Consider the following 456339-nt stretch of genomic DNA (forward strand, 5'->3'; position numbering starts at 1 on the left):
AATGGCTCCAATCCATCTCCCGTTCGCCGTGCAGGGTGGTGCGTTGCTCCCTGGGCAGTGCCAGCACGCGTGGGTTGCACGCGGGGAACAGGCGGTCGGCATGCAGCACCTTGAAGCTGCATTCGGCCTGGGAGCAAATGTCGTCGCGCACGGCCAGGTCGATGGTCTGGCTGGCCATGTCCGGGACTTCGTCGGTACTGAAAATCCACAGGTCCACTTCCGGGTGCTGGCGGCGGAAATCCTCCAGGCGCGGCAGCAGCCAGTGGCGGGCGAAGGTCGGCGTGGTGTTGAGCACCAGCTGGTTGGGCTTGCGGTACTGCCCCAGGCGACGAACGCCCACGGCCAATTGCTGCAATAGCGCCTGGGTGGTGCTGAGGAAGTCGTGCCCGGCATCGGTCAGGCTGACGCTGCGCCCACTGCGGAAAAACAGCGGTTGCTCCAGGTACGCTTCAAGGCTGCGAATTTGCTGGCTGATGGCCGATTGAGTGAGGTGCAGCTCCTCGGCGGCCTTGTGGAAACTGCCCAGCCGGGCGGCGGCTTCGAAGCCGCGAAGGGTGCCGAGCGGCGGCCAATGGTTAAGCATGCTGATAAGTTCCTCTAATCAGTTTTCCACAAAATCCATCGTTTGTGAGCCCGTTTTTACAGCCGTAGCATGCATGCCAAGACCTCACAGGCAGTTTTCATTGAACACAATGACTTAACTCAAAGGTATTTGTCATGCAGCAGAATGAAATTCAAAACGGTGGCGGGTGGATGCCGGCGGAGTGGGCCAGGCATGCCGCGACGTGGATGGTCTGGCCGCATAACCAGGCGCTGTGGGAGTCCGGCTGGGGCGTTACATTGGCGCTGGTGCAGGAGGACTTTGCTCGTGTCGCCAATGCGATTGCGCGGTTCGAACCGGTGAAAATGATCGTCGATCCTTCGGCTGTGGCCGGCGCCAGGGCGTTGTGCGGGCCAAACATCGCACTGATCGAACTGGCGGTGAATGACAGTTGGTGTCGCGATTCCGGCCCGAGTTTTGTGTGCCATCCGCAACACGGGCTCGCCGGTGTGAGCTGGCGTTTCAACGCGTGGGGCGGCAAGTCGGCCCATGACCTGGATGAAAGCCTGGCGCGCTGTGTGCTCAATCATCTGGGCGTGGAGTGCCTGGGCACACCGTTGAGCAACGAAGGCGGCGCCATTCATGTGGACGGCGAGGGCACGTTGATCACCACCGAGTCGGTGTTGCTCAACCCCAATCGTAATCCGGGGGTGACCAAGGCCGAGATCGAGGAGATTTTCACCCGCCTGCTGGGCGTGAAAAAAACCATCTGGCTGCCGGGTGATCCCGATCATGTGACTGGCGACATGACCGACGGCCATGTCGATGGCGTGTGCGCATTTGCCCGTCCGGGCGTGTTGCTGGTGGATGCCACCCATGACACCCATTCGGTGTACGCCGAGGTGGTGCGGGAAAACCGTCGGGCTCTGGAGTTGGCCACCGACGCCCGAGGCCGTCGCTTCGAGATGATCGAACTGTATGAAGCCACCGATGCGGTGGACACCGAGGCTGAAGTGTTTTGCGCCTCCTACACCAACTTCTACATCGCCAACCACGCGATCATCATGCCCGCCTATGGCATCGACGCCGACCCGATCGCCGCCGATGTCCTGGCCCGTGCGTTCCCGGGGCGCGTGGTGGTGCCGGTGCGCATCAATCACCTGGCTCATGGCGGCGGCGGGGTGCATTGCATCACCCAACAGCAACCCGCCTGGCCGCTGAAGGGGTAATGCCATGTCAGTACTGACGATTGCCGTCACGCAAATGCCCTGCACCTGGGACCTGTCCGCGAACCTCGATCTGGCCGAGCAATTGGTGCGTGACGCGGCCAGGCAGGGCGCGCAGGTGATCCTGCTGCAAGAGCTGTTTGCCACGCCGTACTTTTGCATCGAGCAGCATCACAAACACCTGGCGCTGGCGCAGGAATACCGACACAGCGCGGTGCTCAAACGCTTCGCCGCCCTGGCCCGGGAACTGGGCGTGGTGCTGCCCCTCAGTTGGTTCGAAAAGGCCGGCAACGCCTGTTTCAACTCACTGAGCGTGGCCGATGCGGACGGGCAACTGCTGGGGGTGTATCGCAAGACTCATATCCCCAACGCCATCGGCTATCAGGAGAAGGAATACTTCAGCCCCGGCGATACCGGCTTTCGGGTCTGGGACACGGCGTTCGGGCGCATCGGCCTGGGCATCTGCTGGGATCAGTGGTTCCCCGAAACCGCGCGCTGCCTGGCGCTGATGGGGGCTGAAGTGTTGTTGTTTCCCACGGCGATCGGCTCTGAACCCGGCTGCGCGACCCTGGACTCCCGGGACCATTGGCAGATGACCATGCGCGGACATGCCGCCGCCAACTTGGTGCCGGTGGTCGCTGCCAACCGTGTCGGCCGCGAAGTGGCGACCACCGACCCGGCCTTGCAGATGGACTTCTACGGCTCGTCCTTTATCTGCAATCACAAGGGCAAGTTGCTTGCCGAAGCGGACCGCGACAGCACCGGCGTGCTGGTGCACAGCCTCGACCTGGCGGCGATGCGCGAGGACCGTCTGACCTGGGGCATCTACCGTGACCGTCGCCCGGAAATGTATGGCGGGTTGTTGAGTCTGGATGGTCATCACACCCACCGAGGCCTTTGACATGAAGATTATCTGTACGCTGTTGCTTGGATCCCTGGTGCTGGCGTCGTCCCTGCACGCCGAAGAAAAAACCCTGAAGCTCTACAACTGGGCCGATTACTTTGCCGAGGACACGCTGTCGCGGTTCACCGCCGAAACCGGGATCCAGGTGATCTACGATGTGATGGACGGCAGCGAAACCCTGGAGGCCAAGCTGATGGCCGGTGGCAGCGGTTATGACCTGATTTTCCCTGGCGACACCGTGGGCGAACGGCTGATGCGCGCGGGCAGCCTGCAACCGCTGGATCAGTCCAGGCTCACCGCCCTGAGCGACATCGAGCCCGGTTTGCAGAAGCTGCGCACGCACTACACCTACTCGAACAACGCCACGGTTCCTTACACCTGGGGCACCATCGGCCTGACCTACAACACCGAGCAGATCAAACAGCGCATGCCGGACGCGCCGGTCAACAGCCTCGACCTGTTGTTCAAGCCGGAGCTTGCCGCCAAGTTCGCCGACTGCGGGATTTCCCTGATCGACTCACCGGATGAAGTGCTGGCGGTGGCCCTCAATTACCTGGGGCGTGACCCGCGCAGCGCCAAGCCGGCAGACCTGGCCGCCGCCAGCGAGCTGTTGCTCAAGCTGCGACCCTACATCCGCAAGTTCCAGTCGCAGCCGGTGACCGACCTGGTGAACGGTAACCTGTGCCTGTCCCTCGGCTACAGCGGCGACATGACCCAGGCGCAACGGGCGGCGGACGCAGCCGGAAAAAAGGTCACGTTCGACTATCACATCCCCCGCGAGGGCACCACGGTGTGGATGGACACGATGGCAATCCCCGTCGATGCCCGGCATCCGGAGTACGCCTACGCGTTCATCAATTTCGTGATGCGCCCGCAGAACATGGCCGCCATCAGCAACTTCACCGGCTACCCCACCGCGAACGCCAAGGCGCGTCCAGAGGTGGATCCGGCGATGCGCAACAACCCGCAGATCTACCCGGATGAGGCCACGTTTGAGCGGCTGATCCCGGGAAAAGACATCCCCCAGGCGGACATGCGTGCACGCATGCGCGTCTGGACCAAATTCAAGACCGCTACCGTCCAATGATCCCACTTCCAGAGGTACCCATGGCAACACGTCGCGAATTCATCAAACAGGTATCGGTGGTCGCCACCCTGGGCGCCGCCGTGTCCGTCGGGCTGGGCTCGCGCTGGGCACAGGCCGCCACCCAGGGCCACTGGTTCATGCCCGACGAAGGCGAAAAACATCAGCAGGCGTTCATTGCCTTTGGCGCGCAGGAGGCCATTCACGAGGACTTTACGCCCGACGTGCAAGCAGCCCTGGGCCGGATCGCCCGCGCCATCGCTCGTCACGAGCCGGTGACCGTGTTCTGTCGGGAAGAGGAGCGAGCGCTGGCTGAAGAAAAATGCGGCACCCGCAACACCACGTTTGTGGTCACCGAACTGGATGACATCTGGATGCGTGACACCGGCGCCAATTTTGTCATCGATGGCCAGGGCGGGCTGGGTGCCGTGGATTTCAATTTCAACGGGTGGGGCAACAAACAGCAGCACGCCGAGGATGCGCAGGTGGCTGCCCTGGTCACCGAAGTCGCCGAGGCCCGGCCGATTCGCAGCGAACTGGTGGGCGAGGGCGGGGCTATCGAGGTGGACGGCCACGGCACCGGGATCATGACCGAGAGCAGCTGGATCAATGGCAACCGCAACCCCGGCTGGAGCAAGGCCGAGGTGGAAGCAGAGCTGAAGGCACGCCTGGGCCTGCGCAAGATCATCTGGCTGCCGGGCATCAAAGGCCAGGACATCACCGATGCCCACGTCGATTTTTATGCGCGTTTCGTCAAGCCGGGCGTGGTGATTGCCAACCTCGACACCGACCCCGAGTCCTATGATCACAAGGTCACGCTGGCGCACCTGGACATTCTCAAGCAGGCCACCGACGCAGACGGTCGGCCGCTGCAGGTGCACACCGTGTCGCCGCCGCTTAATCCACGCAAGAGCCGTTTCAACCGGAACAATCCGGATTTTGCGCCGGGGTATATCAACTACTTTGTCATCAATGGGGCAGTGATTGCGCCCGAGTTCGGCGACAAGGTGGCCGACGCCAAAGCCTTTGAACTCCTGTCCAGGCTCTACCCGGAGCGCGAGGTGGTGCAGCTCGATATCGATGCGATTGCGGCGGGTGGCGGCGGGATTCATTGTGTGACCAGTCACCAGCCGGCGGTTTAGGCGGGGGCGCGCAATGCCCGCTTCAGTTGACCGTATGCCTCGGCCAACTGTGCCTGGGTAAAGCCCAGGTTCCTGCCGCTGGGGTTAGGCAAAACCCACACGCGGGAATGTCCGAGAGCATGCGGCTGCAACCCCCACGCAATGTCCCGCTGACCGCTCAACGCGCTGTACGCCGCCTTCCCCAGAAACGCGACAAACCGCGGCGCGTAGCGGGTGATCTTGCTTTCAAAATGCGCTGCCGCTGCCTTGAATTCATCCGCCGACAACTGATCCGCCCGGGCCGTAGGCCGCTCCACCACCGTGGTCAGCCCGCACTGATAATGCAGGATCGTGCGGTCGTTTTCCGGCTGCACTTCATGGGGCGTAAACCCGGCCAGGTGCAGGGTGCGCCAGAACCGGTTGCTCCTGCCCATGAAGTGATGCCCGGTGGCGGCGGCCTTGAGCCCCGGGTTTATCCCGCAAAAAATCACGGCGAGATTTTCGGCCAGAATATCGTCCAGTCCTTCCTTCATCCGCAGATGACCTGCACGGCACTGCGCGCGAGTGCGATCAGCTCGGCGTGAGGTTTGCCCGCCCGAGCGCGAATCGACAGGCTGTGCACCAAAGAGGCGGCGAGGACGGCGACGGCTGCCGGGTCTGCACCGCCTTTCAATTCACCGGCCTCGATGGCCGTGCGCAAGCGGGTTTCGAGATGGGCGTCGAGGGCGTCAAGGCGCTGCAACAGCACGGCGCGAATCTCGGCGTCCTCGACCGCTTCGGTGGTGGCGGTGCCGATGATAAAGCAGCCCCGTGGCTCGCCGTCCCCCGAAAAGTAGATCGACAACTGGCCTTCATACAGGCGCATCAATGCGTCGGCCAGGGTCAGGCTCGGATCGTCCAGCGCCTCGTCGATGGCGGCTGACGCGAGGCCCCAATACTGCTCAAGCGCCTTGAGGTAGATCGCGTGTTTGTCGCCGAACGCCGCGTACAGGCTCGGCCGGTTCATCCCGGCAGCAGTGGCGATGCCGTCCAGTGAGGCGCCGGAATACCCCGTACTCCAGAACACCCCGAGGGCTTTTTGCAGCGCCGTTTCGGGGTCGTAGGCGCGCGGGCGGCCACGGCCTTTTGCCTCTGTGATCTTTTTTTGTGCCATGACGTACAAAAATCCTTGAGTAGAGGTGGGTGGGTCGATATTCTTACATCATCGCACAAAATTAAAGCCTCAGAAATCCCGGGCTCAGTAAAGGTGATTCGATCATGAGCAAAGCGTTGGAAAACACGACCCGCACACCCTGGCGTTCACTGTTGATGGTGGGCTTTCCGGTACTCGTGGCCGCGGCGGGGTATGTGTATTACCTGAAGGATGCGCCCTACGTATCCACCGATAACGCCTATGCCCGAGTGGCGAAGGCGTCGGTCAATGCGCGGGTGTCCGGGCAGGTGGTCGAGATCGCCGTGGAAGACAACCAGGCGGTGCACAAAGGGCAGGTGCTGTTGCGGATCAACCCCGAGCCGTTCCAGGTGGCGGTTGACCGTGCTCAGGCCCAATTGAGCATGGCGCGCTTGCGCATTGAAGGCCTCAAGGCCAGCTACCGGCAACAGCAGGCGGAACTGCAAGCGGCCAGGGAGTCGGCGGGTTTCGACCAGAAGGAATTCGCCCGTAAAAAGGCCCTGGTGGCTACCGAGTTCGTGTCTCAGGCAGTGTTTGAACGAGCGGACACCGACTTGAAAGTCGCCCGGCAACGCGTCGCGTCCATCGAGCAGCAGCTCGCCAATACGGTGGTGGCCTTGAACGGCAATCCAGACATTGAAATCGACCGCCATCCCGCGATTCGCGAGGCCCAGGCGCAGCTTGATGAAGCGCAACTCTACCTCTCGTACGCGACGGTGTATGCGCCCGACGATGGCGTCGTCGCCAAGGTGGATGACGTGCAGGTCGGTGACTACCTGAACAGCGGCGCGCCGGCCTTCGCCTTACTGTCGCCCCGTCGTACCTGGGTTGAAGCCAACTTCCGCGAGACCCAGATGACCCATATGCGGGCCGGCCAGCAGGCAACCGTCAGGCTCGACACGTACCCGGACCATCCCTTCAAGGCCCACATCACCAGCCTGAGCCCCGGCGCCGGTGCCGACTTCGCCTTGCTGCCGCCGGAGAACGCCACCGGCAACTGGGTCAAGGTGGTCCAGCGGGTGCCGGTGCGTCTGGAACTGGATGACGCCAGCGCCGACTTGCCGCTGTTCTCCGGCACCAGCGCCACCGTAACCGTTGATACAAGGACCGGCCCATGAACAGCGCACGCACCCTCAGGTTCACGGCGTTGCTGGTGACCTGGCTGCAGGCGGTCAACGTGTCGCTGCCGAACTCGGCCCTCAGGTTTATCCAGGGCAGTTTGTCGATGACGGACGATGAGGCGGGGTGGATCTTCACCTCGTACCTGGCCGCCAGCGCGATCACCTTGCCGGTGGCCCAGTGGCTCGCCGCGCGCTTCGGTGTGAAGGCGGTTTACCAGGCGGCGATAGCGATCTTCGCCGTCGGATTGCTGCTCGCGACCGGGGCAACCACTTCGCTGCAATTCGTCGGCGCCCGGATAATCCAAGGGGCTGCCAGCGGGGTATTGGCGCCGCTGTCGATGGCCATCGCCCTGGAGACATTGGCGGCGCAAAAGCGGCCAACATTCGGCCCGCTGTGGACGGCTATCGGGTTGCTGGGCATCGTCAGCGGCCCGGCGATTGGCGGCTGGATCAGCGAGCATTTCGGCTGGCGCTGGATGTTTTACGCCAGCCTGCCGCTGTTGGCCTACGCCGTATTGGTCGTGGCGTTGTTGCAACCCGAGAAGAAAGCCAGCAGCGCGCCGGCCTTTGATTTTGCAGGTTTCGCCAGCTTTACCCTCGGCGTGATCGGCCTGCAAATGCTCCTCGACCGGGGCCAGCGCCTGGAGTGGTTCGACTCGCCCGAAATCTGGCTGGAAGCGGCCGCCAGTGCGTTGGGGTTCTACCTGTTCACCGTGCACCGTTTAACTTCCGGTACGCACTTCATCAGCAAGGGGTTATTGCGTGATCGCAACTTCGTGCTGTCGACCATCATCTTCTTCGCGGTCGGTTTCGTGCTGCTGCCGACCATGGCGATGACCTCGCCGATGCTGGACGAACTGCTCGGCTTCCCGCCGGACACCACAGGCTTCCTCACCATCCCCCGTGGCGTGGGTCTGCTGGGTGCGTTCTGGCTGATGAACCGCGTGCCCGGGCACCTGGATGGCCGCCCGTTCGTGGTCGCCGGTATCGCCGTGGTGATCTACGCCAACCACTCGATGCTCGGTTATTCGCCGTTGATGGATGGCTGGCCGGTGGCGCTGGCCGGCGCGATCCAGGGGGCGGGCCTGGGCCTGCTGATGCCGGCACTTTCCCGGGTGGCGTTCAGCACCCTCGCACCCACATTGCGCCCCGAAGGCAGCGGGCTGTTCAACCTGTCCCGGGTCTACGGCAGCACCCTCGGCGTGGCTGTGGTGCAGTGGTTCTTCTTCAACAATACCCAGGCGATGCACGTGGCGCTGGCCAGCCACCTGACCGTGCAGGCGGTCCCGGCATCGACGTCCCTGGCCGGGTTCGGTGCGCTCAACGAAGCCATCACCGGCCAGGCCGCCTTCATCGCGGTGCTCGGCCAATTCAAGATTCTGCTGTGGGCGATGCTGGTGGTGAGCCCGCTGGTTCTGCTGCTGCGTAAACCTGTCACGACCCACTAGTTTTCCGGAGTGTGCCAAATGAAACCCCATGGGCTTGTTATCACGGCCGTTATGACCCTGTCCGCCTGTTCTGTCGGCCCGGACTATAAGGCGCCGTCCGTTACCGCTTCGCAGCACTATGACGTGCAGGCGGAACAGCGCGTTTCGTTCAACCAGAAGGTGAGCGTCGACTGGTGGTCGACCTTTCATTCCCACACGCTGGACCGCGTCATGCGCCGGGCGATTGCCGGCAACCTTGAGCTGACGGCGGCGGACGCAACGTTGCGCCAGGCGGCCGCGTCGGTGGCGGCGGCGGAAGGTGCGCTGTTCCCGCAGGTGGATTTCGCTGCGCAAGCGGGCCGCCAGCGTGTGCATAACGCCGCCCGGCCCGCGGTGACGAACTTCTACGGCGTCGGCCCGCAGGTCAGCTTCGACCTCGACGTATTTGGCGGTAACCAGCGCCGGGTCGAGCAACAGCAGGCGTTTGCCGATCTCCAGCAACACCGCTTCGAAGCGGCCTACCTGACGCTGACGGGCGACGTCGCCAGCCAGGCGTTGTTGATGGCCTCGGCCACTGCGCAGATGGAAGCGGTGCAGACCTTGCTCGCCACCGACGCAAAAAACCTCGAACTGGTGCGTGCCGCGCAACACAGCGGCGCGGCGACGCAGCTCGATATTTCCCTGGCCGAAACGCGGCTGGCGCAGGACCGCACGCTGTTGCCGCCACTGGCCCAGCAGCGCGATGCGGCGCGGCATGCGCTGTCGATCCTGGCCGGCAAGGGGCCGGCGGATTGGCGTGCGCCGGACTTCAACCTGGCTGAATTTGCCTCGGCCACCATGCTGCCCATCAGCCTGCCGTCCGAGCTGGCCCACGACCGCCCGGACGTGCAGCAAGCCGAAGCCGAACTGCACGCCGCCAGTGCGGCGGTCGGCGTGGCCACCGCCAATCTCTACCCCCATGTGGAACTGTCCGCCTCCCTGGCCCAGGCCGCGTCGGGCAACGGAGGTGCAGCACTCTGGGGCTTCGCCGCCGGGTTGGCGGGCCCGATCTTCGACGGCGGCACCCTCAAGGCCGAGCGCCAGGTGGCGGTGGAGGGCTACAACGCCGCGCTCGCCCACTATCAGCAGACCGTCATCCAGTCCTTCGGCCAGGTCGCAGACACCTTGCAGGCGATCAACCACGACGCCGAGGAATACCAGGCGCAGACCGCTGCGCTACAGGCCGCCGACAACAGTTTGCGCCTGAACCAGCACGCCTATGGAGCAGGGGAGAACGGCTTGCTGCAAGTGCTGGAGGCACAACGCGCCTATGAGCAGGCCCTGCTCGGGCAGATCCGGGCGAGCACCGCCCGACACCTCGACACCGTGCGCCTGTTCGTGGCGCTCGGCGGTCGCTCGGTCAACGATTTCAAACGCTAGTGGAGTAAAAAAATGAGCTATTACGATGCCCTTCGCGATACCCGTTTTCCTTTGCAGCATGGCGCGGGCGCGATGCCGGCGGTGGGGTTTGGCACGCTGTTCAGGGACCTGACGGCTACCACCCAGGCCGTCACGGAAGCGTTGGAGGCGGGCTTTCGGCATTTCGATTGCGCCGAGCGGTATGGCAACGAGGCGCAGGTGGGGGCGGCGCTTCACGACGCGATGACGGCCGGTAAAGTCCGGCGTGAGGAACTGTTCATCACCACCAAGCTGTGGAACAACAACCATCGGCCCGAGCGGGTGGTGCCGGCGTTCGAGGCCAGTTGCCGCAGGCTTCGGGTGGATGTGATCGACTGCTACATGATCCATACGCCGTTTGCGTTTCTGCCGGGTGACGAGCTGCATCCACGGGACGCGTTTGGGCATGTGCTGTATGACTCGGGTGTGACGCTGATCGAGACGTGGCGGGTGCTTGAGCGGTTGGTGGATGAGGGGCGCTGCAAGTCCATCGGGTTATCGGACATCACCCTGGATACGTTGCGGGAGCTGGTGGCGGTGGCGCGGATAAAACCGGCGGTGGTGCAGGTTGAGTCACATCCTTATCTGCCGGAGTGGGAGTTGCTGGAGTTCTGCAAACAGCACGGGATTGTGGTGCTGGCGTTTGCGCCGCTGGGGCATGGGATGAGGCCGCGGGTGCTGGATGAGCCGGTGATTACCACGATTGCGCGGCGGGTGCAGAAGACGCCGGCTCAGGTTGCGCTGGCGTGGTCGGTGCAGCGTGGGGTGGCGTTTTTGACGTCCTCGGTGACGCCGGCACGGATTCAGGAGGATGCGGATATTTCCACATTGCCTCAGGCGGCGATGCGTGAGATCGAGAAGGACATCACGACCCGGGTGCGTTTTAATCCGGTGATGGATACCGGGGTGTTGGGGTTTATTTCGCGGGAGAAGTTTTGAGTTCAATCGGGGGGGGAGGGGGGGCATATCCGTTATTTAGGTAACGGCCGCTTATGGTTTCGCTCTTACAGCGAGTCACTTTGGAAAAGCCCCAAAGTAACCAAAGGGCTCTGCCCCGCCTGTCGGCACCTCGCCCAGGCTCGGTGTTCCCTCACTCCGGCATTGCTCCGCGGGCCGCCGCGACGGGGCGTCCCTGCCCCGTCGCGGCTAAACCGGCGTCCTGCCGGTTTACCCGCTCCTCAATCCCTGCGTTCGGCCTCGGGCTTATTGGGGCAGTCAGAGCCAGATCAAGATCAAAAGCAAGAGCACAGCGGCCTACAGGCCGGCTTGAGTGGTAGAAGCCAAATCAAAAGCGAAAGCCAAATCTGAAACTGCTGCGGCTCTGCTTTTCTGTGGGAGCTGGCTTGCCTGCGATGCAGACAACTCGGTCTCTCAGGTACACCGAGGCGATGCTATCGCAGGCAAGCCAGCTCCTACAGTTGGACCGTGCCCGCTTTAGATTTTGATTTTGCTTTTGCCTTTGCTTCACACCACTCAAGCCGGCCTGTAGGCCGCTGTGCTGTTGATCTGCTTTTGATCTTGATCTTAGGCGCCCCGTTAAACCACGCTGGCCGAACGCAGGCTTTGGAGCGTGGGTAACCCGGCAGGACGCCGGGTTAGCCGCGCTGGGCCAAGGATGGCCCATCGCGGCGGCCCACGGTCCAAAGCCGGAGTGAGGGCACACCGAGCATTAGCGAGGTGCCGAGTGGTGGGGCAAGAGCCTTTTGGTTACTTTTGGGCTCTTTTCAAAAGTGACCCGCTGTAAGAGCGGAACCAATACCAGCCATAACCGAAGAAACGGATATGCCCCCAATCACCCACCCTTACCCAACAACGCCCGAGCAAACTCATCAGACGCAATAAAGTCCATGGCCTTGCGCAACTCGCAAGCCGCCTCAGCACCAAACACCTCATCAAACCTCACCGCCATTTGCCGAGACACCACCCGCGCTTCCTCGTACTTGTGCTGCCCCGCGTCGGTCAACAGCACCCGCCGGCTGCGACGATCCAGCTCGTCCACCTGCAACACCACCAACCCGTCCCGCACCAGCGGCTTGAGCGTATGCCCCAGGGCCGAAAGGTCCATCACCAACGAATGCGCCAGGTCGCGCATTTTGGGCGCGTCACCCTGGGCGATGTGGTTCATCAGCGAATACTGGGTAGCCTTCAGGCCAAACGGCACAAACGCTTCGTCATAGATCTGCGCCATGCGACGGGACGCGCGACGCACGGCTCCGTTGGAACAGGTGCTGGGGCTATTCAGGGTGGGCGGTGCGCATTTCACAGGCGGGTCACTCGCTACAGGCCAAGGGTTAACCGAACGTTAATCCGGCAAGATGAATATTGACACATGTAGCAACAAATTAGTTGCGTATGCCTCTAAACGCTATATCGTGGCATATGCCTCTATTTTGACCGGATGTCAGTGCAGTTGGCCCGGATCACAGACGGGCGGGGCAGGAGGGAAGCGCTGTTTGGTACCTCCTTCAGTCATCAACTTCCTGTCTGGATCAGACCTATGCTCAACCTTGTGCGCATCGCATTGCGGCGCCCCTATACCTTCCTGGTATTGGCTATTTTCATTCTGATTGTGGGCCCGCTCGCGGCCTGGCGTACCCCGACCGACATCTTCCCCGAAATTCGCATCCCCGTGATTGCCGTGATCTGGCAGTACACCGGCTTGCCTCCGGACCAGATGGCCGGCCGTATCACGTCACCCTTCGAGCGGGTGCTGACCACCACGGTCAACGACATCCGTCATATCGAAGCGCAGTCGTTGAACGGCTTCGGCATCGTCAAGGTGTACTTCCAGCCGGGGGTCAATATCAGTACGGCCAACGCGCAGGTGACCTCGGTGTCCCAGGCCATCCTGCGCCAACTGCCGCCCGGCACCACACCGCCGCTGGTGCTCAATTACAGCGCCTCGACGGTGCCGATCGTGCAACTGGCCTTGTCCGGCAAAGGGCTCACCGAGCAGCGGCTGGGCGATCTGGGCCTCAACACCGTGCGCCTGATGCTGACCACGGTGCCCGGTGCAGCGCTGCCGTACCCGTTCGGCGGCAAGACGCGCCAGGTGCAGATCGACCTCGATTCGGCGCGGATGCAGGCGCGGGGCCTCTCGGCGCAGGACGTGGCCAACGCCCTGGCCACCCAGAACCTGATTACCCCGGTGGGCACGCAAAAGATCGGCAGCTATGAGTTCAACCTGCAACTGAACAACTCGCCGACGGATTTCCACGACCTGGAAAACCTGCCGATCAAGACCGCCGACGGCACCACCGTATTAATTCGTGACGTGGCCACGGTGCGGGACGGCAACCCGCCGCAGACCAACATCGTGCACGTCAACGGCAACCGTTCCGTGTTGCTGCCGGTGCTCAAGACCGGTTCGGCCTCGACCCTCGGGGTGATCGCCGGCATCAAGGACAAACTGGCCGACAACAAGGGCGCCTTGCCGCCCAACCTGAATATCGACCTGATCGGCGACCAGTCGCTGTTCGTGCGTTCGGCCATCAGCGGTGTGGCCCGTGAAGGGGTGATTGCAGCGGCACTGACCAGCCTGATGATCCTGTTGTTCCTCGGCAGTTGGCGCTCGACGGTGATCATCGCCACGTCGATTCCGCTGGCGATTCTGTCGTCGATTGCCACGCTGTCGGCGCTCGGTGAAACCCTCAACATCATGACCCTCGGCGGCCTGGCACTGGCCGTGGGGATCCTGGTGGACGACGCCACGGTGACCATCGAAAACATCAACTGGCACCTGGAGCAGGGCAAGCCGGTGGAGACGGCGATCCTCGACGGTGCGTCGCAGATTGTCACGCCGGCGTTCGTCTCCTTGCTGTGTATCTGCATCGTGTTTGTGCCGATGTTTTTCCTGGAAGGCGTGGCGCGTTTCCTGTTTGTGCCGATGGCGGAAGCGGTGATCTTCGCGATGATCGCCTCGTTCATCCTGTCGCGCACCCTGGTGCCGACCCTCGCCAATTACCTGCTCAAACCGCATGAACACCATGCGGACGGCACGCCGGTGGTGGCGCCATCGAGCAACCCGCTGGTGAAGTTCCAGCGCGGGTTCGAGCGCCAGTTCGAGGCGTTTCGCGGGGTTTACCACGGTGCGCTGGAAAGTGCCTTGCTTCACCGCCGTATCGTGGTGATTGCGATGCTGGCGTTTGTCGCCGTGTCGTTTGCGCTGGTGCCGTTCCTGGGCCGTAACTTCTTCCCCGAGGTGGATTCCGGGCAGATCCTGCTGCATGTGCGGGCGCCGATCGGCACGCGGGTGGAGAGCAATGCGCGGCTGGTCTCGCAGATCGAGGACACCCTCCACAAGGTAATCGAGCCGCAGGAACTGGCGGCCATCGTCGACAACATCGGCCTGGCCATCAGCGGGATCAACGTCGCCTACAACAACACCGGCACCGTTGGCTCCCAGGACAGCGACATCCAGATCAGCCTGAAAGAGGGCCATCGCCCCACCGCCGACTACATGCGCGAACTGCGTGAACGACTGCCTCGTGAATTCCCGAATGCGGTGTTCTCGTTCCCGGCCTCCGACATCGTCGGGCAGATCCTCAACTTCGGTTCTTCCGCGCCGGTGGATGTGCAAATCGCCGGGAATAACCTGCCGGCCAACTTCACCTATGCCAGCACCCTGCTGCGGGACATTCGCCGGGTGCCGGGCGTGGTGGATGCGCGTATCCAGCAGTCACGGCAACTGCCCACGTTCAAGATTGATGTGGACCGCACGCAAGCGCAGTTGGTGGGCCTGAACGAACGCGATGTGACCAACAGCCTGGTGGTCAACCTGGCGGGTTCCAGCCAGGTGGCGCCGACTTTCTGGCTCAACCCGGCCAACGGCGTGTCGTACCCGATTGTGATGCAAACCCCGCAGTACGGCCTCGACACCCTGGCGGCCCTGCATAACCTGCCGTTGAGCGGCAGCGGCAGCGGCAGCGCCGGTGCAGCGTCAGACCAGACCCTGGGTGGCCTGGCCTCCATCGAGCGTACTCACAGCAACTCGGTGGTGACCCAGTCGGATATCCAGCCGGTGGTGGAAGTATTGACCGCGATCCAGGGCCGCGATCTCGGCGCGGTGGCGGCGGACATCCAGAAGATCATCGCCGCCCACGCCAGCGAGGTGCCCACCGGTTCCAAGGTGCTGTTGCAGGGCCAGGTGCAAACCATGAACGCGGCCTTCAGCGGCCTGCTGTTTGGCCTGCTCGGTGCGGTGGTGCTGATCTACCTGCTGATTGTGGTCAACTTCCAGTCCTGGGCCGACCCGTTCGTGATCATCACCGCCTTGCCGGCGGCGCTCGCGGGCATTGTGTGGATGCTGTTCGTCACCCACACGCCGCTGTCGGTGCCGGCCTTGACCGGGGCGATCATGTGCATGGGCGTGGCCACCGCCAACGCCATCCTGGTGGTGAGCTTCTGCCGCGAACGCCTCGCGGTGCACGGTGATGCGGTGCAGGCGGCCCTTGAAGCCGGCTTCACCCGTTTGCGCCCGGTATTGATGACCGCCATTTCAATGATCATCGGCATGGCGCCGATGGCCCTGAGCCTGGGGGAGGGCGGCGAACAGAACGCCCCGCTGGGCCGTGCGGTCATCGGCGGGCTGGCCTTCGCCACCATTGCCACGTTGTTCCTGGTTCCGCTGATTTTCAGTCTTGTGCACGGGCGGCGTCAGCACGCCACGCTTGCGACCACCGCCACTCAAGGGGTTTGACATGTCCATTTCCGTTTCCAATCCGGGTTCACCCCGCCGTAAATCCCGTGGTCTGCTCTGGCTGGTGCTGGGGCTGGTGGTGCTGGTCGCCGTGGTGGTATTCGGCATCGGCGTACGCGCCAGCGAATCCCGCGACCTGAAAACCTGGACCGACACCCAGGCCTTGCCCAGCGTGATCCTGATCACCCCGAGCGTGCAGCCCCAGGGCCCGGTGCTGAACCTGCCGGGACGCCTCGAGGCGTACTCCCGGGCGTCGATCTTTGCCCGGGTCAATGGCTACCTCAAGACCTGGAACGTCGACATCGGCGACCACGTGAAGGCCGGGCAACTGCTGGCCGAAATCGACACGCCGGAGCTCGATCAGCAACTGCTGCAAGCCAAGGCCGTACTGGCTTCGGCACAGGCCGACGAGTCGCTGGCACAAACCACCGCCAAGCGCTGGCAGGCGATGCTTGCGTCGGACTCGGTGTCGCGCCAGGACGTGGATGAGCGCACCGGCGACCTGACCGCCAAGCAGGCCAAAGTGGTCGCGGCCAAGGCCAATGTCGACCAGTTGATTGCCACCAAGGGCTTTCAGCGCCTGACCGCGCCGTTCGCCGGCGTGGTCACCGCGCGCTCCACCGATGTTGGGGCGTTGATCAGTGCCGGTGGCGCCACCGGCAAAGAGCTGTTCGCGGTCTCTGACGTCAGCCGCCTGCGGGTGTATGTGCAGGTGCCGCAATCGTCAGCGCCGCAGATCCAGGTGGGCACCGTGGCGCGTCTGAGCGTGCCGGAATATCGCGGCGAAACCTTCACGGCCAAGGTGATCGCCACCGCCGATGCCGTGAATGCCGCGTCCGGCAGCACCCTGGTGCAACTGCTGGTGGACAACCCCGGCAGCCGCCTGTTGCCGGGCGCCTACACCAGCGTGCAGTTCACCTTGCCGGTGCAGACCGACGTGCTGCGCCTGCCCGCCAGCGCCCTGGTGTTCGATGACAAGGGCATGCGCGTGGCGACCCTTGATGGGAACAATCATGTGCACTTCAAGACCGTGACCATTGCCCGGGACTTCGGCGACAGCGTGGAAATCGGCAGTGGCCTGGCTGCCACCGACCGGGTGATCGACACCCCGCCCGACGGCCTGGCCGACGACGATTCGGTGCAACTGGCCGCCAACACCCCAGAGGCCAAACCCCATGGCTAAGCGCACTTGCCTGGTATTGGCCGCCACCCTGGGCCTGGGCGCCTGCCACCTTGCGCCGCCGCTGGATGTGCCGGATGTGCCCGTTGCCGCGCAGTTTCACACCCAGGGCCCGTGGACCGTCGGCACGCCGAACGACCAAGCGAGCCGCGACGGTTGGTGGCACATTTACAAGGACCCGCAACTGGATGGGATGGAGCAGCAGTTGCTGCAAAACAACCCGGACTTGAGTGCGGCACTCGCTCACTATTCCCAGGCCCAGGCGTTCGTGGCCCAGGCGCAATCCGGGCTGTTTCCGAAAGTCATCGGGTCCAGTAATGCCCAGCGTATTCGCCAGTCCGACACGCGTCCGTTGCGTTCGGCCAGCCCGCCGAATGTCTACGATTCCGGGACCGTGGGCGTGGAGGTGGACTATGAAGTCGACCTGTGGGGCCGGGTGCGCGACACCGTGGCCGCCGGCACCAGCGATGCCCAGGCCGCCAAGGCCGACCTGGCTTCGGTGCGCTTGAGCTTGCAGGCGCAGTTGGCCGACAGCTACATCCGCCTGCGTGGCATCGACCGGCAAGACCAGTTGCTGCAGGAAACCAGCGATGCCTATGCCAAGGCTTTGAGCCTGACCGAAGGCTTGCACGGCGGCGGTATAGTCTCCGGGCTGGACGTGGCACGGGCGCGTACCCAACTGTCGACGGTCAAGTCGCAGCTGAGCCAGAATTTGGTGCAGCGTGCAGTGCTTGAACACTCGATAGCGGCGATGCTGGGTGAGTCCGCATCGACCTACGCGATTGCCCCCAGCGTCGCGGATATCGCCTTGCCCGGCGTGCCTACCGGTGTACCGTCTACGCTGTTGCAGCGCCGGCCGGACATTGCCGCCGCTGAACGCCGGATCGCCTCGGCCAACGCACGCATAGGCGTGGCCAAAGCCGCCTGGTTCCCGGCGGTTACCCTGAGTGCCCAGGGCGGTTTCCAGAGCGACGAGTTCGCGCATTTGCTGAGCGCGCCCAACCTGTTCTGGGCGATTGGCCCGTCGCTGGTGGGGACAATCTTTGACGGCGGCGCGCGTCAGGCCGGGGTCGACAGCGCCAAGGCGGCCACCGATGAAGCCGCGGCCAAGTACCGTGGTGTAGTGTTGACCGCGTTCGAGCAGGTGGAGAACAACCTGTCGATCATTTCGGGGCTCGACACCGCCCTGGTAGACCAACGCGACGCGGCGGCTGCCGCGCAGTACGCCGAGGACTTGTCCCTGGCGCGGTATCGCCAGGGCGGCGCGGCGTACCTGGACGTGGTGACGGCGCAAGTGGCGTCGTTGCAGGCACAGCGAACGGTGCTGGATCTACAGACTCAACAGTTAAGTGCCAACGTAGGGCTGATCAAAGCATTGGGTGGCGGCTGGAACCTGGCCCAGTTGGCCGACACCTCGCAATTGAACCCCAAGGAGTAATAAGCATGACTGATTACGTACCGCCAAAAGTCTGGACCTGGAAGACCCAAAACGGCGGCACCTTCGCCAGTATCAACCGGCCCATCGCGGGTGCGACCCACGACAAGGAATTGCCGGTAGGTCGTCATCCGTTGCAGCTGTATTCCCTGGCAACGCCCAATGGCCAAAAGGTCACGATCCTGCTGGAAGAACTGTTGGCCCTGGGGCACACGGGGGCGGAATACGATGCGTGGTTGATCAAGATCGGCGACGGTGACCAGTTCGGCAGCGGCTTTGTCGGGGTCAATCCGAACTCGAAGATTCCCGCATTGCTGGACCGCAGCGGGCCCAAGCCGATTCGGGTGTTCGAATCCGGGGCGATCCTGCAGTACCTGGCCGAGAAGTTCGGCGCGTTCTTGCCCACCGAGCCTGCGGCCCGTGCCGAGTGCCTGTCGTGGTTGTTCTGGCAGATGGGCAGCGCGCCGTACCTGGGCGGTGGTTTCGGGCATTTCTACGCCTACGCACCGACCAAGATCGAATACGCCATCGACCGTTTCGCCATGGAAACCAAGCGTCAACTGGACGTACTGGACAAGCAGTTGGCCGAGCGCGAATACATCGCTGGCGACGAGTACACCATTGCCGACATGGCGATCTGGCCGTGGTACGGCGGCCTGGTGAAAGGCCGCTTGTATGAGGGTGGAGAGTTTCTCTCGGTGCAGGATTACACGCACGTGCTGCGTTGGGCCGATGCCATCGAAGCGCGGCCTGCGGTGCAGCGTGGGCGCCGGGTCAACCGCGTTTCGGGCGAGCCGTCAGAGCAACTGCGCGAGCGTCATGACGCGTCGGACCTCGACTGACCCCAGCGCTCCCTGTGGTGAGGGAGCTTGCTCTCTCACCACAGGTGTCAGCGGCGCCGTCACGGCGCTCCCACTTGGCGATCACCAGCGGTGCCAGGGCATTGCCCAGCACATTCAACGCGGTGGTCGGCATTTCCATCAGTCGATACACCCCGGCGATAAAGGCGATGCCTTCCAGCGGCAAGCCCGCACTCGCCAGGGTCGCCGACAAGATCACGAACATGAACCCCGGCACCCCGGCCGCGCCCTTGGACGTCAGCACCATGGTCACCACCAGCAGTGCCTGGTCGCCAAGGCTCAGGTCGATGCCATACAACTGCGCCACAAACAAGGTGCCGATCCCCAGGAACAGCGACGCGCCGTCCAGGTTGAACGAATACCCCACCGGCACCACAAAGCTCACCAGCGAAGGCGGCACGCCGTAGGTTTCGAGCTTCTTCATCAGTTGCGGCATCACCGCCGCGGAGCTGGCGGTGGAGAACGCCAGGATCAGCTCATCCTTGATATGCCGCATCAACGCAAACAGGTTGATCCCGCACAGCCGCGCCACCAGATTGAGCACCACCAGCACGAAGAACGCGATGGACACGTAGCTGACCAGGATCAACTTGGCCAACGGCAACAGCGAGCTGAAACCGAAGTTGGCCACGGTGACCGCGATCATCCCGAACACGCCGATGGGCGAGTAGGCCATGATCATCGACGTCACCTTGAACATCGCCTCCGACACCCCGCGCAGCACGGCAATCACCGGGTCCTTGCGCTCGGCCGGCAAACGCGAAACCCCCAGGCCAAACATCACCGCAAAGAACAGCACCGAGAGCAAGCTGCCTTGGGCCATGGCGTTGACCACGTTGTCCGGGATGATCCCGACGATGATCTGCCCCAGGCTGTGGCCACCGCCGGCGCTGCTGGTGGGCAAGGTCATTGCACTGGCTTGCAGGCTGGACAACTCGGTGCCGGCGCCGGGCTTGAGCAGGTTGCCCATCACCAGCCCGACGATGATCGCCAGGGTGGTGATGCAGAAGAAATAGCTCAGGGACTTGACCCCGATGCGCCCCAGGGACTTGCCGTCACCGTGCCCGGCAATGCCCACCACCATGCAGGAAAACACGATGGGCACGACGATCATCTTCATCAGCTTGATAAAGATATCGCCCGCCGGTTGCAGCAGGTTTTCAATCAGCCATGGCCGGGATTCGGGGAACCGGTGCAGCAGGGCGCCGATGGCGATGCCGGCGAGCAAACCGATCAGGATCTGCCAGACCAGCGCGATGCGGGGCGTATGCATGGGAATGCCTCATTTATATCAATGATTATGAGTGTTGTTCTAGGCAGTCAAGAGCGGCCATCCGTGGCCGCCGGGTGGGGCGGGAATCCGTCAGCGCAATCGATGGCACGCTTCATTCAGGCGACGGCAACCTTCTTCAATCACGTCAAGGGAGCTGGCAAACGACAGGCGGATATACGGCGACATGCCGTACGCCGCACCACTCACCGTCGCCAGGCCGTGTTCACGCAGCAGGTGCTCGGCCAGTTGGGTGTCGCTGGTGATCCGTTCGCCGTGCCCGGTGGTTTTACCCATCAACCCGGCGACGTTGGCGAACACGTAGAACGCGCCGTCGGGTGGGGTGAAGGTCACGCCGGGAATGTCGTTCAACAAGCTCAGCATGCGTTCGCGACGTTGCTGGTACACCTCGCGCATCCCGGCGATGGGCGCCTGGTCGCCGGCGAATGCGGCCACCGCAGCGGCCTGGCTGAGGGAGCTGGGGCACGTGGTGGTTTGCGAGAGCAACTTGGCAATGGCTGCGATCAGCCAGGCCGGGCCGGCCCCGAAACCCAGGCGCCAACCGGTCATGGCGTAGCCCTTGGAGGCGCCGTTGACGATCAGCGTGCGCGCCTTCAAGTCCGGTGCGAGTCGGGTCAGCGATACATGCCGTGCCTCGTCGTAGACGAAGTGCTCGTAGATCTCGTCGGCCATGATCAACACGTGGGGATGACGGCGCAGCACGTCGGCCAGCGCGAGCAGTTCGGCCTCGTTGTACACCGCGCCGCTGGGGTTGTTCGGGCTGTTGAGGATCACCCATTTGCTGCGCGGGGTGATCGCCTGTTCGAGGGCATGCGGCGACAGCTTGAAACCCAGTGATTCGTCGCCGGGGATGATCACCGGCGTCGCGTCATTCAGCCGCGCGATGTCCGGGTACGACACCCAATACGGCGTGTGCACAATGACCTCATCGCCGCGATTCAGGGTCGCCGCCAGGGCGTGATAAATGATGTGTTTGCCACCGCAGCCGGCGACCACTTCGTCGAGGCCGTAGTCCAGCTGGTTGTCGCGTTTCAGCTTGAGGCAGATGGCCTGGCGCAGGGCGAGGGTGCCGGTGGTGGCGGTGTAGTGAGTGTCGCCGCTGTGCATTGCGGCGCTGGCGGCTTCGAGGATATGCGCCGGGGTATCGAAGTCCGGCTCGCCCACGGTGAAGTTGACGATGTCCCGGCCCTGGGCGCGCAGTTCGGTGACCAGCGCGTTGGCCGCGATGCTCGGGGAGGGCGCGATGCCCAGCACCCGGTCCGACAGAAATGCAGTGCTCATGATGATCCCCTTCAATCCGCCAGGCCGGCCTGTTTCAACACCTTGTCCATCCAGCTCTGGCGCACCGCACCGGTGGCGATTTCGGCTTTCACTTCTTCTTCATGGGCGGCGTGTTGGGCGGCCTTGCGCAGCACCTCGGCGGCGTCGGCCTGGGAGAAGGCGACCAGGCCGTCTTCGTCGCCCACCAGCAAATCCCCCGGGTTGATCAACATGCCGCCGATGGACACCGGCACATTCACCTCGCCCGGGCCGGTCTTGTAAGGGCCGCAATGCACCACGCTGCGGGCGTAGCAGGGGGTGTCCTCGAAGCTCGCGACATCCCGAATCGCCCCGTCAATCACAAACCCCACGCAGCCGCGTTGCTGGGCGTAGAGCTTGACCAGTTCGCCGATCACCGCGTTGTTGGTGTCGCCCTGGGCGTCCACCACCAGCACATGGCCCGGCTGCAGCATGCTCATGGCCTTGTAGATCAGCAGGTTGTCGCCGGGGCGGGTTTTCACCGTGAGCGCGGTGCCCACCAGCTTGCCGGTGCGGTTGTAGCGGTTCAGCCCCCGGGCGCCGATGTGCCGGCCGAGGTTGTCGCTGATGTGCGGGGTGACCACCTGGGCAAACGCTTCAAGCACCTCGGCAGAAGCCAGGGGCGGGTTGGGCAGGATGCGGGAACCGGGCAAGGACATGGCGTATCTCCGATTGATCTTGTTGGACTGTGGCTAGATCTTAGGAGCGATGAACATACAGTTTTAGCGATATTTTATTATCTGATAGGATCGCTTTTTCTCATGGGAGGTGGCCGATGATCACGTTCAAGCAAATCGACGCGTTGTACTGGATTGCCGAGTTGGGCAGTTTCGAGGCCGCGGCGAACAAGCTGAATATGTCGCAGTCGGCGATTTCCAAGCGCATCCAGGAGCTGGAAGAAACCTTCGATGTGCAGGTCTTCGACCGCAGCAAGCGCAATGCGCGGTTGACCGAAAAAGGCGCCGAGCTGCTCGACTACGGCAAGGACCTGCTGGAGCGCCGCGACTACCTGCTGGAGCGGGTCAGCGCCCGGGAAGTGCTGGTGCGCAGGTTTCGCCTGGGGGTCACCGAGCTGACCGCACTGACCTGGTTGCCCGCCCTGGTCGAAGCGCTGCGCGAGGCTTATCCCAAGGTGCAGATCGAGCCGTCGGTGGAGTTGAGCAGCGAGCTGTTTCGCAAACTGGAGAGTGATCAACTGGACCTGGTGATCGTGCCCGATGCCTACAGTGATTCGCGGTTCCTGAGTACGCCGCTGGGCAGTGTGGAGAACGCCTGGATGTGCGTGCCCGGGCTGATCCCTGACAACGACCCGGTCAGCCTCGGGGTGCTGGCGGACTACACCGTGCTGACCCAGGGCTCGCAGTCGGGCACCGGCTTGACCTACGAGCGTTGGCTGGCGGCTCACGAGGTGCAGCTGCCCCGGACCCTGACCAGCCATAACCTGCTGGTTCAGGTGGGCCTGACCCTGTCAGGCGTCGGCGTGAGCTACCTGCCCACCGCGTGCCTTTCGCACCTTGTGGAGGCGGGGGCATTGCGGGTGTTGGTCACCGAGCCGGCCTTGCCGAGCATCCGTTATGTGGCCCTGCACCGCTCGGACCGCCAGCTCGGTTTGAACCGCAACGTTGCGCAACTGGCCCGCCGATGCTGCGATTTTTCCCGGCTGTTGCTTCAGCGGTTTGTGTGAGCCGCCGCGCACTGGCTGGCCAGCTCTGCCAGGGAGGCAGTCAGGCCGAGGTGGCCATGCTTGAGGAAGGCCAGTTGATAGTTGACCGGCTCGGGCGGGGTATCCAGGAGCATTTCCTGGAGTTCGCCACGCCGGATCTCATCGCCAAACAGCCCTCGGGGTAAGCAACTGACCCCGACCCCGGCGCGGATCAACGCCACCAGCGCGAACAGGCTGTTGCTGCCATACACCCGGTTGAACTCGATCCCCGCCCGGGCAAACAACTGCTCGCAACGCTGGGTGATCCCCGAGTGCGCGCCCTGGACAATAACGGGCCACTGCGCGAGCTCCTTGAGGGACAGCGAGCGCGCATGCAACGCCAGGCCCGCCGGTGCCAACCAGGTGAATTCGACGGATTGCAAATCGATCGCCGCCATTGCCGGCGTCACGTAGTCCTGCGGGATCACCACCAGGTCCAGCTCGCCATCCAGCAACTTCCTTTGCAGCGACGCCGAAAGGTCAACATCCGGGTGCAAGGCCACCTCCGGGTGAACTGCTTTCACCCGCGCCGCAAAGTCCGAAAACCAGGTCACCGTCACCAGTTCCGTGAGCCCCATGCGCACCGTGCGCAGGGCGTGCCGCGATGCTCCGCGCAGTCCGTCAAGCCTGGCCAGGCTGTCGATCAAACCTTCACAGGCCTCCAGCAATTCGGCGCCTTTGGCACTCAAGTGCGCCTTGGGCCCCGCGGCTTCGAACAGCGGCAGGCACGCCTGTTTTTCCAGCGCCTGCAACCGCTTGGTGACCGCCGACTGGGTGAGGAACAACTGCGTGGCCGCACGCTGCAACGTGCCGAGTTTCAAGGTCCAGTAGAACGCTTCAATCTGCTTGAGGTTAATCATGCTCAAGGCCCTCCCGCTGATAGGGGTGGTGCAGGTCGCAATGGGTCCGTATCAACTCGATGACATGCCGCTGGAACGGGCTGTAGCTGTCGGCCCGGGCGAGCGCCACATAGGGTGTCGACGGCAGCGGCGGCTCGACACACAGCCGCACCAGTTGCCCGCTCGCCAGGTAGGGCGCCGCGGTGGAGTCGGGCAGGTAGGTGACGCCGAGCCCCGAGACGGTCAGGCCGACCAGCGCGGCCAGGCTGCTGCAGGGAATATGCGCCTGGGGGCTGGCGTGCCGGGTGGCGAGCCAGCGGTCTACCAGCAACCCCGAGCCTGAGAGTTTGCCCTGGGTGAGCAGGGTGTAGCGGGTCAGGTCTTCCAGGGCCAGCGGGCGCTGGTGGTCGAGCAAACCCGGGGCACAGAACCAGCTGTTGTGCACCTCATCCAGCGCAACCTTGACCAGGCCGTTCGAGCTGAAGGCATCCGGCACCACGATCACGTCCACCTGGCCCGCCATCAGCAACCCGTGCAGGCGCACGCTGAGCTCCACTTCCGGCTCGATGCGGACCTTGGGATAGTGGGTCGAAATTGCCTTGATCAGGCGCGGCAGCCAGGTCAGGGCGCTCAGTTCGGTGATGCCGATACGCAGTTTGCGGCTCAACACCTCGGGGCTGATCAGGCAACTGCTGACGATGTCGCGTTGCAGCAGCACCTGCCGGGCGTGGGTCACGACTTCGGCGGCCATCAGGGTCGGTTTGGCGTTGCGCCCGCTGCGGTCGAACAGCGGGAAACCCAGCCAGTGCTCCAGTTCCTGGATCTGCCGGGTGATCGCCGACTGCACCAGCCCCAGGCGCGTGGCAGCACCCTCGAAGGTGCCGTGATCGACCACGGCAATCAATGCTTCCAGCTGTTTGAAGGTGGCCACAGGTGTTGTCTCATCTGCTTTTGGAATATTTTTAGTTCACGGAATATCCCTATGTCTACTTAAATTTCCTCGGCACTATTTGGCTCACGGCCTACTGGCGTGAATGACCCTTCACGAAGTTACCGACCATAAATCCAATAAAATCGGTGAAGAAATGAACGCGGATTCGAAGCCTGCCAGCGGCTTTCGCTGGGTTGTGGCGGCCCTGTTTTTCCTGGCCTATATGGTTGCCGGCGCCGACCGCGCGAACATCGGTGTGGTGGTGCCTTTCATCAAGCAGGAATACCACCTCAGCAACACCGACATCGGTGCCCTGGCCAGCCTGTTTTACCTGACCTACGCCATCGTGCAGATTCCCGCCGGCTACCTGTTCGGCAAGTACGGCATCCGCAAGCTGCTCACCGGCTCCCTGGTGCTGACCTCACTGGCCACGCTCTTGATCGGCTTCACCAGCAGCGTGCTGCAACTGAAGCTGGCGCGGGCCTTGTTGGGCGCGGCGGAAGGGCCGATCAATATCGGGATCGTGTCGATCATCAACCGCTGGTTTCCGCCGAGCGAGAAGGGCCTGGCCACCGGTATTTTCATGTCCTCGATCAAGTTCGCGCCGGCCTTTGTACCGCCGTTGTGTGCCTGGATCGTGCACCTGTATGGCTGGCGCGAGGTGTTCTACTTCTTTGCCGTGCCGGGGTTCTTTGTCGCGCTGCTGTGGTGGTGGCTGGTCAAGGATGACCCGGCGGACAGCCCGTATGTATCGCCCAGTGAAGTGCGGCATATCCAGGGCACCGAGGTGCACGGGCAGGTGGTGGCCAGGCCCATGGTGCGCATGCCTGCATGGGTCGACAGGCTGATTCGCAGCCGCGACGTCAAACCCCTGGCCGACAACAAAAGCATCCTGGCGTCGTGGAATGTGTGGGCCTGCGCGTTCGGCTATTTCATGATGGTGGGCATTACCTATTCGATCATGACCTGGATCCCGACCTACCTGATCACCGTCAAACAGTTTTCGGTGATCACCATGGGCGCGGTGGCGTCGGCCCCGTGGGTGGGCGCGGTGATCGGCAACCTGCTGGGTGGCTGGCTGTCGGACCGGGTCTTCGACAAGCGCCGCAAGCCGGCCATGCTGATCAGTTCGCTGGCCACGGTGGTGATGATGTTTGTGCTGCTGCATTCACCGAGCGATCCGGCGTTGCTGGCGGCAGTATTCCTGCTGGCGGGCGTGTTGCTGAATATCGGTTTCTCGACCTTCCTCGTGTACCCCATGGGCCTGGCGACCAAGGACCGGGTGCCGTTTGCCGCCTCCATCGTCAATACCGGCGGCTCGCTGGGCGGGGCCTTCGCGCCGTTCGTGGTCGGCCTGCTGCTGGACAACTTCAGTTGGGACTACGTGTTCGGCTTCCTGGGTGTGTGTTCGCTGATCACCTTCGCCACCGTGCTGACCATGATCGAACCACGGCCCGCTGCGCGTGCGCATGACCACCGCGAGCCCTTGGCATCGCCCCTGGCTCACGCCAAACCCTGAACCACTCACTTTTTTTGAAGGATCCCGGATGAACGATTCGTCGCGCGTCATGCAGGTTTGTCGGCTCGATTTATGGATCAGCCCCGTGTTTGACGAGCTCGTTTGCAGCGAGGCCAACCTGGCGCTGCAGGTGCTGGCCCATCAGGGCGAGGACCCGCGCACCCTGGCAGCCCTGAGCCGGGCCCATGCCTACCATGTGTCGGCGGCCAAGGACGAGTTGCCCCGGGCGTGGTTCGTCAACGAGGCGTTGATCGCGCAGTGCCCTGATCTGCTCTGCGTGTCTTCCGGTGGCGCGGGCTTTGATACGGTGGACGTCGATGCCTGCACCCGTGCAGGCATCGCGGTGGTGAACCAGGCGGGCGCCAATGCGTTTTCGGTGGCGGAGCATACCTTCGGTCTGCTGCTGGCAGTGGTCAAGCGCATCGTCGAGTCCGACAACAAGCTGCGCCGCGAACGCGGTTTCAGCCGTGAAGACCTGATGGGCGAAGAGATCCATGGCAACACCTTCGGGCTGATCGGCCTCGGTGAAATCGGCCGGCGCACGGCGCGCATCGCCCAGGGTTTTGGCCTGGAGGTGCTGGCGTACGATCCGTACCTGAGCGCTGAACAAATCCGCGAGCGGGGCGCACAGCCGGTGACCCTGGAGGCGTTGCTGGGGCGCAGTGACTACGTGTCGTTGCACTGCCCGTTGAACGCCACGACTCACCACCTGATGGGGGCCGAACAGTTCGCGGCGATGAAGCCGGGCGCAGTGTTTGTCTCCACCGCCCGGGGCGGCATTCATGACGAAGCGGCGTTGTTCCAGGCCTTGAATAACGGCCACCTCGGTGGCGCCGGCCTCGACGTGTGGGCCTGCGAGCCGCCGGCGCAGGACGCGCCCCTGATGACGCTGCCCAATGTGGTCGCCACCTTCCACACGGCGGGCGTCACCCACGGCGGGCGGCGCAATGTGGCGAGGTCATCGGCGCAACAGATCGCCGCGATGCTGCGGGGCGAGCGCCCGGCGCACCTGCTGAACCCCGAGGTGTGGGAACGGTTCTGTGAACGGCTCAGCCAGGCCAGGGGCTGAGCGTCATATGTTTAAAGTATTCAAGTCGCATTATCTGGATATTTTTCAGGGGGCAACCGTGCTGATAGGCTTCTGAAAAACACGAGAACTGCCGACATGAAGTGCAGCAGCACCTTCGCCACTGTGCTGATCTTCTTCGCCTGGATGACGGTGGGGACCCGTTGCACCAAAGTCGACCTCCAGGCCGGGGCCAACGCCAGGCACGACACTGATGCTCGCCAGGTCCTGCGCCTGGGCCATGACGCCCAGGCCTACCCGTTCCTGCTCTATGCCAACGCCGATCTCTACAACCCGCCCAAATCCGTCGAGCGCGCCGTGGTGATCATCCGCGACGAACACACCAGACTGGCGGGCGCCGCCGAGTTCTCCGGCGAACGCACCCTGTTGCTGGCCCCCGACTTCCTCACCCCGGAGGATGCAGGCGCCAGCGACGACATGCCCCTGTGGCCCCGGGACCAGTGGGCGCAAGGCATCGAATCGCAATACGGCCACAAGGGCATCCCCGCCTATCAGGTGCTCGACGATGTGGTGCGCTACCTCAGCGACCGTCAGCGATTCCCGGTGCTCAAGGAAATCGTGATCGCCAGTCAGTCGAGTTCCCTGGAGTGAACATGGATTTGTGTGTCCGGTGCTGGTAAACAGTGAGGGATAATCCTTAAGCCGATACCCGGTGTAATCAATCATGAAGCGCCATTTCGAAGACTTGCAGTTGGGCAGCATCGAGCTGTTCTGCCTGGCCGCCGAGGCCAGCAGCTTTACCGCGGCCGCCCAGATAGCGGGCGTGACCCCGGCAGCGGTGAGTCGCAGCATTTCGCGGCTGGAAGAGCGCCTGGGCTCCCGGCTGTTTGTGCGCACCACCCGCAGCATTCGCCTGACCGATGGCGGCCGGACGTTTTTCGAGCAATGCCGCCAGGCCCTCACGCAACTGGTGGAAGCCCAGCAGGAAATGATGGGCGCGCAGTCGGTGCCCTCCGGGTTGTTGCGCATCAGCATCCCGACCACTTACGGCCATCACCGCATCCTGCCGCTGCTGCCGAAATTTCGCGCGCTGTACCCGCAGGTCACCGTGGATATTCACATCAGCAACCGCAACATCGATTTTGTCGCCGAAGGCTATGACCTGGCGATCCGCGTGCGCGCCCAGCCGGACTCGACGCTGATCGCGCGCTTGCTCGAAGACGCCAAGCTGGTGGTGGTTGCATCGCCGGCGTATCTGCAGCGCGCCGGCACGCCCCAGACCCTGGAGGATTTGCCGGCCCATGAGTGCATCCAGTACGAATTGCCGAGCAATGGGCGGCGCATTTCCTGGCTGTTCCAGGCCGATGGCAAGGAGCGGGAGTTTGCCGGCGAGGCCGGTTACAGCTGCTCCGACGATGTGCTGGGGGGCGTGACCCTGGCCAAGCATGGCGCCGGGCTGTTCCAGACCTACAAATTCATCGTCGAGCAAGAGCTGGCCAACGGCAGCCTGGTGGAGGTGTTGCAGCCTTACGGCGGACGTTCGCGGCCGTTTACCTTGCTGTATCCCCACGGCCGCTACGTGCCCCATCGGGTGCGGGCGTTTGTCGATTTTCTGCTGGAGCACCGTGCCGAGTGGGCGGCGCTGTAGCGGCGGACACATCCCAGGTCAGCATCAACTGGCCGATTGCGGCGTCGATGGCGCTGGCCTCCACGCCATCCCGGGCGAGGATCGACACGCCCTGCAGAAAACTGTCGTAGACAGTGGCCATCGCGCGGGCGTTGGTCTCGGCGGGTAACTGGCCGGCACTGATGCCGCGCTCCACGCAATGCACGATGCCCGCCCGGGTGCGCTCCCGCGAATGGGTCAGCGCATGGGTCACTTGCGCGCTCTCGGGGGAGGGTGCGCTCATCACGCCCAAAGCCACCATGCAGCCCTTGGGGTGGCTGTCTTCACACTGCATGCGCGCCGATTGGCGCAGCGCGGTCTCGATGGCCTGGCGCGGCGGCAGGCTGTCATCCCACAAGCATTCGGTGACCTGGGCGAACGTCGCCAGATAACGCTGCACGCACTCCTGGAACAGCGCGTCCTTGGAGCCGAACGCGGCGTAGAAACTCGGCGCGGAGATGCCGCCACCCAATCCGGCTTTCAACTGGCTCAGGGACGTCGCGTCGTAACCGTGCTGCCAGAACAGGTGCATGGCCTGTTCCACGGCCTGGTCGCGGTCGAAGGTGCGGGGGCGGCCCATCTGCGCCATGGGGAAATCCTCTCGGGTGATGAGATAAATACTAGTCGATACATAAGTCGTTGACAACGCTGCGTGGGGCGCCCAACATTTGTATCGATCGGTATTTAAGTCCTCTTCTTCAAGGAGTTTCCCTGTGACCCCCTCAACCACCTTATCGGCAGACGCCGTCCCCGACCGCTTGCCCATCGGCGCCTTGCTCGCCCTGGCCATGACCGGCTTTATCTGCATCGTCACCGAAACCCTGCCGGCGGGCCTGTTGCCGCTGATCAGCGACGGCCTGTCGATTTCAGCGTCCATGGCCGGGCAGATGGTCACCGCGTATGCGCTGGGCTCGGTGCTGGCGGTGATCCCGCTGACTATCGCTACTCGCGGCTGGCGTCGGCGCAATGTGCTGCTGCTGACCATCGTCGGTTTTCTGCTGTTCAATTCCATCACCGCGCTGTCCTCCCACTACGGGCTGACGCTGCTGGCGCGGTTCCTCGCCGGGATGGCGGCGGGGCTGGCCTGGAGTTTGTTGGCCGGGTATGCGCGGCGCATGGTGGCGCCGCATCAACAGGGCAAGGCCTTGGCGCTGGCGATGGTGGGAACTCCGATTGCGTTGTCACTCGGGGTGCCGCTGGGCACCTGGCTGGGCGGGCTGGTGGGCTGGCGCACGACGTTCGGCATCATGTCGGCGCTGACGTTGGTATTGATTGTGTGGGTATTGGTGAAGGTGCCGGACTACCCCGGCCAGTCGGCCCATCAGCGCATGCCCCTGCGCAAGGTACTGACCACGCCGGGCGTGCGGCCGGTGCTGGCGGTGGTGATTGCCTGGATGCTCGCCCACAACATTCTCTACACCTACATCGCCCCGTTTGTGGCCCCGGCGGGGTTGGTGGACCGGGTGGACCTGGTGCTGTTGGTGTTTGGTGTGGCGGCACTGGTCGGGATTTGGATGACCGCCAGGTTGGTGGATGCAGCGCTGCGCAACACGGTGCTGGTGAGCCTGGCGGCCTTTGCGGCGACGTGCCTGGCGTTCGGTTTTCTGGCGCAGGTGCAGGGCGTGATTTACCTCGGCGTGGCGGTGTGGGGCTTGAGTTTCGGCGGCGCTGCGACGTTGCTGCAAACCGCATTGGCGGACGCGGCAGGCGATGGAGCAGACGTGGCACTGTCGCTGAACGTGGTGGCCTGGAACAGTGCGATTGCGGGAAGTGGTGTGGTCGGCGGAGTGTTGCTCGATACCTGGGGCGTGGCTTCTTTCCCATGGGCAATGTTGGCGCTGCTGGCGGTGGGCTTCGCGATTGTGTGGTGTGCGCGATTCCATGGCTTCAAGCCGGGGCACAGGGCACACGGCAAGCCTGCAGTGGGCGGGCACTGATATTTCCAGAGTCTGTGGAAAAACCGCTGCTAACATCAGACAAATCTTAAAATAACCCGCCACTCGGCCGATATCCCTGGGCATAGGCTTTATCACCCAGGGAGTATCGGCATGCGCATCACGAGAATGTCTGCAATCCATGTTGGCCTGTTGTTCAGCCTGTCCGGTGCCTGCATGGCCGCGAGTCCGGCGGGGCAGGGTGTCATCTCGTTTCACGGCAGCATCGTCGAGGCGTCTTGCACACCGCTCGCCGTGGCCAACGGGATGAAACTCAACAATTGCCCGACGTCCGCACGCGGCAGCGCCATCAGCGTGCGCAGCGTGGCACCGGTGGGCTCGGTCACGGCCCTCGATCACAGCGCCGTGAACGTGAAGCTGGTCGCCGACAGCGGCCGGGGAGACCGCTATTACCAGCAGCAATACGCGTTGGTGGATGGCCAAGGGAAGCCTGTGACCTCGGGGCAGTATCTGATTACGCTGACCTCGCCTTGAGGAAAGAAAGCCAGCTTATTCAGGTGCCTTGACGAGCATGTACTGGCTGAAATTATTGATGTGATCATCCAGATTATCCTCAAGCATCATCCGGTACTGATCACAGAAATACTTCAGCATCGCCTCACGCGCCTGGGCCATTTCTTCGCCGGATTTAAAGCTGCGTGCGCTGACCCAGGCATTGAAGCGTGTGGTGCCGAACATCATCGAGGCGCTGACTTTGCCCAGGTCGGCGAACGCCCTGAACTGCTCGTTGGACAGCTCGATGTGCGCGTCCGCGCGATCATAGAAGCCGTTGTCGGTGGTGTCTGGCATTGCGGTTACCTTCCTGTTCGTGAGTGCGGCGAAGGTACCGCCGCGCTCCATGGGAAGGCAACCACGTTGGCCGCTTCAGGCCTTATTTATTGCGCGTCACCCGCCACACCGTGTTGGCCAGGTCATCCGCAATGATCAGCGCACCCTTCGGATCAACCGTGACACCCACCGGCCGGCCGCGAGTCTTGCCGTCGGTTCCACGAAAGCCCGTGGCGAAGTCCAGCGGTTCACCCGCAGGCCGCCCGTTGCTGAACGGCACGAAGATCACCTTGTAGCCCACCGGATTGTCCCGGTTCCAGCTGCCGTGCTCGCCGACGAAGACGCCGTCGGCATATTTCTCGCCCATGGCCGGGATGGAAAAATCGACGCCCAGCGCGGCGACGTGGGAACCCAGGCTGTAATCCGGCTTGATCGCGGCGGCGACCTTGGCCGGGTTCTGCGGTTGGGCGCGGGTGTCGACGTTCTGGCCCCAGTAGCTGTACGGCCAGCCGTAAAACTCGCCCTCGCGCACCGAAGTCAGATAATCCGGCACCAGGTCCGGGCCCAGTTCATCCCGCTCGTTGACCACCGCCCACAACTGCCCGGAGCCCGGTTGAATGGTCAATGCCGTCGGGTTGCGCAAGCCGGTTGCATAAGGCTTGTGGGCGCCGGTGGCGGCGTCGATCTGCCAGACCATCGCCCGGTCAATCTCGACCTCCATGCCGCGTTCGGTGATGTTGCTGTTGGAGCCGATGCCGACATACAGCGAGCGGCCGTCGGGGCTGATCGCCAGGGATTTGGTCCAGTGGTGATTGATGGCGGCGGGCAGGTCGGTGACGGTGGTGGGCGGGCCGCTGGCTTTGGTTTGGCCGTCTTCGTAGTCGAAGCGCACCAGCGCATCCTGATTGGCCACGTACAGCTTGCCGTCGGCAAAGGCCAGGCCGTAGGGCGCGTTGAGGTTTTCGGCGAACACGGTTTTCAACTCGTAGGTGCCGTCACCGTCGGCATCGCGCAGCAGGGTCAGGCGGTTGCCGCCCTTGACCTTGGTGTTGCCCTCGGCCTTGATCACGCTGGCGATCACATCCTTGGGCTTGAGTTTCGCGGCACTGCCGCCGCGGCCTTCGGCCACGAGGATGTCGCCGTTGGGCAGCACCAGGGTCTGGCGCGGGATTCGCAGGTCGGTGGCGATGGCCGTGACGCTGAAACCCTCAGGCACGGTGGGTTTCTGCTCGCCCCAGGCCACCGGTTCAGCAATCTTCATGCTGGGCAACAGGCCGCGTTGAGGTTCCGGCAGCTTTGGGTCGGGGCCGCGGGCTTGAGTGCTGTCGGCTTCGCCACCGCAGGCACTCAACAACAGCGCCATGCTTAACAGGGTCAGCGTGCTGGAATGCTTCATTGGTCACCTCCCGAACGCAGGTTGGTCAGCCCGACCCACGTGGTCACGCAGGCCAGCAGGGTCACGATCGCGGACAGCCCCAGGCCCGACGGCATCACCGCCCAGGCATCCTTCGCATGTTCAAAGGCATTGACCAACCCCAGCCCCCAGGTGATCAGCAATAGCAGGAAGTACAGGGTAGGGCGCCCGGCCTTGCGGTCGGCCCGCAACAGGTTGACCAGCGCAAACAGCCACGCCAGTCCGCAGAACACCAGGCCACCGGCGATCAGCCAGGCGGCGAAGTTGCTCCATTGGATCTGGTAGGTCTGGTAGTAGGCAATGTCACTCAGCAGGGCGCCGAAAAACAGCGGGACAGTACCGGCAAGCAAGGTCGCGTGAAGCGGGCCTGGCGTGCTGCGGCGGGTGAGGGCGGGGGTGACGGTCACGGGCGGCTCCTTATCGTTGAGCGGCCCTGATGCGGTTCATCAGGGCCGCGCTGACTGCGCTTAAGGAGGGAGCCTGTGGCTTGCGCGTTAGTTCACCGTCTATTCGTTTCTAAATATGTTGCGTCAGTTGATGCGCGGATGCTGCTGCACCAGGTTTTCGCGCTTGGCTTCCAGCTCGGCGATTTGCGCGTCGATGTCTTCGATCTTCTGCTCGATATTGTCTTCATGCTCCTGCAGCAGCTCTTTGGCTTCCTCGATATCCGAAGCCGCCGGTGCCGCGCCGCGCAGGGGTTTGTTGGCGGTTTCCTTCATGGTCAGGGCGGTGAAAAGCCCCAGCACGGCGAACACCATCAGGTAGTAGGCGGGCATGTACAGGTTGTTGGTGGTCTCCACCAGCCAGGCCATGGCGGTCGGCGTCAGGCCGGCCACCAGGATCGAGATGTTAAAGGCGCTGGCCAACGCGCTGTAGCGGATGTGCGTGGGGAACATCGCCGGCAGGGTGGACGCCATCACGCCGATAAAGAAGTTGAGCACCACCGCAATGATCAGCAGCCCCGAGAAAATCAGCCCGAGCTTGCCGCTGTTGATCAGCATGAACGCCGGAATGGCGAGGAAGAACAGCGCAATGCTGCCGAAAAGAATGAAGGGTTTGCGCCCGATCTTGTCGCTGACAAAGCCAATCATCGGCTGCACGAACAACATGCCGACCATGATCGCGATGATGATCAGCACGCCATGGTTTTCGCTGTAGTGCAGGTTGTGCGACAGGTAGCTCGGCATGTAGGTGAGCAGCATGTAGTACGTGACGTTGGTCACCACTACCACGCCGACACAGGTCATCAGGCCGCGCCAGTGTTTGGTGGCGACTTCCTTGAACGACACTTTCGGGCCGCCCGCCAAGCCTTCGCGATCACCCTGCTCAAGTTGTTCCACATGCTGTTGGAAGGCCGGTGTTTCTTCCAGTGCATGCCGCAAGTAGAGGCCGATCATGCCCAGCGGCAGCGCGAGGAAGAACGGCAGGCGCCAGCCCCAGGACTGGAACGCCTCTTCGCCGATCACTGCAGAAATCAGCACCACCACGCCCGCGCCGAGGACGAAGCCGGCGATGGAACCGAAGTCCAGCCAACTGCCGAGGAAACCGCGCTTGCGGTCCGGGGCGTATTCGGCGACGAAGATCGAGGCGCCGGTGTATTCGCCGCCCACCGAGAAGCCCTGGGCCATCTTGGCCAGCAGCAACAGGATCGGCGCCCAGATGCCGATCGAGTCATACGAGGGGATCAGCCCGATGGCGAAGGTGCTCAGGGACATGATCACGATGGTCGCTGCGAGGACCTTTTGCCGGCCGTATTTGTCCCCCAGCCGGCCGAAGAACAGGCCGCCCAACGGACGGATCAGGAAGGGCACCGAGAAGGTCGCCAGGGCGGCGATCATCTGTACGCTGGGGGACGCCTCGGGGAAGAACACCTTGCCCAGCACATAGGCGACAAAGCCGTACACCCCGAAGTCGAACCATTCCATGGCGTTGCCCAGCGCAGCGGCGGTGATCGCCTTGCGCATCTTGGCGTCGTCAACGATGGTGATGTCATCCAATCCAATCGGATTGACGGTTTTCTTGCGTGATTTCATGGGAATTACTCAGCCGCGGGTCCATTTCGATGCCACTGTTTTGGTGGCATGCGCTTAATGGGTCAGATACATGCGGACACTGAATAATTCACCACTGGCCGGTTTTTTTTGTTATCGGCCCGGCAAGGATCAACTGATCCGGTCGCCACCCAGGGAATCACGCTGCATCGATTGCAGGTTTTTCTCGATGGTCTCGCACAGGGCTTCCATCTGGATCTGGTGCTCGCTGTCCCGGAACGGGCTTTGCAAATCGGTGCCGATGCGTTCGATGGCCAGCAACATAAAGCCCACCACCGTGGAGGCCAGCGGGGTGAACCAGCCCAGGGATTCCACCAGGCCCACCGGCACGATCAGGCAGAACAGCGAAATAAACAGCCGCGGGAAATACACGTAAGGGTAGGGCAGCGGCGTATTCGCGATACGCTCCATGCCGCCCTGGCTGTTGGACAAGTCCACCAGGGTCGACTCCAGCCGCGCCAGGCGAATGCTGTCCAGGCGCCCGGCCTTGTATTCCTGGGCCAGCAGGGCCGCGGAACCGTTGAGGATGTCGTTGGCAAAGTTATTGGTGGTGGTGCTGCGGGTGAACTCTGCGGCCGGCAGAAACGCCCGAATCTCATCCGGGCACGGCTGGCCTCGCAGGTGCGCCGCGAGGCAGTTCACATAGGCCACGTGACGGCGCAGCAAGGTCGCTTTTATCGGGTTGATCTCGTGGCCCGGGTCATCCAGCAACGTCAGGACCTGCCGGGCGAAGCTGCGGGAATTGTTGACCATCGCACCCCACAGCGTGCGCGCTTCCCACCAGCGGTTGTAGGCGCTGCTGTTGCGGAAACTGATCAGCACCACCAGCGCCGAGCCGAGCAGCGTGAGGGGCATCAGCGGCAGGTTGATCTTGCTGTTGAGGAACAGCATGAAATCCACGGTGACGGCGATATCCCAGAGCAGCAGCCAGAACAGCGCCCAGCCCACATAGCCCATGGTCTTGATGATCAGGCGGTATTTTTTGATGATGGCAGCTTTCAAACGGAAACCTCGTGGCGAGCGGTAAGCATCAGTGCCCTAGCTCGGACGGTATTTTCCGGGTAAAGGTTCGCGTCTTCAGGTCTGGAGTGTCAGGACGAAGCGCTTTTCGGCAGGAGCCTGGTCGTCCGGTGCAGGCTGTTCAGCCACGAATCCGCAGCGCTGCAGCACTTTTTGTGAGCCCACGTTTTCCGGGAATACATACGCCACCAGTTGCGTCAGCGCCCAACGTGCCTGTGCCTGCTGGATAAGATGCTTGAGTGCCTGAGTGGCCAGCCCTTGCCCGCATGCTTGCTCACCCACGCGATAACCGACTTCGGCAGAACCCTTCGGTGAGTCGATGCTTTTCAGATTGGCGCGGCCGACGATTTCGCCGCTGGCGTCCTCGATCACAAACGGGTGCCAGGCGCCCAGGGCGAAGTCGGCCAGGTAGGCCTGGATGTGCTCGGCCACACCCTGCACGGAATAGAACGAAGGCTCGCGTGCATCAATATGCGACTCGAACCACTCACGGTTGCGGGATTCGAAGGCCAGCAAGGCTTCAGTGTCCGTACTGCTCAGCTCGCGAACCTTAAATGACGTCATCGATCACCTCTTCCTGGCAATTTGTGCGGTGAGCAAGCATACCCCATCAGTTATCCTGAGCAGACGAGCCCATTCGTGGCAAAAAGGAACGGCAGTTGAACGAACACACATTGTCCATGCGCCTGGAGCGGGTGGCAGCCCATGTACCCGCCGGTGCGCGCCTGGCGGATATCGGCTCCGACCACGGCTACCTGCCGGTGGCGTTGATGCGTCGCGGCGCCATCGCGGCGGCGGTGGCGGGCGAGGTGGCGTTGACGCCGTTTCGTGCGGCCGAGCGTACGGTGCGCGAGAACGAACTGGAGCCCTATATCAGCGTGCGCCTGGCCAGTGGCCTGGCGGCGATCGAGCCGGGCGACGGGATCACCGCGATCAGTATCTGCGGCATGGGCGGCGAGACCATCCGCGACATCCTCGACAGTGACAAGGGGCGCCTCAACGGCCAGGAGCGCCTGGTCCTGCAACCCAACGGCGGCGAGCAACCCTTGCGGCAATGGTTGATGGAAAACGGTTACTCCATCGTCTGCGAGGAACTGCTGCGGGAGAACCGCTTCTTCTACGAGATCATCGTGGCCGAGCGCGCCGAGCCTGTGAGCTACACCGCCGAACAACTGTACTTCGGCCCGCTGCAAATGCAGGCCCGCAGCCCGGAGTTCCTGCTCAAGTGGCAGCGCATCCTGCGCCACAAACACCAGACCCTGAACGACTTTGCCCAGGCGCGGCAGGCGGTACCCGAGGACAAGGTGCAAGAGGTCGCGCAACAAGCCCGGTGGATTACCGAACTGCTGGCGTGAGGGTCAGCCCGCGAGGGTGTTCAGCTCGGCCAGCACTTCATCCGAAAGCTCCAGTTCGCCCACCGCGAGGTTTTCACGCAAATGGGTGACCGAGGATGTTCCGGGAATCAGCAGGACGTTGGGCGAGCGATGCAGCAACCACGCCAGCGCCAATTGCATCGGTGTGACGCCAAGCCGCTGCGCAACGTTCGACAACACCGCTGACTGCACCGGCGAGAATCCGCCCAGCGGGAAGTACGGCACATAGGCAATGCCTTCCAGGGCCAACTCGTCGATCAGCGCGTTATCGTGTTGATGGGCGATGTTGTAGAGGTTCTGGACACACACGAAACGCACGAGTTTTCGCGCTTCGGCCACCTGGGTGGGTGTGACGTTGCTGATGCCGATATGGCGTATCAGCCCCTGTTGTTGCAGCTCGGCGATGGCGCTCAGGGGTTCTTCGATCGAGCCTTCGGCAGTGCCCATCACGCCGTGCATGGCCCGCACATTGACCACGTCCAGCACGTCCAGGCCCAGGTTGCGCAGGTTGTCATGCACAGCCTGCGTCAGCTCGGCCTTCGACGACGCGTTGAACCAGCCGCCATCGGCGCCACGACGGGCGCCCACCTTGGTGACGATCGTGAGGTCGTCTTTATACGGGTGCAACGCCTCGCGGATAATCTGATTGGTGATGTGCGGTCCGTAGAAGTCGCTGGTGTCGATATGGTTCACGCCGCAGGCGACGGCCTCGCGCAACACAGCGAGCGCTGCATCACGGTCTTTTGGCGGGCCAAATACCCCAGGGCCAGCCAATTGCATGGCGCCGTAACCGACGCGGTTGACGGTGCGATCACCGAGAGTGAAGGTGCTGCGGTTTTCTGGGCGGGTCATGGCGGTGGCTCTTGCTTGACGGGAGGAAGCCTATAATATGAAGGATCCTTCAGGTTTAGAATTCGCATTCCATGAGCACTCCCAAAGCCTCCCTAAAGCCAAGAAAATCAGCGGTCCAGGCGCGCTCGGCGGCGACGGTCGAGGCGCTGCACACAGCGACCCTTCAGGTTCTGACGGCTCAGGGACTGGTCCGCTGCACCACGACCCGCGTGGCCGAGCGTGCGGGCATGTCGGTGGGCAGTCTCTATCAATACTATCCGAACCGCGATGCACTCCTGGCGGCAGTCATGGAAAAGCATCTGGTGCACGTGGCCCAGACCGTTGAGCAGGCCTGCGATCAACATCAGGGCACCACGGTGGCGGAAATGGCGTCGGGGTTTGTCACGGCTTTTCTGGCGGTGAAACTCATGGACCCGACGGCGTCCAAAGCCCTCTATGCCATTGCGGCCGAGCGGGGCGGTGCGGAGCTTGTGGCGCGGATCAACAAGCGGATGGTGGGCGCCGTGGCGGCGATGTTGGGGACGGCATCGGATGCCCGTTTTGACGACCCGTTTTTAACCGCGGCCATCTCGATCAGTGCCGTGGTGGGCCCGGTGCGGACGCTGCTTGAAGGCAATGCAACGCCGGCCTATGAAGCCGGCCTGGAACAGCAGGTGACCCGGCTGCTGCGGGCTTATCTTCAAACGTTTCAGTCGCCGCCAATTGACCGCGAAAGGGCGCCAAAGTAGCATGAGGCCATTATTTTGATATCACTCTCGATTCAAGGATTGAACATGCTGTCCAGAGCCCTCACGGCAGGCCTGCTACTGGCCTTGGCCGGGTGTACCAACGTCAAGGTTGAGCCTGTCGCGCCTCAATACAACATCTCCCGGTTGTGCATCGAAGAGAACCCCAAAGTCGTGGTGGGGGACTTTGTCGATGGCCTGCAAACGCTGCTGCGCAAGCACCACATTGAAAGCCGGCTGTATGCCGCGCCGGTTCCGGGCAATTGTGAATACCGTCTGACCTACACCGCCATTCGTTCCTGGGACTTTTCTGCCTACCTGTCCGATGCCAGCGTCCGGCTCTACAAAGGCGACCAGTCCATTGGTTTTGCGCAGTACACCATGGCGGGCGGCGGGGGCTTCGATTTGTCGAAATACAACACGATCGAGGAAAAAATGGCACCGGTGATCAACCAGCTATTGGGGCAGGCCAAGTGAGCACATTCATAAAAAGTATCCCGGTCCTGTTGCTCCTGTTGCTACTGCCAGGGTGTGGTCATACCAGCACCAGCGAACCTTATTTCGAACCGCCGCCGCCACCTCCAGGCAAGGCGCTGGTTTACCTGATGCGAACCCAGGTTATCCAGGGCAGCTTCTATGACAGCGTGTTCAGTATCGATGACAGCGCAATCGTGGGGCTGAGCAGCGAGACCTATTCCTGGGTGCTGGTCAGCCCTGGCGTGCACAAGGTTTCGGCCGGACAGCAGCCGCATCCCCGAAACGTATTCCTGACGCTCTCAGTTGAGCCGGGCAAGGAATACTTCGTTGAGTACACCCAGGAGAACATGTTCGAGAAGATTCGCAAGCGGGAGCCGAACGAAGGGAAAACCATGGTGCGCGGGTATTCGTATATACCGGTGAAGTGACGGCGCGGTTGCAACGACTGCGCAGGTTAACCCCGGTGCCCCGGCACTAATGTAAGGAGTGATGGTCAATAACCCCCGCACGACTGTGAGCGGTCGTGTGGCTCGGAATAGAGCCTCGCGGTACGTTTTTTCCTCCCTCCCATTTGAAGATTTAACCATGCACCTTCGCAAAATTGCAGTTGGGCTGTCGGCCCTTGTTTTGCTCTCCACCGGGGCGCAAGCCCGGGGCCTGCTGGACCTCATCACGCCGCATCAGCAACACACCTCCCGCTCGGGCTCCATCAGTCAGGGCGCAGCCCTGGACCTCTATTCAAACCAACAGAAAAAGCCGTCGTTCGACAGTTGCGCCGACCTGTTCCCGGCCGCGCAACCGATCAACACCGCCACCGTGCCGGCCACCATGAAACCCCTGGCGCTGTGTTCCGATAATTTTGCGGTGCTCTACTCGCAAACCAGCAAGACCCCGCTGGTGGTGGTCGAGCGCCTGAATGCCGGCCAGTTGCAGGACGCCAAAGGCGAGGAGCGCACCAACCAGTTTTACCCGGACCCGCGCATTCCCAAGGGCGCGCGCGCCGAGTTGAGTGACTACCGTGGCCAACACCCGGCGGTGGACCGTGGCCATCAATCGCCGGCCGCCGATGCGCCGAGCACCAACGCCATGGCCCAATCCTTCGCGCTGTCGAACATGGTGCCGCAAGACCCCACCAACAACCGCAAGATCTGGAGCAAGGTCGAGGCGGACGTGCGCAAGTTCGCCAAGCGCGCCGACGGCAATGTGTTTGTGTTCACCGGCCCGCTGTTTGACCCGGGCTACAGCACCATCGGCGACAACAAGGTCTGGGTGCCGACCCGCCTGTTCAAGCTGGTATACGACGTATCGTCCCAGCGTGCCTGGGCCTACGTGCTGCCCAACGCTGAAACCCGTATCGAGAAACCGATGGACTACGCGACGTTTGTGAAGACCACCGGGCTCAAGCTGTTGGGTAACCTGCCGGTGACGGGGTCTGTCGGGCGCACTTGACGGCCTGAAACCGGGTGCGTCACTTGCCCTTTTTCAACGTCTTCAACCGCAGCGTTGCTCGCTGCACAGCGGCCATCTTCTCTGGCCGCTTCATCCTTTTCCATTTGCGAATATCGTCCTTGGTGCGTCCACAACTCACGCACAGCTCACCACTGAGCTGGCAGGTGGAGACGCACGGATTCTCGATATCTTTAGCCAAGGCTTTACCCCTTTACGGCATACAGTTTGAGCAGGCGCAGGCGCCAATCGCCGCCATGCTGCAGGTGGCATTCTTCCTCGGAGTCGAAGCGCACGTAGCGGTCCGAAGAAGGGCGATCCACCCCGGCATCCTCCAGCGCCGTGGCCGTCAGCTCGCGCATGCGCCGGTCCAGCCCGCTTGAAAGGGCCAGCTCCCGGTTCGCCCGTGTATCGAACACCCAGATGACGACCAGGCTTTGGGCAAAGGCCAGGTAGTCGACTTCGTGGGTCAGCCAGTCGAAGCCGGTGATTTCGGCCTTGGCGATTTCACAGGCCTCGGTCAGGGCCGCGACCAGGCGACGTTCAATCCGGGCGCTGTCGCGTGTGTTTGAAGGCATGGTGATTCCTGGATGGGTGATGGCTGGGATGATACCCGAGAGATCAACGGTGGGAGCTGTCGAGCTTCAGCGAGGCTGCGAAGGCGGACTGACAGGCGACATCTTTATCGGCAGGCAGGGCCTCTTCGCAGCCTCGCTGGGGCTCGACAGCTCCCACATTGGATTGGGTTTGTTTATGGGAACGCGGCTTCCTGAGCCCGTCAGCCAGGCGAACACATTGTTCAATGCTGCGAAGATCAACTGTGGGAGCTGTCGAGCTTCAGCGAGGCTGCGAAGGCGGACTGGCAGGCGACATCTTTATCGACTGACAGGGCCTCTTCGCAGCCTCGCTGAGGCTCGACAGCTCCCACACTGGATTGGGTTTGTTTGTGGGAGCGCGGCGTTCTGAGCCTAGTCAGCCAGGCGAGCACATTGTTCAAGGATGTGGGAGATCAACTGTGGGAGCTGTCGAGCTTTAGCGAGGCTGCGAAGGCGGACTGGCAGGCGACATCTTTATCGACTGACAGGGCCTCTTCGCAGCCTCGCTGGGGCTCGACAGCTCCCACACTGGATTGGGTTTGTTTGTGGGAACCCGGTTTCCTGAGCCCGTCAGCCAGGCGAGCACATTGTTCAAGGCTATGGGAGATCAACTGTGGGAGCTGTCGAGCTTTAGCGAGGCTGCGATGGCGGACTGGCAGGCGACATCTTTATCGACTGACAGGGCCTCTTCGCAGCCTCGCTGGGGCTCGACAGCTCCCACACTGGATTGGGTTTGTTTGTGGGAACCCGGTTTCCTGAGCCCGTCAGCCAGGCGAGCACATTGTTCAATGCTGCGAAGATCAACTGTGGGAGCTGTCGAGCTTCAGCGAGGCTGCGAAGGCGGACTGGCAGGCGACATCTTTATCGGCAGACAGGGCCTCTTCGCAGCCTCGCTGGGGCTCGACAGCTCCCACATTGGATTGGGTTTGTCTCCCACACTGGATTGGGTTTGCCTGTCAGATTTTCTTTGGCCGATCCAGCTTGCGCGTCATGGTATAGACCGCCACCCCGGCGGCCAGGATGCCCGAGGCCGCGCCGACGGCCAGCGCCCAACGCGGGCCAAGATGGTCGGCCACCCACCCCACAATCGGTGCGCCAATCGGCGTGCCGCCAAGGGCCACGCCTACCCGCAGGGCGATCACCCGGCCGCGCATGGCGGGTTCGGTGGTGAGTTGCATCAGGCTGTTGGTGGTGTTGCTGAAGGTCAGGGCGCCCACGCCGATGATCACCAGTGCCCCGGCGAACAGCCAGTAGTTCGGAGCGATCGCCGCCAGCGTGCAACCCACCCCGAACACCAGCGCGCCGTACAGCAGCGACTTGAAGTGTGGCCGCTCGCGGCCGGCGGCGAGCAGCGCCCCGGCGATGGTGCCGATGGCCAGGGTCGACGTCAGCAGGCCATAGCCACGGGCATCGGCATGGAACACGGTGACGGCCATGGTCGAGATGAAAATCGGGAAGTTCATGCCGAAGGTGCCGATCAAAAACAGCATGATCAGGATCGCCATCAGGTCCGGTCGGGCCCACACATAGCGCAAGCCTTCGGTCAGGCTGCCCTTGGTGCGCAGTGCCCGCAGGCGGGTGTGCAGGCCGGAAACCCGCAGCAGAAACAGCGAGGCCAGCACCGCGAAAAAGCTCGCGCCATTGAGCAGGAACGCCCAGCCGGTGCCCACCGACGCGATGGTCACCCCGGCCACGGCCGGGCCAATCATGCGGGCCATGTTGAACGAGGTGGAATTGAGCGCGATGGCGTTGGACAGGTCCGCTTCGCCCACCAGGTCCGCCACGAAAATCTGCCGCACGGGGGCGTCGAATGCAGAGGCGCAGCCCGACAAAAACGCGAACGCATACACGTGCCACAGCTGCACGATGCCGGTCAGGGTAAACACCCCCAGCATCAGCGCCAGCACGCCCATCACGCCCTGGGTGACGATCAGCAGCTTGCGCTTGTCGTAGTGGTCGGCGGCGAAGCCGGTCCAGGGCAGCAACAGCAATTGCGGCCCGAACTGCAACGCCATGACGATGCCGACGGCCGAGGCGTTATGCGGCGTGAGCTGGGTCAGCACCAGCCAGTCCTGGGCCGTGCGTTGCATCCAGGTGCCGATATTCGACACCAGGGCACCGGCGGCCCAGATACGGTAATTGACGCTGCGCAGCGAGCGGAAAATGCCCATCGAACTCACACCGGCCTTGAGGGATTACCACCGTTGAAGCGCCCGAAATGCTGCGCCAGGAACACACTCAGCACCAAGGCCCCGAGCCCGAGGGCGAGCACATCAGGCGTGTTGTCGAGCGCGAAATCCCCGACCCGGCAGACCAGCACATAGCCGATCACCAGGTTGAGAAACCCCCAGAGCACATTCAGCGTCGAGGAAGACCGCCCTTGGCCGCGCGGCTTGGCAAATGGCGTCTGGAATGACTGGCCCATCAAGCCACTGACGCAATGCGGCACCGCGTTGGCGAGCAACACACCGCCGAAGAAGTAAGACACCAGTTCATGCCACTGCATCGTCACGCACCCCTTGTTTCAAGCAAGCCGATGATGTGTTGCGCCGTACCGGTTTCGCCCAGCTTCGGAAAGATCTGGTTCAGGCTGTAGTGGTGGGCTTCGGCGTTCGCATCGGTCATGGCGTCGATGGCCAGGGTTACGTTGAAACCCGCTTCATAGGCCTGGCGGGCGGTGGACTCGACGCCGGTGCCGGTGGCCACCCCGGTGATCACCACTTGGGTCACGCCGAGCGCCTTCAACCGCGCCTCAAGATCGGTGCTGGCGAAGGCGCCCCAGGTGCGTTTGGTCACCACAAGGTCGCCGGGTTGCTGACCGAGTTCAGGCAGCAGGTCGGTCCATCCCGGTGGAAACACATCGCTGCGCCGTGGCCGCTCGGTGCGCCCGGGTGCAAAGCCTGTGACGTTGACCAGCACCACCGGCAAGCCACGTTCACGGAACGCATCGAGCAGTGCACGGGAGCGTTCGACCACACCGCCGATGGGGTGGATGAACGGGTACTCGGCGATGCCTTTTTGCAAGTCCACGATGATCAGCGCGGTGTTGGGATCCAGCGAGGTGACGGCCATGGAATGTCCTCAAACGGGAAGGGGTGGCTCAAAAATCGGCGAGGCGCTCCAGCAGCTTTACGGCCGCCGCGAGTTCGGCTTGTTCGTCGGCAGACAGTTGCTCCTGCAGCGCCCGCAACAGCCAATCGTCCTTGGCGGCCCGGCTGGCGATCAGGTGTTTGCGAAAGCCGGGTGTCAGCTCGATCAGGGTTTGGCGCCCATCGCTGGGGTCGGGTTTGCCCGTGACGGCTTTCATCGTTTCAAGCCCGGCCACGGTGATGCGCATGGACTGCGGGCGCACGCTCTCGGCCCGGGCCAGGGCCGAGACGGTGCTGGGGCCGTCACGGTCCAGGCGCAGCAGCACCGACTTCTGGGCGGAGGTGAAATCATTCGGATGGGTTTGTTCCCGCAGCCGGCGGATCAGCTTGCCCAGGGAGATGCGCAGTTCGGCGGCCAGGGCGGCGGCGGAATGGGTTTCTGGGGTGTTGGAGGATCTGTTCATGCCCGGACACTAGCATGCGTGCAGAAAAACTGTACAGTTTAGCTGTATGAAATTTTTGTCAGAAAACCCTGCATCAACCGTCCTTGACTGACCCTAATTTTGCCTTGCGGTACTCATCGGGTGTCTCGCCCGTGAGCTTGCGGAACATGCTGATAAAGGCCGAGGAGCTGCTGTAGCCCAGGTCAAGTGCGAGGGTCTCGACGGTAACGCCACTTCGCAACAGGCTCAGCGAGTGCATCACCTTGAGCCGTTGTTTCCAGTGGTTCAGCGACATCCCCAGGTCACGCTGGCAGCGCCGCAGCAGCGTGCGCTCGGTGGCGTTGACCAGGCGCGCCCAGTCGGCCAGGGAGCGGGCGTCTGCCGGGTTCTGTTCCAGGGCTTCAAGGATGGGCGACAGCACCGGGTCATTGGAGCCGGGCAGGTAGGAGCCGACGCGGGAGGTTTGCTTCAGCTTGTCCAGCAGCACGTAGAGCAGGCGGCTGTCTTCCTCGGTTTGCACCGGCGCGGGCGGTGAGGCCCGCAGGTCGTCGAGCAAGGCGCGGATCAACGGGGTGATCGTCAACGCGCAGGCCGTGTCCGGCAAGTGTTCACACAACGGCTGCGCGATATACAGCGAAGAGTGATAAGCCTCCTGGCGATTGAGCGCCAGGTGCTCGGCCTCGGGCGGCAGCCACAGGCCAAACTGCGGCGGCACGATGAAGTGCTCGTCGGCGAGCTTGATCTCCATCACACCACTGAACGAATACACAAACTCGCCCCAGGGATGGCGGTGCCACGGGTAGGTCGTCAAGGCCTGCATCTGCGCGGCACGAAAGTACAGGGGGGCCGGCAGTTCATCGGTGAACGGCGCAACGACCCGGTGGGCAAATGGCTTGTTCATCAGGATCACACCGCTGCGGCCAGTCGAATGGCTATTGTGCGCTATCGCTTGTCGTTTTGGCGCTATATCCAGCCGTTCCGCAGATCGCAGACTCCGCCCATACAAACGTGAGTGGGAGCGTGTCGTGGAGAAGCGTCAGCCGATTGATGGGCCCGCTGCGGTCACCATGACGGTGATGTGCGCCATCTGGGGCCTTCAGCAGGTGGCGATCAAGGTCGCCGCGCCGGATATTGCGCCGATCTTCCAGATCGCCCTGCGCTCCGGCATTGCCGCTGTGCTGGTGGGCCTGATCCTGATCCTGCGCCGGAACAAAATGACCCTGAACCTCGACACCTGGCGCGGCGGGCTGTTGGTGGGCGCGCTGTTTGCCCTGGAATACGTGGCCGTCGGCGAGGGGCTGCGTTACACGTCGGCCGCACACATGGTGATTTTCCTGTACACGGCGCCGATCTTTGCGGCCATCGGTTTGCACGTTCGATTCCCCAGTGAACGGCTGACAGGGGTGCAGTGGGGCGGCATATTGCTGGCGTTTGTCGGCGTGATCGTCGCGTTTTTCGCGCCGGGTGAAAGCCATGCCTCGATGGCCGATCAGCGCCTGGGCGATGCGCTGGGGTTGTTGGGCGCGGCGGCTTGGGGCGCCACCACGGTCACCATTCGTTGCTCGCGGCTGGCCGAAGCCCCGGCGCCACTGACGTTGTTCTATCAGCTGGCCGGGGCGTTTGTAATCCTGGCTGCATTGGCGTGGGCCACCGGGCAAACCGGGGTGCATTTCTCGGCTATTACGGTGGCCAGCCTGGCGTTCCAGACCGTGGTGTTCTCGTTCCTGAGCCTGCTGGTGTGGTTCTGGATGCTGGGCCGTTACCTGGGATCGCGGTTGGGTGTGCTGTCGTTCATGACGCCTTTGTTTGGCGTGGTGTTCGGTGTGTGGTTGCTCGACGAGACCTTGCAGTCATCGTTCATTGTGGGCTCGGTGTTGGTGCTGGTGGGGATTGTGGTGGTGAGTGGGCATGATCTTTTGCGGCGGCGCAGCGGGGTGATGGCATAATAATGCTACTGATGATCATCACAAGCACAAGGAAAGGCGTCTCTTGCAAGCTGCATCCACACATCACCGCCTGCGACTCTTCGCACTGGCCTGCGCACTCATAGCGGGCTGCTCCAGTTCGCACACGCACACGCCCACACCGCTCGAGCTCGAGCCGTGTCTGGCACAGGGGCCGGTTAACAGCCAGGGCTACGATAACTGTCTGGCCGACCGCGCGGCGCTGCTCAGGGAGTTGCTCAAGTCGCTTAACGAGCCGGGCAGCCTTCGTTACTTAGAAGTTCAGCCAGCCGGCACCCCTACGTTCCAACTCTCCGACTATCCGGATACGCCCACTCCCATGACCTACAGGGGAGCTGATTCACTTACCGCGACTGAAAGGCGCGAGCAGCCATTCAAGATCAAAGTCACCTGGAAATACCTTTCCAAGCGGTTCGGCCCGGAGCCCAGGGACCGTGTTCCCATGGAAGACATGGAGAGCCTGCTGCTGGCGGCGGCGAAGGAAAATGGCCTGGCGAAGTGGGCCTGCACGGTGACCGGTGGAAAGCAGCGGCAGTGGATCTTCTACACCCGGGATGACGCGGTGTTTATCGCACGAATCAAGTCGGTGCTGGCACCGACCGGGCCGTACCCGATCGAGTTCAGCGCACGCAGGGAGTCAGGCCTGGGCACCGACGTGGACACTGCGCAAGACAGTCGTCTGACGCCGAAAAAGTGCATGGAATGATGGCGGGAGGGTTGTGGTGGTCAGTGGGCATGATGATCTTTCAAGGCTGCGCATGGCCAGGCTCGTCAAGGACTGATACGTTCACGGGGCCGGACATTCCTGCCCCTACTTTCTCCTGCACAGGCGCTCTACCGTGATACCAAACACTGAAGAAGAACGCCGCCAACTCAAGGCGGCCTGCACGGTCGAACTCAGCGGCTTCGCAGAACCCACACCGGCCCAGTGGTTCCAGGAAATGGCGGAGTGGGCCCAGGCCAACAACGTGTCCCATGATCATTATGGGGGCGGTGCGTTGATTGAAAGCTTTGAAGCCAAGGTGGCCGAACTGCTGGGCAAGCCTGCTGCGGTGTTCATGCCCAGCGGGGTGATGGCGCAATTGATTGCGGTCAACATCTGGAGTGAGCGAGGCAGGCTGCCGCGCTTCGGGATCCATGCGTCCTCTCATTTGCAGCTCCACGAAGAGCAGGCATTCCAGGCCTTGCTGCACTTGCACGGGGTGATGGTGGGGCACCGGTTGCGACCGATCCTGGCCGATGACCTGTCAGCGGTGGCCGAGCCACTGAGCTGCCTGGTAGTTGAGCTGCCGGCCCGTGAGATCGGCGGGCAGTTGCCTGAATGGGATGAGTTGGAAGCCTTGAAAGCCACCGCTGCCGCCTCGGGTACACCGCTGCACATGGACGGTGCCCGCCTATGGGAAACCCGGGCCTACTACCAGCGCTCCTACGCGGAAATTGCTGAAGGCTTCTCTTCGGTGTACGTCTCGGCCTACAAAGGCCTCGGTGGCATCGCCGGCTCGCTGCTGGCAGGCGATACCGACTTTATCCAACAGGCCCGCTTGTGGCGCCAACGGCTGGGGGGCACCTTGATCAAGCAGAGCCCCATGGTGGTCTCGGCGGCCATGCGCTTCGATCACCGCCTGGGGATGCTCGAGGCCTGCTATCAGCGAACCCTGAGGCTGGCGAGCTGCCTGCAGGCGATTCCCGGTATTCGTCTTCTGCCGCGCACGCCGCAGGTGAACATGCTCCACGTGTATTTCGACGCAGACCGGGCGGCACTGCTCAACGCTCGCGATGAGATTGCCCGAGAGCACGGCTATTGGCTGTTCACCCACCTGGAACCCACCGAGGTGCCGGGGTGGTGCAAGACCGAGTGTTATGTGGGTGACCGCTTATTGGGCGTGGAGGATGAGCGGGTTCTGCAACTGTTCACAGACTTGATGCGGCAGGCGACTCAAGACCGCTGACACCACGCCGGCGCGGGGCTGTCCGTCGCCGGCGGGCGGTTGCGCTAAGGGCGCTTAAGCATGTTGATACCGGTACTCCTGAGTCACCCCTGCATACCCATAGGCACTGGCCCGGCAGTCGATGATGTGCACATTGGAGTGCGGGTGCAGGTTGCCGATCAATTCGGCCAGCAGTGTGTAGGCCTCGCGATGGAAGCGCGCTTTTTGCGCTTTGGTGTTGGTCTCGTCGGTGACGGTCACTTCCAGGCGGAAGGCGTTGCGCCCATGTTCGACCAGCGAACGGTCATGAATGAACCACTGTTCATGGGGCACAAAATCGAGAATCAGCAATGTCTGCTCCGGACGCTTCTCCAGCACTTCACAGGTCAGCGCGGTGAGCTGCGGGACGAGTTGGCGAACCAGCTCGGGATTGCGTTCTCCGGAGATTTTCAGGGTGATGCCTGGCATGGGGAATTCCTCGTAAGGGTAGGGTGAGGTGCCAGCGTAAGAAAATTATGCTGATCTGAAAAACGGGAAGATATAATGATATCTATCGGAAAAAACGCAGGATAGATATGCGCCCCTTTGACCTTGAGCAACTGCGCTCCTTCGTTACCATCCTGGAGTCCGGCAGTCTTTCGGCGGCCGCGCCCAGGCTGAATCGTTCACAGTCGGCCCTCAGTGAGCAGCTTCGAAAGCTGGAAACCTTTACCGGTGTGACGCTGCTGGAGCGCGGCAAAAAAGGCGTGAGCCCGACACCTGCCGGCGAGCGGTTGCTGGCACATGCGCGTGGGTTGCTCGCACAGAGTGATTGTGTGCTTGAGGACATGCGCGGGGTGACCTTGAGCGGGGAACTGCGCCTGGCCATCACCGACTATTTTTTGCCGAGCGCCATCGCCGGCATGTTGAAGGGGTTGCGCACCCGCTATCCGCAGCTTCGTTTGCATGTCTCGGTGCGCAAAAGCCTGCAAATCGAAAAGGGCGCCAACAGCGGCGAATTTGATATTGGCCTGTCGATGCGGATCCTCGACGGGCGCAGCCTTCCCGAAGGCATTCCTGTGCGACGGGAGGCCCTGCGGTGGGTGGCACTCAGTGGGTTCGAAGCGCAGCACGAGCACTTGGCGCCGCTGCCGTTGGTGGTGCTTCCTCAGGATTGCAGTTTGCAGCGGTTCACCATCGACCTGCTGGAGGCGCGTGGCGTGCCGTATGTGATTGCGCATTCAGCGTCGGGTGTCGGCGGCTTGCAATCGGCGCTGCTGGCGGGGCTGGGGGTGGCGTGCCTGAACAGCTCGGCCGTGCCTGCCGGGGCCGAAGCCTGCCGGTCGATTCAAACGCTTCCGGCGCTGCCCGATGTCGAGTTCAGTCTGTTACCGCCACGCCCTGGTGAAGCGCCGCTGGTCAGCGCGGTTCGAGAGATGTTGGTCACGCACTTTTCCTAGCGGCTCAAGACCCGCCGGCTGGCTCCCGGCGGCTGCCCGGTGACGCGCTTGAACGCCCGGCTGAACGCCGCTTGGGAGTTATAGCCGAGGCGCTGCGCCACGGTTTCGATTGGCAACCGCTCCAGCGTCAGCCACTGGCTGGCCAGGCGCATTCGCAGTTCGGTGGCGTAGCGCAGCGGTGGCAGGCCGAGGGTGCTTTGAAAGTGCTGGGCGAACACCGAGCGGGAGGTGTGACATTGCGCCGCCAGTTCCTCCACCGTCCAATCGCGCCCCGGCTGTTGATGCAACGCCAACAGGGCCTTGGCCAGGCGCGGGTCGCGTAACGCGGCCACCAGCCCGGACGCATTCCCGCACGCACATTCAACCCAGCCTCGAACCACCATGGCCGCCACCACGTCTGCCAGGCGCGCAAGGATGCCGGCGAAGCCGATGCGGGCGCTGCTGACTTCACGCTCCATGGCCGCCAGGATCGGCATCAGCCCCGGATAACGCTGGCCCTTGGCGTCGATCAACATGAGGTCCGGCATCAGGCGGCCAAGGCCCTGCAAACTCCCCAGCTCAAACTCCATGCAGCCGCTGAAGAGCAGGGTGCTTCGATCCTCGCCCCCATCGAGCCGGGTATCCACCGCACACACCGCATCTCCGAGGGACGCTGCGTCGAAGCTGTCGATGGCTTGCACCGGCACCTCCGGGCTGGACAGCAACTGGTGGGCGCCTCCATGGGAGATGAACACCGCAGTGCCCGGCGTCAGCTCGTACGGGGTGCCGTCCTCGGTACGCAGGGTGACGCAGCCGGCGGCGATAAGGTGGAAGTAGGCGTGCCCGGGTTTGGCCGGGAAACCCAGGCCAAACGCCGGCCCGGCCTGGATACGCCGGTACTCGACACCCCGCAGGCGCATGCCGCGCAGCAGCTCGTTGATGAGGTCAGAGGACACGTCGAACGGTTCTGGAGGCATCATTTCCGGGGTTTCGGTAAAAGATTCAAGATTTTGCATCATAGATCATCCTGCTCTTCGTACCTAGACTTCCGGTCGCGATAACTTTTAGAGGATGTCTGGTGATGAGCAATAGTGTGTGTGAGGCAGTATCCGGTGTGGAGGCCGCCCCTGCGGCACCCGCCTGGATGGCGGTTTTTTCGTTGGCGATGGGCGTGTTCGGATTGCTCACGGCGGAGTACCTGCCGGCCAGTTTGCTGACGCCGATGGCGGCCGAACTCGGCGTCTCGGAAGCGTTGGCCGGGCAGGCGGTGACGGTCACGGCGGTGGTGGCGTTGTTCGCCGGGTTGCTGGTGCCGGGCCTGACCCGCGGCGTCGATCGGCGTGTGGTGCTGCTGGCCTTCAGCGCGCTGATGATCTGTTCCAACCTGCTGGTGGCGGTCTCGTCGAGCCTGACGGTGCTGCTGCTGATGCGGGTGTTGTTGGGCGTCGCACTCGGTGGCTTCTGGAGCATGGCGGCGGCGGTGGCGATGCGGCTGGTCCCGGCGGCGCTGCTACCGCGTGCGTTGTCGATCATCTTCAGCGGTATCGCGGTGGGCACGGTCGTGGCCGTACCGCTGGGCAGCTTTTTGGGCGGTCTTTATGGATGGCGCAGCGCGTTCCTGGCCGCTGCTGCCGTGGGGGGCGTGACCCTGGTTTTCCAGCTGTTCACATTGCCGTCCCTTGCACCCCGCAGGACCGCACGCTTGAGGACAGTGCTCGACGTACTGCTGCGCCCGGGCATCGCCGTGGGCATGCTGGGGTGCGTGTTGGTGCACACCGGGCACTTCGCGTTGTTCACCTATATCCGGCCCTTCCTGGAAAGCACCACCGGTGTCGACGCCGAAGAGCTGGCGCTGATGTTGCTGGGCTTCGGTGTGGCGAACTTTGCCGGCACGCTGCTGGCCGGATGGCTACTGGTGCGTCTGCCCCGCGGCACGCTGGTGCTGATGCCGGCGCTGGTCGGCGTGGCGGCACTCGCCCTGGCACTGTTGCCGGCGACCGTGACGGGCCAGGTGGGGTTGTTGATGCTCTGGGGCCTGGCGTTTGGCGGTGTACCGGTGGCCTGGTCGAACTGGGTGGCGCGGGCGGTGCCCGATCAGGCCGAAAGCGCCGGCGGCATGGTGGTGGCCTCGGTGCAGTCGGCGATTGCCGCCGGGGCGGCGGCGGGCGGCGCGATGTTCAGCTTCAGTGGGATTGACGGGGTGTTTGTTGCGGCGGGGGTGTTGATGCTGCTGGCGGCGCTGTTGATTGCGTTGAAGGTGAAGGTTGATGCGCCTGGGCAAGGCGCAGAGGCGGGAGCAGCGTTTCATCTTTGAAAAAATACCTGGGGGAAAGGGGCGTATGGACAGGGTCGAGGTAGACCGATCCGTTCGCCCCTTTCCATCAATCAACCCTCGGGGCGGGCAGCACCATTGGTGGGGTCTCCTTCAGCAAGCATCTGACCAAGGCGTTCACGTTGTTCAGCACTGGGCAGCACACCCGTCGTTGTCGCCTCCAGTACCGTGATGCCTTCTGCGTTGACTATCCGCACTTCGGCCTTTGCATGCCCTTGCTCATCGATGCCTGCGATGAGCCAGTGGCAGGTGATCAGGTCGCCCGCGTACACGGGGCGCTTGAACTCGAAACTCATGCCTGTCGCCAGCCAACCCATTTGCCCACCCACTTCGGTGACGAGACTGGCTGTCAGCAGGCCATGGGCTATGGGCCTCTTGAACCCGCGCAACGCAGCGTACGGGGTGTCGCAATGCACCGGGTTGTAGTCGCGGGAAATCTGCGCAAACTGACGAATGTCATCTTCTGAAAAACAACGCATGACCGTGAACTGGTCTCCAACCTGCAGACCTTCGGCGGCACGTTCTCTTGGGCTTGTCATACAGGCTCCTTGAAAGGTGAGGGCGGGAAGCTAAAACGTATGCTCGGGGCCTGGAAACGCTCCTGTACTCACCTCGAGTGCAAAGTCCTTTGCCGCATTGTGCAGTACCGAACGCAGGTCAGCGTATTGCTTGACGAACCGCGGCAGTCGATCAGTGCGGAGTCCGGCCATGTCCTGCCAGACCAGCACTTGTGCATCGCACTGGTTGCCAGCGCCAATCCCGACGGTTGGAATCGAAACCGCCTCGGTGATCGCTCGACCCACATCACCGGGCACCATCTCAATCAAAATGGCGAATGCACCGGCGGCTTCAAAGGCCTTGGCAACGTCTATCAGGCGCTGTGCATCTTCGTCACGACCCTGCACACGATAGCCGCCCAGTTGATGCTCCTGCTGTGGCGTAAAACCGATGTGCGCCATGACAGGTATGCCTGAACGGGTGAGCATCTCGACCTGAGGCAGCACCTCGGTCCCGCCTTCCAGTTTCACCGCGTGTGCACCGGCCTCTTTCATGAAACGAGCAGCCGTATGAAAACACTGCTCCGCCGACGCCTGGTAAGAGCCGAAGGGCAGATCGGCAATGACCAGTGCCTGCCGGGTCGAACGGCTGACCGCGCGAACCAGAGGGATAAGTTCGTCAACGGTGACGGCCAACGTGGATTCGTTGCCGTACACATTGTTGGAGGCGGAGTCACCCACCAGCAGCACCGGTATTCCGGCCTCTTCAAAAATAATGGCGCTGTACATGTCATACGCAGTGAGCATCGCCCATTTCTGGCCCTCTCTCTTCATCTGTTTCAGATGGGGAATCCGGACTCGGGTCTGTCGGGCGAGCGGTGCGCTGCCGTACGGCGAAGGTTGGTTGTTCATGGTGTCTGTCTCGCTGATGGAAAGTTAGTCCAGCACTTGTTCGGTAAGCAACGTCACTGCGATAAGGAGCATGGCTGTCCCGGAGAACCGGCTGACCCAGTGCGCTGCGGCGGGGCGTGTGCGCAGTACGACGTGTGAGCCAAACCCAACCAACAGATAAACAACGCCACAACTGAGGGTGTGTACGAGCCCCAGCACGATCATCTGCATCGGCACGGGCCAGGGCACCGTGGCATCGGCAAATTGAGGCAGGAGCGCCAGGAACAGCAGGAAGACTTTCGGGTTCAGGCCACTGATGCAAAGCCCCTTGAGCATCCAGCGCGTCCATGAGCCGGACGCTTGAACGTCATCCGCCCGGGGCGCGGCGGGGCGAAGGAGCATATTGAGGCCCAACCAAAACAAGTAACCCGCACCGGCCACCGTCAGCACTGACAGGGCCACCGGGTGGCTGGCGACCAGCGTGCCAACACCTGCGGCAACCACCAGCGTGGCGATCAAATGACCGGACAGCAGGCCCGCCACGGCGGGTACGACGACTCGATGTTTCAGCCCCGCAGAAATCGCATAGGCCCAATCCGCACCGGGCGTAATGACGAACAGAATCGACATCGCCCAGAAGGCTGCAAAGGTACTTAAACTCATGCCGTCCCCCGCGCCCATTCGTGACTCACCGCTTTATTCATCATCCTGCCTGTCCTTTCAAAAGCCGTCCCTCGGGTTTTTTAATGCGGGGCACGGTGGTTAATGACGGGAGGAAGATTAGTGAAATATGGTTAGAATTAGCTCTCAAAGCATGCTGTTATTGTGTCTTGTAAGGGGAGAAAGTTCTGATTGGACAGAATAGACCGGAAGATTCTTGCTGAGCTGCAACGGGATGGGCGACTTTCCGTCACGGAATTGGCCGAGCGCGTAGGGTTGAGTCTCTCTCCTTGCCATCGGCGGGTGCGGGCACTGGAAGAGTCTGGTGTGTTGCTCGGCTATCGGGCGCAGCTTGATCCCGTTGCGTTGGGCCTGAACTTTTCCGCCATGGTGTTTGCCACGCTCCGAGACGGCAACCGGCAAGCAGTCGAGGCGTTCGAGACGGCACTCATGGATATCCCGCAGGTGGTCGATGCCCAGAGGCTGTTCGGGGAGCCGGACTACCTGCTGCACGTGATTGCCCAGGACTTGCCCGCCTTCCAAAGACTTTACGACGAGAGACTTTCCACACTGCCCAATGTGCAACGGTTGACCTCCACCCTGGTGATGAAGCGGGTCATTCAAGACCGGGCGCTACCGTTGTAACTGGCGCACTACGTGCTCTTTACTTCAGCGGCCGCGCAGCGGTTACGCACACAGTCGGTGACAGCACTATTCCATCATGAAGAGGGCTAAAGAGTTGGTGAAATCAATTCATTATTACTTACTCAATGGCTCAGCCTAAAATACCTCTTAATTATAGATAATATGAAGACTGCCGGGTGCAAGCCAGAAAAGTGCTAGATAGTTTCAGGTTTGCCCCGGAAAACAGGGTGTCAGATTATAATGAATAAAGAGTTTGTATTTACGATCAAGAGCATTTGTTTTGACGAGAATTATCATCCCTCGGAAAATACGCGCATCACCACCAACTTTGCTAATTTGGCGAGAGGGAAGAACCGTCAGGAGAACCTGCGCAACACGTTGAGAATGATCGACAACCGTTTCAATGCGTTGGCCCACTGGGATAATCCCAAGGGGGATCGTTATACCGTCGAGCTTGAAATCATCTCTGTTGAGATGGACATTGACGCTGAAGGCGGCAGTCATGCCATTCCGTTGATTGAAATATTGAAAACGAATATCGTTGATCGAAAAACCAATGAGCGATTTGAAGGCATTGTAGGGAATAACTTCTCCTCCTACGTCAGGGACTATGATTTCAGCGTGGTGTTGTTGGGGCATAACAAGGATCAGCCAACGTTCAGTACGCCAGATGATTTTGGAGACTTGCATGGCAAGCTGTTCAAGTGCTTCGTGAACTCAAGTGCTTACAGGGACAACTTTAAAAAGTCGCCGGTCATCTGCCTGAGCGTTTCCAATACCAAGACTTATCACCGGACTGAAAACCAGCACCCGGTGCTGGGTATTGAGTACGAGCAGGATGAGTACTCGTTGACGGATAAGTACTTCAAGAAAATGGGGTTGAAGGTCCGCTATTTCATGCCTTCAAACAGTGTTGCGCCCTTGGCTTTTTATTTTTCCGGTGACTTGCTCAGTGATTACACAACTCTTGAGCTTATCAGCACCATCAGCACGATGGACACTTTCCAGAAAATTTACCGGCCCGAGATTTACAATGCGAACTCCACCGCAGGAAAGTCCTATCAGCCGAGTTTGAAGCACCAGGATTATTCATTAACACTCATTGTTTATGATCGAGAGGAACGTAGCCGGCTGGCGATTGAGCAGGGCAAATTTGTTGAGGAGCACTTCATCAAACCCTACCAGGCCACGCTTGAGCGGTGGTCCGCCCACTGCGCCTTTTAAATCATTAATAATACAAGGTCATCTATCATGAAAAAGCTATTGCCCACTTCAACGGCTGGCAGCTTGCCAAAACCCTCCTGGCTTGCACAGCCCGAGACACTTTGGTCGCCCTGGAAGTTGCAAGGCGAGGAATTAGTCGAGGGCAAACAAGATGCCCTGCGTTTGGCGCTGCAAGAACAACAGCACGCCGGCATTGATATCGTCAGTGATGGTGAACAAACCCGCCAACACTTTGTGACTACGTTTATTGAACACCTCAGCGGCGTTGATTTCGAGAAGCGTGAGACCGTAAGAATTCGTGATCGCTACGACGCGAGCGTGCCGACGGTGGTGGGTGCGGTTACTCGGCAAAAGCCGGTGTTTGTTGAAGATGCCAGGTTTCTCCGTCAGCAAACCGATCAACCCATTAAATGGGCGCTGCCTGGCCCCATGACCATGATCGATACGCTGTATGACAACCATTATAAGAGTCGCGAAAAACTGGCCTGGGAATTCGCCAAAATTCTCAATGAAGAAGCCCGGGAACTGGAGGCTGCCGGCGTTGATATTATCCAGTTTGATGAGCCCGCCTTTAACGTTTTCTTTGATGAAGTGAATGAGTGGGGCGTTGCCACCCTGGAGAGGGCCATTGAAGGCCTTAAATGCGAAACGGCCGTGCATATTTGTTATGGCTATGGCATCAAGGCCAACACGGACTGGAAGAAGACGCTGGGCTCGGAGTGGCGTCAATATGAAGAGGCGTTTCCTAAGCTGCAGAAATCCAGCATCGATATCATTTCGCTGGAATGCCACAACTCCCATGTTCCAATGGACCTCATTGAGCTCATCCGGGGTAAAAAAGTCATGGTGGGGGCCATTGATGTGGCATCCGATACCATTGAAACCCCGGAAGAAGTCGCCAACACGCTACGCAAAGCCCTTCAGTTTGTGGACGCCGACAAGCTCTATCCTTGCACCAACTGTGGCATGGCTCCTTTGTCTCGTGGTGTCGCAAGAGGCAAGCTCAATGCGTTAAGCGCAGGCGCCGAAATCGTTCGAAGAGAACTCTTGAACCTGCGCTGAAATACAGGCGGAAGGGGCGCGGTAGTTTAAAAAAAACCGCGCTGCTTCAGACCCTTTTTGGAACCTGGGGGAAAACAGTCGCCCTGAGCGTGAATTCAAAGCGCCGCATAGACCAGGGACGATAGGCGGCCAGCGCGGGGATCAATCATCGTATGGCTGCCTGAGGTCGTGGTAACAAAACCAAAGCTCACGCGCTTTTCGGGATCGGCGAAGCTTATCGGGCCGCCAAGCCCGATATGCCCAAAGGTGTTCGGGCCCATTGCGTGGGAAGCCATCGGGTCGCGTTGCTGCTCCAGCATGCAGCCCAAGCCATAACGCATGGGGCGCATCCATACCCGATCCATACCATGGCTGTGCTCTCGCGTGAACTCACTGAGCAGCTCGCGACCGATATAGTGTCCCGCCAGTAACGCACTGTAGAAACCGGCCAGGCCGTGAGCCGTGCCATGCCCGCACACACCCGGTTGCCGATAGGCCCACCAGCGCGGGTCACTGGTTCGCCTGGGCACCATTCCGGGGTTGGTGAAGGCTAATGTCGCGATGTGCGATGGCTGGTTTTTCAGCACGGTGCGCAACGCTTGCGAGTAAGGATCACCGACTCGCCCCGTGGCGTTGTCGAAACGGGCGATGCGATGAAAGTGTTTTTCGTCCACGCCAAGGTGAACGTCCAGGTCATGGGGCTCCAGAATCTGTTCGTGGATAAACACACAGGGATCTCGTCCGTCCACCCGACGAATCAACTCACCGAGAATCCAGCCAAACGTGGTGGTGCCATACCCCAGGTCTGTTCCCGGTTCCCACCAAAGCGGCTCGGCCGCCAGCACCCGCACCATATGCTCCCAGTCATACATCATGGCGTTATGGTCGGGTGCCCGCAGCGCCGGCAGGCCTGCGGTGTGGTTCATCACCTGGCGCAAAGTGACCTTGGCTTTCCCGTGCTGGGCGAACTCCGGCCAGTAGCGGGCCACTGGCGCATCCAGCTCCAGCTTGCCCGCTTCAACCAGCATCAGAACGGCCACCGCGACATAGGGTTTTATAACGCAGAAGGTATTGGCCAGCGTATCGCGTGCCCAAGGCTTCGTGCCTGCCTGATCTGCCATGCCGGCCCACAGGTCGACAACCCTCTCGCCGTCTACCTGCACACAAAGCCCGGCCCCACGCTCCTGCGGATCATCAAACATCTCCTCGAAAGCCTGCCTGACGGCGTCGAACGGCGTCGCACACATCCCTTGCGCGTTCATGAACTCACCCCCGCGACCGAGTTTGAGAGTGCCCCAGGGAAAAACGGTTCGCACGTTTATAGGTACCGAAGTCATTGAACCTGACACCGGCCTGCGCCATGACTTTATGCGCATAAGGTGCCGTCATCTGACGAAGATAGAACGGGTCTCTCACCACGAAATGGTGAATGCTGTGAGTGCTGCCGAAGTTGAAACAGAACATCTGGAATGGCCACAACCACCAAGGGTTCATTACCTGTGTTTGTTGTAGCGCATTGCGCGGGGCAACATCACCGTAATAGTGCATGTTTGAACTTATAAAAAACAGGCAGAACTGCCGGATCATATTGGGCGCGATCAGGATAACTACCACGCTATTGATGACATTCATGAACTCCAGCGTCGCAGCCGAACTCTGAATGTCCTGGCCCATGAATGACCCCGCCCACACATACAGGTGGTAGCCGAGGAACACATACCAACACCCCCAGTACAAAAGCCCGAAAGGTGTATTGAGTCGGATAATCTTGCCTAACAATCTGACCTTTTGCCGCCATCCCGGCGCAAAAACCGCGTTTAGAAAACCAAATACAAAACCGTCGATCAGTTTCAATAAGCGGAGTATTCCCCAAGGGCTGCCACTGGTTGTGATCCACGCCTCCACATCCGTATCCGTTCCGGACTCCTTATGATGATGAAAGTGCAGATTGCGTCTTAACCAGGGACTCGGCATTCCCGGCCGGGCCAGCCAGCAGAAAAACATCATGGCATTATGCGCCAGCGGCTGCTTTCGGAAATAAAGCCGATGAATCAAGTCATGTTCGATTTCATGAATGAACGACGTGAGCAGCGCATTGATCAGGATACACGTCCAGGCGGGGATGAAACCCTTTAGGTAGAGCCCTCCCGTCACGACCATCCCGACCAGGGAAAATACCATGACACTCGCCCCCAGAGCATTCTGGTGTTGCAGGATCGGATAACGTTTGCGCAGGTAATTCCCATGTTCGGTAATGCTGCGGGTTACATGCTCAATCTTTTCCTGATCGGTAGTCAGGCGATCAATGTCTATCGCGTTTTCCATGACGTTCATCAATTCATCCTCTGCTTGCTTCGGGCTATAAAACAGCGGGCATACGAATTCACTGCGTGAATTCACGCGGGTCATTCGGTAAAAGTGAAATCGACTGTTTTTCTTGCACTTGTTAGGAATATTGCAGGTTTTAAAATGATAAGGTAAGTTCAAGTCTTTGCAACTGTGTATTTTGGGTGGGTTCAATGTTACAGGTGTAAGGAATTAATGGTTTAGTTACAGTTTGTACAAGTACAAAACGACTTTGTACAAGTATTGCCAAGGAGGCACCATGAGATTGCATCGCATCAAATATTTCCGGCTTTCTTTACAAGAACCTGAGGGCGCGGTAGAGGAAATAACAAGCCCTGATGTATTTGACGCAATGTTTTGCGATGAGCGTGCAGACAATGCCGCGAATCGCGCAGGCCTTGAGCGGCTGATTCGCTACCTGCAGCCCGGGGACACTGTCGTCGTGGACAGCATGGCCTCGCTCACCTCCAGTACCGAGCAGCTGTGCAGCATCATTCGCCGGCTGATTGAAAAGCAGGTAACGCTGGAGTTTTCCAACGAAAACCTGATTTTCCGGCATGACTGCCTTGAAGTGGTGGAACCCATCATTGCGGTCATGGAACTGGTCGCGCAGTTCGAGCGCACTGCGGCGAGGGAAAAACAGGCCGCTGGAATTGCTACCGCCAGGAATCGCGGGTCCTACGGTGGTCGCAAGAAAAAACTGTCTGACACTCAGGTTGTCAGTTTGATTGACCGCGCCTGCGCTGGAGAAAGCAGATCCAAATTGGCGCGCGATTTTGAGATCAGTCGCCAGACGCTTTATCGGTACTTGAGATCTACGTAGGGGCTTCTATTGACCGTTATCCAGAGACTCGCTTATCCGATGCCGGTAGAGGAGGTCATCAAGTAACTGCCCATTGATGTGATAAGCGTCGCAATGACGTTGCTCAAACAGGAAGCCGCACTTCTCAAGAAGGCGGCAAGAGGCAGCATTTCCCTCGGTCACGACGGCCGTGAGCGTGTTCAGCCCAAGCGTTTCGCGGGCATAGTTCATCAACTGTTGCAGGGATTCAAAACCATAGCCCTTTCCTTGATGCCCGGCGAGGAACAGGTAACCGACTTCTGCCGTCGCCTCTTCATCGGTTGCCAGCTTTAATCCCGTGACCCCAACGGCACAACCGCTGTGCCGGTCGAAGACGACGAGGCACAACCAATGGCTGGCGCCTGGCAGCCATTGCGGCAACCGGGATTCAAATTTCTCTCGGGTTTCGGTTTCGCAGGGGGCGTCGCACACGTACTGGATCACTGACGGGTCGGTGTGCAACGCGAGGAAAAGGTCCCAGTCGCCGGCTTCCAGTTGCCGCATGTAAAGCCGTTCGGTGTATAGCTCCATTATTTGACGCTCCTTGTTGATCTGCTGTTGGCCCTCAAGCCTCGGTAACGGGCGCCTTTCCCGTTTTCTGATCCACCCAACCTTGTGCCGCGCCGGCGCGCTGGAGAACGGCCTGTTACTGCCGGTCTCTGTTGCAATGAAGAGCGAGGTGACGATCTTCCTTGAGAATTATGACCGCGTCGTGCGCACCGTCAATGAAGCCTATAACGTACGTGGTAGTGACTTGGCCAACCTTGCGATGATGTGTCTGACCAATAACGGCACAGTCTCGAAGAATTGCCGTAAGCAGTATCAATACTCGGTTCAGTCTGAGGTATTTGATTACATTGAGCAGGTCACACAGGCTCTGTTGGGAAGGCGATTAATTACTGCGGTCAGCTGTCGGGTCATTCAAAAACCGCCGTTCATGATCCGGGTCCGGCAACAGGCAGGTATCGTACTTTCCGAACAGCCGATAGCGATTGCGCGCGATGCGATCGTAAGCCCAATCCCGAACGAAGCGCGGGATGGCCCGCAGCACCAGCAAGGGGCGCCAGCGCGCAGGCAGTTGCGCGATGATGTCGAACACCGCCTCCGAACGCTCCCAATAGTGTCGGTCGCGGATCACCAACAGGGTGTCGAACTGATCCAGCGGCAGCCCGGCCCAGGCCAATAGCGCCTGACCTTCGGGCGATTGCACCGCCGCCAACCGCACGTGGTGGTCGCGGTCATGGCGAATCAGGAACCTTGCCCAGCCGTTGCACAGCTTGCACACGCCGTCGAACAACACCACGGTTTCGCCGGGCTTGAGCAAGGGCGCGGGGGTGGGGCGGGTTTGGGAGGCGGGCATGAGGGTGGGTCCAGTCGGGCCGGGTCAGCCTGGATCATACCCGCGTTCGTTCGCACTGTTTACTCAGGGAGTGGAGATCCAATAAACCAAGAGACTCCAGTGTGGGAGCTGTCGAGCTTTAGCGAGGCTGCGATGGCGTCGGCACTGCCCACATTGCTGTTGCCTGAGCCACCGCTATCGCAGCCTCGCTAAAGCTCGACAGCTCCCACAGGGGATGTTTGTTGTCTTGGGTATTGTGTTTACTTAACGCGACAAGACTGCCGCTGCGCCTTTTTCCTCGGTGCCCACCTCATGCAGCGATATCCGCGACGTCTCCGGCAACGCCAACCCGCCCGCCAATGCCAGCAACGCCACCGCAATCAGGTAAAACGCCGGTGACAGGTTGCTGCCCGTGGTACTGATCAACCACGTTGCCATCAACGGCGCCGTACCGCCGAAGATCGTGTAAGCCATGTTGTAAGTAATCGCCGAAGCCGTATACCGCGTGCGGGTCGGAAAGGTCTCCGACAGCAACGCCGCCGTGACCACCCCACACAGCACCGCGCCCACCGCCAGCAACATCACCCCGACCACAGACGCCGCGAACGAGCCGGAGCTGGCCATCAGGAACGACGGATAGACCACCACGATCAACAACACACACGCCGTCATCACAGTGACCCGACGGCCCACCCGATCCGAATACAACCCCGCCAGCGGGCAAATCGCCGCTGCGAAAATCAGCGCAATCAGCGACACCAGCAACGCCATCGCCCGGCTCAAACCACCGGCCACTTGCAGGTACGTCGCGAAGTAGGTGGTGAACATATAAAACGACAGCGCCGTGAGCGACACAAAAGCGCCCAGGCAGCAGATCGCCGCACCATGGTTGCGCAGGGTTTCCTTGAGCGGGGAGTGCGCGACCGCGTGTTCCTGCTTCACCGCCTGGAAAGCCGGCGTCTCATCCAGCTTCCAGCGCAGGTAAAGCCCCACCAGGCCCAGCGGTGCGGCGATCAGGAACGGCAAACGCCAGCCCCAACTGCCCATCGCCTCGGCCGACAACGACGCTTCCAGCGCATAAGCCACCACGGCCGCTGCGGCGAAGGCAGAGAAGGTCGACACCGGCACAAAGCTGCCGTACCAGGCGCGTTTGTCACTCGGCGCGTGCTCCATCAGATACGCACAGGCGCCCGCGTATTCACCGCCGGCGGAGAAGCCCTGGGCGCAGCGGATCAGCGACAACAGAATCGGCGCCGCCACGCCGATGGCGGCGTAGGTGGGCAGCAGGCCGATCAGCGTGGTGGCGCCGGCCATCAGCAAGATCGTCATGGCCAGCGTGCGTTTGCGCCCGATCCGGTCGCCGAGCATGCCGAAGAAAATCCCGCCCAGAGGCCGGAACGCAAAGGCCACCGCGAATACCGCGAAGGTCTTGAGCAGCGCCGCGCTGGCGTCGCCGCTGGGGAAGAACTGTTGGGCAATGGTGGTCGCGAGGAAGCCATAGACAGCGAAGTCGAACCACTCGACGAAGTTACCGATGCCGGCGGCGATGATCACGCGTCGCAGGGTTTGGGGGCTGACCTGTTCGGTGGAGGGGCTCGTCATGGGGGAAGGCCTCGGCGGTGGTAGGGGGATGATTGATTATCGGGGGCAGGGGTTGGGCGGCGGGGCTCAAAAGAGTCGTCCGCGTAGTCAGTAGCGACTTGGCGGGTGTGGAGTACGCAGGAATTGGGCCAGGTAATGCGCGGGGGACTGTCGACGGGCGGCGCGGGTAACCCGCGGTTCAGCCTTGGTATTACTCAACCCGGCCCCATAACTAGGGCTGTATCCATCCAGGGGAAGAACACCATGACCAACCACACCGAAACCGCCATCCTCGCCGGCGGCTGCTTCTGGGGCATGCAAGACCTGTTGCGACGCTACCCCGGCGTGCTGCAAACGCGCGTCGGCTACACCGGCGGCGACGTGCCGAATGCCACCTACCGCAACCACGGCAACCACGCCGAAGCCATCGAGATCGTCTTCGACCCGGCGGTGATCACCTATCGGCAGATTCTTGAGTTCTTTTTCCAGATTCACGACCCGAGCACGCCCAACCGCCAGGGCAACGACCTGGGGCCGAGCTACCGGTCGGCGATTTATTACCTGAGCGAACAGCAGCGCGACGTGGCGCAAGACACCGCGGCGGATGTGGATGCTTCAACGCTGTGGCCAGGCCGGGTGGTGACCGAGATCGAACCGGCGGGGCCGTTCTGGGAGGCGGAGCCGGAGCATCAGGATTACCTGGAGCGGATTCCCAACGGCTACACCTGCCACTTTATTCGACCGAACTGGAAGCTGCCGAAACGCGGTTAAAACTGTGGGGGCGGGGGTACCTGATGAACACAGGTATCTACGCAACTCTTGCAAGCTGACACAAAACCCCTTTGTGGTGAGCGGACTGTGGTGAGTGGACTGTGGTGAGCTGGACTGTGGTGAGCGGGCTTGCCCCGCGCTGGGCTGCGAAGCGGCCCTAAAACCAACCACCGCATGGTGCCTGACACTCTGTGGTGGCCTTATTGGGGCCGCTTCGCAGCCCAGCGCGGGGCAAGCCCGCTCACCACAGGCCTGCTCACCACAGGCCGCTCACCACAGGTCCGCTCACCACAGGCCTGCTCACCACAGGTCCGCTCACCACAGGCCTGCTCACCACAGCCCGCTCACCACAGGGAGGGCACCATACCCCTCAACGCATCTGCAGAATGATCGGGCTGCTGCTCGCCGGGCCCGTGTGCTCACGCAACTTGCCCACCGCCTTCGCATCCACCGCTCCGCCCTGATTGCCCCAGGTGCCGCGCACAAACGTCAGCACTTCGGCAATCTCCTGGTCCGACAACTGCTCCCGGAATGCCGGCATGCGATAAGCATCCGCCACATTGGCCGCCACCACGCGCTGCGAGCCGTTGAGGGTGATGTTGATCGCCGAAGCATTCTCCTTGGCCAGCGCCGAGGTGGCACCCGCCAGCGGCGGCATCCAGTCCGGTTGCCCTTTGCCTTCCAACCCGTGGCACGAGGCGCAGCGGGTCACGTAGGTATGGGCGCCCGGGACATCCAGACGTGCCGCAGCCGACACAGCCTGATACTGCCAGGCCGCCCCATCACGCTGCTCGTCCCCCGGCAACGACCTGAGATAGCGCGCAATCGCGGCCAGGTCATCGTCGCTCATGAACTGCGTGGAGTTGTTGAACGCCTCGGTCATCGAGCCATAAACCACCGCATGTTTATTGCGACCGGTCTTCAGGAACTGCACCACTTCCGGCTCGGTCCAGCGCCCCAGGCCGGTGTTGTGATCGTCCCGCAGGCTTGGTGCGTACCAACCATCCAGCAAGGCACCGGCCAGGAACGGCTTGCCGCTTTCATCCAGCGCCTTCTCGTTAAAGGCCAGGCCCCGCGGCGTGTGGCAACTGCCGCAATGCCCCGGGCCCTGCACGATGTAGGCGCCACGGTTCCACAGCTCATCCTTGCCAGCCTTGGCGACGTACGGCTGGCTGTCGGTAAACACGCCATTCCACAGCGCGATGGGCCAACGCATATTCAGCGGCCACGGGATCGAACTCGGCTCATTGGCCTGCCGCACCGGCGCCACGCCCTTCATGAAGAACGCGTACAACGCCTTCACATCATCGTCGCTGAGCTTGGCATAAGACGGATACGGCATCGCCGGGTACAGCCGACGCCCACCCGGCGCGACACCGTGGCGCACCGCGCGGTCGAAGTCCGCGAGGCTGTAGCGGCCGATACCGGTTTCCGGGTCTGGCGTCACGTTGGTGGCATGGATCGCCCCCAGCGGCGTGGCCATCTCCAGGCCTCCGGCAAAGGGCGCGCCGTTGGGCACGCTATGGCAGGCCACACAGTCGCTGACCCGGGCGACGTACTCGCCTCGGGCGACCAGCGCCGGCTCCGTGGCGACGGGCCCGGCGGACAGCGATGAAGCAGGCTCTCGGGTGACATACCAGGCCAGCAGGCCTGCCGCGACCAGGCACGGCAGCGCCAGCCAGCCAACGGTTCTTGCGAATCGGCGGTTGTTCATAAGTGCTCAGGCCCCGGTCAGGTAAAGGAGTGGCGGCTTAACGGCATGCTGCGCACGCGCTGCCCCGTCAACGCCGCAACGGCGTTGGCCACGGCGGGTGCCACGGCCGGCAACGGCGGTTCGCCAATGCCGCCCATTTTTTCCCCGCTCTCGATCACGCGCACGTGCACCCGCGCCATCCGCGACGGCGGCAGCACCGGGTACAAATCGTAGTTACGCGCCCGAGGCAAGCCGTCCACATACACCGCCTCTTCCAACAGCACCTGGGACAAGCCCAGCGACACCGCTCCATTTACCTGCGCCTCGACAATCGCCGGGTTGACGATGCTGCCCGGGTCGATCGCCTGCCAGATGTCATGGACCTTCACCTGCCCGTTCTCGATCGACACCTCGGCAATCACCGCCGTCTGCGTGCCGAACGGCGACGCCATCGCCACCCCACGCGCACGCTTGCTGCCGTCTTCGGCGACAAACGGGCCGCGTTTCCAGCCACCCGACAACTCGCCCACCGCCTTCAGCAGCGTGGTCAGCCGCTGGTTATCCCGCAGCAGATGCAGGCGCAACTCGAACGGGTCTTTGCCGCCCTTGTCGGCCAGCTCATCCAAAAACGACTCGTAGAAAAAGTCGTTCAGCGAGTTACCCACCGACCGCCAGTAGCCCAGCATCACCGGGCCCTTCACATAAATCTGCGCGATGCGCTTGTTGGGAATCGCATACGACTTCCCGGACAAGCCCTCCAGCGCCGTCGGGTCGAGCTTCTCGCCCTGTTTACCGGCCAGGGCCTCGGTCGGACCCTCGGTGGCACTCACCGCCTCAATCGCCACTGGCCAGCCGTCACCGTCCAGCGCTCCACGGAAATTCACCGCCGCCACCGGGCGCAGCACATCCCGCAGGAATTCTTCTTCACGGCTCCAGATCATCTTCACCGGACGCCCGACCGCCTTGGCCAACTCAATGGCCTGCGGGTAAGGGCTGGCCGAGTCATACAGGAAATGCCGCCCGAAAAACCCGCCCAACAACGGCGAATGCAGGGTAATCCGCTCCGGCGCCAGGCCAGTGCGCTTGGCGATATCGGCCCGGAACATATCCTGCGCCTGATTCGGCAACCAGATCTCCAGCGAACCGTCAGCATTGAAACTCGCCAGTGCCGAAGGCGGCTCCAGCTGGGCATGGTGCAGATACTGGTTGTGGTACGTGGCCTCGACCTTGGTCTTGGCATTGGCCAGCGTGCCGGCCACATCACCCTCGTTTTCATCATCCCGGGCCGGGCCGGTTTCTGCAGCGAGGCGCTTGAAATGCTCGTCGCTGGAAAAGTCCTTCGGCATCCCGCGCACTTTCGAGTCGGCCGCAGGCTCCAGCCAGTCGACCTGAATCGACTCCACCGCACGCTTGGCATGCCACCAACGCTCAGCCACCACCGCCACCGCGCCCGGCAGGCGATGCACCGAATGCACCCCCGGCATGGCCTTGACCTGGTCCTCATTGCGCAGGCTGCCCACCGTCATGCCCAGGCGGGGCGCATGCTGCACCGCCGCGTGGAGCATGCCGTCCACCTTCATATCAATGCTGTACAGCGCCTTGCCGGTGGACTTGTCATACGCATCCAGACGCTTCACCGGCTTGCCGATCCAGCGGAACTGGCTCGGGTCGCGCAGCTTCACACTGGCCACGTCCGGCACCGGCAGGTCCATCGCCCGCCCGGCCAACTCGCCATACGTGAGGGAACGCCCGGAGGCCGCGTGCACCACCTTGCCCGGCTCGGTCGACAACTCGCCCACCGGCACCTTCAACGCCTGCGCCCCGGCCTCCAGCAACATCGCCCGGGCCAACGCACCCAGCCGGCGCATCGTCGGGTAACTCATGCGCACCGACATACTGCCGCCGGTGATACGCATGCCATTCTCCATCACCACAAAGGCTTCACCGGGCGGGGCACACTCCACCAGGAACGTGGCCGGGTCGGCGTCCAACTCCTCGCCGACAATCTGCGCCATCGCCGTGAACGTGCCCTGGCCGCCTTCGATGAAGGGGCTGAGCAAACGAATCGTGTTGTCTGGCCGAATCTCCAGGAACGCCGGCACCTGCGTACCGCGCTCACCGGTGGCGGCCGCAGTGGCCGCCTGCACCCGGCCAGAACCCAGCGGCAGACCAAAACCAATCACCAACGCACCCACGGCCGTACTGGCCAGGAAACGCCGGCGCGACAGGTTCACCGGATCAGTCAACGCCGCGACCAAGGGCAGGGCAGCGGGATCAATGCGAATGTTCATCAGGCCTCTCCCTTCGCAAGGTCATGCACCGCCGCATGAATGGCGTTATAGGTGCCACAGCGGCAGAGATTGACCATCGCCGCCTCAATCTGCGCGTCGCTCGGCTTGGGCGTGTGCTTGAGCAGCGCCGTGGCCGCCATCACCTGGCCGGACTGGCAGTAACCGCACTGAGCGACTTGATACTCGACCCACGTGGCAACGACCCGCTTGCCCACATCATCCGACTCGATGGCTTCGATGGTCGTGATCTCCCGGCCAACCACACCGGAGACCGGCGTGACGCAAGAGCGCACCACGTTGCCGTCCACCAGCACGGAGCACGCACCGCACTGCGCCAGGCCGCAGCCGTATTTGGTGCCGGTCATGCCCAGGTTGTCGCGGATGACCCAGAGCAGAGGCGTGTCGGGTTCTGCGTCGACTTGGTGGGTCTGCTGGTTAATTCGTAATTCCATGGCTCACCCGCTGATCATCGGTTGGTGTTGCATTTTTTTAGTATTTTTCAGGCGGCGAGGCTGGGCTCCGCCGCTGGGCATCGATGGCCCGTTTGGTTCGAACGCACGTAGCTTGAGTAGTGTAGAGGGATACTGGATTGACTCTAGACCGTAGGTCCGGGGGGCGCTATGCGAGGGGGTGAAAGGTCGGAGGATTAGGCAAGTATTCGACAGGAATGCGATAGGGGAGGGGGAGCGGTCGGTGGTTTTCGTTGGTGACCTTGCAGAAGCAGGATTTTTTACGAGACGAATGGGGTAGTGGATTTTGGACGACCGCTATGGTTGATCGGTTGGCCAGCTAGACAGAATGCTGACGCTTGGCTAGCGTTTTGATGGCACATCCGTGCAAAACACGCCTTGCCCCAGTTGTCGCGGGCTGCGCAGTACGCGGTCGTAGGAGGGAAGCCCAAACCAAGTCAAGGAGATTCACCGATGCAATTCATCAAAATAGCGGTGTTTATAGCGCTCCTAGGGGCGCTCGCTGGCTGCGGCGCTGTTTCCTATCACACAATTGACAGGCCAGACCTGGACGGTCTGACCAAATTCGAGCTTCAGTCATCGGCCTTACGACTGGATATTGCCAAGGCTGATCCGGCTGCGCCAGGTGGTGGTAAGCAAAAGGCACTAACTGCTATAGCAAGTGGAGACCTCGTGCTGACGTCCGTCCCCACAGCATCATCGAGTCACCGTTACGCAATCGAGGCAACAGACCATTGGTGGTGGAAGACCACCCACCTAGGAGTTACGAAGAGGCCTGATACCGATTTAATACAGCAATTGACGGTTGATACTGAAGACAATCGCGTGAAGCTCATAGAGAGCGCCGGGGCGATAGGGGTTGCTGCAGTAGGCATACTCTTTACTGATGGCAGCATCAAAGGCTCCATTCCTGACGCACAAGCTCTTGAATCCGAGCTTGCAGCGACAGACGGGCACGCAAGCGATGCCATCTCACTGAGTTTCGCGGGGGGCGATATCAAGGGGGATCTTGCTGTAGAAGCAGTGCCAAAAGACGCGGTAAAAACGAAGACATTTGTCGACAACTACTTCAGCAAGAGAAGTGACGTTCTAATCTACTCGGCATGCCGGAAAGGGACGGTAACACTCACGGTCGCTGGCGAACGAAAAACATGGTCTGTGGTTGTCGCCGACCCAAGCTATGTGCAGACGATCAAAATCCCGGAGAAAGGAAAGCTAAGCAGTCACGCTGGTTGCGGCATGGATTCATCCAGCGATCCATCCTCCGTTGCCTCGGGTGCAGAAGTGGTCAATAAGCTTGTGGCGCAAACGAAGGCGATTATCGACGCGAGGAAGTAAAAAGGCACAGAGTAGGCAGGGTAAGTTTGCCTGGTTATGGAGCGACTTAACGATGCTCTGTGGCTTTCAGTGTCAGGTTAGGTCAGTCGTAGGGCAGCTAACCCCGCCCTACGAGCTGGCTCTGGCGATGGTTCGCGCCGTGATGATATACGTGTCAGTCAGTGCCGATATCGCTGGTCCGGCCAGCCGCGTAGCGATTAAAGGAGCAAAAAAATAGTGTCCGGCTACGATAGGAAATAGTGGAGCGTGACCTGATCCGGTCTTTCTATACTGGCCATCCCAGGACGGTACGCAGAGCGCAACCTATGCCGATCAAACCCAATCAACACTCCCTCGTGACGTTAGTCCGCGCTCAACAAAGCGACCTGGACGATCTTGTCGCCATCCGAATCGACGCCATGCGCGAAAGTCTCGAGCGCGTCGGGCGATTTGATCCAGTACGGGCGCGCGAGCGGTTTGTTAGCGGTTTTGAGGCCCACAACACCCATTACATCGAGGTATCTGGAGAGAGGGTTGGCTTTGTAGTGGTCAAGCACCACCCCACTGAACTCGTGCTCGACCACTTCTACGTGAGGCCGAGCGCGCAAGGTTCGGGGATCGGCTCTGCTGTGCTCACTCAGATTTTCAAAGCCGCAGACGCAGCCGCACTCCCTATTAAAGTGGGAGCCCTCAAAGAAAGCGCCTCGAATCGGTTTTACATTCGCCACGGCTTCCAGTTCGTCGAAAGCAGTGAGTTCGACAATTATTATGTCCGTCAGCACCTTACAGCGAGCAACACACCTTGCCCGGCAGGTGAAATAATTTGAGGAAAAACAGGGTCAGACCCTGAGGGATCCGTCGGGCGATTTGATCCAGTACGGGGGCGCGAGCGGTTTGTTCGTGGTTTTGAAGCCCACAACACACATTACATTGCAGTCAAAAGGGGACGAACCTCTTTGAAAATAGATCCGTCCCCCTATCCGTTACGCCTGCGGGCCTACGCCACCTGAGCCTTGACTTCCGGCCGGGGCGACTTGCGATACGTCAGCAACACAATCCCCGTCACCACAATCACCCCGCCCACCACCTGCCCGGCGCTGAGCATTTGATCGAGCACGATCCAGCCCATCAACAACGTCGCCAGCGGCTCAATATTCATCACCGGCGCATTACGCGGCATATCCAGGCGCGGCACCGAAATGAACAGCACGATAAACCCCGTGCCATACAGCACCACCAACGTCGCCAGTGCCAGCCAACCGGTACCGGTGGCCGGCAGGTTCAGGCCATCTACAAGCGCACCGCTCAAGCCCGCAAGGTTCACGCTGCTGAACACAATGAAAATCGTCAGCAGGCTGCGCACCGAACCGCGTACCTGAGACAACTTGTGGTCGGTGATCCACAGCGCACAGGCGAACACGAACGCCGCGCAAAAGGCCAGAGAGACGCCGAGCAGCCATTCCGGGCCGAGGGTGGTGTTGGCGGAGAGGCGGCCGGGTACGTCCAGCACGAACACCAGGCCCACCAGAATCAGGCCCATCAGCAAGGCAGTACGCGCGGTGGGGCGTGGGCCGCCGAGTGTCCAGGTGAGCAGGGCCAGCAAGATGGGGAACACGTTGGCGACCAGCAAGGCCAGCGCTACCGGCACACGGGCGACGGCAGAGTAGAGGCAGAGGCTTTGGGTGGCGATGAGCAGGCCCAGGAGCACTTGCCAGCGCCAGGCGCCTGGGGGGAGGCGCAGGCTTTGGCGTTGGTATAGGACCAGTATCGCCAGCACTAAGAGGGTGCCGCCGGAGCGCATCAGGATGGCCAGCAGGACGCCGGCGCCGTCGTCGAAGGCTACGCGGGCGGCGATGTGGTTGCCGGCGAAGGCGCAGCCCATGCAGAGAAGGATCAGCACGGCGATGTGGCGGGGGAATTGGGTGGGGGCAGGGGGAGTCATGGTGGGGGCTCGGGGAGTTGGCGCCATCGTCGGGGATGGGGGATTATTATTGGGTTGTCGTACAACTTGGTAGTGGGATTTGTAGCGGGTTTGGTGGGAGGGGGCAAGGGGTTGTTTTAGAGTGGTGGTCGAAGAGTGCCTTTCTAAAGCAGATCTTGCCGAAATTCATAGGGGGGCTGTGCCGGGACGGATAGCTATGATTCAGCTGGTCATTAGGGGGAGGTCGTATGAGTTGCTTGGCGGAGGCTTTCCAGCGCGCTTTTGGCTGGGAGGGATTTATTGATTTGGAATAGGCCCCTTTTGTCAATGCAATATGGAGATAAGCGCAGTTACTTTTGATGGTCGATAGTTGCCCTTCGTAACAGGCAGCTATCGGCCGATTCTGTTGAAAAGTCGACCATGGTTTCCGCAGCAGAAAAGTATGTGTCCGAGATTGAAATCTTTATTTTCGGCAGAGGCTTCCGGACTCAGACTTCAAGTAGCAGTGTGCAAAAAAGGCGTTTTAACCAGTCAATGACTAGGCCGTTTGGGCGAACCGACTTTTTCAACAGAATCGGCCAAGAGCGGTCGTCGGAGGTGCCTACAAAACCAGGAGCAATTCAGTAGGGCGCGCGACGTTTGCTTTCGTGACACTACTTCTTTGATCTAGAGCTAAGCAGCCTCAAACGGTGTGGGCGGTTGGCTCATAGCCTATTGAGATCGACCTCAAGTCCAGCCCCCTTCAGTTCCTTCGCGAGCGAGTAGCGCCAAGCTCCGCCATTGTCTAGCTCGATATAAACGACTCCATAGTAGTCCGAAGGCAGTTCCACCCCTTTCTCATAGAGAACGCAGACGCGCCTGCGATTGATCTTGCCCATGAAGTACCCCAGTTCGAGGACCACGTTCTGTCTCGCACGATCTTGCAGCGTTTGGTCCGCTACATTCTTCTTACCGCCTACGTCGTCAGCCGTCATGAGCACCACGGCGAAATGGACATTGGCATATCGTTCCAACTTCTCAATAACGGTGTCGCTGGCGCTAGCCTGCTCATTGAGAATAATGACCTTCAGGCCCAGCTTTTCAAGCAACCGGGCCGACATCTCGCGGATAGCCTCGTTGTGCCCGTGAACCAAGAATACTGTGCTCGGACCTTGAAGGTGCTGGGCTGACGCTCCTGCTGAGAGGTCATCGCGAATGACGTTTTTTAGAACTTCGATCTCCATAATCGGAGACTTGGGTGTTACCTTGTCACCGATCTTTACGAACATCTTCACTACGCGGCCAGATAGCGGTGACGGCAGTTCGATTGAAGCCTTGTCGCACTCAAGCGTGACGTACGTATCTCCCTGCACTAGAAAGTCCCCAGCACTGACGGGAATTTCGATCACCACAAGGTCACCGATGCCTAAATCCGTACCAGGCAAACAATCGGCCTCCAAGTCAGGACACAACACAATCTGCGTCTTATCGCTCACAACTCGCCCTCCTAAATTTAAAATTAGCTTTGCATCTTCACAAGGACTGTACGCGTTCAGAGAGACTGGACACAATCCACTGCTGTGCGTAAGCACAAGCACGATTGGGAAGTTGTACTCTACTTGACCACCCGTTTTACCACTGATCAGGTACCTCTTAAGTCAGTCCCCAGCTTCAACGGTTGGTAGTTGCCCGGCCTGGCCCGGTTTTTTGCATTCGCTCTGACTGGCCATCTTCATCTGATTTAACCATGATGATCGAACCCATTACCGGCCGAAATCGGTCTAAAGCAGAAAGTGACGTTGAGGTACAGGACCCATATCTTAGCCTGAGACGGTTTAGCATTGCGGGTGATAGACACGCAACTGGCCACATAGTAGCATCGGGTAAGAAACTCATAATAATGTCTTAGAAAGGAGTCTAATGTGGCGTTAACTAACTCTTACGTGCAAGTGTACGGGCAATTACCTGATCTTTTCAGCCGTATACGCGAAGCTGGCGCGCCGGACAAGTTTACTACTCAACATTTGAAAGACTGGGGATACACTTCATCAAATTTCCGCGCGGTTATTCCTTTATTAAAATCTTTGGGTTTTCTAGCGCCCGATGGCTCTCCCACAACCAGATATCACGACTACCGTAATAACGCACAATCGGCAAGTGTAATGGCGGAAGCATTAAGAGATGCTTATGGTGATTTATTCAATATCAAAGCTAATCCAACGCAAAGTGATAGGACCCTAATAGAGGGGAAATTTAAAAGCTCGCACAATGTCTCACCTAATACCGCAAAAGTGATGGCGAACACTTTTTATTCTTTATTAGGCCTCGCCGACTTATCGAGTTCTACAAATCAGAGCAGTAGTCCACTGGAAAGCACTCGGGCACAGTCTGCGGATCCACAACCAACTCAACTAAATGAACAACAGCACAAGTCCGCAAGACCTTCTCTTCACTATAATATCCAGATCCACCTGCCCGCGACGAAAGACATCGAGGTTTTCAACGCAATTTTTAAATCCCTAAAGGAGCATCTACTTGACTGACCTCAAAAAAGATCTGCGGGATTTTATGTTTCGGGGGATTATGTTTGAATCTGAGGCTGGCCAATTTCAATCGGCTGGCATTCAGGTCGGAGCCGATCAAGGAGAGGCAGAAGAAAGGCTGTTATCCGAGGGTCTGTCTGTTTTCGGTATTTCCAGAAGAAATAATGCGTTAGAAATGGCTAGACTATATGCAATTTTGCACTGCTTTGAAAACGAAGTTCGCTCATTGATTAGTGAGACCCTAGAAGAAAAAGAAGGGCCTGACTGGGCAAATAAGCTGCCCTCTAAAGTCCGCCAACATGCTACATCTAGGCAAAATACTGCACTCACTGATTCTTGGCTAGAAGGAGAGAAGTCAGACATTCTAGGCTTCGTTGATTTTGGGCAGCTATCCTCAATAATTTTAGAGAAATGGATCTATTTTGAAGCCCTAATGCCTTCTCAGCATTGGTTAAAACAGCGTATGGAGGAGCTGGAAAAGTCAAGAAACTTTATAGCTCATAATCGCATGCTCTTACCGAGTGAGTTCCAACGAATTTACATGTATATAGCTGACTGGAATAAAGTTATTGGGCTATAAAACAGGGTCAGACCACTACTATTTAAATGTGGTCTGGTCCCGATTTTCCTTGTTGTTCACTCCATGTACGCAATTTCGTCCTTGTACGGTAGCACTGAATCATATAGTTGATGATACCCTTTACCCACAGCTCCATAAAATTGTAAAAGTTCAGGCGGGTTGTTTCCAACCTCTAATATATGATCGTTAGCAATTCCAGGATAAGGATCAATAAAGATAATCTCTTTCAAACCCAATTGGTAAGCTTTCTTAGCGCAAAGCTCGCATGGGCTGGCTGTGGTAAATAGCTTTCCTCCCTCAATTGCCGCACCACCATATTTCACTATTTGCAAAAAAGCGTTTTCTTCCGCATGAAGCGATCTGGTATGAACTTGATTGCCGCGGGTTCTTTCGCTGCTTTCTAAACTATTACGTATGTCTTTGAAGCAATAAGACAGATTTCGGCCACTTGGCGCCAGTGTGTCCGTTAGCTTGATAAGCTTTTTGCCTGCGCTTAATCTGAATTCAGTATTAGTTCGCTCATATTTGCTGTAGGCAACAGCGTCAAAGTCATTCATTAAACCATCAAGGGAACGTAGTGAACATGGTACTTGACCCTTGGCTACATCATTCCATCCCACGGCTTTGACAGAGAAGTCGGCATCAGTAACCACGGCGCCAACTTGCCTGGAAACGCACCCTGAGTTACTTTTTGCTGAGTAGGCAATTTGCATAACTCTTTCCATAGAGGTCGGCGAAACAAGGCCCGGATGGAGCATTAGAGCTACATACCAAGCTAGTTGAGCTTTGAGTATGTTGCTATTATCAAGCTCCCCTCTCGGATTGAATAGGTGTATATCGGATATTTCTATGCACTGTTTAACATTTTGGCTGATAAAGTCGGCGTGGGTGATTTTTTTTTCCCCGACTCGTGATTGTCAATTTCATGAAGTTTATCGGCAGTAAATTTGTGAACGCTATGTAGATAAGCTGCGCGGTCTTCATCCGGGGCATTAATAGACACAAGATAAAATGCTGAATACCTATCTTTAAAAAATCTGGCCTCATAGGGATTTCGAATAGCATCCACAACAATGAGAGCCTTATCCTTTATGCTTCGAATTCCCTTCACGACCCTGTTTATGGTTTCAGGCAAGTGGAAGACGCTGGTGGGCATAAAATCAACAGATTTGTAATCTTTGTCAATACAGCCAATTTTTCTTATTGAATTCCCAGCTGACTGATATATTGAAACATAAAGTGCGTTGTCAACTTTTTTTAAGTCGTTTTTAAAGTCATTGGTGAACTTTCTCATGAGTCGTAAAAATGAAATGAATTTGTCCTTTTCTTTGTCTAGGAGGACGAATTTTTCATCGTGGTTCAATAGTTTGTTCATGATGGACGCAAATTTTAATTTTATTTTGCTTTTTCCGTAAGATCCAATCTCTAAAACCTCAATCAGTTTGGCGTTATCAATCGGAACTTCGAGCGAACCTATAATGAATGACAGAAGGTCTTCAACTTCCATTGATAATAGATACGCAGATATAAGATCGCTTACCTTTATTGAGTAGAATTGTACAATGTTGCGCTCTGCATAATTTTTTAATATTTCGTATCGTCTACCATTCAGGCGCTCGAAAAAAGGTTTTCCTTTGTACTGAATAGCGTCTAGGCGAGGAAAATTTGGCTTGGCGCTCTCGAGAATATTTGCCGCTGTGGTACAACCTGAGCCGGTCCTGCCGGTCAGACCTATTACGACGAATTTACTGCGCTCTTTAAAAAGCGAAGAAACCATTTCTCTATTGTGGTTCAAAACATAATCTCCATATATAATGCTCACATCGTACCTGATAAAAAAGGGCCTGGTTTATTTGGTTTTTGAGTTTGGCTTGTCCAAATAAGTCAGCCCCCTCTCGATTTATTGGTTACGTTTCAAGTTTCTTTTCAATCCTGTCTTGGTAATGAAGTGCGTCTACATCTTGTGCGGAAAAGTCGATGTTTACTTTTGCAATGCGGAGATCGATGCTATTTATTTCCATGCTAGAGACAAGGCTGATAAAAGAGTTGTCGGTATCAGTGCGCTTTTCCTTAATTCCTAAATACGTGGATCTGTTTATACAGAATGCCAAGAAGTCTGCTATTTGCAGTAGCGGTTCGGACTCTGAAGATTGGTAGGTACCTATAACGTGAGTGGTCCTGCCTGAGAAAAAGCTTTGCCCGAATGGAGTGCCTGCTTTCCCTTTTCCTTCGTCCATGATCAATGTTAGCGGACCTTCAGGATATCGGGTTTTGATTTTTATAAGTAGAAGTGCAAGAGAGAGATCTGAGCGTTTTGAAAGATCAAGTTTATCCACTTTACCCAAGATACCAGAAATCTTATGGTCGGCAAGCGTCCTGTCATCGACGGTTTGGATGTGAGTAGCCCATTTGTAGTGTTTGTATATTGAGGCGAACGCTTCGAAAATAGCAAGGTTTTTCATTCCTTCAAGATGCTTCCACGGTCCATTCTTATTGTATATATCTACGAAGTGAAATTCTTTTGCTGGGATGTTGTGTCTTTGTTGGATGACGTCAAGACAACCTTTGATTTCTCTCCGCACATAATCAACCTCCTCATCTGGGAACGCAACAGCGACGTGAGTTTTACGTTTGCCCGTTACATACTTTGATTGCGGCGAGTTCTCGGGGCCGTATGTATCATCGATGACTATGTGCATTTATTTTTCCTGTGAATAGTGATGTGAGATATTGCGTCGTTTAATCGAAAGTAGGTGTGTCTACTTTTGTGAAGATATTCATAGTTGAGTTATACAAACTTTTCGTTGGTATTTCTTCGATTCGCGCCAAACTTCGATACGAAATTGTTGGTTTATAGGTTGTTCAGGTTTTGGGCGAGGTGCGCAGGGCGGCTGTATTTTATCGGTTTTCGGTATTATGAATTCTTTTTGGTAACTGCTCAGTGGTAGTGTTAGTTGTTGCCCTTGCGTAGGTATTTCGTCAAACGAAGTTTTGAGTTTTTGCGTTAGCTCTGGAGTGGTCTGCGCGTCATTATCGAAAATGAATTCAGCCTGAACCATTGCCTGCTCAGTCGTAATTTTGCCTTGCTGGACTTTCGTAAATAGCTTTTGTAAGCGATATAATGAGCCTTCGTACTTTTTGATTTTTGGTTTCGTTTTATTAGTAGGGAAAGGTGTGGTGGCTCTTTTAGCTAAAAAGTTTTCAATTGCGCTAATTTGACCTTGTATTGTTTGAACTCCGGAAACAAATGAGCCATATTGAGCTATACCTATGTAAATGACGCTGAGGGCGGCCGCTATTTTACCTGCTCCCTTTATTGAGCCCTCTTCGATATGAAGGGCAAGATAGTAATCCTGTATTTTTAATGATTTTTCGACATATGTTTCCCATTCATCGAAAAGTTGGGTCGAATATTTTTCGAATTCATGTCGCGGTAGGCTAGGTATACCTATATAAAAGTCTGTGATTCCGAGATTTATCATGTCTCATCCGTGAATATAATTCATTAAAAAGGGGGCGGATTTATTTGATTGAAAATAGATCCACCCCCTTTTTATACGTCCCTTTTTATAGAGCTCATGTCTTGCTACTCTGCGACATAGAGGCAGTATGCTACTACTCCTTGGCTGTCGGTGTCGATCCGCATGACATTATCGAGTTAGGCATACTAATACGATATTGAGCCCGCCATTCCTGTGGCTAGCGCTAGTGTTAAGAACGGACGTCTGCTTTTTGGCCGAAACCACCCCTTTAATTCCTATACCGGTCTACCATGGCTCTCCCAGCGTGGTTCCACGCGCTACCGACTTCATCTCAAGGTATCACCAATGAGCATCGATCAAATCAGCCTCCCAAAAGGCGTAGGCCCTCAAGCCATCAAGCTCCTCGACGCCATCACCGGTGCTGACACAAAAGAAGACCTCAACCGCGCAGGCGGCAAGGCCGAAGGTTTTGTATTGGGTCTGGAAAGCGCCAAGGCCATCAAAAGCCAAATCGCCGAGTCGTTGTACGTTGCATACGACGACGCGGCGAGTAATCGGTTGGGTGAGTTGAAGGGCTAATCCCGCAGGACCGCGTTGGGCTCTATGCCCGAGGTGTTTCGCGGTCCATCAGTCTGCCGATCAGCAATACGCTCGACTCGCTCAGCGGGTGAATGGCCTATTCCACGTCGCGATCTTTATAGATCAACGACCTTTGTGGTTTTGCCATTCACTCCAGCAATTCTCCGCAATCAAATCCTCATAGCCGCGCTGCCTTTCCATATCAAGCGCAACGCTGAAGGGAAGGCTGATACAAACCGCCCGGTCCCGAATATCACAGACCTCAGCCTCAGTAAGAGGTGAGCCCTTTCTGTCTTCAGCGGCGGTGAGAACGGCCACGAGGGCGGGTACAAATACCAGGCATAGCGGATCAGCTTCCATGAATCACCTTTTGGGTTTCGACTCGGCTCATTACAACGAACCAGGCGGGGTTCAGCAATGGCTGAATGCACCGTGCACCTCTCGCCGAGTCGCTGTATGTGGCATACGACGACGCGGCGAGTAATCGGTTGGGTGAGTTGAAGGGCTAGTCCCGCAGGACCGCGTTGGGCTTTATGCCCGAGGTGTTTCGCGGTCCATCAGTTTGCCGATCAGCAGGACGCTCAATTCGCTCAGTTGGTGTATGGCCAATGCCACGTCGCGGTCTTTGCCGGTCAGTTGGTCGGACAGGTCGAGCAGCAGGGCGCTGACGGAGGAGACGGTTTCGTAGCTGTTGGCGATCAGGGTTTCGTTGCTGGCGCCGGAGCTGACGCTGAAGAGAGCGCTTGAGTCTGAGGTGCTTTCAGTGGCGGGATTCAGATAGTGATCAAGGGCGCGTTCGGCCGCTTGGTAGAGCTTTAAATCCGGTTGTTTCGGAGGATTCGGCGTTACTTTGAACATGGTGCAATTCCTGAGTCGGGCCGACACCCTTTCGCTACTACACAAAAGGGTGGCAGCTGTACGCAGGTTAGTAGACCGGGGAATTACACAAAGCCGGCGCGCCCGAAAGCGCCCTACGCACAGCCACCATCAAGCACAGACAGGAACGTCTGATAGATGTAGCTCATGCACTATGTGTAATTGACCCTAGGGCTACTAAACCCGATCACTGAGTTTTCAGCGACCGAGCAACCTTAGAGATGACCACCCAGGTGCACAAGCCGGCGGATTCTGACGCAAGCGTAGGCAATGGAGCAAGGTGCTGCGGTCAACGCAATGGCTCCCTCACCCCGCAAACGGAACCACCAGCCGATACGCCCTCAGGCACTTGTCGTAGAATGTGACAGAACCTGCGCAGCTTTCAAAGGAATGCCCCCCTGGCAACCCGCGCAACGACCTGCCGTGCCCGTTATGGAAAACCTATGCGCTCTTATCGCCTGTTGTTCGTGTTACTGGCCCTGATCCTCAGCGGCTGCAGCATTCCGTATCAAACCCCCGAAGCCCGCCAGCAAATCGAGCGCGACCTGCAGATTGCCCCCGGCTCGGTGCGGGCCTTGAGCCAGACCAACTGGTGCTACCTGCCCTACGGCTCGGAGAATGGCGGCGATGGCCAGTGCCGTGCCACTCAGGGCCTGGGCGTTCTGGTGGACGATGGCTTGATTCTGAGTACCTATTCCGGTGGCAGCTATAAGCGTTTCATCACGCTGCGTACCCGCGATGTGCTGTGCGTCAAAACCTTCCGCAGTCGTGAAGCCGCCGCGGCGTTTTTCGCCTTCACGCGGGCGGGCGCTGCTCAGATCATTCCGCTGACGGCCGAAGGGCAGTTCAACACGCCGGTGAAGATCCAGTTTCTGGATTACCTGTTGGGTGAGAATCAGCCGGGCGATCTGACCACGGATAAGACCTATGTGCGCGAAACCGGCAAAAATGCCTACTCCGTCGGTATGGTCCCGGGTACGAAAATTCCGTATGTGTCTGCGGTGGCGGCGACGGAAGTGTTCAATCCCTGCCCGGAAAAGTAATCGCGCCAGTAACCCGGCGCACATGAATCACTCTCAAGGAGAACGACATGGCAGGTGGCGATATCGGGTGTGGTTCGTTTCAAGGCAGCGACAAGTCAGGGTCGGCCTTTGAGGCGGTGCTGGACGCGCTTCCGTTGCAGGCGCGTGACTGGGTCGAGGCGGCCAGGCAGCAACTCGATACGGCAGACGTTGTGCTGCTGGAGGTTGAGCATGCACAAGGCTTGCTTCCCTTTTTGCAGGACTACCAAACACGCTTGATCGCCGAGATCGGCCACGATGATTGGGAGCGGGCCGCGCGGGATGAGGCGGCATCCCTTGATGATGTGGCCGCCAAGTGGGGCGCGGGGCAGGGCTGGCGACTTTACTGCGTGCGGGATCTGGTCCGTGCGTGTGAGCACGCGGCGGTGGAGCAGCAGCCTGTGTATATCGCGTTCAGCTAGCGCATGTGTGCCGGCGTGCGGAGCAAAGAAAAATACACTTTTTGCTTCGCGGAGCGTCCAACCCTGAAACCGCCGTCATGGCTTTCATCTCCAGGTAGCTGCTCCCAGCTAAGGACCGATTATGCTGACGTTGTGCATTTTTCTTCTGGCCTGCGCCGCCGCCGCGAGCACCGGCATTATCTTCAAACCGGGCGAGTGGTACGCCACCCTCGTCAAACCCGGCTTCACCCCACCCAACTGGCTGTTCCCGGTCGCCTGGTCGATCATCTACCTGCTGCTGGCCTGGGCCGGCTACCGCCTGACGCTGATCCCCGGCAGCGAAATCGTGCTGGCGCTATGGGCCGCGCAGATTGCGCTGAATACCCTGTGGACGCCCGTGTTCTTCGGCGCCCACCGCATTCTCGCGGGCATGGTGATTCTCGCGCTGCTGTGGCTGGTGGTCGCCGCCATGGTGCTGCTGACCGTGCGGCTGGACCTGATCACCGGGCTGATTCTGTTCCCTTACCTCGTGTGGCTCAGCATTGCGGCTGCGTTGAATTTTTCCATCTTGCGCAATAATCGCTGAAGAGGAATTTCGAATTGGCGAACCACAAGCAGTGGCGGGCGGGCGAGGGTGAAGTGGCGCAAATGCAGCGCTTCAACAAAAAGCTCGCCTGGTTGCCGCGCTTTCGCATCCGCAATCGCGTCACGCCCCGGGTGATTCAGGCGCTGCTGCGGGCCAGCCAATTGGGCGGCGCGAATAAATTGCTCAAGCATGGGCTTCAGGCGCAAACACGCGTGGTCGGTGTGGGCGGTGCTTCAGTGCCGGTGCGGATTATTCGGCCGAATGGAAAAGCCAAGGGCGTGGTGCTGGATATCCACGGCGGCGGCTGGGTAATCGGCAATGCGCAGATGGATGATGACCTGAACGTAGCGATGGTGAAGGCGTGCGACGTGGCGGTGGTGTCGGTGGATTATCGGCTCGCCGTCAATACGCCGGTTGAAGGGCTGATGGAAGATTGCCTGGCGGCGGCGCGCTGGTTGCTCGGGGACTGCGAGGAGTTTGCCGGCCTGCCGGTGATCGTCGTTGGTGAATCCGCCGGTGGGCATCTGGCGGCGGCGACGTTGCTGGCGCTGAAGCAATGGCCAGCGTTGCTGGCGCGGGTGAGCGGGGCGGTGCTGTATTACGGCGTCTACGATTTGACCGGCACCCCCAGCGTGCGCGCGGCGGGGCCGGACACGTTGTTGCTGGATGGCCCGGGCATGGTTGAGGCGCTGCGCCTGCTGACGCCGGGCCTGAGCGATGAGCAGCGTCGGCAGCCGCCGTTGTCACCGTTGTATGGCGACCTTGCCGGGCTGCCGCCGGCGCTGATGTTTGTGGGGGAGCTGGACCCGTTGCTCGACGATACGCTGCAGATGGGTAATCGCTGGGCAGAGTCCGAGGTATTCCTTTTACCGGCGTCTGCCCACGGGTTTATTCATTTCCCGACGGCGATGTCCAGCCGCGTGCTTGCTTACAGCCGCGAGTGGATAACGGCCCGGCTCAACGCTTCATAGCCTCACACTGGTTACGCAAGTCATTGTTCCTGATGGTGTTGCAGCCTTCGCCTTTCGTTTGTGCATAGCAAAAAGCACGTTGATCGCTGTCGCTGATACTGCCGCAACTCTCGCCCTTGGTTTCGGCAAAGCAGGTGTGACGCAGGTCGCTGTTCCCGATTGAATTGCAGCTTTCGCCCTTGGTTTTGGCGTAGCAATAAATGCGTTGATCGCTGTCGCTGATACTGCCGCAACTCTCGCCCTTGGTTTCGGCATAGCAGGTTTTACGAAGGTCGCTGTCCCCGATCGTGCTACAGCTTTCGCCCTTGGTTTTGGCGTAGCAATAAGCGCGTTGGTCGCTGTTACTGATGGTGTTGCAGTCGGCATAAGCGTAACCACTAAGCATCAGTAGCATTGCAATGATAATTCTCATCACTCTCTCCATAGGTTGTCAGGAAGTCGCCTGACGCTGATTGATCCAAGATGATCGTGTGCTGTAATGAGCTATCAAATTGACATCATTTTTTGGGAAAGTTCAGTGATTGAATATCCAGTAAGCCCATCACGCACCAATGGCGCCCATTGGTGCTTCTGGGCGATCGTTGCAGCCAAGGACGTCTCGAAGGAAAATGTTCGGGTATCGGATTTCTACAACAAGGCCACAAGGAAAGATGAGCATAAGAAAATCATTCATCGCGTCGTTGGGGATTTTATCGCTGGTTCAACCATCACTGTCCTTTGCGGACAATGTAAACGGGAAGACCATCTATGTGCAGAGATGCGCCATGTGCCATGGAGCGGATATCAAAGGCACAGGGCCCTTGGCCAATAAAAGCAACCCGCATACGCCTGACCTGACAACGGCCACTTTCAAGAAGCGACTGAGTGATTATCCGGGCGTTATCGTGTCATCCATCATTCTTCGTCCAAATGGCGACCTGATTCCCAGAACGTTGCGCGAGAACGGTGTGAAGCTGTCGCCGTTCACCTGGAAGGTTCAGGACTTTCGTGATTTGAACGAGTACATGAGTGGAGTGATTTCAAAAAGCCGATGATGTTGAGAGGAAAGTCTCGCGGCAGGTGTTGGGGCTCTCCAAGGCTTTTCGCGAGGGCGGGCCTTCCCCTGTAGGAGCCGGCTTGCCGGCGAAAAATCCGAGAGCGCTGCGTTCATCCAGCGTACCAGCGTCATCGTTGACGACCATCGCCGGCAAGCCGGCTCCTACTTGCGCACCAGAAACTCGGCCAGGTCTTTGGCCGCGTCCTCTGCCAGCAAACCGACCTCCACGGTAATCCCCGCATCCTGCAGCATTTTTACGCCTGCTCCCGAGTTTCGCGGGTCGGGATCCAGCATCGCAACAAACACTTTCTCGACGCCGCTTTTGATCAAGGCCAGCGCACAGGACGGCGTGCGGCCGTGAAAGGAGCAGGGCTCCAGCGTCACAAATGCAGTGACCCCGGAGCAATCACCGGACACGTTGCCCAGCGCCATTGCCTCCGCGTGATGCAGCCCCGGCGGCTGTGTATGGCCTTGGCTGATCACCGCGTTATCCCTCACCAACACGCAACCCACTGGCGGGTTTGGCAGGCACTTGGGCAGCGCCAAGCGGCCCTGGGCGAGGGCGAGGCGCATGAAGTCGGCGTTGGAGGACGGGTTGGTCATGTCGTCGTGATCCTGCTAGTCGTGCCTTAGCACCCGCTCAACGCCACTTGCGGCCGTTCACCCGCAAAGAAGAACGGCCGCAACCGCACGCCCACGCTGTTGCCGACAAACGCCGCCACCAACCACACCCAGCCGTGCAGGCTGCCCGACGCGATACCGCTGAAGTACGCACCGATGTTGCAGCCATAGGCCAGGCGCGAGCCGTAACCCAGCAGCAGGCCACCGATCACCGCCGCGAACAGCGAGCGTGCCGGAATCTTCAGGCTGGGGGCGAAACGCCCGGCCAGGCCCGCAGCCAACAGCGCACCGAGGATGATGCCGATGTCCATCACACTCGTGACGTCTTCCCACACCGGCGCCGCCAGGGCTTTGGCATTGCCCGGCATCTGCCAGAACGCCCAACTGGCGACGTCCACGCCCAATCCGCTGGCGACCTTGGCGCCCCATAGGGCAAACGCCGAGGTGATGCCCCATGGCCGTCCGGCCAGTGCCAGGGTGGCGTAGTTGAGCAGGGCCAGACCAATCGCGCCCCACACCAATGGCCATGGCCCGCGCAGGAAGCGGCGCAGGCCCTGGTGTTCGCTGGTGACGCCGGTTTCGAGTTGCCCGTGACGGCCTTTTTCCAGGCGCACGGTGACGGCTGCGATGATCCCGAACACCGCCAGGCTCAGCAGCAAGGCCGGCACGACGCCGAAGCTTTTGACGATGGAAACGGCCGGGAACGACGGCAGCGAGAACCACCAGTCGACGTGGTGGGTGGCGATCAACGAACCGCAGATAAAGAACAACAGGGTCACCAGCATGCGCGCATTACCGCCGCCCACGGTGAACAGGGTGCCGGACGCACAGCCGCCGCCCAGTTGCATGCCGATACCGAAGATGAATGCCCCGAACACCACCGACACCCCGGCCGGCGCCACCAGCCCGACCACCGGTTGGCCGAACAACGTGCCGGCTCCCAGCGCGGGGAAGAACAGCACCACGGCAATCGCCAGCATCACCATCTGTGCACGCAAACCCGCGCCGCGCCGGTCGGTGATGAATACCCGCCAGGCCGAGGTAAAGCCGAACGCAGCGTGGTACAGCGTCAGGCCCAGCGCGGCGCCGACCACCAGCAACAGCACTTGGCGCGCGCCCACGCTGTTTTGCAGGAAGGCGGCGCCCAGCACCAGGATGGCAAACGCCAGCAGTGGCGCGACCGGTTTGCGCGCAGGGGTTGCAGAGAGAGAAAGGCTCATCGGGTATCTCGTTTCGAAGGCTGTGAGTTAAGTGCGAGGGGGCCGAGTATAAACCTCGCACTCTTGCACGGGTGCCTCGAATCCTCCGATGAGGGGCATTAGCCCAGACGTACGGAAAGCTCGACGTCGTCGCCGATCGGCACCGACAGGTAGCCGTGTGCCGGGGAGCGCACGCGGGCCAGGTAGTCGGGGCAGTAGTTGGTGTTGTCGGCGACGATCAACGCGCCGGGCTTGAGGCGGCTTTCCACCAGGCTGAGTACATCGCCATACAGCGCCTTGGCGCCGTCGAGCAGCAGCAGGTCGACGCTGTCGGGCAGGCCGCTCGCGAGTGTGACCAGGGCATCACCTTCGCGAATATCCACCAGGTCGCTCACGCCGCCTTGCACCAGGTGCTCCCGCGCCAGGACGATCTTCGACGGTTCGAACTCGCTGGTGATCAGCGTGCCGCCGCCGTTGTCCCGCAGGGCGGCTGCCAGGTGCAGGGTGGACAGGCCGAACGAGGTGCCGAACTCGATGATGGCTCGGGCTTTTGCGCTGCGTGCCAGCATGTAAAGCAGGGTGCCGGTGTCGCGGGAGACCGGCAGCCACAGGTCTTTCAGCTGGCCGTAGAATTCGAGGTATTCAGTCTTGCTGTGCATCAGGCGGTTGCGTTCTTCGTGGGGCATGGTGGTGAAAGCAGGGCTCGAGACGGCATCGGCCTGTGTGTACAGTCGTTCAATCAGGGCCGCCATCGGGGCTGAGGTAAGGGTATTCATGGGGATGTCCTGTTGCAGGTTGAGCGCCGGGAGGCGCCGGGCTAGTATGCGAATGATTCGTCGCATTTAAAGTATGCGAACAATTCGTCACATTCGCTATTCGCATTCGCCCAGCCGCAGGAACGCGCCATGACCGACCGCCAGACCTCGCAGATTTCCTCACGCAAAGAGCCCAAACAGGCGCGATCCACCGAGTTGGTGTCGGCCATTCTGGAAGCGGCTATTCAGGTTTTGGCCAAGGAAGGCGCCAGCCGTTTCACCACGGCACGGGTCGCGGAAAAGGCCGGCGTCAGTGTGGGCTCGGTGTACCAGTATTTCCCCAACAAGGCGGCCATCCTGTTCCGGTTGCAGACGGATGAGTGGCAGCAAACCTCGCAAATGCTCAGCCGGATCCTGGAGGACGTGAGTCAACCGCCTCTTGAGCGGCTGCGCACCCTGGTGCATGCGTTTATTCGTTCGGAATGTGATGAGGCGCAGATGCGGGTCGCCCTGAGCGATGCGGCACCGCTTTACCGTGACGCGCCGGAGGCCCATGAGGTTCGGGCGGAGGGACAAAACATCTTCCAGACGTTCATGTTTGAATTACTGCCGCAGGTGCCGGACGCCACTCGCCTACTGGCGTGCGATTTGATCGCTACCACCTTCAGTTCGGTGGCAAAGGAGTTCTCGGGAAGCCCGCGCACCGAGGTGCAAATCATTGCCTACGCGGACGCGATGGCGGATATGTTCAGTGCGTATGTGACGGTGCTTAACCAATCTGGCCGCTAGCGCATCCAGTCACGCAGTACTTCGAATTCGCTGTGGACCGGGTTGCGCAGGGTGTCGAGTATCCGTTGTGCTTCGTCCTGGGAAATGAATGAGTCAACCATCTTCTGCGCGCTTCTCGGGCCCGGTCTGTAACTTCGGGAGGCGCGCGGGCTGGCAAACAGCTTTTGAAGAAACGCGTAGTCCTTGGGTGACAGTGCCGCGCGGATCAATTCGACTTCACTTGCCAGTGTGGCGCCGGCATCCGCTTGAGGTGCGAGCCATGAAAGATCGGTGGCGACGCACACGTATTCACTGGTCAGGAATGAGGAAATATCCGCATGCGCGAGTGAGGTGGTTTGCCCGTAATGGAGAATCTGCGCCACTCCCGAACAGCCATTCTCAAGTCGAACCCAGCAGTAATGCTCGCCGCCTCCGCTGGTGGCAAACGGCAGGAATGTGCGACCTGATTGCTCAACCGGGTTGAGCCACTCATCGATCTCCCGTTGGGCCTGCTCGACATCTATCCAGAAGAAATCAACAAAGTAGCTGAGGAGACGCGGGTTCAGTTCGGCCGCGTTCAAGAGCGCCAACAAGCGCTCAGGGAGTTCGATGCCGATGCTGTCTGCCAACCGTTGAAACGCTTCAGCCATGTTACCTACCGTCCCTGGTTTGGAATGAACGTGGTGGCGCCCTGCGATTGAATCTCTTCGCAAGACCCGGGTAGCGAATGCTACCTGGGTTCTCTTCCTGTGGGTGGATAGAGCAGGTGCTGAATTACTTGCGGTTAAGCCACACTGTCTGCGCGTTGCAGAATTCCCGTACGCCGAAGTGCGACAACTCCCGCCCGAAGCCGCTCTTTTTCACGCCACCAAACGAGACCCGAGGATCGGACACGCTGTAGGCGTTGATGAAGATGCCGCCGGTTTCCAGTTGGTTGGCAATGCTGCGCGCCTTTTCCGGATCGGTGGTGAACACGCTGGCGGTGAGGCCGAACTCGCTGTCGTTGGCCAGGGCCACGGCATGGTCCGCATCGCGGGCGGTGATGATGGAGGCGACCGGCCCGAACAGTTCCTGTTTGAACGAGGTCATCTGGTCGGTGACGTTGGCCAGCACGGTGGGGGCGTAGTAGTTGCCCGCGCCTTCGACTTTATGGCCGCCCAGCAGCAGGGTGGCGCCTTCGGCCAGGGTGGCCTGGACCTGGCCGTCGAGTTCGTCCCGCAGGTCGAAGCGGGCCATCGGGCCGATGTAGGTGTCGGTGGCGGTTGGGTCACCCATCACCAGGTTGCGGCTGGCTTCGAGGAATTTGGCGGTGAAGGCTTCCACCACGCCTTCTTCGATGATCAGGCGCTTGGCGGCGGCGCACACCTGGCCGGAGTTCTGGAAGCGACCGATCAGGGCGGCTTGCACGGCTTCGTCGAGGTTGGCGTCGTTGAGCACGATGAACGGGTCGGAGCCGCCCAGTTCCAGTACACATTTCTTCAGCGCGGCACCGGCCTGGGAGCCGATGGCCATGCCGGCACGCACGCTGCCGGTGAGGGTGACGGCGGCGATGCGCGGGTCGGTGATGGCTTTGGACACGCCGTCCGGGGTGACGTTGATCACTTCGAACAGGCCATCGGCGAAGCCGGCGCGCTGGAAGGCTTGTTTCATCAGGTACGCGCTGCCCATCACGTTAGGCGCGTGTTTGAGCACGTAGGTGTTGCCGCTGAGCATGGTCGGCACGGCGCCGCGCAGCACTTGCCATACCGGGAAGTTCCACGGCATCACGGCGAGGATCGGGCCCAGCGGGCGATATTCGATCTGGGCGGTGCCGTTGTCCACCAGGGTGGCTTCCGGGGCGAGCATGGCCGGGCCGTGGGCGGCGTACCACTCGGCCAGTTGCGCACATTTTTCGATTTCGCCACGGGCCTGGGCAATGGGTTTGCCCATTTCCAGGGTGATCATCCGGGCCATTTCTTCGGCCTGGTCACGCAGGGTACTGGCCAGCGCCAGCAGCAATTCGGCGCGCTGGGCGACAGGCGTATTGCGGCCGTTGCGGAAGGCATTGATCGAGCGGGTGAGGGCGGCATCCAGCTGCGCCTCGGTTTCATACGGGTAGCTGGCGACCGTTTCACCGTTGGCGGGGTTGATCGACAAGGCGTGGGTCTGGGAAGAAATCTGGCTCATGGCACCGTCCTGCGCAGTGAATGGTATGGAGGCCAGCGTACGGGGCTGTATCTTTTTCGGAAACTGAATAATATTAAGCAATACATTCACGTTTGGAGAATGACTTGGATCTGGTCCAGCTGGAAATTTTCAAAGCCGTTGCCGAGCAAGGCAGCATCAGCGCCGCCGCGCAGTTGATCCATCGGGTGCCGTCGAACCTGACTACGCGGATCAAGCAGTTGGAGCAGGACCTGGGCGTGGATTTGTTTATTCGCGAGAAAAGCCGGCTGCGGTTATCGCCGGCCGGGTGGAATTTTCTTGGCTATGCCCGGCGCATTCTCGACCTGGTGCAGGAAGCACGTGCGACGGTGGCGGGGGAGGAGCCCCAGGGCGCGTTTGCCCTGGGCTCGCTGGAGAGTACGGCGGCGGTGCGCATACCGGCGTTGCTGGCGGCGTATAACCAGAAACACGCCAAGGTCGAGCTGGACCTGACCACCGGGCCGTCCGGGACGATGATCGAGGGCGTGTTGTCGGGGCGGCTGGCGGCGGCGTTTGTCGATGGGCCGGTGCTGCACGCGACGCTCGAAGGCGTGGCGGTGTTTGAGGAAGAGATGGTGGTGATTGCACCGCTGCACCATGCGCCGATCACCCGGGGGCAGGATGTGAGCGGGGAGAGCATCTACACGTTTCGCTCGAACTGTTCGTACCGGCACCACTTTGAGCGTTGGTTCTCACAGGATGGCGCGGTGCCGGGGAAGATCTTCGAGATGGAGTCTTATCACGGGATGCTGGCGTGCGTGAGCGCCGGTGCGGGGCTGGCGCTGATGCCGCGCAGCATGCTGGAAAGCATGCCGGGGTTTACGACGGTGAGCGTGTGGCCGCTGACCGATACGTTTCGGATATTGAAGACCTGGCTGATCTGGCGCCGGGGCACGGTGTCGCAGAGTTTGAACAGTTTTGTGCGATTGCTGGAAGAGCGTGGACTGAAGGCTTAACAGGTTTTTTGTATTGAGGCTGCCTGACCCACCGCTATCGCGGCCTCGCTAAAGCTCGACGGCTCCCACATTTGATCTTTGTCGGCCGCCAAATTGCAGCGTGTCTGCTTGCACCGAGTTGCACCGGCCACAAGAGAGCGGACTGAAGGCGGGAGTAGATCCCCTGTGGGAGCTGTCGAGCTTCAGCGAGGCTGCGATGGCGTCGGCACAGTCGACATTGAGGGTGCCTGACCCACCGCCATCGCGGCCTCGCTGAAGCTCGACGGCTTCCACATTGGGTATTGGTCAGCCGCCGAACTGGAAGGTGCCCAAAGCCAGCTTGGCCATCAGGGCGCCGGCGCCCAGTTGCACCAGCCACAACGCCAGGCCACCGAGGAACACGCCGAGGGCGACTTGCAGCACCAGGCTTTTCTGGCGCTTGACGGGGGTTGGGCGCGGGGTGAAGTGGTCCAGTTCGTCGCGGTCGGCACGCAGGTCCAGGTCGTCGTTTCTCATAGGGTACTCATGGGGAAGGGACAGTCTTGCTGTCAGTCTAGGGGTAGCGGACTGAAAGCAGCGAATTTTTAAGGCTCACCACGCACTTCTCAAGGCAGCCACCCATCCTGTGGTGAGGGGGCTTGTCCCCCGTTGGGGCGCGAAGCGGCCCTGATTCAGGCACTGCATTCATTCAGAAAGTTCACGGTGGCAGGTTTTAGGGCCGCTGCGCAGCCCAACGGGGGACAAGCCCCCTCACCACAGGTTCGGTGTTCACAAAAGAGTGTTTCATGTCTAGTCCTGAAATAGGTTTACACCTGTTTTAGCCTCAAAACGCCCGATGCACCGCATCGGGCGTTTTGTATTTCAGCGACAGATGAGGCCGCTCGTTGTTATAGATCAGCACCGACTCGTCTACCATCCGGATGGCCTCTGCAAAATCTTTGGGGCGATGCAGCAATAACTCGTTTTTCAAAATCCCATTCACACGCTCAGCCAATGCATTTTGGTAGCAGTCGTAGCCATCGGTCATTGAGCAGGTGATGCCGTACTTGGCATGCAACCGCTGATAAAGCTCGGAGCAGTATTGGACGCCTCTGTCCGAGTGATGCACCAGGCGTTGTTCCGTTGTCCGCTGCTTGAGGGCTTTTTTGAACGCCTGGATCACCGATTCGGCGTGCAAGCTTTCATGGATATGGTGCCCCACGATTTTTCGAGAGTACGCATCGGTGATCAAACTCAGATAAGCCACACCCGTTTGCGTTGGTAAGTAGGTGATGTCCGCAACCCATACTTGCTCTGGCGCCTTGGCGACTACCTGAATCGGCCCATCTTTGAGCCGGTTTGGATGACGGCGAAAGCGATGATGGCTGTCTGTCGTTTTGTGATAGGCCCGTCTGCGGGGAACCAGTTCGCGCCGATCTCGCAAGATATCGAATAAACGGTCTCGACCAACCTTTACGGTCACTTCTGGCTCAGTGCGCATTAGATTGTGAAGTTTTCGGGTGCCAATGCGCGGTTGCCGAAGTCGCTTTTCCCTCACGAATCCCATCACTTCCTGGGCATGACGGGCCCGGGCATCACACGCCCGGTTGCGCTTGTAATAAGCCTGGCGGGAAATCCCCATGAACTGGCAAGCCCGACTAATGCTCAGGTCTTGGATCTGCCCCTGGGAGAGGACTTGCCGGATCGCTTTTTTACGACAGAAACACCGAAGTCGTTCTTCAAAACATCAACGACGGCTTCGAAAAACTGAGCTTTCTGGTTGGCTTGGGCAAGCTTTTCTTCAAGCTCTTTGATTCGCTGTTCGGGTGTCAGCGGTTTATCGGGCTCATCCATGGAACGAGGTCTCTTGGAGCGAATGGACGCGCCTTGACTCCAGTCCTGCCGACCATGCCTGCGTAACCAATTCAGTACAGTCGTTTTACCCTGAATGCCATAGCGCTCTTGAGCCTCTTTATAACTCAACTCGCCTTTTTCGACCTGATCGACGACCGACAATTTAAAGGTTAGCGTGTAATCACGCTGACTGCGCCTTTCTCCCGTATTCATTACTCCCTCCTGAGAATGGGTCAGAAGGTGTAAACCTTATTCAGGACGGAACATCAGCAACAAAAAGGGGAAGCCACCGGCTTCCCCTTTTTGTGCATCACAACAGGCTTACAGCACCTGAACGATAGCCTTGGTCACGGCATCGATGTTCTTCTGGTTCAACGCCGCCACACAGATGCGGCCAGTGTCCAGCGCGTAGATACCAAACTCGCTGCGCAGGCGGGTCACTTGCTCAACGCTCAGGCCGGAGTAGGAGAACATCCCGCGCTGGCGACCGACGAAGCTGAAGTCGTGGCCCGGAGCAGCCTTGGCCAGGTCAGCCACCATCTGCTCGCGCATGCCGCGGATGCGCAGGCGCATTTCGGCCAGTTCCGCTTCCCACTGGGCGCGCAGCTCAGGGTTGTTCAGCACCGCTGCCACGATCGCCGCGCCGTGGGTCGGCGGGTTGGAGTAGTTGGTGCGGATCACACGCTTGACCTGGGACAGGATGCGCGCGCTTTCTTCCTTGGAGTCGGTGACGATGGACAGGGCGCCCACGCGCTCGCCGTACAGCGAGAACGACTTGGAGAACGAGCTGGACACAAAGAAAGTCAGGCCCGATTCAGCAAACAGGCGCACGGCCGCGGCGTCTTCGTCGATGCCGTCGCCAAAGCCCTGGTAGGCCATGTCGAGGAACGGCACGAGGTTTTTCGCCTTGACCACGTCCAGCACTTGTTGCCAGTCGGCCGGGCTCAGGTCGACGCCGGTCGGGTTGTGGCAGCAGGCGTGCAGCACGACGATGGACTGCGGCGGCAGGGCGTTGAGGTCTTCCAGCAGGCCGGCGCGGTTGACGTCGTGGGTGGCGGCGTCGTAGTAGCGATAGGTCTGTACCGGGAAGCCGGCTTTTTCAAACAGCGCCTGGTGGTTTTCCCAGCTCGGGTCGCTGATGGCGACGACGGCGTTGGGCAGCAGTTGCTTGAGGAAGTCTGCGCCGATTTTCAGAGCGCCGGTGCCGCCGACTGCCTGGGCCGTGATCACACGGCCGGAGCTGATCAGTGGCGACTCAGCGCCGAACAGCAGCTTTTGCACGGCCTGGTCGTAGGCGACGATACCGTCGATCGGCAAGTAGCCACGGGCGGCGTGTTGCGCCACTCGAATGGCTTCCGCTTCGGCAACGGCACGCAAGAGTGGAATCTTCCCCTCCTCGTCGCAGTAAACGCCCACGCCAAGGTTGACCTTGGTGGTTCGGGTATCGGCGTTGAATGCTTCGTTGAGGCCCAGGATTGGATCGCGTGGTGCCATTTCGACAGCGGAGAACAGGCTCATTTTTGCGGCAGCTCTATAGAGAGTGGAGGGACGTGTCGCGCTCCAGCCGAATGCACTAGAGCGGTGCACAAACGGGGAGCTAGTATAGAGGCCATCAGGGCTCACGGCGACAGCCGAAACGGCTTTTCGGCCAAGTTTTTCGGTTTATTTACCGACCGTTAGTCTTATTGCAACATTGGTGGCCGAAGGCATGTAGGACGATTGCCTTGAAACCCGTCACATTCGCCTCCACTTCTACAGCTATCATGGTTTTTTCCTGCAACCTGCGCCGAACAGCCGCGGGTCGCGGTCTTTTTCGTCCCCGCTGCTTTTTCCGGCCCCGGGGTGACTCAAGAGGTACGTTATGTCGGATTTCCAGCTAGTCACCCGCTTCGAGCCCGCCGGCGATCAACCGGAAGCCATCCGCCTGATGGTCGAGGGCATCGAGGCCGGCCTGGCGCACCAGACCTTGCTCGGGGTGACCGGCTCCGGCAAGACCTTCAGCATTGCCAACGTGATCGCCCAGGTGAACCGCCCGACCCTGGTGCTGGCGCCGAACAAGACCCTGGCCGCGCAGCTGTATGGCGAGTTCAAGGCGTTCTTTCCGAACAACGCGGTGGAGTACTTCGTTTCCTACTACGACTACTACCAGCCGGAAGCCTACGTGCCGTCGTCCGACACCTTTATCGAGAAAGACGCCTCGATCAACGACCACATCGAGCAGATGCGGCTGTCGGCGACCAAGGCGCTGCTGGAGCGCAAGGACGCGATCATCGTCACCACGGTGTCGTGTATCTACGGTCTGGGCAGCCCGGAAACCTATTTGAAGATGGTGCTGCACGTCGACCGTGGCGACAAACTCGACCAGCGCGAACTGCTGCGCCGCCTGACGAGCCTGCAATACACCCGCAACGACATGGATTTCGCCCGGGCGAGCTTCCGCGTGCGTGGGGATGTGATCGACATCTACCCGGCGGAATCCGACCTGGAAGCGATCCGCATCGAGCTGTTCGATGATGAAGTCGAGAGCCTGTCGGCCTTCGACCCGTTGACCGGCGAAGTGATCCGCAAACTGCCGCGCTTCACCTTCTACCCGAAAAGCCACTACGTGACCCCGCGTGAAACCCTGATGGGCGCCATCGAGGGCATCAAGGGCGAACTGGTGGAGCGCCTGGAATACCTGCGCTCCAACAACAAGCTGGTGGAAGCCCAGCGCCTGGAGCAGCGCACCCGCTTCGACCTGGAGATGATCCTCGAACTGGGCTACTGCAACGGTATCGAAAACTACTCGCGCTACCTCTCGGGCCGCGAGTCTGGCCAGGCGCCGCCCACCCTGTTTGATTACCTGCCGGATGACGCCTTGCTGGTGATCGACGAGTCCCACGTCAGCGTGCCGCAGGTGGGGGCGATGTACAAAGGTGACCGTTCGCGTAAAGAAACGCTGGTGGAATACGGCTTCCGCCTGCCGTCGGCGCTGGATAACCGGCCGATGCGTTTCGACGAGTTCGAAGGCATCAGCCCGCAGACGATTTTTGTCTCGGCGACGCCGGGCAACTACGAGGCCGAACATGCCGGGCGTGTGATTGAACAACTGGTGCGCCCGACCGGCCTGGTGGACCCGCAAATCGAAATCCGCCCGGCGCTGACTCAGGTGGACGACTTGCTGTCGGAAATCACCAAGCGTGTGGCCCTGGAAGAGCGGGTGCTGGTCACCACGCTGACCAAGCGCATGTCTGAAGACTTGACCGATTACCTGGCCGACCACGGCGTGCGTGTGCGCTACTTGCACTCGGACATCGACACCGTGGAACGCGTGGAAATCATCCGCGACCTGCGCCTGGGCACCTTTGATGTGCTGGTGGGCATCAACCTGCTGCGGGAAGGTTTGGATATGCCGGAAGTGTCCCTGGTGGCGATTCTGGATGCGGACAAGGAGGGCTTCTTGCGTTCCGAGCGCTCGTTGATCCAGACCATTGGCCGCGCGGCGCGTAACCTCAATGGCCGGGCGATTCTGTATGCGGACCGGATCACCGGTTCCATGGAGCGCGCGATTGGCGAGACCGAGCGTCGTCGCGACAAGCAGATTGCCTACAACCTTGCGAACGGCATCACACCGAAGGGCGTGTTCAAGGACGTGGCCGACATCATGGAAGGCGCCACCGTACCGGGCTCGCGCAGCAAGAAGCGCAAGGGCATGGCCAAGGCGGCCGAGGAGAACGCCAAGTACGAAGCCGAATTGCGTTCGCCGAGCGAGATCACCAAGCGTATTCGCCAGCTGGAAGAGAAGATGTATCAGTTGGCGCGGGACCTGGAGTTTGAAGCGGCGGCGCAGATGCGCGATGAGATTGGCAAGTTGCGCGAGCGTCTGTTGGCTGTCTGATGTGCAGCGATGCAGCTTCTGTGGTGAGGGGGACAAGCCCCCTCACCACAGGTTTGGTGTACACAGTTATTCAGTGGGATTCCCCAGCCTTGAGCCCCGGCGGCAACGCCTTGGTCAACAAGATCGCCACCATGCTGATCCCCAGCGCCAACCCCACAAAGTGAAACGCATCGTTGTACGCCATGATCTGCGCCTGCTGATGCGCTATCTCGCTCAACTTGCCCAACGCCGCCGTCTCACTCCCAAACTTCTCGGTCAACGTCGCCATCCGCTCCGCCACCTGCGGATTGGTCGGCACAATCGCCTCCCGCAGATAATCAAAGTAGGTCTTGGTACGCGCATCCAGCAGCGTCGCCAGCAGCGCAATCCCGATCGCCCCGCCGAGGTTTCGCAGGATATTGAACAGGCTCGACGCCGACCCTGCGTCCTTCGGCAGGATGTACGCCGTGGCAATCAACGAAATCGTCACCATGATCAATGGCTGCCCCAGTGCGCGGATGATCTGGATGCGGTTGAACTGGTCGCCGGCAAAGTCCGGGTTGAGCACCCCCGACGAAAAACTCGCCAGCCCGAACAGCCCGAACCCCAGGGTGCACAGCCACTTGGGCGACACGTATTTCATCAGCTTGGGCACCAGCGGAATCAAAAACAGCTGCGGAACCCCCATCCACATGATCACTTCGCCGATTTGCAGGGCGTTGTAGTTCTGGATCTGCGCCAGGTACAGCGGCAGCAGATAAATCGAGCCGTATAACCCCACGCCCATCCCCAGGCTCGAAATACTCGACAGCCCGAAGTTGCGATTGCCGAGGATGCGCAGGTTGATCAGCGGGTTGGGCTTGGACATCTGCACGATCACAAAAGTGATCAGGCTCAGCAGGGCGACGGTGCCCAGGCTGAGGATCAGGCTCGATTCCAGCCAGTCTTTGCGATGGCCTTCTTCCAGGAACACCTGCAAACACCCAAGACCCACGGCCATGGTGACGATGCCGAGGTAGTCGGTGCTTTTGAGCAGGTCCCAGTTGGACGCCTTTTTTTCCAGGCCGTACAGCAGCCCGGCGATCATGATCAGGCCCGGCGGGATGTTGATGTAGAAGATGTATTCCCAGCCCCAGTTTTCGGTGAGCCAGCCGCCAATGGTCGGCCCGATGGAGGGGGCGAAGGTGGCGGTCATGGCGAACATGGCCATGCCTTTGGGGCGGTGATGTTCGGGCAACTTGATCAGGGTGAGGGTGAATGCCAGCGGGATCAGCGCTCCGCCGGTAAAGCCCTGCAAGGCGCGGAACACAATCATGCTTTCCAGGCTCCAGGCCATGGAGCACATCAGCGAGGCGATCAGGAACCCACCGGACACCCACACCGCCAGCCGGCGTGCCGACAACAGCTGCACCAGCCAGGCGGTGAGCGGGATCATGATGATTTCGGCCACAAGGTAGGAGGTGGAAATCCACGAGCCTTCTTCCAGGGTGGCCGACAGCGCGCCCTGGATGTCCTTGAGGGACGAGTTGGTGATCTGGATGTCGAGTACCGCCATAAAGGCGCCGAGCATCACGCTCATCACCGCGATCCAGTCGCGCCGAGTCGGTTCGCCGACCGGCGGCAGCAGTTGATCACCGGCCATCGTGCGGGTCTTGGATGTTCACTTTGACCGTCACCGACATGCCCGGGCGGATTTTGCCCTGCAGCGGGTTGTCAGCGGCGAAGGTCAGCTTGACCGGAATCCGTTGTACGACCTTGGTGAAGTTGCCCGTGGCATTGTCCGGCGGCAGCAGGCTGAATTGCGCGCCGGAGGCCCCGAACAGGTTGGCGACGCGGCCTTCGATCGGGGTGTCGCCGTAGGCATCAAAGGTCAGCTCGGCGGTTTGCCCGGGTTGCATGTGGCCGATCTGGGTTTCCTTGAAGTTGGCCTGCACCCAGATGTCCTGGTCGGGGACGATCGACAGCAGGTAGGCGCCGGCCTGTACGTATTGGCCATTGCGCGCGGCGCGCTGGCCGATCAGGCCGCTGATGGGGGCGTGGATTTCGCTGCGGGTCAGGTTCAGTTCGGCCTGGGCCAGGTCGGTCCTGGCGTTGGCGATCATCGCGTCGAGGCGCTTGATCTCGGCGTTCAGTGCGTTGACCTGCTGGCGCTGGCCCTGCAGGTCGGCCTGGGCCATGGTCACCTGGGAACGGGCGATGTGGTTGTCGGCGTCGAGGGTGGTCACCCGTTCTTCCGAGACGTAGCCGGGCTTGCGCAAGGTTTGCGCGCGGTTCAGGTCGATCTGCGAGCGGCCGAGGGTGGCCTGGCTGGAGGACACCTTGGCTTCACTGGCGGCAATCAGGCTGGCTTGCTGGGTGAGTTTGCTCTGGGCCTGCACGCGCTCGGCTTCGCGCATGGCCAGGGCGGCGTTGGCGCGGTCGACGGCGAGGTGGAAGTCGTCGCCTTCGAGTCTGACCAGCAGTTGGCCTTTTTCCACGTGTTCGTTATCACCGACCATGACCTCGACGATGCGCGCGCCCAACTGGCTGGAGACCCGGGTGATTTCGCCCTGGACGTAGGCGTTGTCGGTGCTTTCATAAAAGCGGCCCTTGAAGAACCACTGGGCGAAAAAGCCCGCGGCGATCAGGACCACGATAAACAGGAAGATAAACAGGCGGCGTTTGAGCGGGGCAGGCATGGCGATCATGTCGGTAACAAAAGGTAATGGAATATAGCCAGCGAACGGTCTGGCAAATAGCCATGTCGAGTCTTGAGACCGGAGCTTGTCTCATATGCCCTTTGTTCGCCTCCGCACGCTGGAGCCCAAGGGCTTGGGGCTGTTACCATTCGCCCCTTGTTTCATTTTCAGTTTTATCGCCAATTCGAGACCCGCCATGACCACCGTCCGCACGCGCATCGCGCCATCGCCTACTGGGGATCCCCACGTAGGTACTGCTTACATCGCCTTGTTCAACTACTGCTTTGCCAAGCAGCATGGCGGTGAATTCATCCTGCGGATCGAAGACACCGATCAACTGCGTTCCACCCGTGAGTCGGAACAGCAGATTTTCGATGCCCTGCGCTGGTTGGGCATTACCTGGGCTGAAGGCCCGGACGTCGGCGGCCCCCACGGCCCGTATCGCCAGAGCGAGCGCAGCGACATCTACAAGCAGTACACCCAGCAGTTGGTCGACATGGGCCACGCCTTCCCGTGCTTCTGCACCGCCGAAGAGCTGGACCAGATGCGCGCCGAGCAACAGGCCCGTGGCGAAACTCCGCGTTATGACGGCCGCGCACTGCTGCTGTCGAAAGAAGAAGTGGCCCGGCGCCTGGCCGCCGGCGAGCCGCACGTTATCCGCATGAAGGTGCCGAGTGAAGGCGTGTGCGTGGTGCCGGACATGCTGCGCGGCGACGTCGAGATCCCGTGGGACCGCATGGACATGCAAGTGCTGATGAAGACCGACGGCCTGCCGACGTACTTCCTGGCCAACGTGGTCGACGATCACCTGATGGGCATCACCCACGTGCTGCGTGGCGAAGAGTGGCTGCCGTCTGCGCCGAAACTGATCCTGCTGTACGAGTACTTCGGCTGGGAACAACCGCAGCTGTGCTATATGCCGCTGCTGCGTAACCCGGACAAGAGCAAGCTGTCCAAGCGCAAGAACCCGACCTCGGTGACCTTCTACGAGCGCATGGGCTTCATGCCGGAAGCGATGCTCAACTACCTGGGCCGCATGGGCTGGTCGATGCCGGACGAGCGCGAGAAGTTCTCGCTGCAGGAAATGGTCGATAACTTCGACTTGTCCCGCGTGTCCCTCGGCGGGCCGATCTTCGACATCGAGAAACTCTCGTGGCTCAACGGCCAGTGGCTGCGTGACCTGCCGGTGGAAGAGTTCGCCAGCCGTGTGCAGCAGTGGGCGTTGAACCCCGAGTACATGATGAAGATCGCGCCGCTGGTGCAGGGCAGGGTAGAGACGTTCAGCCAGGTGGCACCGTTGGCGAGTTTCTTCTTTGCCGGTGGCGTGAACCCGGATCCCAAGCTGTTTGAGTCGAAGAAGCTCTCGGGTGACCAGGTTCGCCAGTTGATGCAGTTGATCCTGTGGAAGCTCGAAAGCCTGCGCCAGTGGGAGAAGGATGCAATCACCGCGACGATCCAGGCGGTGGTTGAATCCCTGGAATTGAAACTGCGCGACGCCATGCCACTGATGTTTGCCGCGATCACCGGGCATGCCAGTTCGGTCTCCGTACTCGACGCGATGGAAATCCTGGGCCCGGACCTGACGCGTTTCCGTCTGCGCCAAGCCCTTGATTTGCTTGGTGGTGTGTCGAAGAAAGAAAACAAGGAATGGGAAAAGCTGCTGGGCGCTATCGCTTAAGCACGCTGTTGTAACGGCCAAACCCCGGTTTTCCGGGGTTTGCTCGGTAAGTGATTGTTATCTCGGCAAAAAATTTTGAAAATTGTTGAAAATAAATTTGACACGTTTCGAATACGCCATTAAGATTCGCCCCGTCCTCACCGACGAGGGGCTATAGCTCAGCTGGGAGAGCGCTTGCATGGCATGCAAGAGGTCAACGGTTCGATCCCGTTTAGCTCCACCAATTTACAGGTTCAAGGTCTGGCCACACCGTCCTTGAATCGATCAGTTCTCAGCGCTGATCATGTTGTACAGAAGGTTTGTGTCCCCTTCGTCTAGTGGCCTAGGACACCGCCCTTTCACGGCGGTAACAGGGGTTCGAGTCCCCTAGGGGACGCCAGTTTCAACAAGCAGTTCGAAAGGTCTGCTGCGCCGCGAGGCGAAAAATCCGGGGCTATAGCTCAGCTGGGAGAGCGCTTGCATGGCATGCAAGAGGTCAACGGTTCGATCCCGTTTAGCTCCACCAATTTACAGGTTCAAGGTCTGGCCACACCGTCCTTGAATCGATCAGTTCTCAGCGCTGATCAGTTGTACAGAAGGTTTGTGTCCCCTTCGTCTAGTGGCCTAGGACACCGCCCTTTCACGGCGGTAACAGGGGTTCGAGTCCCCTAGGGGACGCCACGATTACCCGCTCTGCGGGATTTTTAAGGGTCATTCAATTATTGAATGGCCCTTTTGTTTGTCTGGCGTTTGGCCAATCCCTCCTTTCTCTATCCGCTCTGTTCTTCTGACCAATGGTCATGCCGGTGGCTTGCGAAATATTATTATGGTAATAATATTCGAGGCATGAGATTCGGAGGCAACGATGAACGATAAAAAAGCACAAACCCGCGAACGTATTCTGCAAGCTGCCGGCGCCGCCTTGATCCAGCGTGGCCCGGCCGAGCCGAGTGTTGGCGAAGTGATGGGCGCTGCGGGGCTCACCGTCGGTGGTTTCTACGCGCACTTTGAAAGCAAGGACGCGTTGATGCTGGAGGCCTTCACCGCGTTGCTGGCCCGGCGTCGCGCCGCTGTTGAAGACATGGACTCGACGCTGACCGGCGAGGAGCGCCGTGCCCTGGTGGCAGCGTTCTACCTGTCGCGCAAACACCGCGACTCCACTTCCCAGGCGTGCCCTATTCCGTCCACCGTGGGCGAGATGAGCCGCTTGCCAGACGAGTTCCGCCAGGCCCTGAACGAGCATTGCGAATTGATGGCTGCCCAGCTGGCTGCCAGCCCCGAAGACACCGACAAGGCCTTGGCCGACATGGCGCTGATGATCGGCGGCTTGTCCCTGGCCCGCGCCCTGGGCCCGGGCGAATTGTCGGATCGTGTGTTGCGCGCGGCCAAGTCCGCAGTGCGTTAAGAACGGCTTCTGGCCTGAGGAATGAGCGATGGGCACGTTGAACTGGATTCGTGGCGTCAATGGCACCTTGGGCCGGCTGGCGCCGCAAACCGTCGCCAGCAAGATGCGTCGGGTATTCATGACGCCCCGGGATCTGCCGCCCCGTGACTGGGAGCTGCCGCTGCTGGCGCAATCGGAGCGCATCACCTTGCGTTTCGGCTTGTCGGCGCTGAAATGGGGCCAGGGCCCGGCCGTGTTGTTGATGCACGGTTGGGAAGGGCGCCCAACGCAATTCGCCAGCCTGATCACTGCATTGGTGGAGGCGGGTTATTCGGTGATTGCCTTGGACGGTCCGGCCCATGGGCGCTCGCCGGGGCGGGAAGCCCATGTGCTGCTGTTTGCTCGCGCCATGCTGGAAGCGGCCGCCGAGCTGCCACCGTTGCACGCTGTCGTCGGTCACTCCATGGGCGGCGCCAGTGCGATGCTGGCGGTGCAGTTGGGGTTGCGCACCGAGGCGCTGGTCAGCATCGCCGCACCTTCACGGTTTCTCGACGTATTGCGCGGCTTTGCCGGCATGGTCGGTTTGCCGGCACGGGCGCGTTCGGCGTTTATCCAGCAGGTCGAACTGACGATGGGTATGCCGCTCAAGCACCTCGACGTCGCTCACTATCAAATGAATATCCCGGGCCTGATCGTGCACGCCGAAGACGACACCTTCGTCTCGGTCAAAGCCTGCCAGGTGATCCATGACGCCTGGTTCGACAGCCGCCTGCTGCGCCTGGAGCAGGGCGGCCACCAGAAGGTGCTGGCAGACCCGCGCGTGATCGAAGGCGTACTGGCACTGCTGGCCGGCCGCCACGTGCCGGAGCGCCAAACCGCCTGAACCATGGGTTACACTGCTCCCCGCCGACATTAATCGACCGGGAGCACCGCATGGGCTGGGATTTGGCAACGCCGTTTATCATCGATCTTCAGGTCGGTACCGAAGACATCGACGGGCTTGGGCACGCCAACAACGCCGTGTACGTGTCCTGGCTGGAACGCTGCGCCTGGCGCCACTCCCAGCGCCTGGGGCTGGACCTCACCGAGTATCGCCGGCTGGACCGCGCCATGGCGGTGGTGCGCCATGAGATCGATTACCTCGCGGCGGGCTACGAAGGCGACGAGCTGCAGCTGGCCACCTGGATCGTCGACTGGGACCAGCGCCTGAAAATGACCCGCCGCTTCCAGCTGGTGCGCCCGCGTGACGGTGCCACCTTGCTGCGAGCGCAAACCACCTTTGTCTGCATCGAGCTGTCCAGTGGCAAGCCCAAGCGCATGCCGTCGGAATTTCTTGAGGGTTACGGCCCTGCGCTGCAAGGCGAATTACCCTCCGGCGCCTGAAACCCGTAAACTGCGCCACGTTTTTCGTTGAGTGTTTTCCATGCAAATTGCTTTGGCGCCCATGGAGGGGTTGGTCGACAACATCCTGCGGGACGTGCTGACCCGGGTTGGCGGTATTGATTGGTGCGTGACCGAGTTCATCCGGGTCAACGACCGCCTGCTCACGCCTGCCTATTTCCACAAACTCGCCCCTGAGTTGCTGCACGGTGCCAAAACCGCTGCCGGCGTACCACTGCGCGTGCAGTTACTGGGTTCAGACCCGGTGTGCCTCGCCGAAAACGCCGCCTTGGCCTGCGAGCTGGGCTCCCAGGTGGTCGACCTCAACTTCGGCTGCCCGGCCAAGACCGTCAACAAGTCCCGTGGCGGCGCGGTGCTGCTCAAGGAGCCGGAGCTGCTCAACCAGATCGTCGAGCACGTACGGCGCGCCGTGCCTGCGCATATTCCCGTTACCGCGAAGATGCGCCTGGGCTTCGACAGCCCGGACGGTGCCCTGGTGTGCGCCACCGCCCTGGCTGAAGGCGGTGCGGCGCATATCGTGGTGCATGCGCGTACCAAGACCGACGGCTACAAGCCGCCGGCGCACTGGGAGTGGATCCCGCGTGTGCAGGAGGTGGTCAAGGTGCCGGTGTTCGCCAACGGCGATATCTGGAGCGTTGAAGACTGGCGACGTTGCCGCGAGATCAGCGGCGTCGAAGACATCATGCTCGGCCGCGGCCTGGTGGCCCGCCCGGACCTGGCCCGGCAGATTGCGGCTGCTCGTGCGGGCGAAGAAGTGGTGGAGATGACTTGGGCGCAGATGCAACCAATGCTGCATGAGTTCTGGCGGCAATCGGTGGAGCAACTGACCGAGCGCCAGGCGCCGGGTCGTTTGAAGCAGTGGCTGGCCATGCTGACCCGCAACTACCCCGAGGCGGTGGAGTTATTTACGGCGATGCGCCGGGAAACTGACCTGGAGCAAGTGGGGCGATTGCTGGGGATGCCCGGTCAGCGGCCTGAGGCGTTGGTGTTGCAAGATTAAGTTTATATATATAGAAGTTTCATTGTTTATTTCAGGGGCGCTTCGGGCGCCCCTTTTTTTTGCTTGAAATTACCCTCGCGCATAAATTCTTGAAGTAACTGGGTGGTTGTCGGTGTGGCGAAAGTATTCTTTGTGTGGAGTGGTTTCTTTATATGTGTAAGTTGTTTTGTTTTTCGGGTTTTAGTAATGCCGGATTTTTACACGTAGTAGGTTGATCCGGCCGGGCTGAAGTATTTGCGCGCGTGGCAATTAACACAGGTTCGCCGTTTTATTTGGGATCCGTGATTTCATTAAATTGCGTGCGGTACTGACTGTTGCTCTATGTATCGGGCGCGTTTTCGTACAGGGTGAGGCTGGACACGACTTTTCTATGGATGTCCATAGGAGAAAGTCTCTGCTCGCCTTATGGTTTCCTTATGTGAAGCCCGATTATCGGAACTCAACCGCCTCACGCCCCACGAAAGTAGGGAGTGCCAACACTCGTGCATGTTTTTACTTCCCATTGAAGACACGGGTTCCCTGCACCGCCCGCCGGTTCAGAGGAACGCCGAATAAGGATGAGTCCATGTCTAATCTGTCGATTAACACTACTGTGCCCATGAATACTGACTATCGTCCATTGGATCGAGAGCAGGTGGTTAATAAGTCTCGCGATAACCAGGCGCTCAATGGTTTATCCACCACCGTGATCCGTAATAATGACTTAGCGCCAAAAGACAGTAACGTTACGGTAAGCAAGGATGCTCTGGAAAAGTTGTTTGAGATGTTTGATTATGCCTTCAAGGCCATACGCAGCATGTTGGCGGCCCAGGGGGGGCAGCCCAAGCGGGAGCTTGACGCTGCCCCTTTACCTAAAGTGCCGCCAGAGACAGGCCCGCAGTCGAAGGTGATGCCGGAAGCCAGCCCTCAACCCAAGGTAATCCCCGGCCCGGCGCCGAAAGATGTACCGGACGCCAGTGTCCTGCCGAAGGTGATGCCAGAGGCGAGTCCACAGCCGAAAGTAGTCCCGGGCCCGGCGCCCAAAGATGTACCGGACGCCAAAGTCCTGCCGAAGGTGATGCCAGAGGCCGACCCTCAACCGAAAGTGGTTCCAGCCCCTGCGCCCAATGTCAGGCCGGATGCCGAGCAGCAGAATAAGCTGACGAATGATATTAACCTGACCGTTCAGGTGCTTAACTGCCACTGCCCTCACCCTGAGACGAAAGTGGCCCCCCATGCGACAGTCACGCGAGACGTCGATGGCAAAACCGTGGTGGTGCCGCACCTGCCGGTTACACCCACGGTTGACGCCAACACCCCGGTGGTGCCTCAGCCGCCGTTAAAACCCGCCATCGATAACAAAACGCCAGTCATTCCACAGCCTCCCGTTAAGTCCGAAGTCGATCCAGAAACGCCAATAGTGCCGCAGCCCGAAGTGACGCCAGACGTGCGTCCTTCGCCGGAGACGGATTTGACGGCTCCGGGGCCCGCCGAAGACCGTTCGAACGAGGTCTTCAATCGGCGTAGCCGGAGCCGGTTCGATAACAGTTGGCGGGTTGATACCGGTCGCCGGACGAAGGTGTAAACCCCTGACAGATTCACATAACTAACTGAAAGCGGTTGCTCCCTGTGCTTGGTTACGCCGGGGAGCACTGTGTAAATAGAGGCGAGTGTATGACTGGTATGACGATTAGCAGTGGAGTGGTTCTAAAGTCTGAGTACTTGCAACGTGAGTCGGGTGTGGCAGTGACGATGAATAACGTTTCGAGGGGGATAGGTTTTTCGACCAGCAACGCTTTATCCCATGACAATAACGCTCAGGGCAGTGTCCGTGATACGGAGCAGAGTTCACAGCTACTTAACAACTTGCATGAAATGTTCACCCGGTTTTTTACCCAGTTACAAAGCCTGCTGTCGGACAAGAGCGCCAACGTTGCGCGTGACACAACGCCCGTGCCCCAGCCGCGAGTAGTGCCGAAACCGGACACGCCAATGCCTGATCCCCAGGCAACTCATCTTCCGGATCTTTCCAGCAAGCGGGGTGGGGCCAAGGCCGATGATATCTGGGGCGGGTTCCGCCAGGGGCCTGATGGTAACTGTGTGACGGTATCGGCTATCAAGGCGGCGATGGCGAAGTTTGGCCAGAGCCCGACGGATATTTATAAAGAGGTTAAAAAAATAGCCGAGGGTTACCGGGTCACCATGCGCGACGGATTTGCTCTCACGTTAAGCCGTCAGGAGTTGGCCGAGGGCATTCGCGGGGCAAAGTTTGTTGGCCGCGATAAGCAAATGCTCAAGGACGCCCACTTTTTGTTTGCGGTAAGCGCCAAGCGGGCACAGATGGAAAACAATGACGGCACTGCGAAGCGAAGTTTTAGTGCGGCGGTTCGCAGCCTCAATGATGGGGAAGATGAGAGGGGGGCGGGAGAGGGGTTCCTGCGGCTAGGTTTAAAGTCGCATATGAAGAAAGTGTCGGTCAGTACACTGGCAAAAGGCACTCTCGGCATGGTCAACCGCACCGGGCACTCCGTGGCAGTGATCAACGGTATTGAAGAGTTGTATGGGAAAAAGGGTGGCGCGCCAAGACGCGGCGATGCCATTGCGTTGGTGTGATACCAGTCAATGCGCTTTAGAACATTCTTCTAAATAAGGTTCTGTTTTTTGTGCAACACGAGCGGTGAGGTCGAGTCAATCTCCCCCGGCAGGGTCACTGTGCCTGTTGGTTGGCTCGATGCTGTCTCGCCGTGATCGCACGTTAATTATAAATGTGGAGAAGCAGGAGATGGTTTATTCAGTTTTGAGCGGTTTAAAGGGCAATGAGTTCTCACACGTTCCATTGTTGGAAAAGAGCAGCCAAGGACCTCTATCCGCCAGCAACACTTCGGGGCTTAACGTTACTTCTAATAAAAGTGTGTATGGCCCACGGGCGTCCGGGAATGATGCCTGGACAGATATATTAACGTCCCTGAATACAGTCATGGGCTGGATACGGGAGATGCTCGGTGGCGATGCAACAACCACAGATAAAAAAACAATAACCCCGGACACACAGCCTTCCGTAAAAGTGGTACCCGACAAGGCGATTGCGATAGATATTCCCAAACCCGTCATGCCCGATCCTTCGGCGGATTATTCACTGAGGAAACACAGCGCAAAACCTAAAGACATCGTTAACGCTTTCACTGCGACTGAGCGACGTTTTGGCGAGCACTTTGATGTCAGCACCCACGCGGCAGTCATCAAGATGATGATGCTCAAATTTGGTCAAAGCCCTGCCGATGTATTTGAGGAAGTAAAGCCGTCCGCCGAGGGATACGACATCACCATGAGGGACGGTTACACGGTGAGTGTGACCCACGACGAATTGAAGCGTGCGACGCAGGCATCAAGGTTTGCTGGTAACGACCCGAGTGCGATACAGGACGCCAATTTCATATTTGCCGCGTTTGTGAAGCGTAAACAGATGGAAGCCTTGGACGCCGGTGCAAACTCTGGCTTTAACGATGCGCTGACGAAGACCCTGTCCGGTGAAACAGTGCATCGGGCTTTAAAGGGACTGGGCATGATTGGCTTCATGCAATACGTCTCTTCGGATTTCCTGCAGGGCAAGGACACTGTTGGTGTCATGGATACACATTATCGTGGTGCATCCTTGGTACTCGGGGGAGTCAAGCATAACTATCAGAAGCCGGAGGGGCTCGACAGAGCCATGGGCTACAGGCTTACCGGCGATGAAACCCTGACGAATGAGGCACTCATTAATCCGGGCACAGACACCGTTCAGCTTTCCGGTGTGCCGGTAGGGGTCAAGCCGGCGAATATCTGGGGTGGGTTTTACCAGGGCGTAGAAGGTAATTGCGTGACCGTATCGGCGATGAAAGCCGCCATGATGAAGCTGGGGCAAAATCCCGCGGGTATCTACAAGCAGATCGGCGCAACAGAGAATGGCTACGCAGTCGTCATGCGCGATGGTTTCAGGTTGCGCATCAGTCACGAAGAGTTAAAAAAGGCCGAGCAACATTCCAACCTCAACGGTACGGACACGGTGTTGCTCAAGGATGCCAACTTTTTATACGCGGTGAGTGCCAAGCGGGCACAGTTGGAAAATCACGAGGACCGTGCAGCACAGGGTTTTGAGGTGGCAATGGACACCCTCAACAATGGTGAAGCCCCGGGAGAGGCATTCCGCCGTCTGGGGCTCTACGCCTATACGCGGCCGAGTACTGCCCGGGAGTTGGCCAACGGGGCATTGGGCACCCTGGCCAACTACCAGCATTCAGTCGTGGCCGTAAACGGCGTCATAGACCTCTATGGGGCCAAGGAATCGCTGGCGTCGTCGACCTGGAATAACCCGAACAGCTTCGCCATAAAGCTGGTCTAGGCACTACAGCAAGAGCTGTCGAAACCCCTCGGCGGGCACTGGCCGACTGTGCAGATACCCCTGGTATAGATGGCAACCCAACCCCTGCAGAAACGCCAGTTGCTCAGGAGTTTCCACGCCCTCGGCAATCACCTCCAGGTTCAGGCTGCGAGCCATGGCCACGATGGCGCGGATGATTTCTGCGTCGTTGGGGTCATGGGTCGCATCGCGCACGAATGACTGGTCGATCTTCAGCGCGTCCACTGGCAGGCGCTTGAGGTACGTCAGTGATGAATAGCCGGTGCCAAAGTCATCCATCGCAAAACTCACACCGAGTTTCTTCAGGCGGCGCATTTTACTGATGGTGTCGTCCAGGTTCTGGATCACAATGCCTTCGGTGATTTCCAGTTTCAGCAGCGTAAAGGGCAATTGGTGCGTACGCAGGCTGCGTTCCACCCGTTCGACAAAGTCGTTCTGGCGAAACTGCCGTGGGCTGATGTTGACGCACAGGCTGAAGTTCAACGGGTCCACCAGGCCCTCGGCGATCAGCCGGGCGAACGTCCCGCAGGCCTCGTCGAGGATCCAGGTGCCTACTTCCAGAATCAGCCCGCTGTCTTCCAGCACCTTGATGAATTCCGTCGGCGATTGCGCGCCCAGTTGCGGGTGCTGCCAGCGCACCAGGGCTTCAGCGCCGACGATCCGGTTGCCCCGGGCATCCACCTGTGGCTGGTAGTGCACGCTGAATTCACCGCGAGACAAGGCCAGGCGCAGGTCGGTTTCCATGCGCAGCCGCTCGCTGGCGGTTTTCTGCATGCTGTTGTGGAACATCTGGGTGGTGTTGCGTCCGGAATCCTTGGCCCGGTACAGGGCGATGTCGGCGCGCTTGAGCAAATCCGCCGGGGTGGAACCGTGATCGGGAATCAGTGCCACGCCAATGCTCGGGGTGACCTGCAGGCGGTGGCCGTCGAGAAACATCGGTTCGGATAACAGTTCGCGCAGGGTATCGGCCAGCTCCTGGACCTGAGCGCTGACTTGCTGGCGCGTACCTTCCAGGCCGCTGAGCAGCACCACAAACTCATCGCCTCCCAGGCGGGCCACGGTGTCTTCCATGCGCACGCTGGCTTCGAGGCGCGCGGTGACGATCTTCAGCACCGTGTCGCCCACCGGGTGGCCGAGGGAATCGTTGATGTGCTTGAAGTGGTCCAGGTCGAGAAACAGCAGCGCGCCCCGCAGGTTGTGGCGCTTGAGCAGGGCGATCTGCTGGCTCAGGCGGTCCATCAGCAAGGCTCGGTTGGGCAGGTTGGTCAGCGGGTCGTGATAGGCCAGGTGGCGAATCTGCGCCTGGGCGTTTTTCAGCAGGCTGACGTCCCGGGCGGTCAGCAGCAGGCACGGGGTTTCATTGAGGGTGATGGGTTCCACCGACACTTCAACCGCCAGCACGTCGCCGCGCTTGTTGTGCCAGAGCATTTCCAAGTGATGAATGCGGCCCTTGATCTGCAGCTCGGCCAGCAGTGCGGCACGCTGGTTTTCATCGGCCCAGATACCGATCTGGTACAGCGTCAGGCCAATCGCCTCTTCGGCGCGGTAGCCGGTCAGGCGGCAGAAGCCGTCATTCACTTCCACGTAGCGCCCGGTATCGCGCTCGGTGATCGACACGGCGTCGGGGCTGGAGTGAAAGGCCTTGGCGAATTTCTCTTCGCTGGCCTTGAGCGCCGCTTCCGAGCGTTGCTGCTGGGTGATGTCCCGCAGGGTGGTGACAATGCAGGGCTGGTCGCCGACCTGGATCAGACGGCTGGAAATCACGCACGTCAGCGTCTGGCCGTTTTTGTGATGGACGATGATTGCCACGTTGCTCAGGGCCTGTTCGCGAATCACCTGCTCGATGCGTTGCAGGCGCTGGCTGGACTCGTCCCACAGGCCGATGTGTTCTGCGTTGTTGTTGATCACCTCGGCGGCGGTCCAGCCGAAGGTTTGGGTGAAGGCCGGGTTGATCTCGATGAACTGCCCGGTTTCCAGGCGCGTGACGCAAATCGGGTCGGGGCTGGCGAGGAACAGGCTGGCAAATTTTTCTTCCGAGGCGATCAGGCGTTGCTCGCGCTCAACCTGGTCGGTGATGTCCAGCAGGGTCCCGGCCATGCGCAGCGGCACGCCCAGGTCATCGCGATAAAGGCGGGCGCGGCTCTCCAGGTAGCGGGAGCTGCCATCTTCCAGTTGCACGCGATAGGTCAGTTGGTAGTTGCCCGCCGGGCCTTCCCGCAGGGTGCGGTAGGCGTTGCGCATGTTCTCGCGCTCTTCATCGGGCATGCCTTCAAAAAAGGCGTCGAAGGATTCGTGGAACGGTTGGGGTTCCAGGCCGTGTAATTGGGCGGCGCGGGCCGAGCCGTAGAGCATGCCGCTGGGAATGTGCCAGTCCCAGGTGCCCAGCTGTGCCGAGTCCAGGGCCAGGTCGAGGCGTTCCTGGCTGTCCTTGAGGGCTTGCTCGGCATTCTTGCGCTCAGTGGTGTCGAGGAAGGTGCTGATCAGATAGTCCTCGCCGTCCAGCTCGACTTTTTGGGCGCTGAGGGTACCGTCGTGGATTTGCCCGTTGCTGGCGCGAAACTGCACCTCCATGGTGATAGGGGTGCCTTTGCGCTGGGTGGCCTTGATCAGCAGTGCGCGTTGCTCGGGATGCACCCAGAGGCCCAGGTCGAGGGTGCTGCGGCCGATGGCATCGGCCAGCGGCCAGCCGAACAGGCTTTCGAAGTACTGGTTGGCTTCGCTGATCAGACCGTCGGCCTGACGGGTCAGCAGTACCATCAGCGGGCACAAGTGAAACAGCGTGGCGAAGCGCTTTTCCGAATGGCTGAGGGCGTGCTCACGCTCGCGTTGCTGGGTGATCTCGCGGATCACTCCGATCATCCGGCGGCGACCGGTCTTTTCCGGCTGCAGGCTACCGTTGATTTCCAGCCAGTGCAGGCTGCCATCCGGCCATTGGATGCGGTGATGCATGGCCTGGGCGAACGGTTCGCCCGCCAGCACCGCGTGAAACGCCCGCACCACTTTGGCCCGGTCTTCGGCGGGCAGCAGGTCGAGGTATTCCAGGTCCTTGGGCAGCGGCTGGCGGGGATCGAAGCCAAACAATGCCTGCGTACCCCGGGACCAGCTGATCCGGCCGGTATCGATGTCCCAGCTCCAGGCGCCCAGCCTGGCAGCGTTGAGCGCCGCCAGCAGTTGCGGCGCGCTGTCCCAGCTTTGCTCCGCCTCCTGTGGGTCGAGGGCGTAGATGCGGGGCAGGGGTGGCACGGTATCGACGGGGTTGCGCATTATCAAAGGGCCTTGGCTCATTGGGCGTTCGGCGCGGGTTCACGGTCTACGGGCCACGGCGATTCAAGCCTGATTCCCTGGCAGATCGACCTGTGCATCCAATAGGCTCATGAAAGCCCGCGCAGCGTTCGACAGCGTCCTTTCGGTGTGCACGATATAGCCTAGCTGGCGACTGAGCTGTATGCCCGGCAAAGCGATGCGTGCCACTTGATCATCGAGCATGGTGCGCGGCAACACGCTCCACGCCAGGCCAATGGAGACCATCATCTTGATGGTTTCCAGGTAGTTGGTGCTCATGGCGATGTTCGGCGTCAGGCCCTGGGCCTCGAACAGCCGCTGCACGATATGGTGGGTAAAGGTGTTGCCTCCGGGAAACACCGCCGGGTGCCGGGCGATGTCCGCCAGGCTGACGCTGCCATTGCTGATCAGGCTGTGTTCCGGGGCCACCACGAAGTCCAGCGGGTCGTCCCACACTGGCGTTGCACGCACCAGGGTGTGCGGCTCCGGGGCCAGGGTGATCACTGCCACTTCTGCGCGGCCATGGAGGATTTCTTCGTAGGCCACTTCCGAATCGAGAAACTGAATATCCAGGGCCACGCTCGGGTATTCCCGGGTAAACGTGCGCAGCACCGGCGGCAGGCGATGCAGGCCAATGTGATGGCTGGTGGCCAGAGTGAGGCGCCCGCTGACCTCGCCGGTGAGGTTGGTCAGGGCGCGACGGGTGTCGTCCAGCACGTTGAGAATCTGATAGGCCCGGGGCAATAACGCGCGCCCGGCCTCGGTGAGGCCGACTTCGCGCCCCAGCCGGTCGAACAGTCGCACCTTTAATTGCTGCTCTAAACCGGCGATGCGCTTGCTGATGGCCGGTTGGGTCAGGTGCAAGCGTTCACCGGCGCCGGAGAAGCTACCGGTCTCGGCGATGGCGATAAAGGCATTGAGGTTGGCCAGGTCCATTGTCGTATTCCAGTTGGTAATCCAAAGCATAAAAAATATGAATTTGAGTTATTTAATGTAGCGCCATACCATCAGCCTCACAAGCCAAAGGGTTATTGAATCGTTCAAGGCCCGGGGCATAGAAACACCTGATGAGGACCGAGTGATGGCCGGCAAAACGCTTTACGACAAGCTTTGGGATTCCCATGAAGTGAAACGGCGCGATGATGGGTCGTCGCTGATCTACATCGACCGTCACATCATCCATGAAGTGACCTCGCCCCAAGCGTTCGAAGGCCTGCGACTGGCCGGGCGCAAGCCTTGGCGCGTCGACTCGATCATCGCCACCCCGGACCACAACGTGCCGACCACGCCTGAGCGTAAAGGCGGGATCGACGCCATCGTCGACACCGTGTCGCGCCTCCAGGTGCAGACCCTCGATGATTACTGCGACGAATATGGCATCACCGAATTCAAGATGAATGACGTGCGTCAAGGGATCGTCCACGTGATCGGCCCGGAGCAGGGCGCCACGTTACCCGGCATGACCGTGGTCTGCGGCGACTCCCACACCTCCACCCACGGCGCGTTTGGTGCCCTGGCTCACGGTATTGGTACGTCCGAGGTGGAGCACGTCTTCGCCACGCAGTGCCTCGTCGCCAAGAAAATGAAGAACATGCTGGTGTCGGTCGAGGGTGAATTGCCTTTCGGCGTGACTGCCAAAGACATCGTGCTCGCCGTGATCGGCAAGATCGGCACCGCCGGCGGTAACGGCCATGCCATCGAATTCGCCGGCAGCGCGATTCGCGACCTGTCCATCGAAGGCCGCATGACCATCTGCAACATGTCCATCGAAGCCGGTGCCCGTGTGGGCATGGTGGCGGCGGACGAAAAGACCATTGCCTACGTCAAGGGCCGTCCTTTCGCACCCACCGGTGCCGATTGGGACGCGGCGGTTGAAGCCTGGAAAGACCTGGTTTCCGACGCCGATGCGGTATTTGACACGGTGGTTGAACTCGACGCGACCCAGATCAAGCCGCAAGTCAGCTGGGGCACCTCGCCGGAAATGGTGTTGGCCGTTGATCAACACGTGCCGGACCCGGCCAAGGAAACCGACCTGGTCAAACGTGGCTCCATCGAGCGCGCCTTGAAGTACATGGGCCTGAAAGCCAACCAGGCGATCACCGACATTCAGTTGGACCGTGTATTCATCGGCTCCTGCACCAACTCGCGGATCGAAGACTTGCGCGCTGCGGCGGTGATCGCCAAGGGCCGCAAGGTTGCTTCGACCATCAAGCAGGCGATCGTGGTGCCAGGTTCGGGTCTGGTCAAAGCCCAGGCCGAGGCTGAAGGCCTGGACAAGATCTTCCTCGAAGCCGGTTTTGAATGGCGCGAGCCGGGCTGCTCGATGTGCCTGGCGATGAACCCGGACCGTTTGGAGTCGGGCGAACATTGCGCGTCTACCTCCAACCGTAACTTCGAAGGGCGTCAGGGCGCCGGTGGCCGTACCCACCTCGTTAGCCCGGCCATGGCCGCCGCCGCTGCCGTCAACGGTCGTTTCATCGACGTTCGCGAATTGATCTGAGGAATACCCGATGAGAGCTTTTACCCAACACACCGGTTTAGTCGCGCCGTTGGACCGTGCCAACGTGGACACCGACCAGATCATTCCGAAGCAGTTCTTGAAGTCGATCAAGCGCACCGGTTTTGGCCCGAACCTGTTCGACGAGTGGCGCTACCTGGACGTGGGCTACGCCTACCAGGACAACTCCAAGCGCCCGTTGAACAAGGACTTTGTACTCAACGCCGAGCGCTACCAGGGCGCCAGTGTGTTACTGGCCCGGGAAAACTTCGGTTGCGGCTCCAGCCGTGAGCACGCGCCGTGGGCCCTGGAAGAATATGGCTTTCGCAGCATCATCGCGCCGAGTTACGCCGACATCTTCTTCAACAACAGCTTCAAGAACGGCTTGCTGCCGATCATCTTGAGCGATGCCGAAGTGGATGAGTTGTTCCAGCAAGTGGAAGCCGATGTGGGCTACCAATTGACCATCGACCTGGCGGCACAGACCGTGACCCGTCCGGACGGCAAGGTGTACCACTTTGAAGTGGACGCCTTCCGCAAGCACTGCCTGATCAATGGCCTGGACGACATCGGCCTGACCTTGCAGGACGGCGATGCGATTGCAGCGTTTGAAACAAAGCACCGGGCCAGCCAGCCGTGGTTGTTTCGCGACGCTTGATTTGAGGTAGGCCGTGCGGGCCCATCGTGGGCAAGCCCGCTCCCACTTTTTGATCGTGAACTCGGTCAACTGTGGGAGCTGGCTTGCCTGCGATAGCGCCCGTACAAACACCCCAAAACCCAAGGAAAATCACCATGACCAGCACCGTCCACACTCAAGTCGTGCAAAAGCAATTCGGCGAACAGGCCTCGGCCTACCTGAGCAGCGCAGTTCACGCTCAAGGCACCGAGTTCGCGCTGCTCCAGGCCGAACTGGCCGGGCAAGGCGCTGCGCGACTGCTGGACCTGGGGTGCGGCGCCGGTCATGTGAGCTTCAACGTGGCACCGCTGGTTAAAGAAGTGGTGGCCTACGACCTGTCCCAGCAAATGCTCGATGTGGTCGCCGCAGCTGCCGTGGACCGTGGGCTGGACAATATTCGCACCGTGCACGGCGCCGCCGAGCGCCTGCCGTTTGCCGACGGTGAATTCGACTTCGTGTTCAGCCGCTACTCGGCCCACCACTGGAGCGACCTTGGCCTGGCCCTGCGTGAAGTGCGCCGGGTGCTCAAGCCGGGCGGCGTGGCAGCGTTTATTGACGTCTTGTCACCGGGCGGCCCGCTGTTGGACACTTACCTGCAAACCGTCGAAGTGCTGCGCGACACCAGCCACGTGCGCGATTATTCCGCCGGCGAGTGGATGCACCAGCTCAGCGAAGCCGGTTTGCATGTGCGTAACAGCAGCCGCCAGCGCCTGCGCCTGGAATACACCTCGTGGGTTGAGCGCATGCGTACGCCAGAGGTCTTGCGTGCTGCGATCCTGGCGCTGCAAAAGGCGATGGGCCAGGAAGTGCGTGATTATTTCGAGATTCAAGCCGACGGCACCTTCAGCACCGACGTGCTGGTGGTGTGGGCCGAACGCTGATTAATTTTTCCCGACCTGCCCGCGGGCAGGTCGCTTGATGAAATGAGGAACGCATGAGCAAGCAGATTCTGATTCTCCCTGGCGACGGCATTGGTCCGGAAATCATGGCCGAAGCGGTCAAGGTCCTGGAAGTGGCCAACACCAAGTACAGCCTGGGCTTTGAATTGAGCCACGACGTGATCGGCGGCGCGGCCATCGACAAGCACGGCGTGCCTCTGGCCGACGAAACCCTGGACCGTGCCCGCGCGGCCGACGCCGTGCTGCTGGGCGCCGTCGGTGGCCCGAAATGGGACAAGATCGAACGTGACATCCGCCCTGAGCGCGGCTTGCTGAAAATCCGTGCGCAACTGGGCCTGTTCGGCAACCTGCGCCCGGCGATTCTCTACCCGCAACTGGCCGATGCTTCCAGCCTGAAGCCGGAAATCGTGGCCGGCCTGGACATCCTGATCGTTCGCGAACTGACCGGCGGTATCTACTTCGGCTCGCCACGGGGCGTGCGCGAGTTGGAGAATGGCGAACGCCAGGCCTACGACACCCTGCCGTACAGCGAGAGTGAAATCCGCCGTATTGCCCGTGTCGGTTTCGACATGGCCCGCGTGCGTGGCAAGAAGGTCTGCTCGGTGGACAAGGCCAACGTCTTGGCGTCCAGCCAGCTGTGGCGTGAAATTGTCGAAGAAGTCGCCAAGGACTACCCGGACGTTGAGCTGAGCCACATGTACGTCGACAACGCCGCCATGCAGTTGGTGCGTGCACCGAAGCAGTTCGACGTGATCGTCACCGACAACCTGTTCGGCGACATCCTGTCCGACCAGGCGTCGATGCTCACCGGTTCCATCGGCATGCTGCCGTCGGCGTCCCTGGATGCCAACAACAAGGGCATGTACGAGCCGTGCCACGGTTCGGCGCCGGACATCGCCGGGCAGGGCATTGCCAACCCGTTGGCGACCATTTTGTCGGTGTCGATGATGCTGCGTTACAGCTTCAACCTGACTGACGCCGCGGATGCCATCGAGAAGGCCGTGAGCCTGGTGCTGGACCAAGGCCTGCGCACCGGCGACATCTGGTCCCAGGGTTGCACCAAGGTCGGTACGCAAGAAATGGGCGACGCAGTAGTCGCCGCGCTGCGGAATCTGTAATCTCTCGGGCCCGCTTGCAGATGTTGCTGCAAGGCGGCCCACTTTTGAACAAGGTGTAGTTGCGATGAAACGTGTAGGTCTGATCGGTTGGCGCGGTATGGTCGGTTCCGTGCTCATGCAGCGGATGCTGGAAGAGCAGGATTTCGATCTTATTGAGCCGGTGTTTTTCACCACTTCCAATGTGGGTGGTCAAGGGCCGTCTGTGGGCAAGGATATTGCGCCGCTCAAGGATGCCTACAACATTGAAGAACTGAAGACCCTCGACGTCATTCTGACCTGCCAGGGCGGCGACTACACCAGCGAAGTCTTCCCTAAGCTGCGTGAAGCCGGCTGGCAGGGTTATTGGATCGACGCCGCTTCCAGCCTGCGCATGCAGGATGACGCGGTGATCGTGCTGGACCCGGTGAACCGCAAGGTGATCGACCAGCAACTGGACGCGGGCACCAAGAACTACATCGGTGGCAACTGCACCGTCAGCCTGATGCTGATGGGCCTGGGCGGCTTGTTCGAAGCCGGCCTGGTGGAGTGGATGAGCGCCATGACTTATCAGGCGGCCTCCGGTGCCGGCGCGCAGAACATGCGTGAACTGATCAAGCAAATGGGCGCGACCCACGCCGCTGTTGCCGATCAACTGGCTGACCCGGCCAGCGCGATCCTCGACATCGACCGCCGTGTGGCCGAAGCCATGCGCAGCGAGGCCTACCCGACCGAGAACTTCGGTGTGCCATTGGCCGGTAGCCTGATCCCTTGGATCGACAAGGAACTGCCTAACGGCCAGAGCCGTGAAGAGTGGAAGGCCCAGGCCGAGACCAACAAGATTCTTGGTCGCTTCAAGAGCCCGATCCCGGTGGACGGCATCTGCGTGCGCATCGGCGCCATGCGCTGCCACAGCCAGGCGCTGACCATCAAGCTGAACAAAGACGTGCCGATCGCCGATATCGAAGGGCTGATCAGCCAGCACAACCCTTGGGTCAAGCTGGTGCCGAACAACCGCGACATCAGCATCCAGGAACTGAGCCCGAACAAGGTGACCGGTACCCTGAATGTGCCGGTTGGCCGTCTGCGCAAGCTGAACATGGGTACTCAGTACCTGGGCGCGTTCACCGTCGGCGACCAACTGCTGTGGGGCGCGGCTGAGCCGTTGCGTCGCATGCTGCGGATTCTGCTGGAGCGGTAATCGCTGCCTGCAATAAGAAACCCGCGTTCTGGTGACAGGCGCGGGTTTTTTATTGCGCTCTCGGGCCTCATCGCGGGCAAGCCCGGCTCCCACAGTGAACGGTGTTTGCCTGAACTACTCGGTCGAATGTGGGAGCGGGCTTGCCCGCGATGGGGCCATCCGCCACACCACAAGGCCCATCTCAATTGCCTCCCCCCCAGCCACCCGGTAAAGTGCCGCTCCCCCCGCAATGCCCGAGGCAGCCCCCATGACCCAGACCTTTGATATTGCCGTGATCGGCGCCACCGGCACCGTTGGCGAAACCCTGGTGCAAATCCTTGAAGAGCAGGACTTCCCGGTGGGCAACCTGCACCTGCTGGCCAGCAGCGAATCGGCCGGGCATTCGGTGCCGTTTCGCGGCAAAAACGTGCGGGTGCGGGAAGTCGACGAATTTGATTTCAGCAAAGTCCAGCTGGTGTTCTTCGCTGCCGGCCCTGCGGTCACCCTGAGTTTCGCGCCGCGCGCCACCGCCGCCGGCTGTATGCTGATCGACTTGTCTGGCGCCTTGCCGGCCGATCAGGCGCCGCACGTGGTCCCGGAAGCCAATCCTCAGGTACTGGATGGCCTGAAAAAACCGTATCAAGTCAGCAGCCCCAGCCCGTCCGCCACCGCCCTGGCCGTGGTGCTCGCGCCGCTGCGTGGCTTGCTGGATATTCAGCGCGTCAATGTCACCGCCAACCTGGCCGTTTCCGCCCAGGGCCGTGAAGCCGTCAGTGAGCTCGCTCGCCAGACCGCCGAACTGTTGAACGTACGTCCGCTGGAGCCGAAGTTCTTCGACCGGCAGATGGCTTTCAACCTGCTGGCCCAGGTTGGCAAGCCTGACGCCCAAGGCCACACCGCGCTGGAAAAGCGCCTGGTGCACGAATTGCGCGCCGTGCTGGAAATGCCTTTGCTAAAGATTTCCGTCACTTGCGTTCAAGCCCCGGTGTTTTTTGGCGATAGCCTGACTGTGTCCCTGCAATTGGGTGCAGCGGTGGACCTCGCTGCCGTCAACCTCGCCTTGGACTCGGCAACGGGTGTCGAGTTGGTTGAAGAGGGTGATTACCCTACTGCTGTTGGCGATGCGGTCGGTCAGGACGTGGTCTATGTGGGCCGGGTGCGCGCCGGTGTCGATGACCCGGCGGAACTAAATTTGTGGCTGACGTCAGATAACGTACGCAAAGGGGCCGCACTGAACGCCGTACAGCTGGCGCAGTTGTTGATAAAAGGCCTTGTGTAAAAGATACTTGGCGGCAATTTGTAGATTGATTCTAGCCAAGCGCTATGCTTGGCCCCAAGCTGGAAAAATTGCGCGTCGGTGACCTATCGGCTCGCCATGCCTAATGGCAGCGGTTACCCACCTTCTCGCAGGCCGGGGAGTGTTCAAAAAGGATGAGGCTATGGTTCAAGTTCGCAAACTGGTGTTAGCAATAGCGGCCGCCTCGGCGCTGTCCTCCGGTATGGCGCAAGCACTGCAACTTGGGGAGATGACCCTCAAGTCGAAGCTGAACCAGCCGCTGTCGGTGGAAATCGAGTTGCTCGACGTCGGTGGCCTGACCGCCTCCGAGATCACCCCCAGCCTGGCGTCGTCCCAGGCCTTCGTGGATGCGGGCGTCGATCGCCAGGCGTTCCTGAACGACCTGACCTTCACCCCGGTGATCAACCCCAACGGCCGCAGCGTGGTGCGTGTCACGTCCAGCAAGCCGCTGCCTGATTCCTACGTACGGTTCCTGCTGCAAGTGCAATGGCCCAACGGCCGGCTGATGCGCGACTACAGCGTGTTGCTGGACCCGGCCAAGTTCGATCAGTCGACCCCGGCGGCCGGTGCACCAGCAGCGGCGCCCGCGCCACGCCTGAACTCGCCAGCCACCGCGCCGACAATCAGCAAAGCCAAGGAACACACCACGACTTCCCGCGATACATTGTGGGAAATCGCCGCGAAGAACCGCAATGGCGCCTCGGTGCAGCAAACCATGCTGGCCATTCAGGCGCTGAACCCTGACGCCTTTATCGATGGCAACATCAACCGCATGAAAACCGGCCAGGTCCTGCGCCTGCCGGACTCGGGCCAGAGCACCAGCCTGCCGCAGCCCCAGGCGATTGCTGAAGTAACTGCGCAAAACGCTGCGTGGCGCGAAGGTCGTCGCGGTGGCAATCAGCTCGCCGGCAAGGCGCAACTGGACGCCACCAAGCGTACCCAGGCGGGTAATGCACCGTCCCAGGCCAATACCAAGGACAATTTGAGCCTGGTCTCGGCCGAAGCGGCCAAGAAGGGCGTAAAAGGCGGCGCAGGTGACAGCCGTGCCCTGAACAACAAGCTGGCGGTGACCCAGGAAAGCCTGGATTCGACCCGGCGCGAAAATGAAGAACTGAAAAGCCGCATGGCTGACCTGCAGAGTCAGTTGGACAAGCTGCAGCGGCTGATCGAGCTCAAGAACAATCAGCTGGCCAAGTTGCAGGCCCCGGGTGGCGCTGCGGCGCAGCCTGCTGCTCCGGCTGCAATGCCGGCCGAGCTGGCTGCACAACCGGCCGCGCCGGCGGCTGCCGCAACCCCGGTGGCTGCGCCGGTCGAGACGCCGGTCAAGGCTGATGCGGCACCGGCTACCACCGAAGGCAAATTCAACGACCTGCTGACCAACCCGATCGTGCTCGGCGTGATCGGCGGCGCGGCAGGTTTGCTGGTGCTGTTGCTTCTGCTGCTGTGGGCCCGTCATCGCAACGCGCGCCTTGAAGAAGAAAAACACCTGCGCATGGCGCGGGCCCTGGCTGAAGAGCCGGAGTTCGCACCGAACATCGATCATGATTTGCCGTCCGACAGTTTCGAAGGCCTTGATGTACCGCCGCCGAACGTCAAGCTGGCGCCAGCTCCAGCGGCAGTCGTTGCACCGGTGGTGGCTCCTGTCGTTGCGCCGGTTGTCGCCCCGGTTGCTGCCGAGCGTCCAGCCGACGCCCTGGCACAAGCCCAGTCGCACATCGATCGTGGTCACCTGAACCAGGCCGCTGAAGTGCTGGAAGAGGCGATCAAGCAAGAGCCTGCCCGCAGCGACCTGCGTCTCAAACTGATGGAAGTGCACGGTTTGCAGGGCAACAAGGACGGGTTTGTCACTCAGGAGCGCCAACTGGTCGCCAACGGCGACAATCACGCCCAGGTTGAACAGCTGAAAAGCCGCTTTCCGGCCATGGCTGTGCTCGCGGCGGGTGTCAGTGCTGCCGTTGCTGCGGCGGCCCTCGACGCCCAGTACGTCAAGGACCTGCTCAAGGACGAGCCCGCGCCGCCTGCACCCGCGCCGGAACCTGCGCCGGAGCTGGACGCGTTTGACACCGATTTCGACCTGAGCCTGGACGACCTGGAGGCTGCTTCCCCGGCCGTGGTCAACCCCGAGTCGGACGACCTGAGCTTTGAGTCCGTGCTGCAACAGCAGGCCGAGGCCAAGGCCAGCGAAGAAGACCTCTCGGACTTCGACCTGGACCTGCAACTCGATCCGCCATCGTCGACCCAGTCCGACGACGACTTCCTCTCCGGCCTTGAAGACCCGCTGAAGGACCTGCCACCGGTGGAGCCGCCGACCCTGACGCCGACCGACCTGGACGACCTCGACCTGCCGGAAGACTTCGACCTGTCCCTGGCCGACGAGCCCGAAGCGCCTGCAGCGGCCAAGCCGGACGCGTTCGCCTCGGAGCTTGACGACGTCAACGCCGAGCTGGATCGCCTGTCGCAAAGCCTGGAACATCCGCCGATCGAGCCGTCCTTTACCGCCGAAGACGCGGCGCTGGGTGGCGACGAGCCGGAGTTCGACTTCCTCTCCGGCACCGACGAAGTGGCGACCAAGCTCGACCTGGCCCAGGCCTACATCGACATGGGTGACGCCGACGGCGCGCGGGATATCCTGGCCGAAGTGTTGAATGAAGGTGATGACGGTCAGAAAGGCGAAGCCAAGGAAATGCTCGGCCGGCTGGCTTGATACATCCGGCGAACACCACGGCAGCCTTCGGGCTGCCGTTTTGTTTTCCGGGCACCAAACTCATGGCGTCCCCGGCGCGCGGCCTTATAATGGCCGCCTTTGCGCAACTCATCAGGCTCTCAGTTCTTGGCAAATATAGATAACGCGGCCGCCGAAATGGCGGCCGCAGGCTTTTTCAGAATCGCCCTGGGCGTGGAATACAAAGGCTCGCGCTATCGTGGCTGGCAACGCCAGGCCTCCGGCGTGCCGACGGTGCAGGAAACCCTGGAGAAGGCCCTGTCGAAAGTCGCCGACTCGCCGGTCTCGCTGATGTGTGCCGGGCGTACCGACGCCGGTGTACACGCTTGCGGGCAAGTGGTGCACTTTGACACCCAGGCCGAGCGCACGATGAAGGCGTGGGTCATGGGCGCCAATATCAATTTGCCCCACGACGTCAGCGTCAGTTGGGCCAAGGTGATGCCGGCGCACTTTCATGCGCGCTTCAAGGCCATCGCCCGGCGTTATCGCTATGTGATCTACAACGATCAGATCCGCCCGGCGCACCTCAACGAAGAAATCACCTGGAACCACCGCCCGCTGGACGCCGAGCGTATGGCTGAGGCGGCCCAGCATCTGGTGGGCATCCACGATTTCAGCGCGTTTCGTGCCGGCCAGTGCCAGGCCAAGTCGCCGATCAAGGAAGTTCATCACCTGCGGGTGACCCGCCACGGCAAGATGATCGTCCTGGATATCCGCGCCGGTGCCTTCCTGCACCATATGGTGCGCAATATCGCCGGGGTACTGATGACCATCGGTACCGGCGAGCGTCCGGTGGAGTGGGCCAAAGAAGTGCTGGAAAGCCGTGTTCGCCGCACCGGTGGCGTCACGGCGCATCCGTTCGGCCTGTACCTGGTGGATGTGGAGTACCGCGACGAGTTCGAATTGCCGCAGCGGTTCATCGGGCCACACTTCCTCACAGGTTTCAGCGAACTTGGCGGCTGACGCCCTCAAAAGCATTTGTTACCATCCGGGACTTTCCCGGACACGCCCTGAGGTTTCATCGACATGTCTGCCGTTCGCAGCAAGATTTGCGGGATTACCCGCATAGAAGACGCGTTGGCGGCGGTCGAGGCGGGGGCCGATGCCATCGGTTTTGTGTTTTATGCCAAAAGCCCGCGGGCGGTGAATGTGTTGCAGGCGCGGGCAATCATTGCCGCGTTGCCGCCGTTCGTGACCACCGTGGGGTTGTTCGTCAACGCCAGCCGCTGCGAACTCAATGAAACCCTCGATGCCGTGCAACTCGACATGCTGCAGTTCCATGGCGATGAAAGCCCTGACGAGTGCGAAAGCTATCAGCGCCCGTATATCAAGGCGCTGCGGGTCAAGGCCGGCGACGATATTGCGGCGGTGTGCGCTGCTTACACTGGTGCCCGCGGGGTTCTTCTCGACACCTACGTCGAAGGCGTTCCCGGCGGCACCGGCGAAGCGTTCGACTGGTCGTTGATTCCCGAAGGCTTGAGCAAGCCGATCATCCTGGCGGGAGGCCTGAACCCGGGCAACGTGGCAGGCGCCATCCGGCAGGTTCGGCCGTACGCGGTGGACGTCAGCGGCGGGGTGGAGCAGGGCAAGGGCATCAAGGATCACGCAAAGATTCGCGCATTCATGCAAGCCGTGCGCGACAGCAGCGGGACGATGTGACGGCTGGCAGTCTGCCGCCGTCCATAACTACCACTGTGTAAAACAGCCCGGCGCCGCCTGTGGGAGGCCCGGAAATGAAGTGGCAACCCTGCACGGCAGGTTGTCTGGAAGGCTGAGGGCGCAGGCAGGAAATGGCAGGTCGAACGTCTGACCCCGTCCAGCTTGTGTCATCGCCACATATGAATTTAGCTCAAGGGCATACGCGGGGCTGTGTTCAAGCCACCGGTACTGGAGAAAGAAAGCATGAGCAACTGGTTAGTAGACAAACTGATCCCCTCGATCATGCGTTCCGAGGTGAAGAAAAGCTCGGTTCCTGAAGGTCTTTGGCACAAGTGCCCTTCCTGCGACGCGGTGTTGTACCGCCCGGAGCTGGAAAAGACCCTGGACGTTTGCCCCAAGTGCAACCACCACATGCGTATCGGCGCCCGCGCCCGCATTGATATCTTCCTCGATGCCGATGGTCGCTCCGAACTGGGCGCCGACCTGGAGCCGGTCGACCGTCTGAAATTCCGCGACGGCAAGAAGTACAAGGACCGCCTGACCGCTGCCCAGAAGCAGACCGGTGAGAAGGACGCGCTGATCTCCGTCAGCGGCAAGCTGCTGGGCATGCCGGTAGTGGTTTCTGCCTTCGAATTCTCCTTCATGGGCGGCTCCATGGGCGCCATCGTCGGTGAGCGTTTTGTACGTGCCGCCAACTACGCCCTGGAAAATCGTTGCCCGATGATCTGCTTCGCAGCCTCCGGCGGCGCGCGGATGCAGGAAGCACTGATTTCCCTGATGCAAATGGCCAAGACCTCTGCGGTACTGGCGCGTCTGCGTGAAGAAGGCATTCCGTTCATCTCCGTATTGACCGACCCGGTCTACGGCGGCGTGTCCGCCAGCCTGGCAATGCTGGGTGACGTGATCGTCGGTGAGCCAAAAGCCCTGATCGGTTTCGCCGGCCCGCGTGTTATCGAGCAAACCGTGCGCGAAAAACTGCCGGAAGGCTTCCAGCGCAGTGAGTTCCTGCTGGAGCATGGCGCGATCGACATGATCATCGCCCGTTCCGAACTGCGTCCGCGCCTGGGTAACCTGCTGGCACAAATGATGGGCCTGCCGACGCCTGTGTACGTCGCGCCTAAAGTAGAACCGATTGTCGTGCCACCGGTGCCTGCAAACATATGACCCAACGTACCCTGGGCGAATGGCTCGCCTACCTTGAGCAGTTGCATCCGTCAGCCATCGACATGGGCCTGGAGCGCTCGCAACAGGTAGCGACCCGCCTCGGGTTGGGCAGGCCGGCACCGCGTGTGATCACGGTGACCGGCACCAACGGCAAGGGCTCTACCTGCGCCTTTGTCGCCGCCTTGCTGCAAGCCCAGGGCTTGAAGGTCGGCGTGTACAACTCGCCGCACCTGCTGCGCTACAACGAGCGGGTGCAACTCAATGGCGTCGAAGCCACTGACGAGCAACTCTGCGAAGCCTTCGCCGCACTCGATGCCGGGCGTGGCGAAATTTCCCTGACGTATTTCGAGATGGGCACCCTTGCGGCGTTCTGGCTGTTCGAGCGTGCGCAACTCGATGTGGTGGTACTGGAAGTCGGCTTGGGCGGGCGTCTGGACACGGTCAATGTGGTGGATGCCGACCTGGCGCTGATCACCAGCATTGGTGTCGACCACGCCGACTACCTGGGTAACACCCGTGAATCCGTGGCCTATGAAAAGGCCGGGATCTTCCGCCAGGGCAAGCCTGCACTGTGCGGTGACCTCGACCCGCCGCATACCTTGCTGGACAAGGTGCGTGAGCTGGATTGCCCGTTCTTCCTGCGTGGGCGTGAGTTCAATTTCGAGGTCGGTGACCAGTATTGGCAGTGGCGCGGGCTTGATGCGCGTGGCCAGACCGTTGAATTGCGTGACCTGCCGCTGCTGAACCTGCCGATGGAAAACGCCGCGCTCGCGCTGCAAGCCTACCTGTTGCTGGATTTGCCCTGGCATGCCGAGCAGATTGCCGCTACGTTGCAGGCTACTCGGGTGGTAGGGCGTCTTGATCGACGAGCCTTCGACTGGAAGGGCAAGCGCCTGAATCTGCTGCTGGATGTGGGGCATAACCCTCACGCCGCTGAATACCTGGCCAAGCGCCTGGCGCGCACGCCACCTGCCGGTCGCCGACTGGCGGTGTTCGGCTTGCTGGCCGACAAGGACCTGGAGGGCGTGGTTGCGCCGTTGCTGGGCAACGTTCAGGCCTGGGCGGTTGCACCGCTGGATACACCGCGCAGTCGTCCTGCTGTCGAGTTGCAGGTGGCGTTACAGAACCTTGGTGCGTCGGTGACGTCCCATGCAAGCGTGACAGCCGCCCTGGAAGCCCAGTGCGCGATTGCGACGCCTGAGGATGAGATTCTGTTGTTCGGATCATTTTATTGTGTTGCCGAGGCACTCGAGTGGTTGGCCCGGCGCTCCACGGAGGAAGCTGCACATGGCATTACTGGATAGCGCATACAAGCAGCGAATGGTCGGAGCCCTGGTTCTGGTGGCGTTGGCGGTGATTTTTCTGCCGATGCTGTTTTCCCGTCAGGACGAGCAACGCCAGGTGACCGTTGAAGCCCCGGCTGCGCCCCAGGCGCCGGCGGTGCCTCAGGTTCAGGTTGAGCCGGTGGTGGTTCCCGAGCCGCAAGCGCTGCCGGAAGAAGAGCCGGTACCGACCGACGATGAAGTCGCTGCACAGCAGGCGCCGTCGATGCCGGTTCAGCCGAGCGTACCGGTGGTCAAGCCTGCGCCTGCTGCTCCGGCGGTTGTGGCCAAGCCAGCAGTGCCGGCGCCAGCACCAAAACCTGTGGCGCCGCAGCCGGCGGCACCGGGCAAGCCGGACGTGGGTCAGAGCCGTATTGACCCGAATGGCTTGCCGATCAGTTGGTCTATCCAACTGGCCAGCCTGGCTAACCGTGAAAGTGCTGATGCGTTGCAGAAGAAGCTGCGCACCCAGGGTTACAACGCCTATATCCGCAGCGCCGACGGCAAGAACCGGGTCTTTATCGGGCCGTTGATCGAGCGCGCCGAAGCCGATCGCCTGCGGGACTTGCTGGATCGCCAGCAGAACCTGAAGGGTTTTGTGGTTCGCTTCCAGCCAGAGCGCGGTTAAAACAGTAGGAGCCGGCTTGCCGGCGATGGCGTCCTTGAGGCCGCCATCGCCGGAAAGCCGGCTTCTTCATTTATCTGGCGCAACTCATTGATTTCAAATGCACTGCCAATCACAGCTTACCGATAGCCCGGCGCTCTGCTAAAATGCGCCGCCTTATCCGTCTGTAGGCTGAACTGTGCCATTTACCTGGGTTGACTGGGCGATCGTTGCAATCGTCGCCATCTCCGCTTTGATCAGTCTAAGCCGCGGCTTCGTTAAAGAAGCTCTGTCGTTGCTGACATGGATCATCGCAGGGGTTGTAGCCTGGATGTTCGGCGGTTCATTGTCGGTTTACCTGGCCGGATATATCGAGACACCTTCGGCTCGCGTCATCGCGGGCTGCGCCATCATGTTCATCGCCACGTTGTTGGTGGGGGCAATGGTCAATTATCTTATCGGCGAATTGATACGCGTCACCGGCCTCTCCGGGACCGATCGATTTCTCGGCATGGCCTTCGGCGCCGCACGTGGCGGCTTGCTGGTGGTTGTGGCGGTCGGGCTGTTGAGCCTGGGGCCGGTACAGCAGGATTCGTGGTGGCAGGAGTCTGTACTCGTGCCAAAATTTCTATTGGTTGCAGATTGGTCCAAAAACCTCATTTTGGGGTGGAGCAGTCAGTGGCTGGCCAGCGGGATCAGCGTACCCGCTGATCTTCCGTTCAAGGAACACCTCTTGCCGGCCAAAACGCCTCAGTAAGTTGTGTTCAGTCAAGATTCATTAAGTAGGGGTTGCGTCGCATGTGTGGCATCGTCGGTATCGTCGGTAAGTCGAACGTGAATCAGGCGCTGTATGACGCGCTAACCGTCCTCCAGCACCGCGGCCAGGATGCTGCCGGTATTGTGACCAGCCACGACGGCCGGTTATTCCTGCGCAAGGACAATGGTCTGGTGCGTGACGTGTTTCATCAGCGCCACATGCAGCGCCTGGTCGGGCACATGGGCATTGGCCACGTACGCTACCCGACAGCGGGCAGCTCGACGTCGGCAGAAGCCCAGCCGTTTTACGTCAACTCGCCGTATGGCATCACCCTGGCGCACAACGGCAACCTGACCAACGTTGAACAGCTGGCCAAGGAGATTTACGAATCTGACCTGCGCCACGTCAACACCAACTCGGACTCCGAAGTACTGCTGAACGTGTTCGCCCACGAGCTGGCCCAGCGCGGCAAGCTGCAGCCGACCGAAGAAGACGTGTTCGCCGCCGTGACTGACGTGCACAACCGTTGCGTCGGTGGTTACGCCGTCGTCGCAATGGTGACCGGCTACGGTATCGTTGGTTTCCGCGACCCTCACGGCATCCGCCCGATCGTGTTCGGCCAGCGTCACACCGACGAAGGCGTCGAGTACATGATCGCCTCCGAAAGCGTGTCCCTGGACGTGCTGGGCTTTACCCTGATCCGCGACCTGGCACCGGGCGAAGCGGTCTACATCACTGAAGACGGCAAGCTGCACACCCGTCAGTGCGCACTGAACCCGAAACTGACCCCGTGCATTTTCGAACACGTCTACCTGGCGCGTCCGGATTCGATCATCGACGGTGTTTCGGTGTACAAGGCGCGTCTGCGCATGGGCGAGAAGCTGGCCGACAAGATCCTGCGCGAGCGTCCTGACCACGACATCGACGTAGTGATCCCGATTCCGGACACCAGCCGCACCGCAGCGCTGGAGCTGGCGAACCACCTGGGCGTGAAATTCCGCGAAGGCTTCGTCAAGAACCGTTACATCGGCCGTACCTTCATCATGCCAGGCCAGGCGGCGCGCAAGAAGTCGGTACGCCAGAAGCTCAATGCGATCGAGCTGGAGTTCCGCGGCAAGAACGTAATGCTGGTGGATGACTCCATCGTGCGTGGCACCACTTGCAAGCAGATTATCCAGATGGCCCGCGAAGCCGGGGCGAAGAACGTTTACTTCTGCTCCGCCGCGCCTGCCGTGCGTTACCCGAACGTGTACGGCATCGACATGCCGAGCGCTCACGAGCTGATCGCCCACAACCGTTCGACCCAGGACGTTGCAGACTTGATCGGCGCCGACTGGCTGATCTACCAGGACCTGCCGGACCTGATCGAAGCGGTTGGCGGTGGCAAGATCAAGATCGAGGAGTTCGATTGCGCGGTGTTCGACGGCAAGTACGTCACTGGCGATGTCGACGAGGCCTACCTGAACAAGATCGAGCAGGCGCGTAACGATTCCTCGAAGATCAAGACCCAGGCGGTCAGCGCGATCATCGACCTGTACAACAACTGAGTAGACACCGGCCCTGAGGGGCCGGTTTTGCATCTTTGATAAAGCATTCGAGTTGAGGAGTAGAGCATGAGTCAGGAATGGGATGCCGGTCGCCTGGATAGCGACCTCGATGGCGTAGCTTTCGATACCCTGGCTGTGCGCGCCGGCCAGCACCGCACCCCGGAAGGTGAGCACGGTGATCCGATGTTCTTTACCTCCAGCTATGTGTTCCGCACTGCGGCCGACGCCGCTGCGCGTTTTGCCGGTGAAGTGCCGGGCAACGTTTATTCGCGCTACACCAACCCGACCGTGCGCGCATTCGAAGAGCGTATCGCCGCGCTGGAGGGCGCCGAGCAGGCGGTCGCCACTGCCACGGGCATGGCCGCGATTCTCGCGGTGGTCATGAGCCTGTGCAGCGCCGGCGATCACGTACTGGTGTCGCGCAGCGTGTTTGGCTCGACCATCAGCCTGTTCGAAAAATACTTCAAGCGTTTTGGCATTGAAGTCGACTACGTGCCGCTGGCAGACCTGTCCGGCTGGGACGCGGCCATCAAGGCCAACACCAGATTGCTGTTCGTCGAGTCGCCGTCCAACCCGTTGGCCGAGCTGGTGGACATTGCCGCATTGTCCGAAGTGGCGCATGCCAAGGGCGCGATGCTGATCGTCGACAACTGCTTCTGCACGCCGGCACTGCAGCAGCCGCTGAAGCTGGGCGCGGACATCGTTGTGCACTCGGCCACCAAGTTCATCGACGGCCAGGGCCGTTGCATGGGCGGTGTGGTTGCCGGGCGCAGCGAGCAGATGAAGGAAGTGGTGGGCTTCTTGCGCACCGCTGGCCCGACCCTGAGCCCGTTCAACGCCTGGATCTTCCTCAAAGGCCTGGAAACCCTGAGCCTGCGGATGAAGGCCCATTGTGCCAATGCCCAGGCTCTGGCCGAGTGGCTGGAGCAGCAGGACGGTATCGAAAAGGTTCACTACGCCGGCCTCAAGAGCCACCCGCAACACGAGTTGGCCCAGCGTCAGCAGCGTGGTTTTGGCGCCGTGGTGAGTTTCGAGGTCAAGGGTGGCAAAGAGGGCGCCTGGCGCTTTATCGATGCAACCCGCCTGATCTCCATTACCGCCAACCTGGGTGACAGCAAGACCACCATCACTCACCCAAGCACCACCTCCCACGGCCGCCTGGCGCCGCAGGAGCGTGAAGCGGCCGGTATTCGCGACAGCCTGATCCGCATTGCGGTGGGCCTGGAAGACGTTGCTGACTTGCAGGCCGATCTGGCCCGTGGGTTGGCTGCCCTGTGATCGAGTGGTCCATGGAGGCGGCAACCGCCAGTAACGGACGGGTCGCGCTGGTGACCGGCGCGGCGCGGGGCATCGGCCTGGGGATTGCCGCCTGGTTGATCAGCGAAGGCTGGCAGGTGGTGCTCACGGACCTCGACCGTGAGCGCGGTTCCAAGGTGTCCAAGGTGCTGGGCGACAACGCCTGGTTTATCACCATGGACGTGGCCGATGAGCGGCAGGTCGCCCAGGGCGTGGCCGAGGTGCTCGGCCAGTTCGGGCGTCTGGACGCATTGGTTTGCAATGCGGCAGTGGCCGATCCACGCAATATCACGCTGGAAAGCCTCGACCTGGCTTACTGGAATCGCGTGCTGGCGGTAAACCTCAGTGGGCCGATGTTGCTGGCCAAGCACTGTGCGCCGTATCTGCGGGCCCACGGTGGCGCCATCGTTAACCTGGCCTCGACCCGGGCCCGGCAGTCGGAGCCGGACACCGAGGCCTACGCGGCGAGCAAGGGCGGTTTGCTGGCCCTGACCCACGCGCTGGCCATGAGTCTCGGGCCGGAAGTGCGGGTCAATGCCGTGAGCCCGGGCTGGATCGATGCCCGTGACCCGGCTGCACGGCGTGCCGAGCCACTCACGGATGCGGATCACGCCCAGCACCCGGCGGGCAGGGTAGGCACTGTGGAAGACGTGGCGGCGATGGTGGCTTGGTTGCTGTCGCGCAATGCGGGGTTCGTGACCGGGCAGGAGTTCGTCGTTGACGGTGGCATGAGCAAGAAGATGATTTACAGCGAGTAGGGCGGGTGACGGTCCTGAAGCAATTTTGTCTTTTTCAGAAAAACTTCAAGCGGGCTATTGACTTAGGTCCGCTACCTGCGTAAATTTCGCGGCCTCACGAAGCAAAGGGTGATTAGCTCAGCTGGGAGAGCATCTGCCTTACAAGCAGAGGGTCGGCGGTTCGATCCCGTCATCACCCACCACTTCTTGAGAGTTTTGCCTTCGGGCAAGACGTAACGTTAAAGGTTGCACCGACGCGCAGCGGTAGTTCAGTCGGTTAGAATACCGGCCTGTCACGCCGGGGGTCGCGGGTTCGAGTCCCGTCCGCTGCGCCATATTTTCCAGGTCTGATGTTTCAGATTTGAGATTGAACAGCCAAGGCTGCTCAGTCAGATGTTTGAAGGCAGTTGAAGGTGACACTTCAGCAGTCTGAGCGATACGCAGCGGTAGTTCAGTCGGTTAGAATACCGGCCTGTCACGCCGGGGGTCGCGGGTTCGAGTCCCGTCCGCTGCGCCATATCTGTTCCAGGGCCCACTGAACGCCCTGAGACGCCAAAGCAAGCCGCTGGCTTGGTTGGATCGATAGCAAAGACCCTGGTCGAAAGACCGGGGTTTTTTGTGTCTGCGATTTGGCTCGGTACCTGATGGACAGGGGCCGGCAAGCCAGCCCCGTGATCCGGGATCAGAACCCCAGCTTGTCCCGCAGCCCGTAGTACCAGGCGCCCAGCGCCGCAAACGGCGTGCGCAACAGTTGCCCACCCGGGAACGGGTAGTGCGGCAGGCCGGCAAACGCATCAAAACGCTCTGCCTGGCCTCTCAGGGCTTCCGCCAGGACCTTGCCCGCCAAGTGGGTGTACGTCACGCCATGGCCGCTACAGCCCTGGGAGTAATAGATGTTATCCCCCAGGCGGCCAACCTGTGGCAGGCGCGACAGGGTCAGCAGGAAATTGCCGGTCCAGGCGTAATCAATCTTCACGTCCTTGAGCTGCGGAAACGCCTTGAGCATCTTCGGCCGGATGATCGCTTCGATGTTCGCCGGGTCACGCGCGCCATACACCACGCCACCGCCGAAGATCAGGCGCTTGTCGCTGGTCAGGCGGTAGTAATCCAGCAAATAGTTGCAGTCCTCGACGCAGTAGTCCTGCGGCAGCAGTGTCTTCGCCAGCTCATCGCCCAGTGGCGCGGTGGTAATCACCTGCGTACCACACGGCATCGACTTGGCTGCCAACTCGGGTACCAGGTTCCCGAGGTAGGCATTGCCCGCGACAATAATGAACTTGGCCCTGACCTTGCCGTGTGCCGTATGCACCACCGGATTAGCGCCGCGCTCAATGCGAGTCGCCGCCGACTGTTCATAAATCGTACCGCCGAGGGATTCCACCGCCGCCGCTTCGCCCAGCGCCAGGTTCAGCGGGTGAATGTGCCCGCCGCTCATGTCCAGCAGGCCGCCCACATAGTTGTCACAGGCGACCACTTCACGAATGCGCCGCTCGTCCAGCAACTCCAGCTGCGTGTGGCCGTAGCGCTCCCACAGGCGCTTCTGCGACTCCAGATGGCCCATGTGCTTGCCGTTCAGCGCGGCGAACACACCGCCGTCCTTCAGGTCGCACTGGATCTGATATTTGGCCACGCGTTCCCGAATGATTCTGCCGCCTTCAAACGCCATGTCGCCCAGCAATTGCGCCTGCTTGGGGCCGACACTGCGCTCGATCACATCAATGTCACGGCTATAGCTGTTGACGATCTGCCCGCCGTTACGGCCCGACGCGCCAAAACCCACCTTGGCGGCTTCCAGTACCGTCACGCGAAAACCGTTCTCCAACAGGAACAGCGCGCTGGAAAGCCCGGTATAACCGGCGCCGATCACACACACATCGGTTTCGACTTCACCTTGCAGCTCCGGGCGAGCAGGTACCGCATTCGCAGACGCGGCGTAATACGACTGGGGGTAGGGGGTGTTCGCCATCCTGGAACCTCTGTTTTATATTTTTTACGAGTGCGCCGATCCTACCTGAGTTGAAAATCCGCTGCCAGCCACCGGAAAAATACGGCTGTGCTGCCCACAAATAAAAAATTCGCATATTCATAGGCTTAGCTGCAAAAAAGGTGTTGACACCCCTCGGGAATTCCGTAGAATGCCGCCTCACAGCAGGCACGTAGCTCAGTTGGTTAGAGCACCACCTTGACATGGTGGGGGTCGTTGGTTCGAGTCCAATCGCGCCTACCAAACAAAATCCGCTCTGCTGGGCGGTCTAGAAGGGCTCACCGAAAGGTGGGCCCTTTTTTGTTGTCTGCGATTTGCAAATCTTTTGCAAAACTCCCACCTTTTCGGGTCGGCTTTCACCTTCATGTAAACCGCCGCTTCAGAGTTATGCGGAACTAAAATCGGCAATACCGTCTACCTTTCAAGTGGGTATTCCCTTTTGGATAAGACGATCATGTTGAAATCTCGCTCGTTTGTAGCCGCTGTTACCTGCCTTGCTTTGGCCGTTGGCTCAGTGGCGGCGCTGGCCGACCCAGGGAATGGGAAGGGTCAAGGCAATGGAAAAGGCAACTCTCAGGGCGGCCAGGGCCATGGCAACCAGGGTAATAAGGGGAAAGGTTCCAGCGCAGATGATTGGGCGCGCGGCCCCAGCATTGACCGGGGCGGCGTACTGGGTGTGGTCGGTGGCTACCGTGACTATTGGCGCCCAGGCCCTTCACTGCCACCCGGAATACAAAAGAACCTGGCCAGAGGAAAACCTCTTCCTCCTGGCATTGCCAAGAAGCTGGATGGTCGCTTGCTCGGCAGACTGCCCCATTACGACGGCTACGAATGGCAACAAGCGGGCACTGATCTAATACTGGTCGCAATCGCTTCCGGCATAATTTACGAAGTCCTCAACGGGGCCTTTGATTGATGTGCTTACGGAGCCATGACCTCGTCGCCCGGGTCGCGTCTGCACTCACTTAAGCTGATATTCCGAACACTATCGTTTGGGGAAACAACCACCTGACTCCACGTTCTGGTATGTCTCTACAAACAGCCAGGCAACCCTTTCAGGCTCGGTCGGTATTCAAGAGGGCGTACATTTCAAAGTCCCCGGGCCTGCCACGCACCATACGGAACGACCTCAGCGTTCCTTCGTATTGATATCCGCTTTTTTTCAGGACGTTGGCCGAGCGAGGGTTCGTAACGAGAACGGTGCCTTGTACCCGGACAAAGCCATATATCACAGGCAAAGAAAAGCCCGCGATGGGGAGCGCGGGCTTGAGGGTTTCACCAGGAGCAGGGAAACCATAGATGTTTATCTGTGAAAGGAATGTGAAAGGGTTTCAGCGCCCAGCGTTGTCACCAGCCAGAGCCAGGTTGCCCAGCACCTCATCAATCAGCCCAAGCTGCCAGTTGAAGTACGGATTGAACGTCAACCGCGCGTGCATCTTGCCCGGCTCACGATAACCCCAGTCCGAATACCAGACCTCTGACCCTTGTTCGCAGGCGCGGGTGGCGTCTTCCGTCTGGCCGTTCCAGCAAAACCGCAGGCTGCCCTGTTCGCCGTAGAGCGGGTTGTCGGGTGAGAACAACAACCCCATGTGTGAGAACTGGCTGATCCGCAGTTCTGGCACGTAGTCGGTGCGCGCTTTTACCCGCGGCGTATCCCAGGCGCTCTCCGGCAGTGTTCCGTACCAGGCCAAGCGGCTGTGTGGATGACTGAAGCGCTGTTGGAAGGTCTCCAGCACATAGTTCGTATCGAGCACTGAGTCGTGTGCTGCTACGGCAATGAACACCGGTTTGTCGTAGGGACGACGCTCCAGGTCCTGGCGGGCTACTCGGCTGCTGCGGTAGAACTGGGCGAAGCCATTGGTGGGGACGGTCATGTAGCGCACCAGGCTCTGCTGTGGCCGGCTGGCGTCTGGCGCCAGCAGCCACGGGCGGGCCCAACTGATAAGGGGGGTCAGCCAGTCGTAGGTCATACTGGACTGGAAAGCGGGGGAGAACAGCAGCAGCCCGGCGACGTCGTCGTGTTTGTAGGCGTAGTCGAGGACCAGGTTGGCACCGGTGGAGAAGCCGCCGAGGTAAATCTCGCCCACTTCTGCGCGAAGTATCGCGGCCTGTTCGTCCACCACCCGGCGCCAGTCTTCCATGCGTACTTGCAGCATGTCGGCCGGTTGTGTGCCGTGGCCGGGAAGCAGCACGGTCCTTACCAGGAAGCCGCGCGCAGCCAGTGCGCTGCCGATATCGTGAAACGACCACGGAGAGTCGCCCAGGCCGTGCACGAGAATGATCCCGCGTTTGGGTGTTCCAGCCGGGCGCCATTCCTGCGGCGCGTTCCAGTTGAGTTCGGCTTCCTTGTCGGTGCCCTGGAAGTCGCGATACTTCCGCAGCCACTGCCAGGTATCGAGGCGATACGACTCGAACGATTTCTGGCCCAAAGGCATGGCCGATTCGGCGATGGCGGTATTGGCAAATAGAAGGGTAATGATCGCGAAGGCGGCGCTTCGCAGCATCGTGCGCATGGAGAAGGAGCGGGTGTTGTTCAAGGCGGGTTCCCGGCGTCGCGTAACCGTAAAGTCATGCACGATAATCACCGGGCTGCCGCTGCTGGTAGTGCAAAACAGTCGCAAGACATTTCGCCTGTAGCGCTGGCCGGCGTAGGAAAAGGCGCCACCGCAGCGGGCATGCTCACTGCTGGGAAAGGATCGCCTGGACCAGCCCTGGAAAACGGCTGTCCATTACATCAGTGCGCAACGAGTTCATATGGGTCGTGCCAACACTGCGGGTGTGAACAAGCCCCGCATCCCTTAACACCCGGAAGTGATGGGAGACACTGGATTTCGGCCGTCCGCCGTCCAGCTCGCCGCAGGTGGCCTCGGTGACGCCAGCCAGGCAGCGAACGATTTCCAGTCGAACAGGGTCACTTAACGCGTAGAGCACGCGTTCGAGAATCAGGTCTTCGGCATTGGGGTGTTTGAAGGCTCGCATGAAGCGAATGATAACAGGGCTATCGCTTAACACCATAGTTCGATTAGCATCGAACAATCGAAAATTATCCCACCTTCGCTTCAGGAGATTTTTCATGGCTGCATTGTTCGAACCCTACAAGCTGAAAGACGTGACGTTGCGCAACCGGATCGCTATCCCGCCGATGTGCCAGTACCAGGCTGACGACGGCATGGTCAACGACTGGCACCACGTGCATCTCGCCAGTATGGCCCGTGGCGGCGCGGGTCTGCTGGTGGTCGAGGCGACCGCTGTAGCGCCTGAAGGGCGCATCACACCTGGCTGCGCGGGGATCTGGAGCGACGCGCATGCGCAAGCCTTCGTGCCCATGGTCAAAGCCATCAAGGCCGCAGGTTCGGTCCCTGGCATCCAGATTGGTCACGCCGGTCGTAAGGCCAGTTCCAATCGTCCGTGGGAAGGCGATGACCATATCCCGGCTTCCGATGCCCGGTCCTGGCAGACCATTGCACCATCGGCCATCCCTTTTGGCACACACCTGCCGAATGTCCCACGCGCGATGACCCTGGAAGATATCGCGCGGGTTCGTCAGGACTTCGTCGATGCTGCTCGTCGTGCCCGTGACGCCGGTTTTGAATGGATCGAACTGCATTTCGCCCACGGTTACCTGGGCCAGAGCTTTTTCTCCGAGCATTCCAACCAACGCACCGATGCCTACGGTGGCAGCTTCGATAACCGTAGCCGCTTCCTGTTGGAAACCCTTGCCGCAGTGCGCGAGGTATGGCCAGAAAACCTGCCACTGACCGCACGGTTTGGCGTGATCGAATATGACGGTCGTGACGAGCAGACCCTGACGGAGTCCATCGAGCTTGCCCGTCGTTTCAAGGCCGGTGGCCTGGACTTGCTGAGCGTCAGCGTCGGTTTCTCCACGCCCGATGCCAACATTCCGTGGGGCCCGGCATTTATGGGGCCGATCGCCGAGCGTGTGCGTCGCGAGGCCGGTTTGCCGGTGACTTCTGCCTGGGGCTTTGGTACTCCGCAACTGGCAGAAGGTGCGTTGCAGGCCGGGCAGCTCGACTTGGTATCGGTAGGGCGCGCCCATTTGGCCGATCCACATTGGGCGTACTTTGCGGCCAAGGAACTGGGGATCGATAAGTCATCCTGGACCTTGCCCGCGCCTTACGCTCACTGGCTGGAACGTTATCGCTAAGTAGCGCCAACAGACGGGCGGCACCGAATTCGGGTGCCGCTCCTTTCAGAAACGGCTCAGCCGATAGGGCCCCAGCGCCGGCAAGTCCTGGCTGAAAAACGCGGGTGACACCAGTTGGCCAATCAATTCGGCTGTCACCGCGGCCTGCGTCAGCCCCAGGTGCTGATGCCCAAACGCAAGCAACACCTTGCCATCGCACACCTTGTCGATAATCGGCAGCGAGTCCGGCAGGGAAGGGCGAAACCCCATCCACGGCGTCGCGTCCTCCGCACTCAAATTACGCCGAAACAACCCATGACTCAGCCGGTGCAACTGCCAGGCGCGCTGCATGTTCGGTGGTCGATCAAGGCCCGCGAATTCCACCGTGCCCGCCAATCGCAGCCCGTCGGTCATGGGCGTCATGATGAACTTGCGTTCCAGTGAGGTGACAGCAAACGGCAGTCGCTCATGCTCATGGGGCAGCATCAGGTGATAGCCGCGCTCGGTGTCCAGCGGGACCTTCTTGCCCGTGAGTGCCGCAGTCAATTTGGCCGAATGCGCGCCGCAGGCAATCAATACCTGGCGCGCCGCCACCGTGCCTTGGTCGGTCATCAACGAGACACCGTGTGCGTCCAGCTTGCCACCTACGACTTGTCGCCTGAGAAACTGCACCCCGCTGGCCTTGGCTGCGTCCATCAGTTCGCAAACCACCCGGTAGGGATCGAGAAAATGACCGGTACGCGGAAAGAACAACCCGCCCTGAATGCTTTCGCTGAGTTGCGGCGCCACATTCTGCACCGCACGGGCTTGCCAATAATCCACCGGCACTTGTTGCTGACGCATGCGGGCCTGCACGGCGTCGATGGCTTGCCGCGACGCGGGGCGTTCGAAGACCAGCAGCGAGCCGTCTTCGCGCATCAGTTCGGTGCGATCAATACTGCCCAGCAGCCGGTGCCATGCGCCCAGGCTGCTTTCATTAAGGGCGCGAATGCCGGCGACCGTGCGCTGGAATGCCGCCGGGCGCAGGTTCAACAGCAGGCGGGTAAACCATGGCAGCGCGCGCGGCATGTATTTCCAGTCCAGGCGCAGCGGGCCCATCGGGTCCATGAGCATGGCGGGCAAGCGCGTCAGGATCGACGCGTCCGCGATAGGGAATACCTGTTCGGTCGCCAGGTGCCCGGCGTTGCCGAACGAGGCGCCATGGCCGGGTTCCTGCTTGTCAATGATCACCACGTGCCGCCCCTGGCGGGCCAGTTGCAGCGCGCAGGCAACGCCAATGATTCCGGCGCCCACTACGGCGATATCAGGCATGACGTTATCGGACATGGCCTAGGCTTCTCTCTGACCGTCGAGCAAGCGCCGCAACAGCAATGGATTGCCGTGTTGCAGCGCCGTCGGCAGCAAGCCATCCGGGAAGTCCTGGTAGCACACGGGCCGCAGGAATCGCAGGATGGCGGCCGTGCCCACCGAGGTGGTGCGCGAGTCCGAGGTGGCCGGGAAAGGCCCGCCATGCACCATCGCATCACACACTTCCACGCCGGTCGGCCAGCCGTTGACGAGCAGGCGGCCGGCCTTGCGCTCCAGGGTTGGCAGCAATGCGCGGGCGGTTTCCAGATCGTCATCATCCAGGTGCAGGGTGGCGGTGAGTTGGCCTTCCAGGTGTTCGCTGACCTGGCGGACTTCATCGGCATTGGCGCATTGCACAATCAACGAGGCGGCGCCGAAGATCTCGGCCTGCAGGTTGTGATTGGCGAGGAAGTCCCGGGCCTGGGTCACGAACAGATGGGCTCGGCCCTGGTTGGGGCCCGCTGCCGGCAAACCTGTACCCGCGACCTGAGCGTGCTTGGCAAACTCGCTGACGCCGTCTTCGTAAGCCTTGAAGATCCCCGGTGTGAGCATGGTCTGGGCAGCGCTGCGTTGAAGCCAATGGGTGGCGCTGTCGATGAAGTGGTCCAGCGCTTGTCCGGCAACGGCAATCACCAGCCCGGGGTTGGTGCAGAACTGGCCGGCACCCTGGGTGAGGGACGCGATAAATCCCTGCGCCAATGCTTCGCCCCGCGTGCTCAGTGCCGCCGGAAACAGATAAACCGGATTGATCGAACTCATTTCCGCATACACCGGAATCGGCTCGGGACGCGCCTGGGCTGCCTGGCACAAGGCGATGCCGCCGCTGCGCGAACCGGTAAAACCCACGGCCTTGATACGCGGGTCGCAGACCAGCGCAATGCCCACTTCGCGGCCCGAGCCGTACAGCAGCGAAAACACCCCTTCAGGCAGGCCACAGTGCTGAACGGCCTTGGCCACCGCGCGGCCCACCAGTTCGCTGGTGCCAGGATGCGCGCCGTGAGCCTTCACGATCACCGGGCAACCGGCCGCCAGTGCCGACGCGGTATCACCGCCGGCCACCGAGAATGCCAGCGGAAAATTACTCGCGCCAAAGACTGCCACGGGCCCCAGCGGCACCTGGCGCTGACGCAGGTCCGAGCGGGGCAGCGGTTGGCGATCCGGCTGCGCAGAATCGACCCGCACATCCAGCCATTCACCGGCGCGCACCGTGCGGGCAAAGGTACGCAACTGCTGGCAGGTGCGTCCGCGCTCGCCCTGGATGCGTGGGCGCGGCAGGCCGGTCTCGGCCATCGCCCGTTCAATCAGTTCATCGCCCAAGGCTTCGATTTCGCTGGCGATGGTTTCAAGGAATTCGGCGCGAGCCGCCAACGACGTTTCGCGATAGTTATCGAAGGCGCTCCACGCCAACGCACAGGCGTGTTCGACATGTTCGGCGGTGCCGCCGGCGTAGGCGGGTTCCAACGCAAGGTTGGTGGCAGGATTGATCGCCCGGATGGCCTCGCGGCTGCCTGGAATGGAGTGCTGACCAATCAGCATGGTGCCCTTCAGAGTCATGGCGTAGTCCTGAAAGTAAAGATAGGCCTGGCAAAGAAAATCCACTGTGGGAGCTGTCGAGCCCGAGCGAGGCTGCGATGCAGGCGCTGCGGTCTGGCAGGCACTGCGCGGTGATCCCATCGCAGCCTCGCCCGGGCTCGACAGCTCCCACATTTGATTTTTGTTGCCGACAGTAGTGTTAAGCGACGTTCTGCTCGGCCGACCAGTTGGCGTACCACTGGCGGAACAGCGCGTACTGGTTCTCGGCATAACGACGCTGGGCATCGCTCAGGGCATCGGTTTCGTTGAAGTGCAGGGTGTATTCCTTGTCGCCGTTGAGCACCATCAGGTGCTTGTAGAACAGCACCAGGTCGCAGCCTTCGTCGAAGGACGACAGTACTGCCAGCGCCGATTCCAACTCCCGGGCCTGGCGGCGTGCGGTGGCGTCGCCCTTGGCGGCTTTCTTGCTCAGGGCCACCAGTTGCAGCACTTCCCGCGGCAACGCGTTGCCGATGCCGGTGATTGCGCCGGTGGCGTTGCAGTTGACGAAACCGTGGACCACCTGGGTATCCACGCCCACCATCAGGGTCACGTCATCGTCCCTGGAGGTGATGTGCTCTGCCGCGTAACGCAGGTCGGCAGCGCCGCCGAATTCCTTGAAACCGATCAGGTTCGGGTACTCGCGGCGCAGTTCGAAGAACAGGTCGGCGCGGGTGGCGAAGCCGTAGTAAGGGCTGTTGTAGATCACCGCCGGCAGGTTCGGCGCCGCCTTGAGGATGGCCGCAAAATGCTCCTTTTGCGCAGTCGCCGAGGCGCCACGGGACAGCACGCGCGGGATGACCATCAAACCGTGGGCCCCGACTTTCGCTGCGTGCGCCGCGTGGGCCACGGCTTCACGGCTGTTGACCGCGCCGGTGCCGACGATGGTCGGTACGCCGGCGGCCACCAGGCGCGCCACGCCTTCCTGGCGCTCGGCCTCGGTCAGCAACGGCCAGTCGCCCATGGAGCCGCAGTACACCACCGCGCTCATGCCGATATCGATCAGTTCGCGACCCTTGGCGACCAGTGCGTCGAAGTCCGGTTTGCGCTCGGCGGTGCACGGGGTCATCAGGGCGGGGATGCAGCCGGTGAAAATGTGGGTGTTCATGGTTTCAGCTCCAGTTTGATTGAAGGGGCGGGGGCGGTTCAGATGCCCCACGCGAAGGGATCCTGTTCGTCGATCAGCAAGGTGCTGTCGGCGGTCATGTAGGCGCGGCCGGTGATGGAAGGGCGCACACGGTCGCCTTCCCATTCATAGCTGCCTTCGAATTGGCTGCCGGTGATGCTCGCCTGCACCCAGGGTTCACCGGCGGCGAGTTTTCCGTCGGCCGCCAGGCACGCCAGCTTGGCGCTGGTGCCGGTGCCGCAGGGCGAGCGGTCGTAGGCTTTACCCGGGCACATGACGAAGTTGCGGCTGTCGGCCCGGGCGTCGTCGGCGAACAGTTCGATATGATCGATCAGTGCGCCGTCTTCGCCGTGGACGCGCTGTGCCTCCAGGGCCTTGAGCATGGCCCAGGTGTAATCGGTCAGGGCTTCGACATTGTCCATTTGCAGCACGTGCCCGTGCTCGGAGACGAGGAAGAACCAGTTGCCGCCCCAGGCGATGTCGCCGTAGACCCGGCCATACCCGGGCACATCCACCGGCACCTGTTGGCGATAGCGATAGGCGGGCACGTTGCGCAGGGTTACCGCGCCGTCTGCATGCAGCGTGGCGCTGACCGGGCCGACGGGCGTGTCGATCTTGTGCACTCCCGGGGCGATCCGGCCCAGGTGATGCAGCGAGGCAACCAGGCCGATGGTGCCGTGGCCGCACATGCCGAGGTAGCCGGCGTTGTTGAAGAAAATCACGCCGCAGGTGGCATCGGCCGAGACCGGCGCGCAATACAGCGCGCCCACCAGCACATCGTTGCCACGGGGTTCCAGCAGGCACGCCCTGCGCCATGGGTCATGCTGCGTGCGCAGCGCTTCAAGCTTGTCGAGCATGGTCTCGCCGGCAAGCTCGGGGAAACCGCTCATCACCAGGCGCGTGGGTTCGCCGCCGGTGTGGGAGTCAATGATGTGGACTCGTTTCATATCGCTATCCATTCAGGAGTGGGCTGACGTTCAGGAAGCAAGCTGCGCCCGGCCCATGTCGGGCTCAGGGGCTTCGCTTTCATCGTCTTCGGTTTCCAGGCGAACCAGATGGGCCGGCACGCCGGTGGCCGCGCCCCAGTAATAAATACCCAGCGCGCAGGCGGCGACGACCACGGTGTCGAACGGATGGCTGAGGATGCCCAGGCCGCCGAAGCTGCCGAGTTTCGACAGGATGATGGTCACGGCGTAGAAGCCGATCAGCCAGGCGGAAGAGCGCACCTGGCGGCCCAGGCTGAGGTGCAGGGTCGGCACAAAACGGCCGCACAACAGGTACACCACAAACATCAGGATTTGCAGGCCAAGCAGCCACGACACGGTGCTCCAGCCCGACCAGTAGACGATCAGCGCGGCGATGATGAACGACAGTGGGCCGAGCAGACCCATCCACTTGACCCGGAACGGGCGCGGCAGGTCAGGCGCATTGCGACGCAGGGCGGCAACGGACACCGGCGCCACGGCGTAGCTCAGCACCAGCGCGGCGGACACCACGTTGATCAGCGCTTCCCACGACGGGAAGGGCAGGGTCCAGAACACCGACAGCCCAAAGGTCAGCCACAGCGCCGGGCGCGGGATACCGGACTTTTCATCGATGCGGGTGAAGACCTTGAAGAAGGTCCCGGTTTGCGCCCAGCCGTAGATCACCCGTGGTGTGGCGTTCATGTAGATGTTGCCGCAACCGCTGGGGGAGATCACCGCGTCGGCGACCACCAGATAGGCCAGCCAACCCACACCCAGGGCGAGGGCGATATCGCGATAAGGCAGGGCCAGTTCCTTGGCAACGCCGGCCCAGCCGTTGGCGAGCATTTCGGTGGGGATGCCGCCGAGGAAAGCGGTCTGCAACAGCACGTAGATCGCAGTGGAGAGCAGCACCGACAGAATCAGCGCAATCGGAATCGTGCGTTGCGGGTTTTTCACTTCGCTGGCCACCGAGATGATCGGCGTCAGGCCCAGGTAAGCGAAAATCACCCCGCCGGCGGACACGGCCATTTCAATCCCCGAGAGGCCGAACGGCGCAAAGCCCTGGCTGTGGAAATTCTCCGGCTTGAAGAAGGTGAACAGCACGCCGATCACCAGCAGCGGCACGATGAACTTGAATACGCTGACCAGGTTATTGGCCATGGCGAAGGTCTTCACGCTGCGGTAGTTGAGGGCGAAAAACAGCGAGAGCAGCGCAAACTGCACGAACCAGCCGAGGACGGTGGGGTTGCTGGAACCCGCTTGCGTCAACTCGGGAAACCACGCTGCGGCGTATTGGCGCGAGGCGACCACTTCAATCGCCACCAGGCTCGAAAACGCGATCAGCGTGATGAAGCCCATCAGGTAGCCCAGCAGTGGGCCATGGGAGTAAACCGGGTAGCGCACCACGCCACCGGCGCGGGGCAATGCCGCCCCCAATTCGCAATACACAATGCCCAGCAGCAGTACGGCGAAGCCGCCCAGCAACCAGGAAAAAATCCCCGCCGGACCGGCAATGGCAGAGACGTGACTGGCCGCGAACAGCCAGCCCGAACCGAAGATCGCTCCCAGTCCGATAAAGGTGAGGTCGATCAATGAAAGCTGTTTCTTGAACTTGCCTTGGGCTGACATAGCGGCGCCTTCTTGTGGGTTATTGGATAGGCATGCAGTGCCATACAGTGAACCCATCAACGGCGCCGCGATTGATGTTTTGCGCAGGCTGTGATGACGAAATCAGCACAGTTTCGAGTGCTCGACATGACCCCCTCCATGCGGCAATCTGCTCGCCAGGCACCGCCCGCCGGGCGCCTGGCCTGTCCGCAAAATGCAGGAGAGAGCGTCATGATGCAGAGCGCGTTCGCCACCCTATGCCAAGGGAGCGAGTCCCACCGCCCGCACACCATTGAAGAATTATTGGCAGGGGTGGGGCTGTTGTTGCCGATGCTGGACGTGATTCCCAACGCCGCGATTTTTATCAAGGACGTGCAGGCGCGCTACGTATTGGCCAATCGCACCCTGGTGCAACGGTGCGGCTTGAAGCACTTGCAACCGTTGCTGGGAAAAACCAGCGCCGAGGTGTTCCCCGCGCAATTGGGCCCCGGTTATACCGAACAGGATCGGCGGGTGCTGGAGCAGGGGTTTGTGCTGGAAGACCAGCTGGAATTGCACCTCTACGGCACCCGCGAGCCGGGTTGGTGCCTGACGCACAAATGGCCGCTGTACAACCGCGACGGAGCAATCATCGGCCTGGCGGGGATCTCGGTCGACCTGCAGACCGCCAGTGAAACCCACCCGGGCTATCAACGGTTGGCGGCTGTGGATGAGCACATTCGGGCGCATTTCAACCGGCGTGTCACGTTGGGTGAACTGACGCGAATTGCCGGGATTTCAGTGGCGCAACTGGAGCGCTACTGCAAGCGCGTGTTCCACCTGACGCCGCGCCAGATGATCCAGAAAGTGCGCCTGGAGCATGCGCACCGGCTGCTGCATACCGAGATGCCGATCACTGAGGTGGCGTTGCAGTGCGGGTATACCGACCACAGTGCGTTTACCCGACAGTTCAAGGCGTTGACCGGGTTTACGCCGCGGCAGTATCGGCAGGCGACGAGCGTGCAGTGATGTCTAATTGATATTGCCTGGGTATAATCGCCCATGGTCAACGCCGGCCTGGCTGGTTTACAGGGAGTTTGTCTTTGAAAAAGGTCTTATTGGCACTGTTCTGCAGCCTGGCGACAGGTTGTGTCGGTTTTTACCAACAACCAGCCCCCACCGCGCCTCATGCAACGCTTGAAGCTATCCCGGGCACTAACACCCTGTTGAACGGTGGCGTGCAAATGTATTGGGCCTACTACGACCCGGGCTGTAATGACACGGCCGAGACCGGCGTGCTGGGCACTCGCAAAGGCGAGGTCAGCGAGCGGTTTTTACTGATCCCCGACCGGCGCATCTACGTCAACGTCATGAGCAGCGGTGGCGCCAACAAGAAAGGCGAAAACTATTTTCGCAGTTGCGCCAACGTCGCCAGTTTTATCCCTGTCGTTGGCGCGACTTATCAAATCATCCAGGCGGTTCCCGTGAGTGGCTGCGTGGTGGAGATCACCGACAAAAATACCGGGCGGGCGCCTGACTCGTTCAGAAGAGAAGCGGTCGTCGGTGGGTGTTCGCCTTGATTCAATAGGGCCGTGTGACCTTGTTCAAATACCCTGGCCAGCCTTCAGCGTTTCAAACATCGCCTCCGCCGCCAGCGCATGCACCTTGCGCGTCGGGTGCCATTCATCCCAGTAGTAATGCGCGTCCGGGTTTTCACACGCAGGCTTGATGTCTGGGTAGGTGTGTTGGCAGGGCGTATCCAGGTCTTTCAACCCCGCAGCCTCGGGCGCCGCACGCAGCTTGTCGCTGAAGGCCAGATGGTCGAAGTAGCGGATGCTGACCTGGTGGGTTTTAGCCAATGTACTCAGCACTACCGGCAATTTCTGTTCGAGCGCCTGTTGGTAGCTTTTTGCATTCTCGACTTGATTGCCTTGCACCACGGCCGGCACATGACTCAAATCCGTGGTGCCGACTACCATCACGTGCTTGGCGCCTGCGGCAAGCAGCGTCTCGGTGGCTTTTTGAATGTTCGCCACGCTGTTCTGGCTGAGCACGGCAACTGACTCCGGGTGCGAGAAGTCGGCCCATTCAAAAAAGTCGTTGGCCGAGATGAAAATGAAATACAGCGCGTTCGGGTCTGCCTTGTGTGCCTTGACGGATTTCAGGTAGTCGGCGATCTGGCCCGAAACGCCGGTGTCGCGTGCCGGTTGCATCCAGGCGTAATAGTTGCCGTTGCCACTCTTGGCGCCGCCCACTGCGTAGTCGGTCAAGGGCGTTTTCAAGGCGTGAGCCAGGTTCTCGACGGCCGTCGGGCCGTTGCTCCAGCGGCCTTTCCAATACAGCGAGCCGGGCAGTTCCTGCGCATCCTTGACCTTCTGCGTGGCCAGGGTTTTGGTGAAGCGTTCACCTGCACCGTTGTCGGAGTAGCTGTCACCGAATGCATACAGGTGATCGTAGCGCGGGGCGGCAAAGGCGGTGGAGGCGGTCAGTACCAATAGAGCGGCCAAGCAAGCGCGTAGAGTCATTGGAAATCTCCCGGGTGATCATCCCAGAGTACCGCCGGCGATGTAGTTGCCCTGGGGCGGTTGCGACCTGCGTATAGCTGAGGGCGCAACGTCTGTCCCGCCCGCGACAGTCATCCCTCAGTTGATGACGGTGATCGCGCCAATCGCAATCGCGGCCAGCAACATCACCATCACCGTGCCCACGGTCCATTTCAGCGAGACGCGCTGGTTGTCGCCGTAGTCGATGTCCAACAGGCCGCACAGCAGGTAAGTCGAGGCTACCAGCGGGCTGAGCAGGTGCACCGGCTGGCCGATCAGCGAGGCAATCGCCATCTCCTTTGCATCAATTCCATAGTGGGCGGCGGTCTGTGCCCAGATCGGCAGCACGCCGAAATAGAACGCATCGTTGGACAGCACATAGGTAAACGGCATGCTCAGCAGCGCGGTGATCACCGACAGGTAAGGCCCGGACTGTTGCGGCAGCAGCGCGATCAGGTTGTCGGAGATCGCCTTGACCATACCGGTGCCGCCCATGATCCCGACAAAAATCCCCGCGGCGAAGATCAGCAAGGTCACCGCCATGACGTTGTCGGCATGCCGTGCGATGACTTCCTTCTGCTGTTTGATGGACGGGAAGTTGACCAGGCAAGCCAGGCCGAAGGCGATCATGAACAGGATCGGCAACGGCATCAGGCTGATCATCATGCAGGTGATCAGGGCGATGGTCAGCACCACGTTGAACAGAAAGCGCGGGTCGCCCAGGCGGATGTGCGCATAACCCTTGAGCACTTCATCCTCGCTGATGCTCACTTTGCCCAGGCGGCGAAATTCCATGCGTCCCAGCCACCAGGCGGCGAACAACACCCATACGGCGCCGGCCACCATGATCGGCACCATGCTCACAAACAGTTCGGTGATGTCCACGTGCATGGCGCTGGCCGCCCGGGAAAACGGCCCGCCCCACGGCAGGATATTCATCACGCCAATCGACATCAGCAGCACGGTGGCCATGACTTGCAGGCGAATGCCGGTCAGCCGGTACAGCGGCAAAAACGCAGCGGTGGCGATGATGTATGTGGTGGCGCCGTCGCCGTCCAGGCCCACACACAGGCCGAGCACGGCGGTGCCGACCACGATCTTGCGCGGGTCACCCTTGACCAGGCGCAGGATCACTTTGATCAGCGGGTTGAACAGGCCCGCGTCGGTCATCAGGCAGAAATACAGGATGGCGAACGTCAGCATGATGCCCGTGGGGGCGAGCATCTTCAGGCCGTCGTACATCATGCCGCCCAGTTGCGGGGCGAAGCCGGCCAGGCAGCCGAAAACGATCGGGACCAGCAGCAGCGCCACCAGCGGTGACAGGCGCTTGCTCATGATCAGGTACATGAAGCAGACGATCATGGCGTAGCTCAGGAATATCAACATGGGTGTGCCTTTTTGTTGGTCTTATAGGGCGCCAGGCAAGTGACTGCCGGCTTTTTTCAGGGCGAACGAAGCCCCTGCGTGCTGCTCGCAGCGTTCAGTGGCGGTTTAATTCAGCGGTGGGAAAACATTGGTTGGCCGGCGTGCTCCAGGTCGGCGACCAGGATCGAACTGGTCGATGAATCGGTGATGAACAGTTGCCGGTTGCCCTCGCCGCCGAACGCCAGGTTGGTCAGCGTGCGGCCGTCGGTGCAGCTGCGGAGGCGATAGAGCGGTACGGCGTGGGGGTCGAATACCCAGACGCAGGCATTGCCGGCATCGCACACGTAGAGGTTGCCGAGCACGTCGAGGGCCATGCCGTCGGCGCCGCTCACGCCGCCCGCCAGTGCGGTGAAGATCCCGACTTTGCTGGTGCCGCCGTCGCGCTGGATCGGCAGGCGCCACACCGCGTTGCCCCGGGTCATGGCGACGAACAGCGCGTTTTGCGCCAGGTCCATGACCAGCCCGTTGGGGCTCGGGCCGTTGTCGATCAGGCGGGTGAGCCTCTGGTTCTCCAGGTCGTAGGCGAACACACGACCGGTGGGATCCTGTTGGCCGGTCTGCCCCTGGTCGGTGAAGTAGAGCTTGCCGCCGGCATCGAAAAACAGGTCGTTCACACCCTTGAAGCCTTCGCTGCGGTGGTGAGTCAGAAACGGCGTGATGACGCCGCTGGCAGGATCCAGGGTCAGGATGCCGTGTTTGTAGTCGGCAATGAAAATACGCCCGTCGCGATGGATCTTCAGGCCGTTGGGCCAGCCGTCGTATTGCACCACCAGCGTCCAGTGGCCGTGCGGGTCGATGCGGAAAATTCGGCCATAAGGGATGTCCGTGACATAGAGATTGCCCTGCAGATCGAAGGACGGCCCTTCGAGGAAGCTTTTCACCCGCTGGCCGGGTTTGTTGGCGCGCACCCAGTCGGAGTCTCCGTCCTTCCAGAAAACCTGCGGCAATGTGCTGAAAACGCGAGTGGGCAAATCACGAGGCGGGGCATACAGGCTCACAGGATTAACTCCTACGGGGCGGGCAAGGCACTTCCCAAAAGGGTTGGGCCGCGCTGCGTTGTTGTTTTTGTTCTGCTGGATAGAACGATGTACTTTCTAATAGAACAAATGTCGAGGTTATTTTTGAGACTGTCAACCCTGTCTTTTGCCTGGCCCGACCCAGGTGATGGATTCGATCAGCCGATGACTAGCCTCATTCAAGTAAAAGTCGCCGGCTGCTTTTCGGACGTTGACAGCGAAAATCAACGCGCTCATTATTTATTTCAGAACATCGTTCTATCAGATAGAACAATTATGGATTGACCTTCAAAGGCCCGGTGATGACCCCTAATAAAAACATCGACATTCTGATCAGTGAGGTAGGCCCGCGTGACGGCCTGCAAAGCGTCGCCGCGACGATGCCCACTGCCCTCAAACTGCAGTGGCTGACGGCCCTGGCCGACGCCGGCCTCCAGGAAATCGAGATTGGTTCCTTCGTGTCGCCCAAGCTGCTGCCGCAGATGGCTGATGCCGCGCAGTTGGTGGTGCATATGCGTCAGCGTCCGGCCGTATTCGTCACGGCGCTGGTGCCGAACCTCAAGGGCGCGCAGGCAGCCTTCGACGCCGGCGTGCAGAAAATCACGCTGCCGATCTCCGTCAGCGAACCGCATTCCCTGGCCAACATCCGCAAGACTCATCAACAGGTGTTTGAGGAGGTGCGCCAGGTCGTTGCCTTGCGTAACGAGCACTTCCCGCAGGTGCAAGTGGAGGCCGGTTTGTCGACGGTATTCGGTTGCACGATCCAGGGCGAAGTGCCTGAAGACGATGTGATTCGCATGGCGCTGCGCATGGCCGAGCTCGGTGTGGATGAGGTCGGGCTGGCGGACACCGTCGGCTACGCCAACCCGGCCCAGGTGCGCCGGGCGTTTATCCGCTTGCGCAGCGAAATCGGTGCCAGGGCCGGCAGTGCGCATTTCCACAACACCCGCGGCCAGGGGCTGGCGAATGTGCTGGCGGCGCTGGACGTTGGCGTCACCACGTTCGATGCCTCCCAGGGCGGGATTGGCGGCTGCCCTTATGCGCCGGGCGCGTCGGGCAATATCGTGACTGAAGACCTGGTTTACCTGCTCGAATCCATGGGCCTGCGTACCGGTGTCGATATCGACAAGCTGGTGGCGGCACGTGAGTGGCTGCAAAAAGGCCTGCCTGGCGAGCCGCTCTACGGGTTCATTCCGGATGCCGGCGTGGGCAAGAACTTTCACTACGCAGGGGCCGCACGATGAGCACGCAGAATCAAAAGATCCAGGCGCTGCCGTTGGCCGGCATTCGGGTGGTCGAGTTTGTGCACATGGTCATGGGCCCGACCTGCGGGCTGGTGCTGGCTGATCTCGGCGCGGAAGTGATCAAGGTCGAGCCGACGCCGGCTGGCGACAACACCCGGCGTTTGACCGGCTCGGGCGCCGGTTACTGGATGACCTACAACCGCAACAAGAAAAGCTTCGCCGTCGACATCAAGACCGAGGAGGGTATGGCGGCGGTGCGCAAGTTGATCGAAAGCGCTGACGTGGTCACCGAGAACTTTCGTCCCGGTGCCATGGAAAAACTCGGCCTGGGCTTCGAGCAGGTCAAGGCGATCAAGCCCGACATTATCTACAGCTCCATGAAAGGTTTTCTGCCGGGCCCCTACGAACACCGCACCGCGCTGGATGAAGTGGTGCAGATGATGTCCGGGCTGGCGTACATGACCGGTCCCGAAGGCCGCCCGCTGCGCGCCGGAGCCTCGGTGAACGACGTGATGGGCGGCATGTTCAGCGCTATCTCGATCCTGGCCGCGCTGTGGCAACGCAAGGCGACCGGGGAGGGCCAGTTTGTGCAGACCGGGCTGTTCGAGAACTCTGCGTTCCTGGTTGGCCAACACATGATGCAGATGGCGACCACCGGCCAGCCGGCGGCGCCGATGCCCAGCCGTCTTTCAGCGTGGGCGATCTACGACGTGTTCAACACCCGCGATGACGAGCAAGTCTTCATGGGGGTGGTGAGTGACAGCCAGTGGCTGAGCTTCTGCCAGGCGTTTGGTTTTGAACAGTTGGGCAGCGATCCCGAGCTGGCACGCAACACCCAGCGTGTGCACGCCCGCTCGAAAATCCTGCCGCTGGTGCGGGAACGGCTGGCCACGCTACCCAAGCAGCAAATCATGGACATGTGCGAGCAGGCTGGCTTGCCGTTCTCGCCGATCCAGCGGCCCCAGGATCTGTTTGACGATGTGCACTTGAATGCCTCCGGTGGCCTGGCGCATCTGACGCTGGATAACGGCGAGGAAGTGAAGGTGCCGATGCTGCCGTTTGAAATGAATGGCCGGCGTTTCGATACGCGCCTGAACGTGCCGCAACTGGGCAGCCACTCGCAGGCGTTACTTGAAGAGCTGGGTTATGCCGCCAGAGATGTCGACGCCTTGCGTGCACGTGGCGTGGTCCGCTAGGCCCTTTTGTCGCCATTCCAATAACAATAATGTCGAGGAAACCCGTCATGGCAATTGTCACGACACCTGCATCAGGCACCCCATCCATCACCGCCGTCGCGCTGGATGCAGAGCAGACCCGCGTCCTGCACAAGGCTGCCTGGCGCCTGATCCCGCTGCTCGCCCTGGCTTACTTTTTCAACTACCTGGACCGCACCAGCGTCGGCTACGCCGCCTTGCAAATGACCGAGCAGCTGGGTTTGACCGCCACGCAATTCGGCCTGGGCGCGGGGATCATGTTCGTCGGCTATTGCCTGTGTGAGGTGCCGAGCAACCTGGCGATGTACCGCTTTGGCGCCCGGCGGTGGATGGCGCGCATCATGATTACCTGGGGCATTGCGGCGGCGGCCACGGCCTGGGTGGTTGGCCCTTACAGTTTCTACGCCATGCGCCTGGTGCTGGGAGTGGCCGAGGCCGGGTTCTTTCCCGGGGTGATCTTTTTCCTGACCCTGTGGTTTCCGGCGCAGTACCGCACCCGGGTGCTGGCGTGGTTTACCGCCGCCACGCCGATTTCGTTCCTGGTGGGAGGGCCGTTGTCGGTGTGGCTCCTGCAAATGCATGGCATCTGGGGGCTGGCGGGGTGGCAATGGATGTTTCTGATCGAGGGCATCCCGGCGTGTATCCTCGGCCTGATCACCCTGAAGGTGCTGACCAACCAGCCTTCCGAGGCCAAATGGTTGTCGGCGCAGGAACGTGCCGTACTTACCGGCTTGCTGGCTGAAGAGCAGAGCCAGGGCCAGCACCGCCACGGCTTCAAGGCGGCCTTGAAAGACCCGCGGGTGTGGATCCTCAGCTCGATCACCTTCAGCTTTACCCTGGGCTCCTACGGCATCGGCATCTGGTTGCCGCAGATGCTCAAGGGCCATGGTGTCGAGATCAGCATGATCGGTTGGGTAGCGGCAATTCCCTACTTTTTTGCAACCATCGGCCTGCTGGTGTGGGCAAAACATGTGGACCGCACCGGCAAGGGGATTCTCAACCTGACCCTGGCCATGCTGTTGGCCGGCCTGGCGTTATTGGTCGCCTTGCAGATGGACACACTGGTGGCCGCCTTGGCCGGGATCACCCTGGCGCTGGTGGGGACGATCGCCGGCAAGACCATTTTCTACACCTTGCCCGGCAAGTTCCTGCGAGGCCAGGCCGCTGCCGGCGGCATCGCCCTGATCAACTCGATTGGGGCCTTTGGCGGCTTTGTCGGGCCGTACCTGATGGGGTTTCTCAAGGACTACACCGGCTCGTTCACGGCGGGCTTGATGGTGATGGGGTGCATCATGTTTGTCGCGGCGGCGATGGTGGTGTCGCTGCGGCTTTTCCTGCGGGAAGCATAATGCGGTGGCTGCACCCCGGCGCAAAAGGGTATGTTACGGCGACTGAACGTGTCTGGCGCGACCGGGACGGCAATGATGCTGCCGCTCGCGCCGGCGATGAATACCCAACGAGTGGCCATGAGTACCGAACCCAACAACAGTCTTGCTGATCAAGCCGGCAGTCCGGAAGGCGGCGTTGCTGCAGTAGACCGCGCGTTTTCCATTCTCGCGGCCTTCAATATCGATCAGGAGAGCTTGAGCCTGGCGGAGATCGCACGGCGCACCGGCTTGTATAAAAGCACCATCCTGCGCCTGATCGCCTCGCTGGAAAAAGCCGGCTTCGTGCGGCGCTTGAGTGACGGCCAATACGCGGTCGGGCCTGAACCGCTGCGCCTGTCCCAGCTGTATCAAGCGTCGTTCCGCTTGCGGGATGTGATCCTGCCGCTGCTGGAATCGATCACCGAAGAGAGCGGCGAGACGTCGTCTTTCTACGTCTATGAAAACGGCAGCCGGGTGGTGTTGTTCCGTGTCGAGCCCAAGCGCGCGGTGCGGGTTTCGGTGCTGGAAGGCGCGCGGTTCCCGCTGCATGCCGGGGCTTCCGGCAAGGTCCTGCGCGCGTTCTCGCGCCAGGGGGACGCCACACTGCCGCAGGAGCGTGAGCGGTGCTGGGCCTGCTCGTTTGGCGAGCGCGACCCGGAAACCACCGCCGTCTCCGTTCCCGTGTTTGCAATGGGTGGTGAGCTTAAAGGCGCGTTGACGCTGTCGGGGCCTTCCGACCGGTTGCTCAAAGAACACATCCCTCACGCTGCGTCGATCCTGCTGCGCAACGCAGCAATCGCCACCAGCGCGTTGGGCGGCAACAATACCGAACTGCGAGCAGCCCTGGAAAAACTCAACCCTTGAGGGGGTGGCGCTTCTGTCGGGTGATCTGGAATTCAACACAGGACGATCAAGATGGACGTGGCAATGGAACTGTCGTTTGAGGTCACCGAGCAAGAGCGCCAGGCCATCCTCCAGCCACTGAGGGCCTACAACATCAGCCAATGCGGCGAGAACCCGTTTGAAACCTTCGGGTTGTTGCTGCGTGATCCCGTCAGCCAGGACGTGGTGGGCGGTCTCTACGGGAAAATCTCTTATGGCTGGATGTTCGTTGAGCTGTTGAGCGTGCCTGAATCGATGCGCACTCAAGGCACCGGTTCAAAGCTGATGCAGGCGGCCGAGGACCTGGCGCGGGAGAAAAAGTGCACCGGGATCTGGCTGGATACCTTCAGCTTCCAGGCTCCCGGGTTCTATCGAAAACTGGGCTTCAGCGAGTTCGGGCATATCGCCGACTACCCGTCTGGGCACACGCGTCACTTTTTCCAGAAGCACCTGGCCTGAGGGCTAGCGGGTCACCGACCGCCAGGTCACCAGGCCGTCCAAACCCTGATCGGACTTCAAGTACCTGAGCACATTCTGCGCCTGGGCCTTTTCTTCAAACGGGCCGACAAAGGCGTGAGGCAGTTCATCGCGAACCCTGGGCACATCGAGCTCTTTCAATTGCGCCACCAGCAGGCCAAACCCTTCATCGGTATCGGCGGTGATACGCACGACCCAGCCGCTGCGGTCTTTCAGGGCGATGGGTTGCACATCGGCGCCACAGTGTTTGCATTGGGCTGCGGCGGCGTTGATGGGGGTTGTGCAGGCAGGGCAGGGCCGCAGGTCTTCGTGCACCAAAGCGTCAACACCGGTCTTGGGAATGCGTGGCAGCAGCAGGAGGACAATCAGCGGGACTACGGGCACGAATACGGCTATCGCAAACCATCTTGGGCCTGATCGGCCGCGCTGACTGGCCACGTAGGCGGTCACAATAGCGAGTGCCAGCAAAAGGGCAGGGTAGATGCTCATTCATTCGTCCTTGTATTTATTTTGCGAGCGCAATGCCGACGCTGGGCCGGTATGGCCCCGCGTCGGCACCCGCAGCGCTGACTACAGGGATACCCGCCAGGGGGTTACTGCGCCTTGGCGTTCTTGATGTCCGCGATTACTTGTTTGGCAATCGCCTGGACTTGCTTCTGGGTCATGGCCGACGCCACGCCTTCCCAGGCCGACGACTCGGTTTCATAGGTGCGCGCGCCCAACGGTGCGCCGGATTTCAAGTCGGAAAAATCGGCTTTCGAGAAGACCCAGGCGTTGCCCACCAGCGCACCGGCGGCGTAGCGGGTGCCCGCGGTCAGGTAGCGGAACTTGCTGACGTTGATGGTAATGCCCACGCCGTCGGCACTGCCGGTGTTGAGGGTTGGCGTTTCCTTGAGGCTATAACCGGCCTGCTGCGCTTCGGTTTGCAGGGCCGCGCCCCATTGTTGCTTGAGCAGTGGCCAGTCCTGGTTTTGCTCGACCGTGGTGTTGCCTTTAAAGCTCACCACCAGGTTTTGTTTGGCCGATTCCGGAATGGCCAGCGCGTCTGTACCGCCGCTCTTTACCTTGGCTGCGCAACCACCCAGCATCGAAAGGGCGACAGCGAAAGACAGGGCGTACAACGCCTTGGAGGTTTTCATTGAATTTCCGTATCCACAGATTAAGAGAGAGGGGGAGCCACCGCATCGGATGGGGGCGCTACGATGCTTGAACACCCCGCTCCCTAGCAAGCGGCTATGCCTCCCGCCCCGGAAAAAAAAGCTCAAAGCACGTTATGCCGTCTTCACTGCTCACGCTGTATCGGCCGTTATGCAACTGCATGATGGTCGCGACAATCGACAACCCCAATCCATTGGAATGGGCCGAGCGCTCCCGGGACTCATCCACGCGATAAAACCGCTCGAACAATCGGGGCAAGTGCTCGGCCGGGATGGTCGTACCGTGATTGGTCACGGTCAGGCTGATGCCTTCGGCGCTGGGCGTAGCCTGGATCAACAGTTCAGAGCCTGGCGCGCCGTATTTGATGGCGTTGGCACACAGGTTGGCCAGGGCGCGGCGCAGCAGCATCGGCTCGGCCCAGATCACACCGGCACCTTGGGGGAGTATGTTGATGTCGACATCGCCCGCCAGCCCTTCGAAGTAGTCGGCCATGCGTTCCACCTCGTCGGCCGCGTCCAGTTCCTGGCGTTGGCGCAGGGCGCTGGCAGGGTCGGTGCGGGCCAGGAACAGCATGTTGTCGAGCATGCGCGCCAGGCGTTCGAGTTCTTCGACGTTGGAGGCCAGCAGTTGCTGGTAGGCCTCGACGCTGCGGTGTTGCTGCAACGCCACCTGGGTTTCCCCGAGCAAATTGTTGATCGGCGTACGCAGTTCGTGGGCCATGTCGGTGGAGACCTGGCCCAATTGCACAAAGCCCTTCGCCAGGCGTTCGAGCATGGTGTTGAACGAATCAATCATCGGCAGCAGCTCTTTCGGCGCACCGTGGCTGTCGAGGCGTGCGGCGAGGTTGCCGACGCCAATGCCCTGGGCATGCACCGCCAGGCGCCGCAATGGCAGCAAGCCGCGATGCACCATCAGGTAGCCGACCACCGCCAGTACCAACGCCGCGATGCTGGCGAGGATATACACACTCAGCCGATAGCTGGCGAGCACGGCGGTGCGCTCGGTCATCAGCCGCCCGGTGGTGACTTGCAGGCTGCCCAGGTCGCCCGAGTCGATGGTGGCGGCCAGGGTGGAGAAGGGCACGCCATTCACGCCCGGCAAGTGCTGCACGTCGGCGAATTCCAGGGTGTGGTCCCTGGGCACCGGTGCAACGTCGGGCATATCGATGTTGCCGGGGTTCACTTCCAGCAACGGCTTCTGCCCGGGCGCGGCGATGCTCAGCACCGACTCGCGGTTGCCCAGCATGTTCTGGAACAGCTCCGGCTTGGTCTTGATCAGGTCCAGGGTGTTGCTGTCGTTCAGCAGGTTGCGCAGTTGGTCGACGCGGTAGATCAGCGCGGCGTCGTCCCGGTGGATCAGTTCGCGCTCAAGCTCGCGGTACAGCGCCACGCCGAGGGTGGCGAGCAGGGCAAACGCCAGCAAGGCGAAGATCAGCGCCAGGCGCAGGGTCAGGGAGTAATGCCGGGGCTTGCTCATGGTTGGGTATCGAAGCGGTAGCCGATGCCGCGCACGCTGTGGATCAGCTTGAGCTGGAACGGGTCGTCGATTTTCAGGCGCAGGCGGCGCACGGCCACGTCGACCACGTTGGTGTCGCTGTCAAAGTTCATGTCCCACACCCGCGAGGCGATCAGCGAGCGCGACAGCACCTGGTCCTGGTGGGTGGCAAACAGGTGCAACAGGGCGAACTCCTTGTTGGTCAGGGTGATGCGCACGCCGCCGCGGGTGACGCGGCGTTTGAGCACGTCGATCTGCAGGTCGGCGATCTGCAGTTGTTCTTCTTCACGGCTTGGCCCGCGCCGGGTCAGGGTGCGCAGGCGCGCCACCAGTTCGGCGAAGGAAAACGGCTTGATCAGGTAATCATCGGCGCCCAGCTCCAGGCCCTTGATGCGGTCGGCAATGTCGTCCCGGGCGGTGAGGAACAGCACCGGGGTGTCAGCTTCCTTGCGCAGGCGACGCAGCACTTCCCAGCCGTCCATCTTCGGCATCATCACGTCCAGCACGATCACGTCGAACGGGGTTTCGAGGGCCAGGTGCAAACCGTCCACGCCGTCGCGGGCGAGGCTCACGGAGTAGCCCAGCTCCTGCAGGCCGTTAAGCAGGTAGTTGCCCGCCTTGGGCTCGTCTTCGACTACGAGGATATTCATGGGGTTTGCCCTGGTGATGTGCAGGTCTTTGGTGGCGCAAGTGTAGCCCGATCAATTGTCATTGGGGCAGCCGATGCCTTGTACCTGGTAGTCCAGCACGTGTTCGCGGCCCTGGCTGTCCAGGTAGTCGAGGCGGGCCGGGACGATGCCGCACTGGCCGTAGGTGTCAGTGCTGGACAGCACCTTGGCCACGTCCATGTGCATGAAGAAGCCGGGGGTGTCGTGGATCACCGAGGTAGCTGCGGTGGTGCCGGCAAAGGCCGAACCGGTGGCGAGGAGGGCGGCAAAGCCGAGGATAAACAGTTTCATGGCGGTATCTCTCTTTAAGGGTTGGCTGCCGGTCTTCGGCAGTGAGTTCACAGTAACCAGGCGACACAAACAGCCAACCAACAGGATGATGACAAGGTTGTAATGAAGGGCTTAAGGCTGGCGGCCGGATGCTTCGAGGATCAGGTCGGTGATTTCCTTGGCGTGGGAAACCAGCGACAAGTGGCTCGACGGCACCTCGATGGTGGTGGCGTTCATGCGCTTGGCCAGGAAGCGCTCCAGGTCCGGGTTGATGGTCTGGTCGTTGCTGGACACCGCATACCAGGACGGCTTGGTGTGCCACGCGGCGTTGACGGTGCGGCCGCTGAACAGGGTCTTGGCGATCGGTTGTTGTACGGCGTACAGCTCCATGGCCTTGGCGCGGGGCACGTCGGCGGCGAAGTACTTGAGGAAGGCATCCTGGTTCAGGGTCAGGTAACCGTCATGCTCCACCACACCGGCGCGTACGGGTGTGGTCGGATACTTGGCAGACAGCGCGACGAAGTCTTCGTTGGTGTCCGGGGCGCGAGCGGCGACGTACACCAGGGAGCTGACCTTCGGATTGACCCCGGCGTCGCTGACCACGGTACCGGCGTAGGAATGACCCACCAGAACGGTAGGGCCGTCCTGTTGATCGAGTACGCGGTTGGTGGCGGCGACGTCATCTGCCACCGAGGTCAGCGGGTTTTGCACGGCGGTGACATGCAAACCGGCGGCCTGCAGGCGGGTGATCACTTCGGACCAGCTGGAACCGTCAGCCCAGGAACCGTGTACCAGGACCACGTTATTGGCTTTCACCGGTGCAATCGGGCCGGCCACGGCGGCGCCGGTGCCCAGCATCAACAGGCTGGCGGCGATCAGGCAGAGTTTGCTTGCAGGTTTCATGGGGCGGGCTCGCTTCATTGTCAGTGGGAAGTTGAGTCACCCGCTGTGGGTGACTGACGACTTCACTGTATGAAGTGAGGGTGCTGGCAACACTGACAGCTTAATGACAAGTTTGTAATGCAATGGGCAGCCTGGAGGCTGCCCGAATTCAATGTGGGGCAGTGATGCATTACACCGTGCGGGCTTCTCGTACGCGTTCGGCGCCACCTTCCGCCAGGCCGAGTTCATGCAGGCGATCAGCACCGCCTTCAGCGACCCGGTTTTGTTGCAGGCGATCTGCGCCGCCCTCGACGAGCAGGTGTGACGGTTGGCTCTTGACCACGGCGGCATGAGGGTTGGCTGACGCCACGGATGCCAGCCCGAGCCCTGCGACTACAGCCAGGCCGAATACCAGAGACGACGCTTTCGAGAAATTGAACATGGTGGTGCTCCTGCGAGTGAGTCAGCCGGATTGGCTGGTGGCTGTAGTTAATCGCCGGGGTGTATCCGCCATGTGTGCCCGTGCGTAGTGAAATGCCGGTTCGCGTATCCGGGGAGGGTTTCCATACAGTCCGATACAAAACCACGGGAAGGTTTACAGCGTTTGGGCTGATCCGTAGATTGCACCAGGCACGTGATTCGTCAGCACCCAAGACCGGGTGACGAAAGCAAGAGGAAGCCGAGCAGTGTCCACCCGCGATTCAGCTGTATTCGCCAACCGTTACCGCGCCTTCCTGTTCGACATGGACGGCACACTCCTGAACTCCATTGCCGCTGCCGAGCGCGTCTGGGCCACCTGGGCTGAACGCCATGGGCTGGATGTCGCGGCGTTCCTGAAGACCATCCATGGCGCCCGGGCCATCGATACCATCACCCGCCAGGCGTTGCCCGGTGTGGATGCAGAGGCTGAGGCGCAGTGGATTACCGAGGCTGAACTCGACGATGTGGAAGGGGTGGTGGCCATTGCCGGCGCGGTGGAGTTTCTCAACGCGCTGCCCGGCGACCAGTGGGCACTGGTCACCTCTGCGCCCAAGGCGCTGGCCTTGCGCCGTATGCAGGCCGCCGGCATCAACCCGCCGGCGGTGTTGGTAACGGCGGAGGATGTCGCCAGCGGCAAGCCGGATCCGGCGTGTTATGTGCTCGGTGCGCAACGGCTGGGCGTGCCGGTACAGGACTGCCTGGTGTTTGAAGATGCCAGCGTCGGGATTCGCGCCGGTGAGGCGGCGGGTGCCGATGTGATGGTGGTGACGTCGACGCACCTGACGCCCATGGTCACAGAGCACCCGTCGATTGCCGGGTACGAGCATCTGCAGGTTCGGCGGGATGAAGCCGGGCTGTTGCACCTGCAGCGCCTGCCGTGAAAAAAAGGCCGATCCGGTTAAGCGGATCGGCCTTCTTCGTAAACGGAGGGTTCAGCAGGGGGATTGTCATCAGCCAGCGCCTGGAGGCGGGTGCCCTTGATCCCCTGGCGAGACAACACCATTTCCTTGAGAATTTCGCTGGCGAGCCTGGCGATCGCTTCCGGCCCTCGATGGTGCGCCCGGACGATACCGGTTATCGCAAAGTGATCAGCTTCAGGGCCGCTGAGGATCGCGGAAAGCGTGCCGTCGGCATGCAGGGTGCAGACGATTTTGTAGCTCGGCAGGCGCGCTGCCAGTGCCGCTTCGATTTCGGTTTTACTCAGAGTGTCCATCCGCGCTACAACCTTTCACTGACCGTGCATGCCCTAGCATAGGTTGTGGTGCGCGGCTGTAAATACCGGCGATCTGATAGCGATTAAGCGGGGGGTCACGGGTGCCCTGCCTGGGATCAGGAGGACGCTTTCCGGCGCTCGCCGCGAGGAGCACGCCGGCACAGTTTTCGATGAATGGCGGCCTGGATCGGCTTGAGACAGAAGAAAAACAAATAGGCGCTCAGGAACAGCGTCAGATCCAGCCAGGAGTAGGCCGTGTCGGAGATGCCCTCCATTTTGTACCGCAGACCATATTCCAGCCCAAAAAAGACCACGGCTATCAGCACGGCGATCATCCAGGACTTGGATAAGTGGGGTTGTTTACCAGGTCGCCTCATCAACGTGCTCCTTGGCGCGCTGCAGACTGTGAAAGGTTTGTCACGAGATTCGGCTCTGTAACATTCAACAAGTTCCCTTTGTTTGCAGGTTGTTTCATGCGTGTAACGCAGCCAGCGGCTATTACTGAACAGGGTTCCTGCCATGTGTCAGACAGAAGGGAGTACGCCTTATGTTCATCCAGTGGTTTCTTGCAGCCGTCCATTTACTGGCATTCGCCATGGCGTTATCAGCCGTGCTTGCGCGGGGCAAGGCCCTGCGCGGTGTTTCTGATAGTGCCCCATCCACCGTACGCAGCGTGTTGATCGCGGACAACATCTGGGGGATCAGTGCTCTGGTGCTCCTGATAACCGGTAGCCTGCGGGCCTTTGGCAGTTACGAAAAAGGCAGTGAGTATTACCTGCACCAGCCGTTGTTTCACGTGAAGATGACGCTGTTTGCATTAATTTTGTTACTTGAGCTCGCGCCGATGATCCGTTTTATCAAATGGCGTATCGGCTTGGTTCGGGGCACGCGTCTGGATCTGCACCAGGCAGGTCTTTTTGCACGCATCAGCCACCTGCAGGCGCTGCTGGTTGTGCTGATGATGATTGCGGCGACGGGGATGGCGCGCGGCGTCGGCCTGGGGTGACGCTAGCCTGGCGCTGGGATAAGGGAATAGGGCGCGCTGGCCGCGGAAAGCCGCGAGCAGGCCAAAGAGGTTTTCGCCAGCCGTTACAGTGAACGAAAGGGCTGGCTACTGGAGGCGCTTCAAGGTGTCTGGTTTTTATCCGGAGCCGTCAGGCCCGCCTGGATACGTTGGTAGATCTCCTCGCGATGCACGGCAACGTCCTTTGGAGCATTGATGCCGATTCTTACTTGCTGGCCGCTAACGCCCAGAATGGTGATCGTGATGTCATCACCGATGTTTATGCTTTCACCGACTTTGCGGGTGAGTATCAGCATGGACTTCTCCTTGATTGCTTTGAAAGGCACATGTTCAGACAGGGCAGATGTCGGATGTGTGTAGCTTACTGCGAAGCGCTTCCCTGTGGCTGCCTCTTTTAGGACGCATAGAGGCAGCATTAATTCCCATGACGCCATCATACAGGTCTGCGATACATCATTCGCATTGTTTAAGCCAACGTTTATGACGGCCAGAATAGACAGTGAATGATAAAGTCGCCTCTTTGATCCTCTAAGGAGCAGGGTAGTGCGTAAAGTAGCGATGGCAATTGCGGTGTTGGCATTGGCCGGTTGCGGTGAAGGCAAAAACGTCGATGCTCCCAAGGCCAGGCCCGCCGTTGCCGAGGCGCCCGCCCAGGCCCAAACTGCGGTCGGTGCGATCGCCTCCCAGGAGTGGGATGTATGGGTGGGACCGCCGGATCACAAGCTCCAGGCGATGACTGACCTGACCGCGTGGTTGCTCGAGCACGGTTTCAGTTTCTATCTGGTGAAGGAAGACGGTAAGGACCAGGTACTGCTGGGGCCGTTCAGCACCAAGGCCGAGGCTGAAGCGAAGCAGGCGCAGTTGACTCAGAAGCTGGTCACCGCGAAGAAAAATGACACCGTGTCCGAGGTCATCGAACACAAGGTTGCACAGTAAGATACCGGCCAGCGGGAGGCAGTAGCGCTCCCGCTTTTTTATTCAGCCGCAGGCTTTCAAGTTCACCGGGCCGACAAACTCATTGCCGCGGCCCATCACGCACGCCACGGTTTGATTGCGCTGGCGCTCCCAGGGTTGTACCGGGTAAGTCTTGTTCCAGGCTTCGTAGAGTTGGCGATCCTGTTTTGACAGGCGCAAGCCATACTGCTTGCTCATATAGAAGTACGTGCGGGCGATCATCCCGCGAATGGACGGGCGGGGCATGACCTTCTTGGCCTTGAAGTCCACCTGGGTCAGGCACGAGCCATATTGCCCGCTCTGCACCGGCAGCCAGCCAAAACTGAAGTTATTACGGTCGCCATTGACCTCGCCGATGCTCGGCACCAGGTTGTGCAGGTCCGCCTCGGCGCGCTTGTATACCGCGTCCTTGCGGGTGCAGTTCTTGCGTCCGCCGTCCTGCCAGCACTGGCGCTGATGGCCGATCTGCCAGGCAGGAACAATGTGCTCCCACTCGATACGCGCTGCCCGGTTGGCGTTCTTGCGCGGGATATAGCCGCAGGCTTTCAGGTCCACCCGGTTACCGCTGTATTTGCAGCCGCAGTAAAACTCCGTGGATTGCGGCTCGTATAGCTTCCAGGCGATTTTCTTGGCTTCACTGAAGGTTCTGGGGGCTTGCGCGTGAGCGGTAACAGCAAAAAGCAGAAACAAAACACTGATAAAACGGACACTCATTGACTCAATCTTCCTTCGGCACAACCCAGAAAATCTGCACGCCACCGTCATCGCGATAGGCGAGGGTGACGTTATCGTTTTCTGCAATTTCCTCCAGTAGTCGTGCCCACTCGTCTTCCGGTTCCTCCGGCAGACGAAAAATCAACGCCGCCTTGTTTTTTTGAGCGTTAGTGGAATTGATGATTTTCTGCACGCGAACGGCCAGGCGTTGGTAGGCGTCGGGAGCTGTGGGTGCTGCGGAAGAGGGCTTTGCCACGGAGTATTCCTTATTAGGCTGTACGTGCATACAGTATTTAACTGTGGGCAATTTCGCAACTGCTTAAAATTAAAGAAGTTCTTCTGACAATAATTTTGCTGGTTTGGTGTAGGAGGGCTTTGTTTTTCAAGGACTTTTTGCGCGGGGGGAAAGCGGGGGAGGCTGGACCCGCTCGCGGTGCGCCACGAGCGGGATGGCCCGACCGTTACCGGTCAGGCCTGGGAGCGATCAATATTCCCAGAACATCCGTTGCAGCTCTTTGCTGTCCTGGGTCTTGGTCAGGGCGACCATTGCCAGGATGCGGGCTTTCTGCGGGTTCAGGTCGTGAGCAACCACCCAATCGTATTTGTCGTCTGGTTGTTCGGCGTTACGCAGAACGAAACCGCCGGCATTCACGTGGGAAGAACGAATGATCTGCACGCCTTGCTTGCGCAGTTCCTGCAGGGCTGGCACCACCTTGGAAGACACCGAACCATTGCCGGTACCGGCGTGGATGATGGCTTTGGCGCCGGCCTGGGCCAGGGCTTTGTAGGCGGTGTCGCTTACGTTGCCGTAGGAGTAGGCGATTTCGACGTCCGGCAGGCTTTTGATGGTCTTGATGTCGAATTCCGAGTTCATGGTGTGGCGCTTGGCTGGCAGGCGGAACCAGTAGGATTTGCCTTCAACCACCATGCCCAGCGGGCCCCACGGGCTCTTGAACGCTTCAGTCTTGATGTTGATCATCTTGCTGACATCGCGACCCGACTGGATCTCGTCATTCATGGTCACCAGTACGCCTTTGCCGCGAGCGTCTTTGCTGCCGGCTACGGCAACGGCGTTGTACAGGTTGAGCATGCCGTCAGCCGACATGGCGGTGCCTGGGCGCATCGAGCCGACCACGACGATTGGCTTGTCGGTCTTTTCCACCAGGTTGAGGAAGTAGGCGGTCTCTTCCAGGGTGTCGGTACCGTGGGTGATCACGATGCCATCGACGTCCTTGCTGTCTGCCAGCTCGGCGACGCGGCGACCCAGTTGCAGCAGGTTTTCGTTGGTGATGCTTTCGGAGGCAATTTGCAACACTTGCTCGCCGCGAACATTAGCGATCTGGCTAAGCTCAGGAACACCGGCGATCAATTGTTCGATGCCGACTTTGGCGGCCTGGTAGGTCGCACTGTTGGCCGCGCTGGCGCCAGCGCCGGCGATGGTGCCACCGGTGGCGAGGATCACCACGTTGGACAGTTTTTGTTTGGTTTCAGCTTCTTTTGCCTGAGCGGCAACAGGGAACAACAGCAGGAGGGCTAACGCGCCCGGGACGAAAGTTTTCAACGCAGATTTCATTATTCTTCTCTCTAGTTTTTGATGAGTGCTGATGCAGGTTCATCTAGAAACACCCGGGCGGTTCTGAACGCCACGAGGTGCTGAGTAAGAGCAGGATTTGTACCAGCGGTATTTTGTTATTCAATAGAATTTAACTTATTGATTTATATCTATTTATATTTGATTTTCAGGTGTGGGTTTCCGCTTTGTGTCCGGCTTTCCGAACAAAGCGGCGGGTTGGTGTTCGGTTGTCCGAAAAGGATGACGGAAAAGCGATGGAGTAATACGTGGCAGGCACACCGCGACCTGTCGTTTCAGAGAACGATCAAACGGTGTCGATGTTTAATGAGGGCAGCCAATGGGCGCGAGGGCAGGGCGTAGAGCGGATTCATCAAAAGGCTGTTTTCTCCCGTTGACAAATCTCGACAAGCTTCTCATAGTTTGACCTAACGCAAACGTTTGCGAGATGTTTCACGGGGTGCTCCTTGAGTGTCGTGAAAGCTCGTATCAGTCGCCCGGGTGGGATGGCTGCCGAAGCGTTCTTCGGTGCAAGCGTTGCTCACAATAATCATAAGATCGGAGTGAACCCATGAAGCTGCCATTCGCTGGACGTCTTCTTGCTGTCGCTGTGCTTGCTGCCGCATCCGCTGCCCTGCCTCTTTCCTCTGCATTTGCCGCCGAGACCGCCGCCAAACCCAAGGTCGGCCTGGTCATGAAATCCCTCGCCAACGAATTCTTCGTCACCATGCAAGACGGTGCCAAGGAATACCAGAAGGCTCACGCCGCCGACTTCGACATGATCACCAACGGGATCAAGAACGAAACCGATACCGCTGCTCAGATCGATATCGTCAACCAGATGATCCTGTCCAAAGTTGACGCCATCGTCATTGCTCCGGCTGATTCGAAAGCCTTGGTCACCGTGCTGAAGAAGGCCTCGGACAAAGGCATCAAGATCGTCAACATCGACAACCGCCTCGACGTCGATGTGCTGAAAAGCAAATCCCTGAATATCCCGTTCGTAGGCCCGGACAACCGCAAGGGCGCACGCCTGGTGGGCGAAGAACTGGCCAAGCACCTCACCAAGGGTGATCAGGTTGGCATCATCGAAGGTGTGTCTACCACCACCAACGCCCAGCAGCGTACCGCGGGCTTCAAAGACGCGATGGACGCCGCCGGCATGAAGATCGTCTCCACCCAGTCCGGCGAGTGGGAAATCGACAAGGGCAACGCGATTGCCGCTGCGATGCTCCAGGCAAACCCGAACATCAAGGCGCTGCTGGCCGGTAACGACAACATGGCACTGGGCGTAGTCTCCGCTGTGCGTGGCGCTGGCAAGGCGGGCAAGGTGCTCGTGGTCGGCTACGACAACATCGAAGCGATCAAGCCGATGCTTCAGGATGGCCGTGTCCTGGCCACCGCCGACCAGGCCGCTGCCCAGCAAGCCGTTTTCGGTATCCAGAACGCTCTGAAGCTGGTCAAGGGTGAAAAAGTCGATGCCGTGGATGGCATGATCGAAACCCCGGTCGAACTCATCCTCAAGAAGTAATTCCCGGCAGCACAAAACAGCGTCCGCTCACCCTGAGCGGACGCCTGGAGACGTTCCTATGTCATCTTCCGCACCGAACGCTGTCCTCTCGGTCAGCGGTATCGGCAAGACCTATGCCCAACCGGTTCTATCCGACATCACCCTGACGCTCAATCGTGGGGAAGTGTTGGCGCTTACCGGTGAGAATGGCGCGGGGAAAAGCACCCTGTCGAAGATCATCGGCGGGCTGGTCACACCGACCGACGGCCACATGCAGTTCAATGGCCAGGCCTACACGCCGGGCAGCCGGACCCAGGCAGAAGAGCAGGGCATCCGCATGGTCATGCAGGAGCTCAACCTGCTGCCGACCCTGACTGTCGCCGAAAACCTGTTCCTCGATAACCTGCCCAGCCACGGTGGCTGGATCAGTCGCAAGCAACTGCGCAAGGCCGCTATTGAAGCCATGGCCCAGGTTGGCCTGGACGCCATCGACCCGGACACGCTGGTCGGCAGCCTCGGCATCGGCCACCAACAGATGGTCGAGATTGCCCGCAACCTGATTGGCGATTGCCATGTATTGATCCTCGACGAACCCACGGCGATGTTGACTGCCCGTGAGGTCGAGATGCTCTTTGAACAAATCACCCGCCTGCAGGCCCGGGGCGTGGCGATCATCTATATTTCCCACCGGCTCGAAGAACTCGCCCGTGTCGCCCAGCGCATTGCGGTATTGCGGGACGGCAAGCTGGTGTGTGTCGAGCCGATGGCCAACTACAACAGTGAGCAACTGGTCACACTGATGGTGGGTCGTGAGCTGGGCGAGAAAATCGACCTGGGCCCGCGCACCATCGGCGCGCCGCTGTTGACCGTAAAAGGCCTGACCCGCTCGGACAAGGTCCGCGATGTCTCGTTTGAAGTGCGTGCCGGCGAAATCTACGGCATTTCCGGCCTGATCGGTGCCGGCCGTACAGAATTGCTGCGCCTGATCTTCGGCGCCGACCTGGCCGACAGCGGCACCGTGGCCCTGGGCACACCCGCGCAAGTCGTCAGCATTCGCTCGCCCGCCGACGCGGTCGGTCATGGCATCGCCCTGATCACCGAGGACCGTAAAGGTGAAGGCCTGCTGCTGACCCAATCCATCGGCGCCAATATTGCCTTGGGCAACATGCCGAAGGTGTCCAGCGCCGGCCTGGTGAACAGTCGTGACGAAACGGCCCTGGCCAAGCGCCAGGTCGACGCCATGCGCATACGCAGTTCCAGCCCGGCGCAGTTGGTGTCCGAGCTGTCGGGCGGTAACCAGCAGAAGGTGGTGATTGGCCGCTGGCTGGAACGCGACTGCGCGGTGATGCTGTTCGATGAGCCGACCCGGGGCATCGACGTCGGCGCCAAATTCGATATTTATGCCTTGCTCGGCGACCTGACCCGCCAGGGCAAGGCGCTGGTGGTGGTGTCCAGCGACCTGCGTGAGTTGATGCTGATCTGCGACCGTATCGGCGTGCTTTCCGCCGGGCGCCTGATCGAGACCTTCGAGCGCGACAGCTGGACCCAGGACGAATTGCTTGCCGCTGCTTTTGCCGGCTATCAGAAACGTGATGCGTTGCTCAACGATGCAGCGCCTAGGAATACCCCATGAAAACCACTTCCTCCCCCGCAAAACGTGGCGGCAACTTCTACGGCCTGGGTACTTACCTGGGCCTGGCCGGCGCGTTGCTGGCGATGATTGCGCTGTTCTCGTTCCTGAGTGACCACTTCCTCTCGTACGACACCTTCAGCACCCTGGCCAACCAGATTCCTGACCTGATGGTGTTGGCGGTCGGCATGACCTTTGTGCTGATCATCGGCGGCATCGACCTGTCGGTGGGCTCGGTGCTGGCCCTCGCTGCATCAGCTGTCAGCGTGGCGATTCTCGGTTGGGGCTGGAGTGTGCTGCCGGCCGCCGTGCTGGGCATGGGCTGCGCCGCGCTGGCCGGTACCATTACCGGTTCCATCACCGTGGCCTGGCGCATCCCGTCGTTCATCGTGTCCCTCGGCGTGCTGGAAATGGCCCGTGGTGTGGCCTACCAGATGACCGGCTCGCGCACCGCCTATATCGGTGATTCGTTTGCCTGGCTGTCCAACCCGGTGGCCTTCGGTATTTCCCCCTCGTTCATCATCGCGTTGCTGGTGATCATCGCCGCGCAGCTTGTGCTGACGCGTACCGTGTTCGGTCGCTACCTGATCGGCATCGGTACCAACGAAGAGGCCGTGCGTCTGGCGGGGATCAATCCAAAGCCCTACAAGATTTTGGTGTTCAGCCTGATGGGGCTGCTGGCCGGCGTGGCGGCCCTGTTCCAGATTTCGCGCCTGGAAGCGGCAGATCCCAACGCCGGTTCCGGCCTGGAGCTGCAAGTGATCGCTGCCGTGGTCATCGGCGGCACCAGCCTGATGGGCGGGCGTGGCTCGGTCATCAGCACGTTCTTCGGCGTACTGATTATCTCGGTATTGGCGGCAGGGCTGGCGCAGATTGGCGCCACCGAACCGACCAAACGTATCATCACCGGTGCCGTGATCGTGATCGCGGTCGTGCTGGATACGTACCGCAGCCAGCGCGCCAGTCGGCGAGCCTGAGCCATGGCAACGATCAAGGATGTGGCCGCGCTGGCGGGGATCTCCTACACCACGGTGTCCCATGTGGTGAACAAGACGCGCCCGGTCAGCGAGCCTGTACGAATCAAGGTCGAGGCGGCCATCAAGCAGCTCGACTATGTGCCCAGTGCGGTCGCACGGTCACTGAAGGCCAAGACCACCGCGACCATCGGCCTGTTGGTGCCCAACAGCCTCAACCCGTACTTTGCGGAGCTGGCCCGGGGCATCGAGGATTATTGCGAGCGTAACGGCTATTGCGTGATCCTCTGCAACTCCGATGACAATGCCGAAAAGCAGCGCAGCTACCTGCGGGTGCTGCTGGAAAAGCGCATCGACGGTTTGATCGTGACCTCGGTGGGCGGCGATGACAGCGGCCTGGCAACGGGCCTGAAAGCGGTGCGTACGCCCATGGTCATCGTCGACCGTGCACTGGACGGAATCGATGTCGACCTGGTGCGCATCGACCACGAACAGGGCGCTTACCTGGCGACCCGGCACTTGCTTGATCTGGGCCACCGCGACATTGCCTGCATTGGCGGCCCGAGCCACACCCGTGTGGCGCAGATGCGTATGGCGGGTTACTACCGAGCCCTGGCCGAAGCCGGGGTTGAGGTGTCGGCCGGGCGGGTACTGGAAAGTGATTTCACCAGCACCGGTGGCTATGCGGCTGCAGCGCAATTGCTGGCGGATAATCCCCCCAGCGCGATTTTTGCCGGCAACGACATGATCGGCTTCGGCGTATTACGCGCGGCTGCCGAGCGCAATATCCGCGTGCCCGGCGAGTTGTCGGTGATCGGCTTTGACGATATCCAGATGAGCCAGTACGTGTACCCGGCGCTGACCACGGTGGGCCAGTCGATCCTGCAACTGGGAGAGATGGCGGCCGAGCTTTTACTGCGACGAATTGCGACACCCCAATTGCCGATCGATCAACGCATCGTGACGCCGAGTATTGTTCTGCGCGAGTCGACGGCGCCGTTGGCCGGTGTATTTGCCCAATACCGCTGAACCGAATTGATGAGTACTGATGTATGCCAGCAAAAGTAGTGGTAATAGGCAGCCTGAACATGGACCTGGTCACCCGGGCCAGCCGGCTGCCCCGCGCCGGTGAAACCCTGATCGGCCAATCATTTTCCACCGTCCCGGGCGGCAAGGGCGCGAACCAGGCGGTCGCTTCGGCGCGTCTTGGGGCCGAGGTCGCGATGGTCGGCTGTGTAGGCACCGATGCCTATGGCGTGCAATTGCGCGACGCGTTGGTGGTGGAAGGTATCGATTGCCAGGCCGTCAGCACCGTCGACGGTTCCAGCGGCGTGGCGCTGATCGTGGTGGATGACAGCAGCCAGAATGCGATCGTGATCGTCGCCGGCGGCAATGGCGAATTGACCCCGGCCAAATTACAGACATTTGACAGTGTGCTGCAGGCTGCCGACGTCATCGTCTGTCAGCTTGAGACACCGATGGACACCGTCGGCCATGCCCTCAAGCGCGGCCGCGAACTGGGCAAGACGGTGATCCTCAACCCGGCACCCGCCAGCGGTCCGTTGCCTGAGGACTGGTATGCCGCCATCGACTACCTGATTCCCAACGAAAGCGAAGCCTCGGCCCTGAGTGGTGTGGTGGTCGATTCACTGGACAGCGCTAAGGTCGCCGCTACGCGCCTGATCAAGGCCGGTGCCGGTAAAGTGATCATTACCCTCGGCTCCGAGGGCGCGTTGTTCGCCGATGGCCAAGGCTTTGAGCACCTGGTGGCGCCCAAGGTCAAGGCGGTCGATACCACGGCTGCCGGTGACACCTTCGTCGGTGGTTTTGCGGCGGCGCTGGCCAACGGCAAAAGCGAGGCCGAGGCCATTCGTTTTGGCCAGGTGGCGGCGGCGTTGTCCGTGACCCGCGCCGGTGCGCAACCCTCCATTCCTACATTGCATGACGTTCAAGGTTTTGTGCCCTCATGAAAAAGACTCCCTTGCTCAATATCGCGCTGTCGCGGGTGATTGCATCCCTTGGCCATGGCGACATTCTGGTGATCGGCGATGCCGGCCTGCCGGTGCCGCCGGGCGTCGAGTTGATCGACCTGGCGCTGACCAAAGGCATCCCGGATTTCGTCAGCACCCTGCGCATCGTGCTCAGCGAAATGCAGGTGGAAAGCCACGTGCTCGCTGAAGAAATCCTGCTCAAGCAACCGCCGGCCCTGACTGACCTCAATGCCCTGACCGAACAGGCTGCCCTCGGTGAGCGCCGCCTGGTCAGCCATGAAGAGTTCAAGCAGCTCAGCCGCAAGGCGAGGGCGGTGGTGCGCACGGGCGAGTGCCAGCCTTACTGCAATATCGCGCTGGTTTCCGGCGTAACGTTCTAGAATTTCCCAACGACAAGGAGTGCGTCATGCAACGTGGTACCCAAACCCTGCGACACCTGTTCCGGAGTGTGCTGCTTTTGTCCGTGCTAACCGCTGCAAGCGCCCACGGGGCGGAAAAAATCGACCTGATCATCGATACCGACCCCGGTGCCGACGACGTAGTGGCCTTGCTGTTCGCCATGGCTTCGCCCGATGAGCTGAAGATCCGTGCGCTGACCACCGTTGCCGGCAACGTGCGCCTGGACAAGACCTCCCGCAATGCGCGGCTGGCCCGCGAGTGGGCAGGGCGCGAAGAAATCCCGGTGTACGCCGGTGCGCCTAAACCGATGCTGCGCACGCCGATCTATGCCGAAAACATCCACGGCAAGGAAGGTATTTCCGGCGTTACCGTGCATGAGCCGAAAAAAGGCCTGGCCGAAGGCAATGCCGTTGATTACCTGATCAAGACCCTCAGCACCGCCAAGCCCCACAGCATTACCATCGCCATGCTCGGCCCGCAGACCAACCTGGCGTTGGCATTGACCCAGGCACCGGAGATCACTCAAGGCATCAAGGAAGTGGTCGTGATGGGCGGCGCACACTTCAACGGCGGCAACATTACGCCGGTGGCCGAGTTCAACCTGTTCGCGGACCCTATCGCGGCCGAGATCGTGCTCAAAAGCGGCGTCAAGCTGACTTACCTGCCGTTGGACGTGACCCACAAGGTCCTGACCAGCGACGCACGCCTGAAGCAAATCGCAGCGTTGAACAACAACGCGAGCAAGGTGGTTGGCGACATTCTCAATGAATACGTCAAGGGCGACATGGAGCACTACGGTATTCCAGGCGGCCCGGTGCATGACGCTACCGTGATTGCCTACCTGCTCAAGCCTTCGCTGTTCAGCGGCCGCGAGGTCAATGTGGTGGTGGACAGCCGTGAAGGCCCGACCTTCGGCCAGACCATCGTCGATTGGTACGACGGCCTGAAACAACCGAAGAACGCGTTCTGGGTTGAAAACGGCGATGCCCAGGGCTTCTTCGATCTGCTGACCGAACGTCTTGGCCGCTTGAAGTAAGCGGTTTACCGGTCGGCGTTCGTCGGCCGGGTCTTATTCGCGCTCGGGGTCTGGTGCCCCCATGTGATCGGCCGGGTATTTCTCGAATACCTGGCCGATAAATGCCTGCGCAGCCTGTGTCCCCATCTCCTTGACCAACAGGTCGATACCGATGATTGCCAACTCCTCCGGGCTGCCCGGGCTGTAGGAGCTCTGCCCGTGGGGCCACTTGGCTTTGATGTCGGCGTGGATCGTCACGATGGTCATGGGTGTCTCGCGAGGCTGAAAGGCGGCTGGTGCGTTTATCTGGCGTGTGGAGTTAACCATTTTGCGCGGCGTTTGGCACTGCTACTTAGGCATGAGGGGAGGGCTGTGCGACACTGTCCGCCTGTTTAATTGCCAGGGCAAACTGCGTGCAGATCGATTTGAACAACCCCGAGAACCTGACACTGGACGCTGTGCGACAGCTGCTTGCCTCCGCCAGTGACAACGTTCACACCCAATTGCGCGTCACCAAGGCCGGCATTGCCTACATCTCTTCCGGCGTGGTGGGCGGCGTTGATATCGACGGCCTGTTATTCCGTCTGGAGACCTGGGCGGCGGGTTCCGGTTACGTCGGCAACGTCGCGGCCAGCGATGAGGTGTGGGTGATGCAGATTTTCAACGCACTCAAGCAGAACTGGCCAACGCCGCCGTTTGATTACATCGACATTTACTGAGTGCGTTCATATCTGGTGACGATTGATTCGCCAGTGTGAAGGGTCGACTCAGGCAGACTGGCCCACGGCCAATTGTGACAATTCTGAAACCAATCGGCCAAACCACGGTCGCACGATCTCTGTCCATTTTTTCTCAAAGGAGGCTTCATGCCTTGGAAGCTCGCATCATTCGGTACTTTGTTGGCTGCGCTCGCCTTGACGGGTTGCAGTACCCCGGGTACCTCTGAGCCAGCCAAAGACACTGCCGTGGCCGATGCTGGTCACAGCCGCTGTGAGGCGAAGGCTGCCGAGTTCGCAATCGGCCAGAAGGCTTCGCCGCAACTGCTGGAACAGGCCCGTAGCCGCGCCGGTGCGCAGAACGCACGCATTCTCAAGCCAGACGACATGGTCACCCTGGAATACCGCTCGGATCGCTTGAACCTCAACACCGATGACAATCTGGTGATCAACCGGGTTAATTGCGGCTGATTGCTTCAGCGCTTTTATCCAGGCCATAAAAAACCCCGTCACATGGACGGGGTTTTTTAGATCAGCGCAGAAATTACTCTGGGCGAACCTGTGCAGCTTGCATACCCTTTTGGCCTTTCTCAGCCACGAAGGAAACGGTTTGGCCTTCTTTCAGGCTTTTGAAACCGTCGCTTTCGATAGCTTTGAAGTGTACGAACAGGTCGTCACCGCCACCTTGAGGAGTGATGAAGCCGAAGCCTTTTTCATCGTTGAACCATTTAACGGTGCCGGTTTGGCGATTAGACATGGTGTATCTCCAAGAAACATATATTTTCAGTAGTGCTGTGCTGCTCAGGCCAACTGGGCACACCGAGCTATCATAGTCGAAATGTTCGGCTTGGGAGCCCCCCCAAGGCATTGTTTGCTAATCAAACGCGTTGTGTTTCATGCTTTGGCTGGCTGAAAGCCCCGATCTACGGGGCTTTCAGGTGAAATATCAGCTGTTAAAAAAAGCCGTAAAAGCTGCGTAATTTGTGAGAAATGGCAGTTTTCGGGGCGTTTTTTGGCCCTTTAGCCGGTCTGGCGGGGCGTAAAAATTACTTTTTCTTCACGACCTTGCAAGACGAAATAGCGGCGACGGCCTTGTTCTTAAGCGCAGGATCCGCGTTCTGGTTGGTCATCAGCTCTTTGATCTCGGCACTGCTCAACTCGGCATTGATCTTGTCTGCGCCACATTCGCAATGGTCTTTGGCGGTTTTGGCATCAACACTTTGCTGGGCGGCTGCGCTGCAATCCTTGATGAAGCTGTCCCGGGCACCGGCAGGCCAGTTCGAAGGGGCTGCGGCGTGCGCGCCAAGGGACATGAGGGTCAGGGATGCAGCGAGGGCGAAAGTCGAGGTAAAACGCATAATTAAATGCTCCTGGAGTCGTGGACGAACGGCGATTCTCGATGTGTTTGAGGCCCGCCGTACAGTTCAAGTTCACTTTTGCCCCTAAAATCCGGGAATTTGCGTTTCGTGAAGCTGAGCCGGCGCCATGACCGTTCATCTGTGCTAGCATCTTTCGCTTGGCTATTTTCCGGCGCGCCCTTTGCCGCCTTGCCAAGGTCTTTTTTGTTTAACTCCAGTCACTCTGGTTCGATTATCGGTTGGCCGAAAGGCTCCTGCCGCTGTAAGGCAGGCGTTCATCACTGAACGGCCTGGTATTGGATCTTGTACTGGCTCATCCCAACCCACGTGACCTTTGGTAGGGGTCACCACTAGGAGAGGAGGCGCCATGCCAACTATTACTCTTCCCGACGGCAGTCAACGTTCATTCGATCATTCGGTTTCCGTAGCCGAGGTCGCCGCATCCATTGGTGCCGGCCTGGCCAAGGCCACCGTGGCCGGTAAAGTCGACGGCAAGCTGGTGGACGCCAGCGATCTGATCACCGGCGATGCCAGTCTGCAAATCATTACGCCCAAGGATCAAGAGGGGCTGGAGATCATTCGCCACTCTTGCGCGCACCTGATTGGCCACGCGGTCAAGCAGCTGTACCCCACCGCGAAGATGGTTATCGGCCCGGTCATCGACGAAGGCTTCTATTACGACATCGCCTACGAGCGTCCTTTCACTCCGGACGACCTGGCGGCCATCGAGCAGCGCATGCACGCGCTGATCGAGAAAGATTACGACGTCATCAAGAAAGTCACTCCGCGTGCCGAAGTGATCGACGTGTTCACTGCCCGCGGCGAAGACTACAAGCTGCGTCTGGTGGAAGACATGCCGGACGAGCAGGCCATGGGCCTGTATTACCACGAAGAATACGTCGACATGTGCCGTGGCCCGCACGTGCCGAACACGCGCTTCCTGAAGTCGTTCAAGCTGACCAAGCTGTCGGGTGCCTACTGGCGCGGTGACGCTAAGAATGAACAACTGCAGCGGATCTACGGCACTGCCTGGGCTGACAAGAAGCAGCTGGCGGCCTACATCCAGCGTATCGAAGAAGCCGAAAAACGCGACCACCGCAAGATCGGCAAGCGCCTGAACCTGTTCCATCTCCAGGAAGAAGCGCCGGGCATGGTGTTCTGGCACCCGAACGGCTGGACCCTGTACCAGGTGCTCGAGCAGTACATGCGCAAGGTTCAGCGCGACAACGGCTACCTGGAAATCAAGACGCCGCAAGTCGTTGACCGCAGCCTGTGGGAGAAATCCGGGCACTGGGCCAACTACGCCGACAACATGTTCACCACCCAGTCGGAAAACCGCGACTACGCCATCAAGCCGATGAACTGCCCGTGCCACGTACAGGTGTTCAACCAGGGCCTGAAGAGCTACCGCGAGTTGCCGATGCGTCTGGCCGAGTTCGGTGCCTGCCACCGTAACGAGCCGTCGGGTGCACTGCACGGCATCATGCGTGTGCGTGGCTTCACTCAGGATGACGCCCACATCTTCTGCACCGAAGAGCAGATGCAGGCTGAATCCGCTGCGTTCATCAAGCTGACCATGGACGTGTACCGCGATTTCGGCTTCACCGAAGTCGAAATGAAGCTGTCCACTCGTCCGGAAAAACGCGTCGGTTCCGACGAGCTGTGGGATCGCGCCGAGTCGGCACTGGCTGCAGCGCTCGACAGTGCGGGGCTTGCGTACGACCTGCAGCCGGGCGAGGGCGCGTTCTACGGTCCGAAGATCGAGTTCTCGCTGAAAGATTGCCTTGGACGTGTCTGGCAGTGTGGTACCCTGCAGCTCGATTTTAACCTGCCGATCCGTTTGGGAGCCGAATACGTCTCCGAAGACAACAGCCGTAAACACCCGGTTATGCTGCACCGGGCGATCCTCGGCTCGTTCGAACGGTTCGTCGGGATCCTGATCGAGCACTACGAGGGTGCATTCCCTGCGTGGCTGGCTCCGACCCAGGCAGTGATCATGAATATCACTGATAAACAGGCAGATTTTGCCGCTGAAGTTGAAAAAACTCTCAATGAAAGCGGGTTTCGTGCCAAGTCCGACTTGAGAAATGAAAAGATCGGCTTTAAAATCCGCGAGCATACTTTGCTCAAGGTTCCCTATCTTTTGGTTATCGGAGATCGGGAAGTCGAGATGCAGACTGTCGCTGTGCGTACTCGTGAAGGTGCTGACCTGGGCTCGATGCCCGTCGCCCAGTTCGCTGAGTTCCTCGCGCAAGCGGTTTCCCGGCGTGGTCGCCCAGATTCGGAGTAATTATTATTAAGCGTGAAATGAGACAAGATAAACGAGCTGCACCGAAAGCCCCGATCAACGAGAATATCTCGGCACGCGAGGTTCGGTTAATTGGCGCTGACGGCGAGCAGATTGGCATCGTCTCGATTGATGAAGCGCTTCGTATTGCTGAAGAGTCCAAATTGGACCTGGTGGAAATCTCCGCCGATGCAATCCCGCCCGTTTGCCGGGTGATGGACTACGGCAAGTCGATCTTCGAAAAGAAGAAGCAGATTGCCGCGGCGAAGAAGAACCAGAAGCAGATTCAAGTAAAAGAAATCAAGTTTCGTCCAGGGACGGAGGAAGGGGATTACCAGGTAAAACTGCGCAACCTGGTACGTTTCCTGAGTGATGGGGACAGGGCCAAGGTATCCTTGCGATTCCGCGGCCGTGAGATGGCCCACCAGGAGCTGGGGATGGAACTCCTCAAGCGGGTTGAAGCTGACCTGCTCGAGTACGGTTCGGTCGAACAGCATCCTAAGATGGAAGGACGCCAGCTGATCATGGTCATCGCCCCGAAAAAGAAGAAGTAATCAATAGGGCACGGCAGGCCTTCTGATTATGTTTATCAACTGAATGCGGAGTATCCGAACATGCCAAAAATGAAAACTAAAAGTGGTGCTGCTAAGCGGTTTCTGAAAACTGCTAACGGTATCAAGCACAAGCACGCTTTCAAGAGCCACATCCTGACTAAAATGTCGACCAAGCGTAAGCGTCAACTGCGCGGTAGCAGCTTGCTGCATCCGTCTGACGTGGCAAAAGTCGAGCGCATGCTGCGCCTTCGTTAATTTTAGTCAAGAATAGAGGAAGTAACTCATGGCTCGTGTAAAGCGTGGCGTCATTGCCCGTAAACGTCACAAAAAAATTCTGAAACTTGCTAAAGGCTACTACGGCGCGCGTTCACGCGTATTCCGTGTTGCCAAGCAAGCGGTAATCAAGGCTGGCCAATACGCCTACCGTGACCGTCGTCAGAAAAAACGTCAGTTCCGCGCTCTGTGGATCGCCCGTATCAACGCTGGTGCACGTGTTAACGGTCTGTCCTACAGCCGTTTCATCGCTGGCCTGAAAAAAGCGTCCATCGAGATCGACCGTAAGGTTCTGGCTGATCTGGCAGTGAACGAAAAAGCGGCGTTTGCTGCGATTGTCGAGAAAGCTAAAGCCACCTTGGCTTAAGTACCCCCGACAGTCACCCTGGGCCGCTTTCGTGGCCCAAGGTGTTAAACGTCTTAAATAGGGGAAGAGCCTTCAAGCTCTTCCCCTATTTTGTATCTGGAGTCTGTACATGGAAAACCTGGATGCGCTGGTCTCTCAAGCACTAGAGGCTGTGCAAAGCGCAGAAGATATCAATGCCCTGGAGCAAATCCGGGTTCACTACCTTGGCAAAAAGGGTGAATTGACTCAGGTGATGAAGACCCTGGGGAATTTGCCGGCTGAAGAGCGTCCGCAAGTCGGCGCGCTGATCAACGTGGCCAAGGAGCGTGTTACAGAGGTTCTCAATGCGCGCAAGGCGTCGCTCGAGGAGGCCGATCTTGCGGCCAAGCTCGCTGCCGAGTCCATTGACGTGACCCTGCCTGGCCGTGGCCAGACCTCGGGCGGCCTGCATCCGATTACCCGGACTCTGGAACGTATCGAGCAGTTCTTCACCCACATCGGCTACGGCATTGCCGAAGGCCCTGAGGTCGAAGACGACTATCACAACTTCGAGGCGCTCAACATCCCAGGCCATCACCCGGCCCGGTCGATGCATGACACCTTCTATTTCAATGCGAACATGCTGCTGCGCACCCATACCTCGCCGGTACAGGTCCGCACCATGGAATCGCAGAAGCCGCCGATCCGCATCGTCTGCCCAGGCCGTGTGTACCGCAGCGACTCCGATATCACCCACTCGCCGATGTTCCACCAGGTCGAAGGCCTGCTGGTTGATCGCGACATCAACTTCGCCGACCTCAAAGGCACCATCGAAGAGTTCCTGCGGGTGTTCTTCGAGAAAGAGCTGGCGGTGCGTTTCCGTCCCTCGTTCTTCCCGTTCACCGAGCCTTCCGCTGAAGTCGACATGGAATGCGTGATGTGCAGCGGTAAAGGCTGCCGCGTCTGCAAACAGACTGGCTGGCTGGAAGTGATGGGTTGCGGCATGGTTCACCCCAACGTGCTGCGCATGTCCGGGATCGACCCGGAAGAATTCTCGGGCTTTGCCTTCGGCATGGGCGTTGAGCGTCTGGCCATGCTGCGTTACGGCGTGAACGACTTGCGTCTGTTCTTCGACAACGACTTGCGGTTCCTCGCGCAATTTCGCTAGTCGTAACGGATCTTTAGGAGAGCAGGATGAAATTCAGTGAACAATGGCTGCGTGGCTGGGTAAGCCCGCAGGTAAGTCGCGACGAGCTGGTTGCCCGTCTGTCGATGGCCGGCCTTGAGGTCGATAGCGTTACGCCGGCCGCCGGTGTTTTCAGTGGCGTGGTAGTGGGCGAGGTGCTGAGCACCGAGCAGCACCCGGACGCCGACAAATTGCGTGTATGCCAGGTCAGCAATGGCGCGGAAACGTTCCAGGTCGTGTGCGGAGCGCCCAACGTGCGCCCGGGCCTGAAAATCCCGTTCGCCATGATCGGTGCCGAGCTGCCGGGCGACTTCAAGATCAAGAAGGCCAAGCTGCGTGGCGTTGAATCCAACGGCATGCTGTGTTCCCAGGCAGAGCTGCAGGTCGGTGAAGGCAATGATGGCCTGATGGAGCTGCCGGCCGACGCGCCAGTGGGCCAGGACATCCGTGTCTACCTGGAGCTGGAAGACGCCAGCATCGAGGTCGACCTGACCCCGAACCGCGGCGACTGCCTGTCCCTGGCTGGCCTGGCGCGTGAAGTCGGCGCCCTGTACGCCGCAGCCGTGACCCGCCCGGTGGTTGCAGCGGTACCTGCCGTGCACGACGAAGTACGTTCCATCGAAGTGCTGGCACCCAACGCCTGCCCACGTTATCTGGGTCGTGTGATCCGTAATGTCGACCTGTCGAAGCCAACCCCGCTGTGGATGGTTGAGCGTCTGCGTCGCTCCGAAGTGCGCAGCATTGATGCTGCCGTCGACATCACCAACTACGTGATGCTGGAGCTGGGCCAACCGCTGCACGCATTCGATCTCGCCGAAATCAATGGCGGCATCCGCGTGCGCATGGCCGAGGAAGGCGAGAAGCTGGTGCTGCTCGACGGCCAGGAAGTCAGCCTGCGCGCCGACACCCTGGTGATTGCTGACCATTCCCGCGCCCTGGCGATTGCCGGCGTGATGGGTGGCGAGCACAGCGGCGTGTCCGCAACCACCCGCGACATTTTCCTCGAAAGCGCCTTCTTCGATCAGATCGCCATCGCTGGCAAGGCCCGTTCCTACGGCCTGCACACCGACGCCTCACACCGCTACGAGCGTGGCGTGGACTGGCAATTGGCCCGTGAAGCCATGGAGCGCGCCACTGGCCTGCTGCTGGAAATCACTGGCGGCGAAGCCGGCCCGATCATCGAAACCGTCAGCGAGCAGCACCTGCCGTCGGTTGCGCCAATCGTCCTGCGTGCCAAAGCCGTTGAGCAAATGCTTGGCCTGGTGATCGACCCGGTTGAAATCGAGCGCCTGCTGTCAGCACTCGGCCTCGGCATCTCTGCAGGTGAAGCAGGGCAGTGGCACGTAGAAGTGCCAAGCCATCGCTTCGATATCAGCCTGGAAGTCGACCTGATCGAAGAGCTGGCCCGCCTGTACGGCTACAACCGCCTGCCGGTTCGTTACCCGCAAGCGCGCCTGGCGCCGCAGCCGAAAGCCGAAGCCCGTGCACACCTGCCGGAACTGCGCCGCCTGCTGGTTGCCCGTGGTTATCAGGAAGCGGTGACCTACAGCTTCATCGATCCAAAGCAGTTCGAACTGTTCAACCCAGGTGTCGAGCCGCTGTTGTTGGCTAACCCGATCTCCAACGACATGGCCGCCATGCGCTCGTCGCTGTGGCCGGGCCTGGTGAAAGCGCTGTCCCATAACCTGAACCGTCAGCAAGACCGCGTGCGTATGTTCGAAAGCGGCCTGCGTTTTGTTGGTCAGCTGGATGGCCTGAAGCAAGAGCCGATGCTGGCTGGCGTTGTCTGCGGCAGCCGTTTGCCGGAAGGCTGGGCACAAGGTCGCGACACCGTCGACTTCTTCGACGTCAAGGCCGATGTGGAAGCGGTGCTGGGCTTTGCCGGTGCGCTGGATGCCTTCACTTTCACCCCGGGCAAACACCCTGCGTTGCACCCGGGCCAGACCGCGCGTATCGAACGTGAAGGTCGCCTGGTGGGCTTTGTTGGCGCGATTCACCCTGAACTGTCGAAAACTTTGGGACTGGACCGTCCAGTCTTCGTTTTTGAGCTAGTCTTGGCTGAAGTCGCTTCGGGCAAAATGCCTAAATTCAGCGAGTTGTCGCGTTTCCCTGAAGTACGACGTGATCTGGCGCTGATTGCCGATCAGGGTGTTGCGGCCAGTGCTGTTCTGGACGTAATCCGTGAAAATGCAGGGGAATGGCTGACAGACCTCAGGCTATTTGACGTTTATCAGGGTAAAGGCATTGATCCGCATAGAAAAAGCCTTGCAGTTGGCTTGACCTGGCAGCATCCATCGCGCACTCTTAATGACGATGAGGTGAATACGACGACGCAAAATATCCTCACCTCGCTCGAACAAAGGTTGAACGCCACGTTAAGGAAGTGACGTATGGGGGCTTTGACGAAAGCTGAGATGGCGGAACGTCTGTATGAAGAGCTGGGCCTGAACAAGCGCGAGGCCAAGGAATTGGTCGAGCTGTTCTTTGAAGAAATCAGGCACGCTCTTGAAGACAACGAACAGGTCAAATTGTCCGGTTTCGGCAATTTTGACCTGCGGGACAAACGCCAGCGGCCTGGCCGCAATCCAAAAACGGGAGAAGAAATCCCGATCACGGCTCGCCGTGTGGTCACCTTTCGTCCAGGGCAGAAGTTGAAGGCCCGAGTTGAGGCTTATGCTGGAACCAAGTCATAACGACGAACTGCCCGTCATCCCAGGCAAACGCTACTTCACCATTGGTGAAGTCAGCGAGCTCTGTGCGGTAAAGCCGCACGTGCTGCGCTATTGGGAGCAGGAGTTTCCTCAACTCAACCCCGTCAAACGCACCGGGAACCGTCGGTATTATCAGCGCCAGGATGTGCTGATGATCCGACAGATCCGTGCGTTGCTTTACGACCAGGGGTTCACCATCAGCGGCGCGCGTCAGCGTATGTCCGGTGATGAAGCCAAAGACGACACCACCCAATACAAGCAAATGATCCGCCAGATGATCTCCGAACTCGAAGATGTGCTGGTGGTTTTGAAGAAGTAATTCCGGCTTTTAAAATACTTCCACATTTCAAAAGCTTGCGGTATATTCCTGATCGCTTCGTTGCGAAGCGAACCCAGTAACACGCCTAGTCGGGGCGTAGCGCAGTCCGGTAGCGCACTAGCATGGGGTGCTAGGGGTCGAGTGTTCGAATCACTCCGTCCCGACCATATTTCTGATCAAGCCCAACCTGAAAGGTTGGGCTTTTTCATGCATGAAGATAAACCCAAGCATCCCTCACTCCCCAAAAAACACCAACGCCCGCACTTCAATACTCCTCCTGGATGGCGCATCCACCGGCGTAGTCGGGTCATCAAACGCGGTATGTGCGCTGCGCCTGGCAACATCGCCACGCGAGTCATGAATCTTCAGCAACAACACCTCATCCGGCCGCAGCTGCGGGTAGTAATACCAGCGATGCGCCGGGTTGGCCTTGACCGAAAAAGTCTCGCCAACCTTGTCCCGGTACACCAGGTCGCTGGGCAGCAAGTCGCTCTCGGCCATGCTTCGCGCATCGCACAAGGCGAGTGGGGTACTCAGGACCGGTGCACCAATCGGCCGCCAAACGTTAATAATCGCAAACCGTTTCAGCAGTCGCTGTTCCGCCTCATCCGCAGGCAGATGATCACGTACCCGGCGAATCGCCGAGCGCTCGGTCTGGTCGTTGTGCACGTAACGCACCGGCTCACGCAGCCCACGATCCTCGCGTCCGTGCTCGTCCACCCGGATGGTGTGGTCGAAGATCACCACCTTGACCGCACCTGTCTGTTGCTTGAGCAAGGCTTCGGTTTCCGGATGGTAATGCTCGCGAACCTGGTCCTCGTTTTCCAGGTTCAGCACGCCACTGGTGTGGTCGATCTTCTCGAAGCCCTGAAGATCAAGATGGGCCGGTTCGTCGAGCAGCCGGGCGTTGTGGATGCTAACTTGAGTCGGGTCCAGCACGCCGCTGCGCTTGGGGCTGCCGTCTGGCTGCGGGAAGGTGTAGTTCACCGGCCGCTCACCGGTATCCAGCAGGTAGTTGAGTTCACCGATAACCGATGGCGGGGCGAGATGAGTCTGATGCGTTCCCATGAACAATCCTCCAGGCGTGAGGCGGTTTTCAGAAGGGTTCCTTGAAGGGCCGCAGGTCCAGCTCCTGGGTCCAGGCGCTGCGCGGTTGGGTGTGCAGGTACCAATAGGCGTCGGCGATGTCGTCGAGTTTCAGTGCGCCGTCTTCCCCCAGTCGCGCCAGGTAATCCGGGGCCCGGCTTTGCACGCGCTCACCGTCGATGGCGCCGTCGATGACCACGTGGGCGACGTGCACGTTTTGCGGGCCGAACTTGCGAGCGCCGCTCCCAGGCCCGCCACAGCACCCACACCGGCAATCCAGACCACCGGCTCGGATCGAGACTCAGACATTAGCCACTTCCTCAATGAGATACGTGGCTAACAATTTACCCATCGGCGGGCGCGAGGAATAAGAACATCGACAGCTAAGGTTATGCGCTGACTCAATAGCGCATTTCCACCGCCACATACGCCCCAATCCCATCCCCCGGATACAACGACGCCGTATCCTGGCCCTTCGCGTCATACAGCGGTTGCACCGCCGTCACGTATTTCTGATTGGTCAGGTTCTTCACATCCAGCGACACCTTCCAGTCTTTGCTCGGCGTTTCATACCCCACATTCGCCCCGAAGATGGTGTAGGAGGGCGCATAGAAGCTGTTGGCATAGTCCACCGCCGTACGCGAGGCCGATTGCACGTTCACCCCGGTATAGAAGCCCGCCGGGTGCTGATACTGCAGCTCGCCCTGGTAGATATGCTTCGGAATCCCCGGCAACTGGTTGTCGCCGAAGGTCGGGTCGTGCCGGTAGTAGAAGTCGTTGTAGGTGTACACCTGGCGCAAGGTGACCTTTTCACCCGAGGTGTTTTCCCACAGGCGCGTATTCAAGCCGGCCTCGATGCCTTGGTGGATCGTCGGTGTCGCGTTGAAGGCACCGGTGATCGCCGCGGCAGTGGAGGTGGCCGGGATGATCTGCACGTTGAGCAATTCATTTTTCACCCACGAACGGTAGAGCGCCAGGCTGCCGTCGAAGATGCCTGATGAACCCTTGATCCCAATTTCAACGGTATTGGCTTTCTGCTCCACCAGCGGCCTCACGTACGGCGTGGTCGGCCCGGAGCCGGAGTATTCCCACGACGCCGGTGGATCGACCGAGCGGCTGACGTTGGCGAACACTTGCAGTTGCGGGGTGAACTCGTAACGCACGCCCAGTCGCGGGGCCAGGCTCCAGTTGTCGTAGGTCACGTCGCTCGGGTAAGTGGTGGTGTTGGCCACCAGGGCGTCCTTGACATCGGCGTGGCGGCGCACGTTGATCGCCGATACGCCGCTGGTCAGCCACAGGCCGTCCACCAGTTCCAGGTCGTTGCCCAGGGAGAACACATGATCGAACGAGGAGCTGTAGTCGACGAACTTGCGCGTCTGTTTGTTGGCGAAGGTGGAGTCGACCTGGCCCTTGAGGTGTTCGGTGGAGGTGAAGGCCAGGCTGGAGCGGCTTTCGTGGCCGAACAGGGTGTCGCGCCGGTCGTAGTTGATCACCGCGCTCAGGTCATGCCAGTCCCAGTAGCTGGGGTTGCTCGGGCTGTTCGGGCTGTTGTTGTGGGCGTACTGGTAGTAGACGAAACCCACCGACAGGGTGGCGTCGTCCTCAAAGGTGTAGGTGGTCTTGCTGCCCAGCCATACGCTGCCGGGGCGACGGCTGCCGGCGCCGCTGCTTTCGGCGGTGGCACTGGCGCGGTCGGAGTGGTGCTTGACCGCATCCAGGGTGGTGGCGCTCGGGTCGTTGTGGAACTCGTCGCGGTAACGCAGCATCACCCGGGTTTCGAGTTGCGGGCTGAAGCGGTAGCCAAAGTTGGCCACCACGCCCTGGCTCTTCGACAGGCTGTAGTCGCGGTAGCCGTCGCTGCGGTAGTTGTCGGCATTCAGGTAGTAATCGAACGCACCCTCGACGCCGCCGACGCTCAGGCTTTGCTTGTTGTAGCCGTAGCTCCCGGTTTCCGCCCGCACCCGCAGCCCGGGTGCGGTGTAGCCGGTCTGGTTGACGAAATTGATGGCGCCGCCAAGGCTCAGCGCGCCGTATTGGAAGGCGTTGGCACCCCGCAGGATTTCGGTGTAGTTCACCCCCGAACCGTTGAGGAATTCGTAAGGTGTGCCGCCTGGGCCGGTGATCGGCAAGCCGTCGAACAGGAACTTGATGCCCTCACGGAAATACCCCGGCGAGGTGTTGGCCCCAGATCCACGAATGGAAATCTTGGCCGCGTCGTTGCCGCCGGTGGACTGCACGAACACACCCGGCTGATAGGCGAGGGTGTCCTGCAAGGTGGCGGTTCGTCCCTTGGCCACCTGTTCGCTGTCGACCACGCTGGTGCCGCCTGGCACTTCGGACAACTGACTTTTGGCTGCCTCAACGGGCGTGATTTTTTGTGCCTCTACTGTCACCGTCTTTAGCCGTGTTCCGGTCGTCGGTGTGACCTCGTCATCTGCCTGCACACTGGCGGAAAAAACCAGGGCTGAGCCCAGCCCGACCATCGCCAGCCAAGTTGCTTGCCGCACGGCAAGTGTCAACTTTTGCAACTCTCCCCGAAAGATTGGATCCATTAAGCGTGTTCCTTGTGAATAGATAAATGAGCCCCAGCTTTCTATTCGAATAGTCATGCCTGTTTCGCTCTGAGCAGTTTCTATGCCAAGACTATTGGCCAAGGATTACGGGCGCTTAGTTCAGGTTAAGTGTTCTGCGAGATACTTTGTTTTGAATCGGTGTTTGATTCTCAACAGTCAACTTTGATGGCCGGGATTACTGCAACTGTCGCGAACGCAACAGTTGATAAGCAGTGTGTAAGGCTACCAACAATTCCGGGATGTATAACGGGTATAACCATATAAGTGTTTGGTAGTGTTCGCCCCGTTTTACAAGGGTTTTGCGCTGGTTTTGTGGTCAATATGGCGTTTCTTGAAGACTGGCATGCTCACTGCATTACATCCCGTAATTGCAAACTTTCAGTGTTCATCGAGTTCCTCTAAGGAAGCGTCATTGACAACCATCCTGAAACTTTCGGCGGTTATTTCACTGTCCCTGGCGATCAATGCCTGCTCACCGGCTGCGGCACCGAAACATGAAATTTCTGCGGCCGATGGCACGATCACCAACGGTGTAGTGACTTATTCGGCGACAGACTTTCATGAGACGTCACCGGGCCGCTACGGCGGAACTTTGCGAGTCTCAGCCGCCTCCGACGCCGGCAGTTTCGATGTTCACGCACTGTCTAACGGCAACATCCAGTGGATGGGCCGGATTCTCTTCGATTGCCTGGTGTACCAGGACGAGCAGGGCAACATCAGCCCATGGCTGGCCCGCTCCTGGGACATCTCCGACGACGGCAAGACCTACACCTTTCACCTGCGCGACGACGTGACCTTCAGCGACGGCGAGAAATTCAACGCCCAGGCGCTGCAAACCAACCTGGAACACATGCGCGATCCAGCGACCAAGTCCCCACTGGCAGCGGCCTATATCGCGCCGTACCTGGATGGCAAGGTCATCGACGACTACACCTTCGAAGCCCATTTGCGCGAACCCTATACGCCTTTCCTCGACGTACTGGCGCAGTCCTGGCTGAGCATGATCTCCCCCAGGCAGATTCGCGAAGCGCCGAAGACCATCGCCGAGCATCCCATCGGCAGCGGCCCGTTCCTGTTGCAGAGCTATACCCGTGACCAGGGTGCAGTGTTCACCAAGCGCCCCGGCTACAACTGGGCGCCGCCGGTGACCCGTCACACGGGTGAGGCATACCTGGACCGTATCGAGTTGAGCTACGTCCCTGAAGCCATGATCCGCTTCACGGCGCTTGAGTCCGGCCAGTCGGATTTCGCCCTCGATGCACCGGCCCAGAATGCTGCCGCCATCCGCGCCAACCCCGATCTGGTGATGCGCAGTCGGATTCGCAAGGGCAACCCGAGCCGTGGCATCGTGTTCAACGTTGAGCAGGCGCCATTCGACGATGTGCGAGTACGTCGCGCCGTGGCCAAAGCCGTCGACCGCGAAGGATTGGCGTGGATTTCCGGCTTCGGCGAATACATCGCCAAAGCCGATTTCCTGGCGGCGAATACCCGGTTTTATCAACCCAACAAAGAGGCCCTGGCCTACGACGTCAAGGCGGCCAATACCTTGCTCGACGACGCCGGCTGGACAGGGCGCGACGCCCAGGGCTATCGGACCAAGGCCGGGCAGCGCCTGAAGGCGACTTTGTTGGCCTATAGCAGCCCGGCCTTTCCCGGCAGCGTATCGGTGGCCATCCAGGCCGACCTGAAAAAAGTCGGCTTTGAGATGACCGTCGAGATGCTGCCGCTGACCCGGGTGATCGAGAGGCGCTATGCCGGGAAGTTCCAGGCGATGGCGGACGGTTACTGGCACACCAACACACCCGACGGCATGTTCGTGCTTTATCACAGCGAGTCCATCAGCACCGATAAAAGGATCGGCCAGAACGTTGGACGCTTCCGTGATGCCGAACTGGATCGCGTGCTCAGCGCCGCTCGCCAATCCCGCGATCCGGTTGAGTTGCAGGCGCTCTATGGCGAAGCACAAAAGCGCCTGACCGAAACCGTGCCGTCGGTGCCGTCGGTGGAAGCCCAGGTGCTCACCGCCTATGGCCGACAAGTCCAGGGCGTGATTTTCGACACCTCCCACAACGTACCGTTCTTCACCAGCATCTGGCTGGACCGGGGGCAACCATGAGCCTGTTCAAATCCATCGCCTGGCGCCTGCTGGCGGGCATTGGCGTGCTCTGGGGCGCGGCGACGCTGACCTTCCTCGCCGTCAACTTCAGTGGCGGTGACACCGCGCTGGCGATCCTCGGCGGCCCGGATGCGATGCCCACGCCGGAGCTGTTGGCGCGGGTGCGGGCCGAGTATGGCCTGGACCAACCCTTGATCGTGCAATACGGCAATTATCTGCTGCGCCTGGCCCACGGCGACCTGGGTGAATCCTACCGCCTGCGTATCCCGGTGCAGCAGGCGATTGCCGAACAGATCGGCGCAACCATTCAACTGTCCCTGAGCGCCGCGTTGCTGGCGGTGGTGTTGGCGCTGGTGTGCGCGATCCTCACTGCCAATCGTTCGCGCTGGGTTCGCTCGGTTGTTTCAGGCGGCGAGCTGGTGCTGTCGTCGGCGCCTTCGTTTGTGATCGGCATGCTGCTGTTGCTGGTGTTTTCGTTTCATTGGCACTGGTTGCCGCCGTCCGGCTCAGTGGGCTGGCGTTCGTTGATCCTGCCCTCCGTCGCGCTGGCCTTGCCGGTGGCGGCGGTGCTGACCCAGCTGCTGCGCCAGTCCCTGGAAGACACCCTCGAACAACCCTTTATCGCCATGGCCCGTGCGCGTGGCCTGTCCGAAACCGCCGTGCGCCTGCGCCATGCCTTGCGCCATGCGCTGGTGCCGTTGGTGACGCTGGCGGGGTTCGTGTTCGCCAGCCTGCTGGGCGGCGCGGTGGTGGTGGAATTGCTGTTTGCGCGCCAGGGCATCGGGCGCCTGATGCTCGACGCCACCAGCAACAAAGACGTGCCGATGGTGTTGGGCGTGACCCTGCTCGCGGCCACGGTGTACGTGCTGGTGAACCTGGCCGTCGATTTGATCAACCGCTGGATTGACCCCCGGGCTAATCAAGCGTGAGTGCCTTTGAAGAAGGAAAAACCATGAGTGCTTCGATCCCCGTTGAAGTGAGTTATGCCGACTTGCACCAGCGTTTCGCCGACGTATTTGCACGGATAGCCGATACCGCCGTCGCCCGCGAGCAGCAGCGCGAGCTGGCCCACGATGCGGTGGCGTGGCTGCGGGAGGCCGGCTTTGGTGCGCTGCGCGTGCCGCAGGCCCAGGGCGGCCTGGGTGCCAGCCTGCCGCAGTTGTTTCGCCTGTTGATTGAACTGGGCGAGGCCGATTCAAACCTGCCGCAGATCGTGCGCGCGCATTTCGGTTTTGTAGAAGGCCGGCTGTCCAGCCGCGACAGCGAGTCCCAGGCGTACTGGTTCGCCAAAGTCGTCGACGGCGAACTGTGGGGCGCCGCCATGGCGGAGCGCACCGACACCACCCGCAACTCGGTAACCCTCAGCGCGGTCGATTCCGGCTGGCAACTGGACGGCGAGAAGTACTACTGCACCGGCACGCTGTACGCCAACTGGATCGCCGCCGTCGCCCTGGATGGCGAGGATTTTGTCAGCCTCGCGGTGCGTACCGATGCGCCAGGCGTCACTGTCGAGGACGACTGGGACGGCTTTGGCCAGCGCCTCACCGGCAGCGGCACCACCCGCTTCAAGGCGGTCGACGTACCGGCCCGGCACATCGTGCGGCGCTTCAAGAAAGACGAGCTACGCGCCGAGTCCTACCTGAGCGCGTTCTACCAGCTGTTCCACCTGGCGACCCTGGCCGGCATCGCGAATGCGGTGCTGCGTGACGCCACCGAATTCGTCAAAGGCCGCACCCGCGCGTTTGGCGTGCCGGGGCAATCGAGCCCCAAGGACGATCCGCTGGTGCAGCGGGTGATCGGTCGCCTGTCGAGCCTGGCCTATGCCGCCCGCACCCAGGTGCTGGCCGTCGCCGAGGTGCTGCAGGAGGCGCACGAAGCAGAGCAGGGCGGCTACGCCAACGAACAGCATTACACCGAGGCCGAGATCCGTGCGTATCAGGCGCAACAGATCGTGCTGGAACAAGTACTGGAAGCCACCACGCTGCTGTTCGAGGTCGGCGGCGCATCCGCCACCAGCGAGTCGCGGCGCTTCGACCGCCACTGGCGCAACGCCCGCACGCTGGCCTCCCACAACCCGGCGATTTTTCGCGAACGGGCCCTGGGCAATTACTACCTCAACGACGTCACCCCCAACGCCGCGTGGCGCGGCCTGCAAGCCGCCGACGCCGAGCAGCAGGCCGCCCGCGACGAAGCGAGTGCGGTATGAGCCTTCAACCCTTCACTACAAAAGGATCACCCATGCGTTACCGCCAACTGGGCAACAGCGACCTTCAAGTCAGCGTGCTGGGCCTGGGCACCATGACCTGGGGCCACCAGAACACCGAGACCGATGCCCATCAGCAGATTGATTTGGCGCTGGCCGAAGGCATCAACTTCATCGACACCGCCGAGATGTACCCCACGCCGACCAAGGCCGAAACCTGGCGCACCACCGAGCGCTATATCGGCAGTTGGCTGGCGGCCAGCGGTCGACGCGACGAGGTGATCCTGGCAAGCAAAATCGCCGGCCCGGCCCGTGACCCCAGCAGCCAGCAGCACATCCGCGACGGCCTCAGCCATCACGACCGGCGCAACATCGTCGAAGCCCTGGACGGCAGCCTCAAACGCCTCAACACCGACTACCTCGACCTCTACCAACTGCACTGGCCTGACCGCACCACCAATATCTTCGGCCAGCGCGAATACCCGTATCAGGCAGACACCCAGACCGTCGCCATCGAAGAAACCCTGGCGGTGCTGGCCGATCAGGTCAAGGCCGGCAAGGTGCGTCACATCGGTGTGTCCAACGAAACCCCGTGGGGCGTCGCCGAGTTTCTCAAGCAAAGCGAACGCCTTGGCCTGCCGCGCATTGCCAGCGTGCAAAACCCCTACAGCCTGCTTAATCGCCTGTACGAAGGCGGGCTCTCGGAGTTCAGCCACCGTGAAGGCGTCGGCCTGCTGGCGTACTCGCCACTGGCCTTCGGTGCGCTCACCGGCAAGTACCTGGGCGGCGCACGTCCCGAGGGCTCGCGGTTGTCGGCGGTGTACCGCACCTTCAATCGCTATGACAGCGCCTCGGCCCAGGAGGCCATCACCGGCTACGTGGAGATTGCCCGGCAACACGGCCTGACACCGGCCCAGTTGGCGCTGGCGTTCATCATCGACAAACCCTTCGTCACCAGCGCGCTCACCGGGCAAACCAGCCTGGCGCAATTGCGCGACAACCTCGGCGCGCTGGACGTGAGCCTCAGCGACGAGATCAAGGCGCAGGTCCAGGCCATCCACCAGCGCATTCCCAACCCCGCGCCCTAGAACGAGGAGCCTGGCATGACGCAAAGCATTGAAACGTTGAGCCGCAGTCACCCGTTGCGTCTTGCCGGGTTTACCCAACTGCGGCCCGGGCTGTTGCTCGCCGGGGTATTTGTCGGGCTGTTGCTGCTGGCCGCTGTTTTTCCACAGTGGCTGGCCCCGTATGACCCGCTGGATGCCTCGGCGCGCCTGGCGTTCCAGGCACCGGGCAACGTGCATTGGCTGGGCACCGATGAGAATGGGCGTGACGTGCTCAGCCGGCTGATTTATGGCGTGCGCTCGTCGCTGTTCATGGGCCTGGCCGCCACTGCGCTGGGGCTGGCCTGGGGCACCTTGCTCGGGTTGATCGCCGGCCTTGGCCCGCGCTGGCTGGACGGCGCCTTGATGCGCGGGATTGATGTACTGCTGTCGTTTCCCGACCTGTTGCTGGCGCTGGTGATCATCACGTTTTTCGGCCAGGGCACGGCCAATCTGATCCTTGCCGTGGGCATCGCCGGCGTGCCGCGGTATGCGCGGCTGGTGCGGGCGCAAACCCTCACGGTGCGCAACGCCGGCTACGTCGAATCCGCCGTCACCCTCGGTCAATCGCAGCTGGCCGTGGTGCTGCGGCACATCCTGCCGAATGCGTTCAAACCGGTGCTGATCCTCGCCACCATCGGCATCGGCGGTGCGATCACCGCCGGTGCCGCCTTGAGTTTTCTCGGCTTTGGCGCACCGCCGCCCGCGCCGGAGTGGGGCGGGATGATGGCCATCGGGCGCAGCTTCCTGGCCAACGCGCCGTGGCTGGTGGCCTGGCCGGCCCTGATCATCACCCTGACCGTTGTCTCCATCAGTGCCATCGGCCGCGAACTGTTGCGCCGCAGCGAAGGAAAGCCTCTATGACGATGAATATCCATACCCTCGGCCCGCTGGTCGACATCCGCGACCTGACCGTACGTTTCGGTCAGGCCGAACCGGTATTGCACGGTGTCAGCCTGCAGTTGAACCGTGGCGAATGCCTGGCGTTGGTGGGCGAATCGGGCTCCGGCAAAAGCGTCACCGCCCGCACCCTGGCCGGCCTCACGGGCAAGGAGGCTCGCGTCCAGGCCGCCAAGCTGGCCTTCCAGGGCGTCGACCTGCGCCAGCTCAATGAACGGGCCTGGCAGCAACTGCGCGGCGCGAGCATCGGCTTTGTGATGCAGGACGCACTGGGCGCGCTTGACCCACTGCGCCGTGTGGGCGCCGAGATTGAAGAACCGTTGCACCTGCACACGTCATTGGGCCTGGAAGCGCGCCGCCTGCGGGTGCTGGAGCTGCTGCGGGATGTCGGCGTGCCGGAACCGGAACTGCGCGCCAGCCAATACCCGTGGCAACTCTCCGGTGGCTTGCGCCAGCGCGCGCTGATCGCCTCGGCCATTGCCTGCAACCCACGGCTGATCATTGCCGATGAGCCCACCACGGCCCTGGACGCCACGGTGCAGGCCCAGGTCATCGCGCTGCTGGAAAGCCTGCGCGGTGAAGACAACGCACTGCTGATGGTCAGCCATGACCTGTCGGTGGTCTCGCGCCTGGCCGACCGCGTGGCCGTGATGCGCCACGGGGTGATCGTGGAGGAGGGCAGCACCGAACAGGTCCTGCAAGACCCGCGTCATCCGTATACCCAATTGCTGTTGCGGGCGGCCAAGGCGGTGCACTTCCAACCCACCCGCCGGCTGCTCACAGCGGTTGAACCCGAGCCTGCGCCCCAGGGCGAAGTGCTGCTGGAAGCCCGCGAGCTATCCAAGACTTTTGTCGGCCCCGACGGTAAAACCCGCACGGTGCTGAACCAGGTGTCGCTGCAACTGCGTCGCGGCGAGACACTCGGCGTGGTGGGCGAATCGGGCTGCGGCAAGACCACCTTGACCCGCCTGATACTCGGCCTGGAAACCGCCGATGCCGGCGAGGTATGGATCAAGGGCCAGCGCTGGTCCGACCTCGACGCCCGGCAAAAAAGCGAAGCCCGGCGTGCGGTCCAGGTAGTGTTCCAGGACCCTCTCAGCTCCTTCGACCCGCGCTACACCGTGCAGCGTGTGTTGTTCGAAGCGCTGGTGGTGGCCGGCGTACCGCGTCACGCACGGCGCGACCGCGCGCTGGAACTGCTGGAACTGGTGCGCCTCGATGCCAGCGCCTTGTCCCGCCGCCCCATCGAACTTTCCGGTGGCCAGCGACAGCGCATCGCGATTGCCCGGGCGTTGGCTTCCGAGCCACAGGTCCTGATCTGCGATGAGCCGGTGTCGGCGCTGGACGTGTCGGTACAGGCACAGATCCTGGAGTTGCTTGACGACCTCAAGCGCCGCCTCGGCCTGGCTTGCCTGTTCATCTCCCATGACCTTGGCGTGATCAACCACGTCAGCGAGCGCGTGCTGGTGATGAAGGCCGGCGAAGTGGTGGAGTCCGGCTCGGTGCGCGCGGTGTTCGACCGCCCGGCCCATGCCTATACCCGCGCGCTGATCGACGCGATTCCGATCCTTGAAACCGACGACACGCCGATCCCGTTCTACCTGAACGTAGCGATCTGACGTATTGGAAACAGTATCTACAGAGGAGTGTTCCTGGTGCCCAAGCAGCTGCACGTGAATTTGTTTGAGATGAACTGCGTCAGTCACATCGTCCATGGTTTGTGGGTGCACCCGGACAACAACCGGCACCGCTTCAACGACCTGGACTACTGGACCGAGCTTGCGCAATTGCTGGAGTACGGCACCTTTGACGGTGTGTTCCTGGCCGACGTGATCGGCACCTACGACCGCTTTCGCGACGGCCCCGAAACCTCGCTGCGTGAAGGCATGCAGATCCCCAGCAACGACCCGCTGCTGGTGATTCCGGCGATGGCCGGGGTGACCAAGAATCTTGGTTTTGGCGCGACCTTTTCCACCACCTACGAACCGCCGTTCGCCTTTGCGCGGCGCATGAGCACCCTCGATCACCTGACCAAAGGCCGGGTGGGCTGGAACATCGTTACCTCGTACTTGCCGAACGCCGCGCGCAACTTCGGCCACGACACCGAGGTGGTCCACGATCACCGCTACGAGATCGCCGACGAATACCTCGACGTGCTCTACAAACTCTGGGAAGGCTCGTGGGACGACGACGCCGTGATCGTTGACCGCGAGCGCCGGATCTACACCGACCCGGATAAGGTGCGCTACATCAACCACGTCGGCGAACACTTCAAGGTTGCCGGGCCGCACCTGTGCCAGCCTTCGCGGCAGCGTACGCCGGTGCTGTTCCAGGCCACCGGGTCGCCTGCCGGCATCGAGTTTGCCGGGCGGCATGCTGAAGTGGTGTTCACCGGTGGAAGTGATGCGCCGGAGGTGCGTGCGAATATCCAGGCCATGCGGCAGAAGGCGGTGGAGCATGATCGCGATCCGGCGGGGTTGAAGTTTATCGTCATGGCCGGGGTGATCGTGGGGCGGACCGATGAGGAAGTCAGTGCCAAGCTCGACAGTTATCGCAAGCTGGTGAGTGTCGAGGCGTCGCTGGCTCATGGGCAGTCGGCGATAGACTTGACGGCGTATCCACGGGATACCTTGATCAGTGATCTGGTGAGTCGGCAGGTCAAGGGGTGGGAGAGTTTGAGTCGGTACAAAGCGGACTCCACTGTTGGGGCGGTATTGGCGCAGCTTGGTGGTTTTAATCGCGAGCGGTTTTTTGTGGCGGGTACACCGACGGTGGTGGCGGATGCGATTGAGAAATGGCTGGATGAGGATGGGATCGACGGGATTAACCTGAGGCAGTATTTGTCGTTTGAGACAGCGCGGGATTTCATTGAATTGGTGGTGCCGGAGTTGCGTCGTCGTGGGCGGTTTCGTGAGCGGTATAACGAGGGCGAGACGTTGCGGGAGCGGTTGTTCGGGGCTGGGCAGGCGCGGTTGCCTGGGGACCATTTTGGCGCGCGTTATCGGGATCCGGCGGCGTTGCTTCAGCCGGCGTTGCCGTTGCGGTTTTCGTCGTGAGTTGAGAGTACATATCCGTTATTTAGGCAACGGCTACTTAGGGTTTCGCTCTTACAGCGAGTCACTTTGCAAAAGCGGCAAAGTAACCAAAACGCTCTGCCCCGCCTGTCGGCACCTCGCCTAGGCTCGGTGTTCCCTCACTCCGGCGATGCTCCGCGGGCCGCCGCGATGGGCCATCCTTGGCCCAGCGCGGCTAAACCGGCGTCCTGCCGGTTTACCCGCTCCGCACCCCCTGCGTTCGGCCTCGGGCTTATTGGGGCAGTCAGAGCCAGATCAAGATCAAAAGCAAGAGCACAGCGGCCTACAGGCCGGCTTGAGTGGTAGAAGCCAGAGCAAAAGCCAAAGCGAAAGCCAAATCTGAAACTGATGCAGCTCTGCTTTTCTGTGGGAGCTGGCTTGCCTGCGATGCAGACACCTCGGTTTTTCAGGTGCACCGAGGCGATGCTATCGCAGGCAAGCCAGCTCCCACATTCGACCGTACCCTGCTTTAGATTTTGATGTTGCCTTTGCTTCACACCACTCAAGCCGGCCTGTAGGCCGCTGTGCTGTTGATCTGCTTTTGATCTTGATCTTAGGCGCCCCGTTAAACCACGCTGGCCGAACGCAGGTAGTACGGAGCGGGTAAACCGGCAGGACGCCGGTTTAGCCGCGACGGGGCAGGGACGCCCCGTCGCGGCGGCCCGCGGAGTAATGCCGGAGTGCGGGCACACCGAGCATTAGCGAGGTGCCGAGTGGTGGGGCAAGAGCCTTTTGGTTACTTTTGGGCTCCTTTCAAAAGTGACCCGCTGTAAGAGCGGAACCCATAGCGGCCGTTACCGCAGCAACGGATATGTACTCGGTCCACCTCATCCCCAAGCTGTTGCCTGACCAACACTTCCCACACACATTGTCGTTTTCCCCAATCTCCCGCCCGCCCAATGTCCCGTATTTACGGCCCCTGAAACCCGGCATGCCTTGTGCAATGACCCAATCCCCGGACTTCAGGCCTCACTCATCATGCAAGAACCCGCCCCTTACCCGCGACGATCCAGCCCGCTGCTCCTTCTGGGCACCGCCACACTCTGCGGCCTGCTCCTGGGCTGCGGCCAAAGCGGCTCGACCGTCACCCGCAGTGACCAACCGGTAAAAGGCGGCACCCTGGTCTACGCCACCGACCGCGAACCCACCTGCCTCGACCCCCACGTAGCGGGCGACATGCCCCAGGTGTTCGTCGCCCAGCAGTACCTGGACTCCCTGGTCTCGATGGACGCCGACGGCCGCATCGGCCCCTGGCTCGCCAAGACCTGGGAAGTGTCCCCGGACGGCCTGACCTACACCTTCCACCTGCGCAACGACGTGCACTTCACCGACGGCACCCCGTTCAACGCCGCAGCGGTCAAGGCCAACCTCGACCACATGGCCAACCCCAAGACCCAGTCGAGCACCGCAGGCGGCTACATCCGCCAATACCGCAGCACCGACGTGCTCGACGAGTACACCGCCGTGGTGCACCTGGCCACGCCTTACGCGGCGTTCCTTGAGGTGTTGGCCCAAGGCTTCCTGGGAATCGAGTCCCCGACCGCACTGCTGCGCTCCCGCGACGTGAACTGCGAGAGCCCCGTGGGCAGCGGCCCGTTCAAGGTCGTGCGCTGGGACCGCCAGAGCCAGGTCGAGCTGGTGCGCAACCCCGACTACAACTGGGCGCCGCCCACCGCCAAACACCAGGGCCCGGCCTGGCTCGACCGGATCGTCTGGAAGTTCATCCAGGAACCTTCGGTGCGCTTCGCCTCGTTGCAGGCCGGTGAGGTCGATGTGATCGAAGCGTTACCGCCCGAATCCCACGAGGCCGCCCGGCGCAATCCGGACCTGACCCTGGTGATCGCCCAGCGCCCCGGCAACCCCACCAACGGCACCCTGAACATCACCCGCGCGCCGTTCGATGACTTGCGGGTGCGCGAAGCCTTTGTGCGCAGCTCCGACATCGAGGGTGCGTTGAAGAGTGTGTACTTCAACGAATTCCCCCGCGCCGGTGGCCCGTTGAGCCCGGCCACGCGCTTCTACAACCCGGAGTTCCAGCACGCCCAGGATTACGACCCGGCCCGGGCCGCGCAATTGCTCGACCAGGCCGGCTGGACCCAACGCGACAGCGAGGGCTACCGCACCAAGGACGGCAAGCGCCTGCAAGTCCATGTGGTGATGGGCAACCGCACGCCACCGTCGGAATACACCCTGTGGGAGCAGGTACAGGCCACCACCCGGCAGGCCGGCTTCGAGCTGATCGTCGACCAGATGAGCGACGTGCAGGCCACCAAGCGCCAGGCCGACTGGGACTACGACATTCGCCTCGGCTACTGGAACACCAACACCGCCGACGTGCTGCGGATCATCTTTGGCAGCGAGTTCATTCGCCCCGCAGGTGTGGGGGGCTACCACCAGAACACTGCTGGCTTCAGTGACCCGGCTTTCGACACGCTGATCCAGCAGGCCCTCACCACCCAAGACAGCGAGCAGCGCCGGGCCCTGTATTACCAGGCGCAGAAAATCGCTTCCAGCCAGTACCTGCAATTGACCACCTACCCGCAAAGCACGCGGCTGGGTATCTACAAGACCACCCAGGGCGTGCGGCTGGAGCCGTCGCTGGCGGTGACCTATCTCTATGACGCATGGGTGAACAAATGAGCAGTCCATCACTTGCCAACCCACGGCGCGAGCGCCTGGCCCGGCTCGGCAAACGTGCGCTGTGGCGCCTTGCCGGCGGGGTGCTGGTGCTCTGGGCGGTGGCCACGCTGACCTTCTTTGCCTTGCGCCTGATGCCCGGTGATCCGGTGCAGGCGATCCTTGGCGGCCCGAGCGGCAACCCCACCCCGGAGACCATCGCCGAGGCCACCCGCGAGTACGGCCTCGACAAGCCACTGGCGGTGCAATACGCGCTGTACCTCGGGCGCCTGGTGCAGGGTGACCTGGGGGTTTCCTATTCCCAGCATCTGCCGGTGACCCGAGTGCTCGCCGAGCAATCCTGGCCGACCCTGGAGCTGACCCTGACGTCGCTCGCGTTGGCCTGGGTGCTGGTGCTGGCGCTGACGGTGTTGACCGCCGGGCGTCGACGCTGGGTGGCCAGCCTGGCCTCGTTGGCCGAAACCCTGGCCGCCGCGTTGCCGCATTTCTGGTTGGGGATTCTGCTGCTGGCGGTGTTTGCGTTCGGCCTGAAGCTGTTCCCGCCGGCGGGCAGTGACGGCTGGCGCACGCTGGTATTGCCGTCGTTCGCCCTGGCGATTCCGCTGGCGGGGTTTATCGCCCAGGTCACCCGTGAATCCCTGGATTTGACCCTCGACCAACCCTTCATCCTGACCGCCCGAACCCGTGGCCTGAGTGACTTCAACGTGCGCTTCAAACACGCACTGCGCCACGCGGTATTGCCGGGCATCTCGCTGTCGGGCTGGGCCATCGGCGCGCTGATCAGTGGCGCGGTGGTGATTGAAGTGATCTTTTCCCGCAAGGGCCTTGGCCGTCAGCTGTACCAGGCGGTGCAGGCACAGGACCTGCCGCTGACCATCGGCATCAGCCTGGTGGTCGCTGCCGGTTATGTGCTCGCCAACATTCTGGTCGACCTGCTGTACCTGTGGGTCGACCCTCGCCAACAGGAGATTCCAGCATGAGCGGCCTGACCCTCGAAGCACCGCTGCCCGCGCTGCGGATTCAGCGCTCCACCCGCACGCTACGGCCCGGCCCGCTGTTGGCGATTACCTTTCTGCTGCTGGTGATTGTCGCGGCGCTGGTGCCGCAGTTGTTCGCCTACAGCGACCCACTGGCCATCGTGCCCCGCGACGCGTTTCATTCGCCGAGCCTGGCCCACTGGTTCGGCACCGATCAGTCGGGGCGGGATATCTTTTCCCGGGTGATCTACGGCACGCGCCAGTCGCTGTTTATCGGGCTTGCTGCAACCGCTATCGCCATGAGCATCGCCATCGTGCTCGGCCTGCTGGGCGGGCTCGGCGGCGCGCGGGTGGACCGTGGCGTGGGTTGGTTGCTGGAAGTGCTGTTTGCGTTCCCGAGCCTGATTCTGGCGCTGCTGTTCGTGGCGATCTTCGGCAGCGGCATTGGCCCGCTGATTGTCGCCACCGGGCTGGGCAGCGCACCGGGTTACGCACGGATGGTTCGCGGCCAGGTGCTGGCGGTGCGCAACGCGGGCTACATCGAAGCCGCCCGGGCCCTCGGGCATCCGCCGCTGCGCATCATCCTGCGCCAGTTGCTGCCGAACGCCATGCGCCCGTTGATCGTGACCCTGACCATGGGCGTGGGCCAGGCGATTGTCTGGGCCTCGGCCCTGAGCTTTCTCGGCCTGGGCGCACGTCCGCCGGCGCCGGAGTGGGGGACCATGTTGTCCATGGGCCGCGACTTTATCGCCAACGCCTGGTGGCTGACGTTCTTCCCCGGCCTGTTCATCGTATTGACCACGCTGTCGACCACGGTCACTGGCCGTTACCTGCAACAACGCCTGGAGGGCCGTCTTTCATGAGCGACCAGAAACGCTTGATCGTTGAAGGGCTGTCCATCGAGTTTGCCGGGCAGTCGGTGGTACGCAATCTGTCTTTCACCCTGGAGCCGGGCAAAACCCTGGCGCTGGTGGGTGAGTCCGGCTCGGGCAAAAGCGTCACCGCCCGCAGCCTGATCGGCCTGGCGGGTGCGGGCGCCAAGGTCACGGCGCGCACCTTGAGTTACGACGGAGTGGATTTGCTCAGCCTGTCGGAGCGCGGCTGGCGCCGTTTGCGCGGCAACGGCATCGGCTTCGTATTGCAGGATGCATTGGTGTCCCTCGACCCGTTGCGGCCGGTGGGCAAGGAAATTCTCGAAGTGCTGGAGACCCATCGTTGGGGCGACCGTCGCAGCCGTGGCGAACGGGTCATCGAGCTGCTGGACCTGGTCGGTGTACCCGAGCCGCAACTGCGTGCCCGCCAGCGCTCCGATCAACTCTCTGGCGGCCTGCGCCAGCGTGCGCTGATTGCCAGCGCACTGGCGTTGAACCCCGGCCTGGTGATTGCCGATGAACCCACCACTGCGCTGGATGCCACGGTGCAGGCGCAGATTCTGCAGGTGTTGCAGCAGATCAAGGCCCGTGGCGATTCGCTGCTGATCATCAGCCATGACCTGGCGGTGGTCGCGCAACTGGCGGATGAGGTACTTGTTTTGCGCCACGGTGAAGTGGTGGAGCAGGGCCCGATGGATCAGGTGCTGCTCAACCCGCGCCACGCCTACACGCGCTCGCTGCTGGATGCGGTGCCCGCCGAGCATGCCCGGGGCACACGCCTGTCGCCGGAGCGCAGCAATGCTGTCGCTCAACCACGGCCGGGCGCGGACTCGCCGGTGTTGCTCAAGGCCTCGGGCCTGGGCAAACGGTATGTCGGCCCCGATCAACAGTCACGCCAGGTGGTGGACGGCGTCAGCTTCGAGCTGCGCGCCGGCCGCACCCTGGGCATCGTCGGTGAGTCCGGCTCCGGCAAAACCACGGTGGCGCGCATCGGCCTCGGGCTGCTGCAACCGGATGCCGGCGAGGTGCGTTTTCTCGATCAACCGTGGGCGGCGGCAGGGCCGGAGCGCGTTGAGGAGAAAACCCGACGTTTGCATCGCCGCGACATCAGCGTGATCTATCAGGACCCGCTGAGTTCATTCGACCCGCGCTGGACGGTCGGGCAGATCCTCAGTGATGCGCTGGACGTCGCAGGCATCGACGCCGAGCAACAGGCCGCCCGAGTGGCGCAGTTGCTCGACCAGGTCCGCCTGGCGCCGCAACTGGCCGAGCGTCGGCCGCTGCAACTGTCGGGCGGGCAGCGCCAGCGCGTGGCGATTGCCCGGGCAATTGCCAGCAACCCCAAAGTGATTATCTGTGACGAGCCGGTGTCGGCGCTGGATGTGTCGGTGCAGGCCCAAGTGTTGGACCTGCTAGCCGATCTGCAAGCCTCGCTGGGCCTGGCCTACCTGTTTATCTCCCACGACCTCGGCGTGATTCGCCACGTCAGCGATGAAGTGTTGGTGATGCGCCACGGCCAGGTGGTGGAAAGTGCGAGTGTCGAAACCTTGTTTGAGTCACCCCAACACGAATACACCCAACGCCTGCTGGGCGCAGTCCCGCGCCTGCCCGGCAGCGGCACGCAGTTGGTGGTGCCGGCGCTGGAACCGGAACACCCCGGCTGGCTGTTTGATGAATCGCGCCTGTGGAAAATCGCCATCTAGACCTGAATCAAGGAAGTGCCATGAGCAAGTTGTCTGCTGTACCCACGCCACCGGTTGTGACGGTGGCCGAACTGAACGCCCGCGCCGACCGCATCCTGCCGCAGATCGCCGCCGGCGCTGCGCAACGCGAGCGCGACCGCCAGCTGCCGTACGAGGCGGTGGCGCAGATCGCCCAGGCGGGGCTGTTTACCGTGCGGATTCCCAAGCGTTTTGGCGGCGCCGGTGGTTCGGTCAAGGATGTGATTGCCTTGCTGATTCGCATCGCCTCGGCCGACTCCAACGTGGCCCAGGCCCTGCGCCCCGGTTTCGGGTTTGTCGAAGGCTTGCTGGCCTCCCGCGCCGAGGGGGCGGAAGAGGAGCGTGAGCGCTGGTTCGAGCGCTATCGGCAAGGCGCCGTGATCGGCAATGCCGGCTGGGAAGTCGGCGGTGCCAACGGTTCGATCAGTGCGCGCATCGTGCGTGACGGCGAGCATTTCCGCGCGTCCGGCAGCAAGTACTACAGCACCGGTTCGTTGTATGCCGATTGGGTCAGCGCGGTGGCCCTGGACGAGAATGACCAGCCCGTATCGTTCATCCTGCCCCGGGACCGCCAGGGCCTGGAGCTGCTGGATGATTTCGACGCCATGGGCCAGCGCCTGACCGCCAGCGGCACCACCCATCTGCATGACGTGCAGGTGTTGGCCAGCGAAGTCCGCACCCGCACGGTCGAGGAGGGCAAGCGCACGATTGTCACGCCGTTCCTGCAGGTGTTCCTCGCGGCGGTGCAAGCTGGTATTGCGCGCAATGCGCTGAATGATGCGGTGACCTTCGCCAAGGACCATGCGCGGCCGATCAAGCACAGCAGCGCCACGCGCTCGGTGGATGACCCGTATGTGGAGCTGAGCGTGGGCGACGTTTCGGCCCGGGCGTTTACCGCCGAAGCGGTGGTGCTGCATGCGGCCGACTCCATCGACCGCGCCTGGGCTGCCGATCTGGACGCGGTGGCCGTCGACCAGGCAGCGGTGGATGTGGCGCAGGCGCAATATATCGCCGCCGAATCGGCACTCAAGGCCGCCGAGCTGGTGTTCGACGTGGGTGGCGCGTCCACCACCGGCCGCGCCCATAACCTGGACCGCCACTGGCGCAACGCGCGCACCGTGGCCAACCACAATCCCCGGCACTGGAAGGCCGCGGCCGTGGGCGCCTGGCAACTCAAGGGCACGCCGCCACCGACCTCGGGGCTGTTTTGAACAAAGCCCTCGACCTTTCACACCCCGTGGGCGAAGTGGGCACCGGGCACGCGCGCCGGGTGCCGATGATCATCGGCTGCGCGCTGTTCATGGAACTGATCGACGCCACGGCGGTGCTCACGGCGCTGCCGCAGATGGCCCAGGATTTCGGCGAGCCGAGCGTGCGCATGAACCTAGTGGTGTCGCTGTACCTGCTGGCGGTGGCGCTGTTTGTGCCGGTCAGTGGCTGGGCGGCCGACCGGTTCGGGCCGCGCCGGGTATTTATCAGCGCGATCGTGCTGTTTACCCTGGCGTCGGTGGCGTGTGCCGGCTCGGGCTCGCTGTTGCAACTGTCCCTGGCGCGGTTGGCCCAGGGCGCTTCGGGGGCGATGATGGTGCCGGTGGGGCAGGTGATACTGCTGCGCTGGTCGGCGCGGGAAAACCTCCTGCGCGCCATGTCTTACCTGACGGTGGCGGCGCTGGTGGGGCCGCTGCTGGGCCCTCCGTTGGGCGGGTTGCTGGTGACGGTGTTGTCGTGGCACTGGATCTTCCTGATCAACGTGCCGATCGGCGTGCTCGGGGTCATGCTGGTGCTGCGCTACATCCCGGACTATTCCGGGGCGCCTGGCCAGCCATTGGACGTTCCCGGCCTGTTGCTCAGCGGTGTGGCACTGGGCGGGCTGGTGTTCGGTTTCGAGGTGCTGGGCCACGGCCTGTTGCCTCGCCAGTGGGCGTTGCTGCTGATTGGCGGCGGTCTGTTGAGTGCCTGGCTGTATGTCCGGCATGCGCGGCGCACGGCCCACCCGTTGATCGATTTCTCATTGTTGAAAATACCGACCTTTGCGGTGAGCTTCTGGGGCGGCAACCTGATGCGTATCGGCAGTGCTTCACAGCCGTTTTTGCTGGTGCTGCTGTTCCAGCTGTGTTTCGGGCTTAACCCGTTGCAGGCCGGGCTGCTGAGCGTTGCCGGCGGCGTGGGGGCGTTCCTGATGAAGATGCTGGCGGTACGGATTGTCAGCCGCTTCGGTTTCCGGCGCACCTTGATCAGCAACGCCGTGCTCACCGGTGCAACCATCCTGGCGTGCAGCCTGTTCGAGGTATCGACGCCTTACTGGATTGTAATACTGGTGTTATTTGGCAGCGGGATCATTCGCTCGCTGCAATTCAGCACCCTGGGGGCGTTGACCTATGCCGACGTGCCACCGGAGCAATCCAGCCGTGCCAGTAGCCTGTCGGCGATGACCATTCAGTTGACGTTGAGTTTGTCGGTGGGCATCGCGGCGGGCCTGCTCGGCTTGATCATGGCCGTGCGCGGGCATGCCACGGTCGAGCAGAGTGATATCGCCTGGATCATAGCGGGTGCCGGATTGCTGTGTGCATTATCGGGGCTGGTTTATCGCAGGCTGTCGCCGCAGGCGGGCTCGGCGATTTATGCAAAACGCGCAGAGGGAATTTGATGATTCGTGCAGCACGTGTCGAGGACGCGGGTGACATCGCCCGGGTGCATATCCGCAGTTGGCAGGAGGCTTACCGTGAGCTGATGCCCGTGGATTACCTGGCTTCGCTGGAGGCTACTCAGCCTCGGCGCGAAGCTGCCTGGCGGCAGTTGATCGAGCAGGGACGCGAAGCGGTGTTTGTGGCAGAGGTCGATGGGCAGGTGGTCGGCTGGATTGCCGTGAGCCCGAGCCGCGATGAGGACGCTGACCCCGGCGAGACAGGTGAAGTGCAGGCGCTGTATGTGCTGGCCGAGCATTGGGGAACCGGGGTGGGGCGGGCGCTGTGGCTCAGAGGCCTGGAGCATCTCGCCAGACAGGGCCTGGAGACGGCGACGTTGTGGGTGCTTGCCGGAAACCGCCGGGCCATACGTTTTTACCAGAACGCCGGCTGGACAGCGCAGGCCGAATCAAGCCGCACCCTCACCCGGGGCGGTTGTGAGTTGGAGGAAATTCGCTACCAATCTCAAAAACAACACTGAACCTGTGCCGAGGGCGCTTGCTGTGGCGAGGGAGCTTGCTCCCGCTGGAGTGCGAAGCGCTCCCAGGATTTTGGGGCCGCTGCGCAGCCCAGCGGGAGCAAGCTCCCTCGCCACAGCAGCTCCCTGCCACAGGTGATTCGGTTGTCTGTTCCATTTGCTGACCATCAGGCACCGACGGTGCCATTTTTTGCCTGAAAGCTGCGCGGCCACAGGCGTCATTCAGGAATGCCATTGGCCATGAGCTCGTCTTTTTCATTGTTTCGCACCTGGAATGTCCAGCACTTGCCGTCGACTCCGGCGGCCTTTGTGCGGCATTTCATCGGTCATTTCAAAGGGTGGTACCTGGCGATTCTGCTGCTGCAGATTGCCGCCGTGGTGTGTTCGATTCTGACGCCCTGGGGGCTGGGGCAGATTACGCGTACCGTCAGCAACGGCCTGGAGGCGGAGCGTGCGTTTGAGGTGTTGCAATGGCCGCTGACGCTGCTGAGTCTGCTCCTGGTGTGCCAGGTACTGTTTACCCGTGCATCCGCAGGCTGCCATATCCATGTCTTGCCGTTGCAGCGGCGCACGGTGACGCATGTGGTATTCGCCTATCTGCAACAGCATTCCCACCGTTTTATCAGCAATGAGTTCGCCGGGGCGCTGGCCCATCGGGTGGCGGAAATTACCCTGGGCGTGAATCAGACCCTGAGCATCTTGTTGTTCGACCTGATCCCGCTGCTGGTGACGCTGAGTCTGGCCACGGCGCTGCTGTGGACCGCGTCACCGCTGTTGGCGTTGTTCATGGCGGGTTGGTCGGTGGCGTTCATCGCTATCTGCTACGTGCTCGCACGCCGCAGTCATCCTCTCGCCCAGCAGTATTCGGCAGCGCGCAGTACCAGCACGGGAAAGGTGGTGGATGCGGTCTCTAACCTGGCCAATATCCGTCTGTTTGCGCGCCACGCGTTCGAGCACAGTTACCTCGGCACCTTCCTGGACAAGGAGGTAGCGGCTGCTTATCGGTCCTTGGGCTACATGGAGAAAATTCGCTGGTTTCAGGCCAGCTGTGGCGTGGTGCTCAAGCTGGGGCTGTTGTTGCTCGCGCTTTACCTGTGGCGCAGTCACCGCATCGATATCGCCGCGTTTGTGATGTCCACCAGCCTTTCGCTATTGATCATCAGCGATGTCGAAAACCTGTCGCGGCGCTTTCTCGAATTTTTCGAAGCCACCGGCAATATCGCCAACGGCGTACGCACCCTGATTCGCCCCCACGAAGTCATCGACCAACCCGGTGCCAAGGCGCTGCAGGTCAAGCGCGGGGATATCGAGTTTCGCGACGTGGGTTTCAGTTACGGCGCCGGCCGGCCGATTTTCGAGCAGCTGAATATCGTCATCCCCGCCGGCCAGAAAGTCGGCCTGGTGGGCGCGTCGGGCTCCGGCAAGTCGACGCTGCTGAGCCTGCTGCTGCGCCTCTACGACGTGCAGCAAGGCCAGGTGCTGGTGGACGGCAAGGACGTGCGTGATGTGACCCAGCATTCGCTGCACCAGCAGATCGGTCTGATTCCCCAGGAGCCCGGTCTGTTCCACCGCAGCATTCGCGAAAACATCCACTACGGCCGCCTGGATGCCTCGATGGACGAAGTCGCCGAGGCGATCCATCGCGCCGGCGCCAGTGAGTTTATCGACAGCATGGAACACGGCTACGAGTCGTTGGTGGGCGAGCGCGGGGTCAAGTTGTCCGGCGGCCAGCGCCAGCGCATTGCGATCGCCCGGGTGTTGCTGAAGAACGCGCCGATCCTGGTGATGGATGAGGCCACCTCCAGCCTGGACTCGATCACCGAGCGTTTCATCCAGGACAAGCTCGACGAAATCATGGAAGACAAGACTGTCTTGGTGGTCGCGCATCGGCTGTCCACCGTGGCCCATCTGGACCGGATCCTGGTGTTCGACAATGGCCGGGTCGTCGAGGACGGCAGCCACGAACAACTGCTGCGCCAGGGCGGCCACTATGCGCGGTTGTGGAGTCGCCAGTTCAGCGATGCGCTGGACGAAGCGGTGCTGTGATCAGGCGGCGTACCGGGTACGCCGCGCACTGCCGCTCAGATCGACAGGTGCAGCACCCGCTCATCCTTGGTGTTGGCCAGTGGGCGGCGCTTGTTGACCTTCAGCTCGCCCAGGTTGATCAGTAAGGTGCGGGTCACGTTGCGGCTGAGCCCCAGCAACTCGGCGGTGTGCACCTGATTGTGCTGGCAGAGCCGGTAGGCGGCGGTCAACAGGCTGCGCTCGACCTGTTCGTGGAGGTTCTCGATCTGCTCTTCGAACAGTCGCTGGAAGGCCTGGTCGAGCAGGTCATGGGCCGTGGTGCTGTCTTCCTGGCGTTCGATGCGCAAGTTGGACATGCGCAGGTCATCGGCCTGAATCACGCCGTCGCGGCAGATCAGCAAGGTGTGGTGAATGACGTTTTCCAGCTCGCGGATATTCCCCGGCCAACTGTACGTGGCCAGCCGTTGCTCGGCTTCCTTGCTCAAGATGATCTCGCCGTACCCCAGGCGGCGGGTGTAGGTGTCGATGAAATACTGCACCAGCGGCAGGATATCGCCGGGGCGATCGCGCAATGGGCTGAGTTCCAGGTTGACCACGTTCAGGCGGTAGAACAGGTCCTCGCGAAAATGCCCGGCGTTGATCGCTTTTTCCAACTGTACGTTGGTCGCCGCCAGCACCCGCACATTGATCGGAATGCTTTTGCGCGAGCCCAGGCGCACCACTTCACGCTCCTGCAACACCCGCAGCAGCTTGACCTGGATCGACATCGGCAGGTCGCCGATTTCATCCAGGAACAGCGTGCCGCCGTTGGCTTCTTCAAACCAGCCGGCCTTGGCGCTGAGGGCGCCGGTGAACGCGCCTTTCTCGTGGCCGAACAGTTCGGCTTCCACCAGGGACTCGGAGAACGCGCCGCAATTTACCGCCACGAACGGCTGCGCCTTGCGGCCGCTGAGGTTGTGAATGTGGCGCGCCACCAGTTCTTTGCCGGTGCCGGTTTCACCGATGATCAGCACGCTGGCTTCGCTCGGCGCGACTTGTTGCACATGCTTGAGCAAGGCCTTGGACCTGGGGTCTTCAAACACCTGCGCGGTGGCGCGGATAGAGGTGGCAAGGGCGGGCGAGGGCGGTAAGGTCAGCAGTTGCATGGTGATCCCTTTGAATAAAAGATCAGGAATAAAAAGTCGGGATGGGCGGGGTACCGTTCAGTGCCCACTCCCCCAGTTCATGGAGTTTGTAATCCAGTGGGTCATGCAGGCTTTGGGTGCGCAAATTGCGCCAATGCCTGTCGAGCGCCACCGAGGCGTTGGTAGCCCGCGCGCCGGTAACCTCGAAGACCTTGCTACACAACTCCAGGCCGTTGCGGCTGGCGGCGACTTTGGCGGTGGCGATGGCAATGGCCGCTTCCCCGCGCTCCTCGCTGGTCAGTGCCGGCCCCTTGGCCCACGCCGTGTCCAGCACCTGGCCGGCGCGCTCCACCAACAGGCGGGTGCTTTGCAGCGCCACCCAGAAGTCGCCGTAATGGCTGAGGATGTAAGGGTCCTGGGTGCTGTGGCTGGCGCTGGAGCGGAACCACGGGCGGGCTTCTTCCAGGGTGTATTGGCGCGCCTCTTCGAACGCGCCTTCGGCGATACCCAGGAAGATGTTGGCGAAGTGCAGTTGCGCAATCAGCGGGCGCAGGCAGGCGAACGGCGTGCTCAACGGGCCCGGGTCCAGCAGCAGGTCGGATTCTTCCACGCGTACGCGCTTGAAGGTCACGCTGCCGCTGTCGGTCTGGCGCTGGCCCATGTTGTTCCAGTCGTTGTGCAGGATGATCCCGCTGCGGGCACTGGGAATGGCCGCGATCAGCAACTTGCCGCCGGCGCTTTCATCGATGGCCGAGGCGATCAGCATTTCTGAATCGTTGGCGCCGGAGCAGAAGTTCTTCTGCCCCGAGAATTCCCGCCAGCCCGTGTGGCGCTTGACCACCGTGCGGGTGTCCAGCGGGTTCAGGGTGTTGCCCCAGAACCAGTTGTTGCTGGCGGTCAGGCTGAACCAGGTTTGCCACTGCGCGGGCGTGGCGAACAACCGGACGGTGGCAAGCATCAGGTGATGAAAACCGAATACATGGGCGATGGAGCTGTCGACCCGGGCAAATTCGCGCACCACCTCGAAGGTTTCCGACCAGTTGGCGTCCAGCCCGCCGAATTGCCCGGGAATGCTCAGGGACAGCAGGCCGCTGCTGCGCAGCTTGTCGCGCTCGGCTTTGGGTGTGCCGCCGGTGGCGTCCCGGTCGACGGCGGTGCGGGCGAACTCGCTCGCCAGGTCACGGGCAATCTCCAGTGGGGTCCTGCGGGTGCAGAGTAAGTTGACCGTCACGCGTGAATACCTCGTTGCTTAATAGTCGCAGATGCTTGAATTGATTGATTGATTGATTGACTGGCTAGAGCAAGAGCCATACCAAGTAACGATAAGCCGATAACTTGCACCTTCTTAGAGGTGTGCAGAAAAAGAGAGTGTCGAATACACAACTTTTGTTGGTCAGCTGTTGGGATTTGCACAGTTGTGACGGAGCCCTGTAGGCCGGGGCTTTGGTTATGCCTTTATCGATTAAACATATAATTGAATGTGTTTTTTTTCGCATTGTTGTGAATCGAACATTTCACCAGCAAAGTGTTGCGCCTGTGGCGATTAAACAGGGCGATGGGCCCGTATTTGTTGATGTTTTGACGTGGCACGAACCCTGCAAAGTTCGAAGCAGAGCGCGACTATACGAATAGATGCTCCAACTAACTAGAGACCCCAGGAGTATTGAGTCCATGCGGCAACTGTTTGAACCACGCGCTCGTCGTTTTGAGTCACTGGCCACCGCGTCCAGCCTTGGCGTGCTGTTGATGCTGATACACGGTGCGGCGTTTGCCGCCCCGGCCGACCCTACCCTGGCCACGGTGGTGGTCACCGGCGCCGAAGCCACCGAGGCGCAAAAGGCCGAAAAGCAGTTGGCCAGGGTGCCCGGCAAAACCGCGGTGATCGACAACCGCAAGATCGAACAGGGCCGTGCGGCGAATGCCGAGGACGTGCTGGCGCTGCAGCCGGGAGTCTTCGCCCAGGCCACCAGCGGCTCGGGCGCCAACAAGATTTCGATCCGTGGTTCGGGCCTCAACACCTTCTATCAAGGCTATGTGCTGGGGATTAAATTCCTTTACGACGGCCTGCCGTTGACCGGGCCGGGCGGCACCCAGGAAGACATGCTGGACATGGCCTCGGTGGACCACACCGAGGTGCTCTACGGCGCCAACGCCTTCCGTTATTCGGCCTTGTCCCTGGGCGGCGCGATCAACTTCGTCAGCAAGACCGGGCGCACCGACCCGGGCAACTACGCGCGCTTCGAAGCCGGCAGTTTTGGCTACCGCAAACAGCAACTGAGTACGGGTGGCGTGGAGGGCGACAACGACTACTACGTCAGCATCCAGCACAACGAGCGTGACGGTTACCAGGACAACACGCCGAACAAAGGGCAGGGGATCGTCGCCAACTTCGGCCACGTGTTCAGCCCGCAACTGGAGACGCGCTTCTACATTCGCTACAAGGAAGAGACCCTCAGCCAGGGCAACACCCTGACCAAGTACCAACTCAAGCACGACCCCACCAGCAACCTCGTGCCCATCGGGCGCAAGAAGGACGGCTCGACCCTGCTGGGCAGCACCACCACCTATACCTTCGACGACAATGCCAAGCTCGAAGTCGGCCTGGGCTACAACGATTACCCGCTGGACAACGGCTGGCGCTATTCGCCAACGCCCCAGGAATGGCGCTCCCAGGACGTCAACCTGACCCTGCGCTACCTGCGCACCGCCGACACCTTCTTCGGCCTGCGCAGCGACAGCAGCGTGACCTTCAGCAACACCCTGGCGTACCTGGCCGATGTGAAATCCCACAGCAAGGCCACCGGCATCACCCAGCAGAAAACCAACTACACCGGCTCCCGGGACACGGTGTTTTCCCTCGGCAACGAACTGCAACTGAATGACCGTACGTGGCTGTCCACCGGGCTGTCGTTATTTGATATCAAGCGCAAGGCGCAGATCGAATACACCACCGGCACCAATACCAGTGCGTTCCCCAGTGGCGTCGAATACGACGAGACCGACGTCGCCCCGCGCATCGGCCTGCGCTATCAACTGACCCCGGAATTCGAAGTGTTCGGCAACGTCAGCCGCTCGGTGGACCCACCGGTCACTTGGCAACTGGGCAGCACCGGCACGCCGTATATCCGCGATGTGCGACCACAAAAAGCCAACACCGTGGAGTTCGGGATTCGCGGCGGCCACGGTATTTTCGACGGCAGCCTGACGGTGTACCGCTCGTGGGTGCAGAAAGAACTGCTGTCGGTGGTGGTGCGCCAGGCAACGGCGACCCAGGATCAACTGGTGGCCACCTCCAACGGCAGCGCGACGATTCACCAGGGCATCGAAGCCGGCTTGAATGCGCAACTGTGGGACGGCGGCAATGGCGACACCGTGACCTTGCGCCAGGCGTACACCTTCAACGACTTCCACTACCGCAATGACTCGGTGTTCGGCGACAACCAACTGCCGGGCCTGCCGCGCCAGGTCTACCAGGCCGAGCTGGAGTATCGCCAGGGCAGCGGCTTCTACGCGCAGCTCAACGCCCGGGCGGCGTCCAGTTATTACGTCGACTTTGCCAACTCACTGAGTGCGCCGTCTTACACGTTGTGGGGCGCGAAGGTGGGCTACGAGGCCCCGAGCAAGAAGTGGGAAGTGTTCGTCGATGCGCGCAACCTGACCAACAAACGCTACGCCACGGCCACCAACACCGCGTATGACGCCAAGGGCCAGGACTCGGCCAACTTCTATGTGGGGGATGCGTTCAACGTGACCACGGGGGTTGCGTTTCACTTCTGACCGCAGGCCGGCGCTCTAACAAACAAAGGAAATCCTGTGGGAGCTGTCGAGCTTTAGCGAGGCTGCGATGGCGTCAGCACAGTCAACATGGATGTTGCCTGGCCCACCGCTATCGCAGCCTCGCTAAAGCTCGACAGCTCCCACATTTGATTTTTGTTGCGTCCAGAAACCTAGTTCTGCGGCCGTTGCTTGGTCGAGTCCAGCTCGGCCTTTTTGCCGGTGCTGATCTCGGTGATCTGCGCCGACTTGGCGATCGCAAAATCGAAGGTGTCCTGCATCTTGGCGATCGCATCGGTCGCGGTGCCGTTCAGGCCACCGTTGGCGGCCCAGTCGAAGTTCCACACGCCGGACAGGTTGTCGGCACCGGCCACGTCATGGGTTTCGATCGCGGTGAACACGTCGGGATGGCGCTCCATGTACTGGGCTGCAGCGCTGACATCCGCCGGCACCTTGCCCGAGGCGTTGCTGGCCAGTTGTGAAAGCTCTTGCTTGGTAATGGCCGACTTGCCCGTCTGGCGCATGTAATCAGCGACTACCTTGCTCGACTTGGCAATGTTCAACTTGTCGTCGAACACCGACGTTGAGGCTTTTTGAGTAGTCGGTCCGCCACCGGCGGGTGTTACGGTAGTAGACATCGGCGCTGCTCCCTCAATGGATTGGATGACATCGACGCCGACGTTAGCATGGGCAATTGGCCATTTATCGCCGGCTTCACAACAATTCGCAGCGGCCGGAAAATTTCACAGCGTTTCGCACAGGGAAGGGATGGTGTTCAGGACGACTCAAGGGAAAAGCCGGTTTGCCGGGTTTTTCATCAGCCGCAATTTTTCACTGTTATGGCTGGGCCAGGCGCTCTCGTCCTTTGGCGAATTTGTGTTGGAGAGCACGATCATCGTCTGGCTGGTGACGGACCTGTTCCGTGACAGCGCTTTTCTACCGAGTGCCGTTGGCCTGGCGGTGGCGGCATCGGCGATTCCGCGGGTGCTGGTGGCGCCATTGGCGGGCGCCTGGGTCGACCGCATGACGCCGCTCTACGTGATGATCAGCGCAGACGCTATCCGGGTGATCAACTTCCTGGTCTTTATCCTGATCTATTCACTGTCCGGCCTCGGCCAGATGCAGGTGTTCACCGGCGTGCTGCTGTTGCTGGTGCTCAACAGCAGCGCCGCGCAGTTCTTCAACCCGTCCCGCCAGGCGATCATGCAAGTGATCATTCCCGCTGAGCGGCGGGTAGAAGCGTCGGCCAAGACGATGTTTTCCCTGACGGGCATTTCGGTGCTCTCAGCTTCCGTGGGCCCGGCCTTGTTTGTGTGGGTGGGGCCGATCTGGGCGTTGATGATCAATGTGCTGGCGTTCAGTTGTTCGGCGTTATGCATCGTGGCTACCCGAGGCCTGCGTACAGCGTTGCCGGTAGCGCACACATCGTTCTGGCGTGGGCTGTTGGAGGGCCTGCGGTTTTCCTGGGGGCACCCGTCGATTCGGACCCTGCTGACCGGTGTGGCGTTGTACGGATTTTCCCTAGGTATCAATAACGTCGTTTTGTCTTTGTACGCCTTCAAGACCCTGGGCCTGAGCCCGCGTGAATATGGCCTGGTCCTCGCCGCGTTTCCCGTCGGTGGTCTGGTGGCGGCATTACTGGTGCGGCCGCTGTTGAAGGCCTTGAGCATTCGCCGGGCGTTTACCGTTGCGCTGCTGTGCCTGGGGCTGAGCTACCTGGGCTACGCGTCGCATCCGCCGTTTTACCTGACCTGGGCGCTGATGTTTTGCTGTGGGGTGTGCTTTTCGGTGTTCGCCATGGTGCAGGGGCCCATGCTGCAAGAGGCCGTGCCGTCGGGCTACATGGGCCGGGTCTCGGCGACGGTGACGCCGGTGCTGGCCATCGCCTCGTTGACCGGCACGCTGGTGTGTTCCCAGACGCTTAACCTTGCGCAGGGTGTTATCGGGGATGTCTACGGCGGTTACATCGTTATCGCGGCGGGCTTGCTGCTGACGGGCGGCGGATTGATGCTGCTCGGCGAACGGGCCGGTAAACACCGGGCCGCGTTGTCAAAGTGATTCCCCCGCATCCAGTCTGGCCAGCAGCATCTCGCCCCGTTTCCACAGTGCGTCCTGTTTGGATTCAGGCATGCGGTCGAGGTTTTTATACAGCATGGCCATGCGCTGATTGCCCCGCAACAGGTCGCCGTGACGCATCAGGAAGTGCCAGTAAAGCGAATTGAACGGGCAGGCATTGTCCGCGGTGCTTTCAGTGACGCTGTAGGCACAGCCTCGGCAGTAGTCGGACATGCGCTTTATATATTGGCCGCTCGCGCAGTAAGGCTTGGAACCGAGGTAGCCGCCATCGGCATGCATGACCATGCCCAGGGTGTTGGGCAGTTCGACCCAGTCGAAAGCGTCCATGTAGATCGCCAGGTACCACTCGCATATCTGGCTGGGCACGATCCCGGCCAGCAAGGCGAAATTGCCGGTGACCATCAGCCGCTGGATGTGATGGGCGTAGGCGTGTTTCAGGCTTTGGCCGATCGCCTGGCGCATGCAGTTCATTTGCGTCTCGCCCGTCCAGTAGAACTCCGGCAGCGGGCGGCTGTTGCCGAATGAGTTGCCGGCGGCGTAGTCCGGCATTTTCAGCCAGTAGACGCCGCGTACGTATTCACGCCAGCCAATCAGTTGGCGGATAAACCCTTCGGCAGCATTCAGCCCGATGCTGCCCGACCAATACGCCGCCTCCACATCGCTGCACAACTGGCGCAGGTCCAGCAGGCCGATGTTCAGCGCGGCACTGATGCGGGCATGAAACAGAAACGGCTCGTCGCTGGCCATGGCGTCCTGGTAGTCACCGAAGCCCGCCAGGCCGTAATCCAGAAAGTAATCCCAGAGTGCCTGGGCGTCGGCGTCGGCGTGGGTCACCGGGTAATCGAAGGTGTCCAGTGCGCCGTAGTGGCTGCTGAAGTGTTTACCGACCAGCGCCAACACGTCCCGGGTGATTGAGTCCGAGCTGAAGCGCGCCGGGTAGGGCGCCTTGGTACCCTTGGGCAGTGCCTTGCGGTTGTCTGCATCAAAGTTCCAGGCGCCGCCGACCGGCGTGCCGTCACCGTTCAGCAACAGCCCGCTCTTGCGGCGCATCTCACGGTAGAAGTACTCCATGCGCAGCTGTTTTTTGCCGCTTGCCCAGGCCACGAATTCGTCACGGCTGCACAGGAAGCGACTGTCGGCGTGCCACTGGATCGGCAAACCGCAGTCTTTCAGGGATTGCTCCAGGCGCCAGTCCCCGCATTCAGTCAGGTGCAGCTCGCGCGCGTGCAGCTGCGAGTACCAGCGCTTTAACTCGCCGGGCACGGAGCCGGTGTTTTGCGGGTCATCCAGGCTGACGTACTGCGCCCGAACGCCACGCTGGCGCAATGCCTGGGCAAAATGGCGCATGGCGCTGAAGATCAGGGCGATTTTCTGCGGGTGGTGGGGCACATGGCTGGCTTCCTCCATCACCTCGACCATCAAGACCGCGTCGCGCTGGCTGTCCAGCCCGTTTAACGAGGCCAGGTCAAACGATAACTGGTCGCCCAGGACCAGGCACAGCCGATGAGTCTCATGCATTGATTCAATGGGCCTCTTGGGCGGACTGGCGGCGGAAGAACAACGTCACCTGACCGACCTCGACGCCCAACTTGGACATGCTGGAACGATTGATCAGCGTGTCTTCGTCCATCAGGTACATCCAGTCGTCGAGGCTCACTTCGTAAACGGAGCCGTCAACCGGCAGGTTCAGGATGTAACGCCAGCGCAAGGCGTTGCCGGCCACTTCGCCCTTGGCTTCACCCACCACATCGTCGGCACGGCCGCGCCAGTGGCCCGGGCCGTCGGGCGTCAGGGTCCAGACACGCCGCTGGCGCGTGCCGTCGCTGTAGAGAAAGCGCTCGTCGAGAATCAGGTTTTCACCTTCGCGGCGGCTGGCGATATTCACCTCGAAACGCTTGGCCACTTCGCCCGAGCGTTTCTCGAATATCCCCCAGGCTTTAACCGGCTTGCTGAAGAAACGCACCAGGTCGAGTTGCGGCTGCTGGTCGGCATAGTGTTTGACGTCAACGCTGCCGCAACTGCACAGGCCGAGCACCAGGGCCAGTGAAACCAATAGACGGGTCATTGCATGTCTCCCTGAGCGGGCGTGATACAGCGGAAGCTTCGATACCTGATACTTGTACAAAATTATAAACTTGTACAGGTATTTAAAAGGCACCTGGCTGTATCCGCTACTGACCTGCATATTGATGGGCCGCTCACTGAGCCGTTTGATCATTCCCACGCTCTGCGTGGGAATGCCGCCTCGGACGCTCCGCGTCCCGCTGCCGACGCGACATTGAAGCCTTGCGCGAGGGTGACGCGGAGCGTCACGGTATGCATTCCCACGCGGAGCCTGGGAACGATCAACAATGGGCATACGCCGGCAGCGGTATCGCCCGTTCCTACGCAGACCGTTCCCACATAGATTTCAGGTTGCTTCCAGTCCTTCTCGCCGCTAACCTTCGCGGGTCGCTGCCAATTCAGCGAACGGGTGTGGTAGCCCGGCTATTTCATAGATCCCAAAACGCTCAAGGGCGTTTTTTTGTGCGGGCTGCTTTGTGGCGGCTGTGCATGGGAGGCTTCGGCCTGCCGGGTTTCTATGACCGGTCTACCACCCCGTGTACAGTCGCCTCCTTAATCGTGTGGTAGCGAGCGTGGAGGTGCTTACTCATAGAGGAGCTTCACCATGAAAAAGGTCTCGCCCAACCCGCCGCATTACTTGAACGACCAGAAATTCCACGATGCTGCCCAGCGCGCATTCAAGCACTACGACCTCAACTCAGAACCTGCCGCTTCGCCTCCGTCCTCCAACAAACTATTCTCCGTACGTGCCGGCCTCAGCACCGAAGTCGCCTTGTGTAATGCCAGCGAGATTCTTGAATCGGCGGCTGTCAGCGCCTATGACTGTGCCGAGCATCTTGATGGGGCCAGCCGCAAGCAAGTGTTGGCAGTGGTGCAATTGGTGGAGATGGCGCAGTTGTTGGTGGATGAGGCGCTGAACCGGGAGTGTCCGGTGGCCTGATCACATCCGAAATCCAACTGGCAACATAAATCCAGTGTGGGAGCGGTTGGTCAGGAGCGCGGGTTTGTCAGCAGGCTCGCGATCACTCCCACGCTGATCGTTCCCACGCTCTGCGTGGGAATGCCGCCTCGGACGCTCCGCCCCGCTGCCGACGCGACATTGAAGCCTTGCGCGAGGGTGACGCGGAGCGTCACGGTATGCATTCCCACGCGGAGCGTGGGAACGATCGGTCGCCCGGTTTATCAGTAGCGAATCATCACCGACTTGAGCTCGGTGTAGTCCTCGATAAAGGCCCCGCCAAACTCACGCCCCACCCCCGAAGACTTGTTGCCGCCAAACGGCACCGCCGGGTCGAGCATCGTGTGCATGTTCACCCATACCGTGCCCGCGTTGATCGCCGGCACCATGCGCAGGGCCTTGCTCAAGTCGTTGGTCCAGAGGCTGGCGCTCAGGCCGTAGGGCGTGTTGTTCATCAGTTCCAGCAGTTCTTCCTCGGTGTCGTAGGGGAAGAACGTGGCGATCGGGCCGAAGGTTTCTTCGTTGAGCAGGGTGTCGTTGATCGTGTTGGCGAGAATCACGGTGGGCTCCACATAGCAGCCCGGGCCCTCGATCAGCTTGCCGCCGTGGACAATCGTATTGTTCTCGGCGCGGGCCTTGGCGAAAAACCATTCGAGTTTCTTTTGGTGCTGGCGGTTGGTCACCGGGCCGAATTCGGTGCGTTCGTCCAGTGGCGAGCCGATGTTCAACCGGCTCAGGCGTTGCGCCAATTTCTCCATGATCGGCTCGATCTGCGAGCGGTGGGCGAAGAAGCGTTCGGCCGCCGCGCAGATTTGCCCGGAGTGCAGGAAACCGGCTTCGATGATGCCGTTGACCGCCTTGTCGAGGTCCACATCCCGCAGGAATCCGGCGGAATTTTTGCCGCCCAGCTCCAGGGTTGCCCGGGTCAGCCCGGCGCCCATGGCGCTACGGCCCACGGCGATGCCGGTGGGCACCGAGCCGGTAAACGAGACCTTGTCGGTGCCCGGATGCTCCACCAGGCCCTGGCCCACGTGCCCGCCACCGGTCAACACGTTCAGCACGCCCGCCGGCAGGCCGGCGTCGACGGCCAGTTCGGCGATGCGCAGGATGGTCAGCGGGGTGAATTCGCTGGGCTTGATGATGATGCTGCAACCGGTCACCAGCGCCGAGGCGAGTTTCCAGATGGCGATCATGGTCGAGAAATTCCACGGCACGATGCCCACCACCACGCCCACCGGTTCGCGCAGGGTGAACGCGGTGTAGCGTTCGCCGGCGAAGGAGGGCAGTGACGGGGTGATGGTCTGGCCGCTGATCTTGGTGGCCCAGCCGGCGTAGTACCGCAGGAAGTGCGCGGCCTGGTCCACTTCAAAGGCCCGTGAAATCTGGATGATCTTGCCCGACTGGCAGGTTTCGATCTGCGCCAGTTCTTCGCGATGTTGCTCCAGCAGCTCGGCGAGTTTCAGCAGCACATTGCCGCGTGTCGCCGGTGCGGTTTGGGACCATTGCCGGAAGCCGCGCCGGGCGGATTCCACCGCCGCGTCGATATCCGCAAGGTCGGCGTCGGCCACGTGGGCGATCACTTCGCCGTTGGCCGGGTTGGTCACCTCCAGGGTCTGGCTGGAATGGCTCTGGACGTAACCGCCGTCGATGAACAAGGCATGGTTTCGACCAAGGAAGGCGTGGACTTCAGGCAGCAGCGCAACATCGCTCATGGGATTTTCCTGCTCGCAAAAGCCCGAGGTTAACCAGCCTGGGCGGCCCGGGCTTGTCTCTGTCTGCCGGACGATATGCCTGTGGCTGCCAGGCCTGTGGAAAGTGCAATCTTGGCTGTGGAAGGTGCATTTTCCAGTGGTGTTGCCCGTTCCATACTGGCCCCACATCCAGCGCCGTTCGTTGAGTTTGAACGCCAGCCGGACATCCAATAATAAGCAGGGCCGTCCATGAAAAAGCCAAACCCGCTCCTCGAAGACCTCAAGGCGATTCTGCCGACCATCGCTGCCAACGCCTTCCAGGCCGAGCAGGACCGCAAGGTTCCCGACGAGAACATTGCGCTGCTCAAGAGCATCGGCATGCACCGGGCCTTTCAACCCAAACCCTTTGGTGGCATGGAAATCTCCCTGCCGCAATTTGCCGACTGCATCGCCTTGCTGGCCGGCGCCTGTGCCAGCACCGCCTGGGCCATGAGCCTGTTGTGCACCCACAGTCACCAGCTGGCGCTGTTTCCCGCCAAGCTGCAGCAGGAAGTCTGGGGCGATAACCCGAATGCCACTGCCAGCAGCAGCATCGCGCCGTTTGGCCGTACCGAGGAAGTGGAAGGCGGCGTGCTGTTCAGCGGTGAGATGGGCTGGAGCAGTGGCTGCGATCATGCCGAGTGGGCGATTGTCGGTTTCCGTCGCAAGAACGTCGAGGGCAACCAGGACTATTGCTTCGCGGTACTGCCCCGCAGCGACTATCAGATTCGCGACGACTGGTTCGCCGCCGGCATGAAAGGCAGCGGCACCAAGACCCTGATCATCGACAACGTGCTGGTGCCCGAACACCGTATCCAGAAAGCCAAGGACATGATGGAAGGCAAGTCCGCCGGCTTTGGCTTGTACCCCGACAGCAAGATTTTCTACTCGCCGTACCGGCCGTATTTCGCCAGTGGTTTCTCCACGGTGAGCCTGGGCGTGGCCGAGCGCATGCTTGAGGTGTTCCGCGAAAAAACCAGGACCCGCGTGCGTGCCTACACCGGCGCGGCGGTGGGCGCTGCGACTCCGGCGCTGATGCGTCTGGCCGAGTCGACGCACCAGGTGGCGGCTGCCCGGGCCTTCCTGGAAAAGACCTGGCAGGAACACGCCGAACACAGCGAGCAGCACCGTTATCCCAGTCGCGAAACCCTGGCTTTCTGGCGCACCAACCAGGCGTACGCCACCAAAATGTGCATCCAGGCGGTGGACCGCTTGTTCGAGGCCGCCGGCGGCAATGCGTGGTTCGAGCACAACGAAATGCAGCGCCTGTTCCGCGATTCCCACATGACCGGCGCCCACGCCTACACCGATTACGACGTGTGCGCGCAGATCCTGGGGCGTGAGCTGATGGGGCTTGAGCCTGACCCGAGCATGATTTGACGCCGACCCGGCCATCACCACAATCAGGACTGCGCGTTGATGCAGTCCGGGAGTCTTGCATGTCTGATAACAGTTTCGACCCACGGGCTTTTCGCCGGGCCCTCGGCAATTTCGCCACCGGCGTCACCGTGGTCACCGCCGCTGATGCCAGCGGGCGCAAGGTGGGTGTCACCGCCAACAGCTTCAACTCGGTGTCCCTGGACCCGCCGCTGGTGCTGTGGAGCATCGACAAGCGCTCCAACAGCCACGAGGTGTTCGAGCAGGCCAGCCATTTTGCGGTCAACGTGCTGGCGGCCGACCAGATCCACCTGTCGAACAACTTTGCCCGGCCCAGGGATGATCGTTTTGCCGAAATCGAATTCGAACCGGGGGAGGGCGGCTCGCCGGTCTTCGCCGATTGCTCGGCGCGGTTTCACTGCGAGAAATACCAGCAGGTGGACGGCGGCGATCACTGGATCATGATCGGCAAGGTGGTGGCGTTTGATGACTTTGGTCGTTCGCCGTTGCTCTATCACCAGGGGGCGTATGCGCGGATTGAGGAGCGGCAACCTTAGGGCGAACACCTCTCTTGAAGGTTGACGCAGCCTACATGTGGGAGCGGGCTTGCTGTGGTGAGGGGGCTTGCCCCTCGTCGGGTTCACCACAGATTGATGGGGCTGCTTCGCAGCCCAACGCGGGGCAAGCCCGCTCACCACAGCAAGCCAGCTCCCACATTTGATCTCGGTCGCCGATTGGATCTGCGCTAGAACGGCACGGCCACGGTGACCTGGCTGTAGACGTTGGTACCGTTGCCCCCCACCTGATTCCCGCCGTTGCTCTCATCCTTGTTCGGCTTGTACAGCCCCAGCAGCGGCGTGATGATCAGGTGTTCGTTCACCGCCCATTCCGCGTACAGGTCCAGTTCGCGTCCGTCCAGATCCAGCATGCCGCCCTTGCTCAAGGTCTTGTAGTCGAAGAACAGCGCGCCGACGGTCACGCTGTCCAGCGGCTTGACCTTCAACGCCACGTGTTGCACCTCGGTATTGGTATTGAACGGCCCCGAGTAATTGCCGGCCACTTCGCCCTGCACCCAGGTGCCGTAGCCCCGGTTGAAGCCCGAGAACATCGCGTCCCAGTTTTTTGAATAGCGGCTGTAGCGGTACGTCAGGTCCGGCGACCAGGGCAGTGCGGCGAAGGTATAGCCGCCTTCGGTGTACCAGGCCTTTTCCGGGCCGGCGTCCTTGTCCTGCCAGGCGTATTCAAAGGAAAAGTGCGCGTTCTCGATCCCGGCATTGCCGGCGCCCCGCAGGCTGTAGATGTTCATGCCGGCGCGCTGTTTTTGCAGGTCATTGGCATAACGGTCGTCGACGCTGATGCCGTGGATATAGGTCAGGCCCACGGTGCCCGGCGCGGTGGTGTAGTCCAGGGTGCCGGCAGCCATTTCGGTGTTGGCCTGGGCGCGGTTGTCGGACTTGATCCACATCACGCTGCCATGCACGCCGTCCTTGCCGCCCAGGCGCAACACGGCGGTTTGATCAAAGGCATGGCGCGCGGCGATGTAATAGGCGCCGCCACGGTTGAACTTGCCGTCGTCCACGCCCTTGCCGAGGTTCGGGCCGTCGTCGTTGATGATGAAACCGTCGCCGAGCATGATGACCTGGCGGCCGAACGACAGGTCCACGCCATCCTTGCCCAATGCAGGAAACAGCTCCCCCGAGCGCCAGCCGGCGAAGGCTTCGTCGAACTTGGTGGTGCGCTCGCGGCCGGTGGTCACGCCAGACGCGTCGCCGTCGCCCCAGGTGCCGGAGCTGACCAGGTTGGCGGTGCCATACACGCTGCCCAGGGCGCCGAAGCGCTGGTCGATGCTCAAGCCATACTTGATGAACCCTTCGCGCCACGTTGAGCCGCCGGTGGTGCCGTCGTAGTTCTTGCGGCTGTTGAACAGGCCGTACACCGCCAGGAAGTTGCCGGTGACGTGGGTGTCGTCATCGGCATACAGCTCGAAGGCCTGGGCCGATGACTCGATGATCATCAGCGCGATGCCCAGGCTGATGGTCCTGTACAGGTGACGGGTTTGTTGTGTGTGCTGCATTGTTATAGTCCCCAACAAGCTGAATTGAGGGAGCATTAGGGCGAGCGCCGCCGGGCCAAGTCTTTCCCCTGCGTGCCAGGCAATTGACCCAGGCCGCCAGTGGCAGGGCGGTGGCAGGCAGCAACAAAACCGGCGGCAGCCAGGAGCAAGACGATCAGCCAGGGCGGGGCGCAGAGTGCCAATACTTCTAAAAATCCGCTTCTTGAGGATCCGCACCATGTCGATCAACGACCGGCTCACCGAACATTTGAAACGCGGCACGGTGGGCTTTCCAACCGCGCTGGCGAGCACTATTGGCTTGATCATGGCCAGCCCGGTGATCCTCACCGCGACCATGGGGTTTGGCATCGGCGGCAGTGCCTTCGCGGTGGCGATGTTGATCGCGGTGGTGATGATGCTGGCCCAGGCGACCACCTTCGCCGAGGCCGCCTCGATCCTGCCCACCACCGGCTCGGTCTACGACTACATCAACTGCGGCATGGGCCGGTTCTTCGCGATTACCGGCACCTTGTCGGCGTACCTGATCGTGCATGTGTTTGCCGGCACCGCGGAAACCATCCTCTCCGGGGTGATGGCGCTGGTGAACTTTGAACACCTCAACACCCTGGCAGAATCCGCCGGCGGTTCGTGGTTGCTGGGGGTGGGTTTCGTGATTGTGTTCGGGGTGCTCAATGCGTTTGGCGTCAGCGCGTTCGGCCGGGCCGAGATCATCCTCACCTTCGGCATGTGGACCACCTTGATGGTATTTGGCGTGCTGGGCCTGATCGCGGCCCCGGCGGTGCAGCTGGACGGCTGGTTCGGTGAATCCCTGGTGGGCACCGACCTGGTCACCATCCTGTCGCTGGTGGGCATGGCGATGTTCATGTTTGTCGGCTGTGAGTTCGTGACGCCGCTGGCGCCGGACCTGCGCAACTCGGCCAAGGTGATGCCCAGGGCGATGGTGCTGGGGCTGCTGGGCGTGGCCACCTGCATGTTCATCTACGGCGCGGCGATGAAGCGCCAGGTGGAAAACGTATTGATCGACGCGGCGGGCGGCGTGCACCTGCTGGACACGCCGATGGCCATCCCGAAATTCGCCGAGCAGGTGATGGGCAGCATTGGCCCGATGTGGCTGGGCATCGGCTTCCTGTTTGCCGGCGCTGCAACCATCAACACCCTGATGGCCGGTGTGCCGCGAATCCTGTACGGCATGGCGGTCGACGGCGCGTTGCCCAAGGTTTTCACCTACCTGCACCCGCGCTTCAAGACGCCGTTGCTGTGCATCCTGGTGGCGATGCTGATCCCGTGCCTGCACGCGCTGTACCTGGGGGGCAACACCGACAACATCATGCACCTGGTGTTGGCGGCGGTGTGTGCCTGGAGTTTTGCTTACCTGCTGGTGACGTTGTCGGTGGTGATTTTGCGAATTCGCCGTCCGGATTTGCCTCGCGCCTACCGCTCACCGTTCTTTCCGCTGCCGCAGATTCTGTCGAGCATCGGCATCCTGCTGGGCATGTGGTTTATCACCCCGCCCGGCATGAACCCCGCCGACATCTACATCCCCTTTGGCGTGATGCTCGGGTGCACGGCGGCGTACGCGCTGTTCTGGACCCTGGTGGTGCAGAAGGTCAATCCATTCAAGCCTGCCTCGGTGGAAGAGGTGTTGGCCAAGGAGTTCGCCCATGAGCCGGGTCCGTCGCACAACGGGTATGTCAGCCATGCTGCAAAAACTGTCTGAACTGTTCAGCGCCGGGCGTGCGCCTGCCGGGTATCGGCCCGGGGTTACGCTGGAACACCTGCGACGTAACCTCGGCCTGGCCGGTTACGAGGCATCCGGCCCGACCACGGCCCGGGTGGCCCTGGACGCACTCGGGTTGCAACTGGAGATCGTCGAGCGCACCGAATCGCAGTTGTTGATGCACCTGGTGATGACCGAATTCGTACTGCGCATCCCTGCCTCGCAGCAGGGCACGGCGAGCTTCGAACTGCACCACACCGGGGCTGTTCGACGCACCGGAATCCGCTGTCGGCAGCGGTCGGGAGACAGGGACGTTTTAACGCTTCTGCAAACCGAACTGCAGGAGGGCAGCGCGTTGCATCGCGCCCTGATGCCGCTGGATTTCAAGCGCCTGCGCATCGACCTGCAGGATCACCAGTGGTGCGTACGGCTTGAGCATATGGGCGGCAGCGAGGTGGTCAACCGCATGCCGGCGTTCCGGCGCTACATCGCCTTGAGCAGCACTCAACGCGCCTGGCTGCTGGACGCGCTGGGCGGTTTCCAGCGCGCGTTGCACGCTCACTGATCGCAGGATTTGGCATCAATAGTGCTAACACCTTGGCAGACACGTACTTGTTGCGCGCATATAGATAACATGTTAACTATTGCCCGACAAAAACAAAAAGCCAAGGTGGAAACAACCATGAGCATGCAACAGATTGGGCAAGACGGGCTGGACCGCTGGACCCGGGATCTGCGCGCGGTTTGCGGTCACTTCGACACAGAACTGGCCTTCAACCGCTCGCTGTTCATCGGCAGCATCACCACCTTTTCCCGTGGCGGTTTGCCTTTGGCCAACCTGCGCACCAACGCCGGCCTGATCAAACGCCCCAAGGCCCGCGCCGACCACGATGACGACCAGAACTGCTTCCTCGTCAGCCAGCGCAGCGGCTACTGCCAGATCACCCAAAACGGCCAGAGCGTACAACTCGCCCCCGGCGAATTACTCCTGATGGACTCGGTGGGCTCCATCGACATCACCCCGTTCGGCCTGATCGAACACGCGTCCCTGTCCTTGTCCCGCGCAGAGGTGTGCAAACAGTTTGGCAACCAGCCCAAGACCTTCGGCAAAATCTCCTCAAGCAAAGCCTGCGGGCGCATGTTGCACGTGCTGATGGACCAACTGTGCAAAGACGCGCTCAACGGCGAAGGCGCGGTCGGCGAGGGGCAGGCGTTGCAGTCAGCGTTTGTCTCGCTGCTGGGCTCGGCGTTTGAGCAGGAAGATGACGAGCGCGATGACTGCGGCGGATTGCAGGGCAGCAACCTGCGCAGCTATGTGCAGAAGGTCATTGATGAATCGCTGACCCAGCCAGGGCTGAGCCCGGTGGGGTTGGCGAGTCGATTGAACATCTCGGTGCGGCATTTGTACCGGTTGTTTGAGGAACAGGATGACAGCGTGTGCCGGTACATCCAGCGAGCGCGGTTGAAGCGCAGTGCGGATGATTTGACCAACCCGTTTTTGCGCAGTGAATCGATTACGTCGATTGCGTATAAGTGGGGGTTTACGGATTCGGCGCACTTTAGTCGGTCGTTCAAGAAGCAGTTTGAAGTGTCGCCGAAGGATTTTCGGGCGGGGCGGTTGCAGCAGGTGGGGTGAGTGGAGAGGGGCTATCCAAGCGGCTTCTCCACTATAAATATCTTAAAAGATCGCAATCATTCGGCTCTTCGGCCTAAAAGCGCATCAATGTGCTCCAGCCACGACTTCCCGCTTTTCCAATCGTGAGGATAATAGTAACCACAGCCAATATCAGAGAATAAAAAATGCTGTAACTCTTGCTCCGTCATGTTGGCATGTAAAAGGGCTTTTAACCCAAGGTGTGCGGCTTTAAAAGTCTCTGTTGAGGATTCAGCTATAAAACTGAAGATCACATCGTCCGCACTGTCATACTCGTCAACCCAGTCCTGATTGAAGTAGCCTGCGAGAAGTTGCTGTAGCTGTGAATAATCGTTATTCATGGATTCGGATATCCGGTCTGAATTCTATAGCCATCGGGCATGCTTTTATCTCTGTATAAGATCAAGTACACCTCCCGTCCGGGAACGGTTGTTTTTGCACCTCGCTTCAAACTGGTACCAACGGGCTGCGGGGACTTTTGAATAATAACGATCTTTTTGTCTTTTCCTTTTACAAAGGAATCTATTTGGGTTTCGTTGTCTGCTATCACTGTTGATATAGCTGACTCGGCTGTCGCACGATCATGGAAGGTAGACGCCGTGGGCACATGAGGCTCATGTTTAAGACGTGTTGCCAGTTGTTGATCAGTTCTACCAATGTGCTTTTGCATCAAATGTCCCCCGGCAGCTTCGTGAGCAGCTAAACCGCCACCAGGAACAATTTCGCTGTAAGGCCCATCAGTGACTATCTGACCTGGGCAGGCTGTAGCTTTACAGCTTAACCCCAACGGATCCACCCACCCCGTCGGGTTGGGCACGTACTGGTATCCGTTCAGCCCACCCGCCAGTTTCACCGGATCAGGCGTCAGATATCGACCAACGTCCGGATTGTAGTAGCGATGGCGGTTGTAGTGCAGTCCGCTTTCCGGGTCGAAGTATTGGCCCTGGAAGCGCAGCGGGTTGGTGACGGTATTGACGTCCAGCTTCGCGATTTGGCCGTAGGCGCGGTAGTGCGCGGACCAGACGATTTCGCCGTCGGGGGCGGTGAGTTCTTGTGGCGTGCCGAGGTGGTCGAGTTGGTAGTGGAAGGGTTCTGCTGCTTCCGGGCCGTAGCCTTTCAGCAGCGCTAACGGGCGGAAGCTGTTGGGTTCGTAGAGGTAGCTTTGGTGGTGATCGGCGCTGTGCTCGGCGACCAACATGTCGCCTTGCCAGAAAAATTCGGTGGTTTGGCCGTCGAGAGTTTTGGCGATGCGTCGTCCAAACGGGTCGTAGCGGTAACTGGCCTGAGTACCATTGGGTTGGATGACGGCGATCAGGCGATGCTGGCAGTCATATCGATATTCGGTAACTAACTGCTGGTCGCGGCCCCGGCGTTCCCGTAGGAGGTTGCCGAAGGCGTCGTAGTCGTAATGACGGTCGCCTTGCATCAGCAGGCGATTGCCTTTGATCACGCTCGGGCCAACGCGATCCTGCATTAGCAGGTTGCCAGCTGGGTCGTGGGCGAAGCGTTCCTGCAGGTCGTGCGAGTGGTTGGCGCGGGTCAGGCGGTCGAGTGGGTCGTAGTGGTAGTCGTGCTGGCCTTTGCGGGTGTCGAGGATGCGGGTGAGGTTGCCGCGTTTGTCATAGTCGTATTGGCGGCGCTGATGGCGCTGTTCCTGTTGGGTAATGGCATGGGCATGCAGGCGGCCCTGGTCGTCGTAGTGGTAGTGGCTGAGAAGCTGGCCCTGCTGGCGCTGGTGTTCGCGGCCGGATTTGAACAGGTGTGAGGTGAGTGGGTTGCCATTCAGCTCGATGGTGGCAAGGTCGCCACCTTTGTCGTGATGGAAGGCCAGGCGGTTGTTGTCGGGCAGGCGCAGGTAGTTGAGTTGGCCGCATTCGTCGTAGCGGTAGCGCAAGGTTCCCCAGCCTTGGTGTTCGGCGGTGAGGCGGTTTTGCACGTCGTATTCGTAGTGCAGCGGCCAATGACCATCATCGACGCTGAGGAGATTGCCGAGGCGGTCGTAGGTGTAATCGACGATGCTGCGGTCGGGCAGGGTTTTTCGTACAAGGCGACCGGCGCTGTCTCGCTGATAACCCGTAACCAGCTGACTGCCATCGTCGCCGTATTCGGTCTTTTCCAGCAGATGCCCGGCGAGGTCATAAACATAGGCGGTGCGGCGCCCATCAAACCCGGTTTCCTGCTGGATCAGGCCGTTGGTGTGATAGTCGAGCCGATAGGTTTCCCCGACCTCGTTTTCAATCTCGGTCAGTAGCAACCGGACATTGTCGTAGCGGTATTTGAGCTGTGTGCCGTCGGGGTTGATGCGACGGCTGATCAGGTGCAGGCCGTCGGCATATTCGTAGCGAGTAACCCGCCCCAGTTCGTCGCGCTCAGCGGTGATTTTTCCGTACGGGTTGTAGCTGAATTCGCGAGTGGCGCCGCCCGGCTGAATCACTTTCAGCAAACGCCCTACGGCGTCCCACTGATACTGGGTCAGCGCACCGTGCTCATCCTCGCAAGCCACCTGCCGTCCCAGGTCGTCATAGCGAAAACGCCGCACGCCGCCATTGGCCAGCTTCTCTTCGGTGAGCTGGCCACGCTCGTTCCAGATAAATCGCTGACTGCTGTTGTCCGGGTGCCAGACGCCGGAGAGTTTTCCGTGTTGGGTGTAGGTGTATTCGGTGTAATTGCCGTCCGGATCAGTCTTGCGGGTGATATCGCCTTGATCGTTACGCTGGTATTTCCAGACCGCCTCACCACGGCGCACAACCCGTACGAAACCGTTGTCATGCTCGTAGGACGTGGGCGCGTCATCCCCGGGAAACAGCGCAATCAACCGACCCGCTTCGTCGTACTGATACGCCGTCACCGCGCCGAGCGGATCCTGCTCGACTGTCAGCCGGCCTTTGTCATCGTAGGATTTGAAGTGCTCGGCACCGTCCGGATCAATCCGTTGCACCAGCCGTGCGCGCTGGTCGTGGACGTAGACTTCCTGGCTGCCATCGGCGTTGTGGACGGTGACAGTGCCGTTGTCATCCCACACATACCGCGTGTCCATTTGGGAAAAGCTGGCCCAGTGGCGGATACACCTTGCAGATTTACCGGACCGTTCCCACTCCCAGAAGAAACTCGCCCCACCGGCCAGTTGTCGTTCCAGAATCACCTGCTGATCGTCGTACCGATAACGCTCGCTTTCGCCTACCGCATTGGTTGCCTCAATCAACCGCCACGCTTCGTCGTACCGGTAGGAAACAACGTTCTGTTCGGTAACCCAGTCCAGTTCCCGCTGCACCTGATAGTCGACGGCAACGATATGTCGGCGGTCATACCGCAGCAGCAATCCCTGGCCGACGTGGTTATCGATCCGCTGAATCCGCCCGGAATAGTCGCGGGAAATGCGCAGCCGGTTGTCGTACGCGTCGCTGATCGACGTCAGCACACCGCCGCGGAAGTGATAGAAAAGGGACGCCTGAGCCAGTACCCACTCATCAGGCAAAGCGCCCAGATAAATCGCGGCTTCCGCCAGGCTATTGGTGATGGCTGGCCGCGTAGCAGAGGGCAGGGGAAACGTAGTGCTGCGGTTTTCGTGATCGGTCCAGACCACTGTTTCACCGCTAACCACCAACCGCTGAGCCAGCGCATGACTCCAGCCAAGCCCCAACCCGCAATCCACTTCCACCGCACTGCTGCGATACAACCGCGTCCAGGCAAAGGGCAGCACGCCCTCCAACGAGCCGTCGGTAAGCGTCAGCAGTTCCTCGCCGGTAACCATCGACACCGGGCAGCCATTGGTTGCGGTCTTGTCTGCGGGAGCGGCCGCATCGCCGCCAGGGTTCTTGGCAGAGGCGGGCACATCATCCACAAGCTCCTGCTTCACCAGCGCTGTGCGCGCCGTCTTCGGCTCCCGCACCATCGGTGCCGGATTCGAAACCTGATCTGGACCCACCTTCAACGGCACCGCCGCCGCCTTGACCGGCACAGCATGACGCTGAAGCGCTACCGGCTTAAGCACCTCGGCATGCCCATCCATCCGGGCCGTGCCGCCCAGCGTGGCCATCTGTTCCAGCCATTCCCGTGCCCGCTCGGACTTGACCTTGCCCAGCACCTGCGCCCCCAGCCGCACGGCCACACCCATACCGCCGGTGGCCCACAGCAACAACAGGTTGAGCAGCACCTCGGTGGTGATTTCCCCCAGCAACTCAAACAGGTAATGCGGCGGCAGCATGCGCATCCAACTGACCATTGCGGACAGGTAGATAAACAGCAGCGGTTCATCGCTCAGAATCAGCAGTCCTTTGGCAATCGCCTCATGACTGAGCTTCAGCAGCGCTCCAAGCTCGGCCTGGGAGAGGTACTGCAGCAGCTTTTCGCTGTTGGGCTTGATGTCTGCCAACCATTGGTACAGTTGCGCAATACCGTCCCAGAGACCGTAAAGCACGTTGCCAAACCCTTGCGCATAGGCCATTTGCAGCGAGGTGTACCGATCGACATAACCGGCCTTGGCATAGCTCTCCCATATCGGCTTGAACGTGCTCGTCCACTCGCCGCGCAGGCGACCTTCCAGCGAGCTGATCTCGGACTGATAGGAGGTATACAGCGCCTGGATGTGGTCCCTGGACACGTCGGGATAAAAGCTGACCCGGTACTGCCGGTCGACGGTGCACTCGGTGACTTCGAGAATGCCGCTGGGGCCGATGGTTTTATGGAGGGGGGCGCCGAGCGGGCCACCGTCTTGCGCGATTTCCTGGAGCATGACCGGCGTATTGCCGATGGGCACGAACCGTGTGCTCTGGAACATGTGCACCAGGGTCAACGGTGAGTTGGCCCTGCAGGTCGCGACGGTGCTGCTGGGGTAAAGAGAACGGGTGATGGGCGCGACCAGCGACACCTCATCGCCGACCTTGAACACCTGCTCGACATCCAGTGCCGAAAAACTCCAGAAGCTCTCGGCCCACGCGTCGTAGGTGTTCAGGCAGTGTGTGAAGTCGTTGAGAACCGCATTGACGTCGCGCGTCTTCGGGTCCATCGCCGCCACGACTAAAAAGCCAATGGCGGGAATCAAGAGGCAGCCCCACTGGGCAGTGCAGTAATCGAAAAAGACATCGGCGTTCCCTCGCGCTGTGTGATCAGGCGAGGGACTTTGCAGCGGTTCTCAAGGCGGGGGAGTAGAGGTTATCTGGCCGTTCAGTAGGACGTTTCGTTAAACCTCCGGCAAGGTCGAACCGCCATCCACCACCAAGGTCTGCCCGGTGATATAGCCCGCCAGGTCCGACGCCAGAAACAGCATCGCCCCGGCGATATCTGCCGGCGCACCCAGCCGTCCCAGCGGCACCCGGCTGGCGATCTGTGCGTTCACCTGGTCATCCCCCAGATTGCCCATGGCCGGCGTGGCGATCATGCCGGGCTCCACGCCATTGACCCGCACATTCAGCCCGGCCAGTTCCAGCGCGGCATTGCGGATGAACCCGTTGACCCCGGCCTTCGACGCCGCATAGTGACTCAACCCCGCAAATGCGACCCTCGGCCCGGTGACTGAAGACGTGACCAGCACGCAGCCCCGGCCCTGGCGACGAAACATCGGCAGCGCCGCCTGGGTCAGCCAGAACAGCGCCGATAAATTCACCGCCAGGGTGCGCTCGAGTATCGCGGGGGTGATGTCGGCAAAGGGCGTCAGCGGAAAATACCCGGCGTTATGCACCAGAATGTCCAGCCGGCCCCACCCTTGCTCCAACCCCTCAATCAGTTTGAATACCGCTTCGGCCTCCGCCAGATCTACGGCCACCGCTTCCACCTGACAGCCGCGCCCGCACAGCTCCACTGCCAGCGCTTCGGCCAGTTGCAGGTCGGCGATCATCACTCGCGCACCTCGCAGGGCAAACGCCTCGACGATGGCCCGCCCAATGCCCTGGGCGCCGCCGGTTACCAGTACGCTGCGACCGCTGAAATCCAGGTCTTCATCCATGACTCGCCTCCATATGCGCATACGCCAGCGTCGGTACATCGACGATGCTTGAACCGCCATCCGCCACGAGCGTTGCCCCGGTAATGATCGACGCCTCGCTGGAGGCCAGGAAGCGGCACACCCTGGCGATTTCCTCGGCGCTGGCCGGGCGGCGCAAGGGTACGTCGGCGCACACCCGGTCATAGGCGTGTTGTAGCGTCTCGCCATGAAAGTCCATCAACGGCTGCATCTCCTCATCCGCCATCGGCGTGCGCACCCAGCCCGGGCACACAGCGTTCACCCGCACGCCACGCGGGCCGTAATCCCGGGCCAGTGAGCGATTGAGCCCGAGCAAGGCATGCTTGGCCGTGGTGTAGCCGCACACTTCAGGCCCGGCGGCCAGGGAGGCAATCGAACCCATCAGCACAATATTCCCGGCACTTTCCAGCAGCAGCGGCAAACACGCCCGGGCACTGTAGAAGGCACTGTCGAGGTTGCTGCGCAGCGCCGCTTCCCAGGTCTGCTGGCTGGTGTCGGTGGCGCTGCCAACGCCATGCCCGCCCGCGCAGGCCAGCAGCACATCGATCCGCCCATAGCGCTGGCGAATCTGCGTGACGAAACCCTCCCACGTCTGCGGGCAGGCCGCATCCCCCACCAGCACGAGGCCGCCGGTGTCCCGGGCAAGCTGTTCCAGCGGTTCGCGACGACGGCCGATCAGTACCAATTGCGCACCGTCGGCGGCGTATAGCCGGGCGCAGGCGGCACCGATGCCCGTGCCGGCACCGGTAATCACAAGGGTGCGCGGTTCAGTCATCAGGATGCTCCGTGCGGTTGAGCACCTGGCAGTAGGAGCTGATGGGAAAGTTCGACAATTCATCGAAAGAGGCGTCGGCATAACCAAAGATCTTGCCGTCGCTGCGGTGCTGCTGCAGGTCGATCAGCACCAGGCCGAGGGTGGGGATGATTTTTTCGCGCCACACGAACAGGTACAGTTGGTCGGCGATCTTGTAGTAGTCGCAGCGGTCGGTGTCGCACAGGCCTTGCTCCACACCCTTGAGGCATTGCCAGGCGTAGAACTGGTGGTTGAGGTAGATGTGCTCGTAGACCTCGCTCGGGCTGTAGCGGTACTGGTTGCGCAGGCCGGTGAGTTCGGTGGTGGGGGCGTGTGGGCATTGGCCGGCTTGCCAGGGGCGGTCGAGGCTACCGTGGAGGAATTCCACTTCCACCGAGGTCAGCGGCTTGCCGGCGAGGGCGCGGCTGTAGAGGCCTTCGCGGGTTTGTTCCTGGGTGGGCATGCGCCCGAGCACGGCGGTGAACGAGGCGCTGGCGGTGTCGAGCACCAGGCTGACCGACCAGGCTTGCGCACCTTCGCGCTTGATGAAATCCACCAGGTACAGGCCGGGACGCACCGAGGTCGCGCGGTAGCTTGCGCTGCCGCTGGAGTGGCCGTCAGCCGCGACCCAGGCCAGGCTGTCGCGTTCGAAACGGTGTTCGATCTGCCAGCCATTGGCAAAGTGCAGCGTGAAGGTTTTGCCGCTCAGGTCGGCCAGGTTCGGCAGGATGAAGGCCTCGGGGGCGAAGCCGTCGGCCAGGGCGCCCACGGTGATCCAGTCAGTAGGGGTGGTCATTGCGATGCTCCGGTTGGGTGGGTGAACACCACGAATCATCGCGCCCGGGAGCAGGCCCGACCATCAACCGGATGGTTGAGGCCGGCTACAGGAACAGGCTGCCCACCAGCTCCGTACGGCTGCTGACGCCGGTCTTGCGAAACAGGTTGATCAGGTGGGTCTTGACGGTCGGCAGGCCGACTTCAAGCTCCCGGGCCAGCTGTTTGTTGCTGGCGCCCTGGCGGAGTAAAAGAGCGATCTGGCGCTCCTTGGGTGTCAGCCCGGCCAGTGCATCCTCAGCGGGCTGCATGTTGGCGACGGCCAGTTGCAGCAAGGTTTGCAGGGCATTCAGTTGGGTCAACTGCTCGCCGGTGAACGCGCCCTGGTCGGCGGTGCGCAGCAGCGAGATCGCCGCCTGGGGCTGGCCGCCGCGCTGGGCGAAAATTTCCACCACGTCGACCACGCCGTATCGCCTCAAAAAATCCCCATACCGCCGGGTATCCCGCGCCGGCTGGCGGGCCATGGCAAGGCCCAGTGGCACTACTGCGAGTCCACTGGACAAGCAGTTGCGCGGTTGAAGGGGATCGAAGTGGCGGTAGTTGTCGAGGTAGTCGCGGTGCATCTCGCCGCTCATGCCGTGCAGCTGGAAATCCCGCGCTTGCAGGTGGCGGTCGACACAATAGAACGCGGCCTGGCTGACCGGAATCAATCGGGTAAAAGCCTGCAGGCACTGGCCGGCGACTTCGTGGGCGGGGAGGGTGTGCATGGGGGCACCTGCGCCATAGGGCTGCCGGCGGGGGCCGGCAGCCGGGGCTGTCACACCACGGCGAAGTAGTGTTTGACGAAACTTTCGCTGACCACTTCCCACAGCACGGGCGTGCCCTTGGTCACGAACCAGCTGTCACCGGCCTTGTAGCGGGTGCTCTGGCCGGTGGACTCGTCGGTGAGTACCACCTCGCCAGTGACCACGGTGGCCTGTTCGGCAAACGGGTAGACCATGCGGAACTTGCCTTGGGTGGTGCCGAAATACGCGCTGCTGACCGGGTCGGTCGGGGCGCCGAAGGTCATTTTGCCGAAGGCCCGGACTTCGCCTTCGAGGATGGTCGAACCGAGGTCGGCGACGGTGCCCCAGGCGTCGAGTTCCGACAGCTGGATGTCTTTCTTGAGGGTAACGAGGGTCATGGCAGTTGCTCCTGATGAGAAAAAATAGGCGGCAATGTGGGCGCTGGCGTCCTGGATGAACGCGGCGCCCTCGGGTTTTTCGCGAGCAAGCTCGCTCCTACAGGTGTGTGTCAGCGGCGGCCGTTCCAGTAACCGGAAAGCTGGTGCCAGGACTTGCCGGCGGTGAGCAGCAGCGGGCGGATCGTGTCTTTGCCGATGATGGTCGGGCGATGGATCGAGCTGACCAGGTCATACCGCGCCGAGCCTTCGCTCATGCCCTCGGCCAGCACCTTGCAGATGATGTGGCTCGGGGTCACGCCGAAGCCTGAATAGCCCTGCACATAAAACGCGTTGCTGCGCCCGGGCAGGGTGCCGATCTGCGGGAACAGGTTCGGGCTGCAGGCCATCGGGCCGCCCCAGGCCAGGTCGATTTTCACGTCCTTGAGGTACGGGAAAATCTTCAGCATCAAGTTGCGGTTCCAGGCTTTCAAATCGCCGGGAATGTGCTCCACCAACGGCGTGGCGGCACCGAACAGCAGGCGGTTTTCGTTGGTGACACGGTAGTAGTCGATCACCGGGCGAATGTCGCTGTAGGCCCCGCGAATCGGGCTGATGCGGTTGATCAGCTCTTCAGGCAATGGCTCGGTCATCATCTGGAACGCATAGGTGTTGATGGTCGATCGGTGCAGTTCCGGTTCCAGCTTGTTGAGGAAACTGTCGCAGGCCCACAGCAGTTTGCTGGCCTTGACCGAACCGCGCCCGGTGCGCACGGTGATGCGTTCGCCGTAGCTGACTTCCAGCGCCGGGCTGTTCTCGAAAATCCGCACGCCGTAGCCGGCCAGGGCCTTGGCTTCGCCCAATAGCAGGTTCAACGAGTGCACATGCCCGCCGCCCATGTGCAGCAGGGCGCTGCTGTAGGCGTCGGAGCCGATGATCTGCTTCACGTCGGAGCCGCCGAGGAAGCGGATTTCATGTTGGGTGTTGATGGACTTGAAGTCTTTTTCCCAGGCGCGCAGGGTCTTTTCCTGGCGGGCGTTGAAGCCCATGTAGCCGTAGCCGTGGCAGAAATCGGCATCGATGTCGTACCTGGCGATGCGGTTCTTGATGATGTCGGCGCCCAGGTCGCTGATCTCGAAGATCTGGCGCAGGCCGTCTTCACCCACGTCCTTCTTGATCTTTTCCAGGTCGTGACCGATGCCGGCCATGATCTGCCCACCGTTGCGCCCGGTGCCGCCAAAACCCAGGTAACGCGCTTCCAGCACGACGATGTTGGTGATGCCTTTTTCGGCGAGTTCCAGGGCGGTGTTGATCCCGGAAAAGCCGCCCCCGATGATCACCACGTCGGCTTCCACGTCCTGTTCCAGGGTTGGGAAGCTGAGGTTGTATTTTTTGGTCGCCGTGTAATAGGTCGGCGTTTCGATATTGATCATTGCGCTGCCTGACAGTGAAGAGCTAATGAGTGTATTAAGGGCGCTGGCACGCTGGATGTCTTGATTCTGTGTGCCGCAGGTTTTGATCCTGCGCGCCAGAGCCCTCGCCGGCTTCACAAGTTATAGCGTGAGGCGGGGAGGAGAGTGTTAGAGTTTCGTTAAAACATTAACTAAATCTATCGTGACCCTGAGCCTATGTTGAAACCCAGACAATCCCTGACCTTGACCCTGTTGCAGGCCCGTGAAGCGGCCATGAGTTTTTTTCGGCCTTCGCTGAATGAACATGGGCTGACCGAGCAGCAATGGCGGGTTATCCGAATTCTCAGCCAGCATGACGAGCTGGAGATTTACCAATTGGCCGAACTGGCGTGCATTCTCAAGCCGAGCATGACCGGCGTGCTGGTGCGCATGGAGGCGGCGGGGATGGTGCACCGGCGCAAGGCCGAGCAGGATCAGCGGCGGGTGCTGGTGACGCTGGCGGAGAAGGGCAAGGCCAGTTTCGAGTCGATGAGCCAGTGCATGGAAGAGAATTACCAGCGCTTGCAGGGGCAGTTTGGGGAGGAGAAGTTGCAGGTGTTGCTGGGGTTGCTGGATGAGTTGAAGACCATCAAGCGTTGAATCACGGTAGATGAGTAACAGGTGATCAAAATGTGGGAGCTGGCTTGCCTGCGATGCAGGCGCCTCGATCCTTCGGGTACACCAAGGTGATGCTATCGCAGGCAAGCCAGCTCCCACAGTTGATCTCTGTTGTTTGACGGGGTTAGTACACGCCCCCGGTAATGGCCGGTGCTGCGGTGTCTTTGAACTTCGCAGCCAGCCCCTGCAACCCGCGCATCAACACCGTCGTATCCACACCCACCGCCACAAACGCCGCCCCCAGTTCGATATACCGCCGCGCCAGCTTCTCATCCGCACTCAAGATTCCTGCCGCCTTGCCGGCTTTTTGAATCCGGACGATGGCGTCTTCAATCGCCGCCTGCACCTCGGGATGCCCGGGATTGCCCCGATGCCCCATGGCCGCACTCAAATCCGCCGGCCCGATAAATACCCCGTCGACGCCTTCAACCGCCGCAATCGCGTCCAGATTCTCCAGGCCTTCACGGTTCTCGATCTGCACCAGCAGGCACATCTGCGCATCGGCCTCGTCCAGGTAACCGGGAATGCTGTTCCAGCGCGACGCCCGCGCCAGCGCACTGCCCACGCCGCGTATGCCCTGGGGCGGATAACGCATCGCCCGCACCAGCTGCCGGGCCTGTTCAGCCGTCTCCACCATCGGCACCAACAGCGTCTGCACACCAATATCCAGCACCTGCTTGATCAACGCGGTGTCGCCGATCACCGGGCGAATCACCGGCTGGCTGTCGTACGGCGCTACGGCCTGCAACTGGCCGAGCATGCCGCGCAGGTCATTCGGTGCGTGCTCGCCGTCGATCAGCAGCCAGTCGAACCCGGCATTCGCCGCCAGCTCGGCGCAGTAGGCGTCGGCCAGGCCGAGCCATAGGCCGATCTGGGTTTCGCCACGTTGCAGGCGCTGCTTGAAGCGGTTGATGGGCATGTCCATGAACAGTCCTCCAGGGTCAGACAAAGCGGCAGGAGATGGAGCCCAGCATGTCGTAGTCGACATGGAAGGTGTCACCCGGATTCGCCGCCACCGGGCGGGTAAAAGAGCCGCCGAGAATGATCTGGCCGGGTTGCAAGGTGACGTCGTAGGGCGCCAGTTTGTTCGCCAGCCAGGCCACGCCCTTGGCCGGGTGGTTGAGCACGGCGGCCGACACCCCGGACTCCTCGATCACCCCGTTGCGGTACAACACCGCCGGCACCTTGCGCAGGTCGATCTCGGTCGGGCGCACGGCGCGGCCACCCATCACCACGCCGGCGTTGGCGGCGTTGTCGGAAATGGTGTCGAACACCTTGCGGGTGGCGTTGGTGTGCGGGTCGATCTGCTGGATGCGGGCGTCGATGATTTCCAGCGCCGGGATCACCCATTCAGTGGCATCGAGCACGTCGAAAATCGTGCAGTTCGGGCCCTTGAGCGGCTTGCCGAGGATGAACGCCAGTTCCACTTCCACCCGTGGGACGATGAAGCGCTCGAACGGAATATCGGTGCCTTCATCGAAGAGCATGTCATCGAGCAGCGCGCCGTAATCCGGCTCGGTGATGTTCGACGACACCTGCATGGCCCGGGAGGTCAGGCCGATCTTGTGCCCGACCAGCTTGCGCCCGTCCTTGATTTTCTGTGCCACCCAGGCGCGCTGGATGGCATAGGCGTCGTCGATAGTGATGTTGGGGTGGTCCAGGGAAAACTGGCGCACCTGCTCACGGGAGCGCTCGGCCTGGTCGAGGCGGGCGGCGGCTTGCTGGATTTGGGCTTGATCAAGCATGACAAACTCTCTACTGGGGATTGACGATGGCCGCATGGGTGCGCAGCACCAGCAGGCCGCCGAGGGCGATAAGCAGCGCCAGCACGTACAGGGCCAGGCTCGCGCTTTGGGTGGTGTCGCGCATCCAGCCGATCAGGTACGGCGCGAGGAACGACGCGATGCTGCCGAACGAGCTGATCAGCGCGATGCCGGCCGCCTGGGTGCTGTTGGACAGGAACGCCGGCGGCAGTTGCCAGAACATCGGCAGTGCGGCGCTGGCGCCCATACCGGCCAGGATCAGGCCGCCGAGCACCAGGGTCGGGTTGGTGGGCGAAAGCCCGGCGACGGCGATACCGATGGCCGACATCAACAGCGGTACGCACAGGTGCCAGCGGCGCTCGCGGTTGCGGTCCGATGAGCGCCCGCAGCCGATCATGAAGAAGCATCCGGCCAGGTACGGCACGGCACTCAGCAGGCCCACCTGGCTGTCGCGGCCGATGCCGGCGCCGTGGATCAGGGTGGGCATCCAGAACGCCAGGGTGTTCACCGCCAGCATCACCGCGAAGTACACCGCCACCAGCAGCCACACCTGCGGGTCACGCAGGATGCCGCCAAAGGAGGTGATGGATTTGCGTTGTTCTTCAGTGCTCAGTTGCTCGCGCAGTTGTTGCTTTTGCGCGGGCGCCAGCCACTTCACGGTTTCGAAGCTGTCGGGCAGGTATTTCAGGACGACCAAGCCGAGCAGTACCACCGGCGCGCCTTCGATCAGGAACATCCACTGCCAGCCGCGCAGCCCGCCGAAATCATGGAAGTTCTCCAGGATTGCACCGGACAACGGGCCGCCGACCACACCGGCCATGGGCACCGCAATCGCAAACAGCGCGGTGACTTGCGCCCGGCGTCGGGCCGGGTACCAGCGGTTGAGAAACACCAGGATCCCCGGGAAGAACCCGGCCTCGGCCACCCCCAGCAAAAAGCGCAGCACGTAGAAACCGGTGGAGCTTTCGATCCACAGCATGCTGGTGGACAGCACGCCCCAGACCACCATCAGGCAGGCGATCCAGCGCCGTGGGCCGACCCGGTCCAGGGCCATGTTGCTCGGCACGCCGAACAGCGCGTAGGCGATGAAAAACAGGCCGGCCCCGAGGCCGTACACCGTGTCGCTGAAATGCAGGTCGGTACTCATCTGCATCTTGGCGAAGCCGATGTTGATCCGGTCCAGGTGGGCAAACAGGTAACAGATCAGCAGCAACGGCATCAGTCGCCAGGTGACGATGCTGTGGGTGCGCTGATGTTCGATCAGGGTGGTGCTGTCGGCGGTATTGGCTGTGCTCATGATGTTGTTCTTTTTGGTTTGAGTGCCATGGGCGGAAAGCGGGCTGTGCTCAGCCCGCCTGGTTCTTCAGGAATGCGTGCACGTTGTTCTGCTTGAAATTCAGCTCGGGGTGCAGCTCGATCATCTCGAACGACAGCGCCAGCAGCCGTTGGGACTGCAGCTCGGCGAAGTGCTCGGTGATGACCTTGAACAGCGCTTCGGCTACCGTCTTGCGGGTTTCCAGGTCCCGCCCGTGGCCGACCTTGAGGGTCATGTGGACGAAGGCGTAGTCATGCTTGCCGTCGGCCATGCGCCAGGTGTCCAGGCGCACCCCGCGACTGCGAATGCCTCCCAGGGGAAACACGCCGCTGGCCCCCAGCACGGCGTGAACCTGTTCGAACAGGGCCGGCAGGTTGGCTTGCTGCTCAATGTTGTCGGTGTATTCGGCGATGAAGTGCGGCATGTGCGTCTCCTCTCAGGGTGAGGTGCAGCGAGTTTCTTGTGGGAGCTGGCTTGCCTGCGATGGCATCAACTCGATGAGACAGTTACACCGAGGTGCGTGCATCGCAGGCAAGCCAGCTCCCACATTGATCCTCACCAAGGCTCATAATGGGAAAACGGCATTGATCTGCCCGGTGCCCGAGCTGCCGAATGGCGGGGTGATGATCTCGGCCGGCTGGTTGTAGTCCGGCCCGCCCAGCAGTCCCAGGAGCATCGCGGTGTCGTGCATCTTGCCTTCGCCAAAGCAGTGCTCGGCGTAGTCCGGCAGCATCGCGCAGAACTCCTTGAAGCGGCCTTGCTTCCACATTTCAACCACGTGCAGGTCCATCTGCTTGTCGAATTCACGGGTCCAGTTGTGGATGTTGGCTTCGGCTTCGCGGTCGTCCGAAAAGCGGTGGGAGAGGGAGCCCGAAGCCAGCACCAGGACTTTGCGGTCGCTCTTCTCGATGGCCCGGCGCACGGCGGCGCCAAACGCGAAGCTGTCTTCCAGGCGGTGCCAGGCGCACCACGCGGCAATCGAAATCACGTCGAACTTCTGCGCGTCCGGTACGCCCATGTGCATGTAGCGCATCGGTACCAGGGTGCCGTATTCCAGTTCCAGGCTCGGGATGTTGTGGGCCATGGTGCGCACACCGGCCAGGTTGGCCTCGGCGGCGATCAACTCGCCCAGCTCGGGGCAGCCCGGGTATTCGTACTCCATGTTCTTGATGAAGTGCGGCAGCTCGTTGCTGGTGTAGGTGCCCTTGAAGTGCTCGCCGCAGTTGACGTGATACCCGCTGTTGACCAGCCAATGCACGTCGAACACCACGGCGGTGTCGGCCCCCAGTTCACGGGCGCGCCGCCCGATTTCCTTGTGCCCGGCGATGGCTGCTTCACGGCAACCGTGGTGCTTGCCGGGCAGTTCCGACAGGTACATCGAGGGAACGTGGCAGATCTTTGCTGCCAGGACGACTTCGCCCATGATGATTCTCCTGAATAATTGTTTTTGTCTTGGAAGCGTGTTGTCAAAGATCAAATGTGGGAGCTGTCGAGCCCCGGCGAGGCTGCGATGGGATCACCGCGCTGTCTCCGGCAGACCGCAGCGCTTGCATCGCAGCCTCGCCAAAGCTCGACAGCTCCCACAGGGATCACTCAAACACCCCAGCGCGGAATGTGATGACTGCCCATGGAAATGCACACGTTCTTGATCTCGGCGAACACTTCGAAGCTGTACTGGCCGCCTTCACGGCCGGTGCCGGAACCTTTTACCCCACCGAACGGCTGGCGCAAGTCCCGCACGTTCTGGCTGTTGATGAACACCATGCCGGCTTCGATGCCGTAGGCCAGACGATGCGCCTTGCCGATGTCCTGGGTCCAGATGTACGACGCCAGGCCGTACTCGGTGTCGTTGGCCAGTTGCAGCGCCTCGGCTTCGTCCTTGAACGGGATCAGGCACACCACCGGGCCGAAGATCTCTTCCTGGGCGATGCGCATCTGGTTGTTCACATCGGCAAACACCGTCGGCTGGATAAACTGCCCGCGGCTCAAGTGCGCCGGCAGGTTGGCCGGGCGCTCCAGGCCGCCGGCCAGCAGGGTGGCGCCTTCTTCGAGGCCAATTTTGATGTAGCCGGTGACCTTGTCATAGTGGGCCTGGGTGATCATCGAGCCGACCTGGGTTTTCGGGTCTTGCGGGTCGCCAACGATCAGGCGCTTGGCCCGGGCCGCAAACTCGGCGACGAACTGCGGGTAGACGCTCTCCTGAATGAAGATCCGGCTGCCGGCGGTGCAGCGTTCGCCGTTCAGCGAGAAGATGGTGAACAATGCCGCGTCGAGGGCGCGCTCCAGGTCGGCATCTTCAAAGATCAGCACCGGCGACTTGCCGCCCAGTTCCATGGAGTACTTTTTCAGCCCGGCGGTCTGCATGATTTTCTTGCCGGTGGCGGTGCCACCGGTGAAGGAAATCGCCCGCACGTCCGGGTGGCGCACCAGTGCATCACCGGCTGTGGCGCCGTAGCCCTGGATCACGTTCAGCACACCCTTGGGAATGCCCGCCTCGACCGCCAGGCGCCCCAGTTCATTGGCCGTCAGCGGCGACAGCTCGGACATTTTCAAAACGGCGGTATTGCCCAGCGCCAGGCACGGCGCGGTCTTCCAGGTGGCTGTCATGAACGGCACGTTCCACGGCGACACCAACGCGCACACACCCACCGGCTGGTACAGGGTGTAGTTGAGCATCTGGTCGTCCACCGGGTAGCTGTGGCCGTCCATGCGGGTGCAGACTTCGGCGAAGAAATCGAAGTTGTGGGACGCCCGGGGAATCAACACGTTTTTGGTCTGGTGGATTGGCAGACCGGTGTCGAGGGTTTCCAGTTCGGCCAGGTGCGGCACGTTCTGTTCGATCAGTTCACCGAGCTTGCGCATCAGGCGGGCACGTTCCTTGGCCGGTGTTCCCGCCCATTTCGGAAAGGCTTCCTTGGCCGCCGCTACCGCCTGCGCCACTTCCTCGGCACCGCCGCTGGCGACTTCACCGATGGCTTCGCCGGTGGCCGGGTTGTAGTTGATAAAGGTGTCTTTGCTTTCGACCTCACGGCCGTTGATCCAGTGTTTGATCATGTTGCTCATGCCTCTTGACCGGCGGCAAAAAAGTCCGCCTCGCTGACAATTCGATTGACCAGGCGACCAACGCCTTCCACTTCCACGACCACTTCATCCCCCGGCACCACATCGGCCAGGCCTTCGGGCGTGCCGGTGGCGATCATGTCGCCGGGTTGCAGGGTCATGAAGCTGGACAGGTATTCGATCAAATACGGGATGTCGAAAATCATGTCTTTCGTGCTGCCTTCCTGGCGCAGTTCACCGTTGATCCAGGTGCGCAGCTTCAGGTTGCTCGGGTCGGGCACGTCGGCGACATCCACGATCCACGGGCCTACCGGCGTGGTGGCGTCACGGTTTTTTACCCGCAGGTTGGGGCGGTAGTAGTTTTCCAGGTAGTCGCGGATCGCGTAGTCGTTGCACACCGTGTAGCCGGCCAGATACTCCAGGGCGTTCTCGCGTTTGACGTTGCGCGCCGGCTTGCCGATGACCGCCACCAGCTCGCACTCGTAGTGCATGTAGGCGACGTTGTCCGGGCGCCAGGTCACCTGGTTGTGGCCGGTGTAGGTGCCGGGGGACTTGATGAAGGCGAGCGGTTCGGTGGGCGGCTTGAAGGCCAGTTCGGCGGCGTGGTCGGCGTAGTTCAGGCCGAGGGCGAACATGCTGCCGGTGGCCGGTGGCAGCCACTCGACCTGGTCTTCGGCCAACAGGCGACCGTCGGCCAGGCGCACGGCGTTTTCAGCTTCGACCAGCACCTGGTGGGCTTCACCTTCAAAGCGAATACGGGCGTGTTTCATGACAGCTCCTCTGCCTTGATGTGGTTGACCAGGCGGCCCAGGCCGCTGATCTCGACTTCAACCGTGTCGCCGGGTTGCACATCCACCCGGCCTTCGGGCGTGCCGGTGATCAGCACATCGCCTTCGTGCAGGGTCATGAATTCGCTGATCTCGGCGATCAACTGCGGGATGCTGCGCACGAAATTGGCGGTGGAGTTTTGCTGGCGCAGCTCACCGTTGACGAACAGCTTCACGCTCAATTGGTGCGGGTTGGCGACCTGGTCACGGGCCATCAGCTCCGGGCCCACTGCGCAGAAACCGTCCCGGCATTTGGCCTTCACCGCCGGGCGGTAGTAGCTGTCTTCCGGCAGGCTGAACTCGTTGACGATGGTGTAGCCCGCCACATGTTCCAGGGCGTTTTCGACGCTGACCCGGCTGGCGCTCTTGCCAATCACCACCCCGAGGGCCGGGCCTGGTTGCAGCCGTTCACCCTGAGGGTGCAGCACCACGCCGTCGTGGTGGTTGCGGGTGTTGGGCGTCTTGATGAACAGCACCGGCTTGACCGGTGGTTTCTGGTAAGGCGCTTGTTCGAATTCGGCGAGACGTTGGTTCAGCAACCCCTGGTAGTTCAGCGCAACGCCGAACAGGGTGCCGTTCGCAACATCGTGCAGGGCACGGCTCATGCTTTTCTCCTGGCAGTGGCGGGGCAGATTGGGGTCTGCTTCGCGAGATATTCGTTAACCTGTTAACGTTATAATTAAGATGTTAACTATCGTCAAGCGTGGCAATATTTCAGGGCAGTCAAAACAACAAAGAGAATGCAGCGATGAGCGATCGTCAGCCGATCCCCAACATCAACATCGGGCAGGTCTACGACCAGCGTTACAGCGACGCCGAGGTGCACTACGACAGGCTCGGCAACCTGGCGGGATTTTTTGGTCGCAACATGCCGGTGCACCGCCACGACCGGTTTTTCCAGGTGCATTACGTCAAGACGGGTGCAGTGCGGGTCTATCTGGATGACCAGCAGTACCTCGAATCCGGGCCGATGTTTTTCCTCACACCGCCGACGGTGGCGCATTCCTTCGTCACCGAAGCCGATGCCGACGGCCATGTGCTGACGGTGCGCCAGCAACTGGTGTGGGCCTTGATCGACGCCGACCCCAGCCTGGCCCCCGGCGCGCAATTGCCGGCCGCCTGTGTGGCGCTGGCGCGACTGGCGCCGGAGTTTCATCCCGAGGTGCGCCGCCTGGAGTTCCTCTTCGACGAGCTGTGCAGCGAGATCAACGCCCAGGCCTGCGGGCGTAGTTCGGCGCTGGACAGCCTGACGCGCCTGATCATGATCAGCCTGCTGCGCCTCTGCGCCAATTCCCTGGAGGCCCGTCCGGCCCGCCATGAAGACCTGCGGATCTTCCATCGCTTCAACGAACTGATCGAAGACCACTACCTGCAACACTGGCCGCTGTCGCGCTACGCCGACGGTGTGGGCGTCACCGAGGCGCGCCTCAACGAGGTGTGCCGGCGGATTGCGGACCTGCCGTCGAAACGCCTGATCCTTGAACGGCTGATGCAGGAAGCCCGGCGCCTGCTGCTGTTTACCGGCAGTTCGGCGAATGAAATCTGCTACCAGCTGGGGTTCAAGGACCCGGCGTATTTCAGCCGGTTCTTCCAGCGCTACGCGCAGATGACGCCGGGGGAATACCGCCAGCGTCAGTCGGGGTTGCGTTGAGGCGCCCGGCGTTACCACAGGGCCACGGTGTAGCCGATGATCACCCGGCTTTCGTCGATGTCGCTGGTCAGGCCGTTGCTTGAGCGCAGGGTGGCGTTGCGCAGCCGTACGTTGACGTTCTTCAGCGGGCCGCTTTGCACGGTGTAGACCAGGTCGGTGTCACGCTCCCATTCCCGGCCGTTGCGCACCGTGGCGGTTTGCGCGTGGCTGCCGTCGACATAGCGGGTCATGAAGGTCAGGCCCGGCAGGCCGAGGGCGGCGAAGTTGTAGTCGTAGCGCGCCTGCCACGCATCGGTGTTGGCCTTGGTGAAGATATTGATGGTCACCAGGTTGACCGAATACGGGTCTTGGCCGGGGAAGGCGAAGTCGCCATCGCCGGAAAGGTTCTGGAAGCCCAGGCCGAATTTGTGCGCGCCCACCGACAGGCTGAACATGCCGTTGAAAAACCGGTTGTCGATCCGCCCGCCGTCCACCCGGGTAGGGCTGCGCAGCAGGGCGCTGCCTTGCTCGCGGGTGTCGAAGTAGCGCAGGTCGGTGCGCAGGTTCACGCCCTCGGCCAGCGGCAAGTCATGCACCAGGCCGATAAAGTTCTGGCGGTAGATGTCCTGCATCTGCGCGTAGTAATAGGTCGCCGCCAGGTGCGGGTTGATCGCGTAGGTGCCTCCGGCCAGGTCCAGGTGGCTGCTGTTGACGCCGCCGTAGCTCATGGACTCGTTGTTGGAGGAGTCCCGCAGGTTTTGTTTTTCCAGGCGGCCGACGTTCAACGTCAGGCCGTCGATGTCCTGGGAGGTCACCAGCTCGCCGTTGTAGGTCGACGGCAGCAGCCGGGTGTCGTTGTAGGCAGCCACCGGCAATATCGGTTGCAGGGTGCCGAGCTTGAGCACGGTTTTCGACAGGCGCAACTTGGCGGTCAGGCCGAGTTCGCTGTAGCTGTCGGCCGGCTCGCCGCTGGCGCCGGATGGCAGCAGCCCGGTGCCCCGGCGGTCGCGGCTGGAGTCGAGCTTCAGGCCCATTTCACCCAGGGCGTCCACGCCAAAACCGACCACGCCTTCGGTGTAGCCCGACTCCAGGCGCAGCACAAACCCCTGGGCCCACTCATCGGCCTTGTTCTGCGGCGCGTTGGTCTGGCGAAAGTCGCGGTTCATGTAGAAATTGCGCAGGTCCAGGCTGGCTTTGCTGTCCTGGATAAAGTCGGCGTGGGCGACCAGGGGGGTAAACGCGGCGCACAGGCCAGCGCTTGCCGCCGTGCGAAAGAGGCACGAATGCATGAGGGGCGTTCCTTTTGTTGTTTTTGTTGGTAGAGCCCGCCACCGGGGCAGGGGCGGGCATATTGTTAACATGTTATCTTTAAGCTGAATAGCTGGATTAACAGGTTTTTATGAATTCGTTTCGAAATTAACGACTTGCTGCGTGCCCCGGGTTGCACGCACGTGACACCGACTCTAAGCTTCGACGCTTCGACCTCTACTGCGCGTGAACCATGCCCACCCCCAGACCGTCCCTTACGCTCACCTTGCTCCAGGCCCGCGAAGCGACCATGGCGTTCTTCCGGCCTTTGCTCAATGAACATGACCTGACTGAACAGCAGTGGCGGGTGATCCGCATCCTGCGCCAGCAGGGCGAACTGGAAAGCCACCAACTGGCGCACCTCGCGTGCATCCTCAAGCCCAGCATGACCGGCGTGCTGGGGCGGCTGGAGCGTGACGGCATCGTACGCCGGCGCAAATCAGCCGAAGACCAGCGCCGGGTGTTCGTCGCCCTGACCGAGCAGGGGCAGCAGTGTTTTGTCGACATGAGCGCCGGGATGGAAAGCAACTACCAGAAGATTCAGGAACAGTTCGGCGAGGAATCCCTGGAGCAATTGATGGAGCTGCTGCAAAAGCTGAAAGGCATCAAACCGTAATTTCAAAAAATATTGGCTGAAGCCTGTCCCCTTTTTTCACCTGGCTGGTCATTCCAGGTAAGTGAACAAAATCGAGAGCTTTTGCCAATGCCCGCCCTACGTCCGTTGCTGAATTTCAGCCTCATGCTGAGCCTGAGTGCCAGCCCGTTGTTCGTCCCCATCAGTTACGCCGAAGACGGCGCGTCCCGGCGCAGCTACCAGGTGCCGGCCGGCAGCCTGAGTGCCGCGTTGACCCGTTTCGCCGGCCTGGCCGGGGTTAACCTGTCGGTAGACCCGGCGCTGGTCAGCGGCCGCAACAGTGCCGGCCTGTCCGGCGAATACGGCGTCGAAGAAGGGTTTGCGCGCTTGCTCCAGGGCTCGGGCCTGCAACTGCAGCCTATGGGTGAACAGGCCTACATACTGACCCCGGTTCCCGAAGGCGGCAGCCTGCAACTGGCGCCCACCTCGATTCTCGGCACCACCGGCGATGCCGGCAGCGAGTCCTTCGCCGGTGGCCAGGTGGCGCGCCGTGGTTCCCAGGGATTGCTGGGCTCGCGGGACTTCATGGAAACCCCGTTCAGCATGACCACCTACACCAGCGAGGCGGTCAAGAACCAGCAGGCGCGCACCCTCGGCGACCTGATCGCCAGCGACCCCTCGGTGCGTGCCACCAACCCGGCGGGCGGGCGCTATGAGCAATTCACCATTCGCGGCTTCAGCCTGTTCAACAGTGATGTCGCCTACAACGGCCTCTACGGCGTGCTGCCGACCTACACCATCGACATGGAAATGGCCGAGCGCGTCGACATCATCAAAGGTCCCAGCCAGTTGATCAACGGCATCTCGCCACGGGGCAGCGTGGGCGGCGGGATCAACGTGGTGCCCAAGCGCGCCACCGACACACCCATCACCTCGTTCACCGGCAGTTGGGCCTCCGACAGCCAGGCGGGCGGGGCCGTGGACATCGGCCGGCGCTTTGGCGAAGACAATAAGTTCGGCCTGCGTTTCAACGGCGTGAAGCAGTCCGGCGACACCACCTGGGATCACCAGAGCGTCGACCGCGAAATGGCCGTACTCGGCCTGGATTTTCGCGGTGAACGCCTGCGACTCTCCACCGACATCGGCCGCACCGAGCGCGACACCGACGCCCCGCAAGAGCGCGTGCAGGTCGGCCCCAAGGCCAATGTGCCGAGCGCCAACGACGTGCGCCACAACTACGCGCAGCCCTGGAGCAAGGCCAGCACCAACGACACCTTCGGCACGGTCAACGGTGAGTTCGACCTCAGCGACAACGTGATGCTCTACGGCGGCGTCGGCGCGCGCAAAAGTAACCATGACTTCCTGCGCCATGCGGTATCGGTGACCAACAACGCCGGCGATTTCAGCGTGCAGCCCCGGGACTTCACCCGCGACGAAAACGTGCGGACCGCCACGGCAGGCGTGCGCAACTGGTTCCATACCGGCCCGGTGAGCCATGAGGTCAACCTGGCGGCCAGTTACTTCTACATGGACTTTGAAAACGGCGGCGCGCGGTATGCGTCGGGTTCGAGCAATCTCTACAACCCGGTGGAAATCCCTGCCCCCGGCAGGCCGACGCGACTCGACTCGAAGGTCTACACCGAAAACCGCTTCAGCGGCGTGGCGTTGTCCGACACCCTGGGCTTCTTCGATGACCGTCTGCTGCTGACCCTCGGCGCGCGCTGGCAGCGGGTCAAGGTGGACGACTGGACCGATGACGTCAAAGGCGACACCGCCTACGACGAAGAGAAGATTTCACCCTCGGGCGGCATCCTGTTCAAGGCCACCGACAAGCTGTCGCTGTACGCCAACTACATGGAAGGCCTGAGCCAGGGCAAGGTGGCACCGTCGACCTCGGTCAACGATGACGAAATCTTCCCGCCGTTCATCAGCCGCCAGGTCGAAGTCGGCGCCAAGTACGACGCCGGTGCGTTCGCAGTGACGGCGGCGGTGTTCCGGATCAAGCAGCCGGCCTACGAGACCAATGCCACCACGCTGGTGTTCGGCCCCAATGGCAAACGCCGGAACGACGGCGTCGAACTCAGCGTGTTCGGCGAGCCGCTCAAGGGCTTCCGCCTGCTGGGCGGGGTGATGTACATCGACAGCGAGTTGACGAACACCACCAACGGCACCTACGACGGCAACCGCGCCCCCGCCACGCCCAAATACAACGTCAACCTGGGGGCCGAGTGGGACGTGCCGACTGTTGAGGGCCTGACCCTGACCAGTCGCGGGATCTACTCCAGCTCGCAGTACCTGGACCAGTCCAACGTCAAGGAAATCGACGCCTGGACCCGCCTCGACGTCGGCGCGCGCTATGCCTTCAAAGTCGACGACAAGCACATCACCCTGCGGGCCAATGTCGAGAACGTGGCCAACCGGCGCTACTGGAGTTCGGCGGGCGCCTCGGATGACAGCGAGCCGGGCTTGACCTTGTCGACGCCACGTACTTACTTGCTGTCGGCCACCGTCGACTTTTGAGGGGAGGCATCGGCGGCCTGCCACACAGCCTTCTGTACATCGATGGGCTTGGGCAACAGGCGGTTCTGGTAGAACAGGTCCGCCGTCTCCTGCTGCGCCTGGATGATCTGCTGATCAATCGGCAGTACCGGCGATGGCGGTCGATTGTCGACATAACGGGCAATCACCCCGGCCGGCAGACCCATGGAACGGGTCAGCACCTGCAGGCTGTCTTCGCGCTGGCTGCGGGTCAGGGCTTCGGCAGCGCTGAGTTCATCGAGCAGGGCGTGGATGAAGCCGCCATTGGCCTGGGCGTAGTCGCGCCGCGCGGTATAGATCGGCCCCGAAAGTTTCAAGCCTTCGCCATTGGCGAGCACGTGGCTGGGGCTTTGGCTCAGGGCCAGTGACGAGTAGGGCTCCCAGATCGCCCAGGCGTCGACACTGCCTTGCTCGAAGGCCGCCCGGGCGTCGGCCGGTGGCAGGTAAACCGGCTGGATGTCCTTGTAGCTCAAGCCGGCTTTATTCAATGCCCGCAGGACCAGGTTGTGGGAGCTGGAGCCTTTCTGGAAGGCGACTTTCTTGCCCTTGAGGTCGGCGATGGTGTGCAGCGGGCTGTCCGCCCGCACCAGGAGGGTTTCCGCCGTCGGCTTGGGCGGTTCGGCGCCGATGTAGACGAGGTCCGCGCCCGCCGCCTGGGCGAACAATGGCGGGATATCACCGGTGGACGCCACGTCCAGCGCGCCCACGTTCAAGGCTTCGAGCATCTGCGGGCCAGCGGGAAATTCGATCCATTGCACCTGTGTCTGGTCGAAGCGTTTTTCCAGCAGGCCATGTTCCTTGGCCAGCACCAGGGCAATCGAGCCTTTCTGGTAGCCGATTCTCAGGGTGGCCGGATCGGCCGCCAGCGCGGTTTGCGTCAGGGCAAACAGCGCAAACAACAGCCCAGGAATCTTCATGCTTGTTTCTCCGCAAAGCGATTGCCCGGCCGCGCCAAGCCAAGGTTTTCACGCAGCGTGGAGCCTGCGTATTCGGTCCGGAACAGGCCGCGCCGTTGCAATTCCGGCACCACCCACTGGGCGAAGTCCTCGAGCCCGCCCGGCAGGTGCGGCACCAGCACATTGAAGCCATCGGCGGCGCCGTTTTCGAACCAGTGCTGCAGCTCATCAGCGATCTGAACGGGCGTGCCGATCAGGCTGTAATGCCCGCGGCCACCGGCAATTCGGCGGCCCAGCTGCGCCAGGCTCAGGTGTTCGCGGCCCGCCAGTTCGGTCAGCAGTTGCTGGCGGCTGCGCTGGCCGCTGTCGGTCAATGGCAGTTCCGGCAGCGGGCCGTCCAGCGGGTAGCCAGACAAGTCGAAATTGCCCAGCATGCGCCCCAGCAAGGCGACGCCCACTTCGGGTTCGACCAACTGCTGGAAGGCCTCGAATTTGTCTCGCGCTTGCGCTTCTGTCTGCCCGACGACCACAAATACCCCCGGCATGATCTTCAATGCATCCGGCTCGCGCCCGTATTGAGCCAGGCGACCTTTGAGGTCGGCATAGAACGCCTGGGCGTTGGCCAATGAAGTCTGGGCGGTGAACACCACCTCGGCGGTTTGCGCCGCCAAGTCACGGCCCGCCTCGGAAGAACCGGCCTGGACAATCACCGGCTGGCCCTGGGGCGAGCGCGCCACGTTCAGCGGGCCCTTGACCCGAAAGTGTTCACCGACATGGTCGAGCACATGCAGTTTTGCCGGGTCGTAGTAGCTGCCACTGGCCTTGTCGCGCACAAAGGCATCGTCTTCCCAGCTGTCCCACAAGCCGGTCACCACCTGATGAAACTCCCGGGCACGGCTGTAGCGTTCGCCGTGGCCGAGGTGTTCGTCTCGCCCGAAATTCCGTGCTTCGGCGGCATTGTCCGAGGTCACCAGGTTCCAGCCGGCGCGCCCGCCGGACAAGTGATCCAGGGAGGCGAATTTGCGTGCCACATGGTAAGGCTCGTTGTAACTGGTGGTGGCCGTGGCGATCAGGCCGATGTGTTCGGTCACCGTGCTCAACGCCGAGAGCAACGTCAGCGGCTCGAAATGGTCCGAGCGCGCCATGCGGCTGGCGATCTCGCCGGTGGCGGCGGCAATGCTGTCGGCCACGAACAGGGCGTCGAACTTTGCCGCCTCGGCAATCTGCGCCAGGCGTTTGTAGTGGGCGAAATCCAGCCCGGCGTTGGCCGGTACATCAGGATGGCGCCAGGCGGCCACGTGGTGCCCGGTGGCCATGAGAAAAGCGCCGAGTTTCAGTTGACGGGGCATGCTCAGAAATCCTTGCGCAGTTGCACGCCGAAGTAACGTTCATCGTCACGGGGTACGGCGCGGTAGATGTAGCTGCCACCACTGGCCAGCAGCGGTGAATAGGACTTGTCGGTGAGGTTCTTCGCCAGCAGCGCCACGCGCCAGCCGTTGTTGTAGTCGGCGAGGGCGACGCTGGCGTTCCAGATGCCGTAGGCGCCTTGCTTGGTGTCGACATTCTGGCTGATGTCGTACTGCACTTCGCTCTGCCAGCTGTAGTCGGTGCCCAGTTCGATATCCAGGCCATTGTCCAGCGGGATGCTGTAGTCGGCGCGCACGTAGCTTTTCCAATCCGGGCTGAAGGGCAGTGGCTTGCCGTTGACGTTGCACGATGCCGCTGCGCCCGGCGGGCAGGCGAACTCATCGATGCGGGCACGGGTGTAGGCCAGCGCGCCGGAGAGTTTGAGTTGTTGGGTGGCCTGCAAGGCGTAGTCGAGTTCGACGCCTTCGGTGCTGACACTGCCGGCGTTGATCAGGCGCGTCACCACTTGCCCGGCGACAGTGTCGAAGAAGTTCGCCTGGTAGTTGTCGTAGTCGCTGTGGAAAATCGCCAGGTTGGTGGCCAGGCGGTTGTTCCAGCTGGTGGCCTTGATCCCGACTTCCCAAGTGTTGGAGGTTTCCGGCTTGAGCGCGTCGGTGTCCCGTGGTTGCATGTTGAAGAACACGTTGTAGGCCGGGCCCTTGTAGCCACGCGAGTAGGTCAGGTAGCTGGTGACGGTGTCGCTCAGGTCGTACTGCACCCCCAGCCGGCCGGACCAGCCGTCTTCATCCACCGAGCCGGAACTGCTGGTGGCCGGTTGAATGCCGCTGACGGTGGTGGCCGAGGTGGACACACGGCGGTGATCGTACTCCAGGTCGTCGTGGGTATAGCGCAGGCCGGCGATCCCGCGAAAGCTCGAGGTGAAATTCAGCGTGGTCTCGCCGAACACCGCGTAGCTGTCGCTGGTGGTGCCGTAGTCGGCGATGCCACGGTCGGTGCGCGTGGGGGTGGTGAGGGTGCGCTGGTAGGTTTCCTGGTCCTTGCCGTGCATGTAGAACAGGCCGCCGACGTATTCGAGGAATTCGCCTTTGGGCGAGGCCAGCCGCAGCTCCTGGGAATATTGGTCGAACGCCAGTTGGCCTTTGTCGGCGGTGCCGGGGAAGGCCGCGGTCACGGTGCCCAGGCGGTCGCCATCCTGGTACTGGGTGTTGTCCCAGCCGCGCCAGGCGGTGATCGAGGTCAGGGTGTAATCACCCAGGTTCCAGTCCAGTTGGGCAGACAAGCCTTTGTTGGTGTCGTCGACGCGGGTACGGGTGTCGGTGTTGATGTCGCGGTTGTCGCTGGTCCCGCGCACCGGGTTCAACGCGTTGGCGAACGCCGGGGTCAGGGATTTGCTCACCACGCCATTGGGTGCGTCGTCGTGGGACTGCATGTAGTCGGCAATCAGGGTCAGTTTTATGTCGTCGTTGGGGGTGAACTCCAGCTTGCCGCGCACGCCCTGGTGGTTGTAGCCGTTCACTTCCTGGCCGTTGTGCTTGTTGTCGACGTTACCGTCGTAGGTGCCGAACAGGCCGCTGATCGAGCCCTTCAGCGTACCGGGAATCAGGCTGCCGCCAAGGCCGAAGCGGGTGCGGCTTTCATTGCCGCTGTAGTACGACTGGTCGATATAGCCGTGGGTCTCGGCCGTCGGCGCCTTGCTGGTGATGTTGAGCACACCGGCCGAGGCATTCTTGCCGAACAGCGTGCCCTGGGGCCCGCGCAGCACTTCGACGCGCTCCAGGTCCAGCAGGTCGAGAGTGGCCTGGCCGGGGCGGGCGTACACCACGCCGTCAATCACCGTGGCCACGGTGGGTTCAACCCCGGGCGAGGTGGAAATCGTGCCCACGCCCCGCACGAACAGCGAGGTGTCTTTGTTCGACGCGCCGGTACGGAAATTCAGTGACGGCACTTGCTGGACGATGCTGCCCACACCGTTGCGATTGTCACGCTCCAGCTGTTCGCCATCGAGCACCGAGACGGCCACCGGAACCTTTTGCAGCGATTCTTCGCGGCGGGTGGCGGTTACCGTGACCGGCTTGAGGGTGGGTTCCTGCTCGTCGGCGGCAAATGCACCGGGCACGGGCAGGGCGGCGAGCCCCGCGAGGAGCCAGCCCAGATGGGGGCGGCGCGCGGTGGCGGCGCGGATGGATTGCGAAAGTTTTTGAGGTTGCCCCGAATGTGTGTGCATGCTCTGACCGCTCGAAATGTGCCCTGAACCGCTGCCGTTCTGCGACGACAGCGCCGTTGAAACTGTCTTGGGCATTCGCTCGAGCGAGTAGCAGACAAAACGCTTTGGTAGCGCTAACATCGGCATTATTGGTAGCTGTGACATAGAGCGTCAAATACTAAAAAATTAGTTTTATATTCTTTTAGGTTTTTAACAGGATCGTCCCTTGAGCGAAGACAAACCCCGGAAACGCCGTGGCGCCGGCCGTGTCACCTTGAACACCGTGGCGCGCCAGGCCGGTGTGTCAGCGATTACCGTGTCGCGCTATTTCAACCAGCCGGAGCAGGTCTCGCCTGAGCGCCGCGAACGCATCGCGGCGGTGGTCGCCGAGTTGGGCTACGTGCCCAACCTGGTGGCGGGTGGGTTGGCGTCCGCGCGGGGCAGAATCGTCGCGATGGTGATCCCGAACATCTCCGGGCCGATCTTCGCCAATACCATCCAGGGCTTCAGCGACACCCTCAGCCGGCATGGCTACCAACTGCTGCTGGCGTCCAGTTACTTCAGCGCCGAGCAGGAAGAAAACGCAGTGCGCGCGTTTCTCGGTTGGTCGCCGGCGGCGTTGGTGCTCACCAGTCGCTTCCACAGTGCGGGCACCGAGAAGATGATCGCCGAGGCCGATATCCCGGTGGTCGAAACCTGGGACTACCAACCCGGGCGCGAGCCGTTGCAGATTGGCTTTTCCCATTACGAGGTGGGCGTGACCGCCGCGCGCTACCTGCATGGCAAGGGTTATCGGCGCATCGCCTTCGTGCAGAACAGCGCGCCGGGGGACTTCAGTGCACTGGAGCGCCGGGACGGCTACAGCGCGACCCTGCTGGAGTTGGGTTTGCAGCCCTGGGTGTTTGCCCCGGACGCCGATCGCGCACCGTTTGAGGCGGGCAAGCAAGCCATGCAAGCGTTGATGAGCGCTGCCATACGGCCTGACGCGATCATCTTCGCCAACGACAACCTGGCCGCCGGTGGCTTGCTGGCCGGGCAACGGGCCGGGCTGAAAATCCCCGAGGAGTGTGCGGTGCTCGGCTTTGGTGATTACCCATTTGCCGAAATGCTCTTGCCGAGTCTCAGCACCATCAAGCCGCCTGCCCTGGAGATTGGTGTGCTGGCGGCGACGCGGGTGCTTGAAAGCCTGGGCGTGCTGCCGGTAGAGGATGAAGTGCAGCGCTTGAACCTGTTGGCGTGCGGCTTGATGGAGCGTGAGAGCGCCTGAGTCTGATTGCGGCTTCTCAGGGCTCTGTGACATCGAGTTATTCAAAGTCGGGCGCCGAAACATGCGTTGGGTGGTGCGCGTTCGTCAGTTTTTTACCGGTGCTAGTTCGTCTTTGGTGAGGTTTTTGGGCGATGGCTAATTGCAATTAGCACAGCGAATTTCACAATTTATAAGGTGTAATGATTGAGTGGGTTGTTCTGGTGAGTAGTGTCTATGTGATATTGCGAAATGGCATTTTTAATCGATAAATTGCGGTAAGTGGGTCAAATATTGCCGTTAAGCATCAAGCTGCAGCTGGATTCTGCGTAAGCTGGGCAATATTTTCCTGCACTAATGAACTTAGTTTAAACATGTTAGTCGATTTTTTAAACGACGTTTCCGGGGTCATGGCCAACTAGTGGCTTCTTTCAGTAGTTCTAAATGGCCATAAATTAAGTTGGCTGTAATACAAAATGTTTTGGTGTAGGGTCTTTACCTTGTCAGGACATCGCCTGCGCCAAATACCTCTAACTAAGTTTGGATGCACTTGTTCCAGCGCGCGCCGCACGTGCCACGGAACAGGTTTTTAAATAGCCCCTCAGATTTGTACAAATGCCCCAGTCCATATCGGCAATACCCATCGATGCGTGCCGAATGCAAATTCCGGACGCCGAACAGGTGTGCGCGTGGCTGATGCGAAAAGCCGGTCTGAAAACCGTCGACCTGGAGCGCGCGCGACGGTTATCCCTGGGCGCCGACGACAGCGGTTTGCTCGGCCTGCTGACGCGCCTGGGGCTGGTCTCCGAAGTGCAACTGGCGCGGGCCTGGGCTGATTTGCTCGGCGCCCCGTTGTTGCTGGCCGACGCCGCGCCGCCCGTACTTGACCCGCTGCCGGCGCTGACCGAGCGTTTCATGCGCCATTATCAGATGGTGCCGGTGGGCTGGAGCCACGGTGGTGTGCGGGTGCTGGCGGCCAATCCGGCGCTGTTGTATCCGTTCCAGGCACTGGCGTATGCGTGCGGCGTACCGGTATGGCTGGCAGTCGGGCCGCGCAATGAAGTCGAAACCCTGATCGAGCGCTACTACGGCCAGGGCCGTTCCGCCATGGGCACCCTGATCGAAAACCTCGACGAGCAGGGCGGCGCCCTCGAAGACATCGAACACCTCAAGGACATGGCCTCCGAAGCCCCGGTGATTCGCCTGGTCAACCTGATCCTGCAACGGGCCGTGGAACAGCGCGCCTCGGACATCCATATCGAGCCCTTCGAAAACCAGCTCAAGGTGCGCTACCGCATCGACGGTGTGCTGCACGAAGCCGAAGCACCGCCGGCGAGTTCTTCGGCGGCGGTGATTTCCCGGGTCAAGATCATGGCGCGCCTCGACATCGCCGAGCGCCGACTGCCGCAGGACGGCCGGATCATGTTGCGCATCCAGGGCAAGGAACTGGATTTGCGGGTGTCCACGGTGCCCACCAGTTTTGGCGAGTCGGTGGTGATGCGCCTGCTGGACCGCCAGACCGTGCAGTTCGATTTCCCGAGCCTGGGCTTCGACGGCCGGCGGCTGGAAACCTTTCTGGAGGTGCTCGAACGGCCCCACGGCATCCTGCTGGTCACCGGGCCCACCGGCTCGGGCAAGACCACCACGCTGTACACCGCGCTATCGCGGCTCAATACCGCCGAGCGCAAGATCATCACCGTCGAAGACCCGGTGGAATACCAGCTGGAAGGCATCAACCAGATTCAGGTCAAACCGGCCATCGGGCTGGACTTCGCCGGGGCGCTGCGCTCCATCGTGCGCCAGGACCCGGACGTGATCATGATCGGTGAGATCCGCGACCTCGAAACCTGCCGCATCGCCATCCAGTCCTCCCTGACCGGCCACCTGGTGCTCTCGACCCTGCACACCAATAGCGCGGCGGCGAGTATCACGCGCCTGTTGGACATGGGAGTTGAGAGCTACCTGATCGCCTCGACCGTCAATGGCATCCTCGCCCAGCGCCTGGTGCGCCGCCTCGACCCGGCGACCCGCGAGGCGTTCGAAGCGCCACCGGAATTGATCCGGGAACACGGCCTCGACCGCTTCACCGACCAGCGTCCGATCCTGCTGTACCGGCCCCGCGCGAACACCCCCGGCGGCGGTTACCACGGTCGCAGTGCAATCACCGAATTGCTGGTGATGAATGACGAACTGCGCAGCCTGTTGATGCGCCAGGCCGACGCCGCCACCCTCGAGCAGGCCGCTCGCCGTGGTGGCCTGCGTACCCTGCATGAAGAGGGCCTGCGCCAGGCGCTGGCGGGTGTCACGTCCCTGGAAGAAGTGCTGCGCGTCACCCGTGGAGAGGGCGCGTGAACCTGTTCAAATACCGCGCCCTGGACAGCCAGGGCCTCGCGCAAAACGGCACCGTCGAAGCCAGGGACCAGGCCGCTGCCATCGCCGCGCTGCACAAGCGCGGCCTGTTGCTGTTGCAGATCGATGCCGCCGGTGCCCAAGGACTGCGTAATGCGTTCGGGCGTGGCCAGTTGAATGGCGCGGCGCTAGTCAGCTTTACCCAACAACTGGCCACGCTGCTGGGGGCGGGCCAGCCGCTGGAACGCTCCCTGGGCATCCTGCTCAAGCAGCCCGGCCAACCGCAGACCCGTGCACTGATCGAGCGCATCCGCGAGCACGTCAAGGCCGGCAAGCCCTTGTCGGCGGCGCTGGAGGAGGAGGGCAGCCAGTTCTCGCCGCTGTATCTGAGCATGGTCCGCGCCGGCGAAGCGGGCGGTGCGCTGGAGCACACCCTGCGCCAGCTCAGCGACTACCTGGAACGCAGCCAGTTATTGAGGGGCGAAGTGATCAACGCCCTGATCTATCCCGCCTTCCTGGTGGTCGGCGTGCTCGGTTCGCTGGCGCTGTTGCTGGCTTATGTGGTGCCGCAGTTCGTGCCGATCTTCAAGGACCTGGGCGTGCCAATCCCGCTGATCACCGAAGTGATTCTGGACCTCGGGCAGTTCCTCGGCGCCTATGGCCTGGCGGTGCTCGCCGGGTTGATCGCGGCGAGCTGGGGCCTGGCGGCGTACCTGCGTAACCCTCTGCACCGCGAAACGTACGACCGGCGCGTGCTCGGTATTCGCCTCATCGGCCCGTTGTTGCAACGGGTCGAAGCCGCACGTCTGGCCCGTACCCTCGGCACCTTGCTGAGCAACGGCGTGGCGCTGCTGCAAGCCCTGGTGATCGCCCGTCAGGTCTGCACCAACCGTGCGTTGCAGGCACAAGTCGCCCGGGCCGCCGAGTCGGTGAAGGGCGGCGGCACCCTGGCCAGTGCGTTTGGCAGCCAGCCGCTGTTGCCGGACCTGGCCCTGCAAATGATTGAAGTCGGCGAACAGGCCGGTGAGCTGGACAGCATGCTGCTCAAGGTCGCCGACGTGTTCGACGTCGAAGCCAAACGCGGCATCGACCGCCTGCTGGCCGCGCTGGTGCCGTCCCTGACCGTGGTCATGGCGGTGCTGGTGGCGGTGATCATGCTGGCGATCATGCTGCCGCTGATGAGCCTGACCAGCAATATATGAAGACCCAAGGAAGCAAGCCGATGCGCCATACCCGTTTCAAACCCGCCCCCCGCCAAGGCGGGTTCACCTTGCTGGAAATGCTCGCAGTGATCGTGCTGCTGGGCATCGTCGCCACCATCGTGGTGCGCCAGGTGGGCGGTAACGTCGACAAGGGCAAATACGGCGCAGGCAAGGCGCAACTGGCCAGCCTGAGCATGAAGATCGAGAGCTACGGCCTGGACGTCGGTTCGCCGCCCAAGAGCTTGCAGCAGCTGGTCGACAAGCCCGGCAACACCGCCGGCTGGGCTGGGCCATACGCCAAACCTTCAGACCTCAAGGACCCGTTCGGCCATGCCTTTGGCTATCGCTTTCCGGGTGAACATGGCGCCTTCGACCTGATCTTCTACGGTCAGGACGGCCAGCCCGGCGGCGAAGGCTACAGCGCCGACCTGGGCAACTGGGAATAATGCCTGCTCTCCAACGCGGTTTTACCCTGCTGGAAATGCTGGTGGTGATCATCTTGATCAGCATCGCCGCCGGGTTGGTGGGATTTGGCCTGCAACAGGGCCTGCAGGTTGCCAAAGAGCGCCAGGCGGTCGGGCAGATCGTCGATGCCTTGCGCAGCACGCGGGCGCGGGCGGTTATCAGCGGCACGCCGGCCAAAACCGTATTTGACTTGGCCCACCTGAGCTTCCAGGCGCCGGGCCGACCTGCCAGGCACTGGCCGGCCGACCTGCACGTGACCCTGCACACCGCCGAGCATGCAGGCTCGGCAGTGGAGTTTTACCCCGACGGCAGTTCCACCGGCGGCAACCTCTTGTTGGCCAATGGCACGCGGCGTTGGCGCATCGATATTGGCTGGCTGACGGGCAGCGTGCAGTCCGAGGCAGTGCGATGAATCGCCAGTCGGGTTTCACCTTGTTGGAGATGCTCGCCGCACTGACCCTTATGGCGATCTGCAGCACGGTGTTGCTGGTCGCATTCGGCCAGAGCGCGCGCGCGTTGTTGCAGGTGGCCCACAGCGACCGTCTGACCCATGCCGCGTTGAGCGTGATGGATCAGGAAGCGTCGGGCCCGCTGGCCAGCGGCACGCGCCAGGGACGTCTGGACGAGGGTATCGATTGGCAACTGAGCATCGCCCAGCAGCCGACCGGTATCGGTCAGCCGCGCTTGTTTCGCCTCGACCTGACCGTCAGCGAGGCCCGGCGCCAGGCGCGGTTCAGCACCTTGAAGCTGCGCGCCGCCACCGACGGGGCCGGCCTGTGAATCAGCGTCAACAGGGCTTTACCTTATTGGAAATCCTGGTCGTGCTCGGCTTGCTGGGCGTGTTGCTGGTGCTGGTGGGCGGTGCATTGCTGGGCGCCAACCGCGCCGTGCTCAAGGCCCAGCGCTACACCGTCAGCCTGGATGAAATGCGCGCCGCCCAACAGTTTCTGCGCACGGCCATCAGCGAGGCGCTGCCACTGGACGTGACCGAGGACGACAGCCAGACCAACGGCTTTTTCGTCGGCTCTGCCCAGCGCCTGCAATTCGTCGCGACGTTGCCGGGCGTGCTCGGTGGCGGCATCCAGCGCTTCACCTTGCAGTTGGCGGAGCGCCAGTTGCAGGTGGCGTTCGCGCGGTTTGAGTCCAGCGCCCAGGTGAGTGTGCCGGCCACCCGCAGCGAGCCGCAGGTGTTGCTGAGGAACGTCGAGGCCCTGCAATTCAGCTATCGCGGCGTGTCGCCCAAGGGCCAGGCCACGGGCTGGATCAATGACTGGCCGTGGACCAAGCGCCTGCCGTACGCGGTGCGCATTGCGGCGCGGGTCAACGGGCCGGTGCCGTGGGTGACCCAGGTGGTCGCCCTGCGGCTGAATCTCTCCAGTGCGGGGGCAGGCGAATGAAGCACCAGCGCGGCGTTGCACTGCTGCTGGTGCTGTGGGTGCTGGCGTTGCTCAGCCTGCTGCTGGGCGGCCTGGCCGGTTGGGTGCAGTTGGAGACTCGCCAGGCCCTGTGGCATCGCCAGCACACCCAGGCGCTGCTGGCGGCGGAGGCGGGCGTGGCGTTGGCCCTGCAGGCGCTGGCCGATCCCTTGCAGCGTAAACAGTGGATTGCCGATGGCCGGGAAATGCCCCTGGTGTTTGATGACGCGCAGTTGCAGGTGAGCCTGCACAGCGAGCGCGGCAAGTTGTATTTGAACAGCGCCGAGCCCACCGATTTTGCCCGCCTGGCCCTGGCCTGCGGCGCCACCCAGGCCCAGGCCAACCGGCTGGCCAAGGACCTGGAGGCGCGGCGCAACGAAGGCCTGGCACCGTTTCGGGTGGTGGAGGAAGTGCGGCAATTGCCTGGCATGACCCAGGCGCTGTACAGCCGGCTCGCCCCGGAAATCAGCCTGTGGAGTGGCCTGGACCGGCCCGATCCCGCCTTCGCCAGCCCGTTGATGGGCCACGCCCTGGATCTGCCCCGGCAGAGCGCGGTGGGCGCCGACCCCGGTGACGTGCTGGTGATCGACAGTCGCGCGCAACGCCCCGGCGGTTACCACGCCCGGTTACGCACCACCGTGTTATTGAGCCCATCGGAGGGAAGCGCACAACCTTATCGGGTGCTGCGTTGGCAAGAATGAATCCAGACCTTTCAGCGCCCGTGGCGCGCCTTCAACAGCTGGCAGCACCGCTCACCCGGCGCTGGCACGGCAGTTTGCTGCAATTGGGCTGGCGGCTGTGGCTCAAGGAGCTGCGTGGCTGCCTGCCGGCGTGGCTGTCGCTCCACGACATTCCCGAGCACCGCTACCACTGGCCCTTGACCGAGCCGGTGGCCAAGCCCCCCGGCGAAGTGCGCCAGGTGCTGGTGCTTGCGCCCTCGGCGGTACTGCTGCAAACCCTGCAGTTGCCCCTGGCGGCGGCGCGCAACCTGTCGACGGTGGTGGGTTACGAGCTGGACCGCTTTACCCCGTTCGAGGCCGGGCAGTTGTACTTCGTGGCCCGTCAGGAGCGGCGCACCGCCACGCACGTGCAGGTGACCCTGGTGGCGATCCTGCGAGAGCGTCTGGACCAGATCCTGGTGGACTGCGCCGGCCTCGGCTTGCAGCCCCACGCGGTGGATGTGAACGCAATGGGCATCGATTTGCTGCCGGCTCCGCTCCGCCCCCGCCAGCGCCCGGCCGGGAAGGGCTTGCAACGCAGCTTGCCGTGGCTGTGCGGCGCGTTGCTGATTGCGGCGATGCTGCTGTGGCTCAACGACCGCCAGCGGGTGCTCGACGTCATGCATGAGCAGGTGCAGCAGCAAAAAGCCCAGGTCGCGGAGGTCCAGCGCCTGCGCCAGCAATTGCTCAACACCCGTGGCGCCGCGCAGTACCTGATTCGCCGCAAGTCGGCACAACCGCCGCTGGCTGCACTGCTCAATGAACTGACCGCGTGCCTGCCCGCCGACACCTGGATCGACCAGTTGGACGTCAGCCACGGCGCCGACGTGTCCTTCTCCGGGCAGAGCGCCAAGGCGAGTGCCTTGATCACCCGGATCAAGGCCTGTCACAGCCTGGAAAACGCCCAGTTCGAAGGGGTGATCCAACCCGATGCGCAAACCGGCAAGGATCAGTTTTCCTTGAGCGCCCACTTGCACCAGGAGGCCGCCGATGCGCCGACCACTGACACCCCGTGAACGTCGCGGCGCGGCCTTGCTGCTGCTGGCGCTGGTGCTCGGCAGCGCTTACTGGCTGCTGATCGACAGCTGGTTCGCCGGGCCATTGCGTGCCATGGGCGAGCAAGCCGAACAGCTGCGCGAACAACAGCAACGCTACGCCGGCCTGCTGCACCAGGGCGCCGCCTTGCGCGAGCAACTGGAGCAAGCCCGCCAGGACCCGGCCAGCAGCACCAGCCTGTTGCCCGGGGATGACCCCAGCGCCGTGGCGGCCGACCTGATGCAGCGCATCGCCGACCTGATCAGCAGCCGCGCCAGCCTCGGCGGCGGGTGCAGCCTGACCCAGCGCATGCCCATCACCCCGGAGCAGGACGACACCGAGCCCTATCGCCAGGTAAAAGTCAGCCTGACCCTCAACTGTGCCATCGAGCCCCTGACTGCGATCCTGCATGAGCTGGAGTACCAGCGGCCGTTCCTGTTCGTGGATGAGATGAGCATCCGTCGTGGGCCGAATGCGCCGGCCAGCGGTGGCGCCGGAAAGCTGGTGGTGCACCTGCTGGTGCGCGGCTATCTGCAACCGGCAAACGCCACGCAGGCCCGCCGATGATCAATGCATTGCGCCCCCTGGAGTGGGGCTTGCTCGGTGTGGCGGGGCTGCTGGGCCTGCTGATGGTGGGCATCCTGAGCAGCATCGGCGATGCGCCGCAGTGGCTGGATGAGCCCGCCGGTACAGCGCGCGCCAATGCCTCGGCCAAGGTGCTTGTCGCCCCGAGCGCGACCCTGGAAAGCCTCGCCGGCACCTGGCAGGCGCCGCTGTTCAGCCCCGACCGCAGCCCCGATGCCGCCGTTGGCCAGGCCGAGATTTCCAGCCTGTCGAGCCTGAAGCTCAGCGGCGTGCTGCTGGATGGCGACCTGCGGGTTGCGCTGTTCACGCGAGCGGAAGGCCCGCCACTCAAAGTCCATCAGGGCCAGACCTTGCCCAATGGCTGGCGCCTGGAACACCTGACACCGTTGCACGCCCGTTTTGTGCTGGATGGACGCACGCAGCTCCTGAGCCTCAGTGTCCTGCGTTTGCCGCCGCCGTCCACCACGCCACCGATTTCCCTTCCTCACGAGCCCGCCCCTTGATCGATACTTGCCCCGGCGCCTTGCGCACCACTGTGTTTTGCCTGGCCACCGCCGTCTCCCTGGGCGGCTGTGGGTCATTCCCCGATCGCCTCGACCCGGACGACGCCTTGCTCCACGAGGCGATGCAGGGCACTGGCTCGCAACGGCCGCCCGTGGACCCGATCAGCGAGCCGCCTGCTGCTGACAGTCGCCAATCCCAGAGGCCCACGCCGCCCCAGCGCCAGTTGATTCGCGGCAACCAGCAGTTTGTGCGCCAGCCCGCGCCGGCGCCGGCGGTCAAGGATGAGGCCAGTGGCGACATCGTGTTCAACTTCGCCGACCAGCCGATTGAAGCGGTGATCAACAGCGTGATGGGCGACCTGTTGCACGAGAACTACAGCATCGCCCAGGGCGTGAAGGGCAACGTGAGCTTTTCCACCTCAAAACCGGTGAACAAGCAGCAGGCGTTGTCGATCCTCGAAACCCTGCTGTCGTGGACCGATAACGCAATGATCCGCCAGGGCCAGCGCTACGTGATCCTGCCGGCCAACCAGGCCGTGGCGGGCAAGCTGGTGCCGGAAATGAGCGTGTCCCAGCCTTCCAGCGGGCTCTCGGCGCGGCTGTTTCCGCTGCGCTATATCTCGGCCACGGAAATGCAGAAACTGCTCAAGCCGTTCGCCCGGGAAAACGCGTTCCTGCTGGTGGACCCGGCGCGCAATGTGCTGAGCCTGGCCGGCACGCCGGATGAGTTGGCCAACTACCAGGACACCATCGACACCTTCGACGTCGACTGGCTCAAAGGCATGTCGGTGGGGGTGTTCGGTTTGCAACGGGCCTCGGTGGCCGAGTTGATGCCCGAACTGCAGAAAATGTTCGGCCCCGACAGCGGCATGCCCCTGGCGGGCATGGTGCGGTTTTTGCCGATTGAGCGGACCAACTCGGTGGTGGCGATCTCGTCCCAGCCGCAGTACCTCAGCGAAGTCGGCGACTGGATTCACACCATCGACGAAGGCGGCGGCAACGAACCGCAGATGTACGTCTACGACGTGCGCAACATGAAGGCCACCGACCTCGCCAAGTACCTGCGGCAAATCTACGGCACCGGCGCGATCAAGGATGACACCCCGGCCAAGGTGGCGCCGGGGTTGCGCACCGCGACCTTGTCGTCACTCAACACCGGTGGCAGCACCCCGGGTGGTCTGGACAACAGCGGCAATAACCCGCCCGCCAGTGAGGCTGAAGCCCCGGCCCCGGCCGCCAGCGAAGACAGTGAAGGTGCGGAGCAGGGTGCTGCCAACAAAAGCCTCGACGCCGGCACCCGGATCACCGCGCAAAAAAGCAGTAACCAGTTGCTGGTGCGTACCCGCCCGGTGCAGTGGAAGGAGATCGAGTCGGCGATCAAGCGCCTCGACAACCCGCCGCTGCAAGTGCAGATCGAGACGCGCATCCTCGAAGTCAAACTCACCGGCGAGCTGGACCTCGGGGTGCAATGGTACCTGGGGCGGCTGGCGGGCAATTCCACCAGCACCACGGTGGCCAACACCCCCGGCAGCCAGGGCGCGCTGGGCGGTGGCGGGGCGGGGTTGGGCGCCGATTCGCTGTTCTATTCCTTCGTCAGCTCCAACCTGCAAGTGGCCTTGCACGCCCTGGAAACCAATGGCCGCACCCAGGTGTTGTCAGCGCCGTCGCTGGTGGTGATGAACAACCAGCCGGCGCAGATCCAGGTGGGCGACAACATCCCCATCAGCCAGACCACGGTCAACACCGGCAACTCCGACACCACCTTGAGCAGCGTCGAATACGTGCAGACCGGGGTGATTCTGGACGTGGTGCCGCGCATCAACCCGGGCGGCCTGGTGTATATGGACATTCAGCAACAGGTCAGCGACGCCGAGAGCCCGACCACCAACAGCAGCGATACGCCCAACAACCCGCGGATCTCCACGCGCTCGGTGTCGACCCAGGTGGCGGTGCAAAGCGGCCAGACCGTGTTGCTCGGCGGGCTGATCAAGCAGGACAACGCCGAGAGTGTCAGCGCCGTGCCCTACCTGGGGAAAATCCCCGGGCTGCGCTGGTTGTTTGGCAACACCAGCAAATCAAAAGACCGCACCGAATTGATCGTGCTGATCACGCCCCGGGTGATTACCAGCAGCGGCCAGTCGCGACAGGTGACGGATGACTACCGCCAGCAGATGCAGCTGTTGCGACCGGCCAACTAAGGGTGGGTCAGCCCTTGCGTTGCAGGGTGTGATAGCCCAGCGCTGCCCGCGCTTCGCGCAACGATTTGCCTTCATCCAGCAGCGCCCGGATACGCGCTTCCACCGCTTCAATCGAGCGCGCGCAGGCCGCCACTTCATGGGCGCGCTCGCGGGGTACGATCACCACGCCGTTGGCGTCGGCGACCACGATGTCGCGGGCGCATACGCGGGCCTGGCCGATGGAAACCGGCTGGTTCACAGACGCCACTTCAACCCGGTCCTTGCCGGTGCGCATGAACCGGCCCTTGGTGAACAACGGGTAGCCGTCGCCCAGCGCCTTGCTCACGTCGCGGCACACGCCATCGATCACGGTCGCGGCGATCCGTTGGCTGCCGGCGTACTGGGTCATGATGTCGCCCCACACGGTGCAGTCGGTGCGCCCGTCATTGTCGATCACCACCACATCGCCTTCGGCCACGTCATCGACAAAGTCGCCGACGGTGCCCGGCGGGGTGCTGGCGCTGACGTAGCGCACGGTGAAGGCCGGGCCGACCACCACCTGGCGATAGTTATCCAGGGGCATGATCCCCAGGCATTGGCCGGGCAGGCCGAGTTTGTCCAGGGCGTCGGACACGCCCGGGGTGTCCAGGCCTGCAAACAGGGCAACCAATTCTTGGTCTTGGGGCGACATGGGTAACTCCTTGTGGTGGTGACAAATCAGTTCGGGTGGGGGGAGGCCGGGCGCGGCTCGGCGATGGTCAGCAAGATGATGAAGCTGATGAACGAGCCGATCGCCAGCCAGGCGAACACGTAGTTCCAGCCGTAGTTGTCCAGCAGCAGGCCGGTGATGAAGGGCGTTGCAGCGGCGCCGAGCTGGCCGATCATGTTCACGATGGCGTTGGAGATCGGGAAGGTCTTCTTGGTGGTCAGGCCCATCGGGTAGACCATGTAGGAGGAGAAGCCGAGGCTCAACACCACGCCGGTCAGCATCAGCAGCAAGCCATAGGGCAGGGGTTCGGCCGGTGAGTTGATCAGCAGGTACATCATCAACGAGGTACCGACCGCCGACAGCAGCATGCCCGGCTTGCGGCGCCCGCCCATCAGGCGGTCGGAGCACCAGCCACCCAGCAGGTTGCCCAGCACCGCACCCACCCAGGGCGCTGCCGAGACCAGGCCCATGTTCATGATCGAGAACTGCTTGACCGTCATCAGGTAGGTCGGGATCCATGCCAGCAGCACGCTGGAGACGCCGAGCTGGAAGCAATAGCTGGTGGCGCAGCCCCAGACGTTCCAGGATTTGAACACCTCGCGGTTGGTTTCCAGGCGCTTTTCATCGCGGGTGCGAATCATCCGGTCGAGCTTTTCCACCCAGGCCGGGGTCTTGTGCACGCGGGCGGTCTGGGTGATTGCCGTGTCTTCGACGATGTACTGGAGTTCGGCTTGATTGACGAAGCGGCTGCGGGACGGGTGGTCGGCGACCATGAAGTACCAGACCACCGCCAGCACGATGCCGGGGATGGCAAAGAAGTAGAAAATCTCGCGCCAGCCCCACACCGAAATGATCACGGCACACAGCGGCGGCACGATCACCGGCCCGAACTTCACCGCCGAGAGAAAGATCCCCGACGCAGTGCCTTTTTCCCGCGCCGGAAACCAGTTGTTGATGGTGGTGGTCATGCTGATGGGCAACGGGCCTTCGGCGACGCCCAGCCCCAGGCGATAGAGTTTCAGCGCCAGCAGTGAGCTGGCGGTGCCCACCAGGCCGGTCAGCAACGAGGTCAGCACCATGGCCCCCGGGAGGATGCGGCTCACGCCAAAGCGGCCGAAGGCAAAGCCCGAAGGCAATTGCGCCAGGGCGTAAGCCAGCAGGAACAGGCTGACGAGACCGCCGGCCTGGGCGTTGCTCATTTCAAATTCCTGGCGAATAAACGGCAGCGCCACGCCGAGGTTGGCCCGGTCGGCCGCGGCCACGGTGTAGATCAGGAAAATCAGCGCCGCGACCACCCAGCGGTATTGGCTGCGCACAGCGGGTTTTATGACTTCAGGCATAGACATGGGGCGGACCTTGTTGTTGTGAGTGTTGTCCTGTTCGGCCCTAATCTTATGAAGGGCCGAACGCCACCATTAGCGATATTTATTTATGTGAATTCATCACTTTTCCTCTTCAGTCAGCAGGCTGCTGCAGAAGCCGCGGATTGCCTCGCACGCCTGGCGCAACGAGGCATCATCCAGTGCATAGGCGATGCGAAGGTACGGCCCCAGGCCAAAGGCGCTGCCGTGGACCACGGCCACATTGGCCTCATCGAGCAGCGCCAGGGCCACGTCTTCATCGCTGTGCAGCACGCGCCCGCCCGCCGAGGTACGCCCGATCAGCGCCGCGCAGGAGGCAAACGCATAAAACGCGCCGGCGGGGCGGATGCACCCCAGGCCCGGGGTGTCGTTCAGCAGGTCGACCATCAAATCCCGACGCGCCTGGAACGCCACGCGGCTGTCGCGGATGAAGTCCTTGGGGCCTTCCAGTGCAGCGAGGGCCGCCTGTTGCGAGATCGAGCAGGCGCCGGAGGTTTGCTGGCCTTGCAGTTTTTCCATGGCCTCCAGCAACCAGCGCGGCCCGGTGGCGAAACCGATGCGCCAGCCGGTCATGGCGTAGGCCTTGGACACACCGTTCATGGTCAATGTGCGCGGTGCCAGCTGCGGTTCAACCTGGGCCAGGGTGTGAAATGCCTGGCCGTCGAAGATCAGGTGCTCGTAGATGTCATCGGCGAGGATCAGCACCTGCGGGTGGGCCAACAACACCGCTGCGAGTGCCCGCAACTCGTCCTCGCTGTACACCGCACCCGTGGGGTTGGAGGGCGAATTAAGGATCAGCCAGCGGGTCTGAGGGGTGATCGCGGCGGCCAGCGCCTCGGCTGTCAGCTTGAACCCACTGTCGGCATCACAGGTGACGATGCGCGCTTCGCCGCCGCACAGCTGCACCATCTCCGGGTAGCTGACCCAGTACGGCGCGGGCACGATCACCTCGTCGCCGTCGTTGAGGGTGGCCGCCAGGGCGTTGTAGATCACCTGTTTGCCGCCGTTGCACACGAGGGTGTCCTGCCAGGACACGTCCAGGCCGTTTTCACGCCGGAACTTCGCCGCCACCGCTTCGCGCAGGGCGCGGGCACCCGCCACCTGGGTGTAGCGGGTATGGCCGTTTTCAATGGCCTGGATCGCGGCTTCGCGGATGTGCGCCGGCGTATCGAAATCCGGCTCGCCGGCGCACAGCGAGATGATCTGCGCGCCTTGCGCACGGCGTTCTGCCACGCGGTCCATGATGCGATAGGTGGCAGACGGTTGCGCGCTGGCCAGGCGCGGGTTGAGCCGCTGGATATCGGTGCTCATTGGGTGATTGCCTCGAACTGTGCGTCGTGCATCACCTCGACCACCGAGCGTCCGCTGCGCACCGCTTGCACCATGCCGTCCTGGCGGCGGGCGATGCGCTCGCCGAGGTCCAGGACCTTTTCGATCATCGCCTGGGGCACGAACACCGTGCCGCACACATCGGCGATCACATAGTCGTCCTCGCTGACGCTGACGCCCGCGACGCTGAGGGTCACGCCGGCATCGAGCTGCACCACGCGGTTGCGTGCGCTGATCATGGTCACGCCACGCCCGTACACCGGGTAGCCGATGGCCTCGCTGCCGTCGATATCACGGCTGAACCCGTCGATCACCGTGCCGCGTATGTGTTTGCGCGACGCCGCGTTGGCGATGATGTCGCCCCAGCAGGAAATGCCCTCGATGCCGCCGGCAATCACCAGCACCCGGTCGCGGGTTTCAACCTGTTCAATTACCGGCGTGATCAGGTGCACCGTGGGGGCCACGTCGGACTTGGGGCCGAGCAATACGGTACTGGCGCGGCCGACGATTTTCGGGCAGTTCCACAGCGGGCGCAGGCCTACGGTGGCACCGGACAGGCCGAGGAAATCGAGGGCGTCGGACACGGTGTTGGTGTCCAGTGCGGCCAGGCGGTCGAGCAAGTGGTCAGCGGTCATGGGCAAGCCTCGGGTGACGGAGGCGGCCAGTGTCAGCGAGTCGCTTTGATAGGTATATTACGAAGTACAGAAGCCTTGCATACGCTTAACCTATGGATAAAACCATGATCAACTTTCGCCTGATTCGTCACCTCTGGCTGTTCCTCGCGGTGGCCGAAGAGCAGAACTTCGGCCGCGCCGCCAAGCGCCTTGGCATGTCCCAGCCGCCTCTGAGCGAGCAGATCCAGGTGCTGGAGCAGGCGCTCAAGGTCAAGCTGTTCGACCGCTCGCGACGCGGGGCCCAGCTGACCCCGGTGGGCGCGGCGATCCTGCCGGCGGTGCGCAAGTTCGCCGAGCAACTGGAGCGCCTGGAGCTTGCGGTGGAGGAGGCGGTGGCGGGGCAGTCGGGGATGTTGACCATTGGCGCGATCTCCACGGCGATGTTCGATGTGTTGCCCGGCCTGATCGAACAACTGAAACTCGATTACCCCCAGCTCACGGTGTCGGTACGGGAAATCGACAGCGTCGAGGCGCTGCCGGCGCTGGAAGCGGGGGACATCGACCTGGCCTTCGCCCGTCTGGACGGCGACCTGGGCGCCTCGGTGCAGTCGCTGCCGCTGACGGAAGACCGGTTGGTGGTGGCCTTGCCGGCCGATCACCCGTTGGCGAGCCGCACGCGCATCAGCCTGTCGAGCCTGGCCAATGAACCGTTGGTGATGTTTTCGCGCAATGTCAGCCCGGTGTATTTCGACAACCTGATCGCCACCTGCCGCGCCAGCGGTTTTTCCCCACGGGTGCTGCATGAGGTGCGTTCGGTGGCCTCGCAGATCGCCTTTGTCAGCTATGGGCAGGGCATTGCGCTGGTGCCGGCGTCGCTGAAAAAACTGGCCCCGGCCAATGTGGTGTTTCGCGGGTTGAGCCAGAAACTCAATGTCGTGACCACGGCCATCGCCTGGAACACCCAGCGCCCCAACCCGGTGGTGGAGGCGGTGATCGCGCGGTTTCGCTAAGGGTTGCGCTGGCTCAGGTACTCGAACAGCTTTGCTGCTTCCGGTGCCAACTGCGCCTGGCTGCTGACCCCGACAAACAGGGTGCGCTGCGCCCAGTCGTCGTCCAGTTCCACCGCGATCAACCGGCTGCCCAGCAATTCGTCACGCACCGATGACAACGGCAGGATACCGATGCCCAGCCCGGCTTCGATCATCCGGCAGATCCCGTCGAAACTGCTGACCTGGATCCGCACCTTGAGTACCTTGCCGGCGCTCGCGGCGGCGTCGGTGATCCGGCGCAGCAGCGAGCTGCCCTGATTCAGGGCCACGTAGTCAAAGCCCAGGGTGTCGCTGAAAGAAACACAGCGCTGCGCCGCCAGCGCATGGCCCACAGGCACCAGCAACACCAGCCGGTCTTCACGATACGGCAGCTTGTACAGCCCCTCGGCCGGGACGTTATCGGCAAAGATCCCGATATCGGCGCGGCCACTTTCCACCGCCTGGATGATCGGCTCGCTGAGGGCTTCTTCCAGGCCGATGCGCACGTGGGGGTTGTCCCGCAGGAACGCCGCCAGGTCGTCCGGCAGGAACTGCACCACCGCCGAAGTGTTGGCGAACAGCCGCACATGCCCGCGCACCCCCACCGCGTAGTCACTGGCGTCGCAGGCCATGCGGTTGACGCCTTCCAGGATGATTTTTGCGTGTTCAACCATGCCTTGTCCCGCCGCCGTCAGCTCCAGCCCCCGTGGCAGGCGCACGAACAGCGGGCACTCGGTGGTGCGCTCCAGTTCGGCCAGGCGCTTGCTGGCCGCCGAGACGGTCATGTTGGCCTTTTCCGCGGCGCGGGTGAGGTTGGCGGTTTCGGCGGCGAAGATCAGCAAGCGCAGGGACAGCAGGTCGAAATGCAGGGGATTGATCATCAAGGGTGTCCGAGGGTTTCCAATCTGGAAAGGATAGTGGCGAAATCCGAAATTTTCATCCGCCCGGTTTGTGTCGATTATCCAGGGCACACGCACTCAACAAGAACGGAAAACGTCATGGGCTTACCGCTGCAAGGTCTCAAGGTCGTGGAGCTGGGTCAACTGATTGCCGGACCCTTTGCCGCCAAGATGCTCGGCGAATTCGGCGCCGAGGTGGTCAAGATCGAACCGCCGGTGACCGGCGACCCGCTGCGCAAATGGCGACTGCTGCACGACGGCACGTCCGTGTGGTGGGCCGCGCAATCACGCAATAAACGCTCGCTGACCCTTGATTTGCGCCAGGCCGAGGCCCAGCAGGTAGTGCGCCAACTGGTGGCCGACGCCGATGTGCTGATCGAGAATTTTCGCCCCGGTACCCTGGAAAGCTGGGGCCTGGGCTGGGACACGCTGCATGCGCTGAACCCTAAGTTGATCATGCTGCGGGTTTCCGGCTACGGCCAGACCGGCCCTTATCGGGACCGACCCGGCTTCGGCGTGATCGGCGAAGCCATGGGCGGCCTGCGCCACCTGTCCGGCGAGCCGGGGCGTACGCCGGTGCGAGTGGGCGTTTCCATTGGCGACTCGCTGTCGGCGTTGCACGGAGTGATCGGCATCCTGCTGGCCCTGCGGCACCGCGACCAGAACGGCGGCGAAGGCCAGCAGATCGACGTGGCGCTGTACGAGTCGGTGTTCAACATGATGGAAAGCCTGTTGCCCGAATACTCGGTGTTCAACACCGTGCGCGAACCCGCCGGCAGCAGCTTGCCGGGCATTGCGCCGACCAATGCGTACCGTTGCCGCGATGGCGGTTTTGCGTTGATCGCGGGCAATGGCGACAGCATCTATCAGCGCCTGATGGAAGTGATCGGGCGCCCCGACCTGGCCGCCGACCCGGCGCTGGCGCAGAACGACGGCCGGGTGTTGCAGGTTGAACGCATCGACGCCGCCATCTCCCAATGGACCGCACACCTGCCGCTGGAAGAAGTGCTGTCGATCCTCACCGAAGCGCGCATCCCCGCCGGCAAGATCTACACCGCCGCCGACATCGCCCACGACCCGCATTACCGGGCCCGCGACATGCTCCTCGACAGCGTGCTTGGCGACGGCACGCCGGTGACCTTGCCCGGCATCGTGCCCAAGCTCGGCACCACCCCGGGCCGCGTCTTGCACCCGGCGCCCACCCTGGGCCAGCACACCACCGAGATCCTCGACGGCCTCGGCATCGCCCCCGCGCAGCAAGCCGACTGGCGCCAGCGCGGCATTATTTGAACCGGAGGAACAGCCATGCAACGCCTGTTTTTGCAGGAAGTCGCCACCCGTGACGGCTTCCAGAACGAAGCACGGTTTATCGAGACCGCCGACAAGATCGCCATGATCGACGCCCTCAGCCAGTGCGGTTTCGCCAAGATCGAAGTCACCTCGTTTACCTCGCCCAAGGCCATCACCGCGTTGCGGGATGCCGAAGCGGTGATGCACGGCATCCGGCGCAACCCCGCGGTGGAGTACACCGTGCTGGTGCCCAACGTGCGTGGCGCCGAGCGGGCGCTGGCGTGCAACATTGATGAAGCCAACCTGGTGATGTCGGTCAGCGAACCCCACAACCGCTCCAACCTGCGCATGAGCCGCGAGCAGTCGTTCGCTCAACTGCGCGAAGTGTTCAGCGTGATCGGCGCCAAGGGCCCGGTGGCGATCAATGTGTCGCTGTCGACGGTGTTTGGCTGCCCGATGCAGGGCGATGTACCGGTGGGGGAGGTGCTGCATTGGGTCGAGCGCTTCGCGGAATTGGGTGCCCGTGGCGTGACCTTGTGCGACACCACTGGCATGGCCTACCCGAGCCAGGTCGAGGCGCTGTCCCGGGCTGTGCGTGAGCGGTTCCCGGCGCTGCAACTGACCCTGCATTTTCACAACACCCGTGGCATGGCCCTGGCCAACGCCCTGGCGGCCATCGACGCCGGGGTTGACCGCTTCGATTCATCCCTCGGCGGCCTCGGCGGTTGCCCCTACGCGCCGGGTGCCAGCGGCAATGTGTGCACCGAAGACCTGCTGCACATGCTGCAACTGATGGGCTTCAGCACCGGCGTCGACCTCGACCGCGTGCTGGCGGTTGCCCGGCAACTGCCCGGCCTGATCGGCCACGAGATTCCCAGCCAGGTCCTCAAGGCCGGCAAACGCCTGGACCTGCACCCGATTCCCGCCCATGTCGCCAGCCTGGAAAAGCAGGTGGCCAACACCCTGGAGCTGCGCCCATGATCGACCATCTTGACCACCTGGTACTCACCACCATCGACCCGGTTGCCGCCGAGGATTTCTACGTGCGCGTGCTGGGCATGCAGGTGCAGACCTTCGCCGGCGGGCGCAAGGCGTTCGCCTTCGGCCAGCAGAAAATCAACCTGCACGTGCGCGGCCACGAGTTCGAACCCAAGGCGCATTTGCCGGTGCCGGGGGCGCTGGATCTGTGTTTTATCGCCTCGGTTCCACTGGATCAGGTGATTGCGCACCTGGCCAGGGTCGAGTGGCCAATCATCGAAGGACCGGTGATGCGCACGGGCGCCACCGGGCCGATCCGCTCGGTGTATGTGCGCGACCCGGACCTCAACCTGATCGAGATTTCCGAGCAGGTACAGCCATGAACGTGGTGTTCCTCGACAGCGACAGCCTGCCCCTGCACATTCCCGCGCCGGCCTGGGTCACCGACTGGCAAGACCGCCCCGATACGCCCGCAGAGCAGGTGGTGGAGGTGTCCCGGCATGCCCACGTGCTGATCACCAACAAGGTGCGCATCGGCCGCGTCGAACTGGAACAACTGCCGAACCTGCGCTTCATCTGCGTCGCGGCCACCGGCTATGACTGCGTCGACCTGGCCGCCTGCCGCGACGTTGGCGTGACGGTGTCCAACGTGCCGGCGTATTCGGCGCAAAGCGTTGCCGAATCAGTGATCACCTCGATCTTCGCCCTGCGCCGGCAGCTGTTTGCCTACCAGCGCGCGGCCCGGCAGGACTGGCCGGACTCGCGACACTTTTGCGTGCACCGCGCGCCGATCCAGGATGTGCAAGGCAGCGTGCTGGGCATCGTCGGCAAAGGCGCGATTGGCCTGGCCACGGCGCGCCTGGCAAGTTCGTTGGGCATGCGCCTGCTGTTTGCTGAACACCGGGGCGTGACGTCGGTGCGCCAGGGTTACCAATCGTTTGAAACCGTGCTGGCGCAAAGCGACGTGATTTCCCTGCATTGCCCGCTGACCGAGCGCACTCGTCACCTGATAGGCGCCGCTGAATGTGCACAGATGAAACCCGGCGCCTTGCTGATCAACACCGCACGCGGGCCGCTGGTGGATGAGTCCGCTGTGCTCGTGGCATTGGAGCGCGGCCGCCTGGGTGGCGCCGCGCTGGATGTGCTGTGCCAGGAACCGCCGCCGGCCGATCACCCCTTGCTCAACAGCCCGCATCCCAACCTGATCGTCACGCCCCACGTGGCCTGGGCCAGCCAGAGCAGCCTGCAACGGCTGGCCGACGGCATCCTCGGCAACCTTCAGGGTTACCACAGCGGGAGCCTGATCAACGTCGTGTCGTAGAGGTTTCACCCTCCCACAACAAGGTCCACTCATGAAAACAATAACAAGCATGATTTCGGAAAAATCCCCGTCACGCCTGCGCCGCGTACTGCGCCATCTGTATGTGCAGGTGCTGCTGGCGATCCTGCTGGGCGTCATCGTCGGGCACTTTTACCCTGGCGTGGGCGAACAGATGAAGCCCCTGGGCGACACGTTCATCAAGCTGATCAAGATGCTGATTGCACCGATCATCTTCTGCACCGTGGTCAGCGGCATCGCCAGCATGCAGAGCCTCAAGCGCATCGGCCGGGTCGGCTTCAAGTCGCTGCTGTACTTCGAAGTGCTGACGACCCTGGCGCTGGTGATCGGCCTGATCGGCGTCAACCTGATGCAGCCCGGCGCGGGGATGCACATCAACCCGGCGACCCTCGATGGCCAGGCCGTTGCCGGCTACAGCAAGCTGGCCCATGAGCAGAGTGTGGTGGGGTTCCTTACGCATATCGTGCCGAGCACGGTGTTTGGGGCGTTTGCCGAGGGCGATATCCTGCAGGTGCTGTTTATTTCCATCCTGTTTGCGTTCGCCTTGCAGATGCTGGGGGCGGCGGGCAAGCCGTTGCTGAACCTGATTGACCTGGTGGCGCAGGCGTTTTTTCGCATGGTCAAGATTGTCATGTACGTGTCGCCGCTGGGGGCGTTTGGGGGGATGGCGTTTACCATCGGCAAGTATGGTGTGGGGTCGTTGGGGGCGTATGGCAACTTGCTGATTTGCTACTACGTGACGGCGGTTTTCTTTGTGTTTGTGGTGTTGAACCTGGTGGCGCGGTTGGCCGGGTTCAGTCTGTGGCAGTTTCTCAAGTACATTCGTGATGAGTTGTTCCTGGTGCTGGGGACGTCGTCTTCGGAGTCGGCGTTGCCGCGGTTGATGGGCAAGCTTGAGCGCCTGGGGTGTGAGAAATCGGTGGTGGGGTTGGTGGTGCCGTCGGGGTATTGTTTCAACCTGGATGGCAGTTGCATCAACATGACGGTGCTGGCGATTTTCATTGCCCAGGCGTTGGATATTCCCCTCGACCTTTGGCACCAGGTCACGTTGTTGCTGATTTTGCTGCTGACTTCCAAGGGCGCGGCCAGTGTGACGGGTGGGGCGTTTATTACGTTGGCGGCGACGCTGGGCAGCCTGGATGTGATTCCGGCGGCGGGGTTGGTGTTGGTGCTTGGGGTTTATCGGTTTATTTCTGAGGGTGGGGCGTTGATTAATGTGATTGGCAATGGGGTGGCGACGCTGTTTATTGCCAAGTGGGAGGGGGCGTTGGATGAGGGGAAGCTGGCGGCGCAGTTGCGGGATGGGTGTGGCAGGGAGGGGCGGGTGTGAGTGGGTGTATATCCGTTATTTAGGTAACGGCCACTTATGGTTTCGCTCTTACAGCGACTCACTTTGGAAAAGCCCCAAAGTAAGCAAAGGGCTCTGCCCCGCCTGTCGGCACCTCGCCTAGGCTCGGTGTTCCCTCACTCCGGCGATGCTCCGCGGGCCGCCGCGATGGGCCATCCTTGGCCCAGCGCGGCTAAACCGGCGTCCTGCCGGTTTACCCGCTCCGCACCCCCTGCGTTCGGCCTCGGGCTTATTGGGGCAGTCAGGGCCAGATCAAGATCAAAAGCAAGAGCACAGCGGCCTACAGGCCGGCTTGAGTGGTAGAAGCCAGATCAAAAGCCAAAGCGAAAACCAAATCTGAAACTGCTGCAGCTCTGCTTTTCTGTGGGAGCTGGCTTGCCTGCGATGCAGACACCTCGGTTTTTCAGGTACACCCAGTTGATGCCATCGCAGGCAAGCCAGCTCCCACATTTGGACCGTGCCCGCTCTGGCTTTAGATTTTGATTTTGCCTTTGCTTCACACCACTCAAGCCGGCCTGTAGGCCGCTGTGCTGTTGATCTGCTTTTGATCTTGATCTTAGGCGCCCCGTTAAACCACGCTGGCCGAACGCAGGTAGTACGGAGCGGGTAAACCGGCAGGACGCCGTTTTAGCCGCGACGGGGCAGGGACGCCCCGTCGCGGCGGCCCGCGGAGTAGTACCGGAGAGAGGGCACACCGAGCATTAGCGAGGTGCCGAGTGGTGGGGCAAGAGCCTTTTGGTTACTTTTGGGCTTTTCCAAAGTGACCCGCTGTAAGAGCGGAACCCATATCAGCCCTGACCGCAACAACGGATATGTACTCCAGCAGGTCAGAAATTCTGCCCCATGGAGAACTGGAACACCTGCCTGGTCGCATTCTCCGGTGTGCGAACCGGCAGCGCCAGGTTGATACTCAACGGCCCCAGCGGGCTGTACCACGTAGCCCCGACACCCACAGAAGCGCCCAGCTGACTAAGGTCAACCCCGTTGCACCCCTGGGTAGTACTCAGGGCGCACTTGTTCGAGTAAACGTTGCCCACATCCCAGAACACCGAAGTACGCACCGATTTGTTGTCCTTGAGAAACGGCATCGGAAACAGATACTCCGCCCCGCCCGTGATCAGGATATTGCCCCCCAGCGCCTCAGCATCCCGGTCGGTGTAGTACTGCTGACCCGCACTGGCATACGCGCCAGTGGCCGGCGTACTGCGCGGCCCAAGCGTCCCGCTCTCAAACCCACGCACCGAACCCTCGCCCCCAGCGGTGTAGTTTTCATAAAACGGCAATCCGTCAGTCGAACCGTATCCGTTGGCATAACCCAACTTGGTATGAAAACGCAGCGTAGTAGAGGTAGTGACCGGCACGAACGTCTGCCCGGAGTAGTCGAGTTTGTAGAAGCTCAAGTCACTGCCCGGAAGCGTCACCGTCAGGTTCAAATTCTGCGAGTAGCCACGAGTCGGCATCACGCCTTTGTTCAACGTCGACTCCGACCACCCCAGGTTCGCCTTGAAGTTGGTGAACTCGCTGCCTTCACGCTGCAGAAAGTCGTAGATCTCATCAGAGCTGTAGATCCCCGGGTCGATGCTGTCGTGTTGCACGGTCAGGCCGAAACTCAACCGCGAGGTTTCATTGATCGGGTAGCCGATCGTAGCGCCGAGGCCGTAGCTGTTGATGGAGTAGTAGGAAACCCCGCTGCCATCGTCGTAGTAGTTGTTGTAATCGGTGGCGCTGTAGAACGCGTTATAGCCCAGGCTCACCCCGTCCGGTGTGAAGTAGGGGTTGGTAAACCCGATGTTGTACTTGCTTTGATACTGCGAGCGGGTCAAGCCCAGGCTGGCGTAATTCCCGGTGCCCAGGAAGTTGTTCTGGGTGATCGAACCGCCGAGTATCAGGCCGGCATCCTGGGCAAACCCGACGCTGGCGGTGATCGAGCCGGACGCCTGTTCTTCGACGGCGTAGTTCACATCCAGCTGGTCATCGACACCCGCCACGGCCGGGGTTTCGACGTTGACCTCTTTAAAGAAACCCAGGCGCTCCAGGCGAACCTTGGACTGGTCGATCAGGTAGGTCGAGGCCCAGCCGCCTTCCATCTGGCGCATTTCCCGGCGCAGTACCTGGTCGTCGGTCTTGGTGTTGCCCCGGAAGTTGATGCGGTTCACGTAGGCGCGCTTGCCCGGGTCGACGTTAAAGGTGATGTCCACGGTGTGGTCGTCATCGTGGGGCGTGGGCACGCCGTTGACGTTGGCGAAGGTGTAGCCGTCGTTACCCAGGCGCCGGGTGATCAGGTCGGAGGTGGTGGTCATCAGCTTGCGCGAGAACACCTGGCCTTTCTGCACCAGCAGCAGGGACTGGACCTGGTCCTGGGGCACTTTCAAGTCGCCGCTGAGTTTCACCTCACGCACGGTGTACTTCTCGCCCTCGTTGACGTTGACGGTGATGTAGACGTGCTTCTTGTCCGGGGTGATGGACACCTGGGTCGAGGTGATGTCCATGTTGATATAGCCACGGTCCAGGTAATAGGAGCGCAGGCGCTCCAGGTCGCCGGTGAGTTTTTCACGGGCGTACTTGTCATCGTTGGTGAAGAACGATAACCAGTTGCTGGTCTTGAGGGTGAAGGTCGTGGCCAGTTCCTTGTCGGTAAACACCGTGTTGCCCACCACGTTGATGTGCTGGATCGCCGCCACCGCGCCTTCGTCAATCTTGATCTTCAGGCCCACGCGGTTACGCGGCTGTGGCAACACTTCGGTGTCGACGGTCGCCGCGTAGCGACCCTGGGCCACGTACTGGCGCTGCAGCTCGTTGCGCATGCCTTCGAGGGTGGCGCGCTGGAAGATCTCGCCCTCAGCCAGGCCCGACTGCTTCATGCCTTTGAGCAGGTCTTCGGTGGAGATAGCCTTGTTGCCTTCGAACTCGATGCTGGACACCGACGGGCGCTCGACCACATTGATGATCAATACATCGCCGTCGCGGCTCAGCTGAATGTCCTGGAAGAAGCCGGTCTTGAACAACGCGCGGGTGGAATCCACCAGCCGTCGATCATCCGCCTCGTCCCCCACGTTCAGCGGCAAGGCACCAAACACGCTGCCCGCAGAGACCCGTTGCAGACCGTTGATACGGATATCCGAGATTTTGAAGGCTTCAGCGTGTGCAAGTGTGACATTGAGCAGCAGCGCAACCGAGCAGAGCAGGCGCGAAAAATTCATCAAGATCTTTTCCAGAACACATCGACAAGCAGCGCAAGCGCGCACGGATGACTCGCCGCAGGCGGGTCACCACGACGCGGCCAGACGGGTGGACGGCAAGCATAAGAGCGCCGGGGGTTTGGTGCGGTTAACCAAGTGTCAAGTTAGGTAAAGGTTGGCGCCGGGGCGGTGACGCTGGGCGATACTGTGGCCAGACCCCTTCACGAGCTCGCCATGATCCGCGTATTGCTAGTCGACGATGACCAGGAACTGACTGAAATGCTCGGCCAATACCTGGAGCATGAAGGCTTTGAGGCGACCTGCGTGCACACCGGCGAGGAGGGTGAAGTGGAGGCGTTGTCGGGGCGCTACAGCATTGTGGTGCTGGATGTGATGCTGCCCAGGCTGTCGGGCATAGAAGTGCTCAGGCGCATCCGCGCCAGCAGCCAGGTGCCGGTGGTGTTGCTCACCGCCCGTGGCGACAACATCGACCGCATCACCGGGCTGGAGCTTGGCGCGGACGATTACGTGCCCAAGCCCAGTTCCCCGGGTGAACTGGTGGCGCGCCTGCGCGCGATCATGCGCCGGGTGCAACCCGTGGGCCAGCCGACCGGGGAGGTCATAACGACCGGCGCCCTGATGCTGTGGCCCGGCAAACGCCAGGCCCGTTGGAACGGTTGCGAGCTGGGGCTGACCAGTACCGAATTCAGCCTGCTTGAAGTGCTGGCCCGGTGCGCCGGCCAGGTGGTGAGCAAAAAGGACCTGTCCCTCAATGCCCTGGGCTGCCCGTTGACCCGTTATGACCGACGCATCGACGTGCACATCAGCAGCATTCGCCAGAAGTTGGGCCCGCGCCCGGATGCCAAGGCCTGGATCCAGAGCGTGCGCGGCCTCGGTTACCTGTTGATCGCCGAATGATGAAGCCCAGCCGGCTGTTCTGGAAACTGTTCCTGGCCTTTTGGCTGGCCACCAGCCTGACGTTCCTGGTGGGGTTGAGCATTCTCGTGGCGGGCAGCCTTGGCCCCGGGGATCACCATCTGGACGCGATCCTGGCCAGCGAAGAACAGTTGCTGGAACAGTACGGTGTCGATTCGGGCCGCCAGCTCCTGGCGGTGTGGCAGCCAGCCCACGGCCAAGCCATTGGCGTGTATGACAGTGCCGGTCAATTGCTGGCCGGCACGCCGGTCTCGCAGGTGGCCTATGAAAAGTCGCTGATCAGCAAGGACGGGGCCGCGCTGTCGCTCAGGTCTTCCCAGCCTCCCCACGAACCCGGCCGGCTGGGTCATTGGATTCCGTTGATCATCGGCACCGTAATGAGTGCGCTGTTCAGCGGGTATATGGCCTATTACCTGGCGTGGCCGCTGGCGTACCTGCGGCGGGCGATGGGTGACGTGGCCCGGGGGCACTTCGAAACCCGGGTGCGGCCGATGATGGGCAAGCGCCGTGATGAAATCGTTGACCTGGCCGAAGACTGCGATCGAATGGCCAACCAGCTCAAACTGCTGGTGGAGGCCCAGCAACAGCTGCTGCACGACATCTCCCACGAACTGCGCTCGCCGTTGACGCGCATGCAGGTGGCCATCGGGCTGCTGCTGCAAGACCCGGCACGCCAGGAAATGCTCGGGCGCATCCAGCGTGAGTCGGCGCGCATGGACACGCTGATCGAGGCGCTGTTGACCCTGGCGCGCATGCAGGGCCGCCCCGAAAGTATCGAGCGCGAGCCGGTGGATATCATCGAGCTGCTGGCCGTGATTGTCGAAGACGCGCAGTTCGAGGCGGGCATCAAAGGCTGTCGTGTCAGCTTGCAGGCGTGCCCTGACTTTGTCAGTCGTGCCAGCGGCGAGCTGTTGTACCGGTGTTTCGAAAATATCGTTCGAAATGCGGTGCGCTACACGCGACCGGATACGACGGTGCTGGTCACAGCGCAGATCAACCCCTACACACCCTGGCTGAGGGTCTTGATCAGTGACCAGGGGCCGGGGGTTGAACCGCTGCGGTTGCCGCGTATTTTCTGGCCCTTCGAGCGCGGCCCGAATGACGCCGATAGCGGTTTCGGACTGGGCCTGGCGATCGCCTTGCGGGCCGTGGAAATGCATGGCGGCACCATCGTGGCGTACAACCAGCCACCCGGCGGGTTGACCGTGGAGATCAACCTGCCCCGGGTGGGATCTTTACACGATATTACATTGGCTTGACCGCCCTGTACGCCCTGCGCCTTTAGACTTTCCCCCTGCGTGAGCTGATGTTCAGTGACGCCATTGGCGTGGAGGTGGCGATGTTTCAGGTGCATAAAAAAGGCTTCGTGGCCGGTAAGAAAATGGTCAACGGGCTGGTGCCTTACGATTTCTTCTGCGAAGACAGCCCGGCGATCAACCTGTTCGTGTTTACCGGTTCTGCCGCCCTCGGCGAAACGGTGGAGGAGCAGACACTCTGGGGCTTTACCCGGCTGGAACGGTTTGAAGCCATGACCGGCGCCCTGGTGGCGAACCGGAAGAACGACGGCTGGTTTCAAAGTGTCAGCGTGCTCACCGGGCCCAACCAGAACGGTACTCAAAGCGTGAAATTCCAGCGGGTGCTGAAAATCATCCGGCATGTCACCGCCAGCAAGTTTGAATACGAGATCCATACGGATGAAGGCGACACCTACTTCACCCGCCGACCCGCTGCACCCGACAGCGCACAAACCGTCATTTATGCAGCGGATCAATAGCCGCACACCGGCCCTGGGGCTCAGGCCGGCAGCACCTGCGGGCTGCCACTCTCCACCACAAACTGCTTGAGGGTCGAGACCGTGGCATTCGGGTCCAGCCGATCCGAGATCGCCTGCATCCGCACCTCCAGCCGTTCCGGCGTCAGCTCCAGTGACAGGTACCCGCGCGGGCGGCTGTCGTAGAAGCGAATCTGCGGGTTGTCCGGCAGGATCGATTGCACCGCTTCATAGCTGGGCCCGTTGGAGGTGATGGAGGTGCCGACAAACTCCGCGGCCACCAGCCGTGAGTCGGGGTCTTCAGGCCGTTCGTAGAGATGGTTGGCCCAGAAGGAGTGGTAGTCGCCGCTGAGCACCACCGGATTGGCCGCGCGGCTGTCCCGCAGGTTGTCAATCAGGCGGCCCCGCGCGGCCTGGAAACCATCCCAGCTGTCGGTCCAGTAACGGGCGTCATCGCTGCCGGGTTTTTGCGCCCGCAGCGGGGCCACCAGCAGGTCCTGGGCCAGCAGGTTCCAGCGGCTGTCGCTGCGGCGCAGGCCGTCATACAGCCAGCGCTCCTGCTCGAAACCCAGCAGGGTGCGCCCGGGGTCGGCGAGGTCGACGCAACGGCTCAATTCCATATGGCCCTTGCCGAAGTTCGGTGCCTGGTAGCACGGCTGGCGCGAGCGATATTGTCGGCCATCGAGTACCGGGATGGCGGCCAGGTCGCCGTAGGTAAACCGCCGGTAAATCTGCGGGCTGCCATTGCTGCCTATGGGCGGGCGACGCACCGGCATGTTTTCCAGGAACGCTTGATACGCCGCCGCTCGCCGTTGCTGGAACGCGGCCACAGTGACGCTTGGGTCCTGGGAGGAAAGGCCCGAGTAGTCGTCCTGTACTTCATGGTCGTCCCAGGTGGCGATCCACGGCGCGGCGGCGTGCAGTTGTTGCAGGTCCGGGTCGGTCTTGTGCAGCGCGTAGCGATAGCGGTAGCCGGCGAGGTCCGTGGCCTCGGGCGCCCCATAGCTGCGGGCCAGGCCCGGGGTACCGGGCTTGTTGGTGTATTCGTAGATGTAGTCGCCGAGAAACAGCACCAGGTCGGGCCGTTCATTGGCCATGTGCCGATAGGCGCTGAACAGGCCACGCTCGTAATGCGCGCAGGAGGCCACGCCGAGTTTCAGGCGGTCGACCCTGGCGTTGAGCGCCGGCAGCGTCAGCGCGCGGCCCGTCGGACCGCGTTCGCCCAGCGCGATAAAACGGTACCAGTATTCCCGCCCCGGCTGCAGGCCGTGCAGTTCCACATGCACCGCGTGGCCATTGATCGCCAGGGCCTGGGTGCGACCGCGCTGGGCGATGCGGCTGAAGTTTTCGTCCAGGCCCACTTCCCAGTCCACCGGGATGCTCGCCGGTAACGCGTACTCGTTGCCGGGGAACAGCGGCAGGGTGCTCAGGCGGGTCCAGATGACAAAGCCGTCCGGCCAGGGATCGCCGCTGGCGACCCCCAGGGTAAACGGCGTGGCCACGCCGGCCAGGGCACTGCCGTAGCGCAGGATTAGCGGGGCGGCAGCCGCCCCGGCCAGCAGGCGCAAGGCCTGCCGGCGATTGAGATCAAACGTCATGACAGGTCCTCAGAATGTGTAGCTGGCCTGGACTCCCACGGTGCGTGGCTCACCCGGTGTAGCGATCTGTGCGTTGGACAGGAACGAGCCGTGGTACAGGTCGTACTGCTTGTCGAACACGTTGCGGGCCCACAAGGCACCCGACCAGTGACTGCCTTTGGGCGTGATGCCCAGGCGCGCATTCGCCAGCCAGTATTTCTGGGTGGTGGTGCCGTTGCTGCCGACGATGCGGTCGTGGAACGAGTAATCGCTCTCGGCACTGAAGGTGAAGCCGCCGACATCCCACACATATTGCAACTGGCCGCCGTAACTGATTTTCGGGAAGTTGGTCAGGCTGGAGCCGGAGAAGTCGGTGTACACCGGATAGGCAAAGCCCACGGCCCGGGTGGCGGTGCTATCAAGGCCCTTGTAGTCGAGGTATTTGCCCTTTTTGGTGCCGAAGTATTGGCCCAGCGTCAGGCCTGGCAGCGGCTCCCATTGCAGCTCGAATTCATAGCCGTAGATTTTCGATTTGGGAATATTCACCAGTCGCCCGACGTTGCCGATCTGCTGGCTGATCCACACTTGGGATTGGTACTGCTGGTCGCGGTAGTCGTAGTAGAACGCCGAGCCGTTGATGCGCAGGGTGTCGCTCAAGTCGCTTTTGAAGCCCAGTTCATACGCCAGCAGTTTCTCCGGTTTGACCGGCGCGATCTGCTCGGCGTAGCTGGAGTTGTAGGCGGTGAAGCCGCCGGATTTGATCCCGCGGCTGATCGTGGAATACAGCAGGGTCGAAGGCGTGACCTGGTATTCCAGGCCCAGCTTCCACGAGGTGGAGTTGCTGTCGAGGTCGCTGTCGGCGGCCGGGAAACTCAGTTGGCCCAGGCTGTAGACGCCGCTGTTTACCAGGATCCGCTGGGTGCTGAAGTCTTGCAGTTCGCGGTGTTCTTTTTCCTGGCGCAGGCCGACGATCAGTTTCCAGTCGTCGGTCAGTTGGTAGTCGCCCTGGGCGAAGGCACTGTAGGTGTTCGACTTCTGGGTGTACGAGGTGTAGGTGCCGTAGCCGAGGTTGGCGCTGAAGTCCGAATAGAAGTTTTCGTCGAGGCGGTCCTGGGCGAAATACAGGCCGGTCTGCCAGTTGAAGCGCTCGTTGTCGTGGGACGCCAGGCGCAATTCCTGGGAGAACACCTCGATTTTCGAGTCGAAATATTCGTCGGATTGCGGGATCACCGAGGCGTCCCAGTCGATGTATTCACGCCGGTGGAAACGGTCGGAGGCGGTGATGCTGGTGACACTCAAATGGTCGTTGAGGTCGAAGGTGCCGGTGAGGGCGAAGCCGGTGTTGTCGTTGTCGCGATGGGGTTTGTCACCGACCGACAGGCCCGTGAGCCTGGCAAAACCCGGGGTCAGGCCCCAGCCGGTTTTGCTTGGGTCGCTCTCGGCACCGATGGCCGAGTAGCCCCGGCCATTGGTCGCATTGGGCTTGAGGCCCTGATACAGGTAGGAGCCCAGGCTGTCGGACTTGTCCTGGCCGGCATGCAGGGTCAGGTTGAAGTTGATGTCGGGGGTGGCGTCCCAGTCGAACTGGCCGCGCACCGAGGTGTTGTCCTTGTCCCCGAGGCTTTGCCCGGTCACGCGGTTCTCTTGCCAGGCGCCGCCTTGTTCGGTGATGACGGCGAGGCGGGCGCGCAAGGTGTCGGTCAGCGGACCGGAGAGAAAGCCTTCGACGTTGCTGGCGTTGTAGGAACCGTAGTTGGTGGTCAGCCCGCCGTGGAATTCCCGGGTGGGTTTGTTGGTGATGAAGTTGATCGCGCCGGCGGTGCTGTTGCGCCCGTACAGCGTGCCCTGGGGGCCGCGCAAGACTTCCACGCGCTCCAGGTCGAAGAGTTGGCCCTGGGTCTGGATCGGGTAGGGCAACGCCACCTGGTCGAGGTACACGCCGACGGTGGAGGTGTTGTTGCTGCCGTAGTCCTTGAGGCCCACACCGCGTATGCGGAACAGCGGGTTGCCGCCGCCGTACTGGGGCGCGATGTCGAGGTTGGGCACGTAGTTTTGCAGGTCGTTGACCTTGGTCACGCCCTTGTCTTGCAGGTCCTGGCCGCTGAGGGCAGTGAGGGCGATACCCACGTCCTGGGCAGATTCTTCGTGGCGTTGGGCGGTCACCGTAACTTGGGGCAGGGCGGTGGTGACAGGTTGTTCCGCGCCTAAGGCGTCCCCCGCCAGCAGGACCATGAACGGCGCACTGGCGAGGATGAATGGGCGCGTGGGTTTGGTGGGGCGCGGGTAACGGAGCAGAGGGTGCATGGCAAGGTCCCTTAAGAAATTCGATTCTTGAGCGTGGGGCCGGCGGGGTGCCGTCCCGTCACGCAGGGGCCGCTCTTTGAAGAGTAAGCTGAAGGGTTGATAGCAAGCTATATGCCATCATTTTGTCATAATTAAGTATTTGATTTTATTTATGTATTTTTTGGTGGTGCGAGAGGTTCGCTGAAAAAGCAACAATCAGAAGGCAGGTTGTTCGGGAATCAACAGGGTGCGTACCCGCTACTTGAATAACGGATACGCACCGGCACTGGCGGCCTTTACCGATGCTGAAACCTTGGCAACGAAGCAATCCGCATCTTCGGCTCCTGCAACCTGGCCAGGTCACTGGCAATCTGTGCCCGCCAAAAATGCGCGCCGGCCAACTGCGCATCGACCCAGGCCTGGCGCAGCAGCACCTTGGCCTTGTCCACCGCGCCGAACTGCGCCTGGCGCAGAATCAGCTGCGCCTTGATCCGCAGCATCTGCGGCACGAACCAGCGCTCATGCCGGCCCAGGGCCAATTGCAGGGTGTCTTCCAGCACTTCCAGCGCCAGTTTCTCCAGCCCGAGCCGTGCCAGGCCCAGGGCGTATTCGCAGCGCAACAGGCTATACAGCTGGCTATCGCCCTGCCCATGCAAGTGGTGCAACGCCTCACCCAACAGCGGCACGCCTTCCTCGGGCGAGCCCTGGCGGATCAGCAGGATGCTCTCGAAACACAGGCGAAACTGACGCCAAATGTGCAGGTCTTGCTGTGTCGTGCTGTCTTGCAGCAGCCCCAGGTAATAGCGCACCTTGGGCAGGTTGGACGCCAGCAATGCCAGCGGAATCGCCCCCAGGCACAGGGTGTACCAGAGGGTTGCCGGATGATCGAGGGTGATGGATTCATCGACGCAACTGCCGATCAAGCGCAGCGCCGGGTCAACATCGCCCTCCAGCAACTGCACCTGCGCCTTGAGGCAGCGGGCGGCGATGCGCTGGTCAAAATGCACATCGATAATGTGCGAACGCGGTGCCGAGGGTGACCCCAGCGCCTCGTCGATATTCTGCCGGGCACCGGCCAGGTCGCCCATGTGGAACAACGCCAGGGCGCGCATGCGTTTGCCCAGCAGTTGCTGGTTGCCGCTGTGGCTCAGGGTGATGTAGCGCTCGGCCAGTTCCAGCGCCTCGGCGTATTGGTTGCAGCCGCAACGGTCGCTCCACAGGCCCCACAGCGCCCGCAGCTTGTGTTCGGCGTCGCCCAGGTCGCGGGCGTCTTCGCGCACCTGGCGCCAGGCTTCACGCATCGGGCCGCCGGTGCCGTAGGTCAGCATCAGCACACTGGCCAGGGCGGTTTGCAGCAGCATGCGCTGGCGCAGCGGCAGCGGGGTGGTGGCGGCGCTGGCCAGGCCTTTGTCGACCCAGGTGCGGCACTCGCTGACCAGCGACAGGCGCAGCCACAATGGCACGCCGCCCAGGGTCAGTTCGATGCCGGTGGGCAGGTCGCCCGAGGGTGAAAAGGCCCACTCCAGTGCCGCGCGGACCGTGTTGATTTCCGGGCCGTAGAGGCCGACCCAGGTCTCGGGGGAAAGCCCGTCGAGGGTCTGCCCGGCTTCCTGCAAAACCCCTAGGGCAAACAGTGCATGGCGCTGGCGGGTGGCATCGGCTTCGCCGTGTTCGTTGAGTTTCTCCAGGGCGTAGGCGCGGGTGGTTTCCAGCAGGCGGTAGCGCTTGAGCAACCGGGATTCACCGGCGATCAGCAGCGACTTGTCCATCAGGCTTTCGAGCAAGGGCAGGGCGTTGCGCCCATCGAGGGTGCTGCTGGCGGTCATGGCCTTGACCGCGTCCAGGGTGAAGGAACCGGTAAACACCGCCAGTTGGCGCAACATCGCCTGTTCGTCGCCGGAGAGCATCGAGTAGGTCCAGTCCAGGGTCGCGCTCAGTGAACGGTGGCGCGCCAGGGCGGTACGCCGGCCGGTCATTTGCAGGCGGAAGCTGCCGTCGAGCAAGCCCACGAGGTCCTGAATGCCGAAGGTACGCACCCGCGCCGCAGCGATTTCGATGGCCAGGGCATTGCTGTCGAGCTTACGGCAGATGGCGCTGGCAGCGGCGACGTCGGCGTCCTTGAACACGAAGCCGGGGTCGAGGGCCTTGACCCGTTCGATAAACAACGCGATGCCGGACCAGGTCATGGCTTGCTCGGCACTCAGGCTGGCGTCTTCATCCGGCACCAGCAGCGGTGCCAGGTCGTGCACCCGTTCGCCGTCGGCCCGCAGCGGTTCGCGGCTGGTGGTCAGCACGCAACACTGGGGCGCGCAGCGCAGCAGCACTTCGACCGCGTCGGCAGTGGCTTGCAGTACGTGCTCGCAGTTGTCGAGCACCAGCAGCAGCGGGCTGTGGGCGAGCACCGAGGCCACGCTTTGCAGCGGCTCGTCACTTACGCTCTGGATGCCCAGGGCGCTGGCGAGCATGCCGGCCACCCATTGGCCGCTGGTGGCGGGGGCCAGGTCGACGAAGCACATGCCCTGGGGAAAGCGACCCTGCAGCAGTTGCGCCACGGCCAGGGCGACGGTGGTCTTGCCGATGCCGCCGGGGCCGGTGATGGTCACGAAGCGCTGGCTCAGGACCTGGTCGGCAAGGCTCAGGATCAGTTGCTCACGGCCAATCACCGTGCCCGGCGTCGCCGGTTGCAGGCTGGGTACGTCTGCCGTCAGGGCCGGCATCATGGCTTGGGGCACTGTGCTTTCACTCACTGCCTGCATCGTCACCGGTGCGACAAACCGGTAGCCCCGGCCCGGCACGGTGACGATGTAGCTGAAGTTGCCGTCATCCCCCAGCGCCCGGCGCAGCGCCACGATCTGCGCGCGCAGGTTGCATTCCTCCACCACCACCTTGGGCCAGGCGAAAGAGATCAGCTCGGACTTTTCCAGCAACTCGCCAGCCCGGCTGGCGAGGGCGATCAGCAAGTACAAGGCGCGGCTGCCGAGGGTCACCGGCTCGCCGTTGCGCAGCAATACATGCTGGCGCGCCAACAAGAGAAAGGGGCCAAAACCGATAGCGTTCTCGGTGTGGTCCGGGGCCTGGGGGGCGAGGTCCATAAAGGACGCTGCGGGGTATTTGCTCGAACTCATCAATTTGTCCTTTTTTGTAGTCGGGCTTGTTATTGGCGATCAGGCCATTCGCCCTTTTGGGTGCTTACGTGCGGCAGCAGGCTTGGAGAGTTGAAGTCGATCAAAAGGTGAGAATTGCCGCCCTCCTTTGGGGCATGGACATTGTTATAGGGCGCGGGGCCGTAGGGTTTCAGGCGATGAGACTGTTTCAGATTCGAAACATTTTATTACTAGAAAACCTGATGTAGCAGAATGTATGCCAGTTGGCATGTAACAAAGATGACAACAACCGTATGAAATTTATGGGGATTTCTGCGGTCGTCGGCGGCGAAGCAAGGAAGATGTTCGGAAAGGCGAATATTTCTAATTGTGTCGTTCGGGAAGCCGAATAAAACGGCGGTGGTCTGTGGCGAGCGGGATTGTTGTGGTGAGCGGGCTTGCCCCGCGCTGGGGCGCGAAGCGGCCCTGAAATCGGCTGTCGCGTTTTGCCTGTTGATATGCGGTGGTTCTCTATTGGGGGGCTGCTTCGCAGCCCAGCGCGGGGCAAGCCCGCTCACCACAACAGCCCGGCTCACCATAACAGCCCGGCTCACCACAACAGCCCGGCTCACCACAACAGTCCGGCTCACCACAACAGTCCGGCTCACCATAACAGCCCGGTTCACCATAACAGCCCAGCTCACCACGATTGGGGCTGTGTATCAGACTGTGTCTCAGCACCCACCTGATACACCGGCATGAATAGAAGGCGGGAACGCGACACAGACGGGATACACGCCTGGCTTTAAATCTGTCTACCAGATGGCGCAGGTGGTCACCCACCGCACAAGCGCCCTGGCCACATTCAGTCAAGCCAGGAGTTCCACACCATGAAGCGCCATTACGCGGCCCTTGCCGCCACCCTCGCACTGTCTCTCGGTGCCTTCGCCGCCACCGCCCATGCCGATGAGGCCAAGCCCCAGGAAAAATGCTTCGGCGTGTCCCTTGCCGGTGCCAACGATTGCGCCGCCGGTGCCGGGACTTCCTGCGCCGGTACCGCCAAGGCGGATTACCAGGGCAACGCCTGGGTGCTGGTGGACAAAGGCACCTGCACCCAGATCAAAACCCCCAAAGGCTTCGGCAGCCTGACGGAACAACCATGATTGTCCTGGCCCCTGCGGTGCTCAAGCGTGTGCTGCCTGAGGCGCTGCTGTTGCTGGTGGCTCGCGTGGGTATCGCTTCGGTGTTTTTCCTCTCGGGCCGCACCAAGGTGACCGGTTTTCTGCAGCTCAAGCCGTCGACCTACACCTTGTTTCGCTCGGAGTACGCCTTGCCGCTGGTGCCGCCGGATTGGGCGGCACACCTGGCGAGCTACGCCGAGCATCTGTTCCCGCTGTTGCTGGTGCTGGGCCTGCTGACCCGCCCGGCAGCCGCTGCGCTGTTGGGCATGACCCTGGTGATCGAGGTGTTTGTGTACCCCGACGCCTGGCCAACCCACCTGACCTGGGCGGGGCTGTTGTTGCCGCTGCTGGCGTATGGCGGCGGGGCCTGGTCGCTGGACCGCGTGTTCTCCGGCCAACGCCGTTAACCCTTTCACAACAATGATCAGGCCCCAAGGCCTGTGGAGAGTCGCATGCGTATTCTTTCTTCCCTGGCGATCGCCATGGCACTCGCTACACCGTTAGTAGCCTCGGCCGCCGATGCAGCCAAGCCTCAGCCGGGCACCGGTAAAAGCGTGGTGATCGTGCCCGGTTCCTTCGTCGACGGCTCCGGCTGGCGAGTGGTGCACGACATCCTGATTCACAAGGGCTACAAGGTCACCGTGGTGCATCAGGGCCATGAAAGCCTCGCCGCCGACGTGGCCGAGGCCCGCGAAGTGCTGGAGCAACAGGTCGGCCCGGTGGTGCTGGTGGGTCACAGTTCCGGTGGCGGGGTGATCTCGATTGCCGGTGACCGCGACAAGGTCAAGTCGATGGTCTATGTCTCGGCCCTGCAACCGGAAGTCGGCGAGAACATGAGCCAGTTGCTGTCGTCGATGCCGGCGCCGAGCAATGACGTGATGCAGACCCGCGACGGGCATCTGTTCTTTGATCGCACCAAGTTCAATGCCGACTTTGCTGCCGACCTGACCACCAACCGCACCGACTTCATGGCCGCCTCCCAGGTGCCGGCCACCACCGCGCTCTTCGGCGGCACCGTGTGGGCCGCGGCCTGGCACAAGAAGCCGACCTACGCCGTGGTGTCCACCGAAGACCGTGCCCTGAGCCCGGATCTGCAGCGCTGGATGTACAAGCGCGCCGGTTCCAAGGTCACCGAAATCAAGGCCAGCCACTCGGTGTACATCTCCCAGCCTGAGGCTGTGGCGAAGGTCATCGAAGACGCTGCATCCGTCATCAAATAAACCCCACCCCGAGGAGTAACACCCATGAGTACGTCCATCAAATCCCGTTTGAGCCTTGCCACTGCTGCCGCCCTGATCGCCATGGCGTCGGCCTCTTTCGCCGCTGCCGCGAGCGCCGCCGACCAGCCGGAGCAGCCAGGCCGCTGCTACGGCGTGAACAACTGCAAGGGCGAAAGCCTGTGCGCCACGGCCAAGAACGATTGCAAGGGCCTCAACAGCTGCAAGGGCCAGGGCGTGGTCGTGAAGACTCCGTCCGAGTGCCTGAAGCTGGGCGGCACCACCACTGAGCCGAAGTAAGGCCGTAATGACCACGCGGGGTGCCTGGCGCCCCGCGTTGTTCTCCGGTTTTTCGCGAGCAAGCTCGCTCCTACAGTTTTATAACGGAGACCCCAAGATGCCGACATCCAACCCGCGTTTCCCGGGCTATGGCCTGGGGCTGCGCAAGGAACACTACAGCGAGTTCCTGGAGAACCCGGTGGCGGTGGATTTCGTTGAAGTGATCTCCGAGAATTTCATGGTCGCGGGCGGCCAGCCCCGGCATATCCTGCGCCAGATTCGTGCGCGGTATCCGGTGGCGCTGCACGGGGTGTCGATGTCGATCGGCACGGCCGAGGGCCTCGATCGCGATTACCTGAAGCGCCTCAAGTCGCTGGTGGACGAGATCGAACCGCTGTTTGTGTCCGACCACCTGAGCTGGTCCCGCAGTGGCGGCTTCAACTCCCATGACCTGCTGCCGGTGCCTTATACCGACGAGGCACTGGACCGGGTCTGCGCCAATATCGACCTGGCTCAAGAGGTGTTGGGCCGCACGATGCTGTTTGAAAACCCGTCCAGCTACCTGGCCTTTGAAGGCGCCTCCATGAGCGAGTGGGAATTTATCGCCGCCATGTCCCGGCGCACCGGCTGCGAGCTGTTGCTGGACGTCAATAATGTGTTTGTCAGCGCCAGCAACCACGGCTTTGACGCCCTGGCGTTTCTTGATGGAATTCCCGCCGAGCAGGTCCGGCAGATTCACCTGGCCGGCCACAGCCAGGGCCGCGAATTACTGATCGACAGCCATGACAGCCCGGTGTGTGACGGGGTCTGGGATGTGTATGCCAAGGCCATTGCGTTGCTCGGCCCGGTCGCCACGATGATCGAGCGCGACGACGAGATTCCCCCCTTGGCTGAGCTGCTGGAGGAACTGTCGATCGCCCGGATGCTCGGGGCTTCCGAGGCCTTCAAGCGTGCGCAGGTGCGCCCATGAACCTCGCGCAATGGCAGCAGGCCTTTCACACCTGGCTGGTGAGTGCATCGGACGAATCCGCCCAAGTGCTCGGCAACAACACCGCCGGGCTGGCGGTTTACCAGAACAACTACCGCGCACAACTGGTGGGTTGCCTGGAGCAGGCCTTTCCCAACCTGCGGCGTTGGGTCGGGGATGAGGCGTTTCTGGCCGCAGCCATCAGCCATATCGACCGGCATCCGCCCCATGCCTGGACGCTGGACGTCTATCCCGAAGGCTTTCACCTGACCTTGGGTGAACTGTTCCCCAACAACCCCGACGTGCATGAGCTGGCGTGGATTGAGTCGTCGCTCAATGAGGCATTTGTGGCTGCCGATGCGAGCCCGTTGCCCATGGACGTATTGGCGGCGGTGGATTGGGACACCGCACACCTGCAGCTCACGCCGTCGTTGCGATGCCATGGGCTGACCACCAATGCCGAGGCGATCTGGTCGGCGTTGTGGCAGCAAACCCCGGCACCCGAGGCGGTGATGCTGGCCGAGGCTGGCGGGCTGCTGGTGTGGCGTCGGCAATTCACTTCGCGTTTGCGCCAAGTCGACGCCTTGGAGTACCAGGCGCTGGTGCACCTGCAAGGCGACGGCAGTTTTGTCGGGCTGTGCGACTTTCTGGTGGAGCGCCTGGGGGTAGAGGAGGGCGTGGAAAAGGCCGGTGAATGGCTGGCCGGCTGGATCGGCAGTGAGTTGATTGTGGGGGTCGTTGACGACCTGCCTGTGTCACATTTTTCGGAGCTATAACCGCATGTCTTATTTCAATCGCCGTCGTTTTTTGATTTCCACTGCCATTGCTTCCGTCGCGCTGTCCCTTCCGGTAATGGCTGCGCCCGCGAGCCGGCAGATCCGCCAGGTCAGCACCGACCTGCTGGACATCGGCTACTACGAAGCCGGCCCGGAGGAGGGCAGGCCGATCATTTTGCTGCATGGCGCGGACGGTGATCTGGAACGCTTCGCCGGGGTCGCGTCGCAGCTGGTGTCCCAGGGCTTTCGGGTGGTCGCACCGTACCTGCGGGGCCATGGCACCACCACGCAACTGGACAAGGCTGCACTCGCCAGCACTCAGGAAGTGGTGCTCGGCCAGGACGTGCTGGACCTGATGAACGCCTTGCACATCCCCGAGGCGGTGCTCGCCGGGTTCGACCTCGGTGGCCGCGCCGTCACGGCAGCCGCCACCTTGCGGCCCACCCGTTGTGTGGCGCTGGTCACCGTCAACAGTGCGCCGCAGCCCGCCCTGGCCGAGGTGCTGGTGCAAATGGCGCGGATGGGCACCTGGCGTACCTGAACATGAATATTTGGACAGCCGCGCATTTGTCCGCTGAAAAAAAAGGCCGCAGCCCTTACTCTTAACGCCTTTGCCACGTGTGCGGATTGTCCATGTCTTCTGTAGCTGATGGGTTGCCCAGTGATAAACGTTTAGCGGCGGTGGTCGCGATTTCCCTGGGGATCGGCATGGCGACCCTCGACACCGCCATCGTCAACACGGCGTTGCCGACCCTCGCTGAAGGCATCGGCACCGATTCGGCCTCGGTGATCTGGGTGGTCAACGCCTACCAGTTGGCGACCATTGCTGCCGTGCTGCCCTTTGCCTCCCTGAGTGATGTGGTCGGCCACCGCCGGGTGTTCCTCGGCGGCTTGCTGGTGTTCGTGGTGGCGTCACTGTTTTGCGGCCTGGCCTGGTCGCTGCCGACGCTGACCGCGGCCCGGGTGGTTCAGGGCCTGGGCGCAGCGGCGATCATGAGCGTCAACATTGCGCTGTTGCGGCACATCTACCCGGCAAAAATACTCGGCCGGGGGCTGGGGTATAACTCGCTGGTGGTGGGGCTGGCCTTTACGCTGGGGCCCACCGCCGCGTCGGCGATTCTGTCGGTGGCCACCTGGCACTGGTTGTACCTGATCAACCTGCCCCTGGGCGCTTTGGCCTTGTGGCTGGGGGTGCGTGCGATTCCGGTGATCCCGATTACCGGGCATGCCTTCGACCGGCTGGCAGCAATTCTTTGCGCCGGGTTGTTTGCCCTGCTGGTACTGGGGCTGGGGTCGGCGGTGCACGGTGCGCAGGCGGTGTTGACCCTGGGGCTGATCGCCGTGGCGCTGCTGTGTGGCGTGTTGCTGATCCGGCGTCAGGCCGGGCACCCGGCGCCGATGCTGGCGGTGGATCTGTTCAAGCGCCCGCTGTTCACCCTGTCGGCGCTCACCGCGATTTGCGCGTTCAGCGCCCAGGGCCTGGCGTTTGTGTCGCTGCCCTTCCTGTTGCAAACCGTGCTGGGCCACAGCCAGGTGGCCACCGGTTTCCTGATGACGCCATGGCCGGCGGTGGTCGCGGTCATGGCGTTGATTGCCGGGCGCCTGGCGGATCGGATCTCCCTGGCGTTGCTGTGTGGCATTGGCCTGGTGATGTTGAGCGCAGGCATGGCGTCGCTGGCGACCCTGGGCAATGACGCGTCGACCTTTGATATCGGTTGGCGCATGGCCTTGTGTGGCGCCGGGTTCGGTTTCTTCCAGTCGCCCAACCTCAAGGCGATCATGACCAGCGCGCCCATCGCCCGCAGTGGCGGGGCCAGCGGAATTGTGGCCACCTCGCGGTTGATGGGGCAGACGCTGGGGGCTTCGCTGGTGGCGTTGTGTTTCCACCTGTCCCTGAGCAGCGGCCCGCAGTACGCGTTGTGGCTGGGGTGCGGGTTTGCCCTGGTGGGCGCGGTGGCCAGCGGCTTGCGCCTGATGCAGGACGGCGCCAAGGTTTAATCATTCGGGCCTTGTAAAACAGGGCGGTAGACGGCTACCGTGGCCGTCTAAATAATTCTGAATGTTTCAGCTTTTATGTCTGATCTGGCCCAACGCAGTGCTGATGCCCACTCCCGCCGTGCTGCGCTGACCCTCGGCCTGTGCCTGCCCAGTGACGTGTTGCTGTACCTGGTACTGCCAATGGAGTCCCAGGCGTTCGGTATCACCCTGGCCCAGGCCGGGGTGCTGCTGGCGGCCAACCGCCTGGTGCGGATCTTTGGCTACAAGCATGTTCTGAATTTCTACGCCCGTAACGGCGATCGCCTGACCTGCTCCATCGCCGCCGGTGCGGCGGCGGTGTGTGCCCTGGGCAACTCGATGTTGTCCGGCTTTGCCGCCTTGCTCGGGCTGCGGCTGATTTGGGGCCTGTGTTTTGCCGCGTTGAACCTTTCCACTCAAGTGTTGGCCACCTCCGAACCGCTGGGTGCGGCGCGGCGGGCGGGGCGCTCACGGGCGTTGATCGCCCTGGGGCCGATGCTGGCGTTACCGCTGGGGGGATGGCTGACATTGCATGTCGGCCCGCGTCCGATTTTCCTGATTCTGGCGGGGTGTTGCCTGGTGGGATTATGGATGGCGCGGGGGCTGCCCACTGCCGGTCATAATTTGCACGGCACGCCGGGGCGACGCTTCCGGTTGCCCGACAGTGTGGCGACCTGGTCGTTTATCGAAGGTGTGGCGCTGGACGGGCTGTTTATCTTCGGCCTGTCGATTCAGGCGCAGAAGATCCTCGGTGGCAACGCGGTGCTGATTGCGGGCGGCTTGATGGCCCTGCGGTATGTCTCGGAACTGCTCCTGAGCCCGCTGGGTGGCCGCGCGGCGCAGCAGTTTGGTGCCACGTCGATGTTGTTGCTGTTTTCCTTTCTCAGCGCGTTGGCGCTGGGGGCGTTTGGCAGCCACTGGGTGATTGCGGGTGCTGCGGCGGTGCTGGTGTTGCGGGCGTTGCAACTGCCGTTGGTGACGACGCTGGTGGCGGAGCGCAACCCGGGGGCGATGCGGGTCTCGGCGTTGGCCTCGAATGCGGTATGGCGTGATGTGGGCGCGGGGCTTGGGCCGTTGTTGGCGGGGTTGCTGCTGCCGGTGGCGTCGGCGCCCTGGGTGTTTGGTGTGGCCGGGGCGGCGATTGCGGTCAGTGCGGTGTTCTGCTGGCGGGCGAAGATTTCGACGTGATGATGTGAGGCTGGTTGTGTCTTTTGACGAACATTTTGTGCGTTTGCTGGATGAGGCTTACCGGCATTGGACCGGGCAGGGGTTGCCGGCGCCCGAGGGGTTGGGGGGGGAGCAGCGGCTGACGTGGTTGCATGAGCAGGCGCCCTACAGCTTGCTGGCCCATGACGGGGCGGTTGATCCGCGTTTTACCTATGTGAATGAGTGTGCCTTGCGCTGCTTCAAGTATCCGCGTGAGGATTTTATCGGGATGCCTTCGCGGTTCAGTGCCTCGGAGCTGGATCGGCCGGCGCGGCAGGTGTTGATGGAGCAGGTTGGGGCCAAGGGGATTGCTCATGGCTACAGCGGGTGGCGGGTGGATGCGCAGAATCAGCCGTTCATGATTCATGACGGGGTGGTTTGGAATTTGTTGGGCGGGGTGGGGCAGGCGGCTTTGTTTTGGTTGGATGAGGGGGCGGGGGCATATCCGTTTCTTCGGTAACGGCCACTTAGGGTTTCGCTCTTACAGCGAGTCACTTTGCAAAAGCGGCAAAGTAACCAAAGCGCTCTGCCCCGCCTGTCGGCACCTCGCCTAGGCTCGGTGTGCCCTCACTCCGGCATTGCTCCGCGGGCCGCCGCGACGGGGCGTCCCTGCCCCGTCGCGGCTAAACCGGCGTCCTGCCGGTTTACCCGCTCCTCAATCCCTGCGTTCGGCCTCGGGCTTATTGGGGCAGTCAGATCAAGATCAAAAGCAAGAGCACAGCGGCCTACAGGCCGGCTTGAGTGGTAGAAGCCAGAGCAAAAGCCAAAGCGAAAGCCAAATCTGAAACGGATGCAGCTCTGCTTTTCTGTGGGAGCTGGCTTGCCTGCGATGCAGACACCTCGGTTTTTCAGGTACACCCAGTTGATGCTATCGCAGGCAAGCCAGCTCCCACATTTGACCGTGCCCGCTGTAGATTTTGATCTTGATGTTGCCTTTGCTTCACACCACTCAAGCCGGCCTGTAGGCCGCTGTGCTGTTGATCTGCTTTTGATCTTGATCTTAGGCGCCCCGTTAAACCACGCTGGCTGAACGCAGGCTTTGGAGCGTGGGTAACCCGGCAGGACGCCGGGTTAGCCGCGCTGGGCCAAGGATGGCCCATCGCGGCGGCCCACGGTCCAAAGCCGGAGTGAGGGCACACCGAGCATTAGCGAGGTGCCGAGTGGTGGGGCAAGAGCCTTTTGGTTACTTTTGGGCTCCTTTCAAAAGTGACCCGCTGTAAGAGCGGAACCCATATCCGCCATCACCGAAAAAACGGATATCCCCCCAATCAGCGAGCCTTCACCGCCTCAACCCACCCCGGATCCAACCGCGTCTGGTCAGGTTCAATCCCCAACCCCCGCATCCTCTCCAGGTGCTCATCAACCTCGCGCACCAACTGCGCCTGAGCGCTCGAGTTGGCGTCCAGTTCGTGCATCTGCATCAACCCAAGGTGATAAAACCGCAGCAATTTGATCGCCACCGGATCATTCGCTTTCACCCGGTCAGTCACCTTGTGCATCACATTCGTCACACTCATCAAACTGCGCTTGAGCTGCCAGCCATACACCGCCGGCGCCAGCCAGGCCTGGTTCCAGAATGGCCCCCGCACCAGCGCCAGTGTGATCAATACCCCGGCAAACACCCCGCCCACGTTAAAGCGAAAGTTATCGCCCCCAGGCGTACCAAACACCATCACCGCCAGGCTGGACAGCCCCATCGCCAGCGCCACGAACAGCACCGCGACTATCAGCGTGCTGCGTCGCGTCTGCTGGCGAAAAACAATCGGGTCGCACGGTTTAAGCTCAAACATCCGGGTGCAGTCTCCATGGGCTGAGTAGGGGTATAACGCCGGCCGGCATCTTCTCATGGTTCGCCCGTCGGAGTGACGGTAATCCGGTTGAACGATGGCCCACCGCGTTTTCTCTAAACCTCGTAGGCAATCGACCCCAAGCGAGGTGAACCATGACCCGGTACCAGCAACAGCCGCCCGGCACACCCAACCCCGACCGCACGCCCGGCGAAGAGGAGCGCGACAACGACGCCCTGCGCCCCAACGACCCTGCCGAGCGCGAGCACAACGAGGAGCGGGTCGAGGAAGACCTGGAAAACCTGCACGACAAGGCCCGCCCGCTGTAACCGGCGCGCGAAGGAGGCAGTGATGAGTAACAGTAAGAGTGGCCCGCATTCATCGGAGCATTCCAGCGGCAAGGACGAATTGGGTTTCGACCCCGATTCCCCCGATGTTTCAGACCCGCAGGTCGACCCGGTAGGCCCTGCGATTGCCCCGTTGGACAAGCCGGAAAAAACCGGCAAGAAGCCGGCCTATGATCCCCTTGGGGATCTGAAGCAGTGAAACAAGCCCCGCCGTTGTGCGGGGCTTTTTTTCAGCCAAGCCGTTTCGGGGCTGTCCATGTCACCTCGGTGATGCCAAATTTCTCCGCCCAGGGCCGAGTGGTCTTTTTCACCCGCTCGTGACCCGGTCGGCCAATGCGCCCCACATGGGCAATGTCGGCGTCAACGGCCGCCCAATGCCAGGCTTCGGCGTTGTTCATGATCTCGGCACGCACCACAAAGGTTTTCGGTTCGCCGTGTAGCAAGTAGTGGATGGTGTAGATCGTCGCGGTACTCATGATGCCTCCCTGTCTTGTAGTGAATGGATATGAAACCGTTCAGAAAGGTTCAGAAAGTTTCTGCATCACAGGGCTTGTGTTTGATTCAAATCACAATTGGCAAACAACCGCCTTCGGGGTATTAGTGATGTCTTTGCCACCCACGCCAGGATCGCGTCATGCCAGAGCTGACCCACAGCCTTTTGTACCTGCAACGTTTGGGCTACGACACGCCGCCACCGCCGACCCTGCAAACCCTGCAGGATTTGCAGTTGCGCCACGTCAGCACCTTCGCGTTTGAAAGCCTGTCGACCCTGCTGCATGCCCCGGTGCCGATCGACTTGCCGAGCGTCGAGCAGAAAGTCCTGTTCGACGGGCGGGGTGGTTATTGCTACGAGTTGAACCAGATGTTCCTGGCCTTGCTGCAGGAGTTGGGCTTCGACGCGCGGGGCATTACCGGCCGCGTGGTGATGGGCGGCCCGCCGGATGCACTCACGGCGCGCACCCATCGCCTGAGCCTGGTGACCCTGGACGGTGTGCGTTACATCAGCGATGTCGGCTTTGGTGGCATGGTGCCTACCAGCCCGCTGCAACTGGACACCGACGCCACCCAGGCCACCGCCCATGAACCCTATCGCCTGAGCCTGAACGAAGGCAGTTACACCCTGTGGGCGCAGGTCGCCGGTGAGTGGCGCGGCTTGTATGTGTTCGACCTGCAGGTGCAGTCACGTTTCGACTACGAAATCGGCAATTGGTACGTCTCCACCCACCCTGATTCGCCATTCCTCGGCCAGTTGAAAGTCGCACTGATTGGCCCGGGATTTCGTCGCACGTTGAACAACGGCCAGTACGCGATTCACTACCTGGACCGGGCCAGTGAAAAGCGTGCAATCGAGGACGTGGATGAGCTGCTGGGCCTGTTGCAAGCCAGCTTTGGCATTCGGCTGCCGGAGCATCCACAGTTGCGGCCCATTCTCGAGCGTTTGCTGGCTCCCGTCCAAGAGGCTTGATATAGAGCCTTCGCTGAACCGTTTTACCTCGAAAAAAGGTGCAAATTAATTCGAACCTTTCGCCAAAGCGAGGGTTCGAACCGTTTCCTGAATAATTTGCCACCTACAATGGAGACGTAAAACGATGTCCAAACTATTCGGAAAAATCCTCAAGAATTCCTCGGTCCTGGCCCTGATCGCTGCACCGGGTGTGGTGTTCGCGGCGGCGCCGACTGACCCGATTTCCACCTTCGGGATCCTTGGCAGCTACAACGACTTCAAGCTGGAAGGCGGTAGCGAAAGCGACAAGGACCACATGCCTGAAGCCGGTCTGTTCTACAACTTCGGCAACAAGCTGACGGCCGAGTCGGGCTTTATCTATCAGGCCGGTATCGAAGCCAAGTACGGCGAAAAGAGCGACAACAAGCTCAAGGAAGGCCAGGCCGACCTCGACCTCGGCTGGCGCGCCGCGCTGGATGCGCGCAACTTCGTCGACGTGCTGGTGGGTGGCGGCTACAGCTGGACCCGCTACGAGCCGGACTCGGGCGACTACGACATGAAGCTCACCAACAAATCGCCGTTCGCCAAGGCTGCACTGGGTTACAACCACCAGTTCGATGACATGACCATGCGCGTTGAACTGGGCGCCCGCCGTACCATTGATGGCCGCGCCAAGCTCAAGGTCGACGGCATCGGCAGCGACACCGTGGACCTCAAGGACCGCACCAACCCGTACGCCGAAGTCAGCCTGCTGATGAACCAGAAAGGCGACCTGCCGGTGATGGCGGGCCTGTACTACACCCGCACCGAGTACAAGCTCGACGGCGACTCCTACGTGGCCGACAACACCAAGCTCAAGCGTGACGAGTATGGGTTCAAGGTCGGTATAGCGTTCTAACACCTGTTGCGCGGGTGGGGGGCCAACCCCCACCTTTGACTGTCCGCCCAAGCCCCCCTTTCTGTCCCCCAATACCCTCAACGCCGCGCCCTGGCTGCCTTAGTGTGGATCACGCTTTCACACAATAAGAGAGAGGGTGGCTATGCGGGCAATCAACCCCCGTCGCATCAGTCTGCTGCTGGCCGTGACCTGCCTGCTGACAGCCTGCGGCGACAAACCGAAACATCCCCCCGAACGCGCCACGGCGGCCAATGCCATGCCCGGCGACGCAGCCCTGGCCCAGGTCTACGACACCAGTTGCAAGCTGTGCCACGCCAACCCGGCCTCCGGCGCGCCGCTGACCGGCGACGGCCCGGCCTGGAGCCCGCGCATCGCCCAGGGCCCGGACACCCTGCTGGACCACACCATCAACGGTTACAACGGCATGCCACCCATGGGCCTGTGCGTGCAGTGCTCCGAAGAGCAATTCCTGGGGCTGATCAGTTTTATGTCGGGTCAACACATCCAATAAGAATAACGGGGTAGGCGATGGGGCTTTCACGGCGAGAATTATTGCAACGCGGCGCGGTAGCCGGCGCGTTCATGGCATTGACCAGTAACCCGGTGCTGGCCCAACTGGCCCGGGCACCACGGCTGATTCCGTGGCGCAACTGGTCGGGGGCGCAAACCTGCCTGCCCCTGGCGCGGCTGGCACCCAAGACCCTCGACGAACTGGTGCAGGTCATCGGCCAGGCACCGGGAAAAGTGCGGCCGGTGGGCTCGGGCCATTCGTTCAGTGCCCTGGTGCCCACCGACGGCACGCTGCTGTCCCTGAGCTATTTCAACGGCCTGCTGGAGCATGACCCGCACACCTTGCAGGCGACCTTCGCCGCCGGCACACCGATGTCGCGCATGGGCCAGGCCTTGAAAGACGTCGGCCAGGCGCTGCCGAACATGGCGGATATCGATTACCAGACCTTGGCCGGGGCGATCTCCACCTCTACCCATGGCACCGGCGTGGGCTTCACCTCTTATTCCGGTTGCGTCACCGGCCTGCAACTGGTGACGGCCCAGGGCGAGGTTCTGGATTGTGACGCCCACCATCACCCTGAAGTGTTCAGCGCCGCCCGGGTATCCCTCGGCGCCCTCGGCGTGGCCACCCGGGTGCGTTTGCAAAACCGCACGCCGTACCGCCTGCGGGAGCGCCAGTGGATCGCCAAGACCGAAGAATTGCTGGAGGACGTAGGGAAAAACACCCGGGAAAACCAGCACTGGGAAATGCTCGTGGTGACCCATTCCGACTACGCGCTGTCCATCGCCCTGAATGAAACCACCGACCCCGAAACCCCGCCCATCGACCCGGCCGAGGCGGGCGGCAACGAGTTTGTGTCGATCATCGAAAAGCTCGACAAATACGGCAGTGATTTCCCCGACGCCCGGCGCACCTTGCTCAACAGCCTGCGGTTTTTCGCCAGCTTCGAAGACCGCGTCGCCGAGTCGTACCAGGTGTACGCCAACGTGCGCAATGTGCGCTTCAACGAGATGGAATATTCGGTGCCCGCCGAACACGGTCCGGCCTGCCTGCGGGAAATCCTCAAGTTGATCAACGACAAGGACCTGCGTACCTGGTTTCCCATCGAGTACCGCTACGTCAAGGCCGACGACATTCCGCTGAGCATGTTCGAGGGCCGCGACAGCTGTTCGATCTCCGTGCATCAGCACTACACCATGGACCACCACAACTTCTTCGCCGCCGTGGAACCGATCTTCTGGAAATACGCCGGCCGCCCGCACTGGGGCAAGTTGCACACCCTCAATGCGCGCACCTTGCAGCCGTTGTACCCGCGCTGGGAAGAGTTCACCCGGGTGCGCCGCGAGCTGGACCCCAGCGGCAAATTCCTTAATGCGCACCTGTCATCGATTTTGGGAGTGGCCTGATGAACCGCAGACATTTCATGCTCGGCACCGGTGTGTTGCTGGTAGGCGGTGCGATTTTGCTCCGGCCGGGCGACCGGGGCAGCCCGTACACCGAGTACTTTCGCAGCCTGAATCAGGAACTCAAGGCCCATGGCCCGATGCGCCCGGTGATGCTGATTGACCTCGACCGGCTGGACCACAACATCGATGTGGTGATGCAGTCGGTACAACGTGGCGGCAAACACCTGCGGCTGGTGGAGAAATCTTTGCCCTCGCCAGGGCTGCTGGCCTACATCGCCAAGCGTGCCGGCACCCAACGCCTGATGTCGTTTCACCAGCCGTTTCTGAACCACGATGCCCAGGTCTTTCCTGATGCCGATATCCTGCTGGGCAAGCCGTTGCCGGTGCGTTCGGCCGAGCTGTTTTACCAAACCCACAAAGGCCCCTTCGACCCGTCCCGGCAGTTGCAATGGCTGCTGGACACCCCCGAACGCTTGCAGCAATACCTGGCGCTGGCCCAGGGCCTGGGCACGAAGCTGCGGGTCAATATCGAGCTGGATGTGGGCCTGCATCGCGGCGGCATCAGCGACAACGCGGTGCTGGGGCAGATGCTGACGCTGATCAGCGCGCATCCGCAGCAGCTGGAATTCAGCGGGTTCATGGGGTACGACCCGTTTGTGGGCATGGGAGTGCCGGGCATTCTGGGTTCGCCCCAGGATTTGTTCGAGAAGGTCATGCAGCGCTACAACGGCTATGTGGATTACACCCGCCAGCACTTTGCGCCGCTGTGGCGTGACGGGCTCACGTTGAACACGGCGGGCAGCCCAAGTTATCGCATTCACGAGCAGGAAAAACTCAGCAGCGAGGTGTCGGTGGGCACGGCGCTGCTCAAGCCGACCCACTATGACTTGCCGTCGCTGAGTGAACACCTGCCGGCGGCTTATATCGCCACGCCCGTGTTGAAAAGCGCCGGGCCGGTGGACATTCCGGCGCTGGATGGCAAGTCGCGGTTGTTCTCGTGGTGGGATGCAAACCAGCGCGCCACGTTCTTTATCTACGGGGGCAACTGGATGGCTGAATTTGAATCGCCCAAGGGATTGCAGAGTAATGACTTGTACGGGCGCAGCTCCAATCAGGAGATGGTCAATGGTTCGCCCAAGGTGGGGCTGAACGTGGAGGACCAGGTGTTTTTGCGCCCGACCCAGAGTGAGTTTGTGCTGTTGCAGTTCGGCGATTTGCTGGCGGTACGCGGCGGAAAAATCGTCGATACCTGGCCGGTCTACAGCTGAAGAAACCCGATCAACATGTGGGAGCGGGCTTGCCTGCGATAGCATCACCTCGGTATCACTGAAAACCGAGTTGCCTGCATCGCAGGCAAGCCAGCTCCCACATCTTTAATCGGGTTTACAGGGCAAACGGAATCGTCAACTTCGCCCACAACATGTCGCCTTCCGGGCGGTTCTGCACATCAAATTCCTTGGCCCAGCGCACTTCCGCACTGGCGTACTTGAGGAAGGTGAAATACACCGCAGGACCTATCGCAAACACCTGGCCCTTGACCCCGTCGTCGACGTCTTCGCCGTAGATATTCACCACCGTGTGCCCGTACTGCTTATCGTCGGTGGTCTGCTTGAGGTAGTAGCCGTTGACCCCCAGGCTGAGGTTGTCGGTGACCTTGTAGCTGGCGGAATAATCGAAGTGGAAAATCTGCCCCGAACGGTAATGGGTGTCGGGGTTTTCCTTGTTGAAGCTGTAGGTGGTCTTGATCGACAGCTCGGTGCGTTCGTTGGGCATCCAGGTCGCCGACACCAGCGGCTTGTAGGTGTAGAAATTGTTGCTGGTATTGGCCAGGCGCGAGGCGTCGTATTCGCCGGTGGGCAGGGTGATTTCCAGGGCGGTACCCACGGTCAGGTTCGTGCCCAGGTCCCAGAGAATGATCGGCGCCAGCGTGGTGTCGCCCATGCTCTCGCGGGTGTCGGACATGCCGAACAGCGACACCTGTTGTTTCAGGTACGGCTGGGCGATGTAACCCCCCAGGCGCCCACCGAATACCCGCAGCGGGCTGAGGTAATCCAGGCGCGGGATGATCGCGTCGGACTTGATCTTCACATCCGGCACCTTGCCGCCCAGGGAGCTGATATCGAGCTTTTTGGCTTCGTAATGGTTGTAGTAAATGTTGAAGGCGAACATATGGTCCGGCAGGTTGTTCACGTCCAGCGGCAGGATATAGAAGCCGTCGGTGCCGGGGCCGATGTTGTCGACGCCGCCTTCGGTGGCCTGGGCCGGCAGGCTGATGAGGGTCAACAGGGCGAGTTGCACGGGGTAAAACGCACGGGTCGTGTTCATGTCTGGGCTCATTATTATTATCAGGGCGACGCTGCCTATAGAAATAAGCCCTGAGCGCCCGGCGGGGCAGGGTATTGGCGGCCATATAGGGGGACTTTGGCGGACAGCTTTCATCCAGAGTGCAGCGCCTCTTGCAAGCGCCTATGATTGTCAGGATGTTTCAAAAACAAGAACTGAAGCACTCAGTCGGGAATCGAAGATCCATGCAAAGGAAAGCCGTTGATCCGCACTATGACCTGGCCCTGGTCTCGCCATTTTTGCTGCAAACCCTCGGACAAGTGGTCGCGCAAAAGGGTGCGAGTGCCGAGCACCTGTGCCGTGGCCTGGGGTTTACCCTGGCTGACCTGGACGACCCGGCCCAGCGGATTTCCTATCGCCAGGCGGTCGCGATGATCCAGCGTGCCCTCAAGGTGTTGCCCGATCAGGGGCTGGGCCTGTGGGTGGGCCATCAGAACGTACTCGGTACCCTGGGCCTGCTCGGGCATGTGATTTCACTGTGCAAGACCCTGCGCGATGCCTTTGCCATTGGCGAACGCCATCAGCACACCTCCGGCGGCATCGCCACCTCACGCACCCATGAGGGCGCCCAGGAAGTTTTCGTCGATATCGAATGCCTGCTGCCCTACGCCGAAGTACAGGTGTTTGCCGCAGAGGAATTCTTCGCCAGCCTGATGGTGTATGGCCGGGCCTTGGTGGGCGAGGGCTTCATGCCGCTGCGCGTCGAATTTATCCACGCTGCGCCCACCTATGTCGCCGACTATCACCAGCTGTTTGGCGCGGATGTGCGCTTTGGCTGCCTGCATAACCGTATGGTCCTGGCCAGCCACTGGCTGGACGTGCGCTTGCCCAATCACCATGCGCTGGCCTTGCGCCAGGCCCTGGAATTACTCGAGCTGGAAAGCGCCCAACTGCACCAGAAAATGGATTTGATCCAGGCGGTGGAGCGCGCGATTTCCCGCGATCTGCAAGGTAGCCAGCTGGAAAAGGTCGCCGGTGACTTGAACATGAGCGGGCGCACCTTGCGGCGGCGGCTGACCGAGCACGGGCTGACGTTTGAAGGTTTGCTGGAGCAGGTACGGCGGGCACGAACCATGGGGTTGCTGAGCAATCCGGGGTTGTCCATCGAGCGTATTACCGAGGAAGTGGGCTATAGCGATGTGCGCAGTTTTCGGCGGGCATTTAAGCGCTGGACCGGGCTGAGCCCCAGTGCGTTTCGGGGGGAGGGAAGCGGGCTGGCGTGATCCCTGGGGTGGTCCCTTCAGGACGCCATGGAGGTGTTGATTACGCGTCTGAGCGAGCGCGCAAAGGTTTGCTTTTCGGCGAATCAAAAAGCGCGCCGATCGCCTGACGCGCCCGCGACAACCGGCTCATTACGGTGCCGATCGGCAATTCGAGCATTTCGGCGGCTTCCTTGTAGCTGAAGCGTTCCACGCCCACCAGCAACATCACCTCGCGCTGGCCTTCGGGCAGCTTGTGCACGGCCTCGAGAATCTGCCGGTGCATCAGGTCGGACTCCGGGTTGGGGGCTTCGGGGTCGCTGACGGTTTCGAGGAACTCGTCGTTCCAGTCCATGCGCGAGCGGCTGCGCACCTTGCGTGAACGCAGTTCATTGATCCAGGTGGAGTGGACAATCGAAAACATCCAGCTCAACACCGAGGTGTCGGGCTGCAATTGATGGGAGCGTTCCAAGGCACGCACACAGGCAAGCTGGACCAGATCCTCGGCATCGTGTTTGTCGCCCGAAATCCGCAACGCGAACGCCCACAGGCGCGGCAGCAGTTCTGGCAGCAGTGCGGGTAAATCTGCACCGGTGATCGACATATTTCCTCTTATTATTTCGTGATGCCTAAAATGGAGCGGTCAGGCTACGAGGTCATGCCGTAGCGGATGCCAATGTCTGGGCGTCCTTTGCGTTGCTGAGGATCCTGGAAAGCGCGTGCAGAACAGCGATATTGGGTGCATAGCACAAAGCGGGCCAACAAATTATTGTGCCATTGTCACGGGAAAGATACAGACACAAGATGAAACATATAATATTTAAACGACCGAGGGAATATTTTCGAATTCCAAGTGTTGTCTTAGAGTATTTGCTCCTGTTTTAAAGTATTTTCGGTTTGCCTTTTAGTGTTTCCAGTTGTTGCAAGGCGATGATTGATATCAATATGATGGCTTCTAGCTACCCGCTGACCAGCCGCATTGGCCCACAAGGCCGAGATCACGTAACGTAGTCATGATGAATAAATGGAGTGATGACCCAATGGTAGCGGACGATGCCCTGCTTATGGCCTATGTTGACGGCGAACTGACGCCGCAACAGAACCAGGAGCTTGAGCGGCTTATGGACGCTTCGCCGGATTTGGCCCAGCGCGTCTCCCGGTTGATGGCTTCCTGCCTGCCTTATGAGGAAGCGTTTGCCCGGCAGAAACTGCCGCCGGTGCCCGAGAGCCTGAAGCTCAATATTGCGGCCCTGGCGGCTCAGCATTCGGCTGCCCAGACCACCGCGCCGGCGTCTGCCCCCGTGGCTGCTAGAAAAGACAGCGTTTTTGCCCGCTTGTTCGGCCAGTCCCGACCTAAATTTGCATGGATGGCCCTGACCTTCGCCGCCGGTGCCGCCTGCTATGCGCTGGTGCTGCAAGTGGGTGTGCTCAATGGCGTGCTCAAGCCCGGTTTTGACGCCACCGCGCCCGCCGTTGCCCAGACCTTGCCATGGGTTCAGCAGGCGGCTGCCTACCAGCATCTTTATACCCGTGAGACCGTGGACTACGGCGCCCAGCCGACCGATGTGGTGACCAAGACCCTGGCCGATATTCGCGAGGTCGACGGCCTTGCGCTGCGCGTGCCGGACCTGAGTTCCGCCGGGCTGACCTTCAAACGTGTGCAACGCCTGCGCTTCAACAACAAGGCGCTGATCCAGCTGGTCTACCTGCCCGAGAACGGTGCACCGGTTGCCCTGTGCGTGATGAAGGAACCCAAGCCGGACCAGTCCCTGACGCAGCAAAGCGTGGCACAAATGAACGTTGTTACCTGGCGCCAGTCTGAGCTGGGCTACGCGCTGATCGGCGAGCCAGAAGGCGTGGACCTCAAGGCTGTGGCGCGGCTTGTCGCAGACCGCACGGCCGGCCAGTTGTTCGCGGTTTCCCGCACACCACTGTGGGTCGCTGATATCCAGAAATGACAGTACCGGGATCGAGCATTGGATCCCAATGCTGCGGTTCCAGGTAGTTTGATGAAAAAGCGCCATCGTCTGATGTTCCCCCTCGCAGCTGTCACCCTTGCCCTCGGTACCTGGGGCTATCACGCGGGGTGGCTGGCCTCCACGTTTTCCCCGTCACCCACTGCGGCACAAATCGTCGATGAGATGGAAGCGGCGGCCGGTCGGGCCCATCCCGGATTCCGGCGCAACCATGCCAAGGGCTTGTGCATCACCGGCAGGTTTGAAAGCAGTGGTCAGGCGGTAGAGATCTCCAGCGCCCAGGTGTTACAGCGCGGCAGCGTACCGGTGCTCGGCCGGCTGTCTGCCGCCGGGGGCGACCCGGCCCAGGCCGATGCCCATGGCATGATCCGCAGCATGGCCCTGAGCCTCACCGGCGCCGACGGCCAAACCTGGTACACCGCGATGAATTCGGTGCCGGTGTTCCCGGTCAACACGCCCGAAGGCCTCTACGAGCAGTTGCGGGCCTCGATGCCGGAGTACGGCGGCAGCGGCCCCGACCCGCAGAAGATGAACGCCTTCAAGCAGGCGCATCCGGAGATTCAACCGTTCGAAGCCTGGCTGGCAGACCATCCCGCATCGTCCGGTTTCGACAACACCGCGTTCTATAGCGTGAATGCGTTCCGCATGACCAACGCCCACGGTCAGGTGCGGTTTGTGCGCTGGAGCATGGTGCCCGAAACGGCCTACACACCGATGACCGCAGCCGAGGGCAGCGACCCGGACTTCCTGGCGTTTGGTTTTGCCCATCGGGTCGCGCAGTCGCCGGCGCGCTGGCACCTGATGATCACCCTGGCGGAACCCGGCGACCCCACCACCGACGCCACCCTGCGCTGGCCCGAAGAGCAGCGTCGGCAGATCGACGCCGGCGTGCTGGTGATCGACCGCCAACAACCGCAGATCGACGGCGCCTGCCGCGATATCGACTTCAACCCGCTTGAATTGCCGGCAGGGATCGAACCCTCCGACGACCCTTTGCTGCTGGCCCGCGAGGCCGCGTATGCCGAGTCCCACAAGCGGCGGGTCGCGGAGCAAGCCGGGCACTGAGATTGGCTACCTGATCTTCCCCCGGATTGGCTATTTGTCCAACGCGCCCGGCTCACTACTCTAGACACCAATCCCCACTGCTCTGGAGTACCACCATGCAAACTCGCACCGACTTCTACACCGCCTCCCCGGACGCCATGAAAGCCATGCTCGCCCTGGAAGCCGCCGTCGGCAAACTGTCCATCGAACTGCCGCTGCTGGAACTGGTGCGCCTGCGTGTGTCGCAGATCAACGGCTGCGCCTTCTGCCTCGACATGCACACCGCCGACGCCCGCAAGGGGGGTGAAACCGAGCGTCGCCTGTACACCGTCTCGGCCTGGCGTGAAACGCCGTTCTTCACCCCCCGCGAACGCGCCGCGCTGGCCTGGGCTGAAAGCCTGACCCTGATCAGCCACACCCACGCGCCGGATGAAGACTTCACCGAACTGGCCGCCCATTTCAGCGCCCAGGAGCAAGTCGACCTGAGCGTGGCGATTGCCACCATCAACAGCTGGAACCGCCTGGCGGTGGGCTTTCGCAAGATGCCCAAGTAATCAAAAAACGAAGCAGATCCAGTGTGGGAGCTGTCGAGCCCCAGCGAGGCTGCGATGGGATCGCTGAGGTGTAGCAGGCAGACCGCGCTGCCTGCATCGCGGGCAAGCCCGGCTCCTGCAAGCCGCTTTAGAAGTTAACTGTTGCACTCAAGCGCGCCGTCAACGGCGCGCCCTGGAACAGGTAGTCATCCCCCAGGTATTCGCCGGTATCGCGCCAGTAACGCTTGTCGAACAGGTTGTCGACGCTCAGGCGGAACACCGTTTCATAGCCATCGAGCCTGGTGGTGTAGCGGCTGCCGACATTGACGATGGCGTAGTCGCCCACTTCCACATCACCGGTGCGATTGGCGTACTTGCTGGCGCTGTATTGCACGCCGCCCAGCAACGCCAGGCCGTCGACCCAGGGCAGGGCGTAATCGGCATACACACTCGCCCGCAGCTTCGGCACGTTGATCGCCTGATGGCCTTCGTATTCCGGTGTACCGCTGCCCGTCACCCGCGCGCGAATTGCTGCGACGCTGGCGGCAATCTGCAAGCGTTGGGTGGCCCAGCCGTTGGCCGATAATTCCAGGCCGGTGTTCTTCTGTTCGCCTTGTTGCACGTAGGTGAACGTTCCTGCGTCGTCGGGCCTGGCGTATTGATAGGCCTGGCGCGTCTGGAAGAGGGCGGCGGCGAAGCTGATGCGGCGCCAGTCGTATTTCACACCGGCTTCGATCTGGCGAGAGACGGTTGGAGCGAGGGTTTCGAAGGGGTTGCTGGCGAACCACGGAGCGGTGCCGCCCAGGGACAGGCCTTTGCTGTAGCTGGTATAGAGCGACAGGTTTTCGATCGGTTTATAGATCAGCGCCGCCTGGGGCAGGAACACATACTGCTGGGTGTGGCGCGACTCATCACCATTGGCGTCGTAGGCGTGCTCATCAAGGCGAACTTCACGGCCGCCCAACACGGTTTGCCATTGTTCATTGAAACTGATGTTGTCGGTCAGGAACAGGCCGTATTGACGGCTGTCGAGGCGTCGGTGGCTGGGGTTGAGCGGGCCGTCGTAGGCTGGAAATTGCTCAGGATCATTGTCGATATTGCCCGTTCCCAGTACGGTGCCGTCGGGCAGTATGTTCCGGGCAACGTTAATCGGATCGCGCTGATCCACTACCCGGCGAAACGCACTGCTGCCGAACGTCAACTCATGCCCCCATCCACCGGTGTTGAACAACCCCGTCATCGCCGCCTGAATTTCATCATCGCGCCGAGTGTCATCTGGGCTGCGGAAGTCATAGATGTCGTAATTGCCTTCCGGGCTGAAGTAGTTCGGCACCGTGGCGCCGGCACAGCTCGTGGACCCATAGCAGCCCCACGCAAACGAACTGTAATCATCAATCACCACCTTGCTGCGCGCCGCGCTCACGCTGCCTTTCCATTGGTCATTGAAGCGGTACTCAAACTTGCCATTGAGGTTCAGCGAATCGATCCCCACCTGGTTCGCGCCGCTCTGATGCCCCAGCAGTTTTTTCGGCGATGCGTTGTGCGGCACCTCGGTCCCGCCCAGTAACTGATAGCCCGGCACCGAGCGCTGCTGCTTGTTCTGATACTCCGCGTCCAGTTGCAAGACCGCGTCGGGGCTGATGTTCCAGTCGAACGCCAGGGACAGGAAATCCCGGTGGCCATTGGCATGTTCGACATAGGAATTGAGGTCTTCATGGGCCACGTTGGCGCGCAGGCCGAACTGCTGCTCGCTGCCAAACCAGCCACCCACGTCGGTGGCCAGGTAACCACTGCCACGGTCATCGGTGGACACCGTCACCGAGCGCACATCCTCCGGGCGCTTGGTCACGTAATTGATCACGCCACTGGGCTCGGAAATCCCGCTTTGCAGACCCGACAATCCCTTGAGCAGCTCCACGCGCTGCTTGTTTTCCAGGGCAACGTTCTGCTCGCCGGTGATGGTGCGGCCGTTGATCTTGTAGCTGCTGGCGGCATTCAGCGAGAAGCCGCGCACCACGAAGTTTTCGTAGTAGCCGATGGGCGCGTAGCTGTCGCCCACCGAGGCGTCGTTGCGCAGCACTTCGCTGAGCAAGCGCGCCTGTTGATCCTTGATCAGCGACTCGTTGAACACCGCGATCGAGGCGGGCGTATCAAGCAGTGGCGCCTCGTTGAAACCGCCCACCGACGCGGTGTCGGTGTTATAGCCGGACTCATCCTGGCCCTGAACGTTCACTTCCGGTAGTTCAATGTCAGCCGCCTGGCTGCTACCGATACCTGCACTGAGCAGCAGGCCTAGGGCGAAACGTGAAGGGACAGCGGGGCGAGGACGCAAAACCATGGGGGAAGGCCTGAGAGCGCAGAGCGGAGGGCGCATAAGCTAGGCATAACGGCGGCGTTTTACAAGTTTTCGAGAATGATTCGCTTTGAGACATCCCGTCTCAGCCCGCACACCGATCCTGCTGCCGCTCGACAGCGGTGCCTGGCACCTGCGATAGACAAGGCTTCTCTCACCGTTGAAGGAGATCGTCATGAGTATCGCTGGAAAAGTTGCGCTGGTGACCGGCGCCGGGCAAGGCATCGGCCGGGCCATTGCCCTGCGCCTGGCACGGGACGGCGCCCACATCGCGTTGGTGGACATCAACAGCGCCAAGATCGAAGCGGTGGCGGCCGAGGTCGTGGCACTGGGGCGCAAGGCCTCGGTGTTTGTCGCCGATGTCTCGCAGCTGGAGCAAGTGGTCGCGGCGGTCGAACACGCCCACCAGGCCCTGGGCGGCTTCGACATCATCATCAACAACGCCGGCGTCGCGCAAATCGACGCGCTGCTGGACGTGACCCCGGAACAGGTCGACCGCACGCTGCGTATCAATGTGCAGGGCACCCTCTGGGGCATCCAGGCCGCAGGCAAGAAATTCAAGGCCCTTAAGCAGAAGGGCAAGATCATCAACGCCTGCTCGATTGCCGGCCATGAAGGCTTCGCCTTGCTCGGGGTGTACTCGGCCACCAAGTTTGCCGTGCGCGCACTGACCCAGGCGGCAGCCAGGGAATTGGCCAGTGACGGGATTACCGTCAACGCCTATTGCCCGGGCGTGGTGGGCACAGACATGTGGGTCGAGATCGACAAGCGCATGGCCGAGATTACCGGCGCCGAGGTGGGGGCGACGTACAAGAAGTATGTGGACGGGATTGCCTTGGGCCGGGCGGAAACGCCGGAGGATGTGGCGGGGTTGGTATCGTACCTGGCGGGGCCGGATTCGGATTACATGACCGGGCAAGCGCCGTTGATTGATGGCGGGATTCTGTACCGCTGAGCCAAATGTGGGAGCTGGCTTGCCTGCGATAGCGGTGCAACAGTCGCCAGATGTATTGACTGAAACACTGCAATCGCAGGCAAGCCAGCTCCTACATTTGAAGGTGTTGGGTCAGTGCTTCCCGGGCATATCGATCCCCAGCTGGTTAACCCGTCGATACAACGTCGCCCTGGAAATCCCCAGCGCCTGCGCCGCCGCCAGCGGCTTCCAGCGATGCCGAATCAGTGCATCCAGCACCCACTGCCGCTCCGGGCTGGCGCTTTCCGATGCTTCAGCCGCAACCGCCTCACCGCGAACCTCCACCGGCAAATCCGCCAACTGAACCGTCCCTCCGTCACACACCGCACACGCATACGCCAGCACATGCCGCAGCTGCCGCACATTCCCCGGCCAGGCGTAACCCAGCAGCAACTCCAGCGCCGCGGATGTGATCCCTACCGAAGTACCGCTGTGCCGCGCTTCCTGCGCCAGCAGCCGGTTGATCAACGCCAGCTTGTCCGTCCGCTCCCGCAATGGTGGTATGCAGAACCGCGCACAACCCAGTCGGAAATACAGGTCCTCACGAAAACCTCCGGCACTCACCAGCGCCGCCAAATCCCGATGGCTGGCGCAGATCACCTGGATGTCCACCGCGCGGGTTTTTGCCCCGCCCAGCGGTGCCACTTCACCTTCCGCCATCACCCGCAGCAGGCGCGTCTGCAAGGCCAGGGGCATGTCGCCGATCTCGTCGAGAAACAACGTGCCGCCATCGGCCTGCAACAGCAACCCGGTCATGCCCTTGCTGGAGGCGCCGGTGAACGCCCCGGCCACGTAGCCGAACAGCTCGCTTTCAATCAGGTTCTCCGGGATTGCCGCGCAGTTCACTGCCACAAACGGCCCGTCACGGCGGGCACTGCGTTCATGCAACTGACGGGCAAAAACCTCTTTGCCAGCGCCGGTCTCGCCCTGCACCAGCACCGGCAGGTTGCGGTCCTTGACCCGCAGGGCCAGGCGCAGGTGCTCTTCCACACGCGGGTCTGTCTGTTGACTCAAAGAAGCCGCCGCAGGCGCCGCTTTGCGCCGTGGCGCACTGACCCGCACCTGCAGCGCGCCGGGCTCGCCGAGCCAGTGCAGCTGTTGCGTCGATTGGTCGGTCACGGCGCGCAACGCGTCCAGGTCAAACACTTCACCGATATGCTCCGGCAATTGCCCGAAGCGCAATCGCAGCGCCTGCCGCGCCTTGCTGTTCAAGGCTTGCAGCCGTCCGTCCTGGTCCCACGCCAGCAACATGTCTGGCTGGCTATCGACGTAACCCGGCGTGCTGTGAGCCTGCAACACCCAATGTTGCCGGGCGCTGTGCATGAAAAACGCGTTCTCGATGGCCCGGGCGCTCTGCGCCACCATCTGCCGTACCAGGTGCTGGCTGCGCCGGTCATCCGGGGACTTGAGGGCCGACGCGTCCATCACGCCGAGCAGGTTGCCCTGGGGATCGAAAATCGGGGCGGCGGAGCAGGTCAGGCCGATAAACGCCGCGCGAAAGTGGTCGCGCTTGTGCACGGTGACCGCCGCCTTGCTGGTCAGCACCGTGGCCACGCCGCAGGTGCCTTCCTCGGCTTCCGACCAGCAGGTGCCGAGGTACAGGCCGGCTTTGCGGCAGTCATTGCGAATGCCGGCGTCCACACGGTGGTCGATGGTCTGGCCCTGGGCGTCGGTGAGCATCACGCAGTAACCGGCGTGGCGTACCCGGTTGTGAATCTGCCCGACTTCCTCGCTGGCGATGCGCATGAACAGCTCGGCGCGTTCGCGGCATTCCTTGAGCAGGGTGCTGGTGAGGATGCGCGGCCCTTGCAGGGAACCGGGGTCGAGGTGGTGCTGCTCCATGGAGCGGCGCCAGGAATCAAATATCAGCGACGGCACCGGGGCCTGGGGCAGGCGGTCGGCATTGCGTACCACGCGGCTGACACAGTCGACATGGTCCTTGGAGTTCACGGCGAGCATTGAAGCCTCCGGTTCTCGATCCTTGTTGTTATGCCCGCCATTAAGCGCCCATGGGCCGGGACGGACAAGGGCGGCCTGACCAACTGCCCGGGGTGAGACGCAGCGTCTCATTGTGCCTGAGACGCTGCGGGCAGGTTGCAACGGTGCGTCTCATTGAACGGGCCATGGTGACCTGGCCGCGACTGCGGGCAGCTGCTCTGGATCAAGGCTTTGCCGGATTTATCGACAGATTGGCACAGGCCGTGCTGAGAGCCTTGCAGCTGGCCTGATCCAGCCTTTTGTGTGTCGAGACAACCTGGAGAACAACAAGATGTCCACTCACCTGTCCACCGATCAACTGCTTCATGCCTACACCGTGATGCGCACCATCCGTGATTTCGAAGAACGCCTGCACGTGGAATTCGCCACCGGCGAGATCCCTGGTTTCGTGCATTTGTATGCCGGCCAGGAAGCCAGTGCCGCCGGGGTCATGGCCCACCTCAACGATGAAGATTGCATCGCCTCCAACCACCGTGGCCACGGGCATTGCATCGCCAAGGGCGTGGATGTGTTCGGCATGATGGCCGAGATCTACGGCAAGAAAACCGGGGTGTGCGGCGGCAAGGGCGGCTCCATGCACATCGCCGACCAGGAGAAGGGCATGCTCGGCGCCAACGGCATTGTCGGCGCCGGTGCACCGTTGGCAGCCGGCGCGGCCCTGGCGGCCAAGCTCAAGGGCAGCGCGGGCGTGGCGGTCGCATTTTTTGGCGACGGCGGCTCCAACGAGGGCGCGGTGTTTGAAGCGATGAACCTGGCGTCGATCATGAACCTGCCGTGCCTGTTCGTGGCCGAGAACAACGGCTATGCCGAAGCCACCGGGTCGGGCTGGTCGGTGGCCTGCAAGGACATTGCCGAGCGCGCCGTGGGCTTTGGCATGCCGGGCGTGATCGTCGACGGCAACGACTTTTTCGCCGTGCACCAAGCCCTCGGTGTCGCGGTGGAGCGCGCCCGCAGCGGCAAAGGGCCGACCTTGGTGGAAGTCAAACTGAGCCGCTTCTATGGCCACTTCGAAGGTGATGCGCAAACCTATCGCGGCCCGGATGAAGTGAAGAACCTGCGGGAAACCGGCGACTGCCTGAGCCTGTTTCGCCAGCGCTGCACCGCTGAAGGCTGGCTGGACGCGGCGCAGTTCGAGCGCATCGACGCCGAAGTCGCGCAATTGATCGAAGACGCCGTGCGCCTGGCCAAGTCCGATCCCAAACCCCAGGCCGCCGACCTGCTCAGCGACGTCTACGTCGCCTACCGCTAATCGCCACCCACTACAAAAACAATCCGTGGAGAAGTCATCATGGCTCGAAAAATCAGCTATCAGCAGGCAATCAACGAAGCCCTGGCCCAGGAAATGCGCCGTGACCAGAGCGTGTTCATCATCGGTCAGGACGTGTCCGGCGGCACCGGCTCGCCCGGTGAGCAGGACGCCTGGGGCGGCGTGCTGGGTGTCACCAAAGGCCTGTACCCGGAATTCCCCGACCGCGTGCTGGACGCGCCACTTTCCGAAGTCGGCTACGTGGGCATGGCCGTCGGCGCCGCCACCCGCGGCATGCGCCCGGTGTGCGAGTTGATGTTCGTCGACTTTATCGGCTGCTGCCTCGACCAGTTGCTCAACCAGGCGGCGAAGTTTCGCTACATGTTCGGCGGCAAGACCACCACGCCGCTGGTGGTGCGCGCCATGTACGGCGCCGGCCTGCGTGCGGCGGCCCAGCATTCGCAGATGCTCACCTCGATGTGGACCCATATTCCCGGGCTCAAGGTGGTGTGCCCGGCCACGCCCTATGACGCCAAGGGCATGCTGATCCAGGCGATCCGCGACAACGACCCGGTGATTTTCCTCGAACACAAATTGCTCTACAGCCTCCAGGGCGACGTGCCGGAAGAGCTGTACACCGTGCCGTTCGGCGAAGCCAATTTCGTGCGTGAAGGCAACGACGTGACCCTGGTGACCTACGGGCGCATGGTGCATGTCGCCCTGGAAGCGGCGGCCAACCTGGCGCGCCAGGGCATCGACTGCGAAGTACTCGACCTGCGCACCACCAGCCCGCTGGACGAAGACAGCATCCTCGAAAGCGTGGAAAAAACCGGGCGCCTGGTGGTGATCGACGAGTCCAACCCGCGCTGCTCCATCGCCACGGATATCAGTGCATTGGTGGCGCAACGTGGGTTCCGTTTCCTGCGCGCACCGATCGAAATGGTCACCGCGCCCCACACGCCGGTGCCGTTCTCTGATGCCCTGGAAGACCTGTACATCCCCAACGCAGCGAAGATCGAAGCGGCCGTGCTGAAGATCGCCGACAAGAGGAACGCCGCATGATCCACACACTGACCATGCCCAAGTGGGGCCTGTCGATGACCGAAGGCCGGGTTGATGTCTGGCTCAAGCAGCCGGGCGACCGGGTGGAGAAGGGCGAAGAAGTGCTGGATGTCGAGACTGACAAGATCTCCAGCAGCGTCGAGGCGCCGTTCAGCGGGGTGCTGCGGCGGGTGTTGGCCCACAGCGATGAGACCTTGCCGATAGGGGCATTGCTGGCAATCGTGGTGGAGGGCGAGGCCAGCGAGGCCGAGATTGATGCGGTGATCGAGGCGTTCCAGGCCGGGTTCGTTTCCAGTGCCGCCGAGGCGCAAGCCAGCGGCCCGTCGGCGCAGAAGGTCGAAGTGAGCGGGCGCCTGCTGCGCTATCTGGAGTTGGGGGAGGGCGGCACACCGCTGGTGCTGGTGCATGGTTTTGGTGGCGACCTGAATAACTGGCTGTTCAACCACCCGGCGCTCGCGGCTGAACGGCGGGTGGTTGCCCTGGATTTGCCGGGGCATGGCGAGTCGGGCAAGTCCCTGCAAACCGGTGATCTTGATGAACTGAGCCAGGCGGTATTGGCGCTGCTGGATCACCTGAAGATTGACCGCGTGCACCTCGCCGGGCATTCCATGGGTGGGTTGGTGTCCCTGAACGTCGCCCGCGTGGCACCGCAGCGTGTGGCTTCCCTGACCTTGATCGCCAGCGCCGGCCTGGGTACGGAAATCAACGCTGATTACCTGCAAGGCTTTATCGAGGCGAGCAACCGCAATGCGCTCAAGCCGCAGCTGGTCCAACTGTTCAGCGACCCGGCGCTGGTCACCCGGCAGATGCTGGAGGACATGCTCAAGTTCAAGCGGCTGGAAGGTGTGGATCAGGCACTGCGCCAGATCACCGGGACGTTGTTCAGCGGTGGTCGGCAGTTGGTGGATCTGCGCAGTGTGGTGGGGCAGCAGCCGAGCCTGGTGATCTGGGGCAGTGAGGATGCAATCATCCCGGCGGGCCATGCCCAGGGGTTGGAGGCTCAAGTGGAGATACTGCCGGGGCAGGGGCATATGGTGCAGTTGGAGGCGGCGGAGCGGGTGAATCAGTTGATGCTGGCCTTTCTCAAAAAATATTCCTGAAAAATAAGGGCGCTTTTGTGGCGAGGGGGCTTGTCCCCCGTTGGAGTGCGAAGCGCTCCCGCTTTTTTTTGGGGCCGCTTCGCAGCCCAACGGGGGACAAGCCCCCTCGCCACAGAAATCCCATCATCAGAAAGGTCAGCGGTGTTTTTGGTGGCGCTTCAGGGTCTCGCTGGGCAACTCCTGAAACAACGCCCGGTAACTGTTGGAAAACCGCCCCAAATGCCAGAACGACCAGTTCATCGCCACCTCCGCCACAGTGGTGTCCGCTGACGGTGGGTTCAGCAACTCCCGCCGTGCACTGTTCAGCCGGCGCAACCTCAACCACTGCGCCGGACTCATCCCGGTATACGTCTTGAACCCGTGCTGCAACTGGCGCAACGGCACCCCGGCGATGCGCGCCAGTTCCAGCAGGTTGACCGTTTCATCCGGCACATCCGCCGCCCATTCGCCAATGCGCGCCATGAGGGTTCGCTCCTCGGTACGCCGCTGCAATGAGCCCTGGTCCAGGCACACGCAGGCGTTGTCGAGGATGAACAGGCAATCGTCCAGCAACTGTTGAGTGAGGGCATCGCGGCTCGGCGGGTCAAGCGTCGCCGACAGTCGCGTCAGCGTGCCGCTGAGCCAGCGGCTGAACAACGGGTTTTGCAAGGAGTTGAGCGGGGCCATGAACAACCCCTCCAGCTTTGCCACATCCAGGCCATGGCGCTGGACAAACTGCGGCCCGAACACCACGGCCACTTCGCGGTAGTTCTCCGGGGTGATCCAGGTGTTGCGGCTCTCGCCATTGAGCACATACAGCGCGTTGTCGCTGCCATCGAAACAGAACGCCAGGGAGCCCGGCGGCGCGTTGAAGTTCTGCTCCACCCGGGTGTTCATCCGCTCTTCATACACCTCGACCCCTTGCAGGTCGAGGTAGCGAATCTGCCCGGCAAAATGCCCCGGGGACATCTGCTGGTACTGCTGCACCCAACCGGGTGTCGCACTGCATTGAGCGACCACATCACCGGTGGTGAAGGCCTGTACGCGCAAAGCTGTTGCCTGTGTCATGGGTAACCTGGGCGCACTCTATTGGTGCGTTGTGGTTGGTACAAAGTGGATAGATGCCGTTGGACGGCTGGCCCAAGATAGACCTCAATGCGCCGCGAGGGAAGCCCGTCGGTGCATCATCCAACCCATGACGAGGTCCTTATGAACGCCCCCTTCGATCAGCTGTCCGCCTGGCTGAAAGAACACAAGATTACCGAAGTCGAATGCGTGATCAGTGATTTGACTGGCATCGCACGCGGCAAGATTTCGCCCACCAACAAGTTCCTGCATGAGCGAGGCATGCGCCTGCCGGAAAGTGTGTTGCTGCAAACGGTAACCGGGGACTTTGTCGACGATGACATCTACTACGACCTGCTGGACCCGGCCGACATCGACATGATCTGCCGCCCGGTGTCCAACGCTACCTACGTGGTGCCGTGGGCCATCGAGCCCACCGCTATCGTGATCCACGATACCTTCGACAAGCAGGGCAACCCCATCGAACTGTCGCCGCGCAACGTGCTGAAAAAGGTCCTGCAGCTGTACACCGACCAGGGTTGGCAGCCGATTGTCGCACCGGAAATGGAGTTCTACCTGACCCAGCGCTGCGAAGACCCGGACCTGCCGCTGAAGACCCCGCTGGGCCGTTCCGGGCGTGCCGAAAGTGGACGCCAGTCGTTCTCCATCGACGCCGCCAACGAATTCGACCCGCTGTTCGAAGACGTCTACGACTGGTGCGAAGCCCAGGGCCTGGACCTCGACACACTGATCCACGAAGACGGCCCGGCGCAGATGGAAATCAACTTTCGCCACGGCGATGCCCTGGACCTCGCCGACCAGATCACCGTGTTCAAACGCACCCTGCGCGAGGCGGCGCTCAAGCACAACGTGGCGGCTACCTTCATGGCCAAGCCCGTGGCCGACGAGCCCGGCAGCGCCATGCACCTGCACCAGAGCGTGGTGGAGATCGCCACCGGCAAGCAGGTGTTTGTCGATGAGCACGGCAACAAGAGCCAACTGTTCCTGAACCACATCGGCGGCTTGCAGAAGTACATCCCCAAGCTGTTGCCGATGTTTGCGCCCAACGTGAACTCATTCCGGCGCTTCCTGCCGGACACCTCGGCACCGGTCAACGTCGAGTGGGGCGAAGAAAACCGCACCGTCGGCCTGCGGGTGCCGAGTTCCAGCCCCGACGCCATGCGCGTGGAAAACCGCCTGCCGGGCGCCGACGCCAACCCGTACCTGGCCATTGCCGCGAGCCTGCTGTGCGGCTACCTCGGCATGATCGAAAAGGTCGAGCCCAGTGCGCCGGTGGAAGGCCGCGCCTATGAGCGCCGCAACCTGCGCCTGCCGATCACCATCGAAGACGCCCTGGCGCGCATGGAAGAGTGCGACACCGTCAAGCAGTACCTGGGGGACAAGTTTGTACGCGGCTACGTCGCGGTCAAGCGGGCCGAACACGAGAATTTCAAGCGGGTGATCAGTTCCTGGGAGCGTGAGTTCCTGTTGCTGAGCGTCTGAGAAACCACACTAAAAAAACCAAAGGGGTGTCGATATGCGTCTGGTGAAAAAGCTTCTCCCGCTGGCCTTGGCGGCGTTGTTCAGCAGCGCGGGCCACGCCGCGCAGACGGTCAGTGTGTACAACTGGACCGACTACATCGGTGAGACCACCTTGGCCGATTTCCAGGCCAAGACCGGGATCAAGGTGATCTATGACGTGTTCGACTCCAACGAAACCCTGGAGGGCAAGCTGCTGGCCGGCCGCACCGGCTACGACGTGGTAGTGCCGTCCAACCACTTCCTGGCACGCCAGGTCAAGGCCGGGGCATTCCTGAAACTGGACCGCTCCCAGTTGCCCAACTTCAAGAACCTCGACCCCAAACTGCTCAAGCTGCTGGAGAAAAACGACCCGGGCAACGAGCACTCGGTGCCGTACCTGTGGGGCACCAACGGCATCGGCTACAACGTCGACAAGGTCAAGCAGGTGCTGGGCATCGACCATATCGACTCCTGGGCGGTGCTGTTTGAACCGGAGAACATCAAGAAGCTGCACGAGTGCGGTGTAGCGTTCCTCGACTCGGCGGATGAGCTGTTCCCGGCGATCCTCAACTACATGGGCAAGGACCCGCGCAGCGAGAATCCCGAAGACTACAAACAGGCTGAAGCCAAGCTGCTGACCCTGCGGCCGTACATCACCTACTTCCATTCTTCCAAGTACATCTCGGACCTGGCCAACGGTGACATCTGCGTGGCCTTCGGTTATTCCGGCGATGTTTTCCAGGCCGCCAACCGCGCCAAGGAAGCCAAGAACGGCGTGAATATCGCCTACTCGATCCCCAAGGAAGGCAGCAACCTGTGGTTCGACCTGCTGGCCATCCCGGCGGATGCCGCCAACCCGAAAGCGGCCCACGCCTTTATCAACTACTTGCTGGACCCTGAAGTGATCGCCAAGGTCAGCGCCAGCGTCGGCTACGCCAATCCGAACCCGGCGGCCAAGGCCTTCATGGCGCCGGAACTGGTGAACAACCCCGAGATCTACCCGTCCCAGGAAGTGCTCGACAAACTCTACATTTCCACCACCCCGACGCCTGCCGTCATGCGCTTGATGACGCGGTCCTGGAGCAAAGTGAAGACCAACAAATGAACCGTTCCCCGTCCGACCATGCCCGTTCCTATTACCTGGCTTCGGCCAACGCCATGCCCCGGCGCCCAGCGCTGGGGGCTGACCTGACGGCCGATGTGTGTGTGATCGGCGGTGGATTCACCGGGGTCAACACCGCCATTGAACTGGCCCAGCGCGGGCTGTCGGTGGTCCTGCTGGAGGCCCGGCGGATTGGCTGGGGCGCCAGCGGGCGCAATGGCGGGCAGTTGATTCGCGGGATCGGGCATGACGTGTCGGGGTTTGCCAAATACGTGGGCGAGGAGGGTGTGCGTTACCTGCAGCAGGCCGGTATTGATTCGGTGGCGCTGGTGGGTGAGCGGATCCGCGAGCATGGGATTGACTGCGACCTGCGCTGGGGGTTTTGTGAGTTGGCGAATACGCCGGCGCAGTTCGCAGCGTTTCAGGGAGAGCTGGAGAGCCTGGCTGCCTTGGGGTATGCGCCTGAAACGCGGTTGGTGGCGCCGCAGGATATGGCGCACGTCGTGGGCTCAGGTGTGTATGCCGGTGGCTTGGTGGACATGGGCTCCGGGCATTTGCACCCGCTGAACCTGGTATTGGGGGAGGCGGCGGTAGCCGAATCACTCGGTGTGCGGATCTTTGAAAACAGCCCGGTGCTGGAGTTGATCCATGGTGACACGGTGCAGGTGCGTTGCGCGTCTGGCACCGTGTGGGCCGGGAGCCTGGTGCTGGCGTGTAATGCGCATCTGGAGGAGCTTGAGCCGAAGTTGAGTGGCAAGGTGCTGCCGGCGGGGAGCTACATCATTGCGACTGAGCCGCTGCCGGTGGAGGTGGCCAACCAGTTGATCCCGGACAATCTTGCTTTGTGTGATCAGAAAGTCGGGCTGGATTACTACCGGCTTTCGGCGGATCGGCGGTTGTTGTTTGGCGGGGCTTGTCATTATTCGGGGCGTGATCCGGTGGATATCGCGGGGTATATGCGGCCGAAGATGCTCAAGGTTTTTCCGCAGTTGGTTAATACCTCGATTGAGTTTCAGTGGGGGGGGAAGATTGGGATTACGGCTAACCGGTTTCCGCAGGTGGGGCGGTTGAAGCAGCATCCGAATGTGTTTTATGCCCAGGGGTATTCGGGGCATGGGTTGAACGTTACCCACTGGTGTGCGCGGTTGTTGGCTGAGGGGATTCAGGCTGGGCAGAGTCGGGGGCTGGATATTTTCAGCCAGGTGCCGCATATGACTTTCCCGGGGGGGAAGGTGTTGCGTTCGCCGCTGCTGGCGTTGGGGATGTTGTGGTATCGGGTGCGGGAGATGGTGGGGTGATTGATTGTGTACATATCCGTTTCTTCGGTAACGGCGGCTTATGGTTTCGCTCTTACAGCGACTCACTTTGGAAGAGCCCCAAAGTAAGCAAAGGGCTCTGCCCCGCCTGTCGGCACCTCGCTAAGGCTCGGTGTTCCCTCACTCCGGCATTGCTCCGCGGGCCGCCGCGACGGGGCGTCCCTGCCCCGTCGCGGCTAAACCGGCGTCCTGCCGGTTTACCCGCTCCTCAATCCCTGCGTTCGGCCTCGGGCTTATTGGGGCAGTCAGGGCCAGATCAAGATCAAAAGCAAGAGCACAGCGGCCTACAGGCCGGCTTGAGTGGTAGAAGCCAGATCAAAAGCCAAAGCGAAAACAGAGCTGCTTTTCTGTGGGAGCTGGCTTGCCTGCGATGCAGACAACTCGGTTTTTCAGATGCACCCAGTTGATGCCATCGCAGGCAAGCCAGCTCCTACAGGGGGACTGTGTCCGCTTTAGATTTTGATTTTGCTCCACACCACTCAAGCCGGCCTGTAGGCCGCTGTGTTCTTGATCTTGCTTTTGATCTTGATCTTAGGCGCCCCGTTAAACCACGCTGGCCGAACGCAGGCTTTGGAGCGTGGGTAACCCGGCAGGACGCCGGGTTAGCCGCGCTGGGCCAAGGATGGCCCATCGCGGCGGCCCACGGTCCAAAGCCGGAGTGAGGGAACACCGAGCCTAGGCGAGGTGCCGAGTGGTGGGGCAAGAGCCTTTTGGTTACTTTTGGCTGGGCCGGCATTCCGGCTCCTTTCAAAAGTGACCCGCTGTAAGAGCGGAACCAATTTAAGCCATCACCCAAATAACGGATATTCACCCCCAAAGCCTACCGCTCAATCGACCGACTCCACCGCGCATTCCACTCCGGCCGCGCCTGGTTCACCTGGTCCCAATCAATCGAAATCGCCGTCTGCAAATAACGGTTCATGGCCTCCACCCGCGCCCGGGTTTTGTCGGTCGTCGGCGTAGTAGGGTTCGAAGGAATCTGATCCCCCAATTCCAGCGCCGGTGCCTGCGCCTCAGCGGTCAACAAGAACTGCGCCAGTTTCTGCGCCAACTCCGGCTGGTCATTCCGCGCAATCACACACTCCGCCACGTTCAGCACCACCGCACCTTCCTTCGGCTGCGCATACTCCATCGGCACACCCAACAACTGCTGGGTGGTCACCTGCGTCGGCGTCAGCGGAAAGATCGCCGCCTCATCCGTCTGCACCATCTCGGAAATCTTCGCCGAACTGGCGATGTATTCCAGCACGTTAGGCCCAACCGTTTTCGGCCAGGCCTTGAACCCCGGCTCCACGTTGGTCTCGCTGCCGCCCTGAATCCGGTTGAACATCAGGAACCCGTGCAGCCCAAAGGTGGAGGAGGCCAGGGACTGGAACACTACCTTGTCCTTGAAGCGCGGGTCTGCCAAATCCATCCACGACGTCGGCGCCGCCCAGCCCTTTTCCTTGAACATCTTGGCGTTGTAACCCAACCCGGTCACCCCGAGCGTCACCGCAACTGCCTCTTCCTTGATTTTGGCCTTGGCCGGAATCTGGTCCAGGGTCGGGTTGGGCGTGAGCTTCTCGCACAGCCCCATGGAGATCGCGCGGTACATGATGCCGTCATCGAGGAACATCACGTGCATCTGCGGGTTGTCCTTGTTGGCCTGCACCTTGGCGAGGATGTCCGACGAGGTGCCGGGCACGATCACTACCTTGACGTTGTTGGCCTTCTCGAACGCGGGCAGCACTTTGTCGGCGTAGACCCGTTCCATGGTGCCGCCGTTCATGCCCAGGTACAGCGTCGGTGCGGCGTGTGCCGCCGTGCTCAACAGGGTGAGGCACAGGCAAGACAGCGCAGTACGTTTGATCATGTGCATAAATCTTCCTCTCAGACTTGGAAACGACGGATGGAAAACGCTTCGATGGGTTGCCGGCTGGCCCCCGCGCAGACGATCTCTGCCAGGGCTTCACCGACCGCAGGGCCGAGCTGGAACCCGGCGCCGGCAAAGCCGAATCCGTGGAGCAGGCCGGGTTGGGTGCTGCTGTCGCCGATCACCGGTTCGTGGTCGGGCAGGTAACCTTCGGTGCCGCTCCAGGTACGGATCGCCTGGGCACCTTTGAGGAACGGGTACAGCTCGCCGGCGTTGCGCAGGATCTCCAGCACCGCCGCCTGGCCCGGGCGGGCCTGTTGCGGGCCCAGGGCAAAGCCGCGACCGCCACCGAGGATGCAATTGCCCCGGGCGACTTGCCGCGCATAAATCCCGCCGCCTTCGACGCCGGTGCTTACGTCCATCACCACCGGCAGCGGCTCGGTGACCAGCATGGCCGGGTGCGCCGAGGTCATCGGCACCGGCTCGCCAAACTGCGCGGCCACGGTGCCGGCCCAGGCGCCGGCGCAGTTCAGCAGCCAGGGGGCTTGCAGCTGCAGCCCATTGGTACAGCGCAACTGAAACCGCTGGCCGTCATGTTCAAGATGGGTGACTTCGGTTTGCTCCATCACCCGGGCGCCGTGGCGTTGCGCGGCGCGGGCAAAGGCGGGGGAGACCAGGCGCGGATTGGCATGCCCGTCTTCTGGGCATAGCGAAGCGCCGACCGCCACATCACCCACCCACGGGAACCGGGCGCGCAGTTGAGCGTGATCGAGCATCTGCAGGCCCAGGCCAAATCCCCGGGTGGCGTCGGCGTAAGCTTGCAGGGCGGCCAGGTCTTCGTGGCTGCGGGCCAGTTTCAAATGCCCGGAGCGCACGTATTCGCCGTCGATGCCGATCAATCCCGGCAGGTCGGACCACAGTTCATGGGAACGTTGCGACAATGGCAATTGATGCAAGGGCCGACCCTGGCGCCGCACGCCGCCATAGTTCACGCCGCTGGAATGGGAGCCGCAGAAATCCCGCTCCAGCAGCACCACGCGCCGGCCTTTTTGCGCCAGCATCAAGGCCGCCGAAGCGCCGACAATCCCGCCGCCCAGCACGATCACTTCGCTGTCGATCATGGCTGCACCTCCACACCAAACGGCAAGGGTTTGATCGGGGCTTGGCCCCGCAGGCGGCCAACGTTTTCAATCTCGCGCCCACTGCGCTGGGCAATGATCTCTGCTGCCGCCAAACCACACATCCGGCCCTGGCAACGGCCCATGCCGACCCGGCAATGGGCCTTGACCCGGTTCACTTCCCAGTGGCCTTCATCCACCACCGCGCGCACTTCACCGACGCTGACTTCTTCACAGCGGCACAGGATCAGGTGATCCGGGGCTTCAGCGGCCCAGTTTTGCGGGAACGGAAAGGCGGTTTCCAGGCCATGCCGAAAGCGCTGGATGCCTGCCAGTTGCTGCTCCAACACAGGCCCGCGACGGTGGTCGATGGCAATGCCGGTATCTTCCAGCAGCGCCAATGCCGCTCGCTCGCCGGCCATCTGCGCCGCATCGGCGCCCATGATTCCGGCACCGTCGCCCGCCAAATACACGCCCGCGACACTGCTGCGCCCGGCCGCATCCCGCTCGGGCAACCAGGCGCGGTTCAACGCATTCCAGGCAAACTCACAACCGAGCAAATCCGCCAGTTGGGTCTCGCTGCGCAGGGCGTGGGCGAAGGCCACGGCGTCACAGGCAATCTCCTGATCATCCCAGTGGATGCCTGTCACTCGCTGCTCGCCCTCAACCCGCGACAGCGTTGCACCCTGATGCACCGGGATGCCATGGGCCGTGAGCCAGGCGCGGTAATACAGACCCTTGGCCAGCGTCACCGGTTGGCCAAGCAGCGCCGGCAAGGCCCGGCATTGGGCGCTGAACGGTGCACTGTCGAGCACCGCCACCACCTTCGCCCCGGCCTTCGCGTATTGATACGCCACCAGGTACAGCAACGGCCCGCTGCCGCAAAACGCCACGCGCTCACCGATGGCGCAGCCTTGGTACTTCAGGGCAATTTGCGCAGCGCCCAGGCTGTACACACCGGGCAGCGTCCAACCCGGCACCGGCAGGATACGGTCGGTGGCGCCGGTGGCGACGATGATCTGCGAATACTCGAGACTTTCGGCGTGGCCGTGATTGAGCATGTCCAGGCGACCGTTTTCGGCGTTCCACACCAGGGTTTCCGGCCGGTAATCGATCTGCGTGGCCAGCGCGTCCATGGTGCGATGCAGCGCCGTCGCCTTGTCCGCTTCAAAGCCATACAACTGCTTGGCCGAGCGCTGGAAATTCGCCGGTTGGCGCCGGTAAATCTGCCCGCCACCGCGCAGGCTTTCGTCCACCAAAACCGGGGTTACACCATGATCGAGCAAGGTCCGTGCTGCGGTAATGCCCGCCGGGCCTGCGCCCACTATCACCACTGGATTCATGCCTGGCGCCCCGGATCACGTCGAATCGCCTGGCCGTCTTCGAGCAACGTTGAGCAGGCGCGTACCCGCCGCCCATCTTCCAGCCGCACCCAGCAATCCTGGCAGGCGCCCATCAGGCAGAAGCCGGCGCGGCGCTCGGCGCTGAAATCACTGCCCCGCAGATGCTCGGCGCAGGTCAATACGGCGGTCAGCAAGGTGTCCCCGAGCAAGCCCGTGGCAGGCTGCCCGTCGAGGGTGAACGCCAGGGTGGGCCGCTCGGTTTCGGCCAATCGTTTGAACAGAGCCATCAATGCTTCCCTACCAACACGCGATCCAGGCCGTAGACCCGGTCCAGCAAAATCATCGCCGCCGCCGTCAACGCAATCACCAGGGCTGACACGGCCGCCATCATCGGGTCGATGGATTCGGTGGCGTATACGTACATGCGCACCGGCAAGGTTTGGGTGGCCGGCGAGCTGACAAAAATCGACAGGGTGACTTCATCGAAGCTGTTGATGAACGCCAGCAACCAGCCGCCGGCCACGCCGGGCAAAATCATCGGCAAGGTGATCTGGCGAAACAGCGTGAAGCGGCTGGCCCCCAGGGATTCGGCGGCCTGCTCGGCGCTGCGGTCAATGCCGATGGCGGCGGCCAATACCAGGCGCAGCACGTACGGGGTGATGATCACCACGTGGGCCAGCATCAACCAGGTAAAGCTGCCGTTGACGCCCATCATGGCGAACAGGCGTAGCATCGCCACCCCCAGCACCAGGTGCGGGATGATGATGGGTGACAAAAACAGTGCGCTGAAAAAGTTGCGACCGGGGAACTGGTAGCGACTGATCGCCAGCGCCGCCGGCACTGCAATCAATGTCGCCAGGGTGGCGGCAACGAACGCCAGGACCAGGCTGTTATAGAACGCCTGGATAAAATCCGCGCGTTCGAACACCGCATGAAACCAGCGCAGGGAGAAGCCCGAAGTGGGCAGGCTCAAGGTGTTTTCCGGGGTGAAGGCCACCAGGCAGACCACCACCAGCGGCGCCATCATGAACAGCACCACCAGGCCGTGAAAGCCCAGGGCCAAAGGACCGTTTCTGGACATCGTCTTATACTCCCAGGGACTTTTTATAGCGGCCTTCGACCATGCGGTTCCAGCTCAGCATGATCAGCAGATTGACCAACAGCAGCACCACCGCGATGGTCGCGCCCATGGGCCAGTTGAGTTCCGAGAGGTATTGGTCATAGACCACCGTGGCGACCATCTTCAGCCGGCGTCCGCCCAACAGGCCGGGGATCGCGAAGGAGCTGGCGGCCAGGCCGAACACGATCAGCGTGCCGGAGAGCACACCGGGCATCACCTGCGGCAAGACGATCTTGCGCATCACCGTTGCCTGGCTGGCACCGAGGGACAACGCCGCCTGTTCCGCCGACGGGTCGAGCTTTTGCAGGGAGGTCCACACCGGGATGATCATGAACGGCAGCATCACGTGCACCAGTGCGATGATCACCGCGAACGAGGTGTACAGCAGCTTCACCGGCTTGCCGCCGAGAGCCTGGATCATCTGGTTCACCAGGCCGTCGGCGCCCAGCAGCAGGCTCCAGCCAAACGCCCGCACCACCACTGAAATCAGCAGCGGGGTGAGGATCAGGATCAGGAAAATCGAGCGCCACGGCGTGCCCATGCGGCTGAGAATGTAGGCCTCGGGCACCCCGATCACCACGCACAGCAGGGTCACCAGGGCGCTGATCCAGAAGGTGCGCCAGAAGATTTCGTAGAAGTACGAATCGCTGAACAGCGACAGGTAATGGGCGAATGTCCACTCATCAGCCTTCACCCCCACCTGATAGTCGAACACGTTGAACGACAGCACCAGCGTCAGGCCCAGGGGCAGAATCAGTAGCCCGAAAAACAGCACCAGAGCGGGCAGCGACAACAGGTAGCCACGGCTCATGCGTGCACCTCATCGGCGGCCAGCACCCGCAGCAGGCTCGACTCCCAGTCCAGGCCCACCGCTGCACCGCAACCCAAAGGCGCGCTGCCGTCGTTGCGCCGCACCACGGTCAGCTCACCGATGTCGGTCTTGATGCGGTACAGCCATTGGCTGCCGAAGAAGTAGCTGTCGAGGATCTTGCCTTGCAGGCGACCGCTGCCTGCGGTCACCAGGTCGATTTTTTCCGGGCGCAGGCTCAGGGTCAGTTCGCCCTGGCCAGGCTCGAAACGCACTTGTGGGGTGCCGAGTTGATCGAAGTCGCCCGCCAGCAGGTTGGCCTTGCCGACAAAGTCCGAGATAAAGCGCGTGCGCGGGTGTTCATAGAGCTTGTAGGGGGCGTCGATCTGGGTGACGCGTCCGGCCTGCATCACCACCACGCGGTCGCTGATGGACAACGCTTCGGCCTGGTCGTGAGTGACCATCAAGGTGGTGATCCCGACTTCGCACTGGATACGGCGGATTTCGAACTGCATCTCCTCGCGCAGGTTGGCGTCGAGGTTCGACAGCGGCTCGTCCAGCAGCAACACCGGCGGCTCGATCACCAGGGCGCGGGCCAGGGCCACGCGCTGGCGCTGGCCGCCGGAGAGTTCCCGCGGGTAGCGTTCGGCGTGGGGCGCCAGGCGCACCAGTTCCAGCACAGTCTTGACGCGGCTGGCGATCTCGCCGGCGGGCACCTTGCGCATCTTCAGGCCGAAGGCGACGTTGTCGGCCACGGTCATGTGGGGGAAGAGGGCGTAGCTCTGGAACACCACGCCCAGGCCGCGGCTGGCGGGTTTGGCGTGGGTGATGTCGCGGCCATCGAGGAGGATCTGCCCACTCGTGACGTCGACGAAGCCGGCGATCATTTGCAAGGTGGTGGTCTTGCCGCAGCCCGAGGGACCGAGCAGGGACACGAATTCGCCTTTTTCCACCGCAAGATCAGTGGCGACCACCGCGTCGACGGCGCCGTAGCGTTTGCTCAAGGCGTTGAGTTGGAGAAAAGCCATGTCTGCGTTCCACCTTTTTGAGTCGCGTCGAAACGCGCTTTTTTGTTTTGGGCAGATGCGAAAAGGGTGTTGCGGGTGCGGTGGCGCTCGATCTTGAGTCGGCTGCCGTTAGTTGTTCATTTCGCCCCTGTGGACGCAGATTAGGGCGAAAGACTAGGATGGCGGAAGATGGAATTTCACTGAACAGAGTACTTTTTTCAGTTTCATTCACTGATCAGAATTTGGTGTGAGATATCGGCGTATGGATTCCACTGAGCGGAATGAAAGTGTCAAAGAAGTCGGCGCCGGTGGCGTCTCACGGCTGTTTGCGTTGCTGCGCATTCTGGGCGCGGTGCCGGACGGGGGGGAACGGGTGACGCAACTGGCGCAGCAGGTGGGGTTGTCGCAACCCACCACCCACCGGTTGCTGCGCAGCCTGATGGACGAGGGCATGGTGGAGCAGGATGGGCGCAGCAAGCGCTATCGCCTGAGCCTGGAGTTCTTTGCGCTGGCGGCGAATGCGGGCAACACCGGCAACCTGCGGGACCTGGTGCGGCCGAGCATGCTGCGGCTCAGTGCGTCGTTGGGGGATTCGTTGTTTCTGCTGGCGCGCAGCGGGTTTGATGCGATCTGCCTGGACCGCAGTGAAGGGCCGTACCCGATCCGTACGTTTACCGGTGACATCGGCGGGCGTGTGGCGTTGGGCGTGGGGCAGGGCAGTTTGGCGATCCTGGCGTTCCTGCCGGAGGAAGAGCGCGAGACGGTGATCCGCTACAACTTGCCGCGGCTCAAGGATTTTCACCTGTACGACGAGGTGTTTTTGCGTTCGGAGGTGGAGAGTGTGCGGCGGTTGGGGTATGCGGCGCGCAATACCGGGGTGCTGGAGGGCATGGCCGGGTTGGCGGTGCCGATCCTCGACCGCAATGGGCATGCGGTGGCGGCGCTGAGTGTGGCGACCATCAGCGACCGGCTGGGGCCGGGGAGGTTACCGACGGTGGTGGAATTGCTGAAGCGCGAGGCGGCGGCGATCGGGCCGAAGATCAATCCGTTTGACCCGACTTTGCGTCGGCCTTCGCAGATCTTTGGTGGGTAGCGGGTGTTGGCCGCAATTGAGATCAACGGGGGGGTGAGTACATATCCGTTTCTTCGGTAACGGCCACCTATGGTTTCGCTTTTACAGCGACTCACTTTGGAAAAGCCCCAAAGTAAGCAAAGGGCTCTGCCCCGCCTGTCGGCACCTCGCCTAGGCTCGGTGTTCCCTCACTCCGGCGATGCTCCGCGGGCCGCCGCGATGGGCCATCCTTGGCCCAGCGCGGCTAAACCGGCGTCCTGCCGGTTTACCCGCTCCGCACCACCTGCGTTCGGCCTCGGGCTTATTGGGGCAGTTAGAGCCAGATCAAGATCAAAAGCAAGAGCACAGCGGCCTACAGGCCGGCTTGAGTGGTAGAGGCCAGATCAAAAGCCAAAGCCAAAGCGAAAGCCAAATCTGAAACTGCTGCAGCTCTGCTTTTCTGTGGGAGCTGGCTTGCCTGCGATGCAGACAACTCGGTTTTTCAGATGCACCCAGTTGATGCCATCGCAGGCAAGCCAGCTCCCACATTTGACCGTGCCCGCTTTTAATTTTGATTTTGCCTTTGCTTCACACCACTCAAGCCGGCCTGTAGGCCGCTGTGCTGTTGATCTGCTTTTGATCTTGATCTTAGGCGCCCCGTTAAACCACGCTGGCCGAACGCAGGTAGTACGGAGCGGGTAAACCGGCAGGACGCCGGTTTAGCCGCGACGGGGCAGGGACGCCCCGTCGCGGCGGCCCGCGTAGTAATGCCGGAGTGAGGGCACACCGAGCCTAGGCGAGGTGCCGAGTGGTGGGGCAAGAGCCTTTTGGTTACTTTTGGGCTCCTTTCAAAAGTGACCCGCTGTAAGAGCGGAACCCATATCAGCCATCACCCAAATAACGGATATGTACTCAGCCCAGCACACACCAACAGAACCCTCAGCTCCCACATTAGACAGTCGCCATCGTTTGAGAACGCACCGGACTCATCGCCGCCATCGCCACCGAAGTCGCCGCCGTGCGCGTCTCCACCCCCAACTTCACATACACATGCTCCAGATGCTTGTTCACCGTCCTCGGGCTCAACCCGAGAATGTCGCCAATGTCCCGATTGGTCTTGCCACACGCCACCCAGCGCAGCACTTCCACTTCCCGTTCCGTCAATTGAAACCGCGCCGAGAGCAGCTTGTGCGCCGGCTCATCGTCCAGGGTGATCACGCTCGGCTGCGTCGCCGCCCGCGCCGACAGCAAAATCCGCGAGGTGCGCAAATGCGCCGCCACCCGCGCCAGCACCTCATCAGTCTGGATCGGCTTGGTCACGTAATCACTGCCACCCACCTCAAACCCCTGCACCACGTGCTTGCTGTCGGTCAGCCCGGTCATGAACACCACCGGAATGTCCGCGCTGGCCGGTTGCGCCTTGAGCCGGCGGCAGGTTTCAAAGCCGTCCAGGCCAGGCATCAGCGCATCCAGCAGGATCAGGTCCGGGCGCCGGCGTTGCACGCGGTTCAGCGCGCTGAGGCCGTCCAGCGCCACCAGCACCATGTAGCCGGCGTCGTCCAGTGCGTCGGAGAGCATCGCCAGGTTGTCCGGGGTGTCGTCGACAATCAGCACCACGCCGGGCTCAGCGCTGCGGGTCAAGGCATTCATCTTCGGCCTCCTTCAGGATTCGGTTGAGTTCTTCCAGGCGAAAGCTTTTCAGCAGTGCCCGAAGCTTGTTGATGAACGGCGTGGTGCCTGGGCTTTCCAGCACGATCGCGTCGAGCTTTTCATGCAGGCCACGCACGTAGCCGATGGCGCTCAGTTCGGCGAGCACGGCGAGGTCTTCGGCTCTCGGCAGCACGCCCGGTGTGGCGACCGGCGCGACGATCGGTGTTCTGCGCCGCAGCCACTGCAGATCCAGGTGCAGTTGCAGGCGCCCGAGCAATTCCGGGGTGCGCACCGGCTTGGCCAGGTAGTCGTTGCAGGCGCTGGCGATGCTGCGTTCACGGTCGTCGGTAAAGGCGTTGGCCGAGATCACGATGATCGGCGCGGTAGACAGCGCGTTACGCCGGATCATCCGGCTGGTGGCCCAGCCGTCCATGGTCGGCATCGACAGGTCCATCAGGATCAGGTCCGGCGACAGCAGCGCTACCTGGCGGATCGCCTCCTGGCCGTTACTCGCCTGTGACACCTCAAAGCCCAAGGGCGTGAGCATGCCGCTGAGCACCTTGCGATGGTCCACATGGTCATCCACCACCAGGATGCGCCGCCGTTCGCCGTGGTAGCCGATGATGTCGTGCTCCACATGCACCACCGCCTGCGGCACCCGGACCTGGGACAGGAACAGCCGCACCTGGAAGCAGGTGCCTTTGTCCAGCTCGCTGACCACCCGCAATTCGCCGCCCATCAGCGAGGTGAGCATGCGGGTGATGGTCAGGCCGAGGCCCACGCCCTTGTCCTGGCGCATCAGGTCGCCGCGTTCGAACGGCTGGAAAATCCGCTCGATCTGCTCGGGGTCAATGCCGATGCCGGTGTCGATAATCTCGAAGTTGGCGGTCTCGCGCATGTAGCTGACCCGCAGGCGCACCTCGCCGCTGTCGGTGAAGTTGATCGCGTTGCCCAGCAGGTTGATCAGGATCTGCCGCACGCGTTTTTCATCGCCGCGCACCACGGCCGGGATCTTGCCCACGCAGTCCAGGCGAAAGCGCAGGCCCTTGTCTTCGGCCTGGGGGGTGAACATTTGCTCCAGGTCGTGGATCAGCTCCGGGAAGGGGATTTCGGTGAGTTCCAGGCGCAACTTGCCGGCCTCGATCTTGGCCACGTCCAGCAGGCCGTCGATCAGCGACAACAGGTGCGAGCCGCTGCGCAGGATGGTCGCCAGGGCGTCCTGGTGCTGCTCGGGCATGGCGCTGTCGCGCTGCAGGATCTGGGTGAAGCCGAGGATGCTGTTGAGCGGTGTGCGCAGCTCGTGGGACAGCCCGGTGACGTAGCGGCTCTTGGCCGCGTTCGCCGCTTCCGAGGCTTCCTTGGCCTGTTGCAGGGCCTGGTCGGTGAGGCTGTGGGCGGCGATCTCCTGCATCAGCAGCGAGGTTTGCCGGTCGGACTCTTCCTGGGCGACGCGCCGGCTTTCACGGGTCAGCACCACCCACCAGGCGAGCACGGCAGCCAATACCGAGAGCGTGAGGAACGCCTTGAAAAACGCCTGGTACAAGGTTTGCGAATGGGGCAAGCCCTGGGCCGCCTGCATGTAGATCAGGGCCAGTGCCCCGGCCAGCATCAGCACCAGCGCCAGTAACAAGCCGAGGTAGTGCGCCAGCCGGGTATGCAGGCGTGGCACCAACGTGGTCGGCAGCAACCAGCGCAATACGCCTTCGAACTGGCTGGCGAGGCGGGCGTGGGGTTTGCAGCGGTCGCCGCAGCGCGCATCCAGGGAGCAACACAGCGAGCAGATCGGCGTGCTGTAGGCCGGGCAGAACGCCATGTCGGCGGTTTCAAACGGGTTGCTGCACAGCCCGCAGATCACCAGGCCGGTGCCGGGTTGCGGGTGAATCAATTGTGCCTCGCTGCTGCGCGCAATGTAGTAGCGGCCCTTGGTCAGCCACGCCAGCAGCGGCGCCATGACCAGCGCGGTGCCCAGCGCGACAAACGGCGGCGCCGCCTGGGACAGGGCGCCGAACAGGCCGAAGTGGGCGAGGATCGACAGCAGCGAGGCAATCAGCATCGACCCGACGCCCACCGGGTTGATGTCGTAGAGGTGCGCGCGCTTGAACTCGATGTGCTTGGGCGACAGGCCCAGGGGTTTGTTGATCACCAGGTCCGCCACCAGGGTGCCGATCCACGCGATGGCGATGTTGGCGTAGAGCCCCAGCACCTGCTCGATCACATCGAACACCCCCAGCTCCATCAGCATCAGCGCGATGGCGACGTTGAACACCAGCCACACCACGCGGCCGGGGTGGCTGTGGGTCACGCGGGCGAAGAAGTTCGACCAGGCCAGGGAGCCGGCGTAGGCGTTGGTCAGGTTGATCTTCATCTGCGAGATGAACACGAACAGCACCATCGCCCCCAAGGCCCATTCGGGGGAGGAGAACACATAGCCGAACGCGACGAGGTACATCTGGGTTGGCTCGGCGGCGCGCTCCATGGGGATTTCATGTTGCAGGGCAAGGAAGGCCAGGAACGCCCCTGCGAACATCTTCAGGGCGCCCGGCACGATCCAGCCGGGCCCGGCGCATAAGAGCGCTGCCCACCAGCGTTTGCGGTTGGCAGCGGTTTTTTCCGGGAGGAAGCGCAGGTAGTCCACCTGTTCGCCAATTTGCGTGACCAGCGACAGCGCCACGGTGCAGGCGGCGCAGAACGACAGCAGGTTGAAGTCGCCGCCGTCGCTGCTGCGGCCGACGAAGCTGGTCCAGTCGCTGAAGGCCTCGGGGTTTTTCCACAGTACGAAGCCGTAAGGCAGCACCAACAGCACCAGCCACAGCGGTTGGGTCCACAGTTGCAGGCGGCTGATCAGGGTCACGCCGTAGGCCACCAGCGGGATCACCAGCAGCGAGCAAATCACATAGGCGATGGCCAGCGGGATATGGAAATACAACTCCAGGGCCAGGGCCATGATCGCCGCTTCGAGGGCGAAGAACAGAAAGGTGAAGCTGGCGTAGATCAGCGAGGTGATGGTGGAACCGATATAGCCGAAGCCCGCGCCGCGGGTCAGCAGGTCCATGTCCACGCCATAGCGGGCGGCGTAATAGCTGATGGGCAGGCCAGTGAGGAAGATCACCAGGCTGATGGCGAGGATCGCCCAGAAAGTGTTGGTGAACCCGTAGCTCAAGGCCAACACGCCGCCGATGGCCTCCAGCGCCAGGAACGACACCGCGCCGAGGGCGGTGTTGGCAATGCGCAGTTCCGACCATTTGCGGAAGGATTTCGGGGTGTAGCGCAGAGCGTAGTCTTCCATGGTCTCGTCGGCGACCCAGGAGTTGTAGTCGCGGCGGATCTTGACGATGCGCTGGGTGCCGGGGAGGGGGTGCACGGTGGAGAACTCCTGCAAGAATAGGGAGATGGCAGCAATATTCGTGCCCCAGTCCTGTGGGGTGGGCTCTTTGTGGCGAGGGAGCCTGCTGTGGTGAGCGGGCTTGCCCCGCGCTGGGCTGCGAAGCAGCCCTAACCAAAGCCACCGCTTATCTTCAGACAAACCGAGCCGGCAGGTTTTGGGGCTGCTTCGCAGCCCAGCGCGGGGCAAGCCCGCTCACCACAGGCTGCTCGAAAATGGTGCGCAACGGCATACGTCAAATGACGTACTCCGTTACGTCAGGCTGCGTATACCCGCCGTGGCCACCTGCCGCCATGCTGAACCCCTCATTGCAGAGGAGTCGCCCCATGGAATCACGATTGATCCGCTCCAAACCGTTGTTGGCCTTATCACTGCTGGCGGCGAGTCTGTTCAGCCATGGCGTCATGGCCGATAACGATGGCCTGGCGGTGACGCCTACCGAAGTCACCGTCGGCCAGTTGCACTCGGCCACCGGCACCATGGCGATTTCCGAAACCGGTTCGATCCAGGCCGAACGCCTGGCCATCGAGCAGATCAACGCTTCGGGCGGGATTCTCGGGCGGCAGATCAAGGTGATCCAGGAAGACGGCGCGTCCGACTGGCCGACCTTCGCCGAAAAGGCCAAGAAACTGCTGGTCAACGACAAGGTGGCCGCCGTGTTCGGCTGCTGGACTTCAGCGTCGCGCAAAGCCGTGTTGCCGATCTTCGAGAAAGAAAACGGCCTGCTCTACTACCCGACCTTCTACGAAGGCCTGGAACAGTCGAAAAACGTGATCTACACCGGCCAGGAAGCCACCCAGCAGATCCTCGCCAGCCTCGACTGGATCGCCAAGACCAAGGGCGCCAAAACCTTCTACCTGGTGGGCTCGGACTACATCTGGCCGCGCACCTCGATGAAGATCGCGCGCAAGCACATTGAAAACGTCCTGCACGGTACCGTGGTCGGCGAAGACTACTACCCGCTGGGCAACACCCAGTTCGGTTCGCTGATCAACAAGGTCAAGCTGAAAAAGCCTGACGTGGTGTTCGCCGCCGTGGTGGGCGGCTCCAACGTGGCCTTCTACAAACAACTCAACGCGGCGGGAGTGAACGCGTCCAAGCAAACCCTGTTGACCCTGTCGGTGACCGAAGACGAACTGCTGGGCATCGGCGGCGAAAACATGGCCGGCTTCTATGCCTCGATGAAGTACTTCCAGAGCCTCGACAACCCGAACAACAAAGCCTTCGTGGAAGCGTTCAAGGCCAAGTACGGCAAGGACGCAGTCATCGGCGACGTGACCCAGGCGGCCTACCTCGGCCCATGGTTGTGGAAAGCGGCGGTGGAAAAGGCCGGCAGCTTCGACGTGGATAAAGTCGTCGCCGCGTCCCCAGGCATCGAGCTGAAAAACGCGCCGGAAGGCTACGTGAAGATCCACGAAAACCATCACCTGTGGAGCAAGTCGCGCATCGGCGAAGTGCAGCCAAACGGCCAGTTCAAGGTGATCTACGAGTCGGATCTGATCGAGCCGAATCCGTTCCCGAAAGGCTACCAATAACCTTAAGGGTTAACGCACCCCCTGTAGGAGCTGGCTTGCCGGCGATGCAGGCGACTCGGTCGGTCAGTTAAACCGAGGTGATGCCATCGCTGGCAAGCCGGCTCCTACAGGAATGTTTTTCACCAGGTCTCAGGAGACCATCATCATGGAATGGCTATCGGAATTTGGAGCCATCGCGGCGATGCAGGGGTTCAACGGCTTGTCCGTGTTCTGCGTGCTGTTGCTGATGGCATTGGGACTGGCAATCATCTTCGGCCAGATGGGCGTGATCAACATGGCCCACGGCGAGTTCCTGACCATTGGCGCCTATACCACGTACGTCTGTTCCAGCCTCACCGCGCACTTTGCGCCGAGCTTCCAGCCGTATTACTTTTTCTTTGCCATTGCCCTGTCATTCCTCGTCGCCGGCGCCGTGGGCTGGCTGGTGGAATGGGCGATGATCAGCCGTTTGTACAAACGGCCGCTGGACACCTTGCTCGCCACCTGGGGCTTGTCCCTGGTGATGCAGCAAACCTTCCGCTCGGTATTCGGCGCGCGTGAAGTGAGCGCCGAACCGCCGGCCTGGCTGATGGGGTCGGTGAACCTCACCGACGCCATCGAAATCCCGCGCAACGGCCTGTTCATGATGGGCCTGACCCTGCTGCTGACCGGGGCGATCTTCGTCATGCTCTACCGCTCGCGCTGGGGCCTGCAAGTGCGCGCCACCGTGCAGAACCGCCTGATGAGCCGCGCGGTGGGCATCAATACGCGCAAGGTCGACCGCATGACCTTCGCCCTCGGTTGCGGCGTGGCGGGCGTGGCCGGTGCGGCGTTCACCACCATCGGCTCCACCGGGCCGACCGCCGGTTCGCAGTACATCGTCGACACCTTCCTGGTGGTGGTGTTTGGCGGCGCGCAAAGCCTGTTCGGCACCATCGCCTCGGCGTTCGTGATTGCCCAGACCCAATCGCTGTCGGAGTTTTTCCTAAGTGGCTCGATGGCCAAGGTGCTGACGCTGTCGTCGGTGATTCTGATCCTGATGCTGCGCCCGCAAGGGTTGTTCTCCATCAAAGTGCGCAAGTAGAGGCGAACCGATGAAGGCTTTAGACAAGCTGCTGGGCGGCCAGCAAAACCTGATCGGCATCGTGCTGCTGGCGGTGTTGATCCTCGTGGTGTTCCCGCTGACCCTGGACGCGTTCCGGCTGAACATGGTCGGCAAGTACCTGACCTACGCGTTCGTCGCGGTGGGCCTGGTGCTGTGCTGGGGTTATGGCGGGATTCTCAGCCTCGGGCAGGGCGTGTTTTTCGGCGTCGGCGGCTATTGCATGGCGATGTTCCTGAAACTTGAGGCCTCGGACCCTGAGAGCACCAAGATCCAGTCCACCCCGGGCATACCGGACTTCATGGACTGGAACCAGATCACCCAGCTGCCGTTGCTCTGGCAACCGTTCCACAGTTTCTCGTTCACCCTGTTTGCGGTGATCGCCGTGCCGGTGCTGCTGGCATTCATCATCGGTATGGCGCTGTTCAAGCGGCGGGTGGGCGATGTGTATTTCTCCATCGTCACCCAGGCGATTGCACTGATCCTCACGGTGCTGATCGTCGGCCAGCAAGGCCTCACCGGTGGCGTCAACGGCATCACCGACCTCAAGACCCTGCTGGGCTGGGACCTGCGCGGTGACGGCGCGAAGATGATCCTGTACTTCATCAACGCCGGCCTGCTGTTTGGCTGCATTTTCATCGGCCGCTTTATCCTCGCCTCGAAGCTTGGCCGGCTGTTGATGGCCATGCGCGACAAGGAAGAGCGGGTGCGTTTTTCCGGGTATGACGTGGCCAGTTTCAAGATCTTCGTGTTCTGCGTGGCGGCGGCGTTCTCGGCGATTGGCGGCGCGATGTTTGCCTTGCAGGTGGGCTTTATGTCGCCGTCGTTCGTGGGCATCGTGCCGTCGATCGAAATGGTGATTTTTGCCGCGGTCGGCGGGCGCATGTCGCTGCTGGGGGCAGTGTACGGCGCGTTGCTGGTGAACTACGGCAAGACCTACTTTTCCGAATCCTTCCCCGAGCTGTGGCTGTACCTGATGGGCGGGCTGTTTATCGCCGTGGTCATGTACTTCCCCAACGGCCTGGCCGGGCTGTGGGACAGCCATGGTCGCCAGGCGCTGGCCAGACTGCTGCGCCGCACACCGGTGGTAAACGTCGAACCGGCGAAGATCAAGCCCAAGGCTGAAGCCAAGATCCTGGAGACACAGCCATGACCGCCGTCGGTTTTGAAATGAAAAAACCGGTGTTGGCCATCGAAGGCCTCACCGTGTCATTCGACGGCTTCAAGGCCGTCGACAACCTCAACCTGTATATCGACCGCAATGAAGTGCGGGTGGTGATCGGCCCCAACGGCGCCGGCAAAACCACGGTACTGGACCTGATCTGCGGCAAGACCCGCGCCACCAGCGGCAGCATCCAGTTCGACGGCCAGGAACTGACCAAAATGCGCGAATACAACATCGTGCGGGCCGGCGTGGGGCGCAAGTTCCAGAACCCGTCGATCTACGAAAACCTGACGGTGTTTGAAAACCTTGAAATGTCGTATCCGGCCGGGCGCAAGGTGTGGGGCGCGCTGTTTTTCAAGCGCAACTCCCAAGTGATCGCGCGAGTCGAGGAAGTGGCCCGGGAAATCTTCCTCGGCGACTTGTTGCAACAGCAGGCCGACCTGCTGTCCCACGGGCAAAAGCAGTGGCTGGAGATTGGCATGCTGCTGATGCAAGACCCGGAGTTGTTGATGCTCGACGAGCCGGTGGCCGGCATGAGCGTTAACGAGCGCGCGCAAACCGCCGAGTTGCTCAAGCGCATCAGCCAGGGCCGCTCGGTGCTGGTGATCGAGCACGACATGGAGTTCGTCAAAAGCATTGCCCACAAGGTCACGGTGCTGCACCAGGGCAAAGTGCTGGCCGAGGGCAGTATGGAGTCGGTGCAGAGCAATCCGAAAGTCATTGAAGTGTATTTGGGCCACTGAGGAGTCGGGCATGTTCAAGATCGACAAACTGTCGTGCGGGTACGGGCAGAGCCAGATTCTTCACGACCTGGAGCTGAACGTGGCCAAGCGTGAGATCGTCGCGGTGATGGGGCGTAACGGGATGGGCAAGACCACGTTGTTCAAGAGCCTGATGGGTATTTTGCCGCAGTGGCAGGGGCAGGTGAGTGTGGATGGGCATGATGTGTCGAAGCTTGAAACCCATGAGCGGGTGGAGCGGGGGATTGCCTATGTGCCTCAGGGGCGGATGATTTTTCCCAGCATGAGTGTGTTGGAGAATATTCAGACCGGGTTGCCGGCTTCGGCTCGGGGCAGGGTGCCTGAGGATTTGTATGCGTTGTTTCCGGTGCTGTATGACATGCGTTCGCGCAAGGGTGGGAATTTGTCTGGGGGGCAGCAACAGCAGTTGGCGATTGCTCGGGCGTTGGCGACCAATCCGAAGGTGTTGTTGCTGGATGAGCCGACTGAGGGGATTCAGCCTTCGATCATCAAGGACATTGCTCGTACGCTTAAGGAGATTCGCAATTTGCGGGATTTGACGATTGTTGTTTCTGAGCAGGTGTTGTCGTTTACTTTGGAAATTGCTGATCGGTTTTTGGTGATTGAGAAGGGGAGGTTTGTGATCGAGGAAACTCGGGATCGGGTGGATGAGGCGACTATCAGTCGGTATTTGTCGGTGTGACTTGGCGGGGTGCATATCCGTTTCTTCGGTAACGGCTGCCTATGGTTTCGCTCTTACAGCGAGTCACTTTGCAAAAGCGGCAAAGTAACCAAAACGCTCTGCCCCGCCTGTCGGCGCCTCGCTGTGGCTCGGCGTTCCCTCACTCCGGCATTGCTCCGCGGGCCGCCGCGACGGGGCGTCCCTGCCCCGTCGCGGCTAAACCGGCGTCCTGCCGGTTTACCCGCTCCTCAATCCCTGCGTTCGGCCTCGGGCTTATTGGGGCAGTCAGATCAAAATCAAAAGCAAGAGCACAGCGGCCTACAGGCCGGCTTGAGTGGTAGAAGCCAGAGCAAAAGCCAAAGCGAAAGCAGAGCTGCTTTTCTGTAGGAGCCGGCTTGCCGGCGATGCAGACACCTCGGTTTTTCAGGTACACCGAGGCGATGCCATCGCAGGCAAGCCAGCTCCCACATTTGACCGTGCCCGCTGGAGATTTTGATCTTGATGTTGCCTTTGCTTCACACCACTCAAGCCGGCCTGTAGGCCGCTGTGCTGTTGATCTGCTTTTGATCTTGATCTTAGGCGCCCCGTTAAACCACGCTGGCCGAACGCAGGTAGTACGGAGCGGGTAAACCGGCAGGACGCCGGTTTAGCCGCGACGGGGCAGGGACGCCCCGTCGCGGCGGCCCGCGTAGTAATGCCGGAGTGAGCAACCGTGTCGAAATTCAAGCCATTTCAGCGAAATGCTTTTGATCGCGCACCATCGCATTCAGGATCGTCAGCAACTTTCTCATGCATGCCACCAACGCTACTTTCTTCGTCTTCCCTGCAGCAAGCAGATGGTTGTAAAACCTCTCGATCACCGGGTTATGGCTCTTCGAGGACAAGACAGCCATGTAAAGGACACTTCGCACCTCAGCTCGACCACCCCATATCCGTCTACGTCCTTTGTAGAGGCCGCTATCGCAGTTAAAAGGGGCCACACCAACCAATGCAGCCACTTGTTTGCGATTAACCTTGCCCAGCTCCGGAACCATTGCCAGCAGCGAAAGTGCGAGCACATTGCCAACGCCCGATACCTCGCGCAGCAAATCATAATTGGCCTTCCAAGCCGGCGAAGCTTTGATCGCTTCGTGCAAGTCATCGTCTGTGCTTTTAAGGCGCTTTTGAAGCCAGACGATATGTGCCTTGATGTCCCGTCGAAGTGCCTTGAATACCGCCTGTTTCAGTCGAGACTCTTCCGCCACGATCATATCGATGAGCTGACGGCGTCGAGTCAGTAGATCCGCCAGTTCACGGGCGTGTTCATCTGGGATCTCCCGAATCTCGGGTTTGACCGCCTGGGCAAACTCAGCAATCACCTGGGCATCCAGAGCGTCGGTTTTCGCCAGCCTACCGGTCGCCTTGGCGAAATCACGAACCTGACGGGGATTGACAACAACAACGGGTAATCCAGCAGCACAAAGCTCGGCAGCGGCAAGCCGCTCATATCCACCAGTTGCTTCCAGCACCACCAAAACCGGCTCCTGAGCCTTGAGATGTTTAGCTAAACGCTGGATATCTTCTTGAGTATTGAAAAACTGTTCGACTTGGCCAGTAGTGCTGACGAATGAGTCGAGCTTGTTTTTGGAAACATCAATTCCGACGAACGCAGAGTCATGGTCCATAGCGTTTTCCTCACGTCCAACCTTGCAGAATCGGGCTTTGCGCCCAGGCAACCGTTCGGACTAGTTTAGGAAGAAACCTGCTCCGACCCATGCTCACTCACGATCTCGAAATCAGAGGGCACTACGGTCTGAAGCAGGTGAAAACAATCTTACAAGGGCACACCGAGCCTAGGCGAGGTGCCGAGTGGTGGGGCAAGAGCCTTTTGGTTACTTTTGGGCTTTTCAAAAGTGACCCGCTGTAAGAGCGGAACCGATATCAGCCATCACCCAAATAACGGATACACACACAGCCCGTCACAGCACCAGCCGAACCTCGGCACACAACCCACCGCCATCCCGATTGCTCAGGGTCAACTCCCCGCCAATCGCCACAGCCAGTTGCTGGGCGATCGCCAGCCCCAGCCCTGTGCCCCCCGTGCCGCGATTGCGCGAGCTCTCCACCCGGTAAAACGGCTGCATCACCTGCACCAGTTCATCCTCGGCAATCCCCGGGCCCCGATCCAGTACTTTGATCGACAGCTCCCCGGACGATGTCGAACCCACCTCCATCTGCGCCGCCCCGGCAAATTTCAGTGCGTTGTCCACCAGGTTCACCAGCACCCGGCGCAACGCATGGGGCCGGGTATCCAGCACCACTGCGCTTTTGCCGCTCAGGCTGACTTGCTTGTTCATGTCCTGGTAATCAAACACCAGGCTGTCGAGAAACGCGTCGAGGTTGATCCGGTGACTGGCTTCGGTCGCGCCATGCACGCTGCGGGCATAGGCCACGCCTTCGCGCACCAGGTGCTCCATTTCCCCCAGGTCGCTCCAGAGCTTTTCCCGGTCTACCGAGTCTTCCATGAACTCGGCGCGCAATTTCATGCGGGTGATCGGCGTCTGCAAGTCGTGGGAGATCGCCGCCAGAATCTGCATGCGCTCCTTGAGGTACTCGGCAATTCGCTTTTGCATTTCGTTGAACGCCGCCGCCGCATGCGCCACCTCGGTGGGGCCGGTTTCGTCCAGTGGCGTAGGGTGTGCATTCGGGTCAAGGGTTTCCACCGCCCGTGCCAGGCGTGTCAGCGGGCGGATGGCGATACGCACGGCGACCCAGGTGCAGACCAGCAGCACCAGCAACTGCAGCACCAGCACCACCGGCAACCAGAACGCAAACGGGATCGGCTTGGGGTAGACGTCAATGGTGACCGGGCTGCCATCGGCCAGGGTCAGGTGCGCCTGGAAGTGTTTTTGCAGGCCTGGGATGTCGCGAAAGGTCAGCGGGTAATGCTCGCCCAAGGCATCGGAAATCGAGGTCGCGGCCATGGGCACGTCGTCGCTGGCCATCGGCTCGCCGGGTTCGCCGGCATTCAGCAGGTAGCGGTAGGCGTTGCGGTCGAGGCGCGGCAGCCAACTGGCGCGCTCGGCGGCGGGCAGGCGGTCGAGGATCGCGATGGACGTGGATACGTCGTTCTCCAGGTTGCCCAGCATCACGCTGCGGGCGCTCATGTAGCGCTCATAGAACTGCGCGCTGAACGACAGGGCGTTGGCGCACAGCAGGCTGACGATGAAAATCACCGACAGTTGCGCCGCCAGGGTGCGCGGCCAGCGAAACGAAAGGGTCATGCCGAGTCCCCGAGGATTTCCACCGCCAGGGAGAACACATAGCCTTCGCTGCGCACGGTCTTGATGTAGGCCGGCTCGCGGGCGTCATCCAGCAGGCGCTGGCGCAAACGGCTGACCAGCAGGTCGATGGAACGGTCGAACAGGTCCGCGTCCCGGCCCTGGGTCAGGTTCAGCAACTGGTCACGGTTGAGCACCCGCTGCGGGTGGTCGAGAAACACCCGCAGCAGGCGGTATTCGGCGCCGCTCAAGGCCACCAGGGTGTCGTCTTCGTCCAGCAGATGGCGGGCGGTGGTGTCCAGGCGCCAGCGGCCAAAGCGGATCAGCCGGCCGCTTTCCGTCACCACCAGGTTCGGCGGCAGCATCCGGGTGCGCCGCAGCACGGCGTTGATGCGGGCCAGCAGTTCACGGGCGGCGAAGGGCTTGACCAGGTAGTCGTCGGCGCCCATTTCGAGGCCGATGATGCGGTCGGTTTCGTCGTTGCGCGCGGTGAGCATCAGGATCGGCGTGGCCTTGTGCTTGCCCACCCGCAGTTCGCGGCACAGCTGCAAGCCGTCGTCGCCGGGCATCATGATGTCCAGCACGATCAGGTCCACGGGCGTGGCGTCCAGGAAGCTGCGCATCTGCCGGCCGTCAGCCACCACGGTGGTGCGCAGGCCGTTCTTTTTCAGGTAGTTGCCCACCAGTTCGCGGATCTCCCGATCGTCATCGACAATCAGAATGTGATCGACGTGATCCATGCTGCCTTCCTCGTTGAATAGTCATTGATGCGCAGTCTAGCCACTGCCGGCGGGCTTGCCTTGTGCCCTTTGTATTGCAGTGTATCTGGCGGTGACGAGATACACGTCGACGCAAAAATCCGGGCTTGGCCGACACAATCCGGATACCTCGCAAGGTTCAAATGAGCCCATCGAGGTAATCCGCCTCGGCCCACTTGAACCCCCGGGGAACCGCCCATGAATCTCAAAGCTACCTATGCCGCCTGCCTGTTTGCCGCACTCACTGGCCTGAGCGTTGCCGCCCATGCCGAAACCACCGCCAGCCAGCCGGACATCCACCAGGTGGTGTCGATCTCCGAAGAGGCCGGCGGCGCCCTGTGCGGCATCGTCAACTCGCACCTGATTTACCTCGACTCCGAGGGCCAGCGCCACGTACTCGACTACCGAAAATTTGCCAGCAACTGCCTTGAAGGCAGCTGAGGAGACCGGCCATGAACCCACTCAACAGCTTTCTCAGCGCCCTGGCGTTTTCCATGGCGGGTGTGGCGGCGGATGTGAATGCCGCCACCGCCCAAAAACTCACCGGCAGTGAAACCTGCTTCCAGAATACGCCGCTGGCGCAAAACGGCGCGGGTCGCAAACGCGACGAAACACCCCCGGCCACGAGGTGACACCCATGAACTTCATCCGATACCTGCGCCGCTCAAAAGGCCTGCTCCTGGTGGCACTGGTGGTTACCCTGGTCGGCGTGCCCAAGGCGGTCAACTACCTGATCAACAACGTCGACGCCGAAAGCTTCAGCCAATCCGAAGAGCGCATGCCGTCCCTGGACGGCGCCGTGGCGTGGCTCAACTCGCCACCGCTGACGGCCGAGGGCTTGAAGGGCAAGGTGGTGCTGGTGGATTTCTGGACCTACGACTGTGTCAACTGCCAGCGCAGCCTGCCGTACGTCAATCAGTGGGCGAATAAGTACGCCAAGGACGGGCTGGTGGTGATCGGTGTGCACACCCCGGAAAACGCCTACGAGAAAGTCCTGGATAACGTGCGTAACCAGGTCAGGAAACTGGGCATCCAGTACCCGGTGGCCATCGACAACGATTACCGGATCTGGCGCGCCTTCGATAACCAGTACTGGCCGGCCCATTACTTCTTCGACGCTACCGGCAAAGTGCGCTACAGCCATTTCGGCGAGGGCCGCTACGACAACCAGGAGAAAGTCATCCAGGCGTTGCTGGAAGAAGCCAGGGCGGCGAACGCACCCACCTAAGCTAATGCCAAAAAGGTATTTATTGTCGGGTTTTTAGATCGTTTAGCTTCGCCACTCCACCACTATGTTCATGGAGTGAGCTACCGATGTCGCACCCGCTGGCAATCCATACCTTGCCCTTGCTGGACCTGGCGCTGCTCGATGGCACGCCGGCCCAGCGCGGGCAGTTTCTCGATGACCTGCGCCACGCGGCGCGGCATATCGGTTTTTTCTACCTCACCGGCCACGGCATCGACGCCGATTTGCTCACTCGGGTGCAGCAGCAGGCCCGGCAGTTCTTCGCCTTGCCGGAGGCTGACAAACTCGCCGTCGGCATGATCAATTCCCCGCACTTTCGCGGCTATAACCGCGCCGCCTCGGAGATCACCCGTGGGCAGCCGGACCTGCGTGAGCAGTTCGACCTCGGCGCCGAGCGCGAGCCGTTGCAACAAGGCCCGAACTCACCGGCCTGGTCGCGCCTGCAAGGCCCCAACCAATGGCCCGCTGCTTTGCCCGAACTCAAGCCCTTGTTGCTGGCCTGGCAGCAGGCGATGACGCAGATGTCGTTGCGCCTGCTACGGGCCTTTGCCCAGGCCTTGTCCCTGCCGGAAAACGCCTTCGACCCGCTGTACGGCGACAAGCCCAACGAGCACATCAAGCTGATCCGCTACCCCGGCCGGCATGCCCGGCAAAGTCGCCAGGGCGTGGGTGCCCACAAGGATTCGGGGTTTCTCAGCTTCCTGCTGCAAGACCAGCAAGCCGGCCTGCAAGTGGAAGTGGAGGAGGGCCGCTGGATCGACGCCTTGCCGCGCCCCGACACCCTGGTGGTGAACATCGGCGAATTGCTGGAACTGGCCACCAACGGCTACCTGCGTGCCACGGTGCACCGGGTCGAATCGCCGCCGTTGGGCCGCGAGCGCCTGTCCCTGGCGTTTTTCCTCGGTGCGCAACTGGACGCGGTGGTGCCGGTGTATCAGCTGCCGCCCGAGTTGCTGCGCGATGCCCACGGCCCCACCAGTGACCCGCGTAACCCGCTGCTGCGGGACGTCGGCTGGAACTACCTCAAGGGCCGCCTGCGTTCCCACCCGGATGTCGCCCAGCGTTTTTACGCCGACGCCACGATTCCCCAAGCCCTGTCCGCCTGATAAGGAACATCACCATGCTCAAGAAAACAGCCCTGGCCCTGGCCGTACTGATTGCGTCGTTCGACGCCCAGGCTGCCGAGGCCCTGCGTGTGGCGGCCGACCCGATTCCCCACGCGCAAATCCTCGAATACGTGCAGAAACTTGACCCGCAGTTGCAGCTTAAAATCATCGAGATCCCCAACGGCGTGAACTCCAACGAGCTGTTGGCTCACGGTGATGTCGACGCCAACTACTTCCAGCACCTGCCCTACCTGCACTCCCAGGAACAGGCCCTCGGCCAGAAATTTGCGGTGGCGGCCACCGTGCACATTGAGCCGCTCGGCATCTATTCCCATCGCCATACCAGCTTTGCCCAGGTGCCGGACAAAGGCACCGTGGCCGTGCCCAACAACGTCACCAACCTGAGCCGTGCGCTGTACCTGCTGCAAGCCAACGGCCTGATCACGCTCAAGCCCGGCTTCAACGACCCGGCCAAGGACCAGGCCACGCCCAAGGACATCGCCGAGAACCCCAAGCACCTGAAGATCCTCGAAATCGAATCGCCACAGATCCCTCGCGCCCTGGATGACGTCGACCTCGCCGTGATCAACGGCAACTACGCGCTGGAAGCCGGTCTGTCGCCGGCCAAGGATGCCCTTGGCCTGGAAAAAGCCCAGGGCAATCCCTACGCCAATATCCTCGTGACCACGCCGAAATTGCAGGACGACCCACGGATCAAACAACTGGCCAAGGACCTGAATTCGCCGGAGGTGGCCGCGTTCATCACCGAGAAATATTCAGGCTCGGTGATTCCGGTAGCCGTCGAATGATCGTCGTCGAGCAGGTCAGCAAGACCTACGCTGACGGGCAGCCGGCGGCGCTGGACAAGGTGTCGTTGCAGATTGCCGACGGTTCGATCTTCGGGATCGTGGGGCGTAGCGGGGCGGGCAAAAGTACCTTGCTGCGCTGCCTGAACCTGCTGGAGCGCCCGACCTCCGGGCGCATCCTCATGGATGGCCAGGACCTGACGCTGCTCAGCGACAAGCAACTGCGCCAGCAACGCCAGCGCATCGGCATGATCTTCCAGGGGTTCAACCTGCTGCATTCACGCAACGTCGCCGACAACGTGGCGGTGCCCCTGGAAATTGCCGGCCAGCCCAAGGCTGAACGCATCGCCCGGGTCAAGGAGCTGCTGGAACTGGTGGGCCTGAGTGACAAGGCCCAGGCGTTTCCTTCGCAATTGTCCGGCGGGCAGAAGCAGCGCGTGGGCATCGCCCGGGCACTGGCGGCGCGCCCGGATTATTTGCTATCGGACGAAGCCACCAGCGCCCTCGACCCGGAAACCACCGCGTCGATCCTGGAACTGCTGCGCAGCATCAATCGGCAACTGGGGGTGACCATCGTGTTGATCACCCACGAGCTGGAAGTGGTCAAGGCCATCTGCGACAGCGCGGTGTCCCTGGCCAATGGGCGCGTGGTGGAAAGCGGCAGCCTGATTCAATTGCAGGCTGATCCCGCCTCAAGCCTGGGCCGCTCACTGGCCCCCAACCTGCCGGCGGTGAGGGCGGTATGAAAACCGACTGGAACGACATCCTGCAATTGCTGCTCACGGCCACGGCTGAAACCCTGTACATGGTGCTGCTGGCGGCGGTGTTCACCTTGCTGATCGGCCTGCCCCTGGGCGTGCTGCTGTTTATCAGCCGTCGCGGTGGGCTGTTCCCGCTGCCGCGCCTGAATCGCGTGTTGGGGGCGGTGGTTAACCTGGGGCGCTCATTGCCTTTTGTGGTGATGTTGATTGCCTTGATTCCGCTGACCCGACTGATCGTCGGCACCACCCTGGGCAGCACCGCCGCCGTGGTGCCCATCACGATTGGCGCTTTTCCGTTCTTTGCGCGCATCGTCGAAAACGCGTTGGATGAAGTGGACAAGGGGCGCATCGAAGCCATCGTCGCCATGGGCGGGGATATCCGGCACGTGATCCTCAAGGTGCTGCTGCCGGAAGCGCTGCCCGCGTTGCTCGCCGGGTTGACCCTGACCCTGGTGATGCTGATCGGTTTTTCCTCCATGGCCGGCGTGATTGGTGGCGGTGGCCTGGGCGACCTGGCGATTCGTTATGGGTATCAGCGTTTCAACCACCAGATCATGGTGGTCACGGTGATTGTGTTGGTGGTGCTGGTTCAGGGCGTGCAAAGCCTGGGGGATCGTTGCGTGAGGTCGCTGGCGCATCGTCGATAAACGGTTATGTACTAATGAATTTTTAATATTTCTAGTTATATGCGTGACTGAGTAAAGTTCCCCTTCGTACCTTCACCTCGTCGCCGGGAAATACTCTTCATGAACCGTCCCCACGGGCATCCCACGCCGATCCTGACTTTGCCCCAGGGCGAAAAAGACCCGCTGTCGATTCGCGCCAAGGCGTTGGTCTTTGCCGACCCGCGCTCGCTGCAACTGCTTGAGTATTTGCAGCGTGTCGGCCCCAGCGAAGCGCCGGTGTTGATCAATGGCGAGACCGGCACCGGTAAGGAGCTGGTGGCGCGCTACATCCACAGTGCCAGCGGTCGCACGGGTGCGTTTGTGCCGGTGAACTGCGGGGCCATCAGTGAGAACCTCGCCGAGAGCGAGTTTTTCGGGCATGAGGCCGGTTCGTTTTCCGGGGCCTCGGGGCGGCGGATCGGCTGGTTTGAAGAGGCCGATGGCGGCACCCTGTTCCTTGATGAAATCGGCGACTTGCCGCTGCCCTTGCAGGTGAAACTGCTGCGGGTGTTGCAGGAGCAGGAAGTGGTGCGGGTGGGGTCGCGCAAGCCGATCAAGATCAATATCCGCCTGGTAACCGCCACCAACATCGACCTGGAGCAGGCGGTGGAGGCGGGTAACTTTCGGCTTGATTTGTTCTATCGCATCAACGTTGCGCAGGTGCAGGTGTTGCCGTTGCGTGAGCGACCGCTGGATATTCTGCCGCTGGTTGAGCACTTTCGTCGGCTCTACAGTGCCAAGTTGAAAATCGCCGAGCCGATGTTGTCGGAGTCGGCGACTCAGGCGCTGCTGGATTATCCGTGGCCGGGGAATATTCGTGAGCTGGAGAATGTGGTGCACCTGGCGCTTTTGGTGGCTGGGGATAAGCCGATCATGCCCTCGCACCTGAAGTTTTCTGCGGGGTTGAGTGCGATGCATGCCAGCGTTAACAGCGGGGCGCCAAGGATTCCGCAGGAGGTGGTGCGTGAGCAGTTGCTGCGGTTGTTCGAGGTGCCTGGGGATTCGTTGTTGCACGATATTGAGGATTTGATCGTGCGGGAGGCGTTTGGGTTTTGTGGGTTTAATCAGTTGCGTACGGCGGAGTTGTTGGGGGTTACGCGTAATGCCATGCGGACGCTTTTGGTGAATCATGGGATGCTCAAGGGGCGGGTTAAACCCTGATTCTTTTGGTGTTGTACATATCCGTTTCTTCGGTAACGGCTGCCTATGGTTTCGCTCTTACAGCGACTCACTTTGGAAAAGCCCCAAAGTAAGCAAAGGGCTCTGCCCCGCCTGTCGGCACCTCGCTCAGGCTCGGTGTTCCCTCACTCCGGCATTGCTCCGCGGGCCGCCGCGACGGGGCGTCCCTGCCCCGTCGCGGCTAAACCGGCGTCCTGCCGGTTTAGCCGCTCCTCAATCCCTGCGTTCGGCCTCGGGCTTATTGGGGCAGTCAGAGCCAGATCAAGATCAAAAGCAAGAGCACAGCGGCCTACCGGCCGGCTTGAGTGGTAGAAGCCAGAGCAAAAGCCAAAGCCAAAGCCAAATCTGAAACTGATGCAGCTCTGCTTTTCTGTGGGAGCTGGCTTGCCTGCGATGCAGACAACTCGGTTTTTCAGGTACATCCAGTTGATGCCATCGCCGGCAAGCCAGCTCCTACAGGGGATCGTGGCCGCTTTAGATTTTGATTTTGCTTTTGCTCCACACCACTCAAGCCGGCCTGTAGGCCGCTGTGCTGTTGATCTGCTTTTGATCTTGATCTTAGGCGCCCCGTTAAACCACGCTGGCCGAACGCAGGCTTTGGAGCGTGGGTAACCCGGCAGGACGCCGGGTTAGCCGCGCTGGGCCAAGGATGGCCCATCGCGGCGGCCCACGGTCCAAAGCCGGAGTGAGGGCACACCGAGCCTAGGCGAGGTGCCGAGTGGTGGGGCAAGAGCGTTTTGCTTACTTTTGCGCTGTTCAAAAGTGAGCCGCTGTAAGAGCGGAACCAATTTAAGCCATCACCCAAATAACGGATATGTACTCACCCCCGGCTCACCTCAGCATCCCGCGCCAAAGCACCTATCCTGCGCAACAGGGGCAACACCTCGGCCCCCACGTGTATCGACTCTTCCAAATGCGGAAACCCGGACAAAATAAAGCTGTCCACCCCCAGCTGGTGATACTCCTCGATCCGCTCCGCCACCCGCTCATAACTCCCCACCAACGCCGTCCCGGCCCCACCACGGACCAGTCCCACCCCGGCCCAGAGGTTGGCCGAAACCTCCAACTCCCGCGCCCCACGCCCACGGCCTTTCATCAACTCCGTCTGGCGACTCTGCCCCACCGATTCGTACTTGGCCATTTGCCGTTGCGCCTGGTCAATGGCGTCCTTGGGAATCTCCTCCAGCAGCCGCTCAACATGCGCCCAGGCCGCCTCGTCGGTGCGATCAGCAAAGATGTGCAAGCGCAACCCAAAGCGCAACGTCCGCCCCTGCAACGCGGCCAACTCGCGCATCCGCACCACCCGCTCGGCAATCATCGCCGGCGGCTCACACCACATCAAATACGTCTGCCCATGGGCCGCTCCCACCTGCTCGGCCGCCTCGGAGGCCCCGCCAAAATAGATCGCCGGCACCTCGGCCCCCGGTGCCACCGGGGTGTTGATGCCGCTGCGGTAATACCGCCCCGGATGCGCCGGCTGCTTGCCAGCCCACACCGCCTGGAACACCTGCAAGAACTCGGCAGTCCGCGCATAACGCTCATCATGCTCAAGAAAATCCCCCAGCGAACGCTGCTCAAAGCGGCTGGACCCCGTCACCACATGCAGCGCCAGCCGGTTCTCGCTGAGCAATTGCAAGGTCGCCGCACGGTGAGCCGTGTAGGCGGGCAGTTCCATGCCGGGGCGCAAGGTCAGGAGGAATTTCAGCCGCCGCACTTCCTGGGCCAGCACGGCGGTGATCAGCCACGGGTCTTCGAAGCCACTGGCGGTGGGCACCATGATCCCGTCGAACCCGGCCTGTTCGGTGGCCCGTACGATCTGGCGCAGGTAGTCGAGGGTCGGCGCGCGTTCGCCTTGCTGGAACAGCCCGACCTTGGGCAGGCCGCTGCTGGTGAGGTGGCGACCGTCGCCGTTGGTGGGCAGGAACCAGTCGAGCTGGATCGGTGGGCGAACCTCAGTGTTCATGGTGCAGGCGCTCCTTGCGCAGGCCGTGTTGAAAAAGCAGCGGCAGGATCTGTTCCCCGAAACGCAGCACTTCGCTGACCGCCGGGCCGCCTTGCAGGATGATGTGGCCCAGGCCCAGGCCGTGCAGTTCCTGCAGGCGCGTGGCGATTTGACGGGGCGTGCCCACCAGGATCAACGGTTGGCCGGGGTGCAGTTGCAGCAGGTTCGGGTGGATCTCCCACTGGCGCAACGGGTGACGGTCCCGGGGCACGGTGGCGATGCTGTGTTTGGGCAGGTCCTGGGTTGGCAGCAGCGCGGCGGCGGTTTCCCATGCCAGGTCTTCGCTGTCGCCGATGATCAGGCCAAAGGTACAGGCAAAGGCCAGGCCCGGTTGAAGCTGGCGCCAGCGCTGTATTTCCTGGGCCAGCCACTGCGGATGCCCGGGCCGTAACAGGCAGACCTGGGCGTGCCCGGCCACCAGCGCGTGGCTTTGGCTGTCGTCCAGCACCAGTGGCGGGGCGGGCAGCTCACGGCGGGCGACGCCGGCGTTTTCCAGTTGGAAGTAGCGGCCTTGATAATCCAGGCCGCCGTCATTCGGGGCCAGCAGTTGCTGGAGGATTTCCAGGTATTCGCCGATGCGCTCGCTGCGCTGGTCGCGGTTCAGCCATTCGCCAAAGGCGCTGCGCAGGCTGCCTTGTTCGCCGTCGGGCAAGTGCAGGCGCACCCGGTGGCTGCTGATGGATTGCAGGCTTTGCAGGGTGGTGGCCAGGGCGGCCGGCAGCATGACTTCCGGCGGCACGCTGACCGACAACTGTACCCGCCGGGTGTGGGCGCACAGTGCCGCCGCCACCCCGAGGCTGTCGGCGCACAGGGCGCCGCCGGGGATCCACAGGCCGTCGATGCCGGCGTATTCCACCGCCTGGGCCAGCTGGATCCATTGCCCCGGCCGCGCCGCCCAGTCGGGGGTGCAGAGGGGCATCAACCAACTGAATTCAAGGGGCATGTACGGGCTCCATTTCGAAGGACTTGATCATCCTACTCTCGTCCTCGCCATCCGAGTGCCGGGGCGATGTCCCGGGCGATGATTTCCAGGCGCTTGAGGATCTGCGCCTGGGTCGAGCTTTCGGCCTGGACCACGGCGATCACGTAGTCAGCATAGGGCAGCAGCGACGGGTCCCGTTGCAGGCTTTCGATCACTTCGTCGGGATGGCCGTGGTGCACGTTCATCAGGCGCAGGTGTTCCTGCAAGTCCACGGCTTGATCAATCAAGCCTTCCCGTTGCAGGCGCGGGATGTGCCGCTCGATATCCACTGCCAGTTCCGCTTGGGCGCTGGCACGGTCGGGTGCCGGGAAAATTGCGCGCACCACGCCGATACGCGGTGGCCGGTCGGTGCGGGTCCAGGCGTTCAGGTAGGCGTCGGCCAAGGGTTTCTGCACCGTCAGCGGGTCGTGGGTGGCGGTGCCCAGCAGCAGGCCGTTGCCTTGGCTCGCGGTGTAGGCCGCACCTTCGAGACTGCCATGGGAGTGCCACAAGCGGCTGCTCAAGCCGGTCGCTGGCGGTTGCAGGGTTAATGGGGTGTGGGGCGTCAGCGGCTCGCCGTCGAGTAGCTGCTGGACCTGCTGCTGGTGGTCGCTGAAGTCGACCTGGCGTTGCAGGGCGTCGCGGCCAAAGGCGCTGAAATTGTCGAGGTTGGCGCCGCCGCTGCCCAGGCCCAATTGCACCCGGCCGCCGCTCAGCGCGTCGAGCACGCTCGCGTCTTCCGCCAGGCGGATCGGGTCTTCGAAGGGCAGCACGATCACCCCGGTGCCCAGCTCGATATGCCGGGTGCGCTCGGCCACCGCTGCCAGCAATACCAGCGGCGACGGCAGCCGGCCAAAGCCGTTGCTCAGGTGGTGCTGGGCAATCCAGCCACCGTCAAAACCCAGGGCTTCGGCGACTTCGAATTGTTCGATCAGGTCGCGATAGACCTGCTGTGGATCATCGCCAAAGGCGTGGCTGAGAAAGCCCAGTTTGAAGCTCATGACAGGGTTCCTTGAGGCAGGGTGGGCTGCCAGCCCAGGGCCGGGGCGATCTGTTCGCGGATGATTTCCAGCGCACGAATCGCATCACGCAGCGGGGTGCTGGCGGTCTGTACTTGCAGCACCAGATGGTCGTTGGCGGTCAGGGTCGGGCCTTGCTGCAACTGCTCGATAATCTGTTCGACGGGGCCGTGCAGGATCCCGAGGCGCTTGAGGGTGGTGTCGAAGTCATCGTCGACCGGCGCCTTGTACACGCCGATGCTTTGCTGGCGCTGTACGTAGGCCTGGATGTCCTGGCGTGTGGCGGCGTCCGGGTTCGGGATCAGCGCCTGGACCCGGGCGACGCGGGGCGCAGTGCCGTTGTCGCCGGTCCAGGCGTTGCGATAGCGGTTGACCAGCTCCACCGAGGCTTCGGGCGGCAGGTGCGGGTTGGGTGCCATGATCAGGCCGTGGCCACGCTCGGCCACCAGTTCCACCCGTGACGTGGCTTCCCAGAGGCGGTGCCCGAGGCCGGCAGTCCGTGGCAGCAAGCGCGAGCCGCTGTCGGTCAGTGGCGCGTTGCCCAGGGCGTGGAGCAACTGTTGCAGGTGCTGCTCATAGTCGCGATGGCGCGCTTGCGGCTCGCGGCCGAACGCCGTAAAGGTCTCGGGATCGAAGCCCGCGCCCAGGCCCAGTTCCAGCCGGCCATTGCTCAACAAGTCCAGCACCGAGGCGTCTTCCGCCAGGCGCAGCGGCGATTCCTGGGGCAGCACGATAATCCCGGTGCCCAGGCTGATCCGTCGGGTGCGTTGGGCGATGGCGGCAAGCAGAACCAGGGGCGAGGGCAGGCGACCGTTCTCGCTGGCGAAGTGGTGCTGCGCCACCCAGCCACTGTCGAAGCCCAGTTCTTCAGCGACCTTGAACAGCTCCAGCGTGTCGCGGTAGACCTTGGGATCGAAGCCCGGGCTGTAGACCCGGCTGAGAAACCCCAGGGAAAAACGGGAACTCATGGCTGCACCTCGCGGGCCAGTTGTTTTTGCAGCGCGGGGCCGGCATTGATCGACTCCGGCAGGCCGCTGAACGGGCTGATGGTCAGGTAACCCTTGTTCAGCCATACCGCTTCATCCTGCTTCTGTTGCTCGGCGGTGGCGGCGGGGCTGTACTGGAAGCCAATGCCAGGTTTGCCCGGCAGCTTGAATTGCTTGAGGTCGTCGGTGTACACCGCTTCAAAGCCCACGTAGCTGCCGATGCGGGTGAGTTTCACGCCCTTGATCTGCGGGTCTTTTGGCAGGTTGATGTTCAGGCCCAGGCCCTTGGGCAAGAGCGCGCCGTCGGGTTGGCGATGCTGGTCCAGGGCGTGGACCAGCTTCGCCACCAGCAGCGCCGCGCGCTGTGGGTCGGCCTCTTTCAAATCGGTGCTGACCGCCAGCGCCGGAATGCCGGCCTGCACCGCGACACTCGCGACGTTGAACGTGCCGGAGGCGCTGTTGATCGCCCCCAGGTTATTCCCGGGGTTGGGGCCGACGATCACCAGGTCGGGATGGGGCATGACTTTTTTCAGGCCCATCAGCAAGGCCATCACCGGCGTGCCGCTGATCTCGATCTGCACGTTTTTACCCGCGCACTCGGGGCTTTGGCACACGCCGTTTTCGGTGGTGCTGATGTAGTAACTGTCGGGGTAGGCCGGGTCGTCGTCATGGCCAACACTGACTTCGCGGCCAAAGAAAAACGCGCCACCCCGGGCGCTCTGGTCGGCTTGCGGCGCGGCAATCCGCACCGTATGCCCCTGGGCCTTGAGCTCGGTGTACAGGGCGCGAATGTTGGGGTGCTGATAGCCGTCGTCGTTGCTCAGCAAGATGTTCAGGGCGAAAGCCTTCGAGGCGACCAGGCTGCCGAGCGCCAGCATCCATGCGCTGTGCTTCATGGTTTGACTCCTTGGGTAAAGCGGTTGGCCGGGCGCGGCAGGCCGAGGTTTTCCCGCAGGGTGGTGCCTTCGTATTCGGTGCGGAACAGCCCGCGTTGTTGCAGCAGCGGAATCACCTTCTCGACGAACAGGTCGATGCCGCCCGGGAAGTACGGGAAGAACACGTTAAAGCCGTCACAGGCACGGGCTTCGAACCACTGCTCGAAGAAGTCGGCGATGTCTTCGGCGGTGCCAATCACCGGGTTGCCGGCGGTCAGGTGCAGGTACAGCTGGCGGATGCTCAGGTTCTGGCTGCGGGCCAGTTCCAGCAGTTTGTCGCGACGGCTGCCGCGCTGGCCGACCGGGGTTTCCGGCAGCGGGCCGTCGAGGTCGTAGCCCGCCAGGTCGATGTCATCGCCCAGGGTATCGGCCAGGAAACGCAGGCCCAGCACCGGGTCCACCAGGGCCTGGAATTCTTCGAACAGCGCCTGGGCCTGTTCGCGGGTTTCGCCGATAAACGGGGTGACACCGGGCAGGATCTTGACGTGGTCGGGGTCACGGCCAAAGGCGGCGGCGCGTTGCTTGATGTCCTGATAGAACGCCTGGGCGCCCGCCAGGTCATGGTTGACCGCAAAAATCAGCTCGGCGACGCGGGCGGCGAGGGCCTTGCCCGGCTCCGACGCACCTGCTTGTACCAGCACCGGATGGCCCTGTGGCGGGCGGGCGACGTTGAGCGGGCCGCGCACGGAAAAGTGTTCGCCGCGATGGTTCAGGGTGTGCAGCTTGGCCGGGTCGAAGTACTCGCCGCTGGCCTTGTCGCGGGTGAAGGCGTCGTCGTCCCAGCTGTCCCACAGGCCCTTGACCACATCGTGGAATTCTTCGGCGCGCTGGTAGCGGTCGCCGTGGTCGATATGGGTTTCGCGGCCGAAGTTCCAGGCTTCATCCGAGACCACTGAGGTCACCAGGTTCCAGGCGGCGCGGCCCTTGGACAAGTGATCCAGGGAGGCGAACTTGCGGGCGATATGGTACGGCTCGTTGTAGCTGGTGGTGGCGGTGGCGATCAGGCCGATGTGGGTGGTGACGGCGGCGAGAGCGGCCATCAGTGTGAGGGGTTCGAAGTGTTCGGCCCGTGCCGTTCGGCTGAGTGCATCGTGATGATGGCCCCACAGTGCGACCACGTCTGCGACGAACAAGGCGTCGAATTTGCCGCGTTCGGCGGTTTGCGCGATGTGCTTGAACAGCTCGAAATCCAGGCTGGCATCCGCTTGTGCCAGCGGGTGGCGCCAGGCCGATACGTGGTGGCCGCTGTTGGCCAGGAAGGCCCCCAGCTTGAGTTGATCGGTACGTCGGGTCATGGACAGGCTCCCGGAAAAGGTCAGGCGCGGGACCGGCGAGCCGGCCCCGCGGGCTGGGTCAGAAGGCGTACGTCACGCCGGTGTACCAGTAGCCACCGGTGGTGCCGTAAGGCGAAAAAGTGCCGTACGGGAAGCCGCCGGAGCTGCTCACCAGGTCGGTGCGTTTCGGGTACTTGTTGAACAGGTTGTTGGCGCCGGCATTCAGGGTCACGGCCTTGGTCAGGTGGTAGTCGATGTTCAGGTCGGTGATCCAGGTCGGTGCGAAGTTACGGTCGTAAATCTCGGCGGTGCCGTACTCGGTGTACGAGCCGTAGCGGGTCAGGTTGAGGCTGGTTTCAACTTTGTCGTAGGTCCAGGTGGTGCCCAGCAGCAGTTTGGATTGCGGCAGGCCGTACTTGAGGTTGCCCTGGCGCTGACGGTCGTAGCCACCGTCCGGGCCGAGGGCCTGGGCGGCCACGGCCGAGGCGTGGATCGAGTCGATCTGGGTGGTGTTCCAGTTGAACCCGGCGCTGTATTTCAGGCTGCCATAGGCACCGATGTCCTGGCGGTAGTCGCCCACCAGGTCGACGCCACGGGTGGTGGTGTCGAGGGCGTTGGTGAAGTAGGTGACTGCCTGGTTCGGGTTGAGGCCGGCGGCCGCGAGGATCGCGCTGATCTGTGGGGTGCCGCCGAGGTAGCCGGTCTGGGCGATGCGGTCCTTGATCACGATCTGGTAGGCATCCAGGGTGATGTTGGTGTTGTCGGTGGGTTGCAGGGTCAGCCCGACGCTGTAGTTGGTCGACTTTTCCGGCTTGAGGGTGGTCGCACCCAACGCCTTGGCCACGTCGGAATTCACCGCCACGTTGCGGTAGTCGAACAGCTGGCCGTTGACGCTGGTTTGCGAGGTGGAGCTGTAGATCTGCTGGGCCAGGGACGGCGCACGGAACCCGGTACTGAAGGTACCGCGCACGGCCAGGATCGGCGTCAGCTGGTAGCGGGTGGAGATCTTGCCGTTGGTGGTGGTGCCCGAGCCATCGTTGTAGTGCTCGTAGCGTCCGGCCAGGTCCACGTGCCATTTGTCCGTGAAGTCCTGGCCGACTTCGCCGTAGCCCGCGAGGCTGATGCGGCTTTTTTCGGCAGCGTCGGCCGGGGTGGTGCCCGCACCGGAAATGGTCCCGGGTGGAATAATCGCGCCGTTGGCGCCGGTGTCGAACGGCCCGCTGGCGTAGGAGGCGAGGTCACCCTTGCCGATCTTGTAATCTTCGTAGCGCTGTTCCAGGCCCCAGGAAATCTGCGTTGGCTTGTACAGGCCGAGGTCGAAAGCGCGGGTCAGGTCGAGGTTGTTGGTCCACTGGCTGAAGGTTTTCACGCCGGTGTCTACCGAGGTCGGCGAGGTCGGGCCGTAGCTCAGGTTATAGGTGTCGGTGAGGGTGGCCCGGGCATGGTCCTGGCCGTAGGTGCTCGACAGGTCATAGTCCCAGCCGGCCGCCTGGCCCTTGCCGCCGAATGCCACCTGGAAGTCGTCTTCGATGAAGCGCAGGTTGTCTTCGATACCTTCCGGGTACGGCGTCTGGATGCCGTTGAAACTGCCCGGCTGGTGGAAGGCCAGGGGCTTTTCCGAGTTGCGGTGGGTGTAGGTCGAGAACGAGTACAGGGTCAGCGCGTCAGCGACCGGCAGTTCGGCGTTGTAGCCCAGGCTGAAGTTCTTCGCCTCGGGCAGGCCGGTGCCGTAGTAGGTGTGGCGTTGGCTGGTGTTGCCGGCACTGTCGGTGTAGGGCGCAGCGTCGGAACGGTCCGAAACGTTCTGTTTTTTCACGTCCAGGGCAAGGTTGATGAAACCGTCGTTGGGCAGGGCCAGGCCGACGTTGCCGGTCTGGCGCACGGTTTCGCCGTCGCCGTTTTCATAGTTCTGGCCGTAAGTGGTGGACAAGCTGCCGCCGTGGTCGGTCTGCTTGAGCACGATGTTGATTACGCCGCCGATGGCGTCCGAGCCATATTGCGCCGAGGCCCCGTCACGCAGGACTTCGATGTGATCCACCAGGGCGGTGGGGATCATGTCCAGGTCCACCGGTTGTGAGCCGGAGTTGAGGGAGGTGGCGTTGTTCAACAGCGCGCTGTTGTGGCGGCGCTTGCCGTTGACCAACACCAGCACCTGGTCACCATTCAGGCCGCGCAGGCTGATGGGGCGCACGATCGAGGTCGAACCGAAGCCCGACGAGGCCGGCTGGTTGAGCGACGGCAGCACCTTGCTCAGGGCGCGGGTCAGATCGCCCTGGCCGGTGGCGAGCAACTGCTTGGAGGAAATCACATCCACCGGCGCCGGGCTCTCGGCCAGGGTGCGCGCCTGGCCACGGTTGCCGATCACCACGACGGTGTCCAGCGGGTTGTCGCTGGCCGGGGCATCGGCGGCGAGGGTCAGGCTGCTGTAACTGGCGGCCTCGCACACGGCGAGGAACAACAGGGTATGGGCGAAGGCCTTGCCGGGTTGGCGGCGGCCTGCGACGCGTGATGGATTCATGATGTGCAACACTCCAGTGTGGTTAGGCGACGAGCCTTGTTCGAGGGCGGCTTGTTGAGTTCAAGCTCTGGTGGAGGCAGGAGAGCAAAGGCTGTGCCATCGCTGAAAAGTCTTGGATTACAAGGGGTTGTTGGCGGGGCGGGGCGGTGGGTGGTGTTTTTCTAACAGGCGGGAGGGCAGGGTGTTGGTTTTTGTGCAGGGGATTTTTCTGCGAAGCTGCCCGCGTACGCTGGGGCGGGGAAACACCTCCTTGGCACACCCCTTGCTCTCCCTACGCCATACCTAAACCCAAGGAAGCTTTTCTGTATGCCTAGACCCGGCCCGCGCAACGCCCTCACTGATATTCCCGGCCTGGAGGTTGGCCACGCCACAGACCTGCACGCCGACACCGGCGTCACGGTGATCCGCCCGGATGGTTTCTGGACTGCCAGTATCGACATTCGCGGTGGCGGCCCTGGCGGTCGCGAAACAGCGGCGCTGGAGCCCGAGAACATGGTCGGCCAGCTTCACGCCCTGGTGTTTGCCGGTGGCTCGGTGTTTGGCCTGGGGGCCGCCGACGCGGTGGCGGCGAAATTGTCCCAGGACCAGGTGGGGTTGCATTTGAAGCCGGGTGCACCGGCGATTCCTATCGTGCCGGCGGCGGTGTTGCATGACCTGGCCAACGGTGGCGACAAGGATTGGGGCCTGGAGCCGCCGTATCGGCGGTTGGGGTTTGAGGCGCTGGCCAATGCCGGGCCGGACTTTGAACTGGGCTCGGTCGGGGCCGGGCGTGGGGCCATGGCCGGGGTGTTGAAAGGTGGGCTGGGTACGGCGTCCCTGGATTTAGGGGATGGCCTGGTGGTTGCCGCCTTGGTGGTGGCGAACCCGATTGGGTCGGTGTACATGCCCGATGGCGAGACGTTCTGGGCCTGGCCGTGGGAGGTGGCGGGGGAGTTTGGCGGGGCGCGGCCGGTGACACCGATGGACTGCAGTGACCCGATGCCGGAGTTGTCGCGGCTGGATTCCATGGGGCGTTTGCAAGCGGGGGCCAACACCACGTTGGTGGTGGTGGCAAGTACGGCGCGGTTGACGGTGGCGGAGTGTAAGCGGGTGGCGATCATGGCTCAGGACGGGATTGCCCGGGCGGTGCGGCCGGCGCATTTGCCGTTTGATGGGGATACGGTGTTTGCGTTGGCCTCCGGGGCGGTGGAGTTGACGGATGGGCCGCGGCGGCAGGTGGAGATTGGGCGGATTGGGTCGGCGGCGGCTGACTGCGTGGCTCGGTCGATTGCCCGGGGGGTGTTTGCTGCGCGGGCTTAGGTTGGGGTGTATATCCGTTGTTTTTGTTATGGCCACTTAGGGTTTCGCTCTTACAGCGACTCACTTTGGAAAAGCCCCAAAGTAAGCAAAGGGCTCTGCCCCGCCTGTCGGCACCTCGCCTAGGCTCGGTGTTCCCTCACTCCGGCGATGCTCCGCGGGCCGCCGCGATGGGCCATCCTTGGCCCAGCGCGGCTAAACCGGCGTCCTGCCGGTTTACCCGCTCCGCACCACCTGCGTTCGGCCTCGGGCTTATTGGGGCAGTCAGATCAAGATCAAAAGCAAGAGCACAGCGGCCTACAGGCCGGCTTGAGTGGTAGAAGCCAGAGCCAAAGCGAAAACCAAATCTGAAACGGATGCAGCTCTGCTTTTCTGTGGGAGCTGGCTTGCCTGCGATGCAGACAACTCGGTCTCTCAGGTGCACCGAGGCGAGGCCATCGCAGGCAAGCCAGCTCCCACATTTGACCGTGGCCGCTGTAGATTTTGATCTTGATGTTGCCTTTGCTTCACACCACTCAAGCCGGCCTGTAGGCCGCTGTGCTGTTGATCTGCTTTTGATCTTGATCTTAGGCGCCCCGTTAAACCACGCTGGCCGAACGCAGGTAGTACGGAGCGGGTAAACCGGCAGGACGCCGGTTTAGCCGCGACGGGGCAGGGACGCCCCGTCGCGGCGGCCCGCGGAGTAGTACCGGAGAGAGGGCACACCGAGCATTAGCGAGGTGCCGAGTGGTGGGGCAAGAGCCTTTTGGTTACTTTTGGGCTCTTTTCAAAAGTGACCCGCTGTAAGAGCGGAACCCATAGCAGCCGTTACCTAAATAACGGATATCCCCCCAATCCGCGCCCGCGCCAGCAGCGCCTGCTCAGGCAACCCCAAAGCCTCATACACCCCCACCAAAGCCCGATTCGTCGGCACATCCAGCCCGTCATACCGCCGGCGCAATTCCAGCGTCTGCTGCGCCCCGAGCCAATCCCCAACCCGCAACCGCGCATCCAGCTCCACCTGCGCAAACAAATCCCGCTGGGCATGACTCCCGCCAATCTCGTTCAAGCGCGGCAGCGCAATCCCCAACTGCTCCAGCGCCCGCTGAGCATCCCCCCGCGCATGGGCCAACAACCCCTCAGCCAGCGGCAACGTCACTTCCCCCCACACCGGCCGCCCATCAAGGCTGTGCCGCCGCAACGCTGCCAGCAACTGATCCGCCTCTGGCTTGCCGGCCCGGGCCAGCCCATACAGATACTGCACACTCAAAAACGGCTGCACCGCATCCCCGACCCGGCGCTGCAGGTAAGGCGCCAACGCCTGCCAGCGCTCACCCACATCAATCCCGGCGAACTCCAGCCGCGCCAGCAACGACACCGCGCCCACCTGGTCCTGGGAGTACTCCGGCAAGATCCCCCACACATGTCGGTCATAAATTTCCAGCACCCGCTGATCCTTGCCACGCGCCAGATAAAACAACGCGAGGTGCCACCAATTGTGGGTGTACATAAACGAGTTCAACCCGTCCCAGTGGTGTTTCACCTCCTCCAGAAACACGATGCCTTCCTCGATGCGCCCCTGGGTCAGCATCACATGGGCCAGCGCGTGATGAGCCCACGGCTCGGACGCCTGCAACCGCAAGGCCTCCCGTGCGCTGGCTTCGGCTTCTTCCAGCAAATGACACTGCTCATAAGCAAACGCCAGCAACCCGTGACTGTGGGCGATGTCCGGCGCACCCGTCGTGGCCTTCAACCCGATCCGCAGCAGCGCCGGCCAATTGCCCCGGTTGAATTCCAGGTACTGGTTGAGCTTGGCCGCAAACAGGTCCCGGGGGTAAAGGTCCAGCAGGTGTTCACTGAGGCGTAGCACCTCGTCCAGCTCATCGTTGATCCAGGCCTGCAACAGCTTCAGATACAGCTGCGCCCGGGGATGCCGAGCATTCACCGCCGCCGCCCGCTGGCGGTATTTCTCGGCCAGCGCAGGGCCTTCGGGCGACTCGATAAACATCAGCAGCAAACCGGCAAACCCGTTGGCCAGGGCTGAATCGGGGTCGGCATCGGCCGCTGCCAGAATGCCCTCGGCGCGGGGCTGATAGCCGAGGAAGCCGCCGATGAAATCATCCAGGCCCTGGCGGGTGGCGGGGTTGAGGGTGTCGATGGGGTTGCCCAGGTAATCCAGTGACATGCGCTTCAAACTCAGTGGTTCAGATGACGTAACAAGGGCAAACCTTGTGCCAGCCGGCATAGCCTCGTGTTTGCTGCAAATGGGCCACAAGCCGCTGTTGCTTTTTCCACACTCGCCCCGGCCACTGTGGTTTTTTCATCACTGCCATGGCCCATGACGCCCGCAAACGTGGCCCGTCGTGCCATGGCACAGCCCTTGCTAAATCCCTGACAAAACCTTAGTCAAGGAGTCTCCATGCGCCCTTTATCTTTTCGCCGCGTCCTCTCATACCTGGGACTTGGCGCCGTGCTGCTGGCCGGCACCGCTCAGGCGCAACCCCATGACGGCGGCGTGCTGAACCTGGTGGCCCAACCCGAACCGCCGTCGCTGATGCACGGTGTGGTCAGCCACGTGTCCACCCAGTACGTCAGCGGCAAGATCCTCCAGGGCCTGCTGACTTTTGACACTGACCTTAAGCCCAAGCCGGTATTGGCCAAGGCCTGGACTGTTTCCCCCGATGGCCTGACCTACACCTTCGATTTGCAGGACAACGTGCGCTGGCATGACGGCCATGCCTTCACCGCCGATGACGTGGTGTTCAGCTTCCAGACCTTCTACCCCGAAGTGGACAAGCGCCTGGGCGGGGTCTTCACCGAGTACGTCGACAGCATCACCGCCAAGGGCCCGCTGCAAGTGGTCTTCCAGCTCAAGAAACCCTTTGCGCCGCTGCTCTCGGCCCTGGGCAGCGGGCTACGGCCTGTGGTGCCCAAGCACCTCTACGAGAACACCGATTTTCGCAACAACCCCTACAACCTCAAGCCCGTCGGCACTGGCCCGTTCGTGTTTGTGGAATGGAAGCGCGGCGCCTATATCAAGCTGGCCAAGAACCCTGACTACTGGAAAAAAGGCCTGCCCCACCTGGACGGCATCATCTTCCACGTGATCCCGGACGGCTCGTCCCGTGCGGCCGCCTTCGAGCGCAACGACGTGCAAGTGCTGCGCAGCGGTGATGCCGATTATTCCGACCTCAAGCGCCTGACCGCCTTGCCGGACGTGCAGTCCTCCGAAAAAGGCTGGGAGCTGTACTCCGGCCTGGCCTTCCTGCAGATCAACACGCGCAAGCCGCCGCTGAACAACCCCAAGGTGCGCCAGGCGATTCTGTACGCACTGAACCGCCAGTTCATCGTCGACAACATCTTCTTCGGCTCGGGCAAGGTTGCCTCCGGCCAGTTCGTGTCCACTTCGCCGTACCACGACCCGCAATTGCCGCAGTACACCTATGACGTGAAAAAGGCCAAGGCGCTGATTGCCGAATCCGGCGTGGACGTGGGCGCGGTGCGGATTCGCCTGCTGAACGGCGAGAAGGGCGGCGCCTGGGAGCGCCTGGCCGAGTACACCAAGCAAGCCCTGCAACCCCTGGGTTTCAAGGTGCAAGTGGTGACGTCTGATGCGGCCACCTGGTTCCAGCGCGTCAGCGACTGGGATTTCGACCTGACCTACAACTTCATCTTCCAGATCGGCGACCCGTACCTGACCAACGCCTACCTGTACCGCTCCGACTACATCCTCAAGACTTCGCCGTTTGCCAACGTCAGCGGCTACAACAGCCCCGAAGCCGATGCGCTATGGACCAAGGTCGCCAACACCCCGGAAGGCCCGGAGCGCACCCAGCTCTATAGCCAGCTGGAGAACGTGCTGAACACCGACCTGCCGATCGCGCCGATCTTCGAAATGCGCTACCCGACCCTGTTCCACAAAGAGGTGAAGAACCTGCTGCAGACCGCCACCAGCCTTAACGAAGACTACGAAAGCGTCTACCTCGACGCACCTGCGCCATGAACGGGCTGCTGTATGTCAGCGGCCGCCTGCTCAAGGCGCTGTTGATGATTGTGGCGGTGCTGGTGCTGGGCTTTTTGCTGATCCGCCTGGCGCCGGGTGACCCGGCGCTGCTGTTGGCCGGCGAGGCGGGGGTGGACGATGTGCAGTTCATCGAACACCTGCGCCAGACCATGGGCCTGGACAAGCCGTTGCTCCAGCAGTTGCTGATCTACCTGGGCAACATCGCCCATCTGGACCTGGGCTATTCCTATCGCAACCAGACCTCGGTGTGGTCGCTGATTGCCGAGCGTTTGCCGGCGACCTTGGCCCTGATGGGGTCGGCATTCTTGCTGTCGTCGGTGCTCGGCGTCACCCTCGGCACCTTGGCCGCGCGGGCCCGGCAGAAGCGTCACTGGCTGGACGGTGTGATCTCCCACGGCGCGTTGCTGCTGTATGCGATGCCGCCGTTCTGGCTGGCGATGCTGTTGATCCTGCTGTTCTCCGTCAGCCTGGATTGGCTGCCGGCGTTCGGCATGGAAACGGTGGCGCAGGACTTCTCCCTGGTGGACCGTTTAAAGCACCTGTTGCTGCCGTGCGTGTCGTTGAGCGTGCTGTTTCTCGCCTTGTACATCCACCTGACCCGCGCCGCCGTGCTCGACGCGCTCGGCCAGGAATACGTGCGCACCGCCCATGCCAAGGGCCTGCATCCACGGCGGATTCTCTACGTGCACGTATTGCGCAATGCGCTGTTGCCGGTGGTGACTTTTGCCGGTTTGCAATTGGGCCAACTGGCCAGCGGCGCGTTGCTGGTGGAGGTGGTGTATTCCTGGCCGGGGATTGGCCGCTTGATGTACGACTCCTTGGCCCAGCGTGACTACGGCGTGTTGATGGGCGGTTTTCTGGTGATCTCGATCCTGGTGGTGGGTTTTAACGTGTTGACCGATGTGATCTGTCGTTTTCTCGACCCGCGTATCGGTGCAGGAGTGCAAGGCTGATGCTGGTTCTTCGACGTTTTGTACGCCAGTCGTCGGCGCTGATTGGTGCGCTGTTTTTGCTGTTGCTGACGGTGTTGGCGATCGCTGCACCCTGGCTTACCAGCAGCTCGCCGTGGGAGATGAACAGCCAGCCGATGCTCACGCCATTCCACGACGCTGCCCATTGGCTGGGCAGTGACCTGCTCGGTCGCGACCTCGCCAGTGGCCTGCTGTACGGCGCGCGAGTGTCCCTGGCGGTGGGTGCCCTGGCCAGCCTGGCTACCCTGGTGGTCGGCCTGCTGGTGGGCGCCGTTGCCGGTTATTTTGGTGGTTGGGTCGACGGCGTGCTGATGCGCGTTGCCGAGTTCTTCCAGATCATTCCGCAACTGGTACTGGCGGTGATCCTGGTGGCGATTCTTGAGCCGTCCTTGTTCTCCATCGTGCTGGCAATCGCCCTGGTGGCCTGGCCCGCAGTGGCGCGTTTGGTCCGCAGTGAGTTCCTGACCCTGCGCCAGCGCGAATTCGTGCAGGCCGCGCGGGTGCTGGGCCAGTCACCGCTGGGGATCATCGCCCAGCAGATTTTGCCCAACGCCCTGGCACCGTTGTTGGTGACCATGACGTTTGTCATGGCCACGGCGATCCTCACCGAAGCAGCCCTGGCGTTTCTCGGCTTGAGCGACCCGGAAGCCATGAGCTGGGGCTACATGATCAATGCCTCCCGTGGCTTGCTGCGGGATGCCTGGTGGATGAGTTTCCTGCCGGGGCTGGCGATTGTGCTGTGTGTGCTGGCGGTCAATCGGGTGGGCGAAGGCTTGCGTGTGGCATTTGAGCCTGGGAGGTCGCTATGACGTTATTGAGTGTCGAGCATCTGCGTATCGCCTTGCCGGCCGGTGCAGACCGCAGCCATGCGCTGTATGACCTGTCGCTGCAACTGAACCGTGGCGAATGCCTGTGTGTGGTGGGTGAATCCGGCTCGGGCAAGTCGATGCTGGCCAAGGCGTTGTTGCGCCAGTTGCCGGCCCCGCTGACGGTGGAAAGCGGGCGCCTGGTGTTCCGGGATGAAGACCTGGCTGAACGCAGTGAAGAGGCCATGCGCCAACTGCGCGGGCGGGATATCAGCATGGTGTTCCAGGAACCCATGAGTGCCCTCAACCCACTGTTGCGGGTGGGCGAACAGATCGATGAAACCCTGCGCGCCCATGGCGTGGCAGCGGCACGCGTGCGGCGTCAGCGGGTGGTGGATTTGCTCGGCTATGTTGGCTTGCCCGACCCTGAGCGGCTGCGCCTGGCGTATCCGTTTGAACTGTCTGGCGGGCAGCGTCAGCGGGTGGTGATCGCCATGGCCCTGGCGTTTGATCCGGCATTGTTGATTGCCGATGAACCCACTTCGGCGCTGGACGTCACTACCCAGGCGCAAATCCTCGACCTGCTGCGCAAGATCCAGCAGGACAAGGGCATGGCGCTGTTGTTTATCACCCACGACTTTGCCGTGGTCGAAGCGATTGCCGACCGGGTGCTGGTGCTGGAAAAAGGCCGGGTGGTGGAGCAGGGCACGGCGCCGGCGGTATTGCGTGTGCCCCGGGAAAACTACACCCGGCAATTGTTGGCGGCGGTGTCGGCGCAACCGCTGGTGCCGCGTGCGCCGGTCGCCGGTCCGGTGGTGTTGAAGGCCGAGGCATTGGGCAAGGTTTTCAGCAGTCGTAGCGGTTGGTGGGGGCGGCGTACCACCCAGGCGCTGGACGCGGTTCAGCTGCAATTGCGTGAAGGCGAGACGTTGGGGATTGTGGGGGAGTCGGGCTCGGGCAAATCGACCCTGGGCCGGTGCCTGGTGCGTTTGTTGCGCGCCGACAGTGGGCGGATCGAGTGGTTGGGGCGCGAGGTGGCGGGGCTGTCTGAAGGGCGGCTGCGACCATTGCGCCGTGAGGTGCAGATGATTTTCCAGGACCCGTTTGCGTCGCTCAATCCGCGGCAGACGGTGGGGCAGATCGTTATGACCGGGCCTTTGGTGCAAGGGGGTTCCCGGGTTGATGCTGAACGGCGGGCGCGTGAGTTACTGGAATTAGTGGGGTTGCCGGCAGCGGCGTTTGAGCGGTTTCCCCATGAGTTTTCGGGGGGGCAGCGCCAGCGGATCGGGATTGCCCGGGCGTTGGCGGTGGAGCCCAAGGTGTTGATTGCTGACGAGTGTGTGTCAGCGCTGGATGCGCTGGTTCAGGTGCAGATTCTGGAGTTGCTGGAGTCGCTGCAGCGGCGGTTGAAGTTGAGCATTGTGTTTATTACCCATGATTTGCGGGTGGCTGCGCGGTTGTGTGACCGGATTGCGGTGATGCACCGGGGGAGGGTGGTGGAGCAGGGGGAGACGGGGGTGCTGTTTGCGGATGCGCGGCATCCGTATACGCGGGAGTTGTTGATGGCTGAGGCGATCTGATTCGTGGACGCTTTTGGGGTACATATCCGTTATTTAGGTAACGGCTACTTAGGGTTTCGCTCTTACAGCGACTCACTTTGGAAAAGCCCCAAAGTAAGCAAAGGGCTCTGCCCCGCCTGTCGGCACCTCGCCTAGGCTCGGTGTTCCCTCACTCCGGCGCTGCTCCGCGGGCCGCCGCGATGGGCCATCCTTGGCCCAGCGCGGCTAAACCGGCGTCCTGCCGGTTTACCCGCTCCGCACCACCTGCGTTCGGCCTCGGGCTTATTGGGGCAGTTAGAGCCAGATCAAGATCAAAAGCCAAAGCACAGCGGCCTACAGGCCGGCTTGAGTGGTAGAAGCCAGATCAAAAGCCAAAGCGAAAACCAAATCTGAAACTGCTGCGGCTCTGCTTTTCTGTGGGAGCTGGCTTGCCTGCGATGCAGACAACTCGGTTTTTCAGATGCACCCAGTTGATGCCATCGCAGGCAAGCCAGCTCCTACAGGGGGACTGTGTCCGCTTTAGATTTTGATTTTGCTTCACACCACTCAAGCCGGCCTGTAGGCCGCTGTGCTGTTGATCTGCTGTTGATCTTGATCTTAGGCGCCCCGTTAAACCACGCTGGCCGAACGCAGGTAGTACGGAGCGGGTAAACCGGCAGGACGCCGGTTTAGCCGCGACGGGGCAGGGACGCCCCGTCGCGGCGGCCCGCGGAGTAGTACCGGAGTGAGGGCACACCGAGCCCAAGCGAGGTGCCGAGTGGTGGGGCAAGAGCGTTTTGCTTACTTTTGCGCTGTTCAAAAGTGAGCCGCTGTAAGAGCGGAACCCATAGCGGCCATAACCGAAGAAACGGATATGCCCCCAATCCAAGCCACCGAGGAATCATAAACCCCATGACCACCACGTTCGATGACCTGCCACTGATCCGTGGCCAACAACTGGAAATCCGCCCCAACCGCCGCCTGAGTCTCACCCATCACGTGGGCACCACCCAACCCGACACGGTGGTGTTCTTCTGCCACGGCGCCGGCGGCAACAAGGACCAATGGCGCCATCAATGGCAAGCCCTGAAAACAGAAGGCTACAGCCTGGTCGCCTGGGACCTGCTAGGCCACGGCACCAGCGCAAAACCCCGCAACCCCGAGGCCTACGCCTGGCCCGAGCTGGTCGCCGACTACCTGGAAATCCTCAAACGCTACGGCGGCTCCCGCAACCTGATCATCGCCCACTCCTTCGGCACCGGCCTGACCCTCAGCACCTTGCTGGCCAAACCCGCGATCCCCATCGAATCCGCATTATTGCTGGGCACCCAACTGAACCGCCCCGGCAGAAGCGGCGGCCTGATGCGCCTGCCCGCCTGGATCCTGGAATGGCTGCGCCCACTGCTGGCCAAAGGTTTCCGTCAGGCCGCATGGAACGCCACCGCCGACCCCGCCCTGGTCGCCTACGAAGAAAAGCTCACCGAACGCAACCCGCTCTACATGTTCAAGGCCCTGATGAAAAATGCCCAATGGCCAGACGCCAACGCACTGCTCACCCTGACTTTGCCGGTGAGCGTACAGGCCGGTGACAGTGACGGCCTGACCCCGGCCAGCGGCGGTGAAGCATTGGCCCGGCATCTACCCAATGCCACGTTCCAGTTGCTGCCCGACTGCGGCCACCAACTGATGCTGGAAAAGCCCGACGACGTGCTGGCCGCGTTTCACCGATTAAACGCCAAAACCCCGATCACGGCGCTGTCGGAATAAACGCCACGCTGCCACCGTCACGCTTGTGGAACAACCGCTCGCCATTGTCCGGCTGGGTACTGATCACCTGATGATCGCTGCCCAGGTAGGCCAGCGGCGCCGGGGCGTCCTTGGTGTACTGCGCGACAATAATCGTGCGCTGCGGGTCGAAGTGCCGGCCGCTGGTTTTGTCCAGCCACGCCATGAACGCTGCACTGCCACCCTCGCGCGGGAAGTCCTGGGTTTCAGCCACGTAGTAGAACGGCGCACCGTGGTTTTGCAGGTACATCGGCACCTTGTTGTCGACTTCCACCATCACCATCTGCCACTCATTCCACGGCGCGCTTTTCACCGCCTCGGCCTGCACGTCGTCGGCAAAACGGGTCACGCCGCCGTTGCCATTGGTCCACGGATACACCACCCCGAGCACCAGCAGCATCACTCCGGCGGCAATGCCGAACCCACGGTACCAGCCGCGCCCGATCGTGCCTTTGCGGGCGATACGCTCGCTGACCCACCAGGCCGCCAGCAACTGCGCGAACGGTACCAGCGGCAGCACGTAGTAACTGCGCCGGCTGCCGCTGGCGGTGAAGAACACAAACAGCAGGCCCAGGCCCCACACCAGCCAGCGCGTATTGGGCGGGGTGTCGCGCCAGTGCCGCATGGCGAGCCACAGGCCGAGGATCCAGCACGGGGCCCAGGGCAGTGTGTAGGTCGGCAGGTAGATCAGGTAGGTGTAGATCGGCCCCATGTGGTCGAACGGGTCGAAGAAGCGCACCACGTTTTCCCGGAATACCAGTTCCAGGCCGCTTTCACCGTAGGTGGGCGCGCCGTAGAGATGGGAGAGTACAAACGGGATCGCGTAGAACGCCCCGGCGATGATCACCGCCAGCACCAGGCGCAGGTTGAGGTGGCGCTTGTAGCGCTGTTCGCTGAGCAGGTGCGGCAGCAGTACCAGGCCCGGCAGCACGAAGCCGATCAATCCCTTGAACAGCGACGTCACCGCCAGCAACAGGAAGAACACCGTGTAGCGCCCCAGCCGCGTGTCGTCCGGGCCGCGCCAGTACCACCAGACGGCCGCCAGCACACCGCACACGGTCAGCACGTCTGCCGTGGCCACCCGGGCCCAGAAGATGAAGTAGAAGGTGGTCGCGAGCATCCAGCCGGCAATCAGCCCGGTGCCCTTGCGGAACAGGCGCTCGCCGATCAGGTAGACCAGCCAGATGCTCAGCCACGCGGCGATCACCGATGACAGGCGCAGCGACCACGGCCCCAGGCCTCCCATCAGGTTGGCCAGGCCGGTGATCAGCCAGTACGACGGCAGGGGTTTGTCGTAATACGGCGTGCCCTTGAGGTACGGGTCGAAGTAGTCGCCGCTTTGCAGCATTTGCAGGGTGATGTTTGCCCAGCGGGTTTCCGGGCCCCACAGGTCGCGGGCGCCCAGGCCCAGCAGCAGAATCACGGCAGACACGCCCAGGAGCAGCAGCAGGGCGCCGCGTTCGGTTTTCCAGAAGTTCATGCAGCGGTTCCGATGTGGGATGAGTGTTGAATGGGTCACCCCACATTAGTGCGGCTGTGTTACGGCAATTGGGGGTAGATGATGATCTCCAGGTCACCCTTGTAATAACGCTTGCCCCCCAGCGGCAATTGCCCGGCTTCGCGCATTTCGCTGGTGCTCCTGACCCGCATCAGCACGCCCACCGAACCTTGCTGGCGCGCCTGTTTGAGCCAGGCCTGGACGCTGTCCAGGCCGACCTTGCGGTGCATCGCGTCGGCGTATTGCAGGCCGTAGCGCAACTCGCCTTCGGTGTCGTAGAACGCGACCTCGGGCCGGCGCAGGCGCCATGACAAGGCAGACGCAGAGCCCAGTTCGTTGCTCAGCAGTGCGTGGGTCTGTTGCAGTTCGTCCAGGTGCTGGAGCACAAACTGGTCGGGCATCTCGTTGTCTTCGATCAGCGCCGGCATGCCGGCGGGCAACAACGCCACCAGCAGGCCGATACCCAGCGCCGGCATTGCCCACAGCGTCAGCGGGCGAAACGCTTGCAGCAGGTTGGCGAGCATCCAGCCCATCAGCACGATGAACGTCAGGGACAGGTTGAACATCTCACTGTGGCTGTTGCCGTACAGCGGCCTGGCGATTTGCAGGTAGATCAGCGTGATCATCGCCGCCAGGCCGATGCCCAGGTTGAGCAGGCCATTGAAGCGCAGCGTACGGGTGCGGGCATTGGCCAGCAGGTCGACCAACGCATGGCCCATCAGCAACGCCAGCGGCAGCAGGCACGGCATGATGTAGGTCGGCAACTTGCCGTTGCTCAGGCTGAAAAAGCCCAGGGGCAACAGCATCCACAGCGCGAGGAAGACGATGGGGGGCTGGCGCTTTTCCTTCCAGGTCTTGCACAGCGTCGCCGGCAGCAGTGCCGCCCACGGCAGGCAGGACACCACCATCAGCGGCAGGTAAAACCACCAGGGCCGCGCATGCTGGGCATTGTCGGAGGCAAATCGGCGGATGTGCTCGTGCCAGAAAAAGAACCGCCAGTAGTCCGGCTCCTGCAGGTGGATCGTCAGGGCCCAGGGCAGGCACACCACGGCCGCCACCAGAATCGCCAGCGGGCCATAGCGCAGCAGCTCCCCGAGGCGCCGCTGCCAGAGCATGTAAGGCAAGGCGATCAGCACCGGCAGCAACCACGCCAGGAAGCCCTTGGTCATGAAGCCCATGCCGCAGGCGACGCCCAATAATGTCCAGCTGGCGAGGCGGGCGCGGGGAGTGGAACTGTCGAGGGCAAACCACAGCGCCGCCAGGCTCAGGTTGACCCAAAAGGTAAATTGCGGGTCCAGGTTGGAGTAACCGGCTTGCCCGGCCACCAGACCGAAACTCATATAGAGCAGGGCGCAGGCAAAACTCTTGCGCGGGTCGTTCCACAACCGGCGGGCAACCAGGTAGGCAAGCATGACGCTCAGGCCGGTGGTCAGGGCAGAGGCAATGCGCACGCCGAACAGGTTTTCACCAAAGATCGCCTGGCCCAGCGCAATCAGCCAATAACCGGCGGCGGGCTTTTCGAAATAGCGCACGCCCATGAAATGTGGCGCCACCCAGTTGCCGCTCATGATCATTTCCTGGCTGATCTGGGCGTAGCGGGATTCGTCGGGAATCCACAGGCCGTGCAGGCCCAACGGCAACAAATAGAACATCACGAATGCCAGTAGCAATACGGGCAAAGGTTTAAGGCGGGTCATGGCTATTGCACTCTCAGGCGGTATTGACGGTGGATCAGCGCGAGCGCTGGATCAGCCATGCGCGAGGGGTGGAGGATGGTCAGGGTCGGGTGAAAATGCGGCACAGAACGTTATTCCTTAAACAGTCTGTTAGTGGGCGCGGAATTGAATATCCATGCGCCCTAGTCAAGCTCGTTAAATGGGCGGCGTCCAATGAGTCATCGAAAGTCATCGTCATGTTGTTAACTTGTGAAAAGTTAGTGAGCTAAGAGTTTCTTGAAAAAAAGCCCAGTTAAAACTGTAAAAGATGCCATGGCTTGGCTGTCTTTTTGCTGAACGAACTTGAATGATTAAATGTAAAGAAGTGTTCTAAAGTTGTTTAAGTGCGGCGGCCCAGTCCTTGCTGTTCATAATGCCCAGGGCCTTGAACTTGCCGTTGGGCAGGAGCTTCACAAACAACGCACTGCCGTATTCAGCGTGTGCGGCGTGTTCGAAGCCCAGCGCCTCCTCAAAGTCACTGATGCAGGCGCTGTGGGTGACCAGCAGCAGGTTGCGATCAGGCAGCTTGTGGGGGCGCAGTTCCTCACCGATGGCAGGGCCGCAGATGGCCAGCGGGCCGGGTGACAACTCAGCCTTGCCGAACATGAACAGCGAGGTCTGCGCGGTGCGGGTGGTGGGGCTGCTCAGGACGTCGGTGTTTTCCATGCCCAGGGTCTGAAAGGCCTTGCCCACGGCCGTGGCAGACAACGAGCCGAGCGTGGTCAGGCCGTCTGCCGGGCCCAGGCAGGGGTTGGTGGAGCGGTCGCAGCGCTCTTCATGGCGCACCAGCACCACCAGGTCGCCGTTGCGCCAGGCTTCCAGGGCGCCGGAAGTGAGCAGGCGATGGCCCACGCCCAGGTCCAGGGGCGAGCGTGGCCACCAGATAAACGCTGTCACCGCCAGGCTGACCATCACGATAGCCGCCACGCCAAGCCAGAGCTTGTTCAGCTGTTTTATAAATGCCCAGCGCGAGCGAGACTTGCTCAGAGTCAGGTCAACCACACTATTCACCATAGGTAACTTCCAGGCGTAATCCGGTAACTGGCGGCAGCAAGTTAGGCAGGGCGCCAAGTGAAGAGCGCTTATGCAGGAATGTGCAAAAGCGTGTCACAGGGGCGCTGTCTTTTTGCTGAACATACCGATATAAAAAATTATTCATGTGCACTAACGGGTGTTTGAAAATAACCAACCTGTTATCTGCTCATGGGCGGCAATTTAGAGTGCGGCGGGTGGCCGCCGAGTGAAATCAATGTGAAAAATTTGCAGCGGGTCATAGGGCGCTCCTTTTGCCCATGGTTGTGACATAAAAATGTGACAACCGTTATTCTCGGCCTCAATCCAGGAACCGGTGGGGAAGGGTGATGCTGCAGGTACAAGGGGTATACAAGAGCTACGGCACGCCGCAGGGGCCGTTGGCCGTGCTGGCGGGTGTCGACCTTTACCTGGGCGCGTGCAGCAGCCTGGCGTTGATGGGCGAGTCCGGCAGTGGCAAAAGCACGCTGCTGCACCTGGTGGCCGGGCTCGACCGGGCAGACCGTGGCAGCCTCCAGGTGGGCGATCAGCGCCTGGATCAGATGAACGAAGCGCAACTGGCCCACTGGCGCCGCACCGAGATCGGCCTGGTGTTCCAGCAGTTCAACCTGATCGGCAGCCTGCGGGTCGAAGACAACCTGGCGTTCCAGGCGCGCCTGGCCGGGCGCTTCGATCCGGCGTGGCAAGCGCAATTGGTGGAGCGCCTGGGCCTGGGGGACTTGCTCAAGCGTTATCCCGAACAACTGTCCGGCGGCCAGCAGCAGCGGGTGGCCGTGGGGCGGGCCCTGGCATCGCGGCCCGGCTTGCTGCTGGCGGACGAACCCACCGGCAACCTCGACGAAGCCACCAGCGACGAAGTGCTGCAACTGCTGCTGGACCTGCTGCGGGACAGCCCCACCAGCCTGTTGATGGTCACCCACAGCCCACGAATCGCCGCGCGCCTGGACCAGCAAGTGGTGCTCCACCGTGGTCGGGTACTCGCAGCGGACGCCCGCTGAGGTGCGCGTCTTCTACTGGACACTGCGCGCGCTGCTCAGCCATTGGCGCCGCCACCCCGTGCAGTTCTTCAGCGTGCTTACCGGCCTGTGGCTGGCCACCGCGCTGTTGACCGGCGTGCAAGCCCTCAACAGCCAGGCGCGGGACAGCTACGCCCGGGCCAGCCAACTGATCGGCGGTGAACCCCAGGCCAGCCTCAGCGCGCCGGACGGTGCCAGCTTCCCCCAGGCGCTGTTTGCCGAACTGCGCCGCGCCGGGTGGCCGGTGTCGCCGGTGGTGCAGGGCCGCGTGCTGCTCAAGGGGCATGAAGACCAGCGCCTGCAAGTGATGGGCATCGACCCGGTGTCGTTGCCCGGCAGCGGTGCGGTGGCCGGGCAGAGCCTGGACCGGGCGCAGATGGTCGCGTTCTTCAACCCGCCAGGGCGCACCTGGATCGCGCCGCAGACCTTGCAGGCGCTGGGCCTGAAAGAGGGCGACCAGCCGCTGACGTCCGCCGGGCTGGCGCTGCCGCCACTGCACGTTCAACCGGACATGGCGCCCGGACTGCTACTGACCGACATCGGCTTCGCCCAACCACTACTGGACATGCCCCAGCGCCTGTCTCGATTGCTGCTGGACAAGGCGTTTGCCGCCGCTCATCCCGCCTTGCCGGCTGAATTGAATGGGCAGCTCCAGCTCAAACAGGCCGAGGAAAACAACCTCGCGCGCCTCACCGAAAGCTTCCACCTGAACCTTGACGCGCTGGGGTTTTTGTCCTTTGTGGTGGGGTTGTTTATCGTGCACGCCGCCATCGGCCTGGCCCTGGAGCAGCGGCGCGGCCTGCTGCGAACCTTGCGTGCGTGCGGGGTGAGCGCGCGGATGTTGATTCTCAGCCTGGCGGTCGAACTCGGTGGCATGGCCGTGCTCGGCGGCCTGATGGGCGTGGCCAGTGGGTACGTGCTGGCCAGCCTGTTACTGCCCGACGTCGCCGCCAGCTTGCGCGGCCTGTATGGCGCCGAGGTGCCCGGCCAATTAAGCCTCAGCCCACTGTGGTGGCTCAGCGGCCTGGGCCTGGGCTTGCTCGGCGCGTTGCTCGCCGGGGCCAGCAGCCTGTGGCGGGCGGCGCGCTTGCCGTTATTGGCGCTGGCCGATGCCCAAGCCTGGCACCACGCCCATGGGCGCTGGCTGCGGCGCCAGGGCTGGGTGGCGGGCGCTGCCTTATTGATCGCGCTGCTGGCGCTGGTGTTCGGCGATAGCCTGGCCAGCGGTTTTGTATTGATGGCTGCGTTGTTGCTGGGCGCTGCGCTGGGTTTGCCGGTGGTGCTCAATGGGGTGCTCAAGGCCGTATTGGGGCGCAGCCGCTCGGTACTGGGCCAATGGTTTCTCGCCGATTGCCGCCAGCAGTTGCCGGCCTTGAGCCTGGCGCTGATGGCCTTGCTGCTGGCGTTGGCCGCCAATATCGGCGCGGGCTCGATGACCTCGGGCTTTCGCCAGACCTTCAACAACTGGCTGGAGCAACGCCTGACCGCCGAGCTGTACCTCAACCCGCAAAACCCGGCGCAGGCCGAGCAGTTGCACACCTGGCTGGTACAACAGCCTCTGGTACAGACCGTTCTGCCCACCTGGCAGGTCGCGGTGCAGTTGCAAGGTTGGCCGGCAGACCTGTTCGGCGTGGTCGACGACTCAACCTATCGCCAGCATTGGCCGTTGCTCGAAGCAGCGGCGGATCCCTGGGGACAGTTGCTGCAAGACGACACCCTGATGCTCAGCGAGCAGATGGCGCGCCGGCTCAAGGTGCGGCTGGGCGATGTGATCCGCATCCCTGCGCCCCAGGGTCAATGGTCGCCGAAGGTGGTGGGGATTTACGCCGACTATGGCAACCCCAAGGGCCACTTGCTGGTGAACTCGCGGCACCTGTTGCAGCACTGGCCGGGATTGTCACCGGCGCGTTTCAACCTGCGGGTATTGCCGGGCAACGTGCCCACCCTGGTGCGTGAAGTGCAGGACCGGTTCGCCCTGGAAGACAGCCGCATCGTCGATCAGCAGCAACTCAAGGGCTGGTCGAGCCAGGTCTTCGAACGCACCTTCGCCGCCACCGCTGCTCTCAACAGCCTGACCCTGGGCGTGGCCGGGGTGGCGCTGTTCATCAGCCTGCTGACCCAGAGTCAAAGCCGGCTTGGCCAGTTGGCGCCGTTGTGGGCGCTGGGCGTGACACGACGCCAATTGATGCTGCTCAACCTCGGCCAGACCTGGCTGCTGGCGGTGCTGACCCTGGTGCTGGCGCTGCCATTGGGCTTGCTGCTGGCCTGGTGCCTGGACGTGGTGATCAATGTCCAGGCCTTTGGCTGGCGCCTGCCGTTGCAGATTTTTCCGTGGCAACTGGCGCAACTGCTGGGGCTGGCGATGTTGGCCACCTTGCTGGCGTCGGCCTGGCCGTTGTGGCAGTTGTACCGCAGTCGCCCGGCGGATTTGCTGAGGACCTTTGCCAATGAAGATTAAGTACCTGCTGTGGGCGACGTTCCTGTTGCTGGGCGCCTGTGATAAACCGCCTGCGTCCGAAGAAAGCTTCGCCGGGCTGGGCAGCCAGGCTGCGGACTTCGCCCAAGTGGTGCCCGGCAAGGTTTTCAGCTTCCCCGAGGACCACGGCCCCCATGACGGCTATCGCATCGAGTGGTGGTACCTCACCGCCAACCTCAAGGACGCCGAGGGCAATGCCTATGGCGTGCAATGGACGCTGTTTCGCAACGCGCTCAAGGCCGGGCCGACGCAACCGGGCTGGCGTGACTCGACCCTCTGGCTGGGCCACGCTGCCGTCACCTCGGCCACCCGCCATTACGCCGCCGAACGCTATGCCCGTGGCGGCGTGGGGCAGGCGGGGGCCCAGGCCGAGCCGTTCAACGCCTGGATCGACGACTGGAATTTCGCCACCAACCCCGGTGCCACCAGCTCCCTGGCGGACATGCAACTGGCGGCTGCCGGCGAGCATTTCAGCTACGACCTGCACCTGACCTCCAGCCGCCCGCTGGTGCTCCAGGGCGAGAACGGCTACAGCCGAAAATCCGACCAGGGCCAGGCGTCGTACTACTACAGCCAGCCGTTTTTCCAGGCCGATGGCCGTGTGACCATCGACGGCAAACCCTACCAGGTCACAGGCACCGCCTGGCTCGACCGCGAATGGAGCAGCCAGCCCCTGACCGCCAGCCAGACCGGCTGGGACTGGTTCTCCCTGCACCTGGACAGCGGCGAGCAGTTGATGTTGTTCCGGGTGCGGCAAAAAGACGGGCCGTCGTACCTGACCGGCACCTGGATCGACCAGCAGGGCCAAACACAGACCTTGCACAACCAGGATATCCAGCTGACACCACTGGGCACCACCGCGATCGATGGGCGCAGCATTCCCACCCAATGGTCGCTGAAAATCCCGGGCAAGCATCTGGACATCACTACTCAAGCGCTCAATCCCGAAGCCTGGATGAACCTGAGCATTCCTTACTGGGAAGGGCCGGTGAAATTTCAGGGCGGGGTGGGGTATCTGGAGATGACGGGGTACTGAGTCAGCTGCTTTCTCTATTGCCCCAAGGCCAGTTTGAGCGGCAGGCGTGCCATGCCCGTATTCTTCAGCGAGCCCAAATACAACCAGTCTCCATACTCGCGTGCCGTGGTGATGGGGGAGTAGTTACCGCTGCTGCCATCCTGCAGGTTGGCGATCACCTTGCCGTTCACATCCAGCCCCAGCACAAAGGCCTTACGCTCGATGGGCTTGGGCAGCATCATCAGCGCCCGCACCATGATCTTGCGCATCAACGGGTAGCCGGCAAAACCGTCGAGCAACGGGTTGCGGGGCGAATACAGGGCGACCCAGAAACGGTCCTGGCCATTGAAACTGAGGTTGTCCGGTAGGCCCGGCAGGTTGTCGATAAACAGGTCGTGGGCACCGGCCTTGTCGCCCTTGAGCCAATAGCGGCTGATGCGGTAGGCACCGGTTTCGTTGACCAGCACATACTCTTCGTTCGGCCCCAGGGCCACGCCATTGGCGAACTGCAGCTGGTCCAGCAGCACCTCGGTGTGGCCGTTGCCGAAGTCATAACGCAGCAAGCGGCCGTCGCCACCGTGCTCGATCACGGCCTCGCCGTCTTGGCCATAACCCCAGCGGCTCGACGCATCGCTGAAGTATGCATAACGCCCCGCGGTGTCGACGGTGACGTCATCGGCAAAGCCAAACGGCAGGCCGGCGGCGCTGGTGGTCAGAGTGGTGAGGTTGTGCCCGGTGTCGAGGGCGAGCAGGCCCTTGATGCCGTCGGCAATGATCAGCCGCCCGTCCGGGTGCAGGGCCAGCCCCAGGGGGCGGCCGTGGGTGTTGGCCAGCTCTTCGATGACGTGGCTTTCCGGGGCTGTGCGGATGATGCGCCCGTCATGCAGGCCGGTGATGAGAAAACCTTTGCCATCCAGCAACAGCGCTTCCGGCCCGGCGATGTCCTGGGCGCCGGTTCTTTTCACGGCCTTGAGGCGCTGGTTTTCAGCGTAGGGCCCGTCCTTCAGGGATGGCGCCTTGGGCGGCGACCAGTTGACCGGTTGCACCCTGGTGGGCATCAGCAACAGGAAGGCGACGATGGCGACCAGGACCAGCAGGACCAGATGACGAACCTTCCTTGGACGAGTACTCATGACGATTCCTGATGGTCAGTGGTGCGCGGTTCCCAATGCAGGGTGCCGAAGAGGTAGTCCATCAGCGGCAGGACGATATTGAAATTGCGCCCCTGCATCAGTTCGCGACGGTGATGCAGGGCGTGTAACCGGTGCATCTGGCGGATCCACGGCAAGCGGGCCACGGGGTGGTCGGGGTGCAGGTGTTCGCAGGCGTGGAAAAACTCGTAGAGCAGGTAACCAAGGATCATGCAGCCGGCGAACAGGCCGGCGACGTTGGGGTTGAGGTGTTTGAGCAACCACCAGGCGGGGAGGGTGATGATCAGGCTGTGGAGCAGGATCAGCCAGGCGGGGAACAGGATGACACGCCAGTCTCGCGGGCTGTCGCAGGTCATGTGGCCGGGGGTGAAGAAGCTGTGGTGGTCACCGGTGTGGCGGGCGTAGAACAGCCGGGCGAAGGCGTGTTTGTGGTGGCCCAGGTGGCGGTGGACGAGGTAGATGCACAGGTTGAAGAAAATCAGCGTGAGGGGCACGGCCAGCCATTCCAGCCGTTGGATCTGGTCGGTGCTGGACCAGAACAGGCTGACGCAGAGCAGGCCGTAGCCGAAGACGAAACCTGCATGGAGCCACGGGTTGTAGCGAAGGTTGATGCTTGCGCGATAGGTGGCGCGGAAGGCCTCGGTGGGGTGAGTCATTGGGAGCGCTCGGTGTTGTTTTTGTTGGGGCTGAGCTTAGTTGGAATTGGCGCATCTATCCTGCAGTCAGAAAATATACTGTACATGCATACATGTTATGTCCTACATTCCATCCCAGGTGACCGGATGTCGCCGATCACCTGAGCTTCAATTTTTTAACTATGGATGGATAAAAAATGAAATCGAAAAAAGCGTTTATGCTCGGAGCTGCCATCGCGGCCTCCTGCTTCGTTTCGGCTTACGCCCTGGCCGAACAATATCCTGCACACTTGACGCCGCAACCCTTGCAGCAAGCCGTGCAACAAGCCCTCAAGAGTGGTGGCAACGTCACGTCGCAAAAGGCGTCGGCCGCATTCCTGGAGAAAATCAAAGCCTCGCAGCAGGTGAAAAAGCCGGCGCAGGCTGCCAAGGCGTTGAGTGGGGTTGTGGTTGCCCAGTCGGTGCAGGCGGATAACGCCAAGGTAGATGTCAAGGCCGCGGCGGCCCAGGCGTTCACGCCGCTGTGCCAGACGCTGGGCATCAATCAGATGTACAACCTGGACGGTGTGCAAACCGGCAACGATGTCTGCTACCACTTCAACGTGCCGCAAAAGGCACGGGCGACTGTGATGCTGGTAGGGCAGAGTGCTGCCACCAACATGTCCCTGACCCTGTTCCAGGACGACGGCCAGAACAACATTACGTCTCTCGGCACGTCGGATAACCCGGGCAATGCCAACGAGGTGCTGGCTGGCGTCCTGCCACCCGGCGACTACTACTGGTTCATGCACGCCAATTCGGCTGACGGTTCGCCGTTCAGTTTCGGCGTGGACATCAACATGACGATTGACGATTTCGAACCTAACGACAGTTTCGAAACGGCTTATCAACTGCCGGATACCCTGAACTACGTCACGGGTAACTCCGACACGGCGACCGATGAAGACTACTTCTCCTTCAAGGCCCTGCGCGGGCAGAAGGTCAGTGCCTATTTCGACGGTGTGAACGAGAGCGATCGGGGCCAGTGGATTTCCGAGTATTTTGACGGCGTCAAATGGATCCCGATCAACCCCAAGGCGAAAATCACCTGGCCATCGCCATCGGTTAATGGCGTGGTGAACGTACGGGTGCGGCCTAACCCGGCTGCAAGCTGGAAGGCTACGGCGCGCTACAAGCTGTCGCTGGGCTCCACACCCGAGGTGTTGAGCCATAGTGTGCAAGGTGACAACGTGGTGCGGATCCCGGCTTCAGCCAATGACTACGACCCGTTCATGACCACCCAGGCGGCACGTGACTTGAGCTGGGCCGTGACCTGGGCCGACAGCACCGGTAAACGGCTACAGGGATTGACCCCGTATCTGCAACTCGACAAGCACGTCAACCGTAATACCTACCTGCCGGTGTACATCCCTTACTACGGTTCGGTGACCGGTGTGTCGGGTGCGGCATCCGGTACGGTCAATCTGGGCAACTGCGCGGGTGAGGCGACCGTCAGGTACGTGTCCTACGATTCGGGTTACAAAAATACCTGGGAGACCAACTACAACTTCGCCGTCTGGCGCCTGCGCATCGAGGAGTACCCGGATGTCGGCGTGGGTGGCGACGCTACCCCGGTCAGCATGGCTCATATCTGCAGCCAGCGCGTGATCTCCAGCGAACGGTGATCAACCCTCCACTTAATCCGTAACCCCGGCGCCAACTTTTCGGGTTGGCGCCCCCAGCAACGCCTCAAACTCCGCCTGAACCCGCCCTTCGTCGCAATGCGCCACATTAAACCGCATAAAATCCCGCAACCCCGGCTCATACCCGAACAACGCCCCCGGCGCCAACACCATCCCACGCTTCAAGCCGGCTTCAGCCAGCCGCTCACCATTCACCCCGGCCGGCAACCGCGCCCAGATGAACATCCCGCCCTCAAACCCCATCGGCAGCTCACACCCACAACGCCGCAGCCACTGCTCAACCCGCCCCCCGGCCTCAAGCAGCCGCTGAACCATGCGCTTGCGATGCCTGGCATACCCGCCCTCACTCAGCAGCCGATACACAATCTGCTCGAACAGCTCCGACGTTATCCCGCCACTCATCAACTTCATGTTGGTCAGGTTCGCCGCCAACTGCGGCGCCGCCACCACATAACTGACCCGCGCATTCGCCGTCAGCACCTTCGAAAACCCCGACAGGTACGTCACCTGCTCCAATCCCGCCAACGTCGCCAGACGCGGCGGCGGGTTAGGGTGCAAGTCCCCGTAAAGATCATCCTCGACGATATGGCAGTGATACTCCCTGGCCAGTTGCAACAGGCGAAACGCCTGGCTCGGACTGAACGAATGCCCGGTCGGGTTATGCAACACGCTGGTGGTCAGGTACAGGCTGGGACGATGTTCGGCGAGCAATTGCTCAAGCGCCGCAAAATCAAAACCGTCAGGCCGCCGGGCGATGGTCACCACCTTGACCCCATGCAATGCCAGGTTGGCGTGGAAGTTGAAATAACACGGCGCATCCAGCAACACCGTGTCCCCGGGCCGTGCCAGCAGGCGCATGAGCATGTCCAGGCCTTGCACCGTGTTGGGCGTGGTGATGATCTGCTCCACCGGCACCGACAACCCCTCACCGTGCAGTTTCTGTTGCAACGCCTGGCGCAATGGCAGCAGGCCCGCCGGAGTGCCCAGCCCGGCGATGCGCAAGGTGGGGGCGCGCACTGCGCTGCGCATGGCCTGGCGCAATACGTCGGAGTCCAGCCAGTCTTCCGGCAGGTGGCCGCCGCCGGGGCGCAGGTCGCCGGGGGCCATGGCCAGGGGGCGGCGCAGTACGCTGAGCAAGTCCTGGGGCAGCAAGTCGACCCAGTTACTGGACGACGGCTGCGCCAGGCTGCTCGCAACGAAGTGCCCGCGGCCCTGGCTGGAGGTCAGCAGGTGACGCCCGCGCAGGCGATCCAGCGCTTCATTGACGGTAAATTTTCCGACGCCCAGTTGTACGCCCAACTCACGCACCGAAGGCAGTTTGCTGCCTGCCGCCAACTCGCCTTGCTCAATCGCATGGGCCAGGGCATCGACGATCTGCTGCACTTTCGGTGCCCGATCATGAAAGTGAATCGCGGGAATGGGCATCACACTGTCCTTAAGTTTGCCGCCAACTTTACCGGTAAAGTCTGCGCATATATCCGTGGAGTTTACCTGCCTCTGGCGCGGCGTGCGCCCTAGACTGCACGCCTTACTTCCTGCTGTGAAACCCCACGCCATGGTCACCGCGCTGACGCTGTCTTCGTTTTTGTATTTCCTGCTGTTGTGCACCACCCTGGCGTTCAGCCCCGGCCCCATGACCCTGTTATTGCTCAGCCTTGGCCTGAAAGACGGCCTGCGCCGCTCCCTGCCGGCGCAGTTCGGGGCGAGTGTTTCCTACCTGGTCTCGATCCTGATCTTTGCCGTGGGGTTTTCCGAGCTGATCAAGGACTACCCGCTGATCACCCGAATCATCCAGGTGGTGGGCGTCGCCTATATCCTTTACCTGGCCTACAAGCAATGGACCAGCAGTGGGGTGACGATCAAGACCACCGACCCGACCCCGGAAAATGCCCGCAGCCTGTTCGGCAAGGGCCTGCTCACCGGGCTGTCCAATCCCAAGGCAATCATTCTGTTCAGCGCGGTATTCCCGCAGTTCGCTGCTATCGGCCAGGGCAGCGCCGCCGCCGATATCGCCATCCTCGGCCTGACCTTCCTGTTGCTGCAATTTGCCAGCGGCTGCCTGTATTGCTATTTCGGCCAGCGCATCAAGCACGTGCTGGAAAATCCCAAGCGTCGGGTGTTGCTGCAAAGGGCCACGGCGGTGTTGCTGCTGGGGGTTGCGTTGATGCTGGCCCGGGGCTTTTCCAGCTGAAGGCCAGCTTATGAGCGGTAGTGGCGATCTGCCGTTGCCCTGATAGACTTCGGGCATTCATCCAGGATCAAGCCAGACCATGCCAGCCGCAGGAGGAAAGGGACTTTCGCTCGCCACACGCTTGTACAAGTCGCGCGCCCTGGGATTGACCCTCGGGTTTATCTGTGTGGCCGCCGCCATCTATCCGCTGGATAAGCCCGCCTGGGTCTGGGTGGTGATGGTTGCCAACGCCTTTGTCTGGCCGCATGTGGCGTACCAATGGTCGCGACGCTCAAAGAACTCCCTGCGTTCGGAACACCGCAACCTGCTGTTCGACTCGTTCTGCGGCGGGTTCTGGGTGGGCGCCATGCAGTTCAACCCACTGCCCAGCGTGACCACCTTGTCGATGATGACCATGAACAACGTCGCCATCGGCGGCCCGCGCTTCATGTTCGCCGGCTGGGTGGCCCAGGCGCTGGGGATCGGCGCGTCGATGCTGGTGTTCACCCCGGCGGTGACGGCCCTCACCAGCGAAGTGCAGCTCTACGCCTGCCTGCCGATCCTGATGCTGTATCCCCTGGCCCTGGGCTGGATCTGCTACCGGCAAGCGATCACCCTGGCGCGGCACAAACGCGAGTTGCTGGCCCTGAGCCGCACCGACAGCCTGTCCGGCCTGCTCAACCACGGTGCCTGGAAAGACCACCTGGAAATCGAGTTCCAGCGCTGCCGCCGCGACCAGCAGGGCGCCGCCATCGCGCTGATCGACATCGACCACTTCAAGACCATCAACGACACCTACGGCCACGTCACCGGCGACATTGTTTTGCGCCAGTTGAGCAAAGTCCTGCGCCAGAACCTGCGGGCCACTGACCTGGCCGGGCGTTATGGCGGCGACGAATTCTGCGTGATCCTGCCGGACATGCCCCTGAACCGCGCCACCGAAGTAATGGACGCCCTGCGTGACCGCTTCAACTCACTGGCCTACGCCCAGGACCCGACCTTGCGCGCCAGCCTGAGCATCGGCCTGGCGCCGTACCGGCCGGCACACGGTGACGCCACCAGTTGGCTGAACGATGCCGACCAGGCGCTGTACGAAGCCAAGAGCAGCGGGCGCAACCGGGTCAGTTCGGTGCAGGGAAGTTGGTTGAGGTCGATCTGAGGATCAACAAATTGTTTATTGTCAGGTAGGGTGGAGCGCTACCTTCCAACAAAAACAAGGATCGGTTCATGCTCTTCAACTTCCCCCGCACCTTACTGGCCGCCACCCTGGCGCTGTCGTTCGCCATGCCGGCCTTCAGCGCCGAACCCCACAAACAGATCCAGGCCGATTCCGAGCAGTACAAGGCCGATGCTTTGAAACTGCTGGAGCGCCTGGTGAATATCGATTCGGGCTCCGGCTACGAGCCGGGCCTGACCCAAGTGCGTGACATCGCGGTCGACGAGCTCAAGCAACTGGGGTTCAGTATCCAGCTGGTGCCCGATGCGGCCGCCCATAACAGCCATGTCATCGCCACACTCAAAGGCACCGGCAAGGCCAAGATCCTGCTGATGGCCCACATGGACACCGTGTTCAAGGAAGGCTCGGCCGCCGCCCGGCCGTTCCATATCAAGGACGGCCGTGCCTATGGCCCGGGCGTGATGGATGACAAGGGCGGCATCGTCGCCGGCATCTATGCCTTGAAAGTCCTGAAAAATCAGGGCTTCAAGGACTACGCGCAAATCACCTTCCTGCTGGATGCCAGCGAAGAAACCGGCACCGACGGCGCCTCCGAGCTGATCCGCAACACTGCCAAGGGCCACGACGTGACCCTCAACCTGGAACCGGGTCGCCCGGCGGACGGCCTGGTGGTGTGGCGCAAAGGCAGCGCCACCGCCGTGGTTGAGGTCAAGGGCAAGGCGGCCCACGCGGGTGTGGCGCCGGAGTTGGGGCGCAATGCGGCGATGGAAGCGGCGCACCAGATCCTGCAACTGGGCAAGCTGGGGGATGCGGAGAAGAAAACCACCATCAACTTCACCGTGATCAACTCGGGCGACCGGGTCAACGTGATCCCGGACCAGGCCACTGCCAAGGCTGACGTACGGGCCGCATTGCCGGAAGAGTTTGACCGGATCGAGAAAGACCTGGCGCGGGTCTCGGCCAACAAGCTGATCCCCGAGACTGAAGTGACCACCAGCCTGCACCGCGGCCTGCCGCCGATGCCGCAGACGCCGGAGTCGGACAAGTTGGTCGCGATTGCCCAGGGGATTTATGGCGAGTTGGGTCGCACGTTGACCATTGAAGGCAGCGGCGGGGCGGCGGATGCCAGCTTGTCGGCTGGCGTGGGCACGCCGACCCTGGACGGGTTCGGGATTGTCGGGGGCAATATCCATACGCCAGAGGAATATGCCGAGGTGGAGAGCGTGGCGCCGCGGATTTACCTGCTGAGCCGGATGATTATGGAGCTGTCAAAGCGCTGATCCGAAACCATCACTGATCGTCTGTGGAAGCAGATCAAAATGTGGGAGCTGGCTTGCCTGCGATAGCGGATTGTCAGTCATGAATGCTTTGACTGATACACCGCCATCGCCGGCAAGCCAGCTCCCACACTGTTCTGTGGTGTTGGTTGGATCAGGTTGCAGTCGGCACTTCCCGGGTCATCTCCCGCCCCAACACCAAGCTGCACAACGCCGGCAAGAACAGCAACGTCAACACCGTCCCCACCAACACCCCGCCAATCAGCACATACGCCAGCGACGACCAGAACACTGACAGTGTCAGCGGAATAAACGCCAATGCCGCCGCCAGCGCGGTCAGGATCACCGGGCGTGCCCGGCGCACCGTGGCCTCGATGATCGCCTCGCGAATCACCATGCCATGGTCCTGGTTCTGGCGAATCTGGTCGGTAAAGATCAGCGTGTTGCGCATCAAGATCCCGCCAATCCCGATCAGCCCCAATATCGCGTTGAACCCGAACGGCTGGTTGAACAGCAGCAACGTCGGCACCGCGCCGATCAGCCCCAGCGGTGCGGTGGCGAACACCATGAACATCACCCCGAATGAGCGCACCTGGAACATGATCACGGTCAACGTCAGCAGGATCATGATCGGGAACAGCGCCGCCAGCGCGACGTTGGCCTTGGCGCTTTCTTCCACCGGGCCGCCGATGACGATTTGATAACCGGCCGGCAGCTTGGCGATCAGCGGCTGTAGGTCCTTGTACACCGCCATTTCCACGTCTGGCGGCTGGGTGCCGTCGACAATATCGGCACGCACTTCCACGGTCAGTGCCCGGTTGCGGCGCTTGAGGATCGGCTCTTCCATCACCGCCTGGAAATGCCCGACCTGGGCCAGTGGCACCGACACGCCGGCGCTGTTGGTCAGGGTCATGTTGTCCAGGTTGCCGAGGTCTTCGCGTTGGCTGCCCTGGGAGCGGGCGACCACTGACACGGTGCGATTGCCTTCGCGCACTTCGGTGATCGGGTTGCCGCTGAGCAGCGCATTGAGCTGGGATTTTACCCCGTCGGGGGTAAAGCCCAGCAGGCGCAGACGGTCCTGGTCCAGCACCAGCCGATAACTGCTGGCACGCTCGCCCCAGTCGAGGAAGCTGTCGCGGGTGAGTTTGTTGGCGGCGACTACCTGGCGCACGTCTTCAGACAGGCCGCGCAGCACGTTCAGGTCGGGACCGGACACGCGAAACACCACCGGGAAGGGCACGGGCGGGCCGAACACCAATTGGGTAACCCGCACCCGTGCCGACGGAAACTCACCCGCGGCGATGCGTTCACCCATGCGCTTTTTCAGCGCGTCCCGGGCATGGGCGTCGGCGGTCTGCACGATCAGCTTGGCGAAAGCCGGGTCGGGCAACTCCGGGTTCAGCGACAGGAAAAACCGTGGCGCACCGCCGCCGACGTAGGTGTCGACCATCACGGTCTGCGGTTCCTCCATCAGCGCTTTTTCGACCTGCGCCGCCACCGCCTCGGTGCTTTTGAAGGCGCTGCCCGGCGGCATATACACCTCAAGGATCAGCTCGGACCGGTCGGAGTTGGGGAAGAACTGCTTCTTCACCACGCCCATGCCCAGGCCACACAACACAAAGGCGGCCACCACCAGCCCGGTCACCCACCAGCGGTTGCGCACACAGGCGTCCACCAGGCGGCGCAGTTTCTGGTAATAACGGCCGGCATAAATCGCATCGTGGCCGCCGGCAACCGGCTTGATCTGCGGCAGCAGCTTGACCCCCAGGTACGGGGTGAACACCACCGCCACCAGCCACGACGCGATCAGCGCAAAGCCGACAATCCAGAAAATATTCCCCGCGTATTCCCCGGCACCCGAGCGGGCAAAACCCACGGGCAGAAAGCCGATAATCGTCACCAGCGTGCCGGTGAGCATCGGTGCGGCGGTGGAGCTCCAGGCGAAAGTGGCCGCGTGAATCCGGTCAAAACCTTCCTCGAGTTTGACCACCATCATCTCGATCGCAATGATCGCGTCGTCCACCAGCAGGCCCAGGGAAATGATCAGCGCGCCCAGGGTCACCCGGTCGAATTCGCGGCCGGTCATCAGCATGATCACAAACACGATCGACAAGGTCAGCGGCACGGCCGCGGCGACCACCAGCCCGACCCGGAACCCCAGCGCCAGCAGGCTGATGACCATCACCACGGCGAGGGCGACGAAGAACTTCAGCATGAACTCGTTGACCGCCAGGCTGATGTTTTTCGCCTGGTCGGAGACCTTTGCGAAGTTGACTCCCAACGGCAGGTCGGCCTGGATTTTCGCCTCCTGGGCCTTGAGGGCCTTGTCCAGTTCCAGGCCGTTCCAGTGCTTCTCCATGATCACCCCGAGCATCAGGGAGGGGTCGCCCTGATGGCGGATGCGGTAGCTGGGCGGGTCTTCATAACCGCGGCTGACGGTGGCCACATCAGCGATGCGCAGCAGTTTGCCATTGGCTTCCAGCGGCACGTTTTCGATCAGCGCCAGGCTGTCGAACGCCCCGTCGATACGGATATACGCCCGGGCGCCAGCGGTTTCGACAAAGCCTGAAGGCGCCACGGCGTTCTGGGCGGCGAGGGCGGCGAAAATCTGCTCGGGCTTGATGCCCAGGGTGGCCAGGCGTTCATAGGAGAACTCGACGAAGATGCGCTGCGCCTGTTCGCCGAGGATGTTCACCTTCTTTACGCCCGGCAGGTTGAGCAGGCCCTGGCGCATGTCCTCGGCCATTTGCACCAGTTGCCGGTGGGGCAGGTGTTCGGCCTCCAGCGCATACAGGGAGAAGTACACGTCGGAGTATTCATCGTTGAAAAACGGCCCGATCACGCCCTTGGGCAACTTCGCCGCTTCGTCGCTGAGTTTTTTGCGGGTCTGGTAGAACAGGTCCTGGATCTCGCTGGGGCGGGTGGACTCCAGGTACGTCATGCGCATCGACACAAAACCCGGCTGGGCGATGGTCTCGACGCGGTCGTAGTAGTCCAGCTCTTGCAGGCGTTTTTCCAGGCGGTCGGCGACTTGTTCCTGCATCTCCCGGGCTGTGGCGCCGGGCCAGGCGGCGGTGATGGTCATGACCTTGACGGTGAACGAAGGGTCTTCGGCGCGGCCCAGCTTGCCAAAGGCAAAGACCCCGGCGGCGAGGATCGCGATGATCAGGAACAGCGTGACCGCGCGATGCTTGACCGCCAGTTCGGAGAGGTTGATACCGCGCATTATCAGTGTTCCTGCTGACGGTTGAGGGCCACTACCTGGGCCGGCAACAGGCGTACCGCGTCGCCGCTGTGCAGCAGGTGCGCACCGAGGGCGACCACCACCTGGCCCGGGCTCACGCCGCTGTCGAGCAAGGCGTCTTCCTGGCCGAGGCGGGCGACGTTCACCGGGGCAAAGCTGACTTTGTCATCGCGGCCGATCACCCACACCCCCGTGCCCTTGCCGGCATCCTGAAGGGCGCCGATGGGCACGCGGGTTTGCTGCGCCTGGCCGTCACCTTGCAGGCGCACGGTGATGGTCGAACCCAGGGCAAAGCGGTCGACCGGGCCATGCAATACATAACGGGCGCGGTAGGTGCGGGTGGTCGGGTCAGCGCTGGCGGACAGTTCACGCAACGTGGCGGTCACCGCCTGTTCGGGGGCGCCGAAGGGAAACGCCAGGGCTCTTTGCGAAGCCTGGTCGCGCTGGTTTTCCGGCAGGTTGACGATGGCTTCCCGGGCGCCGTCGTGGGCCAGGCGCGCGACGACTTGCCCCTCGGCGACCACTTGGCCGCGATCCACCCGCACGTCGGTGATGATGCCGTCGCTGTCGGCCCTGAGCACCGAGTAGGTGCGGCGGTTTTCGATCTGGCTGGCGTCGGACTGCGCCGAGGCCAGCTCGGCTTCGGCCACCCGCAGGTTGGTGGCGGACTGGTCGAAAATCTGCCGCGACACCGCGCCGGTATTGGCCAGGCGCTGGTAGCGGGATTCATCGTCCCGGCGCTGGCGCAGTTGGGCCTGGGCCGCATTGACGCGGTTTTTTGCCGAGCGCAGGGCCAGTTCGAAGTCGCCGATGTCCAGCACCAGCAAGGTGTCGCCACGGCTGACATGCTGGCCGGGATCCACCTTGCGCTCGATCACCTTGCCGCTGACGCGAAACCCCAGATCGCTTTCAGTACGGGCGGCCACCACGCCGGTGTAGGCGCTTTGCTGGCTGCCGGCGGCTTCAACCTTGGCGGCCAAAACGGGGCGGGGCAGGGGCGCCTCGGCGACGGGGTCGGCCTTGTTGTTGCAGCCGGCGAGTATCGCCAACAGGGCAAGGGGCGTGAGAAGACGCAGGGGAAGAGGGTTCATGGCGGGCTCCGTGGGGCGGGTGTACGTGTGGAGAAGGTAAAAATTACGCACGTAATATTTAGCGCCATATTATGGTCGAATATAAAATAATCCAGCCCCGCGTGAGCGTTCCATGGGTGGGACGATCAAGGCCGATTTTGCCCTCTAGCGCCGGATTGATAACGGATTTAAGGTGTATTCATTACTGGAGACACATATGAAAAAGATCATCGGCCTCTACACCAGCCCACGCGGGCACTGGGTTGGCGACGGCTTCCCGGTTCGCACGCTGTTTTCCTACGACACCATGGGCAAGCAGATCAGCCCGTTCCTGTTGCTGGATCACGCCGGTCCTGCGGCATTCACCCCGACCGAACAACGCCGTGGCGTGGGCCAGCACCCTCATCGCGGCTTTGAAACCGTGACCATCGTCTACAAGGGCGAAGTCGAGCACCGCGATTCCACCGGCGCCGGCGGCACCATTGGCCCGGGCGATGTGCAATGGATGACGGCGGCGAAGGGCATCATTCACGAGGAGTTCCACTCCGAGGCCTTCGCCCGCAGCGGCGGCGCCCTGGAAATGGTCCAGTTGTGGGTCAACCTGCCGGCCAAGGACAAAATGGCCGACGCCGGTTACCAGACGATCCTCGACAGCGATATCCCGACGCTGCCCCTGGCCGACAACGCCGGCAGCCTGCGCTTGATCGCCGGCGAGTTCGACGGGGTCAAGGGCCCGGCCCGTACCTTCACGGCTATCGACGTGTGGGACATGCGCCTCAACGCCGGCCGTTCGGTGACGCTGGACCTGCATGCCGGGCGCAACACCGCGTTGGTGGTATTGCGTGGCACGGTGCGGATCAACGCAACCGAAGTGGCGCGGGAAGGCCAGTTGGCGTTGTTTGAACGCGATGGCACGCAACTGCGCCTGGAGGCCAGCGACGACGCCATGGTGTTGCTGCTCAGCGGCGAACCGATCGACGAACCCATCGTCGGCCACGGTCCGTTCGTGATGAACACCGAGCAGGAAATCCACCAGGCGTTTGCCGACTATCAGTCCGGGCAATTCGGGCAGATGCAGCGCTAGGGCGCTATACCCTCCAGAGGCATTTCATGCGATCTTCATGGCATTCGCCCTGGAGTCGCCTGGATGCCCTCATTTATCTCCGATCACCCGATGTTCTGTGCGCTGGCGCTGGTGCTGATCGACATCGCCGTGTGGCGCCTGATCTCTGCCAATTTCGGCAACTGGAAGCTGGTGGCGCGCGTGGTGATCTTCGCCGTGTTCAGCGCCGTGTTGTTCAACGAAGGCATGAACCCGATGCAGGTCGCGCCGTATGGCGACAACGTGGCGCTGCACCTCGCGGCCACGGCGTTCCAGATTGGCTGGTGGTTGTTTGCGGCGCGCACCCTCACGGTATTGCTCGGCGCGGTGATGATGCAGCGGGTCGGGCACACCGGGCGGTTGCTGCAGGACCTGGTGGGGGCGGTGATCTTCCTGATCGCGATCATCGCGGCCATGGCCTACGTGCTCGACCTGCCGGTCAAGGGCGTGCTGGCCACCTCCGGCGCGGTGGCAATCATCGTCGGCCTGGCGTTGCAAAGCACCTTGAGCGACGTGTTTTCCGGGATCGTCCTCAACACTACCAAGCCCTACCAACTGGATGACTGGATCTCCATCGACGGCACTGAAGGCCGGGTGATTGATATCGACTGGCGTGCCACCCAATTGCAAACCTCCCAGGGCAGTCTGGCGGTGGTGCCCAATTCGTTGGCGGCCAAGGCCAAGATCATCAACTTTTCACGCCCGGCGGATATGTTTGGGCTGTCGGTCAGCCTGCAAGTCAGCCCGCATGCGCGGCCGCAAACCGTGCTGGATGCGCTGGAGCGGGCGATGCAGGGGTGCCGGCCGTTGCTGGCCAAGCCGGCGCCGAGTGTCGCATTCAAGACGTCGGCCAGTGGTGGCGTCGAATATGAGATCAGCGGGTTTGTGCCGGCGATGACGCTCAAGCGTGAGGTGCGTAATCAGCTTTATGATTTGGCGTTCCGGCATTTGCAGGCGGCGGGGGTGAGTTTGTTGTCGGCTGCCGAGAGTAATACGCCGGTGGCGGTTTCGCGGGCGCGGGCGTTGTTGGAGAGTTCTTCGATTTTCTCGACGTTGCGTCAGGAGGAGAAGGAGACGTTCAGCCAGAACATGACGCTGCAAACCTTCCGCGCGGGGGAGATGATTTTGCCGGCCGGGGAGGTGAGTGATCATCTGTTTATCATCGAATCGGGGGTGATTTCGGTGATGTTGACCAAGGCCGGGCACAAGTTTGAAGCCGGGCGGATGGGGCCGGGGGAGGTTATTGGCGAGGCGGGGATTCTCTCGGAGCAGGGCGTGCCTGCGGACTTTTCGGCGAAGACGTTTTGTACGTTGTACCGGATTGAGAAGGAGTATCTGAAGCCTTGTCTGGATGCTCGGCATGACATCAGTGAGGCGATGAAGAGTTTGTTGGATTTCCGGTTGCATGCGGCTCAGAGTTTGACGCAGGAGGCGCCTGTGGTGCCTGTGAAGAAAGGGTTTATGCAGTGGCTCAGGAGTCGGGGCTGATTTTTTGGTGTACATATCCGTTTCTTTGGTAACGGCTGCCTATGGTTTCGCTCTTACAGCGACTCACTTTGGAAAAGCCCCAAAGTAAGCAAAGGGCTCTGCCCCGCCTGTCGGCACCTCGCCTAGGCTCGGTGTTCCCTCACTCCGGCATTGCTCCGCGGGCCGCCGCGACGGGGCGTCCCTGCCCCGTCGCGGCTAAACCGGCGTCCTGCCGGTTTACCCGCTCCTCAATCCCTGCGTTCGGCCTCGGGCTTATTGGGGCAGTCAGAGCCAGATCAAAAGCAAGAGCACAGCGGCCTACAGGCCGGCTTGAGTGGTAGAAGCCAGAGCAAAAGCCAAAGCGAAAGCCAAATCTGAAACTGATGCAGCTCTGCTTTTCTGTGGGAGCTGGCTTGCCTGCGATGGCATCACCTCGGTGTGTCTGATGTACCGAGTTGTCTGCATCGCAGGCAAGCCAGCTCCCACATTTGGACCGTGCCCGCTGTAGATTTTGATCTTGATGTTGCCTTTGCTTCACACCACTCAAGCCGGCCTGTAGGCCGCTGTGTTCTTGATCTGCTTTTGATCTTGATCTTAGGCGCCCCGTTAAACCACGCTGGCCGAACGCAGGTAGTACGGAGCGGGTAAACCGGCAGGACGCCGGTTTAGCCGCGACGGGGCAGGGACGCCCCGTCGCGGCGGCCCGCGGAGTAGTACCGGAGTGAGGGCACACCGAGCCTAGGCGAGGTGCCGAGTGGTGGGGCAAGAGCGTTTTGCTTACTTTTGCGCTGTTCAAAAGTGAGCCGCTGTAAGAGCGGAACCCATATCAGCCATCACCCAAATAACGGATATACACCCAACCCCCAAAACCACCCCGCCCAAGATTTTTTCAACCCAAGGGGAATAAACCCAAACCCTCGCCCGTTCTATCCCCAGAACATCTTCAACGAGGGCAGTACGATGGACCTCTCCACCCAAGCGCAACCCCTTGATTTCACAGCGCTGGCCCACCCGATGGGCGACACCGCCCCCTGTGGCGAGAACGTCGAATACGACCCCGACTTCCTCCTGCTGGAAGAAGAAGCCCTGGGCAAACCCGAGGTCCAATACGGCGACACCATCACCCAGGCCATCGAGCCCAACTGGAAACTCGTCGCGTCCCTGGCCTTGCCCCTGATGCAACGCAGCCGGGACCTGCGCCTGGCCATGTGGCTCACCCGCGCCGAGCTCAACCTGCATGGCATCCACGGCCTCAACGCCGGCCTGGGCCTGATCGAAGCCCTGCTGATCCACTGCTGGGACGGCCTGCACCCACAGCTCGACCCGGACGACGACCACGACCCCCTGCTGCGCATCAATATCCTGGCCTCCCTGTGCGAACCCACCGGTTTGCTGCGCGACCTCCTCGACACCCCACTGGTAAGCGCCCGCAGCCTCGGCCAATTCAGCCTGCGTGACCTCGACCAGGCCAGCGGCGAGCAGGGCAGCAGCGACACCCTGGCCCTTATCGATGGCGCATTCGCCGAAGCCGATCCCGACACCCTGCGTGGCATCGAAGCCGCCCTCACCGAAGCCCTGCAACGCAGCCAGCACATCGAACAACGCCTCACGCAAAACGTCGGCGTGGGGCGCGCCATTGACCTCAGCGGCCTGGCCAACGTACTGCGCCGCGCCGCCGAAGCCGTACGCCGCCGCTTGCCTGCAAGCGAAAGCCCGGCAACCAGCATCGACGCTCACCCGGCAACCGCCGCAGCCCCACAGCCGGCCAGAGGCGAGATCAACAGCCGCGAAGACGCGCGCCAGGCCATCGACCGCCTGTGCGCCTATTTCAACACCCACGAACCCGCCAGCCCCGTGCCGTTCCTGCTGCAGCGGGCGAAGAAACTGATCGACAAGAACTTCATGGAATTGCTGCAAGACCTCGCCCCCGACGGCCTTGCACAACTGGCGCTGGTCAGCGGTATCCGCCCCGGCAACGACTGACCTTCCCCTATCAACCCTCACACTGGAGCTATCCCGTGGCCAAAGAAAGCAGTCAAAAGTTCATCGCTCGCAACCGCGCACCACGCGTCCAGATCGAATACGACGTGGAAATCTACGGCGCGGAAAAGACCGTACAGTTGCCCTTCGTCATGGGCGTGTTTTCCGACCTCTCGGGCAAACCCGCCGAGCCGTTGCCGCCGGTGGCCGAGCGCAAGTTCCTGGAAGTCGATATCGACAATTTCGACGACCGCCTCAAGTCGATGAAGCCACGGGTGGCGTTCCAGGTGCCCAACACCCTGACCGGCGAAGGCAACCTGCCGGTGGAGATCACCTTCGAAAGCATGGACGACTTCACCCCGGCCGCCATCGCCCGCAAGGTGCCGAGCCTCAATCAGTTGCTGACCGCCCGCAGCCAGTTGTCGAACCTGCTGACGTACATGGACGGCAAGGTCGGCGCTGAAGAATTGATCGCCAAGCTGCTGAGCGATCCTGCGGTGATGCAAGCGCTGAGCAGCGCGCCCCAACAACCCGAGTAACTGATTTTTTGCTGACTCTGCCGGTGCCTCGTTTGCCCCGGTACGGGGACGCTTTTGCCCAAAATTCAAGGATACCGTCATGTCCACTACGCAATCGGAACAGTCAGGACTGCCACAAGGCGCCGCCGCCTTTGATGCCGGCGACTTCGCCAGCCTCCTGCAAAAAGAGTTCAAGCCCAAGACCGACAAGGCCAAGGAAGCGGTGGAAACCGCCGTGCGCACCTTGGCCGAGCAGGCGCTGCAAGGCACGCACCTGCTGTCCAATGACGTGCTGGGCACCATCGAAGGGCTGATCGCCGCCCTCGACCAGAAGCTCACCGAGCAGGTCAATCACATCCTCCATCATGAGGAATTCCAGGGCGTGGAAAGTGCCTGGCGCGGCCTGCATTACCTGGTCAACAACACCGAGACCGACGAGTCGCTGAAGATTCGGGTGATGAATATTTCCAAGAACGAAGTGCACAAGACCCTGCGCAAGTTCAAGGGCGTGGCCTGGGACCAGAGCCCGATTTTCAAGAAGCTCTACGAAGAGGAATACGGCCAGTTCGGCGGCGAACCCTACGGTGCGTTCGTGGCCGACTACTACTTCAACAACAGCGCGCCGGATGTGGAGCTGCTGACCCAGATGGCCCGGGTCAGCGCCGCCGCCCACTGCCCGTTGATCACCGCCGCCGACCCCAGCGTGATGCTGATGGAGTCCTGGCAGGAGCTGGCCAACCCGCGGGACCTGACCAAGATCTTCCAGACCCCGGAACACGCCGCCTGGCGCAGCTTCCGTGCCAGTGAAGACTCGCGTTATGTGGGCCTGGCGATGCCGCGCTTCCTGTCCCGTGCACCCTACGGCGCCAAGACCAACCCGGTGGAAGATTTCGACTTCGAAGAAACCACCGACAGCGCCGGCTCCCGGGATTTCACCTGGGCCAACGCGGCCTACGCCATGGCCGTGAACATCAACCGCTCGTTCAAGCATTACGGCTGGTGCTCGCAGATTCGCGGCATCGAGTCCGGGGGCGCGGTGGAAGGCTTGCCGGTGCACACCTTCCCCACGGATGACGGTGGCGTCGACATGACCTGCCCCACCGAAATCGCCATCAGCGACCGTCGTGAAGCGGAGCTGGCGAAGAACGGTTTCATGCCCCTGGTGCACAAGAAAAACAGCGACCTGGCGGCGTTCATTGGCGCCCAGTCGATGCACAAACCCGCCGAGTACGACGACCCGGACGCCACTGCCAACGCCAACCTGGCCGCGCGCCTGCCGTACCTGTTTGCCACCTGCCGTTTCGCCCACTACTTGAAGTGCATCGTGCGCGACAAGATCGGCTCGTTCAAAGAGCGCAATGACATGCAGGTGTGGCTCAACAACTGGATCGGCCGCTACGTGGAGCACAACCCGGCCACCGCCACCGACGCCGACAAGGCCCGCAAACCCCTGGCCGGCGCGGAAGTGGTGGTGGAAGAGATCGAAGGCAACCCGGGTTACTACGGCGCCAAGTTCTTCCTGCGCCCGCACTACCAGCTCGAAGGCTTGACCGTGTCCCTGCGCCTGGTCTCCAAACTGCCGTCGACCAAGGCTTCCTGATAACACCTTCCTACCCCAACCAAGGTACTGACCATGATCCTGCTTAACTTCAAAGGCAAACAAATCAAAGGCACTTCCACTGTCGAGGCGCACAAGGACTGGATCACCATCGACGCGATCCAGATGGGCGTCGGCCGCGCGATTTCCACCAGCGGCGGCGGTGCCGACCGTGACACCAGCAACCCGTCGTTCTCGGAAATCTCCCTGACCAAGGCCACCGACCTGGCCTCGGCCGACCTGTTCATGGAAGCGGTGTGCGGCAAGAGCCTGGGGGATGCCGAGATCCACTTCATCCAGACCGGCGGCCCGGACAAGAAGCAACAGGTGTTCCTCAAGATCATCCTGGGCAAAGCCATCATCAGCTCCTACTCCGCCAGCAGTAACGGCGAACGCCCGAGCGAAACCATCTCCATCAACTTCACCACCATCAGCTACGAGTACGACTCCTTCACCGGCGACACCGTGATCACCGGCACACCGAAGAAGTGGGACCTGGAAGCCAACGCCAAAATCTGACCCCGCTGCCGCCCCCCCTGTAGGAGCCGGCTTGCCGGCGATGAGGCCGTTGAACCGTTCGGTGTTCTCGAGATGGCCATCGCCGGCAATCCGGCTCCCGCAAGGTGGCGCGTTCAAGTGATGGAGATTCATATGACCCCGATTCAAGGCCAACCACATGGCTGAACTCACCAGCCGCGAACGCCTGCAGCCGTCCTTGCTCGATCGCCTGAGCGATGACGACACCGAACACGCCGTGGAGCCCCGTGACAAGCGCATCTTGTCCATGACCGGCCTGCGCAAGGCGGTGCTGCGCGATCTGGGCTGGCTGCTCAACAGCACCAGCCTGGGCAGCTTTCGTGAGCTCGGTGGTCACCCCCTGGCCGCGCAATCGGTCATCAATTTTGGCTTGCCGGATTTGTCCGGCAAGACCGCCGCCGGCCTCGACCGTGAAGAACTGGCCCGGCGCATCCGCCAGGCCATCTGGGATTTCGAACCCCGGATCCTGCGCGACAGCCTGCGTGTGGTGCCGCTGGGCACCAGCGCCATCCCCAACCAGATGGCCTTTGAAATCCACGGCGAACTCTGGGGCCAACCGCTGCCCGAGCGTCTGTACCTGAAGACTGAACTGGACCTGGAAGCCGGTGAAGCCAGGGTCTTCGATATCGAGACAAGGGACGTGCGGTGAACGCCAAACTGCTGCGCTATTACGAACGTGAACTGGCCCACCTGCGGGAAGTCGGCGGTGAATTTGCCCGTGACTACCCCAAGGTGGCCGGCCGCCTGGGGCTGGAGACCTACGCCTGCGCCGACCCTTACGTCGAGCGCCTGCTGGAGGGTTTCAGCTTCCTGGCCGCGCGGGTGCAACTGAAGATTGACGCCGAGTTCCCGCGCTTTACCAATCACCTGCTGGAGCTGGTGTACCCGCAATACCTTGCGCCCACGCCGTCGATGGCGGTGGTGCAATTGCAGCCGGACATGAGCGAAGGCAGCCTGGCTGCCGGCTTCAAGGTGCCACGTGGCACGGCCCTGCACAGCCAGTTGGGCAAGGGCGACCAGACTGCGTGCGAGTTTCGCACCGCCCATGACGTGACCCTGTGGCCGGTGGAGCTGGCCGAGGCGCGGTACTTTGCCTGTGGCAGCCAGGTCGCGGGCATCGACCTGGCACGCCTCGGCGGGGTGAAGGCCGCGCTGCGCCTGCGGTTGCGCGCAGGCGCCGGGCTAACCTTCAGCGACCTGGCCCTGGACACGCTGGCGTTGCACATCCGTGGCGGCGAAGCCTTGCCTTCGCGCATCCTCGAACAACTGCTGGCCCAGGCCGCCGGGGTGCTGGTGATGCCGGTGCAGGAGCATGTGGACTGGCACCAGTTCCTGCCCAGGACCGCGATTCGCGGCCTCGGCTACAGCGACGAAGAAGCCTTGCTGCCCACCGGCGCCCGGTCGTTCCAGGGCTATCGGCTGCTGCAGGAGTACTTCGCCATGCCCCAGCGTTTCCTGTTTGCCGAGCTGGGCGAACTGGCCAGCAGCGTGAGCCGCTGCACCGCGGAGCAACTGGACGTGATTGTGTTGTTCAAGAAGCTCGACCCGCTGCTGGAACAGAACCTCAACGCCGCCAACTTCGGGCTGTATTGCACCCCGGCGATCAACCTGTTCCCGATGCGCACCGAGCGTGTGCACCTGTCGGACGAGCAGTCGGAATACCACGTGATCCCCGACCGCACCCGGCCGATGGACTACGAGATTTACCAGGTCGAAGGCGTCACCGGTTATGGCAGCGGCGCCGAGGCGAGCCAGACGTTCGAGTCGTTCTACCGGGCCAACGACCTGCATGCGCGCACGCCGCCCAAGGCGTTTTACCAGGTGCGCCGGGACACGCGGCTGCTCTCGGAACAACAACGCCGCCAGGGCCCGCGCTCCAGTTACATCGGCAGCGAATTGTTCCTGTCCCTGGTGGACGCCCAGGAGGCGCCGCACCGCAGCAGCCTGCGCCAACTGGGCATCGACACCCTGTGCAGCAACCGTGACCTGGTGCTCAGCATGCCGGTGGGCAGCGGCAAGACCGACTTCAGCGTGGAGTCTGGCGCGCCGGTGCAGGCCGTGCGGTGCGTGGCCGGGCCCACGGTGCCGGCGCCGTCGTTTGCCGAAGGTGAAACGGCCTGGCGGCTGGTCAGCCACTTATCCCTCAACTACTTGTCGTTGCTCGACCAGGACAAGGAGCAGGGCGCCAGCGCCTTGCGTGACCTGCTGCGCCTGTATTGCCGGATTGACGACGAAGCCGCCCACAAGCAGATCGAAGGCCTGCGTTCGGTCAGTGCCGAAAGCATCGTGCGCCGTCTGCCGTTGCCGGGGCCAATCACCTATGGCCGTGGCTTGCAGATCAGCGTGACCCTCGACGAATCAGCGTTTGAAGGCAGCGGCGTGTTTATCCTCGGTTCGGTGCTGGAGCAGTTTTTTGCCAAATACGTGTCGCTTAATTCCTTCACTGAGACGGTGATCAAAGGCACCGCCCGCGGGGTGATCATGCAGTGGCCGGCGAGGGTGGGGCGATGCGAGATCCTCTGAGCCTGCTCAGCGCCCTGGAAGCGCACCCGGCGCGGTTCGATTTTCACGGGGCCCTGCGTCAGCTGGAGTGTGCCTTCCCGCACCTGCCACGCATCGGCCAGGCGGCGCGCCCGGCGGATGAAGCGGTGCGTTTCGGCCAGCAACCGTCCCTGGCATTCGAACCGGCGATGATCGCCAGCCTCACCCCGGGCACCACGCCGAAATTGCTGCTGAATTTTTTCGGTTTGCTGGGGGCGAACGGGCCGTTGCCGATTCACCTGAGCGAATACATTCGCGACCGCCAGCGCAACCTCAATGACCCGACCCTGGCGGCGTTCTGCGACGTGTTCCATCACCGGCTGATCAGCCTGTTCTACCGCGCCTGGGCCAGCGCCCAGCCGGCCGTGAGCCTGGACCGTCCGCAGGCGGACCGCTTTGCGCAGTACCTGGGTTCACTGATCGGCATCGGCATGCCGTCGCTGCTGGGCCGCGACACGGTGCCGGACGTGGCCAAGCTGCATTTTGCCGGGCGCCTGGGCCCGCAGACCCGCAATGCCGGCGGCCTGGCGGCATTGCTGACGGACTACCTGCAAGTGCCGGTGCAGGTCGAGCAATTCGTCGGTCACTGGATGACCTTGCCCGCCGATGGCCTGTGCGCCCTGCGCAGCGGCCCCGACGCGCCGGTGTTGGGCCAGACCACGGTGATGGGCAAGAAAGTCTGGAACACCCAACACAAATTCCGCCTGTTGATCGGCCCGCTGGACCTGGAACAGACCCGCCGCCTGCTGCCGGGGGGCGACAGCCTCAAGCGCGTGCAGGACTGGGTGCGCCAATACGTCGGCCTGGCCATGGACTGGGACGTGAACCTGATCGTCAAGAAAGAACAACTGCCTGGCTTGCGCCTGGGGTCTGCGCCGTTGGGCTGGACCAGTTGGCTGAGCAGCAAGGCGCCCCTGGCGGATGACCGGCAATTGCTGATCAACCCGCGCATTTCTCACACTTCTCAAGGACCTGCCCATGGCTGATATCAGTCGCGTCGCGCTTTTCGGCAAACTCAACAGCCTGTGCTACCGGGCGATTGAAAGCAGTACCGTGTTCTGCAAGATGCGCGGCAACCCCTACGTGGAACTGGTGCACTGGTTGCAGCAGATCCTGCAACTGACCGACTCCGACCTGCTGCGTCTGATCCAGCATTACCAACTCGACCCGGCCGTGCTGGCGCGAGACCTGACGGCTGCCCTGGACCGCTTGCCCCGTGGCTCGACCTCGGTCACTGACCTGTCGTCCCAGGTGGAGGAGGCGGTGGAGCGCGCATGGGTCTACGCGACCCTGATGTTCGGCGAGTCCCAGGTGCGCTCCGGGCACTTGCTGCTGGCGCTGCTGAAAACCCCGGGCTTGCGCAATGGCCTGTATGGCGTGTCCCGGGAGTTCAGCAAGATCGGCATCGAAGACCTGAGCGAACAATTCTGCGCACTGCTCAAGGACTCGCCCGAGGCGCAGATGACCGCCAGTGATGGCTTCCAGGTGCCCGGTGAAGACGCCGGCGCCCTGGCCCCGGCGGCCATGGGCAAGCAGGAAGCGCTGAAGCGCTTTACCGTCGACCTCACCGCGCAGGCGCGAGATTCGAAGATGGACCCGATCGTCGGCCGCGACGAAGAGATTCGCCAGGTGATCGACATCCTGATGCGCCGGCGCCAGAACAACCCGATCCTGGTGGGCGAGGCCGGCGTGGGCAAAACCGCCGTGGTCGAAGGTTTTGCCCAGCGCATCGCCCGGGGCGACGTGCCGCCGAGCCTCAGGGACGTGCAATTGCTGGCCCTCGACGTGGGCTTGCTGCAGGCCGGGGCGAGCATGAAAGGTGAGTTTGAACAGCGCCTGCGTTCAGTGATCGACGAGGTGCAGGCCAGCGTCAAACCGGTGGTGTTGTTTATCGACGAAACCCACACCCTGGTGGGCGCCGGCGGTGCCGCCGGGACGGGCGATGCGGCCAACCTGCTCAAGCCTGCGCTGGCCCGTGGCACCTTGCGTACTGTCGGCGCCACCACCTTTGCCGAGTACAAAAAGCACATCGAAAAGGACCCGGCCCTGACCCGGCGTTTCCAGACCGTTCAGGTCGATGAGCCGGACGAAGCCCGCGCGTTGTTGATGTTGCGGGGCATCGCCCAGACCATGCAGCAGCACCATCAGGTGCAGATTCTCGACTCGGCCCTGGAAGCGGCGGTGCGTTTGTCCAACCGCTACATCCCGGCGCGCCAGTTGCCAGACAAGGCTGTCAGCCTGATCGACACCGCCTGTGCCCGCGTCGCCATCAGCCTGCACGCCACGCCAGCCGAGGTGGATGACAGCCGCCGCCGGATTGAATCCCTGGAAACCGAACTGGCGATCATCGAGCGCGAAACCGCGATTGGCGTCGATACCGTCAGCCGTCGCGCGTCCGTCGAGGGATTGTTGGTGACTGAGCGCGAACGCCTGGATGGCCTGGAAAGCCGCTGGGACAACGAACTGGCACTGGTGGAACAGATTCTGCGCCTGCGCAGCCAACTGGCAGACGCCACCGAGGGCGAAGGCGGCCTGGTGGAGTTGCGTCAACTGCAGGACGAACTGGCGGCGCAGCAGGGCGAAAACCCACTGGTGCTGATCAGCGTCGACGAACAGGCGGTGGCCTCGGTGGTGCAGGACTGGACCGGCATTCCGGTAGGCCGCATGGTCAAGAACGAAATCGAAAACGTGCTGCGCCTGGCGGATCGCTTGTCCCAGCGCATCATCGGGCAAAACCACGCCCTGGAAATGATCGCCCGGCGCATCCAGACCTCCCGCGCCGGCCTCGACAACCCCGGCAAACCGGTGGGCGTGTTCATGCTTGCCGGCACCTCCGGCGTGGGCAAGACCGAGACCGCGCTGGCCCTGGCGGAGTCGTTGTATGGCGGTGAACAGAACGTCATCACCATCAACATGAGCGAGTACCAGGAAGCCCACACCGTCTCCACCCTCAAGGGCGCGCCACCGGGTTACGTGGGGTACGGCGAGGGCGGTGTGCTGACCGAAGCGGTGCGGCGCAAGCCCTACAGTGTGGTGCTGCTGGACGAGGTGGAGAAGGCTCATCCGGATGTGCACGAGCTGTTTTTCCAGGTGTTCGACAAGGGCTGGATGGAAGACGGCGAAGGCCGGATCATCGACTTCAAGAACACCCTGATCCTGCTCACCACCAACGCCGGTACCGCGTTGATCAGCCGCCTGTGCCGCGACCCGCAGGCCATGCCCGCGCCGGATGACATCGCCAAGGCGTTGCGCGAGCCGCTGCTGGAAGTGTTCCCGCCTGCCTTGCTCGGGCGCCTGGTGGTGATCCCGTATTACCCGCTGAGCGACGCCATGCTCGGCAGCATCATCCGCCTGCAATTGGGCCGTGTTGCAAAACGCATCAGCGAAGGCCACAAGATCCCGTTCACCTTCAGCGACGAAGTGGTGCACCTGATCGCCAGCCGCTGCACCGAACTGGAAAGCGGCGGGCGAATGATCGACGCGATCCTGACCAACTCGATGTTGCCGGCCATCAGCACTGAATTCCTCAACCGCCTGCTGGCGGGCACGCCGGCGACGCGGGTGCAGGTGAGCGTAGACGCCGGTGAATTTGCTTACGTGTTCGAGGAGCAGTGAACTAAAGAAAAAACTGTGGCGAGGGGGCTTGCCCTGTGGCGAGGGGGCTTGCCCTGTGGTGAGGGGGGCTTGCCCTGTGGTGAGGGGGCTTGCCCTGTGGTGAGGGGGCTTGCCCTGTGGTGAGGGGGCTTGCCCCCCGTTGGAGTGCGCAGCGCTCCCGCTTTTTTAGGGCCGCTACGCAACCCAGCGGGGGACAACCCCCCTCGCCACAGAGATAAAGCAGACAGCACTCAGCGGCGCCACGGAATAAACCCGTGCGCCCGGCTGTTGTGTCTACGTTCCTCAATTCTCAGGGAGACACACGATGCCCCGGATCAATAGTGCATTCAGCTGCCGCAAAGTGGACTTTCAAGCATTCCGCGAAGCCCTTGGCGAGGCCGGCATGCTGGCGGAGTCGCCCGCCGCGCAGGAAGTCATTGCGACCATGAACACCATCAGCACTGCACGCTCCAACGACACCCCGCAAGAGCAAGCCAAGGTTGCGTATTTCGCCGCCTATGAGGGCGAGGACGCGGTGGGGTTGATGGTGATGTTCAAGGAAGGCCCCACCTGGAAGATCGAAGACGTGTTTGCCGGAGTGGCGGGCAGCGGGCTGGGCTCGACCCTGGCGGCGTTTGGCATGGACTACGCGATCAGTGACTACGGCAACAAACCCAACTGCGAGATTCGCCTGACCTCCCTGGATGCGGCCTCGTGTGCGTTCTGGAAAAAGATGGGCTTTGTGATGCTGCCCGGGGTCGCGAGCGGGCACGGCGGCATGATTTACCGCGTGCCCAACTCCCGCCCGACCACACCGCTCTAGGTAGAAAACCACCATGGCAACCACCCAAACCCGGCGCGAAATCCAGGTCACCAGCGTGCTCGGCGCCGATGTGCTGCTGTTCCGGCGCATGCAGGCCCGGGAAGGCCTGTCGCAGCTCAGCGAATACACGCTTGAGCTGTACAGCGAACGCGCCGACCTGAATATCGACGACCTGCTGGCAACCCAGATGAGCGTGGCGGTGGACCTGCCCAAGGGCGGCAGCCGCTATTTCAGCGGGCACGTCAGCCACTTTTCGTTTACCGGACGCCAGGGCCGTTTTGCCACGTACAGGGCGGTGTTGCGTCCGTGGCTCTGGTTTTTGACCCTGGCCACTGACTGCCGGATATTCCAGGAACTGAGCGTGCCGGACATCCTCAGGCAGGTGTTCGCCCCGTACACCATCGCCGATGTCGACACCTCGGGCCTGAGCGGCAGCTACAAGGCGCTGACCTACTGCGTGCAGTACCGCGAAAGCGACTTCAATTTCGTCAGCCGCCTGATGGAGCAGGAGGGCATCTACTACTTCTTCAAGAGCGCGGCCGGGCGCCACACCCTGGTACTGGCCGACTCTTATGGCGCCCATTCACCGGCACCGGGGTATGCCCAGGTGCGCTTCATGCCCGCCGAAGACCACACCATGCGCGAGAGTGAAGTGATCTACGACTGGCGCATGAGCGGTGACGTGGAACCGGGTGGCTACACCTTGCAGGATTTCGACTTTGAAAAGCCGTCGGCCAACCTCTTGGCCAAGTCCACGTTGGCCGGCAGCTACCCGCAGGCGCGCCACGAACGCTACGACTATCCGGGCAAGTACACCGAGCGCAAGCAGGGCGAAACCTATGCGCGCACGCTGATCGAGTCCCTGCACACCGGCACCCAGCGGGTCACCGGGGCCACCCGTGCCCGGGGCTTGTTTCCCGGGGCACTGATGACCCTGACCGAACACCCGCGCAGCGAGCAGAACGCCCAGTTCCTGTTGCTGGAGGCGCGTTATGCGTTGTCCTCGGACACCTACGAGCCGACACCTCCGGCCCATCCCGCGCCGGTGCTGACCTGCGAGTTCACCGCCTTGTCCAGGCAGCAGCAGTTTCGCGCGCCGTGCAGCAGTCGCAAACCGCTGATGCAAGGTCCGCAGACCGCCAGGGTGGTGGGCAAGCAGGGCGAGGAAATCTGGACCGACAAATACGGGCGGATCAAGGTGCAGTTCCACTGGGACCGCGAGGGCAAACAGGATGAAAACAGCTCGTGCTGGATTCGCGTAGCCCAGGGCTGGGCCGGCAAACGCTGGGGCAGCCTGTTCACCCCGCGCATCGGCCAGGAAGTCATCGTGAGCTTTCTGGAGGGCGACCCGGATCAGCCGCTGGTCACCGGCAGCGTCTACAACGCCGAGACGATGCCGCCGTACACCCTGCCGGAAAACGCCACCCGCTCGACGCTCAAGAGCAACTCGTCCAAGGGCGGCGGTGGCTACAACGAGCTGCGTTTTGAAGACAAGAAAGGTGCGGAGCAGGTGTTCCTGCACGCCCAGAAAAACCTCGACCAGCGCGTGCTCAAGGACTCCCTGGACTGGGTCGGTGGCAACCGCCATTCCAAGGTCGACCAGGACCTGCGGGAAAAGATCGGAGGCGACCGGCACTCCTCGGTGGGTGGGCATCGCAATGAGAAAGCCACCGGCGATGTCTCGATGTCGGCTGGCACCAACATGATCATCAACGGCGGCCTGAAAACCGGCGTCACGGCCGGTATGGACATGTACATGAAGGGCGGCATGAACGTGGTGATCGAGGCGGGGGCGACCATCACCCTGAAAGTCGGCAGCACCTTCCTGACCCTCACGCCGGCCATGATCATCGCCTCGACCATTCCGATCCCGCTGCCCGAGGCCGCCTCTGCGGCGACTGCGCTGGCGCTCACCGCTGCCACCGGCCCTGCCGGGGTGCCGCTACCACCGAAGGAGGCCGACGATGGCAAGTAACCCCGTGAATTTGATTCTGCTGGTCCGCAGCTACCGCGACCAACCCATGCCCGGTGACGTGGTCTGCCGGTTTACCGACGCCGGCGGTTCGATTGGCCGTGGCCCGGACAACGACCTGACCCTGGACGACCCGGGCAAATACATCTCCCGCATCCACGCACGCCTCGAATGGCGCGGCGAGCAGTTCTACCTGACCGACACCGGCAGCAACCCCAGCCTGGTCAACGAACGCCCGTTGGGCAATGGCCGTGAGCGGGCGCTGGAGGAGGGCGACCGCCTGGTGATCGGGGATTACGGGCTGGAAGTGCGCCTGGAGCAACCGCTGGCCGAGGTGCAGGACGACGCCCTGGCCACACGCATTTTGCCGCCGTTGTTCGTGCCGCCGCCTGCGCCCGTGGCCGCACCGTTGCCACCGCTGGAGGTGTATCGCGAGCCTGAGGTGGTGGCGCCGGTGGTGCTGCATGACGCCCTGGCCGGGGCGAGGATTCTGGAGGGCGAGTCGTTGTTTGACGGGGCCGTGCCGCTGTCTGACCCGCTCGGGTTGAACCTGGCAGGACGGGTGGAACCACTGTTTCGCGGCACCGAAAGCGACCACGTGGCGCCGCAGATGCAGGCGTTTGTGATGCCGGTGATGCAGGTGGAAGCGCAGGTGATCCCGGAGGACTACGACCCGTTGCTGGGTGTCTCCACACTCCCTGTAGGAGCCGGCTTGCCAGCGATGGACGTTAACGATGACGCGGGCTTGCAGGATGAACGTGTCGCGCTTGAGCCTTTCGCGAGCAAGCTCGCTCCTACAGAAGAGCGGGCAGTGCCAACCGGGGACGACGCCGTCTTCCAGGCCCTGCTCCAAGGCCTCGGCCTGGAAAACCTGCACACCACCCGCACCCCCGTCGAACTCGCCCACCTGGTCGGCGAAATGCTCCGCACTGCCACCGGCGGCACCATGGCGGTGCTGATGGCCCGGGCCCTGACCAAGCGCGAAAGTCATATCGACATGACCATGATCGGCGCCCACTCCAACAACCCGCTGAAGTTTTTCCCCGACCCCCACAGCGCCCTGACCCAGATGCTCACCGCCGACTCCCCGGCCTATATGCGCCCAGTCAAGGCCATGGGTGCGGCATTCGACGACCTCAAGGCCCACGAACTGGCGGTGATCGCCGGCATGAAAGCGGCGCTGGGCGCGGTGGTGCAGCGTTTTGACCCGGCCCGGGTCGAGCAACGCCGCACCACCCACGGCGCCCTCGACAAATGGATGCCGGCCCGGCGCAAGGCGCGCTTGTGGGACCGCCTGGTGGAGCGCTACGAGGACCTCGCGCGGGATGCCGATGAGGACTTGCAGCGCCTGTTCGGTGAGTTGTTTTCGGTGGCTTATGAAGAGCAGGTCGCGCGGTTGCGCACCGGCCAATGAGAAGAATTTATGTCCTGGAATAACAAAGTAGTCTGGTCCGAAGGCATGTTGCTGCAACCCCAGCACCTGCAACAACACGACCGTTTTTTGCAGGCCCAGCTTGAAGCCCGGGTCGGCACCTTGCGGGCCTACGCCCATGGTTTTTCAACGCTGCACATCGACCCGCAGCAATTGGCCCTCGGTAAGTTGTCGTTGCTGTCCTACAGCGGCGTGTTGCCCGACGGCACGCCGGTCGGCCAGCCGTTCGACGATGAAATGCCGCTGCCCTTGGAGGTCCCCGCAGACGCTCGTGACCTGAAGGTGGTGCTGGCGCTGCCGAGCCTGCGCCCCGGTGTGGCCGAGGTCGACGACAACCCCGGCTTCGAAAACTTCGCCCGTCACCGCAGCAGTGAGTACGAAGCCTGGGACAGCAACGGCCTGGACAGCAGCGCCCTGATGAGCATCGGCAAACTACGCCTGCGCCTGGCGTTTGAAGGGGACGTGGCCGATGCCTACACCACCCTCGGCATCGCCCATGTGGTGGAAAAGCGCGCCGACAAAACGGTGGTGCTCGACCGCGATTATTGCCCGCCCTGCCTGGACATCCGTGCCGCCGAGCGCCTGGGCGCGTTTGTCGACGAATTGCTCGGCCTGTTGCAGCAGCGCGGTGAAGCCCTGGCTGCCCGACTGAACCGGCCGGACGGCAGCGGCGCGGCGGAGATTGCCGACTTCCTGCTGCTGCAAGTGCTCAACCGCAGCCAGCCGTTGGTGCGCCACCTGGCGGCCATGCGCGGCCTGCACCCGGAGCAGTTGTACCGCGACCTGACGGCCCTGGCCGGCGAACTGGCGACCTTTACCCAGGCCGACAAACGTGCTTCGGCCTACCCGGTGTATCGCCATGACGCGCTGGCCGAGACCTTCGCCCCGGTGATGCTCGACCTGCGCCGCTCGCTGTCGACGGTGATGGACGCCCGCGCCATCGCGATTCCCCTGGAAGAGCGCCAATACGGGATTCGCGTGGCGGTATTGCCCGACCAGGAGTTGCTGCGCTCGGCCACGTTCATCCTCGCGGTGCAGGCGCAAATGTCCGCCGAGAGCGTGCGCAACGGCTTCCCGCCGCAGGTCAAGATCGGCTCGGTAGAGAAGATCCGCGACCTGGTCAACCTGCAACTGCCGGGCATCGGCCTGCGCCCGCTGCCGGTGGCGCCACGGCAACTGCCGTTCCACGCCGGCTTCACCTATTTCGAACTCGACCGCAGCAGCGACTATTGGCAACAGCTGAGCAATTCGGCGGGGTTTGCCATGCACATCGCCGGGGTCTTCCCGGGGCTGGACATGCAGTTCTGGGCCATTCGGCGCTAAGGCAAGGTGACTGACGTGAATGACACTTTCGATAGCACCCAGGACCCGGACCGCACCCTGCTGATCCCTACGCCGGGCGGGCGGCGGGTTGCGCCTGCGGTGGCGCCCGTGGCCGACGTGCAGAGCGCCGCCGTGGTGCTCAAGGGCCTGGGCCTCAACCCGCTGGTGCGGGCCGCCAACCTGTTGCTCGACCTGGTGGTGCCACTGCGCATGCTGACCGCCATGCCCGACATGGAAAGCCTGCGCCAGCGGCTGATCCAGGCGATGCAGGCCTTCGAGGCCCAGGCCCGGGCCAGCCAGGTGGACGTCGAAACCGTGGCGGCGGCGCGTTACTCGCTGTGCACTCTGGTGGACGAAACCATTTCCAGTACGCCGTGGGGCGCGGGAGTGTGGGGCAGCCGCAGCCTGTTGGTGACCTTTCACAACGAAGCCTGGGGCGGCGAAAAATTCTTCATGATTTTGCAGCGCCTCAGCCAGGACCCGCGCACTCACATCGACGTGCTGGAGCTGATGTATTTGTGCATGGCCCTGGGGCTGGAAGGGCGTTACCGGGTGCTGGACCGCGGCCTGGATCAGCTGGACCTGTTGCGGGAACGCTTGCTGCAACTGATCAACCAGCAACGCGGCAACCGTGAGCAGGACCTCTCGCCACGCTGGCGCGGCGCCGAAGCGCCCCAGGCGTCGATGTTGCGCCAGGTGCCGGTGTGGGTGCTGGCGGCGGTGGCGTCGGTGCTGCTGCTGAGTGCGCAGTTGACCTACAACTGGCTGCTTAACCGCGCTTCCGATCCGGTGTTCGCGCAATTGGGGGCGATCCGTGTGGTGTCGCCGCTCAAAGTGGCGGCGCCCGCCACGCCTGCGCCGGTGCGCCTGTCGGGGTTCCTCGCGCCGGAAGTCGCCCAGGGCCTGGTCACGGTGAAAGACAGCGCCGACCGCTCGGTGATTACCCTGCGCGGCGACGGTGTATTCGCTTCCGGCAGTGCCGAAGTGGCGAGCAATTTCGACGGTTTGCTGGCCCGCATTGGTGATGCGCTGGCAACGGTGCCGGGGGATGTGGTGGTGGTCGGGCATACCGACAATGTGCGGCCTTCGGCGACTTCGCGGCTGGGTTCCAACTTTGATCTGTCCCAGGCCCGGGCCAAGACCGTTGCACGCTTGCTGGCGCAACGGGCGGGGCCGGCCGAGCGTTACCGCAGCGAAGGCCGGGGTGAAACCGAACCCCTGGTTCCCAATGATTCAGCGGCCAATCGTGCACGCAACCGCCGTGTCGACATCACCGTGCTGATCCCTTCCCAGGCGCAATAGACCATGAACCTGTCCTCGTTTTTTTCGTTGTTATGGTCGCCGGTGGAGCGCTTCATCCTGTGGTTGCTCAAGCCTTGGTTGCTGTCGCTGATCGGCGTGGCGCTGTTGTCGCTGCTGGTGTGGTACGAAGGCCCGCTGCTGGCGTTCAACGGCAGTGAACCGTTGGCCCCGGAAGCCCGGCGCTGGGGCTTGATCAGCGTGTTTGTGCTGGTGTGGGCGGGCTATTTTGCCTGGCGGTTGTGGCGTGCCTGGCGGGCGAATCGCGGGTTGATGGCGGGGGTTGCCGAAGCGCCGGCGGGGGTACGCGAGTCCCAGGCCGAAGTGAATGAACTGGGCGAGCGCATGCGTTCTGCCATGGCGGTGCTGCGCAAGGCCAACCCCGGCTGGAAGATGAGCGGGCAGTACCTGTATCAGTTGCCGTGGTACATGTTTGTCGGCGCACCGGGCAGCGGCAAGACCACCGCGCTGACCCATTCCGGCCTGCAATTTCCCCTGCGCGAAGCCATGGGGTCCGGGGCCATCGGTGGGGTGGGCGGCACCCGACATTGTGACTGGTGGTTTACCGACGAAGCGGTGTTGCTCGACACGGCGGGGCGCTACACCACCCAGGACAGCTACACCGAAGTGGACAAGGCGGCCTGGGGCGGTTTCCTCGATCTGCTGAAAAAACACCGGCGCCAGCGCCCGGTCAACGGGGTGATCGTGGCCCTCAGCGTCAGCGACCTGTTGCAGCAAACCGAAGCCCAGCGCCAGGCCCAGGCCTTGGCGATTCGGGCCCGGATCAATGAACTGTATGAACGCCTGGGCCTGCGGTTTCCGGTGTATGTGATCATCACCAAGTGCGACTTGCTGGCGGGCTTCTCGGAGTTTTTCGAGACCTTTGGCCGGGAGGAGCGGGCGCAGGTGTGGGGTGTGACGTTCCCGCTGCAACAAGACCCGAAAGCCGACAGCAGCCTGGCGTCGTTCCCCGCCGAATTCGATGCCCTGGAACGCCAACTCCAGGGCCGGGTGCTGGAGCGGGTGCAACAGGAGCGGGACCTGTCGCGCCGGGCCTTGCTCTACAGCTTCCCGCAACAGTTCGCCAGCCTGGGCGAGGGGCTCACGCGGTTTCTCAACAGCGTCTTCGAGGCCAACCGTTATCAGGAACCGGCTCTGCTGCGGGGCGTGTACTTCACCAGCGGCACCCAGGAAGGCAGCCCGATTGACCGGGTACTCACCGCCCTGGCGGCGTCCTTTGGCCTGGGCCGCAAGGTGCTGGCGCCGAATGTCGCCAGTGGCCGCAGCTACTTCATCACCCGATTGCTGCGGGAAGTGATCTTCAAGGAGGCCGGGCTGGCCGGCGTCAACCATCAGGAAGAGCGTCGCCGCCGCTTGCGGGCGCGGGGCGGGCGGATCGTCGCCGGGGCGGCGTTTGTCCTGCTGTTGCTGGGCATGACCATCAGCTACAACCGCAACCTGCAATTGATCGCCGACTCGGCCACCGCCGCGACCAACGTCGCGCAACTGGCCAAGGAACTGCCGGCCGAAGGCGACGTGCTGGTGACCTTGCCTTTGCTCAATGCCGCCCGCGCGCTGCCCGGTGGCTACAGCGAGGGTGACACCAGCGTGCCGCTGCTCAGCCGCATGGGCCTGTACCAGGGCAACAAGCTGGGCGCGGGCGCGGTGACTTTGTATCGCCGCCTGTTGCGCAGCACCTTGCTGCCGCACATCGTGGCGAACATGGAAAACGCCCTGCGCCGGGGCGACGCCAGCAACCAGGAGTTCCTCTACGAAACCCTGCGCGCCTACCTGATGCTGGGTGAGCGGCAGTTCTTTGATGCCGCGTCTGTGCAGGCGTGGGTCGATGTCGATTGGCGTCGCGAGCTGCCCCAGGCCACCCCGGCGCAGTTGCAGCAATTGTCCGATCACGTCTCGGCGCTGCTGGAAGCCGACGATGAAGCTGAACCGGTGCCACTCGACAGCGCCCTGATTGCCAAGGTGCGCCTGGCCCTGGCGAGCATGCCGCTGTCCCAGCGCATCTATAACCGGGTCAAGCGCCAGGTGGATCAGGAGCATTTGCCCGAACTCAGCGTGAATGGCGCGGTGGGCCGGGATGTGTCGTCGCTGTTCACCCGGGGCAGTGGCGAGCCGTTGTCCCGTGGGGTCAGCGGCGTGTACCGCATCGCCGGCTACCGCGAGCTGACCGACAAGACCCCGCAAGCCGTGGCTGACATGGCCAAGGACAGCTGGGTGCTGGACCGCCAGGAGTCGGCGCAGATCGCCGGCGGCAGCGCTGCCATGCAAGCCGCGGTGCTGGAGCTGTACTACGCCGATTACATCCGCCAATGGGACACCTTCCTCGCCGACGTGCACCTGGTGCCGTTGACCAGCCTCGGCCAGGCGTCCCTGGTGACCAACGTACTGGCGGCAAACGATTCACCGCTGCGCGCGTTGCTGCTGGCGGTGGCGAAGGAAACCACCCTGGAAGGCGCATTGACCTCGGCCGCCAGCAAAGACACCGACCAGCGCGTGCGCGACAAAATCGCCGCCGCCACGCAAAAGCTCCAGGCGGCCCTGGGCAACGACGCCCCGGCCCCGGCGACGGATGCCGGCGCAAACCCGGTGGACCAGCACTTCGCCGCGCTCCATCGCCTGGTGGGCAACGGCACCCGCCCGCAACCGGTGGATGAGGCGCTGGCTGCGCTGAAAGACGCCGGCCAGTACTTCGACAGCGCCGATGCCGCCCGCCGCAGCGCCGCGCCGGCACCCACCGGTGAAGTGCTGGAGCGTTTGAAACGTGCCAGCGACACCCAGCCGGCACCGTTGTCGACGTTGCTGCGGGATGTGCAATCCGGCGGCGCCGCGCTGACCCTGGGCAACGAAAAGGCCCGGCTGAATGCGTTGTGGGAAGCCTCCGGCGCACCGTTCTGCCGGGCGGCGATTGCCGATCGTTATCCATTGGTGCGTAGCTCCAGTCGCGATGCCACCGCCGATGACTTCGGCAAATTCTTTGGCCCGGGCGGGCTGATGGATGATTTTTTCAGCAAGAACCTCGCGGCCTATGTCGACATGAGCGGCAGCCAATGGCGCTGGCGCTCCAGCGGCGTGACGCCGTTGAACATTTCCCAGGACGTGCTCAACCAGTTCCAGCGCGGGGCGCGCCTGCGGGACATGTTCTTCGTGGCCGGGGCACGCCAGCCGTCATTGCGCTTTGACCTGAAAGCCCTCAGCGCCGACCCGGCGTTGACCAAGGTCACCCTGGACATCGACGGCCAGCCGGTGGTGTACGACGCGGGCAACGTGGCGGACTTCACTAGCATCAGTCTGCCGAGCGGCAAGGCCGGTGGTCTGGTGCGGCTTGAAGCAACCCCCGCGCTGGTCAGCCCGCTGCGAGCCGATGGCCCGTGGGGTTGGCTGCGGATGATGGACAAGGCGGCGGTGAGTGCCCAGGGTGAGTTGCTGCAATTGACGTTCACTGTGGAAGGGCATCGGGTGGTGTATCAACTGCGGGCCAGCAGTGTGATCAACCCGTTCCGGCGTGATGCGCTCGAGGCGTTTCACTGCCCGACGACGTTATAGGGATTGGCATGGATCAGCAGTTGACGGGTTTTTTCGGCAAGGTTCCCAGCCATGGGGATTTTGTCAGCCGACGTTTGCCAGAGGCTTTTTTGCGGCCTTGGGATACGTGGCTGCAGAACGGTTTGCAGCACAGTCGCGAGCGGCTGGGTGAGCGCTGGCTGGAGGTTTATTTGTGCAGTCCGGTCTGGCGCTTCGCCTTGGCGGCGGGAGTGTGTGGCGATCAGGGCTGGGCGGGTGTCATGTTGCCCAGTGTGGATCGGGTCGGGCGCTATTTTCCATTGACGGTGGCGGTGGCGAGCGAAGACGTACCGCCGTTCGCGCGGCTTGAGCAGGATGCCCAATGGTACGCGCAGGCCGAACGGTTGGCGCTGTCGACCCTGGTTGAGGGGTTTACGATGACTGCGTTTGATTCGGCGCTCAAGGCATTGCCGCCGCCGTCATCCCTTATACGGGTGGAAGAGGGCGCGGCAGGGCATTCGTTGTTCTGGACCGAGGGCTCGCCGTTGCTGGCGCCCTCGACGGTGGACGTTGCTGGCTTGCCTGGCGCCTCGACATTCGTCGATATGCTGGCGGGGCGCAGCCAGGTGTGAGGCTACACCTGGGCCAGCGAGGCGACAGGGCTCTTGGGGAGTGTCGGGGTTTCGAGCGCAGGTGCGGCATTCGAAGCTATCGCAGGCTTCGCGTTGGCCGGGAACTCGGCACGGTCTGCGAATGTTTGCTGAACGGCAGGGACGAAGACCTCGGCACTTTTTGGAACGGATTCGTCCGGGGTGGCCACCGCAGGTTTGCCTTTGGTTGCTGATTTGAGCAGCTTGTCGGCCCCAAAGGCGGCACCGCCGCTGATAGCGCCCAAGCCCACCGCTTTCAGAATCGGCATGGCCAGAGCTTTCAAAATATTTAATAGGGCACCCATGGGTCTTTTCCTCTCATCTGGTTTTTGTCTGGCGGCCTTGATAACCGCTCGTCCCTCTGTGTCAAAAACAACGCCACCGGTTCCAGGCCCTCTTGCGCCGATTCAATTTCCTTGCTAGCTTCTCGCAAAATGTTAACGATAACATTTGCTCTAAAAATAAAAACAAAACAGAGAATCTCGCCATGAAAATGCTTCCGAAAATCCTGTGTTTGTTGGCTTTCAGCATCAATCTCGGTACCGCCGGCCTGGCCTGGGCCGACACCAAACCCGCGCCCATCCGCATCGGTGCGTCCTTCCAGGAAATCAACAACCCTTACTTCGTCACCATGAAAGACGCCCTGCAGGAAGCCGGGGCGACCATCGGTGCGCAGCTGATCATCACCGACGCCCGCCACGACGTGTCCAAGCAGGTCAGCGACGTCGAGGACATGCTGCAAAAGGGCATCGACATCCTGCTGATCAACCCTACCGATTCCGTTGGCGTTCAGTCCGCCGTCAAGTCTGCCCACGCCGCCGGCGTGGTGGTGGTCGCGGTCGACGCCCAGGCCGAAGGCCCGCTGGACTCCTTCGTCGGTTCGAAAAACTTCGACGCCGGCTTCCAGGCCTGTGAATACCTGGCCAAGAACATCGGCGACAAAGGCAACATCGCCATCCTCGACGGCATCGCCGTGGTGCCGATCCTGGAACGCGTGCGCGGTTGCAAAGAGGCCGTGGCCAAGCACCCGGACATCAAGATCGTGAGCATCCAGAACGGCAAGCAGGAACGTGACCAGGCGCTGACCGTCACCGAAAACATGCTGCAGGCCCAGCCCACCCTCAAGGGTATTTTCAGCGTCAACGACAACGGCTCCCTCGGTGCGCTTTCGGCCATCGAAGCCAGCGGGCTGGACGTCAAGCTGGTGAGCGTCGACGGCGCGCCGGAAGCCATCAAGGCGATCCAGAAACCCGGCAGCAAGTTCATCGCCACCTCCGCGCAATACCCGCGTGACCAGATTCGCCTGGCCCTGGGCATCGCCCTGGCCAAGAAGTGGGGCTCCCAAGTGCCCGCCACGATCCCGGTGGACATCACCCTGATCGACCAGGCCAAGGCCAAGGATTTCAGCTGGTAAACCGCCCAGGCCCCACGCCTGGCGTGGGGCACAGGTCATCCATCTGAATGCGAGGTCGGCGGTATGAGCAGTCTTCTGAAGCTGGAAAATATCTGTAAGCGTTACCCGGGGGTGCAAGCCCTCAAGGCGATCAACCTGGAAGTACAGCGCGGCGAGATTCATGCCTTGCTCGGGGAAAACGGCGCGGGAAAATCGACCCTGATGAAGATCCTTGGCGGGGTCGAGCATCAGGACGAAGGGCAGATTCTGATCGACGGCCAGGCCCGGCAGTTCGCGACCTACCGTGATGCGATTGCTGCCGGTATCGGCATTGTGTTCCAGGAGTTCAGCCTGATTCCCTACCTCACGGCGGTGGAAAATATCTTCCTCGGCCATGAGCTGAGCAACCGTTTTGGCCTGTTGCGCAAGCGCGAAATGGTCGAGACGAGCGAGGCGTTGTTCAAGCGCCTCGGCGTCAGCATTGACCTGCAATGCGCGGTCAAGCACCTGAGCGTGGCCGAGCAGCAGTTCGTCGAGATCGCCAAGGCCCTGGCCCTGGATGCACGGCTGCTGGTGCTCGACGAACCCACCGCCACCCTTACGCCGAGTGAGGCCGAGCTGCTGTTTGAGATCATGCGCGAACTCAAGCGCCAGGGCGTGGCGGTGATTTTTATCTCCCACCACCTGGAGGAAATTTTCCAGGTGTGCGACCGCATCAGCGTGCTGCGCGACGGCGGCAATGTGGGCGTCACTGACGTGGCCGACAGCGATATCGACCGCCTGGTGGAAATGATGGTGGGGCGCCGCCTGGAATGCAGCTTTCCGCCCAAGCCCACCGCCGAACGCGGGCCGCTGTTGCTGGAGGTCAAGGACATCCAGCTGGTGCGCAACGGCCCCCACAACCACTTTGAATTGCACAAGGGCGAGATTCTCGGCTTTGCCGGCCTGGTGGGTTCCGGGCGTACCGAATTGGCCCTGGGCATGATGGGTGCGCTGCCGTCGGTGAGCAAAGACGTGTGGCTGCGGGGTGAAAAAATCACCCTTGACGACCCGGCCCAGGCCTTGGCCCACGGCATCGGCCTGCTGCCGGAAAGCCGCAAGAGCGAAGGGCTGATCACCGATTTCAGCATTCGCGAAAACATCTCCCTCAACAACCTGCCCAAATACCAGAACGCCAGCGGCCTGATCGACAAGGACAAGGAGTGCGCCAGCGTCGAAGCCCTGATGCGCCAGCTGTCGATCAAGGCGCCCAGCGGCGAGAGCCGGGTGTTCAACCTCAGCGGCGGCAACCAGCAGAAAGTCGTGATTGCCCGCTGGATCAACCATCACTGTGACGTGCTGGTGTTCGACGAACCCACCCGTGGCATCGACGTCGGCGCCAAGGCGCAGATCTACGCACTGATGCGCAGCCTCACCGAACAAGGCTACGCAATCATCATGATTTCCTCGGAACTGCCGGAAGTCATCGGCATGTGCGACCGCGTCGCCGTGTTCCACAAGGGCGCCATCGTCAAGGTACTGGAAGCGTCTGCCGTCAATCCTCAAGAGGTCATGCGCCATGCAACAGGGGGCTCAAGTGAATACGTCCATTAATGCCGTGGGGCCGAGCCGGCTGCGCCTGAACCTGGCGCGGTTGATTCGCTCGCCGGCGTTTTATCCCTTTGTGGGGCTGCTGGTGGTGACGCTGGTGATGATCTTCGCCAGCGACAATTTCCTCACTGCCAACAACCTGTCGAACATTGCGCGCCAGGTGTCGATCAACGCGATTATCGCGGTGGGCATGACCTGCGTGATTCTCACCGGTGGCATCGATTTGTCGGTGGGGCCGGTGATGGCCTTGTCCGGCACCCTGACCGCCGGCCTGATGGTCGCGGGCTTGCCGCCGGGCCTGGCGATTGGCGCCGGGATGCTGATTGGCGTGGCCTTCGGCATCGGCAACGGGCTGTTCGTTGCCTACCTGCACATGCCGCCGATCATCGTCACCCTCGCGACCATGGGCATCGCCCGCGGGTTCGGCCTGATGTACACCGACGGCTATCCGATTTCCGGCCTGCCGGAATGGTTTGGTTTCTTTGGCCGCGAAAGCCTGTTCGGCATTTCGGTGCCGATCCTGATCATGCTGGTGACGTACCTGGCGGCGTATGTGTTGCTGCAACACACCCGCATCGGCCGCTATATCTACGCGATTGGCGGCAACGAGGAGGCGGTGCGCCTGTCCGGTGTGCGGGCGGCACGCTTCAAGTTGCTGGTGTACGGCATCAGCGGTTTCACCGCCGCGATTGCCGGGCTGGTGCTGACCTCGCGCTTGATGAGTGGCCAGCCGAATGCCGGCGTGTCGTTTGAACTCGACGCGATTGCCGCCGTGGTCCTGGGCGGCGCCTCGATTGCCGGCGGGCGCGGGGTGATTGTCGGCACCTTGCTCGGCGCCATGCTGCTGGGGGTGTTGAACAACGGTTTGAACATGCTCGGGGTCTCGCCCTACGTCCAGAGCGTGATCAAGGGCGGGATCATTTTGCTGGCGATCTTTATCAGCCGTCAGCGCCACAAGTAAACCGGTTATCTCCACGCGGCCATGGCGGCCGCGATGGGTTCTCTCATGCTCAAGAAAGGTCCGCACATCATGGAAAAGCACAACGAAATGCAAGCCGTCGTCTGCCACGGCCCAAAAGACTACCGCCTGGAACGCATCAGCAAACCCCAGGCACGGGTCAATGAACTGGTGATCCGCATCGCCGCCTGCGGCATCTGCGCCAGCGACTGCAAATGCCACTCGGGCGCCGCGATGTTCTGGGGCGGCGACAACCCGTGGGTCAAGGCACCGGTGGTGCCGGGGCACGAGTTTTTCGGCTACGTGGTGGAAGCCGGCGAGGGCGCCGAAGAGCACTTTGACGTGAAGGTCGGCGACAAGGTGATCGCCGAGCAGATCGTGCCGTGCGGCAAGTGCCGCTTCTGCAAATCCGGCAAGTACTGGATGTGCGAGGTGCACAACATCTTCGGCTTCCAGCGTGAAGTGGCCGAAGGCGGCATGGCCCAGTACATGCGCATCCCCAAGACGGCCATCGTGCACAAGATTCCGGAGTCGGTGTCTCTCGAAGATTCGGCACTGATCGAGCCGATGTCCTGCGCGATTCACACCGTCAACCGGGGTGAGATCCAGCTGGATGACGTGCTGGTGATCGCCGGTGCAGGCACCCTGGGCCTGTGCATGGTGCAGGTGGCGGCGCTGAAGACGCCGAAGAAACTGGTGGTGATCGACATGGTCGATGAGCGCCTGGAACTGGCGAAGAAGTTCGGTGCCGATGTGGTGATCAACCCGTCCCGGGACAACGCCCGCGAGATCATCAATGGCCTGACCGACAACTACGGTTGCGACGTGTACATCGAAACCACCGGCGTGCCGGCGGGCGTCACCCAGGGCCTGGAATTGATCCGCAAGCTCGGGCGGTTTGTCGAGTTCAGCGTGTTTGGCGCCGAGACCAGCGCCGACTGGTCGATCATCGGTGACCGCAAGGAACTCGACGTACGCGGCGCGCACCTCGGGCCGTATTGCTACCCGGTGGCCATCGACCTGTTCGAACGCGGCCTGCTGACGTCCAAGGGCATCGTGACCCATGACTTCGGGCTGGATAACTGGGCCGAGGCCTTTGAGTTGGCCAACTCGACCAAATCGATCAAGGTGCTGCTGAAGCCGGTGGTCTGAGATGAACTACGTGATGGGTGTGGACATCGGCACGCAAAGCACCAAGGCGCTGCTGGTGGACGGTGACGGTACGATCATCGCCCAGCACAGCCAGGGGTATCGCGTGGATACCCCGAAAGTGCGCTGGGCCGAGCAGTGGCCGCAGGTCTGGCTGGACGCGGTGGAGGCGTGTGTTGCCCAATGCATGGCCAAGGCCGGCGTGGCGAAAGAGCAGGTCAAGGCGCTGTGCATCAGTAGCCTGTACGGCGGTTCGGGGATTGCCGTGGATGCGCAGATGACCCCGCTGCACCCGTGCCTGATCTGGATGGACCGGCGTGCGGGCGAACAAGTGGAGTGGGTGCGCGAGCACGTGGACCTGGAGCGGCTGTTCGCGGTCACCGGCAACTCGGTGGACAGCTACTACGGCTTCACCAAGATGCTCTGGCTCAAGCAGCACCAGCCGCAGGTGTGGGCCAATACCCGCTACCTGCTGCCGCCCAACAGCTACATCAACGCGTGCCTGACCGGTGAGGTGGCGGTGGATCACAGCAGCGCCGGCAATATCGGTGGGGTCTACGATGTGGCCCGGCGAGGCTGGTCGGCCGAGATGCTGGCGGCGCTGGATATCCCGCTGGCGATGATGCCGGAGCGCTTGCTGTATTCCGGTGAAGTGGTCGGCGGTTTGCTGGAGGAGTGGGCGCCGCGATTGGGCTTGCAGGCGGGCACGCCGATACTGGCCGGGGGCGTGGATGCGGCCATGGCGACCCTGGCCGCCGGGGTGACCCGGCCGGGCAATCATGTGGCGATGATCGGCACCAGCATGTGCTGGGGTTACCTCAATCAGCAGGTGGATGCGCGGCATGGTCTGGTGAGCATGCCGCATGTCTATAACGGCCATCAGGACCTGTACATCTTCGGCGGTGCGATTACCGCCGGAGCGTCGGTGAGCTGGTTTCGCGAGCAGTTCTGCCAGGCTGAAGAGCAGCAGGCGAAGGCGACGGGCCAGGACAGTTTGTGGCTGCTGGAGCAGAGCGCCGCGAAGATCCCGGCGGGCAGTGAAGGGCTGTTGTTCTTGCCGTATCTCATGGGCGAACGCAGCCCGGTGTGGGATGACCGGGCGAGCGGCAGCTTTGTCGGGCTGAACCTGTATCACAGCCGTATCCACCTGTACCGCGCGGTGCTCGAAGGGGTGAGTTTTGCCCTGCGGCACAATATCGAAGCGGGCACGCGTGGCGCGCATTCCCTTGACCCGCGATTGATTGTGGTGGGCGGGGCGAGCCATTCGGATTTGTGGATGCAGATTATCGCGGACATCACCCATTACCCGGTCTACACCATCGTGCAAGAGGTGGAAGCGGCGTTGGGCGCGGCGTTGTTGGCGGCCCATGCGGTGGGGTTGGTGGATGACCGGGAGATGGAGAAGGGCTGGGTGCAGCTGGAGCTGCGGGCGGAGCCGGAGGCGGGGAATGTCGGGGTGTATGACCGGGCGTTTGCCGAGTATTTGAAAGTGTACCCGGCGTTGAAACCGGTGATGCACAGCTTGCAATTGAATTAAGTGAACACTGATCCAAATGTGGGAGCGGGCTTGCTGTGGCGAGCGGGCTTGCTGTGGTGAGCGGGCTTGCCCCGCGCTGGGCTGCGAAGCAGCCCCATCAATCTGTGGTGAACCCGACGGGGGACAAGCCCCCTCACCACAGCAAGCCCGCTCCCACATGGGATCTCCATCGTTTTAGAGAACGTGAACCATGAACGCTACCTTTGACTTCACCCACCAGCGCATCCTCGTCACCGGCGCCAGCAGCGGCATCGGCCGGGAAATAGCCCTGCAACTGATCGCCAGCGGCGCCCAGGTTTTCGCCCTGGGCCGCGACGCCCAGGCCCTGGCCCAACTCGGCTGCGAAACCCTGTGCCTGGACATCGCCGACAGCGCCGCCCTGGACCTGGCCCTGCAAGGCCTGCCGCCGATGCACGGCCTGGTCAACTGCGCCGGCATCTCTCGCCTGGAACCCGCCGCTGCCATCAGCGCCGAAGCTTTCGACCAAGTGATGAACGTCAACGCCCGCGCTGCCGCCCAGGTCGCCAGCCGAATCGCCGCAGGGATGATTGAAGCAAAGATCGCCGGCAGCATCGTCAACGTCTCCAGCCAGGCCTCACTGGTGGCGCTGGACGATCACCTCGGCTACTGCGCCTCCAAGGCCGCGCTGGACGCCATCACCCGCGTGCAATGCGCCGAGTGGGGGCGTTTCGGGATTCGCGTCAACAGCGTCAACCCCACCGTCACCCTCACGCCCATGGCGCAAATGGCCTGGTCGGCGCCCGCCAAGCGCGATCCGGCCTTGGCGGCGATTCCGCTGGGGCGGTTTGCCGAAACGGCGGAAGTGGCATTACCGGTGCTGTTCCTGTTGAGCGACGCCGCCAGCATGATCAGCGGCGTCAGCCTGCCGATCGATGGGGGCTACACCAGCCGCTAGCCGTTCTCCAGCTTGCCGGCGATCACCACCTTGTCCCGCGGTTTGTGCGGGTCTTCGAGGCGGTCCAGCAGCAGTCGCACCGCGCTGCTGCCGGCCAGCGACGCGTCGTGGGCCACACAGGCAATCGGCACGCCGAAGATATCGGCGAAGGGCAGGCGGTCGATGCCGCAGATGGTCAGGCTGTCGTGGGGAATGTTGTGCATGCGCAACGCGCGCAAGGCGCCGAGGGTGATCAACTGGTTGAAGCCCATGATCGCGTCCGGCGCCGTGTGTTCGGCCAGGTAGTCGAGGGTGTGCAGGTAGGAGGGCATCAGCGTGTAGTCGCCGGCGCACACCTCGACGTGCACTTGCGGGTGATCGGCCAGCACTTCTTTCAGGCCTTTGAGGCGTTCCATGGTGATGCGCGAATGCTCGGGCCCGGTCAGCACCAGCAGGCGCTTGAGGTTCGGGGTTTGCCGCAGCAGGTACTGCGCGGCCTCGATGCCGCTGTGGTAGTTGTCCAGCACCACGCGGCTGAACGGGCTGTCGTGGATCGTGCGGTCGAGCAGCACCACCGGCGTCTTGCCGTTGCCCAGGCGCTCCAGATAATCCGGCTGGTAGCTCGGCTCATCGGAGACCGGCGACAGGATGATCCCCGCCACGCGGTAACCCAACAGGGTGTCGACCGCCTTGCTTTCCAGCTCTTCCAGCTCGTCGGTGTCCACCAGCATGATGGTGTAGCCGTGCTTTTTCGCCTCGCGGGAAATCGCCTTGATCATCTCGCTGTAGAAGGGGTTGTCCACCGAGGCGGTGATCACGCCGATGATCAGGCTTTCGCTGCGCTTGAGCCCGCGGGCAAACGCGTTGGGCACATAGTCCAGCTCCCGCGCCACTTCGAGAATCCGCGCCAGGGTGGCGGGCTTGACCAGGTCAGGCTTGCTCAGCGCCCGGGACACCGTGATGGTGGTCATGTTGACCCGTTTGGCGATGTCGCTGATGGTGACGGACTTTTTCTTGTTCATCGGCAGGGGGAAACCAGGAGAAAACAACCTGAGGCTACCATGGGCACGGCTTCAAATCACCGGATCCCAGCGCTGCGACCAATCCTTTTCCGCCTCCACCACCGCCCGCAGCAAGCCCAGCGCCTGTTGCAAAACCGCCGAATCGCGCTCGCGGGAATACACCAGGTACGTCGGGAAGCTGAACTCCGGTGCCTTGGGCACCCGTTCCATCACGCCGCTGTCCAGGTAGCTCTGCACCACCCGCGTGCGGAAATACCCGGCGCCGCCGTTTTCCAGGATGTACTGCAACGCCAGCGGCCCCAGGTTGAAGCTCAGGGCGGCGCGGGCCTTGTCCGGCAGGGCCGCGTCGTGCTGCTGGCGAAAGCCCTGGCCCCAGTCGATGTACACGTAGGGCTCGGGCCGGGCCGCCAGTTGCACCAGGATCAATTTCTCTTCCAGCACCTGCTCCACCTGCAGCCCCGGCCAGTACTGCGGCTGGAACACCAGCGCGGCATCCAGCACGCCCAGCTCCAGTTGGCGCAACAGGTACTCGCCTTCGCGAATCTCCGTGCGCAGGGCGTAGCCCGGAATGTGCTCGCGCAGGGCCTGGGCCCAACCGAGCATCAACGGGTTGCACAGGCTGACTTCGCCACCGATGTGCAACACGTTGCGGTAGCCGTCGGGCAACGGCAGGTCGCGGCGGGCGGCTTCCCAGGTTTGTACCAGTTGGTTGGCGAAGACCACGAAGGCTTCGCCGTCCGGGGTCAGGCGGGCGCCGGCGCGGTTGCGCACGAACAGCGTGCTGTTGAGCTGGCTTTCGAGATTTTTGACCCGGGCGGTGATTGCCGTCTGGGTGACGTGCAACTTCTCGGCCGCCGCGGCGAGGCTGCCGCAGCGGGTGATTTCGAGGAAGGTGCGTGCCAGTTCGATGTCCATGAAACCCCCGGGAGTGAATGGGGGACATTGTAGAGCGATGCGCGATTGGAATGCGATCAGCGCAGGTGCCTGGCTTTTGTGGTGAGCGGGCTTGCCCCGCGCGGGGCAAGCCCGCTCACCACAGGGTTATTGGTCAGTCTCTGAACATTGCTTGCACTTCAGGTTGGGGTTTTTGGGGCTTGCAGATGCTCGGTCGGGAACGCCTTGGCATACGCCTGGCAAACCCGCAGCACCTGCTCATCCGCAAACCGCGCGCCCACTACATGCAGCCCCACCGGCAACCCGTTCGCCGCCAACCCGCACGGCACCGACGCCGCCGGTTGCTGGGTCAAGTTGAAGGGATAGGTAAACGGCGTCCACTCCATCCATTCCCCAAGGCCCGAACCCAGCGGCACGTTGTGCCCGGCCTCGAACGCGGTGATCGGCATCATCGGCGACACCAGCACATCGTAATGCTCATGGAATGCCGCCATACGCGCCACCAAGGCCGCCCGCGCTTCCAGCGCGGCGCTGTAGTCGCTGAGGCTGATCTGTTCGCCCAGTTGCGCAATGCGCAGCAGGCCCGGGTCCATCAGTTGTCGCTGAGCCTCGCTCAACGGTCCGGCCAGGCGCGCAGCACCGGCAAACCACAGGGTATTGAACACCTCCAGCGGATCACTGAACCCCGGGTCAATCTGTTCGACCTGGGCACCCAGCTGCACCAGGCCTTCGACCGCCTGGGCGACAACCCTGGCCACTTGCGGGTCCACCTTCACGTAGCCAAAGTTCGGACTATAGGCCACCCGCAGGCCTTTCAAGTCAGCCCCGGCCTGCAACCACGGCGTGGTCCGGGGCGCGCCGATCAAGCCGTCCCGCGCGTCCGGCTGCGCGATGGTTTGCAGCATCAGCACCGAGTCTTCCACGGTGCGGGTCATCGGCCCCAGGTGGGACAGAATGGTCATCGAACTGGCCGGCCATTGCGGCACATAACCGAAGGTCGGCTTGATGCCAAAGGTGCCGGTGAAGGCGCAGGGAATCCGGATCGAGCCACCGGCATCGCTGCCTTGGTGCAGCACCCCCAGGTTCAAGGCTGCGGCGGCACCGGCACCGCCGGACGAGCCGCCCGCCGTCATGCGCGTGTCCCACGGGTTGCGGGTAATCCCATACAGCGGGTTATCGGTGACGCCTTTCCAGCCGAACTCCGGCGTGGTGGTCTTGCCCAGCAGCACCGCGCCGGCCTTGCGCATGAAGGCCGAGAAGGGCGCATCCACGTCCCATCGGCCCTCGGCTGAGGTCGTGCGCGAGCCCTTGCGCGTCGGCATGCCGATGGTCTGCGTCAGGTCCTTGATGGACGACGGTACACCGTCCAGTGCCCCGCACGGCTGGCCCTTGAGCCAGCGTTGTTCCGAATCACGGGCAGCCTTCAAGGCGCCTTCCGGGTCGACGTGGCAGTAGGCGTTGACCGCCGGGTTGTAGCGTTCGATTCGCAGCAGGGCGTCTTCGGTGACTTCCACCGGCGACAGGCGTTTATCCCGGTAGTGCGCCAGCAGTTCAACGGCGGTCAGGTTGGCAATATCCGTCATGCTGCTTTACCTCCTTGTGCCGCGTTGACCATGGCCCGCAGCAGCACTGCGCAGCCCGCCGCCAGGTCATCCGGCGCGGCGTTTTCGATTTCATTGTGGCTGATGCCGCCTTCGCATGGCACAAAGATCATCCCGGCCGGGCCCAGTTCGGCGACGAAGATCGCGTCGTGCCCGGCGCCGCTGACGATGTCCATGTGGCTCAGGCCCAGCCTGCTTGCGCCGTCGCGCACGGCGTTGACGCAGGCGGGGTTGAAGTCCAGCGGCGGGAAGTCGGCGGTGGGCGTCAGCTCAAAGCTCAGGCCGTGTTGCTCGGCAGTGGCTTCGATCACCTGGCGCACTTCATCGACCATGGCTTGCAGCTTGTCGGCGTGCAGGTGGCGCAAATCGATGGTCATGTGCACTTGGCCGGGAATCACGTTGCGCGAGCCGGGGTGCAAGCTCAGGCAACCGACGGTGCCGCAGGCGTGGGGTTGTTGCGCGTGGGCGATGCGGTTCACCGCGCTGACCACTTGGGCGGCGCCCACCAGGGCGTCCTTGCGCAGGCGCATTGGCGTCGGGCCCGCGTGGGCTTCGACGCCGGTGAGGGTCAGGTCGAACCACTTCTGCCCCAGGCAGCCCATGACCACGCCAATGGTGGTGGCCTGGTCTTCCAGTACCGGGCCTTGTTCGATATGCGCCTCGAAATAGGCCCCGACCGGGTGACCCAGCACGGCGCGTGGTCCGGCGTAGCCGATGCGCTGCAATTCGGCGCCCACCGACAGGCCATGCTCGTCCTGCTTGTCGAGGGTTTCCTGCAAGTCGAACTTACCGGCGAACACCCCGGAGCCCATCATGCACGGTGGAAAACGCGAGCCTTCTTCGTTGGTCCACACCACCACTTCGATGGGCGCTTCAGTCTCCATATTCAAATCGTTGAGGGTGCGGATCACTTCCAGGCCGGCCATCACGCCATAGCAGCCGTCGAATTTGCCGCCGGTAGGCTGGGTGTCTATATGGCTGCCGGTCATCACGGGCGCCAGTGCCGGATTGCGCCCGGCGCGGCGGGCAAAGATATTGCCGATGGCGTCGACACTGACGCTGCACCCGGCGGCCTCGCACCAGTGCACAAACAGGTCGCGGGCCTGGCGGTCGAGGTCGGTGAGGGCCAGGCGGCACACCCCGCCCTTGGGTGTGGCGCCCAGGCGGGCGAGGTCCATCAGCGATTGCCACAGGCGTTCGCGGTTGATCAGCGGGGCATTGCTCTGGAGCGGTTGCGCAAAACTATTCATCAGCAGTCTCCGGTCAGGCACTCAGGGCCAGGTAACGGTTCTTGATCGTCGGGTCGGCGCGAAAGGCTTCGGCACTGCCTTCGTACACCACACGGCCCTGTTCGAGGACGTAATGGCGGTCGGCGAGCTTGTCGCAGACCATCAGGTTCTGTTCCACCAGCAGCACCGGAAGCCCGTCTTCCTTGACCTTGCGCAGGATCTTCACCAACTCGTCGACGATCACCGGCGCGAGGCCTTCGGTGGGTTCGTCGAGGATCAGCAGCTTGGGATCGTTGAGCAGTGCACGGGCGATGGCGAGCATCTGTTGCTCACCGCCAGACAGCGCATGGCCGGCGTTTTTGCGGCGTTCCTTGAGGCGCGGGAACATGCCGTACACGTCTTCCATCTGCCAGCGGCTGGTCTTGCGCACCGCGATGCGCAGGTTCTCCTCAACCGTGAGCAGGCGGAAGATCCCGCGGTTCTCCGGCACCAGCGCCAGGCCCTGACGGGCGATTTCGAAGATTTTCTGCCCCACCAGCGGCTGGCCATTGAAGTGAATCTGGCCCTGGCGCGGGCAGATGATCCCGAGGATGCTGCGCAAGGTGGTGGTCTTGCCGGCGCCGTTGCGCCCCAGCAGGGTCACCAGTTCGCCGGGGTTGACGGTCAGGGACACGCCTTCAAGAACGTGGCTCTTGTCGTAGTAGGAATGGATATTGTCGACGGTCAGCATCAGGCAGCTTCTCCCAAATAGGCGGTGCGCACGCGCTCGTCGGCGCGCACGAATTCCGGTGTGCCTTCCACCAGGATCTGGCCGTGGCTCATCACGGTGATGCGTTGGCTGATGGACATGACGATGCTCATGTTGTGCTCGATCAGCAGCACGGTGTGGTCGCGGCCGAGGTCGCTGATCAGTTGGGTCATGATCGGAATGTCGTCGATGCCCATGCCCGAGGTGGGCTCGTCGAGCATCAGCAGCTTGGGTTTGGAGCAGATCGACATACCGACCTCCAGCACCCGCTGCTGGCCGTGGGACAACTCGCCAGCCAGGGTGTCGGCGCGGGCGGTGAGTTGCAGGCGTTCCAGCACCTGGTCGGCCATCTCCAGGTGCTCGCGCTTGCTGTCGACCCGGCGCCAGAAGTTCAGGGCGCGGGCGCCGTCGCGGCCCTGGGCGGCGAGGCGCAGGTTCTCGCGCACGCTGAGGTTCTGGAACAGGCTGGTGAGTTGGAACGAACGGGCCATGCCCAGGCCGACGCGGCCGTGGGCCGGTTTGCGCATCAGGTTCTTGCCGTCGAAATGAATCGCCCCGGCGGTGGCCTGGCGTTCGCCGGTCAGGCAGTGGAACAGGCTCGTCTTACCGGCGCCGTTGGGGCCGATGATGGTGTGGATGGTACCGGCTTGCACCTTGAGGTTGACGCCGTTCACCGCGTGGAACGCACCGTAGGCCAGTTCCAGATTCTTGGTTTCCAACAGGATGCTCATGACAGCTTCTCCTTGGTCACAACGTCGGCCTTGCGGCTGCCACGCACACGTTCGAACAGCGCAGACAAACCACCCCACAAACCACCGCGCATGAAGATCACCACCAGGATCAGAATCACCCCCAGCAGCATCAGCCAGCGCGGCCACAGGTCGGAGAGGAAGTCCCCCAGCAGCACGATGGAACCGGCGCCCAGCAAGGAGCCGAACAGTGAGCCGGTACCGCCGACGATGGTCATGATCAGGATGTTTTCGGACATCGCCAGGTCGATGTTCGACAGCGGCACAAAGTGCAGCAGCATTGCGTACAGCGCCCCGGCGATCCCGGTGACGGCGCCGGACAACACGAACACCAGGATCTTGAAGTGGCGGGTGTCGTAGCCGATGGCCGAAGCGCGGGTTTCGTTTTCGCGGATCGCCATCAGCGTGCTGCCGAACGGCGAGGCGATCACCCGGCGCGCCCCGATGAAGATCAGCAGGAACAGCACTGCGACAAAGCCGTAGAACGCGCGTGCATCGGTGAGAGACAACAGCACCGTGTCACCGATACGGATTTCCGGACGTGGCACGCTGAGCAAGCCGTTGTCGCCGCCGGTCCAGTCGCTCAGGGTATAGGCGACGAAGTAGGCCATCTGGCTGAAGGCCAGGGTCAGCATCACGAAGTAAATGCCGGTGCGGCGGATCGCCAGGGCACCCACCAGAAACGCCAGGAAACCACCGGCGACGGCGGCGCCCAACAGTGCGCTGAACAGGCCGAGCTGCAGGTGAATCATCAACAACGCCGCGCAATAGGCGCCGGCCCCGAAGAAGATGCCTTGGCCGAACGACAACAGCCCGGTGTAACCCAGCAACAGGTTGCAGGCGAGGGCGGCCATGGCAAATATCAGAATCTCGGTGGCCAGGGTCGCCGAGGGTAAAATCAACGGTAGGCCGATCAATACCGCCAGCACCAACAGCAGCATGTAGCGCGACTGGGTCTTGGCGAACGGCAGGGGATTTTTCTCGCTCATGTCAGGCTCTCCCGAACAGGCCGTAAGGACGCACCAGGATCACCACGGCCATCGCGCCGTAGATCATCAGGCTCGCGCCCTGGGGCCAGAGTGTGGTCATCAGGCTTTGCACCACGCCGACCAGCAGGCCGCCGACCAGTGCACCGCTGAAGGAACCCATGCCGCCGATCACCACCACCACGAAGGCCACGCCGAGGATTTCCGGGCCGACAAAGGGCTGGGCACCGCGCAACGGGGCGAACAGCACACCGGCGACGCCGGCCAGGGCCACGCCGAGGGCGAAGGTCATGGAGAACAGGCGAAAGATGTTGGTGCCCAGCAGGGACACGGTTTCGGTGCTTTCACTGCCGGCCCGCACCAGGGCACCGAAGCGCGTGCGTTCCAGCAGCAGCCACAGGCCAAGGCCGACGAGGCCGGAGAACACGATCAGGAACAGGCGATAGTAGGGATAGACGAAATCGCCCACCACCAGCACCCCGCGCAGCAACTCCGGCACCGCGACGCTTTTGCCCACCGGGCCCCAGATCATCACGCTGGCTTCCTGGATGATCAGGGCTATCCCCAGGGTCACCAGAATCTGGAACATGTGCGGCAAGTGATAAATCCGCTGGATCAATAATCGCTCGATCACCCAGGCCAGCGCGGCCACCACCAGCGGTGCGATCAGCAGCGCCAGCCAGAAGCTGCCGGTGAGACTGACGGCGGTGTAGCAGATGTAGGCGCCCAGTAAAAAGAACGCACCGTGGGCGAAATTGACGAAGTTCAGCAGGCCGAAAATGATCGTCAAGCCGACCGCGATCAGGAAGTAAATCATCCCAAGGCCCAGGCCGTTGAGAATCTGGAACAGGTAAAGATTGAGCATGCAGGAACCCTCGGCAGGCGGCCGCGTGAGCGGCCCTGCGCTGTGTCACCAGTAGATTTTCAGCAGATCAGCCGAGCACGCAGCCCGTGGCTTCCACCGGCGGGAACGACTGGCCGGCGCTGAGCACCTTGGCCAGGTCGTCCTTGTCGGCCATGTCGCCTGCCGCCTTGCCCACCAGCAGGTAGTAATCCTTGATCACCTGATGGTCGCCGGCGCGGATCGATTCCTTGCCGGTGGGGCCTTCGTAGCTCAGGCCCTGCATGGCCTTGGCCACGGTCGGCCCGTCGAAACTGCCGGTGGAGATGATGGTTTCCAGCATGACCTTGGTGCTGATGTAGTCCGCGGCCAGCGGGTAGGTCGGGTTGATGCCGTACTTGGCCTTGGTCAGTTTCACCAGGTCTCGGTTGAGCGGGGTGTCGACCTGATGCCAGTACTGCGCGCCGAGGTACACGCCTTCCAGTACGTCGCTGCCCAGCTCCTGGAACTGGTCGAGGCCGGCGGACCATACCAGCAGCACTTTCATGCGTTCCTTGATACCGAAGTTCACCGCCTGGCGCAGGGTGTTGGACGACTGGCTGCCGAAGTTCAGCAGTACCAGTACGTCGGGTTTGGCGGCGATGGCATTGGTCAGGTAGCCGGAGAATTCCTGTTCCTGCAGCGAGTGGTAGCTGTTGCCGGCGTGTTCCAGGCCATGTTCGGCCAGGACCGATTTGGCACCTTCGAGCAGGGCTTCGCCGAACACATATTGTGGGGTGATGGTGTACCAGCGCTTGGCGTCCGGCAGCAGCTTGATCAGCGGCACGAGGGTTTCGCGGATCGCGCCATAGGTGGGGACTGACCAGCGGAAGGTGGCGCTGTTGCAGTCCTTGCCGGTGACCTCGTCGGCGCCCACCGGGGTCATGAACACGCCGCCGGCCTTGCTCACTTCCTTGGCGACGGCGAGTGCCGAAGACGACAGGGTGCAGCCCTGGAAGAAGCGTGCACCGTCCTGCTGGATCGCTTCCTGGACCTTGCGCACGGCCTTGCCGGCGTTGCCTTCGGTGTCGATCACCTTGTAGTTCAGCGGGCGACCGAGCAACTCGGGGTGTTGTTCTACCGCGAGGCGTGAACCCATGTCGGCAAATTTGCCATAACTGGCAAAGGCGCCAGACATGGACTTGAGGCCGTAAAAGGTAAAGGGCTCGGCGGCGAATGCCGAGCGCACACCCAGCGGGAGGCTGAGAGCGGCTGCGGCGGTGAGACTGGCTTTCAACAACGTACGACGCTGCATGGGGTGACTCCCTGGATTAGTTATTGGCAGGAGTGGCAATGGCGATACGGTGGAGCACGGCCTGTGGGCAGGCCTTTTATTTGGTTTTTTGGGGGGTGTCAGTGGTTGTGGTCGAACTCCAGCAGAAAGTGCGGGCTGACTTCGCCTTCTAGTGCGGTCATGTGGTGTTCGGCGTCGCACATGTGTTCGTGCATCAGGCTGCGTACGGTGGCTTCATCTTCGGCCCGGAAGGCGATCAGCAGTTGCTTGTGGTAGTCGAGGTTGGCGGCGTCGAATTGCTTGCGCTTGGGCTTGTAGGCTTTTTTCAGCACCACCAGGTCGCGCAATAAGTCGTTGAGGAACTGCGCCATGAAACTCAGCAGCGGGTTGGGGCAGGCCTTGGCCAGCAGGTTGTGGAATTCCAGTTCGGCGATGCGTTGTTCGCGTTGGCCGGCTTCGCTGTCTTCGGGTGCGCTGCAAAAATCGACATTGTCCTGGAGGGCGCGGTAGTCGTCTTCGCTCAGGCGGCCCAGCACGGAGACGGCGAGTTCGACTTCGATGACTTTGCGCAGTTGGTAGACCTGTTCGCCGTCCAGGTGCTGGAAGTGCAGGTAGTTGCGCAGGGCGCGGCTGGCGGGTTCGGTGCCGGCCTGGTTGAGGTAGGCCCCGCCGCTGGGGCCGGTGCGGGTGTTGACCAGGCCTTCGACTTCCAGCGCCTTGAGGGCTTCGCGGGCGGAGCCTTTGGAGCACTGGAAGCTTTCCATCAACTCGCGTTCGGTGGGCAAGCGGTCGCCGGGCTTCAGGGCATCGGTGACGATGGAGCGCTTGACCGACTCGACGATCACGTCGGAGAGCTTCTGGCGTTTGCGGCGCAACGGGCGGCTTAGCATGGTGTGTGATTGATCCTATTAATGCGGATTAATAGTACTTAATAGGGGTTTGGGGTGGGGCGTCAACGGAGGGGGTCGCTTTTGGTTTGGATGGGTCGTAAATGGGGTGGGTGTGTATATCCGTTGCTGCGGTCAGGGCCGCTATGGGTTCCGCTCTTACAGCGGCTCACTTTTGAAAAGCGCAAAAGTAAGCAAAAGGCTCTTGCCCCACCACTCGGCACCTCGCTAATGCTCGGTGTGCCCTCACTCCGGCATTACTACGCGGGCCGCCGCGACGGGGCGTCCCTGCCCCGTCGCGGCTAAACCGGCGTCCTGCCGGTTTACCCGCTCCGTACTACCTGCGTTCGGCCAGCGTGGTTTAACGGGGCGCCTAAGATCAAGATCAAAAGCAGATCAACAGCACAGCGGCCTACAGGCCGGCTTGAGTGGTGTGAAGCAAAGGCAAGATCAAAATCTAAAGCCAGAGCGGGCACGGTCAAAAATGTGGGAGCTGGCTTGCCTGCGATGCAGACAACTCGGTACATCAGACACACCGAGGTGATGCCATCGCAGGCAAGCCAGCTCCCACAAAAAAGCAGAGCTGCATCAGTTTCAGATTTGGCTTTCGCTTTGGCTTTTGCTCTGGCTTCTACCACTCAAGCCGGCCTGTAGGCCGCTGTGCTCTTGCTTTTGATCTTGATCTGACTGCCCCAATAAGCCCGAGGCCGAACGTAGGGATTGAGGAGCGGGTAAACCGGCAGGACGCCGGTTTAGCCGCGACGGGGCAGGGACGCCCCGTCGCGGCGGCCCGCGGAGCAATGCCGGAGTGAGGGAACACCGAGCCTAGGCGAGGTGCCGACAGGCGGGGCAGAGCCTTTTGCTTACTTTGGGGCTCTTCCAAAGTGAGTCGCTGTAAGAGCGAAACCCTAATCAGCCGTTACCGAAGAAATGGATATGTACCCAAACAGAACAGCTGGCGCAGTAATTGCCTCCCCCCCACCCCGAGCCCCAAAAAAGGAGCACCCCGCCATGCAACTACGCGCCTTGCGCTATTTCCACGAGGTCGCCCGCTGCGCTTCGTTGCGTAAAGCGGCGGAGCGTCTATACGTCACCCCCACCGCCGTAAGCCGCCAGATCGAACACCTCGAACACTTCTTCGGCGCCGCCCTGATTGAGCGCGGCCCCCGCGGCATCCGCCTCACCGCCGAGGGCGAATGCCTCGCCGAACAAGTCACCTCAACCCTGCGCGGCCTCGACCAGGTGCGCGAAGTCATCGCCAGCCGCCAAAGCCAGGTGGCCGGTAACATCAGCATCCATGTGTCAGAAAGTATCGTTTCCACCGTACTCGCACCGGTACTCGCCACGTTCTACCGCGCCCACCCCAAGGTCACCTTCAACATCGTGATCGCCAGCGCCTCCGCCACCCTCGACGCATTGTGCAGCGGCGAAGCCGACCTGGGCCTGGCGTTCTACCTGCAAGAGCGCGCCGACGTCGAAGTCACCGCCCACTGCCAGTTATGGCACCGGGTGCTGGTCAGCGCCGAACACCCCTTCGCCCAGCGCGACAGCATCGAATTGAGCGAACTGGAAGGCCAGCCCCTGGCGATTCCCGACTCGGCCTACGGCGTGCGCCAGGCCCTGGAAGTGGCCGCGAAAAAACGCGGTGTGACCCTCGAACCGGTGTTCACCACCAGCTCCCTGGAAGTGCAGAAGAGCCTGGCCCGGCAACGGGCAGCCGTGTTGATTTTGCCCCAGGTAGAGGCAGACGTGCGTGACCTGGGTGACGGCCTGGTAGCCGTGCCGATCGCCGATGAAGACCTCGGGCGCATCCGCATCGACCTGTGTGTGTACCGCAACCGCCCCCGCTCGGTGGCGGTGCTCAAGTGCCAGGAGATGCTGGCGGGGGCGATGCAGCGCTGTTCGTTGAACTGAGCCTCAGAAGATATTGATCGGTACATTGGCGACGAGGCGGAACTCGTCGTAGCTGCCGTCAATCTGCCCGCCGCTGGCGCGGTGGTTGTAGACGATGGTGCGCAGTACGCTGTTCTTGAGCGGCCCCGACTGGATCACGTAGGCCAGCATCAAGCCGTTTTCGTTGTGCTTGGCGCCGTCCAGGCTGCGCACGTTGTAGCCGGTGTTGTGGCCGTTGCGGTCGCCGTCGTAGTGGGTGCCGTCGATGTCCCAGCCCTTGGCGTGCCACAGGCTGGCGGTGAGGCCGGGCACGCCGTAGGCGGCGAAGTCCAGGTCGTAGCGCAGTTGCCAGGACTTTTCGTTGGGGCCGTTGTAGTCCGAGTACAGCGAGTTGGCCATGTAGTTGCCGGTGGACTCCCACACGTAGTCGAAGTATTCGTTGCCGAACACCTGCTGCCAGGCCAGGGTCAGGCTGTGGGCCAGGTGCGTGGCGGTGAAGGCCAGGCTGACGGCGTTGTTGTCGATGTAGCCGAGGTTTTTGTCCCCCGAGTCGCTGGTGTGGTAGTAGTTGAAGGCGGTCTTCAAGGCGATGTCGCTTTTGTCGCCGATGCGGTGGGTCAGGCCGACGTAGGTCTGGTCCCACATGTCTTCGAAGCGCGACGCGTAGACGCTGGCTTCCAGTCCGTAACCCGGCTTGACCGTGGCCCCCAGGTAGCTGATGCGTGAGCCGGTGTAGGCGCGGTTGCCGAAGGTGGTGGTGAGTTTTTCGGCGCCGGTGCCGGTGCGTGGGATCGCCCGTTCGAAGCTGCCGCCCTGCACCGACAGCCAGTCGAATTCGTTGCTGAAAAGGCCCACACCCTGGAAGCTGGAGGGCAGGGCGCGGTTGTCCTTGTAGCGCAGGATCGGGTTGTCGGTCATCAGCCGGCCGGCCTTGATTTCGGTGCTCGACAGGCGAAAACGCACGTCGCCCACCCCCAGGCGGCTCCAGGTGGGAATCGCGTCGCCGTCGCCATCCACCAGCACCCGGTCGCCGCCATTGGCCACCTTGCCGTGGCCGCGCTCCAGGTTGACCGCGCTGAAGATTCCCGCGTCCACGCCCACGCCAATCAGGCCCTGGGTGTAGCCGGAGCTGTACTTGAGCATGCTGGTCTGGACCCAGGTTTCCCGCACGCGGGTAGGTTCGATACCGCCGGCTTTCTTGATGCTCAGGTGAGTGGTGCGCTTAGTGTGCTGGTTGGAGTAGTAGTGACGCAGGTTCAGGTCCAGGGTGCTGCCTTCGAGGAAGCCCGGTGCGCTGGCTTGAGCGTTGTCCTGGGCGAAAACCTGGGTGCTGGACGCCAGGGTGACGGCCAGCAAAAGACGTGGATACATGGTAAATCCCCATACAAATCAGACGTAAGGCGACCGTCCCGGCAGGCCCTTGGGCGCTGCCGGTCGGTGGCGAAAAGACGCGGGACAGTGGGAAAAGGTGTTCAGCGAACCGGGGCTTCTGTGAGCCGGGTTTCGCGGGCCGGGCTGCCGGGCAGCGGCGGGCGGGTTTCCTTGGCGAACCAGGCGGCGGTGAGGCACACCAGGTTGGCGACCAGCAGGTACCAGACCGGCGACATCGGGTCACCGGTGGTGCCGATCAGCCAGGTGATGATGATCTGCGCGGTGCCGCCAAACGCCGCCACACCGAAGGCGTAGACGATGGAGAAGCCGGTGGAGCGGACGGATTTCGGGAAGCTTTCCACCAGCAGCACGATCAGTGCCGCGCCACTCATGCCGTGCAGGCCCGAGAGTACGGCCAGGGTCAGCAGGAAGGTCGCCGGGCTTGGGTGCTCGGTCATCAGTTGCAGGGCCGGGAACAGGATTAACAGCAACACCACCCGGGGTGTCATCAGGATCGTCCGGCGCCCGAAGCGGTCGCAGAGCATGCCGCCAGCCACTGCGCACACGGCCATGGCAGCGCCCGCCACCAGGGTCGAGAGCATGGAGATGCTGGTGGGCAGCTTCAGCTCGGTGAGGGCGAAGGTGGTCATGTAGTTGAGGAAGTATTGGGTGATGGTGCTGCCGGAAAGAATCAGCAACCCCAGCACCAGTGCGCGCCGGTGTTTGCCGCAGACTTCCCGCACCAGGTCGCCGGTGCTGGTCTGCTCGCCATGGCCGTGGAAGGTTTCGGCAAGGTTGCGGCGGATGTAGATGCCGATCGGCAACACCAGCAGGCCGAACACGAACGGTACTCGCCAGCCCCAGCTGTTGAGGTCTTCCGGGGACATGACTTTGGTCAGGGTGAAGCCCACCAGCCCGGCCACCATGGCGGCCACGCCCTGGGCAACCACTTGCCAGCAGGCATAGGTGCCGCGTTTGTGCGGTGGCGCAGCTTCGAGGATGTAGGTGGTGGCGGGGCCGGCCTCACCGCCCCAGGCCAGGCCCTGAATCATGCGGGTGACCACCAGCAGGATCGGCGCGGCGATGCCGATGGTCTCGTAGCCGGGCAATATCGCGATGCTGCCGGTGCCCACGGCCATCATCACCAGGGTCAACAGCATCGCCGGTTTGCGCCCGACACGGTCGGCGTAGGCGCCGATCAGTACTGCGCCCAGGGGCCGGACGATAAAGCCGATACCGAAGGCCGTGACCGACAGCATCAAGCTGACGAAGGCGCTGTCGGACGGGAAGAACGTGTGGCCGATCATCACCGCAAAGGTTGCGTACACACCAAAGTCGAAAAACTCCACGGCGTTGCCCAGGACCACGGCGAAGATGCTCTTTTTGCCGGCGTCCGGGGACGGTGTTTCGGGTGCGTGATCAGGATCGGATCGTGTCAATTGCTCAGTGTGCATACCAGCCCCTCGATTTTAGTTATAGGTCGTCCGAGCTCCCGGCCGGTGAGGCCCGGAGCTGGCGTGTGGGTGGGCAGTTCTTACAGCGTCAAAGTCAGGAAGGATTCGGCCAGTGGTGGATTGCGCCACGCCAGCTCTCGTAGGTTTTAGCGATTTGCAGCAGCCATTGATCGGCGAAGCGCGGGGCGATCATCTGCAGGCCGATGGGCATGCCATCGGCGGCGAAACCGCAGTTGATCGACAGCGCCGGTTGTTCGCCCATGTTCCAGGGCACGGTGAACACGATGTGCTCGAACGGCAATTGCGGGTCGTTGCTCGGTGACGGCCACTCGGCCGGGAAGGCGTTGACCTGGTTGGTGGGGGACAGCACCAGGTCGAGTTCGTTGAACACCTGCGCGGCGCGGCGGCGCATTTCAAAGGTCTGGTTGAAGCCCTTCACCGCTTGTACGCCACTGATCTCGGCACCCGGTGCGGCCCAGTCGCGGATGTAGGGCAAGACCTTGTCGAACTGCTCGCTGCTCAGGGCCGACAAGTCGCCCCACTGGCGGGCGCGCCAGAAGTGGTCGAGGCCGTCGAGTTGGTTGCGGTCCATGATCGGCGGGATCAGCGTGACCTTCGCGCCATGGGCTTCGAACAATCGCGCTGCCTGCTCCACGGCTTCACACACGAAGCCTTCCGGCTGCATGCCCACCCCGGGCTCAAGCATCAGGCCGACGCGCAGGCCCTTGACCGACAGCGGTTGGTTGCTCCACGCAGTGGTGAGCGACGGCAGGCTGGTGGCGTCGCGGGCATCGGGGCGGGCCAGGTGTTGCATCAGCAGCACGCAGTCGTCGACGGTACGGGTCATGGGGCCGGCGGCGCGGCCGGTGTAGTACGGGTCGATGGGGATGCGCCCCAGGGTCGGCTTGAACCCCACCAGGCCACACCAGGCTGCGGGCAGGCGCACCGAGCCGCCGATGTCGGTGCCCACGTGCAGCGGGCCATAGCCGGCGGCGGCCGCAGCGGCCGCACCGGAGCTGGAGCCGCCGGTGTTGTTGGCGGTATTCCACGGGTTGCGGGTGATGCCATGGAAGCTCGACAGACCGGAAGACAGCATGCCGAAATCCGGGTTGGTGGTCTTGGCCAGAATGATCGCGCCCGCTTCACGCATGCGGGCGGCGGGCGGTGCGTCCTTGAGGGCCGGGGTCAGGCGGGTGGCGGCGCTGCCAAGGGGAATGGGCACGCCTTCGGTGGCGATCAATTCCTTGAGGGTCACCGGCACGCCGTCGAGGGCGCCGTTGGGTTGGCCCTTGTTCCAGCGTTCGGTGGAGGCCTGGGCCTGCTGGCGCACCTGTTGCGGGTCGAAGGCGTAGAGCGCGTTGATCTGCGGCTCCCAGCGGTCGATATGGGCCAGGAGCTGGTCGTAATAGTCGATGGGCGCGAGTTGCCGGCTGGCGAATTGCGCCAGCAGTTCGGCGGCCGTAAGGGTGTGCAGGTCAGTCATCGAACGCTTCCTTGGGATGGGCCGGGTGGCTCATGGCGGGTTGCAGTAGGCATGACTATATAAACCCGGGTGTGGCGCGGCCATCACAATCGGTGCAGTTCAGTGTTGCGTTTTTGTGTGCACTGACAGCGTGCCGCTAGTGGTCGTAAAGCGCCAACAGCACGGTGACGTTGTCCCGCCCGGCGTACTCCACGCTCAGGTCCAGCAGGCGTTCGCAGGCGGTTTGCAGGGTGTGGCGGGTGGCAGCGGCAAGGACCTGGGCGATTTCCTGATGGGGCACACAGCCGTGCAGGCCGTCACTGCAGAGCATCAGCAGGTCGCCTGGCAGCACCGGCTGTACGCGTATCTGCGGTTCGACCCGTGCCGCCGGCCCGATGGCCTGCAACAGCAAGTTGCGCGCCGGCAGGCGGTCGACCTTGCCGGCCTCCAGCGCCTGCTGGTACCAGGTCTGGTCCCGGGTCAACAGCGCCAACTCGCCGTCGCGGTAACGGTACAGGCGGCTGTCGCCGACATGGAAGACCAGCAGCGGGCCTGGGTGGTGCGGGCGCCACAGGCCGGTCAGGGTGGTGCCCATGCCGTTGCCCTCGCTCATTTGCCGGGCGACGTTGCGGGCGTACACCTGGGCATTGACCTGGTCGATGGCGTCGTGCAGCACGCTCACGGCGTGCATTGCCGGGTCGGACCAAGTGGCATCGGGGTCGCTGGAGCAGGCCGGTGCGTCGGTTCCGTGGGCGTTGAGATGCTCCCGCAGGCAGGTCAGGGCCATTGCACTGGCCAGGGCGCCGGCTTCGTGGCCGCCCATGCCGTCGGCCACCGCCAGCAGTTGCAGGTCGGTATCCAGCAGAAAGTTGTCTTCGTTGCTCTCGCGTACCGGGCCGACGTCGCTCAGGCCGCAGGCAATCGCCGTGGCGAGGCGGTGCGGGCCAGCGGGGCTGAGGCTGGAGTCGGTCATGGGGTAGGCTCAAAGCTGTGGAGGAAGGCGAGGCGCTGGGCCTCGTTCTCGATGTGTTCGGCCAGGCGTTGCAGGAACGCCTGGCGCAGGGGCGTGGTGCGGGCGGCACGGCTGACGACGATGCGTGCGATGGGGCCGATCAGCACGGCCAGGCGCCGTCCGGCCATTTCGCTGAAGGCCGGATCGATCCCGGGTTCGAGGGCGTGGGTGGGCTCGCGGATCAGCGTCACCACCGTCGGTTCGCTGACCGGTGCCGGGGCCGCTGTGGGTGGGTTCAAGCGCTGGAACAGCGACTGGCTGGCGCTGGCAAACTGTTCACGGCCGCGTTCCGAGGGAATGTGCGGCAACAGCGCGGCGCATACCGCTTCGAAATCTTGCGAGGCGTTCAGGCTCTTGCGCACCAGAAAGCGCGCCAGTGGGCCGATCTGGTGGGACAGCAGCGACTCCAGTTCCGGCATCACCGCGAGTTTCCACGGGGTGAGGGTTTCCAAAGGCTCGGTGGCCGCCGTCGCGGTGGTCGGCGGGGTGTGCACGCCGAGGCTCTGGTTGGGGCGCATGAGCACGGTGCGATCGTCGTCGATCTCGGCGTTGATCCAGGTGCCGGTGGTGGTGCTGCCGATCAAGGCTTGCAGGTCATCGAGAAAGGCCTGGGCCGAGGGGTAGCGTTCACTCGGACGCTTGGCCAGGGCGCGTGCGATCACGCTGTCCAGCGCCGGGTCGAGGGCCAGGTTGAGGCTCGACGGTGCCACCGGTGTCTGGTTGAGGATCTGCTGCATGACCATGGTGGCCGAGCCGGAAAACGGTCGCTCGCCGGTCAACAGTTGATACAGCACGATGCCGGCGGAGAAGACGTCCGAGCGCCCGTCGATCAGCTCGCCGCAGAATTGCTCCGGCGACATGTAGCTGGGGGTGCCGATCATCGAGCCGGTCTGGGTCAGGGTCGATGAGTCCAGGCGGGCCACGCCGAAGTCGGTGACCTTGACCTGATCGTCGGCGGTAATCAGCAGGTTGGCCGGCTTGATGTCGCGGTGCACCACGCCCTTGGAGTGCGCGTATTCCAGGGCCAGCAGCAATTGGCGCATCCAGCCCAGGCTGTGGCTCAGCTCGCGCGGTGTTTGTGCGGCCAGCACGGTGTTGAGCGGTGTGCCTTCGACAAATTCCATGGCGATGTAGGCCGAGCCCTCGTCTTCGCCGTAGTCGTAGACCGCGACGATATTGGGGTGCATCAGCCGGCCCGCTGCCTGGGCTTCGTTCTTGAAACGGCTGACCAGCTCGGCGTGGTGGCTGTCGCCGAACAGCTCTTTTCGGATGGTCTTGAGCGCCACGGTGCGGGCGATGTGCGGGTCGAATGCCTTGTACACCGTGCCCATGGCCCCTTTGCCGAGCACGCTGTCGATGCGGTATTTGCCGAGTTGTTCAAGCATGGCGGTGCACCTACTCCTCAAGCATTTTCATGGCGCTGGCCAGGCTGGTGCGCATGCGCCCGAAGGATTGGCCCAGGCGTGCCAGTTCATCGTTGCCGCTTACGTCTATCGGCGGCACGTCGGTTTCACCCAGGCTGACCCGATCGGCCAGGGCCGACATCTGCCGCAGGCGCCGGGTGACAAACAGGTGCACCGCCACGTTCAAGGCCACCAGCAGCACCGCGAAAATCCCCAGCATCGACAGCATGTAGCTGTGGAGCATGCTGTTGGCACGCTGCAATGGCAGGGCCAGCGGCACCGAGACCAGTTGTGCGCCGATGGTGTCGTTGAGTTTCCAGCCAAAGCCGTTCACCGCACCGTAGATGTCGACCATGGTTTTGGGCGCCGCGTCCGGGGTGCTGTGGCAGGCCAGGCAGGCACCGTCCTTGATCTGGATCGGTCGCGCGATGTACAGCGACGGGCCGTCCTTGTCGGTGCGCTCGCCCACCAGCTCATCGGTGGTGGGTTGGCTGCGCAGGTTGTTGATCAGGCTTTTTTCCCAGTCGTCGGCCAGGTCCCGGGGGTTGGTGGGGTTGAGGGTGGCTTCCTTGTAGGCGTAGTCCGGGTAGGACTTGAGCAATTCCTGCAGGTGCGAGATGGCGGCGAAGTCGGGCACCGACTGCGGCAGGAATTGGAATTTCAGGCGGTTTTCCAGCAGCGGCACGATTTGCTCGGCGGTGTAGGTGCTCGCGGCGGTGGCCGAGCGCATCAGCAGGCGCGCGGTTTCGAGGGTTTCCCGGCGTGCGCTTTGTTGCAGCATGTAGTGGGTGGCGACGCTGGTGGCAATGAAACCGACCACGAAGACGGCGAGGAACACCACGTTGAATTTTACCGCGAGCGACAATTTCATAAGGCCCCTTGGGTGCAGGCAAGGTTGAACGACGGGCAGGCCGTTAATGAGGGTTTTTCCGGCGCTCCAGGCGCAGCAGTTCGATCTCCCACTCCAGCACGCCGCCGCGGTTGGTCTTCACGGCCTGGCGAAAGGCCGGGTCTGTGAGGCGCGGGGCGAAACGGCTGGCGAGCATTTGCTGGCTGAGGTTCAGCGGGCTGACGACCCAGGGCGCGATGTCTTCGTAGGTGACGTCGCGTTCCTTTTTCAGCGCGGGGGCGGCAGGGATTTTTTTACCCAGCGCCACCAACGGATCGAGGAAGGGCCGGGGCAGGGCGTCGACAAACGCCTGTTCCGGGCGGGCGGTGGTTTTCAGGGGGGCGTCACCGGCGCGTTGGGCAAAGTCTTCGTGGTTCAGGGTGAGGGTGCGACCGGCCTTGCCGTGGTTGTCCAGTTCGGTGACAGGCTGGCTGCCGTCTTCGACGAACATTTCGCTCTGGCGTGACCCGACGTGGATCACACTGGCGCTGTTAGTCACGTTGAACGCCAGACCACCGGCGTTGACTGCGAGGCTGGCATGGGTGCTTGCAGCCACTGGTTGCAGCTTCAACCAGCCGCTGAGCAGATTGATTTGCGCGGCCTTGCTGTTGGTGGCGATCAGGATTCGCGTGTCGGGCCCCAGGGCGACGATGGCCGGGGTCAGCCCTTCGATCTGGATGCCGGCGCCGCCGGTTTGCAGAATGTCGCCGCCTTGCAGGCGCGTGCCGGCGCCGATGGTGTAAAGGGTGGTGGCACGGATCAGGTGCAGGGGTTTTTCCGCAAAGGAAATCACCGCGATAGTGGCCGGGGCCGCAAGCACGTGCGGCAGCTGAAACAGCCCGGCGAGCAATAGGAGTATCGAAAGTTTCTTCACGTGGGCGCCAGTCATCGAGCGAGTCGGGGTTGCGTGCGCAAGGCATCGCAGGGCCGCAGGCTACCCGTTGCGGGGCCTGGGCAATAAGGCAATTTTGCGTATGGATCCGGCCCAATCCGATTGAGCAAAATCATGGAATAAAGCGCTGGGGGAGGGTGTTCTTCTCATGGTTTCGCGTGATTCAGGCAGCCGCTTTTTGCTGGCGCAAGACCGATGACTTTCCTCTCGTCAGGAGCACCTATGACCACCCAGTGCATGAACGCCTTTTCCTCCACCAAGCTCTTCCTGCAACAGAACTTCATGACCGCCAAGCGCATTCCTTCGGGATTGATTGCGGGCATCAATGTGTTCGACGTGAACGACCACAAAGCCGGCGGCTACCGCCTGGCCACCCTGGATAAACCCGGTGAGTACGGCAAGATCGAACGGCCGCTGATGGGCCATTGGGTGCCCCAGGGCAGTTCTTGCGATATCCCCGCCAACCCGGGCGCCACGGGCTACGTGTTCACCCCGGATTTCAGTGGCTGTTCGATCCTGATCGACCATATCGACGACACCACCTACCGGGTGTTCCACGTGCAGGGTGGCAGCGATTACCTGAACAAGGAATACCTCAGCCGCTTCGACGGCCACGGGCTGGGCTTCGCCACGGCGATGACCTTTGATGACTATGGCGAGGACGCCTATCCCCGGGGCTTTGCGTTCATGAAATTCGAGGAAGGCCGCTGGTGGATTTATTTCCAGCGCCAGAACGGCGTGGGGCTGAATTTTGCCTATGGCAAATTCCAAATGAACGGCGCGCAAACCGTGCGCGGTGGCGGGCGCATCCCGGTGCCCAACCTCAAGCGCGAGTCGCCGCGCCATGGCGTGGTGCACAGCGGCAAGGCCCTGCCGATGCCGGCCAGCCGGCTGACCGAACTCAAGGTTGAAGTCTGGTAGTGCCCCGGTTGAAAAATAATCGGGAATAAAAACTGATGGCTGATTGTTCATCCTGCAGACGCTGACAATTGACCCTCGACGGACTTCAAGATGATTGCACTGACGTTTCTTAAAACTCTCCCTGGCAGGCGCGTGATGAGCAGCACCGACCCTGATGTTGTGGCACGCCGTAATCGCCTGGCGCTGCTGGTGTTGCAAGTGATCGGCATGGTCGTGTTGATCGCCTGTGCCATCGATGCCCAAAGGGCGCAGGCGCAGGACCTGCCCGACCCGTTGAGCGGTGACGCGAAGACGATCCTGATGACCGTGCGGGCGGAAGGTGTGCAGATTTACAACTGCGCCAAGGACGGCAACGGCCAGCTGGCCTGGCAGTTTCGCGAGCCGCTGGCGACGCTGATGATCAATGGCAAGACGGTGGGCCGGCACTTTGCGGGGCCGACCTGGCAGCTGGATGATCGCAGCGCCGTGGTCGGCAAAGTGGCTGCCCAGGCGCCGGGGGCAACGGGGCGGGATATTTCGCTGTTGCGCCTGGATGTGGTGAGCCATCAAGGCGTTGGCGGGCTGTCACCGGTGGTGGCGGTGCAACGGCTGCACACCGAAGGTGGCGTATTCAGCGGCCGTTGTGAGCACGACGGCGATTTGCACGTAGAGCCTTACCGCGCCGACTACCGTTTTCTCGGCCAGTAATCATTACTGCGTCACCCCGGGCCGCTCGGCTCGGTCGTAACACCCTCTGAACGTTTTCTTGCCTCGCGCCGGTAGCCATCGGTGTGCGGCGAAGCTGTGCCTGCAATTCAACCAATAATGATAGGAGCTTTACATGATCACTCGTTTACTCGCTGTCGCGGCGGTTTCCCTTGTTGCCTCGACGTGTGCCCAGGCGGCTGAAAGCGGTGCCACTGACTGGACCGGTTTCTACGGTGGCTTGAACGCCGGTGTGGGCTTCGGGGGTGACGGCGACGTCAATACCCAAGGCCAGGCGGCACCGAATATTGCCAATATCAACGGTGGCGCGCGTCCGGGTCGGGTGGACCTGGACCGTAACGGCTTCGTCGGTGGTGCGCAGATTGGCTACAACTACCAGTTCGGCCAATGGGTGGCGGGCGTCGAGGCCGATATCTCCCACACCGACCTGCAAGACAGCCGCAACATCGGCACCTCGCAACTGAATACGCACCTGGCGCTGAACAACAAGTTTGAGTCGAAGATCAAATACCTCGGCACCCTGCGCGGTCGCCTGGGTTACGCCTTTGACCATACGTTGATCTACGGCACCGCGGGCCTGGCGTATGGCGAAACCAGCCAGAGCGTGGATATGTTTGGCCCTACCGGCAATACCCAGTTCAGCGGTGATCAAAGTCACTTCAAGATGGGCTACACAGTGGGCGCAGGTATCGAACAGGCGATCACGCAAAACCTGTCGATCAAGACCGAATACCTGTACTACGACCTGGGCGAAGACAAGCTGAACGTGGCAGTGATTCCGGGCAGCGGTGGGGCGGGCACGGGTTATGACTCGAAATTCAAGAACGACGGGCAGATGCTGCGGGTGGGGTTGAACTGGAAGTTTGATTGATCGGTAGCAAGGCCTCAGGCATAGGCGCCTGAGGCTTTCGCCGGACGGATGGGGCGGTGATTGTAGAACTGCTCCTGTCGCGGCGGGCTGCTTTTTCGACAGTGGGAGGTGTTCCAGGTGGTGAAGTCGAAGCGCGTGACGGAGACCACGTTTTCCTGAATCAACATGATGGGGGCCGGGGGGCTCTTATCTGAATAACGCGTGCCCAGGGTAACTTCCAGCGTGTCCTTGTCACGGTAGCCGCTGAGCAGAGGAAGAAGGGTGAAGGCATGGTCCATTCCTTCGGACTCGGTGGGCATGCCAACGAATAAGACGATACCGACATACACTTTTCGATCATTCAAACTGAACATGCAAAGTGTGTACTTCTGGATGGACTCTCTGAGCAGGTATTTGAAAGGCGTGCCTTCAAGGATGTTCAGGGCAAGCCGGCAGTTTAGTTGTTCATCGGATTTCAGTTTCAGCTCTTTTTTCTTCGCGTTGACAAAAAGTCTAGCCCAGAGTGTGGGAATGACCATGGCGGTCAAACCAGCCTGCAACAGGAAAACCCAGAGTGCTGCATTTTTTTCGTTAGCAATATCGAGTTGTACCAACAGGGCGCCAAGATAGCGGCTGTAGTCTGTTGCAACCTCATGACCTGCGACGTGAACCGTCTGTTTTGACATGGCCAGAATCAAGGCACTCATCAGCGTGGCGACGACCAGGCAAACCAGCCCCAGCCGCGCAACATGCAGATAGAGTAATTGCCCTTCAAAACGGTGAAGGCGGCAGTAGTAATAAGGATGTTTTATACAGACCAGATAACCGCTGACCAGTAACGGCAAAATGATCAGCAGGCCCATGAATCATCGGCCTCCATTTTGCGGACCTGGCGAATCGCTTCTTTGTAGGCATCGGACTCCATGACTTCTTCGGCTGAGACGGAGATACCCCATTCCCCCTCAATTTTCATGGTTCTTTTTGACTTGATGGCTTCCACGGTATCCAAGTCATCCTGAGTCGGTTTACCGGCGAACAACGAATACAATCCAAACATGGCGACGACCTCGAGAAGATGCAGTCGTTTTTATAGCAAGTGGCTGTGGGGCTCGCCATTGATGGCCGACGTGCCAGCGTCGCCAGTTCCCGTAGGAAACGTCTCCATTCACTCCAGCGGCCTAAAACGTCGGCGGCGTAATCACCCAAATCACCACCGCATCCACCTTCCCGGGGTTGCCATACCGATGGGGCTCACTGCTGGGGAAGCTGAAACTGTCCCCTTCATCCAGCTGAAAATGCCGCTCACCCACCCATAGCTCGAATTTCCCGCTCAACACATAACCCGCTTCTTCGCCCTCATGGCTATAACTCTGCTGGCTATAGGTCCCCGGCGGAAAGCGCGAATGGAGCATTTCCAGCTGGTGATTGGGCAGGGGTGTCAGCAACTGGTCGACGATGCCATCTTCATAGTGAATGCTCTGGCGATTGTTTTTGCGCACCACAAAGCCTTCGTCCTCCGCGGCCGGCGTGGTCTCGCTGGCAAAAAACCACTGGATCGTCACGCCCAGGCTGCGGGCGATATTGAACAGCGCCGGGATCGACGGGTAGGCTAGGTTGCGTTCCAGCTGGCTGATGTAGCCGGCGGTCAATTCGCTCATCTGTGCCAATTCGGTGAGCGTCATGCCCCGGGCCTTGCGCAAGCCCCGGATGCGGGTGCCGAGAAACAGCTGTGGCGGTTGGTCGTTCAAATGTCCCACGCTACCTTCAATCCTTCATAAATCGCCTCTTCGGCGGTACGCGGCGCCAGGCAGTCGCCGATGCGCGTGAACGCCACCTGGCCTTGCAGTTCTGCGCCCAGAGTGTCCACCGGCTGATGGCCCTGGCACAACACCAGGGTGTCGATATTTTCCAGCAACATCGGCTCGCCGCTGGCGGTGTGTTGCAGGTAGACGGTGGTATCGTCGCAGCCGTACAAACGGGCGTAAGGGATGATCGGAATGCCCAGCCGATGCAGTTCACCGGCCAGTTGATCGCGCACATACAACGGGAGGTTTTCCCCGCAATGGGTGCCGTTTACTGCCAGTTGCACCTGATGGCCGGCGCGGGTCAGGCGTTCGGCGATGCCCGGGCCAATCCAGTCGCAACGCCAGTCCACCACGACCACTGAACGGCCCAGCGGAACCTCATCGCGCAGCACTTGCCAGGCGTCCACCACCTGCAACTCGCCGCCGCGTTCGAAGGCCGGCCAGTAGGGCTCGGCGCCGGTGGCGATGATTACCTGATCGGGCTGTTCGCGCGCCACCAACGCGCGGTCGACGCGGGTATTGCGCACCACGCGGACCCCGGCCAGTTCCATCTCGCGCTGCAAGTTGGTACTGGCGCCGCCGAACTCGCTGCGACGTGGCAGCAATTGCGCGAGGAGCACCTGGCCGCCCAACTGAGCACTGGCTTCATACAGGGTCACGTCATGCCCGCGTTGCGCCGCCACCGCGGCTGCCTTCATTCCCGCCGGGCCGCCACCGACCACCATGATCCGCTTGCGTCGCAGTGCCGGTTGCAACTGGCCAAACTGCAATTCGCGGCCGGTCTCGGGGTGCTGGATGCAGGAGATCGGCAAACCCTTGTGGAAGTGGCCGATACACGCCTGATTGCAGGCGATGCACGCCCGTACATCTTCGGCATGGCCGCTTGAGGTCTTGGCTGGCATTCGGGGGTCGCAGATCAGCGCGCGGGTCATGCCGCACACGTCGGCCTGGCCCCGTTGCAGCATCAGTTCAGCCTCCTGGGGCTGGTTGATGCGCCCGGTGACGAACAGCGGAATCGACAGGCTGGCCTTGAACGTCGCCGCCTCTGTCGCCAGGTACGCCGGGGCAATGGCCATGGGCGGCACGATGTGGATCGCGCCGCCAAGGGAGGCCGAGGTGCCGGCGACGATGTGCACGTAATCCAGCGCTGACTGAAGGCGTTGCACGGCCGCCAGGGAGTCCTCTTCGGTCAGGCCTTCGGGGTCGCGCTCATCAGCGGAAATGCGCAGGCCGATGATGAAATGCTCGTCGGTTGCGGACCGTACTGCGGCGATGATTTCCCGCAGGAAGCGCAGGCGTTGTTCCAGCTCGCCGTTGTAGCCGTCGGTGCGACGGTTCACTCGCGGGTTGAGAAACTGCGCCGGCAGATAACCATGGCTGGCGACCACCTCCACACCATCAATCCCGGCCTGATACAGGCGCTTCGCCGCAGCGCCGTAGCCCGCGACGATCTCGTCGATCATCGCCTGGTCAAGGGCCCGCGGCATCACCCGGAATCGCTCGTTGGGCACCCCGGAAGCCGAGTAAGCCACCGCCAGCAAGCCGTCAGCCGACTCCATGATTTCCCGCCCCGGATGGAAAATCTGCGACAGCACCACGGTGCCGTGGGCATGGCAGGTCTCGGCCAGTTGGCGGTAGCCGTCGATGCAGCTGTCATCGGTGGCCATCAGCACATGGGAGGTGTAGCGGGCGCTGTCGTGCACCCCGGCGACCTGCAACACAATCAGCCCCACGCCGCCCTCGGCGCGGGCCCGGTGGTAGGCGATCAGCTGTTCGTTGACCCGGTTGTCGGTGGGCATCGAGGTGTCGTGCCCGCTGGACATGATGCGGTTTTTCAGGCGTTTGCCGCGCAGTACCAACGGTTCAAAAAGATGCGGAAAGGCATGGGGCGACATGGTGCGGATACTCCAGGCGCTGTTGTTATTATTTTTCTATAGGAGGTCAGCCTCAGTAAAAAATCAACTTGTTTTTTTACTGGCGACTGGATTAGCGTCAGCCACATCACCCACCCGCCTGGAGAATAAAAATGACTGGGGCCACCGAACAACACCTGCGCGAAGAGCTTGCCGCCTGCTACCGGCTGATCGCGCACTTTCGCATGAGCGATTTGATCTTCACCCATATCTCGGTGCGCATTCCGGGGCCCGAACACCACTTTTTGATCAACCCCTATGGGCTGATGTTCGAGGAGATCACCGCCTCCAGCCTGGTAAAAATCGGCCTGGACGGGCGCGCGGTCGAGGCGTCGGCCCATGGCGTCAACCCGGCGGGGTTCGTGATCCACAGCGCCATTCACGGGGCTCGCGAAGACGCCCAGTGCGTGCTGCACACCCACACCCGCGCCGGCTGTGCAGTGGCAGCACTGGAGTGCGGGCTGTTGCCGGTGAACCAGATTTCCATGGAGTTCTACGGCAAGGTCGCTTACCACGACTACGAAGGCGTGGCGCTGGACATGGACGAGCAACAACGCCTGGTTCGCGACCTCGCTGACAAGCCGGTGTTGATGCTGCGCAACCACGGCCTGTTGACGGTGGGGGAGACGGTCAGCCAGGCGTTCCTGCGCATGTATTACCTGGAAAAGGCCTGCGATATCCAGATCGCCGCCCAGGCCTGCGGCAAGCTGATCCTGCCGCCTGCGGCTGTGTGCGAACACACCGAGCGCCAGTTCAATGACCCGGGCCGGCCACTGGAAGAGGGTGAGTTGGCGGACCTGGATGCCATGCAGCTGGCATGGGCGGCATTGCTGCGGTTGCTGGATCGGGTGTCGCCGGGGTTCCGGGAGTGAGGTAGAGTCGTCCAGCCGACTCAACCCAAGGACACCGCCTCATGACCCAGGAATCCCGTTTCTCCCGCATGGAACCGGAGTTGCGCAAGGCCAATCTGGTCCAGGCGACATTGGCCTGCCTCAAGCGCGACGGCTTCCAGGGCGCGTCGATCCGCAAAATCAGCGCCGAGGCCGGGGTGTCGGTGGGGCTGATCAGCCATCACTACTCGGGCAAGGATGAGCTGGTGGCCGAGGCCTATCGGTCGATCACCCGGCAGGTGATGGACCTGCTGCGTGATGCCATGGCCAAAGCACCGCCCAGCCCGCGGGAGCGGCTCTCGGCGTTCTTTCGCGGCTCGTTTTCCCCCGAATTGCTGGACCCGCAACTGCTGGATGCCTGGCTGGTGTTCTGGGGCGCGGTCAAGACCGCCCCGGCGATCAATCAGGCCCACGAACACTCCTATGGCGAGTACCGCACCATCATGCGTTCGGCCCTGGTGGACATGGCTGCTGAAGAAGCCTGGGAGCGTTTCGACGCGGATTTGGCAGCGATTGCCTTGAGCGCCTTGCTCGATGGTTTGTGGCTGGAATCGGGGCTCAACCCCGGTACGTTCACCCCGGAGCAGGGCATCCAGATCTGCGAAGCGTGGGTCGATGGCTTGCAGGCTGGCGGCCGCCAGCGCTTCCGGATCAAACCCTGAACTGACGAATTCTCGCCGCCTGGACGCAATGTTCAGGCCGGCATTCCCCCTCGAAAAATATTTGCAGTTACCCGATTGCCTCCTTGCTGAACACTCGTTTAGTATCGCCCCATGTCGCACCCCTCAAGCCAATTAAAATAATTCGAGGATTCCATGACTACCGATCCGTCCGTGCTCACTCAAGTGCAAGCAGGCGTTGCCTGGATCACCCTCAATCGCGGCGCCCAGCGCAATGCCCTGGACATCCCGACCCTCAAGCACCTGCAGGCGTTGCTGGACGGTTTCAACAGCGACCCGGCCGTGCGCGTGGTGGTGCTGACCGCCAGCGGTCGCAGCTTCTGCGCCGGTGCCGACCTCGCTGAGTGGGCCGACGCCGAAGCCCGTGGCGCCCTCGAAACCTACGGCTGGACCGAAACCGCCCACGCCCTGATGACCCGCCTGCACACCCTCGATAAACCCACCATCGCCGCCATCAACGGCACGGCGGTCGGCGCCGGCATGGACCTGACCCTGTGCTGCGACCTGCGTGTGGCCGCGCAATCGGCGCGCTTCAAGGCCGGCTACACCAGCATGGCCTACTCGCCGGACGCCGGTGCCAGCTGGCACCTGCCACGCTTGATCGGCAGCGAACAGGCCAAGCGCTTGCTGTTCCTCGACGAACTGTGGGGCGCTGACCGTGCTTTGGCCGCCGGCCTGGTGGGTGAAGTCGTCGCCGATGAGCAATTGCACGCCCACGTCACCGACCTGGCCACGCGCCTCGCCAATGGCCCGACGTTCGCCTTTGCCCAAACCAAAACCCTTATCCGCGAAGGCGCCGGGCGCAGCCTGGCCGACCAGCTCCAGGCTGAACTCGCCGCCGGTTTGCTCTGCGGGCGCAGTGCCGACGGCGCTGAAGCCCTGCGCGCGTCGATGGAAAAGCGCCCAGCGAATTTCTCCGGCAAATAGTCCCTCCTCAAAACACCCTCGAACGATCGACAGGTAGCGCCATGAATTTCCAGCCCAGCCAAGAACAAGACATGTTGGTGGACGCGGTACGCAGTTTTGTTGCCAAGGAGTTGTTGCCCCACGAGGAGGCGGTGGACCGTGCCGATGAAGTCTCGCCGGAACTTGCCGCGCAGATTCGTGACAAGGCCATCGCGGCCGGTTTCTATGCGTTCAACATGCCGGAAGAGGTCGGCGGTGGCGGCCTGGATTACCTGTCCCAGGCGTTGATCGAGCGGGAGTTGTCGAAGGTCTCCTGGGCACTGCATGTGTTTGTTGCCCGGCCGTCGAAAATCCTCATGGCCTGCACCGGAGCGCAGATTGGCGAGTACCTGTTGCCGTGTGTGCAGGGCAAGAAGATCGACTGTTTTGCCCTGACCGAACCGGGCGCCGGTTCCGACGCCAACGCGATCAAGACCCGCGCCGTGCGCAGCGGCGATGACTTTGTGCTGAACGGCAGCAAACACTTCATCAGCCACGCCGGCCACGCGGATTTCGCCATCGTGTTTGCCGTCACCGACACCTACGAACACAACGGCCGCCCGCGCAACGCCGTGACCTCGTTCCTGGTGGACCGCGGCACGCCGGGCATGACCATTCGCCGGGGCCCGAAGTGCGTCAGCAACCGTGGCTACCACACCTATGAAATGTTCTTCGACGACTGCCGCGTGCCGGCCTCCAAAGTCCTCGGCGAAGTCGGCAAGGGCTGGGAAGTGGCCAACGCCTGGCTGACCGCAGGCCGCGTGATGGTGGCTGCCAACTGCGTCGGCCAGGCCCAGCGTGCGCTGGACGTTTCCCTGCAATGGGCGGCAGACCGCAAACAGTTCGGCCAGCCCATCGGCACCTATCAAGGCATCTCGTTCAAGCTCGCCGACATGGCCACGCAAATCCGCGCGGCGGAGCTGCTGACCCTGAACACCGCCTGGAAGATGGACCAGGGCACCATGACCGATGGCGAAGCCGGCATGGCCAAGCTGTTTGCCAGTGAGGTACTGGGCAAGGTCGCCGACGAGGCCGTGCAGATTTACGGCGGCATGGGCTTGATGGACGAAGGGCCGGTGGAGCGCATCTGGCGCAACGCGCGGATCGAGCGGATTTGGGAAGGCACTTCGGAAATCCAGCGCCACATTATTGCCCGCGAGCTGTTGCGGCCGCTGTTGCGCTGA

411 protein-coding genes, 9 tRNA genes and 5 pseudogenes (1 of these 425 running past the window's edge) are annotated in these 456339 nt (G+C 61.9%); 244 read left to right on the plus strand and 181 right to left on the minus strand.

Annotated elements, in window-relative coordinates; genetic code table 11:
* On the minus strand, positions 1-583 hold the 5' portion of the coding sequence (locus tag HKK54_RS20030; RefSeq protein WP_169387557.1) for a LysR substrate-binding domain-containing protein. It extends 287 nt beyond the left edge of the window; only the first 583 of its 870 coding nucleotides appear in the window; the start codon lies at positions 581-583; its stop codon lies beyond the left edge, outside the window.
* A 134-nt stretch (positions 584-717) separates the two neighbouring features.
* Here HKK54_RS20030 and HKK54_RS20035 point away from each other — a divergent pair, with 134 nt between their 5' ends.
* From HKK54_RS20035 to HKK54_RS20050, 4 genes are read left to right on the plus strand one after another with little or no spacing between them, the layout of a single operon-like run.
* Entirely contained in the window at positions 718-1770 is a 1053-nt protein-coding gene (locus HKK54_RS20035; protein WP_169387558.1) for an agmatine deiminase family protein, read from the plus strand.
* Positions 1771-1774: 4 nt separating this feature from the next.
* Complete coding sequence (gene aguB / locus HKK54_RS20040) at positions 1775-2668, plus strand: N-carbamoylputrescine amidase (RefSeq protein ID WP_169387559.1); 894 nt, start codon at positions 1775-1777, stop codon at positions 2666-2668.
* A 1-nt stretch (position 2669) separates the two neighbouring features.
* Positions 2670-3758 (plus strand): extracellular solute-binding protein, encoded by a 1089-nt coding sequence (locus HKK54_RS20045; protein ID WP_029616113.1) that lies wholly within the window; start codon positions 2670-2672, stop codon positions 3756-3758.
* 20 nt (positions 3759-3778) lie between these two features.
* A complete protein-coding gene (locus tag HKK54_RS20050; protein WP_169387560.1) occupies positions 3779-4897 on the plus strand; it encodes an agmatine deiminase family protein in 1119 nt (372 codons plus the stop codon).
* On the opposite strand, the gene mug is transcribed toward HKK54_RS20050, so the two are convergent.
* Positions 4894-5409, minus strand: coding sequence for a G/U mismatch-specific DNA glycosylase (mug, locus tag HKK54_RS20055; protein ID WP_169387561.1), 516 nt, complete (start codon positions 5407-5409; stop codon positions 4894-4896). The genes HKK54_RS20050 and mug overlap by 4 nt on opposite strands.
* Positions 5406-6029, minus strand: coding sequence for a TetR/AcrR family transcriptional regulator (locus HKK54_RS20060; RefSeq protein ID WP_169387562.1), 624 nt, complete (start codon positions 6027-6029; stop codon positions 5406-5408). Before HKK54_RS20060 ends, mug begins: the two co-directional genes overlap by 4 nt.
* Positions 6030-6133: 104 nt before the next feature.
* Here HKK54_RS20060 and HKK54_RS20065 point away from each other — a divergent pair, with 104 nt between their 5' ends.
* The 4 genes from HKK54_RS20065 to HKK54_RS20080 are packed head-to-tail and all read left to right on the plus strand — an operon-like array spanning position 6134 to position 10971.
* Positions 6134-7165 carry an HlyD family secretion protein gene (locus HKK54_RS20065; protein WP_169387563.1) on the plus strand — a complete coding sequence of 344 codons (1032 nt, stop codon included), beginning with the start codon at positions 6134-6136 and terminating at the stop codon, positions 7163-7165.
* A complete protein-coding gene (locus HKK54_RS20070; protein WP_169387564.1) occupies positions 7162-8616 on the plus strand; it encodes an MFS transporter in 1455 nt (484 codons plus the stop codon). Before HKK54_RS20065 ends, HKK54_RS20070 begins: the two co-directional genes overlap by 4 nt.
* 51 nt (positions 8617-8667) lie before the next feature.
* Positions 8668-10014, plus strand: a complete 1347-nt coding sequence (locus HKK54_RS20075; protein WP_237150959.1) for an efflux transporter outer membrane subunit — start codon at positions 8668-8670, stop codon at positions 10012-10014.
* A gap of 12 nt (positions 10015-10026) precedes the next feature.
* Positions 10027-10971: an aldo/keto reductase gene (locus HKK54_RS20080; protein ID WP_169387566.1), complete on the plus strand. Its 945-nt coding sequence runs from the start codon at positions 10027-10029 to the stop codon at positions 10969-10971.
* Between the two features lie 853 nt (positions 10972-11824).
* On the opposite strand, the gene HKK54_RS20085 is transcribed toward HKK54_RS20080, so the two are convergent.
* Positions 11825-12241, minus strand: a complete 417-nt coding sequence (locus tag HKK54_RS20085) for a MarR family winged helix-turn-helix transcriptional regulator (RefSeq protein WP_029616110.1) — start codon at positions 12239-12241, stop codon at positions 11825-11827.
* Between the two features lie 288 nt (positions 12242-12529).
* On the opposite strand from HKK54_RS20085, the gene HKK54_RS20090 reads away from it, so the two are divergent.
* Genes HKK54_RS20090 through yghU form a run of 4 tightly spaced genes read left to right on the plus strand, consistent with a single transcriptional unit; the run spans position 12530 to position 19187 of the window.
* Entirely contained in the window at positions 12530-15730 is a 3201-nt protein-coding gene (locus HKK54_RS20090) for an efflux RND transporter permease subunit (RefSeq protein WP_169387567.1), read from the plus strand.
* Position 15731: 1 nt separating this feature from the next.
* Positions 15732-16913 (plus strand): efflux RND transporter periplasmic adaptor subunit, encoded by a 1182-nt coding sequence (locus HKK54_RS20095; RefSeq protein ID WP_169387568.1) that lies wholly within the window; start codon positions 15732-15734, stop codon positions 16911-16913.
* On the plus strand, positions 16906-18348 hold the full coding sequence (locus HKK54_RS20100) for an efflux transporter outer membrane subunit (RefSeq protein WP_169387569.1): 1443 nt from the start codon (positions 16906-16908) through the stop codon (positions 18346-18348). Before HKK54_RS20095 ends, HKK54_RS20100 begins: the two co-directional genes overlap by 8 nt.
* A gap of 5 nt (positions 18349-18353) precedes the next feature.
* Positions 18354-19187, plus strand: coding sequence for a glutathione-dependent disulfide-bond oxidoreductase (gene yghU / locus HKK54_RS20105; protein ID WP_169387570.1), 834 nt, complete (start codon positions 18354-18356; stop codon positions 19185-19187).
* Here yghU and HKK54_RS20110 read toward each other — a convergent pair.
* The 3 genes from HKK54_RS20110 to HKK54_RS20120 all read right to left on the minus strand — a co-directional run bounded on the left by HKK54_RS20110 (position 19120) and on the right by HKK54_RS20120 (position 22454).
* Positions 19120-20478, minus strand: coding sequence for a cation:dicarboxylate symporter family transporter (locus HKK54_RS20110; protein WP_169387571.1), 1359 nt, complete (start codon positions 20476-20478; stop codon positions 19120-19122). The two genes, yghU and HKK54_RS20110, sit on opposite strands and share 68 nt — an antisense overlap.
* Before the next feature lie 90 nt (positions 20479-20568).
* Entirely contained in the window at positions 20569-21777 is a 1209-nt protein-coding gene (locus HKK54_RS20115; RefSeq protein WP_169387572.1) for a pyridoxal phosphate-dependent aminotransferase, read from the minus strand.
* An 11-nt stretch (positions 21778-21788) separates the two neighbouring features.
* Positions 21789-22454 carry an RraA family protein gene (locus HKK54_RS20120; RefSeq protein ID WP_010175929.1) on the minus strand — a complete coding sequence of 222 codons (666 nt, stop codon included), beginning with the start codon at positions 22452-22454 and terminating at the stop codon, positions 21789-21791.
* A gap of 116 nt (positions 22455-22570) precedes the next feature.
* Here HKK54_RS20120 and HKK54_RS20125 point away from each other — a divergent pair, with 116 nt between their 5' ends.
* Positions 22571-23479, plus strand: a complete 909-nt coding sequence (locus HKK54_RS20125; RefSeq protein ID WP_010175927.1) for a LysR family transcriptional regulator — start codon at positions 22571-22573, stop codon at positions 23477-23479.
* Here the strand turns inward: HKK54_RS20125 and HKK54_RS20130 are convergent.
* Together HKK54_RS20130 and HKK54_RS20135 are read right to left on the minus strand one after the other, a co-directional pair.
* A complete protein-coding gene (locus HKK54_RS20130; protein WP_169387573.1) occupies positions 23464-24357 on the minus strand; it encodes a LysR family transcriptional regulator in 894 nt (297 codons plus the stop codon). The genes HKK54_RS20125 and HKK54_RS20130 overlap by 16 nt on opposite strands.
* On the minus strand, positions 24350-25267 hold the full coding sequence (locus tag HKK54_RS20135) for a LysR family transcriptional regulator (RefSeq protein ID WP_169387574.1): 918 nt from the start codon (positions 25265-25267) through the stop codon (positions 24350-24352). The genes HKK54_RS20130 and HKK54_RS20135 overlap by 8 nt, the downstream gene beginning before the upstream one ends.
* Positions 25268-25421: 154 nt before the next feature.
* On the opposite strand from HKK54_RS20135, the gene HKK54_RS20140 reads away from it, so the two are divergent.
* The 4 genes from HKK54_RS20140 (at position 25422) to HKK54_RS20155 (ending at position 29461) form a co-directional block, all read left to right on the plus strand.
* Positions 25422-26786: an MFS transporter gene (locus HKK54_RS20140; RefSeq protein WP_169387575.1), complete on the plus strand. Its 1365-nt coding sequence runs from the start codon at positions 25422-25424 to the stop codon at positions 26784-26786.
* A 28-nt stretch (positions 26787-26814) separates the two neighbouring features.
* The gene (locus HKK54_RS20145; protein ID WP_169387576.1) at positions 26815-27855 is read left to right on the plus strand and encodes a hydroxyacid dehydrogenase; all 1041 of its coding nucleotides are present in this window, start codon (positions 26815-26817) and stop codon (positions 27853-27855) included.
* A 96-nt stretch (positions 27856-27951) separates the two neighbouring features.
* On the plus strand, positions 27952-28464 hold the full coding sequence (locus HKK54_RS20150; RefSeq protein WP_169387577.1) for a hypothetical protein: 513 nt from the start codon (positions 27952-27954) through the stop codon (positions 28462-28464).
* Between the two features lie 73 nt (positions 28465-28537).
* The gene (locus tag HKK54_RS20155; RefSeq protein ID WP_010175915.1) at positions 28538-29461 is read left to right on the plus strand and encodes a LysR family transcriptional regulator; all 924 of its coding nucleotides are present in this window, start codon (positions 28538-28540) and stop codon (positions 29459-29461) included.
* Here HKK54_RS20155 and HKK54_RS20160 read toward each other — a convergent pair.
* Entirely contained in the window at positions 29364-30068 is a 705-nt protein-coding gene (locus HKK54_RS20160) for a TetR/AcrR family transcriptional regulator (protein WP_169387578.1), read from the minus strand. The genes HKK54_RS20155 and HKK54_RS20160 overlap by 98 nt on opposite strands.
* 124 nt (positions 30069-30192) lie before the next feature.
* Here HKK54_RS20160 and HKK54_RS20165 point away from each other — a divergent pair, with 124 nt between their 5' ends.
* Together HKK54_RS20165 and HKK54_RS20170 are read left to right on the plus strand one after the other, a co-directional pair.
* Positions 30193-31416, plus strand: a complete 1224-nt coding sequence (locus HKK54_RS20165) for an MFS transporter (protein WP_169387579.1) — start codon at positions 30193-30195, stop codon at positions 31414-31416.
* Positions 31417-31527: 111 nt separating this feature from the next.
* Positions 31528-31908 carry a type 1 fimbrial protein gene (locus HKK54_RS20170; RefSeq protein WP_169387580.1) on the plus strand — a complete coding sequence of 127 codons (381 nt, stop codon included), beginning with the start codon at positions 31528-31530 and terminating at the stop codon, positions 31906-31908.
* 15 nt (positions 31909-31923) lie between these two features.
* Here HKK54_RS20170 and HKK54_RS20175 read toward each other — a convergent pair whose 3' ends face one another.
* The 6 genes from HKK54_RS20175 to HKK54_RS20200 all read right to left on the minus strand — a co-directional run bounded on the left by HKK54_RS20175 (position 31924) and on the right by HKK54_RS20200 (position 37251).
* Complete coding sequence (locus tag HKK54_RS20175; RefSeq protein WP_010175907.1) at positions 31924-32223, minus strand: DUF3144 domain-containing protein; 300 nt, start codon at positions 32221-32223, stop codon at positions 31924-31926.
* 82 nt (positions 32224-32305) lie between these two features.
* Complete coding sequence (locus HKK54_RS20180; protein WP_169387581.1) at positions 32306-33598, minus strand: PQQ-dependent sugar dehydrogenase; 1293 nt, start codon at positions 33596-33598, stop codon at positions 32306-32308.
* Positions 33595-34023, minus strand: a complete 429-nt coding sequence (locus HKK54_RS20185) for a DUF2231 domain-containing protein (RefSeq protein ID WP_169387582.1) — start codon at positions 34021-34023, stop codon at positions 33595-33597. Before HKK54_RS20185 ends, HKK54_RS20180 begins: the two co-directional genes overlap by 4 nt.
* A gap of 123 nt (positions 34024-34146) precedes the next feature.
* Positions 34147-35649 carry a glycine betaine/L-proline transporter ProP gene (proP, locus tag HKK54_RS20190; protein WP_169387583.1) on the minus strand — a complete coding sequence of 501 codons (1503 nt, stop codon included), beginning with the start codon at positions 35647-35649 and terminating at the stop codon, positions 34147-34149.
* A 129-nt stretch (positions 35650-35778) separates the two neighbouring features.
* The gene (locus tag HKK54_RS20195; RefSeq protein ID WP_169387584.1) at positions 35779-36669 is read right to left on the minus strand and encodes a bestrophin family protein; all 891 of its coding nucleotides are present in this window, start codon (positions 36667-36669) and stop codon (positions 35779-35781) included.
* A gap of 75 nt (positions 36670-36744) precedes the next feature.
* Positions 36745-37251, minus strand: a complete 507-nt coding sequence (locus tag HKK54_RS20200; RefSeq protein WP_010175898.1) for a GNAT family N-acetyltransferase — start codon at positions 37249-37251, stop codon at positions 36745-36747.
* A gap of 95 nt (positions 37252-37346) precedes the next feature.
* Here HKK54_RS20200 and HKK54_RS20205 point away from each other — a divergent pair, with 95 nt between their 5' ends.
* The gene (locus HKK54_RS20205) at positions 37347-38042 is read left to right on the plus strand and encodes a tRNA (adenine(22)-N(1))-methyltransferase (RefSeq protein ID WP_169387585.1); all 696 of its coding nucleotides are present in this window, start codon (positions 37347-37349) and stop codon (positions 38040-38042) included.
* Between the two features lie 3 nt (positions 38043-38045).
* On the opposite strand, the gene HKK54_RS20210 is transcribed toward HKK54_RS20205, so the two are convergent.
* Entirely contained in the window at positions 38046-38912 is an 867-nt protein-coding gene (locus tag HKK54_RS20210; RefSeq protein ID WP_169387586.1) for an aldo/keto reductase family oxidoreductase, read from the minus strand.
* A 71-nt stretch (positions 38913-38983) separates the two neighbouring features.
* On the opposite strand from HKK54_RS20210, the gene HKK54_RS20215 reads away from it, so the two are divergent.
* The 4 genes from HKK54_RS20215 (at position 38984) to HKK54_RS20230 (ending at position 41563) form a co-directional block, all read left to right on the plus strand.
* On the plus strand, positions 38984-39640 hold the full coding sequence (locus HKK54_RS20215) for a TetR/AcrR family transcriptional regulator (RefSeq protein ID WP_237150960.1): 657 nt from the start codon (positions 38984-38986) through the stop codon (positions 39638-39640).
* A gap of 45 nt (positions 39641-39685) precedes the next feature.
* The gene (locus HKK54_RS20220) at positions 39686-40114 is read left to right on the plus strand and encodes an Sbal_3080 family lipoprotein (RefSeq protein ID WP_169387587.1); all 429 of its coding nucleotides are present in this window, start codon (positions 39686-39688) and stop codon (positions 40112-40114) included.
* A complete protein-coding gene (locus tag HKK54_RS20225; RefSeq protein WP_336604746.1) occupies positions 40111-40542 on the plus strand; it encodes a DUF2846 domain-containing protein in 432 nt (143 codons plus the stop codon). Before HKK54_RS20220 ends, HKK54_RS20225 begins: the two co-directional genes overlap by 4 nt.
* Before the next feature lie 157 nt (positions 40543-40699).
* Complete coding sequence (locus HKK54_RS20230) at positions 40700-41563, plus strand: DNA/RNA non-specific endonuclease (RefSeq protein WP_169387588.1); 864 nt, start codon at positions 40700-40702, stop codon at positions 41561-41563.
* 19 nt (positions 41564-41582) lie between these two features.
* Here the strand turns inward: HKK54_RS20230 and HKK54_RS20235 are convergent, their stop codons facing one another.
* The 7 genes from HKK54_RS20235 to HKK54_RS20265 all read right to left on the minus strand — a co-directional run bounded on the left by HKK54_RS20235 (position 41583) and on the right by HKK54_RS20265 (position 46589).
* The gene (locus tag HKK54_RS20235) at positions 41583-41762 is read right to left on the minus strand and encodes a DUF1289 domain-containing protein (RefSeq protein WP_169387589.1); all 180 of its coding nucleotides are present in this window, start codon (positions 41760-41762) and stop codon (positions 41583-41585) included.
* Positions 41763-41766: 4 nt separating this feature from the next.
* Positions 41767-42138, minus strand: a complete 372-nt coding sequence (locus HKK54_RS20240) for a hypothetical protein (protein WP_169387590.1) — start codon at positions 42136-42138, stop codon at positions 41767-41769.
* Positions 42139-43112: 974 nt separating this feature from the next.
* Positions 43113-44327 carry an MFS transporter gene (locus tag HKK54_RS20245; protein WP_010175886.1) on the minus strand — a complete coding sequence of 405 codons (1215 nt, stop codon included), beginning with the start codon at positions 44325-44327 and terminating at the stop codon, positions 43113-43115.
* A gap of 5 nt (positions 44328-44332) precedes the next feature.
* Positions 44333-44662, minus strand: coding sequence for a hypothetical protein (locus HKK54_RS20250; protein ID WP_169387591.1), 330 nt, complete (start codon positions 44660-44662; stop codon positions 44333-44335).
* Positions 44663-44664: 2 nt separating this feature from the next.
* Entirely contained in the window at positions 44665-45228 is a 564-nt protein-coding gene (locus tag HKK54_RS20255) for an isochorismatase family protein (RefSeq protein ID WP_169387592.1), read from the minus strand.
* A gap of 28 nt (positions 45229-45256) precedes the next feature.
* On the minus strand, positions 45257-45709 hold the full coding sequence (locus tag HKK54_RS20260; protein ID WP_169387593.1) for a MarR family winged helix-turn-helix transcriptional regulator: 453 nt from the start codon (positions 45707-45709) through the stop codon (positions 45257-45259).
* Positions 45710-45782: 73 nt separating this feature from the next.
* A complete protein-coding gene (locus tag HKK54_RS20265) occupies positions 45783-46589 on the minus strand; it encodes an AraC family transcriptional regulator (RefSeq protein ID WP_169387594.1) in 807 nt (268 codons plus the stop codon).
* Positions 46590-46713: 124 nt separating this feature from the next.
* Here HKK54_RS20265 and HKK54_RS20270 point away from each other — a divergent pair, with 124 nt between their 5' ends.
* From HKK54_RS20270 to HKK54_RS20280, 3 genes are all read left to right on the plus strand, one after another.
* Positions 46714-47634, plus strand: coding sequence for a DMT family transporter (locus HKK54_RS20270; RefSeq protein ID WP_169387595.1), 921 nt, complete (start codon positions 46714-46716; stop codon positions 47632-47634).
* A 337-nt stretch (positions 47635-47971) separates the two neighbouring features.
* Complete coding sequence (locus tag HKK54_RS33625; protein ID WP_237151088.1) at positions 47972-48358, plus strand: DUF695 domain-containing protein; 387 nt, start codon at positions 47972-47974, stop codon at positions 48356-48358.
* Between the two features lie 133 nt (positions 48359-48491).
* Positions 48492-49601: a threonine aldolase family protein gene (locus HKK54_RS20280; RefSeq protein ID WP_169387597.1), complete on the plus strand. Its 1110-nt coding sequence runs from the start codon at positions 48492-48494 to the stop codon at positions 49599-49601.
* A gap of 54 nt (positions 49602-49655) precedes the next feature.
* Here HKK54_RS20280 and HKK54_RS20285 read toward each other — a convergent pair whose 3' ends face one another.
* Positions 49656-50048, minus strand: a complete 393-nt coding sequence (locus tag HKK54_RS20285) for a tautomerase family protein (protein ID WP_010175872.1) — start codon at positions 50046-50048, stop codon at positions 49656-49658.
* Between the two features lie 107 nt (positions 50049-50155).
* Here HKK54_RS20285 and HKK54_RS20290 point away from each other — a divergent pair, with 107 nt between their 5' ends.
* On the plus strand, positions 50156-51019 hold the full coding sequence (locus tag HKK54_RS20290; protein WP_169387598.1) for a LysR family transcriptional regulator: 864 nt from the start codon (positions 50156-50158) through the stop codon (positions 51017-51019).
* On the opposite strand, the gene HKK54_RS20295 is transcribed toward HKK54_RS20290, so the two are convergent.
* Positions 51016-52014, minus strand: coding sequence for an AraC family transcriptional regulator (locus HKK54_RS20295; RefSeq protein ID WP_169387599.1), 999 nt, complete (start codon positions 52012-52014; stop codon positions 51016-51018). The genes HKK54_RS20290 and HKK54_RS20295 overlap by 4 nt on opposite strands.
* A gap of 65 nt (positions 52015-52079) precedes the next feature.
* On the opposite strand from HKK54_RS20295, the gene HKK54_RS20300 reads away from it, so the two are divergent.
* The gene (locus tag HKK54_RS20300; protein WP_010175866.1) at positions 52080-53312 is read left to right on the plus strand and encodes an MFS transporter; all 1233 of its coding nucleotides are present in this window, start codon (positions 52080-52082) and stop codon (positions 53310-53312) included.
* A gap of 71 nt (positions 53313-53383) precedes the next feature.
* Here HKK54_RS20300 and HKK54_RS20305 read toward each other — a convergent pair whose 3' ends face one another.
* From HKK54_RS20305 to HKK54_RS20315, 3 genes are read right to left on the minus strand one after another with little or no spacing between them, the layout of a single operon-like run.
* On the minus strand, positions 53384-53869 hold the full coding sequence (locus tag HKK54_RS20305; RefSeq protein ID WP_010175864.1) for a MaoC family dehydratase: 486 nt from the start codon (positions 53867-53869) through the stop codon (positions 53384-53386).
* Positions 53870-53899: 30 nt separating this feature from the next.
* Positions 53900-54739 carry a 3-methyl-2-oxobutanoate hydroxymethyltransferase gene (gene panB / locus HKK54_RS20310; protein WP_029616108.1) on the minus strand — a complete coding sequence of 280 codons (840 nt, stop codon included), beginning with the start codon at positions 54737-54739 and terminating at the stop codon, positions 53900-53902.
* A 24-nt stretch (positions 54740-54763) separates the two neighbouring features.
* A complete protein-coding gene (locus tag HKK54_RS20315) occupies positions 54764-55381 on the minus strand; it encodes a LysE family translocator (protein WP_169387600.1) in 618 nt (205 codons plus the stop codon).
* 189 nt (positions 55382-55570) lie between these two features.
* Here HKK54_RS20315 and HKK54_RS20320 point away from each other — a divergent pair, with 189 nt between their 5' ends.
* The 3 genes from HKK54_RS20320 to HKK54_RS20330 all read left to right on the plus strand — a co-directional run bounded on the left by HKK54_RS20320 (position 55571) and on the right by HKK54_RS20330 (position 58309).
* Positions 55571-56023: an Lrp/AsnC family transcriptional regulator gene (locus tag HKK54_RS20320; RefSeq protein ID WP_169387601.1), complete on the plus strand. Its 453-nt coding sequence runs from the start codon at positions 55571-55573 to the stop codon at positions 56021-56023.
* A gap of 240 nt (positions 56024-56263) precedes the next feature.
* On the plus strand, positions 56264-57247 hold the full coding sequence (locus HKK54_RS20325) for a DUF1852 domain-containing protein (protein WP_169387602.1): 984 nt from the start codon (positions 56264-56266) through the stop codon (positions 57245-57247).
* A gap of 27 nt (positions 57248-57274) precedes the next feature.
* Positions 57275-58309 (plus strand): methionine synthase, encoded by a 1035-nt coding sequence (locus HKK54_RS20330; RefSeq protein WP_169387603.1) that lies wholly within the window; start codon positions 57275-57277, stop codon positions 58307-58309.
* A gap of 95 nt (positions 58310-58404) precedes the next feature.
* Here HKK54_RS20330 and HKK54_RS20335 read toward each other — a convergent pair whose 3' ends face one another.
* Both HKK54_RS20335 and HKK54_RS20340 read right to left on the minus strand, forming a co-directional pair.
* Positions 58405-59550, minus strand: a complete 1146-nt coding sequence (locus HKK54_RS20335) for a serine hydrolase domain-containing protein (RefSeq protein WP_169387604.1) — start codon at positions 59548-59550, stop codon at positions 58405-58407.
* Positions 59551-59554: 4 nt separating this feature from the next.
* Positions 59555-60622, minus strand: coding sequence for a fatty acid desaturase (locus HKK54_RS20340; protein WP_169387605.1), 1068 nt, complete (start codon positions 60620-60622; stop codon positions 59555-59557).
* A gap of 271 nt (positions 60623-60893) precedes the next feature.
* Between HKK54_RS20340 and HKK54_RS20345 the strand changes: the two genes are divergently transcribed.
* Positions 60894-61457 carry a recombinase family protein gene (locus tag HKK54_RS20345; protein ID WP_010175847.1) on the plus strand — a complete coding sequence of 188 codons (564 nt, stop codon included), beginning with the start codon at positions 60894-60896 and terminating at the stop codon, positions 61455-61457.
* 6 nt (positions 61458-61463) lie between these two features.
* Here the strand turns inward: HKK54_RS20345 and HKK54_RS20350 are convergent, their stop codons facing one another.
* Positions 61464-62006: a GNAT family N-acetyltransferase gene (locus tag HKK54_RS20350; RefSeq protein WP_178120988.1), complete on the minus strand. Its 543-nt coding sequence runs from the start codon at positions 62004-62006 to the stop codon at positions 61464-61466.
* A 43-nt stretch (positions 62007-62049) separates the two neighbouring features.
* Between HKK54_RS20350 and HKK54_RS33630 the strand changes: the two are divergent.
* Positions 62050-62361: pseudogene (locus tag HKK54_RS33630) on the plus strand (Fic family protein); the annotation flags it as partial.
* 6 nt (positions 62362-62367) lie between these two features.
* On the opposite strand, the gene HKK54_RS20355 reads toward HKK54_RS33630, so the two are convergent.
* Both HKK54_RS20355 and HKK54_RS20360 read right to left on the minus strand, forming a co-directional pair.
* Complete coding sequence (locus HKK54_RS20355) at positions 62368-62835, minus strand: thiol-disulfide oxidoreductase DCC family protein (RefSeq protein WP_169387606.1); 468 nt, start codon at positions 62833-62835, stop codon at positions 62368-62370.
* A gap of 243 nt (positions 62836-63078) precedes the next feature.
* Complete coding sequence (locus HKK54_RS20360) at positions 63079-64416, minus strand: MFS transporter (protein ID WP_169387607.1); 1338 nt, start codon at positions 64414-64416, stop codon at positions 63079-63081.
* 243 nt (positions 64417-64659) lie between these two features.
* Between HKK54_RS20360 and msrA the strand changes: the two genes are divergently transcribed.
* Positions 64660-65166 (plus strand): peptide-methionine (S)-S-oxide reductase MsrA, encoded by a 507-nt coding sequence (msrA, locus tag HKK54_RS20365; protein WP_169387608.1) that lies wholly within the window; start codon positions 64660-64662, stop codon positions 65164-65166.
* 370 nt (positions 65167-65536) lie between these two features.
* Here msrA and HKK54_RS20370 read toward each other — a convergent pair whose 3' ends face one another.
* Genes HKK54_RS20370 through HKK54_RS20380 form a run of 3 tightly spaced genes read right to left on the minus strand, consistent with a single transcriptional unit; the run spans position 65537 to position 69602 of the window.
* Positions 65537-66880 (minus strand): c-type cytochrome, encoded by a 1344-nt coding sequence (locus HKK54_RS20370; RefSeq protein ID WP_169387609.1) that lies wholly within the window; start codon positions 66878-66880, stop codon positions 65537-65539.
* Positions 66881-66897: 17 nt separating this feature from the next.
* Positions 66898-69150, minus strand: coding sequence for a xanthine dehydrogenase family protein molybdopterin-binding subunit (locus HKK54_RS20375; protein ID WP_169387610.1), 2253 nt, complete (start codon positions 69148-69150; stop codon positions 66898-66900).
* On the minus strand, positions 69150-69602 hold the full coding sequence (locus tag HKK54_RS20380; RefSeq protein WP_169387611.1) for a (2Fe-2S)-binding protein: 453 nt from the start codon (positions 69600-69602) through the stop codon (positions 69150-69152). Before HKK54_RS20380 ends, HKK54_RS20375 begins: the two co-directional genes overlap by 1 nt.
* A gap of 471 nt (positions 69603-70073) precedes the next feature.
* Between HKK54_RS20380 and HKK54_RS20385 the strand changes: the two genes are divergently transcribed.
* Together HKK54_RS20385 and HKK54_RS20390 are read left to right on the plus strand one after the other, a co-directional pair.
* On the plus strand, positions 70074-70958 hold the full coding sequence (locus HKK54_RS20385; RefSeq protein ID WP_169387612.1) for a hypothetical protein: 885 nt from the start codon (positions 70074-70076) through the stop codon (positions 70956-70958).
* Positions 70959-71263: 305 nt separating this feature from the next.
* Positions 71264-71764, plus strand: coding sequence for a GNAT family N-acetyltransferase (locus HKK54_RS20390; RefSeq protein WP_169387613.1), 501 nt, complete (start codon positions 71264-71266; stop codon positions 71762-71764).
* Positions 71765-71934: 170 nt separating this feature from the next.
* Here the strand turns inward: HKK54_RS20390 and HKK54_RS20400 are convergent, their stop codons facing one another.
* A complete protein-coding gene (locus tag HKK54_RS20400) occupies positions 71935-72879 on the minus strand; it encodes an EamA family transporter (RefSeq protein ID WP_169387614.1) in 945 nt (314 codons plus the stop codon).
* Between the two features lie 683 nt (positions 72880-73562).
* Positions 73563-74333, minus strand: coding sequence for a TIR domain-containing protein (locus HKK54_RS20405; protein WP_169387615.1), 771 nt, complete (start codon positions 74331-74333; stop codon positions 73563-73565).
* A gap of 426 nt (positions 74334-74759) precedes the next feature.
* Between HKK54_RS20405 and HKK54_RS20410 the strand changes: the two genes are divergently transcribed.
* Positions 74760-75380 (plus strand): DUF5343 domain-containing protein, encoded by a 621-nt coding sequence (locus HKK54_RS20410; protein ID WP_169387616.1) that lies wholly within the window; start codon positions 74760-74762, stop codon positions 75378-75380.
* Positions 75373-75960: a Swt1 family HEPN domain-containing protein gene (locus HKK54_RS20415; RefSeq protein ID WP_202026862.1), complete on the plus strand. Its 588-nt coding sequence runs from the start codon at positions 75373-75375 to the stop codon at positions 75958-75960. The genes HKK54_RS20410 and HKK54_RS20415 overlap by 8 nt, the downstream gene beginning before the upstream one ends.
* A 56-nt stretch (positions 75961-76016) precedes the next feature.
* On the opposite strand, the gene HKK54_RS33640 is transcribed toward HKK54_RS20415, so the two are convergent.
* From HKK54_RS33640 to HKK54_RS20430, 4 genes are all read right to left on the minus strand, one after another.
* Positions 76017-76718 carry a hypothetical protein gene (locus HKK54_RS33640; RefSeq protein WP_336604747.1) on the minus strand — a complete coding sequence of 234 codons (702 nt, stop codon included), beginning with the start codon at positions 76716-76718 and terminating at the stop codon, positions 76017-76019.
* Between the two features lie 89 nt (positions 76719-76807).
* Positions 76808-77755, minus strand: coding sequence for a hypothetical protein (locus tag HKK54_RS33645; protein ID WP_237150963.1), 948 nt, complete (start codon positions 77753-77755; stop codon positions 76808-76810).
* Between the two features lie 112 nt (positions 77756-77867).
* The gene (locus HKK54_RS20425; protein WP_169387617.1) at positions 77868-78659 is read right to left on the minus strand and encodes a DUF3800 domain-containing protein; all 792 of its coding nucleotides are present in this window, start codon (positions 78657-78659) and stop codon (positions 77868-77870) included.
* Between the two features lie 78 nt (positions 78660-78737).
* A complete protein-coding gene (locus HKK54_RS20430) occupies positions 78738-79442 on the minus strand; it encodes a hypothetical protein (RefSeq protein WP_169387618.1) in 705 nt (234 codons plus the stop codon).
* A 345-nt stretch (positions 79443-79787) separates the two neighbouring features.
* On the opposite strand from HKK54_RS20430, the gene HKK54_RS20435 reads away from it, so the two are divergent.
* Positions 79788-80021: a hypothetical protein gene (locus tag HKK54_RS20435; RefSeq protein WP_003214497.1), complete on the plus strand. Its 234-nt coding sequence runs from the start codon at positions 79788-79790 to the stop codon at positions 80019-80021.
* Between the two features lie 123 nt (positions 80022-80144).
* On the opposite strand, the gene HKK54_RS20440 is transcribed toward HKK54_RS20435, so the two are convergent.
* Positions 80145-80381, minus strand: a complete 237-nt coding sequence (locus HKK54_RS20440) for a hypothetical protein (RefSeq protein ID WP_169387619.1) — start codon at positions 80379-80381, stop codon at positions 80145-80147.
* A 171-nt stretch (positions 80382-80552) separates the two neighbouring features.
* Positions 80553-80879, minus strand: a complete 327-nt coding sequence (locus HKK54_RS20445; RefSeq protein WP_169387620.1) for a DUF6124 family protein — start codon at positions 80877-80879, stop codon at positions 80553-80555.
* Positions 80880-81340: 461 nt separating this feature from the next.
* Here HKK54_RS20445 and HKK54_RS20450 point away from each other — a divergent pair, with 461 nt between their 5' ends.
* The 4 genes from HKK54_RS20450 (at position 81341) to HKK54_RS20465 (ending at position 83916) form a co-directional block, all read left to right on the plus strand.
* Positions 81341-81940 carry a hypothetical protein gene (locus HKK54_RS20450; protein ID WP_169387621.1) on the plus strand — a complete coding sequence of 200 codons (600 nt, stop codon included), beginning with the start codon at positions 81341-81343 and terminating at the stop codon, positions 81938-81940.
* A gap of 47 nt (positions 81941-81987) precedes the next feature.
* Complete coding sequence (locus HKK54_RS20455; RefSeq protein ID WP_169387622.1) at positions 81988-82380, plus strand: hypothetical protein; 393 nt, start codon at positions 81988-81990, stop codon at positions 82378-82380.
* A gap of 124 nt (positions 82381-82504) precedes the next feature.
* Entirely contained in the window at positions 82505-82945 is a 441-nt protein-coding gene (tspO, locus tag HKK54_RS20460) for a tryptophan-rich sensory protein TspO (RefSeq protein WP_169389314.1), read from the plus strand.
* A 62-nt stretch (positions 82946-83007) separates the two neighbouring features.
* Positions 83008-83916 carry an alpha/beta hydrolase gene (locus HKK54_RS20465; protein ID WP_169389315.1) on the plus strand — a complete coding sequence of 303 codons (909 nt, stop codon included), beginning with the start codon at positions 83008-83010 and terminating at the stop codon, positions 83914-83916.
* Here HKK54_RS20465 and HKK54_RS20470 read toward each other — a convergent pair.
* Positions 83903-84328, minus strand: a complete 426-nt coding sequence (locus HKK54_RS20470) for a hypothetical protein (RefSeq protein WP_169387623.1) — start codon at positions 84326-84328, stop codon at positions 83903-83905. The two genes, HKK54_RS20465 and HKK54_RS20470, sit on opposite strands and share 14 nt — an antisense overlap.
* Positions 84329-84566: 238 nt before the next feature.
* Between HKK54_RS20470 and HKK54_RS20475 the strand changes: the two genes are divergently transcribed.
* Positions 84567-84950, plus strand: coding sequence for a c-type cytochrome (locus tag HKK54_RS20475; protein ID WP_169387624.1), 384 nt, complete (start codon positions 84567-84569; stop codon positions 84948-84950).
* Between the two features lie 164 nt (positions 84951-85114).
* Here the strand turns inward: HKK54_RS20475 and HKK54_RS20480 are convergent, their stop codons facing one another.
* From HKK54_RS20480 to HKK54_RS20490, 3 genes are all read right to left on the minus strand, one after another.
* Complete coding sequence (locus HKK54_RS20480; RefSeq protein ID WP_010175800.1) at positions 85115-85555, minus strand: bifunctional diaminohydroxyphosphoribosylaminopyrimidine deaminase/5-amino-6-(5-phosphoribosylamino)uracil reductase RibD; 441 nt, start codon at positions 85553-85555, stop codon at positions 85115-85117.
* A gap of 26 nt (positions 85556-85581) precedes the next feature.
* Positions 85582-86793, minus strand: coding sequence for a YeeE/YedE family protein (locus HKK54_RS20485; RefSeq protein ID WP_169387625.1), 1212 nt, complete (start codon positions 86791-86793; stop codon positions 85582-85584).
* Between the two features lie 98 nt (positions 86794-86891).
* Positions 86892-87548: an O-methyltransferase gene (locus HKK54_RS20490; protein ID WP_169387626.1), complete on the minus strand. Its 657-nt coding sequence runs from the start codon at positions 87546-87548 to the stop codon at positions 86892-86894.
* Positions 87549-87677: 129 nt separating this feature from the next.
* On the opposite strand from HKK54_RS20490, the gene HKK54_RS20495 reads away from it, so the two are divergent.
* Entirely contained in the window at positions 87678-88316 is a 639-nt protein-coding gene (locus HKK54_RS20495; protein ID WP_169387627.1) for a TetR family transcriptional regulator, read from the plus strand.
* Here HKK54_RS20495 and HKK54_RS20500 read toward each other — a convergent pair.
* Both HKK54_RS20500 and HKK54_RS20505 read right to left on the minus strand, forming a co-directional pair.
* Positions 88313-88945 carry a hypothetical protein gene (locus tag HKK54_RS20500; RefSeq protein ID WP_169387628.1) on the minus strand — a complete coding sequence of 211 codons (633 nt, stop codon included), beginning with the start codon at positions 88943-88945 and terminating at the stop codon, positions 88313-88315. The genes HKK54_RS20495 and HKK54_RS20500 overlap by 4 nt on opposite strands.
* Positions 88946-89069: 124 nt before the next feature.
* On the minus strand, positions 89070-90461 hold the full coding sequence (locus HKK54_RS20505; RefSeq protein WP_169387629.1) for an aldehyde dehydrogenase family protein: 1392 nt from the start codon (positions 90459-90461) through the stop codon (positions 89070-89072).
* A 104-nt stretch (positions 90462-90565) separates the two neighbouring features.
* Between HKK54_RS20505 and ptrR the strand changes: the two genes are divergently transcribed.
* Positions 90566-91435 (plus strand): putrescine utilization regulator PtrR, encoded by an 870-nt coding sequence (gene ptrR / locus HKK54_RS20510; protein WP_169387630.1) that lies wholly within the window; start codon positions 90566-90568, stop codon positions 91433-91435.
* Between the two features lie 285 nt (positions 91436-91720).
* Here ptrR and HKK54_RS20515 read toward each other — a convergent pair whose 3' ends face one another.
* From HKK54_RS20515 to HKK54_RS20525, 3 genes are all read right to left on the minus strand, one after another.
* Entirely contained in the window at positions 91721-91930 is a 210-nt protein-coding gene (locus HKK54_RS20515) for a hypothetical protein (protein ID WP_169387631.1), read from the minus strand.
* Between the two features lie 307 nt (positions 91931-92237).
* Positions 92238-93460, minus strand: a protein-coding gene (locus tag HKK54_RS20520; protein ID WP_169387632.1) for an IS3 family transposase whose coding sequence is annotated in 2 segments (ribosomal slippage) — positions 92238-93109 and positions 93109-93460 — 1224 coding nt in all. Because the reading frame shifts where the segments join, the coding sequence is not laid out codon by codon here.
* 108 nt (positions 93461-93568) lie between these two features.
* Positions 93569-94765, minus strand: a complete 1197-nt coding sequence (locus HKK54_RS20525; RefSeq protein WP_010175780.1) for an amino acid aminotransferase — start codon at positions 94763-94765, stop codon at positions 93569-93571.
* A gap of 343 nt (positions 94766-95108) precedes the next feature.
* Between HKK54_RS20525 and uvrB the strand changes: the two genes are divergently transcribed.
* On the plus strand, positions 95109-97124 hold the full coding sequence (gene uvrB, locus HKK54_RS20530) for an excinuclease ABC subunit UvrB (protein WP_010175778.1): 2016 nt from the start codon (positions 95109-95111) through the stop codon (positions 97122-97124).
* A 70-nt stretch (positions 97125-97194) separates the two neighbouring features.
* Here uvrB and HKK54_RS20535 read toward each other — a convergent pair whose 3' ends face one another.
* Entirely contained in the window at positions 97195-98685 is a 1491-nt protein-coding gene (locus HKK54_RS20535; protein ID WP_178121034.1) for an MDR family MFS transporter, read from the minus strand.
* A 49-nt stretch (positions 98686-98734) separates the two neighbouring features.
* Entirely contained in the window at positions 98735-99781 is a 1047-nt protein-coding gene (locus HKK54_RS20540; protein WP_169387634.1) for an HlyD family secretion protein, read from the minus strand.
* Between the two features lie 196 nt (positions 99782-99977).
* On the opposite strand from HKK54_RS20540, the gene gltX reads away from it, so the two are divergent.
* The 12 genes from gltX (at position 99978) to HKK54_RS20600 (ending at position 109583) form a co-directional block, all read left to right on the plus strand.
* Positions 99978-101459 carry a glutamate--tRNA ligase gene (gltX, locus tag HKK54_RS20545; RefSeq protein WP_010175772.1) on the plus strand — a complete coding sequence of 494 codons (1482 nt, stop codon included), beginning with the start codon at positions 99978-99980 and terminating at the stop codon, positions 101457-101459.
* 147 nt (positions 101460-101606) lie between these two features.
* Positions 101607-101682, plus strand: a tRNA-Ala gene (locus HKK54_RS20550).
* A gap of 80 nt (positions 101683-101762) precedes the next feature.
* Positions 101763-101838: transfer RNA gene (locus HKK54_RS20555), tRNA-Glu, on the plus strand.
* A 50-nt stretch (positions 101839-101888) separates the two neighbouring features.
* Positions 101889-101964: transfer RNA gene (locus tag HKK54_RS20560), tRNA-Ala, on the plus strand.
* Between the two features lie 79 nt (positions 101965-102043).
* Positions 102044-102119, plus strand: a tRNA-Glu gene (locus tag HKK54_RS20565).
* A 184-nt stretch (positions 102120-102303) separates the two neighbouring features.
* Positions 102304-102843: a TetR/AcrR family transcriptional regulator gene (locus tag HKK54_RS20570; RefSeq protein ID WP_010175770.1), complete on the plus strand. Its 540-nt coding sequence runs from the start codon at positions 102304-102306 to the stop codon at positions 102841-102843.
* 28 nt (positions 102844-102871) lie between these two features.
* Positions 102872-103705 (plus strand): alpha/beta hydrolase, encoded by an 834-nt coding sequence (locus HKK54_RS20575; RefSeq protein WP_169387635.1) that lies wholly within the window; start codon positions 102872-102874, stop codon positions 103703-103705.
* Positions 103706-103755: 50 nt separating this feature from the next.
* The gene (locus HKK54_RS20580) at positions 103756-104205 is read left to right on the plus strand and encodes an acyl-CoA thioesterase (RefSeq protein ID WP_169387636.1); all 450 of its coding nucleotides are present in this window, start codon (positions 103756-103758) and stop codon (positions 104203-104205) included.
* Between the two features lie 40 nt (positions 104206-104245).
* Positions 104246-105223, plus strand: a complete 978-nt coding sequence (locus HKK54_RS20585; RefSeq protein WP_169387637.1) for a tRNA dihydrouridine synthase — start codon at positions 104246-104248, stop codon at positions 105221-105223.
* A 565-nt stretch (positions 105224-105788) separates the two neighbouring features.
* Positions 105789-106787 carry a hypothetical protein gene (locus tag HKK54_RS20590; protein ID WP_169387638.1) on the plus strand — a complete coding sequence of 333 codons (999 nt, stop codon included), beginning with the start codon at positions 105789-105791 and terminating at the stop codon, positions 106785-106787.
* An 89-nt stretch (positions 106788-106876) separates the two neighbouring features.
* Complete coding sequence (locus tag HKK54_RS20595; protein ID WP_169387639.1) at positions 106877-107815, plus strand: hypothetical protein; 939 nt, start codon at positions 106877-106879, stop codon at positions 107813-107815.
* Between the two features lie 118 nt (positions 107816-107933).
* A complete protein-coding gene (locus HKK54_RS20600; RefSeq protein ID WP_178120989.1) occupies positions 107934-109583 on the plus strand; it encodes a hypothetical protein in 1650 nt (549 codons plus the stop codon).
* Positions 109584-109586: 3 nt separating this feature from the next.
* Here the strand turns inward: HKK54_RS20600 and HKK54_RS20605 are convergent, their stop codons facing one another.
* Both HKK54_RS20605 and HKK54_RS20610 read right to left on the minus strand, forming a co-directional pair.
* Positions 109587-112865: an EAL domain-containing protein gene (locus HKK54_RS20605; RefSeq protein WP_169387640.1), complete on the minus strand. Its 3279-nt coding sequence runs from the start codon at positions 112863-112865 to the stop codon at positions 109587-109589.
* A 63-nt stretch (positions 112866-112928) separates the two neighbouring features.
* The gene (locus HKK54_RS20610) at positions 112929-113819 is read right to left on the minus strand and encodes a LysR family transcriptional regulator (RefSeq protein WP_169387641.1); all 891 of its coding nucleotides are present in this window, start codon (positions 113817-113819) and stop codon (positions 112929-112931) included.
* A gap of 145 nt (positions 113820-113964) precedes the next feature.
* Here HKK54_RS20610 and leuC point away from each other — a divergent pair, with 145 nt between their 5' ends.
* The 19 genes from leuC to HKK54_RS20705 all read left to right on the plus strand — a co-directional run bounded on the left by leuC (position 113965) and on the right by HKK54_RS20705 (position 132851).
* A complete protein-coding gene (leuC, locus tag HKK54_RS20615; RefSeq protein ID WP_010175751.1) occupies positions 113965-115383 on the plus strand; it encodes a 3-isopropylmalate dehydratase large subunit in 1419 nt (472 codons plus the stop codon).
* A 10-nt stretch (positions 115384-115393) separates the two neighbouring features.
* On the plus strand, positions 115394-116038 hold the full coding sequence (leuD, locus tag HKK54_RS20620; protein ID WP_010175750.1) for a 3-isopropylmalate dehydratase small subunit: 645 nt from the start codon (positions 115394-115396) through the stop codon (positions 116036-116038).
* 134 nt (positions 116039-116172) lie between these two features.
* Positions 116173-116937, plus strand: coding sequence for a class I SAM-dependent methyltransferase (locus tag HKK54_RS20625; RefSeq protein ID WP_169387642.1), 765 nt, complete (start codon positions 116173-116175; stop codon positions 116935-116937).
* A gap of 53 nt (positions 116938-116990) precedes the next feature.
* Entirely contained in the window at positions 116991-118073 is a 1083-nt protein-coding gene (gene leuB / locus HKK54_RS20630) for a 3-isopropylmalate dehydrogenase (RefSeq protein ID WP_076014703.1), read from the plus strand.
* A 64-nt stretch (positions 118074-118137) separates the two neighbouring features.
* A complete protein-coding gene (asd, locus tag HKK54_RS20635; protein WP_010175747.1) occupies positions 118138-119250 on the plus strand; it encodes an aspartate-semialdehyde dehydrogenase in 1113 nt (370 codons plus the stop codon).
* Between the two features lie 247 nt (positions 119251-119497).
* Complete coding sequence (locus HKK54_RS20640; RefSeq protein ID WP_169387643.1) at positions 119498-120508, plus strand: aspartate-semialdehyde dehydrogenase; 1011 nt, start codon at positions 119498-119500, stop codon at positions 120506-120508.
* Positions 120509-120668: 160 nt separating this feature from the next.
* The gene (locus HKK54_RS20645) at positions 120669-123230 is read left to right on the plus strand and encodes a FimV family protein (protein ID WP_169387644.1); all 2562 of its coding nucleotides are present in this window, start codon (positions 120669-120671) and stop codon (positions 123228-123230) included.
* A gap of 156 nt (positions 123231-123386) precedes the next feature.
* Positions 123387-124211: a tRNA pseudouridine(38-40) synthase TruA gene (gene truA / locus HKK54_RS20650; protein ID WP_010175744.1), complete on the plus strand. Its 825-nt coding sequence runs from the start codon at positions 123387-123389 to the stop codon at positions 124209-124211.
* 63 nt (positions 124212-124274) lie between these two features.
* On the plus strand, positions 124275-124907 hold the full coding sequence (locus tag HKK54_RS20655) for a phosphoribosylanthranilate isomerase (RefSeq protein WP_010175743.1): 633 nt from the start codon (positions 124275-124277) through the stop codon (positions 124905-124907).
* A gap of 243 nt (positions 124908-125150) precedes the next feature.
* The gene (gene accD / locus HKK54_RS20660; protein ID WP_010175741.1) at positions 125151-126071 is read left to right on the plus strand and encodes an acetyl-CoA carboxylase, carboxyltransferase subunit beta; all 921 of its coding nucleotides are present in this window, start codon (positions 125151-125153) and stop codon (positions 126069-126071) included.
* Positions 126068-127375, plus strand: coding sequence for a bifunctional tetrahydrofolate synthase/dihydrofolate synthase (gene folC / locus HKK54_RS20665; RefSeq protein ID WP_169387645.1), 1308 nt, complete (start codon positions 126068-126070; stop codon positions 127373-127375). The genes accD and folC overlap by 4 nt, the downstream gene beginning before the upstream one ends.
* Positions 127359-128021, plus strand: a complete 663-nt coding sequence (locus HKK54_RS20670) for an SPOR domain-containing protein (protein ID WP_169387646.1) — start codon at positions 127359-127361, stop codon at positions 128019-128021. The genes folC and HKK54_RS20670 overlap by 17 nt, the downstream gene beginning before the upstream one ends.
* Positions 128022-128196: 175 nt before the next feature.
* Positions 128197-128754: a CvpA family protein gene (locus tag HKK54_RS20675; RefSeq protein ID WP_003212681.1), complete on the plus strand. Its 558-nt coding sequence runs from the start codon at positions 128197-128199 to the stop codon at positions 128752-128754.
* Positions 128755-128795: 41 nt separating this feature from the next.
* Positions 128796-130301, plus strand: coding sequence for an amidophosphoribosyltransferase (gene purF / locus HKK54_RS20680; RefSeq protein ID WP_003212683.1), 1506 nt, complete (start codon positions 128796-128798; stop codon positions 130299-130301).
* A gap of 66 nt (positions 130302-130367) precedes the next feature.
* On the plus strand, positions 130368-131579 hold the full coding sequence (locus tag HKK54_RS20685; protein ID WP_169387647.1) for an O-succinylhomoserine sulfhydrylase: 1212 nt from the start codon (positions 130368-130370) through the stop codon (positions 131577-131579).
* 11 nt (positions 131580-131590) lie between these two features.
* Positions 131591-132355, plus strand: a complete 765-nt coding sequence (locus HKK54_RS20690; RefSeq protein WP_010175731.1) for an SDR family oxidoreductase — start codon at positions 131591-131593, stop codon at positions 132353-132355.
* A gap of 106 nt (positions 132356-132461) precedes the next feature.
* A tRNA-Val gene (locus HKK54_RS20695) sits at positions 132462-132537 on the plus strand.
* A 55-nt stretch (positions 132538-132592) separates the two neighbouring features.
* Positions 132593-132669: transfer RNA gene (locus tag HKK54_RS20700), tRNA-Asp, on the plus strand.
* Between the two features lie 105 nt (positions 132670-132774).
* Positions 132775-132851, plus strand: a tRNA-Asp gene (locus tag HKK54_RS20705).
* 165 nt (positions 132852-133016) lie between these two features.
* On the opposite strand, the gene HKK54_RS20710 is transcribed toward HKK54_RS20705, so the two are convergent.
* Positions 133017-134300 (minus strand): NAD(P)/FAD-dependent oxidoreductase, encoded by a 1284-nt coding sequence (locus tag HKK54_RS20710; RefSeq protein ID WP_010175729.1) that lies wholly within the window; start codon positions 134298-134300, stop codon positions 133017-133019.
* A gap of 184 nt (positions 134301-134484) precedes the next feature.
* Between HKK54_RS20710 and HKK54_RS20715 the strand changes: the two genes are divergently transcribed.
* Positions 134485-134561, plus strand: a tRNA-Val gene (locus tag HKK54_RS20715).
* A gap of 211 nt (positions 134562-134772) precedes the next feature.
* Positions 134773-135234: an anti-virulence regulator CigR family protein gene (locus HKK54_RS20720; RefSeq protein ID WP_169387648.1), complete on the plus strand. Its 462-nt coding sequence runs from the start codon at positions 134773-134775 to the stop codon at positions 135232-135234.
* Positions 135235-135649: 415 nt separating this feature from the next.
* Here the strand turns inward: HKK54_RS20720 and HKK54_RS20725 are convergent, their stop codons facing one another.
* Positions 135650-136822: an alpha/beta hydrolase gene (locus HKK54_RS20725; protein ID WP_202026897.1), complete on the minus strand. Its 1173-nt coding sequence runs from the start codon at positions 136820-136822 to the stop codon at positions 135650-135652.
* 175 nt (positions 136823-136997) lie between these two features.
* Entirely contained in the window at positions 136998-137333 is a 336-nt protein-coding gene (locus HKK54_RS20730; RefSeq protein WP_010175700.1) for an ArsR/SmtB family transcription factor, read from the minus strand.
* 58 nt (positions 137334-137391) lie between these two features.
* Here HKK54_RS20730 and HKK54_RS20735 point away from each other — a divergent pair, with 58 nt between their 5' ends.
* Positions 137392-138483 carry an NADH:flavin oxidoreductase/NADH oxidase gene (locus HKK54_RS20735; protein WP_169387649.1) on the plus strand — a complete coding sequence of 364 codons (1092 nt, stop codon included), beginning with the start codon at positions 137392-137394 and terminating at the stop codon, positions 138481-138483.
* A gap of 45 nt (positions 138484-138528) precedes the next feature.
* On the opposite strand, the gene HKK54_RS20740 is transcribed toward HKK54_RS20735, so the two are convergent.
* From HKK54_RS20740 to HKK54_RS20760, 5 genes are all read right to left on the minus strand, one after another.
* A complete protein-coding gene (locus HKK54_RS20740; RefSeq protein ID WP_169387650.1) occupies positions 138529-139788 on the minus strand; it encodes an NAD(P)/FAD-dependent oxidoreductase in 1260 nt (419 codons plus the stop codon).
* A gap of 3 nt (positions 139789-139791) precedes the next feature.
* Positions 139792-141363: an aldehyde dehydrogenase (NADP(+)) gene (locus HKK54_RS20745; RefSeq protein ID WP_010175694.1), complete on the minus strand. Its 1572-nt coding sequence runs from the start codon at positions 141361-141363 to the stop codon at positions 139792-139794.
* 178 nt (positions 141364-141541) lie between these two features.
* Positions 141542-142489 (minus strand): dihydrodipicolinate synthase family protein, encoded by a 948-nt coding sequence (locus HKK54_RS20750; protein ID WP_169387651.1) that lies wholly within the window; start codon positions 142487-142489, stop codon positions 141542-141544.
* Between the two features lie 38 nt (positions 142490-142527).
* Positions 142528-143454, minus strand: a complete 927-nt coding sequence (locus HKK54_RS20755) for a 4-hydroxyproline epimerase (protein WP_169387652.1) — start codon at positions 143452-143454, stop codon at positions 142528-142530.
* A 30-nt stretch (positions 143455-143484) separates the two neighbouring features.
* The gene (locus tag HKK54_RS20760; protein ID WP_169387653.1) at positions 143485-145101 is read right to left on the minus strand and encodes an APC family permease; all 1617 of its coding nucleotides are present in this window, start codon (positions 145099-145101) and stop codon (positions 143485-143487) included.
* A gap of 210 nt (positions 145102-145311) precedes the next feature.
* On the opposite strand from HKK54_RS20760, the gene HKK54_RS20765 reads away from it, so the two are divergent.
* Both HKK54_RS20765 and HKK54_RS20770 read left to right on the plus strand, forming a co-directional pair.
* Positions 145312-146088 carry an AraC family transcriptional regulator gene (locus HKK54_RS20765; protein WP_010175685.1) on the plus strand — a complete coding sequence of 259 codons (777 nt, stop codon included), beginning with the start codon at positions 145312-145314 and terminating at the stop codon, positions 146086-146088.
* A 74-nt stretch (positions 146089-146162) separates the two neighbouring features.
* Complete coding sequence (locus HKK54_RS20770; RefSeq protein WP_237150964.1) at positions 146163-146639, plus strand: hypothetical protein; 477 nt, start codon at positions 146163-146165, stop codon at positions 146637-146639.
* Between the two features lie 24 nt (positions 146640-146663).
* Here HKK54_RS20770 and HKK54_RS20775 read toward each other — a convergent pair whose 3' ends face one another.
* The 3 genes from HKK54_RS20775 to HKK54_RS20785 form a co-directional block, all read right to left on the minus strand.
* Entirely contained in the window at positions 146664-147584 is a 921-nt protein-coding gene (locus HKK54_RS20775) for an SGNH/GDSL hydrolase family protein (RefSeq protein ID WP_169387655.1), read from the minus strand.
* A gap of 117 nt (positions 147585-147701) precedes the next feature.
* A complete protein-coding gene (locus HKK54_RS20780) occupies positions 147702-148988 on the minus strand; it encodes a CitMHS family transporter (protein WP_169387656.1) in 1287 nt (428 codons plus the stop codon).
* A 110-nt stretch (positions 148989-149098) separates the two neighbouring features.
* Positions 149099-150025 (minus strand): SMP-30/gluconolactonase/LRE family protein, encoded by a 927-nt coding sequence (locus HKK54_RS20785; protein ID WP_169387657.1) that lies wholly within the window; start codon positions 150023-150025, stop codon positions 149099-149101.
* A gap of 320 nt (positions 150026-150345) precedes the next feature.
* Here HKK54_RS20785 and HKK54_RS20790 point away from each other — a divergent pair, with 320 nt between their 5' ends.
* The 5 genes from HKK54_RS20790 to HKK54_RS20810 all read left to right on the plus strand — a co-directional run bounded on the left by HKK54_RS20790 (position 150346) and on the right by HKK54_RS20810 (position 155209).
* Positions 150346-151287 (plus strand): hydroxymethylglutaryl-CoA lyase, encoded by a 942-nt coding sequence (locus HKK54_RS20790; protein WP_169387658.1) that lies wholly within the window; start codon positions 150346-150348, stop codon positions 151285-151287.
* The gene (locus HKK54_RS20795; protein WP_169387659.1) at positions 151284-152483 is read left to right on the plus strand and encodes a CaiB/BaiF CoA transferase family protein; all 1200 of its coding nucleotides are present in this window, start codon (positions 151284-151286) and stop codon (positions 152481-152483) included. The genes HKK54_RS20790 and HKK54_RS20795 overlap by 4 nt, the downstream gene beginning before the upstream one ends.
* A 47-nt stretch (positions 152484-152530) precedes the next feature.
* Positions 152531-153850 (plus strand): MFS transporter, encoded by a 1320-nt coding sequence (locus HKK54_RS20800; RefSeq protein ID WP_237150965.1) that lies wholly within the window; start codon positions 152531-152533, stop codon positions 153848-153850.
* Positions 153851-153967: 117 nt separating this feature from the next.
* Entirely contained in the window at positions 153968-154732 is a 765-nt protein-coding gene (locus HKK54_RS20805) for an IclR family transcriptional regulator (RefSeq protein ID WP_169387660.1), read from the plus strand.
* A 51-nt stretch (positions 154733-154783) separates the two neighbouring features.
* Complete coding sequence (locus HKK54_RS20810) at positions 154784-155209, plus strand: GNAT family N-acetyltransferase (RefSeq protein ID WP_169387661.1); 426 nt, start codon at positions 154784-154786, stop codon at positions 155207-155209.
* Positions 155210-155212: 3 nt separating this feature from the next.
* Here the strand turns inward: HKK54_RS20810 and HKK54_RS20815 are convergent, their stop codons facing one another.
* From HKK54_RS20815 to HKK54_RS20845, 7 genes are all read right to left on the minus strand, one after another.
* The gene (locus tag HKK54_RS20815) at positions 155213-155716 is read right to left on the minus strand and encodes a zinc ribbon domain-containing protein (RefSeq protein WP_169387662.1); all 504 of its coding nucleotides are present in this window, start codon (positions 155714-155716) and stop codon (positions 155213-155215) included.
* Positions 155717-155820: 104 nt separating this feature from the next.
* A complete protein-coding gene (locus tag HKK54_RS20820) occupies positions 155821-156366 on the minus strand; it encodes a DUF4410 domain-containing protein (protein ID WP_010175675.1) in 546 nt (181 codons plus the stop codon).
* A gap of 94 nt (positions 156367-156460) precedes the next feature.
* The gene (locus tag HKK54_RS20825; protein WP_169387663.1) at positions 156461-157861 is read right to left on the minus strand and encodes a heavy metal sensor histidine kinase; all 1401 of its coding nucleotides are present in this window, start codon (positions 157859-157861) and stop codon (positions 156461-156463) included.
* Positions 157858-158529 carry a heavy metal response regulator transcription factor gene (locus HKK54_RS20830; protein ID WP_010175671.1) on the minus strand — a complete coding sequence of 224 codons (672 nt, stop codon included), beginning with the start codon at positions 158527-158529 and terminating at the stop codon, positions 157858-157860. Before HKK54_RS20830 ends, HKK54_RS20825 begins: the two co-directional genes overlap by 4 nt.
* Before the next feature lie 51 nt (positions 158530-158580).
* Positions 158581-158838, minus strand: a complete 258-nt coding sequence (locus HKK54_RS20835) for a DUF2790 domain-containing protein (RefSeq protein ID WP_169387664.1) — start codon at positions 158836-158838, stop codon at positions 158581-158583.
* 111 nt (positions 158839-158949) lie between these two features.
* Entirely contained in the window at positions 158950-159720 is a 771-nt protein-coding gene (locus HKK54_RS20840; protein ID WP_169387665.1) for an alpha/beta fold hydrolase, read from the minus strand.
* Between the two features lie 169 nt (positions 159721-159889).
* The gene (locus HKK54_RS20845) at positions 159890-160141 is read right to left on the minus strand and encodes a hypothetical protein (RefSeq protein ID WP_010175664.1); all 252 of its coding nucleotides are present in this window, start codon (positions 160139-160141) and stop codon (positions 159890-159892) included.
* 244 nt (positions 160142-160385) lie between these two features.
* Between HKK54_RS20845 and HKK54_RS20850 the strand changes: the two genes are divergently transcribed.
* A complete protein-coding gene (locus tag HKK54_RS20850) occupies positions 160386-161060 on the plus strand; it encodes an HAD-IA family hydrolase (RefSeq protein WP_169387666.1) in 675 nt (224 codons plus the stop codon).
* Between the two features lie 17 nt (positions 161061-161077).
* Here HKK54_RS20850 and HKK54_RS20855 read toward each other — a convergent pair whose 3' ends face one another.
* Positions 161078-161392 (minus strand): hypothetical protein, encoded by a 315-nt coding sequence (locus HKK54_RS20855; RefSeq protein ID WP_169387667.1) that lies wholly within the window; start codon positions 161390-161392, stop codon positions 161078-161080.
* A 116-nt stretch (positions 161393-161508) separates the two neighbouring features.
* A complete protein-coding gene (locus HKK54_RS20860; RefSeq protein WP_169387668.1) occupies positions 161509-161769 on the minus strand; it encodes a hypothetical protein in 261 nt (86 codons plus the stop codon).
* A gap of 170 nt (positions 161770-161939) precedes the next feature.
* Between HKK54_RS20860 and HKK54_RS20865 the strand changes: the two genes are divergently transcribed.
* Complete coding sequence (locus HKK54_RS20865; RefSeq protein WP_010175656.1) at positions 161940-162398, plus strand: DUF2214 family protein; 459 nt, start codon at positions 161940-161942, stop codon at positions 162396-162398.
* Between the two features lie 119 nt (positions 162399-162517).
* Here the strand turns inward: HKK54_RS20865 and csrA are convergent, their stop codons facing one another.
* Entirely contained in the window at positions 162518-162712 is a 195-nt protein-coding gene (csrA, locus tag HKK54_RS20870; protein WP_003192511.1) for a carbon storage regulator CsrA, read from the minus strand.
* A 247-nt stretch (positions 162713-162959) separates the two neighbouring features.
* Here csrA and HKK54_RS20875 point away from each other — a divergent pair, with 247 nt between their 5' ends.
* Complete coding sequence (locus tag HKK54_RS20875) at positions 162960-163352, plus strand: SPOR domain-containing protein (RefSeq protein WP_169387669.1); 393 nt, start codon at positions 162960-162962, stop codon at positions 163350-163352.
* 42 nt (positions 163353-163394) lie between these two features.
* Here HKK54_RS20875 and HKK54_RS20880 read toward each other — a convergent pair whose 3' ends face one another.
* The 3 genes from HKK54_RS20880 to HKK54_RS20890 form a co-directional block, all read right to left on the minus strand.
* On the minus strand, positions 163395-164084 hold the full coding sequence (locus HKK54_RS20880; protein WP_010175651.1) for an endonuclease: 690 nt from the start codon (positions 164082-164084) through the stop codon (positions 163395-163397).
* 4 nt (positions 164085-164088) lie between these two features.
* Entirely contained in the window at positions 164089-164340 is a 252-nt protein-coding gene (locus HKK54_RS20885; RefSeq protein WP_010175649.1) for a DUF1654 domain-containing protein, read from the minus strand.
* Positions 164341-164568: 228 nt separating this feature from the next.
* Positions 164569-165657, minus strand: a complete 1089-nt coding sequence (locus HKK54_RS20890; protein WP_010175648.1) for an asparaginase — start codon at positions 165655-165657, stop codon at positions 164569-164571.
* A gap of 568 nt (positions 165658-166225) precedes the next feature.
* Here HKK54_RS20890 and HKK54_RS20895 point away from each other — a divergent pair.
* From HKK54_RS20895 to HKK54_RS20925, 7 genes are read left to right on the plus strand one after another with little or no spacing between them, the layout of a single operon-like run.
* Positions 166226-167185 (plus strand): sugar ABC transporter substrate-binding protein, encoded by a 960-nt coding sequence (locus HKK54_RS20895; RefSeq protein WP_169387671.1) that lies wholly within the window; start codon positions 166226-166228, stop codon positions 167183-167185.
* 58 nt (positions 167186-167243) lie between these two features.
* Complete coding sequence (locus HKK54_RS20900) at positions 167244-168797, plus strand: sugar ABC transporter ATP-binding protein (protein ID WP_010175644.1); 1554 nt, start codon at positions 167244-167246, stop codon at positions 168795-168797.
* Positions 168794-169771 (plus strand): ABC transporter permease, encoded by a 978-nt coding sequence (locus HKK54_RS20905; protein ID WP_003219960.1) that lies wholly within the window; start codon positions 168794-168796, stop codon positions 169769-169771. Before HKK54_RS20900 ends, HKK54_RS20905 begins: the two co-directional genes overlap by 4 nt.
* Positions 169772-169774: 3 nt before the next feature.
* Positions 169775-170797, plus strand: a complete 1023-nt coding sequence (locus HKK54_RS20910; protein WP_010175641.1) for a LacI family DNA-binding transcriptional regulator — start codon at positions 169775-169777, stop codon at positions 170795-170797.
* A gap of 23 nt (positions 170798-170820) precedes the next feature.
* Positions 170821-171738 carry a ribokinase gene (rbsK, locus tag HKK54_RS20915; RefSeq protein WP_010175639.1) on the plus strand — a complete coding sequence of 306 codons (918 nt, stop codon included), beginning with the start codon at positions 170821-170823 and terminating at the stop codon, positions 171736-171738.
* Positions 171735-172139, plus strand: a complete 405-nt coding sequence (gene rbsD, locus HKK54_RS20920) for a D-ribose pyranase (RefSeq protein ID WP_010175637.1) — start codon at positions 171735-171737, stop codon at positions 172137-172139. The genes rbsK and rbsD overlap by 4 nt, the downstream gene beginning before the upstream one ends.
* A 26-nt stretch (positions 172140-172165) precedes the next feature.
* Positions 172166-173194 (plus strand): nucleoside hydrolase, encoded by a 1029-nt coding sequence (locus HKK54_RS20925; protein ID WP_010175635.1) that lies wholly within the window; start codon positions 172166-172168, stop codon positions 173192-173194.
* Positions 173195-173227: 33 nt separating this feature from the next.
* Here HKK54_RS20925 and HKK54_RS20930 read toward each other — a convergent pair whose 3' ends face one another.
* A complete protein-coding gene (locus HKK54_RS20930; protein ID WP_010175634.1) occupies positions 173228-173440 on the minus strand; it encodes a hypothetical protein in 213 nt (70 codons plus the stop codon).
* Positions 173441-173586: 146 nt separating this feature from the next.
* Between HKK54_RS20930 and HKK54_RS20935 the strand changes: the two genes are divergently transcribed.
* Positions 173587-173892, plus strand: a complete 306-nt coding sequence (locus HKK54_RS20935; protein WP_003219949.1) for a hypothetical protein — start codon at positions 173587-173589, stop codon at positions 173890-173892.
* A 147-nt stretch (positions 173893-174039) separates the two neighbouring features.
* Positions 174040-174360 carry an I78 family peptidase inhibitor gene (locus HKK54_RS20940; RefSeq protein ID WP_010175633.1) on the plus strand — a complete coding sequence of 107 codons (321 nt, stop codon included), beginning with the start codon at positions 174040-174042 and terminating at the stop codon, positions 174358-174360.
* 73 nt (positions 174361-174433) lie between these two features.
* On the opposite strand, the gene HKK54_RS20945 is transcribed toward HKK54_RS20940, so the two are convergent.
* Both HKK54_RS20945 and HKK54_RS20950 read right to left on the minus strand, forming a co-directional pair.
* The gene (locus HKK54_RS20945) at positions 174434-174646 is read right to left on the minus strand and encodes a cold-shock protein (RefSeq protein WP_003179963.1); all 213 of its coding nucleotides are present in this window, start codon (positions 174644-174646) and stop codon (positions 174434-174436) included.
* A 289-nt stretch (positions 174647-174935) separates the two neighbouring features.
* Positions 174936-175250, minus strand: a complete 315-nt coding sequence (locus HKK54_RS20950) for a hypothetical protein (protein WP_026078157.1) — start codon at positions 175248-175250, stop codon at positions 174936-174938.
* 364 nt (positions 175251-175614) lie between these two features.
* Here HKK54_RS20950 and thrS point away from each other — a divergent pair, with 364 nt between their 5' ends.
* From thrS to HKK54_RS20995, 9 genes are all read left to right on the plus strand, one after another.
* On the plus strand, positions 175615-177537 hold the full coding sequence (gene thrS, locus HKK54_RS20955; RefSeq protein WP_010175631.1) for a threonine--tRNA ligase: 1923 nt from the start codon (positions 175615-175617) through the stop codon (positions 177535-177537).
* Positions 177537-178088: a translation initiation factor IF-3 gene (gene infC / locus HKK54_RS20960; RefSeq protein ID WP_169875357.1), complete on the plus strand. Its 552-nt coding sequence runs from the start codon at positions 177537-177539 to the stop codon at positions 178086-178088. Before thrS ends, infC begins: the two co-directional genes overlap by 1 nt.
* A 60-nt stretch (positions 178089-178148) precedes the next feature.
* Positions 178149-178343, plus strand: coding sequence for a 50S ribosomal protein L35 (rpmI, locus tag HKK54_RS20965; RefSeq protein ID WP_002553160.1), 195 nt, complete (start codon positions 178149-178151; stop codon positions 178341-178343).
* Between the two features lie 28 nt (positions 178344-178371).
* Positions 178372-178728: a 50S ribosomal protein L20 gene (gene rplT / locus HKK54_RS20970; protein ID WP_002553161.1), complete on the plus strand. Its 357-nt coding sequence runs from the start codon at positions 178372-178374 to the stop codon at positions 178726-178728.
* A gap of 109 nt (positions 178729-178837) precedes the next feature.
* The gene (pheS, locus tag HKK54_RS20975) at positions 178838-179854 is read left to right on the plus strand and encodes a phenylalanine--tRNA ligase subunit alpha (protein ID WP_003219939.1); all 1017 of its coding nucleotides are present in this window, start codon (positions 178838-178840) and stop codon (positions 179852-179854) included.
* Positions 179855-179880: 26 nt separating this feature from the next.
* Positions 179881-182259, plus strand: coding sequence for a phenylalanine--tRNA ligase subunit beta (pheT, locus tag HKK54_RS20980; RefSeq protein WP_169387672.1), 2379 nt, complete (start codon positions 179881-179883; stop codon positions 182257-182259).
* A 3-nt stretch (positions 182260-182262) separates the two neighbouring features.
* Positions 182263-182565, plus strand: a complete 303-nt coding sequence (gene ihfA, locus HKK54_RS20985) for an integration host factor subunit alpha (protein WP_002553164.1) — start codon at positions 182263-182265, stop codon at positions 182563-182565.
* Positions 182546-182902 (plus strand): MerR family transcriptional regulator, encoded by a 357-nt coding sequence (locus tag HKK54_RS20990; protein WP_003219935.1) that lies wholly within the window; start codon positions 182546-182548, stop codon positions 182900-182902. Before ihfA ends, HKK54_RS20990 begins: the two co-directional genes overlap by 20 nt.
* A 90-nt stretch (positions 182903-182992) precedes the next feature.
* Positions 182993-183069: transfer RNA gene (locus HKK54_RS20995), tRNA-Pro, on the plus strand.
* Positions 183070-183136: 67 nt separating this feature from the next.
* Here the strand turns inward: HKK54_RS20995 and HKK54_RS21000 are convergent.
* The 3 genes and pseudogenes from HKK54_RS21000 to HKK54_RS21010 form a co-directional block, all read right to left on the minus strand.
* Positions 183137-183970: a CmcJ/NvfI family oxidoreductase gene (locus HKK54_RS21000; RefSeq protein WP_169387673.1), complete on the minus strand. Its 834-nt coding sequence runs from the start codon at positions 183968-183970 to the stop codon at positions 183137-183139.
* Between the two features lie 28 nt (positions 183971-183998).
* Positions 183999-184232: pseudogene (locus HKK54_RS21005) on the minus strand (glucose 1-dehydrogenase); the annotation flags it as partial.
* Between the two features lie 157 nt (positions 184233-184389).
* Entirely contained in the window at positions 184390-186540 is a 2151-nt protein-coding gene (locus HKK54_RS21010) for a TonB-dependent receptor family protein (protein WP_169387674.1), read from the minus strand.
* Positions 186541-186973: 433 nt separating this feature from the next.
* On the opposite strand from HKK54_RS21010, the gene HKK54_RS21015 reads away from it, so the two are divergent.
* The 15 genes from HKK54_RS21015 (at position 186974) to HKK54_RS21085 (ending at position 207372) form a co-directional block, all read left to right on the plus strand.
* Positions 186974-188677, plus strand: coding sequence for an ABC transporter substrate-binding protein (locus tag HKK54_RS21015; RefSeq protein WP_169387675.1), 1704 nt, complete (start codon positions 186974-186976; stop codon positions 188675-188677).
* Positions 188674-189606, plus strand: coding sequence for an ABC transporter permease (locus HKK54_RS21020; protein ID WP_169387676.1), 933 nt, complete (start codon positions 188674-188676; stop codon positions 189604-189606). The genes HKK54_RS21015 and HKK54_RS21020 overlap by 4 nt, the downstream gene beginning before the upstream one ends.
* 23 nt (positions 189607-189629) lie before the next feature.
* The gene (locus HKK54_RS21025) at positions 189630-190883 is read left to right on the plus strand and encodes an acyl-CoA dehydrogenase family protein (RefSeq protein ID WP_169387677.1); all 1254 of its coding nucleotides are present in this window, start codon (positions 189630-189632) and stop codon (positions 190881-190883) included.
* A gap of 32 nt (positions 190884-190915) precedes the next feature.
* Positions 190916-191968: an NADP(H)-dependent aldo-keto reductase gene (locus HKK54_RS21030; protein ID WP_169387678.1), complete on the plus strand. Its 1053-nt coding sequence runs from the start codon at positions 190916-190918 to the stop codon at positions 191966-191968.
* Between the two features lie 15 nt (positions 191969-191983).
* Complete coding sequence (locus HKK54_RS21035; protein ID WP_169387679.1) at positions 191984-192847, plus strand: ABC transporter permease; 864 nt, start codon at positions 191984-191986, stop codon at positions 192845-192847.
* A complete protein-coding gene (locus HKK54_RS21040; protein WP_169387680.1) occupies positions 192844-194502 on the plus strand; it encodes a dipeptide ABC transporter ATP-binding protein in 1659 nt (552 codons plus the stop codon). The genes HKK54_RS21035 and HKK54_RS21040 overlap by 4 nt, the downstream gene beginning before the upstream one ends.
* A gap of 36 nt (positions 194503-194538) precedes the next feature.
* Positions 194539-195939, plus strand: a complete 1401-nt coding sequence (locus HKK54_RS21045; protein WP_178120990.1) for an LLM class flavin-dependent oxidoreductase — start codon at positions 194539-194541, stop codon at positions 195937-195939.
* A gap of 996 nt (positions 195940-196935) precedes the next feature.
* Positions 196936-198597 carry an ABC transporter substrate-binding protein gene (locus tag HKK54_RS21050; RefSeq protein WP_010175508.1) on the plus strand — a complete coding sequence of 554 codons (1662 nt, stop codon included), beginning with the start codon at positions 196936-196938 and terminating at the stop codon, positions 198595-198597.
* A complete protein-coding gene (locus HKK54_RS21055; protein ID WP_169387682.1) occupies positions 198594-199574 on the plus strand; it encodes an ABC transporter permease in 981 nt (326 codons plus the stop codon). The genes HKK54_RS21050 and HKK54_RS21055 overlap by 4 nt, the downstream gene beginning before the upstream one ends.
* A complete protein-coding gene (locus HKK54_RS21060; RefSeq protein ID WP_010175505.1) occupies positions 199571-200434 on the plus strand; it encodes an ABC transporter permease in 864 nt (287 codons plus the stop codon). Before HKK54_RS21055 ends, HKK54_RS21060 begins: the two co-directional genes overlap by 4 nt.
* A complete protein-coding gene (locus HKK54_RS21065; protein ID WP_169387683.1) occupies positions 200431-202146 on the plus strand; it encodes a dipeptide ABC transporter ATP-binding protein in 1716 nt (571 codons plus the stop codon). The genes HKK54_RS21060 and HKK54_RS21065 overlap by 4 nt, the downstream gene beginning before the upstream one ends.
* 20 nt (positions 202147-202166) lie before the next feature.
* Positions 202167-203375 (plus strand): acyl-CoA dehydrogenase family protein, encoded by a 1209-nt coding sequence (locus HKK54_RS21070; RefSeq protein WP_169387684.1) that lies wholly within the window; start codon positions 202167-202169, stop codon positions 203373-203375.
* Positions 203372-204811: an MFS transporter gene (locus HKK54_RS21075; protein WP_169387685.1), complete on the plus strand. Its 1440-nt coding sequence runs from the start codon at positions 203372-203374 to the stop codon at positions 204809-204811. Before HKK54_RS21070 ends, HKK54_RS21075 begins: the two co-directional genes overlap by 4 nt.
* Positions 204811-205329 carry a GNAT family N-acetyltransferase gene (locus HKK54_RS21080; RefSeq protein WP_169387686.1) on the plus strand — a complete coding sequence of 173 codons (519 nt, stop codon included), beginning with the start codon at positions 204811-204813 and terminating at the stop codon, positions 205327-205329. Before HKK54_RS21075 ends, HKK54_RS21080 begins: the two co-directional genes overlap by 1 nt.
* Positions 205330-205566: 237 nt before the next feature.
* Complete coding sequence (locus HKK54_RS21085; RefSeq protein WP_169387687.1) at positions 205567-207372, plus strand: ABC transporter ATP-binding protein; 1806 nt, start codon at positions 205567-205569, stop codon at positions 207370-207372.
* A 35-nt stretch (positions 207373-207407) separates the two neighbouring features.
* Here HKK54_RS21085 and HKK54_RS21090 read toward each other — a convergent pair whose 3' ends face one another.
* Both HKK54_RS21090 and HKK54_RS21095 read right to left on the minus strand, forming a co-directional pair.
* Positions 207408-208496: a sigma-54 interaction domain-containing protein gene (locus HKK54_RS21090; protein ID WP_169387688.1), complete on the minus strand. Its 1089-nt coding sequence runs from the start codon at positions 208494-208496 to the stop codon at positions 207408-207410.
* Positions 208497-208518: 22 nt separating this feature from the next.
* Positions 208519-209706, minus strand: coding sequence for an acyl-CoA dehydrogenase family protein (locus HKK54_RS21095; RefSeq protein ID WP_010175491.1), 1188 nt, complete (start codon positions 209704-209706; stop codon positions 208519-208521).
* Positions 209707-210146: 440 nt separating this feature from the next.
* Here HKK54_RS21095 and HKK54_RS21100 point away from each other — a divergent pair, with 440 nt between their 5' ends.
* Positions 210147-212252: a TonB-dependent receptor family protein gene (locus HKK54_RS21100; protein ID WP_169387689.1), complete on the plus strand. Its 2106-nt coding sequence runs from the start codon at positions 210147-210149 to the stop codon at positions 212250-212252.
* A gap of 170 nt (positions 212253-212422) precedes the next feature.
* Here HKK54_RS21100 and HKK54_RS21105 read toward each other — a convergent pair whose 3' ends face one another.
* Positions 212423-212887, minus strand: a complete 465-nt coding sequence (locus HKK54_RS21105) for a hypothetical protein (protein WP_029616095.1) — start codon at positions 212885-212887, stop codon at positions 212423-212425.
* A 133-nt stretch (positions 212888-213020) separates the two neighbouring features.
* Here HKK54_RS21105 and HKK54_RS21110 point away from each other — a divergent pair, with 133 nt between their 5' ends.
* Positions 213021-214307 (plus strand): MFS transporter, encoded by a 1287-nt coding sequence (locus HKK54_RS21110; protein WP_169387690.1) that lies wholly within the window; start codon positions 213021-213023, stop codon positions 214305-214307.
* Here HKK54_RS21110 and HKK54_RS21115 read toward each other — a convergent pair.
* Entirely contained in the window at positions 214299-215843 is a 1545-nt protein-coding gene (locus HKK54_RS21115) for a cryptochrome/photolyase family protein (protein ID WP_169387691.1), read from the minus strand. The genes HKK54_RS21110 and HKK54_RS21115 overlap by 9 nt on opposite strands.
* 4 nt (positions 215844-215847) lie before the next feature.
* Entirely contained in the window at positions 215848-216390 is a 543-nt protein-coding gene (locus HKK54_RS21120) for a DUF3833 domain-containing protein (protein WP_010175483.1), read from the minus strand.
* A gap of 603 nt (positions 216391-216993) precedes the next feature.
* On the opposite strand from HKK54_RS21120, the gene HKK54_RS21125 reads away from it, so the two are divergent.
* On the plus strand, positions 216994-217329 hold the full coding sequence (locus tag HKK54_RS21125; protein ID WP_008431194.1) for a DUF6124 family protein: 336 nt from the start codon (positions 216994-216996) through the stop codon (positions 217327-217329).
* Between the two features lie 242 nt (positions 217330-217571).
* Here the strand turns inward: HKK54_RS21125 and HKK54_RS21130 are convergent, their stop codons facing one another.
* Positions 217572-219059, minus strand: a complete 1488-nt coding sequence (locus HKK54_RS21130) for an aldehyde dehydrogenase family protein (protein WP_169387692.1) — start codon at positions 219057-219059, stop codon at positions 217572-217574.
* 228 nt (positions 219060-219287) lie between these two features.
* Between HKK54_RS21130 and HKK54_RS21135 the strand changes: the two genes are divergently transcribed.
* Positions 219288-220457 (plus strand): p-hydroxyphenylacetate 3-hydroxylase oxygenase component, encoded by a 1170-nt coding sequence (locus HKK54_RS21135; protein ID WP_010175477.1) that lies wholly within the window; start codon positions 219288-219290, stop codon positions 220455-220457.
* 59 nt (positions 220458-220516) lie between these two features.
* Positions 220517-220993, plus strand: a pseudogene (locus HKK54_RS21140) (flavin reductase family protein); the annotation flags it as partial.
* Between the two features lie 206 nt (positions 220994-221199).
* On the opposite strand, the gene HKK54_RS21145 reads toward HKK54_RS21140, so the two are convergent.
* Positions 221200-222528: a hypothetical protein gene (locus tag HKK54_RS21145; RefSeq protein WP_169387693.1), complete on the minus strand. Its 1329-nt coding sequence runs from the start codon at positions 222526-222528 to the stop codon at positions 221200-221202.
* Positions 222529-222745: 217 nt separating this feature from the next.
* Here HKK54_RS21145 and HKK54_RS21150 point away from each other — a divergent pair, with 217 nt between their 5' ends.
* From HKK54_RS21150 to feaR, 3 genes are all read left to right on the plus strand, one after another.
* Positions 222746-224245 (plus strand): APC family permease, encoded by a 1500-nt coding sequence (locus tag HKK54_RS21150; protein ID WP_169387694.1) that lies wholly within the window; start codon positions 222746-222748, stop codon positions 224243-224245.
* Positions 224226-224810: a DUF3156 family protein gene (locus tag HKK54_RS21155; RefSeq protein ID WP_169389318.1), complete on the plus strand. Its 585-nt coding sequence runs from the start codon at positions 224226-224228 to the stop codon at positions 224808-224810. Before HKK54_RS21150 ends, HKK54_RS21155 begins: the two co-directional genes overlap by 20 nt.
* Positions 224811-224927: 117 nt before the next feature.
* Positions 224928-225881: a transcriptional regulator FeaR gene (feaR, locus tag HKK54_RS21160; RefSeq protein ID WP_169387695.1), complete on the plus strand. Its 954-nt coding sequence runs from the start codon at positions 224928-224930 to the stop codon at positions 225879-225881.
* 56 nt (positions 225882-225937) lie between these two features.
* Here the strand turns inward: feaR and HKK54_RS21165 are convergent, their stop codons facing one another.
* The 8 genes from HKK54_RS21165 to HKK54_RS21200 form a co-directional block, all read right to left on the minus strand.
* Positions 225938-226240: a contact-dependent growth inhibition system immunity protein gene (locus tag HKK54_RS21165; RefSeq protein ID WP_169387696.1), complete on the minus strand. Its 303-nt coding sequence runs from the start codon at positions 226238-226240 to the stop codon at positions 225938-225940.
* Positions 226237-230904: an RNase A-like domain-containing protein gene (locus HKK54_RS21170; RefSeq protein ID WP_169389319.1), complete on the minus strand. Its 4668-nt coding sequence runs from the start codon at positions 230902-230904 to the stop codon at positions 226237-226239. Before HKK54_RS21170 ends, HKK54_RS21165 begins: the two co-directional genes overlap by 4 nt.
* Before the next feature lie 174 nt (positions 230905-231078).
* Entirely contained in the window at positions 231079-231840 is a 762-nt protein-coding gene (locus HKK54_RS21175) for an SDR family oxidoreductase (RefSeq protein ID WP_169387697.1), read from the minus strand.
* Complete coding sequence (locus HKK54_RS21180; protein WP_169387698.1) at positions 231833-232633, minus strand: SDR family NAD(P)-dependent oxidoreductase; 801 nt, start codon at positions 232631-232633, stop codon at positions 231833-231835. The genes HKK54_RS21175 and HKK54_RS21180 overlap by 8 nt, the downstream gene beginning before the upstream one ends.
* Positions 232626-233447 (minus strand): molybdenum cofactor biosynthesis F family protein, encoded by an 822-nt coding sequence (locus HKK54_RS21185; RefSeq protein WP_169387699.1) that lies wholly within the window; start codon positions 233445-233447, stop codon positions 232626-232628. The genes HKK54_RS21180 and HKK54_RS21185 overlap by 8 nt, the downstream gene beginning before the upstream one ends.
* Before the next feature lie 85 nt (positions 233448-233532).
* Positions 233533-234192, minus strand: a complete 660-nt coding sequence (locus HKK54_RS21190; RefSeq protein ID WP_169387700.1) for a helix-turn-helix transcriptional regulator — start codon at positions 234190-234192, stop codon at positions 233533-233535.
* A 50-nt stretch (positions 234193-234242) separates the two neighbouring features.
* A complete protein-coding gene (locus HKK54_RS21195) occupies positions 234243-234608 on the minus strand; it encodes a cupin domain-containing protein (RefSeq protein WP_003209872.1) in 366 nt (121 codons plus the stop codon).
* Positions 234609-234718: 110 nt separating this feature from the next.
* Positions 234719-236017, minus strand: coding sequence for an NAD(P)/FAD-dependent oxidoreductase (locus HKK54_RS21200; protein ID WP_169387701.1), 1299 nt, complete (start codon positions 236015-236017; stop codon positions 234719-234721).
* Between the two features lie 195 nt (positions 236018-236212).
* Between HKK54_RS21200 and hpaR (HKK54_RS21205) the strand changes: the two genes are divergently transcribed.
* Positions 236213-236635, plus strand: coding sequence for a homoprotocatechuate degradation operon regulator HpaR (gene hpaR, locus HKK54_RS21205; protein ID WP_010175444.1), 423 nt, complete (start codon positions 236213-236215; stop codon positions 236633-236635).
* Positions 236636-236777: 142 nt separating this feature from the next.
* Here the strand turns inward: hpaR (HKK54_RS21205) and hpaI are convergent, their stop codons facing one another.
* From hpaI to HKK54_RS21245, 8 genes are all read right to left on the minus strand, one after another.
* Positions 236778-237578 (minus strand): 4-hydroxy-2-oxoheptanedioate aldolase, encoded by an 801-nt coding sequence (gene hpaI / locus HKK54_RS21210; RefSeq protein ID WP_169387702.1) that lies wholly within the window; start codon positions 237576-237578, stop codon positions 236778-236780.
* Positions 237579-237594: 16 nt separating this feature from the next.
* Positions 237595-238398, minus strand: coding sequence for a 2-oxo-hept-4-ene-1,7-dioate hydratase (hpaH, locus tag HKK54_RS21215; protein WP_169387703.1), 804 nt, complete (start codon positions 238396-238398; stop codon positions 237595-237597).
* A gap of 10 nt (positions 238399-238408) precedes the next feature.
* The gene (locus HKK54_RS21220) at positions 238409-239713 is read right to left on the minus strand and encodes an MFS transporter (protein WP_169387704.1); all 1305 of its coding nucleotides are present in this window, start codon (positions 239711-239713) and stop codon (positions 238409-238411) included.
* A 49-nt stretch (positions 239714-239762) separates the two neighbouring features.
* On the minus strand, positions 239763-240155 hold the full coding sequence (locus HKK54_RS21225; protein WP_010175440.1) for a 5-carboxymethyl-2-hydroxymuconate Delta-isomerase: 393 nt from the start codon (positions 240153-240155) through the stop codon (positions 239763-239765).
* Positions 240156-240296: 141 nt separating this feature from the next.
* The gene (hpaD, locus tag HKK54_RS21230) at positions 240297-241154 is read right to left on the minus strand and encodes a 3,4-dihydroxyphenylacetate 2,3-dioxygenase (protein ID WP_169387705.1); all 858 of its coding nucleotides are present in this window, start codon (positions 241152-241154) and stop codon (positions 240297-240299) included.
* A 170-nt stretch (positions 241155-241324) separates the two neighbouring features.
* Positions 241325-242785 (minus strand): 5-carboxymethyl-2-hydroxymuconate semialdehyde dehydrogenase, encoded by a 1461-nt coding sequence (gene hpaE / locus HKK54_RS21235; protein WP_167663833.1) that lies wholly within the window; start codon positions 242783-242785, stop codon positions 241325-241327.
* A gap of 5 nt (positions 242786-242790) precedes the next feature.
* Positions 242791-243561 carry a fumarylacetoacetate hydrolase family protein gene (locus HKK54_RS21240; protein WP_010175437.1) on the minus strand — a complete coding sequence of 257 codons (771 nt, stop codon included), beginning with the start codon at positions 243559-243561 and terminating at the stop codon, positions 242791-242793.
* Entirely contained in the window at positions 243558-244223 is a 666-nt protein-coding gene (locus HKK54_RS21245) for a fumarylacetoacetate hydrolase family protein (RefSeq protein WP_169387706.1), read from the minus strand. Before HKK54_RS21245 ends, HKK54_RS21240 begins: the two co-directional genes overlap by 4 nt.
* Positions 244224-244366: 143 nt before the next feature.
* On the opposite strand from HKK54_RS21245, the gene hpaA reads away from it, so the two are divergent.
* Positions 244367-245269 carry a 4-hydroxyphenylacetate catabolism regulatory protein HpaA gene (hpaA, locus tag HKK54_RS21250; protein ID WP_169387707.1) on the plus strand — a complete coding sequence of 301 codons (903 nt, stop codon included), beginning with the start codon at positions 244367-244369 and terminating at the stop codon, positions 245267-245269.
* Between the two features lie 11 nt (positions 245270-245280).
* Here hpaA and HKK54_RS21255 read toward each other — a convergent pair whose 3' ends face one another.
* The gene (locus tag HKK54_RS21255; RefSeq protein WP_010175431.1) at positions 245281-246537 is read right to left on the minus strand and encodes an OprD family porin; all 1257 of its coding nucleotides are present in this window, start codon (positions 246535-246537) and stop codon (positions 245281-245283) included.
* A gap of 212 nt (positions 246538-246749) precedes the next feature.
* Here HKK54_RS21255 and hpaR (HKK54_RS21260) point away from each other — a divergent pair, with 212 nt between their 5' ends.
* Both hpaR (HKK54_RS21260) and HKK54_RS21265 read left to right on the plus strand, forming a co-directional pair.
* Positions 246750-247172, plus strand: coding sequence for a homoprotocatechuate degradation operon regulator HpaR (gene hpaR / locus HKK54_RS21260; protein WP_010175430.1), 423 nt, complete (start codon positions 246750-246752; stop codon positions 247170-247172).
* Positions 247173-247259: 87 nt separating this feature from the next.
* Positions 247260-249650, plus strand: coding sequence for a TonB-dependent receptor (locus HKK54_RS21265; protein WP_010175428.1), 2391 nt, complete (start codon positions 247260-247262; stop codon positions 249648-249650).
* Here HKK54_RS21265 and HKK54_RS21270 read toward each other — a convergent pair.
* Genes HKK54_RS21270 through HKK54_RS21280 form a run of 3 tightly spaced genes read right to left on the minus strand, consistent with a single transcriptional unit; the run spans position 249620 to position 254156 of the window.
* Positions 249620-250585 carry a sulfonate ABC transporter substrate-binding protein gene (locus HKK54_RS21270; RefSeq protein WP_169387708.1) on the minus strand — a complete coding sequence of 322 codons (966 nt, stop codon included), beginning with the start codon at positions 250583-250585 and terminating at the stop codon, positions 249620-249622. The two genes, HKK54_RS21265 and HKK54_RS21270, sit on opposite strands and share 31 nt — an antisense overlap.
* Positions 250582-251913 (minus strand): LLM class flavin-dependent oxidoreductase, encoded by a 1332-nt coding sequence (locus HKK54_RS21275; RefSeq protein ID WP_169387709.1) that lies wholly within the window; start codon positions 251911-251913, stop codon positions 250582-250584. Before HKK54_RS21275 ends, HKK54_RS21270 begins: the two co-directional genes overlap by 4 nt.
* 2 nt (positions 251914-251915) lie before the next feature.
* A complete protein-coding gene (locus HKK54_RS21280) occupies positions 251916-254156 on the minus strand; it encodes a TonB-dependent receptor (protein ID WP_169387710.1) in 2241 nt (746 codons plus the stop codon).
* 205 nt (positions 254157-254361) lie between these two features.
* Between HKK54_RS21280 and HKK54_RS21285 the strand changes: the two genes are divergently transcribed.
* The 12 genes from HKK54_RS21285 to gspD all read left to right on the plus strand — a co-directional run bounded on the left by HKK54_RS21285 (position 254362) and on the right by gspD (position 265849).
* Positions 254362-255402 (plus strand): LacI family DNA-binding transcriptional regulator, encoded by a 1041-nt coding sequence (locus HKK54_RS21285; protein WP_010175421.1) that lies wholly within the window; start codon positions 254362-254364, stop codon positions 255400-255402.
* A gap of 633 nt (positions 255403-256035) precedes the next feature.
* Positions 256036-257730, plus strand: a complete 1695-nt coding sequence (gene gspE / locus HKK54_RS21290) for a type II secretion system ATPase GspE (protein WP_442962308.1) — start codon at positions 256036-256038, stop codon at positions 257728-257730.
* Entirely contained in the window at positions 257727-258929 is a 1203-nt protein-coding gene (gene gspF / locus HKK54_RS21295; protein ID WP_169387712.1) for a type II secretion system inner membrane protein GspF, read from the plus strand. The genes gspE and gspF overlap by 4 nt, the downstream gene beginning before the upstream one ends.
* A gap of 20 nt (positions 258930-258949) precedes the next feature.
* The gene (gene gspG / locus HKK54_RS21300; RefSeq protein ID WP_169387713.1) at positions 258950-259375 is read left to right on the plus strand and encodes a type II secretion system major pseudopilin GspG; all 426 of its coding nucleotides are present in this window, start codon (positions 258950-258952) and stop codon (positions 259373-259375) included.
* The gene (locus HKK54_RS21305) at positions 259375-259806 is read left to right on the plus strand and encodes a GspH/FimT family pseudopilin (protein ID WP_169387714.1); all 432 of its coding nucleotides are present in this window, start codon (positions 259375-259377) and stop codon (positions 259804-259806) included. Before gspG ends, HKK54_RS21305 begins: the two co-directional genes overlap by 1 nt.
* Positions 259803-260174: a type II secretion system protein gene (locus HKK54_RS21310; RefSeq protein ID WP_169387715.1), complete on the plus strand. Its 372-nt coding sequence runs from the start codon at positions 259803-259805 to the stop codon at positions 260172-260174. The genes HKK54_RS21305 and HKK54_RS21310 overlap by 4 nt, the downstream gene beginning before the upstream one ends.
* Positions 260171-260791, plus strand: a complete 621-nt coding sequence (locus HKK54_RS21315) for a prepilin-type N-terminal cleavage/methylation domain-containing protein (protein ID WP_169387716.1) — start codon at positions 260171-260173, stop codon at positions 260789-260791. The genes HKK54_RS21310 and HKK54_RS21315 overlap by 4 nt, the downstream gene beginning before the upstream one ends.
* Entirely contained in the window at positions 260788-261510 is a 723-nt protein-coding gene (locus tag HKK54_RS21320) for a general secretion pathway protein GspK (protein ID WP_169387717.1), read from the plus strand. The genes HKK54_RS21315 and HKK54_RS21320 overlap by 4 nt, the downstream gene beginning before the upstream one ends.
* Positions 261507-262544, plus strand: a complete 1038-nt coding sequence (locus tag HKK54_RS21325) for a PilN domain-containing protein (protein WP_169387718.1) — start codon at positions 261507-261509, stop codon at positions 262542-262544. Before HKK54_RS21320 ends, HKK54_RS21325 begins: the two co-directional genes overlap by 4 nt.
* The gene (gene gspM / locus HKK54_RS21330; RefSeq protein WP_169387719.1) at positions 262519-263130 is read left to right on the plus strand and encodes a type II secretion system protein GspM; all 612 of its coding nucleotides are present in this window, start codon (positions 262519-262521) and stop codon (positions 263128-263130) included. The genes HKK54_RS21325 and gspM overlap by 26 nt, the downstream gene beginning before the upstream one ends.
* Complete coding sequence (locus HKK54_RS21335; protein ID WP_169387720.1) at positions 263127-263651, plus strand: general secretion pathway protein GspN; 525 nt, start codon at positions 263127-263129, stop codon at positions 263649-263651. The genes gspM and HKK54_RS21335 overlap by 4 nt, the downstream gene beginning before the upstream one ends.
* On the plus strand, positions 263648-265849 hold the full coding sequence (gene gspD, locus HKK54_RS21340) for a type II secretion system secretin GspD (RefSeq protein ID WP_169387721.1): 2202 nt from the start codon (positions 263648-263650) through the stop codon (positions 265847-265849). Before HKK54_RS21335 ends, gspD begins: the two co-directional genes overlap by 4 nt.
* 7 nt (positions 265850-265856) lie before the next feature.
* On the opposite strand, the gene HKK54_RS21345 is transcribed toward gspD, so the two are convergent.
* The 4 genes from HKK54_RS21345 to HKK54_RS21360 form a co-directional block, all read right to left on the minus strand.
* Positions 265857-266519, minus strand: coding sequence for an RraA family protein (locus tag HKK54_RS21345; protein ID WP_010175397.1), 663 nt, complete (start codon positions 266517-266519; stop codon positions 265857-265859).
* Positions 266520-266545: 26 nt separating this feature from the next.
* Positions 266546-267883: an MFS transporter gene (locus HKK54_RS21350; protein WP_237150967.1), complete on the minus strand. Its 1338-nt coding sequence runs from the start codon at positions 267881-267883 to the stop codon at positions 266546-266548.
* A 96-nt stretch (positions 267884-267979) separates the two neighbouring features.
* Entirely contained in the window at positions 267980-269209 is a 1230-nt protein-coding gene (locus HKK54_RS21355) for a pyridoxal phosphate-dependent aminotransferase (protein ID WP_169387722.1), read from the minus strand.
* Entirely contained in the window at positions 269206-269862 is a 657-nt protein-coding gene (locus HKK54_RS21360; RefSeq protein WP_169387723.1) for an RraA family protein, read from the minus strand. Before HKK54_RS21360 ends, HKK54_RS21355 begins: the two co-directional genes overlap by 4 nt.
* Before the next feature lie 104 nt (positions 269863-269966).
* Between HKK54_RS21360 and HKK54_RS21365 the strand changes: the two genes are divergently transcribed.
* Positions 269967-270851, plus strand: coding sequence for a LysR family transcriptional regulator (locus tag HKK54_RS21365; protein WP_010175389.1), 885 nt, complete (start codon positions 269967-269969; stop codon positions 270849-270851).
* On the opposite strand, the gene HKK54_RS21370 is transcribed toward HKK54_RS21365, so the two are convergent.
* The gene (locus HKK54_RS21370; protein WP_169387724.1) at positions 270848-271750 is read right to left on the minus strand and encodes a LysR family transcriptional regulator; all 903 of its coding nucleotides are present in this window, start codon (positions 271748-271750) and stop codon (positions 270848-270850) included. The two genes, HKK54_RS21365 and HKK54_RS21370, sit on opposite strands and share 4 nt — an antisense overlap.
* A 117-nt stretch (positions 271751-271867) precedes the next feature.
* Between HKK54_RS21370 and HKK54_RS21375 the strand changes: the two genes are divergently transcribed.
* Genes HKK54_RS21375 through HKK54_RS21395 form a run of 5 tightly spaced genes read left to right on the plus strand, consistent with a single transcriptional unit; the run spans position 271868 to position 276705 of the window.
* Entirely contained in the window at positions 271868-273058 is a 1191-nt protein-coding gene (locus HKK54_RS21375) for a CaiB/BaiF CoA transferase family protein (RefSeq protein ID WP_169387725.1), read from the plus strand.
* A 15-nt stretch (positions 273059-273073) separates the two neighbouring features.
* Positions 273074-274039, plus strand: coding sequence for a hydroxymethylglutaryl-CoA lyase (locus tag HKK54_RS21380; RefSeq protein WP_169387726.1), 966 nt, complete (start codon positions 273074-273076; stop codon positions 274037-274039).
* Positions 274036-274419 carry a VOC family protein gene (locus HKK54_RS21385; protein ID WP_169387727.1) on the plus strand — a complete coding sequence of 128 codons (384 nt, stop codon included), beginning with the start codon at positions 274036-274038 and terminating at the stop codon, positions 274417-274419. Before HKK54_RS21380 ends, HKK54_RS21385 begins: the two co-directional genes overlap by 4 nt.
* Positions 274416-275357: a D-2-hydroxyacid dehydrogenase gene (locus HKK54_RS21390; protein WP_169387728.1), complete on the plus strand. Its 942-nt coding sequence runs from the start codon at positions 274416-274418 to the stop codon at positions 275355-275357. Before HKK54_RS21385 ends, HKK54_RS21390 begins: the two co-directional genes overlap by 4 nt.
* A gap of 49 nt (positions 275358-275406) precedes the next feature.
* The gene (locus HKK54_RS21395; RefSeq protein ID WP_169389321.1) at positions 275407-276705 is read left to right on the plus strand and encodes a dicarboxylate/amino acid:cation symporter; all 1299 of its coding nucleotides are present in this window, start codon (positions 275407-275409) and stop codon (positions 276703-276705) included.
* An 845-nt stretch (positions 276706-277550) separates the two neighbouring features.
* Here the strand turns inward: HKK54_RS21395 and bamA are convergent.
* Positions 277551-279923, minus strand: a complete 2373-nt coding sequence (gene bamA / locus HKK54_RS21400) for an outer membrane protein assembly factor BamA (protein WP_169387729.1) — start codon at positions 279921-279923, stop codon at positions 277551-277553.
* 213 nt (positions 279924-280136) lie between these two features.
* On the opposite strand from bamA, the gene HKK54_RS21405 reads away from it, so the two are divergent.
* From HKK54_RS21405 to HKK54_RS21415, 3 genes are all read left to right on the plus strand, one after another.
* Positions 280137-280820, plus strand: a complete 684-nt coding sequence (locus HKK54_RS21405; RefSeq protein ID WP_008430480.1) for a response regulator transcription factor — start codon at positions 280137-280139, stop codon at positions 280818-280820.
* Entirely contained in the window at positions 280817-282097 is a 1281-nt protein-coding gene (locus tag HKK54_RS21410) for a HAMP domain-containing sensor histidine kinase (RefSeq protein ID WP_169387730.1), read from the plus strand. The genes HKK54_RS21405 and HKK54_RS21410 overlap by 4 nt, the downstream gene beginning before the upstream one ends.
* An 80-nt stretch (positions 282098-282177) precedes the next feature.
* Positions 282178-282612 (plus strand): hypothetical protein, encoded by a 435-nt coding sequence (locus HKK54_RS21415; protein ID WP_169389322.1) that lies wholly within the window; start codon positions 282178-282180, stop codon positions 282610-282612.
* A gap of 20 nt (positions 282613-282632) precedes the next feature.
* Here the strand turns inward: HKK54_RS21415 and HKK54_RS21420 are convergent, their stop codons facing one another.
* The 3 genes from HKK54_RS21420 to HKK54_RS21430 all read right to left on the minus strand — a co-directional run bounded on the left by HKK54_RS21420 (position 282633) and on the right by HKK54_RS21430 (position 289594).
* Positions 282633-284207, minus strand: coding sequence for an alkaline phosphatase D family protein (locus HKK54_RS21420; RefSeq protein WP_169387731.1), 1575 nt, complete (start codon positions 284205-284207; stop codon positions 282633-282635).
* Between the two features lie 9 nt (positions 284208-284216).
* Positions 284217-286490 carry a TonB-dependent receptor gene (locus HKK54_RS21425; protein WP_169387732.1) on the minus strand — a complete coding sequence of 758 codons (2274 nt, stop codon included), beginning with the start codon at positions 286488-286490 and terminating at the stop codon, positions 284217-284219.
* A 275-nt stretch (positions 286491-286765) separates the two neighbouring features.
* The gene (locus tag HKK54_RS21430) at positions 286766-289594 is read right to left on the minus strand and encodes an ATP-binding protein (RefSeq protein ID WP_169387733.1); all 2829 of its coding nucleotides are present in this window, start codon (positions 289592-289594) and stop codon (positions 286766-286768) included.
* Positions 289595-290442: 848 nt separating this feature from the next.
* Here HKK54_RS21430 and HKK54_RS21435 point away from each other — a divergent pair.
* The 10 genes from HKK54_RS21435 to HKK54_RS21480 all read left to right on the plus strand — a co-directional run bounded on the left by HKK54_RS21435 (position 290443) and on the right by HKK54_RS21480 (position 297654).
* On the plus strand, positions 290443-290715 hold the full coding sequence (locus tag HKK54_RS21435) for a BufA1 family periplasmic bufferin-type metallophore (RefSeq protein WP_169387734.1): 273 nt from the start codon (positions 290443-290445) through the stop codon (positions 290713-290715).
* Complete coding sequence (locus HKK54_RS21440; RefSeq protein ID WP_169387735.1) at positions 290712-291140, plus strand: DoxX family protein; 429 nt, start codon at positions 290712-290714, stop codon at positions 291138-291140. The genes HKK54_RS21435 and HKK54_RS21440 overlap by 4 nt, the downstream gene beginning before the upstream one ends.
* A 45-nt stretch (positions 291141-291185) precedes the next feature.
* Positions 291186-291953: an alpha/beta fold hydrolase gene (locus HKK54_RS21445; protein WP_003211274.1), complete on the plus strand. Its 768-nt coding sequence runs from the start codon at positions 291186-291188 to the stop codon at positions 291951-291953.
* A 24-nt stretch (positions 291954-291977) separates the two neighbouring features.
* Positions 291978-292250: a BufA2 family periplasmic bufferin-type metallophore gene (gene bufA2, locus HKK54_RS21450; RefSeq protein WP_003211275.1), complete on the plus strand. Its 273-nt coding sequence runs from the start codon at positions 291978-291980 to the stop codon at positions 292248-292250.
* A 97-nt stretch (positions 292251-292347) separates the two neighbouring features.
* The gene (bufB, locus tag HKK54_RS21455) at positions 292348-293199 is read left to right on the plus strand and encodes an MNIO family bufferin maturase (protein ID WP_169387736.1); all 852 of its coding nucleotides are present in this window, start codon (positions 292348-292350) and stop codon (positions 293197-293199) included.
* Complete coding sequence (locus tag HKK54_RS21460; protein ID WP_169387737.1) at positions 293196-293972, plus strand: HvfC/BufC N-terminal domain-containing protein; 777 nt, start codon at positions 293196-293198, stop codon at positions 293970-293972. Before bufB ends, HKK54_RS21460 begins: the two co-directional genes overlap by 4 nt.
* A gap of 4 nt (positions 293973-293976) precedes the next feature.
* Positions 293977-294513 carry an alpha/beta fold hydrolase gene (locus HKK54_RS21465; protein ID WP_169387738.1) on the plus strand — a complete coding sequence of 179 codons (537 nt, stop codon included), beginning with the start codon at positions 293977-293979 and terminating at the stop codon, positions 294511-294513.
* Positions 294514-294605: 92 nt separating this feature from the next.
* Positions 294606-295970, plus strand: a complete 1365-nt coding sequence (locus HKK54_RS21470) for an MFS transporter (RefSeq protein WP_169387739.1) — start codon at positions 294606-294608, stop codon at positions 295968-295970.
* A gap of 75 nt (positions 295971-296045) precedes the next feature.
* On the plus strand, positions 296046-297176 hold the full coding sequence (locus tag HKK54_RS21475) for an MFS transporter (protein ID WP_010175336.1): 1131 nt from the start codon (positions 296046-296048) through the stop codon (positions 297174-297176).
* Between the two features lie 16 nt (positions 297177-297192).
* The gene (locus HKK54_RS21480) at positions 297193-297654 is read left to right on the plus strand and encodes an MEKHLA domain-containing protein (protein ID WP_237150968.1); all 462 of its coding nucleotides are present in this window, start codon (positions 297193-297195) and stop codon (positions 297652-297654) included.
* 808 nt (positions 297655-298462) lie between these two features.
* On the opposite strand, the gene HKK54_RS21485 is transcribed toward HKK54_RS21480, so the two are convergent.
* Entirely contained in the window at positions 298463-298984 is a 522-nt protein-coding gene (locus HKK54_RS21485; RefSeq protein ID WP_010175324.1) for a DUF3087 family protein, read from the minus strand.
* Between the two features lie 152 nt (positions 298985-299136).
* Here HKK54_RS21485 and HKK54_RS21490 point away from each other — a divergent pair, with 152 nt between their 5' ends.
* Together HKK54_RS21490 and HKK54_RS21495 are read left to right on the plus strand one after the other, a co-directional pair.
* Entirely contained in the window at positions 299137-299310 is a 174-nt protein-coding gene (locus tag HKK54_RS21490; RefSeq protein WP_010175322.1) for a hypothetical protein, read from the plus strand.
* Positions 299311-299332: 22 nt separating this feature from the next.
* The gene (locus HKK54_RS21495; RefSeq protein ID WP_010175321.1) at positions 299333-299527 is read left to right on the plus strand and encodes a DUF6021 family protein; all 195 of its coding nucleotides are present in this window, start codon (positions 299333-299335) and stop codon (positions 299525-299527) included.
* Between the two features lie 31 nt (positions 299528-299558).
* Here the strand turns inward: HKK54_RS21495 and HKK54_RS21500 are convergent, their stop codons facing one another.
* Positions 299559-299804, minus strand: coding sequence for a DUF6555 family protein (locus tag HKK54_RS21500; protein ID WP_010175320.1), 246 nt, complete (start codon positions 299802-299804; stop codon positions 299559-299561).
* A 158-nt stretch (positions 299805-299962) separates the two neighbouring features.
* Between HKK54_RS21500 and HKK54_RS21505 the strand changes: the two genes are divergently transcribed.
* The 5 genes from HKK54_RS21505 (at position 299963) to HKK54_RS21525 (ending at position 304855) form a co-directional block, all read left to right on the plus strand.
* A complete protein-coding gene (locus HKK54_RS21505) occupies positions 299963-300793 on the plus strand; it encodes an arylamine N-acetyltransferase family protein (protein WP_169387740.1) in 831 nt (276 codons plus the stop codon).
* Between the two features lie 124 nt (positions 300794-300917).
* Complete coding sequence (locus tag HKK54_RS21510; RefSeq protein WP_010175317.1) at positions 300918-301670, plus strand: outer membrane beta-barrel protein; 753 nt, start codon at positions 300918-300920, stop codon at positions 301668-301670.
* A 142-nt stretch (positions 301671-301812) separates the two neighbouring features.
* Positions 301813-302181: a c-type cytochrome gene (locus HKK54_RS21515; RefSeq protein ID WP_010175315.1), complete on the plus strand. Its 369-nt coding sequence runs from the start codon at positions 301813-301815 to the stop codon at positions 302179-302181.
* A gap of 77 nt (positions 302182-302258) precedes the next feature.
* Positions 302259-303587, plus strand: coding sequence for a D-arabinono-1,4-lactone oxidase (locus tag HKK54_RS21520; protein ID WP_169389324.1), 1329 nt, complete (start codon positions 302259-302261; stop codon positions 303585-303587).
* On the plus strand, positions 303587-304855 hold the full coding sequence (locus tag HKK54_RS21525; RefSeq protein ID WP_169387741.1) for a DSD1 family PLP-dependent enzyme: 1269 nt from the start codon (positions 303587-303589) through the stop codon (positions 304853-304855). Before HKK54_RS21520 ends, HKK54_RS21525 begins: the two co-directional genes overlap by 1 nt.
* Positions 304856-304970: 115 nt before the next feature.
* Here the strand turns inward: HKK54_RS21525 and HKK54_RS21530 are convergent, their stop codons facing one another.
* Entirely contained in the window at positions 304971-305912 is a 942-nt protein-coding gene (locus HKK54_RS21530) for a SphA family protein (RefSeq protein ID WP_169387742.1), read from the minus strand.
* A gap of 203 nt (positions 305913-306115) precedes the next feature.
* Here HKK54_RS21530 and HKK54_RS21535 point away from each other — a divergent pair, with 203 nt between their 5' ends.
* Positions 306116-307153 carry an AraC family transcriptional regulator gene (locus HKK54_RS21535; RefSeq protein WP_169387743.1) on the plus strand — a complete coding sequence of 346 codons (1038 nt, stop codon included), beginning with the start codon at positions 306116-306118 and terminating at the stop codon, positions 307151-307153.
* Between the two features lie 40 nt (positions 307154-307193).
* On the opposite strand, the gene HKK54_RS21540 is transcribed toward HKK54_RS21535, so the two are convergent.
* Positions 307194-307733 carry an RNA polymerase sigma factor gene (locus HKK54_RS21540; RefSeq protein ID WP_010175305.1) on the minus strand — a complete coding sequence of 180 codons (540 nt, stop codon included), beginning with the start codon at positions 307731-307733 and terminating at the stop codon, positions 307194-307196.
* Positions 307734-308169: 436 nt separating this feature from the next.
* On the opposite strand from HKK54_RS21540, the gene HKK54_RS21545 reads away from it, so the two are divergent.
* The 3 genes from HKK54_RS21545 to HKK54_RS21555 all read left to right on the plus strand — a co-directional run bounded on the left by HKK54_RS21545 (position 308170) and on the right by HKK54_RS21555 (position 310703).
* On the plus strand, positions 308170-309087 hold the full coding sequence (locus HKK54_RS21545) for an anti-sigma factor family protein (protein ID WP_010175303.1): 918 nt from the start codon (positions 308170-308172) through the stop codon (positions 309085-309087).
* Between the two features lie 51 nt (positions 309088-309138).
* A complete protein-coding gene (locus HKK54_RS21550) occupies positions 309139-310170 on the plus strand; it encodes a catalase family peroxidase (RefSeq protein ID WP_169387744.1) in 1032 nt (343 codons plus the stop codon).
* A 95-nt stretch (positions 310171-310265) separates the two neighbouring features.
* The gene (locus tag HKK54_RS21555) at positions 310266-310703 is read left to right on the plus strand and encodes a carboxymuconolactone decarboxylase family protein (protein ID WP_010175299.1); all 438 of its coding nucleotides are present in this window, start codon (positions 310266-310268) and stop codon (positions 310701-310703) included.
* A gap of 127 nt (positions 310704-310830) precedes the next feature.
* On the opposite strand, the gene HKK54_RS21560 is transcribed toward HKK54_RS21555, so the two are convergent.
* On the minus strand, positions 310831-313020 hold the full coding sequence (locus HKK54_RS21560; protein WP_169387745.1) for a TonB-dependent siderophore receptor: 2190 nt from the start codon (positions 313018-313020) through the stop codon (positions 310831-310833).
* A 190-nt stretch (positions 313021-313210) separates the two neighbouring features.
* Between HKK54_RS21560 and HKK54_RS21565 the strand changes: the two genes are divergently transcribed.
* Complete coding sequence (locus HKK54_RS21565; RefSeq protein ID WP_169387746.1) at positions 313211-313990, plus strand: acetoin reductase; 780 nt, start codon at positions 313211-313213, stop codon at positions 313988-313990.
* Between the two features lie 111 nt (positions 313991-314101).
* Here the strand turns inward: HKK54_RS21565 and HKK54_RS21570 are convergent, their stop codons facing one another.
* The gene (locus tag HKK54_RS21570; RefSeq protein WP_169387747.1) at positions 314102-315967 is read right to left on the minus strand and encodes a sigma-54-dependent Fis family transcriptional regulator; all 1866 of its coding nucleotides are present in this window, start codon (positions 315965-315967) and stop codon (positions 314102-314104) included.
* A 310-nt stretch (positions 315968-316277) separates the two neighbouring features.
* Between HKK54_RS21570 and HKK54_RS21575 the strand changes: the two genes are divergently transcribed.
* Genes HKK54_RS21575 through HKK54_RS21585 form a run of 3 tightly spaced genes read left to right on the plus strand, consistent with a single transcriptional unit; the run spans position 316278 to position 319414 of the window.
* The gene (locus HKK54_RS21575) at positions 316278-317255 is read left to right on the plus strand and encodes a thiamine pyrophosphate-dependent dehydrogenase E1 component subunit alpha (protein ID WP_169387748.1); all 978 of its coding nucleotides are present in this window, start codon (positions 316278-316280) and stop codon (positions 317253-317255) included.
* A gap of 39 nt (positions 317256-317294) precedes the next feature.
* Complete coding sequence (locus HKK54_RS21580; protein ID WP_169387749.1) at positions 317295-318314, plus strand: alpha-ketoacid dehydrogenase subunit beta; 1020 nt, start codon at positions 317295-317297, stop codon at positions 318312-318314.
* Positions 318311-319414, plus strand: coding sequence for an acetoin dehydrogenase dihydrolipoyllysine-residue acetyltransferase subunit (locus HKK54_RS21585; protein WP_169387750.1), 1104 nt, complete (start codon positions 318311-318313; stop codon positions 319412-319414). Before HKK54_RS21580 ends, HKK54_RS21585 begins: the two co-directional genes overlap by 4 nt.
* A 135-nt stretch (positions 319415-319549) precedes the next feature.
* Here HKK54_RS21585 and HKK54_RS21590 read toward each other — a convergent pair whose 3' ends face one another.
* Entirely contained in the window at positions 319550-320461 is a 912-nt protein-coding gene (locus tag HKK54_RS21590; RefSeq protein WP_029616086.1) for a helix-turn-helix domain-containing protein, read from the minus strand.
* A 141-nt stretch (positions 320462-320602) separates the two neighbouring features.
* Here HKK54_RS21590 and HKK54_RS21595 point away from each other — a divergent pair, with 141 nt between their 5' ends.
* From HKK54_RS21595 to HKK54_RS21605, 3 genes and pseudogenes are all read left to right on the plus strand, one after another.
* Positions 320603-321961 carry a glutamine synthetase family protein gene (locus HKK54_RS21595; protein ID WP_003219154.1) on the plus strand — a complete coding sequence of 453 codons (1359 nt, stop codon included), beginning with the start codon at positions 320603-320605 and terminating at the stop codon, positions 321959-321961.
* A gap of 34 nt (positions 321962-321995) precedes the next feature.
* A complete protein-coding gene (locus HKK54_RS21600; RefSeq protein WP_003219153.1) occupies positions 321996-323084 on the plus strand; it encodes a polyamine ABC transporter substrate-binding protein in 1089 nt (362 codons plus the stop codon).
* A pseudogene (locus HKK54_RS21605) lies at positions 323015-324379 on the plus strand (NAD(P)/FAD-dependent oxidoreductase); the annotation flags it as partial. The gene HKK54_RS21600 and the pseudogene HKK54_RS21605, both read left to right, overlap by 70 nt.
* An 838-nt stretch (positions 324380-325217) precedes the next feature.
* Here HKK54_RS21605 and HKK54_RS21610 read toward each other — a convergent pair.
* From HKK54_RS21610 to HKK54_RS21640, 7 genes are read right to left on the minus strand one after another with little or no spacing between them, the layout of a single operon-like run.
* Positions 325218-326249, minus strand: a complete 1032-nt coding sequence (locus HKK54_RS21610) for an ABC transporter substrate-binding protein (protein WP_010175270.1) — start codon at positions 326247-326249, stop codon at positions 325218-325220.
* A gap of 17 nt (positions 326250-326266) precedes the next feature.
* Entirely contained in the window at positions 326267-327370 is a 1104-nt protein-coding gene (locus HKK54_RS21615) for an NAD(P)/FAD-dependent oxidoreductase (RefSeq protein ID WP_010175269.1), read from the minus strand.
* On the minus strand, positions 327367-328710 hold the full coding sequence (locus tag HKK54_RS21620; protein WP_010175268.1) for an FAD/NAD(P)-dependent oxidoreductase: 1344 nt from the start codon (positions 328708-328710) through the stop codon (positions 327367-327369). Before HKK54_RS21620 ends, HKK54_RS21615 begins: the two co-directional genes overlap by 4 nt.
* Complete coding sequence (locus HKK54_RS21625; RefSeq protein WP_010175266.1) at positions 328707-328997, minus strand: (2Fe-2S)-binding protein; 291 nt, start codon at positions 328995-328997, stop codon at positions 328707-328709. Before HKK54_RS21625 ends, HKK54_RS21620 begins: the two co-directional genes overlap by 4 nt.
* Positions 328997-329791: an ABC transporter permease gene (locus tag HKK54_RS21630; protein ID WP_010175265.1), complete on the minus strand. Its 795-nt coding sequence runs from the start codon at positions 329789-329791 to the stop codon at positions 328997-328999. Before HKK54_RS21630 ends, HKK54_RS21625 begins: the two co-directional genes overlap by 1 nt.
* 4 nt (positions 329792-329795) lie before the next feature.
* Positions 329796-330641: an ABC transporter permease gene (locus tag HKK54_RS21635; RefSeq protein WP_010175264.1), complete on the minus strand. Its 846-nt coding sequence runs from the start codon at positions 330639-330641 to the stop codon at positions 329796-329798.
* Positions 330638-331666, minus strand: coding sequence for an ABC transporter ATP-binding protein (locus HKK54_RS21640; protein ID WP_169387752.1), 1029 nt, complete (start codon positions 331664-331666; stop codon positions 330638-330640). Before HKK54_RS21640 ends, HKK54_RS21635 begins: the two co-directional genes overlap by 4 nt.
* A gap of 241 nt (positions 331667-331907) precedes the next feature.
* Here HKK54_RS21640 and HKK54_RS21645 point away from each other — a divergent pair, with 241 nt between their 5' ends.
* Entirely contained in the window at positions 331908-332738 is an 831-nt protein-coding gene (locus tag HKK54_RS21645) for an IclR family transcriptional regulator (protein WP_169387753.1), read from the plus strand.
* Between the two features lie 909 nt (positions 332739-333647).
* Here the strand turns inward: HKK54_RS21645 and HKK54_RS21650 are convergent.
* Together HKK54_RS21650 and HKK54_RS21655 are read right to left on the minus strand one after the other, a co-directional pair.
* Positions 333648-334346 (minus strand): response regulator, encoded by a 699-nt coding sequence (locus HKK54_RS21650; protein ID WP_169387754.1) that lies wholly within the window; start codon positions 334344-334346, stop codon positions 333648-333650.
* Complete coding sequence (locus tag HKK54_RS21655; protein ID WP_169387755.1) at positions 334321-337707, minus strand: ATP-binding protein; 3387 nt, start codon at positions 337705-337707, stop codon at positions 334321-334323. Before HKK54_RS21655 ends, HKK54_RS21650 begins: the two co-directional genes overlap by 26 nt.
* A 347-nt stretch (positions 337708-338054) precedes the next feature.
* Here HKK54_RS21655 and urtA point away from each other — a divergent pair, with 347 nt between their 5' ends.
* The 5 genes from urtA (at position 338055) to urtE (ending at position 342952) form a co-directional block, all read left to right on the plus strand.
* Positions 338055-339263, plus strand: a complete 1209-nt coding sequence (urtA, locus tag HKK54_RS21660) for an urea ABC transporter substrate-binding protein (RefSeq protein ID WP_010175253.1) — start codon at positions 338055-338057, stop codon at positions 339261-339263.
* 145 nt (positions 339264-339408) lie between these two features.
* The gene (gene urtB, locus HKK54_RS21665) at positions 339409-340326 is read left to right on the plus strand and encodes an urea ABC transporter permease subunit UrtB (RefSeq protein WP_169387756.1); all 918 of its coding nucleotides are present in this window, start codon (positions 339409-339411) and stop codon (positions 340324-340326) included.
* Positions 340327-340336: 10 nt separating this feature from the next.
* Positions 340337-341497, plus strand: coding sequence for an urea ABC transporter permease subunit UrtC (gene urtC, locus HKK54_RS21670; protein WP_169387757.1), 1161 nt, complete (start codon positions 340337-340339; stop codon positions 341495-341497).
* Positions 341494-342252, plus strand: coding sequence for an urea ABC transporter ATP-binding protein UrtD (urtD, locus tag HKK54_RS21675; RefSeq protein ID WP_169387758.1), 759 nt, complete (start codon positions 341494-341496; stop codon positions 342250-342252). Before urtC ends, urtD begins: the two co-directional genes overlap by 4 nt.
* A 10-nt stretch (positions 342253-342262) precedes the next feature.
* Entirely contained in the window at positions 342263-342952 is a 690-nt protein-coding gene (gene urtE, locus HKK54_RS21680) for an urea ABC transporter ATP-binding subunit UrtE (protein ID WP_010175249.1), read from the plus strand.
* A 701-nt stretch (positions 342953-343653) separates the two neighbouring features.
* Here urtE and HKK54_RS21685 read toward each other — a convergent pair.
* The 3 genes from HKK54_RS21685 to HKK54_RS21695 all read right to left on the minus strand — a co-directional run bounded on the left by HKK54_RS21685 (position 343654) and on the right by HKK54_RS21695 (position 346931).
* The gene (locus HKK54_RS21685) at positions 343654-344595 is read right to left on the minus strand and encodes an IS110 family transposase (RefSeq protein ID WP_169387759.1); all 942 of its coding nucleotides are present in this window, start codon (positions 344593-344595) and stop codon (positions 343654-343656) included.
* A 294-nt stretch (positions 344596-344889) separates the two neighbouring features.
* Positions 344890-346194: an ATP-binding protein gene (locus HKK54_RS21690; protein WP_169387760.1), complete on the minus strand. Its 1305-nt coding sequence runs from the start codon at positions 346192-346194 to the stop codon at positions 344890-344892.
* Positions 346191-346931, minus strand: a complete 741-nt coding sequence (locus HKK54_RS21695; RefSeq protein WP_169387761.1) for a response regulator — start codon at positions 346929-346931, stop codon at positions 346191-346193. The genes HKK54_RS21690 and HKK54_RS21695 overlap by 4 nt, the downstream gene beginning before the upstream one ends.
* A 216-nt stretch (positions 346932-347147) precedes the next feature.
* Here HKK54_RS21695 and HKK54_RS21700 point away from each other — a divergent pair, with 216 nt between their 5' ends.
* The 8 genes and pseudogenes from HKK54_RS21700 (at position 347148) to HKK54_RS21735 (ending at position 352694) form a co-directional block, all read left to right on the plus strand.
* The gene (locus HKK54_RS21700; protein WP_169387762.1) at positions 347148-347390 is read left to right on the plus strand and encodes a DUF2790 domain-containing protein; all 243 of its coding nucleotides are present in this window, start codon (positions 347148-347150) and stop codon (positions 347388-347390) included.
* An 11-nt stretch (positions 347391-347401) separates the two neighbouring features.
* Entirely contained in the window at positions 347402-347581 is a 180-nt protein-coding gene (locus HKK54_RS21705; RefSeq protein ID WP_169387763.1) for a hypothetical protein, read from the plus strand.
* A gap of 68 nt (positions 347582-347649) precedes the next feature.
* Positions 347650-348177, plus strand: a pseudogene (locus tag HKK54_RS21710) (thioredoxin family protein); the annotation flags it as partial.
* 86 nt (positions 348178-348263) lie between these two features.
* Positions 348264-349301: an isopenicillin N synthase family dioxygenase gene (locus tag HKK54_RS21715; protein ID WP_169387765.1), complete on the plus strand. Its 1038-nt coding sequence runs from the start codon at positions 348264-348266 to the stop codon at positions 349299-349301.
* 14 nt (positions 349302-349315) lie between these two features.
* The gene (locus HKK54_RS21720) at positions 349316-350110 is read left to right on the plus strand and encodes a MetQ/NlpA family ABC transporter substrate-binding protein (protein ID WP_169387766.1); all 795 of its coding nucleotides are present in this window, start codon (positions 349316-349318) and stop codon (positions 350108-350110) included.
* A complete protein-coding gene (locus tag HKK54_RS21725) occupies positions 350107-350853 on the plus strand; it encodes a methionine ABC transporter ATP-binding protein (protein WP_169387767.1) in 747 nt (248 codons plus the stop codon). The genes HKK54_RS21720 and HKK54_RS21725 overlap by 4 nt, the downstream gene beginning before the upstream one ends.
* A complete protein-coding gene (locus tag HKK54_RS21730; protein WP_169387768.1) occupies positions 350850-351515 on the plus strand; it encodes a methionine ABC transporter permease in 666 nt (221 codons plus the stop codon). The genes HKK54_RS21725 and HKK54_RS21730 overlap by 4 nt, the downstream gene beginning before the upstream one ends.
* 99 nt (positions 351516-351614) lie before the next feature.
* A complete protein-coding gene (locus tag HKK54_RS21735; RefSeq protein WP_010175222.1) occupies positions 351615-352694 on the plus strand; it encodes a sigma-54 interaction domain-containing protein in 1080 nt (359 codons plus the stop codon).
* Positions 352695-353532: 838 nt separating this feature from the next.
* Here the strand turns inward: HKK54_RS21735 and HKK54_RS21740 are convergent.
* Genes HKK54_RS21740 through HKK54_RS21770 form a run of 7 tightly spaced genes read right to left on the minus strand, consistent with a single transcriptional unit; the run spans position 353533 to position 362407 of the window.
* The gene (locus tag HKK54_RS21740; RefSeq protein WP_169387769.1) at positions 353533-354675 is read right to left on the minus strand and encodes an LLM class flavin-dependent oxidoreductase; all 1143 of its coding nucleotides are present in this window, start codon (positions 354673-354675) and stop codon (positions 353533-353535) included.
* A complete protein-coding gene (locus HKK54_RS21745) occupies positions 354665-355657 on the minus strand; it encodes an LLM class flavin-dependent oxidoreductase (RefSeq protein ID WP_169387770.1) in 993 nt (330 codons plus the stop codon). The genes HKK54_RS21740 and HKK54_RS21745 overlap by 11 nt, the downstream gene beginning before the upstream one ends.
* A 32-nt stretch (positions 355658-355689) precedes the next feature.
* Entirely contained in the window at positions 355690-356676 is a 987-nt protein-coding gene (locus HKK54_RS21750) for an LLM class flavin-dependent oxidoreductase (protein WP_010175214.1), read from the minus strand.
* Complete coding sequence (locus tag HKK54_RS21755; RefSeq protein ID WP_169387771.1) at positions 356673-357662, minus strand: LLM class flavin-dependent oxidoreductase; 990 nt, start codon at positions 357660-357662, stop codon at positions 356673-356675. Before HKK54_RS21755 ends, HKK54_RS21750 begins: the two co-directional genes overlap by 4 nt.
* Positions 357659-358576, minus strand: a complete 918-nt coding sequence (locus HKK54_RS21760) for a 5'/3'-nucleotidase SurE (protein ID WP_169387772.1) — start codon at positions 358574-358576, stop codon at positions 357659-357661. Before HKK54_RS21760 ends, HKK54_RS21755 begins: the two co-directional genes overlap by 4 nt.
* Positions 358573-359910 carry an LLM class flavin-dependent oxidoreductase gene (locus tag HKK54_RS21765; RefSeq protein WP_169387773.1) on the minus strand — a complete coding sequence of 446 codons (1338 nt, stop codon included), beginning with the start codon at positions 359908-359910 and terminating at the stop codon, positions 358573-358575. The genes HKK54_RS21760 and HKK54_RS21765 overlap by 4 nt, the downstream gene beginning before the upstream one ends.
* 58 nt (positions 359911-359968) lie before the next feature.
* Positions 359969-362407, minus strand: coding sequence for a TonB-dependent receptor plug domain-containing protein (locus HKK54_RS21770; RefSeq protein ID WP_010175210.1), 2439 nt, complete (start codon positions 362405-362407; stop codon positions 359969-359971).
* 306 nt (positions 362408-362713) lie between these two features.
* Between HKK54_RS21770 and HKK54_RS21775 the strand changes: the two genes are divergently transcribed.
* Positions 362714-363706, plus strand: a complete 993-nt coding sequence (locus HKK54_RS21775; RefSeq protein ID WP_010175209.1) for a P1 family peptidase — start codon at positions 362714-362716, stop codon at positions 363704-363706.
* 808 nt (positions 363707-364514) lie between these two features.
* Here the strand turns inward: HKK54_RS21775 and HKK54_RS21780 are convergent.
* Positions 364515-365867: a tetratricopeptide repeat protein gene (locus tag HKK54_RS21780; RefSeq protein WP_169387774.1), complete on the minus strand. Its 1353-nt coding sequence runs from the start codon at positions 365865-365867 to the stop codon at positions 364515-364517.
* A 234-nt stretch (positions 365868-366101) separates the two neighbouring features.
* Between HKK54_RS21780 and HKK54_RS21785 the strand changes: the two genes are divergently transcribed.
* The 5 genes from HKK54_RS21785 (at position 366102) to HKK54_RS21805 (ending at position 372788) form a co-directional block, all read left to right on the plus strand.
* Positions 366102-367685, plus strand: coding sequence for an ABC transporter substrate-binding protein (locus tag HKK54_RS21785; RefSeq protein WP_169387775.1), 1584 nt, complete (start codon positions 366102-366104; stop codon positions 367683-367685).
* A complete protein-coding gene (locus tag HKK54_RS21790) occupies positions 367682-368659 on the plus strand; it encodes an ABC transporter permease (protein ID WP_169387776.1) in 978 nt (325 codons plus the stop codon). The genes HKK54_RS21785 and HKK54_RS21790 overlap by 4 nt, the downstream gene beginning before the upstream one ends.
* Positions 368659-369486, plus strand: a complete 828-nt coding sequence (locus HKK54_RS21795; RefSeq protein ID WP_010175205.1) for an ABC transporter permease — start codon at positions 368659-368661, stop codon at positions 369484-369486. The genes HKK54_RS21790 and HKK54_RS21795 overlap by 1 nt, the downstream gene beginning before the upstream one ends.
* Positions 369483-371063 (plus strand): dipeptide ABC transporter ATP-binding protein, encoded by a 1581-nt coding sequence (locus tag HKK54_RS21800; RefSeq protein WP_169387777.1) that lies wholly within the window; start codon positions 369483-369485, stop codon positions 371061-371063. The genes HKK54_RS21795 and HKK54_RS21800 overlap by 4 nt, the downstream gene beginning before the upstream one ends.
* An 870-nt stretch (positions 371064-371933) precedes the next feature.
* A complete protein-coding gene (locus tag HKK54_RS21805) occupies positions 371934-372788 on the plus strand; it encodes an alpha/beta fold hydrolase (protein WP_169387778.1) in 855 nt (284 codons plus the stop codon).
* Here the strand turns inward: HKK54_RS21805 and HKK54_RS21810 are convergent.
* The 3 genes from HKK54_RS21810 to HKK54_RS21820 form a co-directional block, all read right to left on the minus strand.
* Complete coding sequence (locus HKK54_RS21810) at positions 372769-374286, minus strand: ArnT family glycosyltransferase (protein ID WP_169387779.1); 1518 nt, start codon at positions 374284-374286, stop codon at positions 372769-372771. The two genes, HKK54_RS21805 and HKK54_RS21810, sit on opposite strands and share 20 nt — an antisense overlap.
* A gap of 59 nt (positions 374287-374345) precedes the next feature.
* A complete protein-coding gene (gene arnT / locus HKK54_RS21815) occupies positions 374346-376001 on the minus strand; it encodes a lipid IV(A) 4-amino-4-deoxy-L-arabinosyltransferase (protein WP_169387780.1) in 1656 nt (551 codons plus the stop codon).
* Positions 376002-376349: 348 nt separating this feature from the next.
* A complete protein-coding gene (locus tag HKK54_RS21820) occupies positions 376350-377033 on the minus strand; it encodes a histidine phosphatase family protein (protein WP_010175200.1) in 684 nt (227 codons plus the stop codon).
* Between the two features lie 347 nt (positions 377034-377380).
* On the opposite strand from HKK54_RS21820, the gene HKK54_RS21825 reads away from it, so the two are divergent.
* From HKK54_RS21825 to HKK54_RS21835, 3 genes are read left to right on the plus strand one after another with little or no spacing between them, the layout of a single operon-like run.
* Positions 377381-378049: an ABC transporter ATP-binding protein gene (locus tag HKK54_RS21825; protein ID WP_169387781.1), complete on the plus strand. Its 669-nt coding sequence runs from the start codon at positions 377381-377383 to the stop codon at positions 378047-378049.
* A 1-nt stretch (position 378050) separates the two neighbouring features.
* Positions 378051-380525, plus strand: coding sequence for an ABC transporter permease (locus HKK54_RS21830; protein ID WP_169387782.1), 2475 nt, complete (start codon positions 378051-378053; stop codon positions 380523-380525).
* Positions 380515-381579 (plus strand): lipocalin-like domain-containing protein, encoded by a 1065-nt coding sequence (locus tag HKK54_RS21835; RefSeq protein WP_169387783.1) that lies wholly within the window; start codon positions 380515-380517, stop codon positions 381577-381579. The genes HKK54_RS21830 and HKK54_RS21835 overlap by 11 nt, the downstream gene beginning before the upstream one ends.
* Before the next feature lie 14 nt (positions 381580-381593).
* Here HKK54_RS21835 and HKK54_RS21840 read toward each other — a convergent pair whose 3' ends face one another.
* Together HKK54_RS21840 and HKK54_RS21845 are read right to left on the minus strand one after the other, a co-directional pair.
* Positions 381594-382691, minus strand: a complete 1098-nt coding sequence (locus HKK54_RS21840; protein WP_169387784.1) for an SMP-30/gluconolactonase/LRE family protein — start codon at positions 382689-382691, stop codon at positions 381594-381596.
* Positions 382688-383365 (minus strand): sterol desaturase family protein, encoded by a 678-nt coding sequence (locus HKK54_RS21845; RefSeq protein ID WP_169387785.1) that lies wholly within the window; start codon positions 383363-383365, stop codon positions 382688-382690. Before HKK54_RS21845 ends, HKK54_RS21840 begins: the two co-directional genes overlap by 4 nt.
* 176 nt (positions 383366-383541) lie before the next feature.
* On the opposite strand from HKK54_RS21845, the gene HKK54_RS21850 reads away from it, so the two are divergent.
* A complete protein-coding gene (locus HKK54_RS21850) occupies positions 383542-385008 on the plus strand; it encodes a hypothetical protein (protein WP_169387786.1) in 1467 nt (488 codons plus the stop codon).
* A 12-nt stretch (positions 385009-385020) separates the two neighbouring features.
* On the opposite strand, the gene HKK54_RS21855 is transcribed toward HKK54_RS21850, so the two are convergent.
* Positions 385021-386451 carry an aminotransferase-like domain-containing protein gene (locus tag HKK54_RS21855; protein WP_169387787.1) on the minus strand — a complete coding sequence of 477 codons (1431 nt, stop codon included), beginning with the start codon at positions 386449-386451 and terminating at the stop codon, positions 385021-385023.
* Between the two features lie 130 nt (positions 386452-386581).
* On the opposite strand from HKK54_RS21855, the gene HKK54_RS21860 reads away from it, so the two are divergent.
* From HKK54_RS21860 to HKK54_RS21870, 3 genes are all read left to right on the plus strand, one after another.
* Positions 386582-387217, plus strand: coding sequence for a LysE family translocator (locus HKK54_RS21860; RefSeq protein WP_169389325.1), 636 nt, complete (start codon positions 386582-386584; stop codon positions 387215-387217).
* Between the two features lie 79 nt (positions 387218-387296).
* Positions 387297-388355 carry a diguanylate cyclase gene (locus HKK54_RS21865; protein ID WP_169387788.1) on the plus strand — a complete coding sequence of 353 codons (1059 nt, stop codon included), beginning with the start codon at positions 387297-387299 and terminating at the stop codon, positions 388353-388355.
* Positions 388356-388423: 68 nt separating this feature from the next.
* Positions 388424-389653, plus strand: coding sequence for a M20/M25/M40 family metallo-hydrolase (locus HKK54_RS21870; RefSeq protein WP_010175180.1), 1230 nt, complete (start codon positions 388424-388426; stop codon positions 389651-389653).
* Between the two features lie 151 nt (positions 389654-389804).
* On the opposite strand, the gene HKK54_RS21875 is transcribed toward HKK54_RS21870, so the two are convergent.
* Together HKK54_RS21875 and HKK54_RS21880 are read right to left on the minus strand one after the other, a co-directional pair.
* On the minus strand, positions 389805-392876 hold the full coding sequence (locus HKK54_RS21875) for an efflux RND transporter permease subunit (protein WP_169387789.1): 3072 nt from the start codon (positions 392874-392876) through the stop codon (positions 389805-389807).
* 2 nt (positions 392877-392878) lie between these two features.
* The gene (locus HKK54_RS21880) at positions 392879-393985 is read right to left on the minus strand and encodes an efflux RND transporter periplasmic adaptor subunit (protein WP_169387790.1); all 1107 of its coding nucleotides are present in this window, start codon (positions 393983-393985) and stop codon (positions 392879-392881) included.
* Positions 393986-394181: 196 nt separating this feature from the next.
* On the opposite strand from HKK54_RS21880, the gene HKK54_RS21885 reads away from it, so the two are divergent.
* The 17 genes from HKK54_RS21885 to tagF all read left to right on the plus strand — a co-directional run bounded on the left by HKK54_RS21885 (position 394182) and on the right by tagF (position 418300).
* Positions 394182-395048: a pirin family protein gene (locus HKK54_RS21885; protein ID WP_010175174.1), complete on the plus strand. Its 867-nt coding sequence runs from the start codon at positions 394182-394184 to the stop codon at positions 395046-395048.
* A gap of 63 nt (positions 395049-395111) precedes the next feature.
* Positions 395112-396554 carry a mechanosensitive ion channel domain-containing protein gene (locus HKK54_RS21890; protein ID WP_010175172.1) on the plus strand — a complete coding sequence of 481 codons (1443 nt, stop codon included), beginning with the start codon at positions 395112-395114 and terminating at the stop codon, positions 396552-396554.
* A gap of 939 nt (positions 396555-397493) precedes the next feature.
* On the plus strand, positions 397494-398516 hold the full coding sequence (gene tssA, locus HKK54_RS21895) for a type VI secretion system protein TssA (protein WP_169387791.1): 1023 nt from the start codon (positions 397494-397496) through the stop codon (positions 398514-398516).
* Positions 398517-398551: 35 nt separating this feature from the next.
* Complete coding sequence (gene tssB / locus HKK54_RS21900) at positions 398552-399052, plus strand: type VI secretion system contractile sheath small subunit (protein ID WP_010175161.1); 501 nt, start codon at positions 398552-398554, stop codon at positions 399050-399052.
* 79 nt (positions 399053-399131) lie between these two features.
* Positions 399132-400631 (plus strand): type VI secretion system contractile sheath large subunit, encoded by a 1500-nt coding sequence (gene tssC / locus HKK54_RS21905; RefSeq protein WP_010175159.1) that lies wholly within the window; start codon positions 399132-399134, stop codon positions 400629-400631.
* Positions 400632-400664: 33 nt separating this feature from the next.
* Complete coding sequence (locus HKK54_RS21910) at positions 400665-401147, plus strand: type VI secretion system tube protein Hcp (RefSeq protein WP_010175157.1); 483 nt, start codon at positions 400665-400667, stop codon at positions 401145-401147.
* A gap of 157 nt (positions 401148-401304) precedes the next feature.
* Positions 401305-401814, plus strand: coding sequence for a type VI secretion system baseplate subunit TssE (gene tssE, locus HKK54_RS21915; protein WP_010175155.1), 510 nt, complete (start codon positions 401305-401307; stop codon positions 401812-401814).
* Positions 401811-403688 (plus strand): type VI secretion system baseplate subunit TssF, encoded by a 1878-nt coding sequence (gene tssF, locus HKK54_RS21920; protein ID WP_169387792.1) that lies wholly within the window; start codon positions 401811-401813, stop codon positions 403686-403688. Before tssE ends, tssF begins: the two co-directional genes overlap by 4 nt.
* Entirely contained in the window at positions 403673-404692 is a 1020-nt protein-coding gene (tssG, locus tag HKK54_RS21925; RefSeq protein WP_237150970.1) for a type VI secretion system baseplate subunit TssG, read from the plus strand. The genes tssF and tssG overlap by 16 nt, the downstream gene beginning before the upstream one ends.
* Entirely contained in the window at positions 404685-407321 is a 2637-nt protein-coding gene (gene tssH, locus HKK54_RS21930; RefSeq protein ID WP_169387794.1) for a type VI secretion system ATPase TssH, read from the plus strand. Before tssG ends, tssH begins: the two co-directional genes overlap by 8 nt.
* A 304-nt stretch (positions 407322-407625) precedes the next feature.
* Entirely contained in the window at positions 407626-408123 is a 498-nt protein-coding gene (locus HKK54_RS21935; RefSeq protein ID WP_010175146.1) for a GNAT family N-acetyltransferase, read from the plus strand.
* 13 nt (positions 408124-408136) lie between these two features.
* Positions 408137-410098: a type VI secretion system Vgr family protein gene (locus HKK54_RS21940; protein ID WP_169387795.1), complete on the plus strand. Its 1962-nt coding sequence runs from the start codon at positions 408137-408139 to the stop codon at positions 410096-410098.
* Positions 410088-411509 (plus strand): type VI secretion system-associated FHA domain protein TagH, encoded by a 1422-nt coding sequence (tagH, locus tag HKK54_RS21945; protein WP_169387796.1) that lies wholly within the window; start codon positions 410088-410090, stop codon positions 411507-411509. Before HKK54_RS21940 ends, tagH begins: the two co-directional genes overlap by 11 nt.
* A 9-nt stretch (positions 411510-411518) precedes the next feature.
* Positions 411519-412850 (plus strand): type VI secretion system baseplate subunit TssK, encoded by a 1332-nt coding sequence (gene tssK, locus HKK54_RS21950; RefSeq protein WP_169387797.1) that lies wholly within the window; start codon positions 411519-411521, stop codon positions 412848-412850.
* 15 nt (positions 412851-412865) lie between these two features.
* Positions 412866-414152 (plus strand): type IVB secretion system protein IcmH/DotU, encoded by a 1287-nt coding sequence (gene icmH, locus HKK54_RS21955; RefSeq protein WP_169387798.1) that lies wholly within the window; start codon positions 412866-412868, stop codon positions 414150-414152.
* 3 nt (positions 414153-414155) lie between these two features.
* Entirely contained in the window at positions 414156-417710 is a 3555-nt protein-coding gene (tssM, locus tag HKK54_RS21960; protein ID WP_169387799.1) for a type VI secretion system membrane subunit TssM, read from the plus strand.
* Between the two features lie 8 nt (positions 417711-417718).
* Positions 417719-418300 carry a type VI secretion system-associated protein TagF gene (tagF, locus tag HKK54_RS21965; protein WP_169387800.1) on the plus strand — a complete coding sequence of 194 codons (582 nt, stop codon included), beginning with the start codon at positions 417719-417721 and terminating at the stop codon, positions 418298-418300.
* 2 nt (positions 418301-418302) lie between these two features.
* Here the strand turns inward: tagF and HKK54_RS21970 are convergent, their stop codons facing one another.
* Positions 418303-418623 carry a hypothetical protein gene (locus HKK54_RS21970; RefSeq protein WP_010175134.1) on the minus strand — a complete coding sequence of 107 codons (321 nt, stop codon included), beginning with the start codon at positions 418621-418623 and terminating at the stop codon, positions 418303-418305.
* A 182-nt stretch (positions 418624-418805) separates the two neighbouring features.
* Here HKK54_RS21970 and HKK54_RS21975 point away from each other — a divergent pair, with 182 nt between their 5' ends.
* The 6 genes from HKK54_RS21975 (at position 418806) to HKK54_RS22000 (ending at position 425861) form a co-directional block, all read left to right on the plus strand.
* Positions 418806-419732: a substrate-binding domain-containing protein gene (locus HKK54_RS21975; RefSeq protein ID WP_169387801.1), complete on the plus strand. Its 927-nt coding sequence runs from the start codon at positions 418806-418808 to the stop codon at positions 419730-419732.
* Between the two features lie 63 nt (positions 419733-419795).
* Positions 419796-421304 (plus strand): sugar ABC transporter ATP-binding protein, encoded by a 1509-nt coding sequence (locus HKK54_RS21980; RefSeq protein WP_169387802.1) that lies wholly within the window; start codon positions 419796-419798, stop codon positions 421302-421304.
* Positions 421270-422262 carry an ABC transporter permease gene (locus HKK54_RS21985; protein WP_010175128.1) on the plus strand — a complete coding sequence of 331 codons (993 nt, stop codon included), beginning with the start codon at positions 421270-421272 and terminating at the stop codon, positions 422260-422262. The genes HKK54_RS21980 and HKK54_RS21985 overlap by 35 nt, the downstream gene beginning before the upstream one ends.
* 69 nt (positions 422263-422331) lie before the next feature.
* On the plus strand, positions 422332-423411 hold the full coding sequence (locus tag HKK54_RS21990; RefSeq protein WP_029616078.1) for an alcohol dehydrogenase catalytic domain-containing protein: 1080 nt from the start codon (positions 422332-422334) through the stop codon (positions 423409-423411).
* Between the two features lies 1 nt (position 423412).
* Positions 423413-424945 carry an FGGY-family carbohydrate kinase gene (locus HKK54_RS21995; protein WP_010175123.1) on the plus strand — a complete coding sequence of 511 codons (1533 nt, stop codon included), beginning with the start codon at positions 423413-423415 and terminating at the stop codon, positions 424943-424945.
* 190 nt (positions 424946-425135) lie between these two features.
* On the plus strand, positions 425136-425861 hold the full coding sequence (locus tag HKK54_RS22000; protein WP_010175121.1) for an SDR family oxidoreductase: 726 nt from the start codon (positions 425136-425138) through the stop codon (positions 425859-425861).
* Here the strand turns inward: HKK54_RS22000 and HKK54_RS22005 are convergent.
* The 10 genes from HKK54_RS22005 to HKK54_RS22050 all read right to left on the minus strand — a co-directional run bounded on the left by HKK54_RS22005 (position 425858) and on the right by HKK54_RS22050 (position 436073).
* Complete coding sequence (locus tag HKK54_RS22005; protein ID WP_010175110.1) at positions 425858-426862, minus strand: LacI family DNA-binding transcriptional regulator; 1005 nt, start codon at positions 426860-426862, stop codon at positions 425858-425860. The two genes, HKK54_RS22000 and HKK54_RS22005, sit on opposite strands and share 4 nt — an antisense overlap.
* Positions 426863-426913: 51 nt before the next feature.
* Positions 426914-427777 carry a LysR family transcriptional regulator gene (locus tag HKK54_RS22010; RefSeq protein WP_010175108.1) on the minus strand — a complete coding sequence of 288 codons (864 nt, stop codon included), beginning with the start codon at positions 427775-427777 and terminating at the stop codon, positions 426914-426916.
* A gap of 158 nt (positions 427778-427935) precedes the next feature.
* Positions 427936-429339 (minus strand): amidase, encoded by a 1404-nt coding sequence (locus HKK54_RS22015; RefSeq protein ID WP_169387803.1) that lies wholly within the window; start codon positions 429337-429339, stop codon positions 427936-427938.
* Positions 429336-430607, minus strand: a complete 1272-nt coding sequence (locus HKK54_RS22020) for a Zn-dependent hydrolase (protein ID WP_169387804.1) — start codon at positions 430605-430607, stop codon at positions 429336-429338. Before HKK54_RS22020 ends, HKK54_RS22015 begins: the two co-directional genes overlap by 4 nt.
* Before the next feature lie 13 nt (positions 430608-430620).
* On the minus strand, positions 430621-431316 hold the full coding sequence (locus tag HKK54_RS22025) for an ABC transporter ATP-binding protein (RefSeq protein WP_008430585.1): 696 nt from the start codon (positions 431314-431316) through the stop codon (positions 430621-430623).
* The gene (locus HKK54_RS22030; protein ID WP_010175101.1) at positions 431316-432065 is read right to left on the minus strand and encodes an ABC transporter ATP-binding protein; all 750 of its coding nucleotides are present in this window, start codon (positions 432063-432065) and stop codon (positions 431316-431318) included. The genes HKK54_RS22025 and HKK54_RS22030 overlap by 1 nt, the downstream gene beginning before the upstream one ends.
* Positions 432062-433072, minus strand: coding sequence for a branched-chain amino acid ABC transporter permease (locus HKK54_RS22035; protein WP_010175099.1), 1011 nt, complete (start codon positions 433070-433072; stop codon positions 432062-432064). Before HKK54_RS22035 ends, HKK54_RS22030 begins: the two co-directional genes overlap by 4 nt.
* Position 433073: 1 nt before the next feature.
* Complete coding sequence (locus HKK54_RS22040; RefSeq protein WP_003215751.1) at positions 433074-433934, minus strand: branched-chain amino acid ABC transporter permease; 861 nt, start codon at positions 433932-433934, stop codon at positions 433074-433076.
* Positions 433935-434001: 67 nt separating this feature from the next.
* Positions 434002-435204 carry an ABC transporter substrate-binding protein gene (locus HKK54_RS22045; RefSeq protein ID WP_010175096.1) on the minus strand — a complete coding sequence of 401 codons (1203 nt, stop codon included), beginning with the start codon at positions 435202-435204 and terminating at the stop codon, positions 434002-434004.
* A 98-nt stretch (positions 435205-435302) separates the two neighbouring features.
* Positions 435303-436073, minus strand: coding sequence for a FadR/GntR family transcriptional regulator (locus HKK54_RS22050; RefSeq protein WP_003215747.1), 771 nt, complete (start codon positions 436071-436073; stop codon positions 435303-435305).
* Between the two features lie 1008 nt (positions 436074-437081).
* Between HKK54_RS22050 and HKK54_RS22055 the strand changes: the two genes are divergently transcribed.
* Positions 437082-437984: a LysR family transcriptional regulator gene (locus HKK54_RS22055; RefSeq protein WP_010173740.1), complete on the plus strand. Its 903-nt coding sequence runs from the start codon at positions 437082-437084 to the stop codon at positions 437982-437984.
* 3 nt (positions 437985-437987) lie between these two features.
* On the opposite strand, the gene HKK54_RS22060 is transcribed toward HKK54_RS22055, so the two are convergent.
* The 7 genes from HKK54_RS22060 to HKK54_RS22090 all read right to left on the minus strand — a co-directional run bounded on the left by HKK54_RS22060 (position 437988) and on the right by HKK54_RS22090 (position 446443).
* Positions 437988-439334 (minus strand): OprD family outer membrane porin, encoded by a 1347-nt coding sequence (locus HKK54_RS22060; protein ID WP_169387805.1) that lies wholly within the window; start codon positions 439332-439334, stop codon positions 437988-437990.
* Between the two features lie 101 nt (positions 439335-439435).
* Entirely contained in the window at positions 439436-440788 is a 1353-nt protein-coding gene (locus HKK54_RS22065) for a citrate-proton symporter (RefSeq protein ID WP_237150971.1), read from the minus strand.
* Positions 440789-440882: 94 nt separating this feature from the next.
* Positions 440883-442271: an amidase gene (locus HKK54_RS22070; protein WP_169387806.1), complete on the minus strand. Its 1389-nt coding sequence runs from the start codon at positions 442269-442271 to the stop codon at positions 440883-440885.
* A gap of 136 nt (positions 442272-442407) precedes the next feature.
* A complete protein-coding gene (locus HKK54_RS22075) occupies positions 442408-443223 on the minus strand; it encodes a PP2C family protein-serine/threonine phosphatase (protein WP_169387807.1) in 816 nt (271 codons plus the stop codon).
* Complete coding sequence (locus tag HKK54_RS22080) at positions 443220-444647, minus strand: serine/threonine-protein kinase (protein WP_169387808.1); 1428 nt, start codon at positions 444645-444647, stop codon at positions 443220-443222. Before HKK54_RS22080 ends, HKK54_RS22075 begins: the two co-directional genes overlap by 4 nt.
* 10 nt (positions 444648-444657) lie before the next feature.
* On the minus strand, positions 444658-445536 hold the full coding sequence (locus HKK54_RS22085; protein ID WP_169387809.1) for a c-type heme family protein: 879 nt from the start codon (positions 445534-445536) through the stop codon (positions 444658-444660).
* A 43-nt stretch (positions 445537-445579) separates the two neighbouring features.
* Positions 445580-446443: a hypothetical protein gene (locus HKK54_RS22090; RefSeq protein WP_237150972.1), complete on the minus strand. Its 864-nt coding sequence runs from the start codon at positions 446441-446443 to the stop codon at positions 445580-445582.
* Between the two features lie 225 nt (positions 446444-446668).
* Here HKK54_RS22090 and HKK54_RS22095 point away from each other — a divergent pair, with 225 nt between their 5' ends.
* From HKK54_RS22095 to HKK54_RS22105, 3 genes are all read left to right on the plus strand, one after another.
* Positions 446669-447367, plus strand: a complete 699-nt coding sequence (locus HKK54_RS22095; RefSeq protein WP_169387810.1) for a hypothetical protein — start codon at positions 446669-446671, stop codon at positions 447365-447367.
* A 135-nt stretch (positions 447368-447502) separates the two neighbouring features.
* Positions 447503-448054: a DUF3455 domain-containing protein gene (locus HKK54_RS22100; RefSeq protein ID WP_169387811.1), complete on the plus strand. Its 552-nt coding sequence runs from the start codon at positions 447503-447505 to the stop codon at positions 448052-448054.
* Positions 448055-448187: 133 nt separating this feature from the next.
* Positions 448188-448943 (plus strand): outer membrane protein, encoded by a 756-nt coding sequence (locus HKK54_RS22105; protein ID WP_169387812.1) that lies wholly within the window; start codon positions 448188-448190, stop codon positions 448941-448943.
* Between the two features lie 14 nt (positions 448944-448957).
* Here the strand turns inward: HKK54_RS22105 and HKK54_RS22110 are convergent, their stop codons facing one another.
* The 4 genes from HKK54_RS22110 to HKK54_RS22125 form a co-directional block, all read right to left on the minus strand.
* On the minus strand, positions 448958-449785 hold the full coding sequence (locus HKK54_RS22110) for a hypothetical protein (protein ID WP_169387813.1): 828 nt from the start codon (positions 449783-449785) through the stop codon (positions 448958-448960).
* Complete coding sequence (locus tag HKK54_RS22115) at positions 449773-449979, minus strand: hypothetical protein (protein ID WP_169387814.1); 207 nt, start codon at positions 449977-449979, stop codon at positions 449773-449775. Before HKK54_RS22115 ends, HKK54_RS22110 begins: the two co-directional genes overlap by 13 nt.
* A 121-nt stretch (positions 449980-450100) precedes the next feature.
* Positions 450101-450679 (minus strand): helix-turn-helix domain-containing protein, encoded by a 579-nt coding sequence (locus HKK54_RS22120; RefSeq protein WP_169387815.1) that lies wholly within the window; start codon positions 450677-450679, stop codon positions 450101-450103.
* Positions 450667-452622 carry an oxidoreductase gene (locus tag HKK54_RS22125; protein WP_169387816.1) on the minus strand — a complete coding sequence of 652 codons (1956 nt, stop codon included), beginning with the start codon at positions 452620-452622 and terminating at the stop codon, positions 450667-450669. Before HKK54_RS22125 ends, HKK54_RS22120 begins: the two co-directional genes overlap by 13 nt.
* Positions 452623-452753: 131 nt before the next feature.
* On the opposite strand from HKK54_RS22125, the gene HKK54_RS22130 reads away from it, so the two are divergent.
* The 4 genes from HKK54_RS22130 (at position 452754) to HKK54_RS22145 (ending at position 456339) form a co-directional block, all read left to right on the plus strand.
* A complete protein-coding gene (locus HKK54_RS22130; RefSeq protein WP_169387817.1) occupies positions 452754-453512 on the plus strand; it encodes a class II aldolase/adducin family protein in 759 nt (252 codons plus the stop codon).
* Positions 453513-453553: 41 nt separating this feature from the next.
* A complete protein-coding gene (locus HKK54_RS22135) occupies positions 453554-454192 on the plus strand; it encodes a TetR family transcriptional regulator C-terminal domain-containing protein (RefSeq protein WP_010173716.1) in 639 nt (212 codons plus the stop codon).
* A 153-nt stretch (positions 454193-454345) separates the two neighbouring features.
* Complete coding sequence (locus HKK54_RS22140) at positions 454346-455137, plus strand: enoyl-CoA hydratase/isomerase family protein (protein WP_169387818.1); 792 nt, start codon at positions 454346-454348, stop codon at positions 455135-455137.
* Between the two features lie 41 nt (positions 455138-455178).
* Positions 455179-456339 (plus strand): acyl-CoA dehydrogenase family protein, encoded by a 1161-nt coding sequence (locus tag HKK54_RS22145; RefSeq protein ID WP_010173712.1) that lies wholly within the window; start codon positions 455179-455181, stop codon positions 456337-456339.

Origin of the sequence: Pseudomonas sp. ADAK13, from assembly GCF_012935715.1 — a bacterium.
Taxonomy (GTDB): Bacteria; Pseudomonadota; Gammaproteobacteria; order Pseudomonadales; family Pseudomonadaceae; genus Aquipseudomonas.

Excerpts from the sequence above, each read along its gene's own strand:
- HKK54_RS20035 (WP_169387558.1), top strand. The coding sequence starts at position 718 with ATGCAGCAGAATGAAATTCAAAACGGTGGCGGGTGGATGCCGGCGGAG.
- aguB (WP_169387559.1), top strand. The coding sequence starts at position 1,775 with ATGTCAGTACTGACGATTGCCGTCACGCAAATGCCCTGCACCTGGGAC.
- HKK54_RS20045 (WP_029616113.1), top strand. The coding sequence starts at position 2,670 with ATGAAGATTATCTGTACGCTGTTGCTTGGATCCCTGGTGCTGGCGTCG.
- HKK54_RS20050 (WP_169387560.1), top strand. The coding sequence starts at position 3,779 with ATGGCAACACGTCGCGAATTCATCAAACAGGTATCGGTGGTCGCCACC.
- mug (WP_169387561.1), bottom strand. The coding sequence starts at position 5,409 with ATGAAGGAAGGACTGGACGATATTCTGGCCGAAAATCTCGCCGTGATT.
- HKK54_RS20060 (WP_169387562.1), bottom strand. The coding sequence starts at position 6,029 with ATGGCACAAAAAAAGATCACAGAGGCAAAAGGCCGTGGCCGCCCGCGC.
- HKK54_RS20065 (WP_169387563.1), top strand. The coding sequence starts at position 6,134 with ATGAGCAAAGCGTTGGAAAACACGACCCGCACACCCTGGCGTTCACTG.
- HKK54_RS20070 (WP_169387564.1), top strand. The coding sequence starts at position 7,162 with ATGAACAGCGCACGCACCCTCAGGTTCACGGCGTTGCTGGTGACCTGG.
- HKK54_RS20075 (WP_237150959.1), top strand. The coding sequence starts at position 8,668 with ATGACCCTGTCCGCCTGTTCTGTCGGCCCGGACTATAAGGCGCCGTCC.
- HKK54_RS20080 (WP_169387566.1), top strand. The coding sequence starts at position 10,027 with ATGAGCTATTACGATGCCCTTCGCGATACCCGTTTTCCTTTGCAGCAT.
- HKK54_RS20090 (WP_169387567.1), top strand. The coding sequence starts at position 12,530 with ATGCTCAACCTTGTGCGCATCGCATTGCGGCGCCCCTATACCTTCCTG.
- HKK54_RS20095 (WP_169387568.1), top strand. The coding sequence starts at position 15,732 with ATGTCCATTTCCGTTTCCAATCCGGGTTCACCCCGCCGTAAATCCCGT.
- HKK54_RS20100 (WP_169387569.1), top strand. The coding sequence starts at position 16,906 with ATGGCTAAGCGCACTTGCCTGGTATTGGCCGCCACCCTGGGCCTGGGC.
- yghU (WP_169387570.1), top strand. The coding sequence starts at position 18,354 with ATGACTGATTACGTACCGCCAAAAGTCTGGACCTGGAAGACCCAAAAC.
- HKK54_RS20110 (WP_169387571.1), bottom strand. The coding sequence starts at position 20,478 with ATGCATACGCCCCGCATCGCGCTGGTCTGGCAGATCCTGATCGGTTTG.
- HKK54_RS20115 (WP_169387572.1), bottom strand. The coding sequence starts at position 21,777 with ATGAGCACTGCATTTCTGTCGGACCGGGTGCTGGGCATCGCGCCCTCC.
- HKK54_RS20120 (WP_010175929.1), bottom strand. The coding sequence starts at position 22,454 with ATGTCCTTGCCCGGTTCCCGCATCCTGCCCAACCCGCCCCTGGCTTCT.
- HKK54_RS20125 (WP_010175927.1), top strand. The coding sequence starts at position 22,571 with ATGATCACGTTCAAGCAAATCGACGCGTTGTACTGGATTGCCGAGTTG.
- HKK54_RS20130 (WP_169387573.1), bottom strand. The coding sequence starts at position 24,357 with ATGATTAACCTCAAGCAGATTGAAGCGTTCTACTGGACCTTGAAACTC.
- HKK54_RS20140 (WP_169387575.1), top strand. The coding sequence starts at position 25,422 with ATGAACGCGGATTCGAAGCCTGCCAGCGGCTTTCGCTGGGTTGTGGCG.
- HKK54_RS20145 (WP_169387576.1), top strand. The coding sequence starts at position 26,815 with ATGAACGATTCGTCGCGCGTCATGCAGGTTTGTCGGCTCGATTTATGG.
- HKK54_RS20150 (WP_169387577.1), top strand. The coding sequence starts at position 27,952 with ATGAAGTGCAGCAGCACCTTCGCCACTGTGCTGATCTTCTTCGCCTGG.
- HKK54_RS20155 (WP_010175915.1), top strand. The coding sequence starts at position 28,538 with ATGAAGCGCCATTTCGAAGACTTGCAGTTGGGCAGCATCGAGCTGTTC.
- HKK54_RS20160 (WP_169387578.1), bottom strand. The coding sequence starts at position 30,068 with ATGGCGCAGATGGGCCGCCCCCGCACCTTCGACCGCGACCAGGCCGTG.
- HKK54_RS20170 (WP_169387580.1), top strand. The coding sequence starts at position 31,528 with ATGCGCATCACGAGAATGTCTGCAATCCATGTTGGCCTGTTGTTCAGC.
- HKK54_RS20175 (WP_010175907.1), bottom strand. The coding sequence starts at position 32,223 with ATGCCAGACACCACCGACAACGGCTTCTATGATCGCGCGGACGCGCAC.
- HKK54_RS20180 (WP_169387581.1), bottom strand. The coding sequence starts at position 33,598 with ATGAAGCATTCCAGCACGCTGACCCTGTTAAGCATGGCGCTGTTGTTG.
- proP (WP_169387583.1), bottom strand. The coding sequence starts at position 35,649 with ATGAAATCACGCAAGAAAACCGTCAATCCGATTGGATTGGATGACATC.
- HKK54_RS20200 (WP_010175898.1), bottom strand. The coding sequence starts at position 37,251 with ATGACGTCATTTAAGGTTCGCGAGCTGAGCAGTACGGACACTGAAGCC.
- HKK54_RS20210 (WP_169387586.1), bottom strand. The coding sequence starts at position 38,912 with ATGACCCGCCCAGAAAACCGCAGCACCTTCACTCTCGGTGATCGCACC.
- HKK54_RS20215 (WP_237150960.1), top strand. The coding sequence starts at position 38,984 with ATGAGCACTCCCAAAGCCTCCCTAAAGCCAAGAAAATCAGCGGTCCAG.
- HKK54_RS20220 (WP_169387587.1), top strand. The coding sequence starts at position 39,686 with ATGCTGTCCAGAGCCCTCACGGCAGGCCTGCTACTGGCCTTGGCCGGG.
- HKK54_RS20230 (WP_169387588.1), top strand. The coding sequence starts at position 40,700 with ATGCACCTTCGCAAAATTGCAGTTGGGCTGTCGGCCCTTGTTTTGCTC.
- HKK54_RS20240 (WP_169387590.1), bottom strand. The coding sequence starts at position 42,138 with ATGCCTTCAAACACACGCGACAGCGCCCGGATTGAACGTCGCCTGGTC.
- HKK54_RS20245 (WP_010175886.1), bottom strand. The coding sequence starts at position 44,327 with ATGGGCATTTTCCGCTCGCTGCGCAGCGTCAATTACCGTATCTGGGCC.
- HKK54_RS20250 (WP_169387591.1), bottom strand. The coding sequence starts at position 44,662 with ATGCAGTGGCATGAACTGGTGTCTTACTTCTTCGGCGGTGTGTTGCTC.
- HKK54_RS20255 (WP_169387592.1), bottom strand. The coding sequence starts at position 45,228 with ATGGCCGTCACCTCGCTGGATCCCAACACCGCGCTGATCATCGTGGAC.
- HKK54_RS20260 (WP_169387593.1), bottom strand. The coding sequence starts at position 45,709 with ATGAACAGATCCTCCAACACCCCAGAAACCCATTCCGCCGCCGCCCTG.
- HKK54_RS20265 (WP_169387594.1), bottom strand. The coding sequence starts at position 46,589 with ATGAACAAGCCATTTGCCCACCGGGTCGTTGCGCCGTTCACCGATGAA.
- HKK54_RS33625 (WP_237151088.1), top strand. The coding sequence starts at position 47,972 with ATGACCTACAGGGGAGCTGATTCACTTACCGCGACTGAAAGGCGCGAG.
- HKK54_RS20285 (WP_010175872.1), bottom strand. The coding sequence starts at position 50,048 with ATGCCAGGCATCACCCTGAAAATCTCCGGAGAACGCAATCCCGAGCTG.
- HKK54_RS20290 (WP_169387598.1), top strand. The coding sequence starts at position 50,156 with ATGCGCCCCTTTGACCTTGAGCAACTGCGCTCCTTCGTTACCATCCTG.
- HKK54_RS20295 (WP_169387599.1), bottom strand. The coding sequence starts at position 52,014 with ATGCAAAATCTTGAATCTTTTACCGAAACCCCGGAAATGATGCCTCCA.
- HKK54_RS20300 (WP_010175866.1), top strand. The coding sequence starts at position 52,080 with ATGAGCAATAGTGTGTGTGAGGCAGTATCCGGTGTGGAGGCCGCCCCT.
- HKK54_RS20305 (WP_010175864.1), bottom strand. The coding sequence starts at position 53,869 with ATGACAAGCCCAAGAGAACGTGCCGCCGAAGGTCTGCAGGTTGGAGAC.
- panB (WP_029616108.1), bottom strand. The coding sequence starts at position 54,739 with ATGAACAACCAACCTTCGCCGTACGGCAGCGCACCGCTCGCCCGACAG.
- HKK54_RS20315 (WP_169387600.1), bottom strand. The coding sequence starts at position 55,381 with ATGAGTTTAAGTACCTTTGCAGCCTTCTGGGCGATGTCGATTCTGTTC.
- HKK54_RS20325 (WP_169387602.1), top strand. The coding sequence starts at position 56,264 with ATGAATAAAGAGTTTGTATTTACGATCAAGAGCATTTGTTTTGACGAG.
- HKK54_RS20330 (WP_169387603.1), top strand. The coding sequence starts at position 57,275 with ATGAAAAAGCTATTGCCCACTTCAACGGCTGGCAGCTTGCCAAAACCC.
- HKK54_RS20335 (WP_169387604.1), bottom strand. The coding sequence starts at position 59,550 with ATGAACGCGCAAGGGATGTGTGCGACGCCGTTCGACGCCGTCAGGCAG.
- HKK54_RS20340 (WP_169387605.1), bottom strand. The coding sequence starts at position 60,622 with ATGAACGTCATGGAAAACGCGATAGACATTGATCGCCTGACTACCGAT.
- HKK54_RS20345 (WP_010175847.1), top strand. The coding sequence starts at position 60,894 with ATGAGATTGCATCGCATCAAATATTTCCGGCTTTCTTTACAAGAACCT.
- HKK54_RS20350 (WP_178120988.1), bottom strand. The coding sequence starts at position 62,006 with ATGGAGCTATACACCGAACGGCTTTACATGCGGCAACTGGAAGCCGGC.
- HKK54_RS20355 (WP_169387606.1), bottom strand. The coding sequence starts at position 62,835 with ATGCCCGCCTCCCAAACCCGCCCCACCCCCGCGCCCTTGCTCAAGCCC.
- HKK54_RS20360 (WP_169387607.1), bottom strand. The coding sequence starts at position 64,416 with ATGACGAGCCCCTCCACCGAACAGGTCAGCCCCCAAACCCTGCGACGC.
- msrA (WP_169387608.1), top strand. The coding sequence starts at position 64,660 with ATGACCAACCACACCGAAACCGCCATCCTCGCCGGCGGCTGCTTCTGG.
- HKK54_RS20370 (WP_169387609.1), bottom strand. The coding sequence starts at position 66,880 with ATGAACAACCGCCGATTCGCAAGAACCGTTGGCTGGCTGGCGCTGCCG.
- HKK54_RS20375 (WP_169387610.1), bottom strand. The coding sequence starts at position 69,150 with ATGAACATTCGCATTGATCCCGCTGCCCTGCCCTTGGTCGCGGCGTTG.
- HKK54_RS20380 (WP_169387611.1), bottom strand. The coding sequence starts at position 69,602 with ATGGAATTACGAATTAACCAGCAGACCCACCAAGTCGACGCAGAACCC.
- HKK54_RS20385 (WP_169387612.1), top strand. The coding sequence starts at position 70,074 with ATGCAATTCATCAAAATAGCGGTGTTTATAGCGCTCCTAGGGGCGCTC.
- HKK54_RS20390 (WP_169387613.1), top strand. The coding sequence starts at position 71,264 with ATGCCGATCAAACCCAATCAACACTCCCTCGTGACGTTAGTCCGCGCT.
- HKK54_RS20400 (WP_169387614.1), bottom strand. The coding sequence starts at position 72,879 with ATGACTCCCCCTGCCCCCACCCAATTCCCCCGCCACATCGCCGTGCTG.
- HKK54_RS33640 (WP_336604747.1), bottom strand. The coding sequence starts at position 76,718 with ATGCTCCATCCGGGCCTTGTTTCGCCGACCTCTATGGAAAGAGTTATG.
- HKK54_RS20425 (WP_169387617.1), bottom strand. The coding sequence starts at position 78,659 with ATGCACATAGTCATCGATGATACATACGGCCCCGAGAACTCGCCGCAA.
- HKK54_RS20430 (WP_169387618.1), bottom strand. The coding sequence starts at position 79,442 with ATGATAAATCTCGGAATCACAGACTTTTATATAGGTATACCTAGCCTA.
- HKK54_RS20435 (WP_003214497.1), top strand. The coding sequence starts at position 79,788 with ATGAGCATCGATCAAATCAGCCTCCCAAAAGGCGTAGGCCCTCAAGCC.
- HKK54_RS20440 (WP_169387619.1), bottom strand. The coding sequence starts at position 80,381 with ATGGAAGCTGATCCGCTATGCCTGGTATTTGTACCCGCCCTCGTGGCC.
- HKK54_RS20445 (WP_169387620.1), bottom strand. The coding sequence starts at position 80,879 with ATGTTCAAAGTAACGCCGAATCCTCCGAAACAACCGGATTTAAAGCTC.
- HKK54_RS20450 (WP_169387621.1), top strand. The coding sequence starts at position 81,341 with ATGCGCTCTTATCGCCTGTTGTTCGTGTTACTGGCCCTGATCCTCAGC.
- HKK54_RS20455 (WP_169387622.1), top strand. The coding sequence starts at position 81,988 with ATGGCAGGTGGCGATATCGGGTGTGGTTCGTTTCAAGGCAGCGACAAG.
- HKK54_RS20465 (WP_169389315.1), top strand. The coding sequence starts at position 83,008 with ATGCAGCGCTTCAACAAAAAGCTCGCCTGGTTGCCGCGCTTTCGCATC.
- HKK54_RS20470 (WP_169387623.1), bottom strand. The coding sequence starts at position 84,328 with ATGAGAATTATCATTGCAATGCTACTGATGCTTAGTGGTTACGCTTAT.
- HKK54_RS20475 (WP_169387624.1), top strand. The coding sequence starts at position 84,567 with ATGAGCATAAGAAAATCATTCATCGCGTCGTTGGGGATTTTATCGCTG.
- HKK54_RS20480 (WP_010175800.1), bottom strand. The coding sequence starts at position 85,555 with ATGACCAACCCGTCCTCCAACGCCGACTTCATGCGCCTCGCCCTCGCC.
- HKK54_RS20485 (WP_169387625.1), bottom strand. The coding sequence starts at position 86,793 with ATGAGCCTTTCTCTCTCTGCAACCCCTGCGCGCAAACCGGTCGCGCCA.
- HKK54_RS20490 (WP_169387626.1), bottom strand. The coding sequence starts at position 87,548 with ATGAATACCCTTACCTCAGCCCCGATGGCGGCCCTGATTGAACGACTG.
- HKK54_RS20495 (WP_169387627.1), top strand. The coding sequence starts at position 87,678 with ATGACCGACCGCCAGACCTCGCAGATTTCCTCACGCAAAGAGCCCAAA.
- HKK54_RS20500 (WP_169387628.1), bottom strand. The coding sequence starts at position 88,945 with ATGGCTGAAGCGTTTCAACGGTTGGCAGACAGCATCGGCATCGAACTC.
- HKK54_RS20505 (WP_169387629.1), bottom strand. The coding sequence starts at position 90,461 with ATGAGCCAGATTTCTTCCCAGACCCACGCCTTGTCGATCAACCCCGCC.
- HKK54_RS20515 (WP_169387631.1), bottom strand. The coding sequence starts at position 91,930 with ATGAGAAACGACGACCTGGACCTGCGTGCCGACCGCGACGAACTGGAC.
- HKK54_RS20525 (WP_010175780.1), bottom strand. The coding sequence starts at position 94,765 with ATGAGCCTGTTCTCCGCTGTCGAAATGGCACCACGCGATCCAATCCTG.
- uvrB (WP_010175778.1), top strand. The coding sequence starts at position 95,109 with ATGTCGGATTTCCAGCTAGTCACCCGCTTCGAGCCCGCCGGCGATCAA.
- HKK54_RS20540 (WP_169387634.1), bottom strand. The coding sequence starts at position 99,781 with ATGCCTGCCCCGCTCAAACGCCGCCTGTTTATCTTCCTGTTTATCGTG.
- gltX (WP_010175772.1), top strand. The coding sequence starts at position 99,978 with ATGACCACCGTCCGCACGCGCATCGCGCCATCGCCTACTGGGGATCCC.
- HKK54_RS20570 (WP_010175770.1), top strand. The coding sequence starts at position 102,304 with ATGAACGATAAAAAAGCACAAACCCGCGAACGTATTCTGCAAGCTGCC.
- HKK54_RS20575 (WP_169387635.1), top strand. The coding sequence starts at position 102,872 with ATGGGCACGTTGAACTGGATTCGTGGCGTCAATGGCACCTTGGGCCGG.
- HKK54_RS20580 (WP_169387636.1), top strand. The coding sequence starts at position 103,756 with ATGGGCTGGGATTTGGCAACGCCGTTTATCATCGATCTTCAGGTCGGT.
- HKK54_RS20585 (WP_169387637.1), top strand. The coding sequence starts at position 104,246 with ATGCAAATTGCTTTGGCGCCCATGGAGGGGTTGGTCGACAACATCCTG.
- HKK54_RS20590 (WP_169387638.1), top strand. The coding sequence starts at position 105,789 with ATGTCTAATCTGTCGATTAACACTACTGTGCCCATGAATACTGACTAT.
- HKK54_RS20595 (WP_169387639.1), top strand. The coding sequence starts at position 106,877 with ATGACTGGTATGACGATTAGCAGTGGAGTGGTTCTAAAGTCTGAGTAC.
- HKK54_RS20600 (WP_178120989.1), top strand. The coding sequence starts at position 107,934 with ATGCTGTCTCGCCGTGATCGCACGTTAATTATAAATGTGGAGAAGCAG.
- HKK54_RS20605 (WP_169387640.1), bottom strand. The coding sequence starts at position 112,865 with ATGCGCAACCCCGTCGATACCGTGCCACCCCTGCCCCGCATCTACGCC.
- HKK54_RS20610 (WP_169387641.1), bottom strand. The coding sequence starts at position 113,819 with ATGGACCTGGCCAACCTCAATGCCTTTATCGCCATCGCCGAGACCGGT.
- leuC (WP_010175751.1), top strand. The coding sequence starts at position 113,965 with ATGGCCGGCAAAACGCTTTACGACAAGCTTTGGGATTCCCATGAAGTG.
- leuD (WP_010175750.1), top strand. The coding sequence starts at position 115,394 with ATGAGAGCTTTTACCCAACACACCGGTTTAGTCGCGCCGTTGGACCGT.
- HKK54_RS20625 (WP_169387642.1), top strand. The coding sequence starts at position 116,173 with ATGACCAGCACCGTCCACACTCAAGTCGTGCAAAAGCAATTCGGCGAA.
- leuB (WP_076014703.1), top strand. The coding sequence starts at position 116,991 with ATGAGCAAGCAGATTCTGATTCTCCCTGGCGACGGCATTGGTCCGGAA.
- asd (WP_010175747.1), top strand. The coding sequence starts at position 118,138 with ATGAAACGTGTAGGTCTGATCGGTTGGCGCGGTATGGTCGGTTCCGTG.
- HKK54_RS20640 (WP_169387643.1), top strand. The coding sequence starts at position 119,498 with ATGACCCAGACCTTTGATATTGCCGTGATCGGCGCCACCGGCACCGTT.
- HKK54_RS20645 (WP_169387644.1), top strand. The coding sequence starts at position 120,669 with ATGGTTCAAGTTCGCAAACTGGTGTTAGCAATAGCGGCCGCCTCGGCG.
- truA (WP_010175744.1), top strand. The coding sequence starts at position 123,387 with ATGGCGGCCGCAGGCTTTTTCAGAATCGCCCTGGGCGTGGAATACAAA.
- HKK54_RS20655 (WP_010175743.1), top strand. The coding sequence starts at position 124,275 with ATGTCTGCCGTTCGCAGCAAGATTTGCGGGATTACCCGCATAGAAGAC.
- accD (WP_010175741.1), top strand. The coding sequence starts at position 125,151 with ATGAGCAACTGGTTAGTAGACAAACTGATCCCCTCGATCATGCGTTCC.
- folC (WP_169387645.1), top strand. The coding sequence starts at position 126,068 with ATGACCCAACGTACCCTGGGCGAATGGCTCGCCTACCTTGAGCAGTTG.
- HKK54_RS20670 (WP_169387646.1), top strand. The coding sequence starts at position 127,359 with ATGGCATTACTGGATAGCGCATACAAGCAGCGAATGGTCGGAGCCCTG.
- purF (WP_003212683.1), top strand. The coding sequence starts at position 128,796 with ATGTGTGGCATCGTCGGTATCGTCGGTAAGTCGAACGTGAATCAGGCG.
- HKK54_RS20685 (WP_169387647.1), top strand. The coding sequence starts at position 130,368 with ATGAGTCAGGAATGGGATGCCGGTCGCCTGGATAGCGACCTCGATGGC.
- HKK54_RS20690 (WP_010175731.1), top strand. The coding sequence starts at position 131,591 with ATGGAGGCGGCAACCGCCAGTAACGGACGGGTCGCGCTGGTGACCGGC.
- HKK54_RS20710 (WP_010175729.1), bottom strand. The coding sequence starts at position 134,300 with ATGGCGAACACCCCCTACCCCCAGTCGTATTACGCCGCGTCTGCGAAT.
- HKK54_RS20720 (WP_169387648.1), top strand. The coding sequence starts at position 134,773 with ATGTTGAAATCTCGCTCGTTTGTAGCCGCTGTTACCTGCCTTGCTTTG.
- HKK54_RS20725 (WP_202026897.1), bottom strand. The coding sequence starts at position 136,822 with ATGCTGCGAAGCGCCGCCTTCGCGATCATTACCCTTCTATTTGCCAAT.
- HKK54_RS20730 (WP_010175700.1), bottom strand. The coding sequence starts at position 137,333 with ATGGTGTTAAGCGATAGCCCTGTTATCATTCGCTTCATGCGAGCCTTC.
- HKK54_RS20735 (WP_169387649.1), top strand. The coding sequence starts at position 137,392 with ATGGCTGCATTGTTCGAACCCTACAAGCTGAAAGACGTGACGTTGCGC.
- HKK54_RS20740 (WP_169387650.1), bottom strand. The coding sequence starts at position 139,788 with ATGTCCGATAACGTCATGCCTGATATCGCCGTAGTGGGCGCCGGAATC.
- HKK54_RS20745 (WP_010175694.1), bottom strand. The coding sequence starts at position 141,363 with ATGACTCTGAAGGGCACCATGCTGATTGGTCAGCACTCCATTCCAGGC.
- HKK54_RS20750 (WP_169387651.1), bottom strand. The coding sequence starts at position 142,489 with ATGAACACCCACATTTTCACCGGCTGCATCCCCGCCCTGATGACCCCG.
- HKK54_RS20755 (WP_169387652.1), bottom strand. The coding sequence starts at position 143,454 with ATGAAACGAGTCCACATCATTGACTCCCACACCGGCGGCGAACCCACG.
- HKK54_RS20760 (WP_169387653.1), bottom strand. The coding sequence starts at position 145,101 with ATGTCAGCCCAAGGCAAGTTCAAGAAACAGCTTTCATTGATCGACCTC.
- HKK54_RS20765 (WP_010175685.1), top strand. The coding sequence starts at position 145,312 with ATGATGCAGAGCGCGTTCGCCACCCTATGCCAAGGGAGCGAGTCCCAC.
- HKK54_RS20775 (WP_169387655.1), bottom strand. The coding sequence starts at position 147,584 with ATGACTCTACGCGCTTGCTTGGCCGCTCTATTGGTACTGACCGCCTCC.
- HKK54_RS20780 (WP_169387656.1), bottom strand. The coding sequence starts at position 148,988 with ATGTTGATATTCCTGAGCTACGCCATGATCGTCTGCTTCATGTACCTG.
- HKK54_RS20790 (WP_169387658.1), top strand. The coding sequence starts at position 150,346 with ATGACCCCTAATAAAAACATCGACATTCTGATCAGTGAGGTAGGCCCG.
- HKK54_RS20795 (WP_169387659.1), top strand. The coding sequence starts at position 151,284 with ATGAGCACGCAGAATCAAAAGATCCAGGCGCTGCCGTTGGCCGGCATT.
- HKK54_RS20800 (WP_237150965.1), top strand. The coding sequence starts at position 152,531 with ATGGCAATTGTCACGACACCTGCATCAGGCACCCCATCCATCACCGCC.
- HKK54_RS20805 (WP_169387660.1), top strand. The coding sequence starts at position 153,968 with ATGAGTACCGAACCCAACAACAGTCTTGCTGATCAAGCCGGCAGTCCG.
- HKK54_RS20810 (WP_169387661.1), top strand. The coding sequence starts at position 154,784 with ATGGACGTGGCAATGGAACTGTCGTTTGAGGTCACCGAGCAAGAGCGC.
- HKK54_RS20815 (WP_169387662.1), bottom strand. The coding sequence starts at position 155,716 with ATGAGCATCTACCCTGCCCTTTTGCTGGCACTCGCTATTGTGACCGCC.
- HKK54_RS20820 (WP_010175675.1), bottom strand. The coding sequence starts at position 156,366 with ATGAAAACCTCCAAGGCGTTGTACGCCCTGTCTTTCGCTGTCGCCCTT.
- HKK54_RS20825 (WP_169387663.1), bottom strand. The coding sequence starts at position 157,861 with ATGAGCAAGCCCCGGCATTACTCCCTGACCCTGCGCCTGGCGCTGATC.
- HKK54_RS20830 (WP_010175671.1), bottom strand. The coding sequence starts at position 158,529 with ATGAATATCCTCGTAGTCGAAGACGAGCCCAAGGCGGGCAACTACCTG.
- HKK54_RS20835 (WP_169387664.1), bottom strand. The coding sequence starts at position 158,838 with ATGAAACTGTTTATCCTCGGCTTTGCCGCCCTCCTCGCCACCGGTTCG.
- HKK54_RS20840 (WP_169387665.1), bottom strand. The coding sequence starts at position 159,720 with ATGAAACCTGCAAGCAAACTCTGCCTGATCGCCGCCAGCCTGTTGATG.
- HKK54_RS20845 (WP_010175664.1), bottom strand. The coding sequence starts at position 160,141 with ATGTTCAATTTCTCGAAAGCGTCGTCTCTGGTATTCGGCCTGGCTGTA.
- HKK54_RS20855 (WP_169387667.1), bottom strand. The coding sequence starts at position 161,392 with ATGGACACTCTGAGTAAAACCGAAATCGAAGCGGCACTGGCAGCGCGC.
- HKK54_RS20860 (WP_169387668.1), bottom strand. The coding sequence starts at position 161,769 with ATGAGGCGACCTGGTAAACAACCCCACTTATCCAAGTCCTGGATGATC.
- HKK54_RS20865 (WP_010175656.1), top strand. The coding sequence starts at position 161,940 with ATGTTCATCCAGTGGTTTCTTGCAGCCGTCCATTTACTGGCATTCGCC.
- csrA (WP_003192511.1), bottom strand. The coding sequence starts at position 162,712 with ATGCTGATACTCACCCGCAAAGTCGGTGAAAGCATAAACATCGGTGAT.
- HKK54_RS20880 (WP_010175651.1), bottom strand. The coding sequence starts at position 164,084 with ATGAGTGTCCGTTTTATCAGTGTTTTGTTTCTGCTTTTTGCTGTTACC.
- HKK54_RS20890 (WP_010175648.1), bottom strand. The coding sequence starts at position 165,657 with ATGAAATCTGCGTTGAAAACTTTCGTCCCGGGCGCGTTAGCCCTCCTG.
- HKK54_RS20895 (WP_169387671.1), top strand. The coding sequence starts at position 166,226 with ATGAAGCTGCCATTCGCTGGACGTCTTCTTGCTGTCGCTGTGCTTGCT.
- HKK54_RS20900 (WP_010175644.1), top strand. The coding sequence starts at position 167,244 with ATGTCATCTTCCGCACCGAACGCTGTCCTCTCGGTCAGCGGTATCGGC.
- HKK54_RS20905 (WP_003219960.1), top strand. The coding sequence starts at position 168,794 with ATGAAAACCACTTCCTCCCCCGCAAAACGTGGCGGCAACTTCTACGGC.
- HKK54_RS20910 (WP_010175641.1), top strand. The coding sequence starts at position 169,775 with ATGGCAACGATCAAGGATGTGGCCGCGCTGGCGGGGATCTCCTACACC.
- rbsK (WP_010175639.1), top strand. The coding sequence starts at position 170,821 with ATGCCAGCAAAAGTAGTGGTAATAGGCAGCCTGAACATGGACCTGGTC.
- rbsD (WP_010175637.1), top strand. The coding sequence starts at position 171,735 with ATGAAAAAGACTCCCTTGCTCAATATCGCGCTGTCGCGGGTGATTGCA.
- HKK54_RS20925 (WP_010175635.1), top strand. The coding sequence starts at position 172,166 with ATGCAACGTGGTACCCAAACCCTGCGACACCTGTTCCGGAGTGTGCTG.
- HKK54_RS20930 (WP_010175634.1), bottom strand. The coding sequence starts at position 173,440 with ATGACCATCGTGACGATCCACGCCGACATCAAAGCCAAGTGGCCCCAC.
- HKK54_RS20940 (WP_010175633.1), top strand. The coding sequence starts at position 174,040 with ATGCCTTGGAAGCTCGCATCATTCGGTACTTTGTTGGCTGCGCTCGCC.
- HKK54_RS20945 (WP_003179963.1), bottom strand. The coding sequence starts at position 174,646 with ATGTCTAATCGCCAAACCGGCACCGTTAAATGGTTCAACGATGAAAAA.
- thrS (WP_010175631.1), top strand. The coding sequence starts at position 175,615 with ATGCCAACTATTACTCTTCCCGACGGCAGTCAACGTTCATTCGATCAT.
- rpmI (WP_002553160.1), top strand. The coding sequence starts at position 178,149 with ATGCCAAAAATGAAAACTAAAAGTGGTGCTGCTAAGCGGTTTCTGAAA.
- rplT (WP_002553161.1), top strand. The coding sequence starts at position 178,372 with ATGGCTCGTGTAAAGCGTGGCGTCATTGCCCGTAAACGTCACAAAAAA.
- pheS (WP_003219939.1), top strand. The coding sequence starts at position 178,838 with ATGGAAAACCTGGATGCGCTGGTCTCTCAAGCACTAGAGGCTGTGCAA.
- pheT (WP_169387672.1), top strand. The coding sequence starts at position 179,881 with ATGAAATTCAGTGAACAATGGCTGCGTGGCTGGGTAAGCCCGCAGGTA.
- ihfA (WP_002553164.1), top strand. The coding sequence starts at position 182,263 with ATGGGGGCTTTGACGAAAGCTGAGATGGCGGAACGTCTGTATGAAGAG.
- HKK54_RS20990 (WP_003219935.1), top strand. The coding sequence starts at position 182,546 with ATGCTGGAACCAAGTCATAACGACGAACTGCCCGTCATCCCAGGCAAA.
- HKK54_RS21000 (WP_169387673.1), bottom strand. The coding sequence starts at position 183,970 with ATGGGAACGCATCAGACTCATCTCGCCCCGCCATCGGTTATCGGTGAA.
- HKK54_RS21010 (WP_169387674.1), bottom strand. The coding sequence starts at position 186,540 with ATGGATCCAATCTTTCGGGGAGAGTTGCAAAAGTTGACACTTGCCGTG.
- HKK54_RS21020 (WP_169387676.1), top strand. The coding sequence starts at position 188,674 with ATGAGCCTGTTCAAATCCATCGCCTGGCGCCTGCTGGCGGGCATTGGC.
- HKK54_RS21025 (WP_169387677.1), top strand. The coding sequence starts at position 189,630 with ATGAGTGCTTCGATCCCCGTTGAAGTGAGTTATGCCGACTTGCACCAG.
- HKK54_RS21030 (WP_169387678.1), top strand. The coding sequence starts at position 190,916 with ATGCGTTACCGCCAACTGGGCAACAGCGACCTTCAAGTCAGCGTGCTG.
- HKK54_RS21035 (WP_169387679.1), top strand. The coding sequence starts at position 191,984 with ATGACGCAAAGCATTGAAACGTTGAGCCGCAGTCACCCGTTGCGTCTT.
- HKK54_RS21040 (WP_169387680.1), top strand. The coding sequence starts at position 192,844 with ATGACGATGAATATCCATACCCTCGGCCCGCTGGTCGACATCCGCGAC.
- HKK54_RS21050 (WP_010175508.1), top strand. The coding sequence starts at position 196,936 with ATGCAAGAACCCGCCCCTTACCCGCGACGATCCAGCCCGCTGCTCCTT.
- HKK54_RS21055 (WP_169387682.1), top strand. The coding sequence starts at position 198,594 with ATGAGCAGTCCATCACTTGCCAACCCACGGCGCGAGCGCCTGGCCCGG.
- HKK54_RS21060 (WP_010175505.1), top strand. The coding sequence starts at position 199,571 with ATGAGCGGCCTGACCCTCGAAGCACCGCTGCCCGCGCTGCGGATTCAG.
- HKK54_RS21065 (WP_169387683.1), top strand. The coding sequence starts at position 200,431 with ATGAGCGACCAGAAACGCTTGATCGTTGAAGGGCTGTCCATCGAGTTT.
- HKK54_RS21070 (WP_169387684.1), top strand. The coding sequence starts at position 202,167 with ATGAGCAAGTTGTCTGCTGTACCCACGCCACCGGTTGTGACGGTGGCC.
- HKK54_RS21080 (WP_169387686.1), top strand. The coding sequence starts at position 204,811 with ATGATTCGTGCAGCACGTGTCGAGGACGCGGGTGACATCGCCCGGGTG.
- HKK54_RS21085 (WP_169387687.1), top strand. The coding sequence starts at position 205,567 with ATGAGCTCGTCTTTTTCATTGTTTCGCACCTGGAATGTCCAGCACTTG.
- HKK54_RS21090 (WP_169387688.1), bottom strand. The coding sequence starts at position 208,496 with ATGCAACTGCTGACCTTACCGCCCTCGCCCGCCCTTGCCACCTCTATC.
- HKK54_RS21100 (WP_169387689.1), top strand. The coding sequence starts at position 210,147 with ATGCGGCAACTGTTTGAACCACGCGCTCGTCGTTTTGAGTCACTGGCC.
- HKK54_RS21105 (WP_029616095.1), bottom strand. The coding sequence starts at position 212,887 with ATGTCTACTACCGTAACACCCGCCGGTGGCGGACCGACTACTCAAAAA.
- HKK54_RS21115 (WP_169387691.1), bottom strand. The coding sequence starts at position 215,843 with ATGCATGAGACTCATCGGCTGTGCCTGGTCCTGGGCGACCAGTTATCG.
- HKK54_RS21120 (WP_010175483.1), bottom strand. The coding sequence starts at position 216,390 with ATGACCCGTCTATTGGTTTCACTGGCCCTGGTGCTCGGCCTGTGCAGT.
- HKK54_RS21125 (WP_008431194.1), top strand. The coding sequence starts at position 216,994 with ATGAAAAAGGTCTCGCCCAACCCGCCGCATTACTTGAACGACCAGAAA.
- HKK54_RS21130 (WP_169387692.1), bottom strand. The coding sequence starts at position 219,059 with ATGAGCGATGTTGCGCTGCTGCCTGAAGTCCACGCCTTCCTTGGTCGA.
- HKK54_RS21135 (WP_010175477.1), top strand. The coding sequence starts at position 219,288 with ATGAAAAAGCCAAACCCGCTCCTCGAAGACCTCAAGGCGATTCTGCCG.
- HKK54_RS21145 (WP_169387693.1), bottom strand. The coding sequence starts at position 222,528 with ATGCAGCACACACAACAAACCCGTCACCTGTACAGGACCATCAGCCTG.
- HKK54_RS21150 (WP_169387694.1), top strand. The coding sequence starts at position 222,746 with ATGTCGATCAACGACCGGCTCACCGAACATTTGAAACGCGGCACGGTG.
- HKK54_RS21155 (WP_169389318.1), top strand. The coding sequence starts at position 224,226 with ATGCTGCAAAAACTGTCTGAACTGTTCAGCGCCGGGCGTGCGCCTGCC.
- feaR (WP_169387695.1), top strand. The coding sequence starts at position 224,928 with ATGAGCATGCAACAGATTGGGCAAGACGGGCTGGACCGCTGGACCCGG.
- HKK54_RS21165 (WP_169387696.1), bottom strand. The coding sequence starts at position 226,240 with ATGAATAACGATTATTCACAGCTACAGCAACTTCTCGCAGGCTACTTC.
- HKK54_RS21170 (WP_169389319.1), bottom strand. The coding sequence starts at position 230,904 with ATGGACCCGAAGACGCGCGACGTCAATGCGGTTCTCAACGACTTCACA.
- HKK54_RS21175 (WP_169387697.1), bottom strand. The coding sequence starts at position 231,840 with ATGGATGAAGACCTGGATTTCAGCGGTCGCAGCGTACTGGTAACCGGC.
- HKK54_RS21180 (WP_169387698.1), bottom strand. The coding sequence starts at position 232,633 with ATGACTGAACCGCGCACCCTTGTGATTACCGGTGCCGGCACGGGCATC.
- HKK54_RS21185 (WP_169387699.1), bottom strand. The coding sequence starts at position 233,447 with ATGACCACCCCTACTGACTGGATCACCGTGGGCGCCCTGGCCGACGGC.
- HKK54_RS21190 (WP_169387700.1), bottom strand. The coding sequence starts at position 234,192 with ATGCACACCCTCCCCGCCCACGAAGTCGCCGGCCAGTGCCTGCAGGCT.
- HKK54_RS21195 (WP_003209872.1), bottom strand. The coding sequence starts at position 234,608 with ATGACCCTCGTTACCCTCAAGAAAGACATCCAGCTGTCGGAACTCGAC.
- HKK54_RS21200 (WP_169387701.1), bottom strand. The coding sequence starts at position 236,017 with ATGATCAATATCGAAACGCCGACCTATTACACGGCGACCAAAAAATAC.
- hpaR (WP_010175444.1), top strand. The coding sequence starts at position 236,213 with ATGTTGAAACCCAGACAATCCCTGACCTTGACCCTGTTGCAGGCCCGT.
- hpaI (WP_169387702.1), bottom strand. The coding sequence starts at position 237,578 with ATGGACATGCCCATCAACCGCTTCAAGCAGCGCCTGCAACGTGGCGAA.
- hpaH (WP_169387703.1), bottom strand. The coding sequence starts at position 238,398 with ATGCTTGATCAAGCCCAAATCCAGCAAGCCGCCGCCCGCCTCGACCAG.
- HKK54_RS21220 (WP_169387704.1), bottom strand. The coding sequence starts at position 239,713 with ATGAGCACAGCCAATACCGCCGACAGCACCACCCTGATCGAACATCAG.
- HKK54_RS21225 (WP_010175440.1), bottom strand. The coding sequence starts at position 240,155 with ATGCCGCACTTCATCGCCGAATACACCGACAACATTGAGCAGCAAGCC.
- hpaD (WP_169387705.1), bottom strand. The coding sequence starts at position 241,154 with ATGGGCGAAGTCGTCCTGGCAGCAAAGATCTGCCACGTTCCCTCGATG.
- hpaE (WP_167663833.1), bottom strand. The coding sequence starts at position 242,785 with ATGATCAAACACTGGATCAACGGCCGTGAGGTCGAAAGCAAAGACACC.
- HKK54_RS21240 (WP_010175437.1), bottom strand. The coding sequence starts at position 243,561 with ATGAAACACGCCCGTATTCGCTTTGAAGGTGAAGCCCACCAGGTGCTG.
- HKK54_RS21245 (WP_169387706.1), bottom strand. The coding sequence starts at position 244,223 with ATGAGCCGTGCCCTGCACGATGTTGCGAACGGCACCCTGTTCGGCGTT.
- hpaA (WP_169387707.1), top strand. The coding sequence starts at position 244,367 with ATGAGCGATCGTCAGCCGATCCCCAACATCAACATCGGGCAGGTCTAC.
- HKK54_RS21255 (WP_010175431.1), bottom strand. The coding sequence starts at position 246,537 with ATGCATTCGTGCCTCTTTCGCACGGCGGCAAGCGCTGGCCTGTGCGCC.
- hpaR (WP_010175430.1), top strand. The coding sequence starts at position 246,750 with ATGCCCACCCCCAGACCGTCCCTTACGCTCACCTTGCTCCAGGCCCGC.
- HKK54_RS21265 (WP_010175428.1), top strand. The coding sequence starts at position 247,260 with ATGCCCGCCCTACGTCCGTTGCTGAATTTCAGCCTCATGCTGAGCCTG.
- HKK54_RS21270 (WP_169387708.1), bottom strand. The coding sequence starts at position 250,585 with ATGAAGATTCCTGGGCTGTTGTTTGCGCTGTTTGCCCTGACGCAAACC.
- HKK54_RS21275 (WP_169387709.1), bottom strand. The coding sequence starts at position 251,913 with ATGCCCCGTCAACTGAAACTCGGCGCTTTTCTCATGGCCACCGGGCAC.
- HKK54_RS21280 (WP_169387710.1), bottom strand. The coding sequence starts at position 254,156 with ATGCACACACATTCGGGGCAACCTCAAAAACTTTCGCAATCCATCCGC.
- gspE (WP_442962308.1), top strand. The coding sequence starts at position 256,036 with ATGCAAATTCCGGACGCCGAACAGGTGTGCGCGTGGCTGATGCGAAAA.
- gspG (WP_169387713.1), top strand. The coding sequence starts at position 258,950 with ATGCGCCATACCCGTTTCAAACCCGCCCCCCGCCAAGGCGGGTTCACC.
- HKK54_RS21305 (WP_169387714.1), top strand. The coding sequence starts at position 259,375 with ATGCCTGCTCTCCAACGCGGTTTTACCCTGCTGGAAATGCTGGTGGTG.
- HKK54_RS21310 (WP_169387715.1), top strand. The coding sequence starts at position 259,803 with ATGAATCGCCAGTCGGGTTTCACCTTGTTGGAGATGCTCGCCGCACTG.
- HKK54_RS21320 (WP_169387717.1), top strand. The coding sequence starts at position 260,788 with ATGAAGCACCAGCGCGGCGTTGCACTGCTGCTGGTGCTGTGGGTGCTG.
- HKK54_RS21325 (WP_169387718.1), top strand. The coding sequence starts at position 261,507 with ATGAATCCAGACCTTTCAGCGCCCGTGGCGCGCCTTCAACAGCTGGCA.
- gspM (WP_169387719.1), top strand. The coding sequence starts at position 262,519 with ATGCGCCGACCACTGACACCCCGTGAACGTCGCGGCGCGGCCTTGCTG.
- HKK54_RS21335 (WP_169387720.1), top strand. The coding sequence starts at position 263,127 with ATGATCAATGCATTGCGCCCCCTGGAGTGGGGCTTGCTCGGTGTGGCG.
- HKK54_RS21345 (WP_010175397.1), bottom strand. The coding sequence starts at position 266,519 with ATGTCGCCCCAAGACCAAGAATTGGTTGCCCTGTTTGCAGGCCTGGAC.
- HKK54_RS21350 (WP_237150967.1), bottom strand. The coding sequence starts at position 267,883 with ATGTCTATGCCTGAAGTCATAAAACCCGCTGTGCGCAGCCAATACCGC.
- HKK54_RS21355 (WP_169387722.1), bottom strand. The coding sequence starts at position 269,209 with ATGAGCACCGATATCCAGCGGCTCAACCCGCGCCTGGCCAGCGCGCAA.
- HKK54_RS21360 (WP_169387723.1), bottom strand. The coding sequence starts at position 269,862 with ATGACCGCTGACCACTTGCTCGACCGCCTGGCCGCACTGGACACCAAC.
- HKK54_RS21365 (WP_010175389.1), top strand. The coding sequence starts at position 269,967 with ATGATCAACTTTCGCCTGATTCGTCACCTCTGGCTGTTCCTCGCGGTG.
- HKK54_RS21370 (WP_169387724.1), bottom strand. The coding sequence starts at position 271,750 with ATGATCAATCCCCTGCATTTCGACCTGCTGTCCCTGCGCTTGCTGATC.
- HKK54_RS21375 (WP_169387725.1), top strand. The coding sequence starts at position 271,868 with ATGGGCTTACCGCTGCAAGGTCTCAAGGTCGTGGAGCTGGGTCAACTG.
- HKK54_RS21380 (WP_169387726.1), top strand. The coding sequence starts at position 273,074 with ATGCAACGCCTGTTTTTGCAGGAAGTCGCCACCCGTGACGGCTTCCAG.
- HKK54_RS21385 (WP_169387727.1), top strand. The coding sequence starts at position 274,036 with ATGATCGACCATCTTGACCACCTGGTACTCACCACCATCGACCCGGTT.
- HKK54_RS21390 (WP_169387728.1), top strand. The coding sequence starts at position 274,416 with ATGAACGTGGTGTTCCTCGACAGCGACAGCCTGCCCCTGCACATTCCC.
- HKK54_RS21395 (WP_169389321.1), top strand. The coding sequence starts at position 275,407 with ATGATTTCGGAAAAATCCCCGTCACGCCTGCGCCGCGTACTGCGCCAT.
- bamA (WP_169387729.1), bottom strand. The coding sequence starts at position 279,923 with ATGAATTTTTCGCGCCTGCTCTGCTCGGTTGCGCTGCTGCTCAATGTC.
- HKK54_RS21405 (WP_008430480.1), top strand. The coding sequence starts at position 280,137 with ATGATCCGCGTATTGCTAGTCGACGATGACCAGGAACTGACTGAAATG.
- HKK54_RS21410 (WP_169387730.1), top strand. The coding sequence starts at position 280,817 with ATGATGAAGCCCAGCCGGCTGTTCTGGAAACTGTTCCTGGCCTTTTGG.
- HKK54_RS21415 (WP_169389322.1), top strand. The coding sequence starts at position 282,178 with ATGTTTCAGGTGCATAAAAAAGGCTTCGTGGCCGGTAAGAAAATGGTC.
- HKK54_RS21420 (WP_169387731.1), bottom strand. The coding sequence starts at position 284,207 with ATGACGTTTGATCTCAATCGCCGGCAGGCCTTGCGCCTGCTGGCCGGG.
- HKK54_RS21425 (WP_169387732.1), bottom strand. The coding sequence starts at position 286,490 with ATGCACCCTCTGCTCCGTTACCCGCGCCCCACCAAACCCACGCGCCCA.
- HKK54_RS21430 (WP_169387733.1), bottom strand. The coding sequence starts at position 289,594 with ATGAGTTCGAGCAAATACCCCGCAGCGTCCTTTATGGACCTCGCCCCC.
- HKK54_RS21435 (WP_169387734.1), top strand. The coding sequence starts at position 290,443 with ATGAAGCGCCATTACGCGGCCCTTGCCGCCACCCTCGCACTGTCTCTC.
- HKK54_RS21440 (WP_169387735.1), top strand. The coding sequence starts at position 290,712 with ATGATTGTCCTGGCCCCTGCGGTGCTCAAGCGTGTGCTGCCTGAGGCG.
- HKK54_RS21445 (WP_003211274.1), top strand. The coding sequence starts at position 291,186 with ATGCGTATTCTTTCTTCCCTGGCGATCGCCATGGCACTCGCTACACCG.
- bufA2 (WP_003211275.1), top strand. The coding sequence starts at position 291,978 with ATGAGTACGTCCATCAAATCCCGTTTGAGCCTTGCCACTGCTGCCGCC.
- bufB (WP_169387736.1), top strand. The coding sequence starts at position 292,348 with ATGCCGACATCCAACCCGCGTTTCCCGGGCTATGGCCTGGGGCTGCGC.
- HKK54_RS21460 (WP_169387737.1), top strand. The coding sequence starts at position 293,196 with ATGAACCTCGCGCAATGGCAGCAGGCCTTTCACACCTGGCTGGTGAGT.
- HKK54_RS21465 (WP_169387738.1), top strand. The coding sequence starts at position 293,977 with ATGTCTTATTTCAATCGCCGTCGTTTTTTGATTTCCACTGCCATTGCT.
- HKK54_RS21470 (WP_169387739.1), top strand. The coding sequence starts at position 294,606 with ATGTCTTCTGTAGCTGATGGGTTGCCCAGTGATAAACGTTTAGCGGCG.
- HKK54_RS21475 (WP_010175336.1), top strand. The coding sequence starts at position 296,046 with ATGTCTGATCTGGCCCAACGCAGTGCTGATGCCCACTCCCGCCGTGCT.
- HKK54_RS21485 (WP_010175324.1), bottom strand. The coding sequence starts at position 298,984 with ATGTTTGAGCTTAAACCGTGCGACCCGATTGTTTTTCGCCAGCAGACG.
- HKK54_RS21490 (WP_010175322.1), top strand. The coding sequence starts at position 299,137 with ATGACCCGGTACCAGCAACAGCCGCCCGGCACACCCAACCCCGACCGC.
- HKK54_RS21495 (WP_010175321.1), top strand. The coding sequence starts at position 299,333 with ATGAGTAACAGTAAGAGTGGCCCGCATTCATCGGAGCATTCCAGCGGC.
- HKK54_RS21500 (WP_010175320.1), bottom strand. The coding sequence starts at position 299,804 with ATGAGTACCGCGACGATCTACACCATCCACTACTTGCTACACGGCGAA.
- HKK54_RS21505 (WP_169387740.1), top strand. The coding sequence starts at position 299,963 with ATGCCAGAGCTGACCCACAGCCTTTTGTACCTGCAACGTTTGGGCTAC.
- HKK54_RS21510 (WP_010175317.1), top strand. The coding sequence starts at position 300,918 with ATGTCCAAACTATTCGGAAAAATCCTCAAGAATTCCTCGGTCCTGGCC.
- HKK54_RS21515 (WP_010175315.1), top strand. The coding sequence starts at position 301,813 with ATGCGGGCAATCAACCCCCGTCGCATCAGTCTGCTGCTGGCCGTGACC.
- HKK54_RS21525 (WP_169387741.1), top strand. The coding sequence starts at position 303,587 with ATGAACCGCAGACATTTCATGCTCGGCACCGGTGTGTTGCTGGTAGGC.
- HKK54_RS21530 (WP_169387742.1), bottom strand. The coding sequence starts at position 305,912 with ATGAACACGACCCGTGCGTTTTACCCCGTGCAACTCGCCCTGTTGACC.
- HKK54_RS21535 (WP_169387743.1), top strand. The coding sequence starts at position 306,116 with ATGCAAAGGAAAGCCGTTGATCCGCACTATGACCTGGCCCTGGTCTCG.
- HKK54_RS21540 (WP_010175305.1), bottom strand. The coding sequence starts at position 307,733 with ATGTCGATCACCGGTGCAGATTTACCCGCACTGCTGCCAGAACTGCTG.
- HKK54_RS21545 (WP_010175303.1), top strand. The coding sequence starts at position 308,170 with ATGGTAGCGGACGATGCCCTGCTTATGGCCTATGTTGACGGCGAACTG.
- HKK54_RS21550 (WP_169387744.1), top strand. The coding sequence starts at position 309,139 with ATGAAAAAGCGCCATCGTCTGATGTTCCCCCTCGCAGCTGTCACCCTT.
- HKK54_RS21555 (WP_010175299.1), top strand. The coding sequence starts at position 310,266 with ATGCAAACTCGCACCGACTTCTACACCGCCTCCCCGGACGCCATGAAA.
- HKK54_RS21560 (WP_169387745.1), bottom strand. The coding sequence starts at position 313,020 with ATGGTTTTGCGTCCTCGCCCCGCTGTCCCTTCACGTTTCGCCCTAGGC.
- HKK54_RS21565 (WP_169387746.1), top strand. The coding sequence starts at position 313,211 with ATGAGTATCGCTGGAAAAGTTGCGCTGGTGACCGGCGCCGGGCAAGGC.
- HKK54_RS21570 (WP_169387747.1), bottom strand. The coding sequence starts at position 315,967 with ATGCTCGCCGTGAACTCCAAGGACCATGTCGACTGTGTCAGCCGCGTG.
- HKK54_RS21575 (WP_169387748.1), top strand. The coding sequence starts at position 316,278 with ATGTCCACTCACCTGTCCACCGATCAACTGCTTCATGCCTACACCGTG.
- HKK54_RS21580 (WP_169387749.1), top strand. The coding sequence starts at position 317,295 with ATGGCTCGAAAAATCAGCTATCAGCAGGCAATCAACGAAGCCCTGGCC.
- HKK54_RS21585 (WP_169387750.1), top strand. The coding sequence starts at position 318,311 with ATGATCCACACACTGACCATGCCCAAGTGGGGCCTGTCGATGACCGAA.
- HKK54_RS21590 (WP_029616086.1), bottom strand. The coding sequence starts at position 320,461 with ATGACACAGGCAACAGCTTTGCGCGTACAGGCCTTCACCACCGGTGAT.
- HKK54_RS21595 (WP_003219154.1), top strand. The coding sequence starts at position 320,603 with ATGAACGCCCCCTTCGATCAGCTGTCCGCCTGGCTGAAAGAACACAAG.
- HKK54_RS21600 (WP_003219153.1), top strand. The coding sequence starts at position 321,996 with ATGCGTCTGGTGAAAAAGCTTCTCCCGCTGGCCTTGGCGGCGTTGTTC.
- HKK54_RS21610 (WP_010175270.1), bottom strand. The coding sequence starts at position 326,249 with ATGATCAAACGTACTGCGCTGTCTTGCCTGTGCCTCACCCTGTTGAGC.
- HKK54_RS21615 (WP_010175269.1), bottom strand. The coding sequence starts at position 327,370 with ATGATCGACAGCGAAGTGATCGTGCTGGGCGGCGGGATTGTCGGCGCT.
- HKK54_RS21620 (WP_010175268.1), bottom strand. The coding sequence starts at position 328,710 with ATGAATCCAGTGGTGATAGTGGGCGCAGGCCCGGCGGGCATTACCGCA.
- HKK54_RS21625 (WP_010175266.1), bottom strand. The coding sequence starts at position 328,997 with ATGGCTCTGTTCAAACGATTGGCCGAAACCGAGCGGCCCACCCTGGCG.
- HKK54_RS21630 (WP_010175265.1), bottom strand. The coding sequence starts at position 329,791 with ATGTCCAGAAACGGTCCTTTGGCCCTGGGCTTTCACGGCCTGGTGGTG.
- HKK54_RS21635 (WP_010175264.1), bottom strand. The coding sequence starts at position 330,641 with ATGAGCCGTGGCTACCTGTTGTCGCTGCCCGCTCTGGTGCTGTTTTTC.
- HKK54_RS21640 (WP_169387752.1), bottom strand. The coding sequence starts at position 331,666 with ATGGCTTTTCTCCAACTCAACGCCTTGAGCAAACGCTACGGCGCCGTC.
- HKK54_RS21645 (WP_169387753.1), top strand. The coding sequence starts at position 331,908 with ATGGATTCCACTGAGCGGAATGAAAGTGTCAAAGAAGTCGGCGCCGGT.
- HKK54_RS21650 (WP_169387754.1), bottom strand. The coding sequence starts at position 334,346 with ATGAATGCCTTGACCCGCAGCGCTGAGCCCGGCGTGGTGCTGATTGTC.
- urtA (WP_010175253.1), top strand. The coding sequence starts at position 338,055 with ATGGAATCACGATTGATCCGCTCCAAACCGTTGTTGGCCTTATCACTG.
- urtB (WP_169387756.1), top strand. The coding sequence starts at position 339,409 with ATGGAATGGCTATCGGAATTTGGAGCCATCGCGGCGATGCAGGGGTTC.
- urtC (WP_169387757.1), top strand. The coding sequence starts at position 340,337 with ATGAAGGCTTTAGACAAGCTGCTGGGCGGCCAGCAAAACCTGATCGGC.
- urtD (WP_169387758.1), top strand. The coding sequence starts at position 341,494 with ATGACCGCCGTCGGTTTTGAAATGAAAAAACCGGTGTTGGCCATCGAA.
- urtE (WP_010175249.1), top strand. The coding sequence starts at position 342,263 with ATGTTCAAGATCGACAAACTGTCGTGCGGGTACGGGCAGAGCCAGATT.
- HKK54_RS21685 (WP_169387759.1), bottom strand. The coding sequence starts at position 344,595 with ATGGACCATGACTCTGCGTTCGTCGGAATTGATGTTTCCAAAAACAAG.
- HKK54_RS21690 (WP_169387760.1), bottom strand. The coding sequence starts at position 346,194 with ATGACCCTTTCGTTTCGCTGGCCGCGCACCCTGGCGGCGCAACTGTCG.
- HKK54_RS21695 (WP_169387761.1), bottom strand. The coding sequence starts at position 346,931 with ATGGATCACGTCGATCACATTCTGATTGTCGATGACGATCGGGAGATC.
- HKK54_RS21700 (WP_169387762.1), top strand. The coding sequence starts at position 347,148 with ATGAATCTCAAAGCTACCTATGCCGCCTGCCTGTTTGCCGCACTCACT.
- HKK54_RS21705 (WP_169387763.1), top strand. The coding sequence starts at position 347,402 with ATGAACCCACTCAACAGCTTTCTCAGCGCCCTGGCGTTTTCCATGGCG.
- HKK54_RS21715 (WP_169387765.1), top strand. The coding sequence starts at position 348,264 with ATGTCGCACCCGCTGGCAATCCATACCTTGCCCTTGCTGGACCTGGCG.
- HKK54_RS21720 (WP_169387766.1), top strand. The coding sequence starts at position 349,316 with ATGCTCAAGAAAACAGCCCTGGCCCTGGCCGTACTGATTGCGTCGTTC.
- HKK54_RS21725 (WP_169387767.1), top strand. The coding sequence starts at position 350,107 with ATGATCGTCGTCGAGCAGGTCAGCAAGACCTACGCTGACGGGCAGCCG.
- HKK54_RS21730 (WP_169387768.1), top strand. The coding sequence starts at position 350,850 with ATGAAAACCGACTGGAACGACATCCTGCAATTGCTGCTCACGGCCACG.
- HKK54_RS21735 (WP_010175222.1), top strand. The coding sequence starts at position 351,615 with ATGAACCGTCCCCACGGGCATCCCACGCCGATCCTGACTTTGCCCCAG.
- HKK54_RS21740 (WP_169387769.1), bottom strand. The coding sequence starts at position 354,675 with ATGAACACTGAGGTTCGCCCACCGATCCAGCTCGACTGGTTCCTGCCC.
- HKK54_RS21745 (WP_169387770.1), bottom strand. The coding sequence starts at position 355,657 with ATGCCCCTTGAATTCAGTTGGTTGATGCCCCTCTGCACCCCCGACTGG.
- HKK54_RS21750 (WP_010175214.1), bottom strand. The coding sequence starts at position 356,676 with ATGAGCTTCAAACTGGGCTTTCTCAGCCACGCCTTTGGCGATGATCCA.
- HKK54_RS21755 (WP_169387771.1), bottom strand. The coding sequence starts at position 357,662 with ATGAGTTCCCGTTTTTCCCTGGGGTTTCTCAGCCGGGTCTACAGCCCG.
- HKK54_RS21760 (WP_169387772.1), bottom strand. The coding sequence starts at position 358,576 with ATGAAGCACAGCGCATGGATGCTGGCGCTCGGCAGCCTGGTCGCCTCG.
- HKK54_RS21765 (WP_169387773.1), bottom strand. The coding sequence starts at position 359,910 with ATGACCCGACGTACCGATCAACTCAAGCTGGGGGCCTTCCTGGCCAAC.
- HKK54_RS21770 (WP_010175210.1), bottom strand. The coding sequence starts at position 362,407 with ATGAATCCATCACGCGTCGCAGGCCGCCGCCAACCCGGCAAGGCCTTC.
- HKK54_RS21775 (WP_010175209.1), top strand. The coding sequence starts at position 362,714 with ATGCCTAGACCCGGCCCGCGCAACGCCCTCACTGATATTCCCGGCCTG.
- HKK54_RS21780 (WP_169387774.1), bottom strand. The coding sequence starts at position 365,867 with ATGTCACTGGATTACCTGGGCAACCCCATCGACACCCTCAACCCCGCC.
- HKK54_RS21785 (WP_169387775.1), top strand. The coding sequence starts at position 366,102 with ATGCGCCCTTTATCTTTTCGCCGCGTCCTCTCATACCTGGGACTTGGC.
- HKK54_RS21790 (WP_169387776.1), top strand. The coding sequence starts at position 367,682 with ATGAACGGGCTGCTGTATGTCAGCGGCCGCCTGCTCAAGGCGCTGTTG.
- HKK54_RS21795 (WP_010175205.1), top strand. The coding sequence starts at position 368,659 with ATGCTGGTTCTTCGACGTTTTGTACGCCAGTCGTCGGCGCTGATTGGT.
- HKK54_RS21800 (WP_169387777.1), top strand. The coding sequence starts at position 369,483 with ATGACGTTATTGAGTGTCGAGCATCTGCGTATCGCCTTGCCGGCCGGT.
- HKK54_RS21805 (WP_169387778.1), top strand. The coding sequence starts at position 371,934 with ATGACCACCACGTTCGATGACCTGCCACTGATCCGTGGCCAACAACTG.
- HKK54_RS21810 (WP_169387779.1), bottom strand. The coding sequence starts at position 374,286 with ATGAACTTCTGGAAAACCGAACGCGGCGCCCTGCTGCTGCTCCTGGGC.
- arnT (WP_169387780.1), bottom strand. The coding sequence starts at position 376,001 with ATGACCCGCCTTAAACCTTTGCCCGTATTGCTACTGGCATTCGTGATG.
- HKK54_RS21820 (WP_010175200.1), bottom strand. The coding sequence starts at position 377,033 with ATGGTGAATAGTGTGGTTGACCTGACTCTGAGCAAGTCTCGCTCGCGC.
- HKK54_RS21825 (WP_169387781.1), top strand. The coding sequence starts at position 377,381 with ATGCTGCAGGTACAAGGGGTATACAAGAGCTACGGCACGCCGCAGGGG.
- HKK54_RS21835 (WP_169387783.1), top strand. The coding sequence starts at position 380,515 with ATGAAGATTAAGTACCTGCTGTGGGCGACGTTCCTGTTGCTGGGCGCC.
- HKK54_RS21840 (WP_169387784.1), bottom strand. The coding sequence starts at position 382,691 with ATGAGTACTCGTCCAAGGAAGGTTCGTCATCTGGTCCTGCTGGTCCTG.
- HKK54_RS21845 (WP_169387785.1), bottom strand. The coding sequence starts at position 383,365 with ATGACTCACCCCACCGAGGCCTTCCGCGCCACCTATCGCGCAAGCATC.
- HKK54_RS21850 (WP_169387786.1), top strand. The coding sequence starts at position 383,542 with ATGAAATCGAAAAAAGCGTTTATGCTCGGAGCTGCCATCGCGGCCTCC.
- HKK54_RS21855 (WP_169387787.1), bottom strand. The coding sequence starts at position 386,451 with ATGCCCATTCCCGCGATTCACTTTCATGATCGGGCACCGAAAGTGCAG.
- HKK54_RS21860 (WP_169389325.1), top strand. The coding sequence starts at position 386,582 with ATGGTCACCGCGCTGACGCTGTCTTCGTTTTTGTATTTCCTGCTGTTG.
- HKK54_RS21865 (WP_169387788.1), top strand. The coding sequence starts at position 387,297 with ATGCCAGCCGCAGGAGGAAAGGGACTTTCGCTCGCCACACGCTTGTAC.
- HKK54_RS21870 (WP_010175180.1), top strand. The coding sequence starts at position 388,424 with ATGCTCTTCAACTTCCCCCGCACCTTACTGGCCGCCACCCTGGCGCTG.
- HKK54_RS21875 (WP_169387789.1), bottom strand. The coding sequence starts at position 392,876 with ATGCGCGGTATCAACCTCTCCGAACTGGCGGTCAAGCATCGCGCGGTC.
- HKK54_RS21880 (WP_169387790.1), bottom strand. The coding sequence starts at position 393,985 with ATGAACCCTCTTCCCCTGCGTCTTCTCACGCCCCTTGCCCTGTTGGCG.
- HKK54_RS21885 (WP_010175174.1), top strand. The coding sequence starts at position 394,182 with ATGAAAAAGATCATCGGCCTCTACACCAGCCCACGCGGGCACTGGGTT.
- HKK54_RS21890 (WP_010175172.1), top strand. The coding sequence starts at position 395,112 with ATGCCCTCATTTATCTCCGATCACCCGATGTTCTGTGCGCTGGCGCTG.
- tssA (WP_169387791.1), top strand. The coding sequence starts at position 397,494 with ATGGACCTCTCCACCCAAGCGCAACCCCTTGATTTCACAGCGCTGGCC.
- tssC (WP_010175159.1), top strand. The coding sequence starts at position 399,132 with ATGTCCACTACGCAATCGGAACAGTCAGGACTGCCACAAGGCGCCGCC.
- HKK54_RS21910 (WP_010175157.1), top strand. The coding sequence starts at position 400,665 with ATGATCCTGCTTAACTTCAAAGGCAAACAAATCAAAGGCACTTCCACT.
- tssE (WP_010175155.1), top strand. The coding sequence starts at position 401,305 with ATGGCTGAACTCACCAGCCGCGAACGCCTGCAGCCGTCCTTGCTCGAT.
- tssG (WP_237150970.1), top strand. The coding sequence starts at position 403,673 with ATGCGAGATCCTCTGAGCCTGCTCAGCGCCCTGGAAGCGCACCCGGCG.
- tssH (WP_169387794.1), top strand. The coding sequence starts at position 404,685 with ATGGCTGATATCAGTCGCGTCGCGCTTTTCGGCAAACTCAACAGCCTG.
- HKK54_RS21935 (WP_010175146.1), top strand. The coding sequence starts at position 407,626 with ATGCCCCGGATCAATAGTGCATTCAGCTGCCGCAAAGTGGACTTTCAA.
- HKK54_RS21940 (WP_169387795.1), top strand. The coding sequence starts at position 408,137 with ATGGCAACCACCCAAACCCGGCGCGAAATCCAGGTCACCAGCGTGCTC.
- tagH (WP_169387796.1), top strand. The coding sequence starts at position 410,088 with ATGGCAAGTAACCCCGTGAATTTGATTCTGCTGGTCCGCAGCTACCGC.
- tssK (WP_169387797.1), top strand. The coding sequence starts at position 411,519 with ATGTCCTGGAATAACAAAGTAGTCTGGTCCGAAGGCATGTTGCTGCAA.
- tssM (WP_169387799.1), top strand. The coding sequence starts at position 414,156 with ATGAACCTGTCCTCGTTTTTTTCGTTGTTATGGTCGCCGGTGGAGCGC.
- tagF (WP_169387800.1), top strand. The coding sequence starts at position 417,719 with ATGGATCAGCAGTTGACGGGTTTTTTCGGCAAGGTTCCCAGCCATGGG.
- HKK54_RS21970 (WP_010175134.1), bottom strand. The coding sequence starts at position 418,623 with ATGGGTGCCCTATTAAATATTTTGAAAGCTCTGGCCATGCCGATTCTG.
- HKK54_RS21975 (WP_169387801.1), top strand. The coding sequence starts at position 418,806 with ATGAAAATGCTTCCGAAAATCCTGTGTTTGTTGGCTTTCAGCATCAAT.
- HKK54_RS21980 (WP_169387802.1), top strand. The coding sequence starts at position 419,796 with ATGAGCAGTCTTCTGAAGCTGGAAAATATCTGTAAGCGTTACCCGGGG.
- HKK54_RS21985 (WP_010175128.1), top strand. The coding sequence starts at position 421,270 with ATGCAACAGGGGGCTCAAGTGAATACGTCCATTAATGCCGTGGGGCCG.
- HKK54_RS21990 (WP_029616078.1), top strand. The coding sequence starts at position 422,332 with ATGGAAAAGCACAACGAAATGCAAGCCGTCGTCTGCCACGGCCCAAAA.
- HKK54_RS21995 (WP_010175123.1), top strand. The coding sequence starts at position 423,413 with ATGAACTACGTGATGGGTGTGGACATCGGCACGCAAAGCACCAAGGCG.
- HKK54_RS22000 (WP_010175121.1), top strand. The coding sequence starts at position 425,136 with ATGAACGCTACCTTTGACTTCACCCACCAGCGCATCCTCGTCACCGGC.
- HKK54_RS22005 (WP_010175110.1), bottom strand. The coding sequence starts at position 426,862 with ATGAACAAGAAAAAGTCCGTCACCATCAGCGACATCGCCAAACGGGTC.
- HKK54_RS22010 (WP_010175108.1), bottom strand. The coding sequence starts at position 427,777 with ATGGACATCGAACTGGCACGCACCTTCCTCGAAATCACCCGCTGCGGC.
- HKK54_RS22015 (WP_169387803.1), bottom strand. The coding sequence starts at position 429,339 with ATGACGGATATTGCCAACCTGACCGCCGTTGAACTGCTGGCGCACTAC.
- HKK54_RS22020 (WP_169387804.1), bottom strand. The coding sequence starts at position 430,607 with ATGAATAGTTTTGCGCAACCGCTCCAGAGCAATGCCCCGCTGATCAAC.
- HKK54_RS22025 (WP_008430585.1), bottom strand. The coding sequence starts at position 431,316 with ATGCTGACCGTCGACAATATCCATTCCTACTACGACAAGAGCCACGTT.
- HKK54_RS22030 (WP_010175101.1), bottom strand. The coding sequence starts at position 432,065 with ATGAGCATCCTGTTGGAAACCAAGAATCTGGAACTGGCCTACGGTGCG.
- HKK54_RS22035 (WP_010175099.1), bottom strand. The coding sequence starts at position 433,072 with ATGAGCGAGAAAAATCCCCTGCCGTTCGCCAAGACCCAGTCGCGCTAC.
- HKK54_RS22040 (WP_003215751.1), bottom strand. The coding sequence starts at position 433,934 with ATGCTCAATCTTTACCTGTTCCAGATTCTCAACGGCCTGGGCCTTGGG.
- HKK54_RS22045 (WP_010175096.1), bottom strand. The coding sequence starts at position 435,204 with ATGCAGCGTCGTACGTTGTTGAAAGCCAGTCTCACCGCCGCAGCCGCT.
- HKK54_RS22050 (WP_003215747.1), bottom strand. The coding sequence starts at position 436,073 with ATGCTAAGCCGCCCGTTGCGCCGCAAACGCCAGAAGCTCTCCGACGTG.
- HKK54_RS22055 (WP_010173740.1), top strand. The coding sequence starts at position 437,082 with ATGCAACTACGCGCCTTGCGCTATTTCCACGAGGTCGCCCGCTGCGCT.
- HKK54_RS22060 (WP_169387805.1), bottom strand. The coding sequence starts at position 439,334 with ATGTATCCACGTCTTTTGCTGGCCGTCACCCTGGCGTCCAGCACCCAG.
- HKK54_RS22065 (WP_237150971.1), bottom strand. The coding sequence starts at position 440,788 with ATGCACACTGAGCAATTGACACGATCCGATCCTGATCACGCACCCGAA.
- HKK54_RS22070 (WP_169387806.1), bottom strand. The coding sequence starts at position 442,271 with ATGACTGACCTGCACACCCTTACGGCCGCCGAACTGCTGGCGCAATTC.
- HKK54_RS22075 (WP_169387807.1), bottom strand. The coding sequence starts at position 443,223 with ATGACCGACTCCAGCCTCAGCCCCGCTGGCCCGCACCGCCTCGCCACG.
- HKK54_RS22080 (WP_169387808.1), bottom strand. The coding sequence starts at position 444,647 with ATGCTTGAACAACTCGGCAAATACCGCATCGACAGCGTGCTCGGCAAA.
- HKK54_RS22085 (WP_169387809.1), bottom strand. The coding sequence starts at position 445,536 with ATGAAATTGTCGCTCGCGGTAAAATTCAACGTGGTGTTCCTCGCCGTC.
- HKK54_RS22090 (WP_237150972.1), bottom strand. The coding sequence starts at position 446,443 with ATGACTGGCGCCCACGTGAAGAAACTTTCGATACTCCTATTGCTCGCC.
- HKK54_RS22095 (WP_169387810.1), top strand. The coding sequence starts at position 446,669 with ATGACCACCCAGTGCATGAACGCCTTTTCCTCCACCAAGCTCTTCCTG.
- HKK54_RS22100 (WP_169387811.1), top strand. The coding sequence starts at position 447,503 with ATGAGCAGCACCGACCCTGATGTTGTGGCACGCCGTAATCGCCTGGCG.
- HKK54_RS22105 (WP_169387812.1), top strand. The coding sequence starts at position 448,188 with ATGATCACTCGTTTACTCGCTGTCGCGGCGGTTTCCCTTGTTGCCTCG.
- HKK54_RS22110 (WP_169387813.1), bottom strand. The coding sequence starts at position 449,785 with ATGGGCCTGCTGATCATTTTGCCGTTACTGGTCAGCGGTTATCTGGTC.
- HKK54_RS22115 (WP_169387814.1), bottom strand. The coding sequence starts at position 449,979 with ATGTTTGGATTGTATTCGTTGTTCGCCGGTAAACCGACTCAGGATGAC.
- HKK54_RS22125 (WP_169387816.1), bottom strand. The coding sequence starts at position 452,622 with ATGTCGCCCCATGCCTTTCCGCATCTTTTTGAACCGTTGGTACTGCGC.
- HKK54_RS22130 (WP_169387817.1), top strand. The coding sequence starts at position 452,754 with ATGACTGGGGCCACCGAACAACACCTGCGCGAAGAGCTTGCCGCCTGC.
- HKK54_RS22135 (WP_010173716.1), top strand. The coding sequence starts at position 453,554 with ATGACCCAGGAATCCCGTTTCTCCCGCATGGAACCGGAGTTGCGCAAG.
- HKK54_RS22140 (WP_169387818.1), top strand. The coding sequence starts at position 454,346 with ATGACTACCGATCCGTCCGTGCTCACTCAAGTGCAAGCAGGCGTTGCC.
- HKK54_RS22145 (WP_010173712.1), top strand. The coding sequence starts at position 455,179 with ATGAATTTCCAGCCCAGCCAAGAACAAGACATGTTGGTGGACGCGGTA.